Here is a 461,373-nt window from a genome sequence, read left to right on the forward strand (position 1 = left end):
GCTAAAAAAGGAAGTGCAAAGCACGAACGTAGCGCAGCATTCTCTGAAATTAAAGAAGAAATCAAAGCAACTTTCTCAGAAGAGGATCAAGCTGAAAATGGAGATCTAATCTCTAAATATTTCAACAAAACACACAAAAAGGCAGTACGTGATGTACTACTTAATGAAGGTATACGTTTAGATGGTCGTAAGACTACAGACATACGTGATATATGGTGTGAGGTAGATTACCTTCCATCTACACACGGTAGTGCAATTTTCTCTCGTGGAGAAACTCAAGCGCTTGCTACAGTAACTTTAGGAACTTCTAGAGATGCAAATGTTATAGACATGGCGTCACAAGAAGGAGAAGAGCGCTTCTACCTACACTATAACTTCCCACCATTTTCAACTGGAGAAGCTCGCCCATTAAGAGGTACTTCTAGAAGAGAGATAGGTCACGGTAACCTTGCACAACGTGCGTTAAAGAAAATGTTACCAGAGGATCTTCCTTATACAGTAAGAGTAGTATCTGAAGTACTAGAATCTAACGGTTCCTCTTCTATGGCAACAGTTTGTGCTGGTACAATGGCTCTTATGGATGCTGGTTTACCTATGAAAAAGCCAGTTTCTGGAATCGCTATGGGATTGATTACTGATGGTAGTAACTATGCCGTACTTTCCGATATTTTAGGTGATGAAGATCACTTAGGAGACATGGACTTTAAAGTTACAGGTACTGAAGATGGTATCACAGCTTGTCAAATGGATATTAAAGTAAAAGGTCTTTCTTATGAAATCCTTACTAATGCTTTAATGCAGGCTAGAGATGGTCGTATGCACATATTAGGAAAACTAACGGACACTATCCCTGCACCTGCTGCAGATGTGAAACCACATGCTCCTAAAATGGAATCTTTAGAGATCGAAGGTAAATTCATCGGTGCTGTAATAGGACCTGGTGGAAAAGTTATTCAAGAGATGCAAAAAGAAACAGAAACTGTCATCAACATCAAGGAAGATGGTGATATGGGTGTTATCGAGATTGCTGGTACAGATCGTGCTAAGATTGACGCTGCTCTAGAAAAAATCAGAAATATTATTTTTGAGCCAACAGTTGGTGAAGTATACAGTGTTAAAGTTGTGAAAATGCTAGACTTTGGTGCTGTAGTAGAATTACGTCCTGGTAAAGAAACTTTACTTCACGTAAGTGAATTTGATTACAAGCGTATTGAAGATCCATCTACAGTTCTTAAAGTAGGAGATGTTCTTGATGTAAAATACATGGGTGTAGATCCACGTACTAAAAAGCAAAAAGTATCTCGTAAAGAATGTATGCCAAAACCAGAAGGTTGGGTAGAGCGTCCACCACGCAAGCGTGATGACAGTCGTTCTAACGATCGCCGTGGAGGAAGACGTGACGACCGTCGTAGAGATGATAGACCACGTCGTGATAATGACTCTAAATCTGAGTAATTAGATTGTTGTTTCGCTTTTGCGAAAAATTATAAATTTAAAATGCCTCTTGAAATTTCAAGAGGCATTTTTTTTTAAAATAGTAATATTAACAAAGAATATGCCATTTTCTATAATATTTTATCGCTTTTATATAATCTTTAGTTTCAGGAAAACGATTTTGTAATTTCTTTTTGAACTTCTTTACCATCCAAAAATAATAACAAATACCAACACCTATCGTTGCAACAAACATTGGTATCGAATCACCGTAAGAAAACCTTAAAACAATCCAGATAATTAAGGAAATATAAAGAGGCAATGTAATTGTTAATAACGCTTGATTTCTTGTTTTTTTGTCCATCGCTAAATCTTTTAACATTTTTTACATTCTACCGAACATACACCAACATCAAAACATTTATCCTCACCTCTACATGCATTAGTTCCTGTCTCAATTATATTATCACAATGATCAGCTAAAGAGTCTACAACGAGATACACTACCAGAACAACACATGGAGGACATGCCATAGTTTGATAAGATCCAGCACTATTAAAAGAACCTATTGCTCTTATATCATCCAAGTAATTACTTATATTACTATAACCTGAATTGAAAACGAAATGCTCTTTAGTCACGTTATTAAATGTTGCATTGAAAGAATCTAAACTTGAATTTTCTTCAATAGTAATATCATACGGGAGGTTTTCACTAGAAAGAGAAATCGATCCATCCGGCTGATTAATCACGTTTATTAAGCCAATTGATTCGGAAAGAAATATTCCCGTTCCCTCTTCAATGATAAAATTAGGATTTGAATAATTCTCATTAAAAACATATGATCTATTATTATTGGTGAAAGTGAGATTTCCAGTTGTGATTTTTAATTCAGAATTAAGCGATACTCTTTCATTATTTACATCTTCCTTACTGCAAGAATTTAATATTGAACAAAATCCTAAAAATAGAAATGATAAAAATTTAAAATACTTTTTCAATTTAATAAATTTAATATGTAACGCCTACTCTTAACGTTTTTCGGCTTACCTCGTTTTTAGGGGATTTTCATTGAGATTTGCAAATCTTGTTCAAATCAAAAAAAAAAAACATTCGTAGTCAAGCTGTTAAGAACTCATTAATAGGCTTTTTGCATATTTTTAACTCGTTGTAAATATTATATTTAATAAAGATTCAAATACTTTATTCTTACAATTAAACGTATTGAACTTTCTTTATAATCAGCCTGATTTTGCTTACTATTCAACAAGCAATTAATCTGAAAAACTCATCACAAAAACCTAAATTTGCAAAACTTTAAAACACACAAGATGTCTAAACTTATCGCACCATCAGTACTTGCCGCAGATTTTGCTAACCTACAACGTGATGTAGAAATGATCAATCGTTCTGAGGCTGACTGGTTTCACATTGATATTATGGACGGTGTTTTTGTTCCTAATATTTCTTTTGGGATGCCGGTTTTAAGAGATATCGCAAAGCACGCGACCAAAACTATAGATTGTCATTTAATGATCGTTGATCCTGACCGTTATGTAAAGACCTTTGCAGATTTAGGTTGTGATATTCTTACAGTACATTATGAAGCGTGTACACATTTACATAGAACACTACAGTTGATTAAATCTCATGGAATAAAGGCTGGTGTAGCGTTAAATCCTCATACTTCTGTGGGTTTATTGAAAGACACGATTAAAGATATAGACATGGTATGTATCATGAGTGTGAATCCAGGTTTCGGTGGTCAAAGCTTTATTGAAAATACTTATGATAAAGTAAAGGAGCTTAAAAACATGATTACTGAAAAAGGTGCCGATACTCTTATAGAAATAGATGGTGGTGTTACGGATAAAAATGCAAAACAACTTGTAGATGCTGGTGCAGATGTGCTAGTAGCAGGTAGTTATGTGTTTAAATCAAGTGATCAAGTCGCTACCATAGCTGGACTTAAAAGCATGGTTAATCCTTCCATCTAGAGTAATGATATCGACTAACATCGACTTATATATTAATGGATAGCAAAATCATTTATGATGTTATAATTATAGGTGCTGGTCCTATAGGTTTAGCCTGTGGACTAGAGGCACAAAAAGCTGGTTTACGCTATCTTATTATAGAAAAAGGTGCACTGGTGAACTCGCTATATCATTATCCAGTAAACATGAATTTCTTCTCGACTAGTGAAAAGCTTGAAATTGATGAAGTTCCATTTATATCTAAAGAGTCTAAACCTAGCAAACAAGAATCGCTAGAATATTATCGTCGTATAGCAACATCTAAAAAGCTAGAGATACGCCTTTATGAAAAAGTAATGGCTGTTACTAAAGATGTAGAGTTTACGATTACGACCTCAAAAGATGAATATTTTAGTAAGCATATCATCATCGCCACTGGGTTTTATGACATTCCGGTAAAATTAAATATACCAGGAGAAGATCTAGATAAATTAAACCATTATTACCACGATCCACACGCATATGCGTTTTTAGAAACAGTAGTTATAGGTGCTAGTAATAGTGCAGTAGATGCGGCGTTAGAAATTTACAGAAAAGGTGGAAAAGTCACCATGATTGTACGTGGAGAACAGATAGGTGATCGAGTTAAATATTGGGTACGGCCAGATATTATTAACCGTATTGAGGAAGGCAGTATTAAAGCGCATTTTAATGCCACACTTACACGTATTGATGAAACCACTGTAACGTTTACAAAAGATGGTAAAACTCACACTATTGCAAATGATCAAGTACTAGCCCTTACCGGTTATCAACCTAACTTTGAGTTTTTAAAATCAATAGGCATACAACTTTCTGGACCTCATAAAATTCCAGTATATGATTCCCATACTATGGAAACTAATGTAAAAGGTATTTATCTAGCTGGTGTTATATGCGGTGGACTCGAGACCCATAAATGGTTTATAGAGAACAGTCGCGTGCATGCACCGATGATTATAAAAGCTATTGTATCAGAAGGATAGTTAGGTTATTACGCTTTCGCGAAAGCGTAAAACTGTCAATCTTATTTCTTATTATTACTTAATAACTCCATCAAATCTGGCTCTTGCCCTAGAAGAACTGCTTCACTATTAATACGACCTTCTAACGGCCCATTCTCTAGTTTTAATACACCACGTGGACACACGGCACTACAAATTCCACATCCTACACAACTAGCACGAACGATGTTTTCACCTTTTTGGGCATAACTGCGCACGTCAATTCCCATTTCACAATAAGTAGAACAGTTACCGCAAGAGATACACTGACCACCATTAGTAGTAATTCTAAATTTAGAAAACAAACGCTGTTGCAGCCCTAATATCGCCGCCATAGGACAACCGAAACGACACCAAGCTCTATTACCTAAAATAGGATAAAAACCAGTCCCTATAACACCTGAGAACACTGCACCTATTAAAAATCCATATGCAGATTTTACTGCTCCATGATTAAAGAAAAACAGATTTTCTGTCCCAGCCATAAAGTGAATCCCTATAAAGGCTAGAATGGTAAATAGAAACCCTATAGCACCATAACGAGCATCTTGTTTTAACTCGTTTCTTCTGAATATCCATATCAAAGCAAATATTACAGTAAGCCCTACACCTACCAATATCAAAAAATTAGATTGAGTAAAAAAGGTCTCGTATTGTTTAACGACTGTACCATCTTCCCATATTTTATAGATATTGTTTTTAGGCAAATAGGAGTGAACAATCCCAACAGTAGAGATCACTGCAAAGACTAAAACGCTATGCACTAACCAACGTTCAATTTTCCAAGCACTGGTAGATTTATCAGACAGTTGACGGAAAGAATCTCCGGCAGTTTCTGCCAGACCACCACAACCACAAACCCAGCTACAATACCATCTTTTACCAAATTTGTAGGTTAGTATAGGAGTTATTACTAGTATAGAAGCAACACCAAATAATAACATCGTCATCCCAAGACTGCCATTTACTAATAATGCATTTACATTCCACTGTTCAAATAAATAATAATTAAGAGGCCAGACATTTTTCAAATCGTAGTATGGTAAATCTTTGGTGCTATTTAATCCAGCCATAATCTCTGGAATTAGAAATGCAAATGTGGTTTGAAAAAACATCACACTACCAGTACGAATCACCTCGTAACTATTATGACGATATTTTAAAATAAACTTGATACCAAATGATAAAATAGCGACCGTATACAAGGTTCCATAAACAAACCACTGACTCGCTGCTTGTCCTTTTAGCAAATACGATAATGGATCAAATAAGCCTATAAGACCAGTATTTGCCGCTCCATCGGTCCCTTGACCTAGAGTTGCTGGAAAGAAATATAAAACGATATAAAAAGAGGTGAGGAAGATAGCGAGTACCCAACCCCAAAAACCACGACTAGACAAGTCTTTAAACCAAACACCATCATTTTTAATACCAGCCTGTTTATGAGCATACTGAGCTCTGGCAAAAGCGATAATACCACCAGAGATAAGTACTAGCGCAGCAGTTAACCAGGCACCTTTCCATGGTAGATTAACATTAAAGAAGGCAAGTATTAGAATAAATAAACCTACCATACCTATAGCACTAGCTATCTTTTCTGTAGTACTTAATGCTTTAGGCGGCTCACCAGTTAAAGACATGTTTCTTTGATATACACTCATAGTTATATAGTTTTCAATACTTAAAAACAAATGAATTTAAGATTGTGATATTATTAATTAAATTAGGCTTTAACGTGTTGACTAGATGAGAAAGCCTGTTTTATTTCTTGGAAAGGTCTCTTAAAAAACTCTGGATTAAAACAAGCTTTATTAAGATTTGCTACTACCTCATCTACTGTTTTAGATTCAGTTAACCATTGATCAAAAACTTGGTGTTTCATACGTATACCAAAGGTGTTAATACCTATAAATTTTCTCGTACCGAGGTCATATTCGATAGTAACTGCTCTTTTATTATCAGCATGCTGCCAGTGAAAATGATCATGTCCCTCTTTAGGCTTACTCCATACCCAACCATAGGTCTGATATTCAATATCAAAAAACTTTGCACTATTAAACCAGTGTCCTGGATTCCATTCTGTTGGGTTACCACATAAGGTTTGTGCAAGTGCTTCTCCCATCATTCTACCAGTATACCAAACAGCTTCAATAGGCTTACGTTCACCTACTGGGTCTCTTTGCTGCGCACAATCACCTATCGCATAAACGTCTTTTACACTAGTTTCTAAATGACGATCAACCATGATACCACGTTGCAACTCAATACCCGAGTTTTCTAAAAAACTTATACGTGGTCTTACACCAGCGCAAAGTCCTACGAAACCGCAGGGAATAGTTTCTCCTTTTTTAGTAATAATAGCCTTTACTTTACCAGCATCATCGGCTATGATCTCTGCCATTTCCTCTTCTTCTCTCAAATCAATGTGGTGTGATCTTACGTGACGCGAAATCATTTCGGCATTAGACATAGGTAAGACACCGCTCCAGAAACCTTTTTCTCTTATTAAAAAAGTGACAGGTATTTGTCTAGATGCCATCATCTCTGCGAGCTCTACTCCTATTAATCCACCACCTATAATCACAGCTCTTTTACATACTTTATTGTTAGGAGCACTTATTTCTAGTTGTTCTAGATCTTGTCTAGACACCAGCCCTTGCACACCTTCTAAGTCCTGACCTGGCCATCCAAATTTATTAGAAATAGAACCTGTGGCAAGAATAAGCTTATCATACATAATATCTCTACCAGAGTTAAGATGAACTTTTTTTGCATCTGTTTCTACCGTGTGTACATAGTCATGCACTAATTCGATACGATTTTTTGCCCAAAAATCATTCTCATAAGGTTGAGTATGCTCAAATTTCATATGCCCCATATAGACATACATCAATGCTGTACGAGAAAAGAAAAACTCGGACTCGGCACTGATGATTGTTATTCTTTTATCAGACAATTTACGGATATGTCTAGCTGCAGTAACTCCAGCGATACCATTTCCTATAATGACGATATGTTCCATAAGTGGTGATTTTAGTTGGTGACGACAAATTAAAGATTTGTTATCAGTTGTTGCTTTATGCATTTACCCTAGATAGTAGTACATAATTCCCTTTTAAGAGTCTTTGCATACTTTTTAGGATTATAAACCTCTTAAAGTGTAACTTTAACTAGTTGGCTCAATTATTGATTTTTGCCTACATGTACATTTGATAAATAGAATCTCAATTTAAACAATAATGCATAAAAGAGTTCACATAAACATCACATTTCTCATTTTACTGACATCATTAATGATGAGTGCACAACTAGATGTGTTTCAGGAACGTTCTCAATATGTTCTCAATTCATATGTGCGTGGTGGTCTAGTAGATTATAAAAATCTTAAAGAGGACACGAAAACTATTGATATTTTAAAGGAAAGTCTCTCAAAAACTAAGCTCGATGAGCTAAGCCCACAAGAACTTAAAGCCTTTTTAATTAATGCTTATAACATGACTGTCATTATTTCTATTGTAGAAAACTACCCTACATCATCAGTTATGGATATCAATGGCTTTTTTGATAAAATTAAACATCAGATAGCTGGAAAGTCTTTAACACTCAATGATCTGGAAAAAAATTGGCTTTTTAAAAAATTTCCAGATGCAAGATTACATTTTGCTTTAGTGTGTGGTGCTATTTCTTGCCCACCACTTAAAGATACTATTTTTAATGGTCAGAATATAGAGTCTAGACTAGACAAAATAACTAAAACAACACTCAATAACTCTAAGTTCATAACCATTGACATGCATGAGAAAACAGCGTCTGTTTCTAAAATATTTGACTGGTATCAGTCCGATTTTAAGAAGTATAAGACGGTCTTAAATTTTATCAATAAGTATACTGATAAAACGATTCCAGCGGGCTTTAGTCTACAATTTAAGAAATACGACTGGAGCTTGAATCAAAGTTAGGCTCTATATTTACAGCTCCACATAGAACACAATTTATGAGATCACTCTTTTATCTTTTATTATTAGTCACCATTACTTCTTGCAATGGTCAAGATTTACAGAAAGAAGAAAAAATTAATGGGATTACGTTAGTAGCAACTCGCAATCCTATAGACTCTACTGGCATTACACCTATTAAAAATTATAATGCAAATTATGCGGTTATTGTACCATATGCATGGATGCGCAGTTTAGAAGAGCCACAAGTGAACTATGAAGAAGAACGTGGTTGGTGGGGCGAGAAACCTACAGGTGTAAAAGCCACCATAAAACATATGAATGATCAAAATCTAGATGTATTACTTAAACCACAAATATGGATAGGTCGTGGATCATACACCGGTGAAATTAATTTAAAAACAGAAGATGACTGGAAAGTCCTAGAAGACAGCTACACAGATTATATCATGAAATTTGTAAATATAGCAGCTAGTGAAAATGTAGCAATGTTTTGTATAGGTACCGAATTAGATTCTTTTGTTGAACTAAGACCCCAATATTGGGATCAACTGATTCATAAGATTCGTAGTATCTACAAAGGAAAACTGACCTATGCAGGAAATTGGGATAGCTATAAAAACGTTCACTTTTGGGAGCAACTAGACTACATAGGCGTTGATGCTTATTTTCCCGTAAGTAAAGAAAAAACTCCTCATCCACTTACCATTCAAGAGTCATGGAAAAAATGGGTGGATGAGTTAAGCACGCTATCGCGAAAGCTGAATAAAAAAATTCTTTTTGCTGAGTATGGATATATAAGTGCAGACTATGCTGGTCTTGAACCATGGAAAAATGCTGGTGAAGACCGATTAGAAAATCAAAAAGCACAAGCAATTCTTTTACAAGGTTTATATGATGCCGTCTGGAAAGAAGAATGGTTTGCAGGTGGTTTTTTATGGAAACACCATGCAGAAGACAGTAGACATCGCGACTTCTCAAAACGCTTTACAACACAAGGGAAAGAAGGTGAAAAGGTTGTAGCAAAAAATTATTTACAAATTAGAAATTAAAAATATGGCTCATTTAAAATCGATATTTACGGTATTTTTTATTGTTGCCATGGCTCAATTAAACCATGCTCAACTAGGTCAGAATAAAAAAGGATTCACACATCAAGACAGTTTACGTGGCTCGATCACGCCTGAACGCGCCTGGTGGGATATCACCTATTATGATCTCGATATAAAAGTTACACCAGCAGATAAATATATAGCTGGATCTAATACGATACATTATAAAGTACTGCAACCTAATAATGTCTTACAGGTCGATTTACAATCACCATTAAATATGACTAGGGCTGTTCAAGATGGGCGCGATCTTGAAATAAGACACGAGGGAAATGCTCACTTTATAAAACTGACTAAAGAACAATTGCCTGGTATGATTAACCAAGTTCAAGTTTTTTATGAAGGTAATCCTCGCGAGGCTAGAAATGCTCCTTGGGATGGAGGAATATCATGGAAAAAAGACAGAAATGATAATGACTTTGTGGCTTCTTCTTGTCAAGGATTGGGCGCTAGTGTATGGTGGCCTAATAAAGATCATATGTATCAAGAGGTTGATAGCATGGCTATACGTGTTAATGTACCTAATCCACTCATGAATGTTTCTAATGGTCGATTGATTAAAACAGAACCTAAAGATGACAATACCACAACCTATCACTGGTTTGTAAAAAATCCCATTAATAATTATGGGGTCAATATTAACATAGGTGATTATGTTAATTTTAATGAAGTATATCAAGGAGAAAAAGGTGGTCTAGATATGAATTACTATGTACTGCGTGACAATCTAGAGAAAGCTCAAGAACAATTTAAAGATGCCACAAGAATGATGGAAGCGTTTGAACACTGGTTCGGGCCTTATCCATTCTATGAAGATAGTTTTAAACTGGTTGAAGTTCCATATCTGGGCATGGAACATCAAAGTTCTGTGACGTACGGGAATCGATTTAGAAACGGTTATCTAGGCAGAGATTTATCTGGTACAGGTTGGGGAATGAAGTTTGACTTTATCATCATACATGAATCTGGACATGAATGGTTTGCAAATAATATTACAAATAAAGATATCGCAGACATGTGGATTCATGAGAGCTTTACCGCTTATAGCGAAAGTTTATTCCTGGATTTTCACTATGGTACTACAGCAGCAAATGAATATGTAATAGGTACCAGACGCAGTATTCGAAATGACAGACCATTGATAGGTGAATATGACGTGAACCACGAAGGATCTGGCGACATGTATTACAAAGGTGCAAACATGATACATACCTTAAGAATGCTGGTGAATGATAAAGATCAATGGCGCAGAATATTGCGAGACATGAATAAAGTTTTCTATCACAGTACTGTCTCCACTCAAGATATTGAAGATTTTTTATCTCAATCTATAGGTCAAGATTTAGAAGGCTTTTTTAATCAGTATTTAAGAAATACCAAAATCCCTAAACTGGTTCTCAAAAAGAAAAAAAACAAATTAAGTTATCACTGGGAAAATATAGTAGACAACTTTAAGTTACCCATACGCATTGTAATCGATGATGAAATAGTACTTATAAATCCAACAGCGTCAAAACAAGTTTTAAAACTACCTTCAGATAAATCTGTTATTCAAACAGATCCTGCCTATTATGTAGAATACAAGCTTAACTAAGATCCTTTAAACAAAGACCTATATTATCATAGTTAAACTGAAAACCAACATCCAGCAAGCGTTGCGGATACACATTACGACTTTTTAAAAGCAGCTCTGTTTCTGTTCCTATAATGGATGTCCCTAATTCTAGTAACCAAATAGGTTGCGAGATACCGAATGGTATATTCATAGATTTACGCAATTGCCTCATAAAATCTGCATTTGTTTCTGGCTTAGGTGCCGTGATGTTTACTACACCTTCCAAATCAGATTGAATTAAGAATTCAATAGACCTACAAAAATCATTGATATGAATCCAGCTTACAAACTGATTACCACGACCATTTTTACCGCCCATTCCTACTCTAGTAATAGCTTTCATTTTAGGCAATGCACCACCATCATTTCCTAAAACGATTGAGGTTCTCAACGCTACTTTGCGCACACCTTCAATAGTGGTTGAAAAGAATTCTTTTTCCCATGCCTTGCCTATTCCCATAGAGAAGTCATCACCTATAATACCATTTTCTTCAGTATTCATTTGCGTTTCAGAATGGATGTAGATGGTTGCGGTACTTGCGTTTAAAAACACCTTTGGCTTGTTGATAGCATTGGTCATCGCTAAATTCAGAACTCTAGTGCTATCGATGCGCGAACTTAATATTACTTTTTTATTAGCATTAGTATATCTGCAATCTACTGATTTTCCCGAGAGGTTAATGAGGACATCTGCATTTTCTAAATGGGCAGTCCAATCTCCTAAATCTTTACCATTCCAGTAAGAGGTTTGAGGATCACGCTTTCGCGAAAGCGTGATCACCTCATCTCCTCTATTCTCAAAATATTGCGACAGTGAAATACCTAGAAATCCTGTGCCACCTGCGATAATTATTTTCATGATAAGATCATTAAAGTAAAAAGGACGAGTACTAAATTGCGATACAAGACCCATGAAATAGTAGGCCACCAGCCGAGTTGCATCGATTTACAGCGACGCACGTGTTCCATTAACATCACACCTACTACCAGTCCAAATATACCTAGAAGCGCATAACCGCTCAAGGTTACAAAAGCAGTGAGCAATAACACAGGCAATAATAATATACCACCTAAAGCAGATACCGCACTCATGTTTCCTAAATAATCCCAACCGTTTTTAGGAGCGATGAACTGAATCATGATTCCTTGCCAAGCGATCTGTCCAAAACAGATAAAATACTCTATATACCACGGCGATTCAAAACCAAAATACTGACCTACCAGACCGAAATAGCTATTGAGAACCACAGCGGTAAACCAAGCGCTCAATCCTATGAAAAGACTTCTATAAAATAAATTTCTATCTGGATTACAAGCGCGTTCTCCTTGATGAAAAGAAGTACCACCTACAATGACCTTGCGATTATAAGTAATGAGTTTATAGAGATATTTTAATGGTATAAAAAACAGTGGAAAGTATAAAATATCCTTAATCCATTGTTGTCCTTGAGACACTATATGAAACATAGCGTCCAGACCATATTTAGTTTCTTTAGTTTGTGTGTTATGCAGTGCGATTTCATTAGTTGCTCTATGCATATCTATATGCTGCGTGTGTTCTTCATCAATGATTTGATAAGGATCAATCGTATTTCCATCTACCATGTTTAGTTTAGTAAAGGTGCTACCATAAGCCGCGCACATGGGACAATGTTGATCTATGAGAAGTTTGTGATTTTTGATCATGATAGAACTATTTAGTGATTAGTGATAATTGTTCTTCATTCTCTATAAAACATCTGTAAGAGATGTACATAAAGTAGATACCTAAAAGACCAGAAATTATCATCCCTAGAATAAATACCATTTCTTCCATATTAGAACTGAAGTGCACATAGTCTTTACCTACTAAGAACATGGTACCTAGTGTTAATGCGGTAAGTAATAAGTGAGATTTATTCATCCATTGTATAGAACTAGATGTTCTTTTATATTGACTGAGCAACCACAGACTGCATACCACCTGAACCGCTCCAAGTGGTATCATAAATAACAGTCCGAAAAAAGGAATGAGAAATAAAAATAAATTGAGGATTATTAAGACCAGATTTACTCGATACATTGTTTTCATAATAGTGTAGTTTTTAAACTTTCAGAAATAATTGAAAGTTTTATTGAAATAAAAAAGGCTAAGAAATCGCCTTGATTAATTTTTTCATGTAATTATTGTTATTGATTTTAGTCATTAAGTTGGTTAGGTTTTCCATTTGGTGTACAAAATCTGCAAGATCTGCAAGTAGTGTTTGGAAGTGAGCTACTTCTTTTTCATCACCTTCAATTTTAGTGTTGATGAGCTCGTTGAGTAATCGACGTACAGGTTCTAGCTCGCGTCTTTTACGTTCTTCCATAATATTTTGTGCGATGGTATGCACATCGTGTATCGCAACAAAAAACTCTTTGCGTTCCCCTAGCACTGTTTCTTTGCGCACCAGTCTCCAATTAATAAGCTCACGTACGTTGGTGTTCACATTACCTCTAGAGAGTTGTACTTGCTCCATGATCTCGTCCGTACTCAATCCATCTTGAGAAGAAAGTAACAAGGCATGTATTTGCGCCATAGACTTTGAGATTCCCCAAGAACTACCTAAAGAACCCCAAGCCTGTATAAATTTATATTTCCCTTCTTCTAATTTCATACGACAAATATACATTTATATTTTAAACTTTCAATAATTATTGAAAGTTTAGTTTAGATAATTTATTTAATGAGTTTTCGTTACTTTTATATAATGCGTATACTTTCCATTCTTTTTGTTTTAATCCTTGGTATATCATGTACTGAAAAGGTAGAGGAATCGAAGCCGCTTATTGAGATATATGAGTTGAATAAATGGGTTGAGAGTTATGAATCTGTACCTTTGGATAGTGCAATAGTTCAAGCTTTCGAAGCGAATCAAACAGACACCACAGATTATCGGTATAGTGAAAGATATGGGTTATTAATTAATGGAGCTTTTAAGGCTTCAGTTAAGGATTTAAAAGAAAAACCATTAATTACAAATAAACAAATTAGAGGTTATGACTTCTCATCTAACTCAATTGTATTAGATTCAACAGCGACAACCAAACTAAATACTGACTTCAAATATAGACGAGCTAAACAACTAGTATTAACCTATAATAAAAATATTATATTGAACTTTTATAAATTCAGATTAATTTCTTCAGATGAAGTTGGTAATGCACCTTTCTTCTTTCAAACAAATGACATATTTCTAGAAGAAGATAATCCCACTTATAAACACTTCATTAAATTACGACATGGCCCTTTTCGAGATAACGATTGGGTAAACAACATCCCAGACCTCAAACAAGACACCGCATTTTACAATGCCTTTAAAAGAGCCGGAAAGATTATAGCTGAATAAATGAAAAATCCGTCAAATTATATTGCAGTAATAATTCTGTTACTATCATTACTCTCGTGTACTGAAAAAATTGAGGAATCTAAACCGCTTATTGAGATATATCAACTTAATAAGAGAATAGTGAGTTATGAAGGTGAGCCGTTTGTTTTCACCGAAGAAATGACTGAAATGGACCCTGAATTTACTAATGCATTTAAAGATATATTGCGAGTAACAGACGATAGGAAATGGACACCAAATGGAACTTTTAATTCCAGTCAAATCGATTTACGAAAGAAACCATTAATAACAAACGAACAAATTAAAGGGTTTGATTTTACTAGTGACGAACTAATTTTAGATGAGAAAGCATGCGAGTATTTTGGAATAATTAAAAAAATAAATGATTCTTATTCAGATACTCAACTAGTGTTAACTATCGATAGAAAACCAATACTCAATTTTTATAGAGCCGGTACGATGTCTAAATGGGATGTTGGAAAATCTCATTTTGTATTAGAATGTGGTCTAATGTTTTCCGATTCAATTGGAACAGTCATAGAGAAAAGAGAAAATGCCTTACAGATATTTCACGGCCCATTCAGCAATAATGATTGGTGGAAAACAAGTCCAGACCTCAAAAAAGACACCGCATTTTACAATGCTTTTAAAAGAGCCGGAAAGATTATAGCTGAGTAGTATCTTTACCGTATGAATAAGCAGCACATCATCCTATCTACCATCAATTTTGTTAAAGAACAACTCTCAAATGCTGAAGGTGGTCACGACTGGTTTCATATAGAACGTGTATGGAAAAATGCTAAGCTCATCGCAGCGCAAGAAGAAAACGTAGATCTATTAATCATCGAGCTAGGTGCACTACTCCACGACATAGCAGATTCTAAATTCCATGATGGAGATGATACGATAGGACCTCAAGTAGCTCGCAAATTTCTAGAAGAACAAAACCTATCTGAAGATACCATTCTACATGTAGAGAATATTATTAAATACATTTCTTTTAAAGGTGGACATCAAGAACAAAAATTTAAAAGCAAAGAGCTGGATATTATTCAAGACGCCGATCGACTTGATGCGCTGGGCGCAATAGGAATTGCACGCACCTTTAATTATGGTGGTTTTAAAAATAGAACAATCTATAATCCAGACATCAAACCAGATTTGAACATGACTGTAGAGCAATACAAAAAAAGTACTGCTCCTACACTCAACCATTTCTATGAAAAATTATTACTTTTAAAAGACCGCATGAATACCTCAACCGGTAAACAACTGGCACAAGAGCGACATGATTATATGGAAGGTTTCCTCAATCAGTTTTATGCAGAGTGGAATGGCGAGGCCTAGACCTAGTTCTGACTACTAGACTTTTGTAGCTCGCTGGTCTGGCACCATTTTAAATAATACTCATAGATCTCATCTATAGTAGCGCCATTACGCTTCTTCCAATAAATAGTGATATAAAACCATTGTAGTTTATAAACGCCTATTTCTTCATAACGTCTAGCACTGGTTTTTAACCATTTAGGAATCACATAATAGGTTCCGTGATCGTATAATCTATGGATTAAATCATAGTCTTCATAGATAGGAATCTCTGTATTATAGCCACCTATCTTTTCATATAACTCTTTAGTAATATACTGTGATTGATCACCACCACGACTGGCACGCCATGAGAATCTAGTAAACCACCCTATAATGATTAACCACCAATTCCAACTCATAAATCGCATACGGAAACAGCCTGCGGGATTTCCCTGAGAAACGGCTTGAATGATATACTTATCATAATCTTGAGGCGGAAAAGAATCTGCATGAAGAAAATAAAGAATTTCACCATTTGCGATTTGCAATCCTGCATGCATTTGTGAACCACGACCTTTTGAGGCTGTATGAAACTGTAGTGATAGTGATGGATACGCTTTCGCGAAAGCGGAAACCTGACCATCTGTATTGTCTATACTATGACCATCTATGACAATGATTTCTATTGTATTGATATTACTTGATTTCTCAACCAAATGCGTCAATAACTGATAAATAGAATGCTCTTCATTAAGAACAGGTATAATAATGCTAATCATACTATAGCTACGATAAGGAAGTAAAAGTGGTTTTTATCTTATTGTTTATTTAAAGACCAATCATAATCCTTGTAAGATATGGAAGCATCTTTTAATATCGCACTATTTGCATATTTATTGATGTATTCGATAATGGTAACACCTGTGTCTGTAAAATCACTTTTATACCAGTCAAATATTTTACTCAAACGTGGATTTGCCACATCAGACAAATCGTTTTTATCTGAGTTAATAAATTCTTCAGCGGCTTTATCCATTAAGGAGTTCAAATTTGTAGCTGTAAAAGCAGTGTTTTGAAGTTTAGGACAGGAGAAACTAGCACAATTGATAGCAAAGTGAATGCGAGGATCACCCATTTTTTGCAATACATTTTTTTCTACTGCGGCAAGAGAATAAGCTTTATCATTAATCATTACATGCTCTACTAACCATACCTGACCTAGCGGTCCGCTAATGTCTTTAATACTTGCTGGCATGTCATTTTCTAAAATTAAATCTACCGTTGCTGCGTTATATAAATTGATATAGTAAGCAAACTGTTCATTGATACTAGTCGCCTTAGTAGGTGCGTTGTTATTAAGATATTGCAAGTATTCATTCAGTGCATTGTGATCTTTTTTAAAAGCTTTGTAATCTACAAACCCTTTATCGTCTACATGTCTTTTTAATAGATCATCCCATGGCTGGTGATCTAAAACTGTACTAGTAGCATCTGTGATTTCCTCACCATTACTTAAGCTGGTATAATTTAAATCCTTTCCGCCTACACAGGAAGATAGGATGAATAATGATATAATACTGTATATAAATTTCATGATGTTATACTCTTTAAATAATTGCAATATGTACGATAAAAACTGGAATGGAGTTTTAATAAGTATGCACAAAAGATACATAACAACCCTTGATTCTATCAAATATAACCAGATTACATCACAAGAACATCACAATTCTAGCATAACGTGAACTATATACCAACCATCAGGAAAGTTCTATAATCTCTCGATAAGACTTTGAAAAAGACGTACCATTTTAGGTTCTGCCTCGCCAGCTATAGCAATGATCTCTTCAATATCTACTGCTTTTAAATCATCTGGATCACACTCATCAGTCAGTACTGACACGGCACAAACTGGTAAGTTCAAATGATTTGCAACTATAATTTCTGGTACGGTGCTCATCCCTACAGCGTCTGCACCCATAAGTTTCAACATTCTATACTCTGCTCTAGTTTCTAACTGTGGACCTACTACACTGGCATAAACTCCTTTATGCATATTGGTGCCATGTTCTTGTGCTAGTTCTAGCAATATGTTATTCATATTTGCATCATATGGTGCACTCATGTCCGTAAAACGTTCTCCAAATTCGCTCACGTTCTTAAACGCCAGAGGACTACCACCTTGCAGATTGATATGATCATCGATAACCATCATATCACCTTTTTTCATATCTAGATTGACCGCACCAGCAGCATTTGAAACCAGTAGATTTTTAACACCTAAACCATGCATTACTCTTATCGGGTATGTAATATCTAAAAAATCATATCCTTCATATAAATGGAAACGACCTTGCATTACGACCACTTTTTTACCACCTAAATCACCATAAATCAATTTACCGGTATGAAATTCTACCGTTGCCAGTGGAAACCATGGAATATTATTATAATGAGCAACCTTTTGATTTTCTATACTATCGACCAGTTGACCTAGTCCGGTACCTAATACGATACCTACTTCTGGAGCATCAAAACCTTGTGATGATAAATATTCTATAGAGTCTGAAAGTTGTTTTTTACTAAGCATTGATATGTTTTAAAAAGTGTTGAAATGCTGGAACGTCTTTGATATCTTCATAAAAATCGACATCATTACGTGGCTCGAGCAATGTGTAATTTAAGTTTTTTAAATCTTTTAAAGTTTGCGCCTGTACTGTTTCTGTTCCCCATTCTTTATTTGAAAAGACATTTGCAGGCACCTGTTTATTAAATCCTAACAAATAATAACCACCATCTATAGCAGGTCCCATGACCGCATCACGACTATCTAACAATTCAAACGCTTTATCTAGGTCTTGAGTTGTAAGGTCATACATGTCACTGCCTATTATAACAACCTTATCATGTGTCTTAAATGCTGTGTCAAAAGCATGCTGCATGCGCACACCTAGATCTTCACCTTGCTGGACATGTTTTTGGTAAATCTCATTATCCCAATCATCATTTTGATGGAGTTTTTCAGAATACCATACTTGCGGTTGCGCATTTACAGATTTTGTAATCTCACGGGTATGACTTAAAAGAAATTTATAAATCTCAAAAGCTGCTTCATCACCTACGGTAGCCGCTAGACGACGTTTCCCTTTTCCTAATTCTGGATTACGAGTAAATATGATTAAAGCGTTTGTATTGGACATAGGATTAATTATATATCAAAAATGCGATTCCTATCTCACAATTATGTTACAGAAATGGCAATTTTGTATTATTTCTTAATGCGCTTCTCGTTTTGCTTTACAAAAGCAGCCCAACCAGTATAACTTTTACCTACTTCTATCCTACCGCTGTTATAAAAATGACAAACCGCTGCCGCAAGTCCATCTGTCATGTCTAGATTTTTAGGCATTTCTTTAAAGCCTAGCAGACTTTGCAACATTTTTGCAACCTGTTCTTTACTAGCAGTTCCTTTACCAGTAATAGATTGTTTGATCTTACGTGGTGCATACTCAGTTACAGGTATATCTCTAGATAATCCTGCAGCCATCGCAACACCTTGTGCACGACCTAACTTAAGCATGGATTGCACATTTTTACCAAAGAAAGGTGCCTCTAGCGCGATTTCATCAGGATGATGAGTATCGATCAGTTCAATAGTACGTTCAAAAATCTTACGCAATTTCACATAATGATCTGTGTATTTGCGTAAATCCAACTCGTTCATTTGCAGGAAACTCATCTTATTGCCTACTACTTTTATAACTCCAAAACCCATTAAAGCGGTTCCAGGATCTATACCGAGAATGATTTTTTCTGTTGCCAATTGTTGTATTTTTCGGGCTATGACTAGCACCTGGCACAAAGCTAAGCAATTCCTCGCTCCATCTATTAAGATTCTGGTGTTCATTGGCTGTATAACACTGCTCTATTTTCAGTGGACTGATAGACCAGTAAGAATGGATAGCATACTTTTTTATTTAAAAGAAATTCCATTTTACTCTATTGGATTGATGTTATTGTTAAGCCTTGCAAGCTGGCTGGTGGAAAGTAAAAAATGGCAAGTATTAGTTAAGGATGTTGAAGAAATACGCTTTCGCGAAAGCGTAATACAAAGTCTCACTGCTCAAGCGGCAAGTTTTATCACACCATTAAGAGCAGGCGAATTTGCTTATAAAGCGTTGTTTTATGAGCGAGATGATCGAAAAACTATTTTGAGTAGAGTGTTTCTAGGTAATCTATGTCAGATGATAGTTACGGTATTTTTGGGGCTTATAGGATTGCTTTTTTATATTAAAAAAGAATTTTATGGTACATTAATTTTAGCCATAACAGGCATAGTCTGTTTAGCTGTTATTTATGCTTTCTATCAATATTTGAGTGATCACTGGCACCTCAAGGATGTGACATTTAAATTATGGAAAGAAACCATCGCCTTGTCGTTATTAAGATATTTGTTTTTTGCAAGTAATTGGTTAATCATGTTGCAACTCATTAAATCTGATATTGCATTACTGACATGGTTAGATAATATCGCACTAAATTATCTCGCAGTTTCTATAATTCCCATGTTTCAAATATTTGATATACCTGTAAAATGGGCCGTAGCTGATATGATTTTTAACGGTGGTATTTTACAATCACCTATCGTTATCGCGACCACATTAATATGGTTGACAAACACACTATTCCCTACATTATTGGGTTGTATATTGATACCTTTTAAAAAATTAAAAACCTTATGATGTTTATCATCATAGTCATATCGCTAGGTTATTTATTTGTGATTTTAGGACTAGTCCTAGAAGGTTTTACTTATAAAGCAAGACCTCATCGAGCTAGTAAACCTAGTGTGAGTAGTGATTTTAGCTTCAGTATCATTATCAATTATAGAAATGAGGCTCAAAATCTACCAGGCCTTTTACAAAGCATTACTAATCTTAATTATGATTATGCAAAAACAGAATTCATTTTCATTAATGATGACTCTACCGATAGTAGTTTAAACATACTCGAATCATTCAAATCTGTTCATGACAAAATCTCGATTCACCTTATTAATCGTAAAGTAAAAAGTGCAAGCGCTAAAAAAGATGGCATCACCCAAGCTCTAGAAATTGCAAAGCATGAACATATCATTTGTACCGATGCAGATGTTATTCTACCTCAACGATGGTTAATGGCTTATGAAAAACATTATCAACTCTTGCCGGATCTTCACTTTATTGCTGGTCCTGTAGAAATGATTCATTCCAATAATATTTTATCTCAACTACAACACAGTGAGATGGTTGCCTTACAAATGACAACCATAGGTGGTTTTTCAATAAGACAACCTTTTATGTGTAATGGTGCTAACATGTCGTTTACAAAAACCGCTTTTAAAGAGGTAAATGGTTATTTAGGTAATGATCACATATCTAGTGGTGATGACATTTTTTTACTAGAAAAACTGGCTGCAGAAGATGTATTAAAATGTTCTTATTTAAAATCACAAGACGCTGTCGTAAAAACATTTCCTAAATCTAGTTGGAAAGAAATGATCCATCAACGGGTACGATGGTCCCAAAAAGGAAAATCAACTAAGAGCACCTTAAATAAATTAGTGAGTTTTCAAGTTTTTATGATGAACTTACTTTTTATACTCGCACCATTTTTATGGTTTTTAAACTGGCTAAATAACGCTCAATTTTTCACCGTTTTAATCGTGAAAATAGTTGTGGATGTCATCGTCATATTTACAGGAAATAGGTTTTTCAGTAATGCAAAGTGGCCTATCTACTTATTGCCGCAGCTAGTCATCTATCCCATTGTAGTGATCTCGATTGCGCTTAAAAGTCTCAGTAAACCTAGTTGGAAAGATCGTCAGGTTGAACTGTAGCTGGTTTTAAAATTACTGAAAGTAAGTATGAAGAATTAACAGGTACGTTTTGCTTATATGCAGGTTCTATTTTGCAAATATGCTGTAGTCTAACCCTTAATAAAGAATCGATTGTTCTTTCTCTATCATTAACAGCGTCAGATTGCAGTCCTTGATAACTAATATTACCTTTCTTATCTACTAGCAATTGAACCATTACACTATCCCGTTGACTCATCTCAAACTGTAAGTGATGGTCGTTTAATTTGAGTACTACTTGTTCTTGTAGTTTTTCAAAAAAGCAATTTGCGGCATTATCTAACTCTCCACAACCATCAAATAGAGGATATTTATCAGGTTGAGAAAGGTCTATTTCTTGAAATCTTTTTTGGGCAAGTTGAGAAGCTTCTTGCTTTTTTTGCACTTCGGTGCGACAAGATGCTGTAATAGCACCTATCATGATTACCAGTAAGATAGTTAATCGCATCATGGTTGTAAAAGTACCATTTTTCTAATCGTCGCCATTCATGAAAATAGCTTCCTTTAAATCTGCAAGTCGCTCTGAGGCTAGAGTTCCATATGGACTTTTCTTACCATGTATTTCTAGGTAGTTTTCATAATACGGTATGATGCTGTTTTTATCTTTAAAATATCGATCTGCGGCGATGGCGAGTTGATAATTGATCATTGCGTCATCTGCTCGTTCTTTTTGCGCAGCTTTTAAGGCATAAAATGCATTCCTTATATCTTCATTACGTGCATGGACCGCTGCAAGTTGCACATATTCTTTATCTAATACAGGTCTTCTAATAGCAATTGCTTTTTCTATCGCTTCAATAGATTCAGTATATTTTTCAATTCTCATGTAGGCTACGGACATATTGAAAAATACAGAGGCTTCTTTATCATTATACTCTTCAACATAGACTTTATAATTCTCAATAGACTTTTCATATTGGCTCGTGCTGTAGTAAGAAAAAGCAAGCCCATTTCGATTATACTCTGTATCATTACCAAGTTCAAATAACCTTTCAAAAACAGGAATTGCTTTATCGTACCATTTTGAATTCATGTAAGCTTGAGCTAGATAACTATTCATTTTCACATCAGTAGAGTCTGCTTCGATGCCTTGCTTTGCAAATTTAATAGCCTTGGAAAACTCACGCTTTTGGATTAAATTCTTTATTAAATCTAGTCTTGCTGCACGATAATCTTCATTAAATGACAGGGCTTTTTGATAAGCTAGTATAGCATTATTAACCTGATTTAAACCAGACCATGCTTCTCCTAAGTAGTAATGGAAACTTGCATTTGTAGAATCTCGTTCTATCAGTAATGTAAATACCGGTATGGCATCAACAGATTGCTGATTATTAACCAATAGCTTACCATATTCATACATAGGTTTAATTGCGGTGCTGTCTAAGGCAAAACCAGCCCTATAGTAAGTTATAGACTTTGCATTATTCCCTAATTGAGTGTAAGCCTGCGCCAGTTTAAATTGCTGAATCGCGTCAAATGGTGCATTTTGATATGCGGTTATGGCTGCTTTCCAGTTACCTGTTTGTGCTAACTCATCACCTTTATCTAACTGAGCTATAGCGACTACCGAAATCAATAAAAAGACGATAATTATTAAATTATTCTTCATTTTCTAAAATTAGGCAAGGTTATTGAAAGAACCATAGAAATATCCTTATTATGAAAAAACTAGCTTTACTTTTTACACTAGCCGTAGTATTTATTTCTTGTGAAGGTCCACAAGGTCCTCCAGGATTTGATGGACTAGACGGAACAAATATTGTTGCCCAATCATTTGAGATTACAACAAACTTTACAGCACCGGATTATGAAGAATTTGTCGTGTATCCGAATAATATCGAGGTCTTTGACACAGATATGACATTAATTTATATCCTGTGGGATGAAGTTCCAGGTAATAACGGCGGTACCGTAGACGTGTGGAGACTATTACCACAAACGGTTTATACAGATTTTGGTGAATTTCAATATAATTATGACGCCACTAATGGAGATGCAACCATCTTTTTGGATGCTCCTAGCACATTTGATTTTAACGACTTAGCTCCTGGAGATTTGGACAATCAAACTTTTAGAATTGTAATTCTACCAGTTGACCTTGCTTCTAGTTCATTACTGGACATCACAGATTACGACTCGGTCATGAATCTTGCAGGTTTGACAACTCAAGACATTATTACTATAGAATAAAATTATCCTGCTCAGGGATTCAAATGTCATCATTTGAGGTGGAGAAGGCGTTACTCTTTTAAAGAGTTTCGCCTTTTCTTTTTTTATATAAATTTCTCAATCCATTGTGCCACACCATCTTTTTTATGATGGTCGGTATGATAGTTTGCAACAGCTTTTACTTCATCTCTTGCATTGTCTACAGCAACTCCGTGCCCTACTCCAGCAATCATTTCTACATCATTGTAATTATCGCCAAAAGCAGCAACATTCTCTACTTTTACTTCCGGGAAACATTCTTTAATTAGTAATTCCAATGCGGATTTTTTGGAAATTTCAAGTGGTGAGATTTCTGTGTAGGTATCCTTAGATCGGTAAAGATGTAACTGTGATGGTAAATTTCCCGCTTTCGCGAAAGCGGAATCCATAGCATCACTATCGCCCATCAACATTATTTTATGAGCACCACCCAATTGCTGGGTTTCTTTAAAGTATGCTAAAGTAGTTTCTATATTTTGTACTTGAGGAGTGACACGAGTATTATTTACCTCGCGATCTGCCCAGTAATCCATTTGAGGTACAAACCACTCATCATTTCTATACAAACTACAATGAAGGTCATGTTCCATAGCGATACGAGCTATGTTCTCAATATCGATATAAGGTATTGTGGTACTATAAAGCTGTTTTTGTTGATCAAGTACGAGTGCACCATTATAACAGACAATAGGCATTTCCCTTCTTTTTAAAGCATCTTGTAAATAGTACATAGCTTGCGGCATGCGAGCAGAAATAAGAATGACTGGCAATTGATTTGCCTTATCAAAAGCCTGTAAAGTACGTGCTGATAGAAATCGATCGCTATCTAACAAGGTTCCGTCTATATCTGAGGCAAGAAGTTGTATCATCGTATGTAGTTGAAAAACAAAGGTAAATCGTTCTATTTTAAACAAGGTCAAAAAAAAATTGAAATATTTTTCAAAAAGTACTTGTGGTTGTTAAAAGTAAAAGTATATTTGCATCCGCTAACGCAGAAATGTGAAAGCGACGTTCAACAAAGAACACGGTCTGGTAGTTCAGCTGGTTAGAATACATGCCTGTCACGCATGGGGTCGCGGGTTCGAATCCCGTCCAGACCGCTTTTTTTCAACAACTGTTGAGAATAACAATTCAAGTTGTGTGTCCTCTAAAATAATTGAGGACTTGAGAAGGTGTCAACAGACACTTTTTGAGAAGCTTTTCCGAATAGGAGAGGCTTTTTTGTTTTACAAAGGTTTTATCTACATTATCACTACTCTTTTTCTTATTTTAATGTAAGCATCATAATGATTCTTATTTATTAACTTAATTTTTTTGCACTTTACAGATTAAAACAATTAGATTATTCACAATAACCATTAAAACTAAACTATTATGAAGAACCCTATTCAAAAAATCTTACTGATATTACTATTTTCTATTTCTTTAACAGCTTGTAGAAATGAAGCCGAAACTGCTAAAAAAAAGCAGAAGATCTTATCGAGAATGCTGATGACATAAAAGTGAAAGAGGACAAAATCAAAATAGAAAATGAAGATGGCAGTGAGGCCAAAATAAAATATGATGAAAACGGTGATGTAGAAAAAGTCAAAACCGACAACTAGTAATTCTTATCACACCATTTTGAAAAGCAGCTATCACAGCTGCTTTTTTTTATGAAATAAAACCTAGTTTTACATGACCAACTAACTAGATTGAAAACAAACCGCCTATTTTTTATAGATGCCGTGCGTGCATTTGCTATAATAATGATGTTGCAAGGTCATTTTATAGATACACTACTTGCGCCAGAATACCGAGATACCGATAGCACTATATTTCAAATATGGAGTTATTTTAGAGGTATTACAGCTCCCACTTTTTTTACTATATCTGGAATAATTTTCACTTATCTGTTGATGAAATCCAAGAAAAAAGGCCAAGCACCAGAACGTATACGCAAGGGATTACTACGTGGATTATTGCTTATTGCCATCGGTTATGGTTTAAGAGCTCCTGTTTTTGAATGGCTAACCGGAACTTTTAGAACATATTTCTTAGTGATAGATGTCTTACAATGCATAGGTCTCTCGATTATTATAACCGTCGGTATTTATTATTTAACATTTAAAAAATCTTTAATTTTCTCTATTCTCATGCTTATTTTGGGGATTTCTATTTTTATTACGGAACCGTGGTATAGGGAATTAGACACTACAGGCATACCATTAATATTTGCAAACTATTTAAGCAAGTCTAACGGCTCCATCTTTACGATTTTACCATGGCTTGGATATATGTCCATAGGCGCCTTTATTGCGTCTTTATTTTATAGATATGTAGGAAATGAGAAGTTCAAACCCATTTTAGTATCTGGCCTTATCATTATAGGCGCATTATTGATTTATAATTCATCTCAATTTTTAATGTGGATGTATCGATGGAGCGATATAAAAATTCTAAAAGATGTAGCTTATTATAACTACCTATTTACACGTTTAGGCAATGTGCTTATCTTACTAGGTATTTTTTATGCACTAGAACGATTTGTGAAAAACCAAATGATTTTTAAGATCGGTCAAAAAACCTTATCTATATATGTCGTACACTTTGTAATAATCTATGGAAGCCTTACTGGAATAGGACTGTCGCAAATTATAGGTAAAACACTTAACCCATATCAAGCAGCCATGGGCGCCATACTTTTTATAATTATAGTATGTCTGATCTCTTTATACGGTATTAAAACCAATGCTTTTATCTATAAAAAGCTGAGAGGATTCATAAAGTAAAAGCCATAAAAAAAGCTCTTCATTTCTGAAGAGCTTTTTATGTGCGGATGACAGGAATCGAACCTGCACGCCGTGAAGCACTAGATCCTAAGTCTAGCATGTCTACCAGTTCCATCACATCCGCATTCTGGTAATCCCTATTTGGGACGGCAAATATACACACTTTTCAGATATTACAAATTCTTTCTGAAATAAAAATTACACCTTTCTTATCTTTACCTAAAATTTGCAACACATGAATACTAAAACTTATGTTGATCAACACAAAGATCGATTCATAAATGAACTGATAGATTTACTTAAAATTCCTTCTATCAGTGCTGATCCGGCTTATAAGAAGGATGTTATTAAAACTAGTGAGACTATTAAAACCTCTTTAGAAAAAGCTGGCTGCGATCATGTTGAAATTTGTGAAACTCCTGGATATCCTATAGTTTATGGAGAAAAAATAATTGATAAAAACTTACCTACTGTTCTAGTTTACGGTCATTACGACGTTCAACCGCCAGATCCAGTAGAGCTTTGGGATAGTCCTCCATTTGAACCAGTTATTAAAAACACAGAACTACATCCAGATGGTGCCATCTTTGCGCGTGGTGCTTGTGATGATAAAGGTCAAATGTATATGCATGTCAAGGCCATGGAATACATGACAGCCAATAATGAGCTACCATGTAACGTGAAATTTATGATCGAAGGTGAAGAAGAAGTTGGTAGCGAGTCTTTAGGTTGGTTTTTAGAACGTAATCGTGAAAAGCTAGCTAACGACGTGATTCTAATTTCTGATACAGGAATGATCGCAAAAGATGTTCCTAGTATCACAACCGGACTGCGTGGTTTAAGCTATGTAGAAGTTGAAGTTACTGGTCCTAATCGTGATTTACATTCAGGCCTGTATGGTGGTGCTGTTGCAAACCCTATCAATATATTATGTGATATGATTGCTCAGCTGCATGATGAAAATAATCACATCACTATTCCTGGATTTTATGATAAGGTAGAAGATTTAAGCACTGAAGAGCGTGCAGAAATGGCAAAAGCTCCTTTTTCTCAAGAGGCTTACAATAAAGCCTTAGACATCTCGCAAGAGCATGGCGAAAAAGGCTATACTACAAATGAGCGCAATAGTATAAGACCTACACTGGATGTTAATGGAATTTGGGGTGGATATATTGGTGAAGGTGCAAAAACGGTGATCGCAAGTAAAGCATTTGCAAAAATATCAATGCGACTAGTACCAGACCAGAACTGGCACGAGATAACAGAATTGTTTCAAAAACATTTTGAAAGCATTGCCCCAGCAAGTGTAAAGGTTAAAGTAAAACCTCATCACGGTGGTACTGCATATGTAACACCTATCGATTCATTAGGTTACCGAGCTGCTAGTGCAGCATATGAAGACACATTTGGCAAAACTCCTATACCACAACGCAGTGGTGGTTCTATTCCTATTGTTGCTCTTTTTGAAAAAGAACTCAATTCTAAGTCTATTTTAATGGGATTTGGTCTGGATAGTGACGCGATTCATTCTCCTAACGAACATTTTGGAATATGGAATTACTTAAAAGGAATTGAGACCATTCCTCATTTCTATAAGCATTATACTGAGATGAGTATATAAAAAGATATCGGCCTGAGTTTGTGAAAATGAATTCTGAAAACGTCTGTTATCACACTTCGACAATCTCTTTTTGAAAGAATCACAGAAAAAATCCCGTTCTAAAAGTTAGAATGGGATTTTTATTTGGCCGATTCACCAGCTATGTTTACGACTGTGCTATCCCGTATATTTCCGAAGAAAAAATTAAATTTTGCCGCTATCGTTAGCACATTTATATTGCAATGAGGATTGTTGATAATTTCGCTTTCGCGAAAGCGAAATTATCAAAAGCCTTGTAACAATTATACAAAAACAACGTCATTGTGATATAACCATACTTTAATGCTACCACACCAAGAATTCAAGACAACTTGGAGCACACTAGAAAAAATAACTTTCAGGTTTGTATTTCTATTTTGCACAGCTCACATATTTTTAATGATTACTCATGAATTATTAGAACCATTGTTTGCGTGGATAGGAGATTATATTTTTCATAGTGACGGTCGTTTAACATCAGAATCTACAGGAAGTGGTGACGATACCTTATCATGGATGTCGTTATTCTTTCAAACCATACTTGCCATAGCAGGGACTTTAACCTGGTCTATTCTTGATTGCGAACGTATTTCTTATAATAAACTACATTACTGGTTGCGCAGCACTCTGAGAATATATGTAGGCTTTTTTATGATAGTCTACGGCTTTGCAAAAGTCTTTTTAATACAATTTCAAGAACCTACCTTAACTTCATTGCTGCAACCACTAGGAGAATTCTCACCTATGGGACTTGCATGGACTTATATGGGATTCAGCCCTGCTTTTGGGATTTTCACAGGTTTACTTGAAGTTATTGCCGGTGTTTTACTTATTCCTAGACGCACACAAACCTTAGGTGCATTTATGGTTGTAGGTATAATGACACACGTAGCAATGATGAATCTTTGTTTTGACATTCCTGTTAAAATATTTTCAATACATCTAGCTTTTATGGGCTTTGTACTTCTATGGAGCGATAGGAAACGACTTGTGGCTGCCTTTTTTAAAGGAAAGCAAATAATAGAGAATGACTATTACAGACCTATTAAAGTTGATTTCAATAAAGCAATCAGAATCATTAAAATAGTTGGTTTAAGTAGTTTATTTCTACTAGGCATTGCCTTTGCAACAATCATCAACCTTGAACGTCATAAAGATGATAAAAAAGATAATTTTTACGGCATTTGGGAAGTAGAAACCTATATTAAAAACAGTGATACTATTCCACCACTAACTACCGCTTCAAGTAGATGGCGCTATCTCATTATGGAAGCAAAAGGACGTGCAAATGTAAAAACTATGAATGATGACGTAAACGCTTTTCATTTTAACATAGACAGTCTCAACCAGCTTTCTTTATATGAAAGACGCACAAATGAGATTATTAACAATTTCCATTTATATACTCAGGATAGTACGCATTTTAAGATCAAAGGTCTTCTTGATCAAGATAGCTTAGAAGTGCATTTTAAAGCTATTGATAAGGATAAAATGCTCTTGGTAAATCGTGGTTTTCACTGGGTAAATGAGACTCCTTTCAATAATTAACCCCTTTTTTAAACCTGTTCTTTATTCATTTCGCTTTTGCAAAAGCAGAACATAAATCCCTACTACATCATTTTTACAAACAACTATTAACGAGTATTGTGAAAATTAATAATCGATACTGACAGGCAGCAGCATGACGATTTAAGAAGTCTTTTAGAGTAATGTTTCTGATTTTAAACAGCTCTACACTTGTAGAATAATAAAATTACTCTACATTTGTAGAGTTAATTCTAATATTGTAGAGCATGAAACTGTCTAAAACTGAAGAAGAATTAATGAGCCATTTATGGAAGCTTGAAAAAGCTTTTATGAAAGACTTATTAGAAGAATATCCTGAACCTAAACCTGCCACTACCACAGTGGCTACATTATTAAAAAGGATGGCTGACAAAGGTTTTGTGGGTTATGAGCTATTTGGTAAAAGTCGTCGATACTTCCCATTAGTTGAAAAAACAGCCTACTTCTCAAAACACGTTAATGGCTTGATCAAAAATTTCTTTAATGATAGCTCCTCTCAATTTGCTTCCTTTTTCACTAAAGAAACTGATCTAAGCAAAAAAGAGTTAGAAGAATTACGGTCTATCATCGATCAACAGATTAAAAAGAAGTAGTTATGGAACATTATCTAATCAATAGCTCTATCTGTTTATTTGCACTTTGGTTGTTTTATAAACTAGCCTTTGAGAACACCTCATGGCATCATTTGAAAAGATACTTTTTACTTGCATCCATAGGGATATCCATTGTTATACCTTTTATAGTAGTGAAAACAATTGTTATCCCTATTGAGACTAATTCAGTAATGAATTTTACGTCATCATCTGTAGTCAATGAAATAGCTAGACAACAAAATTTTGAATTCAACTGGAGCTTCATTCTTTGGACTACTTATGGTTTAGGTGTAATTATCATGTTATGGAGGTTTATTAAAAACCTGAAAGCATTCCGTATAGGTGATGAAGATGAGTTGAAAATATACAGCCATTATCAACTAGTATTAAGAAATGCGCTTATAGTACCACATTCTTTTCTAAAACGAATTTTTGTATCTAAGAATCAATATGAAGAAAATCTTATTCCTACCGCTGTATTAGAACATGAAAAAGCACACCTGGACCAGCGACATTCACTCGATATTTTATTTATAGAAATATTATTAATTCTATTCTGGTTCAATCCACTTTTCTATATCATGAGGTATTCCATAAAATTAAATCACGAGTTTCTTGCTGATCAAGCAGTAATTCAGCATGGAATAGACACCGCAACTTATCAAGAGACTCTACTAAAATACACACAAAACAGCCATAGTGCTGCACTGGCAAACACATTTAATTTTCCAATTATTAAAAAACGATTTTACATTATGAAAACTCAAACATCACAAGCTAGTTTAATATCTAGAAGCCTAGCATTAATCCCAATTCTTGCATTACTTATAATTAGTTGTGGAAAAGAAGAAACAGAATTTCAAGAAATTGAAGAGATTTTAGAAATTGAAGAAGTAGTAGATGATAATCATAAAACAGAAATTATTAAGGTCTATGAAGTTTTAGAAAATTTAACACCAGAACATATTGAAGAATACAATCGTCTGGCCATTAAACACAAAAACTACATGGATGCAAATAATAATTTAATAGTATTTAAAGATGAAACTCAACACATGCAAACCATATTTCATTCTATGAGTGAAGAACAACAATCTTCTAATGAACCATGGCCATATCTAGGAAGAGATAATGATTTAAAAGCAGGACAAATTCCGCCACCGCCGCCACCTGCACCAAGTGCCATTGAATATATAAATGAACACAAGAACGAATTAAATTATTATCTCAGAGAAGATCAAATCCCAGCTGACGTTGCCATAAAAATCATTAATGATGTAGGACAGGCAGGCGTAGAAATAAGCCCAGATGATAAAGGTGTAATGTCTATTAAAATTCTGGAAACTGAGAACAACAAAGGAACCTTGCCACCACCGCCACCACCACCGGTAAAATCTAAAACTGTGAGTGATAAAGAATTTGCTGAATATAATGACTGGGCAAAAAAAAATAATGAACAAAATAGAGCAGCAAAGCAAAATGATAACAATGGCTATGCGATTATTAAACAGAAAGACTTTGAAAAGCACAAATCTATATACGATAGAATGAGTACATCTCAAAAAAGTGAAGCACAACCATTACCTACTTTACCACCACCACCGCCACCTGCAAAAGACATAAAACAGATATCAAATAAAGAAGTAGAGGAATACAATTGGCTATTAAACAGACACAGAGAGTTCTTAAAAAATGAAAAAAGAATAGTCGTTTTTAAAGAAGATACTAATAGAATGATTCAACTATATACATTAATGAGTGTAGAACAGCAATCAAAAAATCAGGCGTGGCATTACTTATATAAGGAAAACAAAGCAAAAGCCGAAGAAATTTTACCTCCGCTAACAGCTTAATAAGCAAGTATTAAAATGAATGATTTATCAATCATATTCACAACTATGTTAAAGTAAGAACTTGATCGATCAGTTCAATTTCTTGAAACAGGAAACAACGATCAAAAAATTAAGAACATTGATAGTCTTAGAATAGCTGAATACAATACATATTTCGTTTTATAAATCAGCAATAGGATTGATTGAAATCACAGACGGTACTATAATTACACATCATACCGTAACAATCTGTAAATTATTGCGTTATTAGATAGAACCATAATCAATCCATATGCAATCCTTCTTCATCACCTGTAGCGGTGCAGACACAGATATACTCGATAATTGTAGTGCTGGTGAACGTACTAAATATGCCGGTATAGGCGCTACCGTTTTCTTTACGGCTCTTATGGCGTTTTTTGCCGCTAGTTATGCGCTATACACAGTTTTTGACAGTTATTTGATTGCAACAGCTTTTGGTTTCGTTTGGGGTTTATTGATTTTTAACCTAGATCGTTACATCGTTTCTACACTCAAAAAGAGTGATAAAAAAATGAATGAAATCTGGCAAGCTGCGCCTCGTATTATTCTAGCGATTATCATTGCTGTTGTAATTTCCAAACCTCTTGAATTAAAGATCTTTGAGAAAGAAATTGATCAAGTTTTACTGGAACAAAAGAACCAGTTAACTCTTGAAAATCAAGAACAAGTTGCACAGTTGTATGTGGTTGAGGAGAACGCTTTCGCGAAAGCGATACAAGACTTAAAAACAGAAACAACCACCAAAGAAGATGAAGTAAACGCTCTCTACACGACCTATATCACAGAGGCCGAGGGAACATCTGGAACTAATAAGTTAGGAAAAGGTCCTGTCTATAAAGAGAAACGAGAGAAACACGACGCAGCACTAGCAGAACTGACAGCCTTAAAAGCTACTAATGCAAATAAAATTGCCTCCATAGAATTACAAATGGCAACGCTGCAAGACACAGAAGCAACGATGATTGCTTCTACACAGCCTATTATTGATAATTTTGACGGATTAATGGCACGTATAGAAGCATTAAACAAGTTGCCGTTTCTCACCTCATTCTTTATATTCTTGCTTTTTCTTGCTGTAGAAACATCACCTATCATAGCAAAATTGCTCTCACCACGTGGTGAATATGACTTTAAACTAGCCGAGCGTGAAGATCTCGTCAAGTCATGGGTCACGCAGCAGAAAGCACAACAAGAAATCCTTGTTAAAACTGACAAAGAACTCAACAACAGAGTCTATGCCGACATTGCTGAAGAAGAAGCACTTTATGCCTACAAGAAGAAAATGGCTCGAGAGCTCATGCAACAACAAGCCGATGCGTTTTATAAAAAACAGAAAGGGATATTGGGGTAAGCTAGCTATTGACTGAAAAACTCAATTTCTTAGTCATCAACAATACCCATTTTCCTTAACAAGAAACTAGCATTCATATTTGTAGCAATTCCGTATTTAAAGGTATAGTCAAAGGTAAGCTCATCGTTAGTGATGTCTGCATCAAAAAAGTAGTTAGAGATACTATCGTATTCATTTGCAACTTCAGTAAGGCTTAAATCGTGTGTAGCGATAATTCCAGTGGCGTGTTTTCTAGAAAGTTTCTCGATCAGTTTTCTAGACCCATTTGCTTTATCTTGGCTGTTTGTTCCTTTAAGGATTTCATCTAGGACGATAAAGTAACGTTCGGTTTCTATTTTATCGACGATGTATTTTAAACGTTTTAATTCACTAAAGAAGTAACTCTCATCATCAGTTAAAGAATCGCTAGTTCTCATACTGGTAATTAACTTGATCGGACTATAAATCATAGATTGTGCGCATACCGGTAGTCCAGCATTTGCCATTACAATTTTCATAGAGACCGTTCTTAAGAAGGTACTTTTGCCTGCCATATTTGCACCAGTAATGATAAAGAATTCACCGCTTGATATTTGAATATCATTTCCTATTGCTTTTGCAGGATCTAGTAAAGGATGTCTCGCATCGTTTACTTGCATTTTAAAATCACCACTTTCAATCGTAGGATAGACATAATCCTTATGATTATAAGCAAAATTTCCTAGCGAGTTCATTGCATCTATTTGTGCAACGGTTTCTAACCAGTTCTCGATATGGCCAGCATTTTCTTGCAACCAGTTCTCTATAGTATGTACTTGCTTTAGATCCCATAATCCAAAACCATTTGCAAGAACTCCAAACAACATATTATTACGTTGATCTAACCTACCTATAGCAACCGCTAGCTCTTGAAATCTAATAGATGCTGGCGATTCACCTACCATTATTCTGGATTTTAATTCTATGAGCAAATCACTTTTAAAACTTTCTTTTTCTATTGCGAGAATTAACTGACTGTACTGCTGAAAAAATAATTCTAAAGAACTAATATTTGTACTGAAAGCGGTAATGCGCTTTATGTACTTACCCGTTACAGCTAGTCCACCAAAGAACGCTGCTGAGAAAATATAACCATTTACCCAATCATTAAAATAAGCAACTCCTAATGCTATAGAAACCGCAAACCATACCCAAGGTAACCAAGAAAATAATGAAGGTACAAAGGCCTCATAGCTTTTAACCCAGGTAAGCATCCCTTTAGGGTCTTTTTCATTATTAAGCAATGTTGCTGTTGCCCCATAGTTATGTCTGAAATCTATCTTCTCAGACAATTCCTTAATCGCTTCTTGTTTTTGAGAAATCCCTGTTAAATCATTAGATAAAAACTGAGCAGCTAGTGTCGCTACACCATCTTTAGTAACACTTCTATTTAAATACTGAAAAAATGAACCTGGACCTAATAAATCTATGTCGCGACTAAACTCATGATCATCTTTTAAAAATTGAGAACCATCTGCTCTATCATAGTATTTACGGTCTAGCATTTTCAACTCCAGTTCATTGCGATCTAGTAAAGCTTGTTGAAAGTCTCGCTTTCTTTTAAGATTTTCATGCCTCGATACTAGAAATAAGAATAAAATAAAAGTTGCGACAGCAATTACAACAGCTACCTGCCATTGTGACCATAAAAAATATACGCCAGCAGCACCAGCAACAAATAACAATAGTCTTATGGTACTAGATAGACGTAGTTGATTCTTAATAGAATCTCTATGATTCTTAAATTGAGTAATACGCTCTGTATAGAATGATTGTAAGGTCTCTTTCAATTATAAATTTTTAAGGTCTTCTTTTTGAGCTCGTGTTAATTTTCCTATGACTAACTCATAACTATGATCGATCCATTTTTTAAGCTCTGAAGCTTCCATGGCTTTATCTATAAAAATAGTGTTCCAGTGTTTTTTATTACTATGATAACCACCTATGACAGTGCCATCATATTCTACTCTTAATTCAATTGCTTTTTCCGGATTGCATTTTAAATTAATGGCTGGCTCGCCACGTTCCCATCGATCTAGTCCTGTGAGGCAAAACATTTTGCCCATAACTTTAAACACTAATGTAGATTCATCAAAAGGAAACTCTTCAGTTACCGCTTTTTTAGACATGCAATAATCACGCAACTCATCAATATGCATTAGGACTCAATTTTCTTTTGAGGCTCAACTTCATTAAGAATAAGCGTCGTGTAGTCTAGTTTCCATCCTATTGTCGCCGCAAGTCCTTCCATAAGTTGAATGGTCTGTAACGCTTCTTTTCTCGCTTGGTCTAACAATCCACTTTCTGGGATTTTATCTATGATATGCTGTTTTGCATTGCGTGATATCTCCGTTAAGTCTTCACTAGTGAAATAGTTTGCCCAACCTTCTTTTTTATCATAGTAATTAAAGTCTGTTTCAATACTTAATACTTGAGGTTGTGGGAAGTTGGTGAGTCGTATCGTCTTTGAGTTAGGGTCACTATTCATCTCTATTTTAGTAAGGTCAAAACCTATGTGAGCCTTTGCATTAATAAGAATAATAGCCTTTTTCTTTCCTAACAAAAGACTCATTAATTTCTCCTTTACATTCTCATAGTGATAGATTTCTGCAAAATCTCCTTCTACGGTAATGAATTTACAAACAGAGCGTATTTTTTCCATAAGCACTACGCTTTGCTCTCTAGTGTTTTCTTTTTTGCCCATCTTGCCCATCAGCATCTTAAACACAAAAAAAGCTATCACAGCTCCTACAGCAAGTCCTATAAATAGTAATTCCATATTCAAATTTACAATTTATCGAGATGAGTGCTTTTAAAAGCATCAGGATATTTGAGTCCGTAGCCAAATATTCTATCCATACCTATATGGGCAACCATAATCCATCCATACATAAAAGTAATATCATTTTTCAAAAACTTCCCTATCGCTAGAACTGCGATAGCGACAAGTAAATGATGGAAAACATTGTATGTCATTGCTCCTAATCGATTATTAATTAAGTATCCTATAGCACCTATATCTGGCGTAAGCAATAATGCTGCAAAAATCCACCAGCTATAGTCAGTGTAGTAAAAACCATAAAGGCCTACCATTAAAACAGCTAAGCCTTCTAACTTTAATAACCATTTCATAGAATAGAATACAATATCGGACGAGATGGCGCAGCATCATTTTCTAATGGAGCTACTTGTAAATCCATCATATAAAATCCGTCCTTTACAGTGTCTGGTACATATATTAATTCCGTGATTGTAGCATCTAATCTTTGGTCACCATTAAAATCCCAAAATGCTTTGTGCGCTATCAACGCACCATTATCTTTCTCTTTATCTACGCTAGGTAGGTCTATAAGGATGTGCTTGATTTCGCTTTCGCGAAAGCGTATCATAGTTTCCTCAAGGATATAAGGTGGATTTGTATTAGAATAGTTCTTTGAGCTCTTTTGCTCTCCATTAGGCAACGTACGGATGATGATAGCTTCTACTCCAGATTTTAAGTCTTGAAAATGTTGAGGAGTTATGACTTGATCTTCTCCTTCCTTATCTGGCTCTATAGAAAAAATTTGTGCTTTAAAAAAAGTTTTATCTAGCGCTTTATTCACGCTATGAAATTCCTCTGTAATATGACCTATACACTCGGTATGCGTCCCATGACTGTGCGGATTAAAATGCACATTATTAAAGTTTGTTGAACCGCCCAGTTTTACATTTCCCACATAACCATCTACCTCAACGTGCTTAATTTGTGGCTGGTCGATATACCACGCTCCTACTCCAGCATTATCTTGTATCGCTAGACTAATATCTATAGGTTGCGATAAATCAATGGAGACTTTTTCGTTTTCTAACTGAATGGTAGTTTGCATAGTAGTCGTCTTTGTATGACAAGAATTAAGTAGGAATAAAAATAGAATCAGTTGATATCTCATATTATTCTTTTTGTGGAACGTTGAAATCGATATTGAAAAAATTAAGATATCCAGCTAGAGATCCCATATCCATTTCTTTGCGACGTGCATCTACGTTTTCCGGATCTTGCAGCTCATATAATTCATAAGTACCGTCGGTATTCATCATTACTTGCGAGCCATATAATTGTGGTTGTCCATCATCCATACGCATACGATCTTCCATAAGGGCAACATCTTGTTTTTCAAAAAGCCCATTTTCTAGTCCTTTTTTAATCATAGGAAAGTATTTCTTACGTTTATCTGCACTGGCGTGTTGTATGACTAGCCATATAGCGGAATAGCCTAACTTACCGACACTTTCTGGAGCTGGCATGCCACATTTACCCAGGATTTGCTCTACCGCGGTTAGATTAGCCTCATCAATTGAGGCTACGTTAAGGTTGTCTGCACGAGAGTCTTGATCTCTTAAATAAATATTTTGTAGTAGTCCACCTAAATTATCACAGTTGATATCTCTTGCACCATTTCTTAATAATGGAGTAGATTTTTGTGCGATACGGACTTTATCAGAATCCTGTAATTGTACTTTAACTAGAACACTATCAGAATCAATCATCCAGTCTGCAAATGGTAAATCATTTGAGAGTGATTTTCTTTGTTCCTTAGATAATTCTTTTCCATCGAGACTATAATAAATCACATCATTAGGAATAGTAATTTGGTTCTTCTCGACCATTTCCATCATTTGATCATAAGTAATTGCCGTAAGCTTAGGATCTTGCTCACAGCTTATCATACTTATAGATATAAATAATAATATAACGAGTTGATTATATTTCATAGTTTATGTTTTAATTCAAATTGAGCATGAATAAATCACTAGCGATACCATCACTTAGAAATTTCCCTTTGCGAGTCACCATTAATGTATCGCTATCTAAATATAGTAAATGATCTTTTAAATATTCAGAAGCTTGAATTAGTAAATAATCTTTAAAATTAACGCCATATTCCTGTTCTATTTTATTTAAAGAAATCCCATAAATTGTGCGTAAACCAGTCATGACATATTCATTATAACGATCTACTGTTGTCAGTTCTTCTATCTCGATAGGTAATTCACTAGCTTGAATAGATTTAAGATACTTTACATTATTATTAATGTTCCAGCCGCGTCTTTTCCCATCAAAACTGTGTGCACTAGGTCCTATACCTATATAACTTTTACCGGTCCAGTATGCGGTATTATTTTTTGAGAAATAGCCTTCTTTACCAAAGTTTGAAAACTCATAATTGCTATAACCGTGCAGTTGCATTGCATCTAGTAAGATATGGAAATGCTCTTGGGCGAGTTCATCATCTACTTTAGGAATAAGTCCTTTTTCTATAAATGATTTAAGAGCCGTATTATCTTCTACGGTTAAAGCATAACTGGATATATGTGGTATTTTTAATTCTATGGCTTTATAGATATTTTCTCTCCAGCGGTCTGCTGTCATATCAGGAATTCCATAAATCAAGTCTATAGAAATATTATCAAAATAAGTTTGTGCTTGAACGATACAAGCTAGTGCTTCTTGAGCATTGTGAGCCCGATTCATCAACTTTAAATCTTCTTCAAAAAATGATTGAACTCCAATACTCAAGCGGTTTACTGGTGAGTCATTAAGTTGTGCTAATTTCTCTGTGGTAAGATCGTCTGGATTTGCCTCTAGAGTAATTTCTGGGTTTTCAGCAACTTGATAATGCTTATAAACAGCATCGATGATTTGATTGATTTGAGATAGCTCAAGCACACTAGGCGTTCCACCACCAAAGTAAATGGTCTCTACAGTGATTTTAATATACTCGTTTTTGCGTAAGCGAATTTCTTCACATAGTGCCACAACTATATCATCCTTGTATTTCATGTTTGTGCTAAAATGAAAATCACAATAATGACAAGCTTGCTTGCAAAAAGGAATATGTATATAAATACCGCTCATGGCTGTAAAGGTAAGGTACCCAATAATAAAATTAAAAGTAAACAAACGCCGTACTATTAAAGTGTAAAAGAACATATTAAAGTATTACAGCTTGTTTTCTTACCTTTTATAGAAGGTGTAATAAATCAATTTAGCATAAATGACATTATCATAGGTGAAGAATATCTTGCCATTATTCAAACTAAATTTTAAAACTAAAAAATGGAATATTTAAACAATTTATTAGACTCATTTACCTCAGAAGGTTACCTGATTAATGCACTGGTAGCTGTACTGATTTTAATAGTAGGTCTCTTTATTGCTAAGCTTCTTAAAAAGCTCACTCAAAAACTACTTGTAAAAACAGGTATAGATAATAAACTTAAAAGTGACAAAGTAAAGTTATCTTCTTTTATCGCAAAACTGGTTCATTTATTACTAATGATTCTTGTATTTATGCTAGTACTAGGTAAATTAGGCCTTACTGATGTACTTGAACCTCTTAAAGAATTACTGTCTGGATTTACTGGATTTATCCCTAAATTAGTAGGTGCAGGATTAGTTGCTTACATAGGTTACATGCTAGCAAATGTAGTATCTGAACTGGTAGGTTTATCCGGTGACTCTATAAAAAAGTTTACTCCTAAATTAAAATTACCAGAGAATATAGACCTTGTAGGTATCTTAAAAAAGATTGTATTCATATTTATTTTCATTCCATTACTTATAGTAGCTTTAGGAATATTAGACATGACTGCCATTTCTGATCCAGCAACAAACATGCTAGAGCAATTTATGAGTGCTATCCCTAAGATCTTTATAGCTGTTGTGATTTTAATTATAGCCGTAGTAGGTGGTAAATTTATAAGCGGTATGGTAAAGGATCTATTAAAAAGCATGAATGTAAATAGTGTTTTTAATAAAATGGGACTAGATTCTATTTTAGGCGATACTAGTATTGTGAAACTTATCGGTAATTTAGTATTCTTCTTTATTGTTCTTTTTGGAATTACTACTGCTGTAGAAAAGTTAGAGTTTGCTCAATTATCTGAGGTAATGGAAACGGTTATTAATTATTCTGGTAAAATATTATTTGGTCTTGTAATTCTGGCGATAGGAAACTGGATTGCTGGATTAGCTTATAAGCAAATGGCAAAGAATGATAATGCGTTTCTAGCATCAGTGGTGCGCATGGCGGTTATCGCTATATTCCTTGCTATAGGTTTAAATACTATGGGAATAGCAGACTCTATTATCAATCTTGCCTTCGGACTTACTCTAGGAGCGATTGCACTTACTATAGTTCTTAGCTTTGGGCTAGGTGGTCGTGAAGCTGCTGGAAAGCAAATGGAACAAATACTAAATAAGTTCAACAACAAAAAATAGATTCTATCAAAATGTTTTTTGCTTAAACATAAAACGGCTGTCTATAATGGACAGCCGTTTTTAATTATATAAATAATATATATTTGTTTCTATATATCAAATCTCATCTGGAAATAAACGTAACGTGGTAATACAAATGTTTGTGTAGTGGACGTGGCTATCTGACCAAAGTTGTTATTAACATTCACCTCAGCATTAAGCAGGTTAGTTGCAATCAATGAATATTGCCATCTAGAAGAAGGTTTTTGATAACGTATGGACGCATCTAAAAATTCAAATGTGTTTTCTTGACCATTATCTGATGAGAAATCATTTAAATCATAACTACCTCTCAACAACCATCTTTTACCAAGTTGCCAATCGATACCAGCACTATATACATTAGTAGTTGAGTTATTCTCAAATCCACCATTATCACTATCATTAAAGTTAAGTCTATAACCTAAATCAAAGTTAATTCCCTTTTGGAAATTAGACCTAGCAGTCGCTCCATAAGTTTGATTAATGTTAATCGATTCTTGCTCAACATTGTTTATAATATTATTACGACTGGACCAGCTACCACTAGCTGAAACTCCAAATTGGATTTTTCTTATCTCCTTACCATAAGATAAACTACCGTTTAAAGATTCATTAGGCAATCCAAAGTTTATAGGTGCACTTATCTGGTTAATACCATCCAACTGTGTTTGCGACTGTATAGCATCACGTTGCTTGGTGTAAGTAATATTTCCAAATATTGTTGTGTAATTAAACATGTTGAAGTTGTTATATCTTAACGATACACGATCATTTAATGATCCTTCTAATTGATTATTACCACTACGCAAACTGTTATAGTTTGTAAATATGATACCTTCTGCATAGTTATCAATATCTGTAAATGTTACTGTTTGATCATAAGATAATCTTAAAGATTGAGAACTCTTAATGTCATAACGAACTTCAAGATCCGGAACTAAACGTTGTGATTCAATAACATTCTCTATATCATTTTGGAAATCTAGTGTTCTGAAGCTATGTGCTGTTAAACCTGGTGTAAATGTGAATTTTCCAGTAATAAATTTATAATGTACGGCTGCAAATAAATCAGTAAAATTGTATTGTACATTATCATTACGTAATGAAGGGTCTTGCAACTCGTTTCTTTCATCAGTATCTGTAATTTGAAAAATATCAGAACTGAAGTTTTGTTGAGAAACTGTAGATCCTATAGTAAAATTGATATTACTAGTTTTATTTAAAACATAGAAGTAATCTAATTTTGCATCGATTTTGTTTGTGTTCACAAAGCGTTCTTGGTTGATATTATAAGGATCTGCGGACTCTAACCCTAGTGCACCATTAAAAGGCTCTGGATCTTGTTGATCTCTTATATTACGAATAGCATTATAGAATGGGTCTTCTTCTTGATTTAAAAACTGAGATTCAAAAGCAAATATGTGTCGTTCTCCTGCTGTGTAATATGCATTTAAGGACTGGTTAAACGAAATAGGCTTTTGGCTGTTTAATTGATCAATATCCTCTATATCTCCGGATCGACTAGACGTAAAATCTGTGACTTGACTTTGATCAGAAATATTAAAACGACCATCATAATTAATGGATAAATCAGAATTAGGATTATAGTTTGCACCTAATTTAAATAAACCTACCTGATTGCGTTCTAAAGCTCTATCATCAGTTTCTTCTACTAATCCACTATCAATAAAGGTATTACTATTTAAAACCTTTGTTCTCGTATCTGTACTAGAAAGAATAGCAAATGCGCTCATATCTAACTTATCACTTACTTTCCATGACGCATTACCTGCAAGAAACTTACTATCTATAGAGAGCGCTCTATTAGTTGCAAAAGCGCTAAAAGTACTAGCAGCGTTTACATTTATTGACGCATTGTTTTGTCTTGTATCGCGACGATTAAAACCTATGAATCTAAAATAATCTCTACCCGTAAAAGCAGGTGTACCTAAATTATTAAAATCTGTCAGGATATTTACAGAGAAATCTTCACTGTAATAAAAAGCTTTGGGCTGTATAAGATAACGCTCAGCCTGTCCACCATATCCTGCTCCTACTGTAGCTTCTCCAAACCAGAATTTCTTCTTTCCTTCTTTCAGTTTAATATTAATCACGTATCGATCTTGATCGTTCCCTAGTCCTTTCAACTGTGACTGGTTATTATAATTTTTAAGTACTTGAACTTTACTTACTGCATCTGCTGGAATATTCTTTGTAGCTAGTCTAGAGTCACCTTCAAAGAAATCTTTCCCTTCAACTTGGACTTTTTCAACAACCTGACCTTCTACAGTAATATCTCCATCATCGTTTACTTCCACACCTGGTAGCTTTTGAAGAACATCACCTAGTTTATCCTCAGTACCATTTGTAAAACTGTCTGCGTCATACACGATAGTATCTCCTTTAATAGAAACGGGCATTTGATAAGTAAGATTAATAGCATCCAACTCATCTGCACCAGCCATCATCATAAAGTTTTTCACAAGATCACCTTGTAACTTTTCTACCTTTTCCTCAATTTGTTTTAGACCTAGAAAAGATACTTTAATTGTATAGGTACTATCTTGCTTAAGACCTTCTAATTTATATTTACCTTCTTGATTTGTTATACCGAAAGCGCCAAGATTTTTGTCTTGTTGATAAGCTATTACATTTGCCATTTGTAATGGGACACCTAGACTATCAACAACAGTTCCGGTGATTTTATAATTTTGTGCGATTGAAGTGCTTAAACAAAGTAATGCTACACACAATAAGAGTATATTTTTTTTCATATGAATTCAATGCTCAATGGCATTCTGTTTTTTGGTTAAAGAAATGCGAGAAGGTTAATCTCGCATTTATAGAAAGGTATTTCATGAAGTAGCTTATCGACCACCACGACCGCCACGACCACCGCGACCACGTTGTCTAAAAGCTTCCATTTTTTCTTTTAATATAGCATCATACTCTGCCTGCGTAACTTCTTCTCCTTTTTTCTCTGGCTTGATTTCATCACGCTCTTCAGGATTAATAGTTATCTGAGAACATAGTAAAGTTGTATTCCCTGCGTTAACTTCTAGAATTAAGCCAGGTAAACCGCCATAAACGTCAGGCCCATGTTGCACTGGGATCTCTGGAGTAAACCATGCTGTCACTACTATTTCATCAGGCTTTTCAAACATTTCTGTAGGATCACCTGTTGCTTGGGCAATACTGTCTTTTTTCTTTTGCGCTGCTTGTTCTTCAGCATTTTCTCCACGCCTTCTTCTGAAATTACTCCAGTCAAACTCTCCACTTGGCATCGTTGCTGTTGCTTTAATCGCGGTGTAGTTACCAATCTTTCTTGACTCTCCTGTAATCTTCCATTCTAATAATGGCAAAGAATCTTTTATTAAGAAAGTTTTACCCATCATGTCACGTTGCTCGACAAACATTCCTTCGGTTACATTTTTATACTTTTCACCGGCCAGCATGGTTCCAAGAAAACCACCAAAACCGCGGCCTTGACCAGGTGCCTCAAGGGCAACTTCTTCTTTATAGGTGGACTCCGTACGATTAAATTTGAGGACAAATGTCTTTTCAGTCATTTTCTTCATGTTTTCTTCAATACGCTTGCGACGTTCAGGAGTCATCTCGCGATCTCCTTCCGTCCAACTGTTGTCAATTTTTACCTTAGACATGTAAGTGGCCTCACCATACATATCCTGAGCATTCATCGTAGTAGCACCTAGTACTACAGCAATTAGAAGTAATATTTTTTTCATAGTCTTGTAAATATAATCTGGCTAAAATTAGCTAGAAGCTTTCTTTCAAAAGTTAAGACTATCAAAAAGTATAAAGGTTTAATTATCCACCTATGGTTTGAATAATAAAACCACTGCCGTTACCTCGACGCTCCATCATTTCATCAGACTTCTTTTTTTGTAGTTTATCAAAATCTTCTTGATTAATCTTTTTACCACTTCTAGGTTTTTTTAAATCTAATTTTTCTTCAGGATTTAAAACGATCTCTTTTAATAGTATAGTGGTTTCCTGTTGCTGTACCTCTACAATTAAACCTGGCAGACCATGATATTCTCCTGGACCATTACTTACTGGTATGTCTGGCGTGTACCAAGCTGTTATAGTAGGATCATAATCAACAACCATTGATGTGATACTGCTATTCCCCTCATCATCTTCTTTCTCTATTTCTTCTTCAAGTTCTTCTTCAACTGGCACATAAATAGCTTTAAAACAGTTGTACTGACCTATCATTTTGGTCTCACTTAACAGTTGCCACTCATAATTAGGCAATTCATCTTCAATGACAAAATCTTTACCCATGATGTTACCTTGCTTGATATAGCTATTCTCTTCAATGTTTTTATAGATAGTACTACCTACTCCACCACTGGCAGAAAAGGAGATAGAAATCCCATTTGCAGGTCCGCCTGGAGTTGCAAGCTCTTTTACCTTATCATACGAAGATTCTGTTCTTGTAAATTCAAGAGTATATTCCTGTTTACTACCTTTTTTTAATTGATCCATCATGGCTTTTACAATTGGATCGCTTTCGGCTTTTTTAGTCATTGTTGAATCTTCTGGCAGATCAAACTTTGTAAATGCGATGTAGGTTGCTTTTGCTTTAAAATCTTGCTGTGCTTGTGCGGTATACGCTTTCGCGAAAGCGAGAATTAAAAAGCTGATCAGTGTAATTTGTATCGGTTTCATAATTGTTGTTTTTTGATGACTCAAAGATGTAGTAATTAACTCAAATACAGCGTTAACCAACGTTAACGAGTGTTAACCAGCTTTTTTACAAGGCTTTATTATTGCACCTTTGATAATATGAATGAGAGATCTTACAGATATTTACTTTACTTAATTAGTGTGGTTATTACGATCACACTAGCCATACAAGTATATTGGAATTATAAAAACTTTAAAGAAAGTGAGCGCCAGTTAAAAACGGATCTTCAAACGACACTAGACCAAAGCGTAGAGGATTATTTTACTCTACGTGCAAAAAACAACACCATAAGCTTTATTAATAATGGTGATAATGAGTTTGGTATCACAGAAGTTTTTGAGCAATTTGACTTTGAAGATCTTGATGAAAATGATGAACTAAGATTCCCAGATAGTGTCGACATAAAAGGAATTACTATTTTAAAAGGTATACATGCAGATACCTTACCTAGATTTAAAGTAAAATCAAAAAATAATTTACCTGAGATGCTTATAACAGATCAAAAAGGTAAAGACTCTACCTCAATTAGAATCTCAAATCTAAAATTTGAGGACGAAGAGTCTGTAACAGAAATACAAGAACTTACTAACCGCATCGTGTTCTCGATTAAGTCTGACAAATTAAGAGTTGAAAAGGTAGATAGTATATTTAGAAATCAGCTTCAAGCAAAAAACATCTCTATCAATCATCAATTAGTTTATAAAACACTAGATTCTACATACCAGACAATAGTTCATTCTTTTCCAGGTGATACACTTATTAGTTTATCTGAGCTTATCGATGACGAGAATAAACTTGAATTGACTTATAGCGGTTTAAATACTAATGTATTAAAACGTAACCTTACTGGCATATTGCTATCTACTTTACTAATTGCTAGCATCATTTTGTGTCTGTTCTACCTATTAAATATCATTAAGAGACAAAAGAACTTAAATGCGATGAAAAATGACCTCATCTCAAATATCACCCATGAATTTAAAACACCTATTGCAACAACCAGTGCTGCTCTAGAAGGCGTGCAAAACTTTACAAACTCCGGTGATATGGAGAAAACTGATCGCTATCTCAATATGGGTCGCGAGCAACTGGACAAGCTTAATAATATGGTAGAAAAACTATTGGAAACCGCAAGTCTAGATGGTAAAGAACTAGCCTTGCAAAAAGGAGAACTAGTCATCGCTGATATGATTGATGTTTTGGTTTCAAAGTTTAAATCACAGACCTCTAAATCTATTAACTTCATAAATCATACGAGTGATTCAAATTTTGCAGGTGATGGATTTCATATAGAAAATGCTTTTAATAATCTTATAGATAACGCTATTAAATACGGTGGCACAAATATTCAACTAGAACTTTATAAATCTGCACAACAGTACGAACTTCTCGTAACTGATTCTGGAACTGGATTAACCGCCAAAGAATCAAAGCAAATTTTTAATCAATTTTACAGAGTTCCTAAAGGAAACGTGCATGATGTAAAAGGATTTGGTATAGGACTGTATTACACAAAATCTATAATTGAAAAGCATGGTGGATCTATTACCGTTGCTACTAAGCCTACTACTCAATTTAAAATAGTCTTGCCTTATGAATAAAGAAAAGACACACATATTATTAGCCGAGGACGAGCCAGCACTAGGTATGATCATTAAGGAAAGTCTAGAAACCAGAGGCTTTAACGTTACCCATTGTATGAATGGGGTGCAGGCTTATGAGTCTTTTGAGAGTCACCATCCACAAATCGCGGTACTCGATGTGATGATGCCCGAATTAGATGGTTTCTCATTAGCAAAAAAAATAAGACAGGTGAATGAAGAAATGCCTATCATCTTTTTAACAGCAAAATCGCAGACAGAAGATGTTCTAGAAGGCTTTCATGTAGGTGGTAATGATTACCTTAAAAAACCTTTTTCTATGGAAGAGCTTATCGTGCGCATTAACAATTTACTATCTCGACAACAGACCCAGCAAACTGCAGCTAATTATCAGGTAGGTGATTATACCTTTAACTTCCCACAACAACGATTAGCTTATCGATCTCATGAACCTATTAAATTAACACATCGAGAAGCGCATTTATTATATCACCTTTTAGAAAAGAAAAATACCGTTTTAGATCGCACTTTTATTCTCAAAAAGCTATGGGGCAACGATGACTTTTTCTCTGGCCGTAGTATGGATGTGTTTATTTCAAAATTGCGTAAAAAACTAGCGCAAGACTCACAAATAGAGATCGTAAATGTGCGTGGTTATGGTTATAAACTTATCGCTCCATAAACACAGACTTTTTTAAGCATCAAGACATCAATTGAATAATTGTTTGTATTTTACAATAATGAAATGGACGCTTCTGCTCTTCTTAATAAGCTCGTATAATTTAATTGCACAAATCTCTACTGATAATAGCATATCGCTATCATGCGATTCCTTTTATGGTGTGGATGATTTTGAGAGTATATATTACAGTACCGATAACGTTCTATATAAAAAATCAGAATCTAAGCGATTAGAGTTTTTTGACATACAACTAGGTGATATTACCAGTGTAGACATCATCAATCCATTAAAGATATTAGTATTCTATAGAGATACACAAACTCTAGTTTTTTTAGATAATCGTTTAAATGAGCAACAACGACTCAACTTTAATACTCTTAAACCTCAACGATTTATAGAACATGTACGACTAGCTGGCGAGCGACGTTTGTGGTTATATAATCTAGACTTATCCAGGTTAGAACTCTATGATTATACAAATCATAAATTAGTGAATAGCACAACACCTGTAAAAGAACCCGTTATAGAGATGCAAAGTGACTATAATTTCTGTCATCTAATCACTGAAAAAGGCATCATAACATACAATACATATGCGAGTGAAACCAGTCGTATAATTGAAGAATTAAAACTGCCTGTGGCCTTTGACTTTGAGCAACTGGGCTTTCAAACAGATAGAGGTTGGAAATGGTATCGATTTGATAAAGAATTTCGCTTTCGCGAAAGCGAAATCACCACATCTTTTTCTCAAGAATACTCGCCAGAATCGCTTTATCTAAAGGGTGGAAAACTTTATCTTTACCACCAGAAACGCTTGCACGTTCAAACTATCAACCTGAAGAAACCTTAATATGCACATTGCTGTCGCCGGAAATATAGGAGCTGGAAAAACTACTCTTACTAAACTACTTGCAAAACATTATAAATGGACACCTCAATTTGAGGACGTTTTAGAAAACCCTTATCTAGAAGATTTCTATACAGACATGGAGCGATGGTCATTTAACTTGCAAGTGTATTTTTTAAACAGCCGATTCCGTCAGGTATTAGAAATACGTGAGAGCGGTCAGAAAATCATTCAAGATCGTACGATTTATGAAGACGCAAGCATATTTGCGCCTAATTTGCATGCGATGGGTCTATTATCTCAACGTGATTTTGACAACTACTCATCACTATTTGATTTAATGGAGAAACTAGTTGCCGCTCCAGATTTATTAATCTATTTACGCAGCTCTATCCCTAATCTAGTAAGCCAGATTCACAAGCGTGGTCGTGATTATGAAAACACCATCTCAATTGATTATTTAAGTCGTCTTAATGAGCGCTATGAAGCTTGGATCCACGGCTATGATAAAGGAAACCTTTTAATCATAGATGTAGACAATATTGATTTTGTAAATAATCCTGAAGATTTAGGTGATATCATCAATAAAATTGACGCAGAACTTACTGGGCTTTTTGCTTAGCATTTATCGATTAGCAGACGATTCAATTAGATAATCCATCCCATTTCACGGGCGTGAATTACGGCCTCTTTAGATTCTTGAACGAGTAGCATTGGACATATGGTAAAAGAGTCTGCAATGGATTTTACTCGAGCCATTTTCTTATCATGATTCACAGACCTTAAATAGATGGCCATAATACGGTCAGGATATTGCTGTGCAACATCTTTATAATAATCAACATCATGCTCGCCACTATCGCCTATGAGAATGAAATTCATGTCTGGATAGTGCTTTAAAATATTGAGCAACTCATGTACTTTATGAGGCCTTTTTAATTTAGGCGTTCTATCCCATGGTGTGGGAAAATCTCTGAGAAGAATAGGTCCTTTAGGAAAACCATGAAAATCTAAGAACTTCTCGAGGTACTTATATAAATTCCACGGACTATTGCTTAAATAAAACATCGGGTTCTGATCGTTACCGGATGGTCCTCGATGTAACAATTGATATAAACTTGCAGCGCCTTTTAATGGTAACCTACGATCATAGTTTTTAAAAAAGGTATTGAATGCAACACGTATTTTTAAAAAACTAGTAACGCCAGTATGCATAATGGTGTCGTCTATATCGCTTATCACTCCATAAACAGCACTTTGCGGCGGTATTAATGTTTCACCATTGAAACTATTCTTGGCAAGTCGTTTTTGCTTTTTTGCTTTCGTGAAAGCGGCATTATCCTCATCAAACTTTACAGCCAGACTTAAGTAGCCTTCATCATCAGATAGATCTTCTAGGTCTATGTCTACTGTGATATCAAACAAAAAATAACCTTCATGATCAGCCTTGGTCTCAAACTGTGTGCCGTTAGGCAGCGTTAATCCTACTGATGCATTACGTATCTCATCAGTCTTAAATGTACGCCAGGTGTTGCGCAGTGTCTGGTAAAAGGTTTGCTGTTCATAATGTTTAAGAGGTTGATCTTCTAGCGCACGACCACGTATATACAGGTGGTTTTTACCGCTATAAGTGCGGTAAATATCTAGAATCCAAGGATCTCTTTTAAACAGTGCCATGACGTGAAAATAAGTAATAAATGGTTGATATAAAAAGTCCCATTCTAGCAATGCCAGAATGGGACTTAGTTACTTGTATCCTAAAACTATTTAAAGTTAATTACCTCTTGATTGAGAGCCTTTATTTTAGCCTCAACTTGCGCTTCTGTTCCCACATACCTATGAGACTTAGTTATCGTCGCACCATTTGCAGACGATTTATAAGTAACATTTGCAGTGACTATACCTGTTTCTGCATCTACAGATTTTTGAATATCCATGTTTTTATAAAGTGAGCTCGTCTCTTCATTGTTCTGCACGACTTCTTGCTCGATCTGTTGCGTGATAACACTTACCTGTCCATCTGTTGCATGACCACCCAAGATAGGTGCTATAACTAGACCTATTAAACACGTAAGTTTAATCAAAATATTCATAGAAGGACCAGAAGTATCTTTAAAAGGGTCACCTACTGTATCACCAGTTACGGCAGCTTTATGCGCATCAGAACCTTTAAAAATCATCTCACCATTGATTTCAACACCAGCTTCAAAAGATTTCTTTGCGTTATCCCATGCTCCACCAGCATTATTTTGGAAAATAGCCCAAAGAACACCACTTACTGTTACACCAGCCATGTAACCACCTAACATCTCAGCAATCGCAAGCGGATCCATTCCAAATATCATAGGCACGAATGCAATTACCAGTGGGAAGCCAATGGTTAACAAACCGGGCAACATCATTTCTTTAAGAGAAGCTCGTGTAGAAATATCTACACACTTATCATATTCTGGTTTCCCAGTTCCTTCCATGATTCCAGGAATATCTCTGAACTGGCGACGCACTTCTTCTACCATTTCCATGGCTGCTTTACCAACTGCGTTCATCGCAAGTGCGCTAAATACAACTGGTACCATTCCACCTACAAATAGCATCGCAAGCACTGGAGCTTTATAAATATTTATTCCATCAATTCCCGTAAAAGTCACATATGCTGCAAATAGAGCTAGTGATGTTAAAGCTGCACTCGCAATAGCAAATCCTTTTCCAGTAGCCGCTGTAGTGTTACCTACCGCATCTAGAATATCAGTTCGCTCGCGTACAATAGGTTCTTGTTCGCTCATCTCTGCAATACCACCAGCATTATCTGCTATAGGACCAAATGCGTCGATGGCTAATTGCATAGCCGTAGTGGCCATCATAGCACTAGCTGCAAGAGCCACACCATAGAATCCTGCAAATGCGTAAGAAGCCCATATCGCACCAGCAAATAATATTACTGATGGGAATGTTGATATCATACCTGTCGCTAGACCAGCAATGATGTTTGTTCCTGCACCTGTAGAAGATTGCTGTACAATTTTAAGAATAGGTTTTTTACCTAATCCTGTGTAGTATTCTGTTACAGATGAGATGACTGCACCTACCACAAGACCTACTAGAGTTGCATAGAATACGTTCATAGAAGAAATATTCATTACTCCTTCGCCATAAAAATTCATTTGCATCGTGTCTGGCAACATCCATACACATAGACCATAACATGCTGCAGCAACTAGTACGATAGAAGTCCAGTTACCTACATTTAAGGCTTTCATTACTTGAGATTCTTTTGCATCATTACTGGTGATTTTAACCAGCATCATTCCTATAACTGAAATTATAATACCTACACCAGCAATAGCCATAGGTAATAAGATAGGACCTATCCCACCGAAACCTTCACTTACAATATCGCCCTGCATATCTCTTATCACATAATTACCTAAGACCATTGCTGCAAGAACTGTTGCTACATAAGATCCAAAAAGGTCAGCACCCATTCCGGCTACATCACCTACATTATCACCTACGTTATCTGCAATAGTGGCTGGGTTACGAGGATCATCCTCAGGAATTCCAGCTTCTACCTTACCTACTAGGTCAGCACCTACGTCTGCCGCTTTAGTATAAATTCCACCACCTACACGGGCAAAAAGCGCAATAGACTCAGCACCTAGTGAGAATCCAGCGAGTGTTTCGAGCACGATAGTCATTAAATCACCTGGTGTTCTCATTTCTCCCATAAATTCTGTTGCTGCCCATTCTCCATTCATAAATACATGAAAGAAAATGATAAAGAATCCAGTAAGACCTAGAACTGCAAGTCCTGCAACACCAAGTCCCATTACAGATCCACCACCAAAGGATACACCTAACGCTTTGGGCAAACTAGTACGAGCAGCTTGAGTTGTTCTTACATTAGTCTTTGTTGCAATTTTCATCCCTATATTACCTGCATATGCCGAAAATATGGCGCCACAGATAAAAGCGATGACAATCATCCAGTGCGTAGAAGGAACTACAAAAGACACAATAGCAAGTAGAACACTTACTATGATAACAAAAAATGCTAATAATTTATATTCTGCTTTTAGAAAGGCGAGCGCACCTTCATAGATGTGATCTGAAATCTCTTTCATTTTCCCATCTCCTGAATCTTGTTTCAAGACCCAAGATTTCTTAATAAACATGTAAAGTAATCCTAGAGCTGCCATTAATAATGGCATGTAAATCATGTATGATTCCATATGTTTTGTTTTGTTTGGTTTTATAAATCTAGCTAATGTAATAAAATTATGTTAACAAAACTATAACGTTATAGTACTAAGATTATTAGGGATTCGCTTTCGCGAAAGCGAATACAAACAAAATTTACAATGGCATATACTTTATTGCTTCAACAACTTTTTTATAGCTTTATGATCTGCGTTTGAAATTTCCACAAAATAAAGTCCTGATGACAAATTTTCTAATTCAAGCGTGTGACTTAAAGTAAACGATGAAAAAGAGCTATTAAACACTACCTGACCAGAAGTGTTATAAATAGTAATATGCTGAAAACTTATGTTACTAGAGATAGCAACCAGACTGTTTGCTGGGTTAGGAACTAGCTGTAATTGAAACAAATCACTATCTGTTACACTTGCAGGAACGGCAACAGCTGTTGTCTCGAGATTTGTAATAATAGGCGCATTAAAATCAAAGTAAATCTCAGCTTGATTAGAAAAATCATCTCCTAAAACCAGTGTATCTATGGTTTTAATTTTAAACAGTACATAACCTTGACTCGCAGGAGCGGTAAATGGTAGATTAATATTCTCAAACAAGAACTCTACTTTGTTACCTTCAGTTATAGTAGTCGTATAATCATGACTGGCACTTAATGGTGTTAAGGTCGAAATATCGTGAGTAGTTGTATCAATATAATCTACAATACGTACGTTAATCGCACTAGCTGTTCCTTCATTTTCAAAACGGATTCTGTAATGCACATACTCTCCTACTTCACTGGGTAAAATAGTTGGGCTTTGTAAACAAGTTTTATCATTAGGATCATAAGAATTAACAACAACTTGCTGTAAATCAAACACATTATCCAGTGGCGTATCATCGTTAGCAGTTGGGTTGATGGTCGCATTAAAATTAATGATTTCACCGCCGCCTAAAGGAAAATTAGAGACGGTCGGGCTATTTAAATTCATAGAAAATTCAATCTCACGAGTTTCAAATGGGTCAAGATTTGAGAAACTCCAGTTTAAAGAACCTACACTGCTGGTAGTCACCACAGGATTTGCCGTTAAGAAATTCATATAATCATCTTCATAATTGAAATCTAAAGAACCTGATAAAACCGTATTTCCTTTATTCTTATAAATGAGTTTATAGTCGGTATCAAAACCTGGTCTTGCTTGTTCTAGTGGTAGAATGGTTACTTCTAGGTCGTCTATTGGAGAAGTTGCGGTTAGACAAAAGTCTTGGGTTATTGTTGAAGTATTGGCAAGTGTAACAGATGCGCTTTGTGGACTGCTGGTAAATAGATTTAAATCTAAAACTGGAGTAATCGTATAAGTCCCTGAAGGTAAATTTACATTGTACAAACTTTGAGAATTATAAATTATTATCTGATTTAATCCATCATCCAATAATAATCCAACTTGGTCTGTAGTGACATCATTTACAGTACAACCATTATTATCTAAATCAAACAAAACGTTTCCATTCAAAACATTTGTAGCACAAGTAGATGATTGTGTATCGCCATAAAATGTCCAACCATTCTGTATTAAAGTATCTCTAGATAAAAAATCACAATACTCTAAACCAAATACCGACATAGTTCTACTAGATAAGTTTAAATCAACCAACCTTCTTAGAATTAGGTCATAATTCTGACTATCTAAGCCACTATATCTAATGAATTGAGTCAAATTTACTGAATTGTTAAAGTTCCAATTGTACAAGTTTTGATTAAAGCCAAGCGCATCTCTAAGTAGATAATACATATCAGTTACATTGGAAATGTCCCAGCTATTTAATGGTTGATTAAAAGCTAATGCATTTTGAAACATAGATCGCATATTCGTAACATTAGATACATCCCAATTATTTAAGTTTTGATTGAATGAATCTGCACCTTGAAATGTCTGCTTCATATTAGAGACAGACGAGACATCCCAATTTCCAATAGGTTGATTAAAGACAGTTGCTCCTGCAAACATATTAGTCGTCCAGTTAACATTTGAGGTATTCCAATTACTTATTCCACCATTAAAAGCAATAGCATCTTCAAATGTACTATCCATATAGAGTACACTTGAAGTATCCCAATTGTTGAGTGATTGATTAAAAGAAATAGCGCCCTCAAACGTTGATTTCAAACTTGTCACGTTTGAAATATTCCATGTATCTATTGGCTGATTGAAACTGATAGCATTTTCAAACATATTATACATAGTGGTAAGACTTGCAGTGTTCCACTGGTCAAGAGGTTGATTAAACATAGTAGCATCTTCAAACATATGCTGCATATCAGTAACACTTGACACATTCCAATTATTTATTGAGCCGTTAAACAAAGAAGCTCTGTAAAACATATATTCCATATCAGTAACATTTGAAACATTCCAAGAGTTAAGTGATTGATTAAATGCTTGAGCATTATCAAACATTCTATTCATTCTTGTAATATTTGAAACATCCCAAGAATTCAAAGGTTGATTAAATGACAATGTTCCTGTAAACATTTGTCTAATATCTGTGACACTTGTAATATCCCATTGGTCTAAAGATTGATTAAATGCCTCGCTATTTGAAAACATTTTATTCATTTCAGAAACGCTGGAAACATTCCAATTATTCAAGGATTGATTAAAAAGCACTGTGTTACTGAACATTTGATTCATACTCAAAACGTTTGAAACGTCCCAATTATCCAATGGTTGATTAAATGCTAGAGCTCCTGCAAACATTGAGTCCATGTTTATGACATTAGACACATCCCAGCTATTCAAAGGCTGATTGTAAATTTCCGTATTGTTAAATGCTCTTTCCATTTGAATAACATTTGACACGTCCCAATTAGAGATATCTGAATTAAAATTATCAGAACCTGCAAATATGTCATTCATAACCGTGACCTGGCTTAGATCCGGAGTATCACTAGCATTAATAGTTAAGTTGTTACAACCTTGAAACGCTTGTAACATAGTTGTCCACTGATTAGTTCCCCATTGATTGATTTCAACAGCTGTATTTCCTGAAATTCTGAAATAATCAATATTTCCAGATACTATTATTGTGTAATTACCATTTGATGTATATGTATGTGAGACATAACTACCACTAGTAGTTTCCGTTTGCCCATCACCCCAATTAATGTTAAGAGTGTTATTACCATTTGGATATAATCTAAAATTAAAATTATTAGGCCAGGGATTGTTATAATCAATAGTAAAAACAAAATCATCAGCAGTCTGCGCACTCGCAAACAACCCAAAAAACAAAAAAACAATCGTAAAAATTCTCATATATAAATCTCTAATATGTTTAAAAACCGCCCACAAAATACGATTAATAGTTAATTGTAAGGAAAATCTTTAGAAGGAAGTATTAAGAGATATTCAAGTAATACTAACCGATTCCGCTATCCAGCGGTATGACATTCTAGAAACTAAACCCAAAACTACCCGTTATTGCCATAGATCGAGCGTCAGGTAAATAGTTGTATCCACCTCTAAAACTTACGTCTAGTCTGAATACTTTGAAGATATTACCTATCCCAGCGCTGTATTCCCAGTAAATATCTTCGGGAGCGAGATAAGTTAAACCGCTTGCATTTAAAGCTACATTTTCATCACTAATCTTTCCATAAACAGCGCGTACTCCTACAAGCTCTCTAAGATTCAAATCACGTAAATATGGAACACGTGAAAAGAGTCTACCATTAAAATTGTGATTTAAGTGAAGAGTCACATATTCATCAGTCACAAATTCATAAAAATTCATGGTATTAAATGCTCCTGTAATATTGAAGTAAGTCTGATTACCAGGAACTACATTTAGTAATGCTAGTGGCACTTCTCCAAACGTCTTACCGGCCTCTACGCGAGCTGTTAATCTACCAAAAGCGCCTATCTGTAGAGGATGACTGTAATAGAATTGTACTTTGTCAAAGTTAAAATCACTTTCTAGTAAACCTTCAAAGCCTCGAGTATAACTAGCAAAAAGAATAGGATACTCACCACTATTGATGATCGTCCTATCTACTCCATAGTTAGAGGTTTTACGGCCTGGTGTATAGGTCATTGTCAGACTAGCATCTGCTTGTCTGGTTTCTGTCTCTATTCCACCTGGTGCATCTGCATCAAAATAATCTAGACTAAAAACATCAGGATTACCACTCTTAATGGTACGATAACTGGTACCTAATCTAAATTCTAGATTATACTTAGGCTCAAAGCTCAATGCTAGTGTAGATAAATTGATACTGGATAAACTGGAGTTATTTCCCGAGGTGATCAAGGCACTTGATGCGAGACTGCGTCCTAACACATCATTTGTATTAGTCAAGCTAGCGCCCAATTGTTCTATATCCCGACGGTTTCCTCCAGAAATGGTTAATCTGCTTTTTTTATCCATTAACCATTTACCAGCGATACCATATTTGAACTGATTATCTCTAAAACCATAAGCACCATAGCCTTCTAATCTCCACATATCATTTGCAGAAAAATAAGTTCTTCCACCACCACGCAACCTTAAGCCTTCTACGTCATTAAAACCAAAAACACTAAAAACAGGCCCTATATCAAAATTGTCAATTTCATAATATCCAGACGCTAGAATGGTCCCTATATTATATAAACGCTTGAATTTCTTATTGGTCTTAAGAGTGTCTAGCATGGTATAGATTTGTTTCTCATCTTTATTGAGTTTTTCTAATCTATTTTCATCCCAGTAAGCCTCATCACGATTATAGATTTCTGGATCATAATCATTGACTCTGCGCTTATAAAAATCTTTATCCTTAGGAATATCAAATTGATAATTATTAAAAAGTGTCGTTCTCTTTCCGTACATACCTTTCGACTCTTCTTTTTTATTAAGCGCAAAATCGCTCATAAAATAATCTCTAGTAATAAGGAAAAGGCTATCATTTAAAACGTCATACTCTTGCTCGATATAAATTTCTTTCACCCAGTTAACATTGGCACTTTTTGTTGCTTGTAGGTTGATCTCCTTAATCGCATAAGAATCTGCCGCTACCCAAAAGTCTCCTTTAAATGTTAACTCACCTTTCCTACGTGGATAATAAATAATATTATATGCTTCAACTCCATCAATAATAGCCGTATCTCTTAAAATATAATTATAAGTATCAATACCGCTTTTACCTACTGGACTAGTAAAACTCTTATCAAAAAATTTAAGATATCTCTCATACACATCAATGTCTGCATACAGGTCCTTCACAAAAGCTATAATCGTTTGATTGTTTGAAAATCCAGAGTTCTTGTTTGCCTTTATATTTTCCTTTTCTTTATTAATTTCATTATCACCATATACGGTAGATAAGGATTCATTAATAAAAATAGGTAGATATGTTTTACCTGTCACATTGCTGGTGTCTGCATAGTCAAATATGAATTCCATACCACGGAAAAGCTTTGAATTTACCATCTGACTATCGATGGTGTTCATATCAAACTCAAGTTTTTCATACTTATCATATTGATATTGCTTGAATTGAGAAAGTCCATTTTTACGACGATTTTCCCATACTTTACGCAAGATGTCAAGCGCTGGGTTATTCTTTTTAGATGTTTTACCGGTATAAATCACAACAGCATCTAGTGCTGCGGCTTCAGTCTTTAAGGTTAAATTGAGCTCAAGATTAACACGGGATTCTAATGTATATGTAAGCGTTTCATAACCTATGAATGAAATCTGAATGGCATCATAATTATTATCAGATTGTAAGTAGAAACGACCATTATCGTTGGTAATCGTTCCTTCACTAGAACCAGGAAAAAAGACATTTGCAAATGGCACACCATCACCAAATTCATCATAGACCACACCACCTACTTTAGTTTGTGCCATGATTGCACTACAACTAAGTACTAAAAGTAGCAGCAATAATTTTATTGAGTTTGCTTTCGCGAAAGCGTTTTTATTTATCATCTCTTTAATTATGAATCTTAATCGAATATATAACGACTTATTGAATTGGGTATTATTTCAAAGTATTTTAAACAAAAAACCCATGAACGATGTCCATGGGTTTTATAATTATTGATTTACAAATTACTTTTTGTACATCACTTTCTTAACTCCATCAACAACGTGAGTGTGATTAGGCAACCACTCTGCAAATAACACTGGAGAGTACGGTGCTGGAGTATCTTGTGTATTAATCTTATAGATAGGCGCATCTAAATAATCAAATGCTTCTGCTTGTACCATGTGAGAAATCTCAGTGGACACGTTACCAAACGGCCACGCTTCTTCAAGAATAACTAATCTATTGGTCTTTTTAACAGATTTTAAAATAGCCTCTTTATCATACGGACGTACTGTTCTTAAGTCGATAATCTCACAAGAAATACCATCTTTCTCAAGCTCGTCTGCAGCTTTATATGCTTCTTTTATAATTTTACCAAAAGAAACGATTGTGACATCAGTTCCTTCTCTTTTAATTTCAGCAACACCTATAGGTAGGATATATTCACCTTCTGGCACTTCTCCTTTGTCACCATACATTTGTTCAGATTCCATAAAAATAACTGGATCATCATCACGTATCGCTGCTTTTAAAAGACCTTTTGCATCATACGGGTTTGAAGGTACAATTACCTTAAGACCTGGTGTGTTTGCAAACCAGTTTTCAAAAGCCTGAGAGTGTGTCGCAGCTAATTGTCCAGCACTAGCTGTAGGGCCACGGAAAACAATAGGACATGGAAATTGCCCACCGCTCATCTGACGAATTTTTGCAGCATTGTTGATTATCTGATCAATTCCTACTAGCGAAAAGTTAAAGGTCATATACTCTACTATCGGTCTATTACCAGTCATGGTACTTCCTATAGCGATTCCTGCAAAACCTAATTCTGCAATTGGTGTATCAATAACACGCTTTGCACCAAACTCGTCTAGCATCCCTTTTGAAGCCTTATAAGCTCCATTATATTCTGCAACCTCTTCACCCATTAAATAAACGGACTCATCACGGCGCATTTCTTCACTCATTGCTTCGGCTATTGCCTCGCGGAATTGAATAGTCTTCATAAATACTACTGTTTATAACAAAAGAACAACAAAAATAGTTTACCCAACCTTAGCACACCACATTTTTAAGATAAAAAATGTCCCTTTGAGGTTATAAAAAAGTGCGTTATGTCATTGAAATCGTTTTCGTAACTGCGTTATGGTTACGTTAAAAAAGCAAGTACACTGATATAATAAAAGTCTCTAATGCTGATTAAGAGCATAAAAGACATTAAATTTATTATGCATGCATAGTTTTTTTAGTGTTTTTTACGTATTTTCGCAAACGTTTGAAAACTCATAATAAAACCGTGAAATATGAAGATTTTAGTTTGTATCAGCCACGTGCCAGATACCACTTCAAAGATTAATTTTACTGACAATAATACTCAGTTTGACACAAATGGTGTTCAATATGTTATTAACCCAAATGATGAATTTGGTCTAACTAGAGCCATGTGGTTTAAAGAAAAACAAGGCGCTAGTGTGGAAGTTGTAACAGTAGGTGGATCAGAAGTTGAACCTACTCTTAGAAAAGCCCTTGCGATAGGTGCAGATAGTGCAACACGTGTTGACGCACCTGCGTTAGACGGTTATGCCGTTGCTCAAGAACTTGCAGCAGTTGTAAAAAACGGCGGTTATGACCTAGTCATTGCTGGACGTGAATCAATAGACTACAATGGTGGTATGGTACCAGGAATGGTAGCTGCCATGACAGGTGCTAGTTTTGTAAACACTTGTATATCGCTAGAGGTAGACGGTAGTACCGCGACTGCAACTAGAGAAATAGATGGCGGTAAAGAAACTGTAAACGCAACACTACCTCTTATCATCGGTGGACAGAAAGGTCTTGTGGAAGAAAGCGACCTAAGAATTCCTAACATGCGTGGAATCATGATGGCTCGTAAAAAACCATTAAATGTGGTGCCATCTGTAGCAACAGCTACAGAAACAAAGACAGTTTCTTTTGAGAAGCCTGCTCCTAAAGGAGATGTGAAATTAGTAGCTGCAGATAATCTAGATCAACTTATTGACTTGTTACACAACGAGGCAAAAGCGATATAATAGATCTATTCTAATTATGCTTTCGCGAAAGCGAAATAACATTATCATTAACAAGTAAAGAGCATCATGCTCTACTAAAAATATTATAACTATGTCAGTATTAGTATATACAGAATCAGAAGGCGGCTCTTTTAAGAAAGCAGCTTATGAAGTTGCGAGCTATGGAAAAGGCATCGCAGACCAGTTAGGAACATCAGTTACAGCTATATCATTTAATGCCAATGGCGCTGGTGATTTAGGAACTTATGGAGTTTCTAAACAACTTAACGTAACAGACTCAAAACTTGAAAAATTTAATGCAGCTGCCTATGCAGACGCGATTGCACAAGCAGCAAAAGCTGAAGGAGCAACGACCGTAATCATAAGCTCAAGCGCAAATTCTAAATACCTAGGCGCTTTATTAAGTGTACACCTAGAAGCAGGATATGCAACTAATGTGATGGAATTACCTGCATCAACTAGTCCATTCACTGTTAAAAGATCAGTCTTCACAAACAAAGCGTTTGCAATGACTGAAATCTCTACTGCAAACAAACTGGTAGGTCTTGCAAATAATTCTTACGGTTTAAAAGAAAACACTACAGATTGTAGCACAGAAGCTTTTACACCTACATTAAGTGATGATGACTTTAAAGTACAGGTTCAATCTGTAGATAAAGCCACTGATAAAGTAAGTATTGCAGATGCAGATGTCGTAGTGAGTGCAGGACGTGGTCTTAAAGGACCTGAAAACTGGGGAATGGTAGAAGAACTTGCAGAAGTTCTAGGAGCAGCAACAGCTTGTTCTAAGCCTGTAAGCGATATGGGATGGAGACCTCATGGAGAACACGTAGGTCAAACTGGTAAACCAGTAGCCACTAATCTTTATATTGCTATAGGAATCTCTGGAGCGATTCAACACCTCGCAGGTGTTAGTTCATCAAAAGTAAAAGTAGTTATCAACACTGACCCAGAAGCGCCGTTTTTTAAGGCTGCAGACTATGGTGTCGTAGGCGATGCTTTTGAAGTAGTACCTGCTTTAATTGAAAAATTAAAAGCATTCAAAGCAGCAAATGCTTAATTCTTAATAATTTGTTAGCTTTAAGGCTGTGCATTATGAGAAAAACACTCATTTTTGCACAGCTTTTTTCATTTATAAAGGGTGTAACTCTATGAGTCTAAAACGACTTAACATACGCGGTATATCATACAGCGAGACACAAAACGGTGCTTATGCACTAGTTCTCAAAGAAGTAGGTGGCGATCGACAGCTTCCTATAGTAATAGGTGCTTTTGAAGCACAAAGCATTGCTATAGCACTTGAGAAAGAAATAAGTCCACCTAGGCCACTTACTCATGATCTTTTTAAAACTTTTGGAGAACGTTTTGGTATAATTGTAAAGCAAGTTATTATTCACAAACTAGTGGATGGTGTTTTTTTCTCAAGCCTTATTTGTGAGAGAGATAAAATTGAAGAAATTATAGATGCAAGAACAAGTGATGCGATTGCACTTGCTGTAAGATTCAAAGCTCCTGTTTTTACCTATGAAAACATCCTAGACGAGGCCGGTGTACAATCACACATCAGACCCGATAAAGAATTACAAGAAGATCCTCTAGATCTAAGCAATGATGAGTTCATTGAAGAACTAATCAATACTGAGCATCACGATGAGGAAGATAATTACAGCCATTTAAGCGTTAAAGAATTACACAAAATGCTAGATGATGCTGTATCGAATGAAAATTATGAACTAGCCGCGCGACTGCGTGATGAAATATCAAAACGATAATGAATCTGCCATCCATACTTTCTCAACGCAATGTGTGTTTGAGTGTTTTATTATTATTTATCTCTTTTACAGCGCAAGCAGTATTGCCATCGTCCAGCAACACTGTGATTCAAGAAATAACTACAAATAACATTTCAATTTCTAACGTCACTGAACCTAATGTGACCTTTGAAAGTATTTACAGAGGACTTATCGGGATCGCATTTTTACTGGGAATAGGATTTGCTTTTAGTGCCAATAGAAGAAAAATAGATTGGCGATTAGTCATTATCGGCATTAGTTTACAAATAATTTTTGCAACCTTATTTTTATTAGTGGAAGAAGTTGCAGCCGTTTTTCAATGGATTGCAGAGAAAGTTGTAGAATTTCTAGCAGTAGCAGAAGAAGGAGCTCAGTTTGTTTTTGGAAATCTTGTAGATCCATCTCAAAGTATGGGTTACATATTTGCTTTTAAAGTGTTACCTACAATCGTTTTCTTTTCAGCATTTACTTCATTACTTTATTACTTTATTATCTAGGTATTTTACAAAAAATCGTTTATGTATTTGCTTGGGTTATGAGTAAAACCATGCGTTTAAGTGGTGCAGAATCCCTTGCTGCAGCAGCAAATATTTTCATCGGTCAGACGGAAGCTCCATTAGTAGTAAAGCCATACTTAGACAAAATGACAAAATCAGAAATTCTTTGCTTAATGGTTGGTGGAATGGCTACTATAGCCGGTGGAGTTCTTGCTGCCTTTATCGAATTTCTAGGTGGTACAGATCCCATAGCTAAAGCAGAATTTGCTAGACACTTGATAACAGCATCTATTATGAGTGCTCCAGCTGCAATTGTGATGGCAAAAATGCTTTTCCCTGAAACAGACACAGATAAAATAGACCGCAAACTAGATATCTCTAAAGAAAAAATAGGTTCCAACGTTCTAGACGCTATCTCAAGAGGAACAACAGATGGTCTTAAACTTGCTGTTAACGTAGGTGCCATGCTATTAGTATTTACCGCAATTATCGCTGTAGTCAACTGGTTTCTAGGGGATCTTATAGGTGCACCTAGCGGACTTAACGATTTAATAGTGGACGCTACTGATGGACGTTATCAAAAATTCTCCATGCAATATATTTTAGGTAATTTATTTGCCCCAATTGCATGGATTATAGGTGTGCCTGCTGCAGATATTGTAGCCGTAGGTCAGTTATTAGGTGAGAAAACAATTCTTAATGAATTCTTTGCATATGCTTCATTAAGTAAATTAAAAGCCGCAGGCGTGTTGACTAACTATCGATCTATAGTTATATCGACATATGCTCTTTGTGGTTTTGCAAACTTTGCTTCTATAGGTATTCAAATAGGAGGAATAGGTGTATTAGCTCCTAGTCAACGCAAAACATTAGCTGCTTTTGGTATCAAAGCTTTAATAGGCGGTACTTGTGCCGCATTACTTACAGCAACTATTGCAGGAATGCTTTTTGGATAATTAAGATTACAACAACTGCTTAAATATTTAAACCTTTAATCCTATTACAAGGGCACTTCTTAAACAAGAAATGATTTTTTAAGAAAATTTTAATAACTTTGCTTACCTAAAATTTGGTTTAAAGTTATGTTACCATCTGATCATATTACACATGCAAACCACCATTTTCAATATGATTTTGGCAATCTTTATTGTTTTGACAATTATGTAATTGGTATTATAAATGACCAAATTAATATTGGCACCACAGAAGCAAAAACTATTCTTAACGACTTGAACAAGTATTTTACAGGCAAACAATTTGTATACATTGCTAATCGAGCTTTTTCACATAATATTGATTTATCTGTGTATAAACTAGTAAATCCTAAAAAACTAGTAGGGATTGCCATAGTATCACCTCATGAAAATGAAATAGAGCGCGCAGTTGAAGAACAACAATTATACTCTGGCTCTTTTGGTTTATTTAAAAATGTAGAAAGCGCTATTGCCTGGGCTAACACCTTTCAAAAAGTAGAAGGATAGTTTTAAAACCCGTTGATAAAGTTTTTATTTTTAAATTTATTTTTCAGTAGATTGGATAATTAATTCTCCTATTTTGTACCCTACATAGAGTCATTCTTTTATTCTATAATTCAAGCAGGAAAAAATGAAACAGTATCACGATTTACTACAACACATATTAAATGAAGGAACCGATAAAGGTGATCGCACAGGTACCGGAACGAGAAGCGTTTTCGGTTATCAAATGAGGTTTAACCTGCAAGAAGGCTTTCCCATGGTTACCACTAAAAAATTACACCTTAAATCGATAATTCACGAGTTATTATGGTTTCTTACTGGTGATACAAACATAAAATATTTACAAGATAATGGTGTGCGTATCTGGAATGAATGGGCAAATGAAAACGGCGATTTAGGACCTGTTTACGGACATCAATGGCGCAACTGGAATAACGAAGACATTGATCAAATTAAAGATATAATTCACACACTAAAAAACAATCCTAATAGCCGTCGTATGATGGTAAGCGCCTGGAATCCAAGCGTCATGCCAGACACTAGCGTTAGCTTTTCTGAAAACGTGGCAAATGGAAAGGCAGCACTACCGCCATGTCATGCCTTTTTTCAATTTTATGTATCAGACAATAAGCTGAGTTGTCAACTCTATCAACGTAGTGCTGATGTTTTTTTAGGCGTTCCTTTTAATATTGCCAGTTATGCCTTATTTACCATGATGATGGCACAGGTATGCGGTTTTGAATATGGTGATTTTATTCACACTTTTGGCGATGTTCATATATACTCAAACCACATGGAGCAAGTCAAATTACAACTGTCTAGAGAACCTCGCGCACTACCCATTATGAAAATGAATCCAGATATCAAAGATATTTTCAATTTCACATTTGATGACTTTACATTAGAGAACTATGATCCGCATCCAGCAATTAAAGGTGCCGTTGCTATATAGTATGAAATCGATAATTCTACTATTATTTTTTGTTTCAACTTTTACAATTGCCCAAGATACCGACCCTGCATATGAAGATTTTTTGGAAATTGATGATACAGAATACAAGGATTCACCCAGCTTTTATGTAGTTGATTTAAAAATGATATCTTCTGATCCAGGAATGGCTACAGCAAGTTGGGACGCTCACAAATCACTTACTAAGTTCCTAGTAGAGCTTTATGACCCTACTAACAATACATTGTTTCACCGCAAGATTTATAGAGATAAATCAATAGAAATACCAGCTAGTGCAAAATTAGTTGTATCACCTATCCACTTAAATCTTAAGGGAAAATCTAAGACCACTACTCTATCTCAAAGTAATTATAAATTACAGATAGAACAACGCAAGAACATGGAGAAGCTCTTAAAGCAAATGCAAGAGCAAGATAATCGCAATCATCAATCTTCAAAAGAGATTCCATGGCGATGGATTTTTAGAGGTATTGGTTTACTTGCACTAGTCATAGGGTTGATTGCAAGATTTGCTGGCAACAAGGCAGAGTTTAAAGACTATGATAGACGCAACCGAAAGCCTTGATTAAGCACGCTTACGCGAAAGCGACATCATAAACATCCTAACTATTTCACAAAATCCTATTAGTTTGCTAGACTTTTGAAAATTACTTTTAACTTTGAGAGAATGAATTCAAAAGAAAATCTTCTTAAACTGTTTTTAGACACTAGAAAGCATACAGAAGCTTTATGCAAACCATTGCAAAAAGAAGACTATGTAGTGCAACCTATAGTAGATGTATCGCCACCTAAATGGCACTTAGGACACACAACCTGGTTTTTTGAGGAATTCTTATTAGACGGATACCTTGCTGATTATAAAAGATTTCATAGTCAATATGCTTATGTATTTAATAGCTATTATGAAAGTATAGGTGCTCGTGTTGTACGCACAGACCGAGGAAACCTATCAAGACCTAGTGTGGATGAAGTTTATGAATATCGCGCATATGTTACAAAGCACATGGCACAGCTTATTGAAAATCACTGGAACGAGGACCTGATCCCAGTACTAGAAATAGGTATTCATCACGAAAAACAACACCAAGAACTATTACTCACTGATATTAAATATATATTAGGTAATAACCCTTTATCACCTGTGTACGGAAACATAGAGGATGAAGTATTCATAAATAATAAAACTCCTAAATGGCTTGAGATGCCAGCGCAAATCTATGAAGTAGGACATTCTAAAAAGGAGTTTTGCTATGATAATGAGCAACCACGCCATCGCATATTTCTAGAAGCATATCAAATATCTAGCGAGTTAGTTACTTGCGGAGAATGGATAGACTTTATTAATGATGGCGGCTACGCAAATGTAATGCTATGGCACACAGAAGGCTGGGATTGGGTTCAAAAAAACAATATATGCGCACCTATGTATTGGTTTGAAGAAAACAATCAATGGAATCAATACACTTTGAATGGTATTACTGGTATAGATAAATCTAGTGCTATTACTCATGTATCCTACTATGAAGCATTTGCCTTTGCACAATGGAGAGGCATGCGACTACCTACTGAGTTTGAATGGGAAGCCGCACAACAAAAATTTAGTTGGGGAAAAAGATGGGAATGGACAGAAAGCGCTTACCTACCTTACCCTAATTACCAAAAACCTGATGGTGCCCTAGGAGAATATAATGGTAAATTTATGGTGAACCAGAAGGTGCTTAGAGGTAGCTCTGTCGCTACTCCTAACAATCACACAAGATCAACTTACAGAAACTTTTTTCATCCTAATTTAAGATGGCAATTTACGAGTTTGAGACTCGCACAATCTATATGACAAAGCAAGAAACATTTCAATTAGAATTTGAAAATCACGTAACAGAAGGGCTAAAAGCATTTCCTAAATTTTTAAGTTCCAAATACATTTATGATGACCGCGGTGATGAATTATTTCAACAAATCATGGCTCTTCCAGAATATTACCTTACCGAGGCAGAATACAATATTATCGATACTCATAAGGATAACTTAAGAAAGGTTTTTAACACTCATGGAGCGTTTGATCTGATCGAGTTAGGTGCCGGAGATGGTAAAAAAACTAAAGTATTATTAAAAGAACTAGTAACAAACAAAGTAGACTTTACATACATACCAATAGATATAAGTCAACACGCAATTGATGATTTAACTAACTCTCTCACCACATTATTACCAGATCTAGAAGTACAAGGAGAACAAGGAACATATTTTAAAGTCCTAGAAAGACTAGCCACATACAACAAAAGACCTAAAGTCATTATCGTTTTAGGCTCTAACATAGGTAACCTTGACCATCCTCAAGCAATAGATTTTTTGATAAAAATCAAAGACGTAATGTCTGACCAAGATTTTCTTTTTATGGGGTTTGACCAAAAGAAAGACCCATTAACAATTCAGCATGCATATGCCGATTCTCAAGGAGTGACTCAAGAGTTTAATCGCAACTTATTACATCGTATCAATAAAGAAATGGACGGAGACTTTCCAGTCAACAACTTTGAACATTGGGAATCTTACGACCCAGAAACAGGCACTGCAAAAAGCTACCTGATAGCAACAGAACCTTGTGTTGTAGAAATTAAAAGATTACAACTAAAGACTACTTTCAAAAAATGGGAAACTATACACTGTGAAATATCTCAAAAATATGATGACGATACCGTAGAGTGGTTAGCAAATAAATCAGGTTTAGAAATTGAAAAGATTTATGAAGATCATCAAAAGCTCTTCAAGGATTATTTATTTAAAATAAAAAAATAAAAGTTTATGAAAGCCATCTGGAATAATCAAATTATTGCCGAAAGTAACGATACTAAAGTTATTGAAAACAATCACTACTTCCCTAAAAACAGTATAAAAAATGAGTATTTTAAAAACAGCAACACTCAATCTAACTGTCCTTGGAAAGGACTAGCTAGTTATTACACTTTAGAGGTAAACGGAGAAACAAATAAGGATGCTGCATGGTATTATCCAGACACCAAACACGCTGCAAAAGAAATTGAAGGATATGTAGCTTTTTGGAAAGGCGTAACCATCTCTGAATAAAAGTAATTCTAACAAAAAGTCCATAATTAAGAAAATGTTTCTAGATTATGGACTTTTAAGTTAGTGACCTTCTCAGTCTACTAATGAAGATGTTAGATTTTGTTGTAAACGAAATCTAAACTCATAATACCACTAGCAGGAGTACCTGCCGCTCCACTAAAATATTGCGCAACGTCATTATCATCAACATTAAATGATAAGGTAGATGTGGTAAGTAGAACTTGTTGAGATTCTGTAGCTGTTCCTCCATTAACATTAACCGTGATTGTTAAAGTACCGTTTGCATAAGAATAAGTACCGCTTTCAACATTTGTATTACAAACTAAATTATTAGAAGCATCAAAACTAACCTCTGCAATTGTAGATGTAAAAGTACCATCTGCATTAAAGCTAATCGCCATGCTATCAAAACAATTAGTTTCATTAGTTAATTCCATATTTGGGATCATATCTTGATTTAAATCAACAGCAACATCGGCTGTAAGCGTACTTAACACATAATTACCAACAAGAGCTGCATTATTATTAATTGATTGATTTTCATCATTAGTACAAGCCGTGAAAGCAAATAATATAGCGATTAAGGGAAAAATTAATTTTTTCATCATTATTATTTTTGTTAAAGATAACAAATTATAATAATGTACTATTTTTGAAGCAATTAGCACAGCACAACCCTTGAATCTATTGACATCGAGACATCGTAGCGATATTACAAAACGTAATATTAAAATGAAAAAAGAAGAGCAAAACAATTAAAAGTGAAGAACAACTTTATTTTTTTTGAATCTCACTGCTTGTCAATCAAATATAAAATCATACATTTGCAGCCCGATTTTAACCATTGAAATCGTTACAATTTAAAACAGGTTCAAAGTGAATACGTTAAGTTACAAAACAGTTTCTGCTAATAGCGCTACAGTAAACAAAGAATGGGTACTTGTAGATGCAGCAGACCAGCCACTAGGTCGTATGTCTTCAATAGTTGCAAAACTATTAAGAGGAAAATATAAGACAAATTTCACTCCACACGTAGATTGTGGAGACAATGTAATTGTGATAAATGCTGACAAGGTGAAGCTTTCTGGTAATAAGTGGTCTGAGAAGACTTACATACGCCACACAGGTTATCCAGGTGGGCAGCGCAGCCTTACTGCTCAGGAGCTTTACGATAAAGACCCTACAAGAGTAGTTGAAAAAGCTGTGAAAGGAATGTTACCTAAAAACAAATTAGGAGCAGCAATATTCCGTAACTTAAAAGTGTACAGCGGCGCTGAACACGGTCAAGACGCACAACAACCTACGACTATCAACTTAAACGAGATCAAGTAAGATGGAAACATTACACAAAATAGGTAGAAGAAAAACTGCCGTAGCTCGTGTATACCTTAGCGATGGAGAAGGTAATATCACTATAAACAATAAAGACCTTAAAGATTACTTCACAACTGGTACTCTTCAATATAAAGTAAACCAACCGTTTGCTTTAACTGAAACTACTGGAACATATGACGTAAAAGTAAACGTATATGGTGGTGGAATCACTGGACAAGCAGAGGCTATACGTCTTGCACTTTCTAGAGCTCTAGTAGAGATCGACGAAGAGAATCGTCTAGTATTGAAACCTGAAGGCCTTATGACACGTGACCCAAGAATGGTAGAACGTAAGAAATTTGGTCAGAAGAAAGCAAGGAAGAAATTCCAATTCTCTAAGCGTTAATACTGCAAAGAAATTATCATCCCATTTGGTTTCACAATCAAATGGGATTTGTTCTTATATTTTTTTAATTTTTAATTTGCTGTCATCCCGATTGCCGTCGGGACCTAGTTTAGCATCTAAATGATTATGGCGATTTTCAATTCTATTGAAATGACCACTTAATCATTGCTATCTGACAGAACGTAAACTATCTAAACATGGCAAATAACACAGAAGTCAAGAATCTTCTTGACGCAGGTGTCCACTTCGGTCACCTTACACGCAAATGGGATCCAAATATGGCACCATATATTTATATGGAGCGTAACGGGATTCACATCATCAACCTTTACAAAACTAAAGCTAAGCTGAATGAGGCTAATGATGCTTTACGTAAAATCGCTGCATCTGGTCGCAAGATTCTTTTTGTTGCTACTAAAAAGCAAGCAAAAGACATCGTTGCACAACATGCAGGTGATGCTAACATGCCTTATATCACTGAAAGATGGCCAGGTGGAATGCTTACAAACTTTGTAACAATCCGTAAAGCTGTTAAGAAAATGGCTCTTGTAGATCGCATGAAAAAAGATGGTCGTTATGAAACTCTTTCTAAAAAAGAACGTTTACAAGTAGACCGTATGAGAGCTAAACTAGAAAAGAACTTAGGTTCTATTGTAGACATGACTCGTATGCCAGCAGCACTTTTCATCGTTGACACTGTACGTGAGCACATCGCTGTTAAAGAAGCATTGAAATTAGGTATTCCTATTTTTGCAATGGCTGATACTAACGCAAATCCTCGTGATATCGATTATGTTATACCATCAAATGATGATGCATCAAAATCTATCGATATTATAGTAAACTCTGCCGCCGAAGCTATTAAAGCTGGTCTTGAAGATCGTAAGAACGAAAAGAACAACGAGGCAGCAAAAGCTGAAAAGGCTGAGAAGGATGCTAAAGCAGCAAAAGCTGAAAAGACTGCAAAAGCAGCAAAAGAGGCTGTAAATACTGAAGAAGAAGAATAAATCATAATCTCTGGGAATCCAGAATCTAAAATATTTTCAACATGGCAAAAATAACCGCTGCTGAAGTAGGAAAATTAAGAAAGACCACTGGTGCTGGTATGATGGACTGTAAAAAAGCCCTTGTAGAAGCTGAAGGTGATTTTGAAAAAGCAATTGAAATCCTAAGAAAAAAAGGTCAAAAAGTAGCTGCAAAGCGTGCTGACCGTGACTCTTCTGAAGGTGTAGTAGTTGCAAAAGTAAATGAAAGCAACACTAGAGGTGTTATGATTTCACTTAACTGTGAGACTGACTTTGTTGCAAAAAACGATGATTACGTTGCACTAGCTAATAAAATTGCTGATGTTGCTCTTAACACTAATACTAAAGAAGAATTGCTTGCTGCAAGCTTTGATGGTATGACAGTGGCTGAGAAACTTATCGAGCAAACAGGTGTAATAGGTGAAAAATTAGAAATAGGTGGTTTTGAAGCATTTGAAGCTCCATTTGTAGGTGCATATGTACACGGTGGAAAAATTGGTGCTTTAACTGGACTTTCTACAGCATCTGACAATTCAAGTGAAGTAGCAAAATCGGTTTCTATGCAAGTAGCTTCTATGGGAGCAACGACACTTTCTTACAAAGATTTTGATGCTGATTTTGTACAATCAGAAACTGAAGCTCGTATCGCTGCTATCGAAAAAGATAACATCGAGCGCGGACGTTTAGGAAAGGCATTGAAAAATATCCCTCTTTTCATTTCAAGATCTCAAGTTACCGATACTGCTCTAGCTGAGGCTAAAGTACGTTTTGAAGAAGAATTAAAAGCTGAAGGTAAACCAGAAGCTATTTGGGATCGTATTATCCCTGGTAAACTTGAACGTTTTATCTCTGACAACGTTTCTTTAGATAAAGAACTTGCTTTGTTAGATCAAGATTTCATAATGGACGACAGCAAAACTGTTGCACAATATGTAGAGTCTAAAGGTGCTAGCGTTGTAGGATTCAAAAGAGTTTCTATCGCTTAATAAGCTTTCAATAGAATTTTAAAAATCCCATCTAAGATTTACTTAGATGGGATTTCTTTTGTTTATAATTTTGCTTTCGCGAAAGCGAAACAGTTATATCTATCTTATTTTTACCTTTGTATCATGCTCAAATACCTGATTCCACTACTCGTAATAGCAGTTACTGGCTGCGCTAATCTACCTAAGCCCGACACTACATCTTTTACATTTAAAAAGGTAAGTGAATTACCACCATCAATCAATGAAAGCTCTGGATTGATTATAATAGACGGTAAATTAATCACTCATAATGACTCTGGTAATATGCCCATGTTGTATCAATTAGATACTACAGGTATTATTACAGACTATATTAAATACAACTATCTTGCAAATCACGACTGGGAAGCAATCGCTCAGTCAAACAACGCAATACATATTGCCGATATCGGAAATAATCTAGGTGACAGAAAAGATTTAAAAATCTATAATGTCATAAAAAACGGCATTTGGCAAGAAGATATTGATATAGACATATCTACCATTACATATTCAACACAAACGGATTTTAAACAACGTAATCAACAACATTCTTATGATGCAGAAGCTATAATCATCATAAATGAAGTGATGTATTTATTTTCAAAAGACTGGATCAATTTTACTACTTCAATTTACAGCTTACCACTTTATCAAGATACGTCTTTAAATAGCCATCAATCAATAAATACTAAGGGCCTCGTTACTGATGCTGCTTTTAATAATAATGACACAGTATTGTTATGTGGTTACAATCAAAGCCTTCAACCTTTTATAGCTCAATTAAAATTTAAAGATGGTAATTTCACTCTAATTAAGAAAGTAGATTTACCTATCGAAGGTGCGCAAATTGAAGCAATAGCCTATTACGGCAAAAATCAGAAAGACCAAGATGTTTATTACCTTACTAGCGAAGCTGTAAATGTTAGACTAGGAGATGATGAAGCAAAAGTTGCCGGAGAACTTTATAAATTGATCTGGCCCGAATAAAGAGAATAGATTACTAAACAAGAATAACACGAAGATTAAAATCGCACTCTGAATCAAAAAGGAATTCCTTTATATTTGCACAACCTCAGACACACCTTATGAAATACAATCGCATCCTTCTTAAATTAAGCGGAGAAGCATTAATGGGAAATAGACAATATGGTATTGATCCAGAACGTCTTTCAGAATATGCTCAAGAAATTAAAAAAGCTATTGACAAAGGGATAGAAGTAGCTATCGTTATAGGTGGTGGTAATATCTTTAGAGGTGTTGCTGGCGCTAGTGCAGGAATGGATCGTGTACAAGGAGACCATATGGGAATGCTTGCTACTGTAATTAATGGCCTTGCCTTGCAAAGCGCGCTTGAAGATGCTGGAATACCTACTAGATTACAATCTGCAATTAAGATCAATGAAGTAGCAGAACCTTTTATACGTCGTAAGGCGATGAGACATCTAGAAAAAGGTCGAGTAGTCATCTTTGGAGGAGGAACAGGTAACCCTTATTTTACGACAGATAGCGCAGCTGTATTAAGAGCCATAGAAATTGAAGCAGACGTTATTTTAAAAGGTACTCGTGTAGATGGTATTTACACAGCAGACCCAGAAAAAGATGATAATGCTACTAAGTTTGACTTCATAAGCTTTGATGATGTTTTACGTAAAGGATTAAAAGTAATGGACACCACAGCATTTACATTAAGTCAAGAGAATGAATTGCCGATCATCGTTTTCGACATGAACAAGAAAGGTAATTTGATGAAGGTTTTAAGTGGTGAAAATATAGGAACGAGAGTACAATTATAAATAGTGGCAATATATTTGCTAACCGTTAAGTATAAATTTGAGCTATGAACGAAGAATTAGAACTAGTTATAGATGCTTGTAAAGAAGGAATGGATTCTGCCATTGTACATCTTGAAAAGCAATTATTAAATATCCGTGCTGGTAAAGCTAGTCCAGCAATGCTAGGTAGTGTATTTGTAGACTATTATGGTAGCCAGACACCTTTAGGACAAGTAGCAAATGTTGCTGCTCCAGATGCCAGAACCATCACCGTCACTCCATGGGAGAAAGGCATGATTACAGAGATTGAAAAAGGTATCATGTATGCTAACCTAGGTTTAAATCCTATGAATAATGGAGAAAGCGTTATTATCAACGTACCAGCATTAACTGAAGAAAGACGTATAGATCTTGCAAAGCAATCTAAAAGTGAAGGTGAAGATGCCAAAATTGGTGTTCGTAACGATCGTAAAACTGCCATGAATGATTTGAAAAAGCTTGGTTTATCAGAAGATTTATTAAAAACATCTGAAGAAGAGGTACAAGAACTTACTAATGCTTATATCGCTAAGATTGATAAAATCGTAACGGTCAAAGAAGCAGAAATTATGAAAGTATAAATACATGCTTTTTGTATTAAAACGCCAGCTATTTCGCTGGCGTTTTTTTTGATTGATAAATTTCTAAATAAGTAATAAGATTCTTTATTAGGGCATATGCTTCTTGTATTTTTATCGTTACTTAGTTAAGTATTATATTAATGTTCTCAATGAGGTACTGGCCTTTTATTTCTTTTCTTTTTTTAAGCATCGTTGTTCAAGCACAAAAAGATGTGACGCCTGCATTAGAAATAATTAAAACTTGTATTGAGAATAAGGATGTAAACAACCCTTTAGAGACTTTAAACACCTTTCAGTACGATAGCTATGAAAACCTTAAGATAGCAGGTAATCCCGAAGCTATTACGGGTTCCGGCTATAAAAAGACAGAACTAAGGAGAACATTACTTAAAACAGGAGTTTTTTTATCTGAAAAAACATCTGACATCGTAAACGATCAATCCCAAGGTTTTAAAGAACTTATCACGGCGGCTTTTATGCCTGGTTTTGAAACACCGGTTTACCCTATCTATAACATCAATTTTCAATCACGCAATTTATATCAAGACACCTATGTTGTTTTTGACCAGCATTATATCAATCCTATTTCTAATAATGGGCTCAATAGTTATAATTATGAAACGATAGGTGACACTTTAATTGAAAATAGAAAGATTAATATTATAGGATTTGCCCCTATTGAAACATCTATCTCTACCCTATCAGGCACTCTTTATATAGACCAAGAAACTAAAGCCATTGCAAAAGCTCATTATAATATCTATAAGGACTTAAGAGTTGAGACCAAACATGATTTTGTTTATGACTCCTTACACCATCTATGGTATTGTTCCTATAGTGAGTTATTCATAAAAAAGACAAATAACATTAAAGAAATTGAGCTTTTTGGTGGTCGTTTTGAGGTAGGAACACGCAAGCAAAAAGATATTGATAGTGAGACCGATGAGCTTTATCTCATAATGAAAAGGTATCAAAAAAACTTTAAAACTAACCGCAAGGTTAATTTTGGTCAAAAAGGAGTTTCCATTGAAATCCCAGAAACCTCCATTGATAAACCACTCAATTATTGGGACACCTATCGCAATGAAGAACCTTTTACAACTCAAGAACTCGCTAACTTCATGCAGCTAGACAGCATCGTAATGGCTGAGAAAGTAACACGGAAACTTGAAGTCATAGAAAAGTTTAAGGTAGGTTATTATCCGGTAGGCTTCTTTGATATAGACCTTAAATACCTTATAAAATTTAATGAATACGAAGCCTTCAGAATAGGTGTAGGTGGCACGACCAACGATAAATTTTCTGAGAAATGGCGAGTGAGTGGCTACGGCGCCTTTGGGACCAAAGACAAGGTATTTAAACATAATATTACTTTAGGTTATAGAATTAGTGAAGAAAACAACACATGGATTAGCGCCTATAAAACAGATGATATTAATGAGTTTGCAGGAGCTAGATTTCTAACTGACGCTAGAGTTTACTCACTATTTGAACCACGACTCATTAACATTCCTACATTTTATCTATACAAAGAATACGGTGTATCATTACAACAACGCTTATTTCCATCTGTGATTAGTGAGTTCTCGCTTTCGCGAAAGCGTATTTCACAAACCACAAATTATGTGTTTGCACCTGATGATAATCCATTTATCAACTATGTGTTAGCTGAGGCAACAATTGCTGCCCGTTGGAGCCCAAAAAGTGAATTCATGAAAACACCTAAAGGATACCAAGAAACAACAAAAGGATATCCAATTTTAAGTGGGCAAGTCACTAAGGGAATTCAAGGATTATTAGACAGCGACTTTAATTATTTAAAATTTTCTGGTAAAGCGTCTTATACCATCAATAGAATAAACGGTTCTAAAACAGCATTTTTATTAGAAGGTCATTATGCAAGTGGTGACGTACCGTTAAGTCATTTATTTCATGCTTATCCCAACGCACCTACTAAAGATGAAGTACTACAACGGTTCTCTGTAGCAGGCAGAAATAGTTTTGAGACCATGTACTTTAATGAGTTTTTCTCTGATCGTATCGCGACGCTACAAATGCGTCATAATTTTGCGCCATTTCATATAACTTCTTGGCTCAACCCAGAATTAGTAATTACCTCGCGATATGCTATTGGCGACTTCAATGATATAGGAGATCACCTTAATATCGATTTTAAGAGACTTAATAAAGGTTATACAGAATCTGGTTTTGAATTAAATAAATTAATTTACGGTTTTGGAATTAGCGCGACCTATCGATACGGCGCCTATCATTTGCCTCAATTTTCTGACAACCTAGCGCTTAAATTTACTTTCTACCTAGAAATTTAAAATTCATACTCTCAAAAATCTGTATAAACTATCTTTAAAACCTACCTTTGCAGCCCTGTTAAAGGACTATGCAAAAGTTATTTAGTTTTTCGTTTTGGAATGGCATCGCAAGAATCATTTTGCGTAATCGAGAGATTCTTTTAGGCCTTATAATTCTGGCCACCATCGGTCTTGCTACCCAATGGAGTAATATGCGATTTACCCATTCTGAGGCAAATCTGTTACCTGACAACCATCCTGTAAATCAAGAATACAGACAGTTTCTAGAAAAATTTGGTGAAGAAGGAAACTTAATCATTCTAGGTATAAAAAATAGTGACCTTCTCACGTATGAAGATTTTAACGCTTGGAACTCACTTGCCGACTCTATTGAAAAATATGATGAAGTAGAACTTGTTCTATCTACATCTAACCTTCCAGTCCTTAAAAAATCTGATGACGCCTCTAAGTTTATTATAGAGCAGTTATCTAAAGCTCCTTTAACATCTAAAGAAGAGCTCTCAGCATATAAAACAAAGCTATTTGGAGAGTTGCCATTTTATCGCAACCTTATATTCAGTGAAAAAGACTCAGTTCTTAGAACAGCGATTTACATCAAAAAGGATATCGTAAATAGCTCTATCAGAAAAGAGTTTGTACTTGAGAAATTCAATCCACTCATTGAGGATTATAAAGAAAATCACGGTCTATCAGAATTAAGAGTTTCTGGAATGCCATATATCAGGACGTTAAACTCACAGAATATAGTTGATGAAATAAGTATGTTTTTACTAGCAGCATTACTTATTACATCAGCAATTTTCTTTTTCTTCTTTAGATCATGGAGAGCTACCTTTATATCTATAGTCACTGTGATTATAGGTGTGATGTGGGCTTTCGGTTTTCTAGGATTGCTTAACTATGAGATTACTGTATTGACCGCTCTCATACCGCCATTAATTATTGTTATAGGAATCCCTAACTGTATTTTCTTAATTAATAAATACCAACAAGAAATTAAAGAACATGGGAACCAAGCTAAATCACTTCAACGTGTGATTACCAAAGTAGGTAATGCGACCTTAATGACTAATCTTACTACAGCTAGTGGATTTGCTACATTTATCTTTACCGACAGTACACTACTGAGTGAATTCGGAATCGTAGCCTCTATATGTATCGTTTCCATTTTTCTTTTAAGCTTAATGATAATCCCTATCATATACAGCTATCTACCAGTTCCTAAAGATAGGCATCTAGAGCATTTAAGAAAGCGCTGGATAGGTACATTTGTAGACTGGACAGAGCGCATGGTAAAGGAAAATCGTATTGCTATATACATTACCAGCTTGATTGTATTAGTTATTTCTATAATAGGAATGTATCAAATAAGAGTTTCTGGTAGCCTTATAGAAGACATGCCTAAGTCTATGCAATTTTATAAAGACATTAAATTCTTTGAAGAAAGTTTTGACGGTATCATGCCGCTAGAAATAGTGGTAAATACTAAAAGCAAAAAAGGAGTTTCTAAGGCCAAGACACTTAAAAAACTAGATGAACTTGAGGCTCATATTATTGAAACACCAGAGCTGTCTAGACCTATGTCTATCGTAAGTATAGTAAAATATACTAAACAGGCATTTTATGGTGGTGACCCAGAATTTTATGACCTACCAACTACCTATGAACGCGTTGGTATTTCTACACTATTGGATGATAGTGGTGGTGACGCCATGCTTATGAAAAGCTATGTAGATAGTACAGGCCAATATGCACGCATAACGACGTTTATGAAAGACATGGGAACAGATCGCATGGAACGTGTAGAAGAGGATTTACGTGATGAAATTACTAAGGTTTTCCCTGAGGAGAAGTATGAAGTTTTATTAACTGGTAAAGCACTAGTGTTTCAAAAAGGAACGAATTACCTGATTAATAATTTAATCATATCACTTACCCTTGCCATTATCCTTATTGCTCTCTTTATGGCATGGATGTTTAAGTCTGTGCGCATGATTCTAGTCTCGCTAGTACCTAATATTCTACCATTAATTATTACAGCTGGATTAATGGGCTACTTAGGTGTCCCTATAAAACCATCAACTATTTTAGTATTCTCGATAGCCTTTGGTATATCTGTAGATGATACCATTCACTTCTTGGCAAAATATAGACAAGAATTGATAGCTAATAAGTGGCGTGTTAAGAAATCAGTTTATGCAGCTTTAAGAGAAACAGGTGTCAGCATGTTTTACACTTCTATTGTATTGTTCTTTGGATTTTCAACATTTACAATTTCTAGCTTTGGCGGCACAGTGGCGCTAGGCGCATTAGTCAGTGCCACATTATTATTTGCAATGCTTTCTAACCTATTATTACTTCCTAGTATGCTTTTATCACTAGAACGTAGTATTGCAAATGAGCGCACCTTTAAGAAACTACCTATACCTATCATCCATAAAGATGGTGATGATGAGCAAGAGTAATTAATATTTTGCTTTCGCGTAAGCATTATCACAACAATCCCTTTGATAATCATTGGCATTCCATGTCATAAAAATTATATTTGCTGTTCTTAAAAAATCGAGAATGCAACATCAAAGAATTGCCGCATTATTGCAAGCAGAACCTAGCATGCAGGAGATTACTGTAAAAGGTTGGGTACGTAGTTTTAGAAACGATCGATTCATCGCATTAAACGACGGATCTACCATTCATAATTTACAGTGTGTTATTGAGCCAGATAACTTTGAACGCACTCTTCTAGACCAAGTTAATGTAGCGGCAGCGGTTGCCGTAACTGGAACTCTAGTAGAAAGCGCAGGAAGCGGCCAGCGTGTTGAACTACAAGCAAAAAATGTTACCATATTAGGTACAGCAGATCCAGAAGAAGTTGCAAAAACAATTCTATCTCCTAAACGTCACAAACTTGAAACACTACGTGAGCAGGCACATTTAAGAGTGCGTACTAACACCTTTGGCGCAGTGATGAGAGTGCGTGCTGCATTATCTTTTGCAGTCCACAAGTACTTTCAAGAGAATGGATTTTATCAAGCACACACACCTATAATTACCGGTAGTGATGCAGAAGGAGCCGGCGAAATGTTCCGATTATCAACTTTAGACCCAAAGAATCCACCGCTCGATGAGGACGGAAACATAGACTACAAACAAGATTTCTTTGAAAAAGAATCTAACCTTACTGTTTCTGGTCAACTAGAAGCTGAGACATATGCTATGGGATTAGGACAGGTATATACTTTTGGCCCTACTTTTAGAGCAGAAAACTCAAACACCTCTAGACACCTTGCAGAGTTTTGGATGATAGAGCCTGAAGTGGCATTTAACGATCTAGATGCTAACATGGATCTATCAGAAGACTTTATCAAATCAGTAGTAAAATATGCACTGGACAACTGTAAAGACGATTTAGATTTCCTTGAAAACAGGTTAATACAAGAAGACAAAAGTAAACCACAAGCTGAACGTAGCCCTATGGAGTTGCGCAAGAAACTAGAGTTTATTCTTAAAAATAATTTTAAACGAGTTTCCTATACCGAAGCTATTGATATTTTAAAAAGTTCTAAGCCCAATAAGAAAAAGAAGTTTAAATATCTTATTGAAGAATGGGGCGCAGATTTACAAAGTGAACACGAGCGTTACCTTGTTGAAAAACATTTTGAATGCCCAGTAATTTTATTTGATTATCCTGCAGACATTAAAGCATTTTACATGAGATTAAATGACCCAGATAGTGAAGGTCGTGAAACTGTGAGAGCTATGGATATTTTATTCCCAGGTATAGGTGAAATAATAGGTGGATCACAACGTGAAGAACGTTATGATGTACTTAAAGATAAAATGGACACCATGGGCATTCCTGAAGAAGAACTATGGTGGTATTTAGAAACACGAAAGTTCGGTAGTGTTACACATAGTGGTTTTGGTCTTGGATTTGAAAGATTAGTAATGTTTGTTACAGGAATGAGCAACATTAGAGATGTAATACCTTATCCTAGAACACCTGGAAATGCAGAGTTTTAAATAATTATCGCTTAACATTTACTAAGTCCCAATACCATACTCTGGTTTTGGGACTTTATTTTTAATTAAGTACCCTACACCAGTATTAGTTTATATTTAATAAACAAACTGCCTTTATAAATAAGGCTTTTGTTATTTTTACTAGGTAATTAATAATCCCATGCTTAGACAGTCGTTAAATTTCAAGCTATCACAAAAGCTTTCTCCTCAACAAATCCAGTTGATGAAGTTGATTCAATTGCCTACACAGGCATTTGAACAACGTGTTAAACAAGAGTTAGAAGAGAATCCTGCCCTAGATGATAGTAAAGACAGTCTAGATGACGATTATGATGAGTTCTCTAATCAAGATGAATATGGGGACGAGAACGACACTATTGAAGCAGATATCAACGTCGATGAATACCTAAGTGATGATGATATACCAGAATACAGAACTCAAGCAAATAATTACAGTGCAGATGACGATGAGAAAAGTATTCCATATGCCTCTGGGACATCATTTACACAATCTTTAACTGATCAATTAAATACAAGAAGATTAAGCGAGCAACACTATGGAATAGCTCAATTTTTAGTAGGTAGCATAGATAATAGTGGATACATCCGTAGATCCATGGAAGACATCGCAGACGACCTCGCTTTTACCATGAACATCTACACAGATGTCTTAGAAGTTGAACAAGTTCTAAAAGTGGTACAACAGCTAGATCCTGCTGGTGTAGGAGCTCGTGATTTACAAGAGTGTTTATTAATTCAGCTTTCGCGAAAGCGTAATAATGAAAGCACTGAGCTAGCGATGAAGTTAGTAGGTGAATCATTTGACGCATTTAGTAAAAAGCATTATAAAAAAATACTAGAAAAATACCATATTGATGAAGATGAGCTGCGTGATGCTATAGAAGAAATAGAACACTTGAATCCTAAACCTGGTAGTGCCTATGCTGGTGGTAGCACCAGAATGGTGGAACAAGTAGTTCCTGATTTTACAATTCGTATTAAAGATGGTGAATTAGAACTTACTTTGAATGGTCGTAACGCGCCAGAATTGCATGTCTCTAGAGATTACTCTAACATGTTAAAAGGTTACAAAGAGGCTAAAGAAAAAAGTAAATCCCAAAAGGATGCCGTTATGTTCATTAAACAAAAGTTAGATGGCGCAAAATGGTTTATTGAGGCTATTAAACAACGTCAGGAAACACTTTTTATGACTATGTCCTCTATTATGTATTATCAGAAAGAATATTTCTTAACAGGTGATGAACGTAATTTAAGACCGATGATTCTTAAAGATATTGCAGACGAAATAGGAATGGATGTGTCAACCGTATCACGAGTAGCAAATTCTAAATATGTTGACACACCTTACGGTACTAAATTGATTAAAGAATTCTTTTCTGAATCCATGACCAATTCTGATGGTGAAGAAGTATCTACTAGAGAAATTAAAAAAATACTAGAAACCGTTATAGGTGAAGAAAGTAAGAGAAAGCCATTGACCGATCGAAAACTAGCAGAACTGCTTAAAGAAAAGGGATATCCTATAGCAAGGCGTACTGTTGCAAAATATAGAGAGCAATTAGACATTCCTGTCGCACGCTTACGCAAGGAAATTTAAAAGAAAGTCATGAAAGGTTTTTTGAGGTTCTGGAGTTATCTAGTTAACCCATTATTTGTCCCAGCAGTTGTTGCTTTATGGTACTTTTTAAATGTGTCCTTCACCGACGGTACGATTATAGAATTGAAAATGTATTTAATTCTAGTATTAACGGCTGTTCTTCCGATGCTAATATTTGCCATTTTAAAGCTGTTAGGAGTAGTTAAAAGCATTCACCTACCACATATTAGAGAACGACGTACACCGCTAGCCACATATGCTATCTTATTGCTTATTTTAATAAGAGGTGGCTTTAATGACTTCACTGATTTACCTCTTTACTATTTTTTTGTTGGTGTACTCATTGCAACGATTGTAGCCTTTGTTATGACTATAGCACGTTATAAATTGAGCTTACATATGATGGCGATGGGTGGAGTAATAGGATTTAGCATCATGCTGCACGCGAGCATTGAGACACCATCAGTACTATCAATAGCAATTCTATTTATACTTTCTGGATTAACAGCAACATCTAGATTATCCATGAAGGCACATAAAGGTCATGAATTACTCTTTGGTTTCATTACTGGACTGATTGCACAAATAACGACAGGCATATACTTCTTATAATAAATAAAATTCTATCCCAAATTTTATAGGCTGCAAGTTGACAGACTCTCCATTAATCTGGGCTGATTTATCGAATAACGTATTTAAATTGTATTGAACAAAAGCGTTAAAACTACCATTCCCCAAAGTAAGAGTTGCGGAGTACCTAAACTTGTTAAGTTCTGGAATACTAGTTTGTACTACAGTGTTATTAGCTTGTTCAAATCGCGCTTTATAATAATAAATATAACCTAGTTTAATACCAGTGTAAATACGCCAGAAATTATACTTAGTTGCTGTAGAAGTTCTCCATCTATATTGAATAGGCATTTCAATTAAATTAGTATTCAATCTATTTGATTTATAATCAACATCGGAATCCAAGATGGAGTATATGGAATTACCATCCTCATCTTCACCTATAAACAGGTTTGAATTATAAGTGTTAGTAGAGAAGCCCAGCCCAACGCCTATCGCTTTATTACGACGTTTATTAAGAGGCATATCTCTGATAAAGCCTAAATGTAAACCTCCGGAAAATCCATTTTGTGTAAAATCTGCCGGTTCATTATTGATAAGGTTAAAAGATAAGCCTATGTAGAACTGATCTTCTCTATACAGAGAATCGACAACAGTAGGAATAGCGTTTTCCTTTCTATCATCCTCACTACTTTGTGCATTTCCAGAAAAGGTCATTAAAAGACCTAATAGAATCATAAGTTGTTTCATGTAGTAAAGATATGAATTTGAAACGTCGCTAATAAAAAAAGCCGTTTCAATAAGAAACGGCTTCTAGATATAAATAAGAGAATTATTATCTTCTCTTTATGTTATTCATTGGATCACCTTGATTAGAAGTATAAGTAATTTTAAGTGCTTGCGCTTTTCTTAATTCTTGCTTCACATCAGTAAGAACACCTACTTTTGCATTTCTATCAACCTTTAAAGATACCATCATCTGATCTTGTAAATTTTCTGGCATTGCAGATCTTTTAGTGTTAACGTAATTATACACATCATCAACACGAGAAATTTTATCACCTAATTGCACCACATCACTAGTACCGAAGGTTTTCTGATAATTAACACCTGGCTTACCTATATAAATATTAACCAGTTTATTTTTATCTTCTAACTTCTCCACTTGATTTGCGGCAGGTAATTGATTTTCTACAAGCATCTCATCATCTCTCATCACGGTTGCAACCATGAAGAAAAATAAAAGCATGAATACGATATCTGGTAAAGATGCTGTCGATACTGGTGGTAAATCACCACTCTTTTTCTTATTAAACTTTGACATATTATCCTGCTACTTGTGGTTCTGCCTCAGAAAGATTTCTTGGATAAAGCTCTCTTATGACGTCTAATCTTTTCTCTAACTCTAAATACTCAGGTGTCTCCTTATCTGCCTCTTGTGTATCCTTATATCTAGCATACATAGATTCATAAGTCTCACCATAACGTTGCGTTGCCGCGCGGTTTCTAAGTATCGTATAAGCTCTTACCAACTCATTAGTTACAGTTATGTAATAATTATAAGTTGCTTGTCTATCATTAACTAAAGAAACAATGGCTTTTTTAGGATTATCAGATGAATCAGGACTTCTTTCGCCCTCACAATAAGCACATCCACTTTTACCTTCACCACCACCGTTATCTATAAACGCTACTGCGGCATCAGTTAAATCCTTCAACTCCATTAACTCTTCTTCAACTAATAGTTGATTGTCCTTATTCACCAAAACCTGAAAAATATTTTTCTTCTTAACTGGTGGTGGTGGAGTCTTCTCATCAACTTCTGGCGGCAGCTTACTTACAATCCCACTATCAACTTCAATAGTAGTAGTTACTAGGAAGAAAATCAAAAGTAGGAAGGCAATATCTGCCATTGATCCTGCATTTACCTCAGGTGCTGCTCTTCTAGCCATAATTTATCTATTTAATAATTTGCTTACTCCAGTCCACAAAATTGAACCTACTGCAAGAACAGCGACGATATAGAAAGTATAGATAGAAGCTCCTACTAATTTAGAAGTGTCTGCTGTTAGTGGTTCACCTTCATCTAACATCACTAATTGTCCAGTTCCAGGATCAGTTACTGCATCATCTGCAAATCCAAAATATGCTATTAAACAAATAGCAACAAGTATACCAACTGATATTAAAGAACGCTTTAATACAGCTGGGCTACTAAAAATCCCTTTCAAAACAAAGAATAAAACTAGACCGACAGTAATAGCCATTACCGCATATGCTAGATACATCATAGGTGCCAGTGTCGCATTTTGCAACGCACCATCATTTGTTAAATCTGCTGCTTCTGCTTGGATAGCCTCATCTCCTACCGAAATCGTATAGAGAAAGAAACCAGCTGCGATAACACACAGCAAAAGCGCTAGATATTTAAATACTTTATGTAATACCATGATTTAAATCTGGTTTAAAGGGTTAATTACAGCTTTCCATTCTTGTAGTCTACAAGAATATCAATAAGTGTTATAGAAGCATCCTCCATGTCGTTTACAATACTATCGATTTTTGCAACGATGTAATTATAAAAGATTTGAAGTATAATCGCTACGATAAGACCAAATACAGTTGTCAATAGTGCTACTTTAATACCACCAGCCACAAGTGCAGGCTCCATAGCTCCAGCAGACTGGATATTATCAAAAGCATCAATCATACCTAATACCGTACCCATGAAACCAAGCATCGGTGCTAGTGCGATAAATAAAGAAACCCAAGAAACGTTCTTCTCTAACTGTCCCATTTGAACACCACCGTAAGCTACAACAGCTTTCTCTGCGGCTTCAACACTTTCGTCTGCTCTATCAAGACCTTGATAGTAAATAGAAGCAACAGGTCCTTTTGTATTTCTACAAACCTCTTTAGCCGCTTCAACACCACCACTCTTAAGAGCGTCTTCTACTTGTGCTGCTAATTTCTTAGAGTTAGTAGTAGAAAGATTTAAATAAATAATTCTTTCGATAGCGATTGCTAAACCTAAAATAAGACATATCAATACAAATGACATGAATACTGGACCACCTTCTATAAAACGCTTTTTAAGCTCTTGGTGGAATGTGATCTCTTCAGTAACGTTAGCCGAAGCATCATCATCCTGAGAAATAATAGTTGTAATTGCGCTAGTTGTAGTTGCAGTTGTGCTAGCATTTGCAGTTGTAGATAGACCTAACATCATTACTACAGCCATGAACAAAATTGAAAGTGATCGTTTCATTTTAAGATTTATTGATTTATTTGAATTTTCGAGTCAAGGGGTAAATATATAATTTATCTCTCAAAAAACAGAACTTCTATTATTATACCAATGTTAATTATTATTAATTAACAAGCCTAACTTCTGAATAACAGCAAAATAACGGCTTTTGAAGTAACGAAATCTTTCTCCATAAGACCTGAATTATAGAGAAAACAAGCATAAATACTCCGATATAACCAATTAGACGCTGCAATAAAAAACCCTTCAAGCCATGAAGACAAGAAGGGTTTTTGCAGAGAGGAAGGGATTCGAACCCTCGAAACGTTGCCGTTTACACGCTTTCCAGGCGTGCGCCTTCGACCACTCGGCCACCTCTCTAATTGACGACAAGATTACAAAAAATTAACCTTATCTCAAGAATATTTTACACACTTATCTCTCCTCTTAATGAAGTTTCAAAATATTTTTTAAAATCACCAGTTTCTGGCATATATGCTAACAAATACATCATTTTAGCAAGCGCGGCCTCTGTAGTAATATCATAACCTGACACCATGCCTAATTTTTTTAAAGCTACACTGGTTTCATATTTACCCATATCAACTGCACCGCCACGGCATTGCGTTACATTAACGATTCTAACATCCTTCATCAAGGCTTGCTTTAGGGCATCTATAAACCAACTTGAAGTAGGAGCATTACCGCTACCATATGTTTCTAGAATTATACCGCGCAAACTTTCTATTTCACATATAGCCTTAACGACCTCTTTGGTAATTCCAGGAAATAACTTCAGCACCACAACTTTAGAGTCCATTTCGGGTCTATATATCATTTTAAGCGGACTCAATTCTAAGGAATCTTTTTTTGCCATCGATACGCGATCAAAACCACCTTTCCACAATAACTGTCTATCAATATTTAAATGAACACCACTTATGGCTAGCGGCGGATAATTAGGAGAGCTAAAAGCTTCAAAATGCTCTGCATTCATTTTAGCTGTTCGATTTGCTCTATATAATTGGTATTCAAAATAAACGCACACCTCTTTTATTATAGGCTCATCATTATCCCATTCACTCGCCAACTGAATACTCGTAATAAGATTTTCCTTGGCATCTGTTCGCAAATCTCCTATAGGAAGTTGTGATCCCGTTAATATCACTGGCTTAGTAAGATTTTCGAACATAAAACTCAATGCGCTACCAGTGTGCGACATAGTATCACTACCATGCAACACTACAAAACCGTGATAGTCATCATATTTTGCATTAATTATATCACCCAGAATCTTCCAGTAACCCAAATCCATATCAGAAGAATCAATAGGCTCATCAAAAGAAGTAGTTTCTATCTGACAATCCAATTGCTTAAGTTCTGGTATATGGAATAGTAGCTCAGTAAAGTCAAAAGATTTTAAAGCACCTGTTTCTGGATCTTTAATCATCCCAATAGTACCACCAGTGTATATAAGAAGTATTCTAGGCTTCATCTACAACCGCCAGTTTTTCCTTATTAAAGACAGGTCTAGCATACATCATTAGGAAACTTTCTACGGCTTTCTCATCTTCAATATTAACTCTGAGTCGCAAACGGCGTTCAAAATAAGCTAGATCTTGATCCGTATAATACTCGCCATATTTCTTTTTGTTTGACACTAAATCATAAGCTACGTAGTTAGTAGGCCATAATTTATAATTAGATTGTATAGTATCATCCAACTGACTTACTATTTGTTGTAAAACTTGATTAGTGCCTGCAGCCGTATCATTTGAGAAGATTAGAGGCTTTCCAGCTGCAATGTGTATATGTTTTTTTTGCCCTAAAGCTCCTTTTAAAATACTATTAAAGTCCTCATTCTCTGACTTGATATACTCCTCTTCAGCAGCTTTCGCTAATAATTCAGGCACTTTTAATATGTCCGTAGGATCATATTCATAAGAAATGCTTACCGGCACTATTTTAAGATCATTAAGATACTCATGCACTGGCATATTACCAGACGCAAGGCCAATCATTTTAAGCACTCCTTGTTCGGTTACATCATTACCATCTTTAGTCCTTCCTTGCCTTTGTGCAATCCACACACTTCTATTCTCTTCTTGGAGTAATGCCCTGATGTATTCACTTAGCTTTTTACTACTTAACAAGGTTTCTCGTGGACCTACACCTCTTTTAACAATAAAATTACGTGTCAATTTACTTAACGCATTAACAAATGGTCGTTGCACAAGATTATCACCAATGGCACTGGCTGTTCTAATTAAATCATGATCAAACAGTTTCACATTAAGCAAACAAGTATCTAATATAATATCTCTATGATTTGAAATATACAGATAAGACTGATCTTTTTCTAAATTCTCAAATCCTGAAGTTGTTAATCCCGCAGAACTTTCTTTTAAAATTCTCATTACAGATTCCCTAATCACATCTCGTTGAAAATCATTAATCGATTTACAATTCAACACGATTTCCTTCACCTCTTCATAAGGCATGTCTGGAAAAGTATATTGAAATAGAGTTTTAATCATTGGGTGACGCACTGCACTTTGAAGCGCAATATTCACCTCGGCATCATTAAAAAATCTTATGTCATCAAATTGGGCCAATATATTTCTAGTTAAGTTAGGGGCTGTAAATGTAAGTATCTCAACACTTACACTCCGAAGATTTTAGTAGAATTTAAGGTTGTTACTTCGGCAATGTGCTCTATACCGGTATCGTAAACCTCTGCCAATTTCTGTGCTACAAGCGCTATATAAGCACTTTCATTACGTTTACCTCTATAAGGAACTGGCGCGAGATAAGGTGCGTCCGTTTCTAAAACGATGTGTTTTAAATCTATTTCACTTAAAAATTTATCAATCTTTCCATTTTTAAAAGTGGCAACACCACCTATGCCTAAACTCATATTTAAATCGACAGCTAGTTGAGCCTGCTTAAGTGAACCCGTGAAACAATGAAATATACCATTTAAGGAAGTACCGCGATAAGATTCAAGCACCTCAAAAACCTCATCAAACGCATCTCTACAGTGGATTGCAATGGGTAATTCACGCTTAATAGACCAGTCAATCTGAGTTTTAAACGCCTCAATTTGTTGAGACTTAAACTCATCACTCCAGTATAAATCCACACCTATTTCACCAATCGCAACAAATTGTTCTTTATCCAGCATCTCATGAACATGCGCTAGCTCTTCTAGATAGTTCTCTTTAACATGCGTCGGATGTAAACCAGCCATCAAATGTACATAGCTAGGATAATCCTTTTTCAATTTCAGCATCGCTGGTGTATAAGTAGAGTCAATAGCCGGTACAAAAAAACGTTCCACACCAGCATCAATTGCTCGTTGCATCATCTCTTTTCGGTCTTCATCAAATGCTTCGCTATATAAGTGTGTATGTGTATCTGTTAAAATCATTTTACAAAAATAAAGATTTGTTTGAAGTACGCTTTCGCGAAAGCGTATTTATATTTACCACAAACTCAACTCATGTTTTCACTTAAAAAAACACTAGAAAGTCGTGGATACTTTTCACACACTATCCGGCTATCTGAAAAAAGTGGCCATATTATAACCAAAGCATCTATTAACGGGCATACAGGACGTTTTATAATAGATACTGGCGCCAGTGCAACTTGCTTAAATCAAGATTTATCAGAAAAATATCAATTACTATCTGAAAAAATGAATCAAGAAATAGGTACCGCAAGCGGATCCTTAATTCCACAAATCGCACATAACAACATTATGCAATTAGGGGAATGGATTGATAACGATTGCAGTCTTCTAACCATGGATATGAGTTTTATTAACCAGGCTTTAAAAGCTGAAGGAATGCGTAGCATTAACGGCTTGCTTGGTGCAGACTTTTTAATAAAATCTAAAGCTATTATAGATTATTCTGGTAAAAAAATCTATCTAAAAAATTAACTCCATAAAAAAAGCCTCTTGAACTAAGAGGCTTTTTTTATTTAAAGATTTTTACTTAATAAAACACAGTAAAAGCTCCGTTTGTAATATTGAAATCATTAGGCGGTCCTGTCATAAAAGAGAACGTACCTGTTACTGAACCAGCAACCGCATCTACCGCTGTAATATCTAATGTACCAGATATTGCTGGTGTAGGTGTACCACCAGATATATAATTTGCCGTATACATGCCTGAACTAGCAAATGTATAAGAACCTACCGTGATAGTCTCGGGAAAAGTTAACACAATTGAATTAGCTCCATTTGATGCATTTACCACAATAGAACCACCTGCATTAATAGGAGAAATAACAGTAGGTGTAAAAGCTACTCCATCAACATCAGCAGCAAGACTACTAGCAGTAGCACTACTTCCAGGCCCTATAGGACTACCAAATGGTACTTGAAAGATAACACCTTGACGCATGTATAATGAATCTGCATTCATAGGTAAATAGCTCACAAAAGAAAAAGTACCTGTTAAAGTTCCAGCAGGTGTACCAGCAGATAATACTACCTGACCTGTACCAGCTCCTTCATTTGTTGAATAAACGTCTGTATTATTAAATGTGTAAACAGCCTCGTTTGGTGATCCAGAACCTAGCGGATAGGTACCTGCATTTGCAGACTCTAGATTAAATTGAAGTTGTTCAATTCTATTCAAACCAGTGATTGTCACTGAGCCATCTGCGTTTGCCACAGCAGTCATTTGAGTAGACTTAAAAAATTCACCGTTGCGTACGGCCTGGATTGCTGGGATGTTATCATCCTCTAAATTGTCTTCACAAGCGGTAAATGCAAATAGCGCAAATGAATAAATAAAAAGCTGTTTAATCAATCTCATTCTTAAAAATGTGTTTGAGCAAATGTAAATAAAAATAAAAGATATGCTGCTCATTATTAAAATAAGTATATTTTTGCACACTCAAATTAATAACTAGGGTCGGGCACCCACAAATTTTAATGATATGCCAGTAAAAATTAGATTACAGAGACACGGAAAGAAAGGTAAACCATTCTATTGGATCGTTGCAGCAGATGCACGTTCAAAGAGAGATGGTAAATATCTAGACAAAATAGGTACTTACAACCCGAACACTAACCCTGCGACAATCAACCTTGATGTTGACGGAGCTGTAAAATGGTTAGAAAATGGAGCACAACCTACAGATACTGCTCGTGCAATTTTAGGTTACAAAGGAGTAATGCTTAAAAAACACCTTAAAGGTGGTGTTAAAAAAGGAGCATTTACTGAAGAGCAAATGGAAGAAAAATTCAACGCTTGGACCTCTGAAAAAGAAGCTAAGATTGCTGCAAAAGCTGGTGGACTTCAAAAAGATGCTGATGCAGCTGCTGCTAAAGCACTTGATGCAGAAAAAGCTATCAATGAAGCTCGTATCGCTGCAAATGCACCTGTAGTAGAAACTGCAGACGCATCTAGCGAAGAAGAATAAATTATAGTCATGCGTAAGAAGGATTGTTTCTACGTAGGTACTATAGTAAATAAATTTAGCTTTAAAGGTGAGTTGCTTGTCAAATTAGACACTGACGAACCTGAGCTATTTACAGAAATGGAATCAGTTTTTATCGAAATCGGTAAAAACTTGGTTCCATTTTTTATTGAATCTAGTCAACTACACAAATCGCTCCTATTAAGGGTTAGGTTTGAGGACATCGATGATGAAGCTGCTGCAGACGCATTAATGAAACACGACTTGTTCCTACCACTTACAGCTTTACCACCATTAAAAGGAAATAAATTCTATTTTCATGAAATCATCAATTACAAAATGGTTGATGTAAACTATGGAGAAGTAGGGATTATTACCGGAGTTAATGACACTACATCTCAAGCCTTATTTGAGGTGGAACAAAATGGGATAGAAATATTAATCCCGATGAACGATGACTTCATAAAAGAAGTAAATCGTGAGACTCAAACCATTACCGTTGAAACGCCTGATGGCCTTATAGAAATGTACCTTACAGAATAATACTATATGAGCATTTTTAAATTCAAAGAATTTGAAGTAGCTCAAGATCGTTGTGCTCAAAAAATAGGTACAGATGGCGTACTTCTAGGAGCATGGGCCAGCGAAGACAGCACTCCAGATCCCGATCGTATATTAGACATAGGAGCTGGAACTGGTGTTATTTCTTTAATGATGGCACAACGTTTTCATAGCGCACAGATAGAAGCTGTAGAACTAGATGAAGACGCTTTTGAGCAAGCCGCTACTAACTTTGAAAACAGCCCATGGGGTGATCGATTGTTCTGTTTTCATGCTTCGTTTCAAGAGTTTTTTGAAGAAATAGATGAGACTTACGATTTAATCATAAGCAATCCACCATTTTTTAACTCTAGTAATATTACAACAGACACCGATATTAAAAAAAATCGAGAGCAAGCACGTTTTGATGATGCCCTACCCTTTGAGGAACTCATCTATGGAGTTTATAAGTTACTAGATGAGGATGGGATTTTTGCTTGTGTTATACCTATCGACAGAGAGCGTCATTTCTTAGGTATTGCGGCACATTACAAACTCTTTCCAGCTCGAATCACACATGTTAAAGGGACAGAATCTAGCCCAATCAAGAGAAGCTTATTAGAATTACGCTTTTGCGAAAGCGAGATAATACCAGACCTACTCACTATTGAAATAAGTAGACACCTTTACACTACAGACTATATTAACCTAGTCAGAGATTTCTATTTAAAAATGTAAGCAACACTTTGAGCATCTGACTTAAGAAAAGTATATTTACGAAAACGATTGAAACGATGAAACCAGACTTATTTGAAGCACCAGACTATTATAACCTGGACGACCTTTTAACTGAGGAACATATAATGATACGTGATGCTGCCCGTGCATGGGTCAAGCGTGACGTTTCCCCTATCATTGAACAGGCAGCACAAGACGCAAAGTTTCCTAAAAGTATTATTCCAGGACTTGCTTCCATTGGTGCATTCGGACCTTATATACCAGAAGAGTATGGTGGAGCTGGATTGGATCAAATTTCATATGGTTTAATTATGCAAGAAATAGAACGCGGTGATAGTGGAGTGCGCTCTACTGCATCTGTTCAATCTTCTTTAGTAATGTATCCTATATGGAAATATGGTACTGAAGAGCAAAAACAAAAATTCCTACCTAAATTAGCTAGTGGTGAGTTTATGGGGTCCTTTGGTTTAACAGAGCCAGATCACGGATCTAATCCTAGCGGAATGGTTACTCGTTTTAAAGATGCTGGTGACCATGTCATACTTAACGGTGCAAAACTATGGATATCTAACAGTCCATTTTGCGATGTTGCTGTTGTATGGGCAAAGGATGAAAATGATCGTATTCATGGCCTTTTAGTAGAACGTGGAATGGAAGGATTTACAACACCAGAAACCCATAATAAATGGTCTTTAAGAGCAAGTGCTACAGGAGAATTAATTTTTCAAGATGTAAAAGTTCCTAAATCAAATATTTTACCAGGGCGCAGTGGACTAGGTGCACCTTTAAGCTGTCTAGATAGTGCCCGTTTTGGGATTGCATGGGGCGCGATAGGTGCAGCTATGGATTGCTATGACACAGCATTAAGATATTCAAAAGAACGCATACAGTTTGGCAAACCAATCGCTGGTTTCCAATTACAGCAAAAGAAGCTCGCAGAAATGATTACTGAAATCACTAAAGCCCAATTGCTAGCTTGGCGATTAGGTGTACTGCGTGAGCAAGGAAAGGCGACTAGTGCTCAAATCTCTATGGCTAAACGTAATAATGTAGAAATAGCCATCAACATAGCTAGAGAAGCAAGACAAATGTTAGGTGGTATGGGAATTACTGGCGAGTATAGCATTATGCGTCACTCTATGAACCTAGAAAGTGTTATAACTTATGAAGGTACTCACGACATTCATTTATTAATAACAGGTTTAGATATTACTGGAGAAAACGCCTTTTCTTAATTACTAATAGACAAATTATATCATAAAAAAACCGATTCATACGAATCGGTTTTTTTTATGCTTGATAGAGTTTACAACTCTATATTATCACGATATTCTTCTTTTAAATCCTGACCAGATATGTCTATTACACTTTCTATTTGAGGAGCGTGTTTCTTAACGGTGAGTTCCACACCAGACTTTAAAGTCATCTGATTTACATGACAACCGACACAAGTTCCCAACAAGCGTACTCTGACATATTTATCATCTTTAATATCTACGAGCTCGATATCACCAGCGTCGCGTTGTAAAAAAGGTCTGATTTCTTCTAGCCCAGCTTCAACAGCGGCTTTAAGTTCGGTTCCTGTCATAATTTTATTTATTTACTGCACTACAACCTGCCATAGTTGTTATTTCTATCGCTCTCGTAGGTGGTAAAGCACTGTTGCGTCGCACAGTTTGCTCTACAACGTTTTTAGTGATCTCTGTAAAAGCAGATTCTATTTCAGTTCCTTCTTGCATAGCCGCCGGACGACCTACATCACCTGCTTCTCTTATACTTTGTAATAAAGGTAACTCTCCTAAGAATGGTACTTTAAGATCTTCTGCTAGGTGCCTTGCTCCATCTTTACCAAAAATATGATATTTATTCTCTGGTAATTCTGGTGGTGTGAAATAAGCCATATTCTCAATGATCCCTAATACGGGTACATTTATGCTTTCTTGTTGAAACATTGCAACACCTTTACGAGCATCTGCAAGAGCTACAGTCTGTGGAGTACTAACAACAACAGCACCTGTTAATGGTAATGATTGCATTATTGATAAATGAATATCTCCCGTACCTGGCGGTAAATCGACTACTAGAAAATCTAAATTACCCCATGCAGCATCAAAAATCATCTGATTTAAAGCCTTTGCAGCCATAGGTCCTCGCCATACGACAGCCTGATCTGGTTGTGTAAAGAATCCTATGGAAAGAATCTTAACCCCATAACTCTCTACGGGCTTCATTTTAGATTTACCATCTACATTAACCGATAGTGGCTTTTCATTTACTACATCAAACATTATGGTAGCACTAGGACCATAGATATCTGCATCTAGTAATCCTACTTTAAAGCCCATTTTTGCAAGTGACACTGCTAGATTTGCAGTTACGGTAGATTTCCCTACACCACCTTTTCCAGAGGCCACAGCGATAATATTATCAATACCAGGAATCGCTTTTCCTTTAATTTCTGGAGCCTTGTTTTCAGTAACAGGTGCTTCTACTTTAAGATTTACTTTAATCTGAGCTTTTTCATAAACCTCTTTATGAATAGCTTGTAGAATAGAAACCTCTGTCTTTTTTTTAGCTTGTAAGCTAGGATTATCAATAGTGACATCTACCACGACCTCATCTCCAAAAACGAGTACGTTTTTAATGGCACCACTTTCTACCATATTTTGCCCATGACCAGGAACCGATATGGTTTCTAGCGCCTTCATTACTTGTTGTTTTTCTATTTTCATAGCTTCTTTAGAATACTACAAAGATAAGCAGCAAGACACTTAATTAAAAGCAATCTAAATAAGAAACTGATAATCTGTTGTTAAGAATTACGCTTTCGCGAAAGCGAAGTCAAAATAACCTCTATTATTCTTTAAAATCAGGTAACTCTAGATTAGGATCCCAATAGATTTCTTTAAAATTTTGAATTTGATCCTCGATTACAGTGATCCCTTCACTTTCTAAAAGTTGTTGCATAAGATTAGTGCCCTGAAAATGGTGCTTACCCGTTAATAAACCATTGCGATTTACAACGCGTTGCGCTGGTATGCCTGGCACATTGTGACTAGCATTCATAGCATACCCTACTGTCCTACTACTGCGCGGCGCACCAATATATCGTGCTATGGCGCCATAACTAGTGACACGACCATAAGGAATTAGTCTTACTACTTTAAAAACACGATCATAAAAATCATTAGAAGACTTCATAAATACGTATTAAAGTGAATAAGGCAATGACCATGGTTAAAGCGGAAAGTATATAATTGATTTTACGAGCAAATGTATGACTGTCAAAACCAAATTTCTTAACATATTTGATATATGCAAACAGCATCATAAAAGTCCCCATAGAAGCACCTAGTATAAACAAATGAGCCATGGGATATTCAAAGGTAAATAGACCGCGACCTGCAAGGAACGAGCTAAAACCTATGTAAAAAGGAATCGGGAAGATATTTAATGCTGACAAAATAATACCTTGACTAAAAAGCTTTACATCTGATTTATCTACTGGTTGTATTTCTGGAGAATTATCCAGTCTAGCTTTTATAAAAAAGAAAATAGATAAGGCTATAAAAACGGCAATCGCAAATTTTTCAAGAGTAATTAAAATCTCTGGATTATCATTAAGCAATTTAGAAAAAAACACTCCTACATAAACCTGCGCAATTACAACAACAGCGGCACCTAAGGCAAATACGACTGCGGCTCGTCTACTTTGTTTTACACTTATTTTAGCAGCTGTTAAATTCAATAATCCTGGAGGAATGACTCCTACAAAACCGACACAAAAACCAAAAATAAAATGTAAAAACGTAATCATTTATCGCAGTCTAAATTTAAGGTAAGTTATGGCTTTACCTTGCTCAAGATACTGCTTTTCATAAAAAGTCTGGGTACTTACTACTTCTTCAGGCGCTTCAGTGTGTGTATAGATGTCATGATGCGCAAAGACAATATCTTCACCTAGTCCTTGCAATAAACCCAATGTATAACCATGCATAAACTCAGAATCTGTTTTGAGATTAATAAATCCACCTTCTACAAGAATGTTTTTATACTTAGATAAAAATTCTGGATTAGTCATGCGGTGCTTAGTGCGCTTATATTTTATTTGTGGATCTGGAAAAGTAATCCATATTTCATCTATCTCATTCTTTCCAAAAGCATACTCAACTAGTTCTATTTGAGTTCTCAAAAAAGCGACATTAGTGAGTCCTTCCTCAATAGCTGTTTTTGCACCACGCCAGAAACGAGCACCTTTTATATCTACACCTATAAAATTACGGTTAGGGTATTTGCGTGCTAGGTCAATGGTATATTCTCCTTTACCACAACCTAATTCTAAGGTTATAGGATTATCGTTTTTAAAAAATGTAGCCCATTTACCTTTCCACTCAAAAGCAGTAGTCATCTCTTCCCGAGTAGGTTGAATAACGTTATCGAATGTTTCGTTTTCGTTAAATCGCTTTAATTTATTCTTAGATCCCAATACAATTATTTAATAGATGGATAATTAATCCTTAAACCCTTATGGTTTAAAGACACTTATATTTGAATATGCAAATATCTAAAAACATTCTGGTTGCACCACTAAATTGGGGACTAGGTCATGCAACTCGTTGTATTCCTATCATCAATGCTATTATCAGAAATGGTGACAACCCTATCATAGCAAGCGATGGAATGGCTTTAGAACTATTAAAAAAAGAATTTCCGAGATTAAAATTTATTGAATTACCTAGTTATGAGATTTCGTATCCAGAAAAAGGACAATTCTTAAAACTTAAATTACTTAAGGACTCTCCTAAAATCTGGAATGCTATACGTAAAGAACACTTGATGCTAGCTGAGTTAATTGCGCATCATCAATTAGACGGTGTTATATCGGACAATAGATTAGGCCTGTATAGTAAAATTATTCCAAGTGTGATTATCACACATCAATTGCAAGTATTATCGGGCTCAACGACCTGGTTAAGCACTCAACTACACTTACATTATATAAAAAAGTTTGATTATTGTTGGATACCCGATGTAGATGGTATACTGAATTTATCTGGATTATTATCTCAACATACCGATGACGATATTTTTAAAGTTTATCTGGGACCATTAAGTAGGTTTGAACGCAATCCTAAATCACAGATAAAATACGATTTAATGGTTCTTCTCTCTGGTCCAGAACCTCAACGTAGTATTTTAGAACGTAAATTATTAAGCGAAGTGAAACGTTTTAGTGGCGAGGTACTTTTTATTGCAGGTAACGTACGTGGAAAACAACAAATGGAAAAGAAAGGTGATATCACCTATTATAATTACTTATCTACCGAAGGATTACAAAAGGCTCTAGATCGCAGTGATATCATCTTAAGTCGCAGTGGTTACACAACCATTATGGATCTACATAAACTAGGAAAAAAAGCTTTCTTTATACCTACACCTGGACAGTTTGAACAAGAGTATCTCGCTCAATCATTAGATGATCAAGGCATTGTTCCTTTTGCCAGTCAAGAAGATTTTAAAATTGAGATGTTAGAAAAAATAAAACTTTATAAAGGGTTAGATTCTATCTACTCTTCAACAACTACTTCAATATCTGATATATTATCAGAGACTTTTTCTAACGTAAACGAAAACTCCGAGCCGATACCAGGCTCACTATCCACATAGATGCTCTCATTATGGGCTTCTATAATGTGTTTTACTATAGCTAGACCTAAACCAGATCCACCTTCGCGACGAGAACCACTTTGATCTACTCTAAAGAATCGCTCAAATAATCGTGGTATAAATTCTGCCTTAATTCCCTCGCCATTGTCTGTAACTCTAACGATCACTTTATTATTTATAAGATCTTCAATGGCTATCTCTGTTGTACCGTTTTGCTTACCGTATTTGATAGAATTAACAACTAGATTGGCAATCACTTGTTGTATGCGTTCTTGATCTGCAAAAACTATAATAGGATCTGTATAATCCATATCAAAGGTTAGAGAAATGTTCTTTTTTGCGGCCTTCATCTCAAATTGATCAAAGACTTGTTGCACTAATTCTACGATATCAAAATCTATTACCTCTAGAGACATGTCGCCTACCTCTAGCTTTGTAATCATGTCCATATCTTTAACGATATAAGTTAGTCGTTCCACACCTTTTTGTGCTCTTTGTAAATACTTTTTACGTATGACTTTATCTTTATGAGCTCCGTCAATAAGTGTGTCTATATAGCCTTGTACTGTAAAAAGTGGCGTTTTAAGTTCGTGAGAGATATTACCTAAGAATTCTTTTCTATAAGTTTCTCTAACTTTCAAAGTTTCAATTTCTATCTTTTTATCTTTTGCAAATCGTTCTACCTGCTCTGTTAATGTACGCATATCTGTCGCAATCTCTCGATCTGTAAAACTGCTGGTTTCTAAAAGACTTACATCCTCATAAATCTTTTTAATACGACGATATATAAATCGCTGTACACGATATTGTATTATAAAAAAGGAACTAGAAAAAAGAAGCAAAACCATGATCAGTTCATGCCACCATTTTTTAAACTCAAGATCAAAAATAAGATGGAACAATAGCAATAATAGACCAAAAACTATTGTAATGAATAGAGATGATCTAACTGCAAATCGATAGCTGCGTTTAGTATTAGAAGAGTTATTTGACATATTTATAGCCTACACCTTTTACGGTTTTAAAGCTATCGTCACCTAGTTTTTCTCTTAGTTTTCTGATATGAACATCAATAGTTCTACCACCTACAATAACTTCATTACCCCATACCACATCGAGAATCTCTTCTCTTTTAAAAACCTTTCCAGGCTTTGAAGTAAGTAATGAAAGTAGTTCAAATTCTTTGCGTGGCAAAATAATTTCTTCTTTCTTAAAGATGATTTTATATTGATCTTTATCGATAACTAGGTCACCTATCTTAACAATATTACCTTCATCACCTTTAGGCATCGCATTGCGACGCAATAAAGATTTTACTTTAGAAACTAATACGCGTGGCTTGATAGGTTTTGGAATATAATCATCTGCACCAGCATCAAAACCGGCGATCATTGAATAATCCTCACCACGTGCAGTTAAGAAAGTAATAATAGTATGATCTAATTCTGGAATTTTACGGATTTGCTCGCAAGCTTCAATACCATCCATGATAGGCATCATCACGTCTAGAATGATCAAGTCTGGCTTTTTCTTCTTGGCCTTTTGAACACCTTCTTTTCCATTCTCAGCTGTAAAAACTTGATAACCTTCGTTTTTCAAATTATAGCTTACGATTTCTAGAATATCTGGCTCATCATCTACCAATAAAATCTTTGCAATAGCGTCTTTCATCTTAGTGTAAAGTAAGCTGCTAAGTTAATAAGTTTATCAGCAATTAAAATTAATTGATTGTTAGCTTTAAGTTAAGCGATATTAAATCTATGCTCTTTATTGAGAGCCGCTTTCGCGAAAGCGAAATTTCATAAACCAGTTACATGAACAAAGTCTTGTGATAGAATTATGAGATTCAAGACGTATATTGGGACTTTAATACTACGCAGATTATCAATTATATATGAGAATTTTAATATCCCTATTTATAACAATCACTTGCTTACAGGCCACTGCACAAGAATATACCAGTATAGCGAAAGAATTTTTAAATCAAAACAAAAACACTTATCTTTTTGAAGTTCAAGATATTAACGAACTAAAAGTCACTACAAGCTCTTTTTCAAAAAGTCTGAATGCTCAGACCGTTTATATATCTCAATACTATCAAGGGATTGAAATTGCAAATAGCTCTTCTATGTTCTTAATTAGAGATAATGAGGTGATTAGTAGCTCCATTTCATTTGAAAAGAACATTATTAGTAAAATAAACTCGACCAATAACGCTATTGAACCAATAACTGCAATTCATCAAGCTGCTAGCTCAATGGAATTAAATTTTAACACCAATACGTATGCTACTGGAACCGATCAAAACGGCATACTACATTTCTCAAATAGCTCTTTATCATCAAAACCGATCAAGCTTAATCCTATTTATATTAAAACTGAAAATATATTAAGACTCACCTGGCAAGTCTACATAGAAACTAATGATAATCAACACATGTATTTATTATACATTGACAGTATATCTGGTGAATTAATTAAGGAAATTGATTTAGTAATTAGTTGTAACTTCAGTCATGATGAAGAAAATCAACATCAACCACGTCATAGCAGCTATTTTACAGAGACGTTTAGTACACAAACAGCTACTACTTTCATGGACAATTCTCAATATAACGTTTATGCTCTTCCATTAGAAAGTCCTAATCATGGGAATGAATCTATAGTAAATAGTCCTGCAGATCCAGTTGCATCACCTTTTGGATGGCATGACACTAATGCTGTTGTAGGACCTGATTTCACTATTACAAGAGGAAATAATGTATTTGCTCAAGACGACTTTGATGGCGATGGATCCACTATAGGTGCATCACCAGATGGTGGGATTACACTAGACTTTAGTTTCCCACAGCAGCTGGACGTTCCTGCTAGAGATAATATTAATGGATCAACTGTTAACTTATTCTATATGAATAATATGATGCATGATATTTGGTACCAGTACGGATTTGATGAAGCCAGTGGAAATTTCCAATCTAATAACTATGGTAATGGTGGTCTAGAAGGAGACTTTGTCGTTGCAGATGCTCAGGATGGTAGCGGATTTAATAACGCAACCTTTGGTACTCCTGGAGATGGTGGTAATCCTAGAATGAATATGTTTTTATGGAACGCGCCTACCACTGGTGGAGTAAACCCTTTAACGATAAACAACAGTAACCTCGCTGGCAGTTATGATGGTGAGCCAGCAGCTTTCGGCAATACTTTACCGAGTCCTAATAGTCCTTTAGTATCAGATTTAGCCTTGGTTATAGACGATAATTCGGGAGGTGTATCTACAGACACTAGCGATGCTTGTGATGTTATTACAAACGGCCCATCATTAAATGGAAAAATTGTAGTAATGCGTCGTGGTAATTGCCAATTTGGGACTAAAGTTCTTGCTGCGCAAAATCAAGGAGCTATTGCCGTGATTGTAGTTAATAATGTTGCGACTGCACCTATCGCGATGGCACCAGGGAATGACGGAAATCTAGTCACTATTCCATCAATTATGATTAGTCAAAATAATGGTAATTCTTTAATTGCAGCATTACAAGGTGGCGCGACTATCAACGCTAGTTTGAACAATACGGGTCTTTTTAGAAAAGATGGTAGTTTAGATAATGGAATTGTAGCACATGAATATGGGCATGGTATTTCAACACGATTGACAGGTGGTCCTGCAAACCCTAGTTGCTTAAGTAATAATGAACAAATGGGTGAAGGCTGGAGTGACTGGTTCAGTCTTATCATTACTATAGAACCAGGAGATTTAGGTACAGATATAAGAGGTATAGGAACCTATGCTACAAATCAATCTGTAACTGGACCTGGAATTAGAAATTTCCCTTATAGCACTGATTTTAATATCAATCCAGTAACATTTGGCGACACTAACAATGCAAACTTTTCCGCACCACATGGGATTGGCTCTATATGGGCTAGTATGCTATGGGATCTATCCTGGAGATTTATAAGTGATTATGGATATGATCCTGATCTGTTTAATGGAACTGGCGGAAACAATATTGCAATGCAACTAATTATGGACGGCATGAAACTACAGCCTTGTAATCCTGGCTTTGTAGATGGTAGAGACGCCATTCTACAGGCAGACATGATTGCAAATGGCGGTGTTAACAGTGATAGAATATGGGAAGTTTTTGCAGCCAGAGGTTTAGGTTTTAGTGCTACACAAGGAGACAGCAACAACCGATTTGATCAAATTGAAGCATTTGACACACCAGCACCTCTAAGCAATGATAGTGAGTCTATTAACTCTTTCAATATCTTCCCTAATCCTACTAACGGACTAGTCTCAATTGCTTCATTGAATCAAGTCAACAATGGTCTTCTAACCATATATGACTTCAATGGAAGAATTGTTTTCAATAAAACATCAAACTTTAATGAAATAGTAAAAGTTGATTTAAGCTCTTTGAAAGCAGGAATATACTTAATCTCAATTTCTGGAGAGGACATTAATCACGTAGAGAAAATCGTCGTAAAATAGACAAAATCCGTTGTGTTAAATGGTTGATTAATTTATTACATCTGATGTTATGTTAACATTAAATCCCTTAAAGTCAAGACTGCAGGATTATGAATAATGTATATTTGCAAAAAACAATCAGAGATGAAACAAATTTACTTTACGGTTGCAATGTTCTTCGTTGCAGCAATTTCTTTCGCACAAACATCAGAATTACTGATAAGTAAATATGGTGAAGGGACTTCTAACAACAAATTTTTTGAAATTTATAACGGTACTGGTGCTCCAGTTAATTTAGATGGATATGCATGGCCTAGTGTCTCAAATGACCCAACTGTAGTAGGTGAATATGAGTTTTGGAACACTTTCAATCCAGGTGCAGTAATTGCCGATGGAGATGTTTACGTTGTTGCACATGGAAGTGCAGATGCAAGTATTCTTGCTCAAGCAGATCAAACCTTCAATTTTTTAAGTAATGGAGATGATGGATTTGCATTAGTGCTAAACAATGGAACATTTAATGATTTAGACATGGATGGTCAAGTTGATGCAGGAGAAATGACAGGTTTTACTATTCTTGATTTCCTAGGAGATTTTAACGGTGATCCAGGTTCAGGTTGGGATGTCGCAGGTGTTGTAAATGGAACTGCAAATAATACACTTACAAGAAAATCATCAGTTTGTAGTCCAAATAATGATTGGGATGCCTCTCGAGGTTATGACGCTACAACCATGATGACTACAGCAGCCGCTTCAGAATGGATTGTGACTGGATCAAATAGTGGATGGAATACTATTGGTTCTTTTGTAGGATGTTCAACGGCCGCAGCCTTAAATATTACTTCACCTGCAGATGGAACTGTACTTGCTGGCGGAACAACTAGTGTAGATATTATTTTTAGCGCACAGAATGCTCCAGCTACAGCAACATATGATATTAACGTTGATGGTATGGTTACAACAGGTGTTACATCTCCGTTTCCAATAACTGTTCAAGATGGTGGATCTTACATGGTAACCGTAAATCTTATAGACGGTGCTACTACTATTGCAACAGACGTTACTAATTTCTCTGTGGCTTTTCCTTGTGATTTACAAATAGGTACTATAACTGAAACTTGTCAAACTAATACAGCAGGAGTTGATTTGTATGATGTAACCATTGATTATACTGGTGGTGGTACTTCAACTTACACAATTGATACAGCAGGTAATGGTGTTGTTGCTGGTGACAATCCTTCAACAGTCGCTGCAGGACAAATTATGATTACTGGTGTAACAGAAGGAACAAACTTTACTATTACTTTTACTGGAGACCCTACAAATAGTAGTTGTAGTTTCACACGTAGCATCACAAGCCCAGCTTGTATTGGTAATGTAGTATGTGCAAACCCAGGAGATATTATCATAACCGAAATTATGCAAAATCCAGCGGCAGTTGGTGATAGTGTAGGAGAGTATTTTGAAGTTTATAACACAACATCTGCACCTATTAACATGCAAGGATGGGAAATAAAAGATGACCTAACAGCAAGTGAAACACATGTTATTAGCGGTCTTGTAGTACCTGCAAATGGTTATGCTGTTCTAGGATTGAGCAGTGATTCAACAATTAATGGAGGAATCACAGTTGATTATGAATATAACACTATTAGTTTAGGTAATTCAACAGATGGAATAATGATAGATTGTACAGGAACTGTAATAGATATTGTAATTTATGATAACGGCGCAACTTTTCCTGATGGTACCGGTGCAAGTATGGAACTTGCAGTATCAAAGTATAATGCGACAGACAATGATCTAGGTGTTAACTGGGGACTTGCAACAAGTGCTTATGGTTCTGGTGACTTAGGTACACCAGGTGCTGTAAACGACTTTACATTATCAAACGAGCAGTTTACTAAAAACAGCTTTAAATTATTCCCTAATCCAGTTTCTGGTAATGAAATCAATATCTCTGTAGAGAATGGTAATCCTGTAGATGTCATTATTTACTCTGCATTAGGACAGCAAGTTATTTCTCAAAAAGCAGTAACTAACTCTATCAATGTATCTTCATTAGATGCTGGTCTTTACATTGTAAAGGTTTCTCAAAATGGAAATTTACAAACTAGAAAGTTAGTCGTTCAATAAGAATTACAAAACTTTTATAAATCAAGCGCCGCAGTGTTACTGCGGCGCTTTTTTATTTACTTTTGAAATCAATTAACACTTCCTATTGTTTCAGTCAGTTTTTAATATAACATCATCATCTAATTTTGAAGAATTGGCACTAGCCATCTTTAAACATCAATTAGATCACAACACTGTATATCATAAATACTGTCATTTAATAGGTAGAACGACACCACAATCGGTAGATGAAATCCCATATCTTCCAATTTCGTTTTTCAAGAGCCACCATATTGTTAGTAATACTAATAAATCAGAAATTACATTTACCAGTAGCGGAACCACAGGCATGACCACATCTAAACATCATATCACTGATACTGGTGTATATGATTTAAGTTTGGATAAAAGCTTTGACATCACTTATGGTAATCATGAAGATTATGCTGTACTCGCCTTACTACCGCATTACTTAGAGCGCAGTGGATCTTCTTTGGTTTATATGGCACAACGCTGGATAGAAAAGAGCAAACATCCATCTAGCGGCTTCTATCTTAATAATATAGATGAACTTGCACAAGTGCTTAAAACCTTACAGCAAAATAATCAAAAGGTCATTCTTATAGGAGTCACCTTTGCGCTACTGCAACTAGCAGAAAAGTTCCCTCAAGAATTACCTCAAACCATCATCATTGAGACTGGTGGAATGAAAGGCATGCGTAAGGAAATCATTAAACAGGAGCTGCATGATATTTTAAAGTCCGCTTTCGCGAAAGCGAGTATTCAAAGTGAATACGGCATGACAGAGCTATTATCACAAGCCTATGCTAGCGATGGTATTAATTTTACCACGCCACCGTGGATGAAAGTAACTACTCGAGACACTAATGATCCATTGAGTTTATTAAAATCCTCAAAAACTGGTGGACTTAACATAATAGATCTAGCTAACTATAATTCCTGTTCCTTTATTGCTACACAAGATCTAGGTAAAGTATTACCCGATGGCACTTTTCAAGTTCTAGGAAGGTTTGATCAGTCTGATATAAGAGGCTGCAATTTGATGGCTGTGGAATAACTTTTACTTCACTAACACTAAAAAGTAATTACGTTTACCACGTTGAAGCAACAACATATTCTCTGCAATTAAATTATCAGTGGTAATTACTGTCTCCGCGTTTATTTTATTCTTATTGATAGAAAGACTATTTTCTTTAAGAGCACGACGTACCTCACTGTTTGACGGCAAGAAACTTGTTAAGTCTGCCATGAGAGTTACAGGATCTACACCATCCTTTAAAGCATCTTTAGCAATTTCGGCTTGTGGAACACCTTCAAAAATATCGAGTAAAGTTTCTTGATTAAATTCACTCCACTGCTCTGGAGTTACCGTTTTACTAAATAATATTTGCGAAGCTTTAAGAGCGGTATCATAAGCCTCACGACCATGCACCATAACTGTCACTTCTTCTGCAAGACGTTTTTGCAACACTCTATAGCCAGGATCTTTTGCATGCTCTTCAATTAAAGACTCACAAGTTTCTTTATCCAAGAATGTGAAAATTTTAATCCAATTTATTGCATCTTCATCAGTAGCATTAATCCAGAATTGAAAGAACTTATAAACCGATGTTTTATCTGTATCCAACCAAACATTTCCAGACTCTGTTTTACCAAATTTAGTTCCGTCTGCCTTGGTAACTAATGGTGTCGTTAAGGCATACGCTTTACCACCTAATTTACGACGCACTAATTCTGTACCAGTTGTTATATTTCCCCATTGATCGCTACCACCTATTTGTAGCTTACAACCCATATTTTCATAAAGATGAACATAGTCATAACCTTGAAAAAGCTGATAAGTAAACTCTGTAAAGCTCATTCCTTCGCCTTCACCTTGAACACGTTTCTTTACAGAATCTTTAGCCATCATGTAGTTAACAGTTATGTGTTTCCCTACATCCCTAGCAAAATCTATAAGGCTAAAGTTTTTCATCCAGTCATAGTTATTCACTAGAACAGCTTTGGTCGCATCATCTCCTTTTTCAAAATCGATAAATCTGGATAATACAGACTGTACACCTGCAATATTTTTATCTAATATATCTTGAGTCAACAAATTGCGTTCATCACTTTTACCAGATGGATCGCCTATCATACCTGTAGCACCACCTACTAAAGCAATAGGTCTATGACCTGCACGTTGCAAATGCATCAATAAAATGATTTGCACCATACTACCTATATGTAAAGAATCTGCAGTAGGATCAAAACCTATATATCCTGTAACAACTTCTTTTTCAAGTAATTCTTCAGTTCCTGGCATGATATCATGTATCATACCTCTCCATCTTAGTTCTTCTGCAAAATTGTAAGCCATCTCAAAATATTTAAGCTGCAAATATATAGGCTTTACCGCACTTTTAAGAGTATTTAAAGCGCGGTTTATGTACTTTTACCATATGATTTTAGTAACTGGCGGCACTGGACTAGTAGGTGGACATTTGTTATATCGCTTTTGCGAAAGCGGAACTCCAATAAGAGCGATATATCGAGATCTTAAGAGTATCGATAAAACACGTGCTATATTTAATTCTTATGGTGCTAACAAAGATCAGTTAGTTGACGAGATTGAATGGGTACAAGGTGATATTCTAGAAATACCAAGCCTAGAAGAAGCCATGTATGGCATTACACAGGTTTATCACTGCGCAGCTATTGTAGATGGCGCTCCTTTCTGGCAAATGAAGAAGGTTAATGTAACAGGAACTTCTAATGTTATCAATACCGCACAAGCTCATCAAATAGAGAAACTATGCTATGTAAGTAGTATAGCAACGCTGGGCGACCCAGTAGGACAACGAGCTATAAATGAAGAAGACTTTTTTAATCTAGACGCAAAAAACAGCAACTATGCCATTTCAAAATATGGTGGCGAGATGGAAGTATGGCGTGCAACTCAAGAAGGGATGAATGTTATTATAGTTAATCCTGGTGTTATTATAGGTGAAGGAAATTGGGAAAGTGGATCTGGAAAATTATTCTCTCAAACCTATAGAAAACAACCTTTTTATACCGATGGATCTAGTGGTTTTGTAGACGTAAGAGATGTTACCAATGCGATGATACAACTTATGAATTCTGATATCGTAAATGAACGTTTTATTATCGTTCAATCATCGATTCATTATAAAGAAATTTTGAGTAAAATAAGTCATAGCTTAAAAAAGAAAGCACCTAAGATCATGATCCCTAAATGGATGTTATATCTCATATCTGCAACAATGAAGATAGGCCACTGGATAGGTTTTAATAGAGGCCTAGAACGTGCTACCGTACAATCATTAACCTCTCACAGTAAGTATGATGGTTTAAAGATTAAAGAGCATGTAGATTTTAACTACACACCAATTGATAAAAGCATCCAGCGAGTATGCGATTACTACTTAAAAACTTTAAAATAAGAAGAAGCTTATTTTAAAGACTCTAGAACTTTATCAATCTTATTTTTTGATATAGAGTCTAATTGGGGAACAGCTTTATTGATATTATTTTGTCTTGCTGTCACGCTATCTTTAATGACTAGTAATTTTTCATCAACTAAGTCTAAAACTTCAATAAAATCCTCTACCCTATCTGCGTAATAATTAAAATTGTTCTTAAATGAGATACTGTCAATACCGTGTTTTTGATAAACGTATTGATCCGGTATAATTCCCAAATCGACAAAAGATTTACGATTCGAAGTCATAGAACCTTCAATTAAATAAACATCTGTCATTATAGAAGCCATTTTTTCAGTATCAAAAAAAGGATCTGGCTTTGGTGTTCTTTCTATACCAGAGCAAGCTCCAATTATCAATAAACTTAAAATCGCTGACAACTTTCTCATCGTTGAAAAGTAAGCGCTTGAGCATTTTTCACCTGATTTACCTTGAAATTTTGATATGCTAGGTGACCATTTACAAACGTATGAGTGATACGACTATTAAAGGTAACACCTTCAAAAGGTGACCACCCACATTTTGCCAGTATATTATCTTTAGTTACCGTCCATGGATTATTGGGATCAACAAGTACAAGATCTGCTTTGAAGCCTTCTCTAATAAAACCACGATCTGCAATATCAAACAACAATGCTGGATTATGGCACATTTTCTCTACTACTTTTTCAATCGATATTTTCTCTTTTGCAACAAACTGCATCATAGCCGGTAAAGCATGTTGCACTAATGGTCCACCACTAGGACACTTTAAATAAGAATTAGATTTCTCATCAATAGTATGAGGCGCATGATCTGTGGCAATTACATCGATACGATCATCTAGTAATGCTTCCCATATTTCTTCACGGTCCTTTGCTGTTTTCACAGCTGGATTCCATTTAATTAATGAACCTTTTGCAGCATAATCTTCATCACTAAACCACAGATGATGTATACAGACCTCTGATGTGATTTGCTTATCCTTAATAGCCTTTTTATTATTAAAAAGATTTGTTTCTTTCCCTGTTGAAAGATGGAATACATGAATCCTACCACCCGTTTCTTTGGCTAATTCAACTGCTCCAGAACTACTTAGATAACAAGCTTCTTCACTTCTTATAATAGGATGTTGCTCCATAGGGATATCATCTCCATAGGTATCAATAGCCTGTTGTAAATTAGCTTTGATGGTTGCTTCATCTTCACAATGTAGTGCTATTCTCAACTTTACGTTAGAAAATATTTTTTTAAGCACTTCTTTATCATCAACCAGCATATTACCAGTAGACGATCCTAAAAACAGCTTTAACGCAGGCACTTTAGTTACATCTACCTTAAGAATTTCGTCTAGATTATCATTCGTCCCACCAAACATGAAAGCATAATTGGCATAACTATCTTTAGCAGCTATAGCCATTTTATTTTCCCATTCTTTAATGGTTGTCGTTTGTGGAGAGGTATTAGGCATTTCCATGTAGGTGGTAATTCCTCCGGCGACCGCAGCTGCACTTTCAGACTCAATATTGCCCTTATGAGTCAATCCAGGCTCTCTAAAATGAACCTGATCATCTATAACACCTGGCAATAAGTATTTACCTTCTGCATCGATAATAATTGTATTACCATCTTTGGCACTTATACTTTCAGAAATCTCTTTTATAACATCACCTTCAATAAGAAGATCACCATTTCTAGTGATTCCATCAGTAACAATCTTGGCATTCTTAATTAACGTCTTTCTCATATATCTAGTTTCCCTAATAAACTACTTATCTTCATTTTTAAAACCCCAAAAACGGCTTCACTTATAATACCGCCGCTCATCTTAGAATGACCTCTAGAGCGGTCTGTAAAAATTACTGGCACCTCAACAATCTGAGCTTTAAGTAACCACGCTTTAAACTTCATTTCTATTTGAAATGCGTAGCCTACAAATTTAATCTTATTCAAATTAAATTTTCTTAATAAACTAGCTTTATAACATACAAATCCCGCTGTAGTATCGTGAATTTGCATTCTAGTAATCCATCTAACATATTTTGAAGCTCCATAAGAGAGTAAAATACGTGACATAGGCCAGTTGACCACATTAACACCTTTTACATATCTACTTCCTATAGCAAGATCTGCACCAAGCTCACAGGCAGTGTAAAGTTTAAATAGATCTGCAGGGTTATGTGAAAAATCTGCATCCATTTCAAATATGTAATCATAATCTCTAACTAGAGCCCATTTAAAACCATGTATATAAGCAGTACCTAGGCCTTGTTTCCCAGCTCTTTTTTCTAAAAAAAGTCTATCAGAAAAACCTGACTGATAACCCTCTACAATCGCAGATGTACCATCTGGTGAATTATCATCTACAATTAATACATGTACATCTTGATAAAGAGAGAAAACAGACTCAATTATCATGGATATATTTTCCTTTTCGTTATAAGTAGGAATTATTACAATTGATTTCTTCATAGAGTTGGTAAAAATAACGAAATAAATAGCCTAGCTGTACTAACGAAAAACAAAAGAACTTATTTTTACAACCTATGGAACTGAGAGAATCATATATAAATAACTGGGCTACCATAGTTATCGCATTTTGTCTGTTACTATTAGTAATTGCAAAGTGGATTTACAAAAGTGAATTTTATCACTTACTAAGTGCCGCGATAAGTAATCGATACATTAAAGTCTCCAGGAACGAGAATCCAAATCATGGTCTCAGAATCATTACAGTGACCGTATACACTATTGGTTTGGCTTTATGGATTACAAAACTATCCTTTACTGAAGGTCAATTATTATTAGATTTTAAGACATTTACACTCATCTTAACTGGACTAACGATATTTATTCTTGCAAAGCGATATTTCTCTATGATGATTGCGTCTTTAATGAAGTTTGATGAGATATTAGAATTAATTGAATACCATCGAAATACTTATAGAGCCGTCTTAGGTATATTACTAATTATTGTTAATCTATTAATTTATTACACCTTTCATGATTCTATAGTAGCGGTACGATTGATAAGCATTGTAAGTATTTTCATGTTTGTTATTTATAATTTTATAATCCTTTATACCTATTCAAAGTCACTACTTCAACACTCTTTTTATTTTATTTTGTATCTTTGCGCGCTTGAAACAGCACCCTATCTACTTTTATATAAGTATATTATGCTGTCTAGAGCCTACTAATAAAGAAAAGAATGCTTATGAAAGTGAAGACAATTTTAGTTTCCCAACCTGAACCTAAAATGGAAAATTCACCCTATCAGACTTTAGTAGATCGTACTAAGGTTAAGATAGATTTCCGTTCGTTTATACATGTAGAAGGTGTTCCTTCTAAAGAAGTACGCGAGCAAAAAATAGACATTAGCAAGTTCACTGCCATTGTTTTAACTAGCCGTAATAGTGTCGACCATTTCTTCAGAGTTGCCGAAGAAATGAGATATAAAATTCCGGACTCGTTGAAATACTTCTGCCAAAGTGAAGCTGTTGCTTATTATTTGCAAAAATATGTAGTGTACCGCAAGCGTAAAATTTATGTTGGTAAACGTACCTTCAAAGAACTAGTTCCTCTTATTAAAAAGCATAAAAACGAAAAGTTTTTAATCCCAAGTTCTGACAAGCTTCAAGATGAAGTACCAGAACAAATGGATGCTTTAGGAGTAGTGTGGACCTCGGGAACTTTTTTCCGTACCGTAATAAGTGATCTTTCTGATCTAGCAGACGTGAAATACGATATTTTAGTATTCTTCAGTCCTAGTGGAATAGAATCATTGTTTAAGAATTTTCCTGAATTTACTCAGGATAAAACACGAATCGCTGTTTTTGGAAATACCACTATGAAAACTGCTGAAGACATGGGACTACGTATCGATATACAAGCTCCTACACCTGAGTCTCCTTCAATGACTATGGCTATTGAAAATTACATTAAAGAAGATAAATAATATTACGCTTTCGCGAAAGCGTAATGTTTAAACACAAAAAAGTCCCTTAGATAAAGGGACTTTTTTTATATAATAAAGTTGATACAATTAATACTTCAGTGGTGCTCCTGCCATTATTTCTGAAGAAGCATAATCTTCAAATTGTTTGAAGTTATCTCTAAATGCATTAGTCAACTTTGATGCGGTTTTATAATAACCTTCATCATTTTTCCATGTTGCCCTAGGACTCAAAACATCTGTAGGCACATTTGGACAAGTACGTGGTTGTGCAACACCAAAAACAGAATGCACGTGATAATTGTCCTTATTTGCAGCCTCTAGACTACCGTCCATTGCTGCTGTAATCATCGCTCGAGTATATTTCAACTTCATTCGCGAACCAACACCATATGGCCCACCAGTCCATCCTGTATTTACTAACCATACATTAACACCTGTTTCTTTCATTTTTGCACTCAACATCTCAGCATACTTAGTAGGGTGAAGAGGCATAAATGGCGCTCCAAAACAAGCAGAGAAGCTAGGAACTGGCTCTGTAATACCAGCTTCTGTTCCTGCGACTTTTGCAGTATAACCACTAATGAAATGGTATGCTGCTTGACCAGGAGTTAATTTAGATATAGGAGGCAATACTCCAAAAGCATCTGCAGTTAAGAAGAAAATATTCTTAGGATTATCTCCTACAGAAGGTTTCTTAATATTGTCGATATGGAAGATAGGATAACTTACTCTCGTATTTTGGGTAATAGATGTATCCTTAAAATCTACTGTTTTATCAGCGTTCAAGATAACATTTTCTAAAATCGCACCAGGCTTAATAGCATTGTAAATTTCTGGCTCACCTTCTGCATCCAGATTTATCACCTTTGCATAACATCCACCTTCAAAATTGAAAACATCGTTATTTGAAGTCCAGCCATGCTCATCATCACCAATCAATGCTCGATCTGGATCTGTAGAAAGAGTTGTTTTACCTGTACCACTTAAACCAAAAAAGATGGCTGTACTTCCATCTTTTCCTACGTTTGCGCTACAGTGCATAGGCAAAGTGTTTTTATACACAGGCAAAATAAAGTTGAGCGCACTAAAAATTCCTTTTTTGATTTCGCCAGTATAACCGGTTCCACCTATTAAAGCAATCTTTCTAGAAAAATTAAGAATAGCAAAGTTATGCTGTCTTGTACCATCTTGATCAGGTACTGCCATAAATCCTGGTGCATTTATAACAGTCCATTCTGGAGAGAAATTCTCTAACTCTTCATTCTCTGGCCTTAAGAACATATTATAAGCAAACATGTTAGACCACGGATACTCATTAATGACTCTAATATTAAGTCTATAATCTTGATGTGCACAGGCATATGCATCTCTCACAAAAACATCTTTACCATCCAGGTAAGAGGTCACTTTATGAAGTAATGCATCAAATTTATCCGATTCAAAAGGTATATTGATATTACCCCACCAGACTTTGTCCTCGGTAACCTCATCTCTAACAATGAAGCGGTCCATCGGCGATCTACCAGTAAATTCACCGGTATTAACAGCGAGTGTGCCGTTTGCGGTTTCTTTACCATCATAGCTAGCAACACTAATCTTTTGCAGCTCTGCTGGTGGTAGTTGATAATTAATTTTGGAATTTTTAATTCCCCATTCTTCTAACGAAATCGTTTTCGTAACTAAGGTATTTGAACCCATGATTATCCTTTTGTTTAGCTAAGGTTTAGGATGCAAAAATAGAAATCATATATCTCTCTCCCTATCTATTAACAGAATTATTTGAAATAATTTTCCACAGAAGCACAATCCAACCAGAGATAAGTAGCAATCCACCTATAGGAGTTACAGGCCCGAGAAAAGAAAAATCAATGTTCCAAAGGCTTGTAGTTGTTAACAGGTAAATACTAATAGAAAACAGAATAACACCAATGGTAAATAAATAAAAAACAACTTTTTTAGTCTTATCGCTTATAAGCGGAATAGAAGCTAATAATATAAGTGCTAGGGCATGATACATTTGATAACGTACACCTGTTTCAAAACTTTTCAACTGGTCGATTGTTAGATATTTCTCTAAGGCATGCGCTCCTAGAGCTCCTAAAACAACAGCTGTTAATGCATATATAATACCTACAACCAATAACTTTTTAACCATTTGTATATCTATTTATAAGAAGTCTTTTAAATTGCCTCAAAATTACAACAGATATGCGTGATATACTGATTATAGGAGCAGGTAAATCAACTGGAGTGCTAGTCGATTACCTTTTAAAAAAATCAGAAGAAGAGAATTTAAAGCTCTTGATAGCAGATAAAAATATAGATCAAGCAAAATTACTAGGCCAAAATCATAAAAATGTTGAAGCTGTTCAACTAGATATTTTTAATGAAGACCAGCGTAAATCTTATATAAAAAAAGCATCGATAGTTATATCAATGTTGCCTGCAAGGTTTCACATTGAAGTGGCGAGAGATTGCATTGCTTATGGAAAATCAATGGTTACCGCCAGTTATGTAAGTCCTGAAATGCAAGCCTTGAATGAAAGTGCTATAGAAAAAAATCTTGTCTTTATGAACGAGATAGGTGTTGATCCTGGTATCGACCACATGAGTGCCATGCAAGTACTAGATAGAATAAGATCACAAGGTGGTAAAATCTTATTATTTGAGTCCTTTACCGGTGGATTGGTTGCCCCTGAAAATGACGATAACTTGTGGAATTATAAGTTCACTTGGAATCCTCGTAATGTTGTTACCGCAGGTCAAGGTGGTGCGGCAAAATTCATTCAGGAAGGTCAATACAAATACATACCATACCATAAGTTATTTAGAAGAACAGAATTTCTAGATGTAGATGGCTATGGTAGATTTGAAGCTTATGCTAATCGTAATAGTTTAAAATACCGTTCGGTATACGGACTCGATGATATCCTCACATTGTATCGAGGCACCATGCGTCGTGTAGGTTTTAGCAAGGCTTGGAATATGTTCGTACAATTAGGAATGACTGACGATACTTACACCATTGAAGATTCTGAAAACATGAGTTACCGGGATTTTGTGAATAGCTTTTTACCATATTCACCTACAGACTCTGCAGAACTTAAAATGCGTCACGTTCTAAAAATTGATCAAGACGATATCATGTGGGATAAATTAGTAGAATTAGATTTATTTAATGCTACTAAGATGGTAGCATTAAAAGAAGCTACACCTGCACAGATCTTACAAAAAATCTTAGAAGACTCATGGACTCTTCAAGATGGAGAAAAAGATATGATTGTTATGTATCATAAATTTGGATATGAGATTAATGGTGAAAAGAAGCAGATAGACAGTACGATGGTGTGTTTAGGTGATGGCAATATGCAAACTGCCATGGCAAAAACAGTTGGTCTACCTGTTGCAATTGCCGCTCTTAAAATCTTAAATGGCGAGATCACCTCACCTGGAGTACAAATACCTATTACAGCGCCTATTTACGAGCCTATTTTAAAAGAGCTGGAAGATTATGGAATACGCTTTCGCGAAAGCGAAATAGAATACCTGGGATACAATCCCTTAAGTTTATAAGTGACATTAAATAAAAAGGAGGATGGTTTTAAATCATCCTCCTTTTTTAATAAAATTCTGTTTTATTTATCGTCTTCTTAGGAAGATTGATATGAAATATAGTAAAGTTGCTAATGAGCCTATTGCCGCTACTAGATAGGTGCGCGCAGCCCATTTAAGGGCATCTTTTGCACCGGCATGCTCTTCTTGAGTCAACATGTTTTCATTCTCTAACCATGCTAGTGCTCTATTACTAGCATCATACTCTACTGGTAAAGTTACAAAGGCAAATAAAGTACCTACTGCATACATAATAATACCTATTAAGAGTACGGTACTACCAAAGGCAGATGCCGCTGCTAGTGCGAGTCCACCCATAATTACATATTGCGAATATTTAGACGCAATGCTTACTACAGGAACCAGCTTAGACCTCATCCCTATCCAGCTATAGGCTGTTGCATGTTGTATAGCATGACCTACTTCATGTGCCGCAACTGCTGCTGCTGCTGCATTACGTTCAGAGTATACAACTTCACTTAAATTTACGGTTTTATTAGAAGGATTGTAGTGATCTGTTAGTTGACCTTTTACAGATATTACCTTAACATCAGTAATACCATTATCATCTAACATTTTTTGAGCAATTTCTGCACCACTCATACCGTTTTTTAAATGTATTTGAGAGTATTTTTTAAACTTACTTTTAAGCTTGTTACTTACAAACATGCTCAGTAAAAAAACTGCTCCACCGATTATATAGTAACCCATCATTCCACCCATGATATTTTTATTTTTTAATTATTATTTAAAAATAGCTCTTATAAATGACTCTTTAAAAAAAGCAAAACCATTTTATTAAAGTTACTTTTGAAAGTGTTTATTCACCTTTTTAATCGACCATTGTATCATGACCTCTACATCGCTTCTTAACTCTAGAGAACAAATCGCTTTACTCGTTAACGAGTTCTATAAAAAGGTTCGTAAAAACGAGCATTTAGGCCCCATTTTTAATAGTGTAATCAACGATTGGCCTGCACATCTTAATCACTTGACTGATTTCTGGGACACTAGCTTATTAAGAGCAAAAAGCTATCACGGCAATCCTATTGAAAAGCATCAAGAGGTTGATACTGCAGTTAATCATTCTATTGAGATGGAACACTTTGGAATATGGCTGCAATTGTGGTTTGACACGATTGACAACTATTTCCATGGAGAAATTGCACAACTTGCTAAAAACCGAGCTCGTAACATGTCTACATTTATATTTTTAAAAATCTTTGAGGCTAGAAAATCATCTAGCGATCAAAAGACCAGTTCATAATATCAGTGCGCAGCCCTATATTTAACCATGTCGTATTTTGTTCTTGTACATTTCCAATTTCAAAATGAGGATCAAAATCTCTATAAATAATCTGACCATAAATCCTCAATTGGCTCGCTGGATTAATTAAATAACCAGCTTCTAACTGTGCATACATAAAAGTTACTCTGTTTCCTTGACCTAACTCGTTACCATTATCAGCAATACGATCATCTTCACTACGGTATATGTCGCCACCATAAAAAGCGTTATCAATCCCATCATTAATGTCTAGTCCTCTTTCACCTAAAGTGAACTGAGCATTACCATACCACCTATCTTTAGTATACCTTCCTATGAAAGTAGTTTCATAAAAGTTTGCGCCCCATGGATGTGCTAGTGCTTGATTACTGTTAGCATAGTTAAGGACTACCGTGTTGTGACTGTATGTATAAGGACGTACTCTGTTATATTCTGCCTGTAACATTAGGTCTTTTACTTTAAATGCATTTTGCCATTTAAGACCTAGCTGATATGCACTTTTATTTTGATAACTACCATCACCATTCACTACAGATGCTCCAGAAAACTCATCCAATACTAACTGTGCATAACCTGTAATTCTATCAGTAAATTTATACTTTGCTGTGGCTCCTATTAAAGCATTTCCTCCACGAGAGCCAGTTTGCAGCTCAATGGCTTGATAAAATATAATAGGATTCAAGTAATTGAAATCAAAGCCACGTTGATTATCATCTTGCCACAAAACGCTTTCAAAAAGCCCTATATTGAGCTTTTCTGTAGCATTCCAACTTAAATAATGATGCACCATGAATTTTGTACGGAAAGAATCATCTGCAGTTACCTCAGATCTTACATCTCTTAAAGATGTGTATAAAACCGTGTAATCCAACTTCCAAAACTTAGCATTTACTTTTGCATATGGAAACGGTTGTGAATTATCACTAAGAACTAAAGATCTATAACCATCACCTATAAAATGTTGTCCATGACCTAATTGAAGATCAAAGTACTTACTAGGTTTATAATTGATATAACCAGTAGCTACTGGATAGTCATAAATAGTGTCTCCACCATCTTCTGCAATACCACGTCCAGGCACAATGCCCGGATTCCCACCATCGGGTGCACGACTTTCTATTTCTCTGTTGAAATAGCCAGCAAAACGTCCTTGACTTTCTTGAATACTAGCGCCAAATGTTATTTGTTTACCTATTCCACCACTAACATTAACCAGTCTTGTATTATTAAAAGTATTAATATCATCACCACTATCCTTACCTATTTGCAAGTCAACTCCTGGATCTACTACAAACCAATAATCATCACCAGCCAATTCAAAAAAGTGTTCATTCCACCATTTTTTACCTAGCCACGTAGATTCATCTTTCATTAATGACGCTCTCTCTGCCTCAAGATCAAAGTATTGATCCACATAAGAAAACGTATAAGGTTTAACGGCTGTATGAGCGTTATTCCCTATTCTATTCATAGCTGCTTCATATCTATGATATCGCTGGTTTGATAGTGCTATTAACCCATTAGACTTAAGCTGTTGACCATTATATTGATTTGAAATAATTTGTGGATATTCTTCATTCGCTTTCGCGAAAGCGATACTATCTAAAGCGTTTGAACTTTTTTTGACCACACTATTTTCTTGCTCTTTACCATTAAATACCTGAAAAGAACCATCAGGTGTCATGGGAACTGGCACTCTTAATACAAATTGCATGTATGTAGGGTTACCATTATAAGTAGGCGCTGCAATTACCGGCAGCTTTTCAAAAGAATTTCTCACTGCAGTAGTAAGCTCCGCATAAACTGCATCAAAACGAATGGGAATAAATCTACCTTCACGATTCACTTCAAATCGTAATGTCACTTTCTCACCAGCATTTAATGGAAGTTGCTGAGGATGCTTATAATTTTCATATAAAGAAGAATATAAGTTTTTGTAAAAACAATCCTCTAATTCATTAACAGGCAAATCTTTACACTCTTCAAAATATGGGAATTTTTCCACTGGATTTTGAGCTGTCAAGATTCCTAAACTAAATAAACTGATAATCAGAAATAGATTCTTCATTGTAATCACTGCATTAAGCGGCTAAGATACTTGTTTTATAGGAGTATATAAATAGAAAAAGTCACAGCAAGCTGTGACTTTTTTATAAATAAAAAACTGTTATTATCTATTCATTTTAAATCTTATTGGTAAATGAAAATAAACACTCACCGGATCTCCATTTATTTTACCAGGTGTAATTTTAGGCAATTTACCTATGAGTCGATACGCCTCTTTTTCAAGAATAGCATGTGGCGCTTTAACTTGTACATCTATAGGTAGACCTTTCTCATTAATGGTAAATAAAATGTCAATCTTAACGATTTCACCATCATCTAAATCTAATTCATCGGCAAGACCTTTATTAAATTTACGTTGTACAAACCGTTGCATCTTATCATTAAAACACTTGCGACGATCTACATTATCATCTAATGATTCACAGCCAGGATATAGGGGCATTGAATCGACACCATCCATAGTCGTAGTAATTGAAGTTTTAGGAGCCGGCTTTTTTGTTTTTACTGGTGCACTCTCTATAGGTGAGTCGTCAACTGGTGTATTATCTGATGGTGTATCAACAGGCTCAATAGGTTTTTCTTCTGGAATTGGGTCCGGATCAGGTGTGTCATCTGGAACGACTACTGGTGGTAATTCTTTATTGGGTTTTATAACTACCTCTGGCTTTGGTTTGTTAGGTACGATTCTAAACGTAGGATTAGTCCAGTCTGGATCTGCGATATCTGTATTAGAAACTACGACTCTTTCAGGTTCTACAGTTTGAGTAGTGAGTTCGATCACCACAAAAGCTAACAACAAGGCTGCTATCAGACCTATTTGAAAGTTAATAACTGGATTAACTTTAACGTTGACTTTCTTTTTGTCAAAACGATCTTTCTTAGAAGGTGTTGCAGCACCTTCTTTAAATAAATTAGTTTTCATAATTAATGGTTTTATGTTATTATGAAAACACTTCAAGAAACATACCATAAAAAAAGCCGAACATTAAATGCTCGGCCTTTTAATATGATAAAATGTTTTTCTTTAATCCTGTACTTGGAAAATAATAGGTAATGCATAAACTACAGTTACTGCCTTACCACGCTGCATTCCTGGGGTCATTTTAGGAAGACTGTTAATTACATCTGCCGCTTCTTGTTTCAATCTAGGGTGAGGCGCACGAGATTGAACTCCTACCACATTACCTTTTGAATCAATTTTAAATTGTACAGTAATTTTTTGACGACCTTCTAGACCCAATTCATTTGCAAGACCAGTATCAAATTTGTTATCCACAAATCTTTTGATTTTCTCGTTCATACATTTTTTACGATCTTCATTAGTTTTCATCTTCTCACATCCAGGATAAACTGGTACCGATTCAATGATAGCAAATGGAACTTCAGCGATTTCTTCAACAACACCTACTTCTTCAGCTACCTCTTCAACCTCAACGATCTCTTCTTCTTCGGTCGTTTCAGTATTTTCAATGATAACCTCTTCGATTTCCACTTCGTCTTCAACTACTTGAAGAACTTCAGGTGCTGGTGGCGGTGGCGGTGGTGGCGGTGGTGTATTCAACATCATAGTAATAGGCACTTCTTCTTCTTCAACAAAAGCTTCTGGCTCTACATACTCTTCAATTTCTGTTACTTCTTTTGTTTCATATTCAAGACCTTGCCATGATAATAATAACATAAAGGCAAGTCCCATTAACACGTACAATTTAATGTTAGTACGTAAATCTGATGATTCTGATTTCTTAATTTCCATAGTAGGATAAAATTTGAAGGCTAAAAATAAATAAAAAACCTAAACATGTGAACAGGTTTCTTCATGAATATGTGTTAAATCTTTTAGATAATAACCATATCAATGTAATTGCAAGAATAATGCCAATAGTATTTGCCACTGCATCTATAAAATCCATAGTTCGATTAACAGCAATATACTCTTGTGCAAACTCAACGATAACTCCTATTAAAAATGAAAAAACAGCAGCCGCTATTGCAATAGTCCTAGACCATGCAGTGACCATATCCTTCCATGTAAATTTAAAACGAGATTGTTGTGTTAAGAATCTGCTGTAAAAGAAAAAATACCATAATAATGCCATTATAAAATAAGCACCACCATGGTATAATTTATCTATGTTATTTATATTTACTGAAGGCGCTGGACTATCACTAATTGAAAAATAAATAATCAATCCAGTATAAACTGGCGCTATCCAGTAGAATAATTTAGCCACCTATTAATTCTTTATAAGCTTCTGCAGATAAAAGCGCGTCTAACTGAGAGGCATCAGAGAATGACATTTTAATCATCCATCCATCTCCATAAGGATCAGAATTCACTAGTTCTGGCTCATCTTCTAACTTCTCGTTGAAATCTGTGATCTCACCAGATAATGGTAGAAATAGATCAGAAACTGTTTTCACAGCTTCTACTGTTCCAAAAACTTCTTCTACATCTAGCGTTTCATCTACGGTTTCCACCTCTACATAAACGATGTCACCTAATTCACTTTGTGCAAAGTCAGTAATACCTACAGTGGCAGTATCACCTTCAATACGAATCCACTCGTGATCTTTAGTATATTTTAATTCTGCTGGGATATTCATAATTTTATTTTAATGGTGGTAAATTTAAGATATCTCTCAAAGATATAGGCAATGATTTTTTACTAATTACCAAAGGTATATCTCAATGTAATACCGCTTCTTATTGTAGTTTGTGGAAAAGCAGTAGATATCGCAAATTCTGAGAATGTATGATCATAATAGAATATGGCTGTAAATGCCTGACTCAAATTATAATCTGCAGTAAATTTAAGACCATATATGGTCTGACCAGCGGTAGCCTGACTAGCATCTGTGAAAATTCCATTTTGTAAATTTTCTTCGGTTCCTAGATCTAAATATCTAATGATAGTTACATTATCCCTTACGGAGCCATCTAGTCGCATGTTTAGATCACTTTTAATGATCTGACTGCGTCCACCGACATTAGTTTTAAACTTGAGATCCTTGATACGATAACCTAACCCTAGAATAAATTCGTTACCATTTATTTCAGTCAATAAATTATTATCAAAACTTAAAGAAACGACTCTATCTTTTCTTACCTCTGCTGCAATCGACACAGAGTTTTTCATCTCAAAGTCCAACTTAATTAACGGACTGAACTGCTCTGATAAGTTGATATTGAAAAAGAGATTACGCGACTTAAAATCTCCTGTCTGGTTTAAAGCATCAGGACTTTGATCACTATAGGTTAAATTCCTATTACCAGGAGAGTAATCTAGATTTGTTTGAAATTGATTGATTGTATAACTAGACCTATATCCATGATTTATGGAGAATCTACGGAATCTTTTTCTAAACCATTTAAGGTTCATCAATCCTGTGTATTTAAGCGTCCAATTAGGTAAAGGAATATCCTTAAAAGCACTCGTCTTTTGATCTTTTGCATCTCGACCTTCATATGCAGCTAGGAAAGCCGGCAATAACACATCTTGACTATTCCTGCTAAAACCTTCTGGATAACCATCTTCGTCACGAGAATATGTTGTATTACCATAAAACTGTTCTGCTAGACGCTCAGCGATAACAAGTCTATTATTTCTAAAATTATCGAAATTCTTAGATTCACTAATGGTGCTTTTATTAAAGGCAGTACCTATCATGTTTGTAGTAATACTATAATTACCAAAAGTGTTAGGTGTCAATGATTGATAAGTTAAGTTCTCTGGATCTACACGATAATTCTCAGTATAGGTTTCTTGATACGCTCTATTTCCAACCAAATCAATTTTTAAATCTTTCAATAAATCAACGTTGACATTAATATCTAATTGACGGCTTTCAACCTCGCTGTATTGTTGATTAAAATCTTGAAATAAAGTTAACCATCCTTTTCTAGCAGCAATATCTCTAATCTCTGCTTGAGACCCAAATGTAAATCCAGTTGTTGGCTTTAAAGTACCTATAAATCCAATAGCTGGTGTGTAACCTGGTAAAAATATACCATTGTTTTCTTGGTAGTTAATTTGCGCTCTTTTTACAGAGGTAGCAATACCGATTAATGTGTTGTAAGCCTTATTACCAAAATTTTTCTTCGGCGTTTTATCTTTTTCATCCTGTGCATTTGCTGCACCTGGCGTTGATGGTCTTGCGTTTCTAGACCTTGTATTATTACGGCTACGAGCCCTATTAGCAACAGGACCAAATTTGACTTTTTCAAGCCCTACATATTTGTATAATTTATCTAAATCTAGCGTTGTGTTTATACGGTGTGTGTTTGCATTTTGAACTGTGTTTCCTAAATCAGGAATCCCATCTAGCTGCGCAAATTGTTGTGAGTTACGTTGCCAGTTGAAGTCTGCGGTGTAAGTGTAGCTCGCTTTCGCGAAAGCGAGAAACGGAAACTTATCTAGTGGCAATTTATAGGTTGCTTGAAGTTGCTGTGAGTGTGAGTTAGGAATACCTTCATCTAAAAAGTCTGTCCATATCCCATAACTTTCATCGATCGAATCATCATCATTAATGTAACTGCGTATAACGCGATCATTATTTGCAGATAAATTGAATTGTAAAGATTTTGTAATATCCCAATTGATGGCATATTGATGATTCATGGTATAATTGCGATTAGACAATGGATCTATAGTAATATTTTGAGCATCAGGAATCCCATCACCATCAGTATCTACTGGGTTGGTATCCAGTTGAAGGTCTCTAAACTTCTGTGTATTGTATTGTCTTAAAATATTACCGCTGGCAGCAAAACTATTAGGTAATAGATTTACATTAAAATCTTTCAAGAATTTTAAATAACTATTATCGCCTACTAACTTTTTAAACGGCTCTACTTCTGCTTTAGGAAACGCATAATTATATGTTGTTCCTACATTAACGGATTGATCCTGAAATTTCTCAATTTCAAAATTGCGTTGATCTGTCTGGTTATAAGAACCTGAAAAGGTGAAATTCTCGATATCATAAGGCATAGGCTTTGAATCTCCAGTGCGTTCTTTACGGACACCTATAAGGTTTACACTTTGACGCATGGTATAATCTTCAGATTGTTCCCTAATGATATCGCGCTCTGCATCACTATTAGCGTTATCTAGCCTTGTCTCCAATTCGATATCTTCAAATTGTGGATCAAATTGTGGCGTTATAGTTTCTTCTCCTATACTATAAGAGAATGGCAATTTAACACCCCATTTTTCTGGAAGTAACTGACCTAAATTAAGATTAGTAGTGACATCATATTGAGTTACATTTTCTCGATCTCTCTCATTAGGACCTTGTTCAATAGCTCCAAAGCCGATAGTACTTCTCCTACCTGTAGCACTTACGCTTGCAAAATCTGCAATATTTGCATCCATGTTCATCACTGCTGCATATCCACCTTGGTTCTTTAAACCTGATAAACGCATTTCATTAAACCAGACTTCACCACAAATATCATTTGTACTAGCATTGCGTACACCGATCATCATTGCTCTTACATCCCCAAAGTTAGGATTCCCTTTTATACCGTATTTATGTTGATTAAGGTTTGCTGCAGTTGCGTCAGTAAGAGTCGACTCATCAAAGAAGTTTACTTCAGAAATATTTAATGAAGGGTTACTTAAAACACGTGCTTTAATCTCTTGAAGCAAAGAAAGGTCAATATTAAACTCATTTGCTTCTGGCCAAATCTCTTCTCTTACAGTAGTGCCAAAGGCAGTAGGTTTTAACGGCAACCTTATTTCATAATAGTTATCTGTATAATCAATACCTATTCTAATAAACGCCTCTAATTCATCGTCACCTATAGCTACCTCGTTTACTAATGATTCTGCATGGACAAACATGCGCAAGTTTTCATACTGTCGCATATCGATTCTTATATTCTTGAATACAGAACGTCCATCCTCTGATTCTAAACCACAAACTCTTAAGGCAAGAGATTGCTCGTTTTGTCTGATATTTTGATTTTGAGTTCTTAATTCTTCACGCTCAACTCCAGGTGGCAGTCTATATGGAATCGGTTGACGTGATTCATTATTTTCGATATTAACTCCTTCGACTTCAAACACAGTTCCGTCATCACTAGGATCATCTAGATCCTCTTCTAATGTTGCAGTATAACGACGATAATCACCACGTACTAAATCCATGGAACCAAAACGTAGTAAGGTTTCTTGATTAAAATCAGTTAAGTACATTCTCATAAAACGTATAGCTCTGAAATCATTAATACCACCTATAACTTCTCGGTTAGGATCACTTAAAGGAACTCTAAATTGAACCCAACGTGTATCTATAGTATTTCCATTAGGTAAAGTAGTCTGAACCTCTTTGGTATCGAATATATACTCATTAGTAGCAACAGTCATTCTAGTTGGGTCAACCGGTATATCATATTCAAAATAACTATCTATAGTATTCATAGTGTTATCTCTGTTAATATCCTCTACATCTGGTAATGTCGTTGCTCCACGATCGTCTTGGGTTACTTCTGTAGGCGAGTTACCTTGTGTATTATTATATCTTCTATATCGTGTGACGATATCTCCACTTGTTGCTAGAAAGTACTCATAATTATCACGAGCAGGATCATCAGGTCCAAATGCTCCAAATTGTGTATTCTCTTCAATATCATTTAATCCATCAAGACCTATATCTTGATTAGTTCGTTGCGCTCCATCAGTATCAAAAGCATAAACTAAGGATTGATTCACTGGCACCTTACCATAATCTGTTGCATTTGTAAGTGTGGTGCTACCGTCATCAGGCAAACCATTTTCATATTGCTTGCGATTATCCTTTAGAATATCCTCACTTATACTACCTAGGTTAATCGATATAGTTCCTCCAGCGTTTGTAGGATCATAAACAAAAGGATCCATCACCCAAAATTGAATATACTCAACGTTAGTCTGTTCAAAATCCGTACTAGAGAATTGTCTCATAATACCTGCCCAGTTGTCTTCTGGATTAGGTAAAATATTACTTCCTGCCGCTGCAGGATTATAGTTATAAGGACCACGTTGAGACGGAAGATAATTTAAATCTAGTGTATTTATAACTTGCTGTTGCCCTTGCTGTAAATCAACATTAGGAAATAGTTCTTCTATAAAAACACGACGTGTTCTAGGGTCAGAGATATCATCATCTGTAATATCTGCTGGTCGTTGTGTTCCATAAAATATAGGGTCAATTGTATACCATGACAATTGTGCTCTAGAAAAATTATAAGCTAGCGCATTTGATGTAGAACCTGACCCTTCAAACGCTTGAGGAACACTGGCTAATGACCATGCAAAAGGCGATAAAATATCTATTGAAGTTTGAGAACCTTCAAAATCATCTACATAGGCTGATGCTTGTCCTTCAAAATCATCACCTGCTGGTGATCCCGGAAAAAGATAAGCTAATTCACCTCGTAGAGATATACTGGACTCCACATCAGTATCGATATTAGGTAATTTGTTAACCATTCTAGTTAAGAACGGCACTTGAGTGTTGTATATAAAATTAGCGCCTACAATGGTATTATTAATAGGTTCAAATCCATAAGTAGATTTTTGAGTTATAGGTCGCTCTTTTAAATTTAAAAAAGTTCCACCTAGAATAAAGTCTTCACTAAACCTATGCTCTACGTTGATACCGGTAAATCGTTTGGTTTGCTGATTAAATACAGAATTATTTTCTGTAGAAACTTGTATTGGTGTGTTTGAATTCAACAACGCTTGATCTAGTATAATCACACGACCACCTTGATAATCGACAGAGTAATCGATTCCTTCTTGTAATGTTCTACCACCAGCGGTTACCGTTACAGAACCTCGAGGCACATTAAAAGCACCGATAGGGATTCCTTCTCTACCAGTTGCTTTATATTGTCCTTTAATTAAATACTTATTCTTATCTGCAGTTTGCAGTGCTTGCGCTTTTGTGGTGACGTACATGTCACGATAAACATACTTTGCTTGGTTTGCATTATATGAAGTAGGTTGATCATAATCTTCTAATCCTGTTCCTGGAGTATTATCCAACTTATTAAACAGGTAATTACCAAATGGTTCTACCGTTGTAAAAATAATACGCCCATTTTCTTGATCAATAGTCAGTCCTGGTATAAAATCAAAGAAACCATCACCATCTGGTTGCGGATCACCTTGCTGATTCAATCGGTCTAAATTAAATACCTTAATTAAAGTCGTTTGATCAACATCTACTGGCAACGGTTCTGCAACTGGATTTGCAAGTGTAGGCGCTGCAGGTGTTATATAATTCAACTCTGGTGGGAACTGATAAAAGATATTCATTCTGAAATCTTCTTGAGACAATTGAGAACCGCCCAAATTATAGATGTTCTTCATCATTAAATCCCAAATAGGCTCACTGACATTCGTTAAATTACTCTTCAATAATTTAACAACTAGGTTCTGATTATTCACTGCAATTTGAGTCGGGTCAGTAGAGTCTATAACATCCGTTGCTACCACACCATCATTTGCAAACTCACCTACTTGATAAACCTTTCCTCCAGCAGTATATTGAAATGCCACTGCCAGAACTTCATCATTATTTAATCGTTGTCTTAAAGATATATAACCTAGTTGGGTATTTAAGGTATATTCATTTTCTGTAAGCTTTCTTGCATTCTCTAGAGTTACATAATCAAATCCCTCATTAACTTGAGCACCGCCAAAACCAGATTGTACTGTCGAGATATCTCTAATCGCATCTGTTAAAATGGACTGCGCTGCTCCATTTATTCCTCGAGGATTGAAGTCATTATTTTCGTTTGACGGAAAACTACCAGCCGCTGCATTTATAAAACCACCAGGTATAGTACCCAATCCAATATTAGCAGGATCAGATTCACCTATATCCTGAATAGCTACTAGATTTCTAACATCTTGTGTTCGATTACCACGGTTTGTAATCCAAACTTCGGCTCTAGTGATTTGAATATTTGTATTGATGAAAGGGTAATTAGCTAACGTTTCATCATAGTTATCACGAAAGTAATGGGACAGGAAATAATGTCTATTCTCATCATAATCTAATGAGAAAAAGTCAAAATCATTAACAGACGCACCACCTGCGGCTTGCACTGTTCTAGATTCTGATTGCTGTTCTGAAAACACACCTGTTATCCTGGTTTTACCAAACTGCAATTCAGCCTTAACACCGAACAGACTCTGAGCACCACGTATTAATGTGGAGTTTAAAGGCATACTAATATTACCGACTTCAATACTTTGTAATATGTCGTCTTCTGTAGGTGTATAATCTAGCTTGATCTGATTTTGAAAGTTAAAAGTGCTTTGTGTATCATAGTTAGCGTTCACATTTAAACGCGTCCCTACTTTCCCAACTAAACTAAGATTGATACGTTGATTAAAATCAAAAGTAGCATTGGATCTATTACGTGGTGAAAAACTAGGATTGTCTGATTTATTAAACAACATCCCTAAGTCAACTTCTACAGATCCTTGCGGTACTACCGATATCTCAGTACCACCAAAAATACTTTCAAACAAGTCTGAATCGACGTAAAAATTAGGTAATAGGTTCTTTTGCTTTTCTTTATCTGCTTCTGTTTTACCAGCAATAGCAGCCGCTTTATCTTTAAAATACTGGGTCATGCGTTCTTTCATCACACGATCTAGATATTGATCACGCGTTAACATGAAAGGGTATCCTATTTGAAAACCATTGAATTCACTCTTATAGATATATCGATCTAAGTCCGGATCATAAGTGTAAAGAGTAACAATGCTAGGCGGATCTGGCAAATCAATATCTCCTATAATCACACCAGTCTTAGTACTGTCTTGTGCGGTCGTAGATGGTGTTTGTTGCGCTTTCGCGAAAGCGAATATCAAAAAACATCCAATGAATGCTACATACTTATTGAAAAGTTGAAGAGAACTATATTTCAAATCTTACAGCTGTTTTAAAGCGCCTTTTATTAATTTTTCTACTGTGGCGTCTGGCTCGCTAGCCAATATTTTATCCACCACTTTTTGCGCTTGCTTACGTAAATAACCTAGCGTTTCTAGTGCAGATAACGCTTCATCGCGTCCAGTATTGCTCGAATGAAGAGAAATATCTTCTCCTTCTAATACTTGTAATATTTTATCTTTTAAATCTAGTATGACACGCTGTGCTCCTTTTGCCCCTATTCCCTTAACACTCTGTATAGTACGCACATCACCAGAAGCGATGGCTTGCGCAATCTGTCGCGGTTCTAGACTAGAAAGCATTGTACGTGCTGTACTTGCACCTATACCAGATACCGAAAGTAAAAGCTTGAAAACCTCACGCTCTGACTTTTCCATAAAGCCAAAAAGACGTTGAGAATCTTCTCTCACTTGCATAAAAGTGAATAATTTAATTAATTCACCATCTGGAATTAACGAATATGTATGCAGCGATATCTCAACAAAGTATCCTACACCACCGCAGTCTATGACTACATCTGTAAGATTTTTTTCCACCAGCTTTCCTTGCAACTGCGCTATCATTCCTTAATTTTAAGTTAAAGCATCAAATGTAATAAAATTAAGGGTACTAAAACACACCTTGATTTGTGCTATTTCTAGTGATTTGTTCTCTCTTTTGTTCGTGCTTTTCCTTTTGCTGTGCATCAATCACAGCTACTGCTGCCATATTCACAATTTCATCAACACTTGCATTAAGCTGTAAGATATGAACTGGCTTTTGCATTCCCATCATTATAGGACCTATCGAGTCTGTATTATAAAGCTCTTTAATCAACTTATAAGTCGAGTTTGCACTTTCTAGATTAGGGAAAACAAGTGTATTTATTTTTTTACCAGCCAGCTTAGAAAACGGAAACTTCTTTTTAAGCAGCTCTGGATTCAAAGCAAAATCTGCCTGAATCTCTCCATCCACGGTTATATCTGGATAATATCTATGAAGATAATTTACCGCTTCAGTCACTTTACGAGCATGAGGATGATCTGAAGAACCAAAGTTTGCATAGCTTATCATAGCTACCGCAGGATCTATTCCAAACATACGCGCTGTACGAGCTGTCATTTGAGCAATTTTTGCAAGCTCTGTAGCATCTGGATTGATATTAATAGAAGTGTCTGAGATAAACATAGGTCCACGTTCTGTAACCATCAAGTTAGTTGTAGCAACTTTTTGAACACCAGGAGATTTTCCTATAATTTCCATCATAGGTTTTACAGATATAGGAAACGATTGTGCAACACCAGTAATTACAGCATCTGCATCACCTAATTTTACCATCATCGCGGCAAAATAGTTGCGCTGTCTCATCAACTTTCCAGCATCAAATTCTGTGACACCTTTGCGAGAGCGCATTTGCCATAATTCATTTGCATAGCGATCTTTACGTGGCTTTTCTTCATCAGATTTAGGATCTATAATCAGAATATTATCATCCCAATCGATTTCTGTCATTAACTCTTCAATCACATCACGTCTACCTAGTAATATCGGAATTGCTATTCCGTCCTCATGTACTATTTGCGCTGCTTTTACAACATCTAGATTGTCAGCCTCAGCAAAAACGATACGCTTAGGATTAGTACGCGCACGGTTTAATATTAAACGGATAAGCTTATTATCTGATCCCATTCTCGATAATAACTGATCTTCATACTTATCCCAGTCTTGTATAGGCTCCATAGCTACACCACTTTCCATAGCCGCTCTCGCCACCGCTGGTGGAATAGTAGAAATCAATCGTGGATCAAAAGGCTTAGGAATTATATATTCTCTACCAAAGTTGAGCTTTGTCTCACCATAAGCAATGTTAACTTGCTCTGGTACTGGTTCTTTTGCTAGCTGTGCAATGGCATGACAAGCAGCTAACTTCATCTCTTCATTAATCTTAGAAGCGCGTACATCTAATGCACCTCTGAAAATAAATGGAAAACCTAAAACGTTATTTACTTGATTAGGATGATCGCTACGACCTGTTGCCATTATTAAATCTTCGCGAGTAGCTATCGCTGTATCATATTCAATCTCTGGATTCGGATTTGCCATTGCAAACACGATAGGATTTTCATTCATATCCAGCAACATGGCTGGCGACACAATATTACCTACAGATAATCCTAGAAAAACATCTGCTCCTTTAAATGCATCTACTAACGTAATGGGATCCATATCTCTAGCAAACTCCATTTGTTCAGGACCTAAATCTGTTCGAGAGGTTGTAATCAACCCATCTACATCAAACATGAGGATATTCTCTTTACGAGCACCTAGTTTTGCATACAGATTTGTACAAGAGATTGCGGCACTACCAGCACCACTAATAACAATTTTTACATCTTCAATTTTCTTGTTAGCAATCTCTAGAGCATTCAATAATGCAGCACTAGATATAATAGCTGTACCATGTTGATCATCGTGCATTACTGGAATATCCAGTTCCTCTTTTAATCTCTTTTCGATTTCAAAAGCCTCTGGCGCTTTAATGTCTTCCAGATTAATACCTCCGAAAGTAGGCGCAATGTTTTTTACCGTTTGAATAAACTCTTCAACATTTTTAGTATCGATCTCAATGTCAAAACAGTCTATGTCTGCAAAAATCTTAAAAAGAAGACCTTTACCTTCCATAACTGGTTTAGAAGCCTCTGGACCTATATCTCCTAGACCTAGAACTGCCGTACCATTAGTTATAACAGCTACTAGGTTCCCTTTTGTAGTGTATTTATAAACATTTGCTTTATCCTTTGCTATTTCAAGACATGGCTCTGCTACGCCTGGACTGTAGGCCAGTGAGAGATCCCTTTGGCTACTATACTTCTTAGTAGGAACTACTTTTATTTTACCTGGTGTAGGCTTTGCGTGGTACACAAGTGCTTCACGTCTCTTGCTATCTTTACTCATAAATAACTGGGTTATTTTTAGTCCAAAAACAAAAATAGACTATAATGTTCACATGGTATTTTTGTAGTCGTGAAAATTGTGTGAATTGTGCTCAAGTTAAAGCCAGTAATATATTAAGAGCTAAAAACTTTTTCACTAAAAACCAAATTTGCATTCTTAGGCTTCAAGGTAATTAATGGATGGTAATCGATATGATCTTGAACGGTTGTAATCTCAAAACGCTCTACCATTCTTCTAATTACTAACATCATTTCCATCATGGCAAAGTTGTTCCCGACACACATGCGTGGTCCTGCACCAAACGGAAAATAGAAATCTCTATACTTTTTTGCCTTTTCTGGTTCAAATCTACTTGGATCAAAAGCTTCTGGATTTCCCCATAAGTCTTTACGTCGATGCATTTCATAAAAAGAAACCAACCAAATACTTTCTTTTTCTATTGCAATATCCTCACATTCATCTACCTCTAGCGCTACACGATCCGTTACATAAGCTGGTGGATACAATCTTAGCGTTTCTTCCACGCATTGCTTGAGATATGGCATGGCCATCAATTGGTTCATTAGTGTTTCGTCAAGATTGGCTTTTGAAACATCTTCTCTAGCCTTTTCTATTGTTTCTGGATGATTTGCTAGTAATTGCGCTGCAAAGCTTAAAGCGTTTGCCGTGGTTTCATGTCCAGCAATAAATAATACTAGAATCTCATCTACTAGTTGATCATCATCCATGTGACTTCCATCCTCATAAGTACTATGAAGTAACATATCCAGTAAATCACCAGGTTCATTTTTACTATCACGACGGTTATTTATAATAATACGCAGTATATCTCTCGCTTCATCGACCATTGCCAATGCATGAGGAACACTATTTGTTCCAGATAGCCACTCTCTATCAAAGTACCACTTCATCCATGGGATACGCAGTTCTTTAATCAACATCTTTTGAGCTTGCTCTGTAATTTCTTGAAGTCTAGAAATCTTTTGTTCTAAGTTCTCTATGTCAGCAAAATCAAATAAACTTCTTGCCACAACCTTAAAAGCAAGATCATTAAAAATGGCATAAACATCTGTAATCTCATCTAGTTGAATGCGATCGAGCTCTTCTTTAACTACCACATCCATAGTAGCCATAAAGTTATTAATAGACTTTTTATAAAATGCTGGCTGGATCAATTTTCTGTTTGCTCTCCACTTTTCACCATTTTCCGTCAATAACCCTTGACCTATATACTTTCCTAAATCCTCTGTCTGTAAAGATGATTTATGATAATTCTTTTGATTCTTTTGGAGAATGTGCTGTGTGATTTTCTCATCACAGGTAAAGTGAATCATAAGTCCCGGCTTAGGACTTATCTTAAAGGTATTCCCATACTTCTCAAAATTCTCTCTGTGGAATGGTAATGGATCTTTGTAAATCTGTCTGGATTTAGCTAAAAAAGTAAGTGCTGGAACCTGAGCTATTTCTTTCATTGATTGTCAAATAAGCCTCCTAATTCATTTCCTTTAATCTTACCTAAATGTTTATAAGCTAGCTCAGTCACCTCACGCCCACGAGGTGTGCGCATAATAAAGCCTTGTTGAATTAAAAATGGCTCGTACACTTCTTCTATAGTTTCTGCACTTTCAGACACAGCAGTTGCAATAGTTGTTAGCCCTACCGGTCCACCTTTGAACTTATCGATAATGGTTAGTAAGATTTTATTATCCATCTCATCAAGACCATTTGCATCCACATTTAAGGCTTTTAATGAATATTTAGCGATTTTAAGATCAATACTACCATTACCCTTAATTTGTGCAAAATCACGCACTCTACGCAGCAATGCATTAGCGATACGAGGCGTCCCACGACTACGACCAGCAATTTCTATTGCAGCATCTTCATCAATAGGCACTTTTAAAATTTCTGCACTACGAGTGACAATAGTAGAAAGTAATTCTGTTGAATAATATTGTAATCTAGATTGAATCCCAAAACGGGCACGCATGGGTGCTGTAAGTAAACCGGATCTTGTAGTCGCACCTATTAAAGTGAAAGGTGCAAGATTTATTTGAACTGTCCTAGCATTAGGACCAGTCTCAATCATGATATCAATCTTATAATCCTCCATAGCACTATATAAGTACTCTTCAACAATCGGACTTAATCGATGTATCTCGTCTATAAATAGCACATCACGCTCGTCAAGATTAGTAAGTAATCCAGCAAGATCACCAGGCTTATCCAACACAGGTCCAGAAGTCACTTTAATACCAACACCTAATTCATTTGCAAGAATATGGGCTAGCGTTGTTTTACCCAATCCTGGTGGTCCATGAAACAAAGCATGATCGAGTGCATCATCACGCTGATTTGCAGCTTCAACAAAAATTTTGAGATTTTCGAGCACCTGATCTTGACCAGCAAAATCATCAAAACTTAAAGGTCTTAATGCTCTTTCAACATCATTTTCTTCATGAGAGAAATGACTTCCAGTGGGATCTAAATGTTCGTTCATGTATCAAAGATAATGTTCAATCCGCTGCTTTGATAATATAGAGATGAATTTATTACGCTTTCGCGAAAGCGTAATAACAAAAGCTTAACTCAATTTAATAATAACTTATGACCTTGCCTAAAACATCGTTTGTATCTTAAAAGAAAAAAAATGAAACCAAAACAGCATACCCCAAAATTAAAAGTGACTTTGATAGACGACCAAACTAAATGGTCTCTAGAAAGTCAAAAGCCGAATAAATACACCTTGATCGTATTTTATCGTGGATATCACTGTCCCGTATGTAAAAAGCAACTGGAAACTGTAACCGATCACTTGCCAGACTTTAAAGAAAGAGGTATTGATGTGATAGCCATAAGCATGGACAGTAAGGAAAGAGCAGAAAAATCATCGAATGATTGGAATATAGACGGATTGACCATAGGGTATGATTTACCAGTAGAAACTGCAAAAGAATGGGGGCTTTACTTATCAAAAGCGATTAGTGACAAAGAACCCGACTTGTTTTCAGAACCTGCTATATTTTTAATCAAGCCTGACAAGACTTTATTCTTTGCATCGATTCAAACAATGCCATTTGCAAGACCTAAAATAGCTGACCTTATCAAATCCATTGATTTTGTAGAAGACAAACACTATCCTGCAAGAGGTGAAGCTTAAAACTTATTTATAAAAAAAGCCGCTAAATAGCGGCTTTTTTTTATGTGACAGAATCATAATTAATGATTCATTTCTTCTTCCCCATCTTGCAAAGGAATATGTTGTGGAGTGTAATCCTGTCCTGGTATTACATACTCACCATTATCATTCACTTTTGAGTAATCATATGCCCAACGATGAACATGAGGAATAGGTCCATCCCAGTTACCGTGGATATGCTTATCTCCTGTAGTCCATTCCAAAGTATTAGATTTCCATGGATTTGCTGGCGCTTTCTTACCATAAAAGATAGACTTAACAAAATTGTAAACAAATATCAATTGTGCAAGTGCAGTTGCAATAGCAAAATATGTAATCAATTGATTAGTGTCAGCAAGGTCATCAAAATAAGGGAAGTTAGTATTTGTATAATAACGACGAGGTAAACCAGCCATACCTATAAAGTGCATCGGGAAGAAAACACCATAAGCACCAATCGCTGTCAACCAGAAATGTGCGTAACCAAGATTTTTATTCATCATCTTGTTAAACATCTTTGGGAACCAGTGATAAACTCCTGCAAACAATCCATAAAGCGCAGAGATACCCATTACTAAGTGAAAGTGAGCTACAACAAAGTAAGTGTCATGCACATTTATATCCAGCGTACTATCACCTAAAATGATACCTGTTAATCCACCAGTAATAAATGTAGAAACAAGACCTATAGAAAACAACATTGCCGGATTGAGCTGCAAATTACCTTTCCATAACGTGGTTATATAATTAAATGCTTTTACTGCAGATGGAATCGCAATTAATAAAGTTGTAAATGTAAATACTGAACCTAAGAAAGGATTCATTCCAGATACGAACATATGGTGACCCCAAACAATTGTTGACAAGAACGCAATCGCTAAAATAGACGCTACCATTGCTCTATAACCAAAAATTGGCTTACGCGAATTAGTCGCGATAATCTCAGATGTAATACCTAAAGCAGGTAATAATACAATGTAAACTTCCGGGTGACCAAGAAACCAAAAAAGGTGCTCAAATAAAACTGGAGAACCTCCTTGATGTGCTAATACTTCACCTTTGATATAAATATCGGACAGGAAGAATGAAGTTCCGAAACTCCTATCCATGATCAACAATAAAGCCGCTGCAAATAATACTGGGAACGAAACGACACCAATGATAGCAGTTACAAAAAATGCCCAGATTGTCAATGGAAGTCTAGTCATAGACATACCTTTTGTACGCATATTTATAACAGTTACAACGTAATTTAATGACCCTAACAAAGAAGAAGCAATAAATATAGCCATAGAAACTAACCATAATGTCATACCCATACCTGAACCAGGCATCGCCTTAGCTACAGCACTTAATGGAGGATAAATAGTCCAACCAGCTGCGGCAGGTCCTAATTCAACAAATAAAGAACTAATCATTATTGCAGAAGAAAGGAAAAACAACCAATAAGAAACCATATTTAAGAAACCAGAAGCCATATCACGAGCTCCAATTTGTAAAGGAATCAAAAAGTTAGAGAAAGTTCCACTTAAACCAGCTGTTAAAACGAAGAATACCATTATGGTACCATGAATGGTAACTAATGCTAAGTAAATATTAGGATCCATTACACCACCTGGTGCCCACTTACCTAATAGCGCTTCAAAAATAACATTTGGTTGCTCTGGATTTGCAATCTGCATTCTCATTAGTACAGACATTAAGATACCTATAGCACCCATAATAAGTCCCGTAATAAGATATTGCTTAGCAATCATCTTATGATCTGTTGAGAAAATGTATTTTGTTACAAATGTTTCTTTGTGATGGTGATGACCATCATCATGTCCATGCTCTGTTGCTGCTGCAATCACTTGTCCCATATATCTTAGTTTTCAGCGTTAGCTAAAGTTGTTTCAAAAGTTGTTTGTGTTTCTAACCACTTATTGTAGTCTTCCTCAGATTCAACTACTATCTTCATTTGCATATTATAATGTGACGCACCACATATTTTATTACACAATAAATAGTATTCAAATTCATAAGGATCCAAAGCTACATCACCTGCAGCCTCTAATTCTTTACTTTTTTGTCGTCTAATTTCGTTAATCTTACGAACTTTTTCAGTCATAAATTCAGTTGACTTATAATCCTCAGAAGTTACAGTAGGCGTAAAGCTAAATTTAGTCACCATACCTGGTACAACATTCATCTGAGCTCTAAAGTGAGGCATGTAAGCAGAGTGTAAAACGTCCTGACTACGGAAATTAAAGACTACTGGTCTGTTAACCGGCAAATGTAATTCTGTAGCTACCATATCATCTTTACCGTCAGCATCTGTAGGATCAATACCTAAAATATTAGCTCCCTCAATAAATCGCACGTTAGCATCTCCTAAAGTATTATCAGCGCCACTATATCTAACTTTCCAGCCAAATTGATAAGCATATACCTCCACTACTAACGGATCCTCATGTTTATCTACGTCCATAATATCATTCCAAGAGAATAGTCCCCACAAAATAAGACCAGCTAAAACAACCACAGGAATTGCAGTCCATATAAATTCCAATCGATCATTATCAGCATAGAATAAAGCTTTTTGACCTTTTCTACCGCGATATTTATAACTAAACCAGTGTAATAATGCTTGAGTTAAAAATTGAACGATCATGATAACCACTGTCGTCAATAATAACAATGAATCATATTCTGCCCCATGAGCAGATGCAGCATCTGGTAAGAAATAATCTTGATAGCCTATAAAACAAGCAATCATCATTACATACATCGCGATAACGAAGTAAAGCATGTATTTACCTTGACGATTATTATCGGCGTCATTTGCGATTTCACCATCAGCACCATTTGCTTCTGGAGATTTTCCTAGCTGAACAATTTTTGAAATTTGCCATAAAGCAATAACAAACAAAGCAGCAATTAATATGATAAGAAATGCAGTCATTTCAGTGTTTTTCTATAATTAATTAATAGTGAAAATGTTTACTTTCTCCAATAAATGGATCTCCTTTTGCAAGTAACGGAGCTTTTGAAATAGTGTTGAATATTACTAACAAGAAAATACCTGCAAATAACATAAACGAGCCTATTTCAGGCATACCGATAAACCAAGATTCACCTACAGTAGCCGGCATAACCATTACATAAATATCTAAATAGTGACCTAGTAAGATAAAGATTCCTGCAGTTACAACAAACCAATTCACACGTTTAAAGTCAGAATTCATAAGAATTAATAACGGGAATAAGAAGTTAATCGCAACCATACCAAAGAATAATATATTGTAGTCTTCTATTCTTGTAATAAAGTAAGTTACCTCTTCTGGGATATTAGAATACCAAATCAACATAAATTGAGAGAACCATAAGTAGGTCCAAAATATACTAATACCAAACATGAATTTAGCTAAATCATGAATATGTGAATCATTGATAAATTCTAAATGACCTCTGGATTTTAAGTAAATAGTTACCAATGCGATCACTGTAATACCACTAACGAACATACTAGCGAATACATACCATCCAAATAATGTTGAGAACCAGTGAGGATCAAAACTCATGATCCAGTCCCAAGACATAATAGATTCCGTAACAATGAAGAAAACTAGAAACATAGCAGAATGCTTGAATCCTTTTTTGTACCATACATTTCCTTCTGGCTCTTCATCTTGTTTAAGCGAGAACTTACGGATATTCCATCTGTATAAGTTCCATCCTACTAAAAATGCACCAGCTCTAATTAACCAAAAAGGGACATTTAGGAATCCTGTTTTACCTGCAACTAAAGCATCATAATTTTCATGACCTACTTCTGCCACACCGGGATTCATCCAAGTAAAAATATGATTAGCACCTAAACCAGTGGCAAGAAGTAATACAAACATTAATATACCACCAACTAGTAAATAGCTGCTGATACCCTCCATAACTCTGAATAAACCAGGAGACCATCCTGCTTGCGCAACTTTCTGAATTGCGTAAAAAGCAGTACAACCTAATGCAATCATAAAAAAGAAAAAGCAAGCAACATATAGTGCTGACCAAGGCTTGTTTGCTAATTGATGATACAAGTGCTCTACGTGATCAGACTCGTGACCAGATGCATGTTCATCACCACGAGCATTGGAAGCGTGTGCATCATCATGAGCATCATGTGAAACCACTTGATGAGTATCTGTAGAACCATGACCATCGCCATGTGAAGCATCGTTTGCTAACATTTCTCTTACTGCATCCTCAGAAGCAGGCGCACTTAAAAACCCACCTACGGTAAGTAATGCCCCTAATCCAATAAGGACAAATGCGAAAATTTTTAATTTACTTGAAACTTTGTACATATAATAAAATTTCGTGGTCGATTACTCGCCTTCAGTTGATGAATGATTTTCTACTTGACTACCGTGGTCGTCTTCATGAGCGTCCTCACCGTGCATTTCAACACCATGATCATCGACTGCATGATTTCCTAGTTGAGATTCCATTTCCAATTCATCTTGAACTGAAACAAAACCCTTAGCGTCTTGACCTTTTAAGTCTCTAGTTAGTGCATCAACATGATGAGCTATTTGCCATCTTTCTTCAATAGAAGTTTGAGAAGCATAAGAACCCATATAGTTAATCCCCCAATACATTACATGATAAATAGAACCTTGAGAAATATCACGATCTGCATAAGAAGGTACACCTAGTATCTTTTCAGTCTTAACTAAGTGACCTTGACCATCACCTTTAGTACCATGACATATTGCACAATATATATTGTACAATTCCTGACCAGAAGCAAGATTTTCTTCTGTATATGGCAACGGGTTTTTTAATTCTGCTTTCGCAGAAGCGTAACCTTCATTACTGTTTGCATATTCATAAGGTAACCAACCTCTATTAACTGTTCCTTCTACAGGAAGTTGAGCCTCAACATTCCCGTCAAATATGTCTCCTTCTTGATAGGTTTCATAACCTACCGATTCATACATATTAGGGAAGTATTGTACACTTCTGTCTGACTTAGCATCTACTGCATTACTATCTCCACCACATGAAATAATCATCAGTGAAGCAAAGGCGTAAATGAACGTTTGAAAATATCTATTCATTAGTGTGCGTCTTTGTCAATTATTTTTATTTCTACAGCACCAGTGTCATGTAAAAAATTACTCATTTCTTCAATATCTTTTCCAGTAGCATCAATCTCCATCAAAAAATGATCATCAGTTGTACGTACATCTGGATTCTCAGCAGATTTAAACGGCCATAATCTACTTCTAAGATAGAAAGTGATAACCATTAAGTGAGCCGCAAAAAATACCGTCAACTCAAACATGATAGGCACAAATGCCGGCATATTTTCTAAATAAGAAAAACTAGGCTTACCTCCAATGTTTTGTGGCCAGTCCTGAATCATTATATAATTCATCATAACGGTAGCCACTGTAAGACCAACGAGACCATAAAGGAATGCATTGATGGCTAAACGAGTATCTGCAATACCCATTGCTTTTTCTAGTCCGTGCACAGGAAAAGGAGTAAAAACCTCTTCAATGTGATAATGCTTTTCTCTGACTTGTTTTACTGCACCGAGTAAAACATCATCATCAGTATAAAGAGCGTGTATAGTTTTATCTGACATAATTACTACTTTGAAGGATGAGCAATAGGGTCACCAGATGCGGTGTCCCATTCAACATTAGTTCCTTTTTGTTCTCTTAATTTCTTATACTTACTTCCACTAGCTTTAAGAATTGACTTAACCTCTGCTTGTGCTATTACAGGGAACGTTCTTGAATAAAGTAAGAACAAAACAAAGAAAAATCCTATTGTACCAATAAAAATTCCTATGTCAACAAAAGTTGGAGAGAACATTGTCCATGATGATGGAAGATAATCTCTGTGAAGAGATGTAACTATAATCACAAAACGCTCAAACCACATCCCGATATTTACTACAATAGAGATTACAAAAGAGAACATAATACTTGTTCTTAATTTCTTGAACCACATGAATTGAGGTGAAAACACATTACAAGTCATCATCGCCCAATATGCCCATGCATATGGTCCAGTTGCCCTATTTAAAAATGCATATTGTTCATACTCTACACCAGAATACCAAGCTACAAAAAGCTCTGTGATATATGCAACACCAACAATAGAACCCGTAATCATAATTACGATATTCATTAATTCAATGTGCTGAATAGTAATATAGTTTTCTAAGCTTACCACTTTTCTCATTACGATAAGAAGCGTATTTACCATAGCAAATCCAGAGAAAACTGCACCTGCAACGAAGTAAGGCGGAAATATAGTAGTGTGCCATCCAGGGATAACTGAGGTTGCAAAGTCAAAAGATACAATCGTGTGAACCGAAAGTACTAACGGTGTTGCTAATCCAGCAAGAACGAGAGATACCTCTTCAAAACGTTGCCAATCTTTAGCTCTACCTGACCAACCAAAGGAAAGTATACCATATATTTTTTTGTTAAAAGGAGTAATTGCTCTATCTCGTATCATCGCAAAATCAGGAAGTAAACCTGTCCACCAGAATACTAAAGAAACTGAAAGATATGTGGAAATCGCAAATACATCCCAAAGTAGAGGTGAATTAAAGTTAACCCATAAAGAACCAAACTGATTAGGAATAGGCAATACCCAATAGGCTAACCATGGACGTCCCATGTGAATAATTGGAAATAAACCTGCTTGTATTACCGAGAAAATAGTCATCGCCTCTGCAGAACGGTTAATGGCCATCCTCCACTTTTGACGGAAAAGCAGAAGAACCGCAGAAATCAACGTTCCAGCATGACCAATACCAACCCACCATACAAAGTTGGTGATGTCCCATGCCCATCCAATTGTCTTGTTAAGACCCCAAACACCTATACCGGTGGAGATCGTATAAATAATGCATCCTATTCCATAAAGAAAAGCTACAAGAGCGATTGTAAAGACAATCCACCATTGTTTGTTAGCAGCACCTTCTACAGGTGCAGCAATATCTCTTGTTACGTCTGAGTAAGACTTATCTCCTGTAACTAGAGCTCTTCTTATGGGCGCTTCGTAATGAGCCATAATGTATCGATTAGTTTTCCTTAATTATTATGCGTTTCTTACTTTAACTTGATATATCACGTTAGGTTCAGTTCCAACTTCCTCTAATAAATGATACATACGGTCACTATTTTTAAGTTTAGTGATTTCAGATTCTTTATCGTTGATATCACCAAATTTAATTGCTCCGTTTGAACAAGCATTTGAACATGCCGTAGCAAATTCTCCATCTTTGATCATACGTCCATCTTTCTTAGCTTCAAGAATTGTCATTTGTGTCATTTGCATACACATAGAACATTTCTCCATAACACCGCGAGATCTCACCGTAACATCAGGATTGATTACCATGCGACCTAAGTCATTATTCATATGATAATCAAACTCATCATTTCCATTATATAAGAACCAGTTGAAACGACGTACCTTATATGGACAGTTATTTGCACAGTAACGAGTACCTACACAACGGTTATAAGCCATATGATTCTGACCTTGACGGCCATGTGAAGAAGCTGCCACAGGACATACAGTTTCACAAGGTGCGTGATTACAATGCTGACACATCACTGGCTGAAATGCCACTTGTGGATTATCTGCTGGATTTTCTAACTCACCAAAACCACCTAAAGATCCATTATCTCCAAATAAGCCTTCGAATCCATCTTTCTTGTCTTCATCTGATTCAAAACTATCTGTAGAAGAATAATATCTATCAATACGCAACCAGTGCATATCACGTGATTTTCTAACTTCTTGCTTACCTACAACTGGCACATTATTCTCTGCATGACATGCAATAACACAAGCACCACAACCTGTACAAGCATTAAGATCTATAGACATATTAAAATGATGACCCGTTGAACGATCAAAACTAGTCCATAAATCTACATCTGGTGAAGTTACCGGAGTCTCAATATGATTAAGAGAAACTTCTGGCATCGGATTAAACTCGTGTTTATCACCGTTTATATATGTAACTAAATCAGTCTCGCGTATGATATCGCGACCCATCATTGTATTTTGTAATTGAGTACATGCAAACTCATGTTCTCCACCAACATTCTCTACAGTAACAACCTGGATTGAAGAACCATTCTTAAAGAATGGATATGCGTTTACACCAGTCTGCATTTCATCTTGTATAGAAGCTGTCTTACCGTATCCTAAAGCAATACCGATAGTTCCTTGAGCTTGTCCTGGCTGGATTAATGCCGGTAACTTACGTTCAACGCCATTCATTTTAACCACAACATAACTACCGTTCAAACCACCGTTTGCTACATTCTCATTTTCAACACCTAATTGTTCTGCATCGATTTGCGAAATAGTAACATAATTATCCCACGTAGTACGAGTAATAGGATCTGGAAGCTCTTGTAACCATGGGTTATTAGCTTGCGCACCATCACCTAAACCAGTTTTAGTATATAATATCAATTCAAAACCAGAAGGCTTTTTAGAATTCACTAACTGAGAAAGCGCGTTATTATCTGAAACCGAAGCGACAAACTCTGATGCGTTTTCATCAACCTGTAAGCCGACATTAGATGTAAAGAAACCGTCCTGCAAGGCTTGAGACCAACTAGCACCGCTACTTTTAGAATATAGCTTTAAGTAATCCTTATAAGATTGATCGCTACCAGACCATTTCAATAAAGTATCTTGTAATTGGCGAGTATCAAATATAGGACGAATGGTAGGCTGTGCTAAAGAAACAATTCCCTTCTTTATCTCTGTATCTCCCCATGACTCAAGATAATGAGGTGTTGTAGCTACATAATCACATTTCTGCGCTGTTGAATCTTCACGAGAGGCAAATGAAACCGTTAAGGCAACTTTTTCCATCGCTTTGGCGAAAGCATCACTATTATCATAACTATAGATAGGATCGACACCAGCCACAAATAACGCACCAACTGAACCAGATTGCATTTCTTTAACCAACTGATCCACCGCTAAACGATTCCCTTGACGAGTCATTATAGGAGCAGCAGTATCTACTATAGAACTATTTAATTTTTCATTGATAGCAAGAACTAATTGCTGCGCTGCTTGATCAGGAAGACCACATAACACAACGGCTTTACTACCAGCTTTTGAAAGCTTTTGAGCTGTTTGCTCAACCACTTTAGCAACCTTATCACTCAAAGAGACATTAGCCGCACCACCAACTAACTTACTATACAAAGCAGCAAGAATATGCTTTTGCTCTGTAGGAGTTACTGGATAACGTAAATCTGCATTGGCACCAGAAAGAGTCATGTTAGACTCAAACTGAACATGATGCGACATACTTTTATTAGATGGCACTCTTGATGCAGAATAACCCTTATCAAACCCACCACCTAGCCAGTTACCTACAAAATCAGCACCTATCGAAACAATAGTCTCAGCATCAGTGAAATCATAATCAGCAAGACCACGAACGCCATATTTAGCCTCAAAAGCATTTAACGCACCATCTTCACCTACGGTATCGTAAGTAACGTGACGAACATTAGAATACTTCGACTTAAGCATCTCTATAATAGCCATTGTGGAAGGACTAGCAAAAGTTTGAGTCAATACTGCAAGTGTTTCGCCATTTAACTCATTAAGCTTTTGAGCGACTTCTTTATCTAAAGCTTCCCATGTAGACTCAGCACCTTTTACAAGAGGTGTCTTTAAACGATTATTATCATATAAAGATAAAACAGAGGCATGAACACGTGCATTTGCATGACCACGATATTTTGCATCTTTATTACTCTCTATCTTAATAGGACGACCTTCACGCGTTTTCACTAATATACTAGCAAAATCATAACCATCTGCGATAGTTGTTGCATAGTAATTAGCCATTCCAGGAATAATTTGCTCTGGTTGGTTTACGTAAGGCACAGAATAAATTACTGGTCCTTCACATGCAGCCAATGAAGCTGCAGCGGTACTAAAACCAACATACTTTAAGAAATCACGACGTGTAGTTGAAGACTCCTCCATCACTTCGTCATTCCCTAAAAACTCTTCGGTAGGAATAGGTGCTGCAAATTCGTTTTGCTCAAGATTCTTTACAATCTCATTGCTGTCATCGAGCTGCGCTGTACTTTTCCAATATTTCTTAGTAGTAGCCATATATCTCTCTAAAACTATTTATTAATAGTGGCATTTACCACATTCAAGACCACCTAAATCTGCAATAGTAAGTTGTTTACCACCACGTTGCTTAGACAACTCTTCATGAATTTTTTCGTAGTACCCATTATTCGCTAGATCTACATTAGTTTCTCTGTGACAGTTAATACACCAACCCATCGTTAAAGGTGAGTATTGATACATAACTTCCATTTCCTCTACAGGACCATGACATTGCTGACAAGCTATATTTCCTGCAGTAACATGCTGCGCATGGTTGAAATACGCTAAGTCTGGCAAATTATGAATACGAACCCATCTTACCGGCTGCGTTTCACCCGTAAATGCTTGCTCATCTGAATCCCATCCAGTAGCTGCATATAGCTTTTGAATCTCTTTATTATAATCGACCCCATATTCATTTATACCTTCTTGGTAAGTTGCATCTGCAACTTCACCTACAGACTTATGACAATTCATACAAACATTCAATGAAGGAATACCTGAATGCTTAGACTCTCTCGCACTAGAGTGACAATACTTACACTCTATTTGATTAGTCCCAGCATGTATTCTATGCGAATAATGTATAGGTTGCACCGGAGCATAACCTTGATCCACACCAACTGACATTAAAGCACCATAAGCAAAATATGCACTTGCTAACAATAAGAACACTGCGCTTACCAATACCAAGAATTGATTCTCAGCAAAAGCCTTCCAAATAGGACGACGCACTTCTTTTTCTTCTTCAAAGTCAGTTTGAATACCATTAGCATCTGCAAACCTCTTTAATGTACTGTTTACAACAAAAAGCAAAGCAACTAATAGTACTAATATGAGCGCCAGCGCTGCCAGAACGATACTATTTAAAGAGTTATCTGTGGCACCAGTAGCTTGATCACCACCTACAGCTCCCGCAACCGCAGCAGCCGGCACAGGCTTAGGTGTATCAGTATACGCAAGAATATTATCAATGTCTGTATTCGATAATTGCGGAAAAGCATTCATCGCAGTCTGATTATACTCATTATAAACCGCTACCGCTTGCGCATCACCACTAGCAATTAAAGCAGCTGAATTTGTAATCCAACTATACAACCACTCACGATCATATTTTTGAGATACCTCATGTAACGCTGGCCCAACCGCTTTTTTGTAAAGTTTGTGACAAGACGCACAGTTTGCTTTAAATAAAGCCTCTCCTGCAGCTGCATTCCCAGATCCGGATGCTTCAACAGGTGCCGCTGGCTCACCATCATTTGTGGCTGCATCCTGACCGTAAACGCTTAATGTTGAAAACGTTACAAAAACAGACGCAAGTATAAATTGCCAAGCGGAAAAATGTAATTTCCTTTTTATCATGTCTTTTACTGAATATTGCAATAAATTTGGCACAATAATTACGGTATTTTACCGTATCGTAAATGCTGCCGCAAAAATAAGGTATAAAGTCTATAATTTTGCAGCAGTTAAATTGAACAAAATAATTTATAATAATTCTAAATAAACTCGCTTTCGCGAAAGCGGAATAACAAAATCCATTGATATGCATAAGCACCTGAATTCAAGAATAGTAGTAACCGTAGCAATATTAATGTTGAGCTCCATAGCGCTTGCTCAACATTCAAATCAAGTTGAAGAAACCAAAATAGAAAGCCTTATTTCTAAAAAAATATCTATGGATAAGGAAGGAAAATTCAAAGATCGCTACACCATTCAGTTGTTTTATGGAGAAATAGAAGGGGCTAAAAAAATAGAAGCAAAATACAAAGCAAGCCCAATGACATGGGAATCAAACCTAGAATATGAAGCACCCAATTTTAAATTATGGGTAGGTAGCTACAGAAACAAATTAGAAGCGGAAAGAGCGTTAATTGAAATTAAGAAAGAATTTCCTAACGCATTTATACTAAAGCCATAATTTAAATATCTCTTAAAAATCAAAAAGGCGATTTCGTTAGAAATCGCCTTTTTTTATGAATAAAATCGAAAGATTATTTCAACTTTTTCTTTACCTCTACTTCACGGAAACATTCTATAATATCTCCTTCCTGAAGGTCGTTGTAGTTTTTAATTTGCATACCACATTCATATCCTTTTGCAACCTCCTTAACATCATCTTTAAACCTCTTTAAAGCAGAAAGCTCACCAGTGTAGACAACAACACTATCACGTATCAATCTTACACCACTATTACGATATATCTTACCATCAGTAACCATACAACCAGCAATAGTACCTACTTTAGATATTTTAAATGTTGCTCTAATCACTGCATTACCAGTAATCTCTTCTTTAAGCTCCGGAGAAAGCATTCCCTCCATAGCATCTTTAAGATCATTAATAGCATCATATATGATTGAGTACATGCGGATATCAACTTCTTCCTGCTCTGCAACAGATCTTGCATTACCTTGAGGACGTACATTAAATCCGATAATGATTGCATCAGAAGCAGAAGCTAGAAGCACATCACTTTCTGTAATTGCTCCAACCGCTTTATGTATAATATTAACTTGGATCTCCTCAGTAGACAACTTCTGGAATGAATCTGTTAATGCTTCAACAGAACCATCAACATCTCCTTTCAGTATTAAGTTCAATTCTTTAAAGTCACCTAATGCAATACGACGACCAATCTCATCAAGAGAAAGAGTTTTTTGCGTTCTAACAGATTGCTCACGCTGTAGTTGAGTACGTTTTGAAGCAATATCTTTCGCTTCTTTTTCATCCTCAAACACATGGAACTTGTCACCTGCAGTAGGTGCGCCATCTAAACCTAATATTGAAACTGGTGTAGAAGGACCAGCTACATCAACGTTATTACCACGCTCATCTTGCATCGCCTTAACCTTACCATGATTACGACCTGCAAGTACGTAATCACCTATCCTCAAAGTTCCTGCTTGCACTAACACGGTAGAAACATAACCACGACCTTTATCTAAGAACGCCTCTACGACAGTTCCGACAGCAGGTTTGTCTGGATTAGCTTTAAGATCTAACAATTCAGCTTCTAGCAATACTTTTTCTAATAACTCTTCAACACCTTGACCAGTTTTTGCAGAGATATCATGAGATTGGATTTTACCACCCCAATCTTCTACAAGCAAATTCATTTGAGCAAGTGCTTCTTTAATTTTTTCTGGATTGGCCGCTTCTCTATCTACTTTGTTTATTGCAAAGATAATAGGCACACCAGCTGCTTGTGCGTGACTAATTGCTTCTTTAGTTTGAGGCATCACATCATCATCTGCTGCAATTACAATAATAGCAAGGTCAGTAACTTGCGCACCACGAGCTCTCATCGCTGTAAATGCTTCGTGACCTGGTGTATCTAAGAATGCGATCTTTTGACCGTTCTTTAATTGAACACCATAAGCACCTATATGCTGTGTTATACCACCACTTTCACCTGCAATAACATTTTCTTCACGGATATAATCCAATAAAGACGTTTTACCGTGATCAACGTGACCCATAACTGTTACAATAGGAGCTCGAGTAGTTAAGTCTTCTTCACTATCCTCAACTTCAGTTATGCTCTCTTCAATATCTGCGTTAACAAACTCAACATCATAACCAAATTCTTCTGCAACAATAGAAATAGTTTCTGCATCAAGTCTTTGATTCATTGTCACCATCATACCTAATGACATACAAGCTCCGATCACTTGGTTAACAGCAACATCCATCATGGTAGATATATCACTTACTGTTACAAACTCTGTAACTTGTAAGATTTTCTCTTCTGAATCAGCTTGTTCTTGAGCTTCAACCTTTTCACGGTGAGAATCTCTTTTATCACGACGATATCTAGCCGCTTTAGACTTAGAGGACTTTCCTTGAAGCTTTTCAAGAGTCTCTCTTACCTGCTTTTGGATTTCTTCTTCTGTAGGCTCAGCCTTAACTATAGGAGTGCGCTTTTGAGCAGGACCACGTCTATTACCACCTGAGCGATTTCCTCCAGAACCAGATGAGCCCGGAGATTTTGTTATCCTCTTACGCTTGCGCTTGTTAGGATCCTCCTTTTTCTTAGGCTTTTTAAATTGAGATAAGTCAATCGTTTTACCTGTAACTTTTAAACCACCAAGTTTCTGATACTCGGTTTTAATCTTTTCAGGCTCTTGATTTACTTCGGGAGCCTTAGCTTCAGAAGTCTTATTTTCAGTAGATTTAGTTACTGAAGTTTTTTCAACAGACTCCTTCTTTGCATCAGGCTTTTTATCTACTTTAGGCTTATCAACTTTGGATTCCACCTTAGGCGATTTCTCAACTTTAGGCTTTTGTGAAGCTACATCTTTCTTCTTAGAAACAGGTCTCTTCTTAGGTTCAAGATCTATTTTACCTTTCACCTTCGTCTCTTGCACCTTTGGACGGTTAGAAACAATTTTAGGAGAAGAATCTTCAACTACTTCAGTTGGAGCTGGCTCAACTTTCTTTTCGACTGGTTTTTGAGGCTCTTCTTTCTTTTCGACAGGTTTTGCATCAGCGCCACCAGATAAATCAACTTTACCTACTTGCTTAGGACCGTCAAGAGTGGCTTTGGCTTTAATAACTTCTTGCCTTTTTTGCTTCTCTTCCTGCTCTTTCTCACGCTGCTCGCGCAACTCTTCCTGTTCTTTGCGACGCTCTTTACCAACTTCTTTAGAAGCTACCTTCTTACTCTTGTCAGTTTGAAACTCATCTGCAAGAGCCTTGTATACATCTGCATCGATTTTTGTAGTCGGTCTAGCTTCAATCTCAATTCCTTGAGCAGCTAAATGTTCTACAGCACGATCCAGAGATATATTAAATTCTCTTAGCACCTTATTGAGTCTCATGTTCTTTACTTCGGCCATAAATGGTTATGGGTTGACTTTTATTTTATCTAATCTTCAAATTCTGATTTAAGGATATTCACAACCGCAATGACTGTTTCCTCCTCTAAATCTGTACGCTTTACTAAATCAGTAACATCTTGTTCTAAGATACTTTTTGCCGTATCTAATCCAATTTTACTAAATTCCTGAATGATCCAAGGCTCGATTTCATCGCTAAACTCAGCCAGCTCAACATCTTCCTCGGCACCATCTCTAATAACATCAATATCATAGCCGGTTAATTTACCAGCTAATCTAATATTATGACCTCTTCTACCAATTGCCTTTGAAACCTCTTCAGGGTTCAATCTTACTTCAGCTTTTTTAGTCTCTTCATTTATTTCCATAGAAATAATTTTTGCAGGACTTAAAGCTCTAGCAATATACAACTGAGTATTTGAAGTATAATTAATAACATCAATATTTTCATTCCCTAGCTCTCTAACAATACCATGTATACGAGAACCCTTCACTCCTACACAAGCTCCAACAGGATCAATACGATCATCATAGCTATCTACTGCTACTTTTGCTTTCTCACCTGGTTCACGAACAACTGCTTTAACAGTAATTAAACCATCGAAAACTTCTGGGATTTCTTGTTCAAAAAGCTTTTCTAAAAACTTAGGAGAAGTTCGAGAAAGTATAATATTAGGCTTATTACCTCTCAACTCAACACTCTCGATAATACCTCTAACATTCTCTCCTTTTCTAAAGAAGTCAGAACCAATCTGACGATCTTTAGGCATAATGATTTCATTTCCTTCATCATCCAACAAAATGATTGCTCTATGTCGAATGTGATGAACCTCTGCACTATACAATTCTCCTTCAAGCTCTTTAAAGTGCTTATAGATATTTGTATTATCATGCTCATGAATCTTAGCTATCAGATTTTGTCTTAATGCTAGAATTGCACGTCTACCCAACTGAATTAGCTTTACCTCTTCAGCTACATCTTCACCAACTTCATAATCTGGCTCAATTTTACGAGCTGCCGTTAATTCAATTTCTGAATTATCATCTTCAACTTCACCATCAGCGACCACAACACGGTTACGCCAGATCTCTAAATCTCCTTTATCTGGATTAATAATAATATCAAAGTTATCGTCATCGCCGTACTTTCTTTTGAGAGCACTTCTAAAAACATCTTCTAAGATCGCCATCAACGTGACACGATCTATCATTTTATCATCTTTAAACTCAGAAAAAGACTCGATCAATGCGAGATTTTCCATATTCACTTATTAATTAAATGTTATAATCACTTTTGCTTGTTTAATGTCGTCATATTTGATCGACCACTCTTTTTCAACCGTTACTTTTCCTTTCCCAATCGGTTTAGGTTCTCTCGCCTTCCACTGAATTGCAATACCTTCATCATCTGCAGATACCAGCTCACCAGTTTCTTTCTTTTTCTCCCTATCAATAACCTCTAACTGCCTACCTACATTTCTTTTAAATTGTCTAGGCAATGTAAGCGGCGCACTTGCACCAGCACTAGCTACTTCTAGAGAAAAATCAACCTCATCTCTATCTAGGTTGTGTTCCACCGCACGCGATATAAAAATACAATCAGCAACAGTCACACCTTCATCACCATCTATAATAACTTTAATGTCATTACCTCCATCTATTGTCATCTCCATAAGGAACAAATCTGGTCGCTCCTCAAAGGCATCATCGAGTAAATCTTGTACGGTATCTTTCAGCATATTTTATAAAAAGAGGGGACATCTGTCCCCTCATATTGTTTAAATACTTTGCAAATATACGACTTTTTTAGGCTTTTGCAAGCGATATTTCACACTGTCAGCTTGAAACAGAATTACTTATCTTTATAGCCCTAAATCCAACTCTATGAAAAAAATAATCGTACCTACTGATTTTTCAGAACAAGCAGACAATGCTTTGCGTGTTGCGGCAGATATAGCTCGTGAAAACAATGGTGAGATTTTCTTATTACACCAATTAGACCTTCCTTTACATCTGGCTAATAATGCCAGCTCAAATTTACCGGAAGCTGTTTTTTTTATGAAATTAGCCAAAGAAAAGTTTGACAACTTACTAAAAGCAGATTATTTAAACGACGTCACCATACATGGTGATGTTGAAACTGGCGCAGCCTTCAGCGGTATCATGGATACTGTAAAAAGACATAATGCAGACTTAATTGTAATGGGTAGCCATGGAGCTAGCGGCATGAAAAATATTTTCATAGGTTCAAATGCAGAAAAAGTAGTGCGCAATTCAGAAATACCAGTACTTGTTATTAAGGACCGTAAAAAAAGACTAGATGTTAATGAATTTGTTTTTGCAACAGATTTAGATCCAGAATCTAGTAACGCGCTTAAAGAGGCAGCTGCATTTGCAAAAGGCACTGGATGCAAATTACACTTGCTCTATGTAAATACTCCGTCAAATTTTTTAAATACTCAAAAAGCAGAACAAAAAGTAAAGGAATACCTAAAAGACATTAATGTCGAACCTACTGATTACACTATTTACAATGATTTCTCCATTGAAGAAGGTGTTTTTAACTTCACTAAAGATATTAAAGGAGACTTAATAGGTATGGCAACGCATGGAAGACGCGGTATATCGCATTTCTTTAATGGCAGCGTTAGTGAAGATATTGTAAACCACTCATCCTTACCTGTTGTTACCTTTAGGATCAAATAGTTATTAATGATATCGCTTTCGCGAAAGCATAAAATAAAAAAGCACCTCGATATTTTTGAGGTGCTTTTTTATATATACAGTTATTATAAAAGCAAAAAATCCTAACTCAATTAAGAATCAGGATTTAAAAGTTGTCCCACAAGGACTCGAACCTTGAATGACGGTACCAAAAACCGGAGTGTTACCATTACACCATGGGACAAATTCGGATGCAAATTTAAAACAAATAAGTTTTTGAGCAAATAGAATTCGATTTTTTTCTCAATTAATATCATTTTTTTCAAATTGACACGTTGAATAAATATTTCACATCTCTCTAACTCAATTATAACTGAGTAAGTTGAGTTACATCATGTAGGTTAGATATATTAATATTATTTTCGCCTTAGCTAAAAAATACTATGAAATTGAATTACAATCAACTTAACAAAATAGCTGGCTGGGTCGTATTTGCGATCGCCTTAATCACCTACTGGCTTACTGTTGAACCTACCGTAAGTTTTTGGGACGCAGGTGAATACATAGCCACTTCATCTGGACTTCAAGTAGGACATCCACCAGGAGCACCTCTTTATCAAATGCTAGGTGCGTTTTTCTCCATGTTTGCTTTAGATAAAAGTCAAATCGCATATATGGTTAACATGATGTCTGTTTTCTCCAGTGCGTTTACAATCTTATTCATGTTTTGGTCTCTAACGCTTTTATTAAAAAGACATGTCTTAAGAGAGGCTAGTAATGATTTTATGATTTTAGGAGCGGCAGCTATAGGTAGTCTTGCTTATACTTTTTCCGATAGTTTTTGGTTTAATGCTGTTGAGGCAGAGGTTTATGCTCCTGCTGCCCTATTAATGAGCGCATTATTTTACATGGGGTTATTGTGGGAACGAGATATGTTTTTACCTCGAGGTAATAAATGGCTAGTACTAATATCCTTTACGGTAGGTCTATCATTCGGCGTTCACTTTATGGGAATACTTACGATTCCGGCTATTGGAATGCTTTGGTATTTTAAGCATTATAAGAAAATTACACCTTTGAACTTTGTTATCGCAAATATTTCAGTCGTTGCTGTATTACTTTTTGTTTTCAAATTACTACTACCATATACGCTGTCTATTTTTGGATACATGGAAGTATTTTTTGTTAATGATATAGGATTACCTTTTAACTCTGGTTCTATTATAATGTTAATCCTAGTGATTGCATTGTTTGTTTTCTTGATTCGATTTTCGCGTAAGCGTAATAAACCTTTATTAAACACTATCACACTATGTGTCATGTTTGTACTAATAGGGTTTTCTTCATGGACTATGTTGCCTATACGAGCTAATGCTGGGACTCCTATCAACGAAAACAACCCAAATGATGCCCGTGCACTATTAGCTTATTATAATCGTGAGCAATATCCAGCACCAGCTTTATTTTATGGAGAAGCATTCACAGATATCTATGCAGGATTAGATCCTGAAACCCCATATCTAGACGAAAAACCTAAGTATGAAAAAGATCATAAACTAGGAAAGTATGTAATCGTAAATAATTATAAGAATTCTTTACAAAACACACACGATGACCATAAAGGTTTATTCCCAAGAATGACGGACCCATCTAGAGCGACTAATTATATAGACTTTATGGGTGGTTTAAATTACTATGTTAAGCCAGAATATGCGTCTAGTATGGAATTGCAAACTGTTCTCGCAGATTACAAACGCAATTATGAAAATGGTCGTATAAGTGCACAGGAATATGTAGATTTTCTAGTAGAATTAAGAGAAGCTGTTGTTATTGAAAAACCTGATGGGCTAGACAACGCTTCTTACTTTTTGAACTATCAAGTACAATATATGTACATGAGATACTTTATGTGGAATTTCACTGGTAGACAGAATGACATTCAAGGAGAAGGAGATCCTTTTAACGGTAACTGGATTAGCGGAATACCTTTTATAGATGAATGGCATCTAGGAACTCAAGACAACCTCTCTGAGGACATGCTCAATAATAAAGGTCGAAACACCTATTTCTTTTTACCGCTAATATTAGGTCTCATAGGTATGATTTTTCATGCTAAAAAAGATTTGAAGTCATTTTATGTGACGCTGGTACTTTTCTTATTTACAGGGCTAGCAATTATAGTCTACCTTAATCAAAGTATGTATCAGGTTCGTGAACGTGATTATGCTTATGTGGGTTCTTTCTTAGTATTTGCCATGTGGATAGGTATGGGCGTTTATGCTATTTATGAAGGTATTAAAGATTCTATATCTGTAAAAACAGCAAGAATTCTATCTCTTACCGTTTGTTTTGCAGCGGTTCCATTATTAATGGCATTTCAAAACTGGGATGATCATGATCGATCTGGAAAATATTCAGCTTTAACTAGTGCAAAAAAATACTTAGACAGCTGTTTACCTGATGCATTAATCTTTACGATAGGTGATAATGACACTTTCCCATTATGGTATTTACAGGAAGTAGAAGGTTATCGAACAGATGTGAGAGTAGTTTGTACATCATTACTTGCTACAGATTGGTACATGGACGACATGAAGAAGAAAGCGTGGGATAGTGATCCAGTACCTTCTACATTAACACATGATAAGTACACCTATGGTACCAGAGATGCCTTATGGTTTGCAGATAAAGAGCGTGTATTGCAGCGTACCGGTGGAAAAAGTTCTTTACCTGACACCTTGGACCTTAAAGACTGGATGGAATGGGTGGCAAGTGATAAGAAAATTACTCAAGAACAAATGCGTAACGATCATTGGGAACATACTTTCCCTACAAAATTCATACGCATACCTGTAAATAAAGAAGCGGTTCTTAAAAATGGCGTTGTACCTCAACGAGACGCTGATAAGATAGTTGATGAAATTGTCATTGAAATTAATAGCAGCTTAGTTTATAAGAACAGAATGTTTATGTTAGATATTATCAATGCCAACAACTGGGAACGCCCTATCTACTTTTCTGGTGGAGCATTTGGCGATGATGACTACATATGGATGAAAGACTATCTACAATTAGACGGCTGCGCATTCAGATTATTACCTATTAAGACTGAGCCAGAAAATAGACGTGATCCATTTGATATGGGACGTGTAGATCCCGACCATGGTTATGAGATCCTTAAAAAATGGGATTGGGGAAATAGCGGTAATCCAGATATATATTATGATGTAGAAACCAGACGTCATAGTGTAGGTTATCGTAGTAATGTAACCCGAGTTGCAGAAGCACTTACTAAAGCTGGTGATTATAAAAGGGCAGAAGAGATTCTAGATTTAGGTATGGAGAAAATGCCTTTAGACCTTTATGGGCATTATTCAATGATAGAACCTTTTGTAAATGGATATTATGAGGTAGGCCAGATTGATAAAGCACAAGATCTTTTAGATCGTGTAATTTTAAAATATCAAGAAGAAATTGATTTCTATAAAGCTCTTGATATTGATGAACGTAGGGCAAGTTACTCTGATATCATCGCTGCAGTAGAACGTTACAGAAGTCTAGTGGAATCTGCTATTTTTTATGAAGACGATAAAATGGTTCAAAAACACAAAGATGTTTTCAATCAATATGTTCTAGAATTCACTCAATTCTATAGTCCCGAAGAAACCATAGGTGGAACGAGTAGAGAAGAAATTCCGACGAGTGAATTGGATAATATTTTTCAAGAAGCGACAGATAATACAGTCACTGAAGATATGATAGAAACAAATCCTCAAGACACACCATAAATGCATTGGTATCCTGATATAATAAAAGACTGGTTTTCTGGTCTGTTTTCAGGATACCTATGGCATGGTTCCCGTACTGATAAGGTTGTTTACATCACCTTTGATGATGGTCCACATCCTGTTGTAACACCATATGTATTACAAGAATTAGAGCGGTACGATTTTAAGGCTACTTTCTTTTGTATAGGTGATTGTGTTCAACGTCATACTGATATTTACGACCTTTTACCTATTAAAGGTCACGCGGTAGGCAATCATACTTTTCATCATCTAAATAGTTGGAAAACCACAACCACCAGCTATCTAGAAGATGTTGATTTAGCAAATTCTGTTATAAATTCTCAATTATTCCGTCCACCCTATGGAAGAATCACTTCCAGTATTGCAAAGAGCTTAAGGGTTCAAGGTTATAAAATAGTGTTATGGGATGTTTTATCAGGTGATTTTGATATAAACCGCAGCGCTACATCATGTTTAAAAAACCTTGAGAAGAATACTAGAAACGGTAGCATTATCGTGTTTCACGATAGCGAAAAAGCCTTTGAAAAATTAAAAGTAATTTTACCTAAATATTTTAGATTTCTAGAATCTGAAGGCTATAAAACAGCCATTATTAAACATACTGCTTCAACAAAGTAATCAGGGAATTAGAATCCTGGACACCACTTTGCCTCCATTTCATCTCTCCATTTCTGTAAATAATAAGAGTAGGTAATCCCTTTATACGCAAGGCATCACTTAATTCTGGATTTTTATCTACATTAATTTTAATAACCTTTGCATTGTCACCTATCGCGGCTGCAACATCTCTTAAAACTTCATGCATGCCCACAGAATCCTCATTCCATTCTGTAAAGAAGTTGAGTAAAACTGGCACATCGGCACTTATAAGTTCCCCAAATTTTGACATAATCAACTAGTTAGCTTATCAAATGTACGTAAAAAGCATTATAGAATCACTAATGTATTCTTAACAAGCTCTCAACGAGTATTAGTTTATAATATTCTTTGATTTTTTTAAGGTTATCACAGTAATCTCTGGCCAGATCCCAGCTCTTCCCGAATAGCCCAGAAATCCAAAACCACGATTGACATTTATAAACCTACCAAACTCTTTATAAATACCAGCCCACCTTTTATAAACAAACCACGCAGGACTTAATTTTATAAAACCAGGAATCTCGATTCCAAATTGCATTCCATGAGTGTGACCACTTAGAGTTAAGTGATAATTTAAATCATTATGCCTCACATCATCTTCCCAGTGTGAAGGATCATGACTCAATAAAATTTTAAAATCGTTCTCAGTTAAACCTACTGAGGCTTTATTTAAATCACCATATTTTGGAAAACGCCCATTCCCAATATTTTCAACACCGACGACATTCAGTAAATCATTACCTCGCTTTATTGCAATATTTTCATCTCGCAATAATCGCCAGCCCATCTGCTTTTGTATACTATATAACTTTTCCATGTTTGCTTTCTTTAAAGCAATCACCTCTTCTCTAGTTCCTTCCCAACCATAATAATCTCCATAATCATGATTCCCTAAAACAGAATAAACACCGTCGCTTGCGCTCAACTTTCCAAAAACGTTTTCCCATCCATGCATTTCTGTGCTTATATTATTGACCAGATCTCCAGTAAAAAAAATAGCATCACTGCCTTGTTTATTAACTAAGTCTATCGCATACTCGACTTCTTCCCTATCGTCAAAACTCCCAACATGTATATCACTAATCTGTGTCACTTTATACCCATCAAAAGCCTCTGGCAAATCATTAAAACTCAATTCATACTCACGCACTTGATAATTATATTTCCCTTTCCATGCTCCGTAAAGAATTGCTCCAAATGGTAAGGCTGCTAATCCCAACCCTACTTTTGAAATAAACGCTCTTCTACTAGGTAAAAAGGATTGATCTGGAGTTTGCTTTCGCGAAAGCGAGTAATAAACACCTTCAAAAAACCTAAAAATATCCTCTCCTAACATAACAAGCACAAAGATGAATTGCGCTGCTAAAAATGCTAAAAACAAGGTGATGGCAAGGTCTCTTGCCCCAGAAACAACACCGCGATTAGGATTCAAATAGAACTGTAGAAATACATTTCCTATAACTAAAACTGTAATTCCTAGATAAACCCATTTCCACCAATGACCGCGAGATAAGGTCCTAATCAGTTGGAAAGAATAAATTTCAAGTAAAATTACTATGGCAAAAAATATAATAAAACGCATCGTGCGAATCTATTGCATAAATCAGCATCAAAATGTTGGTAGATTGTTAAACTAAACTTGATCCTATGGCAAACAAGTATCTTGCGCAACCATTAAAACTCTTACCAAATAATAATCTATTCACAATATGACTAAAAACGATCCGTACGCAGCATTGCGTTTTAAAGAATTCAACATTTTTTTAATGATGCGCTTTTTACTAGTATTTGGTTGGTCCATGCAATTTATTGTGATTGAATGGCAGGTATATGAGTTAACTAATGATGCATTATCGATGGGAATCTTAGGGTTAATGGAATTTATACCAGCTTTTTGTATGGCATTATTTGCTGGTCACATTGTGGATCAGAGAGAAAAACGCAATTTACTTGCACTTTGTATAGGCGCATTTTCGTTAATTAGCTTGGGGTTATTTTTACTTACCTGGCCTACAATTGTAGAAAACTGGTCTACAAATAGGATTTTGTATTGCATATATGCTCTAGTATTTTTCGGTGGTATTTTAAGGTCTTTCTTTGGCCCTATTCTTTTTTCATTAATCGCTTTACTCGTTCCTAAAAAAGCATATCCTAATGCGGCAACTTGGAGCAGTTCTGCCTGGCAAATTGCATCAGTTGCAGGACTCGCTTTTTCAGGGTTTGCGATTAGTTGGTTCGGTGTACACTGGTCATTATGCATTGTTTTTAGCATGGTTTCTCTCGCTTTTATTACCGTATTCTTTATTTCCAAAAAGCCTATTCATAACACAAAAATTAACGAACCTATTTTACAAAGTTTAAAAGAAGGTTTAGGATTTGTATTTAAGACCAAAGCGATTTTAGGAGCATTAACACTAGACATGATTTCTGTATTATTTGGTGGTGCGGTAATGTTACTACCCATCTTTGCCAAAGAAATTTTAGATGTCGGTAGTGAAGGATTTGGCATCTTACGCGCCGCGCCATCCGTAGGTGCGATTCTGACCATGATAGCTACAGCTTACATTCCTATTAGTAAAAATGCTGGAATGAAATTACTCATGGCAGTTTTTGGTTTTGGAATTTGTATTATTGTTTTCGGGCTTTCTACATCGTTCTGGATTTCTGTTATAGCTCTATTTTTCAGTGGAGTTACAGATGGTGTTTCTATGGTCATACGTCAGACCATTTTACAACTTAAAACCCCAGATCATATGCGTGGTCGTGTAGCTTCTGTAAACTCTATGTTTGTAGGATCTTCTAACGAATTGGGCGGTTTTGAAAGTGGTGTCACAGCAAAATTAATGGGAACCGTAACAGCCGTTGTTTTTGGTGGCACTATGACATTAATAACCGTGATTACTACCGCATTGATCTCTCCTACTTTTAGACAGTTGGATTTGAGAAAGGATTTTGAAGAGAATACAGTTACGGATTGAAAAAAAGTCAAAGCCTTTAGACCAATAACACTCAATCTACCACCGAAAATTTTACACTATAAAAATTAAGCATGTTTTTTATTTCATCAATTTTTTCTAAATTGTTGACTTCATAAATAAAAATTTCACTTTCGTCTTGATCATTTAAAATTTCACTCATCTCATTTAGACTTATTTTCTCATCGTGATAAGATAGAGAACTCAAAAGATTCAAAAAACTTATACTCTCTTGCCCATTCCTTTGAATAACTAGTTTCATAATATTGTTTACCTCTGGATATTTCGTTGCAATATTAAAATTTTCTCTACTCATCCATTCAATAATCATAACTAACTGAAAACTACCAAACGATTATTGTTTTCCCGCTTTCGCGAAAGCGAAACACCTGCCTAACTATTCCTATTTAAAAGGGTTAAGTCTTGTGCATAAAAAGTCATAAATGCTGTTTTGAATTCCTATTTTCCTAGGTTCGTTTTTTATCTTTAGCACTCATAAAATTTGAAGATGACTAACGACGGTTCTAACGATAAAAGATTATTTCTCCTAGACGCTTATGCCTTAATATTTAGAGGTTATTATGCACTTATTAAAAACCCTAGAATTAACAGTGCTGGTATGGACACTAGTGCGATTATGGGTTTTACAAATTCGCTTTTTGATGTTATAAGACGGGAGAAACCAGAATATCTGGCCGTTGCATTTGACAAAGGTGGAAGTGCAGATCGTGTGGAGATGTATGAAGACTACAAGGCAAATCGAGATGAAACGCCTGAGGCAATTAAAATAGCGGTGCCTTATATCATGCGTATTTTAAAAGCCATGCACATTCCTATTGAAGTCGTAGAAGGAATCGAGGCAGATGATTTAATAGGAACACTAGCAAAGCAAGCCGAAAAAGAAGGCTTTACTACTTATATGGTAACACCAGATAAGGATTATGCTCAATTAGTTTCTGAAAATATATTCATGTACAAACCTGCCCGAATGGGTAATGGAATAGAAATATGGGGAATTCCTGAGGTACAAAAAAGATTTGAAGTAGAGCGACCAGAACAAGTGATCGATTATCTGGGAATGATGGGAGATGCTAGTGATAACATCCCTGGATTACCTGGTGTAGGAGACAAAACTGCGAAAAAATTCATAGCCGCTTACGGCTCTATGGAAGGGCTTCTTGCTAATACTGATCAACTGAAAGGTAAGATGAAAGAAAAAGTTATCGCCAATGCAGAGTTGGGATTGCTTTCTAAAAAACTAGCGACCATAAGACTAGATTGTCCAGTCACTTTTAATGCAAAAAATTATGAGTTAGACGATCCTAATGTAGAAGCTGTTCATGAGATTTTTGACGAACTGGAATTCCGTCGTGCAAAAGAAACCTTGGCGAAGATATTTTCTAAAGAATTGCCGGAAACGAAATCAAATGTTAGTTCAAAATCTGTTTCAAATTCCTCTGCAGGAGCTGGTCAGTTCTCTTTATTTGATGCTCCAGGTTCTGGCACAGCATCAGAGTCTGAATCTACCGGTCGTAAAACACTAGCCACTAGCGATCATTTGTACCAACTCGTTCAAGAAGGAATGGGAACTAAATTGTTCTTACAATCGTTGATGCAACAATCAAGTGTTTGTTTTGATACAGAAACAACAGGACTAGATTCACTTACCGCAGAATTAGTAGGAATCGCATTTTCTTGGGAAAAAGGAAAAGGATTTTACTTACCGATTCCTGAAGATCGACACGCTGCACAGGCTATTGTCGATCAATTAAAACCATTCTTTGAGTGTACATCCATTGAGAAAGTAGGTCAAAACTTAAAATATGATATTAAAGTACTGGATAAATATGGCGTAGATGTTAAAGGACCTATGTTCGATACCATGCTAGCTCATTATCTTATAAATCCTGATATGCGTCATAACATGGACGTACTGGCCGAAACGTATTTAAATTACACACCACAATCTATAGTTGAACTAATAGGTAAAAAAGGAAAGAACCAACTTTCTATGCGTGATGTGGATCTGGAAAAACAAAAAGAATATGCGGTTGAGGATGCCGATGTTACTTTACAACTCAAAGAACATTTCACACCAGAACTAGCTAGTGCAGGAACGGACAAGTTGTTTAAGGATATAGAAATGCCATTACTCGATGTACTCGCAGCGATGGAAATAGAAGGGATTAATCTAGATGAAGATTTTTTGAGCTCACTATCTGGTGATTTAGAAACAGATATCGCTCAACTAGAAAAAGACATTTATGAGGTCGCAGGAGAAGAATTCAATATAGGTTCTCCTAAACAACTAGGTATTATTCTTTTTGAAAAACTCAAGCTTGTTGACAAACCTAAAAAAACCAAAACTGGGCAATATTCAACGGCTGAAGATGTCCTAAGTTACCTCGCAAAAGATCATGCAATTATTCAAAATGTGCTCGATTATCGTGGCTTGAGTAAATTGAAATCTACTTATGTTGATGCTCTACCTAGTCAGGTAGATGCCAAAACACAACGCATTCACACGAACTATATGCAAACTGTTGCGGCAACTGGCCGTTTAAGTTCTACAGATCCTAACTTACAAAACATTCCTATTCGTACTGAGCGTGGTCGTCAAGTACGTAAGGCATTTATACCAAGAGATGAAAATTATACACTTGTAGCTGCCGATTACTCTCAAATAGAACTACGTATTATTGCTGCGTTAAGTGAAGAGGAAAATATGATTGCTGCATTCCAAAGCGGTGAAGATATTCATGCTTCTACAGCTGCAAAAGTTTTTAATGTTGCTCTAGAAGATGTGACAAGAGAACAACGTAGTAATGCCAAGACAGTGAACTTTGGAATCATCTATGGAGTAAGTGCCTTTGGGTTAAGTAATCAAACCGACTTATCTCGTGGCGAAGCAAAAGAGTTGATTGACACCTATTATACTACTTATCCTAAACTAAAAGCATATATGCAAGATCAAGTAGATTTTGCTCGTGAGAATGGTTATGTAGAAACAGTTTTAGGTAGACGTCGTTACTTAAAAGATATTAATAGCTCTAACGCAGTCGTAAGAGGCGCAGCAGAGCGTAATGCTGTTAACGCACCTATTCAAGGAAGTGCTGCAGACATTATCAAGATTGCAATGATTAACATTCACAAAAAGTTTGAAGAAATGAATTGCAAGTCTAAAATGTTGCTTCAAGTACATGATGAACTTGTTTTTGATATTCATAATGACGAGTTAGAAAATATGAAAAAACTGATTCAAGATGAAATGCAAAATGCTTATAAAATGACCGTTCCACTAGATGTGGAAGTTGGAATTGGACAGAATTGGTTAGAGGCGCATTAATTAATCATTAATGCGAGACCACTAATCGTTCAGTTTGAACCTGATTGCCTGAATGAATTTTTAAAACATACATTCCGTTATCGTAATTAGAAACGTCTAGTGTATGGCATTCGCTAGTCTTTTCAATAACTCGCTGTCCCAGCATCGTGTATAGCTCGATACCATCTATGGTCGTCGTGCTCGCAATAGAAACTAACTCGCTAGATGGATTAGGATAAACCGTTGCGTTAATAGTATCTGCATCTGTAAGACTTAAGGTATTTTGATAGACACGCACATAATCTATGACCATACTACTTTGTGAAAAGCTAGGATCTATAGTGCCTGCAACGCCGCCCATCGCAATGTTTAATAACAAATATTGATCTTCATAAAACGGATAGGTGTTTACATCTTTTACTACAGGATTATAAGTGTAAAAAGGTACATCGTCTATCAAGAAAGTGATTTGCTGTGGCGACCAGTTCATAGAGTATATATGAAAATCATTAGCAACATCCGGTAACGTTGTTGACTGAAAATTCATTGTATTTCCAGAACATCCTCCGCAATTAGTATGTAAAGCACTAGATACATGATTAACAGCACCTAATCCATGCTCCATAATATCTATCTCACCGCATAAAGGCCAGTTAGTTGTCCCATGAGTACTATCCCAGTAACCGCCATTTTCATTAATATTTTTACCTAGAGTCCATATCGCAGGCCATGTCCCATCGCCAAAGGGTAATTTTGCTCTCACATCTACTCTTCCATATGTGAATGCAAATTTTGAATTAAGTCTAGCACTGGTATATTGTTTGGTCTGTCCTTGATCTGTAAAATTCTCTCGTTTTGCAACGATGTTCAAAAATCCGTTTTCTACAAAAGAATTATCAATCCTATTAGTATAATGCTGTTGCTCACCATTAAACCAACTATTGCCATTAGGCAATAAGGTTTGATGAAACCATTTTGTAGCGTCTATGGGATTATTGGCTCCAGCATTATCAAACTCATCAAACCACACTAAATCTGTATACACCACATCTATCGGGTTAGGAGTGACAACAACAGCACCATTATTAATTTGGTCTATGAGATAAGTACCTGGTATATTAGACCCATAATCAATGAAAATCGTTACCCGACTGTATTGTCCTATAGCAGAGATCATATTACCAGAAGCGCTCTCAATAGCGCTAGAAAAGTCAAAATTAATATCTAGCCAGTTGTTTGCAGCTCCATTGGACTGACCTAACACCTCTACATCTGGTTGATTTCCATTTTCTAACTTTAATAAGATACTATGGGCGTTAGGATCAAACGCATAAAATCTCAAAGTCACATTCTGATCTACATTCAAATCTACTGCAGTAGAAAGATCTCTAAAAAAGCCCTGATTGGACTGATTACCATCATTGAAAAATTGACCTACGTGGTTTGAGGACTGTAATGGATCTGTTCTAAAAGAAAAAGAAGAGCCAGAAAATCCTGTAAACGGAAATTGATTTCCCTCAAAATCTAAAGGGAATTGTTGTGCTTGTGCAAACTGTAAACCGAAGAGTAATGCAATAAGGCAAACGCGATAAATCAAAATCATGACTTTTTTTTGCGAAGCTAGTCTCCACAACCTTAAGTATTGGACAATCCACCACTACAAAAACTATACTAGGTGTCTAAACCGCGTAAATAAGACCGCGATTATGATAAAAAATCAATTCTATACTTAATTATCTATATGCCTTAAAAATCACGACGATTTGATTAGTTCTATCATTTGTAGTCGATCCAGCTAGAAAATTATCTACGTTTAATGTAAATCCATCATCAGTAAAGTTTACTAATGAAGCAGATATTAATCCACCTTGATCATCAGTACCTCCAGTAGGCGATCCATTATCATGAATAGGCTCACCATTATTATTTACAAAATAAGCAGCTATACAATGACTGTCTGAAGAATAAGTACCTATATTGTTAATACTAGAACCATTTGCTCCATTAGAGATTACCTGTTGATCTATACCTGTACCATAATCTTGTGCATATCCCATAGTTTGACCACCAGCCATTCTGATGTCATTTGAATTATTTGAAGCTGATCTGTAACCACCATCATTAAAACCTTGAATTCTATTAACAGCAGTAAATTCTATAGCACTAGGTTGAAAAGGCAGATCCTCTATAACAATAGTTCCTGCAGCTGTGATTAACAACTTACCAAAATACACCTGTGGTTGATTATCACTTACGACTAGATTCCATTTACTATCCTGCCAGAAGTAAAATCCTGTTAAAGGAACTCCAGCTGTACCTGTATTCCATATCATTGTTCCATCTACTAGACTAGCTCCATTAGGGTTAGTAACAGGAGAAGCAGTATTTAAGTCTGTTAGAGCAATACGAGGCACTAACAATCCAGAGTCAGTAGAAGATATATCTAGAGCCGCCATAGGCACATCAGTATCAATCCCTACTTGTGCATGACTATAAACACTCGCCAGCGTCATAATCATAAGTGTAAAAATAAATTTGAGCATTAATTTTTTAGTTTTCATAATTCAATTCTAAAACTGTACATATCAAACTTCACTAATAAATTGATTACTAGGTAATTTGAAAATACGAGAACAAAAAATAATCGATAAAATACAATTATCAACGTTTTAATGTATATTTTATGCGATATTGGACTACATTTAATCTTACAGAGATATCACATTGGTTAAAACATTGATTACTAGTGATAGCTCAATATTATAAACAATTTGCATACCATAGTTGATGATAGCTTTATCTTTATTATGATTAAAATGCGATAAGAAGAGGTCTAGATAAAAAAAATTAGATGCCTTGTATTATATTGAATATGGATACCTGAAGGGTTTTTATAACTCGCTTTCGCGAAAGCGGAACTAAGATAATTATCTCTTTAAAGCAAAGTATCCTTTTACCAATGGCTTACCTTCAATCTTAAGCGTAAACCAATAAGTACTTGAAGGCATGGGAGCATTTATAAAAGTTCCATCCCAACCGATACCATCTGGAGCCATTTGATGTAATAACTTTCCATATCTATCATATATGAAAATAATAGCATCTGGATAATCTGTTAATCCATCGAGCGTCCAGTAATCATGAAAACCATCTCCATTAGGTGTGAAAAATCGCTGATAATCTAGTACAGCAAACTCTTCGGTAATCGTTCCACATCCGTTCTTATCTCTTATTCTAACGGTGTGAAAGCCTTTATAAAGACCATTGAAGAAATTAGAATCCTGAAAAGGACCATTGTCAACTGAAAATTCATAATCACCAGGTCCAGAAACAATGAATTGTGCTGTGTTATCGCCACTTCTGAAGTCTTGGGTGATAATATCATCTATAGTTGCAACGTCAGATGGTAATGCTGTAATGGTTAAAGAACTCTCACACCCAAAGTTATTAGTCACTGTAACGGTATAATCACCTGGTTGATTGATATCAATACTATTAGTCGTTGCGCCCATTTCACCAGTATTCCATTCATAAAAATCAAATCCGGCAGCGACACTAATGGTGGTAGGTACCACAGCATCAACACATACTATAATATCGTCCTGACTTTGTAAAACAGGTCTAGGCCTTATCGTAATTTGATAATCAACATCACTAAAACAAGTGGTACTCGTTTCTGTTACTCTCACATAAATGCGTTGCGGATTTTGTGTCGTAGTAAAACTACTGTTTAGCGCGTTCTGTCCAGCGGTTCTATCTGCTGCACTCTCATAAAAGGTCACTTGATGCAATAATGGATCTAATCCATTTAAGATCTCATTATTTTGATCTGTTAATGCAACATTCAAAAAACCATCAAAATCATCATCACATAGAAATAAATCTACGGGAATCGCAATTGCTGGTGGATTTGCGACAAATATTGATGTATTTAAAACATAATCACAAGATAAACCAGTAGGATCAACAACCCTAATAAAGTAAAATTCTTCAGTTGTAGTTGCAGTAAACATAGAGCCTTGAGCATTTAGACCATCTTGCGCATCCATTTGCGTTAAATGATAAGTCACATTAAAGCTACTAGCATTGGGTAATATAGAATCAATGACCGTATTATAATCAAATGGTTCTGTAGCATTATCTGAACAAATAATAAATGGATCTATATCCGTATCGATATTAGGATCATCGACTAATATGGTAAAATCTGTAAAGTCAGTACAATCAGAATCGTTTCTAATAACTCTTACATATATATCCTGCGGATTTGTAATATTAGTATATGGGAAAGTGATTGCATTGATACCTATGTTTGCATCGTTTAGTGATTCGTGATAAGTCACTGTGGTATTGGTCTGACCTAATAACACATCAGAGTTTAATGAACTAAAATCAAATTCTCTAAAACCATCTTGTGCACCAGCATTATCGCAAACTTCCAAATCCATTAGAGGATTTGCTACTGGCGCAGGTGGCAAGTCTGCAGTACCGCCAGTACTGATACTAAAACCACCAGTACCTACTGCAAGTGCAACAATCACATAATATACTTCGCCAGCATTAACGGTAAGTTCTTGTAAAAAACCATTACCATTTGCACCAGGACCTTCAATAAAATCAGTTTCTACACTATTTAAACCTGTTTCACCAGTCACACCTGCATCACGCGGATTTGTACTGGAACAACGTATAGCTGCGCCTAAATTATCACAATCCACTACAGGTCCAAAAACTGCAAAGTCATAATCTGCTTGTGCCGTATCTGGTGTTAATGCAAAACTAAAAGTACCCGTTGTTTGTATCTCTACTCTAAACCAAGCTTGATTAGTCTGAAATGAGAAACAAGTAGGCACAGGATTACCAGCTTGCGCAAATTCATTAACTCCTATCCCAGAAGGACTGATACCAAAACTAGTATCACCACATAATAATATGGCGTCTGTACAATCATTAGGATTTTGAGAATATCCCATAACAGAGCATAAAAAGAAGAATAATATATACGTATGTTGCATATTGTGGTAATCGTTGTATTACAAATCTAATACTTCCAGTAGTCTAGCAAGGTCTTTATCGTTATTAAAATAAGAGAAACTAACTCTTATTCCATTACCTCTTAATGAGGTGACAACGCCATGATCTAAGAGCTTATTATATAAATCATGACTTCCTTTAATATTAAAAATGGTAGAATGTTGTTTTCTCTTTACTATGGCCTCATCTAATAAATCTCGACTTTCAAATTCGGCCTTAGCTATTTCAGACCAGTGTTGCAGTTCAGTTTGTATTTTATCTAGACCTATTTTTAACGCGACTTCCAGCGCTAGTTTCAAACTACCAAAAGCGATCATATCTTGATGCCCAGGTTCAAATCTGCCTATGAACTCAGGTATTGCATTTATTACATTTTTAGTACTACGGTAACCTATCCTATTAGGCTTAATAAGCTCTTTAACCCGTTCTTTAACACAAATAAACGCATTTCCATCACCAGCATTTAACCATTTATAACAACTTGCTAGGATGATATCTAGTCCGCTTTCGCGAAAGCGGAATCGCTCAGTCCCTATGTATTGAGTTAAATCACCTATGATTACCATCTCTGGGAACTGATCTTTAAGCTGCTTTACAAATTCTAAGTCAATTTTAATTCCAGAAATATATTGAACGACAGAAAAGCAGAAAAAATCAGGTTGATGCATTTCGCAAGCTTCAAGAATATTTGATTCAAGGTTCTCGTTGATAGTCGCATAAAAACAATTAAAACCACGAGTCTCCACTGGCCAGTTTACAGATGGATAATCACCATCTAGCAATAAAAATGTAGATTGCTTATCAATACCTTCTATCAGCGTGTTGAAGCCTGTAGAAAAATTAGGAATCACAGCAGTATTCTCTATCGTCGCATCTACAAATTGCGCTATAGCTGTCCTCACTTCATCTATAAAATCGTTTCTAGTATTTGTGTATAAACTAGCCTGATCTCGCATTTTTTCCATCTCATTGATTCTATAGTCCATTAATTCTTGAGAAATCAAGCCATGGTTTGCCGTATTGAGATAGGTGTATTTTTCAAGAATGGGATACTGAGATCTTATTTTATGCATTTGTAAAGATTGAAAAGAGCTAGAACTGCTTAAATTTGAATATAAAAGTACGTCATATGTTCGGTAGAAAGAAAAAAGAAACACCTGCGATTGATCCAGTTCAAAAGGAAATGATTGAAAATGCACAGCGTCGCATTAAAGAAAAGCGCGGTTTATTTACACATTTTGTTGTTTTTCTAGTGGGCGCAGTAGGTTTGATTATCATCAGTCAGGTATTAATGCAACAAGAGCCCTTGCGTATTCTTAATGTAGAATGGTGGGTTTGGGTCTTATTTGTGTGGCTGCTTATTTTAATCTATCATGCTTTTAAGGTATTTATTACCAATAGACTACTAGGACCAGGATGGGAAAAACGTCAGTATGAAAGGTTGGTTCAAAAACAAAAGGATCGCATCGCTCAAATAGAAGAAAAAGTAACTAAATCAAATCCTTTACCGGAAACCAAAATTATAAATACACCTGTTTCTAAAAAACGTGTTATTACCATGATAGCTGCTGCTGGAGCAAACAACGAGTTAGGTAAAGACGGCGATCTAGTATGGCACTTGCCAGATGACTTTAAACGTTTTAAATCTCTTACTACTGGTCATCACATTATAATGGGTCGCAAAACCTTTGAAAGTTTCCCTAAACCGCTACCTAATCGCACTCATATCATATTAACTAGAGATGCTAATTTTAAAACTGATGGTGGAATCGTAGTACATGATTTATCTACGGCACTAGCTGCTGCCTCTAGTGATGAAGAACCTTTTATAATAGGTGGTGGCGAAATTTATAAACTAGGGCTTGAAGTAGCTGACCGTATTGAATTAACTAGAGTCCACGGTAGTTTTGATGTGGACACCTATTTTCCAGAGTTTGATGAAAAACAGTGGAAGCTTATACGCACAGAGCATCATCCAGCAGATGATAAGCATGAATATGCTTTTGACTTTGAAACTTGGGAGCGCATATAAATTTTAAAACTAATCAACAATAATCAAGGCTTTGATTTTAAGATTAATGGCAATATTGAAATCAATAAACCTAGTAACTACTTTTCATTAAATTTGCCACTGCAATTAACAACTACAATATGAAAGCATACGTTTTTCCAGGTCAAGGAGCTCAATTCACAGGAATGGGTAAAGACTTATATGATCAATTTCCAGAAGCAAAAGCACTTTTTAATAAAGCAGATGAAATCCTAGGTTTTGAAATTTCAAAAATCATGTTTGAAGGAACTGCTGAGGAATTAAAGGAAACCAAAGTGACCCAACCTGCTATCTTTTTACATTCTGTAATTCTTGCAAAAATGATGGGTAACTCTTTCCAACCAGAAATGGTGGCAGGTCATTCACTGGGTGAATTAAGCGCACTTACTGCAGTAGGTACCCTAAGTTTTGAAGATGGATTAAAGATTGTTTCTAAACGTGCTCTTGCGATGCAAGCCGCGTGCGAACATCAATCGAGTACCATGGCAGCAATTTTAGGTTTAGACGATGCAGTAGTAGAAGATGTATGTAAAAGCATAGATGGTGTTGTCGTTGCAGCTAACTATAACTGTCCAGGACAACTTGTAATATCTGGCGCTACTAAAGCGGTAGAAGAAGCTTGCGAAGCTTTAAAAGAAAAAGGTGCAAAACGCGCCTTAATGCTACCAGTAGGTGGAGCATTCCATTCTCCATTAATGGAACCGGCACGTGAAGAACTAGCGGCAGCTATAGAAGCTACCGAGTTTGAAGCTCCTTCATGTCCTGTATATCAAAACGTAACTACGCTAGGAACAACAGCAGTAGATGAGATTAAAACAAATCTTATTTATCAACTTACTGGTCCTGTAAAATGGACACAATCTGTTCAAAATATGATTGCCGATGGTGCTACTGAATTTATAGAAGTTGGACCAGGAAGAGCATTGCAGGGAATGATTAAGAAGATTAATCGTGAGGCAAATGTGAGTGCTGGTGTGGTAGGTGAGTAAAATTTAAATTTATTGCGATTTTATATTCTCATATCATTTTTGTTTTTGACTCAATTGTCGTTGGGTCAAATGGACCTACCTGAGTTCTCAGAAGTTGTAGAATTTGAAGGTAGTAATTATGCCTATAATTATGAATTAGGAATTTTAAAGCAAAGTAATGATGAGAAATGGAATATAATTAACGAGAACACTTACCATAACCTTTTTGTTTATGAAGATAAATTGATAACTGGTAATGCTGATGATGGTTATTTCGAGCTCGATACATCTACAATTGTATTATCTGAATTTGATACAACATCTTTACTTAGAGAACTTCAAAATTTTAAGCCAAATGAAGTATTCTTAGAAAAAATATCAGCAGGCTGCTTTCATTATAGCATGATTTCTTATCAGTACGACCTATCGGGTGTCAATTTTAACCTAGTACCCTCAAACAATTCCATTGAAAACTTTATACCTAAGAAACTATTTTTGAATCAGGTCTTACATATTACCAAGATGACTGTGCAAAATATAAATCACCAATTGACTTTTAAGGAATTTGGTATAACTAAAAAAGAACTGTCAAATTTTATGAAGGAATTTGATTGTATTGAAGATGATTTCGAGATAATGTTTTCCAAATATTATGATAGATTTCAATTTAACAAAGAAAATCGTTGTGAAGTGTACAGCAACGTAAAAAGCTTATCTTCAGACATTAACAACCTAAACTCGAAGGAAATGAATGATATCTTTATAAACCCAAAATTTTTCACAATCTCTACATCTAGTATCACTGATGTATTAAGATTAAAAAACAAAAATGGTGTTGAGATTTCTATTAGTAATTCAGATTGGGAGACTTCTTTAGGAAAAATCACATGGTTGATAGAGTACAAAGGATTCTTATTTAAATCTAATTCTATCGCTCTAAGGGATGAAATTGATCAATTATCAGATGGTCAATTAATAGACACAGCATATTTGAGTAAGGAAGAGCAACTATTAAGAATTATTAAATCTCTATATCATAATAAGTATCAGGAATATCCTTTTAAATTTTAAAAGCTACTTTCATAACATGAAAATCCTCTATAAAAACTGTGTTTTTATAGAGGATTTTTTTCTTCCGTTTACAATAAAGCCCAAAGGTTTTTAAAAACCTTTGGGCTTTATAAATTATAATTAGGAAATTTTTACATTTCCAACGCCTTCTTAACGTCTCCATCCATTAAGATGTTGATAGGATCTTCTAGTGCTTCTTTAATTGCTACTAAGAAACCTACAGATTCTTTACCATCAATGATACGGTGATCATAAGAAACGGCTAGATACATCATCGGTCTTGCAACAATATTTCCATCTACGACTACTGGACGCTCGATAATATTATGCATTCCTAGAATCGCACTCTGAGGTGGATTAATAATAGGTGTACTCATCATACTACCGAAGACTCCACCATTAGTAATGGTAAAGGTACCGCCAGTCATTTCGTCTACTGTGATGTCTCCATCACGAGCTCTTAATGCTAATCTTTTTACCTCAGCTTCTACACCTCTAAAAGATAAGTTCTCTGCATTTCTTATTACCGGTACCATTAATCCTTTAGGACCTGATACAGCAATAGAAATATCTTTATAATCAAAAGAAACCATCTCTTTACCGTCAATCATAGAATTAACAGCAGGATACATTTCTAGCGCTCTAGTAACCGCTTTAGTGAAGAAGGACATAAATCCTAATCCCACACCATGCTTTGCTTTAAAGTCTTCTTTGTACTCTTTACGTAAGTCAAAGATAGGCTTCATGTCTACCTCATTAAAAGTAGTCAACATCGCTGTGTCGTTCTTAACACTTACCAGACGTTCTGCAACTTTTCTACGTAACATAGAAAGCTTAGTACGAGATTCACCACGTGATCCAGCTCCTGGTGTTCCCATAGATGGTTTTGCGTTTACAGCATCGTCTTTAGTTATACGACCATCGCGACCAGTTCCAGAAACAGACTTTGCATCTACACCTTTTTCATCTAGAATCTTTTTTGCAGCAGGACTTGCCGTACCGCTAGCATAAGTTTCTTTAGCTTGTGCAGGTTGCGGAGCTTTTTCAGAGTTTGCAGACTTATCAGCCGGCGCATCCTTTTTCATTTCCGTTGCAACGTCGCCATTGTTTCCTCCTTCATCGCCACCACCCATACTAGATGGAGCGTTCTCAACATCTTGAGATCCGCCATTAGGATTTGCAGCCTCGGTATCAATTAGACAGACTACAGCACCTACAGCAACTGCGTCACCTTCTTCAGCTTTTAAGGTAATGATACCACTAGCCTCGGCCGGTAATTCAAGTGTTGCTTTATCGCTATCCACCTCGGCAATTGCTTGGTCTTTTTCAACCCAATCGCCAGTGGCAACTAGCCATTCTGCTATTTCTACTTCTGTAATCGACTCGCCCGGTGAAGGCACTTTCATTTCTAGAGCCATAATCTTATTTGTTGGTATTAAATACGTCTTCTATTATTCTTGCTTGTCTTGCCTTAGATCGTGTTGAACTACCTGAGGCTGGTGCTGCATACATGTTTCTTGAGCATACGCGCCAGTTTCTAGTCTCTGGCATGTGTAACATAAGATGTGCATAAGCACCCATATTTCTAGGTTCTTCTTGTGCCCATACGACATCTTTAGAACCATATTTTTTCATCACTTCTTGTATTTGCTCAATCGGTAATGGGAACAATTGTTCTAGTCTTACCAGTGCAACGTCTGTGCGATTATTTTCTTCTCGATATTCTAGTAAATCATAATAGAACTTACCAGATACGAATACTAGTGTTTCTGCTTTCGCGAAAGCGTCTCCATCAACATCTATTACTTCTTGAAAATGTCCGTTTACTAACTCATCTACTGCACTTACCGCTTTAGGGTAACGCAATAAAGACTTAGGTGTAAACACAACTAATGGCTTGCGATAATTTACTAACATCTGACGACGTAGTAAATGGAACATGTTTGCTGGCGTTGTACAGTTTGCCATAAACATATTATCCTTTGCACATAGTTGCAAGTAACGCTCTATTCTAGCACTTGAGTGCTCAGCTCCTTGACCTTCATAACCGTGTGGTAATAATTTAACCAGACCGTTTTGATTTTTCCATTTATCCTCACCAGCACTGATGTATTGATCCATCATGATTTGTGCTCCATTTGAGAAATCACCAAATTGTGCTTCCCAGATAGTAAGTGTTTGCGGTTGTGCTAGTGCATATCCATATTCAAAACCTACAACACCATATTCTGACAGGTGTGAGTTATAAATGTCCATTTTACCTTTTACACCATCTATAAGATTGTGTAAAATAAACTCGTGTTCACTATTCTCTGATTTTACCACAGCGTGACGGTGTGAGAACGTTCCTCGCTCTACATCTTGTCCACTCATGCGCACATTGTAACCTTCCATCATTAAACTACCATAGGCTAAGTGTTCTCCCATTGCCCAGTCCAGTTTATCTGCATCAAACATTTTGCGACGGTCCAGAATCAACTTCTTAATTTTTCTAAAGAAATTTTCATCTTCAGGCAGTTTAGAAATCGTTGCTGTAATTTTTTCTAAGGTTTTGCGGTCTACACCTGTCTCCACCTTTTTCATCATCTCTACCTCAGTGGCTTGTTCAAAACCTTGCCACTCATCTTGCATGAATGGTGTGATGATGGTATTTTCTTTTTCACGAGAGGTCGCAAGTTGTTCCTCCAGTTCGCTTTTGTAAGCAGTCTCAAATTTCTCTACCGTATTTTTATCAATAACGCCTTCCTTAAGAAGTCTATCAGCATAAATATCACGAGGATTCTCATGCTTCTTAATAGCTTTATATAATTGAGGCTGTGTGAACATAGGTTCATCACCTTCATTATGACCGTACTTTCTATATCCTAGCAAATCAATAAATACATCACGACCAAACTCCATACGGTAATCTAGAGCAAAGTTCATAGCATGTACAACAGCCTCTGCATCATCTGCATTAACATGTAGTACTGGTGACAAGGTCACTTTTGCGATATCTGTACAATACGTTGAAGAACGAGCGTCTAAATAATTAGTTGTAAAACCTACCTGGTTATTAACCACCATGTGAATGGTACCAGCAGTTTTATAAGCATCGAGTTGTGCCATTTGCACTACTTCATATACAATACCTTGACCAGCGATTGCCGCATCACCGTGTAATACGATAGGCAATACTTTTGAAAAATCTTCTGGAGAATGCATGTCCTGTTTTGCACGTGCAATTCCTTCTACTACTGCTCCCACAGTTTCAAGGTGTGACGGGTTAGGTACAATATTAATATTGATATCCTTACCACTATCTGTTTTACGTTTACTAGTATAACCTAGGTGATATTTTACATCACCATCAAAAATGTCTTGCTCATAATCTTTTCCATCAAATTCAGAAAAGATATCTGTCACTGGCTTACCAAAGATATTAGTTAGCACATTTAATCTACCACGGTGTGCCATTCCTAGAACAAAGTGATTAACACCTTTATTTGCAGCATTTTCTACTAAAGAATCAAGTGCAGGAATTAAAGACTCGTTTCCTTCTAGAGAGAAACGTTTCTGACCAACATATTTTGTGTGTAAGAAGGATTCAAAAGAAACAGCTTCATTTAATTTCTTAAGAATTTGCAATTTATCATCCTTAGAAAAACTAGGGTGATTATTGTTTTTATGCAACCAGTTTTGTATCCACTTCACCTCTGCAGGCTTACGTATATACATATACTCTACACCTATACTCTCGCAGTATACTTGTTTTAAGTGAGCGATAATATTATTAAGACTTGTTTTACCAATTCCTATTAAGTCACCACTATCAAACTCTGTATTTAAGTCTGCATCAGAAAGACCAAAGTTTACTAAATCGAGTGTAGGCTCATAAGTACGACGATCCCTTACAGGATTAGTCTTGGTAAATAAATGACCACGTGTGCGGTAAGCATCTATTAATTTAACAACCTGAAACTCTTTTTGAACGTGAGCAGGAATCGCAACTGGTGCTGCGGCCTGATCCAGCTCAAAATCACCTTCATGGGCGCTTTCCATCCCAAAGTCGAAACCTTGAAAGAAAGCTCGCCAAGATGGCTCTACTCTATCTGGATTGATTAAATATTCGTCGTAAAGTTGTGCGAAGTACGCGGTATGTGCGGCGTTCAGAAATGAAAACTTGTCCATATATCGAAGGAATTCTCCTTTTTATCAAATGTAAGAGCAAAAATAAAGAAAAGTGCTCGGATGACATCGACTTTTGTATATTTATAACTATTGAATTTGCTAAAAAACAGCATTATGAAAAACACATCTACCCTATCAATTACGATATTCTTAGTTTGCAGCCTATTTTTTTATCAATCTAATGGCCAACAAGATAAAGAAGGCTCTAATTTTTGGAATAATGTAAGATTTGGAGGAAACGTAGGTGCCAACTTTGGTAATAATTTTACATCAATTTTAATTGCTCCACAAGCTATTTATCAAGTAAACAATACGGTAGGACTAGGTGTAGGTCTCAATTACAGTTACTCTGAAAGGGATTTAAACAGATTTGATGATTTTAAATCAACGGTAGCTGGTGGTAGCTTGATTGCTATCGCTTCTCCTATAGACTATCTACAAGTTAGTGCTGATTTTGAATATCTAAATGTAAATAGAAACTTTGCAGATGCTAGTTTTGATGATAATTATTGGATTCCGGCATTGTTTTTAGGCGCAGGTTATCGACAAGGTAACTTTGTGATAGGTGCTCGATATGATGTCCTATATGATAACGAGCGCAGTATTTATAATAATGGGATTCAACCTTTTGTAAGAGTATTGTTTTAAAGACACGCTTTCGCGAAAGCGTCATAATTTACTGCCTCAATCTAAACTGAATCTTAATCCATTCTCGATTTATAAATCCTAGAATGATGCCGTGTTGCAAATGGCGTTCTTGAACATCTGCTAGATAGTAGAGTTGTTGTAGTTTAGGATTTGAGTCTTCTATAGCTTCATTAAGTAACGAAGCTAGCTCCATGAGAAACTCTTTAGGATTATTTTCTTCTATGGCCTCAAATCCAGATCGCTCCAGATCCTTATTTACCTGATTTTTATAAATCGTAAACACATGATGTCTAGACTCTAACTTTTCTTGTATTTGTGGTAGTAAATCACTCATTAACTAACACGACTCATTAAATCAAGTGAAAAAGCAGTAAGCTGCTTTTTAGAGTCATCGCTTATAGCTAGTTGCTCTATAATATTAAGTGCTTTATCTGTATAAGTTTTTATGGCGTCTTGAGTTGCAACAGCACCACCGCTTTCTTCAAAAAATACTTTTACCGTTTCTTTTTTTGTTTCAATTTGCTCTTCATTCATCTCTTGATAATCCATAGCAAACCATTCTTTAAGCTCAGTAGCACAACCTTCATCTTCAACACTCTTTAGATACAAATAAGTCTTTTTATTCTCTCTTATATCACCACCTACTTCCTTACCAAAGGTTTCTGGATTACCAAAGGCATCTAAATAATCATCCATTAATTGAAAGGCGAGTCCCAAATTAATTCCATAATCATAAATCAGTTCCTGTTCCTTTTTATCTACTCCTGCGATAATCGCTCCCATTTGTAATGCGCAACCTACCAGAACAGAAGTTTTTAATTTAATCATGTTGATGTATTCTGGTATTGTTACATCATCTCTTGTTTCAAAATCTACATCATATTGCTGTCCTTCACAGACTTCAAGCGCGGTCTTTGAAAAAACCTGATTCAACTCATAAAAAGTTTCAGGATCATAAGAATTAAATAACTGGTAAGCCATAATTAACATTGCATCACCAGATAAAATACCTGTATTTACATCCCATTTGACATGTACCGTTTCTTTACCACGACGCAAGTCTGCAGCATCCATAATATCATCATGCAACAAAGTAAAGTTGTGAAATACCTCTACCGCAATAGCAGCATCCATAGCCTTATCAATGCTCGCACCATACATCTGTGCACTCATAAGAGTCAGTAGTGGTCGCAGCCGCTTACCACCCAATTGTAATATATAGTGTACTGGATCATATAAAGATACAGGCTCTTGTGCGGTAACTCTAGATGTTAACGCTTCTAGAAAGACAGTTCTTAATTGGGACATTTCATTCATATGGTAAAAGTAATCATACCTAAAGGATAAGAAAAGAATCTTTTACCTACAGGTTATGTTAAACAATTGTAAAACTTTGGAAACTCTAATCGTTTTTAAAGTTTCCGCTGTTTATATTTGCAGCTGCTTAAATTAGAATATGACCGATATTAAAACTGAGATATTACAAAAATCTACTGAGATGTTCTTAGACCTAGGGTTTAAGAGTGTGACCATGGATGATATATCTTCAGAAATGGGTATGAGTAAAAAAACACTTTATAGTTACTTTAAAAATAAGGAAGAACTCATCACAGAGGTGACTCTTGCTATATCTAACACTATTTGTGGCGGCATAGATCACATATGCAGCACATCAACTAACCCGATTGAAGAGCTCTATGATATCAAAAAAATGGTATTAACATCTCTTAAAGGTGATAAATCATCACCTATTCATCAATTACAACGTTACTATCCACGTGTACATCAAAAGGTAACTGCTATACAGTTTGAGTATATGAAGGAATGCGTTAATAAAAATCTAGAACTAGGTATAGAGCAAGGTTTATATCGTGATAATCTAGATAAGGACTTTGTTTCTAGAATCTACTATGTAGGCTTACAAGGCATTAAGGACTTACACCTTTTTCCTAATACTCAATTTCCAGTTCAAAAACTTCATGACCACTATTTAGAGTATCACTTACGTGGTATCGTAACTCCAGCAGGACGTAAAATTCTCAACCTAATCACTAACACAAATCACGATTAAATGCCCTTAAAAATTAAAATAACATTATTGCTTTTTGGTCTCGCTTTCGCGAAAGCGTACAGCCAAGAAACTACACCATCCAGCTATAGCTTATCCTTGGAACAGGCTATCGAGCACGGATTAGAAAACAACTATCAATCTATTAACGCTAAACGCGATGTTGCTAAAGCTTTAAAGCAAAAATGGGAAACCACAGCAACAGGTCTACCACAAATCAATGGTGCTATTGATTACCAAAACCAATTGAAGCAACCGGTAACACCTTTACCAGCAGAACTTGCCGGTGGTACTCCTGGCACCTTTATACCTGTGGTTTTTGGGCCTAGACAAAACATGACTTTAACAGCTACATTAACCCAATTGATTTTTGACGGTTCATATATCGTTGCTTTAGAGGCTTCTAAAACTTTTCTAGATTTTTCTGAAAACGCAAATAACAAGACAAAACTAGAAGTCAGAAAAGGAATCATCAATGCTTATGGCGGTGTTTTACTCACGGAAGAAAACATAGACATTATCACTAAAAATCGCAATACGCTTGAAAAAAACTTAAATGAGACTACCAAAATCTTTGAAAATGGACTTGCCGAAGAAGAAGATGTTGAACAATTACAGATCACACTATCTCAACTAGATAATCAATTGAATAGTGCAAAGAGACAACGAGAGATTGCGCTAGACATGTTAAAACTAGCGTTAGGTATAGAACTTTCAACTCCTGTTACACTAACAGATGATCTTGAAGCATTAACCATGCGCAATATTGATCCATCTGTAACCGAGGAATCTTTAGAAATGGATAAATCGGTAGATTACCAGATTGCTTATAATTACACGCAACAACGACGCCTAGAACACAAACTAGAACTAGCAAAAGGGTTACCTACCGTGAGCGGTTTTATCAATTATGGAACCCAATCGTTTGATAGTGATTTTTCATTTTTCAATAGCAATCAACCATGGTATCAACAATCGGTAGCAGGTGTTAGTATTAACGTACCTATTTTCAGCTCTTTTGGTAGAAAAGCAGCACAGGACCGTACTAAAATAGCATGGGATCAAGCCGAGACTGATTTACAACGCACCATGGAAGAAATACGTCTTAACTATGCTACTGCAGTAAACAATTATCAAACAGCGATTGATAATTATACCACTAGCAAAGATAATCTAGCACTGGCAGAACGTATTGAGAACAAAAACACCATAAAATTCAGAGAAGGAATCGCCACCAGTTTTGACCTAAGACAGGCACAAACTCAATTATACAGCACACAAGCAGAGTATCTAAATAGTATGTATCAAGTAATTACAGAAAAAGCAAACCTGGAAACCATACTTAACCTACCCAATTACACAACCAAAAACTAAATTTCACCACTGAACATTCTTATCATGAAAAAAATATTAATCATACTTACAACAGCACTTATCGTTTCTTGTGGTGGTAAATCTCCTTCTATAGACGAGCTACTAGCGCAAGGTGATGAAAAAGCAATCGCAGCAAAGAAGACAGAGCTAAATAATCAAAAAGCGTCTATCGACGAAACTCTAAAAAAAATACAAGATTATCAAAACGAGCATGGTGATAAGCCTATCAATACACAGGTAAGTACGATGATTGTAAAAGACACTCTATTTGATCATTTTATAGAACTTCAAGGTAGTGTTGACACTAAACAAAACATCACCATAATGCCAGAGATGTCTGGATTGTTAACGCAAGTATATGTAAAAGAAGGACAGAAGGTTGTCGCTGGGCAAATTCTTGCAAAAATAGATGATGGTGGATTATCACAACAGATTCAACAAATGCAAGTACAAGAACAGCTTGCTAAGACCACTTTTGAGCGTCAAAAAAGATTATGGGATCAAAACATAGGTTCTGAAATCCAATTTTTGCAGGCAAAAGCTAATTATGAAGGACAAAGTAAAGCTATAAGTTCTATGCAACGTACTTTATCTAAAACTACCGTTAGAGCTCCTTTTGCTGGTACTATAGATGACGTCATTACAGAGCAAGGTAATGTGGTAAGTCCTGGTATGACTGCCTTATTCAGATTAGTGTCTTTAAAAGATATGTACATCAATGTAGATGTACCAGAAACGTACATTACCTCTATTAAAAAAGGTACTGAAGTAACTGTAGAATTCCCAGTACTTTCAGAAAAAATGGAAAGCACTATTAGACAGACCAGTAGTTATATTAATCCTGCAAATCGTTCATTCTCTATCGAGATACCTGTGGATAATAAAAGAGGTAACATAAAACCTAACCTTACTGCTAGATTGAAGATTAATGACTACACCTCTGAAAACGCTATTCTAGTGCCATTAAGTGTTATCAGTGAAAATCAAGAAGGTGAACAATATGTAATGATTGTTAATGAGTCTGAAGATGGAGTACAAGCGATAAGACGTAAAGTAACTACAGGTAAAGCTAGCGGTGACCTAATAGAAATAACTGAAGGGCTTAAAATAGGTGATCAAGTAATTACTGAAGGTGCACGTACCGTAAGAGAAGGACAATTAATAGACATTAAAAACTCTTAATCATGGCTACTAAAAAGAAAAGTGATAAAGAGTTTAAACTCTCCTCATGGGCCATAGACAACTCTACAGTTGTTTATGTAATGATGGCTATTATATTCTTCCTAGGTTTAAGTGCATACAATAATATGCCTAGAGAAGATTTTCCTGAAATTAAGGAAACTAAAATTTATATCTCAAGTGTATGGCCTGGTAACACGGCTGAAGATGTTGAAAGATTAATAACAGATCCATTAGAAGATAAATTAAAAAACATCTCTGGTGTTACCGAGACAGAATCGACTTCTCAAGAAGACTACTCGATTATTATTGTTGAATTTGATGAAGATATTGAAGTAGAGACGGCTAAACAACTTGTGAAAGATGAAGTAGACTCTGAAAGCGCAGGAGAAGACTGGCCTACTTTCAATAACAAGCCTGTTACACCTAATGTTTTTAATCTAACTTTAAGTGAAGAAATGCCAATAATGAATATCAACATTAAAGGTGATTATACAGTTAGAAAATTAAAAACCTATGCAGAGTATCTTGAGGATGAGATAGAAGATATAGAGCAAATTAAGCAGGTTGATATCCGTGGTGCTCAAGATCTAGAAGTTGAAATAGCAGTAGACATCTATAAAATGACTGCGGCACAAATAAGTTTTGATGACATCCTGAACACCGTACGTGGTGGAAATGCTACCGTTAGCGCAGGTAATTTAAAATCTAGCGGTCAGCGTCGTACCATAAGAATTGTTGGAGAGATAAGCGACCCAAAGGAGTTAGAAAACTTTGTGATTAAAAATGATAACGGACCGATTTACATAAGAGATGTTGCAACAATAACATTTAAAGAAGAAGACAAAAACACCTTTGCCCGTGAGTACGGTGATCAAGTAGTGATGCTAGATGTAAAAAAACGTTCTGGTAAAAACATGATTGTTGCAGCAGATGCTATTAGATCAATCGTTACAGAATCTCAAGAATCTGGTGCTTTACCAGCCGATCTTGATATAACAATCGCAAATGATCTTTCTTCAAAGACATTGAATCAGGTAGATGATTTAGTTAATAATATCATTTTCGGTATTTTACTAGTAGTAGGTGTTTTAATGTTCTTTTTAGGATTTAGAAACGCGCTATTTGTAGGGTTTGCAATACCTATGTCCATGTTCATGTCTTTTGCAATCATTAGCTTTTTTGGATACACCTTAAATACGATGATTCTTTTTGCCATGATTATGGGATTAGGAATGCTGGTTGACAACGGTATTGTAGTAGTTGAGAATGTATATCGATTGATGGATGAAGAAGGCATGTCTCGTATTGAGGCGGCTAAAAAAGGTGTTGGTGAGATTGCCATACCTATTATCATCTCCACACTCACGACCGTAGCAGCATTTGTACCATTAGGTTTATGGCCTGGATTGATGGGGCAATTCATGATTTATTTTCCTATAACTTTATCTATAGTTTTAGGTAGTTCCTTATTTGTTGCCATTTTCTTTAATTCAATGTTGGTTTCAAAATTCATGGAAATTGAAGATCGTAATCTAAGTGTAAAACAACTGCTATACCTGACGGCTATTATGGGAACCTTAGGGATATTTATTCTTATAGTCGGTGGACCTGTTAGAGGTTTAGGTAGTGTTATGGTATTAACAGTTATTCTTTTCTGGTTATACAAATACCTTATCAAACCATTAACACGTGGATTCCAAAAAACATTTCTTGCTTGGTTGGATAAAATCTATGAAAACTTTTTAAAGTTTGCCTTGAGCGGTATAAAACCTTATCTCTTTATAGGTGGTATGTTCATTATGTTTGTGGCTGTTTTAATGGCTTTCGGTAGCTCCATAGGATCTGGTAGGACAAAGATTGAGTTCTTCCCAGATAATAAGCCTAATCAGATTATAGTCTATGTAGAATATCCACAAGGAACTGCCATAGAAAAAACAAATCAGATTACTAAAGAAATTGAATCTCGTGTATTTGAAATTATTAATGCAGAGGAATATATGGAAGGTGACCGTAACTTTTTAGTAGAAAGTGCCGTGTCACAGGTAGGAATGGGCGCAGGAAATCCTCAAACTGATGGTGGAAGTGCTGCAGAAATGCCACATAAAGGTAAAATCACTGCAAGTATGCGTGAGTACAAATTCCGTAATGGAAAAGATAGTGAGGTGCTGCGCAAAAAAGTTCAAGAAGCACTAGCTGGTGTCTATCCAGGTGTATCTATTTCTGTAGAAAAAGATGCCGCCGGACCACCACAAGGCTATCCTGTAAACATCGAACTTGAAGGAAATGATTATGGTGAACTTATTGTAACTGCAGAGCAAATGGTGAAATTCCTTAATGCTCGTAACGTGGCTGGTGTAGACCAATTAAAAGTTGACGTTAACAGAAGTAAACCTTCTATGCTAGTGAGTGTCGATCGTGAAAAAGCAGGTGAACTAGGAGTTAGCAATAGTCAGGTAGGTATGCAATTGCGTCGTGCTGTCTTCGGAGAAAAAGCCGGAATTTATAAAAATGAAGGTGAAGACTATGATATCAATATCCGTTTTAATGAAGAGCAACGTTATGATCGCAGCGCTATTTTTAATCAACGCATCACTTTTAGAGACATGGCAACAGGACAGATTAAGGAAGTACCTGTAAGTGCTATTGCACAGCAAAAAAACACCTCTAGCTTCAGTGCTATAAAGCATAAAGATGCAAAACGTGTAGTAACCGTATATTCTGCTTTAAAACCAGGTTTTACTGATGCTGGTGCCGTTGTAGCAGACATCCAAAACGAGATGTTAGATTTTGAGACACCTAAGGATATTAAAATAGATTATACCGGTCAAATTGAAGAGCAAAATAAAGAAATGGCCTTTTTAATGAGTGCTTTATTTGGCGGATTATTTTTAATCTTCCTTATTCTTATTTTTCAATTCGGTTCTATTTCTAAACCTACTATAATCATGGTAGCAATTTTCTTAAGTTTCATAGGTGTATTCTTAGGTCTTATCGTTACAGGTGATTCTTTTGTCATATTAATGACTATGATGGGAATCATATCACTAGCTGGGATTGTTGTAAATAACGGTGTGGTACTGATCGATTATATAGACATACTTAAACTGCGCCGCAGAGAACAACTAGACCTAAAAGATGATGATATCATTAGTAAAGAAGACATGTTTAATGCTATCGTAAAAGGTGGTAAAGCACGTTTAAGACCTGTAATATTGACGGCTATAACAACTGTGCTAGGACTTATACCTCTCGCGATAGGTTTAAACATCAACTTTTTTACATTATTTAGCGAGTTTGACCCTAAGATATTTGTCGGTGGAGACAACGTAATTTTCTGGGGACCACTTGCCTGGACCGTGATATACGGATTGATATTTGCCACTTTCTTAACCTTAGTAATTGTACCGGTATTATTGTACATGGTTCACCGTATAAAACTTAGATGGAGAAGATTTAGATCTCCTAAAACTGTTAAAGTGGAAGAACATATAGAAGCAGCCTAGTTTATCCCTATAAAACTGGTTGTTAATAGAGCCCTTTTCTTTATTGAAAAGGGCTTTTTTGTGTCATTGCTTAAGCTACAAATGACTTGGATAGAATGCAATTACATTCCGCTTTTCAGATCATAAATAACATGTTTATTTAAATAAGACAAATGCTCTAAACCTGATGTAAATAACCCTTTTAGCTACTCATGTTACGCTTTCGCGAAAGCGTACTCCAATTTACCTTACCGCATAGAAAAGCTATTGTAGTAGGTGAAAGTGATTATTATTTCTTGATCAAACAAAAAATCCTGCCTTTTACAAGGCAGGATTTTTTATGATAGTCACGATACGTTTTAGTCTTCAAAACGTTTTGCGTCATACTCTGTATAATAGCGTTCTACTACATTCATCGCGGCATTCATGAGGTCGCGAGTTTCTAATAAAAGACCAAAGTATAAGGTCGTATTTTTAGGAGAATTCTCAGTGTCCTTTGTACGCTTTACTTGCTTATCAATCTTTTGATCAATTAGCCCTAGAAGCTCTTGTTTTAAAGTGATGATTTCAGCCAGTTTACCAAAGTCCTTTTTAGTAAAAATGGTTTGAGATACCGCAAATACTTCGTGACTTCTCAATATAATCTCTTTAAGATCTTTAATTTGAGTAAACTTTAAGCTCTTATGATTGTTATCGATGTGTGTCGTTGCAGATTTTGAAATATAATCTAGTGATTGTGATATATCCTGCAGGTTTCCTAGTACTTCAATATAGAACTTAGATGCACCTAGGTGTTGTTCATCTAGATTACGAATTAAATAAAAGATGTTATTGCGCAATCCATCAATCTCGCCACTTAACTTATTAGCCTCTTTCTTTGAGGATTTTAAGATATTTAAATCCTGTGATATTAATCCATCTAGTGTATTTTTATAAATACGCTTAGAACGTTTGAAAACCGCAGCAACATTTTCTGAACTTTCATCAATGATACCTTGAATGGTATTGCTCTCAGCCTTTTTAAGCTCTTCTGTTTCTTTTTCTACCAGTTGACTATTCTTATGATTTACAAAGCTGCGTACTAATAAGACAATGGCTACTACAACTAGACCTAGTATAGCATAGAATCCACCATAATAAATAATCAACGCAAATACTGCAGCCGCTGTAAAGGCACTAAATGCAGTGAAAAACCATCCACCTATTACATTAAGTACACCTGCTATACGATACACAGCACTTTCTGTTCCCCATGCTCGATCTGCTAGTGATGTTCCCATAGCAACCATAAATGTCACATAGGTAGTTGACAATGGTAATTTAAAAGAAGTGGCAATCGATATTAATATACTAGCTACCATAAGGTTAACACTTGCTCTCACATAATCAAAGGCAGGCTTATCAGCATGCTTAGGCACTACTGCTGGCTCTGGTAATTTTTCGAATCTAGAAGCAATATAATTAGTAGCTTTTTCAGGTAGAATATGCTGTATAGCCTCGGCAGCGTTAAGTGAGTAACGTACTAAAATTCTAGAAAGAGCATTAGATTGAAAACGTTCTGTACCACTATCTTGTCTTGCAAGATCTACTGATGTTTTTACAACGGCTTGTGCTTTTGAAGAGAACCACAAAGTAACCACCATAATAACTCCAGCAAGTACTAATAACCATTTATTTGATGGAAGTTTTTCCCCTAATGCTGCCATACCATAAGCTGTAGCTTCTACACCACTGCCACTCCAGGCTTCCCATGCTTGATAAGCACCTATAGGCACACCGATAAAGTTAACGAGGTCATTCCCAGCAAATGCCATTGCAAGTCCAAAAGTCCCTAGAATAATGATTAACTTATAGATATCCCATTTCATCACATATACATAAAGATAACTGAACAACATCCAAAATACCGTTGCCCATCCCACTAAAGTATATACATCTAAGCCATTTAAAAAGCTCGTTAAACCGCCTAAATCTGCTCCTTTTAAACCTTTAACAATGATAAAGTAAAACAAACTCGTTAAGGATAACCCACCAAAGAATCCAGCCAGATAAGCAGGCCTTTTAGGGTAATTAAAAGTAAGCATCAATCTAGATAAAAACTGTACTATAGCACCTATCGTAAAGGCAACCACTACAGATAGTAAAATCCCTAATATGATTTCTATAGCTTTATCACTAGCAATATATTTACCTAAATCCAGGATTGTTTCTCCAGCCTCACCTTCTCCATAAATTTTAATCAATGACATACAGACAGCGGCACCTAATAGTTCAAACACAATAGAAACTGTTGTAGAGGTAGGTAATCCCATGGAATTGAAAAAATCCAACAACAATATATCTGTGATCATCACGGCCATAAAGATGATCATGACCTCATCAAAATAGAACTCGCTAGGCACAAAAATCCCTTTACGCGCGACTTCCATCATACCACTAGAGGACAATGCTCCTACTGCGATACCTATACTGGCTATAATCATTATGGTTTTAAAGCTTATCGCTTTAGAACCTATAGCACTGTTTAAAAAGTTTACTGCATCATTACTTACTCCTACGACTAAGTCAGTGATGGCAAGGCCGGCAAGTATAACCAGCATATAAACATAAATATCTCCCATTTGAGGCTAATTTAAGAGTGCAAAAATCATACTTTATTAGTTACTGTACGTTACCTAAGTGTTATAAATTCATCTCACTTGTAAGATTCCGCTTTCGCGAAAGCGTATATCATCAAAACTTAAAGAACATAACCTAGTTTCATAAAAAAAGCCACTCTTATTGAGTGGCTTTTAATATGATTATGATTTGTATTCCTAGAAAACATATCCAGTCCAAGAAAATGCAGAAGTATCTGCTCCTGTATTTGAAGTTGTAACTGTAATCGTAGCTCCTGGTGCGTTTTTAAGATCTGTACCATCTGCAGTTCCACCAGCTGTTACATCAATAGAAGTAGCTGCTGTAGAATCACCTTTTGAATCTTCTAAATCTACAAAGTCAGATGCTGTTGCAGTTCCAGATGTACTTGCTAGTGCATTTGTAATTGTTGCAGTTGCACCACGACGTACTTTAATCAAGTCTGAAAAGTCTACTGTATTTGCTTCATGACGTATCGTTAATCCATTGATTGTAAATACAGATTGATTTAAATCAGTTGGCGAATTTCCATCTAAGTTACCATCTGCTTCTATACCTCTTGGGTCAGAAGTCACAGCGTTATAACCATTTTCACGTATTCCATAAAGATTAGTACATGTACCTCTATAACCTTGTGTAAAGTCAAACATATCGTCTTTTGCATTCAACACAAAGATGTTAGATGCATTTACAGATCCACCGAAGAATTCAATACCATCATCATCACCGTTTGCAATCCAAATGTTAGAAAGAGTTGTACCTGAACCAACGCCGTTTAGAGTTAATCCATTATGCTCTGCCTCACCATCTATACGTGCTCCTGTATATTCAATAATAACATATTGCATAGATCCTGAACTATCAGCATCATCAGACCCACCAAATAATAAACTTGCGTTTACTTCAGTTCCTGCCTCATTACCAGTAGCTGCCTGACCAGAGATTAATGCTTTACCATTTAAGATAATTCCACCCCAAGCAGCAGGAGTTTGTTGCGTACTTGTAAACTTAATAGGTGATGCAGCAGTCCCATTTGCAATAATTTTACCACCAGTTTCTACTAAAAGATAAACAGATGTTCCACCAGCTTGTGCTGTTATTGTAGTTCCTGCCTCAATAGTTAAAGTAGTTCCACTTTTCACAAATAAGGGTCCATTTAATACATAAGGATTCCCAGCAGTAAGCGTTGTGTTTTCAATAAGGTTTCCAGAAAGAATAAAGTCGTTCTGAGTTCCACCACCTACGATTTCAATATCATCGGTTTCACAAGATGTGAATACCATTGCTGCAAGAGCCACTAATAAAAGAGATAATTTTTTCATGATTGTTTTGTTAATTAGGTTCTTTTTTTGATTGGTACAAATTAAGAGCCATAAATTGTAAAAGGTGTTAAGCAAACTTTACCAAAGGATTAAAACTGATAGCTGTATCCTAAGCTAATGTCAAGCCCACGTTTATACTGACTTAAGATAACGTTACCTAATCCTCCATTACCTTCACGCTCTAGACGATACTCTGGATTCAATAAGTTTCTTGCTTTAAGAGATAATTTACTTTTTTCAGTAAGACCTATAGAACCAACAAAATCTAAAGTAGGAACTCCTATTTCATTGATATTCTCGAATCCTCTAGTACCAACAGAATAAACTCTTTCTGAGAAGTAACTAAATACTAGAGCCGTATTAACACTACTCTTATTAATATAGGTATTGTAGTTCAGATCAAAGTTTACTAACACAGGCGCTGCTCCTTGCAACTGACTGGTTGAATTGGTAAACTGTGCCAATGGATTTACTTGATCTTGCTCACTATGAATATAAGAAGCGTTAAACCCAAATGCTAATTTATTTTCACGTGTTACATCATAGCCAGCCTCTGGAAGTTCTTTTACAAATATATTTTTACGCAGTTCTAATTCAACTCCTAATACTGTTGCTTGATCACCTACATTAAGATAAGTTAGTGTGTTACCACCACTAGGAATTTCAGTTCTAGCGATTGGGTTATCAATGATTTTATAGAATCCTGTAAGAGAGAATAACTCACCTTTTGCAGGGTAGAATTCATAAGCAAGATCAAAGTTTGAGACTTTAGAGATCTGTAAGTCTCTATTACCTTGTGTTGCAGTTCCTCCTGGATTATCATATCTAAATGGAGCGGTTTCCTTAAATCTAGGCATGATATAAGATTGGCTACCTGCGATTCTGAAAATGTTTTTATCATTTGCAGTGTACTTAAACCCTAAACTAGGCAAGAATAAGTTTTCATTAATTTCAGCAAGACCTTCATTTGCACTGCTTGCAATGTTTGTATCGTACTCTACTTCTTGAGAAACGGTCTCATACCTTAAACCAGCATTCATTAATAGCTTATCAGTAAAGCCTTTTACATAATTACCTTGACCTGCAAATAATACTTTATCACCTATATAATAAAAAGGATTAAACGCCTGTGGATTGATAGCACTACCACGGCCTGTTTCTAACCTAAAGTTTCCATTATTGATATTAGGTTGATTGAATACCGCATCAGGATTATCAATATCTATAGCGATGCGAGTATCAAAAGTGTGGTTAAATATCGTTGCTTGAAAAACGTGGTGCGTCCATCTTACATCTCCACCAACGGTGAAATAATTCAAACGATCATCTTCATCATTAGTGTTTAAGTCATATCTCAAATTTACGTTTGCGTTATAATCGTTCTCTTGTATCTTACTGAAATAACGTTGATTATTACCACCAGAATCTATATTAGGAGAATAAAAACCATCTCTCAATAAATATTCAAAATTTCTACGATCCGGCTCACTACCTCTTAAGGCATTAAAAGCACCTTTTACGTCTAGTTCAAGACGATCAGATAATTCAAAGTGAGTAAGTAATTGATTTACATAAAGATTGTTATCATTAGTCTGTTGTCTGTTCACATAGACTAAATCACCATCTTGCTCTGGATTATTAAAACCATTATAATCTTCAAAGCTTTGTGTGTTTTTATGAATATACATTGATATCCATTCTATTTTGTTTTTACCAAAGCGATAATCTAAATCTACCTGACCTATTTGAGAAGTCTCATATTGATATTTTTGAAAATCTTGATCTAAGAAAACATTACCTGTACTACCTGTATTACGTATTGTACCGTCGACAAATCTATATCCATTATCAAAAGTGACCAGCCCATAAACATTTAAGTAATTATCACCGATGTCAAATCTTTTTCCTCCCTTTAAAGAAAGACCTAAATTGATTAAATTGTTTTGATTTGTGGCAGTAAGCTTATTATCAAACCCGTAAACATTTAGATTATTAACTGGCAGTTCTGCATCACTAAACCCAAAGTAACCTTCACCATCAATACCTTTAAAATCTTCACCTATAGTTTGCAAGTTTGCACCTGTAGAAAAACTAACTGCTAGATCCTTTCTACCAGATAGTCCTTTCAGGTCAATATTTACATTTGCACCAGCAACATCTGCTCCTAGCTCTGATGTAAAAACTTTATTGATATCAACAGATTCTATTAAATCAGACCCAAAAAAGTCTAAAGCAATGTTTTTATATTCTGGATCTTCGGATGGTAGTGGCAATCCATTTAAAGAAGTAGAGTTATAACGATCACCCAATCCACGCACAAATACATTCTTAACACCTTGTTGTTTTGAAACACCACTTACCTTCGTAACGGCTCCTTCTGCATCACTCACACCTTTTTGAGACAACTCTTCAGCACCTATCGACTGCACGATGGTAACTGCTTTCTTTTTCTCTTCAATAAGTGCCGCCGCACTTTCACGAGTTTTAGTAACTGTGATCACAATATCATCTAGGGCTGCAGCCTCTGCAATCATAGGTATCACAATATTTGTAGTAGTACCAGTAGCAACCGTTACAGGCGTTTCAACTGCTTGCATACCAACAAAGGTCACAACAAGAGTATAAGTTCCTGGCGCAATAGAAATAGTAAACTTACCGTCCATATCAGATTGAGCACCTTTAGTTGTACCTTTTACTTGTACAGAAGCAAAAGCCACAGGCTCATCATTATAATCCTTATCTATAATCGTCCCGGCTATAGTTCCGTTTTGCGCTGACGCTAAGGCAGTTACAAAAAATAATAAAATAAAAACTAACTTGTTCATTATGTGTTATTTATATTTTGCAAATAAACATCAGTAAACGACGCAAACAGGTTATGTGAACATTAACTATCTGCATAGGAATTGTTAAGAAATGGTAAATCTTTATAGGCCTGTTTTTATGGTTTAGCCTTCTTATATTGCAGCCTTAAAGCATCATCATGAATTGGGAAAACCTACTATCCTTAAAAAGACACGGCGACACAGCACCTAGACCTAGAAAATTACAAGATGAATTACGACTGGGTTTTGAAGTAGACTATGATCGAGTGATATTCTCGCAACATTTCCGCAGTTTACAAGATAAAACACAGGTGATCCCATTAAGCCAGACAGGCTTTGTACACACTAGATTAACGCACAGTCTAGAAGTATCTGTAGTAGGTCGTTCCTTAGGCCGTATGGCTGGACAACGCATATTAGAAAAGCACCCATCATTAGTAGAAGCAGGATATAAAATGCAGGATTTTGGTGCCATCGTTGCGGCTGCATCATTAGCGCATGATATCGGTAATCCACCATTCGGTCATAGTGGAGAGAAAGCCATAGGTAGTTACTTCTCAAGTGGTAAAGGAAAGGTTTTTATGGATTCGCTTTCGCGAAAGCAACAACAAGACCTCATCGATTATGAAGGAAACGCAAATGGATACCGACTACTCAATCTAGATTCTCCAGGAACTCCTGGCGGCTTAAGATTGTCGTATGCCACTTTAGGCGCTTTTACAAAATACCCTAAAGAATCTTTACCATTAAAGCCGACTAATCACATATCCCAAAAGAAATTTGGTGTTTTTCAAGCAGATCTAGAACACTTTAAAGATGTCGCTCAAGAGTTAGGAATTAAAAATAATGACTCTAGCATAGAACCTTACATGCGTCATCCACTCACCTACCTAGTTGAAGCTGCAGATGATATTTGCTACACTATCATAGACTTTGAAGACGGAATTAATCTAGGCTGGATTCCTGAAGATTTTGCTTTGGAATACCTAATTAATTTGGTGCGCAAGAATATTAAGTCAGAAGTCTACTCACAATTAACCTCTACCGCAGAAAGATTAACCTACCTAAGGTCACTCGCTATCAATAACCTGATTACTGATTGTGTAGATGTATTTATGGATAATGAAGAGGCTATTCTTAACGGTACTTATACACACGCCCTAACTGATAAGTCCCAGTTTAAACCACAAATAGATGATATTCTTGCGATTACTATAGAAAAGGTATATCGTAACGAAGAAGTGATCCAAAAAGAAATCGCTGGTTATAAAATATTGACAGATATACTGCATGCGGTCATTACCGCTACCGTTAATGATCTAGAAGATAATAAATCGATTTATGATAAGCTTATATTAAATACCTGTACAGGATTGCAAGTAAACACCTCATCGTTATATGAGCGCATTTTAAATGCTTGTGGTTATGTGGCTTCATTAACTGATAGTAGAGCATTACAACTCTTCAGTGTTATCAATGGATCTATTAAATAAAGAGCTTTTTGTATCTTTAAAAATATAATTTTTTATGAAAAAGTATATTCTACTATCTGTAATTGCCGTGACTGCGATAATTACATTTCTGTTTATCATTAACCCTACAACAGAACCATTGAGCGAAATCGCTCTTAAAAGACAGCAGCACAAAGAATTTCTAAACAATAGTCCTTTTAAAGAAACTAGAAATCTTTCTAAAGAGAAACGCAAGAAACTAAGCCTGCCACCTAATGCTTATAATGAGAGAGAATGGGAACTAACCATGAATCCTGTATTAGGAATTCCTACTCCTTTTTTAGTAGAATCTACGACTCCAAGTTTATATACTACCCTAGGTGCGCCAGGTAATAATACCACACCATGGCAAGAACGAGGACCTTTAAATACTGGTGGTAGAACGCGTGTTGTGTTTTTTGACCCTACTGATGTAGGGGCAAATAATGGTGATGGCGTCGATTACAATCGTGTTTTTGCCGGTGGCGTTGGTGGCGGACTATGGATCAATAATGACATCACTAGTGCAACATCAACATGGAATATAATACCAGGTATCGCAGGTGACTTAAGTGTTAATGCATATGCATTAGACCCTAATGACTCATCCACCTTTTATATAGGTACAGGAGAACAATATGCACAAGGTGCTGCAATAGGTAATGGTGTTTATAAAACTACAGATGGTGGTTCTACTTGGTCTCAAGTTAACATACAACCAGCAGGATCAGGTACTGTAAGTGGCGGCGGCTCTTTATTTAAGTCAGGATTATTTACCGTTAATGATATTGCGATAAGAGACGTTAATGGTACTAGTGAAATCTATATAGGTGTAGGTTCTACTTTTTATGCCGCACCTAATGGTAATATCGCTAATCCTTCAAATATTCTGGGAGCTCAAAACGCTGGATTATACCGCAGTGTAGATGATGGGGCAACATGGACACGTATTGAAAATCCTGCTTTATCATTTAGTTTTTCCGGACTCACCTTTTATGTATCGCCTAACGATTTTGAAATAGGAGCAGACAATACCTTATTTATGGGATCAATCGCTTCTCCAGGTATAGGTCAAGGTGGCGGAAGAATCTATTCTAGTACTGATGGAACTAACTGGACACTCGATCAATTTATAGCCTCTACAGATCGTGTTGAGCTTGCCACTTCTCCTACAAACGCTAATCTTATTTATGCAGCAGTTGATGCCGCAGCTGGAGCAGATTTATACATCTCAACAGACAAGTTAACTACAATTACTGCCTTAAATGAACCTAATGATGCAGATAACAGCATCTCTGCAACAGACTTTACTAGAGGACAAGCTTTTTATGATTTAGTAATTGAAACTGATCCTACAAATGACCAAATCATCTATGCTGGTGGAATCGATTTACATAGATCTGCAAACGGTGGAAATAATTGGAATCAAATTTCAAAATGGTCAGAAAACCCTAACCTTAATGGATTAAATGTCCCTTTTATTCATGCAGATGTACATGCTTTAACCTTTAGACCAGGACTGAATAATGAAGCAATTATTGGGTCTGATGGTGGTGTATCATATGCCAACTCATTGAGTGGCGCATTATCATCGCCTAACGCGATAGCAAATAGAAATAACGGTTATAATGTGACACAATTCTATTATGGAGATATTGCAGACACTGATGTTGCAGATGGTGATGACTTTGCCGGTGGAACTCAAGATAACGGCTCACAACTTACTAATGATGCACCAGCCAATGGATTGACACCATTCTTTGATCCTATAGGTGGTGACGGAGCTTACACTAACATTGACAAAGACGGTAATTATGTAGTCTTATCAGTTACTGGACAAACACACCTTTATGCAGATTATCCAATTCCTCCAGGCAGCACGATTAACTCACTATTCGGGACTGGTAGCCTATATGCTATCTCTCAAGGTAGTGGTGGTGATTTTATTAACGTCGCAGAACTAGATGAAAATCTAGATGTATTTTTTGCAAACGGCGCTACCTTTAATGGGGCAAACGGCATATTAGTTTGTGCATTAGGACCTAATGCTGCAAGCTGCAATACAATTACCAATGCTTTGATAAGTTCTTCAAGACCTACTGCAATGAAGGTTTCTCCTTTTACCATTACATCGACCAAATTATTTTTAGGAACGATAGATTCTAGACTAATAATGGTTGATAATGCCAACACAGCATCTCCTGTTTGGACAGAAATTACAGGATCTCAATTTTTAGGTTCAGTGTCTGACATAGAATTTGGTGCCACAGAGCAAGAGATTTTAATCACCATGCATAATTACGGAGTAGACAGCGTATGGTATAGTACAGATGGTGGTACCACATGGGCCAGTAAAGAAGGTAATCTACCAGATATACCCGTAAAAGCTATTCTTAAAAACCCATTACTGGCAGAAGAAGTGATCATAGGAACGGAAGAAGGAATTTATGTTACAGGCGATTTCAATAGCGCAAGCCCAACATGGACCCAAACTAATAACGGTATGACTAGTGTAAAGGTGGTTGACCTAGATTTAAGAGTTAGTGATAACACTATACTAGCCTCTACACATGGGCGTGGAATGTTTACAGGACAATTCAATACTCTAGGGTTTGAGGAGTCACAAATCTCTCAAAATAATACAAAACTCTTCCCGACTATAAATAATGGAACGATCAACTTAGTTTCAGGCACAGCGTTAGATAACGCTCAGGTGACTATTTACAATTTAAGTGGTCAAGAAGTTTACAATGAAATGATGAATCTATCTAGTCAGCAACAAAGCATATCATTAACTCAGCCTGCAAGTGGTATTTATATTGTGAATATCAAATCAAGCAGTTACAACCAAAGCTTAAAAATGATTATCGAGTAGATAAATCACTGATTAAATTAAATACGGTCTCACTATCAATTCCAGCTATTTTATGCAGGTCTTTTGTGGGACCATGTTGTATAAATGCATCTGGGATTCCTAGTTTATAGATGTTGTTTTTATACGCTTTCGCGGAAGCGTAATCTACTACCATACTGCCTAATCCACCTATAATGGTTCCATCTTCTATAGTGATAATGTGCTCGTGCTGCTCAAAAATATCATCTAACATATCGTGGTCAAACGGTTTTAAGAAACGCATATCTACATGAGTGACATCAAGTTCTTCATCACTGATTAAATCATCTATCATTGCTCCTATAGAACCTATAGAAAGAACAGCGATCTTAGTACCTAAATGAATCACACGAGACTGACCAATTGGTAGTTTCTGAAAAGGTTGTTGCCAGTTCAATATACGACCACGACCACGAGGATACCTGATCGCTATAGGTAACTCAAGACCTAATTGCGCGGTATACATCATATTCCTTAACTCGATGGCATCCATAGGCGCAGCAATAATTAAATCTGGAATACAATTTAAATAAGCAAGATCAAAATTACCATGGTGAGTCGCTCCATCTTGACCTACTAAACCGGCACGATCCAGACAGAAAACAACAGGTAATTTTTGCAATGCTACATCATGAATAACTTGATCATAGGCACGTTGTAAAAAAGTAGAATAAATATTACAAAAAGGAACTAATCCTTGTGTAGCCATTCCTGCCGCAAGTGTTACGGCGTGCTGCTCTGCAATTCCGACATCAAATGCACGATCAGGCATAGCATTCATCATGATCTTCATGGAACTTCCAGTAGGCATTGCTGGCGTGATCCCTATGATATTCTCGTTTTGCTCAGCAAGTTCTACAATGGTATTTCCAAAAACTTCTTGAAACTTAGGTGGTAATAAACTTGTATCTGCTGGAGCGATATCACCTGTCGTTCTATCAAATTTCCCTGGAGCGTGATAGCGTACTTGATCAATTTCTGCCTGTTTAAGACCTTTCCCTTTGGTGGTTCTTACGTGGAGTAATCGTGGACCTTTAAGAGATTTTTGCCTCTTTAATTCTTTTAATAAAAGTGGTAAGTCATGCCCATCGATAGGACCAGAATAATCAAAATTTAACGATTCAAATATATTATCGCGACCTGTTTCTTTTCCAGATTTGGTCTTAGTAAGGTAATCTTTTAATGCACCTACGGCAGGATCTATTCCGATAGCATTATCGTTAAGAATCACCAATAAATCTGCATCGCTTACTCCTGCATGATTGAGCGCTTCAAATGCCATACCGCTGGCAATACTAGCATCACCTACTACAGCAATGTGTTTTCTGTCGATTCCTCTCAACTGGCTAGCCATCGCCATTCCTAGTGCAGCACTGATAGAAGTAGAACTGTGACCTACTCCAAAGGTGTCATAAACACTTTCATCTCTTTTAGGAAATCCAGAGATACCGTTCAAGTCTCTGTTCGTACGAAAAACATCTCGCCTACCTGTCAATATTTTATGGCCATAAGCCTGATGACCTACATCCCAAACCAGTAAATCTTCTGGCGTATCAAACACATAGTGTAACGCAATGGTGAGCTCTATAACTCCTAGACTTGCACCTAAATGACCTTCTTTAGTAGCCACTACCTCAATAATAAAATCGCGCAATTCTTGAGCAATTTGCGGCAATTGATTAACATCACAACCTTTTAAATCGGCTGGTGAGTTAATTTGAGAAAGTAGTGTTTGAGACATGCCTCAAAGGTAAGATGAAAACTAATTTTTTGATGAGTTGATGTGCTGATTATTTAATTTCAAATATTATCGGCAAGGAATATATTACTGTTGTTACTTCTCCATTTTGTTTTCCTGGTATAAAATCTGGCAATAGAGCAAGAACTCTTCTTGTTTCCTTTTCTAACTGATCTTGAGGAGCTCTAACTTTCACATCTACTATTTTCCCCTTTTCATTTATCGAGAATTGTGTGGTTATCTTTTGTCTTCCTTCTAAGTTTAAACAAACAGCAGTATTAAAATGCCGGTCAACATGCTCATTAATTTTACTTTGAAAATATTTCCTAGACTCTTCTTCACTTAATTTAAATGGAGTTTCTGGAAACTAAGGCACTTTCTCAACAATAGTAAAAGGAACTTCTGGAATCTCTGGAATATCCCAACCTATTCCACCTTGAACCTCTATAATTTCTCCTACTATAGGTGGTGGTGGCGGAATAGGTAATTTTCCAACTACAGGAATTATGTCTTCTACTGGTTGCTGCTGAGTGGAATCTATTGCCGATTTACATGAACTAGGATCCATAGGTGGCCTATGTAATCCTCCTGTAATAGGAATATCATCAATCGATTGTCCTAAAGAATCCACAACCTCAACCTGATCAATCTTTACTTTATTACCATAATCATCCTTACAGCTCATCAAACTTGTTCCCATCACAATCAACAATGCCAGTAAAAAAGAACGATGTCCTAATCGGTATGTACTTAAAGCTTGAACCGGAATTTTTATATGAATCAAATCTAACTGAGATTTTTTAATATGTCCACAAAGCTTCTGACCTTGATTCATTTTTAAAAAATCTTTAATCTGGTAATCGCTCATTATGGTAAAATCAATCACTGTTTTATCACAAGAACTACAGTGTCTTCCTTTAACGCTAGGTGTCATTTGGTTCCAATCTTCATGACATGGCTCTGGAATGCGCAATGAATAATACTTTCCCATAATTGCTGAATTAAGGTTTTCTTAACATCAAGATTCTTGCCATAAAAATGTCAATCCAAGTTCCCATTTGTAGATGATTTAATATTAATCAAACTCAAATTGATCTTGATTTTGATTTTAGTTTTATTTTTAAATCATGATAGAACCTTACGACCACGAGTATTTTATGAAAAAAGCGTTACAAGAAGCGCAAACAGCCTTAGATCGAGGAGAAATTCCCGTTGGTGCTGTAATCGTTACTCAAAATCGCATTATTGCCAAAGGTCACAACCTTACAGAAACGTTGACTGACGTTACCGCACATGCAGAGATGCAAGCCATTACCGCTGGAGCAAGTTTTTTAGGAGGTAAATACTTAAAAGATTGCACACTTTACGTCACACTAGAACCTTGCCAGATGTGCGCTGGTGCTCTTTACTGGTCTCAAATATCGAATATAGTGTACGGAGCGAGCGATGAACACAGAGGTTATCTTAAAATGGGAACACAGTTACATCCTAAAACCAAAGTCGTTTCAGGAATTCTAGAAGAAGAATGTAGTGCAATAATAAATGAGTTTTTTGCTAGAAAAAGAAGTTTAAATTAAGGCCTATTCTTCCTCATCATTTCTCAAAGCATCTGGATTCCAGATGAATGATTTCAATTTCTTGTCTTTATAGCGCACGATTAAAAAACCAGGCATTACTATAAAAAACAAAGTCATCACAGCGGCACCTATCGTCTTTTGTGCTAGCGCATAATCACCGCCATTATACAGATTATAAAAACCTATAATTAAGGTAATGATGACTCCTATTAATAGTATGCTTATAATTTTCATTAAAACTTTTCACTAAAATTGAACTATAAAATGAAATATTGAGCTTGTCAAAAAATCAACCTATTGTCATAAATCACGTCTCCGACAAGCTCAATGTGAGCTATCTCATCTTGATACTTAACGATTATAACGTAACCTTCAAGTTTAATTCTGTTAACTGCTCTTGATCAATTGCACTAGGTGCATCGATCATTACATCGCGACCACTATTATTCTTAGGAAAAGCGATAAAGTCACGTATCGTTTCTTGTCCACCTAGGATAGAAACTAATCTATCAAATCCAAATGCTAATCCTGCATGTGGTGGCGCACCATATTCAAAGGCGTCCATCAAGAAACCAAACTGGGCTCTTGCCTCATCTGGTGTGAATCCTAAATGGTCAAACATTAAAGCCTGTAATTTCTTATCAAATATTCTTACTGATCCACCACCTATCTCATTACCATTCATCACAAGATCGTAAGCGTTTGCACGCACATTACCTGGATCTGTTTCTAACTTATCAATGTCTTCTGGTTTAGGAGAAGTAAATGGATGATGCATCGCGTGATAGCGCTCTGTGTCTTCATCCCATTCTAATAGCGGGAAATCTACAACCCATAATGGTGCAAATACTTCTGGATCACGTAATCCTAGACGCTCAGCCATTTCCATTCTTAAAGCACTTAACTGTGTTCTAGTCTTATTTGCAGGACCAGACAATACGCAAATTAAATCACCAGCTTTTGCACCAGTAGCTTTTGCCCAGTTTGCAAGATCTTCTTGGTCATAAAATTTATCAACGCTAGACTTATACGTTCCGTCTTCATTACAACGCACATAAACCATTCCTAGCGCACCAACTTGTGGACGTCTTACCCAATCAATTAATTTATCAATTTCTTTTCTCGTGTAACTATTAGCACCGGGAACTGCTATTCCCACAACTAATTCTGCCTCGTTAAAAATTTTGAAGTCCTTCGCTTTCGCGAAAGCGTCTAACTCACCAAACTCCATCCCAAAACGGATATCTGGTTTATCATTACCATATTTCTTCATCGCATCTTCATAAGTCATGCGAGGGAAATCTGCAACATCGATGTTCTTTACCTTTTTCAATAAGTGACGTGTCATGTCCTCAAATATATTCAACACATCTTCTTGCTCTACAAATGACATCTCGCAGTCTATTTGTGTAAACTCTGGTTGACGATCTGCACGCAGGTCTTCATCACGGAAACATTTTACAATCTGGAAATACTTATCCATTCCGCCTACCATAAGCAGTTGCTTAAAGGTCTGTGGTGACTGTGGTAAGGCATAAAATTGCCCTTCATTCATACGCGATGGCACGACAAAGTCACGAGCACCTTCTGGCGTGGATTTAATAAGTACCGGCGTTTCTACCTCGATAAAATCTTTACCGGCTAGAAAATTACGTACTTCCATCGCAACCTTAGAACGGAAAATCAAGTTCTCGCGCACTGGATTACGACGTATGTCTAGATAGCGATACTTCATACGCAACTCTTCTCCACCATCAGTATTATCTTCTATGGTAAAAGGTGGAGTTTTAGACTCACTTAAAATGTTCAATTCTTTTACGAGAATCTCTACATCACCTGTAGACATTTTAGCATTTTTAGATTCACGTTCAATCACGGTACCTTTAACCTGTATCACAAACTCACGACCTAGTTTTTGCGCTCTTTCTAGCAAGGCTTTATCGGTACGTTCTTCATCAAAGATTAATTGAGTAACGCCATAACGGTCTCTTAAATCCACCCAAACCATAAAACCTTTATCACGGCTTTTTTGAACCCAACCGGCCAGTGTTACTTCTTTATTTACATCGCTAGCGCGCAGGCTACCACAATCGTGTGATCTATACATAACTATTCATATAATAAGCTGCAAAAATAAGCCGATTTTAAACATCTCGAGCAGCAATAAAGCAAAGATTATGTGGCAATAGCGAACTTTAACGTCAAAAATCGTTAGTTTCAATAAAGCATAACGCACTCTTTAACAGTAGTTTAAGCCTCTAATGTAAATTTAATGTTACCTGAATGTTGCTTATATGTATTTTTAAAGTTAAATTTGATTATCTAAAATGACGGAACGATGAAGAAATTAATTTTTATGTGTGCACTTTTTGTAGGAGTAATTGCAATGGCACAAGAGACAAAACCACAATTTGAAAAGCAAAACGACGGAACTATAAAAGCTACTTATTTTTATTCTGATGGAACTGTAGCACAAGTCGGAATGTTTAATGAAAACAATGAAAGACATGGTGAGTGGATTTCATATGATCTGGAAGGACAAAAAAGCGCTCAAGCCGAATATAAAAATGGTGAGAAAGCTGGAAAATGGTTTTTCTGGAATGATGAAAAACTTACAGAAGTAGATTATAGTAATAATGTTATCGTGTCAGTAAACACTTGGGTAAACAAAAACCCAGTAGCAACTAACAAACCGTAAGCAATACACTATCAATCTAGAAAATCCCTCTTGAAACTTTCAAGAGGGATTTTTTTATGCAATAACATTAAGTTTTAACTAAAACTGACGACTAAACCTTAACATAGTTTTGTTTAAACATATATACTAATAAGTTAAACAATTCATATCTTTACACTAAAGTAATTTATTATGGCAACGGCAAAGAAAACCACCCCAAAAAAGACTGCTAAAAAGAAAGAAATCACTCGTCATGACGTGATTACTGCTTATATGGATTATGTTCTTGAACATGAAAAAACACCTAAGAGCGTTTACAAATTTGCTAAGGACAACAACATGTCTGAATCAGAATTTTATAATTTCTTCGGTAATTTTGATGGGTTGCGTAAAGATATCTGGAACACTTTCTTCACCATGACTATGGATGTAGCTCATAAAAACGAAGAATATGCGCATTTTTCAAATCGTGAAAAAATGCTCACGTTTTTCTATACTTTCTTTGAGTTACTTACCTTAAATAGAAGCTATGTGCTTTTTACTCTTAAAGAGAATCAGCACATGATGAATAAGATGGAGCAGCTCAAAGGATTGCGCAAGCATGTAAAAGGGTTTGCCAAGGAATTGATTCAAGAACGCAATGAAAACAAGACCAATATACTTTTAGAACGCAGTGAGACTATTTATAGCGAAGGTGCTTGGGTGCAAATGTTATTCTTAATGAAATTCTGGATGGATGATGATAGTGCTGGATTTGAAAAGACAGATATGGCTATCGAGAAATCTGTGAATACCATATTTGATGTTTTTGATAATACTCCATTAGACGCTGTTTTAGACTTCGGTAAGTTTTTGTGGAAAGAGCGTATGGCTTAGTTAAACCTAAATCTAAGTTTAAGCTCAAACCTTAATATCCAGACTGAATAAGTAAGCTTATTTTTTTAGCTTTCGCGAAAGCGTTATCGTTACCAACCATTTTACAAATTTAAATCTTGAGTTGTTTCAAGAGTGTCACACTGAGCTTGTCGAAGTGGATTTCACAAAGCGAATTATTATGAAAACACTAGATAAAATACCTACCAGTAAAATAGGCCGTACCACAGAGCTAGTGAAAACTGGTGCTAAAATAGGTGCTAATTATATTAAATATTATTCTAAGAAAGCGGTGAACCCATCAATGGATCGTTCATCGCTAGATGAGGATAATGCAACCGATATTTATGATGGGTTAAAAAGTTTAAAAGGTAGTGCGCTTAAAGTAGCGCAAATGCTTTCTATGGATAAGAGCTTGTTACCAGGTGCTTATGTGGAAAAATTCAGTCTTGCTCAATTTAGCGTGCCTCCATTGAGCGCTCCATTAGTGCGTAAAACTTTTAAAAAGTACCAAGGCGCCTTTCCTGAAGAGATTTATGATACGTTCTCAAAAGATTCTGTAAACGCAGCTAGTATAGGTCAAGTTCATAAAGCGACTAAAGATGGTAAAGAACTAGCCGTGAAAATTCAGTATCCTGGTGTTGCAGAGTCTATAGGTAGTGACCTTGCCTTAGTAAAGCCTATTGCTATTAAAATGTTTAATCTTAAGGGTGAAGATTCTAAAAGGTATTTTGCAGAGGTTGAAGATAAATTAACAGAAGAGACTGATTACGAACTTGAGGTAAAACAAAGTGTAGAAATCACTGAGGCTTGCTCTCATATCCCAAATTTAAAATTCCCTACTTATTATCCAGACCTTTCCAGCAAGCGTATTATCACAATGGACTGGATGAGTGGTCAGCATTTGAGCGAGTTTGCAAAAACAGATTTTTCTCAAGAGACCGGAAATAAATTAGGGCAAACTCTTTGGGATTTTTATATGTTTCAGATGCACGGTTTAAAAGCGGTTCATGCAGATCCACATCCAGGAAATTTTTTGATTTCTAAAGATGAAGAACTAATCGCCATCGACTTTGGCTGTATTAAAGAAATTGTAGACGAATTCTACCAACCTTACTTTGAACTTGCTGTGCCGGCAAGTATTAATAATCCTGAAATTTTTAAAGCAAAGTTATTTGAGTTAGAAATTTTAAGACAAGATGATAGTGAGAAAGAAATCACTTATTTCAGTGCGTTATTTCACGAGATGTTGAGTCTGTTTACAAAGCCTTTTCAAGAAAAAACTTTTGACTTTTCTGATGAATCATTTTGGGATGAAATATCATCACTTAGTGAAAAATACAGCAATGATAAAGAGCTACGTAAAATGAATGGTAATCGTGGTAGCAAGCACTTCTTGTATATCAACCGCACGTTCTTTGGACTTTATAATCTTTTACATGATTTAAAAGCTACTGTAAATACTCATGAATATGTGAAGTATCTTGAGGAAAAAGGGTTTAAAAATCATAGTGCCTTGTAAGACCAAAGAATCAATAGTCTTTTAAGTAAACAGCATCTTGTTTTAATTCATCAGTTACTGTGTTGTCCTCTGTCTTAAATTTAGTTGGTAGTGTTTGATAATTGTTATTCTTATCAGTTAAGTATAGATCTATATGTAAATGCGGTCCTGTACTCCATCCTACATTACCACTAAATCCAATATGTTGTCCTTTTTTTACTTTTTGTCCCACTTTTACTCGAACTCCATTTTTCTTAAAATGTAGGTATTGCATAATTGTACCATCAGAATGAAGAATTTTGACGTAATTATTAAAATCTGCACAACTAGGTTTATCGCAATTCTTACTATTAAGTTTGACCACTTCAATTACTAGGCCTTCACGACATGCATAGACTTTAGTCCCAATAGGCATATCAAAATCAATCGCATATTTATCTTGGTGCGAGATATCACCATTATAGCCTTGACCTACTTTGAAAGAAGTGCCTTTTTCAAAGGGTAAATCGTAGACATAGTCTTCATCATAGTCAGTATCTGTGACGTCACCTAAGTAAATTGAGGTATTTCCTTTCTCAAATTTCCACCCTTTTGTAGCATCTATTTTTACAAAGTCAAGTATTAAAACATCTTTAGATTGAGCTGGTATAACGATAAATGTCCCATTAGGTTTTGAAGCTTTTAAGTTTACAGGGTTGTATCCAATCTTATAAGTTATGGGCAATAGATTATCATTAGAAACGTAAAGCTTTGTTCCTCCATCGTACTTTTCCCATCGCTGACTATATTTTGTAGTCCAATCGCCCTTTTGAGCAAGAGAAAGGTTGAAAATTAGACATAAAACAATTAAGATAATTCTTTTCATTCTAAACACTTTACGGTTATTATCCTACAAATATAATAAAGTATTTAACTCAATTATTGACCGTATTTTAATAGGAAAACCTACCTCTTATAAACCACACCATCTTTCATTACAAAATTAACTTTCTCTAGAATAGCTATATTCTTTACTGGGTTTTCATTTACAGCTATGATGTCTGCATAGAATCCTTGCTGGATTTGACCTATATTATTTTCTTCTTTTAAAATCATCGCTGGTGTAATTGTGGCACTTTGAATAGCCTCCATGGCAGGCATTCCTGCTTCCACCATATACCCAAATTCCTTTGCGTTCTTACCATGTGCAAATACGCCAGCATCAGTACCGAAAACGATAGGCACTCCACGTTTATAAGCTCTAGCAAAAGTTCCTTGAATCTGTGGTCCTACCGTTCTTGCTTTAGGAACTACTATAGCTGGATAAAAACCATCTACTTCGGCCTTTTCAGCAACCTCTTTTCCTGCGGTGATAGTAGGTACTAGATAACAATCCATTTTCTTCATTAAACCCATCGTTTCCTCACTCATATACGTTCCGTGCTCAATAGTTTTCACGCCACCTAAAACAGCGCGACGCATTCCTTCATCACCATGCGCATGTGCAGCGACGTGAAATCCATAGTCTGCAGCAGTTTCAGTAATTGCTTTAATCTCTTCTATAGTAAATTGCGGATTGCTACCATTTTTTGCAACGCTTAAGACGCCACCAGTCGCCGTTATTTTTATACAATCAGCACCATTTTTATAACGATGTCTTACTGCTTCCCGACCTTCTGCAGGTGAGTTTGCAACGCCTTCACGTGGTCCTGGATCACCCATTAATGCTTGATTGCTTCCATTTGTAGGATCTGCGTGTCCACCAGTTGTGGCTATAGATTTTCCCGCAGTAAATATTCTAGGTCCTGGAACTTTACCAGAGTTAATGGCGTCTCTTAAAGATATATTGATACCGCTACCGCCTAAATCTCTCACAGTTGTAAATCCAGATAGTAAAGTAATCTCTGCATATTGGACAGAGCTATAGGCAACATCTGCTGGGTCATCCACATATTTTGCCACATAAGCATGCGGATTATATTCTGTCTCCATGTGCACGTGCATGTCTGTAAATCCAGGCATGACCCATTTATCTTTTAAGTTTATATAAGTCCCATCTTCGGGTACATCTATAAATCCTTTTTCGACTTTTGAGACACGATCATTCTTAACCGTAATAGTCATTTGATTTTGCCATTTACCATTTTTAGTATCCAGCAAGTGACCAGCATGAATGTAGGTCATGCTATCTTGAGCAACAGCTATAAAAACCGTTAGTAATAAAAAGAATGTAAATTTAAATTTCATAACCTATCATTTGAATCGTGAAGTTATGAAAATGCTTCTATAAATCGATTATTGAATAGTCAACTTCAGATACTGCCAACTGTGCTCTTCTTTGCGATCGTCATAATAAGTTCCCATAACAGCACTATCTATAGGATGGACTTTTAAAATAATTTCGTTATCTGATATCCAAAAGGAACTTTTTAAATCCTCATCAATAACCCAAGATTGAAACTCAATGTTCAAAAATTGATGAGCTGTTAAGTCTTTATTTAAATACTTGATTTGAAGTTGAGCGTTGTAGCCTAAAAAATGATTATCGTATTGCACAGCGTACATCCCATTATGAGAAACATTAATGGTAATTTCCTTTCTGTTTCCTGTTGTCCTGTCAATACCGTAGTAAGTAATTCCTTCAAAATCATTGTATATCAAATAACAATTCAAAACCTTTATAAAACCTACATAATAGTTGCTCGATGTAAACTCACCGCGCCAGGTTCCTATTTTTTTAGTGGAACCATCATCTAGTGGTAAATAAAAATCAAACCAGCCGCCATCTTTCTCATTACCTTCTGTATAGATATACTCTGGCCTATTTGAGTAGTCTATTTCATAAGGCGATATCTTCTTTTTATGAATGACCTCTTCTAGCTCGACTGCTTCTATTTTAATTTTAGACTTTAGAAAAGCGGTAGCATCATCTCCATATTCAGATTTTATTCTATTATCTACCGCTAATTCTTCAACGTGTTCTTGATAACGTGGATAGCAATCTATGTAAGCACTATAATTATAAGTATCTTCATCCACTTGATAATGAGCGCTGTATTGGATTTCATAATCACGGCCTGCATACTCAAAACCGTTAAATAGATATAAAGCAGGCTCTGGTAATTCATCTAAATGATAGCTTAAGTAGGCACTAAAAACATAACCACCTAGGTTACCTTTCAAATCTTCGTAAGGAACACTTTTCCATACTTTCACCCAATATCCTTCTAACTTATTTCCATTATCCATTACGTAAGACTTCACGTCTCTAGAACCTGGAGGCGACCAGTCTAACTTGGTTCCGTAAGGGAATTTTGTGATTACATTTCCTTCTGGCCCAGCTGTATCTCGCATGTTTAAACCGTTTTTTGCAATCACGTATATACACTCTTTATCGTATAATGGTTTGGTTTCCGCTTTCGCGAAAGCGTAATTCAAAAACAATAAAACCATAAGTAGTATTCTCATCCCTTAAAACTTAATGGTTCCTTTTAAATAAATAACCTTAGAGTCTTTCAACTCCTCGCCATAAAGAGTCACATTATCCATAGGCAACACGCCCATTATAAATTCATTCTCTGCAATCCAGAAAAATTCACCAGCTGTAATCCAACTAGAAAAAGTGATAAAAGCTCCTTGCGGTATGGCTTCTTCATCAAACTCACCGACAGTAAAATAAGTGGTGTTGTCAAAACCGTTGTAATACTCTGCAATAAGGTATTCTCCATTTGGGGAAATAGTAGGAAATCCACTCGAGAGCATCGTTTTTTTACCAGTGGTGCGATTTACTAAAATGACCTCTGCATCTTCGGCAAAGCCTGAGATTAAATAACTGTCTAATTCATGGATCTGACCGTAGTACTCTGTTTTTGAAGCCCATTCTCCCAGATTATCTTTTATTAAAACAGAATCTTTACCACCATTTAATGGCAAGTAATACTGTTCCCATTCCACAGGTCGATAATCGTTCTCTAATTTGAATTTTTTAGGTTGCCAAGAGGTATCAATTTCATAGTTCCCTATGATTTTTTTATTGATGTAATCTTCTCGGTTGACTATTTCAAATTGAATAATATCTTTGAGTGCTTCTTTTGCGGCTGGATTATATTCATAACGTACATCGCAATGTGTTCCTGTTTCCCACATTTCTCTTCTGGAAGAAACACCTTTAGTAGGTTTATAATCGTCATGCGCCGCGCTATCATAAAGCTCTACAAAGTTATGAAGGCTTTGTGGCGGGATTGTAGTCAGGTGCTTGCTCAGATAAGCGTCAAAAAGATATAATCTTGTATTTTTATAGTAATCGCTATTAAATGTAGGTTCAACACGCACCCAACTTCCGTATACTTTTTTGCCATTATCCATCACAAAAGTTTTCCCTACTGATGGAACATTTTCAATAACTTTCACTTGGGTACCATAGGGAAATTTTCCAACAATCTTATGACTCACACTTGGTCCTTCTCTTAGATTTAAACCATTCTCCGCATTTATAAAATAGCAGTGACCTGTTTTTAACTGCGCTTTCGCGAAAGCGGAAAAAAGAAAAACCACTATAAAAAGAATGTTTAATTTTGCTTTCATAGTGGTTTTATTATCAATTATTAGACCTAAAATTAAATCTTTTTAGTAATCCAATTGGTAATTTTATCAATTCTCAAAATGAAAACTATAGCTAATACAAATCTTAACAGATATGGCATAATTTTAAAGTCAGAAGCAGAAGATTTCCAATTATCAAAAATAGTATTTATGAATGAGTAAAAGAATTCAATCGCTTGAGGTAGTAAATATATCGACCGAGCAATCCAGATGATACTTGTAGTTAAAAGAATAACTTTAGTCAGTGATTTTACATTTAAATCTATAGATATCGATTCTTCTGTTTTTACTAATTTCTTTGCAATCCATTCTGCTTTAATGATAAGGATAAAGGATACCAGAATATTTACAACTAATAAGAATAGATTTGAGAAATAAAACCTATCCATCGCCTCAACTGTTTTATCTAAAATATCCATCGCAGATATAGACCAAATCGAAAATATATAAGATCCAAAATGATCAAAAATCTTAGTGAAAAGAAAAATTCCTGCTATTCTTAAAACTATAGTTAATAGACTGCGATGAGTCATGTTCTATCGATTTACAAATTCCAGAACAGCGTCTGTAATAAACTTGATTTGCTCATCATCTAGCTCTGTATGCATAGGTAATGAGATACATTCCTTAACAAGTTGATTAGTCACTTTAAAATCATCTTCATTATATCGATCATCAGCATATGCTTTTTGAAGGTGCAGTGGTATTGGGTAATAAACACCACATGGAATGTCGTTTGCCTGTAAATGCTTCACCAGTTCATCACGGTTTGCATCTTTTATCACCAAAGTATATTGATGAAATACATGACAATCGCAACTATCACATACTAGTGGTGTAATGATTTTTTCATTGCTGGCAAAGGCAGCTGTATATTTTCTGGCAGCATCTCTACGGGCATTATTATAAGAGTCTAAATGCGGTAATTTTGCTCTTAAAACAGTTGCCTGCATGGAGTCTAGTCGCGAGTTTACACCTACCACGTCGTGGTGGTAACGTTCATACATACCGTGATTTACAACACCTCTAATGGTATGTGCTAGTTCATCATCATTTGTAAAGATGGCTCCACCGTCACCATAGCATCCCAAATTCTTAGATGGAAAAAAAGAAGTTGTTCCTACGTGACCAATAGTTCCTGTTTTGGATTTAGAACCGTCGCTATGCATGTAACTAGAACCTATCCCTTGAGCGTTATCTTCAATGACATAGAGGTTGTGCTCTTTGGCAATCGCCATAATTTCATCCATATTTGCCGCAAGTCCAAATAAATGTACAGGAACAATAGCTTTGGTCTTAGGAGTAATTGCTTTTTTAATCGCCTCAGTATCGATATTAAAATCAAACGGATTCACATCAACAAGTACTGGAGTCAAATTAAGTAACGCAATAACCTCTACCGTTGCTGCAAATGTAAAATCTGTAGTAATCACTTCATCACCAGGTTGCAGACCTAAACCCATCATCGCTATTTGCAACGCATCAGTCCCATTTGCACATGGAATAACGTGTTTTACATCTAAATAATCCTCTAGCTCTTTTTGAAAACTATGAACTTCTGGTCCATTAATGAAAGCTGTAGATTCGATAACACTCATCACGCCATTATTGACTTGATCTTTTATTTTTTCGTATTGACCTTTAAGGTCAACCATCTGAATTTTACGCATTTAAGAAAGATATTAATATCATCACGACTACTGTGATGAGTCTTGTAAAAATACGTAATAATCACGGGTCTTCCCAAGCGTAATTTTTATGTTATTTTTGATTAAAACCTATTAGATTGAAATTATTATACGACAGTCTTATTACCATTACTAAAGCCCTATTACCTATCGCTGGCGTTTTTAATAAAAAACTTCAACTAGGAGCTAAAGGTCGCGCTCATACTTGGGATATATTAGATCAAAGTATTAAGAAAACGATGCCTAAAATATGGGTACACGCTGCTAGTCTAGGTGAGTTTGAACAAGTAGTTCCTGTATTAGAAAAATTAAATAGAGAAAACTATCAAATTGTCCTAACCTTCTTTTCACCAAGCGGTTATGAAAACAAAAAAAACACAACACTAGTAGATACCGTTTGTTATCTACCCATAGATACTACTGCTAACGCATCAAAATTTGTTGAGATTGTAGAGCCGTCACTAGCCATTATGGTGAAGTACGAATTCTGGCCCAATTATTTAAATGAGCTCAAAAAACGAGATATCGTGACCATCTTAGTTAGTGGAGTTTTTAGAGAAAACATGTCGTTTAACAAATGGTATGGGAGCTGGATGACTAAATACTTAAAAGCAATAAATCATTTCTTTTTACAAAATGAAGATTCTTATAGGAACCTTAACCGATTAGGCTATCATAATGCAAGAGTTAGCGGTGATACCCGATTTGATCGTGCGAGTCATCTTATTGAACGAGACAATCAACTCGATTTCTTAGATAGATTTGTAGGTGATAAAAAATGTCTTGTAGTAGGTAGTAGCTGGCCAGAAGATATTCAAGTGCTACAAAAATGGCTCAGAGAAAACTATGAATCTGGTGATTGTAAAGTTGTTATTGCTCCGCATGAAACTGGATCAGATAAGATAAAACAACTTGTGGGACAGCTCGATGATGTACCTATACTATGGTCTTCTTTGAAGCGAAATCAAAAAACGTTGACGCCCAAAAGTGTTACCGCCTTACAACAAAGCAATATTTTAGTTATCGACACTATAGGTTTGTTAACTAAGGTTTATAGTTATGCTACAATTGCCTATGTAGGTGGAGCGATGGGAACTAGCGGTTTACATAATATACTAGAGGCAGCTACCTATGGCGTGCCTGTTATCATAGGTAATAACTATGAAAAATTTCCAGAAGCTGGTAAGTTGGAAGATTTAGGCGGATTATTTTCAGTATCAACGCCTGACGAGTTGATGGAAATTATGGATCAACTACTAACAGATGATTTCTTGAGAGATAAAACTGGAATGATTTGTGGACACTGGATTAATAGTAATACAGGTGCTACTCGAGAAGTGCTTAATTATTTAAAACAAATTGATGAAAAACTGGTTATTTCTTAGTGTATTAATATGTTCTTTAATCTCAACAGGTCAGGACATTACTATTAAAGATACTACTTCTAAAAAAGGAGTTCCCTTTGCGACGATAAGTTTTGGTAATGGTAAGGGAACTTTTGCAGATGATGACGGTATTTTCAGATTTACTAAGAAGCTTTATAAAGACGTAGATTCTCTTTACATATCATCAATAGGCTATCAAGACCTAACTGTTGCAGCAAACTTGGTGAATACTGAAATACTATTGACTCAAGAAGCAGATCAATTAGAGGCTGTTATGCTTAGTGCAGAACTGAATGGTAAGTTCAAAAAGAAAAAGCAGAAACCCATAGCGCATGATAATTACTTTAATTGCTGGTTACCAACTGTAGAATCAGAAATCGCTGTACGCTTTGATAGGATTGACAATCAACCTACACGTATATCACAATTACAATTCCCTATTGTAAAGGAAGAAAGTCAAGTTAGTAAAAAAGGGAAATTAAGGGCCTTTTCTACTATGGTAAGAATTATGTTTTATGATGTTGAAAATGGACAGCCTTCGCATCGATCTTTTTATCCTAGTATGACCTATGTCATTACTGAAAAATCAGATGATGTTATCGAAATAGATATCGATCATTTAAATATTAATATTCCTAAAAATGGAATATTTGCTGCCATACAAATTTTAGGATATACTACACCAGACGGTAAATTAATTAAAGCAAAAAAGTATAGAGAAATACAGACTGTAAGAGGTCTACAAAAAGTATCTACCACCTATAGACCTTTATTACCATTTACTAATGAGGTAGAAGGAAAACAAACTTGGGTAAGACGTATTTTTTATAATAATAAAGAATGGGTTCCATTTGATCTTAATTACAACCCAAATTCTTCTCTAGTGCGTAGTGGTCATGATAATTATGGTATCGGCGCAGAGTTTAAGGTATTTTATAAAGAAGATTAAACTGTAACTGCTTTATTTAGATAAGCTCTAAAAGGTTTCAATTCTTTATAAACCTCGATACACTTTGCTTTAAAATCATCAGCTTGCACTTCATTTTGTGTTAAATCGTGTTGAACCGCAAATGTTTTTAATCGCAATAAGTCGATATGCTCATGATCTTGAGAGTATCCTTTAGGTGCTGTTTTTAAGGAATCGCCATCATTAATGATATGAAAAGTGTCTTTAAAAGACTTTTTATTGAGAATCTTTTTATAATCAGCTCCATTATAATCTATAGCATCCCTTAATGAGCTAAGAATTTCTTTTTTAGGTTTATAAAACCCACCAGCGATAAAAGATTCTCGTGTCCCTAGATGTATATAAAAATCACCTTGCTTCCCATTTGCAGCAAGGTCCATTCCAGCACCAAAATGATCTTTATAAACCGGTTTATTTGGGTGAAACATCAAATTATTATTAATACGATTAATCGCTTTACGACCTGGTGTATCATGATAACCCTTATCAACTTTAACTAGTTCTGTATTCAACTCGTCTAGCCATTGGATATACCAGTTGCGCACCTCTAGATATTGTGACCTATTCTCATCCATCCAGTCTTTAGAATTGTTTTTTTGTAGGTCTCGTAAGAAATTATATAGTTTATAAAAACTCATGACTAATGCTCCATTAAGTTAGCGTGTTTATAAGTAGTTCGCTTTCGCGAAAGCGAATTACAAAAACCTCCTATTCTACACCTATTTTTTAAGCTGAGCAATCTCATCGCGCAAACTATCCAAGCCTTGTTTTAAAGAAATCATGGCTTCTTCACCTTCATGCACATCTAAATCAAAGCTCAACTTTGAATTTACTTCCCAAAGCTCTTTAATTTCAGAAATAGATTGTTCTATAACTGGATAATCTCTATTTAAAGAAATAAGGTTTACTAAATCACTTATCTCAGACTTGCGTAGTTTTTTTACAACAACCGTGTCTGCCGTCACCACCACATGTATGCGGTTATCATTTGCTTGCCTTACACTTTCTACTGCTTTACCCATTACCCATTCTGCAGGTTGTAATACAGGTAACATACTATCGCCGCGCACTTGAAAAGCTCTAAAACTACCTTCCTTATATTGAGGTAAAGGAATGCTAAAGGCAGGCAAATCTTGATACCAATCAGTATCTAGTACATTAGTAGCATAACCTGCACTGGCTTTTATAGGTACCATGATCATATTTTCTCGATCACTAGTATCCATGCTTATAATTTTAGGGGCTGTGCTCGAGGTGGTTTCTAAATGTTTATTATAACTATTGCCATATAACCATAATGGGTTTATATGAAACTGACGCAAGAGCTCGGTCACAATTTTACCAGTAATTTTCTTTTTACCTCGTTCAATATCTGCAGTTGTACTTCCTGCGTCAAGCAGTTCTGCAAACTCAGATTGGGTTTTCCCTAACTCTTCTCTTACTTTTTTAAAGCGTTGTGCCTCTATAGATATCTCTTGTGCCATAGAACAAATATAGGCCTTTTAGGAATAATTCCAATTTTAACATAGGATTATTTCCTATTTATTGGAATTATTCCATATATTTGAAATGTAAAACGGAATGATTCTTGGAATATTTCCATAAAACAAAATATTATGTGTGGAAGAGCAACTATAATAACACCGCAAGAGCAATTAGAAAAGCGCTTTAATGCTGTCTTTAAAAACAATGTTCAATTGCCAGAGAATGTAAATATATCTGCTGGTGAGCAACTTCCTGTAATTACAAGTGAAGCTCCTGGTGAAATTCAACTATTTACTTATGGTTTTACACCACACTGGGCACATAAGCAAACCTACATGTTAAATGCCCGTAGTGAAGGCAGTAATAACATAGAAAATGAAATGGATTATAAGGGAACATTAGGAATATTTAATAAACCTATGTTCAGACATGCCATTAAATCTCAACGATGTTTAATTTTAGTAGATGCTTTTATTGAAGGCCCAAAGCAAGAGAAATTAAACAAGCCTTTTCTGGTTTATCCTAATCGTGATCGTGGCCCATTTGCTATAGCTGGTATACATGATTCATGGCAACATCCACTTACTGGAGAAATTCATCATACAGTAGCCATGGTTACTACAACGGCAAACAGATTAATCAACCGTATAGGTCATCATAGATCACCAGTAATTTTAAGTAAAGAAGATGAGCAACGCTGGATACAACCTGACTTAAGTATTACCGAGATTTCAAAGTTAATGAAGCCTTTTGACTCTAAAGGTTTTAATGCTTACCCTATATCTCAAAAGATTAAAAAACCAGATGCAAATGGTCTTGAATTATTAAAACCTACTGGCGAGAAATTATTTAAAGATTATGACCGCTGTTTATACGAGCGCCTTAAATATGCAGAGGACCATTCATTTACTATAAGGGAAGAACGTCTGGTAGAAGGAGATCAATTCATTTTATTTTAAAAATGTATCAGGATATGAACATAGAACTCATAAAAACAGAACTGACACAACGAGTAGAACAACTTATGGTGTCAAGAAAAACAGGACACCAAACAACTATGAAGGTAGTTTACAAAGTAAAATCTTGGTCAGATAAAATAGCCGAAACAGAAGACCTTATACATAAGGTGTATCACACACTAAATGAAGTACTGTCTCAAAATGGTATTCATTTTAAAAATGAAATTGAAAAAGAAGGCTTTGTAAGTTTTATGGAACCTACAGTAAATGATTTAGTTATTAAAAACATGACCGATTAATTAAACTGTAGACATAAATAAAAACGAGTTATAGCCTATAAACCTCACAGGAAAAATCTTGTGAGGTTTTTTGACCGCTTGTTTTAAGCAATATGTAATTAAAACTGTCACACCACTTCAAAGAATAAAAGCTATGAGCGATAAACAAATCCTACATTTAGATCTCGACACTTTCTATGTTTCTGTAGAGAGAAAAATGGATGCACGTCTTACAAATCGTCCGATATTAGTAGGTGGAACTAGTGATCGTGGCGTTGTAGCAGCCTGCAGTTATGAAACTAGAGGTTATGGTGTCCATAGTGGTATGTCTATGAAACTAGCAAAACAACTATGTCCAGAAGCTGTGGTGATAAGAGGTAATGCTGGTATTTATTCAAAACACTCTGATGAGGTGACTGAAATTATAAAACAAGAAACTCCTCTTTTTGAAAAATCTAGTATTGATGAATTTTATGCAGACCTATCTGGAACAGATCGCTTTTATGGATGTTATAAACTAGCAACAGCAATACGTAAAAAAATCATCGACGAGACTGGATTACCTATATCCTTTGGTCTATCTACAAACAAGGTGGTTTCAAAAATCGCGACAGGTGAAGCAAAACCAAACAGTCAACTTATGATTTCTGAAGGGACAGAAAAACTTTTTATAGCACCACTTTCAATAAAAAAAATACCACAAGTAGGTGATAAAACATATCAAACATTGAGACATCTAGGCATTAAACGTATCCACACCATTCAAGAAATGCCTGAAGAAATGATGATTAATGTACTAGGTAAAAATGGAGGTCTGATATGGCGACGTGCACAAGGAATAGATAACAGACCAGTCGTCGCATTTAATGAACGTAAATCTATTAGTACAGAGCGCACTTTTAATCGCGACACCATAGATATTAAAAAACTCAAATCCATTCTAATTGCCATGACAGAAAACCTAGCTTTTCAATTAAGGCGTGGTGATAAGTTAACTGGTTGCATTAATGTTAAAATAAAATACTCTGACTTTAACACGTATACTAAACAAATGCGCATCCCTTATTGTAGTGCAGATCATATTTTAATTCCACATATCATAGAAATCTTTGAAAAACTTTACAATCGTCGATTATTGATAAGATTAATAGGAATAAAGTTCTCTCACATTGTTAACGGTCACTATCAGATCAACCTCTTTGACGATAATGAAACCTCTATGAATTTATATAAAGCATTAGATAAAATAAGAGAAAAATATGGAGACAGGACTGTTATGAGAGCAGCTGGAATGGAATCAAGAACCATAGGCAGAATGTTAAATCCATTTAATGGGCTACCACCAGTAGTCCTAGCACATCGTAAACAATAAAATACTCAACTTGTATTTAAATAATCACACATATTACTCTTTGCGTTATGGCACTTTTAATGAGCAAGATCTCATTGAACTAGCCCTAGAAAATGGTGTGAAAACAATTGTCCTTACAGATATTAACAACACCAGCGCCTGTTTAAATTTTATAAGACTATGTGCACAACATCAACTACATGGCGTGCTGGGTATAGATTTCAGAAACAATCATCATCAACAATACGTTGGTATTGCAAAAAACAATGATGGGTTTCAAGAGCTTAATACTTTTCTATCGTATCATCTAGAAAATAAAATTCCATTTCCTTCAGAGCCACAAGCCTTTGATAATGTATACCTTATATATCCGTTTGATAAAGCAATAGAGCTTGATAAAGTTCGCTTTCGCGAAAGCGAATTCATAGGTATCTCTACAACCACATTACGTAAAATGCCATTTACTAGTTATGTAAACATGCTGGATAAAATGGTTGTGATGCAAACAGTAAGTTTTAGGTCTAAAAAAGACTATAACGCACATCGCCTATTGCGCTGTATAGACCTAAATATTCTTTTGAGTCAGCTACCAGAGTCGCAACAAGGTAATGTTGAGCAACAAATGATTCCAGTTTCTCAATTAAAAAAAGTTTTTAAAGAATATCCGATAATCCTTCAAAACACGACACAATTATTATCACAATGTCATGTCAGTTTCAATTTTGAAAACGCACAACTTAACGCAAATCAACAAGTCTACAGCACTAGTAAAGAAGCAGATTATGCAAAACTGAGAAAGTTAGCTTATGAAGGCATTAAGGATAGATATGGAGACAGAGAGGATAAGACAGTTGTTATTGAGCGCATAGAAAAAGAAATAGGTATAGTCCATAAAAAAGGTTTTGTTGCATATTTTTTAATCAACTGGCGCATCTGTGAATATGCTCGCAGTAAAGGATTTTTTTATGTAGGTCGTGGTAGTGGTGCAAATAGCATTTTAGCTTATTTACTTAAAATCACAGAGGTTGATCCGATAGAACTAGATCTATACTTTGAACGTTTTATTAATGACTATAGAACCAGTCCACCAGATTTTGATATCGATTTTGCATGGGACGACAGAGAAGATATTACACGCTTTATATTCAATGAATTTAATAATGTAGCGCTGCTAGCCACTTATAATACTTTTCAATATCGAGCAGTAGTAAGAGAATTAGGTAAAGTTTTTGGGTTGCCTAAAACAGATATAGATATGCTTACCACTGGTCATTTTCAACTAGAGCAACTAGATCAAATGCACCAACTGGTATTAAAATACAGTCATTTAATAAAAGGCATGCCTAATTATACAAGCATACACGCTGGCGGAATTTTAATCACGGAAAAACCTATTCATTACTACAGTGCTACCAGTTTACCGCCCAAAGGTTATCGTACGGTTCAATTTGATATGCACATTGCTGAGGATGCTGGGATTCACAAATTTGATATTCTAGCACAGCGTGGCCTAGGGAAAATACGTGATACCATAGAGATCATTAAGTACAATCAACCCGATGCGACTATAGCAAATCTACAAACCGATGTGAAAAAGTTTATGCTAGATCCAGAGATTAATAACATGATCTCACAAGCAAAATGCATAGGTTGTTTTTATATAGAATCACCAGCGATGAGAATGCTATTGAGCAAACTAGCCACTAATGATTATATAGGACTGGTTGCTGCAAGTTCTGTCATACGTCCAGGTGTAGCCCAAAGTGGTATGATGCGCGAGTTTATTTTGCGTACACGCTATCCTGAAAAGCGCAAAGAAGCACATCCCATTATGCAAGAAATAATGCCAGAAACTTATGGTATTATGGTCTATCAGGAAGACGTCATTAAGGTTGCTCACTACTATGCAAAGCTAGATCTTGCTGAGGCAGATGTATTGAGACGTGGAATGAGCGGAAAATATCGTTCTCGTGAAGAGTTTCAAAAGGTGGAACAAAAGTATTTTAAAAACTGTATCGATATAGGCCATGATCCTAAACAGACACAAGAAATATGGAATCAAATTAAGAGTTTTGCTGGTTATGCTTTTGCAAAAGGCCATTCTGCATCATATGCTGTAGAAAGTTACCAAAGCCTTTATCTTAAAAGATACTTTCCACTAGAGTATATGGTAGCCACATTAAATAATGGTGGTGGTTTTTACAGGCCTGAGCTCTATGTTCATGAAGCAAAGATGTGTGGTGCAACTATAGAATCACCGTGTGTTAACCATAGCGATATTGCTAATACTATAAAAGGAACTAGTATCTACCTGGGCTATAGCTATCTCAAAGAGCTAGAGAAAAAAACTATGATACGCATAATAGAGGCTCGTCATCTTAATGGAGTTTTTAAATTCTTAGAAGATTTCATAGATCGAGTACTCATAAGCATTGACCAATTAGCTCTTTTGATACGCATAGATGCTTTTAGATTTACAGGAATAGATCGCTATGAATTGTTATGGCACGCACATTTTAAATTAGATAAGTCACCTCAAAAGTATATACAGAATAAATTATTTGTTACTGAGCATCAGGAAGCAAGTATACCCAGATTACACACAACCGCTTTAGAGATGGCTTATGAACAAATAGAACTTCTAGGGTTTCCTTTGTGCTCTCATTTTGATTTACTGTTAGAGCCACCTCAAAATCATTACGGCCGTACAGAAATGATAGCACATCACAATAAAATGATATTAATGTATGGCTATGTTGTAAACATTAAAACCACTCATACTGCTAAAGGCAAGCGCATGCAGTTCGGTACGTTTTTAGACATTAACGGTGACTTTTTCGATACGGTTATGTTTCCTCCTGTGGCCTCTAAGATCAGCTTTCGCGGAAGCGGAATCTATAAAATATATGGTAAGGTGGTAGAAGAATTTGATTTCTTTTCTATTGAGGTACACAACATGCATAAGGCCGATTATATTCAAGATCCGAGGTATGCAGAAGAGAATCCCCAAACCATGCAACGTTTAGAAAAGCAATCCAACTTACGAGATCGTAGAATGGGAAATGGTAATGGGTATCGTAAGCTAGAATTACCTCTTGAAAAAATAAAAACACATCAACCTAGAGTATCGAGAAAGTCAAGTAAAACTGATTGATTCTCATCTAATAATAAGAATAAAGCAATCATTATATAAAAGAGTTCAAATAAAAGTCTGAATAGTCTATACACATGAATTACGAGAGAATAAAAGAGAAATTAGAAATTCTAGCAGATGCTGCAAAATATGACGTGAGCTGCAGCAGTAGTGGAAGTAAAAGGCAAAATAAGAACAAAGGTCTAGGTGATTCAAGCGGTATGGGTATATGTCATACCTATACTGAAGATGGTCGCTGTGTATCATTACTTAAAATTTTATTGACCAACGTATGCATTTTTGATTGTGCCTATTGTGTGACTAGAAAGTCTAATGACATCAAACGTGCCGCTTTTACTGTACAAGAAGTGGTCGATCTTACTATTAATTTTTACCGCCGCAATTACATTGAAGGATTGTTTTTGAGTTCTGGAATTTTTAAAAGTCCTGATGCTACAATGGAAAGATTGATTAGAGTAGCAAAAAAGCTGAGAGAGGAAGAGAATTTCAATGGTTATATACATCTTAAGTCCATTCCAGGTACTAGCGATGAACTGATGCAAGAAGCTGGGTTATATGCAGATCGATTATCTGTAAATATTGAAATCCCAACTAAGGCTGGATTGAAACTACTAGCACCAGATAAAGATCATAAAGATTTTATTAAACCTATGAAAGCGGTTCAAAACTCTATTCAAATATATAAATCTGAAAAAAAACTTATTAAAAATACACCTATTTATGCTCCAGCTGGTCAAAGTACTCAAATGATAGTAGGTGCTACAGGTGAGAGTGATCGCGACATTATGTATAGCGCAAATTTCTTTTATAATAAATTTCAAATGAAACGTGTTTACTATTCTGGATACATACCTGTGGCAAACGACTCTAGATTACCAGCAATAGGTACAGAGGTGCCCATGATGAGAGAAAATAGGCTTTACCAGACCGACTGGTTATTAAGATTTTATGGTTTTAATATTCAAGAAATATTAAATGAAACTCATCAAAATCTTGATATGGATATAGATCCTAAACTATCGTGGGCATTGCGCAACCTAGACCAATTCCCTATAGACATTAATAAGGCAGATAAAAGAATGATAGCTCGTGTGCCAGGAATAGGAATGCGATCTGTAGGTAAAATTATAAGTGCCAGAAGATATAGAAAACTAAATTGGCAACACTTGAAAGCAATAGGAATCGCTATGAATCGATCTAAATATTTCATGACCTGTGACTCACGCGATTTTGAGACTAGAGATCTTACTAGTTCTAAAATTAAAAACTTAATCATGCTTAACTCTAATAGTAAGTATCATAAAAACTTTAACAATCAACTCAATTTATTCTCATGACTACCACTTTATTATATGATGGTAGTTTAAATGGATTATTAACTACGATTTTTATCATCTATGATCATAAAATAAAATCACCTATTATTTCTAAAGCTTCCAAAACACAAAAAAATCTTTTTGACGGTATGGAGGTCATTACCACAGATATTGATAAAGCAAAACGAGTATGGAACCGTTTTGAATCTCTATGCAATTATAGAGACTCACATCAAGTGTATTGCGCTTTCTTAAGTGAAATAAATGGAATAGAAAATACTATATATGAATATATAAAATCTACTTTCCAAAAGCAAAAAACACCAAGCGGTGATTTCACTAACCCAAGTGTATTAAAAATTGCACAAGCAGCAAAGATGGTAGGTCGTGAAAAGCATCGAATGGAGGCATTTGTTAGGTTTCACTTAATAGATGAAAAAAACTACTATGCTAATATCGAACCAGACTTCAATGTTTTACCCTTAATTACAAAACATTTCAAAAACAGATATGCTGATCAAAATTGGGTCATATATGATTTGAGTCGGAACTATGGAATAAGCTACGATCAAAATATAGTACAAGAAGTTTATATAGACTTTAAAACTCCTAAAGATCAACGAGGAATATTAAATACAACTGCTACTTCTAATAAGAACAATATTGAATTAACGACTGGTTTTCAAGAAAAAGAAAATAATTATAGAGATCTATGGAATCAATATTTTCAAAGTACCAATATAAAGTCAAGAAAAAACCTCAAACTACATGTGCAGCATGTTCCTAAAAGATATTGGAAATACCTAAGTGAAAAACTTTAAAGAACCTCTGATGATTTTTTGAAATCCAATTACGAAATCAACCATTCAACTTCAAATCATAGATGAAATCATACAACTAATCGATAAATAGCTATTTATAATTTAGAAATTAAGTTATTTAATCAAAAAGTATACATTTGTTTAATAAATCAATAAATCTACCTCAAAATGAAAAAATTATTTATCGGAGCGATGGCTCTTTCTCTTATGTTCGCAGTAGGATGTAGAGAAGTAGAAAAAGGAATGGAAGATGCTGCAAACGGCGTTGAAAATGCTGCAGATGCTGCAGGAGATGCTGCTGGCGATGCAATGGACGCTGCTGGTGACGCTGTAGAAAGTGCACAGGACGGTATTGAAAATGCTGGTGACGCAATTGAAAATGCTGCTGACAATGCAACTGGCGCTGCTAAAGAAGGGTTAGACAATGCAAAAGATGCTTTAGATGACGCTGGTGATGCTGTAGAAAGTGCTGCTGGTGACGTGAAAGATGCTGCTAACAAAGCCGTAGATGGAGCTAAAGACGCTGCTAACACTGCAGTTGATAACGCTGGTGATGCTGCTAAAGGTGCTGCAGATAAAGCGACTGAAGCTGGAAAGAAAATGATTGGAAAATAATCCACTTTCTCTTTAAAAAACAAAACCGCCTAAAAGGCGGTTTTTTTATACATCAATATTAAAGCTACTACCTTAAAAGCTCTACACAAATCAATTTCTCAAAAATTATTATAATAAAAAAGAGGCTACCTATTTCTAGATAACCTCTTTGTACTCGAGACGGGACTTGAACCCGTACGGGCATTACTACCCATTGGATTTTAAGTCCAACGTGTCTACCAATTCCACCACTCGAGCGATTGTGTCCACGACACATCATTGGTATTATTAAAATCTTTTTAAGAACAAACTTTAGAGCGAAAGACGGGATTTGAACCCGCGACCTCCACCTTGGCAAGGTGATGCTCTACCCCTGAGCTACTTTCGCAAAATTGAAAAACTCAAAAGCTTTTCAAAGCGAGTGCAAATTTAACAACTTTCCTTTATCTGCAAAGCGTTTCAATTAAAATTATTTGATAAAAATTATTTTCCTTGAAGCATACGTTTAATCTCGTTAAGTTTCATGAGTGCTTCTACTGGAGTAAGCGTATCTATATCAACCATAAGTATCTCTTCTTTAATGTTTTGCAACAAAGGGTCGTCTAGGTTGAAAAAACTCAATTGCAATTCTTCTTCTTGAGTATCCTGCAAAACTTTTTTAGAATCCTCTTGTTGATGACTCTGTTCAAGTCTTTTTAAAATTTTATTTGCTTTTTTAATGACTTGCTGTGGCATTCCTGCCATCTTTGCCACATGAATACCAAAACTATGATGACTACCTCCAGGTATAAGTTTTCGCATAAATAATACTTTATCCTTTAATTCCTTTACCTCAACATTAAAGTTCTTGATACGGTCGAACATTTCCGTCATCTCATTTAATTCATGATAATGAGTTGCAAAAAGAGTTTTAGGCATGTAAGGATGCTCATGTAAGTACTCAGTAATCGCCCACGCTATAGAAATCCCATCGTAGGTGCTTGTTCCTCTTCCTATTTCATCTAGCAGCACTAAACTACTTTTACTAATGTTGTTAAGTATGCTAGCACTTTCATTCATTTCTGTCATGAATGTAGATTCTCCTTGAGAAATATTATCACTTGCACCTACTCGAGTAAAAATTTTATCTACAATACCCATTTTAACATCTGTCGCAGGAACAAAACTTCCCATTTGTGCAAGTAGTACAATCAATGCTGTCTGTCTCAATATTGCCGACTTACCACTCATGTTAGGACCAGTAATCATTATGATTTGCTGTTGATCTCTATCTAATAAAACATCATTAGGTATATATGGCTTATCTGCAGGAAGCATCTTTTCAATTACGGGATGTCTACCACCTGTTATTTCTAAAGCGTCACCTTCTAATAGTTGCGGTCTAACATAATTACTTTGGACAGCATGGGCAGCAAATGATATCAAACAATCCAATTGTCCAATTAATTGAGCATTATTTTGAATCACTTTTATAAAAGGCACTATTTCCTGAACTATTTTATCAAAAAGCTCTTGCTGAAGAGCGTTAATACGCTCTTCAGCTCCTAATATTTTTGATTCATACTCCTTTAATTCTTCAGTAATATATCGCTCTGCATTAACCAGTGTTTGCTTTCTAATCCACTCTTCTGGAACTTTATCTTTGTGAGTATTTCTCACCTCAATATAATATCCAAATACGTTGTTACTAGCAATTTTTAAACTGGTTATACCGGTCTCTTCTGTGTGTCTTGCAAGCATGTTATCCAGATACTCTTTTCCACTATTAGCGAGACCTCTCAACTCGTCTAATTCACTATTATAACCAGCAGCGATGGTTCTACCCTTTAAAATATTTACAGGAGCTTCCTCATCTATAGACTCTTTAATTAATTGAGTCATGTGTGTACAAGCATTAAGATTATCCCCTAATACCTGTAAGGCTTTATTTCCAGAACTTTCAGCTATTTTTTTTACTGGCTCAATGGCCTCAAGACTATTTTTAAGTTGTACAACCTCTCGAGGACATATTTTCCCTACCGCAACTTTAGAAACTAACCTCTCTAAATCACTCATGCGTTTAAACTCAAGTTTAATCGCATTCAAAGTTTCTGCAGATTTTGTAAAAAACTCCACTATATCATGTCTTTTCTCTATCTGCTGTTTATTTTTTAATGGAAATGCTAACCATCTTTTCAACATTCGACCACCCATTGCCGTTGTAGTTTGATCTATAATATCTATCAGAGTGACTGCTCCTGTACTTAATGCTTGATACAATTCAAGATTGCGCACAGTAAATCGATCCATCCACACATAATCCTCGTCTGCGATTCTAGAGATTCCAGCAATATGATCTACCTTGTTATGTTGGGTCTCTTCTAAGTAATGTAAAATTGCACCAGCAGAAATGATGGATTCTTCTAATTTTTCAATACCAAATCCCTTTAAAGAATTGATTTTAAAATGTTTTAATAACGATTCATGGGCAAAATCTATTTGGAACACCCAATCTTCTAAAAAGAAATACGGCAAATCGTAAGGGAAGTCATTTTTTAATAGCGTCTTATCCTTACGATTAATTAATACCTCGCTAGGATTGAAGTTTTGCAACAGTTTATCAATTTCTTCTCTTGACCCTTGACTCACTAAAAATTCACCTGTAGAAATATCTAAAAACGCTACACCATAAATATTCTTATTTACAGATACAGCGGCTAAAAAGTTGTTGCTTTTGGACTGCAGCACCTCATCATTAAGTGCTACACCAGGTGTGATTAACTCAGTAACACCTCTTTTTACTATCGTTTTAGTTTGTTTAGGATCTTCTAATTGATCGCAAATAGCAACTCGCTCACCTGCTTTTACTAATTTAGGTAAATAGGTATTCATAGAATGATGAGGGAAACCTGCTAGTTCAATAGGTTCTCCACCATTATTTCTACTGGTTAAGACAATATTTAAAATACGTGCAGTCTTAATTGCATCCTCTCCAAAGGTTTCATAAAAATCTCCAACACGGAAAAGCAACAACGCATCTGGATATTTAGTCTTTATCCTGTTGTACTGTTGCATTAATGGAGTGACCTTCTTAACCTTCTTTGACAAACCGTATACTTATGAGTGAGCATCAAAAATACGATTCTGTTACCGCTAGTTACGGCAATTCAAAGAGCATTTTTCAACAGCTTGTCAGTCTTAGGGATTAGATGTTGTTTTAAAAATTAAAAGGTTGTTTTATTACGCTTTCGCGAAAGCGCGATAAAACAACCTCTACATCCTTACAACTATTTCCATGTATAATTTTTTAAGGCAGCTTTCTTTTTTACCGCATTTATCATGGCGCTTTCTAGACCATTTTCACCAGCATTTTGCGACTTTATATAAGCCTCTCTTTTCTCACTCAAATCTATAATACTCTTTTGTACGCTTTCCCTTTCCTTCTTTTTCACTAGAGTTATAGCCTTTATTTCCTCAATAGATTTATCTTTTAAATCTGCGTCTAGAGTTTTTTTATTTGCTAGAATTAAATCTTCTAGCATCTCTTCATCCTCTGCTGCATCAATTAAATCCCAAGCTGCATTATTATATACACTTTTTGATTTTACAACACTGCGATTTACATTTGCTGTTACAGATACACCAGCCGTTTGATTATCTATATAATTTTGTTGTGCAATTCTAGATTGACCTTGACTTCCGTAAGAAATATAAGTGCTGTTTAACTGTGAATTCAGCTGTAATATCTGGTCGTCATATGGTGTAGACACATATTGAGTTTGCTGATTATGATCAATTACCATATATTCTCCTTTCCCTAAAAAAGCAGCGTTTTTCCATTTCAAAGAGATTCCTGTTTGTGCATCACCACAGAATATAGTGTTAACAGTAATATCTTTTTGAGAAGCATCTTTCATAACGTCATCTATAGAAGTATTGCCTTGAAGAAAAGATTCATTACCAGCTATAAATAACATCTTTAAATCTTGAGTACCATTGCGCCATTCTAGATTTTTAGTTGCGTGATTAATTACCGCACCACAATACTCATCACCACCATTGGTATCAAGGGCAAATAATTCTTTACTTATTAAATCTAGATCTGTAGAAAAAGGAACAATCTGCCTTAAAAAATCTTCTTGTTGTGGAATTGTAGTATTACCGTACTCATACAACGCGATTTCAATATTAGCCTGTACTTCATTACACTGCGCATAAGTCATTTTGTTTACCAGATTCCATAATTGAGTTTTAGCTTGATCTATTAATCCATTCATACTACCACTCGTATCTAGTAGTAATGCTATTTGAATAGTTGCTGGTTGAATAGGTTGAGAAGGCTTTCTCTCCAATAAAGCAACCTCTGGAATATTGTCATTTACAGGTTTTCCCATAGCTGCTCCATTACATGCAATGAATGTTATTAATACGGTAACTAGTAATATATTTTGAAAATTATCCATGGTTTTGCGTTTAAGAGTTAGGTAGTTGTTTGATGTCTACTGGACCTGTAGGCGATATGACATACACTTTAGGTTTAGGCTCTTTTACTGGTGCAACTGGTGCAATTGGCTTTGCAGGCTTAGGCACATATCGCAATGTTAAATCCATACCTAGTTGTATTACAGGTCTAGTAATAGCAGCATTTACGACAATATCATAACCAGAATGAGGAATAGGATCATAATAATATGAAATAGGTTTTTTAATACGTGTCACACCTTTTTTCTGTTTAAGTGCATCCATACTTATATTATTGGCTGCAACATAACTTTTATAGTGATCCTTAGGCATATGGTAATATTTTGCATCTGCCATGTGGACATCATATTCAGCCATATCAAAACCCAATGCTGTATAGTATTCTTTCTTCTTTTTTACTTCGGCAAGTAGTTTGGTTTGTAGATCAGCATATATTGCCTCTAGGTTTTTCACATAATAATCTACTTTAACTAGGTTATAAACCTCGGCACTGGCACATGCCGACAGTATTTTTTCAAAGTCGGCATCATCACGGTAAGAAATCAATAAATTTTGTTGTAATTCAAAACCGACCGGAACCTCTGTATATGTTTTACTAAAAAGCTTTTTAGTCACTTCTATTTCATACTGAGGCATAAAAGATATCATGTCAATAGCAAATTGACCATTGAAACCTTTACCTTTTAATTCAGCTTTAATGGCATTAATTTTATCACTCATTAACTGTGTGGTCTCATCAGCCGTCTCACCTACCTGGTTGATATTAAAAACTGCTGTGTAATCTGTTGCCTCAACGTTATAAAGACTGCGCAAGCTTAAGTTTAATATATTACTGGGTTGTAAAGTCACGCTTGCAGCCGGGCTGGTGTTATAACCTATCACTCTCGCATTACCCATATCTGCGGTTGCAATATTAGCTCTCGAGATTTCCATTTGCGAGGCTTGGTTATTAAAATTACCTAAATGCTGTGCACTCAAACTAAGTGCACAAAGGATTAAAAATGTCGTTGAGATGATTTTCATTTTGTTAGAATTTTAATCAAATCTACTGGGATGCTTTTCTTATAAATATGTCAAATGAGTGAAACCAGTATATGAATGAGTGTAATGGTATTTCTATCGAGTACACTTCTTAATTACCAGAATATATAAGCTCTAATCGGCTCATAAACGGCACAGTGCTTGAATCTATCTAACTTTTAATGCCTAAGTTTACAACCGAAATGAGAGCAATAATCTTATATATAATTTTATCCTTGGGTCTAACCTCTACGGTTATGGCGCAAAGTAATGAGTCACGTAAGACCAATAGTGAACGCACCACTATGGTTTTAGAAGGACGCGTGATTAGCGATAAAAAACAACCTGTATCTGGCGTTAATATTGAAGGGCCTATGGGACGATATGCAACCACAGATTTACAAGGCTATTTTAAAATACCAGCAAATCTAGGTGATGAAATTATCATTAGGAGATCTGATTTTGAGACTGTTTATTATACGATAAGAAGTTATGATAAAATTGAGATTCAAGTTATCGATGACCTCTCACAAAAAGACCGCCTTAAATCATTGAGCTATGAAGTGTTAATGGATAGCGCCCAAGTTTATCTTAAAAAGGATGCACAAAAAACGGCAGACTTTTTAATTGCTGCTTTATCTAATAATTCTAGTGGCATTAGTACTAGCAAAGAGGCTCGTGCTTATGAAACATTAGGTGATTTATACATTTTCAACAAACAAGCAGACCTAGCGATTACCAATTATAGAGCAGCGATTAAGTCTGAAAACACAGCACAAAGACAACTCAAACTTGGCCAATCACTACAAAGCAACGGTAATTATCAAGAAGCGATCAAAACACTGGAAGCTCTTACTGTTAATGAAAGATCAATAAAAACGTCTTCTAACCGCAGTACAGGACTATCCACTCAACAAATAGTAACTGCATATACAACATTAGGAAATGTCTATGAAATAACTAAAAATACCGAGGCAGCGCTTAAAAATCATAAAGCAGCTTTACAAACTGCACAGACAAATAATTTAAAAGCATTATTACCACAACTCAACACTAATATTGCAAATGTTTATAATGCAACAGGACAAGTCACTACTGCAGAGTCTTATTATAGTAACGCCATTCAAGATTCAAAAAATGAAGGGATTATAAGTAATGTGGTCACACAATCTGCCACTGCAGATTTTTATAATAGCAATCAACAATACGATAAAGAAATTGCTTTGCGTAAAAAAAATATCGAACTTATTGATAAAGCTAGTACTGCAAAAAGAAAGGCGACGGTAACTAACCTTGACACACCTAGCTCTAGTAACATTATAGAGATAGAAGATACCATTATGGAAGATCTAGAAGTGGGCGCGCTTATAGATACACCTGTGGATAACGTCACAACCGCATACTCAAAACAAAAAGAACAACTTAAAATTGCTGAAGCCTATAAAGCCACAAATAATTTTGTAGAAGCAATCGCTTCTTTTGAAAACAGTTTTAAGGAAGCTAGTGCAAATGATGATCTAAATACTAAAAAAGAGGCTGCGCGTAATCTTTATAAACTTTATCGCACCAATGGTAACACGGCAAAATCATTAAAATATAATGAGATTTACATTGAAACTGTTGACCGACTTTATGAGCAAAAAGAACAAGAAATAGCTTTAAACACTCGTAAAGCACAAGATCTAGTAAATAGACAAACTCGCATTTTAACACTTGAGAAAGATCGGGAACTTACAGAAAATAGAATCGCGCTAATTAATACAGAGCGTGAATTAACCCAACAGGTTAACAATCGACAACGCTGGATCATCTACTCACTGGTTGCCTTAAGTCTTTTATTGATTTCTCTCGCATATTTTATGTGGCGCAACAATAAACAGCAACGCATTAATAACCATTTATTAGCGCTCAAATCACTGCGCAGCCAGATGAATCCACATTTTATTTTTAATGCACTTAATTCTGTAAATAGTTATATCGCAATGAATGATGAACGTGCTGCAAATAAATATCTAGCAGACTTTTCTAAGCTCATGCGCAGTGTTCTCGAGAATTCAGAATTAGATTTTATACCACTAGAAAAAGAAACTGAACTGTTAGGTCTTTACCTCAAACTAGAACACGAGCGATTTAAAGATAAGTTTGATTATGAATTTATAGTAGATCCATTACTGGAAGGCACATCCTTACAAGTTCCACCTATGTTATTGCAGCCCATTATAGAAAATGCAGTATGGCATGGATTGAGATATAAGGATGAGAAAGGCTTTTTAAAGGTAGCTTTCGCGAAAGCAGAAAACGAAATCATCGTTACCATAACTGACAACGGAATAGGAAGAGCTAAGTCCAAAGAGCTCAAAACAGAACACCAAAAGAAACGAGAAAGTAAAGGCCTGGGCAATGTCATGAACAGAGTAGCATTACTAAATGAATTGCACGATTGCCAGATTGAAATGATAGTAAATGATGCTGGCCTATCTCCAGACATAGGGACTGCAGTCACCGTTAAAATGATTGTTTCTAATTAAAAAATGCTCTATGAATTTAAAAGCGATCATTGTAGAAGATGAGCAAATCTCTAGAGAGATTCTCAAGAAATACCTGTCTAAGTACTGTCCTAACGTCACAGTTCTTGCTGAAGCATCAAACGTCGATGAGGCACTACAGTTATTACGTAAAACTGACATTGACATTTTATTTCTAGATGTAGAAATGCCTTATGGAACAGCCTTTGACCTACTAGACAAACTAGGAAATAGAGATTTTGAAACAGTTTTTGTAACTGCTTATGATCAATATGCAAAAGAAGCACTAAATCAACAGGCTGCTTATTATTTATTAAAACCTATCGAAATAGACGAGCTTATTAAAGCTGTCGATATTGTAAAAAGTATTAAAGAGCGTGAGGAAGAAGTAAATATCGGCCTTTCTGTAAAAGAACAAGATAGCTCTCAATTAAATGATAAAATTACTATTCCAACACAAGAAGGTTTTGAAGTTATACCAGTAAAGGATATTATTTACTGCAGTGCAGATGATAATTATACAAACGTCTATTTAGCAAACTCTCATAAATTAGTTTCTAAAACATTAAAACATTTTGAGGATATGCTTACCGATAAAGGTTTTTGTAGAATTCATAAGTCTCATTTAATAAATGCTTCGCATGTAACAGCCTATAAGAAAGGTAAAGGCGGCAGTGTCATTCTGGGCAAGATAGAATTACCGGTGAGTCCCAGTAGAAAATTAGAACTATTTAAATTCTTTAGTTAAAAGTCTAGATAGTCCACTTTTCTATCGTTGACTTCAACAGTTAGTAAGTCTAGCACTTGAGTATTGAGATTAGAATACAACTCATGATGACCTAACGAAGTCTGGTCATTTAGTAAATTAAACTCCTTTAAAATATGAAGTGTTTGTCTTGCTACAGCAGCTCCACTATCTATGATTTTTACACGGCTAGGCAACAGCTCTTGTAACATGTCTTTAATGTAAGGATAATGACTACAGCCCAATACTAGATAATCTATACCTGATATCATAAAAGGCTCTGTAATACCTACCAAAAGGTTTCTCATTTCTTCAGAATCCTTTTTGCCAGATTCTATAAGTTCAACAATGCCCGTACCTACTATTTCTATAGTGTTTACATCCTTTGTAAAGGCTCTTTGAGTTCTATTGAATAATTCACTAGATAATGTTCCTTGCGTGGCTAGAATCCCTACCTTACCTGTAGTACTATTAAGCGCTGCTGGCTTTATAGCAGGCTCAATACCTATAAACGGCACATCATAATGTTCACGTAGATATGATATACTATTAGTGGTTGCAGTATTACAAGGCACAGCTATTAACTTGCAACCACGACTAAGTAAATACTCTGTGTTTTTAACACATAACTGAGTTATATCATTTTTAGGCTTACGTCCATAAGGCGCATGCTTGCTATCTGCTAGATAAATCGTGTTTTCATGTGGCAGTAATTGCACAACTTCTTTCCACACCGAAGTACCACCAACTCCACTATCAAAAAATCCAATAGGCTGTAAATTACTCATGACATAAAGATAATCTGATTACCAGAATTTAACGCATAAAAAAACCGCTTAGATGTACCAAGCGGTTTTTTTATAAGTATTAGCTAATTACTGAGTAATACCTAATTCTTTTTTTACATCTGGAGTGATATCATAACCATCTGCCATGATTACTCCTGTTCCTGTAGTAGAGTCTAGGACATAATCAAAACCTTTTGCACGAGCTACTTTTTGAATAGCGTCACGTACTTTCTTATATAAAGGCTTTAAAAGGTCTGTTCTTTTTTGAGCCATAGCTTGTTGAGAACTTTGGTAGTACTCTTCAAGTTTCTTTTGACCAGCCATAAGCTCTTGATAAGCACGTTGATTTTCTTCATCGCTACGTGATTCAGCAAGACTTTTTAATTGCTCAGCTTTGTTTTGCAATTCCTTATCCATTTCACCTAGAGTCGCTTCATAAGTCTTAGCAAGATCTCTTAGTTGTTTATCAGCAGCTTTAGCTTGAGGTAGTTGTTCCACTAACTCTTGAGATGCTACGTGACATACTTTACTAGGAGTAGCTTGAGCTTGCACTGTGTTGATTCCTGCCATAAGAAACATCACTACTACTGCTGTTATAAGGGTTTTTACTTGTTTCATTTTCTAATTATTAATTAATGTTTTGCTTTAACTTCTATTAATGCGGCTGCAAATATAATGGTATCGTGTTATTATTCACCGCCTGGAGGCGTTTTTTGATTAGCCTTCTTCTTTGCTTCACGTACTTTTAGTATACTATCCTTGCGTCTCTCTCTAGCCTCAATGATACTATCTCTACGCTTTTGAAACTTTGCAGCTCTGGCTGCTTTGATAGAGTCACGCACTCTTAATTTCTCTAGACGTGCCTTTTCTCTATCATTTACTAGTTGTTCCTTTGCTTCTTCTTTTTTCTCTACAGTTTCTGCCTCTTCTACAGACAAGTAACGTTCTTCTTTCTCTTGTTCTCTCAATTCTTCTTTAGTAGGTTTTTTGTCATTACCTCTATTTCTAGAATCGATTTTTGCAGTTCTTCCTATCGCTTTTAACACTTGATCACTTAAATCATGACGCTCTGCATTATAAAGCATTGCTGCCTCAGAACTATCAAGTATGTAATCATATTTCTTAAGGCTTCCTATCTTACGTATTTCATTAAAAACTTGATCTTGTACTGGTTGTATTAATTGTTCTTTTTGTAAAACAAAATCACCTTGAGGACCAAATCTTTTTTGTTGATAGTTTAAAAGCTCTTCTTCTTTTATCTTAATATCTTCTTCTTTCTCTTCAATAAGCTCATTAGTAAGTAAGACTCTTTCATTTTGTAAAGCATCTTTCATTTGTTGCACTTCTAGACTCATGGCATCAATTTCTTGCTTCCATTTACCCATCTTTTGCTCTAGCTGTTGAGATGCTTTTTGATATTCTGGTACATTCTCAAGAATATATTCCATATCAATAAAACCTACTCTAATACCTCTAGTTCCTCCTTGCGCTTTCGCGAAAGCGAAACTCATGAAGGCCATTATACTGATAACAAAAATCTTATTTTTCATAAGCTCAAAGTGTTTATAGAAAATATCGTGCCATTCTTAAAATTGTTGCCCGATGATGAAGTGAACATTCCATCCACTAGGATCATTACTTACTGCTGTAGGTACTTTATCAAAACCATATCCAAAGTCAATACCTAACAATCCAAAGGCTGGCATAAATATACGCAATCCAGCACCTGCAGATCGCTGAACCTCAAACGGGTTATAGTCTCTAAAATTGTTATAACTACCTGCTGCCTCTGCAAATGATAATACATAAATAGATGCTGCTTGCTCTAAAGATATAGGGTATCTCAACTCAAAAGAGAATTTATTATAAACGGTATCTCCATCTGCATTTGTAGTTAATGATGAGTTATCATATCCACGCATTCTTATAATGTCACGTCCATCTAATGAGAACGCACCTAATCCATCACCTCCTACAAAGAAACGTTCAAATGGTACAAGACCACGATCTTGATTATAAGCTCCTAGGAAACCGAACTCTGTATTAGTTTGCAATACCAGTTTATCATATAGACGAGTATACCAAGTACCTTGAAATTTAACTTTGTAATATTCTAAGAATTTAAATCGTTCTTGATCAATTTTTGCTAAATCAGCTTCACCATTAGTTTGGAATTCTTCTTGATCTTCTAATGTAGCATAATCAACACCGTTGAATAAGGAATATGGCGGAGTTAACTTTGCAGTAATTGAGAATGATGATCCATAGGTAGGGAAAATTGGGTTTACACCTACATTATTTCTACTTAATCCGATGGTATATGCTAGATTGTTTGAAAAACCATTAGGAAAATTAAATAAAGAAGTTTGATAATTCTTCAAGTTATAATGTTGGAATGATAAAGCTTGTGAAAATTGGAAATAGTTATCAGGCCACTCTAAACGTTTAGCAATCCCTATGGTTCCTCCAGTAATTAAGAATCGCTGACTACGATCGACTTCTCTGAAATTTTGCTGATTAACACGGAACTGTTCACTGTGTGAAAACGAAACATTAAATGAAACTGGTTTCTTACCACCTAACCACGGTTCAGTGAAATTCAAACTATAGGTTCTAAATATTGTACTTGCTTGTGCTCTAATGGCAAGAGTTTGTCCATCACCCATAGGCACTGGCTCATAAGCCTCGCCATTAAATATGTTACGCAAAGAAAAGTTATTGAAACGTAAACCTAGTGTACCCACAAAACCACCACCACCATAACCACCTTGTAGTTCGATCTGGCTAGCACCTGCTTCTTCTAATTCAAATTCAACGTCGACAGTACCGTCTTGCTGACTTACATTTTTAAGTTGTGGATTAATCGTTTCTGGATTAAAGAATCCTAGCTGACCTAATTCACGAATTGAATTAATAATTTTTTGTCTAGAATATCTTTCACCTGGCGTGGTTTGTAAATTTCTATAAATGACATGGTCGTTAGTTCTTGTGTTACCAGTAACGGTAATGTTATTAAAGAAGGCTTCTTCACCTTCTACTATACGTACTTCAAAATCTATGGTGTCATTATACACTCGTGTTTCAACAGCATTTACAGATGAGAATAGGTAACCCGTATTTTGATATTGATTTGAGATATCATCAGAGTCTGGATCTTGTGGATTACTAATACGGTCATAAAATGCTACTCCATTATACACATCACCTTTATCAACTTGCAATATTCTCCTTAATTGATCGTCTGTGTAAACAGTATTCCCTACAAACTCTATATTACCGAAATAATACTTTTTACCTTCTTCTACCTCTATATCTAGAGAAATCCTTTTATCACTGTTTTTTATAAGAGTATCTCCTATAATACGGGCATCTCTAAAACCTCTTTCTTTATACATATCAAGAACAGAGCTTAAATCTTCTTGATAGTCTGCCTCGATATATTTAGACCTTTTTAATAACCTAAAAGGATTGCGACGTTTTGTGTTTTTCATTGCTTTACGCAACTTCTTGTCTTCAATCAACTGGTTTCCAGTAAAAGTTATTTCTTCAACTTTTACTTTCTCACCTTTATTAATATCGATTTTCATATCAACACGATTAGTGCTTTGATCTGTTGTATCGATTACTTCGCGTACACGAACTAAAGCATCTGCATATAAATAACCGTCGTCTTTGTATTTATTTTCAATAAAATTACGTGTGTTGGTAACCAGGTTTTCGGTTGCTTTACGGCCACTAGTAAGCTTAAGTTCATCTCTTAAGTCTTTAGCTTTTCGTTCTTTGATACCAGTTATTTCTACATTGCTTAAGTTAGGAACCTCAACAATATTTAATTCAAGGTTGATGATTTCTAACTCACCACCATCTGGATCAGGAATGACACTGGTTTTATAGAATCTAATATCACTGAATAGCTTTAAATCCCATAATTTTTTAACCACATCACTTAATCGCTGACCTGGAACATAAATTTCATCTCCTTTGCGTAGACCTGTGAAGGCAATTACGGTGTTTTCGTTATAAGTCTGGCTACCTGTTACAGTAATATCGCCTAATTTATATTTTGTGGCGTTTCCAATAGGTGTATCTGCCTGTTGTGCCTTTATAGTAGTTCCTAATAAAAATACTACTGCTATAAGTAGCGAGTGTGCTAGCTGTCTTGTCATTATTCTATAATTGTTCACTCGTTTTACCGAATCTACGTTCTCGGTCTTGATAATTTTTTAATGCCTCTATAAGATGTTCTTTCCTGAAATCAGGCCAAAGTACATCAGTGAAATAAAGCTCTGCATAAGCGATCTGCCACAGCAAAAAGTTACTTATACGTTGCTCACCACTTGTTCTAATCAATAGGTCTACGTCTGGCATGTAATTAGTATACAATAAACCATTAATCGTATCTTGATTGATATTCTCAACTTCTATCTCTCCTTCTTTTACCTTATTTGCTACATTTTTAATAACTGTAATCAACTCTTCACGTGACCCGTAACTAAGGGCTAGAGTTAAGTTCATATGATTATTATTTTCTGTAGCAGTAATTACTTCTTGAAGTTCTTTTTGTGCCGTTTTAGGCAATAATTCAAGACTACCTACTGCTTTAAGGGAAATATTATTTTTTTGTAAAGTAGGAAGTTCTTTTTTAAGACTTGACACCAGTAATCTCATAAGAGTATCTACTTCAAGCTTAGGTCTTTTCCAGTTTTCTGTACTAAAAGCATACAAAGTCAGGTTCTTGATACCTAACTCTGCACAGGTTTCAACTGTTTCTCTTACAGCTTTTGCTCCTTTTTCATGTCCTCGCACTCGCATGAGGCCTTGTTTTTTTGCCCAGCGACCATTACCGTCCATAATTACAGCTACATGCTGTGGTATATTATGGGTATGTAGTACGTTTTTATCCATTCTTAAAAATTACAATAACAAGGTTTTCTACCAAATGCATAAGTTAACGTTACACCAGAGAATACATACCAATCATTATTGTTAATATTCCCAAAGCTTACATTTTCAAAATCCTCGTTATTACTACCATCTAGGTTATCTGTAAACGTATATCGCACACCAGCTTCTAATCCTAAGACCAGCTTAGGTGCTATATTATACTTTACTCCTAAAATAAACGGAATTGCTAATCCTCTATCTGTGTCATCTTCTACTAGTTGATTACTAGCTTGATCTAATCTAAAGCCTTCATATTGAAAACCAGTAATCCCTGTGTAAATATAGGGCACGATTTGAGGTTTACCCGTGTAAAGTTCCCATTCCCAAAAATTATATTCAATCCCTACACTTGCTTCTATTAGGTTGTAATTATACTTATAACCTCTTAAATCTCTTGATATATCATCACTATCATTATCGTCACCTACCATGTTAGAAAATATTAACGAAGCTCTAAAGCTGTGACGATCACTACGATTCCATTTAAAAATACCACCTACGGTAAGATCTACAGGATCTATAAACTGCGTGCTACCTACATCACCAATGATATTACTACCACCTGTAAAAAGGCCTACCTCATAGGTTTGCGCTTTCGCGAAAGCGAAACAAAAAAGAAAACTAACTAATAATAAACGCATGGAAATTTTAAAACGTGCAAATATAACAATTCTCATTACCTGACATGAGTAAACATGCATGATTGTGAGTAATGTAAAACTAGGTTTCTTTAAAATTATTGTCTAATTACGTTTATCTTCTCCCCAAAGTAATTTATGACGAATGGTTTTTATAAAACTCACGTGCTCTAATTCAATTAAATCAATGGTGAAATCTGCCTTTTTTAAAGTGATTTCAGTCTCATCTGGATATGAAGCAATACGATTATCTAAAGAGGCCAGGAATTCATTTTCTCTACCCATAACTTTTACGGTAATAACAGTTTCATCAGGAATGACTAACGGTCGTGCGTTTAAATTATGAGGCGCTATAGGCGTAATGACCAATGCCTTAGTATCTGGTGTAATTACCGGTCCACCACAACTTAAACTATAACCAGTAGAACCTGTAGGAGTGGAAACAATCAACCCATCTGCCCAATATGATGTTAACAACTCACCATTAAGATGAGTTTCTATTTGTATCATACTCGTGGTGTTCTGTCTGCTTACTGTTACTTCATTAAGTGCAAAGTTATCTGGTACCAGATGATTTTCTGGATGTTTAGAGGTTGCTGTGATTAAACTGCGTTTACTTAAACGGTATTTTTTATTGAATAATAAAGTAAAAGCGAGCTCTAACTCTTCTGACTGCAATGTCGCGAGAAATCCAAGTCGCCCAGTATTAATTCCCATTACAGGAATATTAAGCTTACCGATATAGGATACAGCTCTTAAAATAGTACCATCACCTCCTATACTGATCATTAAATCAAAACTAGTATCTAATGATTTAAAAGTCCCTGCCATGTTTAAATCAATCTTATCCCCAATAAGGGAAACATAGTCCTGCTCCATATAAACATCACAATCACGTAAATGCAATTGCTTAAGAACACTGGCAATAGTAGAAAGACTATCCTCTTGAAGATACTGACCGTAAATAGCGATTTTCTTCATTACATGTTAAGGTATTTATTAAGGTAATCTGATCGTTCTTTAAGATTATCGAGATAGGTATCTTCCTCTGCAGCACTGACTACTTCATAACTATATCTTCTAAAAGTTTGTAGCACTTGATTAACATTTTCTGCACTGACCTTAACAGTTATCTGAGTTAAATGATCATTATAACCACTAATAAAACAACCATATAACTTAGAATCATTAGACTCAATAATCTGAGTAATTTCACTAAAACTATAGTCTGTTGTACCTTTTTCTAGTACGATTACAGCTCCAGATTCATATAAAAAAGGAGAATCATTAAATAACTGCAAAATATCTTTAAGTTCATAATAACCTAAATATTGATTATTATCATCTAGCACTGGCATCACATTACAATCATGCTGTGCAAATGCCTCCAGCACATCTAACCAATGTGTGTCAACCATAACATAAAAAGTGTCTAGCGCATACTTTACATCTTTTAATGTACATCCAGATTCAAAACAATGCGCATCGTTTTCAGAAACACAGCCAATGTAAACCTCATTCTCCATTACAGGAAGATGGGAATAGGTCAATTGCGAGAATATATTTTGAGACACCGTAACCTCATCTGTAACCTGAAGCGGCTTCACATCATTAATAATGTATTCTTGAATGTTCATTTAACAAGCTTTTTTTGCAAATTAATCATTTCTGTGATTACTCGTTGCGGTGAATCCTTTGTATTTTTGAAACTCAATAAATTATTATGACCGCACTTAGTGTAAATGTTAATAAAATAGCCACGCTGCGTAACGCTCGTGGAGGAAATGTACCTGACTTAATAAAATGCTCATTAGACATAGAGCAATTTGGCGCACAAGGTATTACCATACATCCTCGACCAGATGAAAGACATATTAGATATCAAGATGCTCGTGATCTTAAAAAGGTGATTCAGACAGAATTAAATATTGAAGGTAATCCTAATGAGAAATTTATCGCACTAGTAGACGAGGTTCAACCAGCACAGGTTACATTAGTACCAGATGCAGTAGACGCCATAACTTCAGACGCTGGATGGGACACCATAAAGAATGAAGCTTATCTAACTAAAATCGTAAAACATTTTAAAGATCAAGGCATAAGAACTAGCATTTTTGTAGATCCAACAATAGAAATGGTTGAAGGCGCCGCAAAAACTGGTGTAGATCGCATAGAACTTTATACAGAAGCTTATGCGCAACAATACCCTATCAACAAGGAATCAGCAGTTGCACCTTATATTAAAGCTGCTCAAAAAGCGCTTGAACTAGGCCTAGGAATAAATGCAGGTCATGACCTATCACTAGAAAACATGAGGTATTTTAAAAACAACGTGCCCGGACTACTAGAGGTCTCTATAGGCCACGCTCTTATATCAGAAAGCCTCTACATAGGACTTGAAAATGTTGTGAATATGTATAAATCCAGATTAACAGACTAGATGCTGCATTCAATTATTTTAGGAGAAGGAAAACCTCTTATTATTCTACATGGTTTTTTAGGCATGGCAGACAATTGGAAAACTCTTGGTAAAGAATGGAGTGAAAACGGCTATGAGGTTCATTTAATAGACCAGCGCAATCATGGACGTAGTTTACACAGTGTAGACTTTAACTACACACTACTTGCAAAAGACGTTCATGATTATTGTATAGAACATAAACTGGAGAACATCTATTTATTAGGCCATTCTATGGGTGGAAAAGTTGCTATGAAAGTGGCCGCAGACTTTCCTCAACTTATTAAAAAACTAGTTGTTGCAGACATTGCTCCTAAAACCTATGCTCCTCATCACAGTGATATCATTAATGGATTAAAATCCATCAACTTTGATGAAATAAAAAGTCGTAAAGAAGCAGATGAGCAGCTCGCCCTACGTATATCAGATTTTGGCACGAGACAATTCTTATTAAAAAGTTTATATAGAATAGATAAAAATAGATATGGTTGGCGCTTTAATCTGGAAGTATTAGGTGACAGTCAAGAGATGATTGGTTTTCAAGAACCGATCCAGAATCAAATAAATATCCCTACACTGTTTGTTAGAGGTGCAAATTCAGGATACATTAACGATAACGATTTCGTAATTATAGAACACGCTTTCGCGAAAGCGGACTTAAAAACAATACCCGATGCAGGACACTGGCTACACGCAGAACAACCTGAAATTTTCTATAATACAGTCACAAATTTTCTTACAGATTAAATACTATGCAAGCATAATAATAACGAAAACGCTTGCGTAAGAAGTTTAAAATATTAAATTTGACTTAACAAAACCCCAATTTTTTTAATAACAATCTGATTATGAATAAATTAAAAGCTTTAGCAGTGCTTCTTTTGATTTCTACAATGGCCTATGCTGGTGGATATCGAGTAAGCACACAGAGTAATAGACAGTTAGCCATGGGACACACTGGTGTAGCCGTAGTTAATAGTGCTGACATTCTCTTTTTTAACCCAGCAGGACTGGTACATCTAGAAAATAAAATTAATTTTAGTGCTGGTGGATTTGGCGTTTTTTCAAGCGTTTCTTTTCAAAACTCAGAATTCGGAACTTCTTCAGAAACTGACAGCCCTACAGGTACTCCTGTTTATGCTTATGGAACTTATAAAATCAATGAAAAGCTTGCTGTAGGTTTAGGTATTTACACTCCTTTTGGTAGTAATGTAACATGGCCTACAGATTGGTCAGGTTCTCATTTAGTAAATGAAATTGAACTAAGCGCTATATTCATACAACCTACTATTTCTTATCAACTATTTGATAGCGTTAGTATAGGTGGTGGACCGATTCTAGCGATAGGCGGAGTTACCTTTAACAGAAACGCTGGCCAATCACTTACTGATGAGCAAGGTAACCGTTCAAATGTAGGTATTGATGATTCAGGTGTAACTGCATGGGGTTGGACCGCAGGTTTAATGTTTACACCTAATGATCGTTTCACTTTTGGTTTCAACTACCGTTCTTTAATTAATATAGAAAGTACAGAAGGTACAGCGACATTCTCTAATTTCCCTAACTCTGCATTAACACCTGCTAACGGTGAGACAGGATTTACAGCGACACTTCCTTTACCAGCAGAAATCACTGTAGGACTTAGTCATAAGTTTTTTGACGATAAACTTTTACTTGCATTTGATTACAATCGTGCATTATGGAGTGAGTACGAAAGTCTAGATCTAGTTTTCGAAAATGGATCTACTTCTATCAATCCTAGAAACTACAAAGACTCTTCTTCATGGAGATTAGGTGCTCAATATTTAGCAACTGACAATCTTACCTTAAGAGCCGGATGGTACTATGATGAATCTCCTGTACAATCTGGTTATTTTGCGCCAGAGACACCACGTAACGACTCTACAGGATACACATTTGGACTTTCTTATCAAGTTAATTCTAAACTTGCTATCGATGCTTCATTCCTTTACTTAAGATTTAAGGAAGTAAATGAATCGTATGACTTCTTTACAGATCCGGGAGCTTCGGCACCTTCTTCTTTTGGCGGAACTTATAAATCACAAGCGCTTATTCCTGGTATAGGAGTAACATACAGCATGTAAAAAAACAATGATGATGAAAAAATTTAATTTAAAATATATTGGACTTTTTATCGCAGCAGCTGCGGTAGTAAGTTGTGAGGTAGAATTTGATAATCCTATTGATGAAGCTGGAGTATACACCTCTGGTGAAGCAGATTTTTCAAACTACGTGTCAGTAGGTAACTCTTTAACATCTGGTTATGCAGATGGCGCACTTTATCTAGACGCTCAATTAAAATCTTTTCCAGCAATAATGGCTGGTCAAATGGAACTTGCTGGTGGTGGTGAATTTATCCAACCGTTAGTAAATGACAACGCTGGTGGATTGCTTGCAGGTGGAGTTCCTATCCCTGGATTTGGTAATCGATTCGTTTTAGCAATTGGACCTGACGGTAGTCCTGGACCTGCGGTTTACACAGGAGAAGCTCCTACAACAGACATTACCAACACTGTAACTGGTAAATTGAACAACTATGGCGTTCCAGGCGCTAAGAGTTTCCACTTAGGAGCAGATACTTATGGTAACATAGCTGCACTTCCTAATGCTAACCCTTATTACATACGTTTTGCTTCTAGTCCGTCTGCTACAATAATAGGTGATGCCGCTGCAGCAAACCCAAGCTTCTTCACTCTGTGGATAGGTAATAATGACATATTATCTTTTGCTACTTCTGGTGGTATAGGAGTTGATCAAACTGGAAACTTTGACCCAACATCATATGGGAGTAATGACATTACAGACCCTAATGTATTTGCAGGTGCTGTATCTCAATATGTAACGGCACTAACAGCAAACGGAGCTAAAGGCGCTTTAGTTAACATTCCAGATGTAACTTCAATACCTTTCTTTACAACTGTTCCTTTTGCACCATTAAGCCCAGCAAATCCAGATTTTGCCGCTCAAATCCCAGCTTTAAATGCTCAATTTGGCGCATTAAATCAAGCTTTTGCATTTTTAGGTGTGCCAGAAAGATCGATTACTTTTTCTACCACAGCTGCAAGTGCAGTAGTAATTAAAGACGAATCATTGACAGATATATCAGCACAACTTACACAGGTTTTAATAGGAGGCGGATTTCCTGCTCAACAAGCGGCTCTTTTTGGTCAGCAATATGGACAAGCAAGACAAGCAACTGAGGACGACCTATTAGTATTCACTAGTCAGACTGTAATTGCACAGCTTAACAGTACACGATTCCAAGAGTTAGTAGCTCTAGGTCTTGATCAAGCAACTGCTGGTCAGTTATCAGTAAACGGTATTACATTCCCATTAGAAGATCAGTGGGTTTTAACTCCCGAAGAACAAACTGCTATAAGCACAGCTCAAACAGCATACAACTCTACTCTAGAAGCTCTTGCAGCTGCAAACGATCTTGCTTTTGTAGATGCTAGAACAGCTCTTTCACAAGTAGCTAACGGTGGTGTATCTTTTAATGGTGGTGTTTTAACATCTACTTATGCGACAGGTGGTGCATTTTCTTTAGACGGTGTTCACCCAACACCAAGAGGATATGCTCTTACAGCAAACTTTATTATAGATGCAATAAACGCTAAATATGACGCTAACGTTCCTAAGGTTAACATAGGTGCATACCGCTCCATTCAAACTAGTGATTCTGTAAACTAAAATCAGTTCAATAATTTATTAAAATCCGTCTCGGTTTTACTGAGACGGATTTTTTTATTTTTACCACCTAAATCATACATTATGAAATTTATAATCAAGCTGTTAATAACTGCACTATTAGTTGTATTGCTTTCAAAGCTATTACCAGGAGTAAGTACCGATGGATATCTAAGTGCTATTTTAGTTGCCATTTCATTATCACTTCTTAACTTTATAGTAAGACCTATTCTAGTGATACTCACATTACCAGTGACCATAATTACTCTAGGGATATTTCTTTTAGTCATCAATGCAATCATCATTTTACTTGCAGATTGGCTAGTAAGCGGTTTTGAGGTGGATGGGCTTTTATGGGCTTTTATTTTCTCTTTACTACTAGCTATCGGTCGCTCTATATTGTTTCAACTACTAGAAAAGGACAAGGATTAATCGACATAAGATGCCATGCTACAGCAGCATTTTGTATCCTAAAAATGTAAATTCAAGTTAAAACCGTGACTTTAAAACCGTTCATTGTTACAAACTATTTGATTACACGCAAATAAAGAGTAATTTTGCACCCCAATTTTAACAGCACTTAAAAGTCTTTAAATGAATATCAAGCGCACTGACATAGACGCACTTAATGCGTTGCTTACACTAACTGTTGAGAAAGCAGACTATCAAGAACAAGTAGATAAGTTACTTGCAGATTATCGCAAGACAGCAAACATTCCTGGTTTCAGAAAAGGACATGTACCTGCTAGCTTAATCAGAAAAAAATACAGAACTCCTATTCTAGTTGAAGAGATCAATAAAATGACCCAGCAACAATTGAACGAGTATATTACTAAAGAAGAACTTGAGTTATTAGGAAACCCACTTCCTAAAGCTCAAGAGGACATCAACTGGGATGCAGACGATTTTACCTTTGAATTTGAACTAGGTATAGCTCCACAATTTGATGTAGATGTAAAAGGTAAAAAGACCATTACTCACTACGAGATCAAAACAGATGACGATACTTTAAATCGTCAAATTGATCGTATCCGTGAGCAATATGGTAAATTAATTGCTAAGGATACCGTTGCCGAAGGTAACGAAGTGACTGGAGTTTTCCGTAATGATGATGAAGACATCAACAGTGACGCTACCTTTAAAACCGACAAAATCAAAGGGAAGACCAACCTTAAGAAATTTGTAGGTAGTAAAGTAGGTGATACTTTAGAACTAAAAACTAAAAACCTTTTTGAAGATGATCACGATTTGATGAACTTCTTAAAAGTAGAACACGATAAAGCACATGGTCTAGACATTAAAGTTACTTTTGAAATCACAGAAGTAAACGAGCGTGAACTTGCTGAGATGAATCAAGAGTTCTTTGATAAGTTATTCGGTCCTGGAGTCATTTCAAGTAAAGAAGAATTAATGGAACGTTTAAGAGAAGATGCTGGACGCCAGTTCTCTCAACAAACAGATCAAAAACTCTTAACAGACGTTACTGAAGGACTTATTGAAAACACAAAATTTGATCTTCCAGCAGACTTTTTAAAGAGATGGATAGCAAATTCTGGTGAGAACCCTATGACTGAAGAAGAAGCCGCTGCAGAGTATGAGCGTTCTGAAAAAGGTCTACGTTACCAGCTAATTGAATCTAAAATATTAAAGACTAATCCAGATCTTCAATTAAAATTTGAAGAACTAAAAGATTATTCTCGTACTCAAATCAAAGCACAAATGGCACAGTATGGTCATACAGATGCTAGTGATGAAGAGATAGATGGAGTTGTTGCACGCATCATGCAAAACCAAGAAGAGGTAAAAAGAATGAGCGAGCAATTACAAAACGAAAAAATGTTACAATTCTTTAAGGACAACGCAAAGCTCAAGAAAAAAGAGCTTACCTATGAAGAGTTCATTAAGGAAGCCTACGAGTCATAAACTCGATGGAATAATTCTTATCTTTAGGGCGTTAACTTTATCAATAGGTTAACGCCTTTTTTACCTTATTAAAAGTAATATTACCACATGGATATATCTAAAGAATTTGAAAAGTTTGCCGTAAAAGATCAAGGTGTCAACCCGATGTATTACGATAAAATAATGGGTAGCATGTACCCTACTAATCTTACTCCTAATATTATTGAAGAACGCCAGATGAACATCGCCATCTTTGACGTGTTTTCACGTTTAATGATGGACCGTATCATTTTTATGGGTACTGGAGTAAATGATCAAGTAGCAAACATTATACAAGCACAGTTGCTTTTCTTAGAAAGCACAGATGCAAACAAGGACATACAAATCTACATCAACTCACCAGGTGGTAGCGTTTATGCAGGTTTAGGTATTTATGACACGATGCAATTTATCAAACCAGATGTTGCAACAATTTGTACCGGTATGGCTGCTAGTATGGGAGCTGTTTTACTATGTGCAGGAGCAGATGGAAAACGCAGTGCCTTACCACACAGTCGTGTGATGATCCACCAGGTTTCTAGTGGCGCACAAGGACAAGCTAGTGATATAGAAATCACCGCACGCGAGGTCGTTAAATTAAGAGAAGAACTTTATACTATTATTGCTAAGCATTCTAAGCAAACTTATGAAAAAGTCTATGCAGACTCAGATCGTGATTACTGGATGAAGGCTGCCGAGGCTAAAGAGTACGGTATGATTGATGAAGTACTAACTCGTGACTAGTACATCTGTTATAGTGTTTACGCTTTCGCGAAAGCGTATTCTAAAACAAAGTACTACAAACTACAAATTATGAGTAAAGAACAACTGGAATGCAGTTTTTGTGGCCGTAATAAGGCCGATACCAATTTATTAATTGCAGGATTAGACGCGCACATCTGTGATCGTTGTATTGAGCAAGCACATGGTATTGTATTAGAAGATGTCAAGAAAGAAGATGAAACTGGTATCACTAATGCCGAGCTGAAACTGCGCAAGCCACAAGATATTAAAGCTTTTCTTGATGAGTATATCATAGGTCAAGAGTTCACTAAAAAAGTGATGTCTGTCGCCGTTTATAATCACTACAAGAGATTATTACAAGTAGATAACGATGATGATATTGAGATTCAAAAATCCAATATCCTTATGGTAGGACAGACCGGTACTGGTAAAACACTTATTGCCAAAACCATTGCTCGCATGCTTAATGTACCGCTAGCAATAGTTGATGCTACCGTACTTACTGAGGCTGGTTATGTAGGCGAAGACGTAGAAAGTATCTTAACACGTCTCTTACAAGCTGCAGATTATAATCTTGAAAAAGCACAAACCGGAATCGTATTTATCGATGAGATAGATAAAATTGCTCGCAAGAGTGATAATCCATCTATTACTAGAGATGTATCTGGTGAAGGAGTGCAACAAGGACTTCTTAAATTACTAGAAGGAACCGTTGTTAACGTACCGCCTAAAGGTGGTCGTAAGCATCCAGATCAGAAATTTATTGAAGTAAATACAGAGAATATCTTATTTATCGCTGGTGGAGCCTTTGACGGAATAGAAAAAGTGATCCGTAAGCGATTGAATATGCAAGCGGTAGGTTTTAGCGCTAGTATGTCTAATGATGATGTAAAAGATCAAGACAACATCTTGAAATATATCATTCCTAAAGATGTCAAAGATTTTGGGATGATTCCAGAAATCATAGGTCGTTTACCTGTACTTACACATATGAATCCATTAGATGCAGGTACGTTAAGAGCTATTCTTACAGAACCTAAAAATGCGATTATCAAGCAGTATACTAAGCTTTTTGGTATGGATGATATTACATTTACCATTACTGATGGTGCACTGGATTATATTGTTGAAAAAGCGATTGAATATAAGTTAGGAGCTCGTGGATTGCGTTCTCTTTGTGAAGCGATATTTACAGACGCTATGTTTGATTTACCTAGTAGTGATGATAAAGAATTTAAAGTCACAAAAACTTATGCTGAGTCTAAACTCAACAAAAGCGGTATTCAAAAACAGTTGAAGGCTGTGGTTTAATATCACTTATTTAAATAATAAAAACCTCATCAAATGATGAGGTTTTTTTATGCTTGAATTTGCGACTGCAATCGCAACAACTCTTCCATATAATCTCTAGAATTGCTCAATCTAGGGATCTTGTGTTGTCCACCTAGTTTGTCTTTTTCTTTGAGCCAGTTATAGAATAAATCAGGACTAGCGTCGTGAATTTTAAGCTCTGTAAGTGTGATGTTGTCAGCTCGTTTTGCTTCATAGTCAGAGTTGACTTGTTGTAATTCTTGGTCCAGCGTTCGAGCAAATTTTTGCAAGTCAGTAGGTTTGTGATCAAACTCGATCATCCACTCGTGAGCACCTTTTTCTTTTCCTTGCATAAAAATGGGTGCTACCGTGTAATCTTTAATACTGCATGGCACTTCTTTCATTGTTTTTTTAAGCGCAGCCTCAGCATTTTCTATGATGAGCTCTTCTCCAAAAACATTAATATGGTGCTTCGTTCTACCAGTAACTTTGATATGATATGGTGCTTTACTCGTAAAACGTACCGTATCGCCTATTTTATAACGCCACAAACCGCCATTTGTAGTAATGATAATAACATAATTCTCTCCTACTTCTACTTGGTCTAAGGTGATGATTTTTTCATCTGGTTTCCCATAAGTTTTCATGGGTATGAATTCATAGAAAATCCCGTAATCCAGCATTAACAGCAATTCTTTATTATCATTACTATCTTGTATGGCAAAGAATCCTTCACTGGCATTATAGGTCTCGTAATACTTGATTTTATCGTCTGGCAACAACTTTTTATATTGATCTACATAAGGATCAAAACTCACGCCTCCATGAAAGAATACTTCCATATCAGGCCATACTTCTAGGATATTGTTTTTTCCAGTAGTTTCTAGCACGTTATTCAACAACACCATCATCCATGACGGTACACCAGCAAGACTGGTTACTTTCTCATTAATAGTTTCTCGTACTATGGCTGGCATCTTAGTTTCCCAGTCGGGCATGAGTGCAATCTCATTGCCTGGTGTGGAACTATAATCTGCCCAAAAAGGCATATTATCTATTAATATAGAACTTAAATCACCAGCACTAGTACCAGCTATTTTATCTAGTTTTTTACTACCACCTAGACGCAAGCCTTTACCTCTAAACAGTTTTGAATTAGGATTATTATTAAGATACATACATAACAAATCCTTTGCCGCTGCATAATGACAATCCTCAAGAGATTCCTGACTTACGGGTATGAATTTACTACGGCTACTAGTGGTACCACTACTCATGGCAAACCATTTAATAGGTGTAGGCCATAAAATGTTGTTTTCACCATTTTTACAACGCTCAATATCATCTTGAACATCATTATAATTTCCTAATGGCACACGGTCTGCAAAATCCCGATATGACTTCATATCTGCAAAACCATATTTTTTTCCCACTTCAGTATGACGTGCAAAACGTATCATGTCCATCAACAGATTGTTTTGCAACTCTTGTGGATGCTTCATAAAAAGCTCCATATCATGTATACGTTTCTTAAGAAACCACGATACTACAGAATTGATTAACGGTATAGCCATAAAGCCGAAAAAACTTGGGTATTTTTACCGTACTAAAATACTACTAAAAACATAAAGCGACTATGCTGGTTACAGGAACCTTACGTAAAATGCAGACCGAACTACAAGAAACCGTTCAATACTATTGGGTTTTTAAAGATAACTTTATACATGTTAACCAGCTGCTCGATAAAAAAATCCAAATCAAGCATGTCGCAAATGAATGTCTTAATTGCGGCCTGGATAAGAAAATATGGCGTCAGGGATTTTGCTACGATTGTTTTACTAGCGCACCACAAGCTGGCGACTGGATCATGAAACCAGAACTGAGTCGTGCCCATTTAGACGAGGAAGATCGTGATCTAGAATATGAAAAAAAAGTACAGCTTAAACCGCACATCGTATACCTAGCAAATTCCAGCAATGTAAAAGTAGGTGTCACACGCAAAACGCAAGTACCGACTCGATGGATTGATCAAGGTGCACATGAGGCAATTGCTATTTTAGAAACGCCTAATCGCTACCTAGCTGGAATTGCTGAAGTAGCCCTAAAAGATCACGTAGCAGACAAGACCAATTGGAGAAAAATGTTGACTAATGATATTGAAGATGTTGATTTATTACGCTTTCGCGAAAGCGTCATCGAACACATCCCTGAGGAAGCAAAAGAGTATATTCTAGCTCCAGAAAACGAGATGCATATCAACTTTCCTGTATTACAATACCCAGCAAAGGTAAAAACGGTAAACCTTTCTAAAACACCAGAACACAGCGGAATTGTAAAGGGAATTAAAGGTCAGTACCTTATTTTTAAAGATGGCCACGTCATGAATGTACGCAGCCATGAAGGTTATGTGGTGGACCTAACGATTGATTAAGACTTTTTCTTTTTAAATAAATTATTTAAAATATTTCCGGCAGCTTCTTTTACTTTATCCTCTGCCTCTTCCTTTGCTTTACCTATAGCGGTAGTGTCTTTAGGTTTTGTAACCGCAGTAGAGTCCTTTACTTGAGTTTGCGTGGTATCGCTAGGTTTTTTATTACCTGTAATTGCATCTTTAATACCATCTAATGGGTTTTTACCACCTAATATATCTGTAACAGCATCGTCTAGTGCTTCTTTACCTTTATCTTTAATACGTGCCGTTTGTATCTCAACGATTTGATTTGTGAGGTTTTTAACGGCTAGATCTAGATTTAAATCAACATCAGGTTTCATAAACGATCCTGATAACTGTACAGGTATCGGTACTGATATTTTATCAATATCCTCATCACTCAACTTAGACAATAATGCAGCACCATCAGTACCTAAATATCTGGCTGGCACATTTAAATCTAGCTTATAACTCATATCATTAGTTAAGCTATGTGCTCCACTAGCGGTAATTTTAATATCCTTAATATTAAAATCAAATGGAGTAATTTGAACAGCTCCATCTTTAAAATTAAGCTTAGTCACTAAATCTGAAAGATTCAAATTATCTAGATTAATAAAATTAAGGCGATCATCTAGTTTTGCAATTAATGGCGCCTTGTTTTTATCGATTTCTCTAGTTAATAATTGTGCAATAGCATCACCAGTAAGACTACTGATTATAGGTGTAAGGTCATTATTTAGTTGACCATTTAAATTAATCTCTGTATTTATCTTTCCTTTTAATGCCTGTATGATAGGTACTAATTTTTGGAACATTTCAAATCCTTCAAAAGATTGAGCAATATCTAGATCATTCATATCTAGCGCCATGTTAAATAATGGCGTATCACCTTTAGTAGTTACAGATCCATTAAGACCGATGTTACCGTTAAAAATATCTGTAGTGGTATTATTTAGAGTTAGCGTTTCATCCCTAACCAAAGCAAGACCTTTTACATTAGTCAAAGTGAGATTATCATACAAAACTTTATTTGCGTTAAATGACATATCTGCATTGAGAAATGAAGGTATTTTTATCGCCTCTGTAGTGGCCGCTGCAGAATTAGCACTATTAGTTTCAGTAGTCTCAACTTCTGTTTCTGTCATAAAATCAGAAGTGTCGAACTGATTAGAATCGACTTTAAAACTTCCTTTAAGGTCTTGATCTTTAAACAAGAATCCCATTAAATTACTTATCGTACCGTTTGCTGCAAAATCTGTATTTCCTGTTTTTGCTTTAAAGTTATCGAGTTTGATTCTTGTATTATTCATATCCAGATCTGCACGCTCTATATAAAGTGGATTTTTCAAATCTGCACTGGCATAATTAAAGTCAGTAAGGCTTGCGGTTCCTTTAGTATTGATATTTTCATAGCGCTCCTGTTCTACACTGTTCATGTCAAACTTTGTAGACACGTCTGCTACTAAAGCACCGTCTAGATTCATGTCATCTCCCATAGGGAAAGCATCTGATAAGTTTCCTAAATTCAACGTTCCGTCCAGGTTTAAATCTACTAGCATATTAGTGGTCAAGTTGCGTATGAGCGCGTTTCCTTTCAATCGATCTTGACCTATGTTAAAAGCAACATTCCCTATTTTAACATAGGTATCTTCTGCAAGACCTGTTGTATTTTTTATCTGTGTATCAATATCAATTTTAGTAACACTTTGCGGTAAGTCAGGATATTTAAAAGAGGCATTATTAGAGATAATATTGATATCTATCTTTGGTATATGCACATCGTCTACCATACCATTAATAACACCATTAACCGTAAAATCACCAGTGGTGGTAATACCGTCCAAATTTTTACGATAAACCTCAGGAATGACTGCAAAGAAATTTTTAAAATCAGAACTAGGTGTTTTAAACGCTAGGTCTACCATCGTACCATCTTCTACCATTTGCACATAACCGTCGAGGTTTAACTTGAGATCATTAATTAAAACCTCATTTTCTTGAAGTGTATATTTCTGATTTGCGAGATCCATTAAAATATCTGCATCTAGCTCTACTTGCTGACCAGATAAATATTCTATGTCATCCATGCCGTAAAAAACTTGCGCACTCGTCTGGGTATCTAACGTACTACTATCTAGAGAGAAATCTCCATTCCCTGAATGTGTCAGGTTCATTAATCTTAATTTATTTTTAGTAGCCACATCTTCATAGCTAAAATCAGTATTGTTAATCTCATAGTGATTTAAATCAAAACTAAAACCTGCAGTCGTATCTTGCGGCTCTTCTACGACAACCGCGGTAGAGTCCACCTTTGCAATATCCCAACTAGCTTTACCATCTTCATTTACCTTAAGTCTCGAGATCGCGTCATTAATGACTAATTCATTAATATGTATAGGGTCAGAGGCATCATTAAATAAATCACCAACTGGTAAGTCCAGTTTCACTTCTTTACCATAAAAAAGAGTATCGCCTTCAAATGGAGCTTTATTAATAATCGATAATCCATCAATCTGTAATCTAGCATCTGGAAAGGCTCTAAACAAACTCAAATCCACATCTGCAAACTCAACCTGAGCATCTAATGCACCATTCAGTTTATTTTTGATGATGGTCGCAATTTGGTCTTTAAACAAGAATGGTGCTGCTGCAACAAGTACAACAACTGCGAGTAAAAAGACGCCTAATATTTTTAAAAACTTTTTCATTAATCTATTTTAATTTCTTCTCCTATATCTAATTTAAACAATCTTCTAAATATGAAAACACCCAGATATAATAATGGTGTATCAATCAACGCTACCAATAACTTAAACAAAAACCCAGCACCTAATAATGGCCAAAATCGCTCCCATGGTATCACATCATAGTAACATAACAATAATAACACACTCATAGTGTCAACAAATTGTGAAAATATGGTACTCGCATTATTGCGCAGCCATAACATTTTTCCTTTTGTTAACCGTTTCCAGAAATGATAAATCTGTATATCCACAAACTGAGCAAATAAATAGGCAAGCATACTCGCAATAACAGCAATAGTTGTTGCACCAAAAACCTTATTAAACACATCATCCTGTATGGCTGAAAATCCTGTAGCAGGAGCCATATCTGCCACATAAATAATTCCTAAGCTAAATACCGATGCAAAAATTCCTGCAAGTACTAAATCATTTGCTTTACGTCTTCCATATATCTCGCTCACTAAATCTGTTATGAGAAATGTAATAGGATATGGTAATAAACCTACTGATATCTCAAAATTGAATAGCCCTAACGGATTCCAATAAAAAAACTTCTGAAAAATTAGATTAGATACCACTAGCGAACATATAAACAATGCCGCTAGAACTAAATAAATACGATGTGCCTTGCGCAAATCTGCGCCCAAAAGAGTTTTCATATTAATGTAAAAGTAGCTTTTAGGCTGCGTATAATTCCTTAATTTGCTGCAAAATTTTTAGACATCACTTCAAATCATAACCATAAGATATTCATTGCTTTAGGTAGTAACCTAGGAGATCGTGAGAAGCATTTTCTTGATGCCGCACGACTTATTGAGAGCACACTGGGCTTGATTATTAAATCGGCTCCGGTTTATGAAGTGCCTGCAGCAGGTTTTACTGGCGGGAATTTCTTAAACACTTGTATATTAGTTCACAGTCATAAAAACCCACTAGAGACCATCACCATATTACAACAGATTGAACGTGATCTAGGTCGCGTTCCTAGAAGCGGTGATACTTATGAGGATCGTGTTATAGATTTAGACATATTACTATTTGATGATCAAATTATCAGTACTGATTCATTGCAAGTGCCGCATCCTAGAATGGAACAACGTTCATTTGTAATGCAGCCGCTTGCCGCAATAGCTGGTAAGGTATATCATCCAGTAATTAAAAAAAGTATACAAGAAATTGCAGATTCCTTAGAGTCATTAAACAACAAGGTTAGTTTTGAGATTCCGCTTTCGCGAAAGCGTTATCCTATAACTAATATCAATTTTATAGCCATTGAAGGAAACATAGGTTCTGGGAAAACGAGCTTATCTCATAAAATTGCTGAAGACTTTAATGGCAAACAGGTCCTAGAACGATTTGCAGACAATCCATTTCTGCCTCTATTTTATGAAGATACCGAAAGGTATGCATTCCCGCTTGAGATGTCTTTTCTCGCAGATCGCTATCAACAATTAAGTGATGACGTCGCACAACAAGATCTATTTTCAGATTTTACAGTTGCAGATTATTATGTCATCAAATCACTTATTTTCAGTAAAATAACCCTTGAAAAAGAAGAATACTCTCTGTACAAAAGGCTGTTTAATATGATGTATAAAGAGCTGGTAAAACCAGATTTATACATTTATTTATATCAGACAGAAGATCGTTTATTAGAAAATATAAAAAAGCGTGGTCGTGATTATGAGCAAAACATCGAGGCCAGTTACTTATCTCAAATCCAGCAAGGTTATGCAGATTTTATAAGATCTCAACAGGATTTAAAAATTAAAGTTATTGATGTTACAGATCTTGATTTTGTAAATAATCAAGAAGATTATTTAAAAGTACTGGAACAAATTACCTCAGCTATTTAATAGTTGAGTTTATAGAACAAATCATAGATTACAATTCCTGTACATACTGAGATATTCAAGGAGTGTTTTGTACCATATTGCTCTAGCTCAATGACAGTGTCACAAGCGTCTACAACCTCTTGTTGAACACCTTTCACCTCATTACCCATCACTACAGCTACTTTTTCAGTAGATGGCTTAAAACCGCGCAAAGTGACTGAATCTTCTGCTTGTTCAATAGCACAAGTAGTTACGCCTTGCTCATTAAGCTCTTTAATTACATCAATGGTGTGCTCACGATATTCCCAAGCTACCGTTTCTGTTGCGCCCAGTGCAGTTTTTCTAATATCTTTATGTGGTGGTTGCGCTGTGATACCACATAGATATATTTTTTCTACTCGATAAGCATCAGCACTACGGAAAACAGAACCAATATTATTGAGACTGCGCACATTATCTAATACAATGATGAGCGGTGTTTTATCGCTTTCGCGGAAGCGATCTACCGACAACCGGTCTAATTCTTCATTAAGTAATTTTCTCATATCAAGATGAAAATATTTTTGAAACTAAAAAAGGACTGCTTTCACAGTCCTTTTAGTTTGAATATAAATAGTATTATAAGTTCACTGCAGGACAGTTACAACTCCATCTATCTTTTGTACATAAGAAATCAATTCCTAAAGTGATCTGGTGGAATCCACCACTGGCAAATTTAATTTCACCAAACTGGTAGCTATACGTATAAGCAAATGTAAAATTCTTGTGCTTAATCCCTAATAATGGAGAAAGTAAAGAAAGGTTTTGTTCTTGGATACTGGTTCCATTTACAAACTCTGCTCCATCAAAACTCTGACGGTAAGAAGCTCCTAAATAAAGCACACTCTCATCGCTCAAGTCATAATATGCTTTTGCATTGAAATCCATAAACTGCTCTTCAGTACGATCTGTACGTTGATATAAGAAAGATGGTTCCCATTGCCACTTTGAATTACGTGGTGCAAAAAGATATCCTAATGTCGCGATGTAACGACGTTGATTAGTACTTTCAAAACCTTCAGAGTAAATTTCGCGATTTTGAAAAATAGCATTCTTAACGGTCATGTGTGCATAAAACTCTTTATAGAAGTAAGAAGCACCTATGTCTACATTAAAGTAAGAATCAGATCTTAAAACTCCGGTGATAATAGGATCAAAGTCTGTTAGGTCAAAATCAGATTCATCTAATCTACTTTGAACAAGACCTACGTTTACACCAAAAGAAAGTCTATTAAGGTCTTCAAATCCACCACCTATTTGTAGGTGATAAGCATATGAAATGTATCCACCTGTTTGAGAGTGATAACCATTTTTATCATTAAAAAGAATAGCTCCAATACCGCTATTTTCACCTATTGCAGTATTAAAACTGAGTGTCTGTAAATTAGGAGCATCTTCTTGATCAAACCACTGCTGTCTGATAGTAGACCTAACTTTACCACAACTAGCGGCACCTGCCATCGATGGATGTAACAAGTAATAGTTGTCTGTTAAGTAATCCAGATATACTGGTACACCTTCTTGAGCTAACGCAAACTGACTGCTAAACGCTAGTGCCAGTACAATTAAAATTTTTCTCATGTTCTATTAAGTCTATTCTATCTCTTTAACGCAAAATGTCCACCAAATGTTTTATTGCTTCCGTTTTCTATGTATTCCACCTGGAACCAATAATCGGATGATGGTAACGGTTGACCATTATAAAAACCATCCCATCCTATACCGGAAGGATTCATTTGTTTAAGCAGTTTTCCGTATCGGTCAAATATATAAATTTTTGTAGTAGGTTCATTGTTAATTCCAATGATGTTCCAAGTATCATGGTAACCATCGTTGTTAGGCGTGAAATAGCGTGGATAACCGATGACATCGATAGGGATTTCTACTGTGTCACAACCGTCTAAATCCTGTATAAATACCACATGCGGTCCTGGTGTAACGTCCTCAAAAAAGCCATTATATTGCCATGGACCATCATCAACGCTAAAAATATATTGTGTTGCAGGTCCTTGAGCAAAGGCTTCTATTCTATGAACTTCATCAAAATATCGAGATGTTACCTCGGCACCAAAACTATCTGGCGGACCTAATTGTCTTACCTCTGTAGTTTGAGAACTATTACATCCTGTAGTCGTATCTGTCGCTGTTACCGTATACATTCCTACCATAGTAGCTGTAAGTGTCGCACCTGTTTCAGCAGGCAATACATTACCGTCTAACGACCAGCTAAAACTTAATCCTGTAGCTGATAATGTCGTGTCTAATGTAGGTGGTGAATTATCTGTGTTTAAAACATTACCGTTACCATCAAGACATAAATAGTACAAATCAAACATTTGTGGGACTGGCACTGCATTTACAACAATATTAAAACTTGTTGTATTGAAACATCCAGTAGTGTTTTCTACTCTTAGATAAACAGTCTGCAGCGATGATGAATTATCAAAACTTGTAGGATTTCCTATAGCATTTGAACCAGCATCTGCGTCAGCTTGTGAGTTATGATAAGTTAATGTGATTCCCGTTTGCCCATTTAAAACTGCAGTCTCATTATCTGTCAGGTTAAAGGTTTCGGTAAGATCACCTGTGTTATTATCATCACATAATATTAAATCTGGTGCCGTTGCAGCCTGTGGCGCATCAATAACCTCAAGATTTAACGTTGTATAATTTTCACAACCTGTTACATTATCTTCTACAACAACAAATACCGATTGTGGATTTACAGTATTAGTGTAAGAACCCGTTAATTCATTCATCCTATTGTCGGCATCTAGCTGTGTGGCATAATAGAAAACAGTATAAGAAGTATTACCACCAGTTATTTCACTATCCCTAGTCGCCAAATCAAAAGAAGTAAATCCATCAATTGTATTATCATCACAAAGATCATATAAGGCTGGCGCAGTAACTACCGGTAAGTCATTAACGACCAGTTCAAAAGTTGTATCTGTATTAACACAATTAGTCAGCGCGTCTATGAGTCTCACATAAATAGTCTGTGGATTAGATGTATTTGTATAACCATTAGTAGGCAACTCATTGACACCTATATCAGCATCTGCTTGCGTGCTGTAATAACTGACAAGGACATTTGCTTGTCCATTCATAATTTCTGTATCCTTATCGCTTAAAGCGAAAACCGTAGTATTAGGATCTATAGTGCTACATGATTCAAAATCTGTTATTGTAGGAGCGACTGGTGAAGGATTCAGAATTAAATTAAAACTAGCAGTATCTGCACAATTACTATCTGTATTTAATTCTACTCGACCATAAATAGTCTCTGGCGTTGTCGTATTAGTATATATTGGTCCTACAGGATTAACACCAGCGTCTGCATCTGCCTGAGTAAGGTGGTAAGTAACCGTCACAGATCCAGCAGCATTAGTTCCTGCCATGTCTGCGTCCTGTGTACTTAAGTCAAAATCAAAGAAACCATCATTATCAACATCACAAGCGATCATATCCATAGGCGTTCCTGCTGATATGGTTGCTATAATGAGATCAAACTCCTCAACAGACGCACAGTTAAATGCGTTTTCTTCTATGCGTACATATACAGTTTGTGGATTTGCGGTGTTTGAATAAGTTGATGGGTTAGGAATCGGGTTGATACCAGCTTCAGCATCAGACTGAGACTCATAATAACTTACGGTATGGTCTGCTGCGGCCAACGCACCTAAAGCTTCAGATGTTTTAGACGTTAAATCAAAGACAGCAGTTCCACCAGAACCACAAGCTTGCATATCTGTAGGTGTAGAAGAATTAGGACTGATAAATTCTAGAAACACACTCGCTATCGTACTACAAGATGCCGTATAATTAATATCTACAGAATAATTCCCTGTGGTGGTTGCTGTATATGTAGCATTAGTAGCACCAGGAATTGGTGCCGCATTACGATTCCATTGATAACTCATGGCAGCACCAGCTACAGATGCGTCTAATGTATATTGATCTCCTTCACAAAGCGGATTTGAACCTACTAAAGTTCTATCCAATCCTAAATCTGCTCCAATATCAAAACTTCCTCCTGCGATGAAAACAGCGGAATCGTATTGGTCATCACCAGAATCTCCAATAACTAATTTTATATTATAATTACGATTAGCAACGACACTACTTTCTGCTCTTAGAACAACCGTTTGACCGTTATAAGATATTGCACTAGTCGCCGCTGGATTACCTGTAGTAATAGTTGCTCCTGCCGCACCAGCAACATTATAATCATCAAAAAACGTTGGATTCACCGGCGCACAAAAAGCACTTGCAGGTGGATTTCTAACACTTGTGACTCTTATAGGGTCTGTTGTACCTGGTATTAAAGCTAAATTAGTAACAGTTCCAGTTACTGTATCTGTTAAGATAAAGGCAAAAGCATCAGAAAAAGAACATTCGAAGTTACCATCATACTCTTCACTAGCAAACAGAAAATCAAAAGACATAAATCCTGCCTGTGGCACAAAATCAAAACTTATCCAACTTACATCTTGTGAAACAACAGCTGGAACAGATCCCACCATTGCTGCTTGCAAATCTGGATCCGATGGAGTTCCTATTACATCTGACTGACTTAAATCAGTATTGGGTCCAGCAGCATTTAAAGCATTACCACTAGATAAAACAATACCTTCTCTAATAGGAAATCCTGAGAAATTGTGAGTAAAATAAGCTATCCCATTTTGGTTAGGTCCAGCTCCGGTACTCCAGGCGATATTTCTAACACCTGCACAAGTGCTGTTCACAAGAACATCTTCAACGAGCTCAATATTGGTATAAGTTGTATTGTCTACTATTATTTGAGCATTTGAAAAAACACAAAAACCTAGTAGAAGTAATAAAAGGGCTGCTTTTTTCATTTCTTCTTAACTAATAAAAAGTAAATATATGGTTTTAAGAATAACTTAACGGCTTAAAGATGACACTATCAATAGAATCAATGACTTCTTTAAGTTACTATCTACATGACGCATCGTATCTTTGTCACTTATAAGAGAACGATCATGGATTCACATACAATTACTATTACACCTACTACTAATGAGGCGATCATTAAATTTGAAAGCAATCATTTTCTAGTTAAAAATGAAAGCTATGAATTTAAGAATATTGATGACGCAAAACCATCACCGCTAGCGCAGCAATTATTCTATTTACCTTTTGTAAAAACCGTTTATATCACTCAAAATTTTATAGCTATAGAGCGCTATGACATTATTGAATGGAGCGACGTACAAGATGAAGTAAAAGAGCAAGTAGAAAATTACTTGAATAGCGATGCACCACTTTTAAATATAGAAAGTACACAAAAGAAAGTTCCAGTAACCGTGTATGCTGAGGCTACTCCTAATCCTTCAGTGATGAAGTTTGTGGCTAATAAGAAGCTAGTAGTGAATAGCACAGAATTTAAATCCATTGCTGACACGGCAGACAACACACTGGCGCGTCAATTATATAATTTCCCTTTTGTAAAAGAAATCTATGCCGATGAGAATTATGTATCCATTCAGAAACATGATATTGCCTCTTGGGATGAAGTAACCTTTGAAATACGTTCTTTTATTAAAGAAGCTATAGAAAATGGTGCTGAGATAGGATCTTCAAAACATGAAGCCGGAACAGTTAAAAAAGAAGGTGAAAACATAGAGCTACCTAAATTCGAAAATCTAGATGATGTTTCTAAAAAAGTGGTAGAAATCCTAGATGAGTACATCAAACCTGCTGTAGCGAGTGATGGTGGTAACATCGTCTTTGACAGTTATGATGAAAACACTAAAGAGGTAAAGGTTATTTTACAAGGTGCCTGTAGCGGTTGCCCATCATCTACCATGACTTTGAAAAGTGGTATAGAAACAATGTTGCGTGATATGTTACCTGGTAAGGTAGATCGAGTGATGGCTATAAATGGCTAATAAATCTGTCAATCATCTCTAAAATTTGTTATTAATCCAGTTATGTTTTTAGCTAGCTGATTTTAAAATCGATTTTAAAATTTTACTTATCTTTTGAATCTAATTAATTTAAAAAGATATAATCATGGCAATTTTAAAAGTAATTGAAGTATTAGCAAATAGTGATAGCAGTTGGGAAGACGCAACTAATAAAGCGGTAGAACAAGCCTCAAAGAGCGTTAAAAATATAAGATCTGTCTATGTAAATGAGCAAAGCGCTCAAGTAAAAGATGGAAAAGTATCTGAATACAGAGTGAATGTAAAAATCACTTTTGAAGTAAAGTAATTTATCCTGCCTTAAACTCTTTAAGGTAAAAAGGTTCAAAATAAGCGACATCAACAGTGTCGCTTTTTTTATACTTTAAAACAGCAGTATCGCACATCGTTATTGCTGTAGGATTAGAAGTTACATATCGATGTGCAGGTTCTTTAATCAGATTTTCAAATTTCTCTACACCAGTACCTATGAAAGTAATGGTTCCGCTTTCGCGAAAGCGAGAAAAAGAATCCTCATCTAATACAACCGCTTTAGTAGTTTCTACAAGCTCTTTACCTTGATACACTGAAGCGTAAACCTCCATACGTCTTGCATCTAACATGGCGATAGTATAATCACTTGGTAACGTATTTTGCAAGCTTAAAGACTCTAAGGTATTGATCGCAATCATAGGAATATCTAAAGCATAACACATGCCTTTTACACTAGCAACACCGATGCGTAGACCGGTATAGGATCCTGGTCCTTCACTAACGGCTATGGCGTCTAGATCTTGAACGGTTAAGTTATTGCGCTTAAGTAAGTCATCTATAAAAACATGTAAACGTTCTCCATGAGAATAACTAGAGCTATTATCTTCTATAAAATCAGCACAATGTGCTACCTGATATGAATTTGCGTTTGTGATACTAGTATCATCACTAGCCAGTGCTACTGAACAATTTGTAGAAGAAGTTTCTACACAAAGAATGAGCGCCATATTATTCTTTCTCTACAGTTTCTTCCTTACTCTTCTCAGTATTGATGAGATCACCAGTCTTAAGCTCTTTAGTAACGGTGCGATATGGTCCCGTAATAATTTCTTCGCCTTCTTTAAGACCGGTAAGGATTACGATGTTTTTATCATCTTGTATACCTGTAGTTACCACGCGCAGTTTTGCTTTATCGCCAGACTTTACATAAACACACTCATACTTTTCAGCGTCTAACTCAATATCTGAGCGTCTTTTATTTTCAGTAGTATCATTTTTCACAACGATAGAACTGATAGGTACTGCTATAGCATCTTTCTTTTCTCGTGTGATAATATCAACGGTCGCTGTCATTCCAGGTTTAAACGGACTGTAATTCTCTGGCTTACCTTCTGTAAGATCTGTATAGGATTTTGGAAGGATACGTACTTTAACTTTAAAGTTAGTAACCTGATCTGCAGACAGCTGGCCTGTAGCCGTGTTTGCGATTTCAGTCACTTCACCTTCAAACTTTTTCTTTAAGTAAGCATCTACTTCTACAATAGCTTTATCGCCTACAGCAATTTTAACGATGTCATTTTCATTAACATCTACTTCAACTTCCATTTGCGAAAGATCTGCAACACGTAGTAACTCTGTACCAGCCATTTGTTGAGTTCCTACCACGCGCTCACCTAACTCAACGGCAAGTAACGATATGGTACCTGTCATGGGTGCATATATACTTGTACGACCTAGATTATCTGATGCTTCATTTACAGTTGCTCCTGCACTTTGTACCGTAAAATAAGCAGATCTTTCAGATGCTTTTGCCCTATCATATGCAGCGATAGCCGCGTCAAAATCTGATTGTGAGATCACACCTTTCTCAAATAAGGTAGCACTACGACCATAGTTTGCTTTTGCCTCAACCAGTGATGCTTTTGCCTGTTCAAAACCAGCTTTAGCATTTGCGAGTCCAGCTCGAGAACGACTAACACTAGATTGTAATAAATCTGGATTGATACGTGCTAGAAGATCTCCTTTTTTAACAGCTTGTCCTTCTCTTATAGGTAATTCAATAATCTCACCAGGAACTTCTGGAGAGATACTTACTTCAATCTCTGGCTTAATTTTACCAGTCGCACTTACGGTTTCTATGATGTCCATTTTTTCAATGGACATTACTTCTACCGTTTTCCCTTTATCCTTACCACCTATTACACCAACAGCTTTGAGTCCAAAGTACCCGATGACAGCTATTCCAATAAGGATTAATATAATAAGTAATGGTTTTTTCATGGTTTTAGAGTTTTAAATCTTCTGGTGCAATTCCTGTAAATAATTCAAGAACTTTAAGTTTAAAGATGTAATCGTATTTACTGCGCAGTAGACTGCTTTGCGCATTAGTCAATTGTGTTTGCGACTGGTTAAAGTCAAAGGCATTCATTAACCCAACATTATAACGTTCTTGCGCATATTCATATGCTAGCTCTCTTGCTTCTAATGCTTTTTGAGCACTTTGATAAGTCAGTCTTGAACCTTGAGCATCGTTATATGCTTGATAAATATTTTGTTTTAAATCTAGTTTTGCTTGAGTTTCTTGTAAACGGTTATTCTCTACATTGAGCTTACTGCGTTTAACATTATTAGAAACCGACCAACCATTGAATATAGGAAGGTTTAAACTTAGTCCGTATGATATACCATCGTTTAATGATAACTGATCAAAGAATGCTAGATTTAATCGATCGCTCTCACGAGTATTGTAGTTGAAAAAGGCATTAACTGTTGGAAGCCTCGCACCTTTAGCAATTTTCAAGTCTTGTTCTGCAAGAGCGGTATTTTGCTCTGCTATTTTAATTTCAAAACGATTTTTAGTAGCTGCGTCATAAATACCATCTGCACCTTGATCTAATATTAGTGCCGAAGGATCGCTCAAATCAGGATCTGCAACGTCAAAGTTTTTAAAGTCATCTAAGTTTAAGATTTGTGCAAGAGTGATGCGAGAGATAACCACATTATTTTGGGCTGCAAGGATTTGCTGTTCCTCATTTGCAAATGTAGCTTGTACTTCTAATATATCTCCTCGTGGAAGTGAACCTGCATCTACTAACTGCTGTGTTTGTTCTAATTGCTTTGCAGTTAACTGGTGTTGTGTTTCTAATTGCTTTAAATTTTCTTTATTGAAAAGAACGTTTAAATAACTGTTAGCTACGTTCAATAAAATATTGTCCTCTAACTGCTCTGCACTGTATTGAGTGGCTAGAATATTCATTTTTGCACGTTGATGACGATAAGCGTTACGCATACCATTGAATAACGTTACACCAGAATTAATTCCATAGGACGAGTTACGTGTTGTTTGCGTTTGTAAAACACCAGTAACTACGTTTTGTGTAAGACCTGTATTCCATGAATTACTAGCGCTCGCATTAAGACTAGGTAAAAAAGCACCTAAGGCATCTTTTTTATCTAGTTGTGCTTGCTCAATATTTAAATCTGCCTGCTTTATATTGATGTTGTTTTCTATTGCATAATTCACGCACTCTTGAAGAGTCCATGATTTTGTTTGTTGCGCTTTCGCGAAAGCGAAACTTAAAACCGCAATACTACAGATGATAATTTTTTTCATTCCCATAACTTCCTATATGATATGTATGTGTTTCTATTAAAATGTTACAAAAAAGTTTATCCGCCGTATCCACCACGACCGGTAGGTGCTTTAAGAGCATTCCAAACTTTAATGTTATCACCTTCATTTACTCCAGAAAGGACTTCAACATCGATTCCGTTACTTAATCCTAGTTCTATATCACGTCTTTCAAATTCTTGATCACCGACTGCCACTTCTACAAAAGGTTTTTTAGTTTCTGGATCATATTGAACTAGAGCTTCTTTAATACTTAAAACCTGATCTCTTTTATCCAGTATTATACTCGCATTTGCACTTAAACCTGCTCTAATAAAGGTGGAGTCTTGGGCTGCTTTAAGTGTTCCTTTTATCGCAAATTGAATGGCTCCATTCTCTGCGATACCTTTAGGGGCAACATAATCTAGCACGGCATCAAATTTCTTATTATCAAAAGCTCCCACGGTAATCTCTAATGGCAGACCTTCTTTAATTTTACCTACTTCACTTTCATCTACCTTACCTTCAAATATCATTTTATTAACGTCTGCAATTACTGCGATAGATGTTCCTTCATTAAAGTTGTTTGCCTCGATAACTTGATTACCTTCTTTTACCGGTACATCCAGCACCATACCAGATACAGTAGCGCGTATAGCGGTTTGTGCATAATTACCCAATCCTGCGGTAGTTCCTGTTCTAATGATATCATAATTCTGCTGTGAACTGGTAAGATTTACTTGTTCTTGCTTTAAACGTTGAAGTGCGTTATTGTAAGCATTCTGTGCCAGATCAAATTCATTTGCAGCGATAACTCCTTTATCAAAAAGAGTTTTCTGTCTGTTATAGATAGCTTTTTGATTATCTAAAGCAAGTTTTGCAGTTTCTACAGCAGTTCTAGCTCCAGAGATATTGTTTTTTGCATTAGTTAAAGAGGAAACATTAGGCACGACTTTAATGTCTGCTATTAAATCTCCTGCCTTAACAAAGTCACCTGCCTCTACATGGATTTTATCGATCACTCCAGAAATATTAGGTTTAATATTCACCTCTTCTTTAGGTACAATACTACCTGTAGCGACTGTTTCTTTGATGATCGTCTCCTTAGTAGGCTGCTCAGTAGTATAAGTGATAGGGTCTTCTAAATCTTTTTGATAGATGTAAAAAATCCCTGCTGTTGCAAGTAGCAGTATGATGATCAATGTAATTACGGTTCCTGTACGTTTCATTATGGTTACTTAGTTATTAGTCGGTTCTTAAAGCGTCTACTGGTTTCATTTGAGTAGCACGTGATGCTGGTATAAATCCAGCGAGTAATCCTGCGATGATTAAAATGATAAGCGCGATGATAATCACGGTAATATTTACACTAGGATTTGCAAAGTTTTCTACGGGTCCACTTTGATCTAATATATAATTCATGACCCAAATTAATCCTGCAGCAGCAGCAATACCTGCTAATCCAGAGACAATGGTTAACACTAGTGATTCTTGTAAGATTTGTGATTTGATATCCCATGGCGATGCGCCTAAGGCACGGCGTACACCTATCTCATTAGTACGTTCTTTTACCACTATAAGCATGATATTACTGATACCTATTCCTCCAGAAAGTAGAACCAGTGCGCCTACAAAATAGCCTACAAAACCTAAAATATCGAAAAGCCCAGTAAAGCGAGCAAAAATCTCTGCTTTATCAAAGTTCCCAATCGCTCTTTGATCATCTGGATGAACACCTCGTTGTTCTCTCATTATAGATAAAACCTGAGGCTTTAATGAGGTGATACTTGTGTGATCATATGCCGTGATAGCCATCCAACCTACATTATTCCCTGTATTAAATGCGTTTGCAAAACTGGTGAATGGTATAAATATATTGTTTGCCTCTTCTTCACTATCACCTTGTGTATTGGGATTTTGAAATACACCGACTACTTTAAAGTTGACTCCATTAATTTTAATATAGGTCCCTATAGGCTCTTCACCGATATCGTATAAAGATTTAACAACATCAGTTCCTATCACTGCGGTTTTCATTTTTGCATTGATATCAGAATAGTTGATCCATCTACCTTTAATGATATCCATATATTCTTGGTGAATATATTCTGGATAATCACCATAGATTCCAAAGGCACCAGTCTTCTCGTTTCTAGTTACATTATTAGCACCACGGAAACCGCCTAACTGTAATCTAGGCGACACATATTGCAATGCAGGAATATTTTGTTTGAGCGCTTCAACATCTTCTAATTTAAATTGTACAGGACGACCTTTATTAAGACCTTTATAAGCCATTGAGGTACTTTGTCCCCACATGAACATAGAGTTTGTCGCTCCGTTTGCAAAACCGGTGGTTACACCTGTCCTTAAGCCATTTGTTAGTGCTAACAACGCTACTAAAATGAATATTCCCCAAAATACTCCAAACGCAGTTAAAAATGTACGCAGCTTATTAGCATTAAGTGCTTCAAGTATTTCATTCCATCGATCTCTACTAAACATATTACTCGTCTCTTAAGGCTTCTATGGGTTTAATATTTGCAGCTCTTCTAGCTGGTATAAAACCTGCTAAAGCACCAGCAACTATTAATATAATGACCGTGGTTATGGATGTTACAAAATCAACTTTAGGATATTTAATGAAGTCTGCTTCAATTTGAGGACCTACTAACTCCAGTAAACCAACCCCAAAAAACAATCCTATCAATCCCGCAAGACTCGTTATAAAAATAGCCTCTTGTAATACCATCCATATAATTTCTGAAGGCAATGCTCCTAAAGCTTTTCTGATTCCTATTTCTTTGGTACGCTCTTTAACGATAATAAGCATTATGTTACCTACTCCTACTACACCTGCAATAATAGTTCCTATACCAATAAACCAGAACACCGCTCTAATGGTATCTATTAAACCATAAATTTTCTTAGCTTCTTCAAGTGTATCGTTAACTCTCACAGCGATTCGATCATCTGGCGCAACACTAAATCTAGTACGCAAATCTTGATCAATGCTTTGAGACATTGCAGCGCTCAACGCAACCGCTTCATCAAAACTATCACTCATTTTAACTGTATAAGCAATGCGGTTGATATTTTCTCCAGCGTTAAATACTTTTTGAGCGGTGGTCATAGGAATAAACAATCGTGTCTCCTCTCGTGTACCACCTGGATCTGTATAAACACCAACTACCGTAAAATTAATATTATTATTGAGTATAATAGTTTCTCCTACAGCCTCTTCGTCTCCAAACAAATCTTGTTTCATCTGATATCCTAGTAGACCTACTTTACGCGAACCATCTATATCTGAATTATTTATAAATCGCCCGCTTACTAATGTGGCATTTTCAATAAATTGTTGATCTGGGAAAGCTCCTTCAATACGATAGCTTCCTTGCTTTTCTTTATAATTTATCTGTCCACCCCATGTGTTATATAAACTCGTTTTATATTCAATCTGATCCTCATATTTTTGATTCAAATTTTCATAATCCTTATTAGTCATTTGAAGACGACGACCAGGATTAAGACCCTTAAACCCTTTTGTAGTTACTCTAGTACTTACCTGAATACGGTTTGTTGCATCACTTTCAAATTGTGATTTCACACCATTCTGTATACCAGATGAAAACCCTAGTAAAATGACTAAAATGAATATCCCAGATGCGACAGAAAGGCTCGTTAAAAATGTACGCAATTTATTCTTACGTATGGTTTCAAAAATCTCTTGCCAGCGTTCGATATTAAACATGCGACAATGCTTTAACCTGATCAACCATAGTATCATCTATGATTAAACCATCTTTAAGATTTACAATACGCTTAGTCATTTGAGCGATGTCAGGCTCATGCGTTACGATAAGAATAGTACGACCTTCTTCATTAATACCTTGAATAAGGTCCATGACCTCGTAAGAAGTTTTAGTGTCTAAGGCTCCTGTAGGCTCATCTGCCAGTAATACTTTAGGATCACTAGCCAGTGCTCTCGCAATTGCTACACGTTGTTTCTGACCACCAGACAATTGATTAGGTAAGTGATTAGCCCAGTCTGCTAGACCTACCTTTTCAAGGTAATGCATGGCACGCTCATCACGTTCTTTACGACCTACTTTCTGATAATACAACGGTAAGGCCACATTATCTATAGCGTTCTTATAATTAATTAGATTAAACGATTGAAAAATAAAACCTAAGAATTTATTGCGATACTGTGCCGCAAGCTTTTCATTAAGGTTTTTAATAGGGACTCCATCTAATGTATAACTTCCATGATCTGCTTCATCCAGCATACCTAAAATATTAAGTAAGGTAGATTTACCAGATCCTGAGGAACCCATTATAGATACTAACTCACCTTCTTTTACAGAAAAATTAATTCCCTTAAGTACGTGAAGTGAGTTATTTCCTGTGCTGTAGGATTTATGCAGGTCCTTTATTTCAATCATGGCTAGTGTTTCTAAACGAGCTATAAAGCAAGCTTAATTACTAAGACCCTAAATTTCATAAGATGTTACAGCAATAAATGATAATTAAATGTTAATTCAACTTTTTTTAGTCGTTGAACGATAAACGAGATAAATGATCCCACCTACTAAGATATATGGGAAAATCATTAAATACGTGATTCCATTATTCAAGCCTTCAGCAGCTTTAGTATCTCCACCACTTTCAATTACTGCACGACACATAGCACATTGCGCTTTCGCGAAAACGGAATAAAAAAGGACGATAAGAAATAATAATATTTTTTTCATCTCTAATAATATGGATACATGAATAAATAAACCAAAACACCTGTAATTGCAACATACATCCATATAGGAAATGTCCAACGAGCAATTTTCTTATGTTTTTCAAATTTTTGAGTCCAGGCAAAATACATGGTATATAACACTAAGGGTAAAATGATACCTGACAGCACGATGTGTGTTAATAAGATAAATAAGTAAACAAACCTGAACGACGCATCTTCTGGATATGGCACTGGCTCATTACTGATTTTGGAAATCACATAGCTCACTAAAAATATCGCAGATAGAACAAAAGCTGTAGTCATCACTTTTCTATGTGCCGTTTTGTTTCCAGTTTTAATTAACCTAAAACCCGTAAATAATAATAGCGCAGTCATTCCATTAATCACTGCGTGAAATAGAGGAAATAATCCTGACTCAACACCTAGGAAGTTATACCTCTCTGGCATTAACATCAATAGCACCACCACAAGAGGTACTAATATTGATATGGTTATTATAATTGCCGGTCCTTTCTTTTCTAGCGTACTCATAATTACTTATTTAAAAGAGTTTGTGCGTCTTCTATAATTTCTTTTAATTGTGGTGCAATACCATTTTCTTCCACACCATTATATACCATCATCCAATTGCCATAGGCATCTTTGCGAGAACGTATTTTGCCTTCTCTATCCACTAAAGCAAAATTACCACTATGCTCAAATTTTATTAGGCTGTCTTGACTTTCTCCCACATAAGCACTGAAGCCTTCTCTTGCGAGCTTAAAAGTAGCCTCTTTATCTCCACGAGCAAAGTGCCATAATCCGTCTATAGCATCATGACGATCTGCATAATTTTTAAGGACTGGTTGTTTATCATAATCTGGATCTATGCTCACGGACAAAATCTTGAAATCGGGATGGCTTTTCAATTCATCTTGAACCGTTTTTAAATTATGACTCATAGGTGCACAAATAGTAGGACAAGATGTAAAGAAAAAATCTACTATATAAACTTTTCCTTTCAAGGATTCATTGGTAATGGTATCACCATTTTGATCTACAAATTCAAAATCAGGAACTGTATTAAATTTTTTAAGAAATTTATCTGCCACTGGCGCTCGATCTTCAGAGCGGTTACTATCCACGACTTTATCTTTATTGATGTAGTGTACTACGTTAGTTACCGCAAAATAACCAAATATGAGGATGATTATCCCTAGCCCTATGTAATATGGAGTATCCTTAGACTTACTCATCTTCTTGAATTTTTTGATCTCTATTTTTTTTGAAAGCAAATCGATATTCTGCAAGTAATACACGCATATCGTCTATCATTCTTTTATTGAGTTGTGCTGCTGTTCTTGTATTATAACCATAAACAACACCATCTTCTTCAATATCATCATCATCACGACCTCTCAAGTTTCTATCGACATCTATCACAAAGGCATAATCTGATGATAAATCAGTATTTAAATAACCATCTGTTTTAAAACTGCTATAAAGAGCCTGAACTTGTTGATGGTTACCTTTTAAAAAGTGCCAATCCTGCAGATCGGTTGTTTCACCCATTTGCTCTACAATTTGCTCTATATCATCCACACCAGATTCTGGAATTATACTGATCATTTGAAAAGTATTGAAGCCGTGGAATTTCTTGTATATTTTCTCATTAAGGTTAGAGACGTAACCTAAACGTTCATAAGGGTTATCTCCTAAAAAAGTAATGATTGTAACACTATCCTTAAGTTGTGTTGCCGTTCCTTGAATTATTTCAAATTGATCAATTTCCTGCACATTTTCTGTAACAACAGGTAATGTCTCAAAGTGATGCTCACCATTAAGAAAGAAGAGGTATGCTACTAAGGGCAGAGCAAACAAAACCACAATAACGAATTTTTTAGAAAACTCGCTGGTTTGTTTAATTCCTTCGGCCTTTGGAAAATCTGACATATTAAGGTATAAAAAAGGACGGAAAAACCGTCCTTAATAATTTATTCAATTAGTATGCATTAGAAGTCAAAACTTACAGCTGCATTTTTATAAACTTGGTAAATATATTCTCCTTCTACAAGTAAAATTGCAATAAGGTATATTATTAAGAATACTCCTGTCCATACTACTGCGCGACGCAATCCACTTACTTCATCTCTCATGTGCATGAAATCCCAAGTAATGTAATACGCTTTTACTAAAGTAAGAATGATGAATATCCAATTTAATATTTTCAATCCTAATATATGACCGTTTAAAGAGTCAGGTTTAATATAACCTAAAGCAACCTCAACGATTGTTATTAAAGAAAGAAATATAAGTACACCCCAAATTTTTTGAGTGTTAGATTTGAACTTTACAAGACCTCTAAAGATCTCTAATTTGTGTTCTGCGTGTCCGTCAGTATGTGCTGCGTGATCTGCCATTTTAATGTCTTAAAAAATTATACTAGGTAGAAGAATGTAAATACAAATACCCAAACTAAATCTACAAAGTGCCAGTAAAGACCAACTTTCTCTACCATTTCATAACTACCTCTTCTTTCATAAGTACCTAATAGTACATTGAAGAAAATAATTAGATTAAAAAGAACACCAGAGAATACGTGGAAACCGTGGAATCCAGTGATAAAGAAAAAGAAATCTGCAAATAGAGGTGCTCCATATTCGTTTTCAGAAAGATTTGCTCCTTCTACCACGCCTACTGCTTGATTATTTAGTTTAAACAAAGACTCTTCTCTAGATAAAAGTAACTTCTCTGAGGCACCTGTCTTCTCATTAACAATAAGTTGTTGTGTTCTGATTCTTAAATCAGGATTTGCAGCAAACCCTTTTCTCACCTCATCAATTGTGTAAGTAGAACCTATCGGATCATCTGATTGATACCAGATACCTTCATTATTACCTAATGCCTCTACAGGACGTTCTCCTACAGTCACAAATTCGTTTAAGGCTACACGAGAACCTTCGGAATCAGTAAATTGAAGAATCTTTCCTCCTTTAGTTTTTACGGCACCATATTCTCCATTAATAAAGTTTTTCCATTCCCATGCTTGTGAGCCTACGAATATTAAACCACCGATAACGGTAAGTAATAAATAGAAAGATACTTTTTTCCTATCCATGTGGTGACCAGCATCTACAGCTAGAACCATCGTCACCGATGAACCAATAAGGATAAAGGTCATTAAGGCAACATAGAACATAGGTGCATCAGTCCCATGCATAAACGGGAAGTGATTAAACACCTCATCTGCGATAGGCCATTCTTCTATAAATTTAAATCTTGAGAAACCGTAAGCGGCAAGAAATCCTGAAAAGGTCAATGCATCCGATAGGATGAAAAACCACATCATCATTTTACCATAACTAGCCTTGAGAGGATTTGATCCACCACCCCAAGTTTGCCCTTCGGTACCAGTAGGAGCTACTGTTGTATCCATAATCTTTAATTAAAAATAATGTGCTGCAAAAGTACTCTAAAAAATGTCTTTAGCAAACACTAAAAATAATAGTAGATATATCCATAACACATCTACAAAGTGCCAAAATACGGCACCTAATTCGAAACCTAAAATTTTTGTTGGAGAATATTTTCCTTGCAACACACGTATAGTCATGACTAGCAACGCAATAAGCCCTGCAGCGATGTGAGCTAAATGGGCTACAACAATCACATAAATGAATGATGCATTCACACTACTTCCTTCTCCGGTTAAAAATATTTTTTCATTTACTAGACTATCAAAGCCTGCAAATTGCATAAAAACAAAGGTGCTTCCCAGTATAAAAGTAATAACTGTAAGTATAGTTGCTCCTTTTTTGTTGTTATTAAGAATAGCTTTTTTTGCAAAAAATAAGGTTAGACTACTCAACAAAATAACTCCAGTACTCCAGAAAAACTCTTCAGGTAATTCTATCTCAACCCAATCCTTACGACCACGACTTACAACATAAGCACTTGTAAGTCCTGCAAACATCATAATTAGACTTACAATACCAAACCACATCATTTGTTTTTTGGAACGTGCAATTTTCTCATCGTGCGTTAATTCTATCTCTTCCATCGTTTATCTTAAAAATTTATCAACCACATAGATGATTTGAATCAATGTGATATAACTAACACTAACTAGCATTAATTTTCTTGCAACCTGATTAGTGCGCTCTTTAAAAAGTTTTATGGCATAATATAAAAACCATAAACCCAATAAACCTACTAACACAGCACTTATCCAAGTCATGTATAAGCTACCTGTTACACCAAATGCCGGAATCAGCGATATGGATATTGTCCAAACCGTATACCAGATTATCTGCACAGCAGTACCTTTATTTGCTCCACCAGTAGGCAACATTTTAAAGCCACCTGCTTTATAGTCGTCTTCTAGCATCCATCCTATCGCCCAAAAGTGAGGAAATTGCCAAAAAAACTGCAGCATAAACAAAGTACCTGGTTCTATCCCAAAATCACCACTCGCTGCAACCCAACCTAGCATGTAGGGAATCGCACCTGGAAAAGCGCCTACAAACACACAAAGTGGCGTCCTAGTCTTTAGTGGCGTGTAGACTGCCGCATAAAGGATAATACTTAACGCACCAAAAAAGGCCGTTGCAAAATTGATAAGATATAGTATATAAATTCCACTGAATGCCATGATTAAACCATATATCCATGCCGTGGAAACACTTATGCGACCTGTAGGAAGTGGTCTATTGCGCGTTCTTTTCATAAGCGCATCTAGATCCTTCTCTATAATTTGATTAAAAACGTTTGAAGAACCTACTAAAAAATAGCCGCCTACTATGAGCATCAATATAACCTTCCAATCATACACCTCAGCGCCTAAAAAATAACCTGCAATAGAAGAAAACACCACAACTACAGATAATCGTGGCTTTGTAATTTCTATCAAGTTTCTCACCATGCTCGGTGATTTTTCTATGGCATTTACTTCTGTCAAAAAACTGTTTTAAATAGTTGATTTTAAAGGTTTGCAAAGATACCTTACAACAGCTTTGTGGCAAAGGAATTTAAATGCTTTCAAAGATATTTATGATTTATGAAGATTTACGTCTCTACGCTTTCGCGAAAGCGTACTTCTCAAACGCAAAAAAGGAACCCAAGAAGGGTTCCTTTTTTTTATATGATAAGAAGACAAGTTTACTTTTTGCGCTTCAACTTTACAAAGCCTATACCTACAGCAGCCGCTATAGCAAGTGCAATACCTGGTATAGGTGCAGTAGCATCCTCTACATCTGTACCATCTGGAAATCCTGGTTGAGCCATAGCTGTCATGGATAAAGTTAAAAAGGCGATTAAAGCTATTGATTTTATGTTTTTCATTACTTCTGTATTAATAATATTAAAGGGAACTATAGTTAAGAACAATCGCTAATTTAACATATATTAACAAATGGACTTGAAACAAATATACACTTTTCAATAAAACAGCTCAATGCTTATCAAAGATTTATCACATGAAACCTCATAATCATAACGTTAAGGTAATCTTTACATCGATTTTGTTTTATTTTCCTTTAATTATCCCACCACAAAATTCACAATTTTTCCTGGTACAATAATCGTTTTACGGATCTGTTTCCCTTCTAATTGTTGTTGTACTTTCTTATTTCCAAGCACCATTTTCTCTAACTCGTCTTTTGAAACATCTACTGGTAAATCCAGTGTAAATTTCATTTTACCGTTAAAAGAAATAGGATACGTCTTACTACTTTCTACCAAGTGCTTTTCATCAAAAACTGGGAAAGGCACTTCACTTATCGACTCCTTATGACCTAATAATGACCATAATTCTTCAGCAATGTGTGGCGCATATGGCGATACAAGAACAGCAAGTGGCTCTAACACCTCGCGACTGTTACATTTTTGAGCAGTTAACTCATTTACTGCAATCATAAAACTACTTACACTGGTATTAAAAGAGAAGTTCTCAATATCATCTTGCACCTTTTTAATGGTTTTGTGCAACGTCTTCATGCTATCTGGTGATGCTTTCTCTTCACTTACAGAGAATCCATTATCATTATGATAGAGTTTCCATAGCTTTTTCATAAAACCATACACTCCAGTAATTCCAGCAGTGTTCCATGGTTTAGCTTGCTCTAGCGGACCTAGAAACATCTCATACAAACGCAAGGTATCTGCTCCATACTGATCACAAATATCATCTGGACTAACGACGTTGTATTTAGACTTGGACATTTTTTCAGGCTCAAAGAAAAGTGGAATTGATTTCAACTCATCAATTTTATTTAAACCAGAAGAATCATAGAAATACTCAAAATTTTTAGTCGTATGATACTCTTTTAGAAACTTAGTTTTAATCTCAGCATTAACCACATTTGCTATCGGAATATTACCAGATTTTAATATCTCAAAGCACAAGTCGTATTTATCATAGTCTTTATTAAACTCTAATGACATTTTATATTGCTCTTCAAAATAGTTGACTACATCCTGATGTAAGTCACTTAACTTATTAGAGTCTAATAATCCTTTAGCTACTTTTTCATCAATCACTATAATAGGCGGATTCAAATCGATTTTCACTCTATCCTTTAAACTGATAAGTTTTGGTTTTATCATATGCACAAAAGCACTTTCACCCAAAATCATTCCTTGATTGATCATCTTTTGGAAGGGTTCTTTTACGGTGACTTTACCTAGATCGTGTAATAACTTTACCCAGAATCTACTGTACAATAAGTGACCGGTTGCATGCTCGCTACCACCTATATATAGATCTACGTTATTCCAGTATTCTTGTGCTGCTGCAGAAAACATTTCGTTCTCATTATTAGCATCCATATATCTGAACATGTACCATGAACTACCTGCCCAACCTGGCATGGTGTTCAATTCTAGTGGATACACACAATCGCGATCGTCATCATTAGAAACTACTTTATTTTCTACCGTACACCAGCTCCATGTTGTTGCACGACCTAGTGGCGGCGCACCATCTTCAGTAGGTAAATATTCATCTACCTCTGGTAATGCGATAGGCAAGTGCTTGCTATCTATCATTTGTGGCAATCCGTCCTTATAATATACTGGGAATGGCTCACCCCAATAACGCTGTCTAGAAAATACCGCATCACGCAATCTGTAATTGGTTTTTCCTTTTCCAGATCCTACTTCTTCTAATTTCTCAATCGCTGCTGCCATTGCACCAGTCTGATAACTCATTCCGTTTAAGAAATCACTATTACAAAGCGGTGTTTTATCTTTTGCTCCATAAGCCTCTTCAGATATATCCACACCATCAAAAATATTCTTAATCGCTGGCATTCCTTCCTGACCTGCAAAGTAATTGGCAAATGCATAATCACGTTCATCACCACATGGCACTGCCATCACAGCTCCAGTTCCGTAACCTGCAAGCACATAATCACCGATCCATACCGGTACTGGCTCACCACTTAATGGATGCGTAGCATATGCTCCGGTAAACACTCCAGAGATGGTCTTTACATCGGCCATGCGTTCTCTTTCTGATCGTGCCGCTGTTGCCTTTTTATAAGCTTCTACCGCGTCTTTTTGTGCCGCAGTAGTAATTTGATCTACTAGCTCATGCTCTGGAGCAAGTGTCATGAATGTCACTCCGTAGATGGTATCTGGTCTAGTGGTAAAAACATCTATTTTATGGTCATTTAGTTGAAAAGACACCATCGCACCTACCGATTTCCCAATCCAGTTGCGTTGTATTTCTTTGATAGATTCTGCCCAGTCTAATCCTTCCAGACCTGTTAATAAACGCTCTGCAAACGCGCTAATTCTCATCATCCACTGACGCATTTTCTTGCGCACTACAGGATGTCCACCACGTTCTGAAACGCCGTTTACAATTTCATCATTTGCTAGTACGGTTCCTAATGCTGGACACCAGTTTACTTCCGTATCTGCAAGAAAAGTTAATCTATAATCAAGCAATATCTCCTGTTGCTCTTTTTCTGTAAACGCGTTCCACTCTGCAGCTGTGAATTGTCTCAAATCTTCTTCTGTGGCAGCGTTGATGTTGCTGTTTCCGCTTTCGCGAAAGCGAGATTCTAACAAACTAATAGGTTGCGCCTTATCTGCATCATTATCATACCAGCTGTCAAATAGCATGATAAAAATCTCTTGTGTATATTTATAATAATCTGGTGAAGAAGTTCTTACCTCACGATCCCAATCAAAACTAAAACCGATGCGATCCATCTGATTGCGGTATCCGGCAATTTTGTTTCCAGACTTATCTGTTCCACCTTCTATGTTAGTTTTAGTAGTCTCTGCAGGATGTTGACCTGTCTGTATCGCATACTGCTCTGCAGGCAATCCAAAACTATCATAACCCATAGGGTGCAGGACATTAAAACCCTTGTGACGCTTATAACGAGACACAATATCACTAGCAATATAACCTAACGGATGCCCAACGTGTAGCCCAGCACCACTAGGATATGGAAACATATCGAGTGCATAGAATTTAGGTTTATCAGAGTTATTTGTAGCTTTAAAAGTCTTATTAGTAGCCCAATGTTTTTGCCATTTTGCTTCTATAGATTTGTGATCGTAATTCGTCATTTTATAATCTTATGAAAGAGCAAAAATAGGGTGTTTACAACAATGCCGAAACTTATAGCGTTGTAATCGTCAGTAGCTCATTTACTTTATTATTTTTGTGACACGATAAATTCTGTTATTAACTGCATGGCATCACACGAGAGATATCAAAAAAGACGATTATTCAGTTCCTACTTTTGGGTGGTGATTAGTGTATTTCTAGTATTGTTTTTACTAGGGATCATGGGCTTTTTCCTTTTAAACAGCCAGCAGATTGCAGACCACTTCCGTGAGCAAGTACCTATGTCTATTTACTTCAAGGATACTGCAAAAGAAGTAGAAATGCGACAGTTAGAGAAAACATTACAAATGGCAGATTATACTAAAAGCGCCATTTATGTACCTGCAGAAGAAGGTGCAAAAAAACTGGTAGATGATCTAGGAGAAGATTTTATTGCAAACCTAGATGGTTTTAATCCATTACCAAATTCTATTGATGTGCGACTTAATGCAAACTTTGTTACCGATGGAGAGATTGAACAAATCGCCCAAGATCTAGCAGCCAAAGATTATGTGCAAGAAGTGCAGTATGATAAACCACTGGTTTCTTTATTGAATGAAAACGTGAAAAGAATTACCTTTTGGATGCTGGTTATCGCAGGTATATTTGTTTTAATATCTTTCTTATTGATTAACAGCTCCATCAGGCTATCGGTTTATGCAAAACGATTTACTATTAAAACCATGCAAATGGTAGGTGCAACTAAAGGTTTTATACGCAAACCATTTATATGGACTAGTGTAAAACTAGGATTGATAGGCGCTATCCTCGCTTTAATTGCACTGGCAGGTGTGGTTTACTGGATGAATGGATTAATTCCAGAATTAGAAATATTAAAGAATTATGAAATGCTTGCAATCCTTTTTGTAGGTGTATTAGTGTTTGGAGTTTTAATTAGTTTATTAAGTACATTTTTTGCAACAACGCGTTACTTGAACCTAAGGACTGATGAGCTTTATTATTAAATTAGGTTGTTGGGTTTTGGGGTGATTGGTTATCTAGGAAGTTGTAGTTGAAATTAAAAAATGTCAGTTCGAGCGCAGTCGAGAACAGTTTATAAAATATAGTTTAGTCGCACTTCGTCAAGATAGTGTGACCATAAAGAAATAAACATGAAAAAAGGAACAATAAAAGAATCTAAAGGAGAACCATTACATCGCGGTGAAGAATATGACAATGAAAATATAAAACCACGTTTTGAATTCATCTTTAAAAAGAAGAATTACATGTGGATGATTATAGGTCTAGTAGTTATTGTTACTGGATTTGCCTTAATGGCAGGTGGTGGTAGTGATAATCCAGAGGTGTTTAATGAAGCCATTTTTTCATGGCGCAGGATAAGACTTGCTCCTACATTAGTACTTATAGGATTCGGTATAGAGATGTATGCTATACTATTAAATCCAGATAAATAATGGAGTGGTTAGACGCATTAATTTTAGGAATTATACAAGGCCTTACAGAATTTCTACCTGTTTCATCAAGCGGTCATTTAGAATTAGGTAAAGCCATTTTAGGTGACAACTCTGTTCCTGAAGAGAGTCTTCTCTTTACGGTCGTACTTCACTTTGCTACCGCATTGAGCACTATTATTGTTTTTAGAAAAGATATTTTCAATTTGATTGCTGGTATTTTTTCTGGTCAGATGGACGATATGATTTTTGCGGGTAAGATTATCTTATCCATGATTCCAGCGGTAATCGTAGGGCTATTTTTTGAAGAACAATTAGAGGCCTTGTTTAATGGTAATATTGTTTTAGTAGGCTGTATGCTTATTGTAACAGGTTTATTATTATTTCTAGCCGGTAGAGCCAAAAATACTGGTAAAAACATAGGGTGGAAAGACGCTTTACTAATAGGTGTTTCTCAAGCAATCGCTATGTTGCCTGGTATATCACGTAGTGGTGCTACCATTTCAACTAGTGTCCTATTAGGTAATGATCGTACAAAGGCTGCACGTTTCTCTTTTCTAATGGTTGTGCCGTTGATCTTTGGTAAGATAGCCAAAGACATTATGAGTGGCGACATATCGATGGAAAGCAGTGCGAGCATGCCACTTCTTATAGGATTTATAGCAGCATTTATTACTGGATTAATTGCTTGTACCTGGATGATTTCTTTAGTACGCAAAGCAAAACTGCATTACTTCTCATACTATTGTTTTGCAGTAGGTCTCATAGCAATCGCAGCTGGAGTTTTTAACGGTTAAATTAATATGGATCCTAATCAAAAACCCGTTACTAATCCTTATCAAATAGGTCAGGTACTTTTAATTGATAAACCTCTAGGTTGGTCATCTTTTCAAGTGGTGAATAAAATAAGATGGTTGATCAAACAAGAATATGGAATTAAGAAAATTAAAGTTGGCCACGCAGGAACTCTAGATCCGTTAGCTCGTGGACTTCTTATCATATGTACAGGTAAAGAGACTAAGAATATTCATGTGTATCAAGCGCAAGAAAAAGAATATACAGGCACCATAACTCTAGGAGCCACGACACCTAGCTATGATCTAGAAACTGAAATAGACAACCGTTTCCCGTTGAATGATATTACAGAAGAGTTATTAGTAAAGACAACCTCACAATTTACTGGTGATATCATGCAAAAACCACCTATATATTCAGCCATTAAGAAGGATGGCAAAAGATTATATGAACTAGCACGTGCAGGTGAAACTACAGAAATTAAAGAACGTCAGGTAAATGTTCAGGCATTTGAATTGACTAAAATTAAGCTGCCTAAGGTTGATTTTAGAATCGAGTGCAGTAAAGGAACCTATATTAGATCCATGGCACATGATTTTGGAGCAGCACTAGATAATGGTGGTCATTTAAGTACTTTAAGACGCACCGCAATAGGTAATTACCGAGTGGAAAACGCCATGACTCTAGAAGAATTTGAAGCAGATTTTAAGAATATAGAATCTTAAAACACCTTTACAGGAACCTCTAGACTGTCTATAATAGGGACTTCAAAATTAACCATGCCTTTCCCAGCACGTATACTACCATTGTATTTAATATCCACCTTTTGATTTACTAATATTTGTAATGTGGCATCCAGCAAACCTCGCCCTTTTTCTCCATAAAAATCCTTAGGCGACATGGTAGCCTTTAATGGTAAGATAAACTCGTCACTTGCAGGCATCTCAACATCTAAATCCTGATTAATCTCTGCCGTTTTACGACCATTTACATAGACATCAAACTTTGCTTTAGTCAAGTCTAGCCCTACAGGATTAGGATTAAAAAGTACACAATCACCACTAAGCTGCACATTATCTGATGTAGCATTGTTGATTTTTACATTTTTTATCTCTATAAAAACGACCTCTTCATAAGCATCTTGACACGACGTCATCGCAATAAGAATAGAACATAAGAGCAGTAAAGCACGCATAGCATTGAATTTGTGGTAAAGATAGTAGTAGTTATGCTTTCCCGAAAGCGTATTGAAACAACATATTTTTTGCTAACTTTCTAACTTGTAAAAACTTAACCCAACCATCATGAAAAAAACTCTACTCTTATCCTTTTTACTTATCGGATCAACAACTCTATTTGCACAAACGCAAAATGCACTTAGTTTTGACGGAACTAACGACTTTGTCCAAACCACATTCGCAGGTGTAGCTATTACTGCTGACAGGACTTTTGAAGCTCATATTAAAGTTAGCACTAGTGCTCCCAGTAACAATTTATGTATTTTAGATTACGGTACTGGCGCCTCTGGATCTAGAAATACCTTTATGGTTAATACCAATCAAGGTTTATCTTTCTTTTCAGGCGGAACTAATGGTAATTTATCTTCAACTACTGGAGTCATAACAGCAGGGCAATGGGTTCATGTTGCCTTTGTTTTATCTAGTGGCACAGGTTTTCTTTACGTAGACGGTGTTCAAGTTGGTACTGGAAATTTATCTGGTGTTAATACTCCATCAACAGGGAACAGTGTAAGAATAGGTAGACGTGTTCCTGGAGGAAATTTATATTTTTCAGGAGAAATTGACGAAGTTAGAATTTGGAACAGAGCATTATCTACAACTGAAATAGGTGCTAATATGAATACTGAACTTTGTCCTGATGCAACTGGGTTATTGGGTTATTATCAATTTAATGAAGGAGCTGCTGGAGGAACAAACACTTCAGTCACCACTCTTCCTAATATAGTTGCTTCTACAGATGGGACTTTGACTAATTTTGCTTTATCAGGAACTAGCTCAAATTGGGTAGCAGGACCATCTATGGTAACTGCTATTTTAGATGATGAAGTAACTGAAAGTAATGGAGTTTTAACTGCTCAGCAGTCAGGTGCTAGTTACAGATGGATTAGATGTTCAGATGGCGTTGTTATTTCTGGTGAAACTGCTATGACTTTTACACCTACGGCAACAGGATTTTATGCTGGTGAAATTACATTTAATGGGTGTACACAGGTTTCTGAATGTGTGGAAGTAACTACTTTAGGTGAAGAATCATTTCAATTAAATAATCTAGTATTATCTCAAAACCCATCACAATTCTTAAGCTTTAAAGGAGCGATTGATCAAGAAGCTGTTATTTCTATTTATACTATATCTGGCAAGGAATTATTATCGGCTTCATTAAACGATTCTCAAACCATTCAACCTACTATAGCAAATGGTTTATATATGGTAACCGTATCTCAAAATGGAGCTAGCAAAACTTTTAAGTGGATTAAGGAGTAACTGACGTAACTTAACTGATAATAAAAAAGCCAAGTAGAGCACTTGGCTTTTTTAATTGAAACTATATTGAATTCCTCAACTCTTTCATCTGTGCTTCTAGAAAAGCCATTTTATCTTCCATACTATCTGAAAAATCTGGAATACGACGGAAAAACACATAACGTACACGCCATAATTCTTTGAGATCGTTAACAGTAATGGTCTGATCGTCTATATTTTTATGGTCAGCTCTGAGCACAAGGCCATCGGCAGTGACGTATAACCTTCTTAATATAAGTTCGTTTTCTGTAACCGCGAGAACTATAGTACCATTATTAAGCTTCTTCACCACTTTATGAGGTACTTTTTCCCCAACTATAACATCTTTAGGATACAAACCTTTATCGTGGCTGGTCATTTCTAAATTAGTAACCGTATAAGCTCTAAAGTCTTTCTCAGTATTGATAGGCAAGGTCAGACGAGGCATATCATCTATAAAAGATTGATTATCGTAATATTCAAGATAATCATCAGCTAACTTTTCGGTAATACATGGCACTTGAGCAAATTGCTCTCGCTCTAATTCTTCTGGCGTTAAGGTTAAGCGATCATTAAATTTTAATAACTGATTAACCGTTAACTCTGCAGTAAGTATATCATCTATAGAAATGCTAAAATAATTAGCAATTTTAATTATGGTTTCTATTTTTGGTTCGCTACGACCTTCTTCATAAGCACCTAAAGTACCTCTTTTTAAGTCGAATAGGTCTGCAAAAGCCTGCTGACTTAAGCTTTTAATTCCACGTATCTTTTTGATGTTTTTACCGAAAAACGACATTATTTTGCTAATTTTATTTGCAATTAAAAATAATTGTGTATATTTACACTAACAATATTAGCAAAATAGTTTCTATTAAGCTAATATTTTGAGTAATACTTCAGTAATCTAACCAGTTATAACCTAGTTTACTCAAAATTTGAGCATTATAAAACAGTAGGCCGTTGTCATATAATGTATCAAGACCATTTAAAACCAATAACTATAAAAACTTTTAATTATGATACTCTTAATGATTTACGTTGCAGATATCGCACTGCATATTTTAGTGGGATAAGAAGTTCCTTTTTCGTAATATTAAACCTACCAATAAAAACCTATGAATAATTACTTCAGCACTATTAAAGAATACCTATTACAGCTAGATTTTGACATCATCAGAGAAAATCCGCAAGACGGAATCCTAGTGATTGAAAAAGAAAGCGCTGGTGTTAAAAATATGATTTTAGGAATAGCACCACCCATTTTAATCATGGAGCAATACATTTTTAAAATCAATAACAAGAATGAAGAAGTTTTCAAAAGTCTTTTACAAAAAAACCGCGATATCATTCACGGCGCATTTGTGCTAGACGAAAGTGGATCTAAAGTCATCTTTAGAGATACCTTACAAATAGAAAACCTAGACCTTAACGAGTTAGAAGGTACTCTTAACTCATTAAGTTTATTAATGAGTGAGTACTCTGACCAAATTATCAAATTTTCAAAATACTAGATGCATACAATGCATCTAAAAGTAACGGCAGATTGCATCTGCCATAAAAAACTAATATCATGAACATATTTAAAAGAATTTTCAAAATAGGAGAAGCACAAGCTAACAAAGCAGTTGATAATCTAGAAGATCCTATCACCATGACCGAGCAAGGTATACGTGACATGAAAGCAGACCTAAATAAAAGTGTAGAAGCTATGGCGCAAGTAAAAGCACTAGCCATACGTTCTAAAAATGAGCGAGATGAACACGAATCCAAAGCTAAAGACTATGAATCTAAAGCTATGCTGATTCTCAAAAAAGCACATTCTGGCGACATGGCAGTAGAAGAAGCAGATCGTCTGGCTAAAGAAGCACTTGCAAAAAAGGAAGAAGCACAACAACACGCTAACCGTGCGAGTGCTGACACGGAGAAGTTTGATAAAAATGTATCTCAATTAAAAGATACCATTGAGACCATCAAAGGAAACATCACCAACTGGGAAAACGAACTTAAAACGTTGAAAGCACGTGTTAAAGTAAGTGATGCAACAAAAAATGTCAATAAACAAATGGCAGAACTTGATAGCGCAGGAACAGTAAGCATGCTCGAGCGTATGAAAGAAAAAGTCGCACAAGACGAAGCGCTTGCGGAGGCTTACGGAGATCTAGCAAAGACAACCAAGTCGGTAGACGATGAAATCGATGCTGCTGCTGATATGACGGAATCTAAACTTGACGATGATCTAGCAAAGCTCAAAGAACAGTTGGGAATCAAAAAAGATGAAGCATAAGGATGAGCAACATAAATTATAAATGTGTCAAATGCGGTCATCACGATTATGAAACTGGAGAAATGCGAGCTACTGGCGGCACGCTTTCAAAAATTTTTGACGTACAGAACAAGAAATTCTCTTACGTAGCTTGCACTCGTTGCAAATACACAGAATTTTATAAAGCCAGCACAGGAGCATTGAGTAACATCTTTGACTTCTTTACGAGTTAAATTGTCAGTCTGAGCCTGTCGAAGACGATTTATCGTTGATTGACTTTGTTAGCGTCGCACTTCGACAAGCTCAGTTTGACATTAGCTTTTAACCATTAAACACTAACCAACCTTGGAAAACTATTTCAACATATTATTCTCTGAAGTAAACATCACACTTACCGTGTTGTTAATCATTCTCATTCTATACTGGCTTGCTACCATGATTTCAGGTATCGATTTTGACCTGGACATCGATGTGGACGTAGACGTAGATATCGATGCAGATGTTGATCTAGACACTGGTATTGAAGGAGGAAATATGGATTTCCAAGACGTTGCAAATGCTGAAGTTGATCGTGAGCACGTCGTTAATAAACGCACTCGTAAACTCAAGTGGTGGCAAGTCTTTTTGATCTATTTCAATTTTGTAGGTCTACCGTTCATGTTTACGTTTACGTTTTGGATTTTCCTTTGGTGGATGATTTCTGTTCTTACAACATCAATCACAGGTAGTTATGATAACACATTCGGATTTGTAATCGTACTTGCGGCGTTTATACCAGCATTAATTCTGACTAAAATAATCACCACACCTTTCAAATCATTTTTCAAAAACTTGAATAAAGATGGAGACAAAGCAGTAGACTTTTTAGGTCGTGAAGCCTTACTTTTATCTTCCATTTCTGGAGATAAATTAGGAAATGCAGAGGTCATGGCAGATGGTAACTTAATGAGTATCTATGTAAAATCTTTAGATGGATCAGAATTACGCTTTCGCGAAAGCGTGCTCATCATCAAGCGATCCGATGATAAGAACTATTTTTTAGTGAGTAAAGCTTAGAGATTGGAAAAGGAAGAGATAGAGTTGTTTATTGAAAAACTTAACGAAGACAATCTAGAAGAAGATGCTTATCTAGGTTTTTTCAATGTTGATTATGAAGATTATAAATATATAAAAGCAAATCCAAAAGGATTGAGAAGATATGCAGCAAGGCTTTTGCAAATAAGTGTCACAGAAGATTATGAGTACTGGTATATTGATGATAAATTTATAGATAAAAAATCCCATCATCAATTCGATTCAGTAGAGTTAACAAATAAGAATGGGGAAACTATTGAAATAGAAGAACCTAAAACTTCATGGAAAACTCATTTATTAGGAATAGGACTTTATTTATTGTTAACGATAATAGCGATTTGTTTCATTATTGGACTTATTACTGCTATTTCATGGATATTTTGAAATAACAAATGTCAGTCTGAGCTTGTCGAAGAAGATTTAATTAATTAAGAATTTAAAATAAAAATAAACCAAACAAAAACTATGGACGGAACATTAGGAATCATTGTAACAGGAGTAGGAATCTTTCTATTTCTTGTAATTGTTTACTTCGCTATCATCGCGATGTTTTACAAAAAAGTACATCAAGGACAGGCGCTGGTGCGTACTGGTTTTGGAGGTACTAAAGTGGCTACGGATAAAGGACTTTATGTCGTACCAGTATTCCACCGTGTGGAGACTATGGATATTTCTGTAAAGAAAATCCAGATTGAACGTATGGGCGTAGAAGGACTGATCTGTAAAGACAACATGAGAGCCGATATTAAAGTAGCGTTTTTCGTGCGTGTCAATAATGAAGTAGAATACATTAAAAAAGTAGCTCAAACCATAGGTGTAGCTCGTGCATCTCGTAAAGAGACACTTGAAGACCTATTTGAAGCAAAGTTCTCTGAAGCATTAAAAACCGTAGGTAAGAAATTTGAATTTATCGATTTGTATGAAGCACGTCGCGAGTTTCGTGATGAGATTGTGGACATTATCGGTACAGACTTAAATGGTTACACACTTGAAGATTGTGCGATTGACTTCTTAGAGCAAACCAGCGTTTCTCATTTAAAAGCTGACAATATCTTAGATGCTGAAGGTATCAAGAAGATTACAGATCTTACTGCTGCACAAAACATTAAAGCAAACCTGATCAAGCGTGATGAGGAAAAGGTAATACGCAAGCAGGATGTTGAAGCTCGTGAAGCGATTCTAGAACTAGATAAACAACTGGCCGAAAAAGAAGAGCAACAAAAACGTGAGATTGCAAACATCAAGTCTCGTGAAGATGCTGAAACACTAAAAGTAGCTGAAGAAGAAAGACTTAAGTCAGAAACAGCTCGTATCGCTACTACAGAAAAAGTTCAGGTTGCTGAAGAAAACATGCAACGTCAGATCATCATTGCAGAGAAAAATAAGCAACGTACTAACGCTGTAGAAACAGAACGTGTGGAAAAAGACCGCATGCTGGAACTTACCGAGAGAGAAAGAGTCGTGACTCTAGCTCAAATCGAGAAAGAAAAAGTAGTAGAGGTTGAGAAAAAGAACATTCAAGATGTCATTAGAGATCGCGTGGTGCTTGAAAAAGGTGTGGTAGAAGAGCAAGAAAACATGAAAGATATCGAGGCTTTCAAAACTGCAGATCGTGCTAAACAAGTTGCTATCACAAATGCTGAAGCAAAAGCTCAAGATGATTTAATTAAGGTAACTAAGGCTGCAGAGGCTTCTAAACAAGCTGCAGTTCAAAAAGCTGAAGAAATCAACATAGAAGCACTTGCTCATAAAGAAGCTAGTGAAAAAGAAGCAGACGCTCGTAAGATTCTTGCTGAAGCACAAGCTAAAGAAGAAGCAACTGTAGGTTTATCTGAAGCACAAGTAATGCATGCAAAAGCTGAGGCTAGCGAACGTCAAGGTATTGTAGACGCACTCATCATCCAGAAAAAAGCTGAGGCTGAAGCAAGCGGTATCGCTGCAAAAGCTGAGGCTAAACGTAAGGACGGACTTGCAGAGGCTGAGGTAATCAAAGAAAAAGCCCTTGCAGATGCTGCTGGTATCGAAGAGAAAGCTGAAGCAATGAAGAAACTAGATGGTGTAGGTAAAGAACATGAAGAGTTTAAACTACGTCTAGATAAGGAACTTCAAGTAGACCTAGCACAAATCAATATCCAAAAAGATATTGCAGACGCACAAGCGCAAGTAATAGGAGATGCATTGAAAGCGGCTAAGATTGATATCGTAGGTGGCGAGACTATGTTCTTTGAACAAATCATTGGTCAAATCACTAAGGCAAAAGGTTATGACAGACTCGTAAATCATTCTGAGACAGTATCTGAAGTAAAAGATGCCATTTTAGGAAGTGATGATGTAAAGGGAAATTTACTGGATAAAGTAAAAGACTTTGCAGACAAGTATAACATCAGCTCTGAGGACATCAAGAACCTGAGTATCGCAAACATTTTGAACAACCTACACGGTAAATCAAATGATGGTGATGAGAAAAACATGCTGAGCAACTTGTTGAACATGGCAAAAGGTATGGGACTTTCTGGTAAAAAGCTGGGAGATATCTAAGGATATTTTTTGAATGCTACTCTATTCTTTCTCAGTAAATAATGGTAACGGACTATTCGCAATACCTATTGAATACCTCACGGATTTTGAAAATCTGCGAGGTATTATTAACCATCAACCTCGACTTTACTTTCAATGGCAGAAAAAAACACCAATAACACTACACAACTAGACTCAGGAACTTACGAGATCATCCAGAGCCGATTGCTCAAGCAAAAGAATGACTTGCAGCAACGACTTAATGAGCTTAATGAAGAACGTAAAAAGATCTTCGGTTCTCTAGAAACACGACTGATTGCAAACGACCGCGTGAATACAGAAAATAACTGTATTGCCCGTGATATCGTGACCATCGGTAAATACAGCATCTTTGGTTACAACGTGCATCTAGGACTGCGCACTGAGATGCAATTGAGCGATGTTTTTAGTATCTATGAGTTTGATCGTGACGGTGTGGATGGTGATGCGTTACGCTTTCGCGAAAGCGGGAACAAACAAAACCTCATCACAGATCCTATTTTTCAAACTGATTTTGAAAATCTGTACAAATACTATCGCAACACGATATTTTCCAAGTTTGCGATTATGGGGAATTACCTGCATATGGTATTTCAACTTAGTGATTCTGTTACGGATATCAAGACTTTTAAGTGGTTGATTACAGACGATGGTTTACAATATGTAGACAATCGTAGTGAGCATGAATATCGTTTTCCAGCGCAATATGGTTTCCAGTGGAAAGAAGCTGGACGCGATAATCAACGTGCTGGTGTGCATGGACATGTATCGATTCTAGACAAGGTTTTTGTAGAAACTATAGGTGGTGATTTAACCATAAAGGTTGAAGATAATACCGACGATGGTCAGGGAATTTATCGCGAAGACGTAGAACACCGCGACCAGACACTGGATGATGGACAATATCGTTATGCCGATTTAGGCAATCTGATTGTTCTAGAAATAAAACCGTTTCAAGAAGAGCCTCGTTATTTTGTGTACAACCACAAGATTAAGGAAGTAGAACGCATCAATAGTATTGCAGAGGCTGCAGTATTGCTGCCAGATGATCAAGGTATTATTTTCCCAAGTGGTTATTACTTGCAAACTGGAGAGTACAACGTATTCCCTAGCGATGCTGGTAAATTAAAATTTCAACAAAGAATCGCATCACCTAATGGTGAAGATCATTTGTATGTGTTTTACAATGCTGCACAAGGATTGTATGTTTTGATGTCTTACAATGTGATTGATCAAACGGTAAAGACACCTATCGTTTGTAATGGATTTACGATTTTAGAACAAGGTGAGTTGTGTTATTTCCGCACCGAAGATGAACAGACCAAGCATCACATGATGCAAATATGGCAAACACCTTATTTAAAAGGTAATATAATGCCGTCTGAGCATCAAGACACGATGTTATTTAAGATAGGTAACAAGGATATTGTTAAAGCTATGGCGCAGGCAAATGAGCTTCTCACGCTTCTTAACAAAGAAGATAGTTATGGTGGTTTATATGATGACATTGCACGTTCTTCAAAAGATATTCTAGATGCCTATTACTGGTTGCCTGAAGAAGAAACTAAACAAATTAATCTACCTCTTAACGAGATCAACAAAGCGTCTAACGCAGCAATTGACGAGTTTGAGAAAGTAAAACAGCTGCGCAAACAAGCAGTTGCAGATACTAGAGATATTTCTAAAAAGGCAGATGAGCTTTTCAGTAAAATTAAAAGCACCTCATTTAAGTCTATCAATGATTTTGTAGAGCTACTGACTCAGCTGCGCAGTTTGCGAGGTGAAGCGATAGGACTTTATGAAATACGTTATGTAGATACCGATTTTATAAAAGGAATCGAGGAGCAAATCGTAGAACAAAATGAAGTGATCTCACGTCGTGCGGTTACTTTTTTACTCGATGATAAAGCACTCGCTCCTTATCACGATGCTGTTGCAGAAAAACAAAATGCACTAGACGACACAAAAAAAGTGATCGAGATTAAAAATCTTGAGAAAGAAGTGAATCAAATTGCTGAAGATCTCGAGCTGTTGATAGACATCGTTTCTAATCTAGAGATAGAAGACACTTCTCACTCTACTAAGATTATTGAGAACATATCGTTGATTTTTGCCACTATCAATCAGGTAAAAGCGGCGATTAAGAATAAAGTAAAAACCGTAGGTAAAAAAGAAGCGCAAGCCGATTTTGCCGCGCAGTTAAAGCTGATTGACCAGAGTATTATCAATTATCTGGACATTGCAAACACACCAGAAAAGTGTGATGAGTTTCTTACCAAAGTTTCTATACAACTAGAAGAGTTAGAAGGGAAATTTGCCGATTATGAAGAGTACATTACAGAGATTATAGGCAAGCGCGAAGAGGTTTACGCTGCTTTTGATAATCGTAAAAGTAGTCTGGTAGAAGCGCGCAATAAAAAGGCAATGGCATTTCAAAATGCTGCCGAGCGTATTCTAAAAGGTGTTCAAAAAAGGGCACAATCGCTGGATAGTATTACAGAAATCAATGGCTATTTTGCTAGTGATTTAATGATCAATAAAGTGCGAGATATCATCGCACAATTGAAAGATCTGGACGACGCTGGAAAGGCCGAAGCTATAGAAACAGCTCTTAAAGTTGCTCGTGAAGATGCCTTGAGGAAACTCAAGGATAAAAATGAACTCTATGAAGATGGTGATAATATCATCAAGTTGGGGAAACACAAATTTGGTGTTAACAAACAGCAACTGGATCTAACCATAGTTTTCAAAGACAAAGGTCTTTTTTATCACTTGACAGGAACAGATTTCTATCAGGAATTACATAATGAAGTCCTGACTCAATCCATGGATATATGGAATCAGGATTTGGTTTCAGAAAACGGGCAAGTCTATCGTTCTTCTTACCTAGCCTACTCGATTTTTAATGAGGCAGATAAGGAGAAACTACGATTAATGAGTCCAGAAAATTTGTTAAGTCATGTCCAGGAAATTGCCAGTGGTAATTATTCTGGTGGCTATGTAAAAGGAGTTCATGATCATGATGCGGCACAAATTCTAGGTGTTTTATTACATAAACATCACGATTTAGGATTGCTTACTTATGATCCTAATACAAGAGCTCATGCTCAGTTTTTCTGGAACAGTATGGAGGAATCACAACGCACTAAATTCAATAGAGTTTTAAAAAGTGCTGGCGAGGTGCTATCTGTTTTTCCGGATAGCAAGGAGTATGATTTTATTGTAGAGGAACTGGCTGATGAGGTTTTTAATTGGTCTAACTCCACTGACAGTTTACAAATCGCAAGTTACTTATTCAATGAATTAAAAGATAACGACCACTTCACGGTGAGCACGAGCGCTATTCAATTGAAGGAAGCTTTTGAGAAGAAGATAAAATCTCAAAATGCCGATTTAAAATTCAAGAAAAGTCTAGAGGCTTGTGAGGACGAGTTATCTAAAGTGGAATTGGTGAGGCATTGGGTTTCTGCTTTCGCGAAAGCGGACTCAAAACAAGCCTTGTTACCCTATATTAATGAATGTGTGGCAAACATTCTTTACGGAGAATTAACTGCTGATAAAACCGTGGCAATATCACCCAGTGAAACGATTAGTGGATTGAAAGGTTCACACAGCACGATTGCAGAAGGTGAGTTCTTATTCAATTACCATGATTTTACATCAAGTTTAGAACATTTTATAAACATAAAAGTTCCAGCTTATGAGACTTTTAGAAAAGCAAAACATCAGGTTACTGAAGAACTTAAAGAATCCTTGAGACTAGAAGAATTTAAGCCTAGAGTATTGAGTTCTTTTGTACGTAACAAGTTGATTGACCAAGTTTATTTCCCATTAATAGGAGATAATCTAGCTAAACAACTAGGATCTGTAGGTGACACTAAACGTACAGATCGCATGGGATTATTGTTATTGATCTCGCCACCAGGTTATGGTAAAACGACCTTGATGGAATATGTGGCTAATAGACTGGGCTTAATATTTATGAAAATAAATGGCCCAGCGATAGGTCATGAAATTACATCAGTAGATCCAGAAGCGGCAACCAATGCAGCGACCAGAGAAGAACTCAAAAAGCTAAATCTTGCTTTTGAAATGGGTGATAATGTGATGTTATACCTAGATGATATCCAGCACTGTAATCCTGAGTTTTTACAAAAATTCATCAGCCTGTCTGATGGGACACGTAAGATTGAAGGAGTTTATAACGGTAAGCCTAAAACCTATGATTTACGTAGTAAGAAATTTTGCGTGATTATGGCAGGAAATCCATATACAGAAAGTGGAGATAAATTCCAGATTCCAGACATGCTCGCAAACCGTGCCGATATTTATAATCTAGGTGATATTATAGGTGATACAGCTCATTTATTTGAATTGAGTCTCGTAGAAAATGCACTGACTAGTAATCCTGTATTGCAACAATTGAGTAACAAGCATTTTGATGATGTGTATGCGCTTATAGATCGTGTTCAAAACGGAGCAAGTGATAATGAGTTGAAAGGAAACCACAGCAATCAAGAAATAGCCGATTATGTTGCTGTGCTTGAGAAGGTATTAAAAATACGTGATACCGTTCTTAAAGTGAACCAAACCTACATCGCAAGCGCTGGAATGGAAGACACTTACCGTACTGAGCCTAGTTTTAAACTACAAGGTTCTTACCGTGATATGAATAAACTGGTCGCTAAGGTAGTTCCTATAATGGACGATAAAGAGTTGCAAACGCTTTTATTATCGCACTATGAAAGTGAATCACAAACCTTAACTAGTGCTGCTGAAGCCAACCTGTTGAAGTATAAAGAACTCGTCAACACCATCACTCCAGAAGAGCAACAACGATGGGAAGACATCAAAGGGATTTTTGCCAAGAACAATAAGCTTAGTGGCCTAGGTGGACAAAATCAGATGTCTCAAGTCCTGAGTCAAATGATGGATTTCACCGAAAATCTAGAAGGCATTAAAGAAGTGTTGAGGAAAGGATTGTCTAAGTAAAAACAGACTAGTTGACGACTGACGACCGATGATTTTAGATAATTAATAGTATTAAACCGCCTTCAACATCTCTACAAGGTCGTTCTCAGTATCCTTTCCTTTGTCTTTATTATACCAGTTTTGAAGTTCTTGTTTAAACTCTGGAGAAAGTGCCCCTTTTGCAGTTTTTTCATCTGCAACAAGTTGAGTCGCTTTAGTAGGTCTAGGACCCCATGTTGTCACAGGTAGGCCAGTATTTTTATCTACAAGAATAAGTTTTGCAATAGCACGACCACCATTTGTTAAAAACCGATCCATTAATAACAGGTTTTCGTCACGTAAAACCACCTTAAAATCCACACCAGCAGTTTGCGCTACCTTATTCATCATGGGCATAGTTTGGGCTGCATCACCACACCAGCTTTCAGTAATGATTAAAAAATAAACATCTTTATTGAAAAAGTCTAAAAACTCCTGATTTTCTGGTAAGATTTTCAAAGTCTTATCCAACCGTTTCATGCGCTGGTTGTTAAGCTTAGTATACTCTGCGAGCACTTCAGTCACCTCATTACCACTATTAGTCCCATTTACTGTATGCGCCTCTAAAAAGGCTCTATACTGCTCATAGGATATAGACTTATCTGCGGCATCTTTTATTATCTGTTGTAATTCCATAATACAAATGTAAGTCAGCTTACAAGGTCTATAAAATGACAAATGTCACTGGTTATGTGAAATTATTCCCTAATATTTAAAGCGTCTACTTTCTTTCTTTTCACTATGCTTTTTCTTATCGTTTAAACGCTTACGCTTTACGGATTTAGGTGTGGTTCTTTTCTTTCTTAGTTTTTTCACTACTAAAGCTCCAGTAAGCAACCCGATAAAACGTTTAAAAACTAATTCTTTGTTACTAGATTGACTTCTAGAATCTTGACAACTCAATTGCAATATACCATCCTTTGTCAATCGGTTTTGTAATTTTAATAAAACACGCTCATGTTCTACATCTGTAAATGCAATGCTTTTACCAGCATCCCATTCTAGCAAGACTTTAGTCGCAACCTTATTAGCGTGTTGCCCACCAGGTCCACTGCTCGCCACAGCTTTGTAATTTACTTCTCTATGTAGCTGACCTAGATCCATCTAATTTTGGTGTGCCGGTTTCAATAAGTCATTAACTGTTTTAACGGGATTGAAAGTAATTAAAGGAACTTCAACAAAAACACTGTTCCAATACGCCATTCCTCCATTCCATAAACCAGGAAGTTCTTGTGCTTTAATATCCATACCTAATCTAGATTTATGTGTTATAAAGCCAGTCTGCTCATCACAAAAATCTAACAGATTAAATTTCTCTCCTTTATAATCACGTACGGCACATACTAAATCTACTGGATTAAAGTGCGTACTTTTATTTACTATGGCTACTTGCTGCGTATTGCTTTTGTCTATTTGCGCACCTTCTATAATCTCTATAGAAAGTTCGCCTTTCTGATTATATACCCAAAAAGGCCCACCACCAGGCTCACCTTCATTTTTTACCATCCCACAAACCCTTAATGGTCGATTAAGACGATTAAATAAATACTCAAGCTGAAACTCTCTAGCATATTTTTTATAATCTGATGGTAATACAGCACTTAATTGTATCATTAAAAACTCTTCTATCTCAGCTTTAAGAATTTCATCGACTTTATTCTCATCGATAAGTCTTAAATATTTAAAACATTGCTCTTGTAAGGTTAATAAAAGACCAGCTAGTGATTTCTTATAATCGCCTACCTCTTGCTCCAGCGATGACACAGTAACATTATCTATATTCTTTATAAAAATAATGTCAGCATCAAGTTCATTGAGATTCATTAATAAAGCTCCATGCCCAGACGGTCTGAAGAAAAGATCACCAGTTTCAGTAACTATAGGTTGATTATTATAATCTACAGCTATGGTATCTGTAGACGACTTTTGATGCGAAAACTCAATTTCAAATTCTGTACCTGTTTTAGATTCTACTATTTTTTCAATCCGGTCAAATTCGGCGTTGAAATGATCTTTAAAGTCCTCGGCAATTGTAAAGTGTAGTCTTGCCTGTTTATTTGTTGAAGCATAGATACTAGCTTCAAACAAATGCTCTTCAAATGCAGTTGTGTTGTGGTCCTTGTATCTGTGAAATGGTACGAGACCTTTAGGCATGTTCCCATAATTAAGGCCATCTATTTCTAGCATTTGTTTCACAAACAAAATTTTCTTCTCTCGATCTGCTTTTGCATGCCACTCATTATAGGTTGTTCTTAATGAAGTCATTACCTCATCATAAAACGGGAATTTTTCTATAGCAATAAAGAATGTGAATAATTCTTGTGCTCTATTTTTATTAATGAAAGAATTGATAGAATCTTCACACGGATCAAAATCCTTTAAAAACTCGTGTAAAAACTTAAACATTCTAGTTGCTGCACCACTAGCTGGAACAAATTTGAGAATTTGTAAATGATCAAGCCTTTCTTCATACAAACGTTGATATCGAGAGTGATCTGAATTGTGAAGTTTTAATATACCATCTGACACCACTGCTGGTCGATCTAACTTTACAACGGGAAATCCTATCTTAAAACGCTCAATTTGCTTTAAGATCGTATCTGTAGTGATATTTTTACTTTCCAGTTGCGCTAGTTGTTGTTTAGTAAACTTGATCATTTAGACTCATTTTCTATCGCCTTTATTGCATTTTCAAATCTTTGAGTATCCAACCCATCAACAATTCTGTAAGGCTTATTAAACTTATTGAGTGCCGCTAGAAACAACTCAAACATTTCTTCTCGACGTTCTGGCCGGTCTCGCAAATCATCTGGAGTCCAAGGAACGTCTACTTGTAATAGTAAATATAACTCATATGACGATTCTTCCACAGCATTTATAAGTTCTTGCGGTGCCTGATTGAAATATGCCATAGAATACACATAGGTTTCTAACACATCTGTATCACAGAAAAGATAATCCAGAGCTTTACTTACTGCATTGTTTTCTAGATTTCTTTGACCTATTGCAATAGGTAAGATATCATCATAACTACAAACTTCTCCAGTATGGTTAAATTTAACCTGCAGATATTCTCTAGCAAATTCTTCTATTAAGACAGTATTGTAATGTTGAGCTAGCTTTCGCGAAAGCGTACTCTTACCAGTGCTTTCTGGTCCATATAAAACTATTCTTTTCCCAGAATAGGCTGCTTGTTGAGGTATTTTTTCCATTCTAAATAACCGTAGTAAGCAATAATAGCGAGAAATAAATAAAGTAGTGCACTGAAACTGTATCCTTTATAAAAATATAACGGAACTGATATGACATTTCCAACCAGTAAAACTATCCAATGCTCCAGCTTACGACGCGCCATTAACCACATACCAGCAAAGAAAATTCCTGTAGTAAGCATATCTATATATGAAACTGTACTCTCTAACCTGTCTGTATAAAAGTATAAAAAGAAGATAGCAACGGCAGCAGCAATGAGTAGCAGGAAACTTACAAGCCATTCATTCCTGCTAGCCCTAGTAATTAGCGTTTCATGAGTAACGTCTATTTTGCGCGTCCAGATGTACCAACCATAAATACTCATTATAAAGTAATAAATATTAATCACCATATCACCTAACAAATTCCACTGCCATAAAAGATATGAAAATATCAAGGTACTAATTATTCCAAAAGGAAAAACCAAAATATTATTGCGTTTAGAATACAACACACTTATTACAGATGCAACCACCATTATAAGTTCTAATACAATATGAGAAGTCTTATAATCTCTGTACTGACCAAAAAGAAATTCTATAACCTCACTCATCTAAAAAAACGGTTCATAATCACTACGATCTGTCTTTACTACTTTCATATAGAATAAAACAGCTTTAGTTTGTTCCATACTTTTCGACATTTCTCGAGTTAAAAACTGCATTAATGGCACAAAATCCCCATAAATTTGAGTCGCCAGCGGATTCTCCAATACCGTAAATTCTGAGTCGCGAAGCGTTTTGATGAAATCAATAATGTGCTGTTCATAGTCGTCTTGTAATGGCGACATAGTTAATTCAATTGATGCTTTCATGGTTAGTTTTTAATTCCAATTAATTTTTTGTTCAATTGCTGTACCAATAACGAGCATATCAGCACCAGCGAGATAGCTAGATTCTAGCTGTTGTAAAGATCGCAAGCCACCGCCAACTATTAAAGGAATCTGCAACTGATTTTTTACAGATTTTATGATTTCTGGATTTACTGGTGTAATAGCACCACTACCTGCCTCTAGATAAATCAATTGATTCCCCATTAACTGGCCAGCAAATGCTGTGTGAACTATAAATTCTGGATCGTACTGAGATAATGGTAAGGTTTGAGAAACTCGTTGCACTGCACTTTCATGACCACCATCGATTAACAAATATCCTGTCGGCACGATTTCCAACTTACTTTTCAATAACTGTGTAGCAGCCTGCCGTTGTTGTCTTATTAAATAATCAGGATTGTCTCCAGAAATTAAATTGAGAAACAACAAGCCATCAGCATTTTCGGTAAGTTGATGATGTGATCCAGGAAAGATAACGATCGGTATCTTTATAATTTCTTTTGCAGCAGTAATCCACTTATCGAGATCTACATTTACCATTGTGCTGCCACCTACGAAAAGTACAAAATACTCGACATCAACCTCTTTTTGAATTAGAATTCTGAGATTATTAATGTGATCAAAAGTCTCTACTAAATCTTCAATCCTTGTTTTTTCTGGATCTAACAAGAACGCCATAGTACGCTGGCTTTCTTTTATCGTTCTTAAAACATTATGCATTATGAGCAGGAAGTATATATGCCATCATAAAGTTTTCTAATCGTTGAAAATATACATCATACTTAAAGTTATCTCCGTTATAGACTATTCTAGATATCGTGTGGTTTAAATCCATTTCAAAAGGCTCTACATAACAATGCGCTTTAAAACCAAGACCTTTTGTCCCATAAAGTTTATACATTGATTCTTTTGCACCCCAAATTACCGTTAATGGTTCTATAGCGTCCTCTAGTTCTGTAACAAACTCTTCTTCATAGCCTATAAACTTTGGAGCGATACGCTTAATTTTATCTCGTAACTTCTCAATATCTATCCCTACAGGTTCATTACTTATGATAATTGCCGTGAATTCATAACTATGCGTTATGGATATATTCATACCGTCATCTAGGTATGGTTTACCATCTACATTGTAATACAGATTTTGATCTGTGTAACCAGCTTCTCTCAAAAGATGTCTTATACTCAAGAAGCCACGCCTGTGCAACTCAGAACTCATAGTAAATAATCTATTAATAGAGCTCTCAGAGAGTTCCAGTCCAGTGCGCAACCACGCCTCAGACTCAGTTATCTTCCAGACATATACGGTAGTATTTTCTCTATTTGTTAGGGTTTTGTAAAGAGGCACGAGAATCGATTAGTTTTTTGTAAATTTGCAGCCGCAATTTAAGCAAATAACAGCTTTTAATTTGTTGATTTTTAAACATATCAACGACATAAAGCTAACATATTAAAATTCATTATGAGTACAAACACAATTCCATACGTTCCATACAAAGTAAAAGATATCACTCTTGCTGAGTACGGAAGATTAGAAATAGAGCTTGCAGAAGCCGAAATGCCAGGTCTTATGGCATTACGTGAAGAATATAAAGAATCACAACCACTTAAAGGATCACGTATCGCTGGATGTTTACACATGACTATACAGACTGCTGTACTAATCGAGACTCTAGTTGCATTAGGCGCAGACGTAACATGGTCATCATGTAACATATTCTCAACTCAAGATCATGCTGCTGCTGCAATTGCTGCTGCTGGTATACCAGTATATGCTTGGAAAGGAATGAGTGAAGAAGAATTCAACTGGTGTATTGAACAAACGTTATTCTTTGGTGAAGATAGAAAGCCATTAAACATGATACTAGATGATGGTGGTGATTTAACTAATATGGTATTTGATGAATTCCCAGAACTAGCAGCTGGAATTAATGGTTTATCTGAGGAAACAACCACAGGAGTTCATAGACTATATGAGCGTATGAAGAATGGTACTCTGGTTATGCCTGCTATCAATGTAAATGACTCTGTAACTAAGTCTAAGTTTGATAATAAATACGGTTGTCGCGAGAGTGCTGTAGACGCTGTACGTCGTGCAACTGATACGATGCTTGCTGGAAAGCGTGTTGTAGTTTGTGGGTATGGTGATGTTGGAAAAGGTACCGCAGCTTCTTTCCGTGGCGCAGGTTCTATCGTTACGGTAACTGAAATCGATCCAATTTGTGCATTACAAGCAGTAATGGATGGTTTTGAAGTAAAGCAATTAGAGAACGTTGTCGGTAATGCAGATATTGTTATTACAACTACAGGAAATAAAGACATTATACGCGGTGAGCATTTCAAAAGCATGCGCGATAAAGTAATCGTTTGTAACATTGGTCACTTTGATAATGAAATAGACGTTGCTTTCTTAAATGAGAACTACGGTAGCTCTAAAGTAGAAATCAAACCACAGGTAGACAAGTATACGATTGATGGTAAAGATATCATCTTACTAGCTGAAGGTCGTCTCGTAAACTTAGGTTGTGCAACAGGTCACCCTAGTTTTGTAATGAGCAACTCTTTTACAAATCAGACTCTTGCTCAAATCGAATTATGGACTAACGCAGATGCATATAAAAATGAAGTTTATATGTTACCTAAACATCTTGATGAAAAAGTAGCAGCATTACACCTATCAAGAATGGGCGCAGAGCTTACAGTTCTTAAGAAAGATCAGGCAGATTATATAGGAGTAGAGGTTGAAGGACCTTTCAAGCCAGAATATTACAGATATTAATATTTAACCTTTTGCTTGGGTATTAAGTTTTATTTTTTAACTTAACACTTTTTGCAAATGGCGCGGATATTGTAACTACGCTTTTGTGAAAGCGTATTAATAACAATTTATGAAGATTATCGAAGAAGCATTAGCTTTTGAAACTGAAACAATGAGTAATATGTCAACCAGCGATAGAGTCCACGCATCAAGAAGAGCAAAGGATTTAATCTTAGGTTTAAATGATATTTACAAAGAAAACAAAGACGAAGAGATCATGGATCTCATGAAACGTCTCACTGCCAAAAAGCAGAAGATTGAGAAAAGATTGAAAGGTAGACCATAAGGCCTATTAGACAATAAAATAGCAGCCAGTAAAGTATACTCCTTAAAGAGTGTGTTTTTACTGGCTGTTTTCATTAAATACTTTACCATTAATCATATCGTTTATATTTAAACTCTTTTACTTATGAAAAACTTAAGTGTCTATTTATCAATATTGCTTATACCAATAGTTATAACTTCATGTTCAACAGATTTTCCGCGTGAGGAGATTGAAACGGCAAATCTATCGGGCTTTATAGAAGGTGGTAATGCTGGCGGAATATATGGAGATGCTGGACTTAAAATCACTAAGGACTCGATACAAATGACGGACTGGCCTGTATCTAGATTAACCACGAGCCTTAATGCTTTATTAGACACTACTTTGATAGACAAAACTAGTCTTACTGATTTTTACACCATACAAATTGAAAATAAAGGATTACTAAAACAACGTGAATTTATCGACTCATTAGTTGTTGTTTTAAATAAACAAGACTTAATAAAATAGACGAAACAACGGTTTTTAAAAATTTATTGAACATAAAAATCCCAAGTCACTTTAAGCAACTTGGGATTTTTTAATGTAAAAAAATAGTTTTTAAGCTTCTGCCTGAACGATAGAAACGTAAGATCTATTATTTCTTTTTTTAGTAAACTTCACTAATCCGTCTACTTTTGCATGTAATGTAAAGTCCTTACCAGCATATACGTTTTCACCTGGATGGTGCTCCATACCGCGCTGACGAATAAGAATGTTACCAGCAATTGCTGCTTGTCCACCAAAAATCTTAACACCTAAGCGTTTTGAATGAGATTCTCTTCCGTTTTTCGAACTACCTACTCCTTTTTTGTGAGCCATGGTTATAAATTTTAAGGATATTTATAAAAATATCGTGTTCTACTTTAATTAGCTTGGCATAACTCCGCCGTTAGCTTCGTCTTGCCATTTTTTTAATTCGTCCCACTTACCATCTGCAGCCATTTGAGCTTGCATAGGCCATGAGTCTGTGATATGATTACCACGTACATCTGCTATGATTTCAGAAATCTTTGCAGCGTCAGTTTTTGCAAGTTCTGCAAAGGTTGTTATACCTGCCTCATTAAGAGTGCTTGCAATCTTAGGTCCAATACCTTCAACTTTCTTAAGATCATCTGCTTTAGAAGTTGCCTTCTTTGCTGCCTTAGGAGCTGCTGCAGGAGCCGCTTCTTTTGCAGGAGCTGCTTTCTTTGCAGGTGCTTTCTTTTCTGCTTTTGGAGCAGATTTCTTACCGCCTGTAGCAGAAATGCTAGAGATCTGAATTTCAGTTAATGATTGACGGTGTCCGTTTTTCTTACGGTATCCTTTTCTACGTTTTTTCTTAAAAACGATTACTTTGTCACCTTTAAGGTGTCCCAGAACTTTTGCTTCAGCAAATGCTCCTTCTATAGCTGGGGCGCCGAGAGTGATGTCGTTGTCATTGCCTAAAAGAAGAACTTTATCGATGGAAACTGTTGCTCCTTCGTCTTCTTGTAAACGATGTACAAACAACTTCTGATCTTTCTCGATCTTGAATTGTTGCCCTGCTATCTCTACGATTGCGTACATAATTGTAATTTAACTTTGTTAAAAAATGGACGCAAATATACTGCTATTCTGGTAATTAGCAAACTTTTTTAAAATTCGCTTTCGCGAAAGCGTAAATCTCACCAGTATTTAACTAAGAATTCTGATTTAGAGGCTTTTGAGAATTCCTCATTCCTCTTGTATTCCACGATTGCTTAAAAATAGGTATAATAAGTAAAGAACTCACAATAGCGGTAGAGACGCCTGATAAAAAGATAAATAGTAACAATCCCACTTCATCAGTTCCTGAAGCTAAAGGTATTGAAGCGCTCATCTCTTGAACTAAATCTGGATTAATCTCAAAAAGATAAATCGCCATAAAAACTGTGAATACAATAGAAATTAAAAAACCACTAGCTAGACCAGATAAAAAACCATCCATGTATTTAAAATCATTTGGCTGGGACTTAAAAACGCTCCTTATTATAAAATACAAACCTATCGCCATGATGGGCGCGTTAAGGAAACTTAAATAGACCTTATCTGCAACACCTATAGAGGCGATGAGTAAGAAATATGCAATTAAAAGAAAGATAATACTGAGGGATATTTTGAGTGTGTTTTTTGAAAATAACATGTTATTAAATTTTGATTGATTTTAAATTACGGCTACTCCATAGATATCTCAGCTTATTTGACCTTTCTTTAACTCATAAATAGGTAGTTAACGGCTAATTTTGAGAATTCTATAAGAAAACTGTAACGTTTCATATAGAAAAAACACTAACTAAAAGTAACAATCGTAAAAATCACAAAATGAAAAAAATTGTTTTAAGTCTTGCAGCAGCTTTTATGGCTGTGTCGGGATTTGCACAAGAAGTGGAGTACGTTGAGTATGACCTACCTAACGGATTGCATGTAATCTTGCATCAAGAAAATAGTGCGCCAGTTGTAACAACTGGAGTTATGTATCAAGTAGGTGCAAAAGACGAGGATCCAGGCAGAACAGGATTTGCTCACTTTTTTGAACACCTTTTATTTGAAGGAACAGAGAACATTGAGCGTGGGAAATGGTTTGACATTGTAAGCGCAAATGGTGGAAGCAATAATGCTAACACAACTCAAGATCGCACTTATTACTACGAGACGTTCCCTTCTAACAATTTAGAAATGGGTCTATGGATGGAAAGCGAGCGTATGTTGCATCCTAAAATTGAGCAAATAGGTGTAGATACTCAAAACGAAGTCGTGAAAGAAGAGAAGCGCCAGCGTATCGATAATGCACCATATGGAGCAATTATTTACAGAACTGGTATTGATAAGCACTTATTTAAAACACATCCATACGGGCAAAGTGTTATAGGATCTATGAAAGACTTAAATGCTGCAAAGCTTTCTGAATTCCAAGACTTTAATGACAAATATTACAACCCTAATAACGCTACTCTTGTCGTTGCTGGTGATATCAATATTGATCAAACTAAGAAAATGATTGAGGACTATTTTGGTCCTATCCCTAATAAAGCACCAAGAAATGTCCGTAAGACAGTAATTGAGGCACCTATAACTGAAACTCGTTATGCAACTGAGTATGATGCTAATATCCAGATACCTGTTAAAATCTTCTCTTATATTACTCCTAAATCTATAGATCGTGATGCATATGTACTTGATTACATCTCTTCTGTTTTAACTGGTGGAGCGAGCTCAAGAATGCAAAAAAGAATGGTTGAAGAAGAACAAATAGCTTTACAAGTATTAGCATTTGCACAGTCTAACCAAGATTATGGTACTTATACAATGGGAGCTCTTTCTAAAGGTGATGTTTCTTTAGACCAACTTGCAAAAGTGATGGATGAAGAAATCGTAAAACTTCAGACAGAATTAATCTCTGAAAGAGAATATCAAAAACTTCAAAATCAATTCGAAACTAGATTTGTAAGCTCAAACTCTAGAGTAGAAGGAATTGCAGCTTCACTTGCCACTTACAATATGTTAAAAGGCGATACTGGTTTAATCAATAAAGAATTAGACATCTATAGAAGCATTACACGTGAAGACATTAAGAGAGTTGCAAATAAGTATTTGAAACCTAATCAAAGACTAGAGTTAGATTATCTAGCTGGTAGCGCACCGACAGAAGAAGAAATGGCTGCCGCAACAGATGAGGTAAAGGTTGTAGACAATAAACTACAAATCAACAAAATCTATTTTGACAACGATAAAGCAGCAATTACTAAAAGTGCTGCAAAAGAGCTAGATCGCATCGTTAATATGATGATGAAGAATTCTACCATGGAAATTCTTGCAGAAACTTACACTGACACAAGAGGTAGCGATAGTTACAACAAAACCTTATCTCAAAAACGTGCAGATGCAGTTAAAGGATACTTAATCTCAAAAGGTGTTACTGCTAATAGAGTAAAGGCTGTAGGACGTGGAGAAGAAAACCCAGTAGTAGATTGCGAAAGCAAAACATGTTCTGATGAAGAATATGAGCAGTCTAGAAGAACTGAATTTACCATTACTAAAAAATAATATAACAATGAAAAAGCAATTTATATTTTTAATGGTATTACTCCTTACAGGAGCTGGTGCCATTGCACAAATAGACCGATCTCAAATGCCTACTTCTGGCCCAACACCAGAAATAAACCTAGGTAAGCCATATACATTTGAACTTAAAAACGGTTTAAAAGTACTTGTAGTAACTGACAAGAAGCTACCTACCTTCAGTATGAGTTTAGACCTAAATAACCCACCAGTGTTTGAAGGTGATAAGGCTGGTGTACAGTCCTTAACCGGAGCAATCATGGGAAAAGGATCTACTGAAACTGCTAAAGAGAAATTTAACGAGCAAGTAGATTTCTTAGGCGCAAGAATTAGTGTGGGAACTGGTGGTGGTTTTGCCGCTAGTTTATCTAAGTATAAGAACGACGTTTTTGGACTTTTTGCAGAAGCTGCTTTTAAACCTAATTTCACTCAAGAAGAATTAGATTTTGAAAAATCTCAATTATTAGAAGGATTAAAATCTGGTGAGAACAGTGCTGCTGCTATAGCCGGTAAAGTACGTAGCGCATTAGTTTATGGAAAAGATCACCCAGCAGGTGAATTTGCAACCGAAGAAACAGTAAACAACGTAACACTTGATGATGTTAAGAACTTCTATGCCGCTTACTTCAAACCTTCAAACGGGTACTTAATAATCACAGGAGATATTGAGAAAAAAGAAGCAAAAAAGCTGGTTAAGAAATACTTTGGTAAATGGGAAAAAGGAATGGCTCCAGAAGCTACATTACCTACTTTAAGCGACGTAGATCAAACTCAAATTAACTTAGTTGACGTACCTAACGCGGTTCAAACAGAACTGGCAATTTACAGCCTTTCAGATTTGAAGATGAATGATCCAGATTACTATGCGGCTTTAGTAACAAACTATGTTTTCGGTGGTTCTTTTGGCTCTTATTTAAATATGAACTTGCGTGAAAAGAATGGATACACTTATGGAGCACGCTCAAATATAGGTACTGGTAGAAATTACAAAGGTACTTTTACTGCAAGTGCAAAAATCCGTAATGAAGTAACTGATAGCGCCATTGTAGAAACTTTTAAAGAGTTAAATAGAATACGTACTGAGTTTGTAGAAGATGAGATGCTAGCAACTGCCAAGGCTAAATTCTTAGGAAACTTTATTATGTCTTCAGAAGATAAATCTGTAGTTGCAGATCGCTCTATAAGAATTCAGAAAAATGAACTAGACAATGACTTCTACAAGAATTTTATTGCTAATATCAATAAAGTAACTAAAGAAGACATAAAACGTGTTGCAAACAGATTTTTGAGCCCAGATAACATACGTATAGTTGTTGTAGGTAAAGCTGGAGATATTCTTGAACCGCTTGAAAAAATGACTCTTAACGGGCAACCAGTACCTATCAAATTCTATGATAAAAATGCAAATGAAACTGAGCGTCCATCAACGGTAGAAATCCCTGCTGGACTTACAGCTCAAACGGTTCTTGATAATTACATTAAGGCGATAGGTGGAAAAGATGCTGTTATGAAAATTAATGACATCTCTCAATTCTCTGCTTTTACATCTCCTATGGGAGAAGTGATCATGGATACTAAAAGTCAAAAAGGCGACAACTGGGTAATGGTTATGAAAATGGGTGGACGTGAATTAAATAAGCAAGTCTATAAAGATGGTAAAGGTACTGTAAGCGGCATGGGACAAACTCAAGAGCTTTCTGGAGACATGCTAGAAGCTGTAAAGACTGAAGCTATGTTCTTCCCAGAATTGTACCATGCAGATATGGCTACACTAGATGGCGCAGAAAGATTAGGAGATCACAATGTTTTTGTAATCAAATGGAATGATTTAAAGAAATCCTTTTATGACACAGAATCTGGCCTTTTAGTAGGAACTGAAACTACAACCATGACACCACAAGGTGAAACAAAAGTAGTAACTCAATTCTCAGAGTTTAAAGAATATGCTGGTGTAAAATTCCCTACCTCAATGGTAATTCCTATGATGGGACGTGAACTTACATTTGAATTAAAAGACCTTAAAGTAAATCCAGGATTAAAAGATTCTGATTTCTAGAAAGAGTATGATTACTACGCTTTCGCGAAAGCGTGTAAAACATAAATTTTATTATAAAAACCAGTAACTATTTAGTTGCTGGTTTTTTTTTATCTCTTGTAACCAGTACAACAGCAAATATGATGACCATAGTGGCTAGTACTTGCCAGATACTAAAGGTCTCTCCATCCATCATTCCCCATGTTAAACCTACAACAGGCATAAGGTATGTGACAGAACTCGCAAATACAGGAGAAGTGATCTGAACAAGTTTGTTGAACATAATTTTTGCAGCAACAGTACCAAAAATACACAGTACAATTATGTAGCCTAGACTTTTAAGTACTGGCTCACTAGTAAACTCTAGAGAAGCGCCATCTGCACTAAAAAATACGATTATCGCTAGAGGCAGTATAAAGATAAAATTCCCTGTTGCAATAGCGAGCGGCTTTATGTTTTGTAAATATCTTTTAATAATATTCACATTACTTGCATAACAAGTACATGCTATAAAGACTAGGCCAGCAAAAAGATAGTTCTGTTCTGGATTATTTTTCATTCCTGAGAAGACAAGAGCAATCGCTCCAGCAAGCCCGATGATAACGCCTAATAATTGGGTGCGAGAAAAAGCAATACCAAATATAACCGCACCCATAATTAAAGTAATTAACGGTACTGTTGAGTTAAGTATAGCACTTATAGCACTATCTATTTCTGTCTGTGCATATGCAAAAAGAAACGCTGGAAAAAAAGTACCTAAAAGTCCTGAGATAAAAAGCCATTTCCAATCCTTGCGATCCGTAGCTGCAAATGATTTCCAACCTATAGCTATTAAAATACATCCAGATATAATGGTTCTACCAGCACCTAGTTGCAACGGTTGTAGTACTAGATTACCGGTTCCGTCATCTCCTAATGCTTTTTTTATAAGTATAAATGAGGTTCCCCATATTAAACTAAGAATGATGAGGTAAACGTACTTGAGCTTAGAATTATCCATGTGATTGCTGAAAGCTCAAAGGTCATTCTTTTTAAGAAACTAAATCAAAGTTATTTCTTAAATGGAATACAATTATGTGTTTATACTATTTCCAATCCATGGACTCCATCATCTTACGCATATCAAGTTTGATATAATCAACGGCTGGATAAATAGAATCATAATTAGGTGTACGGTCAAAATAAAGAGATGCTGTTATAAAGTTTTGAACGCTGTCTGTTAAGTAGAATTGAACGTTTGAAGCAGCATTACCTTCAATAGCATACATCATTCCGTAAACAGATTTATCTGGATTAAGATAAATTTTATCGTCTATAACATCTGCCATACGATTATGGGAGAATGATAGCTTCTGACCATCTATTAATAACTCTCTAATATTATCCTTAACTGATGCATAGTCCATATATACCGTAGCATCCATAAAAGGATATTCTATTTTCATAGCACAATCGCCTTTAGAAAGTACTCTTGCAAAAGAATTCACCTCAAAAGTAAAAGGGCAATTACCCTTATCAAGTCTTTGATATTCAGGTGATGGATACTGTAGAGCTAGCTTTGCTTCTGGCTTGGGCTGGAGCGTATCATTACCACAACTAGCAAGAGCAATAATTGTAATTAATATAAAAAGGAATTTTAAGGCTTGGTACATTTGACTTGTTTAATGCGTTTCTTATCCATGGACTCTACTACAAACGTAAACCCTTCAAAGGTTATTTTATCTAATTTGCGAGGAAAGTATCCCGTTTGCTCTAATAAAAATCCAGCAACGGTTTCTGATTCTCCTTTTGAATTATCAAATAGCTCTTGTTCTGACTCTTCTAATTCTGTGATGCGATAAAAATCTTTTAAAGGTGTTTTGCCCTCAAAAACAAAATTCTTATCATCTAATTTTGAATACACTAGGTTCTCATCATCAAACTCATCACTAATATCACCTACAATCTCCTCAATAATATCTTCAAGTGAGATTAAACCACTGGTACCTCCATATTCATCTACTACAATAGCAAGATGCTTTTTTTGCTCTTGAAATTCTTGAAGTAAGTCATCAAGTTTTTTATTCTCTGGCACAAAGTAAACCTCGCGCAAAAGTTTAGTCCATTCAAAATTTTTACGGTCTATGTAAGGTAGTAAGTCTTTTACATAAAGCACACCTGTAATCTGATCTATACTTTCTTTAAAAACAGGTATTCTAGAATAACCATTAGATATAACCTCTGTAATAATATCTTTAAACGGCAGGCTTTCATCGAGCGCAAAAACATCTGTTCTATTGCGCATCACCGTTTTAGTGTCTGTATTACCAAAACTTACAATACCTTGAAGCAATTGCTGCTCTTCATCAGTAGTATCATGATGATCTGTTAGCTCTAATGCCTGTGATAATTGAGATACTGTAATACTTGATTTTTTATTTCCTAATCGTTCATGGATTTGAATGGTCACATAACGCATGGGTAGACTTAAAAAGCTGAATAACTTATCTAGTATATTAAGTGGTATAGCCATAAAATTTGCAAACTGCATGGCATTACGGTTTGCATAAACCTTAGGTAAAATCTCACCAAACAACAATATCAAAAACGTTGCAATAACAACCTCTAGAACAAATCTTAACCACTCTGTATCTATAGAGTATAACCAACTATCTGCTAGTATACTAAAAATAAGAACTGTCGTAATATTGATTGCATTATTTGCGATCAGTATGGTTGCAAGCAATTTTTTAGGTCTAGCAAGAAGTTTTGCTACTAATTCACGTCTAGGGAAATCTACATGTTCATCTTCTAAATCTATAGTTTCTAACGAGAATAAAGCAACCTCTGCACCACTGACCATGGCGCTTAAGATTAATAATATTATAAAGACTAAAAAATAAACCAGCTCACTAGAGCCAGAAAGTATTGCAAACAATAAATGCGATGAGTCGGGATCCACTATTTGTAATTAAAATGGTAAATCATCATCGTCATCGCTAGATGTAGGAGCTGGCGCACTTTGATAACTCTGGTTAGCTTGCTGTTGTGGCTGTGCTGGGCGACTAACCTGTTGTGGTTGAACTGGTCTTTGTGATTGTTGTTGAGTAGGTGCTGCGTTCTCACCTTTAGGAGTTAAAAACGTGAATTCTTGAACTTGTATTTCAGTCGTGTAACGTTGTTGTCCATCCTCGCCAGTCCACTGTCTGTTTTTAATGCGACCTTCAATATAGACCTTATCTCCTTTTTTGAGGTATTTTTCACAAACTTCGGCAGCTTTGTTACGTACTACGCAATTGTGCCACTCTGTGTTAGAAACACGCTCACCAGTATTTCTATTAACATACTCTTCATTAGTTGCCAGCGGGAAACGACCTATACAGTTACCACCTTCAAAATACTTCATTTTCACTTCATCACCGGTGTGTCCTATAAGAATCACTTTGTTTACTGTTCCTGCCATTTTATACTTTTTTGATTAATATCAAGCGTGTAAAGATAATTAATCTTAAAGATAAGAATTCCAGAACGAACTCATAAAACGATGCATTAAAATATGTAGTGGTTTTTGAAATGCTTGTTGAATAGTAGTCCCATTTTCAATTTCTTGATCTATTTCAACAATCCAGAAATAAGCATGAATCTTGCGATGCGATAGCTTATGGATAATGGGATCTTGATTATATACGCTTTCGCGAAAGCGGAATCCTGACCACCATTCCTGTTGTTGTAGTTTATCTCTAAATTCTACTGATAATAGAGCTCCATCGCTTTCTATAAAGGGAAACTCAAACAAACCTGCCCAGATACCAGATTGCGGACGCTCTTGAAGCATCGTATTATCCTGAGGTGTTTGTAGTACTATATAATGGTGATGTAAATTTTTTACTTTTGCCTTTTTAATTTTTACAGGCAATTCATCAATACGATTATCACTTAAAGCGATACAATCATCGCTAAATGGACAAGTAGCACAGTCAGGATTTCTAGGTAAACATTGTAATGCACCAAATTCCATAATTGCCTGATTATATACATCTGGCTGATTATGATCTATCAACTGAGACGCTAATTTTTTAAACTCTTTTATACCAGCACTCTCATTAATAGGAGTACTTATACCATATATTCTAGATAAGACCCTATACACATTACCATCTACCACTGGAACGACCTCTTTATATGCAAAACTTGCAATAGCTGCTGCTGTATAATCGCCCACACCTTTTAATTTCAATAGCTCTTTATAAGAATCTGGGAACAAACCACCCATATCAACTACCTGTTGAGCTGCCATATGTAAATTCCTAGCCCGAGAATAATAGCCCAATCCTTGCCATAATTTGAGTACATTTTCTTGTGGAGCAGCGGCTAATTGATAAACCGTAGGATAGGTATTAACAAAATTCTCGTAATATGGTAAGCCTTGATTTACACGAGTTTGCTGTAATATAACCTCACTAAGCCAGATGCGATAAGGGTCTTGAGTAGCGCGCCATGGTAAGTCTCTTTTATGTATTTCATACCATTTTATAAGTAGTTGGTGAAAACTCATTGCATATTTATTTAAGAGAGCGCAAGATATATCTTCTTAAATTTTAATCAATTAGAGAATTGTATTTGTATTATTACCGTATATTTGCGCCCTGTTTAACAAACCCTATTAATTAATTATTCAATTTAAACATGACTAAAGCAGATATCGTATCTAAAATTTCAGATAAGTTGGGAATGGAAAAGACTGATGTACAGGCAGCTGTAGAATCTTTCATGAATGAAGTAAAAGGTTCCTTAGAATCTGGAGAGAATGTATATCTACGTGGTTTCGGAAGCTTTATCGTTAAGACAAGAGCTGAGAAAACTGGACGTAATATTTCCAAGAATACAACGATTAAAATACCAGCTCACAATATACCAGCATTTAAACCTGCTAAAGTATTTGTAGAAGGTGTGAAAACAAGAGTAAAAGTTAAGTAAAAATATAAGAGATATGCCAAGCGGTAAAAAAAGAAAAAGACATAAGGTAGCAACCCACAAACGTAAAAAGCGTCGTCGCGCTAACCGTCACAAGAAGAAAAAGTAGTATTTCACTACTTTTTCTTTTTATATCAAAGTCTGGTACAGTTGTCACCTTTTAAATTGCACACTTTAAGAAAAGTCGTGTTGGTACCTTGTACTATATGAGGAGCCACTTTACCTTTTGATATAAACACAACCTTAAGTTCATTGACATAGAGTTATAGGGATATAACTCGTATCGTTATAGGTATGATATCTATAACATTATTTAAAGTATAACTTTTTCTATAATCCTTACGGGATTATAGAACTAACAATTGGAATCATGGATAAAGAAATTATTATCCGTTCCGGTTCTACTAAGGTCGACTATGCACTTACTAAAAATGGTAGGTTAGTCGAGCTACACCAAGATGAAGATGAAAATAAATTTGCGGTAAGCGATATATTTATTGCCAAATCTCGCAAGGTCTTATCTGGTCTTAATGCCTCATTTGTAAATGTAGGTTATGAAAAAGATGGTTTTTTACACTATCATGATCTAGGACCACAATACCTTACCCAATTTAAATTCACGAAGCAAATTCTGAGCGGTAGACGCAAGAATTATGCATTAAAAGATATTAAACTAGAAAAGGAATTAGAAAAATCAGGTAGCATTACAGATGTAATTGCACCTAACCAACCTATTCTAGTACAAGTAGTTAAAGAACCTATCTCCACAAAAGGACCTAGATTAAGCGCAGAGCTTTCTATCCCTGGTAGATATGTAGTTCTCGTTCCTTTCTCAGATCGTATTTCTATTTCTCAAAAAATAGAAGATCGTGAAGAAAAGAGCCGACTTAAAAGACTTGTTAAAAGTATTAAGCCTGCAGGCTTCGGCGTTATAGTACGTACCGTTGCAAAAGGTAAACTAGTAGCAGAACTGGATCAGGACTTACAGAACCTTATCACAAAATGGGAAAATATGTGTGCTAAATTGCACAAAGCAAATTTCCCTTCTAAAGTAATGACTGAAGTCAGTCGTACTAATTCAATTATGAGAGATGTTTTTAATGACACCTACACGTCTATTGTTGTAGACGATGAAGAAGTATGTTCTGAAATCAAAGATTACCTTAAAACTATCGCTCCTCACAAGGAGTCCATCGTTAAATATCACAATCCTCGCACACCTGTTTTTGAAAAATATGGTATTGAGAGACAAATAAAAACGTCATTCGGCCGTACGGTTTCAATGAGCAAAGGTGCTTACCTTATCATTGAACATACTGAGGCAATGCACGTTATTGATGTTAACTCTGGAAATAGATCTAACAAAGCAAATAGTCAAGAAGACACTGCTCTAGAAACTAATCTTATCGCCGCTAGTGAAATAGCGCGACAATTGAGATTAAGAGACATGGGTGGTATTATAGTTGTTGACTTTATAGACATGCGCCAGGCAGAAAATAGAAAAAAACTCTATGAACACATGCGAGATGAAATGTCTGAAGATCGTGCTAAACACAAAATACTTCCTCCTAGTAAATTTGGATTAATTCAAATCACTAGACAACGTGTAAGGCAAGAAATGAATATCAAGACTCGTGAAGAGAATCCTGATGGCAATGGAAATGAAATTCAAGCTCCCATTCTTGTTATCGATAAGATAAAAGAAGAGTTAGAAAAACATTTAAAAAATGGACACAAAAAAGTGACGCTTAATGCGCATCCTTTTGTTGCGGCATTTATAACTAAAGGCTATCCTTCCATACGTTCTAAGTGGTTTATGAATCACAAAAAATGGATTAAAGTATCGCCTAGAGATGCTTACACTTATCTAGAATACAATTTCACAGATAAGGATGGTAAAGTACTCTAAACCTTTTAAAAACGCCTATAGACGTAAGTTTATAGGCGTTTTTTTATAGAACACAGCTACTTAGATACTATTTACATAATACTATCTTTGTAATATGCAACAAGAAACTTTTACCGTTGAACAAGCTACTCGTGCTATAGAACGCTATTGTGTCTATCAAGAGCGCTGTCATAAAGAGGTAGAAGATAAATTGCGTAAGATGGGAATGATTCAACTCGCGATAGATGAAATCATACCACATCTGATACAGCATAATTTTTTAAACGAAACTCGTTTCTCTCAAAGCTATGCAAGAGGAAAATTTCGCTATAAACATTGGGGACGTAATAGAATTATACGCGAACTCAAATTGCGCAAAATAGGAGAACGTAATATCAAAATTGCTTTACAAGAAATCACTCCTGAAGAATATGAGGTTTCATTTGATACGCTTTCGCGAAAGAGGTATGAACAACTACACAACGAAAAAGATAAATATCGCAAACGTAAGAAACTAGCCGACTATCTTTTATACAGAGGTTGGGAAGGAGATTTAGTGTATGATAAGGTAAAAGAGCTTATTTCTTAATATTTAGCTTTTTATGAGTACGTGTTACAGCTTGCTCATTTTTATAATCAATCCAGTCTTGTCCTTTTTTACGACGCATGTAGTTATCATAATACCTCATGAATCCTAAATTATATAATGCCTTCCCTAGATTTTTTAACTTGCGTGGATAGCTGCGCAAACTTATAGAAAAACCTGGCGTTAGATAATGCATAAAATGCCAGTAACCTTCTGGCATATAGAGCATTTCACCATGATTTAATTCACATACATAACCTTGTGCTTGTTTTAAAGCAGGCCACTTTTCAAAATCTGGATTAGTAAAATTTATATCTTCTCGTGCTATTAATGAGTGTGGCACTCGATAAAGAAACTTACTCTGATCTGGTGGAAAAATGATACAGCGCTTTTTACCATGAAAGTGAAAATGCAATATGTTAGTAAAATCAATATCATAGTGCATAAAGACTCTTGAATCTGTACCACCAAAGAACATCATAGGCAAGCCTTTAATTAACCTCATGCCTAGTTTTGGGAACTTAAAATCACCTTGAAGAATAGGAACCTCACTTAATATATTATACAAGAAAATCCTGAATTTAGTAGGCTTGCTTTTAAGCAGGTCCACATAATCTGCCATTTTCATTTCTGCATGAGCCTGATTAAAACCTTCATCATGCTTTACTGGTCTGTCATCATACAGCGGCACTGTTTTATCTCCTGCAACTTCCTTGATATATTCTAGATTCCATTTTTGATAAGCTGGCCAGTCTTCTGTTAGTTTTTCTATGACAACAGGACGCTGAGGTTTGAGATGATTTTTAACAAAATCTTCTTTACTCATTGTCCTAACTCGAGGTATGTCTTTCAAATTCAATTGCTGCATAGAAGATATAACGTAAAATTAATCTATCCAGTTTATGGAAATAGCACTTAAAATACTGGCAGAACTAGCTTTTTGCTGCTTTTGCAGCGAGTTTTGCCTCTTCATTACGCTCTATTTTATGATCTGGGCGCGTCCATTTAGGCTTTTCACCTAATGCTTTATATTCAGAATATTGAGCTTCCACTGTTTCTGGTTGTGCTTTTTTCACAAAAGGTTTCATAGGTTCTAAACCTAGAAGCTTAAACATTTCCATATCCTCATTTACATCAGGATTAGGCGTCGTTAATAATTTATCACCAGCAAATATGGAGTTAGCACCTGCAAAGAAACACATTGCCTGTCCTTCTCTAGTCATTTGTGTACGTCCAGCGCTTAAACGAACCTGCGTTTGCGGCATTACAATACGAGTAGTAGCTACCATGCGTACCATATCCCATATAGAAACTGGTTGTTGTTCTTCTAGCGGCGTTCCTTCTACAGCGACTAATGCATTGATAGGAGTACTTTCTGGTTGCGGACTTAAGCTTGCTAATGCCACTAACATCCCTGCACGATCTTCAGCACTTTCTCCCATCCCTATAATTCCACCACTACAAACCGTTACGTTAGTTTTACGCACGTTATCGATAGTATCTAGACGATCTTGATAACCGCGTGTAGAGATCACTTCTTTATAATACTCTTCACTACTATCTAAGTTGTGATTATATGCATATAATCCAGCCTCAGCAAGTCTGTGAGCTTGATTTTCTGTAATCATTCCTAGTGTACAACAAACTTCCATGTCTAGTTTGTTAATTGTACGCACCATTTCCAATACTTGGTCAAATTCTGGTCCATCCTTTACATTTCTCCATGCTGCTCCCATACATACACGAGAACTACCACTAGATTTAGCGCGTAAAGCTTGTGCTTTTACCTGTTGAACAGACATCAAGTCATTTCCCTCTACATCAGTATGATAACGAGCTGCTTGTGGGCAATAACCACAATCTTCAGGACATCCACCCGTTTTTATAGATAATAATGTAGAGACCTGTACCTGGTTAGGGTTATGTGATTCCCTATGAATTGTTGCCGCCTCATATAAAAGGTGCATTAATGGCTTGTTATATATTTCTAAAACTTCTTCTTTAGTCCAGTCGTGTCTCATAATCGTTCTATATACAGCGTAAAAATAGAAAAGTCAATCTTACTTACCTACTCAACGCCTTTTATTTATATATGTTTTTCTAACAATAGGCTCACTGCATTACCGCCAAAACCTGTTGCATTAATCAATATTTTTTGTGGATTCACCTCTTTGCCTCTAGGATTTGTAAAGGTAGATTCTAAGTAAGGAATAGTAAATAAGGTTGATTTATCAAACATTTCAAGCGCCATAGCTATACTTAAAGCACTACTAGCACCTAGTGAATGACCTAACTGCCATTTATTATTACACAATGTTGGATAATCATCTCCAAAAACCTCTTGTATTGCAGCAAACTCAGCCATATCACCCTTTATGGTACCTGGTGAGTGCGTGACAATTGCATCAACTTCTTCTAATGCTATATCACCCATCGCTCGTTTCATGGACTCTTGTAAACACTGACCATTCATAGAAACTGATGTTGCACTACTCAATTTTTCAATAGCAGCCCCATAACCTATTATTTTTGCCTGTGTATTTTCAGTAACTTTTCCAGAAAGCAAATAACAAGCAGCAGCTTCTCCCAATACCATAGTATTACCAGTCTTGTCTAAATCTAATGCTTTACAAGGATAAGTACTTTCTTGAGTGGCATAAATACGTAACGCTTTCATTTGCGCTATGGTAAACGGCGTTAAAGGAGCTTCTGATCCACCTACTATAAATTGATCTACCATATCACTTTCTATCCATGCGATAGCATTAAGTACTGCATGTGATGCCGTAGCACAGGTTATAGAATGTGAAAACGCAGTAGCGTCCACTCCTAGGTCCTGTGCTATCCATGTAGATATATTGCCTAATGTGGTTAATGGAGAGGATTGTGTTGTTGCTATTCCGCTTTCGCGAAAGCGTGTATAACTTTCTTCCCAGACACGAGTAGCACCGCGAGAAGAACCTATATTGATTCCTGTCTTACCTGCAGGAACTTTAATTTCTCTAGCGGCTAAAATGGCCAATAAAACAGATCGATCTAATTGACTATACCATTTAGATTCTGCCTGAAGTTCTTTTATTCTAACATCATGTAAATCGCTAATGGGCGCAACAAGATCATTACCGGAAACTAAAATAGCAGAAGAATCACTACTAAAACCTGCGGAAGATAATGGTGATACCACACCAGATCCGTTAATATAAATTGGGTTTTTCAATCTTATTTTATTCTATTGCAAAAATGCCCATACTTAAGCTTAAAACCGAGTAAAAGGCTATAAAAATTGGGCTTTTTTTGAAGTCATTTCATCTAGGAATACCAGTAGGGCTTTATAAAGTAACTCTAACTCTTGCGGTGATGTTGTAAATGGAGGCACAATGTAAATGGTCTTCCCTAATGGCCTCAAGAAAATTCCATGATTCATAAACCATTGAAAAATCTCATTACGTTTACTCCCATAACGTTCCATTTCTATAGCAAGATCAATTGCTAAAATGACACCACATGAACGTACTGAATCAACTGCGTTATGTGATTGATAAACCTTAATATGTTTTTTATGAGATTGAGTGATTAATTGAATGTTCTCTTGAATAGCATCAGATGTTAAGAGGTCGATAGCGGCGGCTGCAACAGCACATCCCAGAGGATTCCCTGAATAGGTATGCCCATGAAAAAAACCACGCGCTAGCTCATCATCATAAAAGGCATCATAAACCTTTTTTGTACAAGTGGTAATAGCCATAGGCATAATACCGCCAGTTAGTGCTTTTGAAAGGCACATCATGTCTGGCTTGTTAAGCATCGCTTCACTTGCAAAATTGTAGCCTGTTTTACCAAAACCAGTCATCACTTCATCTGCAATTGTTAAAACTCCTTTTTCTTGGAAACATTTTAAGACTTGACAAAGATGTTCTGGCTGGTGCATTTGCATGGCAGCAGCACCTTGTACTAATGGTTCATATATAAAAGAGGCCACTTGATTTTGAGTTGTCAGTTCATCAATTAGGTAGAGAACTTCGCTTAAATTTTCCTCTGTAGGAACTGGTATGCGTTTAACATCTATAAAAAAATCTTCAAATGGTCCATTATAAACAGATAAGCCACTGGCGCTCATAGCTCCAAAAGTATCGCCGTGAAAGCCATTTTCTAAGGCAATTACTACATTACGTTTTTCTCCACGGTTGAAATGATATTGAAAAGCCATCTTTAGAGCAATCTCTACACTAGTAGAACCATTCTCTGAAAAGAATAATTTCTGTTGATTATCCGGCAAGATACCGATCAGTTTCTTAGATAACCGCGCAGCAGGTTCGTGAGTCATTCCTGCAAATACAACATGATGTAATTCATCAACTTGTTTTTTAATTGCTTGAGTTAGCACCGGATTAGTATGACCATAGCTACAAGTATACCAACTTGAAATCGCATCAAAATAGGTCTTACCAGCCATATCAAACAGATAGTTCCCTTGCGCCTTTTTTATCGCAAGAGGACTATTTGCAGTTTTGTGCTGTGTTAATGGATGCCATATATGCTGGGCATCTAGTTTTTGAAGCTCTTTTAATGTCATATTGCTAATAGCTTTTCTCTCATCGTACGGGCAACTGCTGCAACACTATCATTATTTAATGAGTCTATATAAGATAAATGAGCTATAGTAGGAACACCAGTCATTTTTTCAATAATCTCTATAGTTCCTGATAACTCAACCTGATTATAAATTATACCAGCACACGATAGACCACGAGACCTTAAAACTTCAATACTCAATAAGGTATGATTGATACTACCTAAATAACCAGAACTAACTAGAATTACCTTATCCGATGGCTGAATTAAATCTATAATCGTGTGTCTATCATTTAAAGGAACTAACAGTCCGCCAGCGCCTTCTATGACCAGATTGTTTTCCGTTTGCGGTCTTTTAATCTCTTCTAATTCTATCGTTATCCCATCAATAGCAGCAGCTTCATGCGGACTCATAGGTGTTTCTAAAAAATACCGCTCTTTATGAAACACAGTATCATTATTTGAGATCAACCGCTGCACTTCCATACGGTCCGAATGCTCTATTCCACCACTTTGTATAGGTTTCCAGTAGTCTGCCTCTAACGCTTGGGTAATTGCAGCCGCCACCAGCGTTTTACCTACATCTGTACTTATTCCTGTTATGAAATAACTATTCATTAAGATCAAATTTATGGGAGCAGTTCATACATTTATAATGCTTATCGCTTGAGAAAGGAAAAATGCTTAAGAGCACTGCTTTTAATCGTTCTGCAAAGGTAGTTGCTGTCATCACATCACCTTGTTCTCTTACGGCTCTTTTTTTACATTTAGGACATATTACCAGATGAGTAATACGTTGTGTAATTTCAGGGTTTGATTTCTCAATAAGCCCTATAGCTTTAATATAATCTTCTTTGTATACATCCATTTTTACACCACCTATCGCATTAGTGGCAAACGGATCTGTAGCAATGGTAAACTCATCTCTTAAAAAAACTGAGATATTTTCGCTTTCTAGTTTAGATTTAATGACTGCAGCCTCTGCTGGATAAGCAAATACAGCTATTGTTCTAAATTTGCTCATTTCTTTTTCAGAGATTTTGCAATGGTTTCAAGGACAAATTCACAGTCATCAATAGTGTTATAACTATGTAGACATAACCTTAATCGCTCTTGACCTTCTGGTACAGTAGGTGATAAAATGGCTCTTACATCATATCCTTTGTGTTGCAATTGACCAGCCACTTTTCTTACATTCTTGTTACCTGGTATAATACAAACTTGTATGGCGGTCTCGCTTTCGCGAAAGCGTAATCGCAATCCACTTTGCACCACTAGTTTATTGAACTGCTGTATTAAAATTTGTAATTTTTTTATATGCACATGCTGATTCTCGAGATGCCCATAACCAGCATTAATAGTTAAAAGAGCATGTGGCGGTAATGCTGTGGTATAAATGAATGTGCGACAAAAATTAATCAAGTATTGTACTAAATCATTACTACCTAATATGGAAGCACCATGACAACCTAACGCCTTACCATATGTTACAACCCTAGCAAACACTTGATCTTCTAATCCTAAATACTGTACGAGACCTTCACCATTATGACCTATAACACCTAAAGCGTGTGCCTCATCAACAATAAGATAAGCATTATTCATTTTTGTAGTAAGCTGAGTTAATTCTTCTAGTGGTGCTTGATCACCATCCATTGAAAAAACAGATTCAGTGATCACATAAACCTCTAGTTGTTCACCTTTTCCGAATTTATCTAGTAATATTTTTAAATGATCAATATCATTATGTCGAAATTTAAGGGAACGTGCCATTGAAAGTTGAATACCATCCCTAATACTGGCATGTACTAACTCATCATATAAAATTAAATCGCCACGCTGCGCAACACTACTTATTAAACCTAGATTTGCGTCATAACCAGAGTTAAAAATGAGTGCGTTTTCTGATTTATGAAAATGTGCGATACGATTTTCTAATGTATCAAATGCTTTACTATGTCCAGATAACAATCTAGAACCGGTGGCGCCATGTAGTAAGATAGATTCCTCAACCATAGGGATTTTTGAAAAACCCAGGTAATCATTAGATGCAAAATCTATAAGATTGTTGTGCGATTTAAGTCTGCGCATATTTCCTGAGAAGTGTCGCATGCCTAGTTTGCGTAAGAGTTTATCTGGTAGCATGTGACAAAAGTAAGGAGTAATCTGTTATCGAATCATAGTTATTATGGAATATGAACCATAGACAGTCCATCTTTTTTCTAGACATTACTTAACTGCACTAGTCTAGCTATTCAATGCTATACATTTGAACCTATTGATAATCTTGAGTACAGAGCTAATTGATTTTGTGTCCTTTAAAAAAATCTTATATTAGCATCACATTAATAACAACACGATGAAAAAAGCAATATTTATAGTGGCATTATGTTTAGGAACTCTAGCAAGTGCACAAACATTGAGCATGGATCTTACCAAAGCTCTTAAGAACGACGACACCACAGCCATTAATAGCTTAGTTACAGACAGTAACAAGGATACTTGTTATGAGGTTGGTAAATCCACTTCTTCACTTGCTCAACTAGCCATTCAAATGGACAGTGCAGATGTTTTACAGTTTTTAATTACTCAAAAGAATATCGATATTAACAATACATGTAACAATATGACGCCCTTAATGACCGCTGTTCAAATGGGACGTCCACACTTAGTGTCTATGTTATTAGACGCTGGTGCCGATAGGTCTTTAAAATTAGACGGAAAAACTGCAATGGATTATGCAACTGGAAATAACGCAGCAGCTATACAAAAGCTTTTGAAATAAAAAGTTTAATACTTACTTACTGGTGTTAAACTAAAAAAGCCTCGATTCTTATGAATCGAGGCTTTTTTAATATCTTATAAAGTAAAGTATTAGTCAGCTAATACGATTGCTTTATTATCTTTCATTTCTATAACTCCACCAGTGATGTGAAAATTAGTAGTTCCATCTTCTTTGGTAAATAAAGACGCAACCGTCTCTTCTAGTTCTACTTTACCAAAAATCTTTACAGCTCCTTTTACTAATAATGAAACAACAGGTGCGTGATTATCCAGCATTTGGAATTGTCCACTTATACCAGGAACCGATACAGATTCAACAGTACCGCTAAAAAGAGTTTGCTCTGGTGTTACTATTTCTAAAATCATCTTTGTTTACTTTTCAATTACAATAAAACAGTCGCGATAATCCTTTAATTACCCCGACTGCCATTGTTTGATTTATGATACCTCAGCAAGCATTTTTTCTCCTGCCTCAATTGCTTCTTCAATAGTACCTTTAAGGTTAAATGCACTTTCTGGTAAGTGATCTAACTCACCGTCCATAATCATATTAAATCCTTTGATAGTATCTTTAATGTCAACTAACACACCTTTAAGACCAGTAAACTGCTCTGCTACGTGGAATGGTTGAGATAAGAAACGTTGTACACGACGTGCACGGCTTACTGCAAGTTTATCTTCTTCAGATAACTCTTCCATACCTAAGATAGCAATGATATCTTGAAGTTCTTTATAACGCTGTAATAATTCTTTTACGTTTTGTGCGCACTCATAGTGCTCTTTTCCTAAGATGTCTGCAGTAAGAATACGAGATGTAGAGTCTAGTGGATCTACCGCTGGGTAAATACCTAATTCTGCAATCTTACGTGATAATACTGTAGTCGCATCAAGGTGAGCAAATGTTGTTGCTGGTGCTGGATCTGTAAGGTCATCTGCAGGTACGTATACCGCTTGTACAGATGTAATAGATCCTTTCTTTGTTGAAGTAATACGTTCTTGCATCGCTCCCATCTCAGTTGCTAGTGTAGGCTGATATCCTACCGCAGATGGCATACGACCTAGAAGTGCAGATACCTCAGAACCTGCTTGAGTAAAACGGAAAATGTTATCAACGAAGAAAAGTACGTCTTTCCCTTGTCCATCTCCAGCTCCATCACGGAAATACTCAGCAATAGTAAGTCCAGAAAGTGCAACACGCGCACGTGCTCCTGGCGGCTCATTCATCTGACCAAAAACGAATGTCGCTTTTGAATCTTTCATGATTTCCTTATCTACCTTTTGTAAATCCCATCCACCTTCTTCCATAGAGTGCATGAATGCATCTCCATATTTTATAATTCCAGATTCTAACATCTCACGTAGAAGGTCATTCCCTTCACGTGTACGCTCACCAACTCCAGCAAATACTGAAAGTCCACCGTGACCTTTTGCAATGTTATTAATCAATTCTTGAATCAATACTGTTTTACCTACTCCAGCTCCACCGAACAGTCCAATTTTACCACCTTTTGCATAAGGCTCAATAAGATCAATTACTTTAATACCAGTAAAAAGTACTTCTGTAGATGTTGAAAGATCCTCAAATGCTGGCGCTGATCTGTGGATAGATAAACCATCATCTCCTGTTTTAGGAAGGTTACCTAAACCATCAATCGCATCACCGATAACATTAAAAAGACGACCATAAACGTCATCTCCAATAGGCATTTTTATAGGATTCCCGGTAGCCTTAACAGCTGTACCACGAGAAAGACCATCTGTTGAATCCATTGAAATGGTTCTTACAGTACTCTCACCTATGTGAGACTGCACTTCTAAAACTAGAAGGTTACCATTAAGTTCTACTTCAAGAGAATCATAAATTTTAGGAAGTGCGCCTTGTGCACTATCAAATGTTACGTCAACCACCGGACCGATGATTTGTGAAACGCTACCTGTAATTTGAGACATTATATAATGTTTTTAAACTTAAAAAGATACGGCTTCAAAAAGCCTTTTTTCAGTGGCGCAAAGATACTGCTTTCCTAATTATATAGACATCAGAATTTTCAATTTTTTTATAAGCTCAAAAATCTATTGGATTACAACTAGGATTGTTGAATCACGCTTACGCGAAAGCGTAATAAAAAACCACCTAATCTCATAGGTGGTTTCTACTTATGTCTTTGGTCATCTACCTACTATTCTACCGTAACAGATTTTGCTAGATTACGTGGTTGATCCACGTTTTTATCTAACATTACTGCTATATGATAAGATAATAACTGTAATGGTATAGTGGTTAATAAAGGTGTCATAAACTCTATGGTATCTGGCACTTCTATTACGTGATCTGCAAGATCACGCACATCAACATCTCCTTCTGTAACGATACCTATTATCTTACCGCTACGAGATTTAATTTCCTGAATATTACTGACCACCTTTTCATAATGCCCTTTACGGGTCGCGATTACAACAACTGGCATTTGCTCATCAATCAAAGCAATAGGCCCATGTTTCATCTCTGCAGCTGGATAACCTTCTGCATGAATATAACTGATCTCTTTAAGCTTAAGAGCTCCTTCTAGCGCAACCGGAAAGTTAAATCCACGTCCTAAGTATAAACAATTAGGTGCATCTTTATATATCGCAGCTATTTTCTCGATATGATCGTTAGAACCGAGAGCTTTTTCTACTTTTTCAGGAATTGTATCTAATTCTTGTAAATATCTATGGAAGTCACTAGTCGAAATCTTACCTTTTTTCTTTGCTAACTGTAATGCGATAAGTGTTAGGACCGTAATTTGAGTTGTAAAAGCCTTAGTAGAAGCAACACCTATTTCTGGTCCTGCATGAGTATAAGCTCCTGCATGCGCCTCACGAGAGATGGAACTACCTACCACATTACAAACTCCAAAAACGAAAGCTCCTTTATCTTTAGCCATCTTTATAGCAGCCATTGTATCTGCTGTTTCTCCACTTTGAGAAATAGCAATTAATATATCATCCTTATCAATAACAGGATTCCTATACCTAAACTCTGACGCGTATTCTACTTCTACAGGTATTCTTGCAAGATCTTCAAAGATATATTCTGCCACAAGACCTGCGTGCCATGATGTACCACAAGCTACAATCAATATACGCCTAGCATTTAAAAACTTATCTATATGATCATCAATACCAGCCATCTTAATTAGGCCTTGATCTACTAACATTCTACCTCTGAAGGTATCTCTAATAGCCTGAGGTTGCTCATAAATTTCTTTAAGCATAAAGTGATCGTAACCACCTTTTTCAATCTGCTCAAGATTCATTTGTAATTCCTGTATGTACGGATCTACTAATGAGTCATCATGTATTTTACGGATTTTCATATCCTTGTGAGTACGCACAACAGCCATCTCACCATCTTCTAAATAAATAGCTTCTTTAGTAAACTCAATAAAAGGAGACGCGTCACTAGCTATGAAGAATTCGTTTTCACCGACTCCTATTGCAAGAGGAGACCCTAAGCGAGCTACTACAATCTCATTAGGCTTATTACGATCAAACACGGCAATTGCATAAGCTCCTATAGTCTGATTTAAAGCTATTTGAACCGCCTTACCTAATTTTACTTTTTCTTTAGTCTTTACGTCCTCTATTAGATTTACTAATACCTCTGTATCTGTATCTGATTGAAAAGTAAATCCTCTATTCATCAACTCTGTCTTAAGAGGTTGATAGTTTTCAATTATACCATTGTGTATAATCACAAGGTCACCACTATTAGAAAAATGAGGATGAGAATTGACATCATTAGGCACACCATGTGTAGCCCATCGTGTATGACCTATTGCGATAGTACCATTAGTACTAACCTCTGATTCTAACTTTGCCTCTAGATCAGCAACTTTACCTTTGGTTTTTGAAAACTTAAGATCTGTACCATCATAAATAGCGATCCCAGCACTATCATAACCTCTATATTCAAGTCTTTTAAGACCATTTAAAACAATAGGATAAGCGTCACGATGTCCTATGTAACCTACGATTCCACACATAATTTTCTATTTAATTAATTGTTTCTGAATAGTATATCTCTAGTTTAAGACGCTTATCAGCATCACTAGAAAGATTACCATGCAGCACTGTTCCCTCATGAGATATAGCAGACCCATTCAGAATCTCATCTACTATAATAGGATTTTTGACTTTAGAACCAGAAATTGAACTAATATTTTGTGTCACAGCAAGACCAAGACGAACATTCTCTATATCACCACTGATAATACTATTAATATGCTCGGTCAGTCTTATTTTATACTGAACACCTTGCGAGGTATCGTCTTCGTCATCAACTCTTTCTAAAACACCTAAATGATTACTTCTTAATGAAGAATTATCAAGAACATAATCTATCAGTACTGTTTTGTCATCATAATTATAAAGTATAATACGCTCTGGCTCAGTACTACCAGCTTCAACTGCTGCTTGATCTACATAAAATGTTAGAGAAGCATCATTAATTATCCAATTATCTGCTATTATTTGTGTTAAAGCATCTGCCTCACCATTCATGTCAACATCAGGACCAAATAAATCAATAAGAACCATTGAACCTTCACCACCTTTTAAATATAATCTTTCCTCACCATCAACATCATTATTTGCAGCCTGTATGTTGGAAACAATAGATGGGTCTAACTCATTATTTATAAAACCTACTTTATTACCGTCAAAATTTAACTCAACGATACTCTCAATTTCTATGGTCGTTGTAGTAGGATCATTATCTATATCACTATCATCATCAAACTCTGATCTTATATACAGTTTGATATCGGCATCATTAAGGTTAAAATGAACCATATGACCATTACCAGTAAACCCAGATAATTTAAAATACAATCCTCTAAAATAATTTTGAAAATCACTAGCACTCTGAAGTGCTGGTTGACCTTCTTGATCTATTATTAAAGATCTCCAGTATGCAGAACTTGCTGGCGTTAAATCAATACGCTCTCTCAACCTAGGAGCAGACCTACTGCTAACCTCACCATCCAATGTTAACTCTATTGATTCTTCTTCCTTAGGAAAGAAATTATCGTCTGAATAAATCAAAGGTCCTAAATTAGACTCGATAGTAGGCTTAAAATCCGAATAATACACTGCAGGATTAGTGACATCATCTACATCAAAACTATTTAAGAAATATTTATTTTCATAAATTTCCAATCCATTTTCCATAGTACCGTATAGTGAATCAACACTATAGGTAGTTACCTCGCCTATAATAGTTTCTACGGTAGAATAGTATGGTATCTGAAGTACGACACTATCCAATACTATATTATCACCAAAATCCGGATCAGTAAAAGCTAAATTAACTTGGCTTACAAAATCATAACTAGTTCTTCCATAGACTGGGTCATCATAAACTCCAAAGGGAAAAGACCCAAAATTATTAGTCTGTACAGGACCTAATAAATCATTAAATGCAACAGCATCAAATTCTTGTTTCTTGATTCGATCATTTAGTTGATCTGCTCCTAGGATGTCACTTCCTATTGTATTTAACTCATTATCACAAGCAGCTAATCCTAAAACTATACCTGCAACTATAGAAACGTTCATAGCGACGCGTTTCATTTTACTCATCATTTTCTTTTTCATCTAAAATATCGTTAAGATAGAATCCTTCATAAGCGTCTGCAAACTCTTCATGAGAATGATACTCCAACACAGGCTTATCAAGAGAATCGATATAAGAATTTAATTCCTCGCCTAAATCCTCGCTTGCCTTAATAATACCATCACTAAATCTAACAGCATTCTTCATCAAATTAATATATGAAGGCTCTTCAAACTCAGTTACAGCATCATCATCTAACGCATCAAATCTTAGTTTATCTATCATTTCAGTATCTAACGTTCCTTCAAAGGATTGATTATATACTGAGGTAACTATTTTACTATCTTCAAACAATGGGTCATTACCGTAGTAGTTCTTAATATACAACGGCAGTAGTCCAGCTAACCATCCATGAACATGAATAATATCTGGTGCCCAATTTAATTTCTTAACGGTTTCAATAACTCCTTTTGCAAAAAATATAGCGCGCTCATCATTATCATCAAACATATTCCCATCTTCATCTGTAAGAGTGGCTTTGCGTTTAAAATAATCTTCATTATCAATAAAGTAAACTTGCATTCTTTCCTTAGGAATAGAAGCCACTTTAATGATCAATGGCATGTCTAAATCATTGATGATTAGGTTCATACCGCTTAAACGGATTACTTCATGCAATTGGTGTCTGCGCTCATTAATGTTTCCAAAACGAGGCGTAAATATTCTAATCTGACCTCCACGATCATTTACCATTTTAGGACTAAAATAGGACATCGAGGATGCTTCAGTTTCTGGTAAATAAGGGATAACTTCTGAGGATACGTACAGGACTCTTTTTTCCTTCATAAATTGTTTTATTGATGCCTAACTTTTAGCAAGTTGCAAAAATACACAATTTCTTGCACTTTCATGGTTTAACCTTATGTTTGTAGCATTGTCCAAACCTATATCCCTATGGTATTTCAAACCCATAAAGAATTAAGTACAAAGATTGAGAGTCTTAAAAATGAGAATCTTAAAATCGGATTTGTTCCTACCATGGGAGCTCTTCATGCTGGACATATTTCGTTAATGCAGGAAGCAATGAAATCTAACGACGTTCTCGTTGTGTCTATTTTTGTAAACCCTACCCAGTTTGATAATGCCAGCGATTTAAGTAAGTATCCCAGAACGGTAGAAAATGATATCGATCTTATCTATAAACATTTTGATAAATCCAAGGTAATTATATACACGCCTCACGTTGAGGATATATACGGTAATAGCACAGTCGCAAAATCTTATAAATATGATGGATTAGAGCAGGTAATGGAAGGCGCCAATAGACCAGGTCATTTTGATGGAGTAGGAACTATTCTAGAATTCTTATTTCAAAAAGTACAACCAGATCATGCTTATTTTGGCGAGAAAGACTTTCAACAGTTACAAATAGTCAAGAAACTAGTAGAAAAACTCCATTTACCTATTCAAATCATAGGCTGCCCCATAAAAAGAGAAATGAACGGACTAGCAATGAGTTCTCGCAATGAAAGATTAAGTCCTAAAGCCAGAAAAGAAGCAATTTTCATTATACAATCTCTAGAAAAAGCTAAAGAACATTTCAAAAACCACAGTATTAATGATACTGTTGAAATGGTACAAAAGTTGTATACAGAAAATGAAAATCTAGAATTAGAATATTTTACTATCGCAAGTGAAGAAACTCTAGTCCCTGTAAAACGTAAATACCATAAACACACCTATAGAGCATTTATAGTTGCCCATTTAGAAGGTGTAAGATTAATTGATAATATGCGTTTATCATAATAATGATTTTTAAATAATTACAAATCGTATCTTTGCAACATGTTAATTACAGTAGTAAAATCCAAAATTCACCGAGTTAAAGTAACCGGTGCAGACCTCAATTACATAGGCAGTATCACCATTGATGAAGATTTAATGGATGGTGCAAATATAGTTGAAGGTGAAAAAGTTCAAATCGTTAATAATAATAACGGTAACCGTTTAGAGACCTATGCCATTCCTGGACCGAGAGGTAGCGGAGAAATCACTCTTAATGGAGCAGCAGCAAGAAAAGTTTCTCCTGGTGATGTTCTTATCCTTATTTGTTATGCCCAAATGACGATGGAAGAAGCTCGTGCTTTTAAACCAACACTACTTTTCCCTAATGAAGAGGATAACACCTTATCATAAATCAGCTTGAAAAAAGCATCCCTCAAAGCATTAAAAATAGTATTACCGCTTGCGCTAGGTATATTTTTAATTTATATCTCTTACACTCAGTTTACTGAAAATCAAATTGAAGAGATAAAATCTTATTTGATTGATGCAAACTATAGCTGGATTGTTCTAGGAGTTTCACTATCCTTTTTGAGTCATCTTTCTAGAGCATGGCGATGGAACTATATGCTTAAAGCAATAGGGCATCAACCAGCTTTTCTTACTAATGTGATGGCTATTGGCACAGGCTATGCTATGAATTTAATAATACCTCGCAGTGGTGAAGTAGCTCGTGCAGTTGTTGTAAATAGAGTAGATAACGTACCAGTAGATAAAGCTATAGGTACTATAATAGCAGAGCGTGTTCTCGATTTTATTATTCTATTAATCATCACAGCTACCGCTTTATTAGTGTCAGGCACTGTTATCATTGACTTCTTTAAAGAGCGTTTAAATACTGCTTTCGCGAAAGCGGATTCTTCAACAATTCTTATCTATGGAATAATTGCTCTAATCTTTACCATCGTTGTAGTTGTATTATTTAGATATATAAAACCATTTCAAAAACTAAAAAACTTTATCAGCGGTCTTAAAGATGGGTTTAATACGATATGGACCATGCAGCAAAAATGGCTTTACCTAGCTCACACATTATTTATATGGACCATGTATTTATTAATGTTTTACGTCAGTATTTTTGCACTTCCAGGCACAACTTCTATACCTATTAGCGGAATTTTAAGTGCATTCGTAGCAGGTAGTTTTGCCGTCGCGTTTACAAACGGCGGTTTTGGTGCTTATCCTTACTTTATAGCACAGGTCCTTCTGCTATTTGGCGTGGCAGACACCTTAGGAACGTCACTAGGTTGGATCCTGTGGACCTCACAAACAGTACTAGTTCTAGTTTACGGTATAGTATCATTTGTAATGCTTTCTATAAAAAATAGTGTTTCGGCTAAATAATTGTAAATTCCGTTCCAAAAATTTTCTTACAATGAAACATTTTATAGCTTTCATCATATTGCTATTTACCTGCAATACTCTATTCTCACAAGCTTTTTATAGAGCATATCCTAGCGAAGTGTTAGGTACAGAACGTAATATAAAAGTGCTCAAACCGCGTAATTATGCTGAGAATCCCGAAAAAACATATCCATTAATAGTTGTTCTTGATGGCGATTATCTTTTTGAACCAGTAGCAGGTAATGTCGATTATCTATCCTATTGGGATCAAATACCAGAAAGTTTTGTTTTAGGAATTAACCAGCGTAAAAGTCGTTATGATGAAACCGCAATCAATCGTGAAAGCGGCTTACCAGAAACTCAAAGTGCAGATTTCATGGACTTTATTATGGAGGTCGTGGCAACTATGAAAGAAGAATATCGTATCGCACCTTTTACAGTAATTATAGGTAAAGATGTTACCGCAAATCTAGCTACCTATTTTTTAATGCGCAAAAAAGTTGCTTTTGACGCTTACCTCAATATAGATCCAGATTATTCAACCTTGATAACAGAAAATCTAGTGAGTAAAATTTCACAATTAGAAAGCTATAATTACTACTATGTTGCCACACCAGAAAAGCTAAGCACAACCGATAATATGTTTACCACACAAGTGGACTCATTACTAGAAAATCGTAAAAACGTGCATTTGCTATATGAGAAGATAGAAGGCGTTGATAAATATGGGCTAGGCGCACATGCCATACCACGTGGGCTGAATTATATTTTTGAAGAGTATAAACTTATCGATGAAGACGCCTTAGTAAATACAGCTATAGCGGCTAACATGGCTACAGAAGGTAAAGAAACTAAAAACGCTGCAAACGCTATAGAAACACTAATTGAAAAATACAAATACATAAAAGAAGTTTATGGTATTGACATGAGAGTAAGACTAATAGACATCGTAACTGTAGCAGAGCACCTTATAGACAACAAGAAGTACGATGAACTAATAGATGTCGCAGACCTTGCTATGAAAGAATATCCAGAAAAACTTTATGGTCGCTTTATAGAAGGAATCGGTTATGAAGGAATAGGTAGACCAGAACGCGCCATAAAATCATATAATGCAGCATATGCATTAGAACCTGCCGTAGGAATTACAAAAGATGATGTGCTTGATAAAGTAGAAATGCTTCAGGAAAAAAAATAAATGGCCAAAGTAAAAACAACATGGTTTTGCCAGAATTGTGGCGCTCAACACGCGCGCTGGCAAGGACAATGTACCACGTGTAAAGAATGGAACACACTTGTTGAAGAGGTTGTTCAAAAAGAAAAGAAACCTTCTTGGGATGCTGCTAGCGGCGATACGCTTTCGCGAAAGCGTACTCCACAACCACAACTTATTTCTCAAATAGATGTCACTGAAACACCACGATTAGACACTACTAATGCAGAGTTTAATAGAGTTTTAGGTGGTGGACTAGTGCCTGGTTCTGTAACCTTATTAGGTGGTGAACCTGGAATAGGTAAATCAACCTTACTATTACAAGTCTGCCTTAATTTACCTTATAAAACACTTTATGTAAGCGGTGAAGAAAGTGCACAACAGATTAAAATGAGAGCAGATCGTATCAAGCAAGATCCGACTAATTGCTACATTTTAACTGAAACTAAGACTCAAAATATTTTCCGTCAGATTACAGAAATGCAACCTGAGGTACTTATTATAGATTCTATACAAACTTTACAAACTGAAATCTTAGAAAGTACCGCTGGTAGCGTCTCTCAAATCAGGGAATGTACTAGCGAGCTTATAAAATTTGCCAAAGAGACCAATACACCAGTGCTTTTGATAGGTCATATTACTAAAGATGGTAACATCGCTGGACCTAAAATACTAGAGCACATGGTAGATACGGTATTACAATTTGAAGGCGATCGCAATCATACTTATAGAATTTTACGCGCGTTAAAAAACCGTTTTGGAAGCACACATGAAATCGGTATTTATGAAATGTTGGGTCACGGTTTACGTGAAGTTATCAACCCTAGCGAAATCTTAATATCACAACGCGGAACTAGTTTGAGCGGTACTGCAATCGCAGCCACTATGGAAGGTATGCGTCCTTTAATGATAGAAGTCCAAGCATTAGTGAGTACGGCTGTATATGGAACACCTCAACGTAGTGCTACTGGTTATAACTTAAAGCGTCTCAACATGATTCTAGCCGTGTTAGAAAAAAGAGCTGGCTTTAAACTAGGCCAAAAAGATGTTTTTTTAAACATCACAGGAGGAATCACTGTAGATGACCCAGCGATTGATCTTGCTGTAGTGGCCGCTATTCTTTCATCTAACTTTGATATTGAACTTTCTTCACAACATTGCTTCAGTGCTGAGGTAGGTTTAGGTGGAGAAATAAGACCTGTTTCACGCATGGAACAGCGTGTTAATGAAGCCGCAAAACTAGGATTTGAGAAAGTGTTTATTGCACCGGCAAAACAAAAGTTTAAAGAAGTAGGTACCGATGTACAAGCTTTTTCGAAAATTGAGGATTTAGTTAAATATTTATTTTCATAATTAATAATAAGTATATGTTTTTAAGAATATTATGTTTAATCGCACTAGTCAGTTTTGCATCTTGTAAATCTGCCGATAAGGAAGTTGAAACAGTAAAAACAACCGAGGTTGATAAAACTGACAACGATATTTTACATCTTGAGTCACCTAATGGGACCTATACTAATCTTGCTGCATTACTAGAAGAGCATAAGGGAAAGGTAGTCTATGTGGACTATTGGGCTAGCTGGTGTAAACCATGTCGCGTCATGATGCCAGCATCTGCAAAACTAAAAGAGCGTTATAAAGGTAAAGATGTCGTATTTCTTTACATATCTATTGACACAAAAAGAAATGCCTGGGAAAAAGCAAATCAAGAAGAAGGATTTACTGAGCATAGTTACATTGCTACTAATTATCCTAAAGCAAAAATATTTCAACTTAGAAATGTAAGTAGCATCCCTAGATATATGTTATATGATAAGAACGGCCGCATGATAGATGATAACGCTATGCGTCCCGTACAGCCAAATCTTATAACTGCAATAGACGGTTTACTATCTTTATAGTTTGCAGTTCATCAAAAAATACTGGCTTTATGCAAGTATCCTTATTGCTGTAATAGCTGTAATAGCTGTAATAATTACCTATGCAGTAAAGCCAGCATTGTTTGATTTTATATTAAAACCATCACAACGAACTATTTACGAGCGTAATTTTAAAGATAACCCAGAAAAACTAGGGCGCTGGAACAATCTCTTATCCATAGCTTTAAAGGATAATGTTGTTACGAATAAACACACTGCAGAACGAGTTATATCATCTAATCAAAAACCATTTACTGCAGGCTATCTTATCAACCTACAACTAGGTGAAGTATTAATGAGTACAGTCGACTCACAAGATTCATGGATACTTGAAGCTAGAGATCTAGACGGCGATTTACTTAAAGATGCACAATTACAAAATGACAGTCTGATCTTAAACTATAAATCAGATAAAAATATTAAAGTCCGTATCATTCTTCAGGCAAAACTAGAAACAGAATCCACAACAGATTTTAAAATCTATACCTTACCACAATATGATTTTCCGGTAGCAGGAAAAGGTAATACTGCTATACAAAGTTTCTGGGGCGCTTCAAGAGGTGGCGGCAGTCGCAGTCATGAAGGAAATGATATTTTTGCACCTAAAGGACATCCTGTGGTTGCCATTACTTATGGAACGGTTTCCAGTATAAGAAATCGTGGATTAGGCGGTAAACAGGTTTGGATAAAAGATTATGATAATGGTTATTTACATTATTATGCTCACCTAAATGATTGGATCGTAAATGAAGGCGACATGGTCTGGTCTGGCGACACACTAGGATATGTAGGGAATACAGGAAATGCAAAAAACACACCACCACATTTACATTTTGGAATCTATAAAAACGGTAGTGCTGTAGACCCAAAACCATTTATTTGGAAAACCCAAGTTCCAGAAAACAAGATTTCCTTACCTCAACTCATCAATCCACGTGCAAACGGTTTTGCAGCAAATTTACGTACAGAACCATCAAGCTCTAGTGACATTCTTCAAGATGTAAAAACAGCACCTGTAACCATAATAGGTAATACCGGAAACTGGTATCATGTTAGAACCTCAACCGGTTTAAGCGGCTATATGCATCAAAGCGTATTGGTAGAACAATAATTATAGATTAGTCAACTCTAGTGTTACTTCATAAAGTGGTCTGGATTGCATCTTTGCCTTAAGCCATGCATAGAAACTCATAACAAAAATATCTTCCCTTTCTGCTCCTATCCAGTCAAATGATTTCTCTACCTTGTTATAGAAAGCTTCTGTAGTAACTTGATGTGGCGCATCATAGTATAAACGCAATAACTTGAGATATGACAGTACTCTCACTTCATTCTTATCTTTTAAACGTTTGCGATAACGCTTATTAAAACTATGAATTCTAGACTCTACCAGATCTGGCTGATTGCGTTCTATTAGAATAAGAATTTCTATGATATTGCGTTTTATTACCCAATTGAATCCTGCTCTTTTTTCATAAAAATCATCGCTATGAGAAAGGCTGCGCATGATAAAACTGCACTTCACATAATCTTCTTTTTGAAAATACGCCATTATAGAAGTCAATTCGCTCTCTGGAGTTGGGTGATTGATATGACTTAAAGTCTTCATACCATTTACCAACTCACCAGTATAAATCTCTATTAATGCTTTTAGATGATAATAATCATCACCCATCGTTTTCATGTATTTCCCATTCTCTAATTTTAATTGCGATCCCATTAAACTTAAAAATTCTTGTGCTTTGTCAAAGTTTTTGTTTCTGAAATATGTCATACTCATCAACTTTAAAATAGCTAAGTGATAATATAAATGACGTGTAGCGAGATCTTTCTTAGTATTTACAATATGATAGGCCTCTTCCATAAAGTGTGTTGCGCTGTAATAATCACTTTTTATAGTAGCTGTCTCTACCGCGATGGTCATTAAAGTATATAAAGACTTAAACCCAAAAGCAGCATTTAGCTTAATTCCATAGGTTTTTAAATGACGATCTATCACTTCTTCTACATCTTGATCACCAGTCTGTAAATCTTCTTTTATAGACGCATAGGCAGTCATTAAATGCGCCTCTGCAAGTTGGTTTTTCAAGTTACTCTGGTACTCTTCAACCACTAGATCTAACTGGACTGATGGATTCTTATGAGCATGTTGTAATAAGGTGTGATACATTTCATTAAGTAACGCATATAGCTCAAGTTTACGAGCCTTTTGAATTGCCTTTTTTAGAATTTTAAACCCTAATTTATGAAGGCCTTTCTCAAAAAATATTCTTGAAGCTAGTAGATTTTTTAACAGTTGCATCTCTTCATCGCTTTCTGTTTCTAGACCGTGCGACGCAGTAAAATCTATCAGATTGTCACGCAATCTTTTGGTTAATGCATAAAGTGCATTTTGATTCTCGTCACCATATAATCGGTTTGCCAGATCAGTAGTCACGCCATTTTCTATAAGCTGAAAAAGCTTAATGTTTTTAACGTCAGATCTTCTATTTCTCGCTTTCGCGAAAGCGTAGAAAGCCAACCTTTCTTCATTAGTCATACTATCAATTAGCAAAATAAGCTCTTTCATATCGTAAGAATATATAAATCCAATATACAGTAAATAAATGTATTATATTTTAAATAAATATTCTTAATCATAAGAAAATAAAATATATTGACCCATATCGACTGAACATATATCGCACATTTGTACCATCAAACAATCAAAACAAACAACATGGAAAATCAAACATTTAATCCAGTAAACGTAAAGACTGAAAAGAAAGAAAAAGAGGCATTTAATGGCAAACCTACACCAGCATTTATTGCTGCATCGTGGAGCGCATTGCTTATAGGAATGGTATCCTATTGTATAGGGTTATGGAACGCAGACATGCTTCTTAATGAGAAAGGCTATTATTTTGTCATCTTGCTCTTTGGTCTATTCTCTGTCATATCAGTGCAAAAGGCTGTGAGAGATAAGCAAGAAGGCGTGGCTGTAACAGATATGTATTATGGAATTGCATGGTTTGTAACCATAGCCTCGTTAGTATTACTAGTCATAGGACTATGGAATGCAGACTTACTATTGAGTGAGAAAGGTTTTTACGGGATGTCCTTTGCGCTTAGTTTATTTGCTGCCATCGCGGTACAGAAAAACACGAGAGATGTGAAATTTATAGATGATCAAGAAAAATAAAACAAAACAGGCTTGTGCAGTTGCACAAGCCTGTTTTGATGTTTGTGAAACGGCCTTTTGAAAAAGAGGTCGTTTTTTAATACATGTAATTTATGGTCGTTAATGAAGTGTTAGAATTATTAAAATTCAACTGGACTTCATTTCCTGAAACTTGTAAACTGGAAATATCAAAAGTAAAACTCTTCTCAAAAACTGCGGTACACAGCTCTGTATTAGTAAACTCAAGAATTAGATTTCTTTCTGGCGGACTAGAAAAAGAGACCACATCAGAATCTACAAGATCTAGTGTCCATGACGATCCATCACATCCACTACCACTAATTATTATGGTTAAACAATCACCTGAAAGTGATAATCCTGTTATAGATACATTTTCATTAAGGTTACCGTATCTACTGGCATCTATAATCACGTCTGATGCATTAATACAAACCTGCTGATTAGTATTAATATCTTCATCACCTACATCGCATGACAACAAAGTCACACATAAAATTAAAAGTATTGTATTTATTGATTTCATAATATTGCTTTTAAAGTAGATGCTCATTACTTTAAAAGGTTGCGTTTATTACTTACAATCTCTTTTAATCAATTTCCACCACAACAGGACAGTGATCACTATGCACTGCACTTTGAAGAATTACTGCTCGTTGAATACGATCTTTTAAAGGCTCACTAGCCATATGATAATCTAAACGCCATCCTTTATTACGTGCGCGAGAACCACCACGGTAACTCCACCAACTGTACTGATCTGGCTCATCGTTAAACATTCTAAATGTGTCTATAAAACCACTAGTGACAAATCGATCCATCCACTCACGTTCTTCTGGTAAGAAACCTGAAGTATTTTTCAATCCTTTTGGGTTATGAATATCGATAGCTTTGTGACAGATATTATAATCGCCACAAACAATAAGGTTCGGTCGTTCTTTACGCAGTTCTTTAGAATATTCTAGAAACTCTTCCATGTACTTGAACTTAAAACTTAGTCGATCATCATTTGTACCACTAGGCAAATACATGCTCATGATAGACACATCGCCAAAATCTACTCGTAAATTTCTTCCTTCAAAGTCCATAGACTCTATACCAGTTCCATATTCTACATGATCTGGTTTTGTTTTAGAAATAATAGCCACACCACTATAACCCTTTTTTTGAGCACTATAATAATATTGATATTCATATCCAGCTTCTTTAAAAGCCTCCGTATCTACTTGGTCCTCATTGGCTTTTATTTCTTGCAAGCATAACACGTCTGGATTTGCAGCTTTAAGCCAAGTGATAAAATCTTTTTTCATCGCCGCACGGATTCCGTTGACGTTATAGGAAATGATTTTCATAGGATGTTTAATAATATAATGTATAACCTAAGCCAATGCTTAGCTCATCAAATTGTTGGATTTTATAATAATTTATAAAGGTAGCGATTCGACCAAAATCCTTAGCGATTCTCCCGATATATTGAGTATTTCCATTGAAAAAAGATACAGTAGCAGTAGTACTGAAACCTGACCATAAATAATTATCATAAGTTAATCCAATAGTAGGCGCTAAAAAACTAGTGCTATTCAAACGCATCAATTTACCACCTGCTATTACTCCTAAATTATTAGCGTTCTTAACAACTCCTTCTACACTATAAATAATAGGTTTGAAAGCATCTTGAAATTCAATTTTTTCAAATGATCCTTTAATATTTATAGAATAATTTGGGTCCCATTGGATTTGATATAACTGCATGCCTGCTTGAAAAAAATAGTCTCCATTAAAATTAGTTTGATATTGAATTTGTGTGCTAATTCTAGTGGTGTTTTTAAGTCTATTTAAGTTATTCCAAAAACCTAAGTCTATACCATAAGGATTATTTAAAAGTCCTGAATTTGCCGAAATATTTAGATGTGGTTTGATAGGTAAATTACATCCGTTTTCTTCTAAAATAAAGTCACCATAATCATTTTTATTTGGAAAGGTTTTAAAATAAAGTGTTTCAAAATGCATCGCTAAGATCAAGATTGTTGCACCAGACTTCTCAATACTTATCGCAAAACTACCATAAAAGTCAGTTTGAACTTGATTTGAAGTTCCTTCTTCAAGAATAGTCGCTCCAATAAGCGGTTCTCCGGTTGGATCAATAACTTTCCCAGTTATTACTTGCTGACCAAAAGAAATACCACAAAAGAAAAGAGTAAGAAAAAGGAATTTCATAGGGTAATTTTAAGTCAATACGAAGATAAGCATTGCGTTACTACTAGCCGATTCCGCTATGCAGCGGAATGACAATTAAAAACTCACTATGTAGACTGCGGACTGAAGACTAAAAGACTGTAGACTTACTCCTTATACATCCCAACGATTAACTCGTCCTTATCATTCATAGTCGCTCGATACATTCCTGCAGTGTTAAATTCCATAGATACATTTCCTAGATGATCCAGTGCTACTATTCCGCCAGTTCCACCTAAATCGACAAGTTTTTTCTGGATCACAACATCTGTTGCTTCTTTTAAACTCAAGCCTTTATATTCCATCATCGCACTGATGTCATAAGCGACTTGTGCCCGTATAAAATACTCGCCATGTCCAGTGCTAGAAACACCACAAGTAGCATTGTTTGCATAGGTGCCGCTTCCTATAATGGGTGAATCTCCTATGCGACCGTATTTCTTGTTGGTCATTCCGCCAGTGCTGGTTCCGGCAGCGATATTGCCATTTTTGTCAAGTGCTACACAACCTACGGTGCCATATTTAGAATTTTTGATAAATGGATCTTCCAGTTCTAATAGTGCTACTTTTTTATCGGCAGCTTCTTCTTTTTCGACCTCTCTTTTGAGAACACGTTGCAAGGACTGGAAACGATTCTCTGTAAAGAAATAACTGTTGGGTACGATCTCTATGTTTGGATCATGTAACGCTTTCGCGAAAGCGTCTCCACCACTACCACTCAATAATACATGCTCAGAATGGGTCATGACTTTACGGGCTAGCGAAATAGGGTTTTTAACCGTAGTAATACCTGCGACCGCACCAGCATTAAGTGTTTTTCCATCCATAAAACTAGCGTCAAGTGAGTTGATACCATCGTGTGTAAATACCGCTCCTTTTCCAGAGTTGAATAACGGCGAGTCCTCCATGATGCGTATGCTCGCCTCAACAGCGTCCATAGCATCGCCTCCATTTTTAAGAATATCATGTCCTGCTTTTACAGCTTCTGTGAGTTTATCGTTATACTGTCTTTCCAGCTCTGGTGTCATGTTCTCTTTTTTAATCGTTCCTGCACCACCATGAATCACTATGGCAAATTCACTAGTTTGTTTTTGGGTTTCAGGAATTGCAACTTCTTCAGATTTTGTTGCTGTTTCTTGACAGGCAATTAATACTATAGCAGCTATTAAAAAAAAGATTTTTTTCATGATTTGTAATTTGAGTTACAAGTTACTGAAAAAGCCGTGATGTAGGTAGTTAAGAATTTGTTGAATGTAGTCCGGTACTGATTGTAAAGCCGACCTTAAAACTGTAACTTTATACTTTAAAATAAACTGACATGGCAATTGCAAAACCTTTTAACCTTAACCAGTGGATTGAAGAAAATAGAGACTTTTTAAAACCACCTGTAGGGAATAAGAATTTATATAAAGATGCTGGTGATTATATAGTCATGATCGTTGCTGGACCTAATGCTCGCAAAGATTATCACTATAACGAGACTGAAGAACTTTTCTATCAACTAGAAGGAAACATAGAAGTTCACATTCAAGAAGATGGCGAGAAAAAAACCATGAAGTTAGGTCCTGGTGACATGTACTTGCATCCTGGTAAAGTACCGCATTCTCCTGTACGTCACGAGAATTCTATAGGACTAGTTATTGAGCGCAAACGTACTAGTAAAGATGATGTTGATGGATTACTATGGTTTTGTGATAACTGCAATAACAAGCTACATGAGACATACTTTAAACTAGATAACATAGAGAAGGACTTCTTGCCACGCTTTAAAGAGTTTTACACTAGTGAAGAGTTGCGCACTTGCGATAATTGTGGCACTACTATGGAAATGGATGAGCGATTTGTGGGGTAATGGCAGTTTCTAAATGGAAAATAGCTAAAGTTTTATTACCTATTGTAGTTTTAATAACTGTTGGTATAATAACCAAATCTTGGAGTCCAAAAATAATTGCAGGTGAAAGTTCTATTATTCATTCTGATAAAGTACAGAATGAGATTGCAGATGACAGCTTAGAAGTCACCGCCGAAAATATCATACAAGGTAATTATATTGCTAAAACATATAGTCATTGTGATAGTATCTATAAATCTTTAATTCCTAGAGAAGAGTCGCGCCACGAGCTCATAGATTACATTATTCAAAACGCTATCCAATCAGACTCTACCGGAAGTAATAATCGTTTTTTAACTGCTTTAAAAGAGGAAAACGAAAATTATAATTTACTTGCATTTGACCGACCATTACAAGGAATATATAAGATAAAAGACAAGTCAACTTCAATTATTGCTGATATACATTGGAAAGAGGTTGCAGAGTCTTATATAAAAGAAAGTGCAGAATTAGACCTTATTAAAAAGTATCATCCTAGTATAGATACAATTGTTGAGAGTAATAAAGTTAACTTTTTTTCTGATGTTCTCGCATCAGAATTTAAAAATATAGAACAAACTATTTATACGTTTTCAAATATTGAAAAGAAAATTAGCTCTATTAATGAGTTAGGTTTATATAAAGATGAATGTCTTGAATACACCAATTATACTTTTAAAAAACAGGATTCAACTTTATTGATAGGCAGTCGTTATAATATAGATTTAGAATTTGAAACTTTTAATTCTATAGACACTTTATTAAATAACATAAAACTAGATGGTTGTAAAGATTGCCCAGATGGTTTAGAAAACATGAAAACCTTTGCTAAACTCAAAGGAGTTGATAACATGTATTTTACATATTCAAATTATGTAAAGAAAAAGGGTTTACCCCATTTACCATCAAGAGCATTAATCTATGTTAATAATGAAAAAGTAAAGTTTTTATGGATTCATGAAGTAGATCTTTTTGGTTGTGCTTGTTTGTAAAGCAACTTAATTCTATAAACAACAAAAACCCCAAGCTCGCACTTGGGGTTTTTTATTCTTAAAATGTAGTTAGGGATTACATTTTAGGAAGTAGTACTGCGTCCACTACGTGGATTACTCCATTAGATTGGTTAACGTCTGCTATCGTTACGGTAGCCATTCCACCATTTGCGTCTGTGATTACTACTTTACCATCTTTAATGGTTAAAGTTAGATCAGATCCAGCTACAGTTGTTACTACTGCTTTACCGTTATTCTTTTTGATTAAAGCGATTACATCTGCAGCGCTAAATTTTCCAGCGATTACATGATAAGTAAGCACGCCTGTTAATGCTTTTTTATTTTCTGGCTTCAATAACGTATCTACTGTTCCTGCTGGTAAAGCATCAAATGCTGCGTTAGTAGGTGCAAAAACCGTGAAAGATCCTTCACTAGATAATGTTTCTACAAGGTCTGCCGCTTTAACTGCTGCAACAAGAGTGGTGTGATCTTTTGAGTTTACTGCATTCTCTACGATGTTTTTAGAAGGATACATCTCAGCTCCACCTACCATTACCGTTTTTTCTTTTTTCATCATTCCGTCTTGGGCAACAGAGTTCTGACCGATAAATAGGGCTACAGCTACGAGCGTAAGGCTCAAAAATTTTGACTTTTTCATAGTTTTTTTGTTTTAGTTAATGTGTTATACTGCTTGATATACTGCGTTAGTGTCGATTTGGTTTTTCAACTAACGCGTTTTAACTCAGTATTAACCTAAAACAGCTCATTTTAAGAGAGTTTGGGAAAACCAGTGAAAATTAGGCAACTGGATAAGGTCCAGCTTTTAAACTATGTAATTTAATTCAACAAGATGCCTTTTTGCCCCATTATAGGTACATCTTCAAAATTATCTTCTTTAATAGTATGCGGTGCAGCGGTAAAGGTTTTATCATAAAGTTTATTGTCCTTAAAATAGGTCAATATAATTTCATTTGTAAATGAAAAAACCTCTTCCATGATAAGCTCTACTTTAATGGCGCTTTTTGCAGCCACTACAGGAAACGCTTGCCTAAAGGTAGTCGTCTTGCGCCCATCACTATGCTTACCACGACTCATGACCATTACAGATTCAATAGCTTCTTTACTATTATTAATGAGGTAAATATTCCAATCATTTGAAGAGAAGTCCTCATTCCATTCTTTCATTATGGCAATGTGAACGTCGTTTACTTCTGGTATAATGATGTCTTTTTTCATGACTATTTTAATCGTTTTTCAATCGTTACTATAAGTTGATCTATAGTTTCCTGCTCATTCAAAATTGCTGTACTTATAAATATATCTAATCCAGAGTTTGTACCAAATCCATCATTGTAATCTTGCACAGCATCACTAATACTTAAAACAACTGGGAACTTGTACTTAGGCAACCACTTAGACCAGTATTGTTTTGCAAACTCGTCTTTATGTAGAAATTCTAATTGTAAATTAGGGTTCGTATCAAGCAAGTTTTTGCGGAAGCGTGACCATTTCTCATTTTCTTTAAAAACGCCATAAGTGAGATCGCACAGTTTGCAATCATAGGTGTCTGGACTCACTATTTTATGTGCACTATCTAGTAACGAGTTAATTTTACCAGAGTTTGCGTTGTACACAAAAATAAGTTTAGTAATCACTTTTTAAATGGTACTAGAAAATTGTTTTAAGAAACGCACATCGTTTTCAAAAAACATGCGAATATCACCTATACCGTATAACAACATCGCAATACGTTCCACACCCATTCCAAAGGCAAAACCACTATATTCCTCTGGATCAATTCCACAGTTAGTAAGCACCGCAGGATCTACCATACCACATCCACCTATCTCTAACCATCCAGTACCTTTAGTAATCCTATAATCCGTCTCGTTTTCAAGACCCCAATAAATGTCAATCTCTGCACTAGGCTCTGTAAACGGGAAATATGATGGTCGCAATCTGATTTTAGACTTACCAAACATCTCTTGAGTAAAATGTAAAAGCGTCTGTTTCATGTCTGCAAAACTCACATCCTTATCAATATAAAGACCTTCTACTTGATGAAAAATACAGTGTGCGCGAGCACTTATAGCCTCATTACGGAAAACGCGACCTGGAGATATCGTTCTAATCGGCGGTTTATTATTTTCCATATAACGCACTTGCACACTAGAGGTGTGCGTTCTCAATAACACATCTGGATTAGTCTGTATAAAGAACGTGTCTTGCATATCACGTGCTGGATGATGTTCTGGTAAGTTTAATGCGGTAAAATTGTGCCAGTCATCTTCAATTTCTGGACCTTCACTCACATTAAAGCCTATACGTGAAAACACCTCTATAATTTGATTCTTAACCAGCGATATAGGATGGCGTGCACCTATCTCCATAGGATAACCTGTACGCGTTAAGTCTCCATAGACACCAGCTTCTTCTTGCTTGGATTCTATAGATTCCTTTAGGGCATTTACCTTATCAGTCGCTTTTTGCTTGAGCTCATTAATCGCCTGGCCAAAATCTTTCTTTTGCTCATTAGGCACTTCTCTAAATGCAGCAAAAAAGTCATTTAATAAACCTTTTTTACCTAGATATTCAATTCTAAAAGCCTCAATAGCTTCTTTAGAATCTGCCTTAAAACTTTTTACTTTCTCAATATGTTCCTTAACTCGGTCCAGCATGGTGTATATTATATGGTTGCAAATTTAGTTATTTTAGTACGGAAACTAACCAGTAGAAACAGCAATATAGCCGTTAACAGATTTGTAATGATTTTAAATAACACGCTTTCGCGAAAGCGTAATTCCTCAAAATTATACACTTAGCCATCAACGATTCATTTTCTTAATAACTAGTTGCCGGTAGCGCTTGATGGTTTTGATTATTTTTTTAGGTTTGTCATATGCAAATCGCTACTTACATATCAGACTTATTATATCGCCACGAGTGTGTGGTGCTGCCAGGTTATGGTGCGTTTATATCGCGCCGTGTACCAGCCCAACATTTTGCGAGCAGTCATACCATCTATCCACCTAAAAAAGGACTGAGCTTTAATGCTCAAATCCAGCAAAACGATGGATTATTAGTAAATTATGTAGCGACTGTAGAATCTATTCCATATCAACAAGCGGTACAAGAAGTGCGCAATTATGTGCGATTTTTAGATCACGAACTAGATACCAATGGAGTAGTAACGATCCATAAAATAGGCCGTTTTACACGTAATGATGAACAATCATTACAGTTTACGCCTATGTATTTAGTGAATTATCTTCCAGAGGCTTTTGGGCTTACTGCACATGAAACCTATGCAGTGGATAGAACACCTGTAGAAACTAAGATTCCAGTTCCTGCAGCGGCAACTATAGAATTACCACCGGTTCAAAAAGAAGAAATTGAAGAAACTCCAGTAGTTCCTTTACACGTTCCTGCGGCAAGTAAAACACCATGGTTGCGTTATGCAGCGATAGGAGCAGTATTAATAGGATTGAGCTATGTAGGTTTTGATACCTACACCACTCAAGAAGCTCAGAACGATATTGCAGTTCAAGAAATGGCAGATGAAGAATTTACTCGCGAAATTCAAGAGGCTACCTTTATGATAAGCAATCCGTTGCCTAGTATAGAGCTAGAAGTTGCGCCTGTAGTTAAAAATTATCATATTGTTGCTGGCGCTTTTAGAGATCCTGCAAATGCTGATAAAAAAGTAGCACAACTTAAACGTAATGGCTATGATTCACAACGTATAGGTGTGAACAAGTATGGGTTACATAATGTGGCTTTCTCTAGTCATGCAGATCGTAATGACGCGATTAACGAATTGTATCGTTTAAGAAAGCAAGGCTTTACAGGTGCCTGGTTACTTACTGGTTCTCTTTCTAAATAAGATTTCATTTTATAACGTTTGACTTTAAAATCTTAGATGATTTTAAATAGTGCACAGATTGATATCTCATCACTTTATCTAGCATTAAAGGCACATCCTTTGAACTAAGATGAAAACAGATTCTTAAGTCTATTTTCACTAACTTCATCTCATGAAGTACATTCCTTTAAATCTAGAAACAGACCGATTGAGATTTCGCTTGATTACAAAAAGCGATTTTGAAACATGGCTACCCTTTTTCAGTCCTGACTTGAATCGGCATTTTCTTTTTTTAGATGCAGATAAAACAGCACTTGAATTATGTGCATTTTGGTTTGAAAAATGCTTGTTGCGATATGAAGAAAATCGTGGCGGACTTAATGCGCTTATTGATAAAACAACAGGTAAAATGATAGGTCAGTGCGGCATTCTTGTACAACACATAGATGGTGAACCACGTCTAGAAGTAGGTTATTCGATACTGCCAGGTCACCGCAACAAAGGATATGCTACTGAGGCTGCTGTTGCTGCAAAAAATTATGCCTTTGAACATAAAATGGACCTAGACTTTAACCATACTGTTGTTTCCATGCTTCATATAGATAATCACGGATCGGAAAAAGTAGCTATAGCAAACGGAATGACATTAGAAAAAACTTTTACTGATTTTGGCGATAACCGTTTTCACGTTTATAGTCAATCTAGGAAAGAATGGTTGAAAACCAAATAAGGGTATCATGACTTTAAAAGCGCGATTCATAAATCTAACTTCTTCATATATAAACGAGAATGAATCCATTGAACTTCTTTGGAATGAACTTGAGTCTCACTACACAGAATCTCATAGAACCTATCATAATCTGACTCATCTCGAAGAATTATTTGAATATTACGACACCTATAAAAAAGAGCTAGAAAAACCAGACTTAGTGGCGTTTGCTATTTTTTATCATGATATTATCTACGGCATTTGGAATAAAAAGAACGAAGAAGATAGTGCAGAAAAAGCATTAAACGTACTTAATAAAACAGCTCTTTCTGTTAACGACCTGACGACAATAGAGTCACATATATTAGCTACTAAAACACACAACGCATTTTTAAAAGACACGCAATGGATGATAGATTTTGATCTAGCTATCCTAGGAAGTCCAATAGCGCGATACAATCTTTATTCTCAGTTAATAAGAAAAGAATATCGCAAAGTACCTACATTTCTTTATAAAAAAGGACGTAAAAAGATGCTCAAACACTTTTTAGAAAAGCCTTTTATTTATTCTACATCTACATTTAAAATATTGTACGAAAAACAAGCGAAAAAAAATCTTCAAGCAGAATTAAATAGTTTATAAATAAAACTCCATCTATTTTTTATTCTTACTATGTAAAGCACAATTACCTCACTCACGTTAAATTATCCTTAGCATTTGTGACATTTTGTTAGAATAGAAATGGTACACCTTACCTTTGCAAAAAATTATTAAAATGGAAGCCAAAACGCCTTCACAATCTTTTACCACTGTTACAGATATGGTTTTGCCTAGTGAGACCAACCCATTGAATAATCTATTTGGTGGTGAGTTACTAGCACGTATGGACCGTGCGGCCAGTATTGCCGCGAGAAGACACTCCAGACGTATCGTTGTAACAGCATCTGTAAATCATGTCGCGTTTAATAGAATGGTGCCATTAGGAAGTGTTGTAACAATAGAGGCTAAGGTTTCAAGAGCATTTACATCATCTATGGAAGTTCATATGAACGTATGGATAGAAGATCGTGAGAGTGGTGAAAAAACCCAAGCAAACGAGGCTATATACACCTTTGTTGCTGTGGATGAAACAGGTCGTCCAGTACAAGTACCAGCTATATTACCAGAAACCGAGGATGAGAAATCAAAATACGATGCCGCATTGCGTCGCAAGCAATTGAGTCTAGTTCTTGCAGGTAAAATGAAAGCAAAGGACGCTACAGAATTGAAAGCATTGTTTGAGTAGTAAATCAGGTTATTAAAACCTCAATAACCACCCAGCAGGATCAACTGTGTGGCTATCTTCCATAAGTACGAAACGTAGCTCTGTTACACCAGAATTGTCTGTAAAAACAGTTCCTATAATGTCTTGCGTTTTAATTTGATCACCTTTTTGTACGACAACACTTTTTAAGTTACCATAGACAGACGTGTAATTACCATGTCTTATATAAACAGATAAAATACCGTTTGCTGCCTTTTGCACTCTTACCACTTCACCAGTAAAAATTGCTTTTGCTGGTGAGTTAGATGGCGCTTGAAATCGCAATCCATTGGAAGCAATTTTAATTCCGGCAAGTACAGGATGCGGTTGATCACCATATTTTCTTGAGATGATAAATTCATCTACTGGATAGGGCAATTTTCCCTTGTTAGACTTAAAGTTATTTGCGAGTACTTTTGCCTCTGGTGATAAATAAAACTTTCCTTTTACCGCACCGGTTTTACCTTTATTAGACGCTGCGATATCGGCCTCAATCAGCTTTTGAATTTGTCTATTAATTATCGCACGTTCTTTACTGGCTTCTCTTATCTCTTTAGAGTATTTCTTCTCGTCTTGTTTTACAACAGCTAGTAAATTCTCTTGCTCTTGCTTATCTTTTTGTAATGCAATACGTTGTTGTTTATTAATTTTTAAAACCTCTTGCTTTTGCTTTTTTTCTTCTTGCAGGTCTTTATTAATCTGTTCTAGTCGCATGGATTTAGCAGTGATTTCATCTGCCTGCTTTTTACGATAATCTGCATATGATTTTAAGTACTGTACTCTTTTGTATGCCTGTAAAAAATCTTCAGATGATAGTAAGAACATTAATCTACTTTGCTCATTTTTTGATTTATATGCTTTGACAATCATGCGAGCATATTCTTCTTTTTGAGTTTTGATTTCTTTTTTGAGCTTGGTATTCTCGTCCGTATTTTTCTTAATACTGCGCGTGATTAAATTAGCCTGTTTATTTGTAATGTTTATTAATTCTTGGGTGCTGGCTATTTTTTTGTCGATAGTCTCCACGAGCAATACCATCGTTTTACTTTCTTTCTTAACATTAGAAAGTAACCTTGAGAACTGATTGATTTCGGCCTGTATCCTTGCCTTTTTAGCTTCTAGCTGTGCTTTTTCTGACTGCGCTTTCGCGAAAGCGAAACTCAAAAACAAAATCGTAAATAACAAACTCTTTCTTCCCATTATAGATTCATGGGTTTGCTATTAGACGGAATTGAAAATGGAAATGATAGGTCCTGATTGAACTCTATATTTTTAAATTCTAATATGACTTGAGAAAGACGTTTACCACGTTTTGCATCGACTTTTACCTCTAGCGGAATAATGCGCTTGTCCACTACCTGATAGTCTGGATAAGTAATGACTAGAAAACTGTCATCTGCAGGTTTTCTTATAGATTGCTGGCTTAATTTAAAGTCTGATGGACGTAATTTAAATAGCTTTTCAATAAGCTGTCCTTGTTTAAATTGATACTGATTATCAACGATAGAGAAATCATGAGGCTGTAACGATTCAACTGCCTGGCCTAATAATAAATCCTCCAGCTGTTGATATTCTAGTGGCTCACCTAAAAAGTCACTTATTAATGAAAAATCACCATCAAAGGATCTTCCTTTTAGTTTTTCATAAAACTGTACACGATCTGGAGTAATATAAATTTTTGCTGCTGTAAAGCCTAGGAACTTTGCACTCATCCAGATTTGTTTTCCTTTTTCAATACGTAAATCTACCGTCACATTACGCGATTGCTTCTCGTCTTTATAACTTACAGAAAGTCTGGATTTCATAGTTTTAAAGTCTGTGCGAGCAGCTGTATGAGCCTTTACTACACTTGCCTTTTTTGCGGTAGCACTAGCGTTATTTGCAGCTTTTTGTACACTACCACAACTTGTAATAACTAACGCAAGAAAGATGTATATAATTCTGTATGCTTTCATTTATAACTTTTTAGAAAGTTCTTGAGCTTTGGCTCTCATTTTAGAAGCACGAGCTGTGTCTCCTTTTTTATCATAAGAGATAGCGAGCTGCTGGTACATATCCTGCTCTAATTTAAATTCATCTAGTAAATAGCTTTGTCCCAATTCTATAATTTCAATAGCCTTATCTGGAGTATTTAAACTATTATGAGCCACACCATTTAATAAATAGAATAACGGCTGTGCTGGGAATTTTTCTATGGCAGTATTTGTTACCGCTAGCGTTTTATTATAATCTTTAATATCAATACTTAATAAAGCTATGCTCTTTATAATATCAATATCATTTCCATCTAGCTCAAGACCTTTTTCATAAAAAGCAATAGCTTGTATAGGGTCCTTTTTCTTAAGATAAAAATCACCCATGGCACGATAAGCATTAGGATCTTCAATATCATCAGATAACCAATCGATCGCTTGGTTTACTGCTTTCTCTAGTTCTACACGACCGTCTGACATACTTATGAAGTCTTGTAGAACCTTCATTTTAGTTTCTCGATCAATCTTATTTGATGTCAATACTTTTTCTAAACTAGCCACGCCTTCTTCTATACGATCGTTTTTAAAGTATATTTTATAAAGGGCCAAATGGGCAGCATCACTATCTGGTAAATTACGCTCAAAATCTTGAGCTACTTCAAAAACAGCATCCTGATCTCCATTGCGACTATGCATGTAAATTAAGTTTATATAGGCTTGTTCATTTTTAGGATTCTTTGCGATTTCTGCCTCTAATGACTCTATATTATTTTCATTACGTACTTCTTGTTGCTGTCTACTTTCGAGACTGCGACGTAGAGCATTCCTGCGTGGATCATCGTTACCTTGTCGAGCATCTATATCCTTAAGGGATTTTAAAGCTTTATCATACTGGCCAGTACGGTAATATAAGGTTGGTAAAAACTCAACATAGTTATCATTGATTTTTACTAGTTGTTCCATTACTGGAACTGCTTTATCATATTGCTTTTGCTCATCATATATGTCAAAAAGCATATCGAGCATCCACTCATTGTTACCAGATAGTTCTATTCCTTTTCTAACAGATTTTTCTGCTTTATTAAAATCCTTATTTGCAAAATGATTTTTTGCTAGTTCAAATTGTACTGCTCCAGAAGTAGGTTCATTTTTTGCACAGTTTTCTAACAATACTATGGCTCGATCATGATTCCCTTTAGCTTTTTCTGCAAGAGCGTTAAAAAATGCATCTTTAAAACCATTAGAAACGTCACCTAGATCATCTTGATTCACTTCTACTGCTTCTACTTCTTCTTGAGCATATGTAGTCGTGCTCCAGGATAGGGCAGTAGCTATCAAAATAATTGATAAGTGTTTTTTCATTCTGTTTTAAGTTCAATAATTATTCCATTACTGTATAATCACCGATGCTCACCTTGTTATAGTTTGCATTATACTTTACGTGATTTCCTATCATAGCCTCATCTAAAGTAGCGTTCTTAATTACAGAATGACACTGTATTAATGAATTTTTAATAGTTGAGTTTTCTATAGTAGTTCCTGCTCCTATAGAAACGTGTGGCCCTACTGTAGAGTTTTTAATGACTACTGATGGGTCTATAACGCAAGGTTCTATGATTTTAGCATTTTCTAAGGTAGGATTTGTGTTGATTTCATCACTTCCGTCCTTTTTCATAAACTCGATGATGCGTGTGTTGGTCTCTACAGTAACCACTTTATTACCACAGTCCATCCACTCATCTACGGTTCCTGTTTTAAAAACTTTCCCATTTTGCATCATGCGTTTGATACCATCATTAATTTGGTATTCTCCACCATTGATGATGTTATTTTCTAATACAAACTGTAACTCATTTTTAAGGTCTGCAACTTCTTTAAAGTAATAGATTCCTATTACAGCTTGATCAGACACAAAAGTTTCTGGCTTTTCAACGAGCTCAACAATTTCTTCTTTATCGTTAAGTTTTACCACACCATAAGCTTCTGGCTGATCAACTTGTTTAGTCCATATAACAGCGTCTGCTGTAGGATCTAGTTTAAAGTCTGCTCTTATTAACGTGTCTGCATAAGCAACTACTGCAGGTCCTGAAAGTGAGTCTGCTGCACTCATAATAGCGTGTCCTGTTCCTAATGGTTCACCTTGACGGTATATACTAGCTTTTGCTCCTAGACTGGTAGCTAACTCTTCTAAACTTTTTACTACATCATCGCCAAAAAATGCCGGATCGCCCAATATAAAAGCCACTTCAGTAACTGGCTCTTCTAATATGCGAGCAATATCTGTCACTAATCTGTGAACGATAGGTTTATTTGCAATAGGAATTAACGGCTTAGGAACTGTTAATGTATGTGGTCTTAATCTAGAACCACGGCCAGCCATAGGTACAATTATTTTCATAGTATATGATACGTTATTATACTGCTTATGCAGTTAATGTTATGTTTAATTTATTTTACTCCAGTACTCCCAAAACCGCCTGCACCGCGATCTGTACTGCTTAATTCTTCTACTTTTTGCCATTGTGCACGCTCATGCTTTGCAATGACAAGTTGTGCAATACGTTCACCGTTTTCAATAGTAAACGCTTCATTTGATAAATTTACAAGAATCACGCCTATTTCACCACGATAATCTGCATCGACTGTTCCTGGTGCGTTTAAAACTGTAATACCTTTTTTTGCAGCGAGACCACTTCTAGGTCTTACTTGCGCTTCATAACCTATAGGTAGTTCTATAAATAGACCTGTTTTAATAATGGCACGTTCCATAGGTTCCAGAATCACTGCTGTTTCTAGGTTTGCTCTTAAATCCATTCCTGCACTAGCCTCAGTTTCATAATGAGGTAATGCATGTGCCGATTTATTGATGATTTTTATGGTCATTATTTTTTAATCAAATTTTTAATAAATGTTTTCTCTCGTATCCAGATTAATACGGCTAGAACAGCCGTCATTAGTATTCCCACAAGATAAAGACTCCAACTGCCTATACCCAACTCTTCTCTGAAAAAATAAAAGAATATCAGGGAAAAACTAATCGAAACGATTAAATACAATAAGATATTTTTAAGGTCATATGGTATTGCAAAATGCTTTCTACTGAGTACATAAGAAGTTACCATCATTAATCCATAAGCAGCGCATGTAGTTATTGCGCTGGCTATATAACCCATTTGTGGAATCAATAGAATGTTCAATCCTATAGTTAACGCAGCTCCGAGAACTGAAATATAAGCTCCATATTTAGTTTTATCAGTTACCTTATACCAAACAGATATGGACTGATATATCCCAAAAAATAAATAGGCAATCAATACCATAGGTACGATATCCATCGCATCATAATATTTTTCATTGATTAATAATACTTTAATCAGATCTACTAATACTATATAAGCAAGCAATGCTATCGAGCCCAAGATTACAAACATCTTTGTAATTTGAGCATAGAGCTGTGGTGCCTTTTCATTTTTTGCCTCACTAAAAAAGAAAGGTTCGACTCCTAATTTAAAGGCTGTTGAAAACAAAGTCATCCCTACAGCAAGTCTATAACATGCCGTATAGATTCCTACTTGATCAGTAGCATTATCAATCAACAACCATTCTAATAATATTTTATCAAAGGTTTCATTAATAGCAAATGCTAATCCAGCTATTAAAATAGGAAAGCCATAGCGCAGCATTCTTTTCCATAACAAGACATCAAACTTCCACTTACTGAAGTATGGTTTACAAATCACCAAAAACGTGAGTGCACTTGCCCCAAAAAATGCGATGAAATACAATTCAATCTTATCATCAGGCAACCAATCTCGTAAACCTGGAATATCTTGCAGCCATATCAAGAAAAGCGCACTGCAACCTACCGAAATGATTACGTTAATCATTTTAATTACTGCATACTTTACCGCTTTGCCTTGTGCTCTCATATAAGCAAATGGCACTACTGCTAGAGTATCAAAAGCCAGTACACCTATCACCCATCTCCAGTAATTTGCAGATTTATCAGTCCATGAAGCGATGTGGTCTAAACTTAAGTAAGAAACGATCACAAATAATAACGTAGTACCTAACAAAGTGCCTATAGCCGTTCCTAGAACCTTAGATTTATCATCAGTCTCTGTAAAATATCTAAAAAACGCCGTCTCTGTACCATAAGTCAACAAGACATTAAAGATTATGATCCAAGAGAATATAATGGAAACTTCCCCAAAATCTTCTGGATTAGGTAAGTAATTAGTTAATAATGGCGTCAGTAATACGGTTAATAATCGAGGTAGTACGGTCGCTAGACCATAAACAAATGTGTGCTTAAAAAGACGATTAATTGCGCTCAAAAAAACCTTGTAATTATTACCGCTCAAAGGTAGTTATAATCACAAGGTTCTACAATGCAACGCTTTCGCGAAAGCGTATTTAAAATAATTGCTTATTACTATAATTTATTCATGAACATGACACGCTATATCGTGACTATGGTGATAATTGCAAACGGTTACATGATGTGTAGTGCATTGCACCTGACTATAGTCTGTATAACCACCTGGCCATGTAATACTGCCGCCAGTAGTACGGGCAAGCGTGATGTAATCTGGTGAAACATGATCACAAAGAATGACATGTACTGGTCGTTTAATTTGATGTACTAGAGAAATATCTCTAATACTAGTAGCATCTGCAATGAGAACAAAGTCACTACTAGATTGGTCATGTGCTTGTGCTGCTATGATGGCCTCAACATCATTTTCTGGCCCATCGCCGCCACCGCCATTATCTACTGCTGTTGCAACAGTATTTAAAAAACTATCAATATCTAAATGGTTGGGAAAATAAATACCACCTGTACTGCCTATTGTTTTACCACTGCGTCCTTGCCTCAATTTATCATCGCCATCATTAAAAAGCACCATGCTATTCATCAATTGTTTGTCTTTATTGACATGGTGCCATCGCACTACCTGACCTACATAACTGTACATGCTGCCTGTCCAGTCTACGACTACATTCATGTTTTGCCACTCTGGATGAGCATTAAAGGCGTCAAAAACGACTGTATTTGTAGAAGTATTCTGTCCACCTATATGATGTGCCGTAGTCGTTGCAGCACTGCGCACATAGTGTGTTTTACCAGCTTTATCTTTTACTTCTATCATCTCGTCACTGGTCTCTGCGTTCATGTAGTTTCGGATTTCTCTAGCAATTTCTGCTCCTTGAGCATTTGCAAGTCCCGAAAATGTCAAAGCGATAATTGTTATTTTCAATAGATTTTTCATAGTTGTAAATTTTATGAGTCAAACTTAAGCGCATAAAAAAGGCGCTCATAGCTATAATGAGCGCCTACTATATTTGAATGAGTGAAATGACCTATTGGGGCATAGAAGGCATATCCAATTGCGAGCGTTCTTGAATATCAAGCAACTTTACATAGTTTATGGAATCACTATTTATTTCTTTTAGAGCAATAACGGCTTCATTATCTTTCAACTCAAACGGGAATTTCTCAAGATTAGGCGCTTCATTTTGCGCCTCTTTTTTAGAATCCAAATCCATGATCAGATCCTGACGATTATTAAAATCTGTGCGGAATCGTGACACCATCATCATGCGGTCATCTGCCGTGTAGTTTACTGTTTTATTAACGCTATTGCGAAAGTAGATCGCAATAACCTCTTTACCACTAGTAACCTTTGTAGGGAAATATAAAGTGATGCCACTACCAGATCCAGGTGCGCCACCATTCCATGCTTGTGCATATGCTTGTTGAGAGACCGGAAAGTCTGCAGACGTATAGGTTTCTGACATTTTTTGGGCTCCACAAGAGCTAATGGTCAAGGCTAGTAAAATATAGATTGATTTCATGGGTGTAATTTAAGGATTGTTGTTCAAATGTAGTGCCATAAGCGTTTAAAGGAAAAGTGCTATTCAATAACCTTAATGTTATAAAAAGACTTAGAAAATGCCTTATTCTCAAAACATACAACAGCCTCTAAAGGAAAAACTTCAATTGAATTAGTAGGTATATTTAAAACGGAATGGGTTGGTAATTTAATTTCATCAGTAACATATAATTCATATGTTGCTTTGCCCGTATTGTAATCTCGTAGTACTAAATTTTCTTTTTCAATTATAACTTTATAACATTTATAACCCTTAATGGTTTTAACATCTTTTTTATCTATTTTAAAAGTAACACCTTCGTTTGTATTAAATAGCGTGTCATTTTTATAATTAATATTCCTAGCCTTGTTATAATACCTTAGAATTCCATTGCTTTTTGATATGAGTTGATAGTCTCCTCTCATATCACCTTTATATTCTTCATAACGCCAAATGGAGTCCTCTTCCACCTTCAATGCAATATCATTCTGAATCCACTTCCTTGTTTTTACGCTATCCCGAGCTATTTTATTTTCATAAATTGTAACTAAAGAATCCAACCCTTTTAAACCTGTAGAGTCAATCGATGTTGCTAATGATCTAAAAAATTCAACATCTCCTTCCGTTGATTCCTCGTCATAATATTCAAAAAGAAAATAATTGGGCTCAGGTTTTAAATCATTTACCGCTTTTTTTGACGTGCAGGAGATTGCAATTGCCACAATGCTAAAAGTCAAAAAATAATTTTTCATAATTTTTATCTACTTAGTTCCATAACGTTCAAACCTAACTTTAGGATCTGATTCCCATTCGTTATATCCAATGTTGATGGGTCTATAGTTATAACATACTACGCCTAACTCATCCATAGCTGATTTCAATTTCTCTGAAATAATAAATTTAATACCACCAAATACATGTTGCAGAGCGAATAAATCAATATCATTGAAATTTTCATTAATTCTAAATTTATCAATTAGAATATAAGTATTATCAGCTGGATTAGAATATTTTGCTTTTTCATTATAAAATTCAGCCTTGGAATTGATGTCAATAATTTCGGTTACTCTATTAGGATAAGATCCATGAGTTTTTGAAAATTGTGTTTTTTCAAAATCTATTAAATCATCATCAAATTTAGAAATATGACTTATGTTATAATTATCTAAAAGAACGCCTTTGTGGTATACATTTAATGGAAGAAAGTTAATTCCGTAAATATAATGCTCTTTAAATGAAAATTTTAATTCATTATTTATGACTAAGGCTCCAGTAAAACCTATAGCTCCTAGAGGCACCAAACCATGAGTTAAGTTTGAATTATCATTCAGCAATAACTCCGCTTTTTCCAATATAATATTATTTGGAACCTCTTTTCCTATCCATAAATCAATAAATTTTCCTGAATTTATTTTTGATTTATATATATAATCTTTTATTTGAGGATACCTTCCAAAGTTTTTCCTTCTACAATTTTCATAAATGATAAAGTAATTCCCCATTTAGTTTAGTTTAGTTTAGTTTAGTTTATTAAATGTATTAAATTATCTAATGGAACTCCCGGATTTGTATCTATAACATGTTTAATATTCGTAGTTAGTTCTACCACTTAACTATAAGCTTCTAAACCAGTTGCATTTGGATATTGAATGTTCCAGTTATTAAGAAGTTGTTTGATTTTTGCGCTATATTGTATATGCGGAGCATTATGAATAACATCACTTACAGGTATACCATTTAAAGCTTCATCTATATGAAAACCTTGTCCTGCCGCTTTTTGTATTACAGGATGAATCAGAAAATCATTCGCTTGTGGAATAAGATGATGTGCTTTTCTAGGATCAACAGCTAATGGCGCCATCCCTAAAGCTTTCCTTAGTTTTCCGCTTCTACCAACGAATTTATATAATCCCGTAGAAGTATAATAAGAAATAATATAGGTTGTCCAGATCCAGATACGTCTACCTTAAGGGGTTTTTGATCATCACAAGCCATAACAACGATAGAAAGACATAGTGCAACAAATAGGGAAAGAATTTTTTTTATGATTTCGAATTTAAAGTTTCCCTTTAGATGCAGAAGTCAAAAAATGTTACATGTATATTCTAAAAAAGTTTGAGCATCAAAAAAGCCTTTCATTTCTGAAAGGCTTTTTGATATTATAAAATGAGATGCTGAAATAAATTCAGCATGACAGCTTTGAATAGCATTTTAATTATTCAACGCTTCTGCTCCACCTACGATTTCAAGGATCTCGTTAGTAATCGCAGCCTGACGTGCTTTATTATAAGTTAACTTCAACTGATCTCTAAGTTCCGTTGCATTATCAGTTGCTTTATGCATTGCAGTCATACGTGCACCGTGCTCACTAGCCCAAGAATCACGCACTCCTTTGTACAATTTCATTTTTAAAGACTTAGGGATTAATTCTTTAATGATTAGAAGTGATAGCCATAACACAAGAGATTTTCAAACTAAAACATCTTACAATATATCAACCTTAAATTAAAACATTACCTTTTGATGACTATTTTTTTAGTAAAAATAAGATCAGAGTAAATAAATTTTATTAAATAAATACCTTCCTCTAAATCCGAAGTGTCAAAATGTTGAACATTGCATTTACTCTTCTTTACAAGCTCGCCAGAAATACTAAAAACACTTATGTCAAAATCATAGTTTAAGTATTCATTCCAACGTATTTCTTCAGCTGCTGGATTAGGATAAATTTTAAAATTATTGTTCTCAGCTTGCATATCAGTAGATAAAACATTGTCGTTAGTGAAAATTTTCACAGCATACTTTGTCTCATAATTATTAAAAACATCAGTTTGAAAGTTTGTTAATATATCCACTTTACCATCATTATTCATATCAGATAAAGCTAAGGTTTTATTCCAAGTGTTAGAATTAGATAATTGTTGAATGTAAGTCTTGTTATAATTACTATTCCCATCATTTAAATAATAAAATGCATCTTCTCTTAATCCTGAAAATGACGTACATGATACTGCAACAATATCTAGGAACCCATCGTTATTGATATCTGCGTAACTAAGACCATCCACAGATTGAGAATCAAACACGCTTGGATTACTGAATGTACCATTGTTATTTGTTAATAAAAGAATATCCGAATTAACGGCAGCATAATCGCTACCAGTAAGAATATCCAAATCACCATCACCGTCATGGTCTGCCATCGCTAATACAGCTGCATCAGTGTTACTTATAATAAGACTAACAGAAAAAGGGTTAGGTAAGCCATTATTGGTAATTTTATGAATTGCATTTGTAAAGTTTGAAGCGCATACTATATCTAAGTCGCCGTCGCTATCTAAATCGTGAACCTCAATGATAGTAGGTTCGAAATTTGAAAATGAAGAGTTAATTACGATTTTAGGTTGAAATGTATAATTCCCGTTGGAGAGATATAATTCTAAAGGACTATTGCTGTCCGCAGTGGCTATCAATACATCATTGAAACCATCATTATTCATATCAGCTACAGCTATATCTCGAACGGTTTGTGTTTGGGTTTGAGAATATAATTCAGTAAATGTTTTATCCGTGTTGTTTTTGAATATTCTGACTTCTGAATCTGTAGCTGTAATTATATCTTTAAAACCATCGTTATCAAAATCTGCTGTTGCTGTTGCATACTCAAAAGAACTATCCGTGTTATTTGAAAAAGCGCGTGGTGCGGAGTATAGACCACCACCTTTGTTTTCAACCCATAATAAACTATTATAACCAATCACCAAATCCTTTAATCCATTGTTTGTTAAATCAACAGGTATTATAGATCTAGAAAACGTGAATAGGTAATTAATCACATTTTCTTTGAGTACGCTACCCTGTGGATCAATATAAAGTGCTGAGCACTTTTTTTCGGCTCCGTAAACTATTTCTTTTTTACCATCATTATTTAAATCACTTACAATTAAGGCGTTTGGATTCTCAAAATTACCAGCTATAACTATGTAAGGAAGGAAACCGTTATTGGAATCTCGTTTTAACCAGCCAATTTCGTCAGTCCATGGAGATGAAAAGATGATATCATCAAGTTGATCACCATCAATGTCATAAATGATAATGTTATTAGGTATAATCAACGAGGAGCTTAATTGCACAGAAGATTGAGAATAGCCTTGTCCTGGAATATAGGAATGATACCTTAGTGTATCGTAAAGGTCATGGCTGTATATAATATCCTTATAACCATCATTATTAATGTCTGAAAAGGCAACTCCTGAGCTATTTACAGATGAGCTGACAATTGTAGGATTAGAAAGAACTCCATTTAAATTTAGCATATATCCTAAAGTTCCATTTTCCTCCAAGAAAAAAATATCAAGAAAACCGTTTTGATCTACATCCAAATTAAATAATTTGATGATATCACGATTAGAACTATGAATTAAAGTTTCAGAACTAAAAACACCGTTATTATTTTGAAATAAAGATATTTTCTCACTCCTACCTGTACTTACTAAAACGTCGTCATCCCCATCATTATCAATATCAACAGCTATAGTACTAATAGGGTCATCAATATTATTTGTAATGGAAATAGGCTGAGAAAAAGTGAAATTTCCAAGATTTTGTATCCAGAAAACTTTATCCTCAAAAGAACTGCTAATAACTACATCGTTGAGTCCGTCAGAATTGAAATCAGATACAGCGAGTGAATATTTTGCATAGAAACTAACGTTGAAAAGTTTAACTAATTGTAAACGCTGTTCTTCATGAAAATCTCCATTAAAACTTCTGTAAATTTTAATGGAATTATCAATAATAGATGCGACTATCAAATCGTCGAATGAATCATTATTTAAGTCAGCAGCCACTACTGCATTTACCCTAAATGAAGAATGGCTATCATCCACTATGTTTAATGGAGGATCAAAATTAATTTGACCGTAAGAGAATGTGACTAAACAAAATAGAAAAACACTTAGTAATTTTTTAAAAATCATATTACCAAAATTTTGGAGTTTATATAATCTAAAGAATTAATTATTGAAAATATTTGAACTATTCCTGATTTACTTGCCAATATGATTAACATTAAATCTAATTTATCGTCAATATTAAATAAAACTTTCTAAAAAGAGTGCTTAAATATTAGTCCAATTGACTGCGATTTAATTTTCTAAGGCCTCTGCTCCACCTACGATCTCTAAGATCTCGTTAGTAATCGCAGCCTGACGTGCTTTATTATAAGTTAACTTCAACTGATCTCTAAGTTCTGTTGCGTTATCTGTTGCTTTATGCATTGCAGTCATACGTGCACCGTGCTCACTAGCCCAAGAATCACGCACTCCTTTGTACAATTGCATCTTTAAAGACTTAGGTATTAACTCTTCAATGATTTCTTCCTTAGAAGGCTCAAAAATGTAATCTAGCTCTTTTTGAGTTTCAATAGCTGCTTCATCCTTTGCTACTGGTTTAAGCGGCAAGAAATCTTCAGTCATTATAATTTGAGTAGCAGCATTTTTAAAACTGTTATATACTAAAACAATTTTATCAAATTCACCTGTTACAAACAGCTCCATCAACTCTTCAGCAATTAGAGCAACATTATCAAAGGATATGTCATCAAAAAGATCACTCTTGTTTGAGATAATATTATCGGTCTTCTTTGCAAAATCGTTTGCCTTCTTACCTATAGTCATGTAAGAAACAGCGATACCTTTCAAATCTTCTTGATTCAAACGAATCAATTCTTTAATAATATTAGAGTTAAAAGCACCTGCAAGACCACGATTAGAAGTAATAGCGACAACTAAGGCTTTTTTTACATCACGTTGCTCTGCAAATTTACTTCCAGCTTCACCTTCTAAGGTAGAGCTTAGACTCTGTAAAATCTCAGTAAGCTTATCAGAATAAGGACGCATTGCTGTAATAGCATCTTGTGCTTTTTTAAGCTTTGCTGCACTCACCATCTTCATAGCAGATGTAATCTGCATGGTAGAAGATACTGATGAAATTCTGTTTCTTATTTCTTTAAGATTCGCCATAATTTGTTAGAAGTTAGAGGTTAGAAGTCAGAGATAAGAAACTATGTTTCTCATCTCTGATCTCTAAGTTCTTAGTATCTACTAGAAAGATCTTTTGCTACTGCTGTAAGTGTATCAATCACTTCATCAGTAAGTTTTCCAGCTTTAAGAGTATCTAGAGTTCCTCTATGCTTTGCATTAAGTAATTCTATAAAGTCTCTTTCAAATTCTTTTACTTTTTCAACAGGAACGTTTTTCAACAAGTTCTTAGAACCTGCATAGATAATTGCAATCTGATCTTCAACAGTGTAAGGATCATTTTCTGCTTGCTTTAATATCTCAACGTTTCTCTTTCCTTTTTCAATAACACCTAGTGTAGTTGCATCAAGGTCAGAACCGAACTTTGCAAATGCTTCAAGTTCACGGAAAGCTGCCTGGTCTAATTTTAAAGTACCAGATACTTTTTTCATAGACTTAATCTGTGCAGATCCACCAACACGTGATACTGAAATACCAACGTTAATAGCAGGACGTACACCAGAGTTGAATAAATCACCATCTAGGAAAATCTGTCCATCTGTAATCGAAATTACGTTAGTAGGAATATAAGCCGATACATCACCAGCTTGTGTTTCAATAATAGGAAGTGCAGTAAGAGATCCACCACCTTTAACGATAGGTTTCAAACTATCTGGCAGGTCGTTCATGTTTTTTGCGATTTCATCATCTGCAATAACCTTTGCTGCACGCTCCAACAATCTTGAGTGAAGGAAGAATACATCTCCAGGATACGCCTCACGTCCTGGTGGACGACGTAAAAGTAGAGAGATCTCACGGTAAGCAACAGCTTGCTTAGATAAATCATCATAAATAATAAGTGCAGGACGACCAGTATCACGGAAGTACTCACCTATCGATGCTCCAGCAAATGGTGCATAAACCTGCATTGCTGCTGGGTCAGATGCATTTGCTGCAACAATTGTAGTATAAGCAAGAGCACCTTTTTCTTCAAGTACTTTTGCAATGTTTGCAACTGTAGACGCTTTTTGTCCGATAGCTACATATATACAATATACTGGCTCACCAGCATCGTAAAATTCTTTTTGGTTAAGAATCGTGTCAATACAAACAGTAGTTTTACCTGTTTGACGGTCACCAATTACAAGTTCACGTTGTCCACGACCTACAGGAATCATCGCGTCGATAGACTTAATACCTGTCTGTAATGGCTCAGTTACTGGTTGACGGAAAACAACTCCAGGAGCTTTGCGCTCTAGAGGCATTTCATATAAGTCACCTTCAATAGCACCTTTACCATCGATAGGCTCACCTAATGTATTTACTACACGACCTACAATACCTTCACCTACTTTAAGAGATGCGATACGTTGTGTACGTTTCACAGTGTCACCTTCAGCGATACCTGTTGATGGGCCTAAAAGTACCACACCTACATTATCTTCTTCTAGGTTAAGAACGATACCTTCAATCCCAGATGTAAACGCAACTAGTTCACCATATTGGGCGTTAGAAAGACCGTAAACACGTGCGATACCATCACCTACTGTAAGTACGGTTCCCACTTCATCAAGTGATGCAGTTGCATCAAAACCTGATAATTGTTGCTTAAGTATTGCAGATACTTCTGCTGGATTTACTTCTGCCATGTTCTTGTTTTTATTCTTATCAAATAGGTCGTAATGACCATTTATTCTTAATTAAATACGCTTTCGCGAAAGCGGAATTTTAAAACACATTTACTATCTAGTAGCAAATGTTCTTTTTAATTGTCCTAATTTGTTTGCTACACTAGCATTGATTTCTTGATCACCTACTCTAAGAATAAATCCTCCTAGTATAGATTCATCAACTTTTTTCTCTAATGTAATGTCTTTACCAGCAAGCGCTTTTGCTTTTGCTAGCACTTTTTGTTCTAAATCAGCAGTGATTTCAACAGCAGTTGTTACTGTAGCAATCTCACGCTTATTCATTTCTTCAAAAAGTAAAATATACTTTGTAGCGACATCCATTAATATATCTGCACGCTTATTATCTACTAACAGATCAAAAGATCCCATTGTGATTGCACCTGCATCTTTAAAAACCTGACGTAATGCGCCACGTTTCTGTTCTGATTTGATTAACGGACTGCTCATGAAGTCACGTAATTCTTTATTACCGTTAAGAGTAACTAGAATAGTCTTCATTTCTTCATTTACAGCGATAGCTTCACTCTTATCTATTGCTAGACTAAGAATAGCATTTGCGTATCGGGATGCAGCTCTAGATAATTTCATGTTCTTAGATATTTGCTTCGGCTAGTAATTGCTCGATAAGTGCATGTTGTGCATCTTTCTGAGAAAGTTCTTTACGTGTCACTTTTTCTGCTATGTCTACAGATAGATCAGCTACTTGAGATTTGATATCTGCAAGTGCTGCTTTCTTCTCTGCTTCAATTGCTTCTTGAGCTTGAGCTATAATTTTATCTGCTTTTTCTTGAGCTTGACCTGCAGCATCTGCAATCATCTTCTCTTTAATCTCACGTGCATCTTTAAGCATCTCGTCTCTTTGAGCACGAGCCTCTTGTGCGGCAGCTTGATTAGAAGCTTCAAGATTAGCCATTTCTATTTTTGCATTTTCTGCAGCAGCTAGTGCTTCAGCAATTCCTTCTTCTCTTTCAGAAAGAGCGTTAAGAATAGGTTTCCATGCAAATTTTCTCATCAATACAATTAAGATGATAAGGATAAGTGCTTGCATGAAAAACAAGCCTGGCGAAAAATCATTAATTAAATCTAACATAATAAAATGTTGTTGTGTTTAAAATTTAATAGTTAAACAGTTCTTACAACCAACCGTTGCAAGAACTGTTTGTTTTTTGAACTCTTATTAGTTTTTACCTAATAAAAGAGCTCCAAATGCAAGTCCTTCAAGAAGTGCACCGATAATAATCATCGCAGTTTGGATCTTTCCAGCTGCTTCTGGTTGACGAGCAATAGCTTCCATTGCTTTTCCACCAATTTGACCAAGACCGATACCACCACCGATAACGATAAGACCTGCACCAATTAAATTATAAGCTGTTTCCATGATAATGGGTATTAAAAATTAAACAAAAAAAATTAAATAAAACGTTCTCTTACCTCGTCGATGTCGTCCTCTTCAGTGCCAGCATGCTCGTGATGATCATGCTCTGCAACTGCCATCCCTATAAATAAGGCAGATAACATTGTAAAGATAAATGCCTGTAAAAAGGCTACTAATAATTCTATAACTGATAAGAACAAGGTAAGGAATATAGAAAGTCCTGTCGAACCTACTATACCGAACTGTGCTTTAAGCGTAATCATTAAGGCAATAAGACCCATGACTACAACGTGACCAGCTGTAATGTTTGCAAATAAACGTACAAGAAGTGAGAATGGCTTTGTAAGCAGGCCTATTAACTCAATAGGTATTAAAGCTATTTTCATTAATACTGGAACGCCTGGCATCCAGAAAATATGCATCCAGTAATCTTTATTACCACTAAATTGTACAATAATAAATGTAAATAAAGCAAGACATACGGTTACCGCTATTTGTCCCGTGATGTTAAACCCAAATGGTGTTAACCCTAAAAGGTTACTTATCCAGATTAAGAAAAACACGGTTAATAAATACCCCATGAATTTTCTATACTTAGTCTCACCTATATTAGGACGTGCAATCTCATCTCTTACATATAACACTAACGGTTCTAATACACGACCAAATCCAGTAGGGATCTTTTTAGTCTTGTACTGCTTTGCTAATGCACCAAAAACTAGTAGCATTAATAGACCTATTAATATAAGTCCAAAAACAGACTTTGTAATAGACATATCAAATACTCTATGAGCATTAGTAGGGTGATGATCTGCATCAAAATTAATTGCAGTAGCACCACTATCTAACTCATATATCTTACTGTGCAGTTTTGTAAATGTGGCATCGCCAGCTTTTACTAATACTTTCCCATCATCATCGTGATGAAACTTTGAAGACATAAAGAATTTTAAACCTTCACTAGACCAAACAATAACAGGCAAAGAAAAACCAACATGTTTTCTTACTCCAGCATCATCTGAATATGAGAATAAATGGAAGTCATGTGAATCTTTTAAGTGATGATCGATATAAGAATCGATTTCTTCTTTTGTATTCACTTTACCGCCATCTGATTCTATTTCATCATCAAAGGCATAATCACCATTATGTTCTTGAGCTTGTGCTGTCGCAAAAGCTGTAAAGATCAAAGCAAAAAAAGCTATTTTAAAGTACGCTCTATACATGTAAATCACCTTAAAAAGTTAGGTCTCTTAATTCGGGTGCAAATGTATGACAAAAAAACGTGTAAAAAGCGAGCTTTTAAAAGTTAATTTTTTACTGCTTTTTAAAGTTTTTTAAAGCTGCCAATTAATTCTGATTAAGCCACTTAATAACTATTGCAGCTTCTAAAAACAAAAAGATAAAATAAGGAATTAAAAAGCCTAATACCTCAACTTTTGATAAGCTAGGTCCAGTTATCAATTCTGGAAACATAATTAGGACAATTCCAAACTTTATAAAAACCAGTGCTAAAAAAGCAAATCCTAGCTTATCTGGTACTAATCCGAAGACGTATTTTAATGCGCTAACTGTAATAAAAGCTGCAACACCAAGAAAACTATAAGTTTTCCATAACGGAATAGTCGGATGATCTACTATTAAATAATGTATTCCAAAAATAGAAAGTGACAATAATAACAGCAACAAAAAGGTCTTGAGGTAAAAATTCATTTATAATGAGATGTGACTATTATATAAGTCTATGCTGTTTTACCTTTTTTATTACTGTCGCTCAAGTTTTTTACTCCAGTATTCATAGAACAGGTCGCATTAAAGGTTGCGCCTGGTTCTACAGCTAATTTAGAAATTACTACTTCACCGTCAATTACAGCACTAGATTTTAAAGTTAATAGACCAGTAACTGATAGTTTTCCTTTAAAATTTCCTTCTATATCTGCATTTCCACATTCTAGAGATCCATTAATTGATCCATCTTTACCGATAACGACTTTCGCAGGTGTTTGTAAAGTTCCATTGATGGTACCATCAATTCTAAAACCACCTTGACTAGTTATATCTCCTTCTATCACCGTACCGTGACTTATTCTATTTTGCGATTTTCCTGCTTCCATTTGTCCTTTTTTTGAACCTTTCTTATCGTTAAACATATTTAATGTGTTTAAAGCATTTCTTTTTCATAATCATCCAGGCTTTTATACACCTGTATGATTTTATAATTTTCTGTTGCAATAGGTATTGCTGTGTCGCTGATATTAAAACCATTGCTAGGATTAGCCATAAAGTCTCCTAATCCACGACTACCTAGTTTTGAAGTTAATCCATGAACAACAATTAAATTTTCTTGTGGATTATATACATCTACAGACACTGTAAAACCATATTTCTCTTGTTCAATGGCCTTTTCTAATTGATCTTTAAGCTGTTCTAACTTTTGATAATTAGTTTTCTCAATGCGATATATTAATTTAAAATCAGAAAGACCTTGCTCTGGCATAAAAGCCTCGGCTATTTTAAGTTTTTCTGCCTCTAATACTAACTTCTGTGCACTTTTCCCAACTTCAGTATTAGGAAAGTTAAGAGCGACAAAATCGATTCCTCGTTTGTACTCTTTGAAACCATACAATCTTCCTGCGGCAAAAGCTTTCAATAATTCTAATCTAGGTACAATAGGATCACCGTTAAATAAGGTAACATATCTTTCTACATTAGTGACCACGATTTCATAATTGCCTTTCTCGTATTCTTTGTATAGTCTTTTATATACAGCGCTAGGACTAGCATTATCTTCTATTTTCGCGTCTGGATTCAATAAAATCTGTGCATATCTAGTATCTGGGAATTCATTAATGATACGGCTTTTGTATGTATCCGCTTTCGCGAAAGCGCCACTCTCATTATATATAAGGTATAAATTGTATAATCCTGGAAGCAACAGTTTTTCAGCAGGTTCAAAAGCAATTAGATTTTCTAAACGACTTATTGCTAAATCATTGCGCTTAAATTTCTCTTTATAAATAACACCTAGCTGGTAATATGCAAAGTTACGAGCGCTTGCAATACTATCTAGCACACTCATCCCTTCTGGTAATTGATCGATATAAAACTCTGGAGTAAACTCTGGCCTTACCTCTTCTTCTACGAGTGCTTCATCTTCTTCTATAACAATCTCGCCACCACCATCATCTTTTTTATTCTTGCGTCTCCAGTTATTTTCTAATTTACGTTTCCCCCATTTTCTACGGAAATCTTGCTTTCCACGAGCAACGGTTTGTGGATTATAGAAGTAAAATGTAGGAGTACCTGAAAGTGTAGGTGTTGAAGGTGCACCGCCTATAGGGCCAAAAGCCGGTCCTGCGTTACCTCGCTTAGTCGTCTTATTATTTTGTATGGTTTGAAATGCATTTTGATTTTGAGCTTCTTTTAATGCTTCAACTTCAGCAAGTTTTGCTAGTCGCTCTTCCTCTGCTTTTAATTTTGCAATGTACTCGTTATAATAAGCGATTTGTTGATCAGTAGACATGTCCAACACATTAAAAATACTGTCTGCGCTGCGACACCTTTCTTCATAAAGAATAACATCTTCTAGATTATCTCTTTTCTTTTTTACCAATCGATGCTCTGGGCTGCGCTCAACATAACTAACCATGGCACTGTCATAATATTTACCTGCTGCAGCATATTTATTCTGGTTGAAACTTATTTTACCTAATGCACTATAATTATTACCTCGCAAGTATTGATCTGTTCCACCTTTTGCCCTTAGTGATAGATTATAATAGGTTACCGCATCGTTGAGTGAATCTCTATTCTCAAAGTATATCGCCTTGCGAGAATAAATATGGTCTAACCATGGGCGATTCTCACGATTTTCTTCTAGGTCATTTAAAGTTTCTAACAATAATACTTCACTATCAGTACTATTATCAAAGAGTTTTATTTTTTCAATAAATGAATGCACATAATAGCGACGTGGCACCTTGCGATGCATTTCTATGATTTGATCAAACTTTACAAAGGCACTGTCTCTCTCTCCTGCCTTTGCAAAAAGCTGTCCTGCTATAAATTTATAGCGAGCGATGGTTTCTTTATTCTTAGTGAGATTTGCTGCACGATTCATGTAAATCAATGCGCTATCTATTTGTTCTAAGTTTAAAAAGGCTTGAGAAAGTGTCGCATTTGCATTTGCTAAATCTTCATTTTCTATAATCTCACTTTCTTCTTTAAGTAATTTAGTAAGATTAATGATGGCAGTTTCGTTATTCTCTAAGCGCATATTAGTGCGCTCACGCCATATTTTTGCCTGATTAAGTTGATCACTTTCTGGCATGAATTGCAAGATGTAATTAAATGCCTCTAACGCTGGGACAAATCTCTGGTCGTAGTACCTAGCTTTACCTAGCAATAAGTAAGCATCATCAACTTGCGGATTGAACTCTTCTTCATTAACAAAAATCGAGTGTTTCTGAACTGCTTTTACAGCTTTCTCTTCGGCTCTTTCAAAATTAGGATTTGCCGGTTTCTGTCCTGGAAGAAATACCTCTTGCTTTAATTGCATACGTTCTACCGGTAAGATATCCCAATAGTCCTCGTTATATGTTGCTTCTAGTTCATCTAGTCCAGCTTGCAAGGCGAGATCACCATTATAAAGTACGTTATACTCAGTTCCAACCGCGTGTAGATTGCGACTTACAAATGAGTTTTTTTTACGACTACAACTAGTGACTATGACTAGTAGAAGTAAAAACGTTAAAATGTTAATAAGTGTGGTTCTCAAAAGCTCCTTTTTTATCTAGCTATCATAACTGCTTAAACAGCATAGATATTGTGAAAGGTCGTAAAAATAAGGATTTTTTATCCCTTAACTAAGAAAATGACCAAATGGAAGTTATCAACCGAACAATAAGAGTATAATTAATCTTTAAACCAGTAGATTTTTTTTGAGAAAAGACTCTTCAATCCATACTGCCTTCCTGATTGAGCTTCTACTACATGTGGTTTAGGAGACAGAATAATTGAAGCTACTATAGGAGTTAATTTACGCATAGTGCTGTCTGGTTCAAACATATACCCAGATAAAACCCATAACCCTAGAAACAATGCTAAAAACACAACACCATAGACTAGATACATTTTAATTTTGGCACTCATGACTTCAATTTTAATGCAAAGATAACTACAACTTGATAATCTTATTTGAAAACACGATTCTTAAACCATATTGCTTACCAGATTGATGCTCTTCTACATGAGGCTTTGGTGCAAGTAACCAACCACATGCCACTGGGATTACTGTAATCCAGAAAGTTGGATCCACTACATACTGTGATATGATATATCGTGCTATAAAGAAAATAGCTATAAAAATTACTACATGAATCACGTACATTTTTATCATAGCATTCATCATTATTCTTCTTCTTCAGTTAACACAGTAGCAACTGGCGCATGAATTTCTGATATACCAATAAAATAGTCTTCTAATTCTTTAAAAGTAGCACTGCTTTTCTCAATATCTTTTACGACTCTTCCTTTCTCCAGTAACACCACTCTTTGTGCAACCTCTGTAACATGTATTAAATCATGACTAGATACTAAAACCGTTACTTCTGGATCATTTGCAAGATCTTTAATAATCTTCTTTAACCTGATTTGTGTAGATGGATCTAGGTTTGCAAATGGCTCATCTAATATCACAACTTGTGGTTTTCCTATTAAAGCTGCGACGATACCTACTTTTTTCTGGTTACCTTTTGATAGGTCACGCAAGTATTTTTTTTGACCTACAGCTTCACCGTTAAAGAAATCACTGTAGCTAGCGATGAGCGCATCGATATCTGCTTTGTTCTGTCCGCGCAACTCACCGATGAAATAAAAATACTCTTCTGGAGTAAGGTAACCTATCAAAAAACTCTCATCTATAAAAGCACTAGTAAATGGTTTCCAGTCCTCACTTTGGTCGATTCTCACATCATTAGAAACGATATGACCACTAGATGGTTGAATTAAATCTAGTAATAATGAAAACAAGGTCGTTTTACCAGCACCGTTATTTCCAACTAGACCTATAGCCTGTCCCTTAGGAATTTCAAGGCTTTCGATGTCTAGAACTTTAGTACCGTTATATTGTTTTGAAAGGTTATTTATAGTAATCATAATAGTTGTGTTCTTTATTGTTGTGGTAATGACGCTTTCGCGAAAGCGTATTATATCTAATTAATGCTCTTCTCTTAGTTTTTCTGAGAATAAGCGGCTATCGTGTCGTACTTCTCGTTTTTATAAATGTCTTCTATCATATCAAAAATCTTATTTCTGAAAAGCAATCCTAACACTCCAGTCGCTGCAATAGCTATAAATCCAGCTGACTCATTTATAGTTAACGCAAATGCGTAGTAAATCACCACTGGTAGTACTAGTTTTGGAATTAACAATAAAAGTGTTTTTGCATTAAACGCCTTAGAATCACCAAAGGCTTTTTTAGTCGTCATTAAATCTATAGGTGTTTTTACAAATGCGCCACCCCATAAAACCACTGAACTATTAAAGCCAATGTTATAAACAGCACCTGCGAGCATCCCGAACCACCAGTCTAGACCAAAGTATAAGTAGAACGTACACAGTAACGTGCTTACCACAGTCGCTGCGACCATAAGCCACCATTTGCTAAGCAAAAACTCTCTGTAGGGAATATTTTGCGACATCATTAATTTATAATAACTACTATCCCAGCTAGGCACTAATCCACCAAAGCTGAATAAAAATCCACCGGTACAAAACAGTCCTGCAAAAACCTTCATACCATTAATACTAGAATATAGATCATTCATGAAAAACAATCCATAAAGGACAAAGAAGAAGCCCATGATAAAGGTCATTTTTGCACGCTTGTTTCTTTTAATAAGTTTAATGTCGTTCTTTAGATAAGTAGATAGTTTACCGAAGCGGTCTAAAAAACTTAAATCCTCTGTGGTAGCTTCTTTTGCAACAGCTTTTAACCCTTCATCTAGGTATAATTGTTTGATAAAGTAGTGGTATGCATAATATGTAGTCACTATGAATAATAATAGTGGTATTATAAATGCCCAAGCGTTTTCATAAAAGAACATAAACATAGGACCTGTATATGCAGTGATGTCAAAAAGACCATAATACTGGGACAATCCTAAACCTGCTATCACCGCTAGTACTGGATAAAATACTTTATCCATATTATTCATAAATACATTAAGAAAATTAGCGGCTAGAGTGATAAATAACATCGCTAGATGCCAGCCTATAACTCCTATAACACTATAACCTTGCGCAATTAAAACAACGCTGAAAGGAATAAAAAAGAATGCTGGTAAAAAATTAAAAAAGGAAATAACAGTTTTACCTAGTGCATAATTGACAATCTTTCCTTTTTTAAACGGCAAATACAATAAGGGTTTTATGTTTGCAACAGGCATTTTTTGAAGCATGTATCGATAACCTATGTCTGCAAAAACCCAGTATATTAAAAAGCCGTTCACGACTTGAAAAGGATTATCTGCAACGATTTTACCTTTTTCAATAAATTCTTCAATGATAAAATAGCTTCCTACACCTAGGGCTCCAAAAGCAACTATAAAATATAACGCCCCAAAGGCCATTAAAATCTTGATGGCTAGATTCTGTTTGAACGCTGCACTTCTAAAGAAGCTTTTCCATTCTAGATTGATAAATTTTTTGATCATGGTTAGTGAATTTGAAGTATTAGTTACAAAAGTTGTAAAAATGTTACAGGTCAATTTTCCTTTCTTATTTTTGCAGCCGTTAAAAGTAGCCCCATGGAATTTCATAAACTCACTATACAACAAGTTACTAAGGTCACACCACAGGCCGTAGAAATTAGATTTGACATACCACAAGAACTGGTTTCAGATTTTAATTATCAATCTGGTCAGTATTTAACCTTAAAAGCAGCTATAGATGGTAAAGAAGTACGACGTGCTTATTCACTTTCTAGTGCACCACACGAGAATCACTGGAGTGTCGTTGTTAAAGCCGTAGAAAAAGGAGTCTTCTCTAACTATGCCATGACATTGCGTGCTGGAGATCAACTAGATGTTGCTGCACCAGAAGGGCTTTTTGTTCACGAAAAATCTACAAATGCACAAACCTACCTAGGTGTCGCTGCTGGTAGTGGTATCACACCTATTATCTCTATTATAAAAACGGTACTGGAAACAGAACCGGATAGTAAGTTTGCTCTTATTTATGGGAATCAAAGTATTTCTCAAACTATTTATTTTGAACAAATTAATGATCTTCAAGATCAATATGGCGATCGTTTTATCGTACGTTATAGTTTCTCTAGAGAAGAACGTGATGGCGAACTTTTTGGTCGCGTCACAAAAGGAAATTTAAACTTTTTCTTGAAGCAGGATTGTACAGATTATGCTTTTGCAAAAGCTTATTTATGTGGCCCAGAAGACATGATCAGCATGACGACCGATAATCTTGTAGAAAAAGAGATTATAGCTAAAGAAAACATACACTTTGAGCTTTTTTCTACTAAAGAGAATAAAATAGAAATCACAGAAGACTCACATTTAACTGAGGTTACCGTAATCCTAGATGATGAAGAGCACACGTTCACAATGAAGCGCAGTGACAACATGCTAGATGTCATGCTTAAAAATGATATCGATGCGCCATACAGCTGTCAGGGCGGAATTTGTAGTTCTTGTATTTGTCAAATAGAAGAAGGCAGCGCTCAAATGGCCAAAAATGCCATCCTTACAGACAGTGAGATTGCAGAAGGACTTTCTCTAGCATGTCAAGCTTACCCGACGAGTGCTAAAGTGAAAGTTAATTTTGATGAGGTGTAGATTTAAAATAGAATATAAAAAAGGGCAAACGTGAGTTTGCCCTTTTTTTATTTTTTGAAATAATCAATTATATCACCATCTCAGGAACTTCTCCTTCCACAATTAAGTTTCCTTCAGTAGCAGCTTTTATATCTTCAACACTTACACCAGGTGCTCGTTCTAGAAGCACAAATCCTTTATCAGTCACATCCATCACAGCCATGTTAGTGACTACTTTAGTAATACAATTGACTCCTGTAAGTGGAAGCGAACATCTCTTTAATAATTTAGAAGCTCCAGCACGATTGGTATGCATCATGGCAACGATGATGTTTTCAGCGCTTGCTACTAAGTCCATGGCGCCGCCCATTCCTTTTACCATTTTACCTGGTATTTTCCAGTTGGCTATATCACCATTTTCGGCAACTTCCATGGCTCCTAGGATAGTTAAATCTACATGCTGCCCACGAATCATCCCAAAACTCATAGAACTATCAAAAAAGCTCGCTCCTGGTAATGTGGTAATGGTTTGTTTACCTGCGTTAATTACATCGGCATCTTCTTCACCTTCAAAAGGAAAAGGTCCCATTCCTAATACTCCATTCTCTGATTGAAATTCTACGTCTATTCCTTGCGGGACATAGTTTGCGACTAGAGTAGGGATTCCTATTCCTAGGTTTACGTAATATCCGTCTTTTACCTCTTTTGCGATTCTTTGTGCAATTTGTTCTTTAGTCAACATAATGTAAATGTGCTAATTTGTTAATATGATGATGTGTTAATTTTATATAAACACAAAAATGGTATTATTAATTATCTGAGTTACATCCTACTTTTAGTAGTGGCTATAATTCTAGATAATAGTTTTTCAATTGTTTCTAACTGTTTCAGCAAATCGGGTTTAGGCGATATTAAGCTGTCTGATTTCGTGCATAGATATAGCCAATATCTCGTTTCAGAAGCTTTTTTGCTGCGATTTTTAATTTATGAACAAAGTCCTTTCTACTTTCAGCATTTTGTGATTCGTTAATGTTTGCTCCTATGCTTGTGCCACTTCTAAATAACTGACTAGATATTTCAAAATGCTTTTCTTTTTTCAAATTTGCCGTGAATGAAATAATTTCTAATGCAAACTCTGTCGATTTTTCTAAAATTACATTTTTCTGCATACCATTATTATTACTCATCAGCACATTAAAAATTAATCACGCTGTCTAACGGTTCTCTGTTCAATTCTCTTTTCGTACTTAGCTCCTTGGAAAATACGTTTTACAAAGATTCCTGGAATGTGGATTTGGTTAGGATCTAGAGTTCCTGCAGGAACTAGTTCTTCAACCTCAGCAACCGTGATTGTTGCCGCACCAGCCATTACCGGATTAAAATTGCGAGCGGTTCCTTTAAAAATAAGATTACCAGCCTCATCACCTTTCCATGCTTTTACAAAAGCAAAATCTGCTTGAAATGCATGTTCTAGAATATGTGGTTTCCCTTTAAAATCTCTTACTTCTTTTCCTTCGGCTACTTCAGTACCGTAACCAGCTGGAGTAAAGAACGCAGGAATTCCAGCTTGTGCTGCTCTACATCGCTCTGCCAGTGTTCCTTGTGGTATTAAATCTACTTCAAGTTCACCACTCAGCATTTGCCTTTCAAACTCGTCATTCTCTCCTACATAAGAGGATATCATTTTTTTGATTTGTTTCCCTTGTAATAGTAAACCTAATCCAAAATCATCTACTCCAGCATTATTAGATATACACGTTAAATCAGTAATACCTGTTTTTACCAGTTGTGCAATACTGTTTTCCGGGATTCCAGATAGGCCAAAACCGCCCACCATAAAGGTCATACCACTCTTAACGCCTTCCAGTGCTTCTTCTACACTACTTACCGTTCTATTAATCATGTAACTTTTATTTGCCTTAAAAATACAGTAATAATTCATTGTTATCAATAGCAAAACCTACCCAAAATAAGCAGTCGTGTGTTCTGATCATTTCCATAAATTGCAGTAAAAATTCTGTGCAGCATGATTATTAAAAGACATCTTATTGATCCATCGGTAGGTAGCAAAGGTTATTTCCCCATTAATTTATCTGTTGAGAATTCATTTTGGGATAAAAATGATGTGAGTGATATCGCAGTATTTGAACAATATCTAGCAGAAAAAAGAGATGAACATCAATCTTATGTTGCCCATGGTGGTTATCTAGAACAACGTGCCTTATATCGCAAAAATATTCGCTTTCAATCTGGAATTACTCGAGATGTACACATGGGAATCGATTTATGGGCACCAGCCGGCACTAGTGTTCATGCAGTAATGGATGGTGTTATTCACTCCTTTAAACATAATGATGATGCTGGTAATTATGGTCCTACCATAATTTTAGAACATGACTGGAATGGCCAAAAAATCTACAGCCTATATGGACACCTATCCATTAGTGATATGGTAGGTTGGGAAGTTGGATTCCGCTTTCGCGAAAGCGAGAAAATAGCAACTCTGGGAACTCCACAAGAAAATGGTGGTTACTCGCCACATCTACACTTTCAGGTAATGACAGATATGAGAGATTATCGTGGCGATTTCCCTGGTGTTGCTGCACAAGAAGAGTTGTCGAATTATGAAAATGTGATTCTAGATCCTAATCCGTTTATTTTTAACTAACGGTTTTATATATTTATAGAATGGATCACCAAGAATTACGTTCTATTCTCGCGCTTAAAAAAGCACCTCTTATAGGTGATATCATGGCCAAAAAGTTGATCAGAACCTTTGGTAGTGCGACGGCGGTTTTTGAACAATCGATGCGAGAAATAGCCGCAATTGAAGGAATAGGCGATAAAAAAGCACAGTTTATAAAGGCTACAGATTTATTTACCAAGGCTGATAAAGAACTGGAATACGTCCATAATGAAGGGATCACCACCAGAATATACTATGAAGACAATTATCCTGAACGCCTACAATACTGTGTGGATGGACCGATTGTTTTTTTTGAGAAAGGAAATATAGACTGGAACAATCCCTATACCTTAAGTATAGTAGGAACACGTCAGATCACCTCAACTGGTGCGGCTTTTCTAGAAAAATTTATAGAAGAAATTACACCGTTAAAACCTCTTATTATTAGTGGTTATGCTTATGGTGTTGATATTCTTGCACATCAACTGGCTATTAAATATGGTTTACAAACTGTGGCAGTAGTCGCCCATGGACTGAATCAAACTTACCCGAGAAATCACGAAGCTTACAATGAGCAAATGATGGCAAACGGTGGTTTTGTGACGGACTTTTGGCACACAGCAACCTTTGATAGAAAAAATTTTCTGGGTCGTAATCGCATTATCGCTGGATTGAGTGAGGCAACGGTTGTTATAGAAAGTGCTGCAAAAGGTGGCTCACTGGTTACCGCAGATCTCGCTGCTGGTTATAACCGTGAAGTTTTTGCTGTGCCAGGTCGTGTGAATGATAAGTATTCTATAGGTTGTAATGAGCTCATCAAACAGTCCAAAGCTCATTTACTCACTAAAGCGGCTGATATCCCATACATTCTAGGCTGGAAAGAGCGCAATACCGGTGTGCAAAAACAGCTTTTTGTAGAACTCAATGAGGACGAAAAACTGATTTACCGTTACTTAAAGGAAAACGAAAAAGAACTCCTAGACATCATAGCTATAAACATCAATAAGCCTGTTCATCAAGTAGCATCATTACTGATGAGCATGGAATTAAAAGGTGTGGTAAAACCACTGCCTGGGAAGATGTTTATGTTGGTGTAGTTAACAATAATGTAAAATGAGAAATACAATTCTAATACTAATTGCTTTAATAAATTTCAATCTGGCATTTTCAAAATGTAGGGCTTCTGAAATTAACTTTTATCCTTTGAAAAAAGAGATAAGCTTAAATCCAATGTTTGTCATTGAAGGTTATGGCAACGCTCAAAAAAAAATTAAAAGTTTTGAAGAACGTAAGGTGTTTTTGGAAAGTGAACATGGTGACTTAATTGAATTAAAATTAGTAGATGTTCTAGTTGGCGAAAAAAAATTAATGCAAGCTATATTCAAGCCTGCGATAAGTTTGAAAAAGAACACTATTTATTATTTAAGCTATGATAACCAAACTAAAGAGGAAAAGAAATTTGAATTAGTAAGATGGACATATAGTCCTACAAATAGAGAAAGAGTACAATGGAGAACTAGTAATTTATCGAAGAATAAACCACTAAGCAAAAACATCAATTTCATTTATAGTAGAAATACATTTTCTGATTACGATCATACAGAATCAGCAAATGCAATTTTTTTGATTAAAAATAAATCATCCTCTATTTATTGGGTGAAAACTGAAGTCGTAAGCACGATAACAAATGTATCTACTGTATATTATTTATATCTCAATGAAACAGATGAAAAACTAAGTGTAGGACATAATATTTGCTCGGGTGCTTTTAATTATAGCATTGAAGGTCGTTATAAAGTTAGATTTACTCCTATGAACTTGGATGGAGATTCGATAGGAACAACCGAATGGTATTCTTACGATAATCCTAAGTCAAGAAAAGATTAATATCCCAACTTCTCCCTAACACGTTTCAATGTAGCATTTGCGATTAAGGTAGCTTTTGCAGCACCTGCTTCTAAAGCAGCATCAATCTCGTGCTTATTCTCCATAAAGTGGTTGTAGCGTTCTCTAATAGGTCCAAATTTTTCTAAAATAGCCTCAAATAGAGCTTGCTTTGCATGACCATAACCATAATTGCCTGCCGCATAGTTTGCTCTCATTGCTGCAACTTTATCTTCTGTAGCGATTATTTTATACAGTGCAAATACATTACAAGTCTCAGTATCCTTAGGTTCTTCTAGTGGCGTACTGTCTGTTTCTATAGACATGACTTGTTTGCGCAACTTCTTATCTGCCAGGAAAATATTGATATAATTCCCTTTGGACTTACTCATTTTATCACCATCTGTACCAGGTACGAGCATCGTGCTTTCTTGAATTTTACCTTCAGGTTCTATGAGAGTTTCTCCCATTGCGTTATTGAATTTACCAGCTACTTCTCTAGTAATCTCTATATGTTGCAATTGGTCTTTCCCTACAGGTACTACCTGTGCATCATATAATAAAATGTCTGCCGCCATAAGCATAGGATAGGTAAATAATCCAGCGTTTACATCCTGTAAGCGGTCTGCTTTATCCTTAAAACTATGCGCTAGAGTTAATCGCTGATAAGGAAAGAAACAGTTTAAATACCAGTTCAACTCAGTTACCTGCGGTACATCACTTTGTCTATAAAAAGTAGTCTCATTTATGTCTAGACCACAAGCTAACCATGCTGCAGCTGTAGAATAAGTGTTTTCTCTTAAAGTCTCGCCGTCTTTAATTTGAGTAAGTGAATGCAAGTCTGCTATAAAAAGAAAAGCATCATTTTCTTTTTGTGCAGACATTTCTACAGCTGGTAATATGGCTCCTAATAAGTTTCCTAAATGTGGAGTTCCCGTAGATTGTACACCGGTAAGTATTCTAGTCATGGTAAATGTATTGAAATGCAAAGGTAAATTACTATCACTATTATGCACAAAGTATTAAGTACAATCTATTGTTTAAATAGAGCTTTTTCAAGTATTAATAATAGGAATGATTTAAAGTTCAAGACCACATCTGGATAAGCCTAATAGACTGTTTATGTTTTAGACGCCATAAATGGAACTTGTTAAGAGGTATTATATCTAATTCGATAAGCTCTTTATAACACTCTAGATTAAACGCTAGGAATCGATTGTTACCTCATAATTTCTTCTATTTTTGGTGGCTTGAAATGGTTGCGCTACATATTGATGCCTTTATACCGTATATGGTTCTATATACTGATGGGAGTTCCTATCATTATACTATTCCCTATACTGGTTGTGTTTACTATTTCAGAAAAAACTTATCATATCTTTTTTGCTATCGCTCGATTTTGGGCAGCTATAATTATTTACGGTATGGGTTTCTGGCCCAATATTAAACGTGAAGAGCCTATGCAAAAAGGGCAAGGTTATATGCTGGTAGCAAATCACACCAGCATGACAGATATTATGATCATGTTACTGGTTTCTAAAAACCCGTTTGTTTTTGTAGGTAAAGCTGAACTGGCCAAGATTCCTATTTTCGGTTTCTTTTATAAGCGCACCTGTATACTTGTAGATCGCAACAATCCCAGAAGTCGTAAAGCCGTTTTTGATAGAGCACGCGCTAGACTTTCTACTGGTGTCGGTATTTGTATTTTTCCAGAAGGTGGCGTACCTGATGATATGAATGTAACATTAGACTCTTTTAAAGATGGCGCTTTCAGACTTGCTATCGAACATGAAATTCCCGTATTACCAGTTACTTTATTTGATAATAAGCAGCGCTTTCCTTTTCATTTCTTCTATGGCGGACCAGGAAAAATGCGCGCTCTTACTCATAAAGCTATTGATACTGCTGGTATGAACATAAAGGAAGATAAAATACGCTTTCGCGAAAGCGTGAGAACGATCATCTTATCATCTCTAGAAAACGATCTTAAATAGAAAACCGCTCCATGGCACTGGAACGGTTCTCATCATCATTGCAAAATAATTGAGTTTAACTTAACCAACCTCAATATTCTTCTTTTTCAACTTAACTATTTGCGACCTGCAATGACCGGTCTATGGTTTAAAATCTGTAAGTGATACCACTATAGATACCTACATTAAATGGTTTAAAATCTGCTGTGTTTTCTTTTAATGCATTGAGCTGATATTTAAACATAGGCTCAACAGTGATACCTAGCTGATCTGTAAATAGGTAATCTATACCTAACCCAAAGTTTGCACTGTGATTAAAGGAGTTAAAATTATCATCTTCACCTAATTCTAATTTTGAAGTATTATTAGTAACGGCGATACTATTATCTGTAAGGAATAAAGCACTTAATCCACCCATGACGTTAACGCTCAACTTGCGGTCTAACAACTTATACTTTAATTCTAGTGGTACTTCTAGATAGCCTAATCGTTGAGATATTTCTCCTTGAAAACCTGTAAAGGTATTGTCTGATAAAAATTCTTGAGAAAAAGAACTGCCTAAATCTGCTGTTGAGACAGCACCTGGATTAGACACTGCATTTCTATCATAAGAGTTTACAGATAGTAATTGCACATCACCTGGTTGCACGGTAACACCATAGACAATATCGTTAGTCGTATAGCTTAAATTAACTTTATGCACACCTGTGCGCACAGATAAACGCGATGATAGATTGTAGCCTACATTAACACCATAACTAAGGTTTAATCCTGCTGCTTTATTATTATCTGCAAATTCTCGATCAATGGATGATCCACCCATCGTACTAGAGTAAATAGGTGCGATAACACTAGAAGCATTCCACTTCTTAAATGGAATTGCGTCTGCGTCTTTCTCATTTTCATCTTCTTCTTGCTGGGCGACAGCATCTTCTAAAGATTTACCTGTTAAGGTAGAGTCTTGAGGTATGGTAGTCGCTGCTATATCTGTATTTGATGGTAACGCTGTCTTAACCTGACCATCTTTATTCTCAGATTGTGCAGTGTTACTTGCAGAATTCTGACTGTGTTCATTTGAATTAGTAGCATTGATTGCTATATAAGGTCGTTTAGTAGATTGATTGATTGCAAATCTGGTTTCATCAGCATTTTTAATTGCTTTATTCTTAACACGGTTTATGTTATCACTGGATGGTTGATTACCAGATGTGGTTGTGTATGATGTCTTTTGATTAACTGAACTGCTATTATTAATAGTAGCTTTTTGAGATGCATCTTTACCTATGATTGCTTTATCACTATTTGAAGCAGTTGTGCCCGAATGGGCAACATTAGTTTTATCAGCTTCATTAAGTAATTTATCATCACTAGTTATTAAATCAGTATTTGATACTGTGTTTGAACTTGGATTATCTAAAACAAGATTATCATCAGCGTTGTTTTTATGAAATAAATTGTCCTTGTTAACCGCACGATCTAGCGTCTCTTCATCTGAAGAGTTGCTATTTACGTCATTAATTTCTGTAACAATTTGCTGGTCTACCTCTGTATTGTTTTTGAAGCTGGAATAACCATTATATGCTAGTGTAGTTAATAGAGCTATTCCGGCAGCAATCCCTATCCATTTAATCCATAGAGGAAATACCGCGACTGGTTTTTTACCATCGAGTTTTTTCTCAATATTATCCCAAGCAGCCATAGGCGGCGCTGCTTCAAAATCTTTGAAGCGTTCTTGAAATAAACGATCTATGTTCTTTTTATCACTCATTCTATTCAACTGGCGTTGCAATTGTTATTAATACGCCATTTATTAATCATTTCTTTTAAATGTTGTCTAGCTCTCGCGAGGTTAGACTTTGATGTTCCTTCTGTTATTTCCATCATGCTAGCTATTTCTTTATGAGAATAACCATCAAGAACGTACATTGAAAAAACCATTCTATATCTATCTGGTAATTGTTGTACCATATTCAATAGACTATTAAGGTCTATATCTTCTATTTCTTCAACCTCATCTTGCACATCTTTAATCTGATCTTCATTAACTAGATTAAAAACTTTTTTTTTACGATACCGTTGTAATGCGGTATTTACAGCAATCCTTCTACACCATCCTTCAAACGATCCATCATCTTTAAATTGACCTATCTTATTAAAAATGACAATAAAAGTATCCTGTAATACATCTTGTGCTTCTTCATAACTAGGTGCATACTTCAAACAGCTCGCAAAAAGGTTTCCAGAAAATCTATCATAGATTTCTTTCTGTGCCTTGCGATTATGCTTCTTGCATTCATTAATAAGTTCTTTTAGAACCACATGATACTGTTAAATTATTCCAATACAAAAACTGTATATTCTAAATAAGTTTCTTCATTATTAGGTCCTAGACCATTAAAAAATCTAAAAACATAACTACCATTACTAGCAGCTGTAAATCTTAAAGTTTGCTCTTCGACAATTACAGAATCACCGGTAGTACAATTACCAGAGTCTAATTGAGCTAATACGGTTGAGATATTGCGCACATTAAGATCTGCTGTTACATTAAAACCATCAAACACATGACAGTCAGTTGGTTTAGTATAAAAAACCGGTATGTCATAGGTCTCCCCAAAATCAAATGTTGAAGGCATTTGTACACTATCAACCGCTACTACACTATAAGAAACCTTAAGACCGTCATCCGAGATCTCGCAGCTACTTAAAGTAAGTAGACTCAAAATAGTGATTATTATAAAAAAATATTTCATGTTCATCTTCTTTATTCTACTGCATAGATGCATTAACTATTGAAAGGTTGCGTTAAGCTCATAAAAAAATCGCTTACTTTTTCCTTTACAGGTCAAAAGTAAGCGATAGATTATAATAGTTATAAATGTCTAACTGTTAACCAGCCTTATAGCTTCCATTATTTTAGCCTGCAATTCATCGGCTAGATCTGGATTATCTTTAAGGATATTTTTAACAGAATCTCTTCCTTGTCCTAACTTAGTGTCTTCATAAGAGAACCACGATCCTGCTTTATTGATAATTTCATACTCAACACCTAGATCAATAATTTCACCTAATATAGAAACACCTTCACCATACATGATATCAAACTCTGCAGTACGGAATGGTGGTGCTACTTTGTTTTTTACCACTTTTACTCGTGTTTTATTCCCTAAGACACTACCTGAGGTATCCTTTATTTGAGTAGATCTTCTAATATCTAATCTAACCGAAGCATAAAATTTCAATGCATTACCACCGGTAGTCGTCTCTGGATTACCGAACATGACACCAATCTTTTCTCTTAATTGGTTAATGAACATTACGGTACAATTAGTTTTGGAAATAGTACCTGTCATTTTACGTAATGCTTGTGACATTAAACGTGCATGAAGTCCCATTTTACTATCACCCATTTCACCTTCTATCTCACTTTTTGGAGTAAGAGCGGCAACAGAATCAATTACAATAATATCTATTGCTCCAGATCTTATAAGGTTTTCAGCAATTTCTAATGCTTGCTCACCATGGTCTGGTTGCGAAATAATCAGATTATCAATATCAACTCCTAACTTCTCTGCATAGAATCGATCAAAAGCGTGCTCTGCATCAATAAAAGCTGCAATACCACCTGCTTTCTGTGCCTCGGCAATGGCGTGTAATGTAAGTGTTGTTTTACCAGAAGATTCTGGTCCATAAATTTCTACTACTCTACCTCTAGGGTAACCGCCTACTCCTAGCGCAGCGTTTAATGCAAGTGATCCTGTAGGTATGCTTTCTACCTCAACAACTTGCTTATCGCCCATTTTCATAACGGCACCTTTACCGTATGCTTTATCTAATTTATCTAGTGTTAGCTTTAATGCTTTTAATTTTGCTTCCTTCTCTTTATCTTCTTTCTTATCTGCCATTTTAATTCTATTTGCTGTAAAAATACAACCCATTATTTATTAGAACAATGAAAGTTGATTTGGGTTATTAACTTTATGATAATTCTGCTTTCGCGAAAGCGTGAAAAATAAAAAAGGAGCTCTTAAAGAGCTCCTTTATAAATAAAGTAAATAACAATTATTCCTTTATGAAGTGACGTGTTGTCGTTGCGTCTCCACTAGAAATATTGATTATATATACACCATTACTAAGATCTGATAAGTTGCTTAATTCAATAACACCGTTGGATAGGTTATTGTAATCATTAGACATTACTTGTTGTCCTAGTGTATTAAATACTTGCACTTGTGCTTTTTCTACGGACGCGTTGCCAATGTTAATGGTAACCGTATCACCTTTAACAGGATTAGGATAAATGGATAGGTTAGATCCAAAAGCAACATCTTCATTACTTAACGTTACTACTTGGAAAACTAATTCAAAACGCAGTGCATCTAGGCTTTGAGCATTATTCATATCTACTGTAAAATCTACAGCGGTAGACGTTCCCTGAACTAACTCTGTTATGGCACCCGTAAAATTATCTTTAAGATATGCTGTAAGACCTGGTAATACATCAACAGTTGCATTAATAGTATATGCTGTATTTAAATAGTTAGTGATATTTAATTCTAAGCTTTCATTTACAGAAGGAAGTGTTCTTCTTTCTACAGTAAGTAACTCACCTGTTGATTTTGCAATTGCCATATTAACATTGAGTCCATTAAGTTTAATTGCATCATTTGAATCTACATTAACGTTATGAGCAGCATTAAAATCTAGATAAAGACCATCACTTTCAGTTTGACCATTATTAAAACGGCTTGTTTGATAAATTTTAAGCCTTAACGCTTGTTGTAGTGGTGCAACATTAAATACGCCACCATTTGTAGTACCGTCAACTTTGTTGGACTCTGCAATTGCAACAGATGCAGATCCACCATTATCAACAAAAAACACAGCTTGTCCAGCGTCTAAAACATTAGTCGCAACTCCTGCAGATCCTACCGTACCAGATGCACTAGCATAAGGAATTGCAGAGTAACCACCGAATTCTCCTAGTGCTGGATCCCAATAATACATATCTGCACCTACTCCTGTAGCTACAATATTTTCTGTAGATAGTTTAGACTGATATGGATTTGCAAAAGCAAAGAACTCACCTGATGCAATACCTGGTGTTACAGCCATTGAGCCTGTCATTAATGAACCTGAAGCCCTTAATGTAGTTTCTGTATGCGCTGGCGAAGTTGCTGCAGCAAGATCAGTCATTCTATCACCTCTTACAAATAAACGGTAATAATCACCTGCATTTAATATTTCAGTTTTTGTATTTGTAACGGTAGTCCATGATTGATTTGATGCATCCCATTTAAACATACTAGCATTTCCTGTAGTAGTTTCATCATGTCCGGTTGTTGCGTTAACAGTCCCGGAAGTTCCGGCTGTACCAGTTACCTGTACTCCATAACCTGTTGCATTAACACCAGCTTCTTGCCAGCTATCATAAACACTAGGTCCTGAAACTGTAGATCCTATAAATCTGAACGCCCTATTACCAGCAGGAATATATCGTTCAACGTTTACATTACCTGTAATAGCTCCTGCATCTACCGCATCAACTCTAGCCGTACCCATTGCATTTGATACTAAAGTAATATTTCCATTTGCGTCTAGTTGTCCTCCAGAAACCACGTCTAACTGTTCAGAAATAGACTGCATACCGTTCATGGTAACATCACCTGTTGCATCTACGGTTAGATTAGTCATACTTCCTGCTCCTGTAACACTTGCTGTAGCACTACTTAAAATTACCTGGCTAACTCCTGTAATAGAACCATTGTTTACTAAATTACCTGCAACTGTAATGTCACCGTTATCTGCTTCTAAAGCAGCTCCAGCTTCTAGAGTCAGATTACCGACACTTATTGCACTTGTTAAAGACGGCGTCGTTCCCACTTGAACAATCATGTTATCATTTGTAGTAATATTTCCTTCTGGAGTATTGTTCCAAGATGCTCCATTCCAAATGTACTCTTGCGAACCAGCATTAACTTCAAAGTTATCAATAAATAAATCCCAATCTGATGCACTTGAAGAACTAGCTTTTGCAATAAAACCAACTTTAACCAGTCCTGAATAAGCAGATAAATCTATTGAAATGGCATCACCTGCTACACTAGGAGTTGTACCTTGTGTCCATGTTTGTAATACGTTTGCAGTACTCCAAGTAGCTCCGTTATCAGTTGATATAACAACATTTACAATATCATCTGACCCAAAAGTAGCAGCAACAGTAGAACTTGCAAAATCTGTTGCAGAAATATCAAATTTTAATTGATTATTATTTCCAATGCCTAAATCAATCGTAGGACTAATCAACCATTGACCAGTGGTCGTAGTGTACATATTATACCTTGCAGCTCCAGTAGTTCCGTTATTTGCAAAACCATCAGAGGCCCAACTTGAAGAACCAATATTAAGTGAAGCATCTAGTTCACCTGTTGCTTCCTCCCAACAGTCAGGGACGTATGAATCAAAGTTCTCTACATAACCTGGAACCTTTGATTCACAAGAAGTTTCAAAACTATAAGGACCTGCCCATTCACTAAAATCACCACCACCACAATTTGCTCGCACGTAATAATCGTAGGCTGTGACCGCGATTAAGCTAGTTAAAGAGTAAGGATTAGTAGCTGGAGTAATTATAGTTCCTGATCCTTGAGTAAAGCCATCTACACCATATTCAATTTCCCAAGAGGACTCTCCACTACCTCCAGAGGTCCAGGAAAGATTAGCAGATGTTGCTGTAATATTTGATGCTGTTAAACCAGTAGGAAGCACACATGATGGTAGTGCATTAAAACTAAAGTCATCTAAATAATAAGAATCATATATACCGGTCTGTCCATGTCTTACTGCAAAATAAGAATCAGTGCTAGTTGGGATATTTATTTCTATATCTTCAAAAGATGAAGATGTTAAAGTAGTCGTAGCTAAAACTGTAAAGGTTGAAGCATCATTAGGATCTGCAATTGTACCTAGTTCTAGTTCTTGTCCATTAGCTCCTTTAGCACTGAACTGTACTTGTACACCGTCAGTTGTTAACTCAGCTATTTCAGGAGAAACAAGCATATAGTCTCCAGAAGAATCAAATCCATTATAAAAACGATAAGACTTAGCTCCAGACTGAACATTTGTAGCAGAATTATCATAAACATAAACGTAACCAGATCCCGAGTCTATAAAACTCCAACAGTTAGGAGCATTTGCATTAGAAGAACTTCCCGTAGTTGAACTATCAAAATTTTCAGTAAAGGGAATATTAAAAGCAACACAAGGAGTGGTGAAACTATAAGGGCCAACCCATTCACTAAAATCTCCTCCACCACAATTTGCTCTTACATAATAGTCATAAGCTGTATTTGCTGTCAATACATTTAAATTATAAGGATTTGTAGCTGGAGTAATAATATTACCAGCTCCTTGAGTAAAGCCATCAACACCGTATTCAACTTCCCATGATGTTTCACCACTACCACCGCTAGTCCAAGAAAGATCTGTAGATGTTGCCGTAATATTTGCAGCAGATAATGCTGTAGGAATTAAACAAGATGCTGGAGTAGAAAAGCTAAAAGGTCCTGCCCATGCACTTTCATTACCAACTCCACAATGTGCTCTAACATAAAAGTCATAATCTGTACTTTCTGTTAAACCGCTTGCATTGTATGGATTATTTGATGTGTTATCTATTATTGTACTAGCTACTCCACCTTGCGTAAAACCTGTAACACCATACTCAACATCCCACATCGTTTCCGCACTTCCACTAACAGTCCAAGAAAGATCTGCAGATGTTGCCGTAATGTTTGTTACTGCTAAATTGGTAGGCTCTTGACAAGAAGGTATTGTTCTTACTTGAAAATTATCAATATGAAAATCCTTATCTCCACTTGCCGTAGCTCCTTCATCAGAGTAAATTGCAAACTGAACATTGGATCCTGTGATTGTAGATAAGTCAGCATTAAAAGTTTCACCAGCCGCCGCCGGTGTGTTTCCATTTGCTGCATTCCATTGTACAATAGTATTCCAAGTAACTCCATCTAATGTATAAAGAAGTCTCACATCATCATCAGCATCAAATACACCTTGTGTAGTGTCATCATAGTCAGTGAAAGCCACGTCAAGATTAATTTCGTATCCACCAGCGCTTAAATTAAACTGTGGTGATAATAACCACTCTATATCGCTAGTTTGATAGATATTTATATTCACTCCACCAAGACCTGATCCTAAATGTGCAAATTCTTCTTCAGCCCAATTACTAGAGCCTAAAGAACTCGGACCATTGACAGGATCACCGTCAACAGCTTCTACCCAACAACCTGGAATGTAAGAAGAAAAATCTTCTAAATAATCTGGAATTTCAGCAGCACAAAGAGTTGTAAAACTAAATGGGCCTACCCATTCACTATAATCACCAGCTCCACAATTTGCTCTTACATAGTAATCATAATCAGTATTAGACATTAATCCTGTTGTACTTACTGGGTTAGTTGCCGGAGCAATAGTAGTTCCTGCACCTTGGGTAAAGCCATCTATGCCATATTCTATTTCCCAAGAGGATTCACCGCTACCGCCACTCGTCCAAGAAAGGTCAGCAGATGAAGACGTAATGTTTGCAGCATCAAGTGCTGTTGGTATTAAACAAGAAGCTGGCGTTGAAAAACTAAAAGGACCAGCCCATGCACTTACATCACCACCACCACAATTTGCTCTTACATAATAATCATAATCAGTAGATTCAGTAAGTGTATTTAATGTATAAGGATTAGAATTTGCTGCAATAGTTGTACCTGATCCTTGTGTAAAGCCGTCTGCTCCATATTCGATATCCCATAAAATCTCACTTCCAGTAACTGTCCAACCTAAGTTTGCACTTGTTGCTGTAATCCCAGTCGCTGTTAATGAAGAGACATCAGGACAGGCTTGTTGAATTCCTCCTAAAATCATATTAGGTATATAAGATAATATTGTTCCCGTAGGTGGAGATGCTGGATCAGGATTTGTAGAATCGCTTCTATAATAAATAGAACGATTAGTGGTTACACTAGAGGTATGGAAATCATCACCAAAACTATCATAGCTTGCTCCATTTTCATCAACGGCAATAATCAAGTTATTGGTGTTTGAATAGTTAAAAGGAGTGTCTAAAGTTATTGTTATCCACTCATCAGTGCCTTGAGCAGTTACAGTAATTCCTCCTGAGTACACTTGAGTAAGTGCTGTACTAGGAATCCAGTCTGTCGTTGAGGCATAAGAAGCTTTTACATCTTCAGCCATATAAATAACCAATTCTTGACTATTAGGTAACGCAGTCGTCCCGCTATAAAACCATTGAATTGAGGTTATATTCCCAGAAGCATTAATTTCACTTTGTAAATAAACACTTTGTGAATAAGAAAAACCAAAATACGGTTCAAATGGTACTGCTTGAGATTCATTAGTACCGGTACCAATTTGAATTTGACCACTAGAGAAACCAGTCGCAAAAATTAATAGAAGTAATAGTAATTTTATTTTCATTTAGATTGATTTATAATTTATCAAGATATTAAGGTATATCATTTTTGTAGTTCCACACCTACAAGCCTTAATTTTTTGTTAAAGCACCTAAATTATCGTCTATCTACCTGATTTTTAATGATTCATAATCAAAATTGAGTCAAGTTCTATTTTTATTTAAAATATTACCTTTGCCGCTCAACACTAAAAATGTTTATAGCATGCAACTGTATAACAAATTAAGTGCTGAAGAAAGAAGAGAACTTATACGTGCCGCTGGAAAAGAGCGGTTAACGATATCTTTCTATCAGTACCACCAGATCGGTAATCCACAACTTTTTAGAGACCACTTATTTTTACACTGGCATCCTATGGATGTGCTAGGTAGAATATATGTTGCTCATGAAGGGATTAATGCACAACTCTCAGTTCCGGGAGACCGCTTTGAAGAGTTCAAGTCTTTTGTAGATAGTATAGATTTTCTAGAAAATGTACGTCTTAATATTGCTAGAGAGCAGGATAATGAAAGTTTCCTAAAACTTAAAGTTAAGGTGCGCAACAAGATTGTAGCAGATGGTTTAAACGACGAAACCTTTGATGTTACCAATAAAGGAATTCACGTAGATGCAACAGCGTTTAATGAATTAATAGCTGATCCAAACACAGTACTGGTAGATATGCGCAACCATTATGAGTCTGAAATAGGTCATTTTAAAAATGCTTGGACACCAGATGTGGACACTTTTAGAGATAGTCTAGATTATATTGAGAATAAACTTAAAGACCACAAAGAAGATAAAAAACTAGTGATGTATTGTACTGGTGGAATACGTTGTGAAAAGGCTAGTGCTTACTACAAGCATAAAGGCTTTAAGGACGTCTACCAACTAGAAGGTGGAATTATAGAATATCATAGGCAGGTCACTGAGCAAGGTCTTGAGAACAAGTTTAAAGGCAAGAACTTTGTATTTGACCACAGACTGGCTGAAAAAATCAGTGATGAAGTCATTGCAAATTGCCATCAATGTGGTACTCCATTTGACTTGCACACCAATTGTGCAAATGAAGCCTGTCACCTTTTATTTATTCAATGTAATTCTTGCAAAGACAAAATGGAAAATTGCTGTAGCGATGAATGCAAAGAAATCATTCAATTACCTGTTGAAGAGCAAAAGAAATTACGTGCCGGAAAATATAATAGTAATAAGATTTTCAAAAAAGGCAGATCAGAAAAACTAGTATTTAAAAAGTAATAATTATTTTAAAATTCCGCTTTCGCGAAAGCGTATAAAACAAAAAAGGAGCTCAAATTGAGCTCCTTTTTAATTGAATAGAATTAAGTCTATTGTTTAATAAATCGTTTCACAGCGGTAGAATCACCGTTAGAAATATTTACAAGATATACTCCTGAAGTCAGTGAGCTTAAGTTATCTACAACAATGGTGTTATTTGAAACATTATTGAAGGTTCTGCTTATTACTTCTTGACCTAATGTATTATACACAGCAATACCTATCTGACTAGCTGGTACGTTTCCTAAATTAATAGTCATTGTATCACCGCTTACTGGGTTAGGATAAAGAGTTACTGCATTTTGTAATGATACATCTTCATTTCCAGCCGTAGCATCTACAACAAATCTACTTACGTGGAAATCATAATCTTCAGTATCATCTGCTGCACCATCGCTAGCTAAAAATGCAAACTGTACCGTACCAGAATAAGCAGCTAAGTCATAGAAATAACTATCTCCTGTTACAGCTGGTTGATTTCCAACATTCCACGCATCAAGTGATGTCCATGTTAATCCATTATCAACAGTAATTAATAAATCTACTGAATCATCAGATCCCATTACACCGGTATCTGCAGCTGTAGAAGTTCCGCTGAAAGCATAATCGGTAACAGCAACTTCAACAGTTAAAACCTTAGTAGTTAAACTAGTTAAATCATAAGTTTCAGAAATTAACCACTCACGATCTCCTAGTGTATAAAGGTTCATTACGTTACTAGGAACTACTGTTCCTACACCATTAGTATATGCACGACCATCTTTCCATTGTGATGCTCCTACACCTGTAGGTCCAGTTGCTATTTCACCATCGCCAGCTTCACTCCAACATGCATTAGGTACATTATTAGTAAAATCAGTTGCTGCTGGGAACATAGTTACTGCACCACAATCTGTTGTAAAGTTTATAGGCGTTGTACTCCACGCACTTTCATCACCAACGGCACAAACTTCTCTAACATGAACAAAGTATTCTGTTTGAGCAGTAAGACCATTAATGGTATAAGTAACATTAGGCATCGCTCCTGCTACGTCTGTCCAAGCTCCCGAAACTGCTGGTGCAGTACCTGCAACGGTTGTCAACGAGTACTCATAGTTACCTGCACTTGTAGCGTTACCACTATCAAAGTTTATTGTCACGGCAACATCTGTATTATTTACTAAAGTAAGGTTAGAAGTATCCGGACATGAAGGTGGAGTTCTCACCTGGAAGTTGTCAATGTGGAAATCATAATCTTCAGCATCATCAACTAATCCTTCACTTGCATATAATGCAAATTGAGTAGTAGCATTTACTAATCCAGTTAATGGATTGTTATAAGTCATTCCCATTTCAGATGGAGTATTTGCAGCATTCCATGTTTCTAGAACATTCCATGTTGTTCCATCTTCAGTATAAACTAACACTACCTCATCATCAGATCCCATTGCAGAAGCTGCTGTTGAGTTATAAGCCGTAACAGCTACATCAATATTAAGTTCATATCCTCCAGCTGATAAATCATATAAAGGAGATATTACCCAATCAGATGTTCCTAAGTTGTATAAGTTTACATTAACAGCTCCACCACCACTATTTGTAGCATGTGCAAATTCTTCAGAACTCCAATCTCCTGAACCAAATCCTGTAGGTCCTGTAGTTAAATCACCATCAGATGCTTCTTCCCAACAGTTAGGAACAAAAGAATCAAAGGTTTCTAACGCATCTGGTACAATTACAGCACAATCTGTAGTTGCTGTAATAGGTCCCACAAAAGTCGTACTACAGTCAGATCTCACATACACGTCATAAGCTGTCTCTGCAGTAAGCGCCATGATAACAAATGGGTTGGATGTTGCATTAGAAGTTCCTACAGCAGGTGCAGGATCTCCAGCTGGTACCGCTATAACTTCCCAAGCAGTCGCTGGTGGAATACTATTTTCTGTCCAGCTTACTGTTATAGAATCTGCTGTTACAGAATCAACTGTTACACTAGACACATCGTTACATGTTGGTAATTCATCAAAACTAACATCATCAATTGAAACATCTCCTTCATAGGTATTACCTGTCATGGTAGACTTAGAAGTTGTAAACGCTACAATAACTGTTTGTCCGGCATAACTAGACAAATCAATAATAGCTTGTTCCCATGGATCTGCAGATGTTGTTTGTTGTTGACCAGTAATTGTCAATTCTGTTGTAAAAGTTGCTCCATTATCTGTAGAAACTGCTACTGTTAAATCAGTAATAAATGCTCCATACATATGATAATAGAAAGTAACTGATGGTGCAGTAAGCGCTGATAAATCTACAGCTCTTGAAAGCACAGTAGCAACATCTCCATTAGACCCATTACTTGCTTCAACAAACATAAATGTAGTACCACTAAACGCTCCTGAAGGACCAGTGTTAGAAGAACTTGTTCCTCCTGCAGCATCTATAGCCCAGTCGTAAGCACCAGAGCTTATTTCATTCCAACATTGATCATTTACAAAACCAGATGTTGCAGCTGAAAAGTTTTCAAAGTCTACAAAATAAGGTGCAGCTATCGCAGCACAAGGAGTTTGTATACTAAGAGGACCTGATTGAGTTGATAAACCATCACCTGTAGCACTACAATCCTGCGTTACATAAAAATCATAGTTAGTCTCACCTGTTAAACCAGTTATGGTTGCCGTATCTGCTCCACCAGCAACTGTTGTTCCAGTCATAGTAGGATCAAAACCAACAGGACCATAAGTGATGCTAGAAACGGTAGATCCGTTGTTATTAGTCCAGCCAATAGTTGCCATAGTATCTGTAGCAGATAATAATGTGATATCTAAAGGTGCTTGACATGCTGGGATCATTTCCCAAACTATATTGTCTAAATACAAATTATCAAAAGTAGAAGCAAACACATGTTTAAAGGCGATATAGGTATCAGTACCTGCATATGTGTCAAAATTCTGAATATACTCAGTATGCGTGGTTGTAGGTGAAAATGTACCCAATGCAGTAAATGTCGTAGGATCATTAGGATCAGTCATTGTACCAACTTCAACAGTAGAAGTAGCCACTGTGATATCTGCAAAGAATTTTACTCTGTGCGTACCTGCATTAAGGTTACTTAACACTGGTGAAATTAATAAAACATCAGCAGGAATTGTAGTACCGTTTGCACTACCACTATATAACTGGACACCGTTAGGTGCAGAGTTGTCTGCAGAAGTTGAAGTTCTTACGTAAGGATCTGTTCCCGTAGCTATATCAGTCGCAAAGAATGACCAACAAGAAGGTAAATCTGGTGTAGACACACTATCAAAATCTTCATTAAAATCAGTTATAGGTGCACAAGCAGTAGTAAAAGCAAGTGCGGCAGACCATGGACTAGTATCAGTTCCTGTACAAATTTCTCTTATATATACATCATAATCTGTACTAGGTATTAATCCTGTAATTTGTCCAGCTTGCGCTATAGGTAAAGTCGTACCTGTTACACCAGTTAACGTACCAGTAGGAGCTACCATTGCGCCTGGTCCTGTAGGATAAGAATTTGCAGTGTCCAGTAAGTATTCAAAATTACCAGCCGTACCAGAATTATTACTATCCCATGTTATATCTGCTGTTGTTTGAGTTGCAGATACTAATTGAACATTATTAGAATCTAAACAATTAGGTATTGTTCTCACTTGAAAATTATCGATATGGAAATCATAATCCTCTGCATCATCAACTGTTCCTTCACTAGCATAAATACCAAATTGAACGGTACTACCTGTAATGGTAGAAATATCTGCATTAAATGTTTCACCAGCAGTTGCAGGTTGATTTGCTGCGGTCCAAGTTTGAATTGCTGTCCATGTAGAACCATCTAGAGTATAAGCTAGTACAACTTCATCATCAGATCCCATTACGTCAGCAGCAGAGCTGTTAAAATTAGTAAGGGCGACATCAAGATTTACTTCATAACCACCAGCCGATAAGTCAAATAATGGACTTAAAACCCAGTCAGAAGTGTTTGCATTAAAAAGGTTAACATTTACAGCACCACCACCAGAAGTTGCTGCATGAGCAAATTCTTCAGATCCCCAATCTCCAGAACCAAAAGATGTAGGTCCAGTTGTTAAGTCTCCATCAGATGCTTCTTCCCAACAATTAGGAACAAAACTGTCAAAAGTTTCTAAATAATCAGGAACAAATGCAGCACATAATGTTTCAACACTTAAAGGACCTGCAGCAACAGATAATCCATTTGTAGCAGCTGTACAATCTTGTGTTACATAAAAATCATAATCTGTATTAGGCATTAATCCAGTAATACTTGCGCTGTTAGCACCAGCGGCAACTACTGTTCCTGATCCTATTGTAAATCCATCAACTCCATATTCTATTGAAGAAATTGCAGAAGAACTAGTATTTACCCAACTTAAATCTAATGTTGTAGCTGTAATATTAGAAGCAGCAAAAGATGTAGGTAATGGACATAACGCAGTTGTAGTGAATGAACCAGTAGCAGTAACTGAGCTTCCGTTTCCAGCAGCAGAACAGTCTTGAGTTAAAATGTATTCATAATCTGTTTCTGGAGATAAACCTGGTATATTAACCGTCGTTGCTCCACCAGGAATATTTATGATTGTACCTGTACCAGCCGTTAATGGGTCTAGTCCATATTCTAATATCGTATCTGTAGATGTAGAATTATTAGTCCATGAAACATCAGCTGATGTTGCTCCTTCAACCTCGCTTAAACCGCTAGGCGCCGGACATGGTATTGTAAACAAATCAAAGGCAACGTCTGCACTAGAGCCATTGAAATCATAGATCTGAATTACAAGGTTATCACCTAAAGCCCATCCAGACTGCAAAGCATTAGTTACGAAAGTATTTGAACAACTAATCTGAGTTCCCGAAACAGCATCATAAATAGCAATTCCAGGACTTCCAGGATTTAAAGATGTAAATGTCAAAGTAAGCTCTGTAGCTGTCCATGTAAAGAATTGGTCATTACCAGAGGCTGAACAACCTACGTTATCCTGTCCACTATCCGTTGTACCATCTGTAGTAAATGGCAACGTGAACTGCGGAGAAGTTGCTCCTTGCACAGGAATTGTTATAGGTATGGCACCAGCAAAGGTGTCATTGGGCGGTTGCGCTTGTGTCATTATACATGTTAAAGACATTAACATGGATAATAAGAGTAATTTCAATTTCATATAAGGTTATTTAAATTAATTAGAGAGTGCTTTATTAGCGCGTAAAATAGAACTTTAATTAAATGTAAATAAAACGTTAAAGAAATTTTAGATTAATGACGCATTACAACGACTAAAGACACGTCAATTTAATATTAATCAATCATTAAGGCCATAACAAATTCACCTTTAGGCTTTTTAAGTTCAAAGTGTGATATGGCGTCATCTACCGTACCACGATAATGCTCTTCAAACATTTTTGTGATTTCTCTAGAAATTGATACTCTAGAATTCCCTCCATAATGTGTTTTAAAATCTGCTAGAGTTTTTAAAAGCTTGTGTGGTGACTCGTAAAAAATTATCGTGCGTCGTTCTTCTTTAAGAAACTCTAACCGTTTCTGTCGTCCCTTTTTCACTGGTAAAAACCCTTCAAAAACAAATTTATCACATGGTAAGCCGCTCACCACTAAGGCTGGCACAAAGGCTGTTGCGCCAGGTAATGCCTCTACATCTAGATTATTTTCTAGCATTTTGCGAGTGATTAGAAAACCCGGATCACTAATGCCAGGTGAACCTGCATCAGTTATTAATGCCATTTTCTCTCCGTTTTTTATGCGACCTACTACATGATCTACAATTTTATGCTCGTTATGCATATGATAAGAAAGCATAGGCGTTTTAATTTCATAGTGTTGTAATAACTTACCACTGGTCCTAGTATCCTCGGCTAGGATAAGATCTACTTCTTTCAGTATTTCAACAGCACGATAAGTCATATCTGCTAGGTTTCCTATAGGTGTAGGTACTAGATAAAGTTTCATAGTGTTTTTTTATGCTTTGAATAACCAATAATTATGAGAATTACGCTTTCGCGAAAGCGTATTTATACACACTTCTCAAAACCCTAGTTTTACAGGAGTAAAATTAAGTATAATGATTTATTAAACCATCACGCAACCATTGGTAAGAAGAGTCATCTTATATTTATAACCAGACCAATCTTTATGAAATATCTACTAACCATAGTCATTTTTATTTTTACCTGGACCACAGTTTATGGTCAAACTACGGACCTCTCAACCACTGTTGAAGCTCAAGATCTTACAGGAAGTTCAATATCGCAAGCACATTTTTATGAACGTTATACCTATTTAGTCACCATTAGTAACACAGGTGCACCTGTATCTAATGCTGATTTTAATCTATCACTTAGTTCAGTAAATAATATAGAAAGTGCTGTTGCTCAAAATAATCTAGGTGGTGCTGTATCACCAGCGGCAATCAATATTTTAGGAAGTTCGATTGATGGTATTTTACCTAATATGCCCAACTCTTCTAGTATTGAGATATTAGTAACAGTAAGAGCCTCGCCTATATTTTTAGGCGGCGCAACGGCTACTGTTGTAGTAAGTCCGCCGGCAGGTACGACGGACACAAATCCGTCTACTAATACATCAGTGATAAGCATTATTATGACTGAAAGACCTATCGATTTTCAAATTACACAAAGTCAAATTACTCCTGTAAGCAATGGAGTTTTAGCAAGTTGGGGAGACTCTGTTACTTATGAGATGACCATTCTGAACAATTCTGGTATTGAATATCCGTTACAAAATTTTTTAATTGCCGCTCAAAATATTAATGGAGCTGGTAGTGCTATTGTCACTTTAGAGAATCTAACTTGTGTAAGTAGTAATGGAATGAATTGCCCAACATTATCTGGAATTAACCCTACATCTAGTGTCAATCTTACAAATCAATTTGAATTTTATAACCATGGACAGCAAATTGTTTTTCCTGCAGGTGCATCATTTACTTTAAGTATTACTTACAAAATTGAAGAAGGTGATTGTAGTCGATTAACGCCTAATCAACTTTTAGAAATCGGGAATCGAGTTAATATTCAATCCTATGTAAATAATACTGGTTTCAGTACAAATAATCTGATAGCAACTGATGCTTTATTAAACACCGCGTGTCCTTGTACTGACTTAACATCTCAGGTAACTAAAGTTAGCCCAATAGCAGGTACACTTAGTGCTTGGACTGATATTGTCACCTTTGACTTTACCTTTACTAATAATGGACCTCTTGATATCACGGGTGGCGCTTATCTTATCAATACGAGCACATTAAATACCGGAATTGAAATTTTAAGTACTAACTGCCTCAGTACCACAGGTACCATTAATTGCTCAGACATCAATATAGTTACCACACCAGACTTTAGATGGCTGACAGATGATTTTACCTTTCCTGCAAATTCAAGCATTACTGTTAGGACAACAGTAAGATTCATACCACCAGAGTGTACAACGGGTGGTGTTGCTCCTGTTTGTAGCGTGCGTGGAATAGTGTTTGAAAATGACAATGCATTGATCGATTGCGATTTATCAAATGATTTTGACGGTGATAGTATTCTTGGTCTACCTATAACTCCTTGTGTAGACATCCCTAATAATCCAATTATTCAAATTGTTGAAAATCAAACTAATCCGGCACCTGGTGCTGGCCCATATCCTTATGGTAATGTTACTTATGAAATAATAATGAGCAATGTAGATACCATTGCACACCATATTAAATTTAAAGACACTCAATTTTCTCAAGGAACCGGTATTTTACAATCTATTATATGTACAAGTACGACTGGTGGAGCAGTATGTCCATCAAATCTAAATGAAAATATAGGTGTTGCTAACTCTCAAGGAGATACCTTCTGGGAGATATTAGATACAGATGGTTTTATAATGCCAGCAAATAGTACCGTTACCTATGAAAAAATAATAGACTGGACTCCTATTTGCTCTGTGCTATCCACAAATGTCCAAGATAACTTAGAAATGTCTGCTTTGGACTCCAGTCTTTCTGTTATCGCAACTGCCAGTGCAGGAGTCGCCACTCCTATGGTTCCATGTGTTGATCTAGTAGTACAAACGTATCCATCCATAACATCTGCGCCTATTAACTCGCCACTAGAATGGATTGTTGACATCACTAATTCTAACATCAGTACTGATGCTAACAATATTGACTTTACAGATTTACTACATCCCGATTTTATTATTACAGGCACGCCTACCTGCTCACTTATCACCGGTACTGCAACTTGTATTTCTACTTTTAACGTTTCTGGAAACCTTATAGAAGGTGTGATTCCTTATATGGAGTCCGGATCTACTATACAAGTGCGCATTCCAGTCACTTCACCTTCTTACGGAGGTAGTTTTGAAAACCGTGCCGAAGCTCAACCAGATTTCACACAACAAGGAGAAAACACACCAGATTCTAACATCTCGATTTCAAGTCTGTTTGTTCTTACTTCTCAAACTTCAAAAAGTTTTGACCCAGCAATTATAACTACAGGACAAACATCAATTTTAACGTTCACTCTTACAAACTCAGTAGGTCTGCCAGCTCAAGATAATATTACCTTTATAGATAATCTATCACCAGAGATTACACTATCTGGTAATGCATATTGGGTAGATCAAAATAATGCATCGGGAACTTTTATAGATACCATCGGTACTTCTTTAATAGGTATTCAAAACCTTAGTTTTCCGGCAGGAACGCAACAGGTAAGTTTTGCCGTTGAAGTGACCAGTGCAGAAGCTGGGTTCTACACAAACAGTTTTTTAAACTTCTCTGCACTTAATAACATTGATGTTTCTACCGCATTTGCTACTCTCGAGGTATTACCCGTTCTAGATTTAAGTGTTACTAAAACAGTTGACAATATTAAACCAGATGTGAATGGTAGTGTAACCTTTACTATTTTAGTTGAAAATTTAGGTAGCGCTACTGCTACTGACGTTCTTGTAGAAGAGTTTTTACCTAGCGGTTATAATTATTTATCGCACAATACATCCATAGGTAGTTTTGATAGTTTATCTGGCTTATGGTCAGTAGGCGATATGATGGTAGGTAGCACAGCTACTTTACAAATAACTGTAGACTTTAATATACCAGGAGATTTTATTAACGTTGTCAACGTATATAGCAGCAATTTATTACCCGATATTGATTTAGAAAACAATACTGCAATTGCTTTTACCAGGCCTGATTGTTTAAAAATACCAGAAGGATTCTCACCTAATAATGATGGTATTAATGATACTCTAGTTATAGAATGTATCGAACTGTATCCAGATAGCAAACTCAAAATCTTCAATCGTCATGGAAGTATTGTTTATGAAACAACAGGATATTTAAACGACTGGAATGGAAATCCTAATAGTGGATTGTTACATAATAGTGGTAAGGTATTACCGGTAGGCACGTATTTTTGGCAGCTAGACCTCAATGATGGTAGTGAAGCTAGAGTAGGTTGGGTTTATATCAATCATTAAAATTCCGCTTTCGCGAAAGCGTATACTACCTCACCCATTTCCTAACCAAGTTACCAGTAAAATAAGAGGAAAAAAGTAAAAGCAAACCGATTAACGCAAAAGTATAGCCACCATCTTTTAAAGCTAAGTGAGCTCCCATTGCTAGTAACATATCAAAGAAGAAGCCTGCATAAGCCCATTCTGTTAACCAGCGATTGCCTCTCCATAAAATCATTGCTACACCTGCTATTTTAAACACGGCTAATGGATAAATAATCCAGGTGGGAAATCCTAAAGATTTAAAGAAACCTGTTACCATATCATACTGCAATAAATACATACTTGCAGACCATAGCATTAAGGCACATAATAAACCTGTGGCAATCCAATAGAGATATTTCATAGAGACTTAATTATCAAACTTTGCCTCGACTATTTGCATAAATCGTTCTACATAAGCATCTTTTCCTTCCCAATTATTATAATCCGGTTTTACCATCGATATGATGAAATTTTGAGCAGCAATTTTACTTTCCATCGTGTTTAATTGAGATAAAACGCGATTATAATCTTGATCGCTACCATTGAATAGATGCTTGATAAAGCCTATACGATCGTTCATTCCTATTTTTAAGCCTGCTTTTAAACGATCATTAATGGACTGGCCTTTTTCTGATTGGTTATTAATCTTACGTTCAAACTCTGGCATTTTTTCATAGCCAGCAGTTAGATCTTCCATATCGTTTTTCTCGTAGGTAGGTTTAGGAAAATCTATTTCAATCTCTTCTTCTGGAAATTCATCCACCATTTTATGAATAGTTGATATACCAGGTAACTCAATCTCTTCTCTCATATCCTGATCTGCAGGGACAAAAAGATCACTCAAATCGGGATTAGAGAAAGCATCCTCGGCATTTGATTTTGCATTTTCCATGGCTTGCTCTACCTCTTGCGTTACACTTTCTACATCTTCTTGTGCAGCGGTAAATGCCTCTTCTATCTTTTCTTGTACCTCAACAGTTCCTGCGGTAGGTTGTACATCACCAAAATGTTTTTCAGTAAAAGAAAGGATAGTCAATTTTTCATATAACTCTTTGGCTACTGACTGTAATTCATGAATATCTTCCTTATTCTTCATTTGTAGAATGCGGTGTGCGAGACTAGTAAGATCTGCTGCTATTTTCTTTTTCATAATGGTTTAATATGCCGCTGGTTTTATTGTATTTTTGAAACTGATTTGCGAGAATCGCAGTCCCAATTTTTAACGCCTGTAAATTACAAAATGTTTCTAGAAAACACGGTAAATCATAAAGAGCAATTCGGCTGGATCGAGGTGATTTGCGGTTCCATGTTCTCAGGAAAGACTGAGGAGTTGATACGTAGACTCAAAAGAGCTCAATTTGCCCAACAAAAAATAGAAATATTTAAACCGGCTATTGATGTGCGATATGATGAAGAAAACGTAGTTTCTCACGATTCAAATGAAATACAAAGTACACCTGTGCCTGCAGCAGCAAATATTCCATTACTAGCAGCAGATTGCGATGTAGTAGGTATTGATGAAGCTCAATTTTTTGATGATGAGATTGTTACCGTATGTAATGATCTAGCAAATCGTGGCATAAGAGTAATCGTTGCTGGACTAGATATGGATTTTAAAGGAAACCCTTTTGGACCTATGCCAGCACTTATGGCCACTGCAGAGTATGTCACAAAGGTACATGCTGTATGTACTAGAACAGGAAACCTAGCACAATTTAGCTATCGCAAAACCAATGATGAAAATGTAGTCATGCTGGGTGAGCAACAAGAATATGAACCCTTAAGTCGTGGTGCTTACTATAAAGCAATGCTTGCTCATAAAGTAAAAGAGCTAGATGTTCAAGATCCAGAGGAAGTAGCACAAAAAAACAAATCTTAATGCCATTACAAGGTACCCGATTAGAAGTTAACCTTGCTGCACTAGAACATAATTTTCATTATTTGAAAAGTAAACTTCAGTCTGGAGTTAAATTTATGGCCGTAGTTAAGGCAAATGCTTACGGTCATGGCGCCGTTACAATCGCACAACACCTTCAAAAATTAAATGTTGATTATATTGCGGTTGCTTATGTGTCAGAAGCTGTCGAATTGAGAGATAATGGTATTCAAAAACCTATTCTAGTATTACACGCGCAAACCTTTATGCTAGATACGTGTATAGATCGATGTATTGAGCCGGTAATTTATAGTCTAGAAATGCTAAATGCTTTTATCACAGTTGCAAAGACAAAACAACAACAATCTTACCCTATACATTTAGAGTTTAATACAGGTTTAAATAGAATAGGTATAGATTTCAAAGATATTGATGAAGTTATTTCTAAAGTAACATCTAACTCAGCTATAAAGGTTCGTGGATTACAGTCGCATCTAGCCGCAAGTGAAGATTTAAATGAGAGTAATTTCACAAATTTGCAAATCAAACTATTTGAAGAAGTTAATGCTCGATTAGAAAAAGCACTACCATACCCTTTTTTAAAACATGAGTCTAATACTAGTGGTATTTTAAATTTTAAAAATGCTCATTTCTCTATGGTCCGATCAGGTATAGGCCTTTATGGATATGGAAATGATCAAAAATTTGACGCTGAATTAATACCTATAGCTTCCTTAAAGTCTGTTATATCACAAACCAGGTGGATTGAGGCTGGAGAAAGCGTGAGTTATAATCGCAAATTCATCGCTGATGAAAGAACTAGATATGCAGTAATTGCACTAGGACATGGTGACGGTATTAACCGTATTTATGGATATGGCAAAGCACATGTTTCAATCAATGGAAAACTTGCACCTACTCTAGGGATAATCTGTATGGACATGTTTATGGTTGACATCACCAACATTGATTGTCATGCGGGAGATGAAGTCATCATCTTTGACAAACAGCTTACTGCAAGAGATATGGCAGAAAAAGCTGGAACCATTTCTTATGAAATCCTTACAGGTATTCAAAAGCGAGTACCGCGAACTTATACTCAGTAGTTATTTCGTCGTTTTTTAAAACACTTTCATCGTTGCTTTTGCAATTTTGCAAAAAATCATTTAGAATATTTTAACAAATCACAGTTTCTATATCTAAATTGCACGTCATTAACCATAATTTATATAACATGTTAAAAGAGTTTAAGAATTTTATTATGACGGGTAACGTCCTAGATCTTGCAGTTGCAGTATTATTAGCTGGAGCAGTAGGTCTTGTAGTAAACGGATTTGTAAAGATGATTATGATGCCTATCATAGGTCATTTTGCAGGAGGAATGAGTTTTGAAGACTTAAAAATTATTTTAAGTGAAGCTCAACTAGCTGCAGATGGTTCTGTTGCAGTTGCAGAAAATGCTATCCAGTATGGAGCATGGATTAATACAATCATCAACTTAATCATAGTTGGATTTGTTCTTTTCATGATTGTTAAAGCGTACAATAAGTCTAAAGCACCAGTTGAAGAGGCTCCAGCAGCACCAGCAGGTCCTTCTCAAGAAGAACTTCTTGCTGAAATACGTGATGTATTAAAAGCTAAAAACTAATAAATACTTAATCTAAGTATTTGTATTAAGCCGTTCTGTTTTGACAGAACGGCTTTTTTATTTGTCAATTTTTGAAAATATTAGGAGTCAAATCAATTCTAGGATATACTTTTGAGCAAATTAAATTTATTCACATGAAAATAGCAGTAGTAGGCGTTACCGGAATGGTAGGCCAGGTCATGTTGCAAGTTCTAGAAGAACGCAACCTTAATGTTTCAACTCTAATTCCTGTAGCTTCAGAAAAATCTGTAGGTACTGAAATTACTTTTAAGGGTAAACAGATAAAGGTAGTAGGCATGAAACAGGCTATTGAATTAAAACCAGATATTGCGCTATTTTCTGCTGGTGGATCAGTAAGTCTTGAGTTTGCTCCACAATTTGCAGCTGTAGGCACAACAGTAATCGATAATTCTAGCGCTTTCCGTATGGATAGTGATAAGAAATTAATCGTTCCAGAAATAAACGCTGGTTCTCTAACTAAAGATGATAAAATAATAGCAAACCCTAATTGCTCTACCATTCAAATGGTGCTGGCTCTAGCGCCGTTGCATAAAAAATATGGAATAAAAAGGCTGATTGTTTCTACCTATCAATCCATTACTGGTACTGGAGTAAAAGCCGTAGAGCAATTAGAGAATGAATACAATGATATAAAAGGAGAAATGGCTTATCCTTATCAAATCCATAGAAATGCCATTCCACACTGTGATGTATTTGAAGAAAATGGATACACTAAAGAAGAGCTCAAACTCATAAGAGAAACTCAAAAAATACTTGATGACCGCACCATTGCCGTTACAGCAACTGCGGTGCGCATTCCTGTGGTAGGTGGTCATTCAGAGTCTGTGAACCTAGAATTTGTAAAGGATTTTAATGAAGGCGATGTTCGCAAACTACTGGCTAGTACTGATGGTGTAACCGTTCAAGATAATGTAGATGTAAATTTATATCCTATGCCACTTATGGCACATGGAAAAGATGACGTTTTTGTAGGTCGTATACGACGTGATCACTCAAGAGAAAATGCGCTCAACATGTGGATTGTGTCAGATAATCTGCGCAAAGGTGCCGCGACTAACGCCGTACAAATTGCTGAATTCCTTATTCAAAGTAAGCTTGTAGGTTAAACCTTTTATTAAAGTGAATTTTAAGTGTTATAAAGCAAACACGTAAAGTGTATACTTGTTAATGAGTTAATCATCCTTTTGATTACGATGACTTCTTGTGATAAGGATGATTTTTTAGATGTAAAAGAAAGTAATGTTTCTACCTTTAAAATGAATGGTTCTACATCCAGTCTATCTAAAATTAAAAGTGAAGATGATAAGTTGTTTAACTTTATATCACAAAGAGCTTTAAATATTTCAAAATCTAGTAATAGTACTACTGGAACGATTCTTGACACTACACATATTCAGGTACTAGAAGGCGTAGACTTTAAAAATTATATTTTTAGAGTAGTACCAGATAGTACTCAAACAATAGATGTATTGAAAAATTATATGCTTGTGGTATTAAAAGATAGTATCCAACAACAGTTTATGGTAACCTATCCATATATAAATCAAGTGATCGATACGACTCATGTGGTTATAGAACCTGTCTTTGGTACTGATATTTTAAATCAAGTAACCTTGAAATGTGGTGATGGTGGTAGTTATCAATCTGTATGGATCCCTGGCGGTTACGATAGAAAACCTTGTTAAAATTTAAATTATGAAATATATATTACTAATAATAAGTTTATTGACTTTAAACTCTTGTTTTAGTCAAGTACATCCTATTTATGATTTGAATCCGCCATTTGATGATACGGGTCTTTATTTTAAAGATATAAATAATGACTTAGATAAATATGTAGGTACTTGGATATGGGAAGAGAATGGCAATAAGCTAACGGTTGTATTGCAAAAAAGCGTTATGCATAATATGTTTGATAGATATCAAGAAGATATAATAGTAGGTAATTATAAATATGAGGAGAATGGAGTCATTATCATAGATACTATGACTAATCCAGCTCCTTTGCCTGATTTGAATTCTGACCAGTTTTCTATTAAATTATGGAGTAGTAATAGATCACCCAATATTTCAGAATTATATGGTCGTATTCTTGATCCTGTAAGAAGTTATTATGCGAGTTACAACTTAGAATGTTATTATACCCCACCAAGTTTATCACCTTTAGGAAGTACAGCTTCTACTGAACCTGCTAAAATGCGCTTTGTAGCTATAACTAATGGTCTTCGTCCTACTCCTTGGGATCAACCTCTTGATACACGACCAATTACATCTAGAATACCATATGATATTATTGTATTAAAGCAATGATGAGAAAGTAGTTTATTGTGATAGAGTATAACAAATGATGTTATTAAACATTAATGAAAAATTATATTAATATACTTTTATTACTTGTCCCATTGACATTTCTTTATGGGCAATCACCTATTTATCCTATCTATAATAATGGTGTTAACTTACCTGATGATTATACTAATGTATATTTTAAAGATTTAAATAATGATTTAGATAAATATGTAGGTACTTGGATCTGGGAAGAAAATGGAAATAAGCTAACGGTTGTATTGCAAAAAAGTGTTATGCATAATATGTTTGATAGATATCAAGAAGATATATTAGTAGGAAATTACAAATATGAAGAGAATGGTGTTGTTATAATAGATACCATGACTAATCCAGCTCCGCTAACAGGCGTGAGTGATGATGAATTTTTTATTGATTTATGGGGAGATAATAAATCTCCCGATTTAATAGCTATTTCTGGATTTCTTGTTGATCCTATAAGAAGCTATGCGGGCTATCACTTAGAATGTACTTATACACCACCAAGTTTATCACCTATAGGAAGTACAGTTCCCGTTGAACCTGCCCAAATGCGTTGGGTAATTATTCCTTATGGTTTTTTAGGTATCGACTCTTGGGACCTAACAGAAACCATAGATAGAACTCTACCAATTACTTCTAGAGTACCTCTTGATTTGATGATGGTGAAGCAGTGATAACAGGGTGTTTCCATAGAAATAACTTTAACCTTATTAACTAATCCCTTTTAACTAACTTTACGTGAGTTAAAAAGGGATTTTTTATGATGTCACGTTTACTATTCACTTTCTTATTTATTTCTATAGGTGCTCAAGCTCAATTCTGGACTGAGAATGCGTCTGGATTTCCATTAACATCTACTGGATTATCAAAAATTCATATTGTAGATGATAATGTAGTTTGGGCGACTGGTTATGATGGGATCAACCCTAATATCAATGTACAACGATTTAGTACATCAAGTGATGCTGGTGCTACATGGACCGCTGGTTCTATAGATGTGGGAAATGTTAATTTAGGAATCTCAAATATATCTGGTGTAAGTGCAACAACAGCATATATAGCCGTTCATCCGCGTGCTTCAGGTCAGATAGGTGGCGTGTGGCAAACAGTTGATACAGGAATTACTTGGACTCGTCAATCTGGCGCTCTTTTCAATAGCGCGACTAGTTTTACAAATGTGGTACATTTTTATAATACAAATGATGGTGTCGTGATAGGCGATCCCGCAGGCGGCTATTGGGAAATATACACGACAACAAATGGTGGTACTAGTTATACTAGAGTTCCTAGTTCAAACATACCTGCGCCTTTAACCAACGAGGTAGGCTATCTAGCACAGTATACTCATTTAGGGGATAACATTTGGTTTACTACTAGCGCAGGAAGAGTCTATCATTCTGCAAACATGGGAAACAATTGGAGCGTTTTTAATACACCACTTAGTGATTTTGGTGGAACAAATTTAAGTGGAGATATTACTTTTAGTACCCCAAATAAAGGAATGATTCAAGATAATTCTGGTAACTTATTTATAACACAAGATACTGGAACCACATGGAATCCAGTAAACATCTCTGGCACAGGCTTCCCATATGGTGGTGCTATTGCTTATATCCCTAACTCTTCTAGAGTGGTGAGTACCGGCGGTGATACTGCACTAGCAGGTACCGCTTACTCTACAGATGACGGCATTACATGGACTAATGTAAGTACAGATCAACATGTTGACGTCGCTTTTTTAGATGAGGATACTGGTTATAGTGGCGGATTTAGCACTATTAGTACACAAGATGGTGTCTATGTCTATACAGACAGTGTACTGTCTACTTATGATCAATTAGCAGCAGATGGTTTTTCTATTTACCCTAATCCTAGTTCAGAATTTATCAATATTTTAAGTACTCAACCTATAGAAAAAGTTGAAATTTATGATATCAATAGTAGATTATTAATGGAATATAGTAACATATCATTGATTGATGTGACTGATTTACAAAGTGGTATTTATTTTATTAAAGTTAATGCTACTTCAACCACACAGCAACTAATAAAAAACTAACTATGAAAAAAACACTTCTCGCAGCCACTGTTCTTATGGCATTGGCATCTTGCGAAGAAAAAAAACAGAGCTCAAAACAAATGGCAGTTACTTACCCTACTACTCAAACCGTGGACCATGTAGACACCTATCATGGTATAGATGTACCAGATCCATACCGCTGGTTAGAAAATGATCGCAGTGAAGAAACTGGTGAATGGGTAAAGGCAGAAAACAAGGTTACTAACGAGTATTTAGATCAAATACGCTTTCGCGAAAGCGTAAAAAACCGTCTTACAGAATTATGGAACTATGAGAAAATAGGGGCTCCTTTTATAGAAGGTGACTACTCTTATTTTTATAAAAATGACGGCTTACAAAACCAATATGTGATATACCGATTTCCTACTAACGGAAAAATGGAAGATGCAGAAGTTTTTCTTGATCCTAATCAATTTTCAAAAGATGGAACGACTTCTCTAGGTGGTACTTCTTTCACTAAAGACGGATCTCTATTTGCTTATGCCATCTCAGAAGGTGGAAGTGACTGGAGAAAAATTATCGTTTTAAACACTAAAGATTTAACTCAAGTAGGAGATACCATAAAAGACGTGAAATTTTCTGGAATGTCTTGGAAAGGTAATGATGGTTTCTACTATTCTAGTTATGATAAGCCTGACGGTAGTGAGCTGAGTGCTATGACAGATCAGCATAAACTGTATTATCATAAGTTAGGTACACCACAGAGTGAAGATCAAGTTATCTTTGGTGGTACAGCAGATCAAAAGTATAGATATGTTGGTGGTGGCGTTACTGATGATCAAAACTACTTAGTCATTTCTGCAAGTACATCTACTAATGGTGGTAAGATGTTTATGAAAGAATTAAATAAACCCAATGCACCACTAGTAACCGTTCTAGATAATTTTGATACCAACACTTATTTACTGCATAATGAAGGTTCTAAGTTATGGTTGGTAACAGATTATAATGCGCCTAATAAACGTATAGTATCGACAGATTTTTCTAATCCTACTCAAGAAAGTTGGGTAGACGTGATACCAGAAACAGAAAATGTGCTATCACCATCTACAGGTGGTGGATACATCTTTGCAGAGTATATGGTAGATGCCGTATCTAAAATACAACAGTATAATTATGATGGTACTCTTGTTAGAGAAGTAAAATTACCCGGAATAGGAAATGTGGGCGGTTTTGGCGCTAAAGAGAAAGATAAAACACTTTACTATAGCTTTACAAATTATACCACTCCTGGAAGTACTTATTTATATGACATCGCCACTGGTGATTCAAAACTATATCGCAAACCAGAGATTCAATTTAATAGTGATGAGTATGAATCAAAGCAAGTGTTTTACACCTCTAAAGATGGAACTAAAATCCCTATGATTATTTCACATAAGAAAGGATTAGTATTAGATGGTAAAAACCCAACAATACTTTACGGTTATGGTGGTTTCAACATCTCACTTAATCCTGGTTTTTCAGTTTCAAGAGCTGCGTGGATGGAAATGGGCGGTATTTATGCCGTTGCAAATTTACGCGGTGGTGGTGAATATGGTAAAAAATGGCATGACGCTGGTACTAAAATGCAAAAGCAAAACGTGTTTGATGATTTTATAGCTGCAGGAGAATGGTTAAAAGATAACGATTACACCTCTACAAAATATCTTGCCATCCAAGGTGGTTCTAACGGTGGATTATTAGTAGGTGCAACGATGACACAGCGACCAGATCTAGCCGGTGTAGCATTCCCAGCAGTAGGTGTGTTAGACATGTTGCGATATAATAAGTTTACTGCTGGTGCAGGATGGGCTTATGACTACGGAACTGCAGAGGATAATCCAGAAATGTTTGAATACCTTAAAGGATATTCTCCATTACACAATATTAAAGAAGGTGTTTCTTATCCTGCGACGATGGTAACTACTGGCGATCACGATGATCGTGTCGTTCCAGCACACTCGTTTAAATTTGCTGCTGAACTGCAATCTAAACAAGCTGGAGATGCTCCTACCTTAATACGAATAGAGACTGATGCTGGTCACGGTGCAGGTAAATCAACCGCACAAGTAATTCAAGAACAAACAGATATTTATAGTTTTGCCTTATTTAATATGGGATTTGAAGAACTACCAGAACTTAGTACAAGAGTAAAAATGTAAATCTTAGATTTCATTAGAAGATAATTGTTAAAACCCATGCAAATAGTATGGGTTTTTTTATTGCATAACCTTTATATAATCTTTTATAAACCATCATATAAGACTTAGCTAACACCATTCAGTTATTGAAGACTTTTTTTTGTACATGCCAAAAAATCAATAAAATGAATAAAATAATTTATGCCTTAATTGCAATTATATTATGTAGTTGTAATAATGATGATGATGATACTAGTGATCAAATCTCACTATCTACTGAAGTAAATTTTCAAAGAGCTGCAACTATTCAAGTCGGTGGTGAAGGCAGTGCTGAAATAAGTGCCTATGATATCGTCAGTAAGAAGCTATTTGTTATAAATGCAGAGTCAAATCAGATTAATGTTTATGACTTATCAAATCCTAGCATTCCAATGGAACAACCAGCTATTTCATTAAGTAGTGGATCTCCTAATAGTGTAGCAGTTGGTGATGGTATAATTGCCGTAGCGGTAGAAAATGACAATAAGCAGCTTAATGGTACAGTCGTTACTTATGACATTAATAGTCAAGCCCTATTAAATAATTATACTGTAGGCGCATTACCAGATATGGTTACTTTTACACCAGATGGTGAAAAAATTCTTGTTGCCTGTGAAGGTGAGCCTAATGATGATTATACCATTGATCCTGAAGGAACAGTAGGTATCATCACACTTTCAAATGGAGCGATACAATTAATCAATTTTGCGAGTTTAAATAATCAAGAGGCATCTTTAAAAAATGATGGCGTTCGTATTTATGGCCCAGGCGCCACTGTAGCTCAAGATTTAGAACCAGAGTACATAGTTGTATCAGAAGATGGGAATACCGCATATGTAACTTGCCAAGAAAATAATGCTCTAATGAGTATAGACGTTAATACTGCAGCTATAAATTATGTAAAAGCATATGGTGTTAAAGATTATAATAACCCTTTAAATAGCATAGATGCCAGTGATAGAGATGGTGTAACCCAATTAAAAAATTGGCCTGTACTTTCTTATTATCATCCAGACGGAATGGATATCGTTACAATAAATGGGCAAGAATTGATCGTTACAGCAAATGAAGGAGACGCTCGCGATTACGATGGATATTCTGAAGAAGAAAGAGTTAAGGACCTTATTTTAGACCCAACAGCTTTTCCTGATGCAGCTAGTTTACAAATGGATGAGAATATCGGTCGATTAAAGACAACAACTGCAAACGGTGATATCGATGGTGACGGAGATTATGATGTAATTTATGGATACGGTGCTCGTAGCTTCAGCTTTTGGGATACCAATGGAAACCTTGTTTATGATAGTGGAAATAGTATAGCAGTAAACACTTTAAATATAAACCCTACACGATTCAATGATGAAGATGGACGTAGTGATGATAAAGGTGCTGAGCCAGAAGCAGTAGCTGTTTTAGAAATAAAAAGTAATACATCAAACACTAATTCTATAAACAATAGATATATACTCGCTGTAGCAATGGAACGTACAGATGGTGTTCTATTATATGATGTCACAAACCCAAATAATCCAGTATTCCTAACGTGGCTAGAGCCAATAGGCGATAAAGCCCCAGAAAGTTTATTAATGATTCCGCGAGAAGAAAGCGGCAGTGACAAAGCACTTCTAATTATCAGTAATGAGGATAGTGGTACCGTTAATATCTATCAAAACAATGTTTTAGATTAATACATCTGCTCAATAATATTAAACCCATGCAAATTGCATGGGTTTTTTAGTTTCTAGCAAATACCTTTGTAGCATGCTACATTTAAAAGACGTTCAGTTTTCTTATCCACAAGGTAAAGCCTTACATCATATCAATTTAAAAATTGAACAAGGAACACATGTGGCACTCATAGGAGAAAGCGGTTGTGGAAAAAGTACATTACTGAACTTAATTTACGGCTTACTGCAAGAAGAAAGTGGAGAGATCACTTTTGAAGGTAAAAAATTAGATGGTGCAGATTTTCATCTTGTGCCAGGACACCCTATGATGAAATATGTTCCACAGGAATTTGATTTAATGCCATTCACTACCGTTTTTGAAAATGTAGGTGAACATCTTTCTATACAGATTGATGATAGAGTAACTCGCATTACAGATTTACTTCATATAGTCGATATGAGCGACTTTAAAGATCGTAAGGTTAAAACACTAAGCGGCGGACAAAAACAACGTGTAGCGATTGCTAAAGCGCTCGCTCAACAGCCTGAGGTTCTATTATTAGATGAGCCTTTTTCCAATATTGACAATTTTAGAAAAAACGATTTACGACGTAGCCTTTTTTCTTATTTGAGAAAAGAGAACATCACATGTTTGATTGCTACACATGATAAGGATGATGTATTGCCATTCACACATGAAACTATCATCATGCGCAATGGTCAAGTCATTGATCATAGAAAAACAATTGATTGCTATCAAAAGCCCTTAAATAAATATGGAGCTTCTTTATTCAACGAGGTAAATATCATACCTGTAGGATGGTTCAATAATACTAAAGAAATCATATGCTATCCAGAACAGCTTATTGTTAATGAAAAAGGCGTTGATGCAATTGTAAAGAGCGCTTATTTTAAAGGAGTAGATTATCTTATTCAAGTTACATGTCAGGATGAAACCTTGTTATTTAACTCTTTTGAGAAGCTTGATCCTGGTCAAAAAGTGAAATTAGCTTTAAAGAGCAATTAAAACTTAGACAACTCAGTTTAAAAAATCAACAACTCAGTAAAAGAGAATAGTAATCAGCCTTATTTCATAGGATGTTTGTATCATCAAACCATGACCTATGAAAACTCTTTTCTTATTACTAATTATGACCTTATCAATATCCAGTCTTGCACAGACCATTGTAAGCGGTCAGGTTATAGATGAAAAAAACATACCCGTTCTAGGAGCAAATGTTTATTTAAAAGGAACTTATGATGGCACCACGACCGATATAGATGGTAAGTTCTCTTTTGAAACTACTGAAACTTCTACAGTAACCTTAGTCGCCAGTTTTATAGGCTATGAAGATTATATCCAGCAATCTGACGTTAGAGAGCTGAATGGTGTAGAAATACGCTTCCGCGAAAGCGTAAATAGTCTTAACTCTGTGATTCTAAATGCTGGAACTTTAAGTGCTGGAGACAGTTCTAAGGCGAGCGCACTTAAACCACTTGATATAGTAACCACGGCTGGTGCAGTAGGTGATTTTGTCGGTGCATTGCAAACACTTCCAGGAACGAGTGCAAATCCAGATGATGGGCGTCTTTTTGTACGTGGTGGAAGTGGTGAGGAAACTCAAGTATTTATTGATAATAGTAGAGTATTCCGCCCTTTTGTGCCAGTTACTGGAAATATACCTACACGAGGAAGGTTTTCTCCTTTCTTATTTGATGGAATATCATTTTCTACTGGTGGTTACAGTGCAGAGTATGGTGACGCTCTATCGAGTGTATTATTATTAAATACCACTGATATACCTACAGAGGAAAAAACAGACTTACAAATCATGAGTGTCGGTGGCGGCGTGGGAAATACACAAATATGGGGAAAGAATAGTGTTAGTGTTAATGCTAGTTATATTAACCTAGGTCCTTATAATCAGTTAATACCGCAAAACAATCAGTTTGAAGATCCATATGAATCTATTAGTGGTGAAGCTGTCTATAGACATCAACTCGAGAAAGGGATGTTTAAGGCTTACAGTGCTTATTCTTATAGTAATTTTAGTATCCTACAAGAAGATATTAATATAGAGGATGGGATATTCTTTGGACTTAAAAACGGGAATTACTACGGGAATTTAAACTATGAGCAGCGTCTTAACAATGATTGGAAAATGGAAACTGGTCTTAGTCTAGCACATGATCGTAATGACATTAACGTTGCAGGTACAGATGTGGACACTAGAGAAAATGCATTACATGCAAAAATAAAATTGCGTAAGCGTTACAATAATTACTTTAAAATCCACTACGGTGTAGAACAGTTTATCATCAACTATAAAGAAGGTGTTGTTATAGAAGATAACGCTTTTGAATCATCTGTTAATTCTTCTAATTCAGGCGTTTTTACAGAGGCTGAAGTTTTTCTATCTAAAGATCTTGCCTTTAAAGCTGGTGTAAGAGCAGATTATTATGGCTTAAGTGAAGAGTTACTTATATCTCCTAGATTGAGCGCTGCCATAAGTGTATCTAAGAATTGGCAGGCATCTATTGCTTATGGGCAGTTCTATCAGCAGGCTCAAAATAATATTCTTCAATATAATGAGCAACTAGCACCAGAAAGTGCAGAGCATTATATCCTTAATTTTTTATATCAAAAAGATGGTCGCATGCTACGTGCAGAGACCTACTACAAAAACTATTCTAGTCTATTAACCTATGATACTGACAGACCACAATTTGATAGTAATTTTGAGGTAAATGGAGATGGCTATGCGACTGGACTAGATATATTTTGGCGCGATGAGAAAACTGTTAAAAATTTAGACTACTGGATCAGCTACTCTTATCTAGATACTGAAAGACAGTACCTTAATTTTCAAGAAACTGCAACGCCTAATTTTGCCAGTTCACATAACTTCAGCGCGGTAGGAAAGTATTGGGTTGAGGATTTAAAATCACAAATAGGTATTACCTACAATTATACCAGTGGTAGAACATTTACTAATCCTAACCTAGAAGGTTTTCTTAATGATAAAACAACCTCATTTCAAAGTTTAAATTTAAACTGGGCATATCTCATCGATCAACAAAAAATCGTATTCCTATCAGTGACAAATATCTTAGGAAGAGAAAATATATTTAATTATCAATACAGTAATATACCTGATCAGATGGGCAATTTTGATCGTAGATCCATAGGTCAGGCTGCAGACAGATTTATTTTTGTAGGCTTCTTTTGGACGCTAGGTAGTAATGACAATCAACTAGATAATCTATAAAATTTTGCTTTGCACAACTCAGTATCAAGATACGACAGTTGGGTTGATTACGCTTTCGCGAAAGCGTAATACACAGCATATTTACTATATCAACAACTTCTAAAACCTTTATTATGAAATCAATTACTACTCTTATTATTCTGTTCTTAACTCTTTCTATAAACGCTCAATCGGGCTATGAAAAAGCAATGATTAAAGGATTAGAGCTTATCAAAACAGATTTACTCGCTGCATCGCAACAATTTGAAAGAGTCGCCGCTGCCGAGTCTGATAGATGGGAACCAGCCTATTATGTGGCGCTATGTAATATAAATAGCTCTTGGGGACAAAATCCAAAAGACAAGACTGTGCTTTACATGAAAAAAGCACAAGACTATATTAACGATGCCAAGGCAATTTCTACAAATAATCCAGAATTAATGGTTTTACAGGGACTTTTAAATACTTGCTGGATTACCTATGATGCAAAAACATTTGGAATGAAATTATCTGCAGAAACAACAGCTTTATATGAGAAAGCTTATAATATAGCGCCGGAAAATCCTAGAGTTGCACTTTCTAGAGCAGAGTGGTTGATGGGTAGTGCAAAATACTTTGGTAAAGACATCACACCTTATTGTAAACTCATTGATAAAGCTATTTTATTATTTAATGAAGAAGTAGTAACTGGCTTTACACCATCATGGGGAAAAGAACGAGCGCTAGAAGTACAAACGACCTGTAATAAAGATTAATTGAATTAGCCTTCAAAAAAAGTCCCATATTACTAGTTGTAATATGGGACTTTTTAATATTTGGAAATTTATTTTTATTTCTTTGCTTCCATCTCAAAATCATTCATAAATGCTGTGGTATAATTACCTGCAACATAATCTGGATGATCCATTAGCTGTCTATGAAAAGGAATTGTAGTTTTAATACCTTCAATTACAAACTCATCTAGAGCTCTTTTCATTTTATCAATTGCTTCCTGACGTGTACGTGCAGTAGTAATTAACTTTGCTATCATAGAATCATAATTAGGCGGGATAGAATAACCTGCATAAACATGAGTATCTAGACGCACACCATGACCGCCTGGTGCATGAAGTGTAGTTATTTTACCTGGAGAAGGACGGAAATCGTGATAAGGATCCTCAGCGTTAATACGACATTCTATAGAGTGTAATGTAGGCTCATAATTCTTACCTGATATCTTTACACCAGCGGCAACTAAAATTTGTTCTCTTATAAGGTCAAAATCTATTACCTGTTCTGTGATAGGGTGCTCTACTTGAATACGAGTATTCATTTCCATAAAGTAGAAATTACGGTGCTTATCTACTAAGAATTCTACCGTACCAGCTCCTTCATATTTAATAAATTCTGCAGCTTTAACGGCAGCTTCTCCCATATCCTTACGCAACTTTTTAGTCATGAATGGAGAAGGTACTTCTTCCGTTAATTTTTGGTGACGACGCTGTACAGAACAATCGCGTTCACTTAAGTGACATGCTTTTCCATAAGAATCACCTACAACCTGAATTTCAATATGACGTGGCTCCTCAATGAGTTTTTCCATGTACATATCATCATTACCAAACGCAGCTTTACTTTCTTGACGAGCACTTTCCCAAGCTGCTAGTAGGTCTTCTTCTTTCCATACAGCACGCATACCTTTACCACCACCACCGGCAGTCGCTTTAAGCATGACAGGATATCCAGTTTCTAAAGCAATTTTTTTACAATCCTCAAAATCTGCAATAATACCATCAGATCCTGGTACACAAGGTACACCAGCAGCTTTCATGGTTTCTTTTGCAGTTGCTTTATCTCCCATTTTTGCAATCATATCTGGACTAGCGCCGATAAATTTGATATCGTGCTCTCCACATATACGAGAGAAATCTGCATTTTCAGAAAGGAATCCATATCCTGGGTGAATAGCATCTGCATTTGTGATTTCTGCAGCACTAATGATATTAGAAACTTTAAGATAAGATAAGTTACTAGGTGGTGGTCCTATACAAACAGCCTCATCTGCAAATTTAACATGGAGACTATCAGCATCAGCAGTAGAATAAACAGCTACTGTCTTGATTCCCATCTCTTTACAGGTTCTAATAACTCTAAGAGCTATTTCACCACGATTTGCTATCAATATTTTTTTAAACATGATACGTTTTTTATGTTAGTGTAAATGTGGTATTTACGCTTTTGCGAAAGCGTATCCACAAAAAATCCTTCTTATTAATTAAGAAGGATCTACTAAAAATAATGGTTGGTCAAATTCTACCGGAGAAGAATCATCTACTAAAACTTTTACGATAGTACCAGATACCTCACTTTCAATTTCATTGAAAAGTTTCATAGCCTCAATAATACAAAGTGTATCACCTTCTTTAATACTATCTCCTACTTCACAGAAAAGTGGTTTATCTGGAGAAGGTTTTCTATAAAAAGTACCAATAATAGGTGATTTTACAGTAACATATTTACTGTTATCATCTGCTGCTGGTGCTGGTGCAGCCTCTGTTGCTGGTGCTGCAGCTGGTGCCGCTGCAGGAGCTGCTTGTGGCATAGGTGCTGCTTGCATAGGCATTGCTTGTTGTACATAAGTCACTTCATTAGAGTCTGATCCAGTTCTAATTGTGATTTTAACGTCATCCATTTCTAGCTTTACCTCGCTAGCTCCAGATTTTGCTACAAACTTGATTAAGTTTTGAATTTCTTTTATATCCATAATTTAAGTGGTTATGATTAGCTATTATAAGCCCATGTTAATAAAATAGAGCCCCAAGTGAATCCACCGCCGAATGCAGCAAACACCAACTTGTCACCTTTTTTTAATTGAGATTCATATTCGTTTAATAGTAATGGTAATGTAGCACTAGTGGTGTTTCCATAGCGATCTATATTCATCATTACTTTTTCATCTGGTAAGTTGACTCTTTTAGCGGTAGCGTCTATAATACGCTTATTTGCTTGATGAGGTACTAACCAATCCACATCTTCATTAGTAAGATTGTTACGTTTAACAATCTTCTCTGCGACGTCTGCCATATTAGAGACTGCATATTTGAAAACGTTTTTTCCATCTTGAAATACAACGTGCTGGTTATTATCTATAGTGTCATGACTTGCTGGCATTAAAGAACCTCCAGCTTCAATTTTCAAGAAGTTTCTACCTACGCCATCACTTCTTAATATTTCGTCTTCATATCCTACCTTTTGATCTTCAGTAGCTTCAAATAGAGCAGCTCCAGCGCCATCACCAAAAATGATGCATGTAGTACGATCTTTGTAATCAATAATACTAGACATTTTATCTGCGCCTATAAGGAGTACTTTTTTATAGCGACCAGATTCAATATAACTGCTTGCTGTGCTCATTCCATAAAGGAAACTAGAACATGCAGCTTGTAAATCATAAGAAAATGCATTAACCGCACCTATCTCACTTGCTACATAAGCAGCCGTTGATGCTACAGGCATGTCTGGTGTCACAGTTCCTACTATGACTAAGTCTATAGATAAAGGATCTAAATCTTTTTTCTTGATAAGGTCTAGCGCCGCTTGAATAGCAAGGTACGAGGTTCCCTTATCCTTATCTTTTAAAATCCTGCGTTCTTTGATACCAGTACGAGTAGTGATCCACTCATCATTTGTATCAACCATAGTCGCTAGGATAGCGTTAGTAAGCTTGTAGTCTGGCACATAGCCGCCTACTGCAGTAATCGCCGCTTTGATGTTACTCATACAGGTGATTCTAGTAATTATTAGAGCCGTGAAAGCTACTGAAAAACTTGCAGAAATAAATAAAAATGACACGTTTTAATTAAAAACGTGTCATTTTTTATGAATTTGTAAAGAAAAGCTTTGTTTTCTACTGATTTGATAAATCAGCAAACTATGCTTCTACTTCTTCTGCTTTGTCGATTAATACATTACCGCGGTAATATAATTTACCTTCATGCCAGTGTGCTCTGTGGTAAAGGTGTGCTTCACCAGTTGTGCTATCTGTTGCAATTTGTGGAACACTAGCTTTGTAGTGAGTTCTTCTTTTATCTCTTCTTGTTTTGGAGATTTTTCTCTTAGGATGCGCCATGGCTATTTATTATTATCCGTTTGTATTTTTTTTAATGCGTCCCATCTGGGATCAGTACTTTCTTTATTGTCTTCTATAATATCAAGGTCTTTCGGCTGCAGCTCTTCCAATTTATCGAGCAAATCTGAATCTAATGATCCGTCTTCTACTCCTGGATGAACTCTTTTCAATGGAATACCTAGCACCAACATTTCATACACAAATTGACTTATGTTTAATTCATAAGCGCCATGTGGTAAAATGAGTAGCTCTTCATTATCATCATTATATTCTGGACCGAATTTAATAATGACATCCATTTCTGTTTCAATGTCCAAGTCAAATGGCTCATTAGTAACATCACAATTGACATTAATTGAACCTGAAGCCTCTAGATGCAATTCCATTATAGTGGATTTTTTATCTAATGTGGCTTCAACATTTAACTGAGAACTATTGAAGTCCTCAAAACCAAAATTTTCAAAAAACGTATTATCAACCTCATATAGAAACTGATGTTTCCCCTGCTTTAAACCAACAAAGGAAATATTAAAATCTTTGAGTTCCATAATCTTCCTCGTTAAACGAGCGGGCAAAGATAATAAAAGTTATTAAAAATACATTGTTAATATTATCTACGTTTTTTAGAAATATTTTTTAACGGGTTTGCAGATAGCTCATCATACATCTTTCTGTGCTTAAAAACAGTGACCGCAGTATGTATAGCCGCCATAAATGAAGATGGATTTGCACTTCCCTTTCCTGCAATATCAAATCCAGTTCCATGATCTGGACTAGTTCTTACATGACTTAATCCTGCAGTATAATTGACACCAGAACCAAATGTAATCGTTTTAAACGGCACTAATCCTTGATCATGATAAGATGCTAAAACAGCATCAAATTGCAAATGTTTTTTATTTCCAAAAAAACTATCTGCTGGATATGGTCCGAATATTAACGTACCATCTTTTCTCAATTCTTCTAGAACAGGAATTAATGATTCTTGGTCATCTGTGCCTATAACGCCATTATCTCCTACATGAGGATTAATACCTAGTACAGCAATTTTAGGCTTAACGATTCCAAAATCTTTCTTCAACGACTCTTTAATGGTGCCTATTTTTGTTTTGATAAGTTTTTCTGTAATTTGGCTAGGAACCTCTTTTAAGGGTATGTGATCTGTAAGTAATCCTACTCTTAGATCTTCAGAAACCATAAACATCAAACTTTCCCCTTCTAACTCTTGATTAAGATAGTCGGTATGACCTGGGAATTTAAACTCTTCTGACTGTATAGACTCTTTATGAATAGGAGCCGTCACTAAAACATCGATTTGATTTAATTTTAAAGCCTCTGTTGCCGCCTTTAAACTACGTACTGCTAGTTCACCAGCAACAGGATCAACCGTTCCCCAATTTACCCTAAACGGCTCTTTAATTAATCGTACTACATTTACCTTACCATCCACAACATCATCCAGCGAGGTGATTCCATGAATTTTAATATTAAGTTTTAAAGTTTTAATGTAGTAAGATAAAAGTTTTGTACTTGCAAAAATCACTGGAGTGTATAGCTCCAACATCTGATTATTCTCAAATGCTTTTAAAATAATCTCTCCACCTATTCCATTAGGATCACCTAATGAGATTCCTACTCTATTGTTTTGCTTTTTGTTCATGCGGTGCTTTGTTTTTCGCCGTATTTTTGAGAAGATAAAAGTAACGGTTTTTCATCACTTATGTTTACAGGAATTATAGAGTCTGCTGCAAGAGTTATTCAACTCAAAAAAGAAAATACAAATTTACACTTAACACTAGAGAGCAATATCACTAGTGAGTTAAAAATAGATCAAAGTGTTGCACACAATGGTGTCTGTTTAACGGTAGTTGCCATTGATGGTAATAAATATGTTGTTACCGCAATTGAAGAGACCTTACAGAAAACAAATATCGGTGCACTTATTATAGGTGATATTGTAAATATAGAACGGGCTATGAAAATGAACGCTAGGCTGGATGGTCATATCGTTCAAGGTCATGTTGATCAAACAGCAGTTTGTAAAGATATTATTAATAAAGACGGCTCATGGATATTTACTTTTGAGTACGATAAGGACTTACATAACGTAACTATTGAAAAAGGTAGCATCTGCATAAATGGTGTCAGCCTTACTGTGGTTAACTCTAAAATTAATGGATTCTCTGTAGCTATAATACCTTATACGTATGAGCATACAGGTTTTAAAACATTAAAAAAGAATAACGTCGTCAATTTAGAATTTGACGTTATCGGTAAATATGTAAAAAGATTAATGGGTTTATAATGCTCTTCGGCGGCTTTTATAAACAGCAATAGCGCCTATAATAACAGCACTTGCTATTAAGAACCATATATTTCCATCCAATGGAACGTCTCCTACAGGTGGCGGTATACCCATCTTAGGAACAGGTGGTGTTGCTTGTTGTACTAACACTGTTAGGGAAAGTGAAAGAATATTGCTCATAGTTGTTTTAACGAATGCGAAAATAAAACTTTAATTGAATTAGCGCAAAAAAGTAATGTGAACTTGATGTAAAGTTTAAAAACAATGCTTTTCATCGATGAAATACGATTTTTAAACTTGAAAAGAGCCTGAGATTTATCCCATATTCATTTAAAAGGTTCACATTTTATTCTAAAACCAATTTAATACAGAGATATATCACTTTTACAAAATAAAAAAACCTCAGCTTTAAAACTGAGGTTTTTTAAACTTGTGGGCCCACCTGGGCTCGAACCAGGGACTTTCTGATTATGAGTCAGATACTCTAACCAACTGAGTTATAGGCCCGACAACTATTTTAATGGAATAGTATGTCCTAAAAAGTCTGCAAATTTAAACTATAATTCTTTTTGTACAAACTATTCTTCAATTTCCTGACATAACTCTACCAATACACCATTGGCAGATTTGGGGTGAATAAATGCAACCCATTTATTATCAGCACCTTTCTTAGGCTCATGATTCAAAATTTTGAATCCTTCTTTTTCTAATCTTTTTAATTCTGCTTTAATATCTTTAACATTAAAAGCAACGTGATGTATACCTTCACCTCTTTTTTCTATATATTTTGCAATAGCACTATCTTCATGAGTAGCAGCTAATAACTCAATTTTATTCTTTCCAGATTTAAAAAACGATGTCATTACATGCTCACTTTCTACAGCCTCACTTTTGTATGGTTTCCTTCCTAAAAGTTTCTCATAGGTTTGATTTGCTTTTTTTAAATCTTTAACAGCAATTCCTAAATGCTCAATTTTTCCTAACATAACTCTTTAATTTATTTTTCAAAAATATCACAAAACCATTTGCTTACCTTTGTCGCATGGAAGAAAGTAATAGACAGAAAAAGATTAGTGGTATTCTTCAAGAGGACATATCTTCTGTAATACAGGATTTTTTAAGAAAGAACACCGTTAAGAACTTACTAGTATCTGTAACTAAGGTTACGGTAACACCCGATCTGGGATATGCAAAAGCATACCTGTCCGTCTTTCCTGCAGATAAGGCTGCAGCCGTTGTTCAAGAAATTGTAGAAATAGGACCAGAATTGAGACATCAAGTAGCTGCAAAGGTACGTCACCAGTTGCGCCGCATGCCTGAATTACAGTTCTTTAATGATGACTCTCTTGAGTATATGGATCAAATAGATAGAGAACTTAAAGGTCTTAACAATCCTATTGAAAATCCAAATATATTGCCGCGCAGAAAAAAATCTTAGTGAACTTTTCTTATTACATCGCAAAGCGATATCTGGTATCTAAAAATGGTAAAAACGCCATTAACATTATCAACATACTTAGTTTTATAATAACTATTGTTGGGACAGCTGCCTTATTCATTGTGCTTTCTGGATTCTCAGGATTAAAAAGTTTTAGTACAGAGTTTAGTAGTTATTTTGATCCAGACCTTAAGGTTACTCCTTTAAATGGTAAAGTTATAGAGATTCCGCTTTCGCGAAAGCGAGAGCTAGAAAACATATCTGGTATCACATTGCTAAGTGCTACCATTGAAGAAAAAGCTTTTTTACATTACGATGGCAAAAACGACATTGCTTACATCAAAGGTGTCGACAGTAATTATGACCAAATCATAAAAACAGACACGATATTGCTAGAAGGTAGTTGGCTAGGCAACAGTGATTTACAAGTTGTCGCTGGTGCAGCAATATCTGATGAGCTTTCTTTACAAGTAGATAATTATGGTAGGTTTTTACAAATCATGGTGCCTAAACCTGGAAAAAATGCGATTAACGCTTTAAATTATAGGGATTCTTTTAGTCAGATTGATGTTGTCGCTACGGGAGTTTTTAGTATTAATGAAAATCTAGACAGTAAATATATTTTTACAACCATTACAGCTGCCAGAAAATTATTGGATTATAATGGTGACCAGGCAAGTAGCTTAGAGATTAAAATTTCACCTGATGTTGACGAAGATCAAATAAGAGAAGAAATAGAAGCATTATTTGATGTCCCTATAGTTATTAAAAATAGACTTCAAATGAATGATGGTTTATACAAAATGCTTAATTCAGAGAACCTTGCTGTTTATCTGATCTTTACTTTAGTACTAATCATCGCGCTATTTAATGTTTTAGGGTCCATAATCATGATGATTCTGGATAAAAAACAAAACTTAAAAACCTTATTAGATTTAGGCGCTAGTGTGAAATCTTTACGTAAAATATTTTTTATTCAAGGTAGTTTAATGACGATAAGTGGTGGATTAATAGGTCTCTTTATAGGTGTTGCCTTTGTTTACCTACAGATAGAATATAGTCTTCTTTATATAGCTCCAGGACTTCCTTATCCTTTTGAAATGGTCTTAACTAATGTTGCTGTTGCCATAGGGACAACATCCATATTAGGTATTATAGCAAGTTATATCGCATCTAGACGAATCAATGAAGCGTTGCTTTCTCAAGCAAAATTATAATCCAATAGGCCTAGTAATTAAAAGAATGAGACTGATTGAAGTTTTTTCTGTCGGAAAAAATTTAAAACTAGTCTTATTACCATTACTTTTTATGTTTAGTGTTGCTATAGCTGCGTCAGGAAATGAAAAGACCACAGTTAATACGCCACAATCTAAGAACATCGATAAGAAAAAAGTGCTTCATCGCATGAATTGTCATGATTCAAATTGTTCAAACTCTGCACATATAAGACGTCCTGATCAAATTCAATAAAAACGTATATCTATTATGTGTTTCAAATAAAAAGGGTTTTATTTAATTAAGCCTTATCTATAATCAAATCTATGGTTACCAAACTTATCGAGTACTTCATTAAAGGTGTCAAAAACACCTTTAGAGTCATCACTGGTAACCATTTTCATTCGGTATTCTTTAAAATTAGGAATCCCTTTAAAATAGTTAGTATAATGACGTCTGGTTTCAAAGACACCTAAAGTTTCTCCTTTCCAAGCAATAGACATTTCTAAATGACGTCTTGCGACCTCTACACGCTCTTGCATAGTTGGTTTTGCCATATGCTCTCCAGTCTCAAAAAAGTGCTTTACTTCTCTAAAAAACCATGGATAACCTATACTGGCACGACCTATCATAGCACCATCCAGTCCATAATCGTCACGCATTTCTAATGCACGTTCTGGAGTATTTACATCTCCATTACCAAAAACTGGAATGTGCATTCGAGGATTATTCTTTACAGCTGCAATAGGTTTCCAGTCTGCATTTCCTTTATACATTTGGGCACGTGTGCGGCCATGGATAGATATGGCTTTAATACCTACATCTTGTAAACGCTCTGCAACCTCAACAATTTTTATAGAGTCGTCGTCCCAGCCTAGTCTAGTCTTTACCGTTATAGGTAAATCCGTATGTTTTACCATGGCAGCTGTAAGAGATACCATAAGATCTATATCTTTTAATATCCCAGCTCCAGCACCACGAGAAACTACTTTTTTCACTGGACAACCGAAGTTGATATCTATAATATCTGGTTTAGTACGTTCTACGATTTCTACAGACTGTAACATCGAGTCTAGGTTTGCACCAAAAATCTGGATCCCCACAGGACGTTCTGCCTCATAGATGTCTAGTTTCATGGTGCTTTTTGCGGCATCACGTATCAATCCTTCACTAGATATGAATTCTGTGTAGACCACGTCTGCTCCATTTTCTTTGCAAAGTGCGCGGAAAGGTGGATCACTTACATCTTCCATAGGTGCAAGTAGTAGTGGGAAATCGGGTAATTGTATATCTCCTATTTTAGGCATGTTGCAAAAATAAGGTATAATCTAATTTGAATTGAAGAGAATTAATGCGTTTTATAATCCTTTAGTTTTTTTACCAGTACGTTCTAATTCTTCTGAAGCTTCTGGCTCTCGATTATCTAATCTAAAGTTTCCAAATTTATAAGTAAATCCTATAGTAAATAATTGAGTTTCTGGAATGGTTAACACGCGATTATCTTGATTTGCATACCGACTTACAAAAGGCTGGTTTTGTGAAAGAAATATATCACTATACTTTGCAGTTAATATAGCTCTATCATTCCATAATCTTTTTGAAAAGCCTATACTACTGGCTAGCATATTCTCATATTTGTATGAACCGAAAAGAATGCTAGTAATATAATCTGCTTCTATTAACATATTTAATGTGCCATCCTTAGAAAGCTCAAATAAATTCTGTGTTTGAATAAAAAATCCTGTAGTATTTAATCTTTGGTTCTCACTAATTGATTGTATGGCTTTAAATTCATTTTCCATATAAAAAGCACTTACACTTGTTAAAGAAGTCCACTTTTCAGTAGGATATTTTATAAGTGTTGCATCAACACTATATTGAAATTCATAATTCAGATTAGCGCTTTGTGTGGTCAACACGTTTGTATTATTATTTTGAAAAGGTAAATTATCTAAAATACCTTTAGTATAAATGTAGTAAGCATCTACAAATAACTCATAGTCGTATGTCCACCCTAGTGTTACTTTATTAGTAAAGGCTGGTTGTAAATTAGGGTTACCAGACTCTATATTATTATCATTTATAAAGTTATTAAATGGATTTAAATCACCATACCTAGGTCTTTCAATAGAGCGTTTGTAACTTAACGATAAATCATTCTTTTCATTAAGATTATGAGTAACCGATATATTAGGAAAAAAGCCGAGGTAATTTTGAGAATTAACTAAGCCTAAAGTTTCACTATCTCCTACGACATCTGTTTGTTCTAATCTTAATCCTCCGGTAAAAGACCATTTAGCCCATTCTCTTTCTAATTGCGCATATGCTGCATAAATATGCTCATCATAAGAATAGTTATCTGATAGTGACGGGTCTATACTACTACCCATATTGGTATCAAAAAAATCTTGTTTACTCTGAGATGAAATATCAGAATATTTTAATCCAGCAGATAGTGAATAAGCACCGATTTGATTAAGGTAATCTGCTTTTGCAGTAAATATATTTATATCTTGAAAACCTACGGTATTGAAACTGTTTGTACTAGATGTAGTTTGCGTGTCATCAAAAAATGTACTGAAAAAGTCTTGCCCATTGTCTACTTCAGTAAAAAAGTAACTTCCTTCCACACTTAATGTACCGCCATTATCATTCATAATGTTATTCCATCCTAAGTTAAGAGAACCAATAGTGGCATCGCGTCCCGTACTAGAATCCGTATTAAAACCACTAAACATAGTTCCTCCTTGTGGTAAGATTAAGGTATTCACATCCGTATCTACCTCTCTACCATTGTCTAATCCTAGATAACCTAAAATAGATAAGCTGTTTTTCTCATTAATATTGATATCTATAATGGTATTGAATGCATGTGACTGACTGCGTGAGACACTATTTAAATCAGTAAACCAGCGAGAGCTTCTTGTTCCATCATTATTAAAAAAACCTACTTGAGATTCTTCGAGAGTCAAGTCTTTACGTGGATTAAAATTATAATTTGCGTACACGTTAAGCCAGTTATTTTTATAATACTGACTGGTACCGATATTATATTTTGCAAAAGTGTCAATTTCATACTTGCCCGTTAACGAGCCCTTATAGCCTAATGAGACGTTCTTACTAGTAACGATATTAATTACTGCGCCACCTTCTGCATCATATCGAGCAGGTGGATTATGAATAACTTCAACACTTTTTACATTCTCACCGCTATATCCACTTAATAATTGCTCTAATTCTTCATTACTTAAATAAACACGTTTGTTATTAATGTACACTTGGGCTACACTACCTTTTACAGTATAAGTACCATTCATTTCAAACACTCCTGGTGTAGATTGTAAAATCTGTGATGCATTTCCTGTGCTTAAGGTTGTGTTTTCAACATTAAAAATAAGACGATCAGACTTGCGCTCTATAGTTGGTTTCTCTGCGATGATTGTTACAGCGTCTAGTTGCGCAGCATCTGTTTCTAAGGTGAGATTGTTAAGAGCAGTGTTTTTTTGTAGAGTCAGCTTTCGCGAAAGCGTAACATAACCCACAAAAGAGGCATTGAAATTATAATCGCCGTTAATTACATTAGGGAAAGAAAAGTTTCCTGTCTCATCAGTTGAAGTACCGTATTTAAAAATTCCCTCTTCTACATCGAGAAGTACCACATTTGCAAAAGCAATGGGAGCACCGTCAGAATCGATAAGGTTACCTGTAAGATTAATTTGAGCAAACGTACTTAAAGAAGTGAATAGTAATAAAATGGATATCAGTTTCATGCAATAAATAAAAGAGCCTCTAAAATAGGAAAGCTCCTTAAAAAATTGGGCAAGGAATTAGATTATATTTGCAGCAGTATTTAACGGACTATGAAGAACATACGCAATTTTTGTATCATCGCACACATTGACCACGGTAAAAGCACACTGGCAGACAGACTGTTAGATGCTACCCATACGGTTACAAAACGTGAATCGCAAGCACAATTACTAGACAATATGGATCTAGAACGTGAGCGCGGTATAACGATAAAATCGCATGCGATTCAAATGGATTATACTGCACCTGATGGTGAGCAATACATTCTTAACCTGATAGATACACCAGGTCACGTAGATTTCTCTTATGAGGTTTCACGATCAATTGCAGCTTGTGAAGGTGCTCTTTTAATTGTTGATGCTGCGCAAAGTATTCAAGCACAAACAATCTCTAACCTTTATCTAGCACTAGAAAATGATTTAGAAATCATACCTGTACTTAATAAAGTAGACTTACCTAGTGCAAACGTAGAAGAGGTAACAGATGATATCGTTGATTTATTAGGATGTGATCCTAGTGAAGTAATACCTGCTAGTGCAAAAACAGGTCTAGGGATTCAAGATATTCTAGACGCAATTATAGAACGTGTTCCTGCACCTACTGGTAATGTTGATGAGCCGTTACAGGCTTTAGTTTTTGACTCACAATACAACCAGTTCCGTGGTGTAGAGACTATTTTTAGGGTTATTAATGGAACTATAAAAAAAGGACAACACATCAAATTTGTCGCTACTGGCGAGAGTTATTATGCAGATGAAATAGGTACTTTGAAATTGAATCAAGTTCCTAAAAAAGAAATAAAAGCTGGTGATGTAGGTTACTTAATTACCGGTATTAAAGAGGCTAAAGAAGTAAAGGTAGGTGATACTATAACAGATCATTCAAACCCTACTACAAATCCGATTGAAGGTTTTGAAGACGTTAAGCCTATGGTTTTTGCCGGTATTTATCCAGTAGATACTGAAGACTATGAAGACTTACGTTCTAGTATGGAAAAACTACAGTTAAACGACGCATCTTTGGTGTTTGCAGCAGAAAGTAGTGCTGCACTTGGTTTTGGATTCCGTTGTGGGTTTTTAGGTATGTTACACTTAGAAATCATTCAAGAACGTCTAGAGCGAGAGTTCAATATGACGGTTATCACAACTGTGCCTAACGTTTCTTATTATGCTTATACTAATAAAGAACCTGATGCTCGCATCATCGTTAATAACCCAAGTGATTTACCAGAACCTTCTACATTAAATAGAGTTGAAGAACCATATATTAAAGCGACAATTATTACAAAATCAGATTTTGTAGGTAATGTGATGTCTTTATGTATTGAAAAACGTGGTATAGTTACTAATCAAACATACTTAACTACAGAGCGTGTTGAACTTACCTTTGACATGCCACTGGCCGAGATTGTTTTTGACTTCTATGATCGTTTAAAAACCGTTTCTAAAGGTTATGCATCATTTGACTATGCGCCTATAGGAATGCGTGTTTCTAAACTTGTAAGATTAGATGTTCTTTTAAATGCACAACCTGTAGATGCTTTAAGTGCCTTAATACATGCTGACAACGCTTATACCATAGGTAAAAAGATGGTAGAAAAGCTGCGTGAACTCATCCCTAGACAACAATTTGATATACCTGTTCAAGCTGCTGTAGGAGCAAAAATTATTGCTCGTGAAACTATTAAAGCCCTACGTAAAGACGTAACGGCAAAATGTTATGGTGGTGATATCTCTCGTAAACGTAAGCTTCTAGAAAAACAAAAGAAAGGTAAGAAACGTATGCGCCAGGTAGGTAATGTAGAGATTCCTCAACAGGCATTTATGGCGGTGTTGAAATTGAATGATTAATTAATTAAGAGCGTATTACAAATTCCGCATTTCGAGAGTACTTCGTCAAGCTCAGTGACCACCTCAATGCTCGCTGTAAACTCAAAAGCGAGGTCTGAGGTTCTCGAAGACCGGATTTAAAAAGAATATTTCAGTACATCGTACTCTCTATAGCCGCATTTCGAGAACCTCAATGCTCGCTGTATTCTCAAATGCGAGGTCTGAAGTAATTGAAAACGAATTTCAAATAGCGAATTCATAACCAGTCATATAAAATCTAAAAAAGGGAGAGAATTAATTTTCTGTCCCTTTTTTTTTATAATTATATTTCTTTTTACTCCATCACAATATCACCACTCGCCTGCACCACAATTTTTTTACCTAGATAAACCAGCATACTATCTTCTTCTACTTCCATATCTAGTGATGTAGATGGTATAATATCTATCTCATTTTTCTTTCTAATGAATAAAGGTATGATGTTTTCATCAGTTTTTGTGATTTCAATCAATCCTTCATAATGCTCTTGTGATTTAATAGTGATTTCATGTATCTCTCCATAATAACGTGCTACTTCCATCATGTTTACATAATCATCTGTAGATGAAAACAAACCTCTTGTAGGGTTTTCATCAGGATTGCTCACCTCAGTAGAGTGAACTAATCGGTAAGCGCCATTTTCTCCAAAACGTGCTGTAAAACGCTCTAGTGCATAATCATTAATCTGCGAGTTACCTGTAAGCGCCATTAGAAAACCTATGTTATTAAATTCAATATCATCGGTTATGGCATCACTATAAATATCTGCAGCTACAGCATCCAATCCTTTTTCTTTTGCAATACGCACATTATTAGTATTAGTATCTACTAGTACAACACTGCGTCCATGTACTTTTAAATAACTAGCTATTAATCTAGAGAACTTTGAAGCTCCTACGATCATAATACCATCAGATTGCTTCAAGAACACACCTACAATTTTTGCAAACAATCTGGCAGTTGTTGCATTTAATAATACGGTACCTAATACAATCATAAATACGAGCGGTGTGATATACTCTGCTCCTTCAACACCTTGTGTAACCAGTTTAGAACCAAAAAGTGACGCAATACCTGCCGCTACAATACCGCGAGGTCCAACCCATGATATAAATAGCTTCTCATTAATTTTTAAACCACTATTTATCGAACTAGCAAATACACCTAATGGACGTATGATAAAGGATACTATTGCAAACAATACTGCCGTTTCCCATCTGTAGATAAGGTACAAATCTTCCATATTAATATTTGCTGCAAGAAGTATAAACAGAATCGATATCAATAAAACACTCAACGACTCTTTAAAATAAAGTAGTTCTTTAAGGTTAGGTAAATTAATATTACCCATAACCATACCCATAACAACTACAGCTAGTAAACCAGACTCGTGTGCAAAAGAATCACTTAACACAAAAACGCCCAACACAGCTGCAAGAGTAAAGACGTTTAATAAGTAATGAGGAATTAGTTTTTTCTTAATTGAAAAAGCAAGTGCATGTGCAAATGAGAATCCAAAGGAGAATCCAAACAATACAATCTTACCAAATTCTTCGAGAGCTACTAATGTAAACTCGCCACCTGCGTTTGCACTAATAAACTCAAACACCAATACCGCAAATAAAGCTCCTATAGGATCAATTAAAATCCCTTCCCATTTTAATATAGAACTTACGTCTTTTTTAAGCGGTATATTTCTTAAAATAGGTGTGATTACAGTAGGTCCAGTCACAATTATTAAAGCAGAAAATAATAAGGCAATTTCCCAACTAAGTCCAAAAATATAATGTGCCGCAACACCAGCACCAGCAAATGTAATAATCACGGCAACAGATATTAACTTACCTATAACCGGTCCTGTATTAAGTATTTCTTCTTTTTTTAAGGTTAGTCCACCTTCAAAAAGTATGATACTAATCGCTAGAGATACAAAGTAAAAAAGACTGTCACCTGGGAATAAACCTTGCTGTCCGTTCCATATAGGTTCAATTAGTTTAGAGGCATCTTCTGTATACAAAGATGCAATAGGACCTACCAATAGACCTATGATTATCAAAGGTAATATGGCTGGTATTTTAAATCTCCACGCCATCCATTGTGCAAGGATTCCAAGTATTATAATTCCGGCTAACTCTAGCATTATTCTATATTTTGGTTGAAAATTACGACCTTTTCTCTAATGATGTTGTAGTTTACGCTTTCGCGAAAGCGTAATAAGGCCCAAATTAACGGTATATTTAGATTTTAAAACCAACTATTGACATCCCATCCCTTTAAAAATATCGCCATAGGTGTGGCTTTTTCTCCTAACCTGAAGGCAAATTTGCATGAAGCAGCTAGATTATCGCTCTTATTTAACGCTAAATTATCTCTTATTCATGTAGGTGAGGAAAGTGAGGAAAAGAGAAATCGTGTTGAAAAATGTTTATTAACATTTAAAAATCAATCATTAGATTATTCAATAGATTTTAAGAGTGGAACGCCTGTAGATGTAATACTAAATCACATCGATAATAAAAATATAGATCTCATAATATTAGGAGCATTACAGCAAGAAAACATTCTTACTTACTACCTGGGATCGATTGCTCGTAAAATAACTCGTGCAGCGGCATGCTCTATTTTACTTCTCATAAAGCCGTCTGTTGAAAGACAAGTTTGTCAACACATAGTGGTTAATGGACTTAAGGATGATCATACACCAGAGACTGTGCAAATGGCCTTTTTTGTAGCAAATGCGCTGCAAACACAAAGACTGACTATTGTAGAAGAAATTAAAGAAAGTGAACTATCTATTAAAGTAGATGATGACGCGTCGTTGCGCAAGGCAAACTTACAGAGAGAAAAAATACGCCGTCAAGAAGATGCGCGTGTCGATAGGATCCTAGATCAAATCCCTGAAAATTATAAATCTGATATATCCATTGAGAAGCAACCTATTTTTGGCACACGTGGATATTCCATTGGGCATTTTGCACAAATTTCAAGAGCAGACTTATTAGTGATGAATGCGCCAGGCAAAATGAATTTCTGGGATCGCTTATTTCCACATGATATAGAATATATCCTTACTGAATTACCTACTGATGTACTTATTATAAGATGACCAAATCTAAATTTAATATAAAGGAATTTATAGGCCAGCTGCCTAGTAATATTTTCTCAGGATTTGTGGTAAGTCTTATTGCACTACCTCTAGGTCTGGGATTAGCAATGGCTAGTGAAGCACCGCCTATCGCTGGTATTATTACTGCTGTTATAAGTGGTGTGGTAGTCTCCTTTTTAGGTGGTAGTAATGTAACAATAACTGGTCCCGGAAATGGACTGGTAGGTGTTTTGTTAGTAGCTTTTACAACACTAGGTTTTCAAGGTGCATATGCTGCTATTATATGTTCTGGTGTCTTATTAATTCTTTTAGGATTTTTAAGAATGGGGAAACTTGCAGATTTTTTTCCATCTAGTGCTATACAAGGAATGCTAGCTGCTATAGGACTTATTATATTAGGAAAGCAATTTCATATCATGTTAGGGAATCGTCTGGACTTAGATAGTAGTATTGATTATCTTCTTGCCATACCTCAAACTATAATTAGTGTTTTTCAATATGAAGATATACAGTTAACGCATGCTGCTATTGCAGGCGTTGTGGCGTTACTTATTATGATCTTCTATGGGGAAATTAGAAATAAATATTTTAAACTTTTCCCAGCTCCTATGTGGATTGTGGTTATTTCTATCGCAACCAGTTATTTCTATGAACTTGTTTTAAAGGAAGATCATCCTATTGCAAATGAATATATGATTCCAGAAATTCCTAGTGGTGCAGAAATTGTGACCTCAATTCCAGTACCTGATTTTGGTCTTATGGGAAGTTGGGCTTTTTGGGCCAGTGTTTTATCCCTTACTCTTATTGCAAGTATTGAATCTTTATTAAGTATTAAAGCAGTAGATCAACTAGATCCACAAAAAAGACGATCTAATGTCAATCGAGATTTAAAGGCTTTAGGCCTAGCTACTATAAGTAGTGGTTTTTTAGGCGGGCTTAATGTAGTTACTGTTATTGCACGCAGCTCTGTAAATGTTAACAATGGTGGTACTAATAGATCATCAAACTTTGCCCATGCGATGTTTTTAGTATCCTTTGTATGGCTTTTCAGTTCTCAATTAACTCGTATACCGCTACCAGCACTAATGGCTATTTTAGTTTATACCGGATATAAACTCGCATCACCTACACTGATTAAAAAATTGTTTACTATAGGTAAAGAACAGTTGATTATTTTCTTTGTTACCCTATTGACGACTCTATTTATAGATCTGATTACGGGTATTATAGCAGGTATTTTAATCACCTTTATTATTCATATCATTCTTAATCGTAATGTATTGCTCTTTATTCAAAATTTATTGAAGCCCAACGTGCTTATGTACAAGGAGTCTAAAGGTAATTATTACATAAGTGTAAAGCACTTCTGTACATTTCTCAATTTTTACAAACTTAAACAACAACTAGATTTAGTACCTGAAGATCAAGATGTGGTTCTAGACCTCTCGTTATGTCAATTTGTAGACCATACGGTTTTAGAAAACTTAAACGGGTATCAATCAGTTTTTCATAAACGTGGTGGCCATTTTGAGATCATAGGTCTTGATATGCATGGAGCGGAAAGTGATCATCCATTTGCATTGCGTAAATTGATTCCAGGAATATCTTTCATTACAGCAAATCTTACTAAAAGACAGAATACTTTACAAGAAATTGCAGAGGAATTTGACATGACTTATGCTGCAGAGAAAACTCAGGATGAAGATTTTTTAGACTCTTTTAAATACTTTCAATTTAAGAAAGTAGAACGTGTTTATAATAGAATTTTTAACAACGGTAAGCAGTTTAAAATCTTTGACATCCATTATTCCGAAGGTGAATTTATTACAAAAGCAGATGTAAAAACCACTATGCTTAATATTAAAGTAAATCGCATTTTACCAGAGTTTACTCTAGATCGTGAAGGTTTCTTAGAACGTGTTTATGGTCTCGCTGGTTTTAAAGATATCCCTATTGAAAACCACTCTGATTTTTCAAAACGTTTTTACCTCTTAGGAGAAGATACTCATGGAATTCAAGATTTTTTCAATGATGATCTCGTTCGCTTTTTTGAAAGTAATCCTTACTACCATATTGAGTCAGATGGTCATAGTTTACTCGTATTTAGATCAGACCGTACCGCTGGTATAAAAGAGATTAAGGCATTGATTGATTTTGGAAAACGACTGCATAAAATTGTGCAGAAAGCGGTTTAACTCAATTTCAAGACTTTTCACGTAACAAAATTTTAAATTGCGCTACCTATAACAGAGATTTATTTTATGAAAATACATTCTATAGAAGCCGGTAATTTTAAATTGGATGGTGGCGCCATGTTTGGTGTCGTACCTAAATCCTTGTGGCAACGTACCAATCCAGCAGATTCTAACAACATGATAGACATGGCAGCAAGATGTTTGCTGGTAGAAAACGGCGATCGATTAACTTTAATCGATACCGGAATGGGAAATAAACAATCAGAAAAATTCTTTGGTTATTACTTTATGGACCACATCTATGATCTAGACAGCTCTCTTAAGAAAGCTGGTTTTTCTCGTGATGACATTACTGATGTGTTTTTAACTCACCTACACTTTGATCATTGTGGCGGTGTGATAGAAAAAAAGAACAATGAATTTTATGAGCCTGCTTTTGCAAATGCAAAATTCTGGACTAATGAAGAGCACTGGAAATGGGCTGTAGAACCTAACGCAAGAGAAAAAGCATCTTTTCTCACGGAAAATATAAAGCCTATTAAAGAAAGTGGCCAGTTGAATTTTATCAAACAAAACAGTTCTTTTGAAACACAAAGCGAGATGGATTTTGATATCCTTTTTGTAGATGGACATACAGAAAAAATGATGATTCCACACATCACACTAGGTGATAAGACCTTTGTATACATGGCAGACCTATTGCCTACTGCAGGACATATACCTATTCCATATGTAATGGGTTATGATACCAGACCATTACTTACTCTAGATGAGAAAGCAAAATTTCTTAATGAGGCTGCCACAAAAGGCTATTACCTCATCCTAGAACACGATCCTAATAATGAAATAATCACCGTGAAACACACAGAAAAAGGTGTGCGTCTCGATAAATCCCTTACTTTTAACTACTTATTTAATTAAAAATCATGAATTACTCCTTTATTAAGAAAACAATGTTAACCGTAGCGGCAGCAGGTATGCTAGCTGGTTGTGGTAGTGGATTTACAATCGTATCTCCACCTATTGAAAACATAGACTCAACACCTATTAAAACGACTGCAATGTCTGAGGTTGAGGCAAAAAACTGGAAGGATCTAGACCTACAGACAGACACCATTCCTGGAATGAGTGTTAATAAAGCATATACTGAAATCCTTAAAGGCCGCATGGGAACTACTACCATAGTTGCAGTGATAGATTCAGGTATTGACATTGAGCACGAAGACCTAGATGGTGTGATCTGGACAAATGAAGATGAAATACCTGGAAACGGTATCGACGATGATAAAAACGGATTCATAGATGATGTACATGGATGGAACTTCCTAGGTGATATCGTTGCAGAGAATCTAGAATATGAGCGTATTGTAAGAGATAAAGCTATGTTATCAGCAGATATAGTTGCAAAAGCTCAAAAAGAGTATGATGGAAAACTAGCTCAAGCTACTCAAAGCAAAGAACGTTTTGAAGGTATCCTACAACAAATCGTTGAAGCTGATAAAGTAGTAAGCGCACACTTAGGTAAAACAGAATACACTCCAGCAGAGGTTGCTGCAATCAGTTCTGAAGATGAAGCGGTTACAAATGCAAAAGGAACGTTGAGTTTCTTCTTTGGTCAAGGTCTCGAGTCTGTTGCACAGGCAAAAGAGGTTTTAGGTGAGTATATCACAGATGCCACTAACCTATTAAACGGCGCTAAATTAAAAACTAACTACCGTGAAGATGCGATGCCTGGTAACAGCCCTTACAGCTATACAGTAGGTGAAGTATGGGGTAATAATGAATACAGTGGTCCAGACCCAAAAAAGAAAGATGCACTACACGGTACTCACGTAGCTGGTATTATCGCTGCAGAGCGTGATAACGGTCTAGGAGCAAATGGTGTAGCAAATAATGTAAAAATTATGGTACTACGCGCCGTATCTGAAGGTGATGAGTATGATAAAGATATCGCGGCAGCTATAAGATATGCGGCAGATAACGGTGCTAAGGTTATCAATGGTAGCTTCGGTAAATATCATTCTTCAAACCCAGAATTTGTTTGGGATGCTATTAAATATGCTGAAAGTAAAGACGTTCTTTTTGTAAACGCAGCTGGTAATGAAGGAACAGATACAGATTTTACTCAAGTATATCCACAAGATCAAGTTCTTGCAGGATCTGAGATTTCTGATAATTTCCTTACCGTAGGTGCTCTTGCTCCTTCTTACGGTGCTGACATGGTAGCAAATTTCTCAAACTATGGAAAATCGACCGTAGACGTTTTTGGACCTGGTGTACAAATTTATTCTACGTTCCCATTAAATGAATATTCTAGTATTAGCGGAACTTCTATGGCATCTCCAGCAGTAGCTGGTGTAGCTGCTGTGATAAGATCACAGTTCCCTAAACTATCTGCTAGTCAAGTAAAACACATCATTATGGATAGTGGATTAACTACAGCAGCTCGTGTAAATGTAGCTGGTGGAGCAGATACTAAGGCTTTTCAAGAAATTACGACTTCAGGTAAAATGGCAAACCTTTATAATGCATTGATTATGGCGTCTAAAATGTAAGCCAGATTCATATAATATTGTTAAGCCTGTCCTAATATGGACAGGCTTTTCTTTTTACGCTTTCGCGAAAGCGGTATATTTATAACCTAATTACTCAACAACAACAATCAAATGAAAAAAATCATTTTACTACTCACCACTGCAGTTATACTAGCAAGTTGTGGATCTTCAAAAGATGTTGTAGCTAACCAAAGCACAAATGCAAACGGTTACTGGCAGCAAGCTGTAGACTATAAGATGGATGTAGATATGGATGTAGACCGTTATCAATATACGGGAAAACAGACCTTAGTTTACACTAATAATTCTCCAGAAACTCTAGACCGAGTTTATTATCATTTATTCTTCAATGCTTTTCAACCAGGTAGTGAAATGGATGTAAGATCTCGCACTATTGCAGATCCTGATAGACGTGTAGGATCAAGAATTGCTGCACTAGAACCTAATGAAATAGGTTATCTACATGTTTCAAACATGACACAAGATGGTACAACTCTTCAACCACAAGAAGAAGGAACAGTTCTAGTTGTAAAATTAGCAAAGGCTCTAGCACCAGGACAGTCTACAACATTAAAACTAGATTTTAACGGTCAGGTACCTGTTCAAGTACGTAGAAGTGGTCGCAACAATAAAGAAGGTGTTGCACTATCGATGACGCAATGGTTTCCTAAAATGGCAGAGTTTGATGCTACTGGATGGAACACAAGCCCTTATATAGGACGTGAATTCCATGGTGTATGGGGAAGTTTTGACGTGAAATTGACACTTGATAAAGATTATACTGTAGGTGGTACTGGATACTTACAAAACCCAAAAGACATAGGTCACGGTTATGATAAAGCAAACTCTGGTCCTGCAAAAGGTAAAGACGGTAAATTAACTTGGCATTTTAATGCACCTATGGTACATGATTTTGCATGGGGCGCAGATCCAGATTTTATCCATGATGTATACAATGGTGCAAATGGTGTGAAACTTCACTTTTTATACAAGGATAACGATGCGATTAAAGAAAACTGGAAAAAATTACAGCCTAAGACTAATGAGATGTTGAAATTTTTCAACGAGCACATAGGTGAGTATCCTTACAAGCAATATAGTGTGATACAAGGTGGTGATGGTGGTATGGAATATGCCATGTGTACTTTAATTACGGGAGAACGCAGCTATGGAAGTTTAATGGGTGTTACTGCTCATGAGTTTGCACACTCATGGTTCAATCACATTCTTGCTACTAATGAAGCAAAACATGAATGGATGGATGAAGGTTTTACCACCTTTATTTCTAATAAAGCAATGGCTTACATTAATGGAGAAGATGAAAGTACTGCAAATAGTGGTTCTTATAGAGGTTATCTAGGTCTAGCAAATTCTGGCAAAGAACAACCTCAAACAACACATGCAGATCGTTATGAGTATAATGGTGCATATGGTGCTAGTGCTTATAATAAAGGTGCTACTTTTTTAGCACAATTAGGCTACGTCATTGGTGATGAAAAACGTGATGAAGTAATTAAAGAATATTACAACACATGGAAATTCAAACATCCAGAGCCTAATGATTTTAAACGCGTTGCTGAGCGTGTAAGCGGTTTTGACCTAGAATGGTATTTACGTGACTGGACGATGACTACAAACGTAATCGATTATTCTATCGAAAACTTAAGTAGTCTAGATGGGATGAGCGTGGTTTCATTAAAACGTAATGGATTAATGCCAATGCCATTAGATATTAAAGTAACGATGAATGATGGGACTGAGAAATGGTTCTACATTCCGCTAGAAGAAATGCGTGGTGAAAAAATGGTGCCTAATAACTGGACTGTTTTAAATGACTGGGCTTGGGCTTATCCAACCTATGAACTAGAATTAGACGGTGTGGATATGCGTTCTATAAAATCTGTTGAAATTGATCCTATGAATAACATGGCAGATGTGGATAAAGAAAATAACAACTGGTCTTTACAAGAGTAAGTTATCAGCCATTAGATTTTGAAAAAGCAGCTGTTTAATTACAGCTGCTTTTTTGTTGTCCTAAATTCAATGATAGCATTCTCTTAAAAACATATCTTTGCATCATGCGTTTCACCCTAGGAAAAGAGACTAAGCTTAAAAGTAAAAAATCTATAGAGTTACTTTTTACAGAAGGTTCTTCTATACGTAAAGGACCTATACGTTGTGTTTATAATCTCATAGACATGGAACAACCTCATAAAATAGGTGTCAGCGTTTCAAAACGATTTTTTAAAAAAGCACCCAATCGCAATCGTATTAAAAGATTGTTGAGAGAAGCTTATCGTTTAAATCAACATGACTTAATAACTCCTAAAGGAAAAAGTATTGAAATGATGTTTCTTTTTCAATCTCCTAAAATGCCTGAATTTGAAACCGTTCAACAATTGATTAAAAAGCTTATCATCGAGTTAAACAAGCAACATCAACAATTAGAAGATTAATTGGCATTTTAATTGTATTCTATTATAAATAGCTACTAAACGGCAAGAAAATGAGTCATCTACCGTTTTTATCCTATATTTATTGCAACGCGTATAGAACCGTTAACAACTATGAAAGGTACCATTAATATTAAAAGACAGATTTTACTTCCTATTCTAGGAGCGTCTATTTTCTTTACGACAGCTAGTTTTCAAAATGATTTTTTTGAAATCGCAAAGCAGATTGAGATTTTTACCGAAATGTATAAACAGCTCAATATGAACTATGTAGATGAGACTAATCCAGCAGACTTAATGGATAACGCCATAGAAGGAATGCTGTCAGAATTGGATCCTTATACTAAATACTGGACAGAACAAGAAGTTGAGAAGTCTATCATTAATAGACGTGGCGCTTACACAGGTATAGGTGCTGTAGTAAGTACTAGAGATGATAAAGTGATTATAGTAGAACCATGGAAAGACCATCCTGCTGATGTTGCAGGACTTAAAGCTGGTGACGAGATTATAGAAATAGATGGCATCAAGCTAGCGGACTATAAAGAAAATGCCGGTGATTTATTGAAAGGTAGTGCAGATACAGAAATATCCATCGTTTATAAACGACAGGGAAAAGAGAAATCAGCAAAAGTTAAAAGACAGGCAGTTGAGGTTAATGCCGTTCCTTTTTATGAAATGGCAACCCCAGAAATAGGATATGTGGTATTATCTAAATTCAATGAGAAAGCTTCTCGAGAAACTAAGGCTGCAATTGTAGCATTAAAAGAAAAAGGAGCTACTAAAATAATACTTGATTTAAGAGGCAATCCTGGTGGTTTATTAAGTGAAGCTGTTTCTGTTTCTAATCTTTTTATAGAGAAAGACAAACTGATAACCAGCACTCAATCTGTTGTTGAACAGTATAATAAAACGTACCTAACAAAACGTCCTGCTTATGATCCAGACATACCTGTGGCTGTACTCATCAATGGTCGCAGTGCTAGTGCCAGTGAGATTGTAAGTGGTAGTATTCAAGATTATGACCGTGGTGTTATTATAGGCGCACGTAGTTTTGGTAAAGGATTAGTACAACGTCCTAAACCGCTATCTTATGGTACACAAGTAAAAATCACCATCTCAAGATATTATACACCTAGTGGTCGTTGTATACAAGCATTAGACTACTGGAATCGCGATGAAGATGGTAACGCCGTCCGTACTAAAAAAGAAGATTATAATGCCTTTAAAACTGTTAATAGCGGTCGTACTGTTTACGACGGTGGTGGTGTACAGCCAGATATTGAATTAGCAAGCGCAGCTTACTCACCTATCACAACAGCCTTACTTAGGGATAACGCCATTTTTGATTATGCAACAGAGTATTATTATAATCATCAGGTAACAGATATGGATAGTTTTAGATTCACTGATACCGATTTCAATGACTTTGTTAATTGGGTTGAAAAGAAAGGATTTGATTTTAATACTGAAACAGAGTCTGCATTTGCAAAAGCATTTAAAACTGCCGAGAAAGAAGAACTAGTTAATGATATTAACTCTAGCTATAAGGCCATGCAAGAAGCGATTAATAATGCTAAGAAAAAGGATATGAAAGATAAAAAGGCTGAAATCATGAGCCTTCTTACTGATGAAATCGTTAAAAGATATTTCTATCGTGACGGTTTATATAACTATCAATTAAAGTTCAATCCAGAAATACTTGAAGCTGTAAATGTTCTAGAAGATCCAAACAAATACAACAGAATTCTAAAATAAGAATGAAGCAATTATTATACATATGTGTTTTTCTTACTGCTCTTTGTGCTAGTTCACAAATTACAGTAACGCACTCTGTGTATTTTGATGTAGATAAAGATCAGTTCTCTTTTAGTGAAGGAAAACAACTGACGTCATTCTTTGATGATTTAATTTATAAACCCATTCTTACCGTAAAAATACTAGGTTATTGTGATGATAGAGGTAGTTACGATTACAATCTAGACTTATCCAATAGAAGAGTTGAAACCGTTGCCAGATGGTTAGAAAATCACGATATAGAACTAGAAAATATTTCCAAAAAAGTAGAGGGATTAGGAGAAGTAGCTCTTGAAGACGAATTAGATCAAGAAGAAACTGAAGAAATAAGAGCTCAAAACCGTCGTGTAGATGTCGAATTCTCTTTAAGCGCAGATAAAACCAAACGAGTTGCCATTAAAAAATTGCGCAAACAACAACTTACCACAGATGAGGCAAAGGAAATATCTGTCTATGAAAAGAAAGTCGTCGCTGCTATCTTAGAGAACCCGAGCAGTACAGAAGTAATTAAAACCAATAAAACAACTGAGCCAGAAGTATCTATTGAAGAAGTTGAAGAAGATGAATTCTTAGATATACCTACTAAACTCGATCCACCTATTGATAATACTAAAGAACCATTTAAGTCACTTTTAAGTAAAAAACTTAAAAAGGGTCAGGTCATCCGATTAGAGAATATTTTATTCTATAAAGGCCGTTCTACCATATTAGAAGAATCGCAGCCACTACTCGATCGTGTTGCAGAAATTTTAATCGCTAGAGAAGATATTCATTTTGAGATTCACGGACATGTATGTTGCATCAATCCTGCTTATCCAGACGCATATAATAGAGATACTAAAAAATCTAATTTATCTCACGCTAGAGCACTAGCTATATATAAAATATTGCGCAGTCGTGGTGTGAAACACACACGTATGAGGTTTAAGGGATATGGAAGGACTAGACCATTAGGTGGTATTGATAAACTAGACCGTAGAGTGGAACTTTACATTACTAAAATAGATCCTCCTAAAAATTAAAAGCAATTATTCTTTTTTATTTAATCACTTCATCGTAATATTGCGATGAATATGGGAACAACTAAAACTGAAATATTTACAGAGCAACAAAATCAAATGGCTCAAATGGCAAAAGCATTGGGTCATCCTGCACGCATAGCCATTGTACAATACTTATTAAAACAAGATACTTGTATATGTGGTGATCTAGTTTTAGAAATAGGACTAGCACAACCTACTATATCTCAACACTTAAAAGCACTTAAAACTGCAGGACTTATTAAAGGAAATATAGAAGGCACTAGTACTTGTTATTGTTTAGATTATGAGAAATGGGACGTCATGAAAAGCTTACTATCTCCTTTATTAAATCTTGAAACTGATAACAACACAAATTGTTGCTAAAAAAATTTGAATTTATTAATCGTAATATTACAATAAAAGAAATACTATGAAACTATCCGCATTTAAAAATCAGCTATCACAATTAGAACAAATCGCATTTAAATTACCAGATGGTAGTCTGGTACCATCACACTTTCATGTAACTGAGGTAGGTAAAGTTGTAAAACACTTTATAGATTGTGGTGGTACAGAACGTCTAGAAACTGTAGTTAATTTTCAACTATGGGAAGCAAACGATTATGATCATCGATTACATCCAGAAAAATTAGTTTCTATTATAGAGCTATCTCAGGATAAATTAGGCCTACCAGATGTAGAAATAGAAGTAGAATATCAAGCGGGAACAATTGGTAAATTTGGTATCGATTACAATGGTGAACACTTTCTACTTACCAATAAATTGACCGATTGTCTTGCCAAAGATTCCTGCGGTATACCACCAGAACAATTAAAAAAACCTAAAGTTCAACTTTCTGAAGCCCAAAATACATGTGCACCAGGATCGGGTTGTTGCTAACTTAAAATATAAAATGATGTTTTCTACTTTAGAACAAACCATTACAGACTTAAATATTGATGGAATTACGCTTTCGCGAAAGCGTATCCTAGACCAACTTAAAGATTATATTCAAAGTCAAATTGACAAAGAACAAAAGGTCAATCTTAACTTTATTTGCACACATAATTCCCGACGTAGTCACCTCTCACAATCATGGGCACAGGCTATAGGAAGTTTTTATGGCATCAATAATTTACAATGTTATTCTGGTGGTACAGAAGCTACAGCGTTATTTCCAGAAGTTACTGAAGCTTTAAAAGATGCAGGTTTTCAAGTTGAAAAACTATCACAAGATGAAAATCCTGTTTACAGCATCAGATATAATGAGACCGATCATTCTATTATTGGATTTTCAAAGAAATTCAATGCAGCATTTAATGTACAGCAGCAATTTGCAGCCATTATGACTTGCTCGAGTGCAGATCAAGGTTGTCCACTAATATTAGGTGCTTCAGCTAGAATACCTATAACTTATGAAGATCCTAAAATCGCTGATGGTACTGACCGACAAGCAGCTGCGTATAAAGAACGTAGTCTTCAAATAGCTAGTGAATTAAAATACGTCTTTTCACAAATTAAGTTATGAGCACTAAAAAACTAAGCTTTCTCAATCAATACTTAACCCTATGGATATTTCTGGCCATGGCAATAGGAGTAGGACTAGGTTATTTTATTCCTAGCATAGCTACTTCTATAAATGATATGAGTAGTGGTACTACTAATATTCCCATTGCAATAGGTCTTATTTTAATGATGTATCCACCACTAGCAAAAGCAGACTATAAACTCTTACCTGTTGTATTTAAAAACACTAAGATATTAAGTATCTCACTTTTATTAAATTGGGTGATAGGTCCCGTATTGATGTTTGCACTTGCATTAATATTTCTTCAGAATCATCCAGAATATATGGTGGGACTTATTTTAATAGGTCTAGCACGCTGTATAGCCATGGTACTAGTGTGGAATGATCTAGCAGATGGTTCTCCTGAATATGGAGCCGGATTAGTCGCTCTAAACAGCGTTTTTCAAGTTTTTGCATACTCATTCTATGCGTGGTTGTTTATTACGGTGTTGCCGCCTTATTTCGGCTTTGACGGTGCAATTGTAGATATATCAATTGCGACCATTGCAGAAAGTGTTGCCATTTATCTAGGAATTCCATTTTTAATGGGAATTTTAAGTCGTTACTTTCTTGTAAAAGCTCGTGGTAAAGAATGGTATGAAAACGTATTTATTCCGGCTATTTCACCTATCACTTTAGTGGCCTTATTACTTACTATTGTTTTAATGTTCTCTTTAAAAGGTGAGTTAATTGTTGAAATACCGTTTGATGTGTTATTGATTGCGGTTCCTTTAATGATTTATTTCATAGTCATGTTCTTGATAGGATTTTTTATCAGTAAATATCGTGGTGCGTCCTACAGTGAAAACGCAGCTATTGCTTTTACTGCAGCTGGAAATAATTTTGAACTAGCTATTGCAGTTGCGATAGCCGTTTTTGGACTTAATTCAGGTCAGGCGTTTACTGGGGTGATTGGACCACTGGTAGAAGTTCCTGCTTTGATTTTATTGGTGCGTGTAGCGTTTTGGTTGAAGAAGAAGTATTATTAGATGAATCACCGTCATAATCATCGTTATAATTTCTCGAGTGTAGAGTTAACTCTGCGCTTGAGAAATAATAAATTATAAACCATAACAACGATATTTGCAGCACCTAAAAACTATTTAGGAAAAGCATCATGACACTAGTTTCAAAAGACATCTTAAAAGCTGCCGAAATTCTCAAGAGAGAAGAACTCGTTGCTATTCCTACCGAAACCGTTTATGGACTAGCTGGAAATATCTATAGCGATACAGCCATCAAGAAAATTTTTGAGATGAAGAAACGCCCGTTTTTTAATCCGCTGATTGTGCATATTCATAACATGAAGCAAGTAATGGAACTGGCAGTAGATTTTCCTGAGAAGGCACAGCAGTTAGCACAAGCTTTTTAGCCAGGATCTTTAACACTTATTTTACCTAAAAAGAATGATGTTCCAGATCCCATCACCGCAGGAAAAGATACGGTTGGGATTAGAATGCCGCAGCATGAATTAACCCTAGGATTGTTAAGAAACTTAGATTTCCCACTGGCGGCACCTAGTGCAAATCCTTTTACACACATCAGCCCTACTAGAGCACAACACGTTAAAAATTATTTTGATGGTTCTCTAGAAATGGTATTAGATGGTGGTGATTGCGAGAATGGAATCGAGTCCACCATCATAGGCTTTGAAAATGATAAAGCCATTGTTTACAGACTAGGCTCTATATCATTAGAAGATATCACGTCCATCATAGGACCTGTCACTGTAAAAAATAATAAAGAGCAAGCACCCATTGCACCAGGAATGCTCGAGAAGCATTATGCACCACGTACGACAACTTATCTAGTAGATGACATAAGTGAATTTATCGCTCTACATGCCGGTAAAAAAATAGGCCTTCTACTCCACTCTACAGATCATCCAGATTATGCAGTAACGCAGGTAAATTATTTATCTAAAACCGGTCATTTAAAAGAGGCTGCATCTAGATTATATAACGCAATGCACGAGCTAGATCAACTAGATCTAGACATGATTGTAGCACAACGATTACCAGATCACGACCTGAGAAAATCCATTAATGATCGCTTAAAAAGAGCTACTAAATAGTTCTGATTGCTTTAGTATCTTTGTCTTGTGAAAGTTATATTATTCATCTTCTCGATATATTTTCTAGGACTCAACATCATGCCTTGTAATGATGGTAATATTGAGCAGCATGATGAGGTAGAACAAACTGTAGATATCGACGACCATGATAATCACGATCATGAAGATGAATGCTCACCATTTTGCCAGTGTAATTGCTGCTCTGTTCATGTTATCTCTTTTGAATTTGAGTCACTAGAGTTTATAGTACTACCGGTAATTAATTCACAAATCTCATTTTATATCAGTCCTGTTTATGACGGGTTTGATGGCTCTATCTTGCAGCCACCACAATTAAATAGCTAGAAACTTCAAGAGCATTGTGCTCATTTTATTTTAGACTATTTAAACACTTTACATGAAAAAAATCATTTTATGCAGCATGTTGTTGCTGTGTTACGCTTTCGCGAAAGCGCAATCCAAAACAACCTATGATATCAACATCACTGTGGTATCTGAAGAAAATAACGAACCATTACTAGGTGCAAATGCTTCCATCAAAAGTCTACAAAAAGGCGCGATGATGGATGTCAACGGAAAAGGAACCATTAACAACCTAGAGGCTGGAACTTATGAACTGACCATTTCTTTTATAGGATATGAAAAACAAACCGTTACTGCTGTTATACCAGATCAACTGGATTATAAATTTCAACTACACGAGGCAGAAGGCGAACTGGAAGAAATCATCATACAGTCTACACGATCTTCTCGTAGTTTTAAACGCACGCCTACTCGTGTAGAGTTTATAGGTGGAGAAGAGCTTATTGAAAAAACTGCTATGAACAGTACTAATATTGCTATGGTACTGAGAGAAAGCACCGGTATACAGATGCAGCAAACTTCTCAAAGTAGTGCAAATCAATCCATACGTATACAAGGATTGGATGGTCGATATACACAGTTGTTAAAGGATGGGTTTCCACTTTACGGTGGTTTTGCTGGTGGATTAAGTATTATGCAAGTACCGCCATTAGATATTTCTCAATTTGAGATCATTAAAGGAAGTTCTTCTACACTATATGGTGGTGGCGCTATTGCTGGACTAGTAAATATGCAGTCTAAAACGCCAGATGATGAGGCAGAGCTAGATTTAATGTTAGTAGGGACACAAGCCCTAGGAGTTACTGGAAACGTGTTTTACAGCGCACGTAATGATAAATGGGGAATGACGCTTTATGGAAGCGCAAATTCTCAAAAAGAGTATGATCCAGATGGAGATAATTATTCAAATTTACCTCGAGCGCGTACCATTTCACTAAATCCTAAGGTATTTTATTATCCTAGTAAGAAAACAACCTTATGGCTAGGTCTTAACGGTACATTTGATGATCGTAAAGGTGGAAATCTAGATGCTATAGATGGCAATAATAATGGATATCTAGAACAAAACATATCGCGCAGGTTAAGTACACAAGCCGTGTGGGATACTCAACTTACAGATCATTCTAGCTTCCAGTTTAAAAATAGTATTGCCTATTTTAATAGAGAACTACTGATTCCTAATATGGATTTTAAAGGTAATCAGGTCAACACATTTACTGAAGCAAATTATAAGACCAATTCTACAAAGACGGATTGGGTAGTTGGAGCTAATCTTTATACGTCTAGCTTTGATGAGGAAGTATCAATAAATGAGCGTGATGAAAAAGATACTACCATAGGTGCTTTTGTAAATAACATTACAGACCTTAATGATAACTGGATATTAGAAACGGGTCTACGTACAGATTTTACAACAGATTGGGGTGCTTTTGTGTTACCTAGAGCATCTTTATTATATAAAAGTGATGGAAGGTTTACAAGTCGTTTAGGTGGTGGATTAGGTTATAAAATTCCAGATTTATTTACTGAAGATGCTGAACGACTGAATTTTCAAAATGTAATGGTAGTAAATAAAAATAACCTAGTAGCAGAGACCTCTTATGGTATGAATCTAGATTTTGATTATGGATTTGCTATTACTGATCAGATTAATTTCTCTATCAATCAATTGTTTTATTTAACCGCCATAGATAACGGATTGTTACTCAACACCAGTACCTCTAACCCAGGAATGTTTGAATATTCAAATGCGACAGATTTTACCTTAAGTCGTGGTGCAGAGACTAATATTAAATTCTCTTATAAAGATTTTAAATGGTTCTTAAACTATGCATTTATTGATACACAGCTTAATTATTTAGATGGTAATCCTCAAATACCACTTACTGCTAGACACAACGCTGGTAGTGTGATTATGTATGAAAATGAGAAGTGGCGCATAGGTTATGAAACCTATTATACTGGTAAACAACTTTTATTTGATGGCTCAGATTCTCAAGATTTTTTATTGATGGGTCTACTAGTTATGAAAAACTTTGACTGGGGAAATCTATATATGAATTTTGAAAATCTGACAGATAGAAGACAAAGTCGCTTCTCTCCTACTGTCACTACAGATATTACTGGAGTACCAACATTTAATGAAATTTATGCACCTACAGATGGTTTTATCTTAAGTGCAGGAATCATCTGGAAACCCTTTGGTAATAAAAGTCATCACGGTCACGGACATCATGATGATTAAGTAAATTTTACTTTTATTAAAAGCTCAATATGATGAAGGTTTCTTTCAAAATATTGAGCTTTTTTATGTCTGTTGTTTACTTTTTTACTGGGCAACTATTAATCCCTAAAACTGCATATAATGGACAAAAGTTCATAAAACTAGTGGCTAATAAGACACCACTTACAATTAATAAAATAATTCCTAGTGTACCTGTTATTACATTAGTAAAGAATAAAATAGATACTATTACTGCAAATAATACTCTTACTATTCTATCGATGTTTCCTAAATTCTTCTTCATGACTTATACTTTTAAAATGAGATACAATAGTAGTCTAGTGTATGTTCTTAAAAAGTGACTTAAGTCACAACTAAAGAATTTCAATAGTTTGATGTGATAAAACAAGTTTGTTATCGTTCTCTAATTTTTTTAAAACACGACTAATCACCTCTCGAGATGTAGCCAGATCGTCTGCAAGCGCTTGATGAGAGATTTTAATTATTTGAGAATTAGTTAATGCTGCTTTATCGTGCAGTAAATTTAAAATACGCTCGTCCATTTTATGAAACACCATATTCTCTATAGTGTTTAATAAATCTGCATAGCGCATCTCATATTGTGAGTTAAAAAGTAAATTTAACTCTGGATATTGCTGCAGCCATTTTTTAAGTCTGTCTGCTGGTAATAAAAGAATTTCTGTCTCTTCTAATGTCTGTGCATTGATTTCACTGGTTCCATTTTTAATACCTGCTGCAAATGACATCACACAACTCTCACTTGCTTTTATATGATATAGTAATAATTCTTTATCCTCATGTGTTGTATAAACTCGCAACAATCCTTTTAACACCACTGGTATTACCTTTACATACTGACCTTTGCGTAAAATCTCTTGATGTTTAGGAACACTGATAAATTCACATTCTCGAGTAATGGTTTCTACTAGTACTTTATTAAAAAATGGAAATTGTTGCTGTAAATCAGTAAAGGACATAATTAAAATTCTAAAGTCATCGCTTGATGAGGAATTCCATCTTCTAAGTATTTCTCGCCCGTATTCATAAAACCTAAATCTTTATAAAATCTATCTAGATAACATTGAGCAGATATCTTTATGGATGGAAATCCTTGATTTTTACAATAAACAATACTCGCATTCATTATTTTCTGGCCGTAGGCCGCGCCACGATTTTTAGAATTTACGACTACTCTACCTATACTAGCTTGTTTAAAATAATCACCTGGTTGAAACACACGAGTATAAGCTACAAGTTTATCATTTACATATCCTACAATATGAATAGCTTTTTGATCCTTACCATCCATATCTTGATAAACACAATCCTGTTCTACCACAAAAACTTCACTGCGCAGTTGCAACACTTCGTAGAGTTCTTGAGTAGTAAATTCTGAGAAGGGTTTAATGGTAGTTTTCATGATTTAAAATTAAAGTAATCCTTACAAAAGGATTGATTAAAAAGCTTTTATAGGTAGGATACGTATTTTACATGACTATTTTATATACTATCTTGCATAGAACTAATAAATAATCAAAGACCTATGTTTACGTGTTATTCCAAAATAAGACTTATACAAATATGCAGCTTTTTATTATTGCTATGCTATCATTCTACAGCCCAAGTAGGAATAGGAACTAATGATCCTAAAGGTGCATTAGATATAACTACTAATTCAAATATCGGACTAGTACTTCCTAGAGTAAGTGATGTAGAATCTGTTACAGACGGACAAGGTAATCCACCAGTAGATGGGACTACTGTTTTTGATTTAAGTAGAAATGCTACTTGCTATTTTCAAAATAGTGAATGGATTTGTATAACCGCAGATAGTAGTGGTGATCCTATTTTATTAAATGTTTCATCTAGTCAAACGACTTTTAATGATGCGTCTTCTATAGATTATTTAAAAGCTTCTAATACAGGAGATAATGATAAGTTTGGTGAAATGGTAAGTTTATCAGGTGATGGAAATACACTTGCTGTAGGTGCATTCTCAGAAGACAGTAATGCAACAGGAATTAATGGAAATCAAGCAGATAATTCAAATAGCTCTAGTGGTGCTGTTTATATTTTCAATAAAACAGGTGCCATTTGGACACAACAAGCATATATCAAAGCTTCTAATTCTGAGGCAATCGACTTTTTTTCTGAATCAGGACTAAGCTTATCAAATGATGGTAATACGCTTGCTGTAGGTGCAGAAGGTGAAGATAGCAATGCCACAGGCATCAATGGTAATCAAACAGACAATTCAATATCTGGTTCAGGAGCTGTTTATATTTTCTCTAGAACAGGAAGTGTATGGACACAACAAGCATATATTAAAGCTTCTAATACAGGAAGTGGTGACCTTTTTGGTATATCTCTAAGTCTTTCAAATGATGGAAATACGCTTGCTGTAGGAGCAGAAAATGAAAGTAGCAATGCCACAGGCATCAATGGTGATCAAGCAGATAATTCAATATCTGGTTCAGGAGCTGTTTATATTTTCTCTAGAACAGGAAGTGTATGGACACAACAAGTATATATTAAAGCTTCTAATACAGGAAATGCTGATAAATTTGGAAATGGTGTGAGTCTTTCTCTTGATGGACACACTCTCGCGGTAGGTGCTATAAATGAAGATAGTAGTGCTACAGGAATTAATGGAGATCAAACAGATAATGCAAGTTTCAATAGTGGCGCCGTATATATATTTTTAAGAACTGGATCAATATGGACGCAACAGGCATATATAAAAGCTTCTAATACAGGTAATTTTGATGGTTTTGGTGGATCTGTTGATTTATCATCTGATGGAAGTACACTTGCCATAGGTGCTATACGTGAAGATAGCAATGCTACTGGTGTCAACGGAAATGAAACAGATAACTCACTTGGTAGTCCTGGCGCTGCGTATATTTTTGTACGAACTGGAACTACTTGGACTCAAGAGGCATATATCAAAGCTTCCAATACTACTGCTAATGCAAACTTTGGTAATAGCATAAGTCTTTCAAATGATGGAAGTACTCTTGCGGTAGGAGCCTCAAAAGAAGATACATTATCATCTGGTATTAACAGCACTGAAACATTGAACGGACAGACTGATAGCGGTGCTACATACATTTATAAGAGAACTGGAATTAATTGGGCTCAAGAAGCTTATATAAAAGCTAATAATTCTAATGCAAATGATGAGTTTGGTTATTCAGTGAGTTTATCTGGTGATGGAAACTATCTTGCTGTAGGTGCTCGAAATGAAGATAGTAATGCAACAGGTATAAATGGTGATCAAGCAAATGATCTTTCTATCAATAGCGGTGCAGTTTACATTTATACGGCAAATTAAAAACGCTTAGGAACCACTTTAGGTTGCGGTGGCTTCACTCCTATTCTTATATCTGTGATAATTTTCTCTAGCATATTACCAAATTCTTCATCACCAGCGGCCATGAATTCCTGTCGTCTAGCGTCAAGATCATCGAGTGTTTCTTCTTTATCATGCTCATCAAACTGTTCTAGATCGCGCCATATTTCCATCAGCTTCTTTTGTGGATGTACGGCAGTTCTTAATTGATGAATTATTATACTAGCTTCTTTTCTCATGAATTCCCACGCAGGTGGGAAACTCATGGAGACACACACCTACTTTTAATTAATTACTCATTTTTGCCTCTGCAAAAATCTCTTTTTATACCTATTTAGTCTAAAAATACTATTATTTCTTACCACGATAAATTAAAGAGATACGATTATGTTCTATTAAGAGCTGCTCATCTTTTTGATAGCTTTTCAATAAATGAATTGCATAATCTAATTGATCTTCAGATATATTTCTATAAGCTGGTGCAGGTATGACATCGCTCCATTTTGCAAATAAAGTATTATCTAATGCAATGCGCCAGTAACAATGATTATCAAATTTTAAGTGATAATATTGATTAGGTAGTGCATTCCCTAGATCTAGATACTCTTGTCTTTTATTAAGATTCATACTAGTAATTATAAAAATAAATACATAAGATAACTACAGTTAATGATAACATATAAAACAACAGGCTAGTAAAAATTCTATACCATCTATTTTCCATTGTTAAAAATATATGTCTAAATACTAAATATCTAGTAATCAAAAATAGTATACCACTAGGTAGTATTATAAATATAAAAAGTAGTAAAAAATAATCAGCTAGTGATCCACCAGATAACAACATCATCTACTATGTTGTGGAATATCTCGCTTTCGCGAAAGCGTACTTATGAACAAGCTATCTTATTCACACGATTTGCATGGCGTCCACCTGCAAATTCTGTATCTAAAAAAGTCTCTACCATGGCAATAGCCTGTGGTATAGAAGTGAAACGTGCTGGTATACAGATGATATTTGCATTATTATGCTCGCGTGCTAGTCCTGCAATTTCTTTAGTCCAACATACTGCGCCACGAACATTTTGATATTTATTAACGGTCATAGAGACACCTTGTGCACTACCGCAAATAACTACACCTAGATCTGCCGCGTGGTTATCAACATCCTGCCCTACCTTGTGAGCAAAGTCAGGATAATCAACACTATCTAAAGTATCTGTTCCATGATTAGTTACTTGATGACCTCTTTCTTTAAGCATATTAACAATAGCTTGCTTATAATCTGGTCCTGCGTGATCGTTTCCTATAGAGATGTTCATAATAGCGGTGTTTTACCATACAAATTTAAGTCTAGTTATTGATAATCTAGGGTTATTAACATCGATGGTTTTACACTATTCATAAACAATAGATAACCTGTTGATATCAATTGAAAGAAAACATTAGGAAGTGAAGGTTTAATAACCCATATCCATTTAAAATTGAGATAACCAAAATATAACTCATCAATTTAAGACTGACTTTTCAGACCTAAAATGATGTTCATCAACATAAAATATATAGCTAGTTTATGTACATTTTGATGTGAATAAGGGTTGTCAACAACTGTGTATAAACCTATCTCGTTTACATTAGAAACTTATTTTACAATTAGTTAACGTTAGTATAACATGTGGATAAGTAGCGATAAGTTGTAAAAGTAACAAGTTCCTAATTATTTAGTAAAAAGATATACCGCTATTCACACTACATCATCATCATCAATTTTATTTAAATTTTTAAAAAAGAAAAAATAATATTGTTTATAATGTGGATAACGTTGAAAACGATAAAAATTCAATACGATGATTAAAGAAGAAACGAATCAATATTGTGGAACAAAAGAATTTTAAAGAAATTCTTTTTGGAATAGTAAATGCATGGTGTAGTTGATATGATTTATAAATATTTTAATAATCACTTTTAAAAAATATCGATAGATTGATTTCTAAGTTAAGTATTGAATGAATCTAACTAGGATATAAATTGGTAATTATTTAATAAGTAATATCTAGTTAAGCACTAGTAGTCGTTGTATTTTCAATAAGAGGTGAAGATTCCTCAAAACTATCTACAGTGTGTTCTGTATCCAATGCTTTATTAACAAAAAGAACAACTAGAAGTATACCCACAAGAAAGATCCCTATAAATAGTAAAGTTGATTTTAGAGGCTTTCTAGTTTCCATTTGTTCAATTATTGTTATCGATAAGACGACTAACATCATACAAAGTTACAGCTATTTCTTAATTAATTGTTAATAACGGTATATTAAATCATTAATAATCAAAGTATAAACCAGTTATAATCTCTCAGAGTTTTAAAAGATTAACTTTGTAGAAGTATAAATAGAATATGAAGAAGAAGAAAAAAAGAAACTCAAAAACAAAGTTTCAAAACCTCAGTCAATCAGTGCTGAATGTATTAAAACAAGAACCTAATAAGGATTTTAATTATAAACAAATATGTGCAAAGCTCTCAATAACAGACGCTAGTACACGTAATCAAGTTATAAAAAGACTTCACCAATTAAAAGCCAAAGCTCAAATTGAAGAAACAGGTCGTGGTAAGTTTAAAATAATAAAAGCAATTGATTATTATACCGGTACTATAGATATCAGTACACGTGGTACTGGATATGTTATTACAGAAGAATTACAGGAAGATATTATGATTCCGCGTCGTTCATTAGGTCAGGCCTTAAACGGTGATCAAGTAGAAGTATATGTTTATCATAGAAGAAGAGGTCAACAGCCTGAAGGTGAAATTACTAAAGTAATAGAACGTAAGAAAAAAGAATTTGTAGGTACCATACAGGTGCATGAAAAATTTGCTTTTGTAAACGTTACTGATCCTAAGATTCAAACAGATTTCTTTATACCAGGTCGCGAGATTAATGGAGCCAAAGATGGACAGGTAGTTCTAGTCGAATTTGTAGAATGGAATGATAAGCAAGATTCACCTAATGGTAAAGTAAAAGCTGTTTTAGGAGAACCAGGTGAACATAATACTGAAATTCATGCTATACTAGCTCAATATGGTTTACCATATGAATTCCCTACAGCGGTAGAAGAATATGCAGACCAATTAGATAAAACCATAACAGATAAAGAAATAAGTAAACGTCGCGACATGCGAGAATCGCTTACTTATACTATTGATCCAGCAGATGCCAAAGATTTTGATGATGCACTATCTTTTGAAAAATTAGAAAATGGACACTATGAAATAGGAATCCATATTGCAGATGTTAGTCATTACGTAAAAGAAGGAACGCCACTAGATGATGAAGCATACGAACGTGCTACATCGGTCTATTTAGTAGATCGTGTGGTTCCTATGTTACCAGAGGTATTATCAAATGGTGTATGTTCTTTAAATCCTCATGAGGATAAATTGTGTTTTTCTGCTGTATTTGAAATGGATGATAGCGGTAAGGTTTATAACCAGTGGTTCGGTCGTACCATCATTCATTCAGATCAACGATTTGCTTATGAAGAAGCACAACACATCATTGAGACTGGTAAAGGAGAAATTCCTGCAGACATATCACTTACGCAAAAAAATACAACCGCAGATCCTGCCATTGTAGAAGCAACTCTTACCTTAGACAGTATCGCAAAAAAGATGCGTAATGAACGTATGGTACAAGGTGCATTAAGCTTTGATAAAACTGAGGTTAAATTTAATCTTAATGATAATAGTGAGCCTGTAGGTGTTTATTTTAAAACATCTAAAGACGCTAATAAGCTGATAGAAGAATTTATGCTACTGGCTAATAGAAAAGTAGCTGCATTTATAGGAAAACGTGATCCTAAACACACTTTTGTTTACCGTATTCACGATGAGCCTAATGATGAAAAACTAGGAGCACTTGCAAAAATTGTAACTCGTTTTGGTCATAAACTAGACTTAAGAGATCGCAAACATGTTACTCAATCTTTAAATAAATTATTGAGTGATGTAAAAGGGAATAAAGAACAAAACATGGTCGATACACTTGCTATTAGAACCATGTCCAAGGCTGAGTATTCTACACAAAATATAGGTCACTATGGACTTGCGTTTGATTACTACTCGCATTTCACATCACCTATACGTCGTTATCCAGACGTGATGGTCCATAGACTACTACAACATTATCTTGATAAAGGAAAAAGTGTTAGTGAAGAGCTCTATGAAGAAAAGTGTCATCATTCTACTAACATGGAGATTCTAGCTACTAAGGCAGAACGTGATTCTATCAAGTACATGCAGGTTAAGTTCATGAAAGATCATGAAGACGAGCAGTTCTTAGGTGTTATTTCTGGAGTTACAGATTGGGGAATTTATGTAGAAATTATTTCTAATAAGTGTGAAGGAATGATACGTTTAGGAGATCTAGATGATGATAGTTATGAATTTGTAGAAGAAGAGTTTGCAGTGATAGGTCGCAAGACTAAAAACGCTTACAGATTAGGTGACGAGGTTTATGTAAAAGTAAAAAATGCAGATCTTGTTAAGAAACATCTAGATTTCTGGATGATAGGTAGTAAAGAAGCTGTTGAAAACTAAGCATTGTTATACCTGTAAAAAAGAAGATACAGTCATGTATCGCATACAGATTACTAAAGGTAAAGACTGGATTTTTTGTTGCAAGACCTGCACAGAAAATCACCAGTCTTTACCTTTTTATAAATATGGTGGAACCTGGAAAGGTAAAAGACACTAGTTATGAAAAGAATATTATTATTATTAACGATATGCTCACTCGTTTCTTGTAAGAGAGATTTTTCTAAAGGACCTCAGTTAAGCTGGTTACAAGGTAAATGGCAAAGAGTAGATGATAGAGATGGTAGAAGTACTTTTGAAAATTGGAGGATGCAAATCGATGGAAGCTTTTTAGGTCATGGTTTTACTCTAGAAGAAAACGACACTGTTTTTGAAGAAAAATTAGCTATCAAGCCACTTAATATATTAGTTAAAAATGATAATAGATGGGTACTTCAAGTTACAGGTGTCAATGAATCTCCTACTATTTTTGAATTTAAAGAATTTACTAATAATAGTTTTACTGCCGTAAATCTAGAAAATGAATTTCCTACCCATATCAGATATTCTTTAATAAATGACAGCTTGAAAGCACAAGTTTATAATGATCAGATGTCTATTGATTATACTTTTAAAAAGTTATAAAACTCATTTTAAGACATTTATCAAATCTATAAATATGAGATTTACTGTATTTCATCTATGATTTAATACTTTAATCTATATAATAATTTTACTAATTCATATTTTAAGTAACCTAGGTAAATCTCTAGATATTTGTATCGGTTATCCTGGTTAGTTAACTAAGAAAGTGTATTTGCATTTTTCTCTTGAAAAAAGTAATACATAAAGATGTTTTAGATATTCCCTAAATATCAAAACATCATTTCAAAAAAGTAGAGTTTTTTTGGTTAGTATGAAAGGTAGTTTGTCGCAAGATGGACTACCTTTTTTCGTTTACTGTAACAAAACCATTTGTGTGGCATCTTTATAAAAATAATTCACATGAAAATTTCAACTCTATTTTTGTTCTTTTTAGTTACTGCAATCAGTTTTTCTCAAAACCCTAGGGAAGTTGAGTTAGGTAACTTTGATACTATTAAGGTCTATGATTTAATCACTGTAAATCTTGTAAAATCCGATGTGAATAAGATTGTTATTTCTGGTCACGATGCTAGTGATGTAGAGTATGTTCATAAAAATGGAATTTTAAAAGTACGTATGGCCTTTGATAAACAATTTGACGGTACAGAAACTTTTGTCCATGTTCACTACACAGATTTAAAAGTAATTGATGGAAATGAAGGTGCCTTTATCACGTCTAATGAACTTATAGAACAACCACAACTAGAGATTAGAGTGCAAGAAGGTGCTCGAGTTAAAGCTGGTGTGATGGTAGAATATCTTGAGATTAAAGCCGTATCTGGTGGAATTACTGAAGTAAGTGGTACTGTAGATCAACAAATCGTTAACGTCAATACTGGTGGAATTGTAGAGAACCAAGATCTTAAATCAAAACGTACCAGAGTAAAAGTAAGAGCTGGTGGAGAAGTAGAAGTATATGCCACTAACGCTGTAGATATTAATATTCAGGCAGGCGGTGATGTTATAGTCTATGGTAATCCACAAGAAATTTCTAAAAAAACTTTTGCAGGTGGACGTATTGAGATAAGGGATTAAGACAACTTATTAAGTAAAAATTCCTGTAATTA

414 protein-coding genes, 7 tRNA genes and 3 pseudogenes (1 of these 424 cut by a window edge) are annotated in these 461,373 nt (G+C 35.7%); 185 read left to right on the forward strand and 239 right to left on the reverse strand.

Annotation, left to right across the window (positions count from 1 at the left end; all coding sequences use genetic code 11):
- Positions 1 to 1,455: the 3' portion of a polyribonucleotide nucleotidyltransferase gene (locus R1T42_RS09755; RefSeq protein ID WP_317290202.1), read on the forward strand. 777 nt of this gene lie to the left of the window's left edge; 1,455 of the gene's 2,232 nt are visible here — the last part of the coding sequence; its start codon lies beyond the left edge, outside the window; the stop codon is at positions 1,453 to 1,455.
- A gap of 88 nt (positions 1,456 to 1,543) precedes the next feature.
- Here the strand turns inward: R1T42_RS09755 and R1T42_RS09760 are convergent, their stop codons facing one another.
- The gene (locus R1T42_RS09760) at positions 1,544 to 1,816 is read right to left on the reverse strand and encodes a hypothetical protein (protein ID WP_036584198.1); all 273 of its coding nucleotides are present in this window, start codon (positions 1,814 to 1,816) and stop codon (positions 1,544 to 1,546) included.
- A complete protein-coding gene (locus tag R1T42_RS09765; RefSeq protein WP_317290203.1) occupies positions 1,810 to 2,436 on the reverse strand; it encodes a hypothetical protein in 627 nt (208 codons plus the stop codon). The genes R1T42_RS09760 and R1T42_RS09765 overlap by 7 nt, the downstream gene beginning before the upstream one ends.
- 330 nt (positions 2,437 to 2,766) lie before the next feature.
- Here R1T42_RS09765 and rpe point away from each other — a divergent pair, with 330 nt between their 5' ends.
- Positions 2,767 to 3,432 (forward strand): ribulose-phosphate 3-epimerase, encoded by a 666-nt coding sequence (gene rpe, locus R1T42_RS09770; RefSeq protein ID WP_317290204.1) that lies wholly within the window; start codon positions 2,767 to 2,769, stop codon positions 3,430 to 3,432.
- Between the two features lie 35 nt (positions 3,433 to 3,467).
- Positions 3,468 to 4,436, forward strand: a complete 969-nt coding sequence (locus R1T42_RS09775; RefSeq protein ID WP_042247380.1) for a YpdA family putative bacillithiol disulfide reductase — start codon at positions 3,468 to 3,470, stop codon at positions 4,434 to 4,436.
- Positions 4,437 to 4,477: 41 nt separating this feature from the next.
- Here R1T42_RS09775 and R1T42_RS09780 read toward each other — a convergent pair whose 3' ends face one another.
- Together R1T42_RS09780 and R1T42_RS09785 are read right to left on the reverse strand one after the other, a co-directional pair.
- On the reverse strand, positions 4,478 to 6,115 hold the full coding sequence (locus tag R1T42_RS09780) for a 4Fe-4S binding protein (RefSeq protein ID WP_317290205.1): 1,638 nt from the start codon (positions 6,113 to 6,115) through the stop codon (positions 4,478 to 4,480).
- A gap of 62 nt (positions 6,116 to 6,177) precedes the next feature.
- Positions 6,178 to 7,476, reverse strand: coding sequence for an NAD(P)/FAD-dependent oxidoreductase (locus R1T42_RS09785; RefSeq protein WP_317290206.1), 1,299 nt, complete (start codon positions 7,474 to 7,476; stop codon positions 6,178 to 6,180).
- A 217-nt stretch (positions 7,477 to 7,693) separates the two neighbouring features.
- On the opposite strand from R1T42_RS09785, the gene R1T42_RS09790 reads away from it, so the two are divergent.
- From R1T42_RS09790 to R1T42_RS09800, 3 genes are read left to right on the forward strand one after another with little or no spacing between them, the layout of a single operon-like run.
- Positions 7,694 to 8,413, forward strand: a complete 720-nt coding sequence (locus R1T42_RS09790) for a DUF547 domain-containing protein (RefSeq protein ID WP_317290207.1) — start codon at positions 7,694 to 7,696, stop codon at positions 8,411 to 8,413.
- Between the two features lie 35 nt (positions 8,414 to 8,448).
- Positions 8,449 to 9,462, forward strand: coding sequence for a glycoside hydrolase family 113 (locus tag R1T42_RS09795; protein WP_036584181.1), 1,014 nt, complete (start codon positions 8,449 to 8,451; stop codon positions 9,460 to 9,462).
- A 4-nt stretch (positions 9,463 to 9,466) separates the two neighbouring features.
- Positions 9,467 to 11,116, forward strand: coding sequence for a M1 family metallopeptidase (locus R1T42_RS09800; RefSeq protein WP_394805706.1), 1,650 nt, complete (start codon positions 9,467 to 9,469; stop codon positions 11,114 to 11,116).
- Here the strand turns inward: R1T42_RS09800 and R1T42_RS09805 are convergent.
- From R1T42_RS09805 to R1T42_RS09820, 4 genes are read right to left on the reverse strand one after another with little or no spacing between them, the layout of a single operon-like run.
- A complete protein-coding gene (locus R1T42_RS09805) occupies positions 11,109 to 11,996 on the reverse strand; it encodes a TIGR01777 family oxidoreductase (RefSeq protein ID WP_317290208.1) in 888 nt (295 codons plus the stop codon). The genes R1T42_RS09800 and R1T42_RS09805 overlap by 8 nt on opposite strands.
- A complete protein-coding gene (locus R1T42_RS09810) occupies positions 11,993 to 12,823 on the reverse strand; it encodes a hypothetical protein (protein WP_317290209.1) in 831 nt (276 codons plus the stop codon). The genes R1T42_RS09805 and R1T42_RS09810 overlap by 4 nt, the downstream gene beginning before the upstream one ends.
- Positions 12,824 to 12,830: 7 nt before the next feature.
- Entirely contained in the window at positions 12,831 to 13,208 is a 378-nt protein-coding gene (locus tag R1T42_RS09815) for a hypothetical protein (protein WP_317290210.1), read from the reverse strand.
- Positions 13,209 to 13,266: 58 nt separating this feature from the next.
- On the reverse strand, positions 13,267 to 13,773 hold the full coding sequence (locus R1T42_RS09820) for a GbsR/MarR family transcriptional regulator (protein WP_036584175.1): 507 nt from the start codon (positions 13,771 to 13,773) through the stop codon (positions 13,267 to 13,269).
- 93 nt (positions 13,774 to 13,866) lie between these two features.
- Here R1T42_RS09820 and R1T42_RS09825 point away from each other — a divergent pair, with 93 nt between their 5' ends.
- Genes R1T42_RS09825 through R1T42_RS09835 form a run of 3 tightly spaced genes read left to right on the forward strand, consistent with a single transcriptional unit; the run spans position 13,867 to position 15,852 of the window.
- On the forward strand, positions 13,867 to 14,505 hold the full coding sequence (locus R1T42_RS09825) for a hypothetical protein (protein ID WP_317290211.1): 639 nt from the start codon (positions 13,867 to 13,869) through the stop codon (positions 14,503 to 14,505).
- Entirely contained in the window at positions 14,506 to 15,183 is a 678-nt protein-coding gene (locus tag R1T42_RS09830) for a hypothetical protein (RefSeq protein ID WP_317290212.1), read from the forward strand. It abuts the gene before it with no gap.
- A 12-nt stretch (positions 15,184 to 15,195) separates the two neighbouring features.
- On the forward strand, positions 15,196 to 15,852 hold the full coding sequence (locus R1T42_RS09835) for an HD domain-containing protein (RefSeq protein ID WP_317290213.1): 657 nt from the start codon (positions 15,196 to 15,198) through the stop codon (positions 15,850 to 15,852).
- Between the two features lie 2 nt (positions 15,853 to 15,854).
- Here R1T42_RS09835 and R1T42_RS09840 read toward each other — a convergent pair whose 3' ends face one another.
- The 5 genes from R1T42_RS09840 to ruvC form a co-directional block, all read right to left on the reverse strand.
- Positions 15,855 to 16,592 carry a TIGR04283 family arsenosugar biosynthesis glycosyltransferase gene (locus R1T42_RS09840; protein ID WP_317290214.1) on the reverse strand — a complete coding sequence of 246 codons (738 nt, stop codon included), beginning with the start codon at positions 16,590 to 16,592 and terminating at the stop codon, positions 15,855 to 15,857.
- Positions 16,593 to 16,630: 38 nt separating this feature from the next.
- Positions 16,631 to 17,407, reverse strand: coding sequence for a DUF547 domain-containing protein (locus R1T42_RS09845; protein ID WP_317290215.1), 777 nt, complete (start codon positions 17,405 to 17,407; stop codon positions 16,631 to 16,633).
- Between the two features lie 177 nt (positions 17,408 to 17,584).
- On the reverse strand, positions 17,585 to 18,403 hold the full coding sequence (locus R1T42_RS09850) for a purine-nucleoside phosphorylase (RefSeq protein WP_042247350.1): 819 nt from the start codon (positions 18,401 to 18,403) through the stop codon (positions 17,585 to 17,587).
- On the reverse strand, positions 18,396 to 19,013 hold the full coding sequence (locus R1T42_RS09855) for a TIGR04282 family arsenosugar biosynthesis glycosyltransferase (protein WP_317290216.1): 618 nt from the start codon (positions 19,011 to 19,013) through the stop codon (positions 18,396 to 18,398). Before R1T42_RS09855 ends, R1T42_RS09850 begins: the two co-directional genes overlap by 8 nt.
- A gap of 68 nt (positions 19,014 to 19,081) precedes the next feature.
- Entirely contained in the window at positions 19,082 to 19,636 is a 555-nt protein-coding gene (ruvC, locus tag R1T42_RS09860) for a crossover junction endodeoxyribonuclease RuvC (protein WP_036584158.1), read from the reverse strand.
- A gap of 19 nt (positions 19,637 to 19,655) precedes the next feature.
- On the opposite strand from ruvC, the gene R1T42_RS09865 reads away from it, so the two are divergent.
- Together R1T42_RS09865 and R1T42_RS09870 are read left to right on the forward strand one after the other, a co-directional pair.
- A complete protein-coding gene (locus R1T42_RS09865) occupies positions 19,656 to 20,555 on the forward strand; it encodes a lysylphosphatidylglycerol synthase domain-containing protein (protein WP_317290217.1) in 900 nt (299 codons plus the stop codon).
- Positions 20,555 to 21,691 carry a glycosyltransferase gene (locus R1T42_RS09870; protein ID WP_317290218.1) on the forward strand — a complete coding sequence of 379 codons (1,137 nt, stop codon included), beginning with the start codon at positions 20,555 to 20,557 and terminating at the stop codon, positions 21,689 to 21,691. The genes R1T42_RS09865 and R1T42_RS09870 overlap by 1 nt, the downstream gene beginning before the upstream one ends.
- Here R1T42_RS09870 and R1T42_RS09875 read toward each other — a convergent pair.
- Positions 21,660 to 22,160 carry a hypothetical protein gene (locus R1T42_RS09875; protein WP_317290219.1) on the reverse strand — a complete coding sequence of 167 codons (501 nt, stop codon included), beginning with the start codon at positions 22,158 to 22,160 and terminating at the stop codon, positions 21,660 to 21,662. The genes R1T42_RS09870 and R1T42_RS09875 overlap by 32 nt on opposite strands.
- Before the next feature lie 21 nt (positions 22,161 to 22,181).
- Complete coding sequence (locus R1T42_RS09880; protein WP_317290220.1) at positions 22,182 to 23,321, reverse strand: tetratricopeptide repeat protein; 1,140 nt, start codon at positions 23,319 to 23,321, stop codon at positions 22,182 to 22,184.
- A 50-nt stretch (positions 23,322 to 23,371) separates the two neighbouring features.
- Here R1T42_RS09880 and R1T42_RS09885 point away from each other — a divergent pair, with 50 nt between their 5' ends.
- Complete coding sequence (locus R1T42_RS09885) at positions 23,372 to 23,902, forward strand: dihydrolipoamide dehydrogenase (RefSeq protein WP_036584145.1); 531 nt, start codon at positions 23,372 to 23,374, stop codon at positions 23,900 to 23,902.
- 83 nt (positions 23,903 to 23,985) lie between these two features.
- Here the strand turns inward: R1T42_RS09885 and R1T42_RS09890 are convergent, their stop codons facing one another.
- Positions 23,986 to 24,789 (reverse strand): Cof-type HAD-IIB family hydrolase, encoded by an 804-nt coding sequence (locus tag R1T42_RS09890; protein WP_042247456.1) that lies wholly within the window; start codon positions 24,787 to 24,789, stop codon positions 23,986 to 23,988.
- 157 nt (positions 24,790 to 24,946) lie between these two features.
- Between R1T42_RS09890 and R1T42_RS09895 the strand changes: the two genes are divergently transcribed.
- Positions 24,947 to 25,020, forward strand: a tRNA-Asp gene (locus R1T42_RS09895).
- Between the two features lie 594 nt (positions 25,021 to 25,614).
- Positions 25,615 to 26,691 (forward strand): heparan-alpha-glucosaminide N-acetyltransferase domain-containing protein, encoded by a 1,077-nt coding sequence (locus tag R1T42_RS09900; protein WP_317290221.1) that lies wholly within the window; start codon positions 25,615 to 25,617, stop codon positions 26,689 to 26,691.
- Positions 26,692 to 26,733: 42 nt separating this feature from the next.
- Here R1T42_RS09900 and R1T42_RS09905 read toward each other — a convergent pair.
- Positions 26,734 to 26,815 (reverse strand) — tRNA-Leu (locus tag R1T42_RS09905).
- Positions 26,816 to 26,926: 111 nt separating this feature from the next.
- On the opposite strand from R1T42_RS09905, the gene R1T42_RS09910 reads away from it, so the two are divergent.
- The 5 genes from R1T42_RS09910 (at position 26,927) to R1T42_RS09930 (ending at position 33,714) form a co-directional block, all read left to right on the forward strand.
- Positions 26,927 to 28,312, forward strand: a complete 1,386-nt coding sequence (locus R1T42_RS09910) for a dipeptidase (RefSeq protein ID WP_317290222.1) — start codon at positions 26,927 to 26,929, stop codon at positions 28,310 to 28,312.
- A 417-nt stretch (positions 28,313 to 28,729) separates the two neighbouring features.
- Positions 28,730 to 29,878, forward strand: a complete 1,149-nt coding sequence (locus tag R1T42_RS09915; protein WP_317290223.1) for a DoxX family protein — start codon at positions 28,730 to 28,732, stop codon at positions 29,876 to 29,878.
- Positions 29,879 to 30,123: 245 nt separating this feature from the next.
- Positions 30,124 to 30,489, forward strand: coding sequence for a BlaI/MecI/CopY family transcriptional regulator (locus R1T42_RS09920; protein ID WP_317290224.1), 366 nt, complete (start codon positions 30,124 to 30,126; stop codon positions 30,487 to 30,489).
- 2 nt (positions 30,490 to 30,491) lie between these two features.
- The gene (locus R1T42_RS09925; RefSeq protein ID WP_317290225.1) at positions 30,492 to 32,342 is read left to right on the forward strand and encodes a M56 family metallopeptidase; all 1,851 of its coding nucleotides are present in this window, start codon (positions 30,492 to 30,494) and stop codon (positions 32,340 to 32,342) included.
- 271 nt (positions 32,343 to 32,613) lie between these two features.
- Positions 32,614 to 33,714, forward strand: coding sequence for a DUF4407 domain-containing protein (locus tag R1T42_RS09930; RefSeq protein ID WP_317290226.1), 1,101 nt, complete (start codon positions 32,614 to 32,616; stop codon positions 33,712 to 33,714).
- Positions 33,715 to 33,743: 29 nt separating this feature from the next.
- On the opposite strand, the gene R1T42_RS09935 is transcribed toward R1T42_RS09930, so the two are convergent.
- The 7 genes from R1T42_RS09935 to hemW form a co-directional block, all read right to left on the reverse strand.
- Positions 33,744 to 35,522: a MutS-related protein gene (locus R1T42_RS09935; RefSeq protein ID WP_317290227.1), complete on the reverse strand. Its 1,779-nt coding sequence runs from the start codon at positions 35,520 to 35,522 to the stop codon at positions 33,744 to 33,746.
- Positions 35,523 to 35,891 (reverse strand): MmcQ/YjbR family DNA-binding protein, encoded by a 369-nt coding sequence (locus R1T42_RS09940; RefSeq protein ID WP_317290228.1) that lies wholly within the window; start codon positions 35,889 to 35,891, stop codon positions 35,523 to 35,525. It abuts the gene before it with no gap.
- Entirely contained in the window at positions 35,891 to 36,511 is a 621-nt protein-coding gene (locus tag R1T42_RS09945; protein ID WP_317290229.1) for a DUF4230 domain-containing protein, read from the reverse strand. Before R1T42_RS09945 ends, R1T42_RS09940 begins: the two co-directional genes overlap by 1 nt.
- Before the next feature lie 8 nt (positions 36,512 to 36,519).
- Positions 36,520 to 36,864 carry a DUF4260 domain-containing protein gene (locus R1T42_RS09950; RefSeq protein WP_317290230.1) on the reverse strand — a complete coding sequence of 115 codons (345 nt, stop codon included), beginning with the start codon at positions 36,862 to 36,864 and terminating at the stop codon, positions 36,520 to 36,522.
- Positions 36,861 to 37,598, reverse strand: coding sequence for a cyclase family protein (locus R1T42_RS09955; RefSeq protein WP_317291864.1), 738 nt, complete (start codon positions 37,596 to 37,598; stop codon positions 36,861 to 36,863). The genes R1T42_RS09950 and R1T42_RS09955 overlap by 4 nt, the downstream gene beginning before the upstream one ends.
- Positions 37,599 to 37,662: 64 nt before the next feature.
- Positions 37,663 to 38,484 carry a DUF6624 domain-containing protein gene (locus R1T42_RS09960; RefSeq protein ID WP_317290231.1) on the reverse strand — a complete coding sequence of 274 codons (822 nt, stop codon included), beginning with the start codon at positions 38,482 to 38,484 and terminating at the stop codon, positions 37,663 to 37,665.
- Between the two features lie 10 nt (positions 38,485 to 38,494).
- Positions 38,495 to 39,628, reverse strand: coding sequence for a radical SAM family heme chaperone HemW (hemW, locus tag R1T42_RS09965; RefSeq protein WP_317290232.1), 1,134 nt, complete (start codon positions 39,626 to 39,628; stop codon positions 38,495 to 38,497).
- A 201-nt stretch (positions 39,629 to 39,829) separates the two neighbouring features.
- On the opposite strand from hemW, the gene R1T42_RS09970 reads away from it, so the two are divergent.
- Positions 39,830 to 40,993, forward strand: coding sequence for a mechanosensitive ion channel (locus R1T42_RS09970; RefSeq protein WP_317290233.1), 1,164 nt, complete (start codon positions 39,830 to 39,832; stop codon positions 40,991 to 40,993).
- 89 nt (positions 40,994 to 41,082) lie between these two features.
- Here the strand turns inward: R1T42_RS09970 and R1T42_RS09975 are convergent, their stop codons facing one another.
- From R1T42_RS09975 to R1T42_RS09985, 3 genes are all read right to left on the reverse strand, one after another.
- Positions 41,083 to 43,788: a TonB-dependent receptor gene (locus tag R1T42_RS09975; protein WP_317290234.1), complete on the reverse strand. Its 2,706-nt coding sequence runs from the start codon at positions 43,786 to 43,788 to the stop codon at positions 41,083 to 41,085.
- Between the two features lie 93 nt (positions 43,789 to 43,881).
- Positions 43,882 to 44,760, reverse strand: coding sequence for a GLPGLI family protein (locus R1T42_RS09980; RefSeq protein WP_317290235.1), 879 nt, complete (start codon positions 44,758 to 44,760; stop codon positions 43,882 to 43,884).
- 82 nt (positions 44,761 to 44,842) lie between these two features.
- Positions 44,843 to 45,709 (reverse strand): GLPGLI family protein, encoded by an 867-nt coding sequence (locus R1T42_RS09985; protein WP_317290236.1) that lies wholly within the window; start codon positions 45,707 to 45,709, stop codon positions 44,843 to 44,845.
- Positions 45,710 to 45,826: 117 nt separating this feature from the next.
- Here R1T42_RS09985 and R1T42_RS09990 point away from each other — a divergent pair, with 117 nt between their 5' ends.
- From R1T42_RS09990 to R1T42_RS10005, 4 genes are read left to right on the forward strand one after another with little or no spacing between them, the layout of a single operon-like run.
- Positions 45,827 to 47,329 carry a sensor histidine kinase gene (locus R1T42_RS09990; RefSeq protein WP_317290237.1) on the forward strand — a complete coding sequence of 501 codons (1,503 nt, stop codon included), beginning with the start codon at positions 45,827 to 45,829 and terminating at the stop codon, positions 47,327 to 47,329.
- Entirely contained in the window at positions 47,322 to 48,011 is a 690-nt protein-coding gene (locus R1T42_RS09995) for a response regulator transcription factor (protein WP_317290238.1), read from the forward strand. Before R1T42_RS09990 ends, R1T42_RS09995 begins: the two co-directional genes overlap by 8 nt.
- Before the next feature lie 58 nt (positions 48,012 to 48,069).
- Positions 48,070 to 48,861: a hypothetical protein gene (locus R1T42_RS10000; RefSeq protein ID WP_317290239.1), complete on the forward strand. Its 792-nt coding sequence runs from the start codon at positions 48,070 to 48,072 to the stop codon at positions 48,859 to 48,861.
- Position 48,862: 1 nt separating this feature from the next.
- Positions 48,863 to 49,480 (forward strand): deoxynucleoside kinase, encoded by a 618-nt coding sequence (locus tag R1T42_RS10005; RefSeq protein ID WP_006796088.1) that lies wholly within the window; start codon positions 48,863 to 48,865, stop codon positions 49,478 to 49,480.
- Between the two features lie 26 nt (positions 49,481 to 49,506).
- On the opposite strand, the gene R1T42_RS10010 is transcribed toward R1T42_RS10005, so the two are convergent.
- From R1T42_RS10010 to R1T42_RS10030, 5 genes are all read right to left on the reverse strand, one after another.
- The gene (locus tag R1T42_RS10010) at positions 49,507 to 50,535 is read right to left on the reverse strand and encodes an App1 family protein (protein WP_317290240.1); all 1,029 of its coding nucleotides are present in this window, start codon (positions 50,533 to 50,535) and stop codon (positions 49,507 to 49,509) included.
- A gap of 86 nt (positions 50,536 to 50,621) precedes the next feature.
- Positions 50,622 to 53,087, reverse strand: coding sequence for a sodium-translocating pyrophosphatase (locus tag R1T42_RS10015; protein ID WP_317290241.1), 2,466 nt, complete (start codon positions 53,085 to 53,087; stop codon positions 50,622 to 50,624).
- A gap of 141 nt (positions 53,088 to 53,228) precedes the next feature.
- Complete coding sequence (locus R1T42_RS10020; protein ID WP_317290242.1) at positions 53,229 to 56,366, reverse strand: BspA family leucine-rich repeat surface protein; 3,138 nt, start codon at positions 56,364 to 56,366, stop codon at positions 53,229 to 53,231.
- A gap of 136 nt (positions 56,367 to 56,502) precedes the next feature.
- The gene (locus R1T42_RS10025; protein WP_317290243.1) at positions 56,503 to 59,022 is read right to left on the reverse strand and encodes a DUF5686 and carboxypeptidase-like regulatory domain-containing protein; all 2,520 of its coding nucleotides are present in this window, start codon (positions 59,020 to 59,022) and stop codon (positions 56,503 to 56,505) included.
- A gap of 123 nt (positions 59,023 to 59,145) precedes the next feature.
- Positions 59,146 to 60,126: a pyruvate dehydrogenase complex E1 component subunit beta gene (locus R1T42_RS10030; RefSeq protein WP_006796092.1), complete on the reverse strand. Its 981-nt coding sequence runs from the start codon at positions 60,124 to 60,126 to the stop codon at positions 59,146 to 59,148.
- A 297-nt stretch (positions 60,127 to 60,423) separates the two neighbouring features.
- Between R1T42_RS10030 and R1T42_RS10035 the strand changes: the two genes are divergently transcribed.
- The 11 genes from R1T42_RS10035 (at position 60,424) to R1T42_RS10085 (ending at position 68,992) form a co-directional block, all read left to right on the forward strand.
- Positions 60,424 to 61,170, forward strand: coding sequence for an electron transfer flavoprotein subunit beta/FixA family protein (locus R1T42_RS10035; RefSeq protein ID WP_317290244.1), 747 nt, complete (start codon positions 60,424 to 60,426; stop codon positions 61,168 to 61,170).
- Positions 61,171 to 61,261: 91 nt separating this feature from the next.
- Complete coding sequence (locus R1T42_RS10040) at positions 61,262 to 62,230, forward strand: electron transfer flavoprotein subunit alpha/FixB family protein (protein WP_317290245.1); 969 nt, start codon at positions 61,262 to 61,264, stop codon at positions 62,228 to 62,230.
- 91 nt (positions 62,231 to 62,321) lie between these two features.
- Complete coding sequence (locus R1T42_RS10045; RefSeq protein ID WP_036584079.1) at positions 62,322 to 62,942, forward strand: bifunctional nuclease family protein; 621 nt, start codon at positions 62,322 to 62,324, stop codon at positions 62,940 to 62,942.
- Positions 62,942 to 63,460, forward strand: coding sequence for a Na+ dependent nucleoside transporter N-terminal domain-containing protein (locus R1T42_RS10050; protein ID WP_317290246.1), 519 nt, complete (start codon positions 62,942 to 62,944; stop codon positions 63,458 to 63,460). Before R1T42_RS10045 ends, R1T42_RS10050 begins: the two co-directional genes overlap by 1 nt.
- A gap of 14 nt (positions 63,461 to 63,474) precedes the next feature.
- Entirely contained in the window at positions 63,475 to 64,416 is a 942-nt protein-coding gene (locus R1T42_RS10055) for a NupC/NupG family nucleoside CNT transporter (RefSeq protein WP_394805721.1), read from the forward strand.
- Positions 64,417 to 64,542: 126 nt separating this feature from the next.
- Entirely contained in the window at positions 64,543 to 64,941 is a 399-nt protein-coding gene (locus R1T42_RS10060; protein WP_317290248.1) for a thymidylate synthase, read from the forward strand.
- Positions 64,942 to 65,065: 124 nt separating this feature from the next.
- On the forward strand, positions 65,066 to 65,890 hold the full coding sequence (locus tag R1T42_RS10065; RefSeq protein WP_317290249.1) for a thymidylate synthase: 825 nt from the start codon (positions 65,066 to 65,068) through the stop codon (positions 65,888 to 65,890).
- A 1-nt stretch (position 65,891) separates the two neighbouring features.
- Positions 65,892 to 66,473, forward strand: coding sequence for a hypothetical protein (locus R1T42_RS10070; RefSeq protein ID WP_042247294.1), 582 nt, complete (start codon positions 65,892 to 65,894; stop codon positions 66,471 to 66,473).
- Between the two features lie 102 nt (positions 66,474 to 66,575).
- Positions 66,576 to 67,742, forward strand: coding sequence for an ergothioneine biosynthesis protein EgtB (gene egtB, locus R1T42_RS10075; RefSeq protein WP_317290250.1), 1,167 nt, complete (start codon positions 66,576 to 66,578; stop codon positions 67,740 to 67,742).
- On the forward strand, positions 67,739 to 68,704 hold the full coding sequence (locus R1T42_RS10080) for an L-histidine N(alpha)-methyltransferase (RefSeq protein ID WP_317290251.1): 966 nt from the start codon (positions 67,739 to 67,741) through the stop codon (positions 68,702 to 68,704). Before egtB ends, R1T42_RS10080 begins: the two co-directional genes overlap by 4 nt.
- Positions 68,705 to 68,710: 6 nt before the next feature.
- Complete coding sequence (locus tag R1T42_RS10085) at positions 68,711 to 68,992, forward strand: DUF427 domain-containing protein (RefSeq protein ID WP_036584064.1); 282 nt, start codon at positions 68,711 to 68,713, stop codon at positions 68,990 to 68,992.
- Between the two features lie 92 nt (positions 68,993 to 69,084).
- Here the strand turns inward: R1T42_RS10085 and R1T42_RS10090 are convergent, their stop codons facing one another.
- Positions 69,085 to 69,597 (reverse strand): lipocalin-like domain-containing protein, encoded by a 513-nt coding sequence (locus R1T42_RS10090; RefSeq protein WP_317290252.1) that lies wholly within the window; start codon positions 69,595 to 69,597, stop codon positions 69,085 to 69,087.
- Between the two features lie 271 nt (positions 69,598 to 69,868).
- Between R1T42_RS10090 and rplM the strand changes: the two genes are divergently transcribed.
- The 12 genes from rplM to R1T42_RS10150 all read left to right on the forward strand — a co-directional run bounded on the left by rplM (position 69,869) and on the right by R1T42_RS10150 (position 83,719).
- Positions 69,869 to 70,324, forward strand: a complete 456-nt coding sequence (gene rplM, locus R1T42_RS10095; protein WP_036584058.1) for a 50S ribosomal protein L13 — start codon at positions 69,869 to 69,871, stop codon at positions 70,322 to 70,324.
- A gap of 1 nt (position 70,325) precedes the next feature.
- Positions 70,326 to 70,712: a 30S ribosomal protein S9 gene (rpsI, locus tag R1T42_RS10100; protein ID WP_006796104.1), complete on the forward strand. Its 387-nt coding sequence runs from the start codon at positions 70,326 to 70,328 to the stop codon at positions 70,710 to 70,712.
- A gap of 197 nt (positions 70,713 to 70,909) precedes the next feature.
- Complete coding sequence (gene rpsB / locus R1T42_RS10105; protein WP_317290253.1) at positions 70,910 to 71,719, forward strand: 30S ribosomal protein S2; 810 nt, start codon at positions 70,910 to 70,912, stop codon at positions 71,717 to 71,719.
- Between the two features lie 41 nt (positions 71,720 to 71,760).
- Positions 71,761 to 72,723 carry a translation elongation factor Ts gene (tsf, locus tag R1T42_RS10110; protein WP_036584051.1) on the forward strand — a complete coding sequence of 321 codons (963 nt, stop codon included), beginning with the start codon at positions 71,761 to 71,763 and terminating at the stop codon, positions 72,721 to 72,723.
- Positions 72,724 to 72,846: 123 nt separating this feature from the next.
- Positions 72,847 to 73,731: a T9SS C-terminal target domain-containing protein gene (locus R1T42_RS10115; RefSeq protein WP_317290254.1), complete on the forward strand. Its 885-nt coding sequence runs from the start codon at positions 72,847 to 72,849 to the stop codon at positions 73,729 to 73,731.
- A 98-nt stretch (positions 73,732 to 73,829) separates the two neighbouring features.
- Positions 73,830 to 74,537, forward strand: a complete 708-nt coding sequence (gene pyrH / locus R1T42_RS10120) for a UMP kinase (RefSeq protein WP_036584047.1) — start codon at positions 73,830 to 73,832, stop codon at positions 74,535 to 74,537.
- Positions 74,538 to 74,581: 44 nt separating this feature from the next.
- Positions 74,582 to 75,136: a ribosome recycling factor gene (gene frr, locus R1T42_RS10125; RefSeq protein WP_036584046.1), complete on the forward strand. Its 555-nt coding sequence runs from the start codon at positions 74,582 to 74,584 to the stop codon at positions 75,134 to 75,136.
- Positions 75,137 to 75,285: 149 nt separating this feature from the next.
- The gene (locus R1T42_RS10130) at positions 75,286 to 77,466 is read left to right on the forward strand and encodes a DUF5686 family protein (protein WP_317290255.1); all 2,181 of its coding nucleotides are present in this window, start codon (positions 75,286 to 75,288) and stop codon (positions 77,464 to 77,466) included.
- A gap of 68 nt (positions 77,467 to 77,534) precedes the next feature.
- Complete coding sequence (locus R1T42_RS10135) at positions 77,535 to 79,931, forward strand: efflux RND transporter permease subunit (protein WP_317290256.1); 2,397 nt, start codon at positions 77,535 to 77,537, stop codon at positions 79,929 to 79,931.
- Positions 79,932 to 80,034: 103 nt separating this feature from the next.
- Positions 80,035 to 81,489, forward strand: a complete 1,455-nt coding sequence (asnS, locus tag R1T42_RS10140; RefSeq protein ID WP_042247278.1) for an asparagine--tRNA ligase — start codon at positions 80,035 to 80,037, stop codon at positions 81,487 to 81,489.
- 160 nt (positions 81,490 to 81,649) lie between these two features.
- The gene (gene rpoN, locus R1T42_RS10145; RefSeq protein ID WP_317290257.1) at positions 81,650 to 83,107 is read left to right on the forward strand and encodes an RNA polymerase factor sigma-54; all 1,458 of its coding nucleotides are present in this window, start codon (positions 81,650 to 81,652) and stop codon (positions 83,105 to 83,107) included.
- Positions 83,108 to 83,116: 9 nt separating this feature from the next.
- Positions 83,117 to 83,719: a hypothetical protein gene (locus tag R1T42_RS10150; RefSeq protein WP_317290258.1), complete on the forward strand. Its 603-nt coding sequence runs from the start codon at positions 83,117 to 83,119 to the stop codon at positions 83,717 to 83,719.
- Here R1T42_RS10150 and R1T42_RS10155 read toward each other — a convergent pair.
- The 9 genes from R1T42_RS10155 to R1T42_RS10195 all read right to left on the reverse strand — a co-directional run bounded on the left by R1T42_RS10155 (position 83,714) and on the right by R1T42_RS10195 (position 90,354).
- Entirely contained in the window at positions 83,714 to 84,427 is a 714-nt protein-coding gene (locus R1T42_RS10155; protein WP_036584031.1) for a porin family protein, read from the reverse strand. The genes R1T42_RS10150 and R1T42_RS10155 overlap by 6 nt on opposite strands.
- Before the next feature lie 85 nt (positions 84,428 to 84,512).
- Positions 84,513 to 85,001, reverse strand: a complete 489-nt coding sequence (locus R1T42_RS10160; protein ID WP_006796116.1) for an ExbD/TolR family protein — start codon at positions 84,999 to 85,001, stop codon at positions 84,513 to 84,515.
- 1 nt (position 85,002) lies between these two features.
- Positions 85,003 to 85,629 carry an ExbD/TolR family protein gene (locus R1T42_RS10165; RefSeq protein WP_036584028.1) on the reverse strand — a complete coding sequence of 209 codons (627 nt, stop codon included), beginning with the start codon at positions 85,627 to 85,629 and terminating at the stop codon, positions 85,003 to 85,005.
- Positions 85,630 to 85,632: 3 nt separating this feature from the next.
- Positions 85,633 to 86,127, reverse strand: coding sequence for a hypothetical protein (locus R1T42_RS10170; protein WP_036584025.1), 495 nt, complete (start codon positions 86,125 to 86,127; stop codon positions 85,633 to 85,635).
- A 26-nt stretch (positions 86,128 to 86,153) separates the two neighbouring features.
- Positions 86,154 to 86,945, reverse strand: coding sequence for a MotA/TolQ/ExbB proton channel family protein (locus tag R1T42_RS10175; protein WP_006796119.1), 792 nt, complete (start codon positions 86,943 to 86,945; stop codon positions 86,154 to 86,156).
- Positions 86,946 to 87,220: 275 nt separating this feature from the next.
- Positions 87,221 to 87,305, reverse strand: a tRNA-Ser gene (locus tag R1T42_RS10180).
- A gap of 46 nt (positions 87,306 to 87,351) precedes the next feature.
- A complete protein-coding gene (locus R1T42_RS10185; RefSeq protein ID WP_317290259.1) occupies positions 87,352 to 88,419 on the reverse strand; it encodes an asparaginase in 1,068 nt (355 codons plus the stop codon).
- Positions 88,409 to 89,539, reverse strand: coding sequence for a 1-acyl-sn-glycerol-3-phosphate acyltransferase (locus tag R1T42_RS10190; RefSeq protein ID WP_042247271.1), 1,131 nt, complete (start codon positions 89,537 to 89,539; stop codon positions 88,409 to 88,411). Before R1T42_RS10190 ends, R1T42_RS10185 begins: the two co-directional genes overlap by 11 nt.
- A 47-nt stretch (positions 89,540 to 89,586) precedes the next feature.
- Positions 89,587 to 90,354 carry a TatD family hydrolase gene (locus R1T42_RS10195; RefSeq protein ID WP_317290260.1) on the reverse strand — a complete coding sequence of 256 codons (768 nt, stop codon included), beginning with the start codon at positions 90,352 to 90,354 and terminating at the stop codon, positions 89,587 to 89,589.
- A gap of 72 nt (positions 90,355 to 90,426) precedes the next feature.
- Between R1T42_RS10195 and R1T42_RS10200 the strand changes: the two genes are divergently transcribed.
- A complete protein-coding gene (locus R1T42_RS10200; protein ID WP_042295357.1) occupies positions 90,427 to 90,867 on the forward strand; it encodes a retropepsin-like aspartic protease in 441 nt (146 codons plus the stop codon).
- 55 nt (positions 90,868 to 90,922) lie between these two features.
- Here the strand turns inward: R1T42_RS10200 and R1T42_RS10205 are convergent, their stop codons facing one another.
- Positions 90,923 to 91,750 carry a DUF6252 family protein gene (locus R1T42_RS10205; protein WP_317290261.1) on the reverse strand — a complete coding sequence of 276 codons (828 nt, stop codon included), beginning with the start codon at positions 91,748 to 91,750 and terminating at the stop codon, positions 90,923 to 90,925.
- A 124-nt stretch (positions 91,751 to 91,874) separates the two neighbouring features.
- Here R1T42_RS10205 and R1T42_RS10210 point away from each other — a divergent pair, with 124 nt between their 5' ends.
- From R1T42_RS10210 to R1T42_RS10225, 4 genes are read left to right on the forward strand one after another with little or no spacing between them, the layout of a single operon-like run.
- The gene (locus tag R1T42_RS10210) at positions 91,875 to 92,360 is read left to right on the forward strand and encodes a 30S ribosomal protein S16 (RefSeq protein ID WP_036584006.1); all 486 of its coding nucleotides are present in this window, start codon (positions 91,875 to 91,877) and stop codon (positions 92,358 to 92,360) included.
- Between the two features lie 9 nt (positions 92,361 to 92,369).
- Positions 92,370 to 92,900 (forward strand): ribosome maturation factor RimM, encoded by a 531-nt coding sequence (gene rimM / locus R1T42_RS10215; protein ID WP_036584004.1) that lies wholly within the window; start codon positions 92,370 to 92,372, stop codon positions 92,898 to 92,900.
- A 6-nt stretch (positions 92,901 to 92,906) separates the two neighbouring features.
- Complete coding sequence (locus R1T42_RS10220) at positions 92,907 to 93,635, forward strand: tRNA1(Val) (adenine(37)-N6)-methyltransferase (RefSeq protein WP_317290262.1); 729 nt, start codon at positions 92,907 to 92,909, stop codon at positions 93,633 to 93,635.
- A 56-nt stretch (positions 93,636 to 93,691) separates the two neighbouring features.
- Positions 93,692 to 94,870, forward strand: a complete 1,179-nt coding sequence (locus R1T42_RS10225) for an acyl-CoA dehydrogenase family protein (protein ID WP_036583999.1) — start codon at positions 93,692 to 93,694, stop codon at positions 94,868 to 94,870.
- Positions 94,871 to 94,941: 71 nt separating this feature from the next.
- On the opposite strand, the gene R1T42_RS10230 is transcribed toward R1T42_RS10225, so the two are convergent.
- The 5 genes from R1T42_RS10230 to trmB form a co-directional block, all read right to left on the reverse strand.
- The gene (locus R1T42_RS10230) at positions 94,942 to 95,223 is read right to left on the reverse strand and encodes a NifU family protein (RefSeq protein WP_317290263.1); all 282 of its coding nucleotides are present in this window, start codon (positions 95,221 to 95,223) and stop codon (positions 94,942 to 94,944) included.
- Between the two features lie 4 nt (positions 95,224 to 95,227).
- Positions 95,228 to 96,367: an Mrp/NBP35 family ATP-binding protein gene (locus R1T42_RS10235; RefSeq protein ID WP_036583996.1), complete on the reverse strand. Its 1,140-nt coding sequence runs from the start codon at positions 96,365 to 96,367 to the stop codon at positions 95,228 to 95,230.
- Positions 96,368 to 96,491: 124 nt separating this feature from the next.
- The gene (locus tag R1T42_RS10240) at positions 96,492 to 96,836 is read right to left on the reverse strand and encodes an MGMT family protein (protein ID WP_036583994.1); all 345 of its coding nucleotides are present in this window, start codon (positions 96,834 to 96,836) and stop codon (positions 96,492 to 96,494) included.
- On the reverse strand, positions 96,823 to 97,452 hold the full coding sequence (locus tag R1T42_RS10245) for a LysE family translocator (RefSeq protein WP_317290264.1): 630 nt from the start codon (positions 97,450 to 97,452) through the stop codon (positions 96,823 to 96,825). Before R1T42_RS10245 ends, R1T42_RS10240 begins: the two co-directional genes overlap by 14 nt.
- Entirely contained in the window at positions 97,453 to 98,121 is a 669-nt protein-coding gene (gene trmB / locus R1T42_RS10250) for a tRNA (guanosine(46)-N7)-methyltransferase TrmB (RefSeq protein ID WP_036583988.1), read from the reverse strand. It abuts the gene before it with no gap.
- A 68-nt stretch (positions 98,122 to 98,189) separates the two neighbouring features.
- On the opposite strand from trmB, the gene R1T42_RS10255 reads away from it, so the two are divergent.
- Complete coding sequence (locus tag R1T42_RS10255; RefSeq protein WP_317290265.1) at positions 98,190 to 99,302, forward strand: glycosyltransferase; 1,113 nt, start codon at positions 98,190 to 98,192, stop codon at positions 99,300 to 99,302.
- Here the strand turns inward: R1T42_RS10255 and R1T42_RS10260 are convergent.
- Positions 99,203 to 100,297 carry a sensor histidine kinase gene (locus R1T42_RS10260; RefSeq protein ID WP_317290266.1) on the reverse strand — a complete coding sequence of 365 codons (1,095 nt, stop codon included), beginning with the start codon at positions 100,295 to 100,297 and terminating at the stop codon, positions 99,203 to 99,205. The genes R1T42_RS10255 and R1T42_RS10260 overlap by 100 nt on opposite strands.
- The gene (locus R1T42_RS10265) at positions 100,287 to 100,973 is read right to left on the reverse strand and encodes a response regulator transcription factor (protein ID WP_317290267.1); all 687 of its coding nucleotides are present in this window, start codon (positions 100,971 to 100,973) and stop codon (positions 100,287 to 100,289) included. Before R1T42_RS10265 ends, R1T42_RS10260 begins: the two co-directional genes overlap by 11 nt.
- A 223-nt stretch (positions 100,974 to 101,196) precedes the next feature.
- Between R1T42_RS10265 and R1T42_RS10270 the strand changes: the two genes are divergently transcribed.
- The 3 genes from R1T42_RS10270 to R1T42_RS10280 all read left to right on the forward strand — a co-directional run bounded on the left by R1T42_RS10270 (position 101,197) and on the right by R1T42_RS10280 (position 106,969).
- Entirely contained in the window at positions 101,197 to 103,797 is a 2,601-nt protein-coding gene (locus R1T42_RS10270) for a T9SS-dependent M36 family metallopeptidase (protein ID WP_317290268.1), read from the forward strand.
- A 123-nt stretch (positions 103,798 to 103,920) separates the two neighbouring features.
- Complete coding sequence (locus tag R1T42_RS10275; protein WP_317290269.1) at positions 103,921 to 105,912, forward strand: lamin tail domain-containing protein; 1,992 nt, start codon at positions 103,921 to 103,923, stop codon at positions 105,910 to 105,912.
- Between the two features lie 85 nt (positions 105,913 to 105,997).
- Positions 105,998 to 106,969 (forward strand): LuxE/PaaK family acyltransferase, encoded by a 972-nt coding sequence (locus R1T42_RS10280; protein WP_317290270.1) that lies wholly within the window; start codon positions 105,998 to 106,000, stop codon positions 106,967 to 106,969.
- A 3-nt stretch (positions 106,970 to 106,972) separates the two neighbouring features.
- Here R1T42_RS10280 and tyrS read toward each other — a convergent pair whose 3' ends face one another.
- A complete protein-coding gene (gene tyrS, locus R1T42_RS10285; protein ID WP_036583968.1) occupies positions 106,973 to 108,271 on the reverse strand; it encodes a tyrosine--tRNA ligase in 1,299 nt (432 codons plus the stop codon).
- Between the two features lie 82 nt (positions 108,272 to 108,353).
- On the opposite strand from tyrS, the gene R1T42_RS10290 reads away from it, so the two are divergent.
- A complete protein-coding gene (locus R1T42_RS10290; RefSeq protein ID WP_317290271.1) occupies positions 108,354 to 109,355 on the forward strand; it encodes an NAD-dependent epimerase/dehydratase family protein in 1,002 nt (333 codons plus the stop codon).
- A gap of 8 nt (positions 109,356 to 109,363) precedes the next feature.
- Here R1T42_RS10290 and R1T42_RS10295 read toward each other — a convergent pair whose 3' ends face one another.
- From R1T42_RS10295 to R1T42_RS10305, 3 genes are read right to left on the reverse strand one after another with little or no spacing between them, the layout of a single operon-like run.
- Entirely contained in the window at positions 109,364 to 109,783 is a 420-nt protein-coding gene (locus R1T42_RS10295; protein WP_317290272.1) for a DUF4296 domain-containing protein, read from the reverse strand.
- Positions 109,780 to 111,120 carry a dihydroorotase gene (locus R1T42_RS10300; RefSeq protein WP_317290273.1) on the reverse strand — a complete coding sequence of 447 codons (1,341 nt, stop codon included), beginning with the start codon at positions 111,118 to 111,120 and terminating at the stop codon, positions 109,780 to 109,782. The genes R1T42_RS10295 and R1T42_RS10300 overlap by 4 nt, the downstream gene beginning before the upstream one ends.
- A complete protein-coding gene (locus R1T42_RS10305; RefSeq protein WP_317290274.1) occupies positions 111,117 to 111,845 on the reverse strand; it encodes a polyprenol monophosphomannose synthase in 729 nt (242 codons plus the stop codon). The genes R1T42_RS10300 and R1T42_RS10305 overlap by 4 nt, the downstream gene beginning before the upstream one ends.
- Before the next feature lie 74 nt (positions 111,846 to 111,919).
- On the opposite strand from R1T42_RS10305, the gene R1T42_RS14355 reads away from it, so the two are divergent.
- Positions 111,920 to 112,573, forward strand: a complete 654-nt coding sequence (locus tag R1T42_RS14355; protein ID WP_394805707.1) for a DUF4271 domain-containing protein — start codon at positions 111,920 to 111,922, stop codon at positions 112,571 to 112,573.
- A gap of 17 nt (positions 112,574 to 112,590) precedes the next feature.
- A complete protein-coding gene (locus R1T42_RS10310; protein ID WP_036585301.1) occupies positions 112,591 to 113,331 on the forward strand; it encodes a uroporphyrinogen-III synthase in 741 nt (246 codons plus the stop codon).
- An 87-nt stretch (positions 113,332 to 113,418) separates the two neighbouring features.
- Here R1T42_RS10310 and pckA read toward each other — a convergent pair whose 3' ends face one another.
- Both pckA and R1T42_RS10320 read right to left on the reverse strand, forming a co-directional pair.
- Complete coding sequence (gene pckA, locus R1T42_RS10315) at positions 113,419 to 115,029, reverse strand: phosphoenolpyruvate carboxykinase (ATP) (RefSeq protein WP_317290275.1); 1,611 nt, start codon at positions 115,027 to 115,029, stop codon at positions 113,419 to 113,421.
- A 61-nt stretch (positions 115,030 to 115,090) separates the two neighbouring features.
- The gene (locus tag R1T42_RS10320) at positions 115,091 to 115,486 is read right to left on the reverse strand and encodes a DUF423 domain-containing protein (RefSeq protein WP_317290276.1); all 396 of its coding nucleotides are present in this window, start codon (positions 115,484 to 115,486) and stop codon (positions 115,091 to 115,093) included.
- Between the two features lie 53 nt (positions 115,487 to 115,539).
- Here R1T42_RS10320 and R1T42_RS10325 point away from each other — a divergent pair, with 53 nt between their 5' ends.
- Entirely contained in the window at positions 115,540 to 116,904 is a 1,365-nt protein-coding gene (locus tag R1T42_RS10325; RefSeq protein ID WP_317290277.1) for a saccharopine dehydrogenase family protein, read from the forward strand.
- A 66-nt stretch (positions 116,905 to 116,970) separates the two neighbouring features.
- Here the strand turns inward: R1T42_RS10325 and R1T42_RS10330 are convergent, their stop codons facing one another.
- The gene (locus R1T42_RS10330; protein WP_036585298.1) at positions 116,971 to 117,657 is read right to left on the reverse strand and encodes a zinc metallopeptidase; all 687 of its coding nucleotides are present in this window, start codon (positions 117,655 to 117,657) and stop codon (positions 116,971 to 116,973) included.
- Positions 117,658 to 117,793: 136 nt separating this feature from the next.
- Between R1T42_RS10330 and R1T42_RS10335 the strand changes: the two genes are divergently transcribed.
- Positions 117,794 to 118,210 (forward strand): group III truncated hemoglobin, encoded by a 417-nt coding sequence (locus R1T42_RS10335; protein ID WP_036583946.1) that lies wholly within the window; start codon positions 117,794 to 117,796, stop codon positions 118,208 to 118,210.
- Here the strand turns inward: R1T42_RS10335 and R1T42_RS10340 are convergent.
- From R1T42_RS10340 to ruvB, 10 genes are all read right to left on the reverse strand, one after another.
- A complete protein-coding gene (locus tag R1T42_RS10340) occupies positions 118,185 to 120,299 on the reverse strand; it encodes a hypothetical protein (protein ID WP_317290278.1) in 2,115 nt (704 codons plus the stop codon). The genes R1T42_RS10335 and R1T42_RS10340 overlap by 26 nt on opposite strands.
- 102 nt (positions 120,300 to 120,401) lie before the next feature.
- On the reverse strand, positions 120,402 to 121,220 hold the full coding sequence (locus R1T42_RS10345) for an energy transducer TonB (protein ID WP_317290279.1): 819 nt from the start codon (positions 121,218 to 121,220) through the stop codon (positions 120,402 to 120,404).
- Positions 121,221 to 121,322: 102 nt separating this feature from the next.
- Positions 121,323 to 122,051, reverse strand: coding sequence for an energy transducer TonB (locus tag R1T42_RS10350; protein ID WP_036583938.1), 729 nt, complete (start codon positions 122,049 to 122,051; stop codon positions 121,323 to 121,325).
- A gap of 61 nt (positions 122,052 to 122,112) precedes the next feature.
- A complete protein-coding gene (locus tag R1T42_RS10355; RefSeq protein WP_317290280.1) occupies positions 122,113 to 122,529 on the reverse strand; it encodes a VanZ family protein in 417 nt (138 codons plus the stop codon).
- Complete coding sequence (gene gcvH, locus R1T42_RS10360) at positions 122,522 to 122,902, reverse strand: glycine cleavage system protein GcvH (RefSeq protein ID WP_036583934.1); 381 nt, start codon at positions 122,900 to 122,902, stop codon at positions 122,522 to 122,524. Before gcvH ends, R1T42_RS10355 begins: the two co-directional genes overlap by 8 nt.
- A gap of 62 nt (positions 122,903 to 122,964) precedes the next feature.
- A complete protein-coding gene (sov, locus tag R1T42_RS10365) occupies positions 122,965 to 130,230 on the reverse strand; it encodes a T9SS outer membrane translocon Sov/SprA (protein ID WP_317290281.1) in 7,266 nt (2,421 codons plus the stop codon).
- Between the two features lie 3 nt (positions 130,231 to 130,233).
- Positions 130,234 to 130,815, reverse strand: coding sequence for a Holliday junction branch migration protein RuvA (gene ruvA / locus R1T42_RS10370; RefSeq protein WP_036583929.1), 582 nt, complete (start codon positions 130,813 to 130,815; stop codon positions 130,234 to 130,236).
- 46 nt (positions 130,816 to 130,861) lie between these two features.
- On the reverse strand, positions 130,862 to 133,186 hold the full coding sequence (locus R1T42_RS10375; protein WP_317290282.1) for an NADP-dependent malic enzyme: 2,325 nt from the start codon (positions 133,184 to 133,186) through the stop codon (positions 130,862 to 130,864).
- 113 nt (positions 133,187 to 133,299) lie between these two features.
- Entirely contained in the window at positions 133,300 to 134,658 is a 1,359-nt protein-coding gene (locus tag R1T42_RS10380) for a cytochrome P450 (protein WP_317290283.1), read from the reverse strand.
- Entirely contained in the window at positions 134,655 to 135,686 is a 1,032-nt protein-coding gene (gene ruvB / locus R1T42_RS10385) for a Holliday junction branch migration DNA helicase RuvB (RefSeq protein WP_317290284.1), read from the reverse strand. The genes R1T42_RS10380 and ruvB overlap by 4 nt, the downstream gene beginning before the upstream one ends.
- A 150-nt stretch (positions 135,687 to 135,836) precedes the next feature.
- On the opposite strand from ruvB, the gene R1T42_RS10390 reads away from it, so the two are divergent.
- Positions 135,837 to 136,346, forward strand: a complete 510-nt coding sequence (locus R1T42_RS10390; RefSeq protein WP_317290285.1) for a peroxiredoxin-like family protein — start codon at positions 135,837 to 135,839, stop codon at positions 136,344 to 136,346.
- Between the two features lie 59 nt (positions 136,347 to 136,405).
- On the opposite strand, the gene R1T42_RS10395 is transcribed toward R1T42_RS10390, so the two are convergent.
- The 8 genes and pseudogenes from R1T42_RS10395 to R1T42_RS10430 form a co-directional block, all read right to left on the reverse strand.
- Positions 136,406 to 138,226, reverse strand: coding sequence for a cytochrome c oxidase subunit I (locus R1T42_RS10395; protein WP_006796167.1), 1,821 nt, complete (start codon positions 138,224 to 138,226; stop codon positions 136,406 to 136,408).
- Positions 138,227 to 138,231: 5 nt separating this feature from the next.
- A complete protein-coding gene (locus R1T42_RS10400) occupies positions 138,232 to 139,308 on the reverse strand; it encodes a cytochrome c oxidase subunit II (protein ID WP_036583907.1) in 1,077 nt (358 codons plus the stop codon).
- A 22-nt stretch (positions 139,309 to 139,330) separates the two neighbouring features.
- The gene (locus R1T42_RS10405) at positions 139,331 to 140,704 is read right to left on the reverse strand and encodes a quinol:cytochrome C oxidoreductase (protein ID WP_317290286.1); all 1,374 of its coding nucleotides are present in this window, start codon (positions 140,702 to 140,704) and stop codon (positions 139,331 to 139,333) included.
- A gap of 21 nt (positions 140,705 to 140,725) precedes the next feature.
- Positions 140,726 to 141,460 carry a c-type cytochrome gene (locus tag R1T42_RS10410; protein ID WP_317290287.1) on the reverse strand — a complete coding sequence of 245 codons (735 nt, stop codon included), beginning with the start codon at positions 141,458 to 141,460 and terminating at the stop codon, positions 140,726 to 140,728.
- On the reverse strand, positions 141,460 to 141,993 hold the full coding sequence (locus tag R1T42_RS10415) for a DUF3341 domain-containing protein (protein ID WP_317290288.1): 534 nt from the start codon (positions 141,991 to 141,993) through the stop codon (positions 141,460 to 141,462). The genes R1T42_RS10410 and R1T42_RS10415 overlap by 1 nt, the downstream gene beginning before the upstream one ends.
- Before the next feature lie 50 nt (positions 141,994 to 142,043).
- Positions 142,044 to 143,438, reverse strand: a pseudogene (nrfD, locus tag R1T42_RS10420) (NrfD/PsrC family molybdoenzyme membrane anchor subunit); the annotation flags it as partial.
- A gap of 27 nt (positions 143,439 to 143,465) precedes the next feature.
- Complete coding sequence (locus tag R1T42_RS10425; RefSeq protein WP_317290289.1) at positions 143,466 to 146,537, reverse strand: TAT-variant-translocated molybdopterin oxidoreductase; 3,072 nt, start codon at positions 146,535 to 146,537, stop codon at positions 143,466 to 143,468.
- A gap of 21 nt (positions 146,538 to 146,558) precedes the next feature.
- On the reverse strand, positions 146,559 to 147,902 hold the full coding sequence (locus R1T42_RS10430) for a c-type cytochrome (RefSeq protein ID WP_042247441.1): 1,344 nt from the start codon (positions 147,900 to 147,902) through the stop codon (positions 146,559 to 146,561).
- A gap of 184 nt (positions 147,903 to 148,086) precedes the next feature.
- Between R1T42_RS10430 and R1T42_RS10435 the strand changes: the two genes are divergently transcribed.
- Complete coding sequence (locus tag R1T42_RS10435; protein WP_036583890.1) at positions 148,087 to 148,461, forward strand: SPOR domain-containing protein; 375 nt, start codon at positions 148,087 to 148,089, stop codon at positions 148,459 to 148,461.
- Between the two features lie 73 nt (positions 148,462 to 148,534).
- Here the strand turns inward: R1T42_RS10435 and infB are convergent, their stop codons facing one another.
- From infB to rimP, 3 genes are read right to left on the reverse strand one after another with little or no spacing between them, the layout of a single operon-like run.
- Complete coding sequence (gene infB, locus R1T42_RS10440; protein ID WP_317290290.1) at positions 148,535 to 151,381, reverse strand: translation initiation factor IF-2; 2,847 nt, start codon at positions 151,379 to 151,381, stop codon at positions 148,535 to 148,537.
- A 29-nt stretch (positions 151,382 to 151,410) separates the two neighbouring features.
- The gene (gene nusA, locus R1T42_RS10445; RefSeq protein WP_036583886.1) at positions 151,411 to 152,643 is read right to left on the reverse strand and encodes a transcription termination factor NusA; all 1,233 of its coding nucleotides are present in this window, start codon (positions 152,641 to 152,643) and stop codon (positions 151,411 to 151,413) included.
- A gap of 9 nt (positions 152,644 to 152,652) precedes the next feature.
- On the reverse strand, positions 152,653 to 153,120 hold the full coding sequence (rimP, locus tag R1T42_RS10450; RefSeq protein ID WP_042247192.1) for a ribosome assembly cofactor RimP: 468 nt from the start codon (positions 153,118 to 153,120) through the stop codon (positions 152,653 to 152,655).
- Positions 153,121 to 153,265: 145 nt separating this feature from the next.
- On the opposite strand from rimP, the gene R1T42_RS10455 reads away from it, so the two are divergent.
- A complete protein-coding gene (locus R1T42_RS10455) occupies positions 153,266 to 154,087 on the forward strand; it encodes a universal stress protein (RefSeq protein WP_036583881.1) in 822 nt (273 codons plus the stop codon).
- Between the two features lie 131 nt (positions 154,088 to 154,218).
- On the opposite strand, the gene R1T42_RS10460 is transcribed toward R1T42_RS10455, so the two are convergent.
- Positions 154,219 to 154,289 (reverse strand) — tRNA-Gln (locus R1T42_RS10460).
- Between the two features lie 199 nt (positions 154,290 to 154,488).
- On the opposite strand from R1T42_RS10460, the gene R1T42_RS10465 reads away from it, so the two are divergent.
- Together R1T42_RS10465 and R1T42_RS10470 are read left to right on the forward strand one after the other, a co-directional pair.
- Complete coding sequence (locus tag R1T42_RS10465; protein WP_317290291.1) at positions 154,489 to 157,833, forward strand: DUF2723 domain-containing protein; 3,345 nt, start codon at positions 154,489 to 154,491, stop codon at positions 157,831 to 157,833.
- Positions 157,834 to 158,472 (forward strand): polysaccharide deacetylase family protein, encoded by a 639-nt coding sequence (locus R1T42_RS10470; RefSeq protein ID WP_317290292.1) that lies wholly within the window; start codon positions 157,834 to 157,836, stop codon positions 158,470 to 158,472.
- On the opposite strand, the gene R1T42_RS10475 is transcribed toward R1T42_RS10470, so the two are convergent.
- A complete protein-coding gene (locus tag R1T42_RS10475) occupies positions 158,447 to 158,743 on the reverse strand; it encodes a thioredoxin family protein (RefSeq protein ID WP_036583873.1) in 297 nt (98 codons plus the stop codon). The genes R1T42_RS10470 and R1T42_RS10475 overlap by 26 nt on opposite strands.
- An 81-nt stretch (positions 158,744 to 158,824) precedes the next feature.
- A complete protein-coding gene (locus R1T42_RS10480) occupies positions 158,825 to 160,075 on the reverse strand; it encodes a metallophosphoesterase (RefSeq protein ID WP_317290293.1) in 1,251 nt (416 codons plus the stop codon).
- A 127-nt stretch (positions 160,076 to 160,202) separates the two neighbouring features.
- Here R1T42_RS10480 and R1T42_RS10485 point away from each other — a divergent pair, with 127 nt between their 5' ends.
- The gene (locus R1T42_RS10485; protein WP_317290294.1) at positions 160,203 to 161,471 is read left to right on the forward strand and encodes an MFS transporter; all 1,269 of its coding nucleotides are present in this window, start codon (positions 160,203 to 160,205) and stop codon (positions 161,469 to 161,471) included.
- Positions 161,472 to 161,502: 31 nt separating this feature from the next.
- On the opposite strand, the gene R1T42_RS10490 is transcribed toward R1T42_RS10485, so the two are convergent.
- Positions 161,503 to 161,784, reverse strand: a complete 282-nt coding sequence (locus R1T42_RS10490) for a hypothetical protein (protein ID WP_317290295.1) — start codon at positions 161,782 to 161,784, stop codon at positions 161,503 to 161,505.
- 192 nt (positions 161,785 to 161,976) lie between these two features.
- Here R1T42_RS10490 and polA point away from each other — a divergent pair, with 192 nt between their 5' ends.
- On the forward strand, positions 161,977 to 164,814 hold the full coding sequence (gene polA / locus R1T42_RS10495; RefSeq protein WP_317290296.1) for a DNA polymerase I: 2,838 nt from the start codon (positions 161,977 to 161,979) through the stop codon (positions 164,812 to 164,814).
- A gap of 7 nt (positions 164,815 to 164,821) precedes the next feature.
- On the opposite strand, the gene R1T42_RS10500 is transcribed toward polA, so the two are convergent.
- From R1T42_RS10500 to R1T42_RS10515, 4 genes are all read right to left on the reverse strand, one after another.
- Complete coding sequence (locus R1T42_RS10500; RefSeq protein WP_317290297.1) at positions 164,822 to 166,396, reverse strand: family 16 glycosylhydrolase; 1,575 nt, start codon at positions 166,394 to 166,396, stop codon at positions 164,822 to 164,824.
- A 130-nt stretch (positions 166,397 to 166,526) separates the two neighbouring features.
- Positions 166,527 to 167,354: a hypothetical protein gene (locus R1T42_RS10505; RefSeq protein WP_317290298.1), complete on the reverse strand. Its 828-nt coding sequence runs from the start codon at positions 167,352 to 167,354 to the stop codon at positions 166,527 to 166,529.
- A 366-nt stretch (positions 167,355 to 167,720) separates the two neighbouring features.
- Positions 167,721 to 169,808 carry a T9SS type B sorting domain-containing protein gene (locus R1T42_RS10510; RefSeq protein WP_317290299.1) on the reverse strand — a complete coding sequence of 696 codons (2,088 nt, stop codon included), beginning with the start codon at positions 169,806 to 169,808 and terminating at the stop codon, positions 167,721 to 167,723.
- Between the two features lie 18 nt (positions 169,809 to 169,826).
- Positions 169,827 to 170,900, reverse strand: coding sequence for an aminotransferase class V-fold PLP-dependent enzyme (locus R1T42_RS10515; RefSeq protein ID WP_317290300.1), 1,074 nt, complete (start codon positions 170,898 to 170,900; stop codon positions 169,827 to 169,829).
- Positions 170,901 to 170,935: 35 nt separating this feature from the next.
- Here R1T42_RS10515 and R1T42_RS10520 point away from each other — a divergent pair, with 35 nt between their 5' ends.
- From R1T42_RS10520 to R1T42_RS10530, 3 genes are all read left to right on the forward strand, one after another.
- Positions 170,936 to 171,859, forward strand: a complete 924-nt coding sequence (locus tag R1T42_RS10520; protein ID WP_317290301.1) for a dihydrofolate reductase — start codon at positions 170,936 to 170,938, stop codon at positions 171,857 to 171,859.
- A 119-nt stretch (positions 171,860 to 171,978) separates the two neighbouring features.
- Positions 171,979 to 172,866 carry an ACP S-malonyltransferase gene (fabD, locus tag R1T42_RS10525; protein ID WP_317290302.1) on the forward strand — a complete coding sequence of 296 codons (888 nt, stop codon included), beginning with the start codon at positions 171,979 to 171,981 and terminating at the stop codon, positions 172,864 to 172,866.
- A gap of 45 nt (positions 172,867 to 172,911) precedes the next feature.
- Complete coding sequence (locus R1T42_RS10530) at positions 172,912 to 173,916, forward strand: hypothetical protein (RefSeq protein ID WP_317290303.1); 1,005 nt, start codon at positions 172,912 to 172,914, stop codon at positions 173,914 to 173,916.
- 131 nt (positions 173,917 to 174,047) lie between these two features.
- Here the strand turns inward: R1T42_RS10530 and odhB are convergent, their stop codons facing one another.
- Together odhB and R1T42_RS10540 are read right to left on the reverse strand one after the other, a co-directional pair.
- A complete protein-coding gene (gene odhB / locus R1T42_RS10535; protein WP_042249774.1) occupies positions 174,048 to 175,334 on the reverse strand; it encodes a 2-oxoglutarate dehydrogenase complex dihydrolipoyllysine-residue succinyltransferase in 1,287 nt (428 codons plus the stop codon).
- 4 nt (positions 175,335 to 175,338) lie between these two features.
- Positions 175,339 to 178,086 carry a 2-oxoglutarate dehydrogenase E1 component gene (locus R1T42_RS10540; RefSeq protein WP_317290304.1) on the reverse strand — a complete coding sequence of 916 codons (2,748 nt, stop codon included), beginning with the start codon at positions 178,084 to 178,086 and terminating at the stop codon, positions 175,339 to 175,341.
- Between the two features lie 114 nt (positions 178,087 to 178,200).
- Here R1T42_RS10540 and R1T42_RS10545 point away from each other — a divergent pair, with 114 nt between their 5' ends.
- Entirely contained in the window at positions 178,201 to 178,734 is a 534-nt protein-coding gene (locus R1T42_RS10545; RefSeq protein WP_036583846.1) for a hypothetical protein, read from the forward strand.
- 28 nt (positions 178,735 to 178,762) lie between these two features.
- Here R1T42_RS10545 and R1T42_RS10550 read toward each other — a convergent pair whose 3' ends face one another.
- A complete protein-coding gene (locus R1T42_RS10550; RefSeq protein WP_105070377.1) occupies positions 178,763 to 179,068 on the reverse strand; it encodes a hypothetical protein in 306 nt (101 codons plus the stop codon).
- A complete protein-coding gene (locus tag R1T42_RS10555; protein ID WP_317290305.1) occupies positions 179,068 to 180,051 on the reverse strand; it encodes a polyprenyl synthetase family protein in 984 nt (327 codons plus the stop codon). Before R1T42_RS10555 ends, R1T42_RS10550 begins: the two co-directional genes overlap by 1 nt.
- A 139-nt stretch (positions 180,052 to 180,190) precedes the next feature.
- On the opposite strand from R1T42_RS10555, the gene R1T42_RS10560 reads away from it, so the two are divergent.
- From R1T42_RS10560 to R1T42_RS10575, 4 genes are read left to right on the forward strand one after another with little or no spacing between them, the layout of a single operon-like run.
- A complete protein-coding gene (locus R1T42_RS10560; RefSeq protein ID WP_042272590.1) occupies positions 180,191 to 180,805 on the forward strand; it encodes a TetR/AcrR family transcriptional regulator in 615 nt (204 codons plus the stop codon).
- Entirely contained in the window at positions 180,806 to 182,176 is a 1,371-nt protein-coding gene (locus tag R1T42_RS10565) for a TolC family protein (RefSeq protein ID WP_036583835.1), read from the forward strand.
- 24 nt (positions 182,177 to 182,200) lie between these two features.
- Positions 182,201 to 183,358 carry an efflux RND transporter periplasmic adaptor subunit gene (locus R1T42_RS10570; protein ID WP_317290306.1) on the forward strand — a complete coding sequence of 386 codons (1,158 nt, stop codon included), beginning with the start codon at positions 182,201 to 182,203 and terminating at the stop codon, positions 183,356 to 183,358.
- A 2-nt stretch (positions 183,359 to 183,360) separates the two neighbouring features.
- Entirely contained in the window at positions 183,361 to 186,861 is a 3,501-nt protein-coding gene (locus R1T42_RS10575; RefSeq protein ID WP_317290307.1) for an efflux RND transporter permease subunit, read from the forward strand.
- 338 nt (positions 186,862 to 187,199) lie between these two features.
- On the opposite strand, the gene R1T42_RS10580 is transcribed toward R1T42_RS10575, so the two are convergent.
- From R1T42_RS10580 to R1T42_RS10590, 3 genes are all read right to left on the reverse strand, one after another.
- Complete coding sequence (locus R1T42_RS10580) at positions 187,200 to 189,461, reverse strand: inorganic phosphate transporter (protein WP_317290308.1); 2,262 nt, start codon at positions 189,459 to 189,461, stop codon at positions 187,200 to 187,202.
- A 195-nt stretch (positions 189,462 to 189,656) separates the two neighbouring features.
- The gene (locus tag R1T42_RS10585; protein ID WP_317290309.1) at positions 189,657 to 190,799 is read right to left on the reverse strand and encodes a hypothetical protein; all 1,143 of its coding nucleotides are present in this window, start codon (positions 190,797 to 190,799) and stop codon (positions 189,657 to 189,659) included.
- Positions 190,800 to 190,888: 89 nt separating this feature from the next.
- Entirely contained in the window at positions 190,889 to 193,624 is a 2,736-nt protein-coding gene (locus R1T42_RS10590; protein ID WP_317290310.1) for a TonB-dependent receptor, read from the reverse strand.
- Positions 193,625 to 193,782: 158 nt separating this feature from the next.
- On the opposite strand from R1T42_RS10590, the gene dgt reads away from it, so the two are divergent.
- Complete coding sequence (gene dgt, locus R1T42_RS10595; RefSeq protein WP_317290311.1) at positions 193,783 to 195,117, forward strand: dGTP triphosphohydrolase; 1,335 nt, start codon at positions 193,783 to 193,785, stop codon at positions 195,115 to 195,117.
- Between the two features lie 34 nt (positions 195,118 to 195,151).
- Positions 195,152 to 197,989, forward strand: a complete 2,838-nt coding sequence (locus tag R1T42_RS10600; protein ID WP_317290312.1) for a T9SS type A sorting domain-containing protein — start codon at positions 195,152 to 195,154, stop codon at positions 197,987 to 197,989.
- Here R1T42_RS10600 and R1T42_RS10605 read toward each other — a convergent pair.
- Genes R1T42_RS10605 through R1T42_RS10615 form a run of 3 tightly spaced genes read right to left on the reverse strand, consistent with a single transcriptional unit; the run spans position 197,979 to position 200,736 of the window.
- Complete coding sequence (locus R1T42_RS10605; protein WP_317290313.1) at positions 197,979 to 199,748, reverse strand: 1-deoxy-D-xylulose-5-phosphate synthase; 1,770 nt, start codon at positions 199,746 to 199,748, stop codon at positions 197,979 to 197,981. The two genes, R1T42_RS10600 and R1T42_RS10605, sit on opposite strands and share 11 nt — an antisense overlap.
- Positions 199,749 to 199,797: 49 nt before the next feature.
- Entirely contained in the window at positions 199,798 to 200,052 is a 255-nt protein-coding gene (locus tag R1T42_RS10610) for an energy transducer TonB (RefSeq protein ID WP_317291865.1), read from the reverse strand.
- 60 nt (positions 200,053 to 200,112) lie between these two features.
- Entirely contained in the window at positions 200,113 to 200,736 is a 624-nt protein-coding gene (locus R1T42_RS10615) for a hypothetical protein (protein WP_317290314.1), read from the reverse strand.
- A gap of 136 nt (positions 200,737 to 200,872) precedes the next feature.
- Between R1T42_RS10615 and R1T42_RS10620 the strand changes: the two genes are divergently transcribed.
- Positions 200,873 to 201,322, forward strand: a complete 450-nt coding sequence (locus R1T42_RS10620) for a nucleoside deaminase (protein ID WP_036583816.1) — start codon at positions 200,873 to 200,875, stop codon at positions 201,320 to 201,322.
- Between the two features lie 3 nt (positions 201,323 to 201,325).
- On the opposite strand, the gene R1T42_RS10625 is transcribed toward R1T42_RS10620, so the two are convergent.
- Together R1T42_RS10625 and aspS are read right to left on the reverse strand one after the other, a co-directional pair.
- Positions 201,326 to 201,556 carry a hypothetical protein gene (locus R1T42_RS10625; protein ID WP_042249754.1) on the reverse strand — a complete coding sequence of 77 codons (231 nt, stop codon included), beginning with the start codon at positions 201,554 to 201,556 and terminating at the stop codon, positions 201,326 to 201,328.
- Between the two features lie 124 nt (positions 201,557 to 201,680).
- Complete coding sequence (gene aspS, locus R1T42_RS10630) at positions 201,681 to 203,429, reverse strand: aspartate--tRNA ligase (protein ID WP_036583813.1); 1,749 nt, start codon at positions 203,427 to 203,429, stop codon at positions 201,681 to 201,683.
- Between the two features lie 231 nt (positions 203,430 to 203,660).
- Here aspS and R1T42_RS10635 point away from each other — a divergent pair, with 231 nt between their 5' ends.
- From R1T42_RS10635 to R1T42_RS10645, 3 genes are all read left to right on the forward strand, one after another.
- Entirely contained in the window at positions 203,661 to 204,020 is a 360-nt protein-coding gene (locus tag R1T42_RS10635) for a toxin-antitoxin system YwqK family antitoxin (protein WP_317290315.1), read from the forward strand.
- A 171-nt stretch (positions 204,021 to 204,191) separates the two neighbouring features.
- On the forward strand, positions 204,192 to 204,875 hold the full coding sequence (locus tag R1T42_RS10640; RefSeq protein WP_317290316.1) for a TetR family transcriptional regulator C-terminal domain-containing protein: 684 nt from the start codon (positions 204,192 to 204,194) through the stop codon (positions 204,873 to 204,875).
- Positions 204,876 to 205,053: 178 nt separating this feature from the next.
- Complete coding sequence (locus tag R1T42_RS10645) at positions 205,054 to 206,394, forward strand: ABC1 kinase family protein (RefSeq protein ID WP_042249795.1); 1,341 nt, start codon at positions 205,054 to 205,056, stop codon at positions 206,392 to 206,394.
- A gap of 10 nt (positions 206,395 to 206,404) precedes the next feature.
- On the opposite strand, the gene R1T42_RS10650 is transcribed toward R1T42_RS10645, so the two are convergent.
- The 6 genes from R1T42_RS10650 to R1T42_RS10675 all read right to left on the reverse strand — a co-directional run bounded on the left by R1T42_RS10650 (position 206,405) and on the right by R1T42_RS10675 (position 212,624).
- Positions 206,405 to 207,238, reverse strand: a complete 834-nt coding sequence (locus tag R1T42_RS10650; RefSeq protein WP_317290317.1) for a M23 family metallopeptidase — start codon at positions 207,236 to 207,238, stop codon at positions 206,405 to 206,407.
- 80 nt (positions 207,239 to 207,318) lie between these two features.
- Positions 207,319 to 208,599 carry a metal-dependent hydrolase family protein gene (locus tag R1T42_RS10655; protein WP_317290318.1) on the reverse strand — a complete coding sequence of 427 codons (1,281 nt, stop codon included), beginning with the start codon at positions 208,597 to 208,599 and terminating at the stop codon, positions 207,319 to 207,321.
- A 48-nt stretch (positions 208,600 to 208,647) separates the two neighbouring features.
- A complete protein-coding gene (locus R1T42_RS10660; protein ID WP_317290319.1) occupies positions 208,648 to 209,820 on the reverse strand; it encodes an SH3 domain-containing protein in 1,173 nt (390 codons plus the stop codon).
- A gap of 3 nt (positions 209,821 to 209,823) precedes the next feature.
- Complete coding sequence (locus R1T42_RS10665; RefSeq protein WP_317290320.1) at positions 209,824 to 210,936, reverse strand: SH3 domain-containing protein; 1,113 nt, start codon at positions 210,934 to 210,936, stop codon at positions 209,824 to 209,826.
- 32 nt (positions 210,937 to 210,968) lie between these two features.
- Positions 210,969 to 211,487 (reverse strand): hypothetical protein, encoded by a 519-nt coding sequence (locus R1T42_RS10670; RefSeq protein WP_317290321.1) that lies wholly within the window; start codon positions 211,485 to 211,487, stop codon positions 210,969 to 210,971.
- 3 nt (positions 211,488 to 211,490) lie between these two features.
- Complete coding sequence (locus tag R1T42_RS10675) at positions 211,491 to 212,624, reverse strand: DegT/DnrJ/EryC1/StrS family aminotransferase (protein ID WP_317290322.1); 1,134 nt, start codon at positions 212,622 to 212,624, stop codon at positions 211,491 to 211,493.
- Positions 212,625 to 212,740: 116 nt separating this feature from the next.
- Between R1T42_RS10675 and R1T42_RS10680 the strand changes: the two genes are divergently transcribed.
- Positions 212,741 to 214,027, forward strand: coding sequence for a 3-deoxy-D-manno-octulosonic acid transferase (locus R1T42_RS10680; protein ID WP_317290323.1), 1,287 nt, complete (start codon positions 212,741 to 212,743; stop codon positions 214,025 to 214,027).
- Complete coding sequence (locus R1T42_RS10685; protein WP_317290324.1) at positions 214,005 to 214,976, forward strand: peptidase associated/transthyretin-like domain-containing protein; 972 nt, start codon at positions 214,005 to 214,007, stop codon at positions 214,974 to 214,976. The genes R1T42_RS10680 and R1T42_RS10685 overlap by 23 nt, the downstream gene beginning before the upstream one ends.
- On the opposite strand, the gene R1T42_RS10690 is transcribed toward R1T42_RS10685, so the two are convergent.
- Complete coding sequence (locus tag R1T42_RS10690) at positions 214,973 to 215,632, reverse strand: DUF2461 domain-containing protein (protein ID WP_317290325.1); 660 nt, start codon at positions 215,630 to 215,632, stop codon at positions 214,973 to 214,975. The two genes, R1T42_RS10685 and R1T42_RS10690, sit on opposite strands and share 4 nt — an antisense overlap.
- A gap of 81 nt (positions 215,633 to 215,713) precedes the next feature.
- On the reverse strand, positions 215,714 to 216,478 hold the full coding sequence (locus R1T42_RS10695) for a LexA family transcriptional regulator (RefSeq protein ID WP_036583784.1): 765 nt from the start codon (positions 216,476 to 216,478) through the stop codon (positions 215,714 to 215,716).
- Between the two features lie 132 nt (positions 216,479 to 216,610).
- Between R1T42_RS10695 and R1T42_RS10700 the strand changes: the two genes are divergently transcribed.
- The 7 genes from R1T42_RS10700 to R1T42_RS10730 all read left to right on the forward strand — a co-directional run bounded on the left by R1T42_RS10700 (position 216,611) and on the right by R1T42_RS10730 (position 224,973).
- On the forward strand, positions 216,611 to 217,438 hold the full coding sequence (locus tag R1T42_RS10700) for an SOS response-associated peptidase (protein ID WP_036583781.1): 828 nt from the start codon (positions 216,611 to 216,613) through the stop codon (positions 217,436 to 217,438).
- A gap of 14 nt (positions 217,439 to 217,452) precedes the next feature.
- Complete coding sequence (locus tag R1T42_RS10705; RefSeq protein WP_036585279.1) at positions 217,453 to 217,737, forward strand: hypothetical protein; 285 nt, start codon at positions 217,453 to 217,455, stop codon at positions 217,735 to 217,737.
- Positions 217,738 to 217,870: 133 nt separating this feature from the next.
- A complete protein-coding gene (gene dinB / locus R1T42_RS10710) occupies positions 217,871 to 219,088 on the forward strand; it encodes a DNA polymerase IV (protein ID WP_317290326.1) in 1,218 nt (405 codons plus the stop codon).
- 10 nt (positions 219,089 to 219,098) lie between these two features.
- Positions 219,099 to 222,221, forward strand: coding sequence for a DNA polymerase III subunit alpha (locus R1T42_RS10715; RefSeq protein WP_317290327.1), 3,123 nt, complete (start codon positions 219,099 to 219,101; stop codon positions 222,219 to 222,221).
- 74 nt (positions 222,222 to 222,295) lie between these two features.
- The gene (locus R1T42_RS10720) at positions 222,296 to 223,558 is read left to right on the forward strand and encodes a putative DNA modification/repair radical SAM protein (protein ID WP_317290328.1); all 1,263 of its coding nucleotides are present in this window, start codon (positions 222,296 to 222,298) and stop codon (positions 223,556 to 223,558) included.
- Positions 223,555 to 224,358 carry a TIGR03915 family putative DNA repair protein gene (locus R1T42_RS10725; RefSeq protein WP_317290329.1) on the forward strand — a complete coding sequence of 268 codons (804 nt, stop codon included), beginning with the start codon at positions 223,555 to 223,557 and terminating at the stop codon, positions 224,356 to 224,358. The genes R1T42_RS10720 and R1T42_RS10725 overlap by 4 nt, the downstream gene beginning before the upstream one ends.
- 168 nt (positions 224,359 to 224,526) lie before the next feature.
- Positions 224,527 to 224,973: a hypothetical protein gene (locus tag R1T42_RS10730; protein WP_042244752.1), complete on the forward strand. Its 447-nt coding sequence runs from the start codon at positions 224,527 to 224,529 to the stop codon at positions 224,971 to 224,973.
- Positions 224,974 to 225,124: 151 nt separating this feature from the next.
- Here R1T42_RS10730 and R1T42_RS10735 read toward each other — a convergent pair.
- The 5 genes from R1T42_RS10735 to R1T42_RS10755 form a co-directional block, all read right to left on the reverse strand.
- Positions 225,125 to 225,210 (reverse strand) — tRNA-Leu (locus tag R1T42_RS10735).
- A 58-nt stretch (positions 225,211 to 225,268) separates the two neighbouring features.
- Positions 225,269 to 225,340 (reverse strand) — tRNA-Gly (locus R1T42_RS10740).
- Between the two features lie 95 nt (positions 225,341 to 225,435).
- On the reverse strand, positions 225,436 to 228,039 hold the full coding sequence (gene mutS, locus R1T42_RS10745) for a DNA mismatch repair protein MutS (protein ID WP_317290330.1): 2,604 nt from the start codon (positions 228,037 to 228,039) through the stop codon (positions 225,436 to 225,438).
- 179 nt (positions 228,040 to 228,218) lie between these two features.
- Positions 228,219 to 229,394 (reverse strand): vWA domain-containing protein, encoded by a 1,176-nt coding sequence (locus R1T42_RS10750; RefSeq protein ID WP_317290331.1) that lies wholly within the window; start codon positions 229,392 to 229,394, stop codon positions 228,219 to 228,221.
- Between the two features lie 10 nt (positions 229,395 to 229,404).
- Positions 229,405 to 230,436, reverse strand: coding sequence for an SIMPL domain-containing protein (locus R1T42_RS10755; protein ID WP_042244759.1), 1,032 nt, complete (start codon positions 230,434 to 230,436; stop codon positions 229,405 to 229,407).
- 254 nt (positions 230,437 to 230,690) lie between these two features.
- Between R1T42_RS10755 and R1T42_RS10760 the strand changes: the two genes are divergently transcribed.
- The gene (locus R1T42_RS10760; protein WP_317290332.1) at positions 230,691 to 232,961 is read left to right on the forward strand and encodes a tetratricopeptide repeat-containing sensor histidine kinase; all 2,271 of its coding nucleotides are present in this window, start codon (positions 230,691 to 230,693) and stop codon (positions 232,959 to 232,961) included.
- Positions 232,962 to 232,971: 10 nt separating this feature from the next.
- Complete coding sequence (locus R1T42_RS10765) at positions 232,972 to 233,706, forward strand: LytR/AlgR family response regulator transcription factor (protein ID WP_042244769.1); 735 nt, start codon at positions 232,972 to 232,974, stop codon at positions 233,704 to 233,706.
- On the opposite strand, the gene murI is transcribed toward R1T42_RS10765, so the two are convergent.
- From murI to R1T42_RS10805, 8 genes are all read right to left on the reverse strand, one after another.
- The gene (murI, locus tag R1T42_RS10770) at positions 233,703 to 234,491 is read right to left on the reverse strand and encodes a glutamate racemase (protein ID WP_317290333.1); all 789 of its coding nucleotides are present in this window, start codon (positions 234,489 to 234,491) and stop codon (positions 233,703 to 233,705) included. The two genes, R1T42_RS10765 and murI, sit on opposite strands and share 4 nt — an antisense overlap.
- Before the next feature lie 87 nt (positions 234,492 to 234,578).
- Positions 234,579 to 235,109: an OmpH family outer membrane protein gene (locus tag R1T42_RS10775; protein WP_036583761.1), complete on the reverse strand. Its 531-nt coding sequence runs from the start codon at positions 235,107 to 235,109 to the stop codon at positions 234,579 to 234,581.
- Positions 235,110 to 235,180: 71 nt separating this feature from the next.
- Positions 235,181 to 236,041, reverse strand: coding sequence for an OmpH family outer membrane protein (locus tag R1T42_RS10780; protein ID WP_317290334.1), 861 nt, complete (start codon positions 236,039 to 236,041; stop codon positions 235,181 to 235,183).
- Between the two features lie 36 nt (positions 236,042 to 236,077).
- Entirely contained in the window at positions 236,078 to 238,657 is a 2,580-nt protein-coding gene (gene bamA, locus R1T42_RS10785) for an outer membrane protein assembly factor BamA (RefSeq protein ID WP_317290335.1), read from the reverse strand.
- 4 nt (positions 238,658 to 238,661) lie between these two features.
- Complete coding sequence (locus R1T42_RS10790) at positions 238,662 to 239,396, reverse strand: isoprenyl transferase (RefSeq protein ID WP_036583751.1); 735 nt, start codon at positions 239,394 to 239,396, stop codon at positions 238,662 to 238,664.
- A 2-nt stretch (positions 239,397 to 239,398) separates the two neighbouring features.
- Positions 239,399 to 240,076 carry a type IX secretion system protein PorG gene (gene porG, locus R1T42_RS10795; RefSeq protein WP_317290336.1) on the reverse strand — a complete coding sequence of 226 codons (678 nt, stop codon included), beginning with the start codon at positions 240,074 to 240,076 and terminating at the stop codon, positions 239,399 to 239,401.
- A gap of 102 nt (positions 240,077 to 240,178) precedes the next feature.
- Positions 240,179 to 241,054 carry an NAD kinase gene (locus R1T42_RS10800; protein ID WP_317290337.1) on the reverse strand — a complete coding sequence of 292 codons (876 nt, stop codon included), beginning with the start codon at positions 241,052 to 241,054 and terminating at the stop codon, positions 240,179 to 240,181.
- Complete coding sequence (locus tag R1T42_RS10805) at positions 241,054 to 241,710, reverse strand: CBS domain-containing protein (RefSeq protein WP_036583744.1); 657 nt, start codon at positions 241,708 to 241,710, stop codon at positions 241,054 to 241,056. The genes R1T42_RS10800 and R1T42_RS10805 overlap by 1 nt, the downstream gene beginning before the upstream one ends.
- Positions 241,711 to 241,796: 86 nt before the next feature.
- On the opposite strand from R1T42_RS10805, the gene R1T42_RS10810 reads away from it, so the two are divergent.
- The 8 genes from R1T42_RS10810 (at position 241,797) to clpX (ending at position 250,235) form a co-directional block, all read left to right on the forward strand.
- The gene (locus R1T42_RS10810; protein WP_317290338.1) at positions 241,797 to 242,513 is read left to right on the forward strand and encodes a pyridoxine 5'-phosphate synthase; all 717 of its coding nucleotides are present in this window, start codon (positions 241,797 to 241,799) and stop codon (positions 242,511 to 242,513) included.
- A complete protein-coding gene (locus tag R1T42_RS10815) occupies positions 242,514 to 243,278 on the forward strand; it encodes an alpha/beta fold hydrolase (RefSeq protein ID WP_317290339.1) in 765 nt (254 codons plus the stop codon). It abuts the gene before it with no gap.
- 101 nt (positions 243,279 to 243,379) lie between these two features.
- Positions 243,380 to 244,636: an OmpP1/FadL family transporter gene (locus tag R1T42_RS10820; protein WP_317290340.1), complete on the forward strand. Its 1,257-nt coding sequence runs from the start codon at positions 243,380 to 243,382 to the stop codon at positions 244,634 to 244,636.
- Between the two features lie 13 nt (positions 244,637 to 244,649).
- Positions 244,650 to 246,242 (forward strand): G-D-S-L family lipolytic protein, encoded by a 1,593-nt coding sequence (locus R1T42_RS10825; protein WP_317290341.1) that lies wholly within the window; start codon positions 244,650 to 244,652, stop codon positions 246,240 to 246,242.
- A gap of 81 nt (positions 246,243 to 246,323) precedes the next feature.
- The gene (locus tag R1T42_RS10830; RefSeq protein ID WP_042244783.1) at positions 246,324 to 246,671 is read left to right on the forward strand and encodes a phage holin family protein; all 348 of its coding nucleotides are present in this window, start codon (positions 246,324 to 246,326) and stop codon (positions 246,669 to 246,671) included.
- A gap of 162 nt (positions 246,672 to 246,833) precedes the next feature.
- Complete coding sequence (tig, locus tag R1T42_RS10835; protein WP_317290342.1) at positions 246,834 to 248,162, forward strand: trigger factor; 1,329 nt, start codon at positions 246,834 to 246,836, stop codon at positions 248,160 to 248,162.
- Positions 248,163 to 248,249: 87 nt separating this feature from the next.
- Entirely contained in the window at positions 248,250 to 248,924 is a 675-nt protein-coding gene (clpP, locus tag R1T42_RS10840; protein WP_006796247.1) for an ATP-dependent Clp endopeptidase proteolytic subunit ClpP, read from the forward strand.
- 69 nt (positions 248,925 to 248,993) lie between these two features.
- The gene (clpX, locus tag R1T42_RS10845; RefSeq protein WP_006796248.1) at positions 248,994 to 250,235 is read left to right on the forward strand and encodes an ATP-dependent Clp protease ATP-binding subunit ClpX; all 1,242 of its coding nucleotides are present in this window, start codon (positions 248,994 to 248,996) and stop codon (positions 250,233 to 250,235) included.
- Between the two features lie 47 nt (positions 250,236 to 250,282).
- Here the strand turns inward: clpX and R1T42_RS10850 are convergent, their stop codons facing one another.
- Positions 250,283 to 251,809 carry a GH3 auxin-responsive promoter family protein gene (locus R1T42_RS10850; protein WP_317290343.1) on the reverse strand — a complete coding sequence of 509 codons (1,527 nt, stop codon included), beginning with the start codon at positions 251,807 to 251,809 and terminating at the stop codon, positions 250,283 to 250,285.
- A 62-nt stretch (positions 251,810 to 251,871) separates the two neighbouring features.
- Between R1T42_RS10850 and R1T42_RS10855 the strand changes: the two genes are divergently transcribed.
- Positions 251,872 to 252,666: a DUF2797 domain-containing protein gene (locus tag R1T42_RS10855; protein WP_317290344.1), complete on the forward strand. Its 795-nt coding sequence runs from the start codon at positions 251,872 to 251,874 to the stop codon at positions 252,664 to 252,666.
- Here the strand turns inward: R1T42_RS10855 and R1T42_RS10860 are convergent.
- Both R1T42_RS10860 and R1T42_RS10865 read right to left on the reverse strand, forming a co-directional pair.
- Complete coding sequence (locus tag R1T42_RS10860) at positions 252,663 to 255,377, reverse strand: AsmA-like C-terminal region-containing protein (protein ID WP_317290345.1); 2,715 nt, start codon at positions 255,375 to 255,377, stop codon at positions 252,663 to 252,665. The two genes, R1T42_RS10855 and R1T42_RS10860, sit on opposite strands and share 4 nt — an antisense overlap.
- Positions 255,377 to 256,075 (reverse strand): queuosine precursor transporter, encoded by a 699-nt coding sequence (locus R1T42_RS10865; RefSeq protein WP_042294230.1) that lies wholly within the window; start codon positions 256,073 to 256,075, stop codon positions 255,377 to 255,379. The genes R1T42_RS10860 and R1T42_RS10865 overlap by 1 nt, the downstream gene beginning before the upstream one ends.
- A gap of 93 nt (positions 256,076 to 256,168) precedes the next feature.
- Between R1T42_RS10865 and folK the strand changes: the two genes are divergently transcribed.
- Complete coding sequence (gene folK, locus R1T42_RS10870) at positions 256,169 to 257,272, forward strand: 2-amino-4-hydroxy-6-hydroxymethyldihydropteridine diphosphokinase (protein WP_317291866.1); 1,104 nt, start codon at positions 256,169 to 256,171, stop codon at positions 257,270 to 257,272.
- Here the strand turns inward: folK and R1T42_RS10875 are convergent.
- The 3 genes from R1T42_RS10875 to R1T42_RS10885 form a co-directional block, all read right to left on the reverse strand.
- Entirely contained in the window at positions 257,269 to 257,796 is a 528-nt protein-coding gene (locus tag R1T42_RS10875; RefSeq protein ID WP_317290346.1) for an RNA methyltransferase, read from the reverse strand. The genes folK and R1T42_RS10875 overlap by 4 nt on opposite strands.
- A 73-nt stretch (positions 257,797 to 257,869) precedes the next feature.
- A complete protein-coding gene (locus R1T42_RS10880) occupies positions 257,870 to 258,871 on the reverse strand; it encodes a PorP/SprF family type IX secretion system membrane protein (protein ID WP_317290347.1) in 1,002 nt (333 codons plus the stop codon).
- A 17-nt stretch (positions 258,872 to 258,888) separates the two neighbouring features.
- The gene (locus R1T42_RS10885) at positions 258,889 to 262,152 is read right to left on the reverse strand and encodes a T9SS type B sorting domain-containing protein (protein ID WP_317290348.1); all 3,264 of its coding nucleotides are present in this window, start codon (positions 262,150 to 262,152) and stop codon (positions 258,889 to 258,891) included.
- A gap of 144 nt (positions 262,153 to 262,296) precedes the next feature.
- Here R1T42_RS10885 and R1T42_RS10890 point away from each other — a divergent pair, with 144 nt between their 5' ends.
- Positions 262,297 to 263,205, forward strand: a complete 909-nt coding sequence (locus R1T42_RS10890) for a NifU family protein (protein ID WP_317291867.1) — start codon at positions 262,297 to 262,299, stop codon at positions 263,203 to 263,205.
- Positions 263,206 to 263,329: 124 nt separating this feature from the next.
- Complete coding sequence (locus R1T42_RS10895) at positions 263,330 to 263,530, forward strand: dodecin family protein (RefSeq protein ID WP_036583709.1); 201 nt, start codon at positions 263,330 to 263,332, stop codon at positions 263,528 to 263,530.
- Between the two features lies 1 nt (position 263,531).
- Here the strand turns inward: R1T42_RS10895 and tsaB are convergent, their stop codons facing one another.
- The 17 genes from tsaB to R1T42_RS10980 all read right to left on the reverse strand — a co-directional run bounded on the left by tsaB (position 263,532) and on the right by R1T42_RS10980 (position 280,142).
- Positions 263,532 to 264,221 (reverse strand): tRNA (adenosine(37)-N6)-threonylcarbamoyltransferase complex dimerization subunit type 1 TsaB, encoded by a 690-nt coding sequence (tsaB, locus tag R1T42_RS10900; protein WP_042244801.1) that lies wholly within the window; start codon positions 264,219 to 264,221, stop codon positions 263,532 to 263,534.
- A 1-nt stretch (position 264,222) separates the two neighbouring features.
- Positions 264,223 to 265,494, reverse strand: a complete 1,272-nt coding sequence (locus tag R1T42_RS10905; protein ID WP_036583703.1) for an efflux RND transporter periplasmic adaptor subunit — start codon at positions 265,492 to 265,494, stop codon at positions 264,223 to 264,225.
- Positions 265,495 to 265,498: 4 nt separating this feature from the next.
- A complete protein-coding gene (locus R1T42_RS10910) occupies positions 265,499 to 266,827 on the reverse strand; it encodes a TolC family protein (RefSeq protein ID WP_317290349.1) in 1,329 nt (442 codons plus the stop codon).
- Positions 266,828 to 266,883: 56 nt separating this feature from the next.
- Positions 266,884 to 268,053, reverse strand: a complete 1,170-nt coding sequence (locus R1T42_RS10915) for an efflux RND transporter periplasmic adaptor subunit (protein WP_036583700.1) — start codon at positions 268,051 to 268,053, stop codon at positions 266,884 to 266,886.
- Positions 268,054 to 268,069: 16 nt separating this feature from the next.
- Positions 268,070 to 269,329, reverse strand: a complete 1,260-nt coding sequence (locus R1T42_RS10920) for an ABC transporter permease (RefSeq protein ID WP_317290350.1) — start codon at positions 269,327 to 269,329, stop codon at positions 268,070 to 268,072.
- A 1-nt stretch (position 269,330) separates the two neighbouring features.
- Positions 269,331 to 270,578 (reverse strand): ABC transporter permease, encoded by a 1,248-nt coding sequence (locus tag R1T42_RS10925; RefSeq protein WP_036583695.1) that lies wholly within the window; start codon positions 270,576 to 270,578, stop codon positions 269,331 to 269,333.
- The gene (locus R1T42_RS10930; RefSeq protein WP_036583693.1) at positions 270,571 to 271,272 is read right to left on the reverse strand and encodes an ABC transporter ATP-binding protein; all 702 of its coding nucleotides are present in this window, start codon (positions 271,270 to 271,272) and stop codon (positions 270,571 to 270,573) included. Before R1T42_RS10930 ends, R1T42_RS10925 begins: the two co-directional genes overlap by 8 nt.
- Positions 271,273 to 271,368: 96 nt before the next feature.
- A complete protein-coding gene (locus R1T42_RS10935) occupies positions 271,369 to 271,581 on the reverse strand; it encodes a hypothetical protein (protein WP_042294971.1) in 213 nt (70 codons plus the stop codon).
- Between the two features lie 2 nt (positions 271,582 to 271,583).
- Positions 271,584 to 272,111: a DUF420 domain-containing protein gene (locus R1T42_RS10940; RefSeq protein ID WP_036583688.1), complete on the reverse strand. Its 528-nt coding sequence runs from the start codon at positions 272,109 to 272,111 to the stop codon at positions 271,584 to 271,586.
- A gap of 2 nt (positions 272,112 to 272,113) precedes the next feature.
- Positions 272,114 to 272,815: an SCO family protein gene (locus R1T42_RS10945; RefSeq protein WP_042269059.1), complete on the reverse strand. Its 702-nt coding sequence runs from the start codon at positions 272,813 to 272,815 to the stop codon at positions 272,114 to 272,116.
- The gene (locus R1T42_RS10950; protein ID WP_317290351.1) at positions 272,808 to 273,512 is read right to left on the reverse strand and encodes a membrane or secreted protein; all 705 of its coding nucleotides are present in this window, start codon (positions 273,510 to 273,512) and stop codon (positions 272,808 to 272,810) included. The genes R1T42_RS10945 and R1T42_RS10950 overlap by 8 nt, the downstream gene beginning before the upstream one ends.
- Before the next feature lie 59 nt (positions 273,513 to 273,571).
- Positions 273,572 to 273,979: a cytochrome C oxidase subunit IV family protein gene (locus R1T42_RS10955; RefSeq protein ID WP_036583682.1), complete on the reverse strand. Its 408-nt coding sequence runs from the start codon at positions 273,977 to 273,979 to the stop codon at positions 273,572 to 273,574.
- 17 nt (positions 273,980 to 273,996) lie between these two features.
- Positions 273,997 to 274,995 carry a cytochrome c oxidase subunit 3 gene (locus R1T42_RS10960; protein WP_317290352.1) on the reverse strand — a complete coding sequence of 333 codons (999 nt, stop codon included), beginning with the start codon at positions 274,993 to 274,995 and terminating at the stop codon, positions 273,997 to 273,999.
- A 36-nt stretch (positions 274,996 to 275,031) separates the two neighbouring features.
- Complete coding sequence (locus R1T42_RS10965) at positions 275,032 to 275,619, reverse strand: cytochrome c oxidase subunit 3 (protein WP_317290353.1); 588 nt, start codon at positions 275,617 to 275,619, stop codon at positions 275,032 to 275,034.
- Between the two features lie 3 nt (positions 275,620 to 275,622).
- Positions 275,623 to 276,516, reverse strand: a complete 894-nt coding sequence (gene cyoE, locus R1T42_RS10970; protein ID WP_394805708.1) for a heme o synthase — start codon at positions 276,514 to 276,516, stop codon at positions 275,623 to 275,625.
- A 200-nt stretch (positions 276,517 to 276,716) separates the two neighbouring features.
- Positions 276,717 to 276,899 carry a hypothetical protein gene (locus tag R1T42_RS10975; RefSeq protein WP_317290354.1) on the reverse strand — a complete coding sequence of 61 codons (183 nt, stop codon included), beginning with the start codon at positions 276,897 to 276,899 and terminating at the stop codon, positions 276,717 to 276,719.
- A 198-nt stretch (positions 276,900 to 277,097) separates the two neighbouring features.
- Positions 277,098 to 280,142, reverse strand: a complete 3,045-nt coding sequence (locus R1T42_RS10980) for a leucine--tRNA ligase (RefSeq protein ID WP_317290355.1) — start codon at positions 280,140 to 280,142, stop codon at positions 277,098 to 277,100.
- Between the two features lie 126 nt (positions 280,143 to 280,268).
- Here R1T42_RS10980 and R1T42_RS10985 point away from each other — a divergent pair, with 126 nt between their 5' ends.
- The 4 genes from R1T42_RS10985 (at position 280,269) to truB (ending at position 283,114) form a co-directional block, all read left to right on the forward strand.
- On the forward strand, positions 280,269 to 281,147 hold the full coding sequence (locus R1T42_RS10985) for a cell division protein FtsX (RefSeq protein WP_042244830.1): 879 nt from the start codon (positions 280,269 to 280,271) through the stop codon (positions 281,145 to 281,147).
- A 147-nt stretch (positions 281,148 to 281,294) separates the two neighbouring features.
- Positions 281,295 to 281,597, forward strand: a complete 303-nt coding sequence (locus tag R1T42_RS10990) for a DUF3098 domain-containing protein (RefSeq protein WP_081927612.1) — start codon at positions 281,295 to 281,297, stop codon at positions 281,595 to 281,597.
- Entirely contained in the window at positions 281,597 to 282,391 is a 795-nt protein-coding gene (locus R1T42_RS10995) for an undecaprenyl-diphosphate phosphatase (RefSeq protein ID WP_317290356.1), read from the forward strand. The genes R1T42_RS10990 and R1T42_RS10995 overlap by 1 nt, the downstream gene beginning before the upstream one ends.
- Positions 282,392 to 282,397: 6 nt before the next feature.
- A complete protein-coding gene (gene truB / locus R1T42_RS11000; protein ID WP_317290357.1) occupies positions 282,398 to 283,114 on the forward strand; it encodes a tRNA pseudouridine(55) synthase TruB in 717 nt (238 codons plus the stop codon).
- On the opposite strand, the gene R1T42_RS11005 is transcribed toward truB, so the two are convergent.
- Positions 283,111 to 283,584, reverse strand: a complete 474-nt coding sequence (locus tag R1T42_RS11005; protein ID WP_317290358.1) for an LEA type 2 family protein — start codon at positions 283,582 to 283,584, stop codon at positions 283,111 to 283,113. The two genes, truB and R1T42_RS11005, sit on opposite strands and share 4 nt — an antisense overlap.
- 109 nt (positions 283,585 to 283,693) lie before the next feature.
- On the opposite strand from R1T42_RS11005, the gene R1T42_RS11010 reads away from it, so the two are divergent.
- Positions 283,694 to 284,893, forward strand: coding sequence for a LamG-like jellyroll fold domain-containing protein (locus tag R1T42_RS11010; RefSeq protein ID WP_317290359.1), 1,200 nt, complete (start codon positions 283,694 to 283,696; stop codon positions 284,891 to 284,893).
- Between the two features lie 61 nt (positions 284,894 to 284,954).
- On the opposite strand, the gene R1T42_RS11015 is transcribed toward R1T42_RS11010, so the two are convergent.
- A complete protein-coding gene (locus R1T42_RS11015; RefSeq protein WP_036583657.1) occupies positions 284,955 to 285,710 on the reverse strand; it encodes a helix-turn-helix domain-containing protein in 756 nt (251 codons plus the stop codon).
- A gap of 319 nt (positions 285,711 to 286,029) precedes the next feature.
- Here R1T42_RS11015 and R1T42_RS11020 point away from each other — a divergent pair, with 319 nt between their 5' ends.
- The 7 genes from R1T42_RS11020 to R1T42_RS11050 all read left to right on the forward strand — a co-directional run bounded on the left by R1T42_RS11020 (position 286,030) and on the right by R1T42_RS11050 (position 295,799).
- A complete protein-coding gene (locus R1T42_RS11020; protein ID WP_036583655.1) occupies positions 286,030 to 286,425 on the forward strand; it encodes a type III secretion system chaperone family protein in 396 nt (131 codons plus the stop codon).
- Between the two features lie 59 nt (positions 286,426 to 286,484).
- Positions 286,485 to 287,198 carry a PspA/IM30 family protein gene (locus R1T42_RS11025; protein ID WP_317290360.1) on the forward strand — a complete coding sequence of 238 codons (714 nt, stop codon included), beginning with the start codon at positions 286,485 to 286,487 and terminating at the stop codon, positions 287,196 to 287,198.
- Positions 287,199 to 287,200: 2 nt separating this feature from the next.
- Positions 287,201 to 287,410 carry a zinc ribbon domain-containing protein gene (locus R1T42_RS11030; protein WP_081866592.1) on the forward strand — a complete coding sequence of 70 codons (210 nt, stop codon included), beginning with the start codon at positions 287,201 to 287,203 and terminating at the stop codon, positions 287,408 to 287,410.
- 112 nt (positions 287,411 to 287,522) lie between these two features.
- Complete coding sequence (locus R1T42_RS11035; RefSeq protein WP_317290361.1) at positions 287,523 to 288,233, forward strand: OB-fold-containig protein; 711 nt, start codon at positions 287,523 to 287,525, stop codon at positions 288,231 to 288,233.
- A 3-nt stretch (positions 288,234 to 288,236) separates the two neighbouring features.
- Positions 288,237 to 288,635, forward strand: coding sequence for a hypothetical protein (locus tag R1T42_RS11040; RefSeq protein ID WP_317290362.1), 399 nt, complete (start codon positions 288,237 to 288,239; stop codon positions 288,633 to 288,635).
- 81 nt (positions 288,636 to 288,716) lie between these two features.
- Positions 288,717 to 290,789 carry a flotillin family protein gene (locus tag R1T42_RS11045; protein ID WP_042294990.1) on the forward strand — a complete coding sequence of 691 codons (2,073 nt, stop codon included), beginning with the start codon at positions 288,717 to 288,719 and terminating at the stop codon, positions 290,787 to 290,789.
- 135 nt (positions 290,790 to 290,924) lie between these two features.
- Complete coding sequence (locus R1T42_RS11050) at positions 290,925 to 295,799, forward strand: DNA repair ATPase (RefSeq protein ID WP_317290363.1); 4,875 nt, start codon at positions 290,925 to 290,927, stop codon at positions 295,797 to 295,799.
- A 51-nt stretch (positions 295,800 to 295,850) separates the two neighbouring features.
- Here the strand turns inward: R1T42_RS11050 and R1T42_RS11055 are convergent, their stop codons facing one another.
- The 8 genes from R1T42_RS11055 to R1T42_RS11090 all read right to left on the reverse strand — a co-directional run bounded on the left by R1T42_RS11055 (position 295,851) and on the right by R1T42_RS11090 (position 301,249).
- On the reverse strand, positions 295,851 to 296,453 hold the full coding sequence (locus R1T42_RS11055; protein ID WP_317290364.1) for a thioredoxin family protein: 603 nt from the start codon (positions 296,451 to 296,453) through the stop codon (positions 295,851 to 295,853).
- A gap of 69 nt (positions 296,454 to 296,522) precedes the next feature.
- The gene (gene arfB, locus R1T42_RS11060; RefSeq protein ID WP_317290365.1) at positions 296,523 to 296,921 is read right to left on the reverse strand and encodes an alternative ribosome rescue aminoacyl-tRNA hydrolase ArfB; all 399 of its coding nucleotides are present in this window, start codon (positions 296,919 to 296,921) and stop codon (positions 296,523 to 296,525) included.
- Positions 296,922 to 298,475 carry a DUF4301 family protein gene (locus R1T42_RS11065; protein ID WP_317290366.1) on the reverse strand — a complete coding sequence of 518 codons (1,554 nt, stop codon included), beginning with the start codon at positions 298,473 to 298,475 and terminating at the stop codon, positions 296,922 to 296,924.
- Positions 298,472 to 299,029 (reverse strand): ATP-binding protein, encoded by a 558-nt coding sequence (locus R1T42_RS11070; RefSeq protein WP_317290367.1) that lies wholly within the window; start codon positions 299,027 to 299,029, stop codon positions 298,472 to 298,474. The genes R1T42_RS11065 and R1T42_RS11070 overlap by 4 nt, the downstream gene beginning before the upstream one ends.
- Positions 298,984 to 299,622, reverse strand: a complete 639-nt coding sequence (gene pnuC, locus R1T42_RS11075; protein WP_317290368.1) for a nicotinamide riboside transporter PnuC — start codon at positions 299,620 to 299,622, stop codon at positions 298,984 to 298,986. The genes R1T42_RS11070 and pnuC overlap by 46 nt, the downstream gene beginning before the upstream one ends.
- Positions 299,623 to 299,883, reverse strand: a complete 261-nt coding sequence (locus R1T42_RS11080) for a hypothetical protein (RefSeq protein ID WP_317290369.1) — start codon at positions 299,881 to 299,883, stop codon at positions 299,623 to 299,625.
- 9 nt (positions 299,884 to 299,892) lie between these two features.
- Positions 299,893 to 300,621, reverse strand: coding sequence for a geranylgeranylglyceryl/heptaprenylglyceryl phosphate synthase (locus tag R1T42_RS11085; RefSeq protein WP_317290370.1), 729 nt, complete (start codon positions 300,619 to 300,621; stop codon positions 299,893 to 299,895).
- Positions 300,614 to 301,249, reverse strand: a complete 636-nt coding sequence (locus R1T42_RS11090) for a 4'-phosphopantetheinyl transferase family protein (protein WP_317290371.1) — start codon at positions 301,247 to 301,249, stop codon at positions 300,614 to 300,616. The genes R1T42_RS11085 and R1T42_RS11090 overlap by 8 nt, the downstream gene beginning before the upstream one ends.
- Positions 301,250 to 301,363: 114 nt before the next feature.
- Between R1T42_RS11090 and ahcY the strand changes: the two genes are divergently transcribed.
- The 3 genes from ahcY (at position 301,364) to R1T42_RS11105 (ending at position 303,494) form a co-directional block, all read left to right on the forward strand.
- Complete coding sequence (ahcY, locus tag R1T42_RS11095) at positions 301,364 to 302,680, forward strand: adenosylhomocysteinase (RefSeq protein ID WP_036583610.1); 1,317 nt, start codon at positions 301,364 to 301,366, stop codon at positions 302,678 to 302,680.
- Positions 302,681 to 302,789: 109 nt separating this feature from the next.
- The gene (locus R1T42_RS11100) at positions 302,790 to 303,005 is read left to right on the forward strand and encodes a hypothetical protein (RefSeq protein ID WP_036583607.1); all 216 of its coding nucleotides are present in this window, start codon (positions 302,790 to 302,792) and stop codon (positions 303,003 to 303,005) included.
- Between the two features lie 123 nt (positions 303,006 to 303,128).
- Positions 303,129 to 303,494 carry a hypothetical protein gene (locus R1T42_RS11105; protein ID WP_317290372.1) on the forward strand — a complete coding sequence of 122 codons (366 nt, stop codon included), beginning with the start codon at positions 303,129 to 303,131 and terminating at the stop codon, positions 303,492 to 303,494.
- Between the two features lie 90 nt (positions 303,495 to 303,584).
- On the opposite strand, the gene rpmA is transcribed toward R1T42_RS11105, so the two are convergent.
- The 3 genes from rpmA to R1T42_RS11120 form a co-directional block, all read right to left on the reverse strand.
- Positions 303,585 to 303,845, reverse strand: coding sequence for a 50S ribosomal protein L27 (gene rpmA / locus R1T42_RS11110; RefSeq protein ID WP_036583603.1), 261 nt, complete (start codon positions 303,843 to 303,845; stop codon positions 303,585 to 303,587).
- A 48-nt stretch (positions 303,846 to 303,893) separates the two neighbouring features.
- Positions 303,894 to 304,571, reverse strand: a complete 678-nt coding sequence (gene rplU / locus R1T42_RS11115) for a 50S ribosomal protein L21 (RefSeq protein ID WP_042269104.1) — start codon at positions 304,569 to 304,571, stop codon at positions 303,894 to 303,896.
- A 112-nt stretch (positions 304,572 to 304,683) separates the two neighbouring features.
- Positions 304,684 to 305,166 (reverse strand): DUF4199 family protein, encoded by a 483-nt coding sequence (locus tag R1T42_RS11120; protein ID WP_317290373.1) that lies wholly within the window; start codon positions 305,164 to 305,166, stop codon positions 304,684 to 304,686.
- Positions 305,167 to 305,345: 179 nt separating this feature from the next.
- Here R1T42_RS11120 and R1T42_RS11125 point away from each other — a divergent pair, with 179 nt between their 5' ends.
- The gene (locus R1T42_RS11125; RefSeq protein WP_317290374.1) at positions 305,346 to 307,067 is read left to right on the forward strand and encodes an insulinase family protein; all 1,722 of its coding nucleotides are present in this window, start codon (positions 305,346 to 305,348) and stop codon (positions 307,065 to 307,067) included.
- Positions 307,068 to 307,074: 7 nt separating this feature from the next.
- Entirely contained in the window at positions 307,075 to 309,138 is a 2,064-nt protein-coding gene (locus R1T42_RS11130; RefSeq protein WP_317290375.1) for an insulinase family protein, read from the forward strand.
- Positions 309,139 to 309,205: 67 nt separating this feature from the next.
- Here the strand turns inward: R1T42_RS11130 and R1T42_RS11135 are convergent, their stop codons facing one another.
- The 5 genes from R1T42_RS11135 to mutY form a co-directional block, all read right to left on the reverse strand.
- Positions 309,206 to 310,117, reverse strand: a complete 912-nt coding sequence (locus tag R1T42_RS11135) for a DMT family transporter (protein ID WP_317290376.1) — start codon at positions 310,115 to 310,117, stop codon at positions 309,206 to 309,208.
- 85 nt (positions 310,118 to 310,202) lie between these two features.
- Entirely contained in the window at positions 310,203 to 310,769 is a 567-nt protein-coding gene (gene gldD / locus R1T42_RS11140; RefSeq protein ID WP_317290377.1) for a gliding motility lipoprotein GldD, read from the reverse strand.
- Positions 310,754 to 312,058, reverse strand: a complete 1,305-nt coding sequence (locus tag R1T42_RS11145; protein ID WP_317290378.1) for a gliding motility-associated protein GldE — start codon at positions 312,056 to 312,058, stop codon at positions 310,754 to 310,756. The genes gldD and R1T42_RS11145 overlap by 16 nt, the downstream gene beginning before the upstream one ends.
- 9 nt (positions 312,059 to 312,067) lie before the next feature.
- Positions 312,068 to 312,559, reverse strand: a complete 492-nt coding sequence (locus R1T42_RS11150; RefSeq protein ID WP_042295020.1) for a single-stranded DNA-binding protein — start codon at positions 312,557 to 312,559, stop codon at positions 312,068 to 312,070.
- A gap of 45 nt (positions 312,560 to 312,604) precedes the next feature.
- Entirely contained in the window at positions 312,605 to 313,651 is a 1,047-nt protein-coding gene (mutY, locus tag R1T42_RS11155) for an A/G-specific adenine glycosylase (RefSeq protein ID WP_317290379.1), read from the reverse strand.
- Between the two features lie 131 nt (positions 313,652 to 313,782).
- Between mutY and R1T42_RS11160 the strand changes: the two genes are divergently transcribed.
- The 3 genes from R1T42_RS11160 (at position 313,783) to R1T42_RS11170 (ending at position 316,547) form a co-directional block, all read left to right on the forward strand.
- On the forward strand, positions 313,783 to 314,073 hold the full coding sequence (locus R1T42_RS11160; protein ID WP_036583580.1) for an HU family DNA-binding protein: 291 nt from the start codon (positions 313,783 to 313,785) through the stop codon (positions 314,071 to 314,073).
- A 367-nt stretch (positions 314,074 to 314,440) separates the two neighbouring features.
- Positions 314,441 to 315,979, forward strand: a complete 1,539-nt coding sequence (locus R1T42_RS11165) for a ribonuclease E/G (protein ID WP_317290380.1) — start codon at positions 314,441 to 314,443, stop codon at positions 315,977 to 315,979.
- 94 nt (positions 315,980 to 316,073) lie between these two features.
- Positions 316,074 to 316,547 (forward strand): regulatory protein RecX, encoded by a 474-nt coding sequence (locus tag R1T42_RS11170; protein WP_042295025.1) that lies wholly within the window; start codon positions 316,074 to 316,076, stop codon positions 316,545 to 316,547.
- Here R1T42_RS11170 and R1T42_RS11175 read toward each other — a convergent pair.
- The 7 genes from R1T42_RS11175 to R1T42_RS11205 form a co-directional block, all read right to left on the reverse strand.
- Complete coding sequence (locus R1T42_RS11175; protein WP_317290381.1) at positions 316,537 to 317,412, reverse strand: cupin-like domain-containing protein; 876 nt, start codon at positions 317,410 to 317,412, stop codon at positions 316,537 to 316,539. The genes R1T42_RS11170 and R1T42_RS11175 overlap by 11 nt on opposite strands.
- Before the next feature lie 64 nt (positions 317,413 to 317,476).
- Positions 317,477 to 318,565 carry a biotin synthase BioB gene (bioB, locus tag R1T42_RS11180; RefSeq protein ID WP_036583571.1) on the reverse strand — a complete coding sequence of 363 codons (1,089 nt, stop codon included), beginning with the start codon at positions 318,563 to 318,565 and terminating at the stop codon, positions 317,477 to 317,479.
- Between the two features lie 65 nt (positions 318,566 to 318,630).
- Complete coding sequence (locus R1T42_RS11185) at positions 318,631 to 319,761, reverse strand: beta-ketoacyl synthase N-terminal-like domain-containing protein (protein WP_317290382.1); 1,131 nt, start codon at positions 319,759 to 319,761, stop codon at positions 318,631 to 318,633.
- 57 nt (positions 319,762 to 319,818) lie between these two features.
- Positions 319,819 to 321,117, reverse strand: a complete 1,299-nt coding sequence (gene bioA / locus R1T42_RS11190; RefSeq protein ID WP_317290383.1) for an adenosylmethionine--8-amino-7-oxononanoate transaminase — start codon at positions 321,115 to 321,117, stop codon at positions 319,819 to 319,821.
- A complete protein-coding gene (bioD, locus tag R1T42_RS11195; protein ID WP_317290384.1) occupies positions 321,114 to 321,734 on the reverse strand; it encodes a dethiobiotin synthase in 621 nt (206 codons plus the stop codon). The genes bioA and bioD overlap by 4 nt, the downstream gene beginning before the upstream one ends.
- On the reverse strand, positions 321,727 to 322,140 hold the full coding sequence (locus tag R1T42_RS11200) for a hypothetical protein (protein WP_036583564.1): 414 nt from the start codon (positions 322,138 to 322,140) through the stop codon (positions 321,727 to 321,729). The genes bioD and R1T42_RS11200 overlap by 8 nt, the downstream gene beginning before the upstream one ends.
- Positions 322,137 to 323,261, reverse strand: coding sequence for an aminotransferase class I/II-fold pyridoxal phosphate-dependent enzyme (locus R1T42_RS11205; protein WP_317290385.1), 1,125 nt, complete (start codon positions 323,259 to 323,261; stop codon positions 322,137 to 322,139). The genes R1T42_RS11200 and R1T42_RS11205 overlap by 4 nt, the downstream gene beginning before the upstream one ends.
- Before the next feature lie 214 nt (positions 323,262 to 323,475).
- Between R1T42_RS11205 and R1T42_RS11210 the strand changes: the two genes are divergently transcribed.
- The gene (locus tag R1T42_RS11210; protein ID WP_317290386.1) at positions 323,476 to 323,901 is read left to right on the forward strand and encodes an ankyrin repeat domain-containing protein; all 426 of its coding nucleotides are present in this window, start codon (positions 323,476 to 323,478) and stop codon (positions 323,899 to 323,901) included.
- A gap of 89 nt (positions 323,902 to 323,990) precedes the next feature.
- Here the strand turns inward: R1T42_RS11210 and R1T42_RS11215 are convergent, their stop codons facing one another.
- From R1T42_RS11215 to R1T42_RS11235, 5 genes are all read right to left on the reverse strand, one after another.
- On the reverse strand, positions 323,991 to 324,266 hold the full coding sequence (locus tag R1T42_RS11215) for a F0F1 ATP synthase subunit epsilon (RefSeq protein WP_036583558.1): 276 nt from the start codon (positions 324,264 to 324,266) through the stop codon (positions 323,991 to 323,993).
- A gap of 72 nt (positions 324,267 to 324,338) precedes the next feature.
- A complete protein-coding gene (gene atpD / locus R1T42_RS11220; protein ID WP_317290387.1) occupies positions 324,339 to 325,850 on the reverse strand; it encodes a F0F1 ATP synthase subunit beta in 1,512 nt (503 codons plus the stop codon).
- A gap of 230 nt (positions 325,851 to 326,080) precedes the next feature.
- Complete coding sequence (gene glmS, locus R1T42_RS11225) at positions 326,081 to 327,928, reverse strand: glutamine--fructose-6-phosphate transaminase (isomerizing) (protein ID WP_036583553.1); 1,848 nt, start codon at positions 327,926 to 327,928, stop codon at positions 326,081 to 326,083.
- Between the two features lie 10 nt (positions 327,929 to 327,938).
- Positions 327,939 to 329,540, reverse strand: coding sequence for a DUF4270 domain-containing protein (locus R1T42_RS11230; RefSeq protein WP_317290388.1), 1,602 nt, complete (start codon positions 329,538 to 329,540; stop codon positions 327,939 to 327,941).
- Positions 329,518 to 330,345, reverse strand: coding sequence for a glycogen/starch synthase (locus tag R1T42_RS11235; protein ID WP_042294163.1), 828 nt, complete (start codon positions 330,343 to 330,345; stop codon positions 329,518 to 329,520). The genes R1T42_RS11230 and R1T42_RS11235 overlap by 23 nt, the downstream gene beginning before the upstream one ends.
- A gap of 108 nt (positions 330,346 to 330,453) precedes the next feature.
- Between R1T42_RS11235 and panC the strand changes: the two genes are divergently transcribed.
- From panC to R1T42_RS11270, 7 genes are read left to right on the forward strand one after another with little or no spacing between them, the layout of a single operon-like run.
- On the forward strand, positions 330,454 to 331,305 hold the full coding sequence (gene panC / locus R1T42_RS11240; protein WP_317290389.1) for a pantoate--beta-alanine ligase: 852 nt from the start codon (positions 330,454 to 330,456) through the stop codon (positions 331,303 to 331,305).
- Positions 331,306 to 331,344: 39 nt separating this feature from the next.
- Positions 331,345 to 331,695, forward strand: coding sequence for an aspartate 1-decarboxylase (gene panD / locus R1T42_RS11245; RefSeq protein ID WP_006796326.1), 351 nt, complete (start codon positions 331,345 to 331,347; stop codon positions 331,693 to 331,695).
- A gap of 6 nt (positions 331,696 to 331,701) precedes the next feature.
- Positions 331,702 to 332,685, forward strand: a complete 984-nt coding sequence (locus R1T42_RS11250; RefSeq protein WP_317290390.1) for a lysylphosphatidylglycerol synthase transmembrane domain-containing protein — start codon at positions 331,702 to 331,704, stop codon at positions 332,683 to 332,685.
- Between the two features lie 31 nt (positions 332,686 to 332,716).
- A complete protein-coding gene (locus R1T42_RS11255) occupies positions 332,717 to 333,883 on the forward strand; it encodes an alpha/beta hydrolase (protein WP_042294171.1) in 1,167 nt (388 codons plus the stop codon).
- Positions 333,884 to 335,251 (forward strand): DNA repair protein RadA, encoded by a 1,368-nt coding sequence (radA, locus tag R1T42_RS11260; RefSeq protein WP_042286710.1) that lies wholly within the window; start codon positions 333,884 to 333,886, stop codon positions 335,249 to 335,251. It abuts the gene before it with no gap.
- 14 nt (positions 335,252 to 335,265) lie between these two features.
- Positions 335,266 to 335,799: a TlpA family protein disulfide reductase gene (locus R1T42_RS11265; protein WP_317290391.1), complete on the forward strand. Its 534-nt coding sequence runs from the start codon at positions 335,266 to 335,268 to the stop codon at positions 335,797 to 335,799.
- Between the two features lies 1 nt (position 335,800).
- Positions 335,801 to 336,928, forward strand: coding sequence for a M23 family metallopeptidase (locus R1T42_RS11270; protein WP_317290392.1), 1,128 nt, complete (start codon positions 335,801 to 335,803; stop codon positions 336,926 to 336,928).
- Here R1T42_RS11270 and R1T42_RS11275 read toward each other — a convergent pair whose 3' ends face one another.
- Complete coding sequence (locus R1T42_RS11275) at positions 336,929 to 338,386, reverse strand: hypothetical protein (RefSeq protein ID WP_317290393.1); 1,458 nt, start codon at positions 338,384 to 338,386, stop codon at positions 336,929 to 336,931.
- A 150-nt stretch (positions 338,387 to 338,536) separates the two neighbouring features.
- Here R1T42_RS11275 and yiaA point away from each other — a divergent pair, with 150 nt between their 5' ends.
- The gene (gene yiaA, locus R1T42_RS11280; RefSeq protein WP_006796333.1) at positions 338,537 to 338,998 is read left to right on the forward strand and encodes an inner membrane protein YiaA; all 462 of its coding nucleotides are present in this window, start codon (positions 338,537 to 338,539) and stop codon (positions 338,996 to 338,998) included.
- A gap of 76 nt (positions 338,999 to 339,074) precedes the next feature.
- Here the strand turns inward: yiaA and R1T42_RS11285 are convergent, their stop codons facing one another.
- From R1T42_RS11285 to R1T42_RS11300, 4 genes are all read right to left on the reverse strand, one after another.
- On the reverse strand, positions 339,075 to 339,521 hold the full coding sequence (locus R1T42_RS11285) for a hypothetical protein (protein WP_036583528.1): 447 nt from the start codon (positions 339,519 to 339,521) through the stop codon (positions 339,075 to 339,077).
- A gap of 64 nt (positions 339,522 to 339,585) precedes the next feature.
- Positions 339,586 to 340,347, reverse strand: coding sequence for an exodeoxyribonuclease III (locus tag R1T42_RS11290; protein ID WP_317290394.1), 762 nt, complete (start codon positions 340,345 to 340,347; stop codon positions 339,586 to 339,588).
- Between the two features lie 7 nt (positions 340,348 to 340,354).
- On the reverse strand, positions 340,355 to 341,212 hold the full coding sequence (locus R1T42_RS11295) for a carboxypeptidase-like regulatory domain-containing protein (RefSeq protein ID WP_317290395.1): 858 nt from the start codon (positions 341,210 to 341,212) through the stop codon (positions 340,355 to 340,357).
- 125 nt (positions 341,213 to 341,337) lie between these two features.
- A complete protein-coding gene (locus tag R1T42_RS11300) occupies positions 341,338 to 342,417 on the reverse strand; it encodes an isoaspartyl peptidase/L-asparaginase family protein (protein ID WP_317290396.1) in 1,080 nt (359 codons plus the stop codon).
- 131 nt (positions 342,418 to 342,548) lie between these two features.
- On the opposite strand from R1T42_RS11300, the gene R1T42_RS11305 reads away from it, so the two are divergent.
- Positions 342,549 to 343,082 (forward strand): 3-hydroxyanthranilate 3,4-dioxygenase, encoded by a 534-nt coding sequence (locus R1T42_RS11305; RefSeq protein ID WP_317290397.1) that lies wholly within the window; start codon positions 342,549 to 342,551, stop codon positions 343,080 to 343,082.
- A complete protein-coding gene (locus R1T42_RS11310) occupies positions 343,082 to 344,092 on the forward strand; it encodes a hypothetical protein (protein ID WP_317290398.1) in 1,011 nt (336 codons plus the stop codon). The genes R1T42_RS11305 and R1T42_RS11310 overlap by 1 nt, the downstream gene beginning before the upstream one ends.
- Before the next feature lie 76 nt (positions 344,093 to 344,168).
- On the opposite strand, the gene R1T42_RS11315 is transcribed toward R1T42_RS11310, so the two are convergent.
- The 4 genes from R1T42_RS11315 to pheS form a co-directional block, all read right to left on the reverse strand.
- Positions 344,169 to 344,750: a fasciclin domain-containing protein gene (locus tag R1T42_RS11315; RefSeq protein ID WP_317290399.1), complete on the reverse strand. Its 582-nt coding sequence runs from the start codon at positions 344,748 to 344,750 to the stop codon at positions 344,169 to 344,171.
- A 179-nt stretch (positions 344,751 to 344,929) separates the two neighbouring features.
- Positions 344,930 to 345,328 carry a hypothetical protein gene (locus R1T42_RS11320; RefSeq protein WP_036583515.1) on the reverse strand — a complete coding sequence of 133 codons (399 nt, stop codon included), beginning with the start codon at positions 345,326 to 345,328 and terminating at the stop codon, positions 344,930 to 344,932.
- 2 nt (positions 345,329 to 345,330) lie between these two features.
- Complete coding sequence (locus tag R1T42_RS11325; protein ID WP_317290400.1) at positions 345,331 to 345,726, reverse strand: GTPase; 396 nt, start codon at positions 345,724 to 345,726, stop codon at positions 345,331 to 345,333.
- A gap of 24 nt (positions 345,727 to 345,750) precedes the next feature.
- Entirely contained in the window at positions 345,751 to 346,770 is a 1,020-nt protein-coding gene (gene pheS / locus R1T42_RS11330) for a phenylalanine--tRNA ligase subunit alpha (protein ID WP_317290401.1), read from the reverse strand.
- A gap of 221 nt (positions 346,771 to 346,991) precedes the next feature.
- Here pheS and R1T42_RS11335 point away from each other — a divergent pair, with 221 nt between their 5' ends.
- From R1T42_RS11335 to R1T42_RS11350, 4 genes are all read left to right on the forward strand, one after another.
- Positions 346,992 to 347,975 carry an HU domain-containing protein gene (locus R1T42_RS11335; RefSeq protein ID WP_042269129.1) on the forward strand — a complete coding sequence of 328 codons (984 nt, stop codon included), beginning with the start codon at positions 346,992 to 346,994 and terminating at the stop codon, positions 347,973 to 347,975.
- 151 nt (positions 347,976 to 348,126) lie between these two features.
- The gene (locus tag R1T42_RS11340; protein ID WP_317290402.1) at positions 348,127 to 348,684 is read left to right on the forward strand and encodes a GNAT family N-acetyltransferase; all 558 of its coding nucleotides are present in this window, start codon (positions 348,127 to 348,129) and stop codon (positions 348,682 to 348,684) included.
- Positions 348,685 to 348,691: 7 nt separating this feature from the next.
- Positions 348,692 to 349,306: an HD domain-containing protein gene (locus tag R1T42_RS11345; RefSeq protein ID WP_317290403.1), complete on the forward strand. Its 615-nt coding sequence runs from the start codon at positions 348,692 to 348,694 to the stop codon at positions 349,304 to 349,306.
- A gap of 133 nt (positions 349,307 to 349,439) precedes the next feature.
- Positions 349,440 to 349,949, forward strand: a complete 510-nt coding sequence (locus R1T42_RS11350; RefSeq protein WP_036585250.1) for an acyl-CoA thioesterase — start codon at positions 349,440 to 349,442, stop codon at positions 349,947 to 349,949.
- Positions 349,950 to 349,961: 12 nt separating this feature from the next.
- On the opposite strand, the gene R1T42_RS11355 is transcribed toward R1T42_RS11350, so the two are convergent.
- The 26 genes and pseudogenes from R1T42_RS11355 to R1T42_RS11480 all read right to left on the reverse strand — a co-directional run bounded on the left by R1T42_RS11355 (position 349,962) and on the right by R1T42_RS11480 (position 374,618).
- Positions 349,962 to 351,167, reverse strand: a complete 1,206-nt coding sequence (locus R1T42_RS11355) for a murein hydrolase activator EnvC family protein (RefSeq protein ID WP_317290404.1) — start codon at positions 351,165 to 351,167, stop codon at positions 349,962 to 349,964.
- Positions 351,167 to 351,922 carry a DUF4292 domain-containing protein gene (locus tag R1T42_RS11360; RefSeq protein ID WP_036583498.1) on the reverse strand — a complete coding sequence of 252 codons (756 nt, stop codon included), beginning with the start codon at positions 351,920 to 351,922 and terminating at the stop codon, positions 351,167 to 351,169. Before R1T42_RS11360 ends, R1T42_RS11355 begins: the two co-directional genes overlap by 1 nt.
- Positions 351,923 to 353,302 (reverse strand): tetratricopeptide repeat protein, encoded by a 1,380-nt coding sequence (locus R1T42_RS11365; RefSeq protein WP_317290405.1) that lies wholly within the window; start codon positions 353,300 to 353,302, stop codon positions 351,923 to 351,925.
- Positions 353,303 to 353,321: 19 nt separating this feature from the next.
- A complete protein-coding gene (locus tag R1T42_RS11370; RefSeq protein WP_317290406.1) occupies positions 353,322 to 354,338 on the reverse strand; it encodes a sugar phosphate nucleotidyltransferase in 1,017 nt (338 codons plus the stop codon).
- 50 nt (positions 354,339 to 354,388) lie between these two features.
- Positions 354,389 to 354,823, reverse strand: coding sequence for a dUTP diphosphatase (gene dut, locus R1T42_RS11375; protein ID WP_042244971.1), 435 nt, complete (start codon positions 354,821 to 354,823; stop codon positions 354,389 to 354,391).
- The gene (locus tag R1T42_RS11380) at positions 354,823 to 356,277 is read right to left on the reverse strand and encodes a lipopolysaccharide biosynthesis protein (RefSeq protein WP_317290407.1); all 1,455 of its coding nucleotides are present in this window, start codon (positions 356,275 to 356,277) and stop codon (positions 354,823 to 354,825) included. Before R1T42_RS11380 ends, dut begins: the two co-directional genes overlap by 1 nt.
- 105 nt (positions 356,278 to 356,382) lie before the next feature.
- A complete protein-coding gene (locus tag R1T42_RS11385; RefSeq protein ID WP_317290408.1) occupies positions 356,383 to 357,213 on the reverse strand; it encodes a hypothetical protein in 831 nt (276 codons plus the stop codon).
- Between the two features lie 91 nt (positions 357,214 to 357,304).
- Positions 357,305 to 357,799, reverse strand: coding sequence for a hypothetical protein (locus tag R1T42_RS11390; RefSeq protein WP_317290409.1), 495 nt, complete (start codon positions 357,797 to 357,799; stop codon positions 357,305 to 357,307).
- Between the two features lie 59 nt (positions 357,800 to 357,858).
- A complete protein-coding gene (locus R1T42_RS11395) occupies positions 357,859 to 358,569 on the reverse strand; it encodes a hypothetical protein (RefSeq protein ID WP_317290410.1) in 711 nt (236 codons plus the stop codon).
- Between the two features lie 9 nt (positions 358,570 to 358,578).
- Positions 358,579 to 359,319, reverse strand: a complete 741-nt coding sequence (locus R1T42_RS11400) for a hypothetical protein (RefSeq protein ID WP_317290411.1) — start codon at positions 359,317 to 359,319, stop codon at positions 358,579 to 358,581.
- Positions 359,320 to 359,426: 107 nt separating this feature from the next.
- A complete protein-coding gene (locus R1T42_RS11405; RefSeq protein ID WP_042295054.1) occupies positions 359,427 to 359,678 on the reverse strand; it encodes an AHH domain-containing protein in 252 nt (83 codons plus the stop codon).
- A gap of 350 nt (positions 359,679 to 360,028) precedes the next feature.
- A pseudogene (locus R1T42_RS11410) lies at positions 360,029 to 360,256 on the reverse strand (F0F1 ATP synthase subunit gamma); the annotation flags it as partial.
- Positions 360,257 to 360,330: 74 nt separating this feature from the next.
- Positions 360,331 to 362,796, reverse strand: a complete 2,466-nt coding sequence (locus R1T42_RS11415; protein ID WP_317290412.1) for an FG-GAP-like repeat-containing protein — start codon at positions 362,794 to 362,796, stop codon at positions 360,331 to 360,333.
- Positions 362,797 to 362,964: 168 nt separating this feature from the next.
- Entirely contained in the window at positions 362,965 to 363,840 is an 876-nt protein-coding gene (atpG, locus tag R1T42_RS11420; protein WP_317290413.1) for an ATP synthase F1 subunit gamma, read from the reverse strand.
- Between the two features lie 71 nt (positions 363,841 to 363,911).
- Positions 363,912 to 365,486: a F0F1 ATP synthase subunit alpha gene (gene atpA / locus R1T42_RS11425; RefSeq protein ID WP_036583473.1), complete on the reverse strand. Its 1,575-nt coding sequence runs from the start codon at positions 365,484 to 365,486 to the stop codon at positions 363,912 to 363,914.
- A gap of 93 nt (positions 365,487 to 365,579) precedes the next feature.
- On the reverse strand, positions 365,580 to 366,116 hold the full coding sequence (atpH, locus tag R1T42_RS11430; RefSeq protein WP_042244991.1) for an ATP synthase F1 subunit delta: 537 nt from the start codon (positions 366,114 to 366,116) through the stop codon (positions 365,580 to 365,582).
- Between the two features lie 4 nt (positions 366,117 to 366,120).
- Positions 366,121 to 366,618, reverse strand: coding sequence for a F0F1 ATP synthase subunit B (locus R1T42_RS11435; protein ID WP_036583470.1), 498 nt, complete (start codon positions 366,616 to 366,618; stop codon positions 366,121 to 366,123).
- A gap of 87 nt (positions 366,619 to 366,705) precedes the next feature.
- Entirely contained in the window at positions 366,706 to 366,906 is a 201-nt protein-coding gene (atpE, locus tag R1T42_RS11440) for an ATP synthase F0 subunit C (RefSeq protein ID WP_036583467.1), read from the reverse strand.
- A 32-nt stretch (positions 366,907 to 366,938) separates the two neighbouring features.
- Positions 366,939 to 368,129 (reverse strand): F0F1 ATP synthase subunit A, encoded by a 1,191-nt coding sequence (gene atpB, locus R1T42_RS11445; protein WP_317290414.1) that lies wholly within the window; start codon positions 368,127 to 368,129, stop codon positions 366,939 to 366,941.
- Between the two features lie 124 nt (positions 368,130 to 368,253).
- Positions 368,254 to 368,616 (reverse strand): hypothetical protein, encoded by a 363-nt coding sequence (locus R1T42_RS11450; RefSeq protein WP_036583462.1) that lies wholly within the window; start codon positions 368,614 to 368,616, stop codon positions 368,254 to 368,256.
- A 29-nt stretch (positions 368,617 to 368,645) separates the two neighbouring features.
- The gene (locus R1T42_RS11455; RefSeq protein WP_036583460.1) at positions 368,646 to 369,053 is read right to left on the reverse strand and encodes a bactofilin family protein; all 408 of its coding nucleotides are present in this window, start codon (positions 369,051 to 369,053) and stop codon (positions 368,646 to 368,648) included.
- 11 nt (positions 369,054 to 369,064) lie between these two features.
- Positions 369,065 to 371,680 (reverse strand): type IX secretion system periplasmic lipoprotein PorW/SprE, encoded by a 2,616-nt coding sequence (gene porW, locus R1T42_RS11460; RefSeq protein WP_317290415.1) that lies wholly within the window; start codon positions 371,678 to 371,680, stop codon positions 369,065 to 369,067.
- Between the two features lie 137 nt (positions 371,681 to 371,817).
- Positions 371,818 to 372,054: a hypothetical protein gene (locus tag R1T42_RS11465; protein WP_042244995.1), complete on the reverse strand. Its 237-nt coding sequence runs from the start codon at positions 372,052 to 372,054 to the stop codon at positions 371,818 to 371,820.
- Between the two features lie 25 nt (positions 372,055 to 372,079).
- Positions 372,080 to 372,301 (reverse strand): hypothetical protein, encoded by a 222-nt coding sequence (locus R1T42_RS11470; RefSeq protein WP_146128639.1) that lies wholly within the window; start codon positions 372,299 to 372,301, stop codon positions 372,080 to 372,082.
- Between the two features lie 11 nt (positions 372,302 to 372,312).
- Entirely contained in the window at positions 372,313 to 373,059 is a 747-nt protein-coding gene (locus R1T42_RS11475) for an ABC transporter ATP-binding protein (RefSeq protein WP_036583450.1), read from the reverse strand.
- 74 nt (positions 373,060 to 373,133) lie between these two features.
- A complete protein-coding gene (locus R1T42_RS11480; RefSeq protein ID WP_317290416.1) occupies positions 373,134 to 374,618 on the reverse strand; it encodes a DUF5687 family protein in 1,485 nt (494 codons plus the stop codon).
- A 93-nt stretch (positions 374,619 to 374,711) separates the two neighbouring features.
- On the opposite strand from R1T42_RS11480, the gene R1T42_RS11485 reads away from it, so the two are divergent.
- Positions 374,712 to 375,755 carry a ferredoxin--NADP reductase gene (locus tag R1T42_RS11485; RefSeq protein ID WP_317290417.1) on the forward strand — a complete coding sequence of 348 codons (1,044 nt, stop codon included), beginning with the start codon at positions 374,712 to 374,714 and terminating at the stop codon, positions 375,753 to 375,755.
- A 67-nt stretch (positions 375,756 to 375,822) separates the two neighbouring features.
- Here the strand turns inward: R1T42_RS11485 and R1T42_RS11490 are convergent, their stop codons facing one another.
- From R1T42_RS11490 to R1T42_RS11500, 3 genes are all read right to left on the reverse strand, one after another.
- Positions 375,823 to 376,476 carry a CoA transferase subunit B gene (locus tag R1T42_RS11490; protein WP_317290418.1) on the reverse strand — a complete coding sequence of 218 codons (654 nt, stop codon included), beginning with the start codon at positions 376,474 to 376,476 and terminating at the stop codon, positions 375,823 to 375,825.
- Positions 376,477 to 376,645: 169 nt separating this feature from the next.
- The gene (locus tag R1T42_RS11495) at positions 376,646 to 376,921 is read right to left on the reverse strand and encodes a four helix bundle protein (RefSeq protein WP_317290419.1); all 276 of its coding nucleotides are present in this window, start codon (positions 376,919 to 376,921) and stop codon (positions 376,646 to 376,648) included.
- Between the two features lie 14 nt (positions 376,922 to 376,935).
- Positions 376,936 to 377,637 (reverse strand): CoA transferase subunit A, encoded by a 702-nt coding sequence (locus tag R1T42_RS11500; RefSeq protein ID WP_317290420.1) that lies wholly within the window; start codon positions 377,635 to 377,637, stop codon positions 376,936 to 376,938.
- Between the two features lie 123 nt (positions 377,638 to 377,760).
- Between R1T42_RS11500 and R1T42_RS11505 the strand changes: the two genes are divergently transcribed.
- The 3 genes from R1T42_RS11505 to R1T42_RS11515 all read left to right on the forward strand — a co-directional run bounded on the left by R1T42_RS11505 (position 377,761) and on the right by R1T42_RS11515 (position 380,307).
- Positions 377,761 to 378,402: a peptidoglycan DD-metalloendopeptidase family protein gene (locus R1T42_RS11505; protein WP_317290421.1), complete on the forward strand. Its 642-nt coding sequence runs from the start codon at positions 377,761 to 377,763 to the stop codon at positions 378,400 to 378,402.
- Positions 378,403 to 378,422: 20 nt separating this feature from the next.
- Complete coding sequence (gene dprA, locus R1T42_RS11510; protein ID WP_317290422.1) at positions 378,423 to 379,517, forward strand: DNA-processing protein DprA; 1,095 nt, start codon at positions 378,423 to 378,425, stop codon at positions 379,515 to 379,517.
- 106 nt (positions 379,518 to 379,623) lie between these two features.
- Complete coding sequence (locus tag R1T42_RS11515; protein ID WP_317290423.1) at positions 379,624 to 380,307, forward strand: hypothetical protein; 684 nt, start codon at positions 379,624 to 379,626, stop codon at positions 380,305 to 380,307.
- On the opposite strand, the gene trpS is transcribed toward R1T42_RS11515, so the two are convergent.
- A complete protein-coding gene (gene trpS, locus R1T42_RS11520) occupies positions 380,304 to 381,272 on the reverse strand; it encodes a tryptophan--tRNA ligase (RefSeq protein ID WP_042295080.1) in 969 nt (322 codons plus the stop codon). The two genes, R1T42_RS11515 and trpS, sit on opposite strands and share 4 nt — an antisense overlap.
- Before the next feature lie 339 nt (positions 381,273 to 381,611).
- Between trpS and R1T42_RS11525 the strand changes: the two genes are divergently transcribed.
- On the forward strand, positions 381,612 to 382,298 hold the full coding sequence (locus R1T42_RS11525; protein ID WP_317290424.1) for a lysophospholipid acyltransferase family protein: 687 nt from the start codon (positions 381,612 to 381,614) through the stop codon (positions 382,296 to 382,298).
- Positions 382,299 to 382,425: 127 nt separating this feature from the next.
- Here the strand turns inward: R1T42_RS11525 and R1T42_RS11530 are convergent, their stop codons facing one another.
- The 5 genes from R1T42_RS11530 to R1T42_RS11550 form a co-directional block, all read right to left on the reverse strand.
- Positions 382,426 to 384,045 carry an outer membrane beta-barrel protein gene (locus R1T42_RS11530; protein ID WP_317290425.1) on the reverse strand — a complete coding sequence of 540 codons (1,620 nt, stop codon included), beginning with the start codon at positions 384,043 to 384,045 and terminating at the stop codon, positions 382,426 to 382,428.
- A gap of 5 nt (positions 384,046 to 384,050) precedes the next feature.
- Positions 384,051 to 384,596: an RNA polymerase sigma factor gene (locus R1T42_RS11535; protein ID WP_317290426.1), complete on the reverse strand. Its 546-nt coding sequence runs from the start codon at positions 384,594 to 384,596 to the stop codon at positions 384,051 to 384,053.
- Between the two features lie 14 nt (positions 384,597 to 384,610).
- Positions 384,611 to 385,030 carry a hypothetical protein gene (locus R1T42_RS11540; RefSeq protein WP_146128637.1) on the reverse strand — a complete coding sequence of 140 codons (420 nt, stop codon included), beginning with the start codon at positions 385,028 to 385,030 and terminating at the stop codon, positions 384,611 to 384,613.
- Positions 385,031 to 385,159: 129 nt separating this feature from the next.
- A complete protein-coding gene (recA, locus tag R1T42_RS11545; RefSeq protein ID WP_305082492.1) occupies positions 385,160 to 386,215 on the reverse strand; it encodes a recombinase RecA in 1,056 nt (351 codons plus the stop codon).
- A 124-nt stretch (positions 386,216 to 386,339) separates the two neighbouring features.
- Complete coding sequence (locus R1T42_RS11550; RefSeq protein ID WP_317290427.1) at positions 386,340 to 391,787, reverse strand: fibronectin type III domain-containing protein; 5,448 nt, start codon at positions 391,785 to 391,787, stop codon at positions 386,340 to 386,342.
- 200 nt (positions 391,788 to 391,987) lie between these two features.
- On the opposite strand from R1T42_RS11550, the gene trhO reads away from it, so the two are divergent.
- Positions 391,988 to 393,019 carry an oxygen-dependent tRNA uridine(34) hydroxylase TrhO gene (gene trhO / locus R1T42_RS11555; RefSeq protein WP_317290428.1) on the forward strand — a complete coding sequence of 344 codons (1,032 nt, stop codon included), beginning with the start codon at positions 391,988 to 391,990 and terminating at the stop codon, positions 393,017 to 393,019.
- A gap of 89 nt (positions 393,020 to 393,108) precedes the next feature.
- Here the strand turns inward: trhO and R1T42_RS11560 are convergent, their stop codons facing one another.
- On the reverse strand, positions 393,109 to 398,235 hold the full coding sequence (locus tag R1T42_RS11560) for a T9SS-dependent choice-of-anchor J family protein (RefSeq protein ID WP_317290429.1): 5,127 nt from the start codon (positions 398,233 to 398,235) through the stop codon (positions 393,109 to 393,111).
- A gap of 134 nt (positions 398,236 to 398,369) precedes the next feature.
- A complete protein-coding gene (gene rsmI, locus R1T42_RS11565; RefSeq protein ID WP_317290430.1) occupies positions 398,370 to 399,035 on the reverse strand; it encodes a 16S rRNA (cytidine(1402)-2'-O)-methyltransferase in 666 nt (221 codons plus the stop codon).
- A 183-nt stretch (positions 399,036 to 399,218) separates the two neighbouring features.
- Between rsmI and R1T42_RS11570 the strand changes: the two genes are divergently transcribed.
- Positions 399,219 to 402,566, forward strand: a complete 3,348-nt coding sequence (locus R1T42_RS11570) for a T9SS type B sorting domain-containing protein (RefSeq protein ID WP_317290431.1) — start codon at positions 399,219 to 399,221, stop codon at positions 402,564 to 402,566.
- Positions 402,567 to 402,591: 25 nt separating this feature from the next.
- On the opposite strand, the gene R1T42_RS11575 is transcribed toward R1T42_RS11570, so the two are convergent.
- Together R1T42_RS11575 and R1T42_RS11580 are read right to left on the reverse strand one after the other, a co-directional pair.
- Positions 402,592 to 402,948: a DoxX family protein gene (locus R1T42_RS11575; RefSeq protein ID WP_317290432.1), complete on the reverse strand. Its 357-nt coding sequence runs from the start codon at positions 402,946 to 402,948 to the stop codon at positions 402,592 to 402,594.
- 6 nt (positions 402,949 to 402,954) lie between these two features.
- Complete coding sequence (locus R1T42_RS11580) at positions 402,955 to 403,737, reverse strand: hypothetical protein (RefSeq protein ID WP_317290433.1); 783 nt, start codon at positions 403,735 to 403,737, stop codon at positions 402,955 to 402,957.
- A gap of 90 nt (positions 403,738 to 403,827) precedes the next feature.
- On the opposite strand from R1T42_RS11580, the gene R1T42_RS11585 reads away from it, so the two are divergent.
- From R1T42_RS11585 to R1T42_RS11645, 13 genes are all read left to right on the forward strand, one after another.
- The gene (locus R1T42_RS11585) at positions 403,828 to 404,466 is read left to right on the forward strand and encodes a thymidine kinase (RefSeq protein WP_036583393.1); all 639 of its coding nucleotides are present in this window, start codon (positions 403,828 to 403,830) and stop codon (positions 404,464 to 404,466) included.
- Positions 404,466 to 405,569: an alanine racemase gene (gene alr, locus R1T42_RS11590; protein ID WP_317290434.1), complete on the forward strand. Its 1,104-nt coding sequence runs from the start codon at positions 404,466 to 404,468 to the stop codon at positions 405,567 to 405,569. Before R1T42_RS11585 ends, alr begins: the two co-directional genes overlap by 1 nt.
- A gap of 128 nt (positions 405,570 to 405,697) precedes the next feature.
- Positions 405,698 to 406,111: a large conductance mechanosensitive channel protein MscL gene (gene mscL / locus R1T42_RS11595; protein WP_036583391.1), complete on the forward strand. Its 414-nt coding sequence runs from the start codon at positions 405,698 to 405,700 to the stop codon at positions 406,109 to 406,111.
- A gap of 134 nt (positions 406,112 to 406,245) precedes the next feature.
- Positions 406,246 to 407,238: an aspartate-semialdehyde dehydrogenase gene (locus R1T42_RS11600; protein ID WP_317290435.1), complete on the forward strand. Its 993-nt coding sequence runs from the start codon at positions 406,246 to 406,248 to the stop codon at positions 407,236 to 407,238.
- A 78-nt stretch (positions 407,239 to 407,316) separates the two neighbouring features.
- On the forward strand, positions 407,317 to 407,817 hold the full coding sequence (locus R1T42_RS11605; protein WP_317290436.1) for a hypothetical protein: 501 nt from the start codon (positions 407,317 to 407,319) through the stop codon (positions 407,815 to 407,817).
- Between the two features lie 10 nt (positions 407,818 to 407,827).
- Positions 407,828 to 408,442, forward strand: a complete 615-nt coding sequence (locus R1T42_RS11610; RefSeq protein ID WP_317290437.1) for a DUF6705 family protein — start codon at positions 407,828 to 407,830, stop codon at positions 408,440 to 408,442.
- A 53-nt stretch (positions 408,443 to 408,495) separates the two neighbouring features.
- Positions 408,496 to 409,134 carry a DUF6705 family protein gene (locus R1T42_RS11615; protein WP_317290438.1) on the forward strand — a complete coding sequence of 213 codons (639 nt, stop codon included), beginning with the start codon at positions 408,496 to 408,498 and terminating at the stop codon, positions 409,132 to 409,134.
- Between the two features lie 86 nt (positions 409,135 to 409,220).
- The gene (locus R1T42_RS11620) at positions 409,221 to 410,519 is read left to right on the forward strand and encodes a T9SS type A sorting domain-containing protein (protein WP_317290439.1); all 1,299 of its coding nucleotides are present in this window, start codon (positions 409,221 to 409,223) and stop codon (positions 410,517 to 410,519) included.
- A gap of 2 nt (positions 410,520 to 410,521) precedes the next feature.
- The gene (locus tag R1T42_RS11625; protein WP_317290440.1) at positions 410,522 to 412,684 is read left to right on the forward strand and encodes a prolyl oligopeptidase family serine peptidase; all 2,163 of its coding nucleotides are present in this window, start codon (positions 410,522 to 410,524) and stop codon (positions 412,682 to 412,684) included.
- Between the two features lie 164 nt (positions 412,685 to 412,848).
- Complete coding sequence (locus R1T42_RS11630; protein ID WP_317290441.1) at positions 412,849 to 414,390, forward strand: choice-of-anchor I family protein; 1,542 nt, start codon at positions 412,849 to 412,851, stop codon at positions 414,388 to 414,390.
- 73 nt (positions 414,391 to 414,463) lie between these two features.
- Positions 414,464 to 415,396: an ABC transporter ATP-binding protein gene (locus tag R1T42_RS11635; RefSeq protein WP_317290442.1), complete on the forward strand. Its 933-nt coding sequence runs from the start codon at positions 414,464 to 414,466 to the stop codon at positions 415,394 to 415,396.
- 97 nt (positions 415,397 to 415,493) lie between these two features.
- The gene (locus R1T42_RS11640; RefSeq protein WP_317290443.1) at positions 415,494 to 417,638 is read left to right on the forward strand and encodes a TonB-dependent receptor; all 2,145 of its coding nucleotides are present in this window, start codon (positions 415,494 to 415,496) and stop codon (positions 417,636 to 417,638) included.
- Between the two features lie 113 nt (positions 417,639 to 417,751).
- Positions 417,752 to 418,372, forward strand: coding sequence for a hypothetical protein (locus tag R1T42_RS11645; RefSeq protein WP_317290444.1), 621 nt, complete (start codon positions 417,752 to 417,754; stop codon positions 418,370 to 418,372).
- 74 nt (positions 418,373 to 418,446) lie between these two features.
- On the opposite strand, the gene accC is transcribed toward R1T42_RS11645, so the two are convergent.
- The 6 genes from accC to pdxA all read right to left on the reverse strand — a co-directional run bounded on the left by accC (position 418,447) and on the right by pdxA (position 423,385).
- The gene (accC, locus tag R1T42_RS11650; protein WP_317290445.1) at positions 418,447 to 419,793 is read right to left on the reverse strand and encodes an acetyl-CoA carboxylase biotin carboxylase subunit; all 1,347 of its coding nucleotides are present in this window, start codon (positions 419,791 to 419,793) and stop codon (positions 418,447 to 418,449) included.
- Positions 419,794 to 419,871: 78 nt separating this feature from the next.
- Positions 419,872 to 420,360 carry an acetyl-CoA carboxylase biotin carboxyl carrier protein gene (accB, locus tag R1T42_RS11655; RefSeq protein WP_036583368.1) on the reverse strand — a complete coding sequence of 163 codons (489 nt, stop codon included), beginning with the start codon at positions 420,358 to 420,360 and terminating at the stop codon, positions 419,872 to 419,874.
- A gap of 17 nt (positions 420,361 to 420,377) precedes the next feature.
- Positions 420,378 to 421,376: a beta-ketoacyl-ACP synthase III gene (locus R1T42_RS11660; protein WP_036583366.1), complete on the reverse strand. Its 999-nt coding sequence runs from the start codon at positions 421,374 to 421,376 to the stop codon at positions 420,378 to 420,380.
- 151 nt (positions 421,377 to 421,527) lie between these two features.
- Positions 421,528 to 421,725 (reverse strand): 50S ribosomal protein L32, encoded by a 198-nt coding sequence (rpmF, locus tag R1T42_RS11665; RefSeq protein WP_317290446.1) that lies wholly within the window; start codon positions 421,723 to 421,725, stop codon positions 421,528 to 421,530.
- Between the two features lie 2 nt (positions 421,726 to 421,727).
- Positions 421,728 to 422,273, reverse strand: a complete 546-nt coding sequence (locus tag R1T42_RS11670; RefSeq protein WP_036583361.1) for a YceD family protein — start codon at positions 422,271 to 422,273, stop codon at positions 421,728 to 421,730.
- Positions 422,274 to 422,335: 62 nt separating this feature from the next.
- Positions 422,336 to 423,385: a 4-hydroxythreonine-4-phosphate dehydrogenase PdxA gene (gene pdxA, locus R1T42_RS11675; RefSeq protein WP_317290447.1), complete on the reverse strand. Its 1,050-nt coding sequence runs from the start codon at positions 423,383 to 423,385 to the stop codon at positions 422,336 to 422,338.
- Positions 423,386 to 423,445: 60 nt separating this feature from the next.
- Here pdxA and R1T42_RS11680 point away from each other — a divergent pair, with 60 nt between their 5' ends.
- Complete coding sequence (locus tag R1T42_RS11680; RefSeq protein WP_317290448.1) at positions 423,446 to 424,030, forward strand: riboflavin synthase; 585 nt, start codon at positions 423,446 to 423,448, stop codon at positions 424,028 to 424,030.
- Here R1T42_RS11680 and R1T42_RS11685 read toward each other — a convergent pair.
- The 3 genes from R1T42_RS11685 to mce all read right to left on the reverse strand — a co-directional run bounded on the left by R1T42_RS11685 (position 424,025) and on the right by mce (position 425,016).
- Positions 424,025 to 424,210 carry a hypothetical protein gene (locus R1T42_RS11685; protein WP_317290449.1) on the reverse strand — a complete coding sequence of 62 codons (186 nt, stop codon included), beginning with the start codon at positions 424,208 to 424,210 and terminating at the stop codon, positions 424,025 to 424,027. The two genes, R1T42_RS11680 and R1T42_RS11685, sit on opposite strands and share 6 nt — an antisense overlap.
- Before the next feature lie 253 nt (positions 424,211 to 424,463).
- Positions 424,464 to 424,537: transfer RNA gene (locus R1T42_RS11690), tRNA-Ile, on the reverse strand.
- A gap of 71 nt (positions 424,538 to 424,608) precedes the next feature.
- Positions 424,609 to 425,016 carry a methylmalonyl-CoA epimerase gene (gene mce / locus R1T42_RS11695; protein ID WP_317290450.1) on the reverse strand — a complete coding sequence of 136 codons (408 nt, stop codon included), beginning with the start codon at positions 425,014 to 425,016 and terminating at the stop codon, positions 424,609 to 424,611.
- 56 nt (positions 425,017 to 425,072) lie between these two features.
- Here mce and rbfA point away from each other — a divergent pair, with 56 nt between their 5' ends.
- The 3 genes from rbfA to R1T42_RS11710 are packed head-to-tail and all read left to right on the forward strand — an operon-like array spanning position 425,073 to position 426,938.
- Positions 425,073 to 425,468, forward strand: a complete 396-nt coding sequence (gene rbfA, locus R1T42_RS11700; RefSeq protein WP_036583349.1) for a 30S ribosome-binding factor RbfA — start codon at positions 425,073 to 425,075, stop codon at positions 425,466 to 425,468.
- The gene (locus tag R1T42_RS11705; protein ID WP_317290451.1) at positions 425,468 to 426,685 is read left to right on the forward strand and encodes an ABC transporter permease; all 1,218 of its coding nucleotides are present in this window, start codon (positions 425,468 to 425,470) and stop codon (positions 426,683 to 426,685) included. Before rbfA ends, R1T42_RS11705 begins: the two co-directional genes overlap by 1 nt.
- A gap of 25 nt (positions 426,686 to 426,710) precedes the next feature.
- Entirely contained in the window at positions 426,711 to 426,938 is a 228-nt protein-coding gene (locus tag R1T42_RS11710; RefSeq protein WP_317290452.1) for a hypothetical protein, read from the forward strand.
- 53 nt (positions 426,939 to 426,991) lie between these two features.
- On the opposite strand, the gene dusB is transcribed toward R1T42_RS11710, so the two are convergent.
- A complete protein-coding gene (gene dusB, locus R1T42_RS11715; RefSeq protein WP_036583341.1) occupies positions 426,992 to 427,990 on the reverse strand; it encodes a tRNA dihydrouridine synthase DusB in 999 nt (332 codons plus the stop codon).
- Between the two features lie 51 nt (positions 427,991 to 428,041).
- Positions 428,042 to 430,453 (reverse strand): outer membrane beta-barrel family protein, encoded by a 2,412-nt coding sequence (locus R1T42_RS11720; protein WP_317290453.1) that lies wholly within the window; start codon positions 430,451 to 430,453, stop codon positions 428,042 to 428,044.
- A 90-nt stretch (positions 430,454 to 430,543) separates the two neighbouring features.
- On the opposite strand from R1T42_RS11720, the gene lepA reads away from it, so the two are divergent.
- On the forward strand, positions 430,544 to 432,343 hold the full coding sequence (gene lepA, locus R1T42_RS11725; protein WP_006796409.1) for a translation elongation factor 4: 1,800 nt from the start codon (positions 430,544 to 430,546) through the stop codon (positions 432,341 to 432,343).
- A 313-nt stretch (positions 432,344 to 432,656) separates the two neighbouring features.
- Here the strand turns inward: lepA and R1T42_RS11730 are convergent, their stop codons facing one another.
- Entirely contained in the window at positions 432,657 to 434,501 is a 1,845-nt protein-coding gene (locus R1T42_RS11730; protein ID WP_317290454.1) for a cation:proton antiporter, read from the reverse strand.
- Positions 434,502 to 434,618: 117 nt separating this feature from the next.
- On the opposite strand from R1T42_RS11730, the gene R1T42_RS11735 reads away from it, so the two are divergent.
- The 16 genes and pseudogenes from R1T42_RS11735 to R1T42_RS11810 all read left to right on the forward strand — a co-directional run bounded on the left by R1T42_RS11735 (position 434,619) and on the right by R1T42_RS11810 (position 451,739).
- Positions 434,619 to 435,467, forward strand: a complete 849-nt coding sequence (locus R1T42_RS11735) for a universal stress protein (RefSeq protein WP_042291034.1) — start codon at positions 434,619 to 434,621, stop codon at positions 435,465 to 435,467.
- On the forward strand, positions 435,464 to 437,662 hold the full coding sequence (locus tag R1T42_RS11740) for a SulP family inorganic anion transporter (protein WP_317290455.1): 2,199 nt from the start codon (positions 435,464 to 435,466) through the stop codon (positions 437,660 to 437,662). Before R1T42_RS11735 ends, R1T42_RS11740 begins: the two co-directional genes overlap by 4 nt.
- Before the next feature lie 66 nt (positions 437,663 to 437,728).
- Complete coding sequence (locus R1T42_RS11745; RefSeq protein WP_317290456.1) at positions 437,729 to 438,583, forward strand: MBL fold metallo-hydrolase; 855 nt, start codon at positions 437,729 to 437,731, stop codon at positions 438,581 to 438,583.
- A gap of 5 nt (positions 438,584 to 438,588) precedes the next feature.
- Positions 438,589 to 440,217: a S8 family peptidase gene (locus R1T42_RS11750; protein ID WP_317290457.1), complete on the forward strand. Its 1,629-nt coding sequence runs from the start codon at positions 438,589 to 438,591 to the stop codon at positions 440,215 to 440,217.
- A 111-nt stretch (positions 440,218 to 440,328) separates the two neighbouring features.
- Complete coding sequence (locus R1T42_RS11755; RefSeq protein WP_317290458.1) at positions 440,329 to 442,191, forward strand: M1 family metallopeptidase; 1,863 nt, start codon at positions 440,329 to 440,331, stop codon at positions 442,189 to 442,191.
- Positions 442,192 to 442,295: 104 nt separating this feature from the next.
- On the forward strand, positions 442,296 to 442,673 hold the full coding sequence (gene rnpA, locus R1T42_RS11760; protein WP_317290459.1) for a ribonuclease P protein component: 378 nt from the start codon (positions 442,296 to 442,298) through the stop codon (positions 442,671 to 442,673).
- A gap of 111 nt (positions 442,674 to 442,784) precedes the next feature.
- Complete coding sequence (locus tag R1T42_RS11765; protein ID WP_317290460.1) at positions 442,785 to 444,428, forward strand: S41 family peptidase; 1,644 nt, start codon at positions 442,785 to 442,787, stop codon at positions 444,426 to 444,428.
- 2 nt (positions 444,429 to 444,430) lie between these two features.
- Complete coding sequence (locus tag R1T42_RS11770) at positions 444,431 to 445,489, forward strand: OmpA family protein (protein ID WP_317290461.1); 1,059 nt, start codon at positions 444,431 to 444,433, stop codon at positions 445,487 to 445,489.
- Between the two features lie 51 nt (positions 445,490 to 445,540).
- Positions 445,541 to 445,873: an ArsR/SmtB family transcription factor gene (locus tag R1T42_RS11775; RefSeq protein ID WP_036583313.1), complete on the forward strand. Its 333-nt coding sequence runs from the start codon at positions 445,541 to 445,543 to the stop codon at positions 445,871 to 445,873.
- A gap of 46 nt (positions 445,874 to 445,919) precedes the next feature.
- Complete coding sequence (locus tag R1T42_RS11780) at positions 445,920 to 446,390, forward strand: DUF6428 family protein (protein ID WP_036583311.1); 471 nt, start codon at positions 445,920 to 445,922, stop codon at positions 446,388 to 446,390.
- 13 nt (positions 446,391 to 446,403) lie between these two features.
- Entirely contained in the window at positions 446,404 to 447,018 is a 615-nt protein-coding gene (locus tag R1T42_RS11785; RefSeq protein WP_317290462.1) for an arsenate-mycothiol transferase ArsC, read from the forward strand.
- Positions 447,015 to 448,046 (forward strand): ACR3 family arsenite efflux transporter, encoded by a 1,032-nt coding sequence (gene arsB, locus R1T42_RS11790; RefSeq protein WP_317290463.1) that lies wholly within the window; start codon positions 447,015 to 447,017, stop codon positions 448,044 to 448,046. Before R1T42_RS11785 ends, arsB begins: the two co-directional genes overlap by 4 nt.
- Before the next feature lie 128 nt (positions 448,047 to 448,174).
- A pseudogene (locus tag R1T42_RS11795) lies at positions 448,175 to 448,729 on the forward strand (L-threonylcarbamoyladenylate synthase); the annotation flags it as partial.
- Positions 448,730 to 448,744: 15 nt separating this feature from the next.
- Complete coding sequence (locus tag R1T42_RS11800; RefSeq protein WP_317291869.1) at positions 448,745 to 449,131, forward strand: Sua5 family C-terminal domain-containing protein; 387 nt, start codon at positions 448,745 to 448,747, stop codon at positions 449,129 to 449,131.
- 27 nt (positions 449,132 to 449,158) lie between these two features.
- A complete protein-coding gene (locus R1T42_RS11805; RefSeq protein ID WP_317290464.1) occupies positions 449,159 to 449,476 on the forward strand; it encodes a DUF6660 family protein in 318 nt (105 codons plus the stop codon).
- A 52-nt stretch (positions 449,477 to 449,528) separates the two neighbouring features.
- Positions 449,529 to 451,739 carry a TonB-dependent receptor gene (locus R1T42_RS11810; RefSeq protein ID WP_317290465.1) on the forward strand — a complete coding sequence of 737 codons (2,211 nt, stop codon included), beginning with the start codon at positions 449,529 to 449,531 and terminating at the stop codon, positions 451,737 to 451,739.
- 76 nt (positions 451,740 to 451,815) lie between these two features.
- Here R1T42_RS11810 and R1T42_RS11815 read toward each other — a convergent pair whose 3' ends face one another.
- The 3 genes from R1T42_RS11815 to R1T42_RS11825 all read right to left on the reverse strand — a co-directional run bounded on the left by R1T42_RS11815 (position 451,816) and on the right by R1T42_RS11825 (position 453,159).
- Entirely contained in the window at positions 451,816 to 452,022 is a 207-nt protein-coding gene (locus R1T42_RS11815) for a YgaP family membrane protein (protein WP_317290466.1), read from the reverse strand.
- Between the two features lie 70 nt (positions 452,023 to 452,092).
- Positions 452,093 to 452,716 (reverse strand): Crp/Fnr family transcriptional regulator, encoded by a 624-nt coding sequence (locus R1T42_RS11820; protein WP_052404915.1) that lies wholly within the window; start codon positions 452,714 to 452,716, stop codon positions 452,093 to 452,095.
- 2 nt (positions 452,717 to 452,718) lie between these two features.
- Positions 452,719 to 453,159, reverse strand: coding sequence for a GNAT family N-acetyltransferase (locus R1T42_RS11825; protein WP_317290467.1), 441 nt, complete (start codon positions 453,157 to 453,159; stop codon positions 452,719 to 452,721).
- 123 nt (positions 453,160 to 453,282) lie between these two features.
- Between R1T42_RS11825 and R1T42_RS11830 the strand changes: the two genes are divergently transcribed.
- A complete protein-coding gene (locus tag R1T42_RS11830) occupies positions 453,283 to 455,073 on the forward strand; it encodes a hypothetical protein (protein ID WP_317290468.1) in 1,791 nt (596 codons plus the stop codon).
- On the opposite strand, the gene R1T42_RS11835 is transcribed toward R1T42_RS11830, so the two are convergent.
- The 4 genes from R1T42_RS11835 to R1T42_RS11850 all read right to left on the reverse strand — a co-directional run bounded on the left by R1T42_RS11835 (position 455,070) and on the right by R1T42_RS11850 (position 457,319).
- Positions 455,070 to 455,357, reverse strand: a complete 288-nt coding sequence (locus tag R1T42_RS11835) for a hypothetical protein (protein ID WP_317290469.1) — start codon at positions 455,355 to 455,357, stop codon at positions 455,070 to 455,072. The two genes, R1T42_RS11830 and R1T42_RS11835, sit on opposite strands and share 4 nt — an antisense overlap.
- Before the next feature lie 85 nt (positions 455,358 to 455,442).
- Entirely contained in the window at positions 455,443 to 455,718 is a 276-nt protein-coding gene (locus R1T42_RS11840) for an acetyltransferase (protein WP_317290470.1), read from the reverse strand.
- Positions 455,719 to 455,981: 263 nt separating this feature from the next.
- A complete protein-coding gene (locus tag R1T42_RS11845) occupies positions 455,982 to 456,413 on the reverse strand; it encodes an RpiB/LacA/LacB family sugar-phosphate isomerase (RefSeq protein ID WP_036583289.1) in 432 nt (143 codons plus the stop codon).
- A 735-nt stretch (positions 456,414 to 457,148) separates the two neighbouring features.
- A complete protein-coding gene (locus tag R1T42_RS11850) occupies positions 457,149 to 457,319 on the reverse strand; it encodes a hypothetical protein (RefSeq protein ID WP_160165400.1) in 171 nt (56 codons plus the stop codon).
- A 167-nt stretch (positions 457,320 to 457,486) separates the two neighbouring features.
- Here R1T42_RS11850 and rnr point away from each other — a divergent pair, with 167 nt between their 5' ends.
- The 3 genes from rnr to R1T42_RS11865 all read left to right on the forward strand — a co-directional run bounded on the left by rnr (position 457,487) and on the right by R1T42_RS11865 (position 461,341).
- Positions 457,487 to 459,685 carry a ribonuclease R gene (rnr, locus tag R1T42_RS11855; RefSeq protein WP_317290471.1) on the forward strand — a complete coding sequence of 733 codons (2,199 nt, stop codon included), beginning with the start codon at positions 457,487 to 457,489 and terminating at the stop codon, positions 459,683 to 459,685.
- Between the two features lie 159 nt (positions 459,686 to 459,844).
- Positions 459,845 to 460,306 (forward strand): DUF6265 family protein, encoded by a 462-nt coding sequence (locus R1T42_RS11860; protein WP_317290472.1) that lies wholly within the window; start codon positions 459,845 to 459,847, stop codon positions 460,304 to 460,306.
- Between the two features lie 360 nt (positions 460,307 to 460,666).
- Entirely contained in the window at positions 460,667 to 461,341 is a 675-nt protein-coding gene (locus R1T42_RS11865) for a head GIN domain-containing protein (protein WP_317290473.1), read from the forward strand.
- Positions 461,342 to 461,373: the final 32 nt, after the last annotated feature.

Source organism: Nonlabens ulvanivorans, assembly GCF_032922765.1.
GTDB lineage: Bacteria > Bacteroidota > Bacteroidia > Flavobacteriales > Flavobacteriaceae > Nonlabens > Nonlabens ulvanivorans.

Coding starts and splice junctions, on each gene's coding strand:
- R1T42_RS10465 (WP_317290291.1), top strand. CDS start 154,489: ATGAAATTGAATTACAATCAACTTAACAAAATAGCTGGCTGGGTCGTA.
- R1T42_RS10995 (WP_317290356.1), top strand. CDS start 281,597: ATGGAGTGGTTAGACGCATTAATTTTAGGAATTATACAAGGCCTTACA.
- R1T42_RS11305 (WP_317290397.1), top strand. CDS start 342,549: ATGGCAATTGCAAAACCTTTTAACCTTAACCAGTGGATTGAAGAAAAT.
- R1T42_RS11550 (WP_317290427.1), bottom strand. CDS start 391,787: ATGAAAATAAAATTACTATTACTTCTATTAATTTTTGCGACTGGTTTC.
- R1T42_RS10265 (WP_317290267.1), bottom strand. CDS start 100,973: ATGAAAGACGCTATTGCAAAGATTTTATTGGTAGATGATGAGCCAGAT.
- rnpA (WP_317290459.1), top strand. CDS start 442,296: ATGCGTTTCACCCTAGGAAAAGAGACTAAGCTTAAAAGTAAAAAATCT.
- R1T42_RS10410 (WP_317290287.1), bottom strand. CDS start 141,460: ATGAATAGATATTTTCAAACGTTCATTTACGCCTTTGCTTCACTGATG.
- R1T42_RS11730 (WP_317290454.1), bottom strand. CDS start 434,501: ATGCTAGAGTTAGCCGGAATTATAATACTTGGAATCCTTGCACAATGG.
- R1T42_RS10760 (WP_317290332.1), top strand. CDS start 230,691: ATGGCGCAAAGTAATGAGTCACGTAAGACCAATAGTGAACGCACCACT.
- rimP (WP_042247192.1), bottom strand. CDS start 153,120: ATGCTGAAAGATACCGTACAAGATTTACTCGATGATGCCTTTGAGGAG.
- R1T42_RS11300 (WP_317290396.1), bottom strand. CDS start 342,417: ATGAAAAAAATCTTTTTTTTAATAGCTGCTATAGTATTAATTGCCTGT.
- tyrS (WP_036583968.1), bottom strand. CDS start 108,271: ATGGCTTACAATTTTGCAGAAGAACTAAGATGGAGAGGTATGATACAT.
- R1T42_RS11015 (WP_036583657.1), bottom strand. CDS start 285,710: ATGTCGTTTTTCGGTAAAAACATCAAAAAGATACGTGGAATTAAAAGC.
- R1T42_RS10270 (WP_317290268.1), top strand. CDS start 101,197: ATGAGAATTTTAATATCCCTATTTATAACAATCACTTGCTTACAGGCC.
- R1T42_RS10040 (WP_317290245.1), top strand. CDS start 61,262: ATGTCAGTATTAGTATATACAGAATCAGAAGGCGGCTCTTTTAAGAAA.
- clpX (WP_006796248.1), top strand. CDS start 248,994: ATGAGTAAAGAACAACTGGAATGCAGTTTTTGTGGCCGTAATAAGGCC.
- R1T42_RS10830 (WP_042244783.1), top strand. CDS start 246,324: ATGAAATTTATAATCAAGCTGTTAATAACTGCACTATTAGTTGTATTG.
- R1T42_RS11105 (WP_317290372.1), top strand. CDS start 303,129: ATGAAAAACTTAAGTGTCTATTTATCAATATTGCTTATACCAATAGTT.
- R1T42_RS09800 (WP_394805706.1), top strand. CDS start 9,467: ATGGCTCATTTAAAATCGATATTTACGGTATTTTTTATTGTTGCCATG.
- R1T42_RS11150 (WP_042295020.1), bottom strand. CDS start 312,559: ATGGCAGGAACAGTAAACAAAGTGATTCTTATAGGACACACCGGTGAT.
- R1T42_RS11780 (WP_036583311.1), top strand. CDS start 445,920: ATGAAACTATCCGCATTTAAAAATCAGCTATCACAATTAGAACAAATC.
- aspS (WP_036583813.1), bottom strand. CDS start 203,429: ATGTATAGATCACACGATTGTGGTAGCCTGCGCGCTAGCGATGTAAAT.
- R1T42_RS11820 (WP_052404915.1), bottom strand. CDS start 452,716: ATGTCCTTTACTGATTTACAGCAACAATTTCCATTTTTTAATAAAGTA.
- mscL (WP_036583391.1), top strand. CDS start 405,698: ATGTTAAAAGAGTTTAAGAATTTTATTATGACGGGTAACGTCCTAGAT.
- R1T42_RS11295 (WP_317290395.1), bottom strand. CDS start 341,212: ATGAAATTCCTTTTTCTTACTCTTTTCTTTTGTGGTATTTCTTTTGGT.
- R1T42_RS09955 (WP_317291864.1), bottom strand. CDS start 37,598: ATGCAAACTACCATTCAGTTAGAAAACGAAAAAGTCTCCATTGATTTA.
- R1T42_RS09980 (WP_317290235.1), bottom strand. CDS start 44,760: ATGAAAAAAATATTACTTCTAATTGCTGTAGTACTAGGTGCTACTACG.
- R1T42_RS11660 (WP_036583366.1), bottom strand. CDS start 421,376: ATGAGTAACATCAAAGCGGCGATTACTGCAGTAGGCGGCTATGTGCCA.
- R1T42_RS10130 (WP_317290255.1), top strand. CDS start 75,286: ATGAGGTACTGGCCTTTTATTTCTTTTCTTTTTTTAAGCATCGTTGTT.
- R1T42_RS11640 (WP_317290443.1), top strand. CDS start 415,494: ATGAAAACTCTTTTCTTATTACTAATTATGACCTTATCAATATCCAGT.
- R1T42_RS11385 (WP_317290408.1), bottom strand. CDS start 357,213: ATGAAAAATCTATTGAAAATAACAATTATCGCTTTGACATTTTCGGGA.
- R1T42_RS10560 (WP_042272590.1), top strand. CDS start 180,191: ATGACCGATATTAAAACTGAGATATTACAAAAATCTACTGAGATGTTC.
- R1T42_RS10780 (WP_317290334.1), bottom strand. CDS start 236,041: ATGAAAAATAAGATTTTTGTTATCAGTATAATGGCCTTCATGAGTTTC.
- R1T42_RS11255 (WP_042294171.1), top strand. CDS start 332,717: ATGAAACATTTTATAGCTTTCATCATATTGCTATTTACCTGCAATACT.
- recA (WP_305082492.1), bottom strand. CDS start 386,215: ATGGGTTGTATTTTTACAGCAAATAGAATTAAAATGGCAGATAAGAAA.
- R1T42_RS10965 (WP_317290353.1), bottom strand. CDS start 275,619: ATGGAAGAGATAGAATTAACGCACGATGAGAAAATTGCACGTTCCAAA.
- trpS (WP_042295080.1), bottom strand. CDS start 381,272: ATGACTAGAATACTTACCGGTGTACAATCTACGGGAACTCCACATTTA.
- R1T42_RS11840 (WP_317290470.1), bottom strand. CDS start 455,718: ATGAATCTTAATAAAAGACAAGAGTATCTAGATCTAGGGAATGCACTA.
- frr (WP_036584046.1), top strand. CDS start 74,582: ATGAACGAAGAATTAGAACTAGTTATAGATGCTTGTAAAGAAGGAATG.
- R1T42_RS11680 (WP_317290448.1), top strand. CDS start 423,446: ATGTTTACAGGAATTATAGAGTCTGCTGCAAGAGTTATTCAACTCAAA.
- R1T42_RS11810 (WP_317290465.1), top strand. CDS start 449,529: ATGAAAAAAATCATTTTATGCAGCATGTTGTTGCTGTGTTACGCTTTC.
- R1T42_RS10305 (WP_317290274.1), bottom strand. CDS start 111,845: ATGAAGAAATCAATTGTAATAATTCCTACTTATAACGAAAAGGAAAAT.
- R1T42_RS10380 (WP_317290283.1), bottom strand. CDS start 134,658: ATGAAAGAAATAGCTCAGGTTCCAGCACTTACTTTTTTAGCTAAATCC.
- R1T42_RS09870 (WP_317290218.1), top strand. CDS start 20,555: ATGTTTATCATCATAGTCATATCGCTAGGTTATTTATTTGTGATTTTA.
- R1T42_RS11205 (WP_317290385.1), bottom strand. CDS start 323,261: ATGCTACCAGATAAACTCTTACGCAAACTAGGCATGCGACACTTCTCA.
- fabD (WP_317290302.1), top strand. CDS start 171,979: ATGAAAGCATACGTTTTTCCAGGTCAAGGAGCTCAATTCACAGGAATG.
- R1T42_RS09995 (WP_317290238.1), top strand. CDS start 47,322: ATGAATAAAGAAAAGACACACATATTATTAGCCGAGGACGAGCCAGCA.
- R1T42_RS10330 (WP_036585298.1), bottom strand. CDS start 117,657: ATGATGGGTTACTATATAATCGGTGGAGCAGTTTTTTTACTGAGCATG.
- R1T42_RS10880 (WP_317290347.1), bottom strand. CDS start 258,871: ATGAGAAAAATTTTAATTGTACTGGCACTAGCGTTTAGCAGTCAGTTT.
- R1T42_RS10005 (WP_006796088.1), top strand. CDS start 48,863: ATGCACATTGCTGTCGCCGGAAATATAGGAGCTGGAAAAACTACTCTT.
- R1T42_RS10020 (WP_317290242.1), bottom strand. CDS start 56,366: ATGAGAATTTTTACGATTGTTTTTTTGTTTTTTGGGTTGTTTGCGAGT.
- R1T42_RS10295 (WP_317290272.1), bottom strand. CDS start 109,783: ATGAGAAAGTTGTCAGCGATTTTAAGTTTATTGATAATTGGAGCTTGC.
- R1T42_RS09930 (WP_317290226.1), top strand. CDS start 32,614: ATGCAATCCTTCTTCATCACCTGTAGCGGTGCAGACACAGATATACTC.
- rimM (WP_036584004.1), top strand. CDS start 92,370: ATGCGTAAGAAGGATTGTTTCTACGTAGGTACTATAGTAAATAAATTT.
- pckA (WP_317290275.1), bottom strand. CDS start 115,029: ATGGGTTCAAATACCTTAGTTACGAAAACGATTTCGTTAGAAGAATGG.
- R1T42_RS10000 (WP_317290239.1), top strand. CDS start 48,070: ATGAAATGGACGCTTCTGCTCTTCTTAATAAGCTCGTATAATTTAATT.
- R1T42_RS10910 (WP_317290349.1), bottom strand. CDS start 266,827: ATGAAAAAAATTATCATCTGTAGTATTGCGGTTTTAAGTTTCGCTTTC.
- R1T42_RS11670 (WP_036583361.1), bottom strand. CDS start 422,273: ATGGAACTCAAAGATTTTAATATTTCCTTTGTTGGTTTAAAGCAGGGG.
- R1T42_RS11785 (WP_317290462.1), top strand. CDS start 446,404: ATGATGTTTTCTACTTTAGAACAAACCATTACAGACTTAAATATTGAT.
- atpE (WP_036583467.1), bottom strand. CDS start 366,906: ATGGAAACAGCTTATAATTTAATTGGTGCAGGTCTTATCGTTATCGGT.
- pnuC (WP_317290368.1), bottom strand. CDS start 299,622: ATGAGTGAGGTTATAGAATTTCTTTTTGGTCAGTACAGAGATTATAAG.
- accB (WP_036583368.1), bottom strand. CDS start 420,360: ATGGATATAAAAGAAATTCAAAACTTAATCAAGTTTGTAGCAAAATCT.
- R1T42_RS09805 (WP_317290208.1), bottom strand. CDS start 11,996: ATGAAAATAATTATCGCAGGTGGCACAGGATTTCTAGGTATTTCACTG.
- R1T42_RS11435 (WP_036583470.1), bottom strand. CDS start 366,618: ATGTTAGATTTAATTAATGATTTTTCGCCAGGCTTGTTTTTCATGCAA.
- R1T42_RS10340 (WP_317290278.1), bottom strand. CDS start 120,299: ATGAAGAATCTATTTCTGATTATCAGTTTATTTAGTTTAGGAATCTTG.
- R1T42_RS11575 (WP_317290432.1), bottom strand. CDS start 402,948: ATGAAATATCTCTATTGGATTGCCACAGGTTTATTATGTGCCTTAATG.
- R1T42_RS11770 (WP_317290461.1), top strand. CDS start 444,431: ATGAAGCAATTATTATACATATGTGTTTTTCTTACTGCTCTTTGTGCT.
- R1T42_RS11100 (WP_036583607.1), top strand. CDS start 302,790: ATGAAGATTATCGAAGAAGCATTAGCTTTTGAAACTGAAACAATGAGT.
- dgt (WP_317290311.1), top strand. CDS start 193,783: ATGAATTGGGAAAACCTACTATCCTTAAAAAGACACGGCGACACAGCA.
- R1T42_RS09780 (WP_317290205.1), bottom strand. CDS start 6,115: ATGAGTGTATATCAAAGAAACATGTCTTTAACTGGTGAGCCGCCTAAA.
- R1T42_RS09785 (WP_317290206.1), bottom strand. CDS start 7,476: ATGGAACATATCGTCATTATAGGAAATGGTATCGCTGGAGTTACTGCA.
- R1T42_RS10975 (WP_317290354.1), bottom strand. CDS start 276,899: ATGAAAAACATAAAATCAATAGCTTTAATCGCCTTTTTAACTTTATCC.
- R1T42_RS10240 (WP_036583994.1), bottom strand. CDS start 96,836: ATGAAGTCTTCTAATGATTTTTATGATCGTGTTTTTAAAGTAGTAAGA.
- R1T42_RS11525 (WP_317290424.1), top strand. CDS start 381,612: ATGGGAGTTCCTATCATTATACTATTCCCTATACTGGTTGTGTTTACT.
- R1T42_RS10675 (WP_317290322.1), bottom strand. CDS start 212,624: ATGCGTAAAATTCAGATGGTTGACCTTAAAGGTCAATACGAAAAAATA.
- R1T42_RS11570 (WP_317290431.1), top strand. CDS start 399,219: ATGAAATATCTACTAACCATAGTCATTTTTATTTTTACCTGGACCACA.
- R1T42_RS11495 (WP_317290419.1), bottom strand. CDS start 376,921: ATGAGTAATAATAATGGTATGCAGAAAAATGTAATTTTAGAAAAATCG.
- R1T42_RS09985 (WP_317290236.1), bottom strand. CDS start 45,709: ATGAAACCGATACAAATTACACTGATCAGCTTTTTAATTCTCGCTTTC.
- R1T42_RS10475 (WP_036583873.1), bottom strand. CDS start 158,743: ATGTCAAAATTTGGGGAACTTATAAGTGCCGATGTGCCAGTTTTACTC.
- R1T42_RS11815 (WP_317290466.1), bottom strand. CDS start 452,022: ATGAAGAAGAATTTAGGAAACATCGATAGAATAGTAAGAGTATTATTT.
- R1T42_RS11745 (WP_317290456.1), top strand. CDS start 437,729: ATGAAAATACATTCTATAGAAGCCGGTAATTTTAAATTGGATGGTGGC.
- R1T42_RS10170 (WP_036584025.1), bottom strand. CDS start 86,127: ATGGTATTACATAAAGTATTTAAATATCTAGCGCTTTTGCTGTGTGTT.
- R1T42_RS10470 (WP_317290292.1), top strand. CDS start 157,834: ATGCATTGGTATCCTGATATAATAAAAGACTGGTTTTCTGGTCTGTTT.
- tsaB (WP_042244801.1), bottom strand. CDS start 264,221: ATGGCGCTCATTCTTTGTGTAGAAACTTCTTCTACAAATTGTTCAGTA.
- R1T42_RS11355 (WP_317290404.1), bottom strand. CDS start 351,167: ATGGGAAGAAAGAGTTTGTTATTTACGATTTTGTTTTTGAGTTTCGCT.
- R1T42_RS11020 (WP_036583655.1), top strand. CDS start 286,030: ATGAATAATTACTTCAGCACTATTAAAGAATACCTATTACAGCTAGAT.
- R1T42_RS09970 (WP_317290233.1), top strand. CDS start 39,830: ATGGAATATTTAAACAATTTATTAGACTCATTTACCTCAGAAGGTTAC.
- R1T42_RS10045 (WP_036584079.1), top strand. CDS start 62,322: ATGAGTCTAAAACGACTTAACATACGCGGTATATCATACAGCGAGACA.
- R1T42_RS10300 (WP_317290273.1), bottom strand. CDS start 111,120: ATGAGAAAGACGTTAATTAAGAATGCCAAGATTGTTACTGATGGAATC.
- R1T42_RS14355 (WP_394805707.1), top strand. CDS start 111,920: ATGGAACTGAGAGAATCATATATAAATAACTGGGCTACCATAGTTATC.
- R1T42_RS10620 (WP_036583816.1), top strand. CDS start 200,873: ATGATAGAACCTTACGACCACGAGTATTTTATGAAAAAAGCGTTACAA.
- ruvB (WP_317290284.1), bottom strand. CDS start 135,686: ATGAACGAACATTTAGATCCCACTGGAAGTCATTTCTCTCATGAAGAA.
- dprA (WP_317290422.1), top strand. CDS start 378,423: ATGGATCACCAAGAATTACGTTCTATTCTCGCGCTTAAAAAAGCACCT.
- R1T42_RS11450 (WP_036583462.1), bottom strand. CDS start 368,616: ATGAATTTTTACCTCAAGACCTTTTTGTTGCTGTTATTATTGTCACTT.
- R1T42_RS10705 (WP_036585279.1), top strand. CDS start 217,453: ATGAACATAGAACTCATAAAAACAGAACTGACACAACGAGTAGAACAA.
- R1T42_RS10060 (WP_317290248.1), top strand. CDS start 64,543: ATGTTACCATCTGATCATATTACACATGCAAACCACCATTTTCAATAT.
- R1T42_RS11290 (WP_317290394.1), bottom strand. CDS start 340,347: ATGAAAATCATTTCCTATAACGTCAACGGAATCCGTGCGGCGATGAAA.
- R1T42_RS10015 (WP_317290241.1), bottom strand. CDS start 53,087: ATGGAATCATACATGATTTACATGCCATTATTAATGGCAGCTCTAGGA.
- rpoN (WP_317290257.1), top strand. CDS start 81,650: ATGCTTAGACAGTCGTTAAATTTCAAGCTATCACAAAAGCTTTCTCCT.
- R1T42_RS10550 (WP_105070377.1), bottom strand. CDS start 179,068: ATGAGTGATTTACTACCACAAATACAAGAAAAGTTAGAGTCTAGACAT.
- R1T42_RS09975 (WP_317290234.1), bottom strand. CDS start 43,788: ATGAAAAAAAATATACTCTTATTGTGTGTAGCATTACTTTGTTTAAGC.
- R1T42_RS10160 (WP_006796116.1), bottom strand. CDS start 85,001: ATGTCAAAGTTTAATAAGAAAAAGAGTGGTGATTTACCACCAGTATCG.
- R1T42_RS11160 (WP_036583580.1), top strand. CDS start 313,783: ATGACTAAAGCAGATATCGTATCTAAAATTTCAGATAAGTTGGGAATG.
- arfB (WP_317290365.1), bottom strand. CDS start 296,921: ATGGATCTAGGTCAGCTACATAGAGAAGTAAATTACAAAGCTGTGGCG.
- R1T42_RS09885 (WP_036584145.1), top strand. CDS start 23,372: ATGAAAAAACTAGCTTTACTTTTTACACTAGCCGTAGTATTTATTTCT.
- R1T42_RS10070 (WP_042247294.1), top strand. CDS start 65,892: ATGAAATCGATAATTCTACTATTATTTTTTGTTTCAACTTTTACAATT.
- R1T42_RS11200 (WP_036583564.1), bottom strand. CDS start 322,140: ATGAGCAAATTTAGAACAATAGCTGTATTTGCTTATCCAGCAGAGGCT.
- R1T42_RS09945 (WP_317290229.1), bottom strand. CDS start 36,511: ATGGAATTACTATTTATAGGACTTGCTGTAGGAGCTGTGATAGCTTTT.
- R1T42_RS11230 (WP_317290388.1), bottom strand. CDS start 329,540: ATGAAAAAGAAAATGATGAGTAAAATGAAACGCGTCGCTATGAACGTT.
- R1T42_RS10990 (WP_081927612.1), top strand. CDS start 281,295: ATGAAAAAAGGAACAATAAAAGAATCTAAAGGAGAACCATTACATCGC.
- R1T42_RS11835 (WP_317290469.1), bottom strand. CDS start 455,357: ATGAGTTTCCCACCTGCGTGGGAATTCATGAGAAAAGAAGCTAGTATA.
- R1T42_RS10570 (WP_317290306.1), top strand. CDS start 182,201: ATGAAAAAAATATTAATCATACTTACAACAGCACTTATCGTTTCTTGT.
- R1T42_RS11645 (WP_317290444.1), top strand. CDS start 417,752: ATGAAATCAATTACTACTCTTATTATTCTGTTCTTAACTCTTTCTATA.
- R1T42_RS09880 (WP_317290220.1), bottom strand. CDS start 23,321: ATGAAGAATAATTTAATAATTATCGTCTTTTTATTGATTTCGGTAGTC.
- mce (WP_317290450.1), bottom strand. CDS start 425,016: ATGTTAGGAAAAATTGAGCATTTAGGAATTGCTGTTAAAGATTTAAAA.
- R1T42_RS09820 (WP_036584175.1), bottom strand. CDS start 13,773: ATGAAATTAGAAGAAGGGAAATATAAATTTATACAGGCTTGGGGTTCT.
- R1T42_RS10115 (WP_317290254.1), top strand. CDS start 72,847: ATGCTCAAATACCTGATTCCACTACTCGTAATAGCAGTTACTGGCTGC.
- R1T42_RS11740 (WP_317290455.1), top strand. CDS start 435,464: ATGACCAAATCTAAATTTAATATAAAGGAATTTATAGGCCAGCTGCCT.
- nusA (WP_036583886.1), bottom strand. CDS start 152,643: ATGGAAAATCTCGCATTGATCGAGTCTTTTTCTGAGTTTAAAGATGAT.
- R1T42_RS10200 (WP_042295357.1), top strand. CDS start 90,427: ATGTTTTCACTTAAAAAAACACTAGAAAGTCGTGGATACTTTTCACAC.
- R1T42_RS11830 (WP_317290468.1), top strand. CDS start 453,283: ATGTTTACGTGTTATTCCAAAATAAGACTTATACAAATATGCAGCTTT.
- R1T42_RS10235 (WP_036583996.1), bottom strand. CDS start 96,367: ATGAAAATAGAAAAACAACAAGTAATGAAGGCGCTAGAAACCATATCG.
- R1T42_RS10325 (WP_317290277.1), top strand. CDS start 115,540: ATGCGTGATATACTGATTATAGGAGCAGGTAAATCAACTGGAGTGCTA.
- R1T42_RS11580 (WP_317290433.1), bottom strand. CDS start 403,737: ATGAAAAAGAAAATAGCAGCAGATCTTACTAGTCTCGCACACCGCATT.
- R1T42_RS11215 (WP_036583558.1), bottom strand. CDS start 324,266: ATGATTTTAGAAATAGTAACACCAGAGCAAACTCTTTTTAGCGGTACT.
- R1T42_RS11400 (WP_317290411.1), bottom strand. CDS start 359,319: ATGGGGAATTACTTTATCATTTATGAAAATTGTAGAAGGAAAAACTTT.
- R1T42_RS10810 (WP_317290338.1), top strand. CDS start 241,797: ATGACCGCACTTAGTGTAAATGTTAATAAAATAGCCACGCTGCGTAAC.
- R1T42_RS10855 (WP_317290344.1), top strand. CDS start 251,872: ATGCTGGTTACAGGAACCTTACGTAAAATGCAGACCGAACTACAAGAA.
- R1T42_RS11500 (WP_317290420.1), bottom strand. CDS start 377,637: ATGATTAATAGAACGGTAAGTAGTGTAGAAGAAGCACTGGAAGGCGTT.
- R1T42_RS10775 (WP_036583761.1), bottom strand. CDS start 235,109: ATGAAACAAGTAAAAACCCTTATAACAGCAGTAGTAGTGATGTTTCTT.
- R1T42_RS10950 (WP_317290351.1), bottom strand. CDS start 273,512: ATGTCAGATTTTCCAAAGGCCGAAGGAATTAAACAAACCAGCGAGTTT.
- R1T42_RS10890 (WP_317291867.1), top strand. CDS start 262,297: ATGGATTCACATACAATTACTATTACACCTACTACTAATGAGGCGATC.
- R1T42_RS11010 (WP_317290359.1), top strand. CDS start 283,694: ATGAAAAAAACTCTACTCTTATCCTTTTTACTTATCGGATCAACAACT.
- mutY (WP_317290379.1), bottom strand. CDS start 313,651: ATGAGTTTTCACCAACTACTTATAAAATGGTATGAAATACATAAAAGA.
- R1T42_RS11055 (WP_317290364.1), bottom strand. CDS start 296,453: ATGGAATTACAACAGATAATAAAAGATGCCGCAGATAAGTCTATATCC.
- R1T42_RS10080 (WP_317290251.1), top strand. CDS start 67,739: ATGACAAAGCAAGAAACATTTCAATTAGAATTTGAAAATCACGTAACA.
- rpsI (WP_006796104.1), top strand. CDS start 70,326: ATGGAAACATTACACAAAATAGGTAGAAGAAAAACTGCCGTAGCTCGT.
- R1T42_RS10065 (WP_317290249.1), top strand. CDS start 65,066: ATGAAACAGTATCACGATTTACTACAACACATATTAAATGAAGGAACC.
- R1T42_RS10690 (WP_317290325.1), bottom strand. CDS start 215,632: ATGAGTTTTTATAAACTATATAATTTCTTACGAGACCTACAAAAAAAC.
- R1T42_RS10490 (WP_317290295.1), bottom strand. CDS start 161,784: ATGAGTAGAGAAAATTTTAATATTGCAACGAAATATCCAGAGGTAAAC.
- R1T42_RS09790 (WP_317290207.1), top strand. CDS start 7,694: ATGCATAAAAGAGTTCACATAAACATCACATTTCTCATTTTACTGACA.
- R1T42_RS11585 (WP_036583393.1), top strand. CDS start 403,828: ATGTTTCTAGAAAACACGGTAAATCATAAAGAGCAATTCGGCTGGATC.
- R1T42_RS11285 (WP_036583528.1), bottom strand. CDS start 339,521: ATGAAATCAATAAATACAATACTTTTAATTTTATGTGTGACTTTGTTG.
- pyrH (WP_036584047.1), top strand. CDS start 73,830: ATGAAATACAATCGCATCCTTCTTAAATTAAGCGGAGAAGCATTAATG.
- alr (WP_317290434.1), top strand. CDS start 404,466: ATGCCATTACAAGGTACCCGATTAGAAGTTAACCTTGCTGCACTAGAA.
- R1T42_RS09810 (WP_317290209.1), bottom strand. CDS start 12,823: ATGATCAAAAATCACAAACTTCTCATAGATCAACATTGTCCCATGTGC.
- rpmF (WP_317290446.1), bottom strand. CDS start 421,725: ATGGCGCATCCTAAGAGAAAAATCTCCAAAACAAGAAGAGATAAAAGA.
- accC (WP_317290445.1), bottom strand. CDS start 419,793: ATGTTTAAAAAAATATTGATAGCAAATCGTGGTGAAATAGCTCTTAGA.
- R1T42_RS10640 (WP_317290316.1), top strand. CDS start 204,192: ATGGCAACGGCAAAGAAAACCACCCCAAAAAAGACTGCTAAAAAGAAA.
- R1T42_RS10805 (WP_036583744.1), bottom strand. CDS start 241,710: ATGAACATTCAAGAATACATTATTAATGATGTGAAGCCGCTTCAGGTT.
- R1T42_RS11315 (WP_317290399.1), bottom strand. CDS start 344,750: ATGAAAAAGTCAAAATTTTTGAGCCTTACGCTCGTAGCTGTAGCCCTA.
- ruvA (WP_036583929.1), bottom strand. CDS start 130,815: ATGATAGCGCAGTTGCAAGGAAAGCTGGTGGAAAAAAATCTTACAGAT.
- R1T42_RS10210 (WP_036584006.1), top strand. CDS start 91,875: ATGCCAGTAAAAATTAGATTACAGAGACACGGAAAGAAAGGTAAACCA.
- R1T42_RS09960 (WP_317290231.1), bottom strand. CDS start 38,484: ATGAAATATAATCAACTCGTTATATTATTATTTATATCTATAAGTATG.
- R1T42_RS11310 (WP_317290398.1), top strand. CDS start 343,082: ATGGCAGTTTCTAAATGGAAAATAGCTAAAGTTTTATTACCTATTGTA.
- R1T42_RS10175 (WP_006796119.1), bottom strand. CDS start 86,945: ATGAAACGATCACTTTCAATTTTGTTCATGGCTGTAGTAATGATGTTA.
- R1T42_RS11390 (WP_317290409.1), bottom strand. CDS start 357,799: ATGAAATCAATCTATATTTTACTAGCCTTGACCATTAGCTCTTGTGGA.
- R1T42_RS09815 (WP_317290210.1), bottom strand. CDS start 13,208: ATGAAAACAATGTATCGAGTAAATCTGGTCTTAATAATCCTCAATTTA.
- R1T42_RS10700 (WP_036583781.1), top strand. CDS start 216,611: ATGTGTGGAAGAGCAACTATAATAACACCGCAAGAGCAATTAGAAAAG.
- R1T42_RS11540 (WP_146128637.1), bottom strand. CDS start 385,030: ATGAAATATTTTTTTATAATAATCACTATTTTGAGTCTACTTACTTTA.
- radA (WP_042286710.1), top strand. CDS start 333,884: ATGGCCAAAGTAAAAACAACATGGTTTTGCCAGAATTGTGGCGCTCAA.
- R1T42_RS10670 (WP_317290321.1), bottom strand. CDS start 211,487: ATGACTCATCGCAGTCTATTAACTATAGTTTTAAGAATAGCAGGAATT.
- atpB (WP_317290414.1), bottom strand. CDS start 368,129: ATGTATAGAGCGTACTTTAAAATAGCTTTTTTTGCTTTGATCTTTACA.
- R1T42_RS11165 (WP_317290380.1), top strand. CDS start 314,441: ATGGATAAAGAAATTATTATCCGTTCCGGTTCTACTAAGGTCGACTAT.
- R1T42_RS11320 (WP_036583515.1), bottom strand. CDS start 345,328: ATGAAAAAAGACATCATTATACCAGAAGTAAACGACGTTCACATTGCC.
- R1T42_RS10375 (WP_317290282.1), bottom strand. CDS start 133,186: ATGAGTAAAGATAGCAAGAGACGTGAAGCACTTGTGTACCACGCAAAG.
- rpsB (WP_317290253.1), top strand. CDS start 70,910: ATGGCAAATAACACAGAAGTCAAGAATCTTCTTGACGCAGGTGTCCAC.
- R1T42_RS10895 (WP_036583709.1), top strand. CDS start 263,330: ATGGCAATTTTAAAAGTAATTGAAGTATTAGCAAATAGTGATAGCAGT.
- tig (WP_317290342.1), top strand. CDS start 246,834: ATGAATATCAAGCGCACTGACATAGACGCACTTAATGCGTTGCTTACA.
- R1T42_RS10720 (WP_317290328.1), top strand. CDS start 222,296: ATGAATTACGAGAGAATAAAAGAGAAATTAGAAATTCTAGCAGATGCT.
- R1T42_RS10345 (WP_317290279.1), bottom strand. CDS start 121,220: ATGAAAACTAATTTATTTAAAGAAGGTGCTGCAACACCTTCTAAGAAA.
- truB (WP_317290357.1), top strand. CDS start 282,398: ATGGATCCTAATCAAAAACCCGTTACTAATCCTTATCAAATAGGTCAG.
- R1T42_RS09840 (WP_317290214.1), bottom strand. CDS start 16,592: ATGATTAGCATTATTATACCTGTTCTTAATGAAGAGCATTCTATTTAT.
- R1T42_RS10290 (WP_317290271.1), top strand. CDS start 108,354: ATGATTTTAGTAACTGGCGGCACTGGACTAGTAGGTGGACATTTGTTA.
- rbfA (WP_036583349.1), top strand. CDS start 425,073: ATGGAAGAAAGTAATAGACAGAAAAAGATTAGTGGTATTCTTCAAGAG.
- R1T42_RS11235 (WP_042294163.1), bottom strand. CDS start 330,345: ATGAAGGAAAAAAGAGTCCTGTACGTATCCTCAGAAGTTATCCCTTAT.
- R1T42_RS11480 (WP_317290416.1), bottom strand. CDS start 374,618: ATGATCAAAAAATTTATCAATCTAGAATGGAAAAGCTTCTTTAGAAGT.
- R1T42_RS10425 (WP_317290289.1), bottom strand. CDS start 146,537: ATGGCTACTACTAAGAAATATTGGAAAAGTACAGCGCAGCTCGATGAC.
- R1T42_RS11505 (WP_317290421.1), top strand. CDS start 377,761: ATGATTATTAAAAGACATCTTATTGATCCATCGGTAGGTAGCAAAGGT.
- R1T42_RS10980 (WP_317290355.1), bottom strand. CDS start 280,142: ATGACGAATTACGATCACAAATCTATAGAAGCAAAATGGCAAAAACAT.
- R1T42_RS11395 (WP_317290410.1), bottom strand. CDS start 358,569: ATGAAAAATTATTTTTTGACTTTTAGCATTGTGGCAATTGCAATCTCC.
- bamA (WP_317290335.1), bottom strand. CDS start 238,657: ATGACAAGACAGCTAGCACACTCGCTACTTATAGCAGTAGTATTTTTA.
- R1T42_RS10405 (WP_317290286.1), bottom strand. CDS start 140,704: ATGTACAAAGTTTCAAGTAAATTAAAAATTTTCGCATTTGTCCTTATT.
- R1T42_RS11845 (WP_036583289.1), bottom strand. CDS start 456,413: ATGAACATCTCTATAGGAAACGATCACGCAGGACCAGATTATAAGCAA.
- R1T42_RS10555 (WP_317290305.1), bottom strand. CDS start 180,051: ATGAATGAAATGTCCCAATTAAGAACTGTCTTTCTAGAAGCGTTAACA.
- R1T42_RS11265 (WP_317290391.1), top strand. CDS start 335,266: ATGTTTTTAAGAATATTATGTTTAATCGCACTAGTCAGTTTTGCATCT.
- R1T42_RS11465 (WP_042244995.1), bottom strand. CDS start 372,054: ATGAGTGCCAAAATTAAAATGTATCTAGTCTATGGTGTTGTGTTTTTA.
- R1T42_RS10050 (WP_317290246.1), top strand. CDS start 62,942: ATGAATCTGCCATCCATACTTTCTCAACGCAATGTGTGTTTGAGTGTT.
- odhB (WP_042249774.1), bottom strand. CDS start 175,334: ATGGCTCTAGAAATGAAAGTGCCTTCACCGGGCGAGTCGATTACAGAA.
- pheS (WP_317290401.1), bottom strand. CDS start 346,770: ATGCTGGACCGAGTTAAGGAACATATTGAGAAAGTAAAAAGTTTTAAG.
- R1T42_RS11485 (WP_317290417.1), top strand. CDS start 374,712: ATGGAATTTCATAAACTCACTATACAACAAGTTACTAAGGTCACACCA.
- R1T42_RS10515 (WP_317290300.1), bottom strand. CDS start 170,900: ATGCATAAAATAAGATCTCAGTATCCCATTCTTGAAAAATACACCTAT.
- R1T42_RS11560 (WP_317290429.1), bottom strand. CDS start 398,235: ATGAAATTGAAATTACTCTTATTATCCATGTTAATGTCTTTAACATGT.
- R1T42_RS11275 (WP_317290393.1), bottom strand. CDS start 338,386: ATGAAAGAGCTTATTTTGCTAATTGATAGTATGACTAATGAAGAAAGG.
- R1T42_RS10945 (WP_042269059.1), bottom strand. CDS start 272,815: ATGAGTAAGTCTAAGGATACTCCATATTACATAGGGCTAGGGATAATC.
- gcvH (WP_036583934.1), bottom strand. CDS start 122,902: ATGAATATCCCAGCAGAATTAAAATATACTAAAGATCACGAGTGGATT.
- egtB (WP_317290250.1), top strand. CDS start 66,576: ATGAATTCAAAAGAAAATCTTCTTAAACTGTTTTTAGACACTAGAAAG.
- R1T42_RS11365 (WP_317290405.1), bottom strand. CDS start 353,302: ATGAAAAAACACTTATCAATTATTTTGATAGCTACTGCCCTATCCTGG.
- R1T42_RS10025 (WP_317290243.1), bottom strand. CDS start 59,022: ATGATAAATAAAAACGCTTTCGCGAAAGCAAACTCAATAAAATTATTG.
- R1T42_RS11170 (WP_042295025.1), top strand. CDS start 316,074: ATGCAACAAGAAACTTTTACCGTTGAACAAGCTACTCGTGCTATAGAA.
- R1T42_RS09850 (WP_042247350.1), bottom strand. CDS start 18,403: ATGCTTAGTAAAAAACAACTTTCAGACTCTATAGAATATTTATCATCA.
- R1T42_RS09925 (WP_317290225.1), top strand. CDS start 30,492: ATGGAACATTATCTAATCAATAGCTCTATCTGTTTATTTGCACTTTGG.
- clpP (WP_006796247.1), top strand. CDS start 248,250: ATGGATATATCTAAAGAATTTGAAAAGTTTGCCGTAAAAGATCAAGGT.
- R1T42_RS10865 (WP_042294230.1), bottom strand. CDS start 256,075: ATGAAAACTCTTTTGGGCGCAGATTTGCGCAAGGCACATCGTATTTAT.
- R1T42_RS09875 (WP_317290219.1), bottom strand. CDS start 22,160: ATGATGCGATTAACTATCTTACTGGTAATCATGATAGGTGCTATTACA.
- asnS (WP_042247278.1), top strand. CDS start 80,035: ATGCAACATCAAAGAATTGCCGCATTATTGCAAGCAGAACCTAGCATG.
- R1T42_RS10195 (WP_317290260.1), bottom strand. CDS start 90,354: ATGATTTTAACAGATACACATACACACTTATATAGCGAAGCATTTGAT.
- R1T42_RS11120 (WP_317290373.1), bottom strand. CDS start 305,166: ATGTTATTTTCAAAAAACACACTCAAAATATCCCTCAGTATTATCTTT.
- R1T42_RS11210 (WP_317290386.1), top strand. CDS start 323,476: ATGAAAAAAGCAATATTTATAGTGGCATTATGTTTAGGAACTCTAGCA.
- R1T42_RS10135 (WP_317290256.1), top strand. CDS start 77,535: ATGCAAAAGTTATTTAGTTTTTCGTTTTGGAATGGCATCGCAAGAATC.
- rnr (WP_317290471.1), top strand. CDS start 457,487: ATGAAGAAGAAGAAAAAAAGAAACTCAAAAACAAAGTTTCAAAACCTC.
- atpG (WP_317290413.1), bottom strand. CDS start 363,840: ATGGCGAATCTTAAAGAAATAAGAAACAGAATTTCATCAGTATCTTCT.
- R1T42_RS10310 (WP_036585301.1), top strand. CDS start 112,591: ATGAAAGTGAAGACAATTTTAGTTTCCCAACCTGAACCTAAAATGGAA.
- R1T42_RS10730 (WP_042244752.1), top strand. CDS start 224,527: ATGAAAAAATTATTTATCGGAGCGATGGCTCTTTCTCTTATGTTCGCA.
- R1T42_RS10955 (WP_036583682.1), bottom strand. CDS start 273,979: ATGGCAGATCACGCAGCACATACTGACGGACACGCAGAACACAAATTA.
- R1T42_RS11125 (WP_317290374.1), top strand. CDS start 305,346: ATGAAAAAAATTGTTTTAAGTCTTGCAGCAGCTTTTATGGCTGTGTCG.
- R1T42_RS09920 (WP_317290224.1), top strand. CDS start 30,124: ATGAAACTGTCTAAAACTGAAGAAGAATTAATGAGCCATTTATGGAAG.
- R1T42_RS09775 (WP_042247380.1), top strand. CDS start 3,468: ATGGATAGCAAAATCATTTATGATGTTATAATTATAGGTGCTGGTCCT.
- R1T42_RS11710 (WP_317290452.1), top strand. CDS start 426,711: ATGAGACTGATTGAAGTTTTTTCTGTCGGAAAAAATTTAAAACTAGTC.
- R1T42_RS10155 (WP_036584031.1), bottom strand. CDS start 84,427: ATGAAACAACTTATGATTCTATTAGGTCTTTTAATGACCTTTTCTGGA.
- bioD (WP_317290384.1), bottom strand. CDS start 321,734: ATGAATAGTTATTTCATAACAGGAATAAGTACAGATGTAGGTAAAACG.
- R1T42_RS10925 (WP_036583695.1), bottom strand. CDS start 270,578: ATGTTTAATATCGAACGCTGGCAAGAGATTTTTGAAACCATACGTAAG.
- R1T42_RS10090 (WP_317290252.1), bottom strand. CDS start 69,597: ATGAAAAAATTAATTTTTCCCTTAATCGCTATATTATTTGCTTTCACG.
- R1T42_RS09950 (WP_317290230.1), bottom strand. CDS start 36,864: ATGAAATGGTTATTAAAGTTAGAAGGCTTAGCTGTTTTAATGGTAGGC.
- R1T42_RS10085 (WP_036584064.1), top strand. CDS start 68,711: ATGAAAGCCATCTGGAATAATCAAATTATTGCCGAAAGTAACGATACT.
- R1T42_RS10580 (WP_317290308.1), bottom strand. CDS start 189,461: ATGGGAGATATTTATGTTTATATGCTGGTTATACTTGCCGGCCTTGCC.
- R1T42_RS11860 (WP_317290472.1), top strand. CDS start 459,845: ATGAAAAGAATATTATTATTATTAACGATATGCTCACTCGTTTCTTGT.
- R1T42_RS11755 (WP_317290458.1), top strand. CDS start 440,329: ATGAAAAAAATCATTTTACTACTCACCACTGCAGTTATACTAGCAAGT.
- R1T42_RS11865 (WP_317290473.1), top strand. CDS start 460,667: ATGAAAATTTCAACTCTATTTTTGTTCTTTTTAGTTACTGCAATCAGT.
- hemW (WP_317290232.1), bottom strand. CDS start 39,628: ATGAGCGGTATTTATATACATATTCCTTTTTGCAAGCAAGCTTGTCAT.
- R1T42_RS09865 (WP_317290217.1), top strand. CDS start 19,656: ATGACTAGCACCTGGCACAAAGCTAAGCAATTCCTCGCTCCATCTATT.
- R1T42_RS11615 (WP_317290438.1), top strand. CDS start 408,496: ATGAAAAATTATATTAATATACTTTTATTACTTGTCCCATTGACATTT.
- panC (WP_317290389.1), top strand. CDS start 330,454: ATGGTATTTCAAACCCATAAAGAATTAAGTACAAAGATTGAGAGTCTT.
- R1T42_RS11610 (WP_317290437.1), top strand. CDS start 407,828: ATGAAATATATATTACTAATAATAAGTTTATTGACTTTAAACTCTTGT.
- R1T42_RS11405 (WP_042295054.1), bottom strand. CDS start 359,678: ATGGCGCCATTAGCTGTTGATCCTAGAAAAGCACATCATCTTATTCCA.
- pdxA (WP_317290447.1), bottom strand. CDS start 423,385: ATGAACAAAAAGCAAAACAATAGAGTAGGAATCTCATTAGGTGATCCT.
- R1T42_RS11600 (WP_317290435.1), top strand. CDS start 406,246: ATGAAAATAGCAGTAGTAGGCGTTACCGGAATGGTAGGCCAGGTCATG.
- R1T42_RS10010 (WP_317290240.1), bottom strand. CDS start 50,535: ATGGCACTGTTTAAAAGAGATCCTTGGATTCTAGATATTTACCGCACT.
- arsB (WP_317290463.1), top strand. CDS start 447,015: ATGAGCACTAAAAAACTAAGCTTTCTCAATCAATACTTAACCCTATGG.
- R1T42_RS11175 (WP_317290381.1), bottom strand. CDS start 317,412: ATGCAGCAATTGAATTTGAAAGACATACCTCGAGTTAGGACAATGAGT.
- R1T42_RS11630 (WP_317290441.1), top strand. CDS start 412,849: ATGAATAAAATAATTTATGCCTTAATTGCAATTATATTATGTAGTTGT.
- R1T42_RS11470 (WP_146128639.1), bottom strand. CDS start 372,301: ATGATAAAAATGTACGTGATTCATGTAGTAATTTTTATAGCTATTTTC.
- R1T42_RS10650 (WP_317290317.1), bottom strand. CDS start 207,238: ATGAAAAGAATTATCTTAATTGTTTTATGTCTAATTTTCAACCTTTCT.
- R1T42_RS10850 (WP_317290343.1), bottom strand. CDS start 251,809: ATGGCTATACCGTTAATCAATTCTGTAGTATCGTGGTTTCTTAAGAAA.
- R1T42_RS10350 (WP_036583938.1), bottom strand. CDS start 122,051: ATGGAAATTAAGAAATCAGAATCATCAGATTTACGTACTAACATTAAA.
- trhO (WP_317290428.1), top strand. CDS start 391,988: ATGCAACTGTATAACAAATTAAGTGCTGAAGAAAGAAGAGAACTTATA.
- R1T42_RS10320 (WP_317290276.1), bottom strand. CDS start 115,486: ATGGTTAAAAAGTTATTGGTTGTAGGTATTATATATGCATTAACAGCT.
- R1T42_RS11475 (WP_036583450.1), bottom strand. CDS start 373,059: ATGATTACTATAAATAACCTTTCAAAACAATATAACGGTACTAAAGTT.
- R1T42_RS11065 (WP_317290366.1), bottom strand. CDS start 298,475: ATGATCAAGTTTACTAAACAACAACTAGCGCAACTGGAAAGTAAAAAT.
- R1T42_RS11765 (WP_317290460.1), top strand. CDS start 442,785: ATGAAAGGTACCATTAATATTAAAAGACAGATTTTACTTCCTATTCTA.
- atpA (WP_036583473.1), bottom strand. CDS start 365,486: ATGGCAGAAGTAAATCCAGCAGAAGTATCTGCAATACTTAAGCAACAA.
- R1T42_RS10510 (WP_317290299.1), bottom strand. CDS start 169,808: ATGCAACATACGTATATATTATTCTTCTTTTTATGCTCTGTTATGGGA.
- R1T42_RS10725 (WP_317290329.1), top strand. CDS start 223,555: ATGACTACCACTTTATTATATGATGGTAGTTTAAATGGATTATTAACT.
- R1T42_RS10820 (WP_317290340.1), top strand. CDS start 243,380: ATGAATAAATTAAAAGCTTTAGCAGTGCTTCTTTTGATTTCTACAATG.
- yiaA (WP_006796333.1), top strand. CDS start 338,537: ATGGAAAATCAAACATTTAATCCAGTAAACGTAAAGACTGAAAAGAAA.
- R1T42_RS09760 (WP_036584198.1), bottom strand. CDS start 1,816: ATGTTAAAAGATTTAGCGATGGACAAAAAAACAAGAAATCAAGCGTTA.
- dinB (WP_317290326.1), top strand. CDS start 217,871: ATGAGCGATAAACAAATCCTACATTTAGATCTCGACACTTTCTATGTT.
- R1T42_RS10860 (WP_317290345.1), bottom strand. CDS start 255,377: ATGAAAAAGTTTTTAAAAATATTAGGCGTCTTTTTACTCGCAGTTGTT.
- R1T42_RS11850 (WP_160165400.1), bottom strand. CDS start 457,319: ATGGAAACTAGAAAGCCTCTAAAATCAACTTTACTATTTATAGGGATC.
- R1T42_RS10575 (WP_317290307.1), top strand. CDS start 183,361: ATGGCTACTAAAAAGAAAAGTGATAAAGAGTTTAAACTCTCCTCATGG.
- R1T42_RS09825 (WP_317290211.1), top strand. CDS start 13,867: ATGCGTATACTTTCCATTCTTTTTGTTTTAATCCTTGGTATATCATGT.
- glmS (WP_036583553.1), bottom strand. CDS start 327,928: ATGTGTGGAATCGTAGGTTACATAGGACATCGTGACGCTTATCCTATT.
- R1T42_RS11340 (WP_317290402.1), top strand. CDS start 348,127: ATGAAGTACATTCCTTTAAATCTAGAAACAGACCGATTGAGATTTCGC.
- R1T42_RS10540 (WP_317290304.1), bottom strand. CDS start 178,086: ATGGACAAGTTTTCATTTCTGAACGCCGCACATACCGCGTACTTCGCA.
- R1T42_RS11750 (WP_317290457.1), top strand. CDS start 438,589: ATGAATTACTCCTTTATTAAGAAAACAATGTTAACCGTAGCGGCAGCA.
- R1T42_RS10415 (WP_317290288.1), bottom strand. CDS start 141,993: ATGTCAGATAAAACTATACACGCTCTTTATACTGATGATGATGTTTTA.
- R1T42_RS10505 (WP_317290298.1), bottom strand. CDS start 167,354: ATGAAAACTAAAAAATTAATGCTCAAATTTATTTTTACACTTATGATT.
- R1T42_RS10815 (WP_317290339.1), top strand. CDS start 242,514: ATGCTGCATTCAATTATTTTAGGAGAAGGAAAACCTCTTATTATTCTA.
- R1T42_RS10245 (WP_317290264.1), bottom strand. CDS start 97,452: ATGATTACGTTTTTACATTTTATTTTTGGTTTTTGTGTCGGTTTTGTA.
- R1T42_RS11720 (WP_317290453.1), bottom strand. CDS start 430,453: ATGAAACTGATATCCATTTTATTACTATTCACTTCTTTAAGTACGTTT.
- rplU (WP_042269104.1), bottom strand. CDS start 304,571: ATGTACGCAATCGTAGAGATAGCAGGGCAACAATTCAAGATCGAGAAA.
- R1T42_RS10935 (WP_042294971.1), bottom strand. CDS start 271,581: ATGAAAAAAATATTATTATTTCTTATCGTCCTTTTTTATTCCGTTTTC.
- R1T42_RS09830 (WP_317290212.1), top strand. CDS start 14,506: ATGAAAAATCCGTCAAATTATATTGCAGTAATAATTCTGTTACTATCA.
- R1T42_RS11635 (WP_317290442.1), top strand. CDS start 414,464: ATGCTACATTTAAAAGACGTTCAGTTTTCTTATCCACAAGGTAAAGCC.
- R1T42_RS10660 (WP_317290319.1), bottom strand. CDS start 209,820: ATGAGAATACTACTTATGGTTTTATTGTTTTTGAATTACGCTTTCGCG.
- R1T42_RS10905 (WP_036583703.1), bottom strand. CDS start 265,494: ATGAAAAAACCATTACTTATTATATTAATCCTTATTGGAATAGCTGTC.
- R1T42_RS09855 (WP_317290216.1), bottom strand. CDS start 19,013: ATGTCCAATACAAACGCTTTAATCATATTTACTCGTAATCCAGAATTA.
- R1T42_RS10255 (WP_317290265.1), top strand. CDS start 98,190: ATGCAAATATCTAAAAACATTCTGGTTGCACCACTAAATTGGGGACTA.
- R1T42_RS10230 (WP_317290263.1), bottom strand. CDS start 95,223: ATGACAGGAACCGAACTTAAAGCCGCTGTTGAAGCTGGGCTAGAAGAA.
- rpe (WP_317290204.1), top strand. CDS start 2,767: ATGTCTAAACTTATCGCACCATCAGTACTTGCCGCAGATTTTGCTAAC.
- R1T42_RS10455 (WP_036583881.1), top strand. CDS start 153,266: ATGAAAAAAATAATCGTACCTACTGATTTTTCAGAACAAGCAGACAAT.
- R1T42_RS10605 (WP_317290313.1), bottom strand. CDS start 199,748: ATGTCTCAAACACTACTTTCTCAAATTAACTCACCAGCCGATTTAAAA.
- R1T42_RS11455 (WP_036583460.1), bottom strand. CDS start 369,053: ATGTTTAACGATAAGAAAGGTTCAAAAAAAGGACAAATGGAAGCAGGA.
- R1T42_RS10165 (WP_036584028.1), bottom strand. CDS start 85,629: ATGGCTAGAAGAGCAGCACCTGAGGTAAATGCAGGATCAATGGCAGAT.
- R1T42_RS10790 (WP_036583751.1), bottom strand. CDS start 239,396: ATGGATAAAAACGTACTACATACCCATAATATACCACAGCATGTAGCT.
- R1T42_RS10875 (WP_317290346.1), bottom strand. CDS start 257,796: ATGAGAAAATTACTTAATGAAGAATTAGACCGGTTGTCGGTAGATCGC.
- R1T42_RS10030 (WP_006796092.1), bottom strand. CDS start 60,126: ATGAAGACTATTCAATTCCGCGAGGCAATAGCCGAAGCAATGAGTGAA.
- polA (WP_317290296.1), top strand. CDS start 161,977: ATGACTAACGACGGTTCTAACGATAAAAGATTATTTCTCCTAGACGCT.
- R1T42_RS11045 (WP_042294990.1), top strand. CDS start 288,717: ATGGACGGAACATTAGGAATCATTGTAACAGGAGTAGGAATCTTTCTA.
- R1T42_RS09845 (WP_317290215.1), bottom strand. CDS start 17,407: ATGAAATTTATATACAGTATTATATCATTATTCATCCTATCTTCCTGT.
- R1T42_RS10695 (WP_036583784.1), bottom strand. CDS start 216,478: ATGGCACAAGAGATATCTATAGAGGCACAACGCTTTAAAAAAGTAAGA.
- R1T42_RS11625 (WP_317290440.1), top strand. CDS start 410,522: ATGAAAAAAACACTTCTCGCAGCCACTGTTCTTATGGCATTGGCATCT.
- R1T42_RS10985 (WP_042244830.1), top strand. CDS start 280,269: ATGGCATCACACGAGAGATATCAAAAAAGACGATTATTCAGTTCCTAC.
- R1T42_RS11085 (WP_317290370.1), bottom strand. CDS start 300,621: ATGCATAATGTTTTAAGAACGATAAAAGAAAGCCAGCGTACTATGGCG.
- R1T42_RS10615 (WP_317290314.1), bottom strand. CDS start 200,736: ATGGGAAAGTATTATTCATTGCGCATTCCAGAGCCATGTCATGAAGAT.
- R1T42_RS10600 (WP_317290312.1), top strand. CDS start 195,152: ATGAAAAAGTATATTCTACTATCTGTAATTGCCGTGACTGCGATAATT.
- R1T42_RS10915 (WP_036583700.1), bottom strand. CDS start 268,053: ATGAAACGTACAGGAACCGTAATTACATTGATCATCATACTGCTACTT.
- R1T42_RS10655 (WP_317290318.1), bottom strand. CDS start 208,599: ATGAAATTTAAATTTACATTCTTTTTATTACTAACGGTTTTTATAGCT.
- R1T42_RS10565 (WP_036583835.1), top strand. CDS start 180,806: ATGCCCTTAAAAATTAAAATAACATTATTGCTTTTTGGTCTCGCTTTC.
- bioA (WP_317290383.1), bottom strand. CDS start 321,117: ATGACATTAAAAGAGCTTCAAAAACTAGATGCCCAGCATATATGGCAT.
- R1T42_RS11620 (WP_317290439.1), top strand. CDS start 409,221: ATGATGTCACGTTTACTATTCACTTTCTTATTTATTTCTATAGGTGCT.
- R1T42_RS11530 (WP_317290425.1), bottom strand. CDS start 384,045: ATGAGTGATAAAAAGAACATAGATCGTTTATTTCAAGAACGCTTCAAA.
- R1T42_RS11080 (WP_317290369.1), bottom strand. CDS start 299,883: ATGAAAGCATCAATTGAATTAACTATGTCGCCATTACAAGACGACTAT.
- R1T42_RS10645 (WP_042249795.1), top strand. CDS start 205,054: ATGAAAACACTAGATAAAATACCTACCAGTAAAATAGGCCGTACCACA.
- R1T42_RS11370 (WP_317290406.1), bottom strand. CDS start 354,338: ATGAAAATAATTGTACCTATGGCTGGCCGTGGTTCTAGATTAAGACCA.
- R1T42_RS09990 (WP_317290237.1), top strand. CDS start 45,827: ATGAATGAGAGATCTTACAGATATTTACTTTACTTAATTAGTGTGGTT.
- R1T42_RS10480 (WP_317290293.1), bottom strand. CDS start 160,075: ATGCGTTTTATTATATTTTTTGCCATAGTAATTTTACTTGAAATTTAT.
- R1T42_RS10590 (WP_317290310.1), bottom strand. CDS start 193,624: ATGAACAAGTTAGTTTTTATTTTATTATTTTTTGTAACTGCCTTAGCG.
- R1T42_RS10260 (WP_317290266.1), bottom strand. CDS start 100,297: ATGTCAAATAACTCTTCTAATACTAAACGCAGCTATCGATTTGCAGTT.
- R1T42_RS10585 (WP_317290309.1), bottom strand. CDS start 190,799: ATGAAAAAATTATCTCTTTTATTAGTGGCTCTTGCAGCAATGGTATTC.
- R1T42_RS10635 (WP_317290315.1), top strand. CDS start 203,661: ATGAAGAAATTAATTTTTATGTGTGCACTTTTTGTAGGAGTAATTGCA.
- R1T42_RS10185 (WP_317290259.1), bottom strand. CDS start 88,419: ATGAAGCCTAGAATACTTCTTATATACACTGGTGGTACTATTGGGATG.
- R1T42_RS10035 (WP_317290244.1), top strand. CDS start 60,424: ATGAAGATTTTAGTTTGTATCAGCCACGTGCCAGATACCACTTCAAAG.
- R1T42_RS09795 (WP_036584181.1), top strand. CDS start 8,449: ATGAGATCACTCTTTTATCTTTTATTATTAGTCACCATTACTTCTTGC.
- bioB (WP_036583571.1), bottom strand. CDS start 318,565: ATGAGACACGACTGGACTAAAGAAGAAGTTTTAGAAATATATAACAAG.
- R1T42_RS09835 (WP_317290213.1), top strand. CDS start 15,196: ATGAATAAGCAGCACATCATCCTATCTACCATCAATTTTGTTAAAGAA.
- R1T42_RS11130 (WP_317290375.1), top strand. CDS start 307,075: ATGAAAAAGCAATTTATATTTTTAATGGTATTACTCCTTACAGGAGCT.
- R1T42_RS10485 (WP_317290294.1), top strand. CDS start 160,203: ATGACTAAAAACGATCCGTACGCAGCATTGCGTTTTAAAGAATTCAAC.
- R1T42_RS10930 (WP_036583693.1), bottom strand. CDS start 271,272: ATGATTGAAATAAAGGACCTGCATAAATCCTACAGCACAGGAAATAAC.
- R1T42_RS11345 (WP_317290403.1), top strand. CDS start 348,692: ATGACTTTAAAAGCGCGATTCATAAATCTAACTTCTTCATATATAAAC.
- R1T42_RS10885 (WP_317290348.1), bottom strand. CDS start 262,152: ATGAAAAAAGCAGCCCTTTTATTACTTCTACTAGGTTTTTGTGTTTTT.
- R1T42_RS09915 (WP_317290223.1), top strand. CDS start 28,730: ATGATTACTCATGAATTATTAGAACCATTGTTTGCGTGGATAGGAGAT.
- R1T42_RS10225 (WP_036583999.1), top strand. CDS start 93,692: ATGAAACCAGACTTATTTGAAGCACCAGACTATTATAACCTGGACGAC.
- tsf (WP_036584051.1), top strand. CDS start 71,761: ATGGCAAAAATAACCGCTGCTGAAGTAGGAAAATTAAGAAAGACCACT.
- R1T42_RS09890 (WP_042247456.1), bottom strand. CDS start 24,789: ATGATACAACTTCTTGCCTCAGATATAGACGGAACCTTGTTAGATAGC.
- R1T42_RS10755 (WP_042244759.1), bottom strand. CDS start 230,436: ATGAAAATCATCTCAACGACATTTTTAATCCTTTGTGCACTTAGTTTG.
- R1T42_RS11070 (WP_317290367.1), bottom strand. CDS start 299,029: ATGGAAAAAATACCTCAACAAGCAGCCTATTCTGGGAAAAGAATAGTT.
- R1T42_RS10400 (WP_036583907.1), bottom strand. CDS start 139,308: ATGACTGCATTTCTTATCATATTAATTGCTGCTTTGTTTGTTATTGCT.
- R1T42_RS11415 (WP_317290412.1), bottom strand. CDS start 362,796: ATGATTTTTAAAAAATTACTAAGTGTTTTTCTATTTTGTTTAGTCACA.
- dusB (WP_036583341.1), bottom strand. CDS start 427,990: ATGCCTAAAATAGGAGATATACAATTACCCGATTTCCCACTACTACTT.
- R1T42_RS11825 (WP_317290467.1), bottom strand. CDS start 453,159: ATGAAAACTACCATTAAACCCTTCTCAGAATTTACTACTCAAGAACTC.
- R1T42_RS10275 (WP_317290269.1), top strand. CDS start 103,921: ATGAAACAAATTTACTTTACGGTTGCAATGTTCTTCGTTGCAGCAATT.
- panD (WP_006796326.1), top strand. CDS start 331,345: ATGTTAATTACAGTAGTAAAATCCAAAATTCACCGAGTTAAAGTAACC.
- R1T42_RS10435 (WP_036583890.1), top strand. CDS start 148,087: ATGCATAAGCACCTGAATTCAAGAATAGTAGTAACCGTAGCAATATTA.
- R1T42_RS11030 (WP_081866592.1), top strand. CDS start 287,201: ATGAGCAACATAAATTATAAATGTGTCAAATGCGGTCATCACGATTAT.
- R1T42_RS10430 (WP_042247441.1), bottom strand. CDS start 147,902: ATGATAAAAAGGAAATTACATTTTTCCGCTTGGCAATTTATACTTGCG.
- R1T42_RS11005 (WP_317290358.1), bottom strand. CDS start 283,584: ATGCGTGCTTTACTGCTCTTATGTTCTATTCTTATTGCGATGACGTCG.
- R1T42_RS10665 (WP_317290320.1), bottom strand. CDS start 210,936: ATGAAAGCAAAATTAAACATTCTTTTTATAGTGGTTTTTCTTTTTTCC.
- dut (WP_042244971.1), bottom strand. CDS start 354,823: ATGACCATAAAAATCATCAATAAATCGGCACATGCATTACCTCATTAT.
- R1T42_RS10800 (WP_317290337.1), bottom strand. CDS start 241,054: ATGAAGAAAATCGCTATTTACGGTCAGTATCTTCAAGAGGATAGTCTT.
- R1T42_RS10395 (WP_006796167.1), bottom strand. CDS start 138,226: ATGGGACAAGTGATTGCAGCAGCAACAGAGCATGGACATGATGATGGT.
- R1T42_RS10335 (WP_036583946.1), top strand. CDS start 117,794: ATGACCTCTACATCGCTTCTTAACTCTAGAGAACAAATCGCTTTACTC.
- R1T42_RS10500 (WP_317290297.1), bottom strand. CDS start 166,396: ATGATTTTGATTTATCGCGTTTGCCTTATTGCATTACTCTTCGGTTTA.
- porG (WP_317290336.1), bottom strand. CDS start 240,076: ATGCGTTTATTATTAGTTAGTTTTCTTTTTTGTTTCGCTTTCGCGAAA.
- R1T42_RS10750 (WP_317290331.1), bottom strand. CDS start 229,394: ATGGATAATTTTCAAAATATATTACTAGTTACCGTATTAATAACATTC.
- R1T42_RS10150 (WP_317290258.1), top strand. CDS start 83,117: ATGAAAGGTTTTTTGAGGTTCTGGAGTTATCTAGTTAACCCATTATTT.
- ahcY (WP_036583610.1), top strand. CDS start 301,364: ATGAGTACAAACACAATTCCATACGTTCCATACAAAGTAAAAGATATC.
- R1T42_RS10205 (WP_317290261.1), bottom strand. CDS start 91,750: ATGAGATTGATTAAACAGCTTTTTATTTATTCATTTGCGCTATTTGCA.
- R1T42_RS10765 (WP_042244769.1), top strand. CDS start 232,972: ATGAATTTAAAAGCGATCATTGTAGAAGATGAGCAAATCTCTAGAGAG.
- rsmI (WP_317290430.1), bottom strand. CDS start 399,035: ATGAAACTTTATCTAGTACCTACACCTATAGGAAACCTAGCAGATATG.
- R1T42_RS09940 (WP_317290228.1), bottom strand. CDS start 35,891: ATGCATATTGATGAGTTGCGTGATTATTGCATGTCTAAAAAAGCGGTA.
- gldD (WP_317290377.1), bottom strand. CDS start 310,769: ATGTACCAAGCCTTAAAATTCCTTTTTATATTAATTACAATTATTGCT.
- R1T42_RS10825 (WP_317290341.1), top strand. CDS start 244,650: ATGAAAAAATTTAATTTAAAATATATTGGACTTTTTATCGCAGCAGCT.
- R1T42_RS11685 (WP_317290449.1), bottom strand. CDS start 424,210: ATGAGCAATATTCTTTCACTTTCCCTAACAGTGTTAGTACAACAAGCA.
- R1T42_RS10685 (WP_317290324.1), top strand. CDS start 214,005: ATGAAAAACTGGTTATTTCTTAGTGTATTAATATGTTCTTTAATCTCA.
- R1T42_RS11775 (WP_036583313.1), top strand. CDS start 445,541: ATGGGAACAACTAAAACTGAAATATTTACAGAGCAACAAAATCAAATG.
- R1T42_RS11360 (WP_036583498.1), bottom strand. CDS start 351,922: ATGAAAGCATACAGAATTATATACATCTTTCTTGCGTTAGTTATTACA.
- R1T42_RS10940 (WP_036583688.1), bottom strand. CDS start 272,111: ATGAGTACGCTAGAAAAGAAAGGACCGGCAATTATAATAACCATATCA.
- R1T42_RS11025 (WP_317290360.1), top strand. CDS start 286,485: ATGAACATATTTAAAAGAATTTTCAAAATAGGAGAAGCACAAGCTAAC.
- R1T42_RS11350 (WP_036585250.1), top strand. CDS start 349,440: ATGGAAGCCAAAACGCCTTCACAATCTTTTACCACTGTTACAGATATG.
- lepA (WP_006796409.1), top strand. CDS start 430,544: ATGAAGAACATACGCAATTTTTGTATCATCGCACACATTGACCACGGT.
- atpH (WP_042244991.1), bottom strand. CDS start 366,116: ATGAAATTATCTAGAGCTGCATCCCGATACGCAAATGCTATTCTTAGT.
- R1T42_RS10545 (WP_036583846.1), top strand. CDS start 178,201: ATGAAAAACACATCTACCCTATCAATTACGATATTCTTAGTTTGCAGC.
- R1T42_RS10625 (WP_042249754.1), bottom strand. CDS start 201,556: ATGAAAATTATAAGCATACTATTAATAGGAGTCATCATTACCTTAATT.
- R1T42_RS11050 (WP_317290363.1), top strand. CDS start 290,925: ATGGCAGAAAAAAACACCAATAACACTACACAACTAGACTCAGGAACT.
- R1T42_RS11135 (WP_317290376.1), bottom strand. CDS start 310,117: ATGGATAATTCTAAGCTCAAGTACGTTTACCTCATCATTCTTAGTTTA.
- R1T42_RS10960 (WP_317290352.1), bottom strand. CDS start 274,995: ATGGATACAACAGTAGCTCCTACTGGTACCGAAGGGCAAACTTGGGGT.
- R1T42_RS10920 (WP_317290350.1), bottom strand. CDS start 269,329: ATGTTTAGTAGAGATCGATGGAATGAAATACTTGAAGCACTTAATGCT.
- infB (WP_317290290.1), bottom strand. CDS start 151,381: ATGGCCGAAGTAAAGAACATGAGACTCAATAAGGTGCTAAGAGAATTT.
- rpmA (WP_036583603.1), bottom strand. CDS start 303,845: ATGGCTCACAAAAAAGGAGTAGGTAGTTCGAAAAACGGAAGAGAATCT.
- R1T42_RS11335 (WP_042269129.1), top strand. CDS start 346,992: ATGCAAATCGCTACTTACATATCAGACTTATTATATCGCCACGAGTGT.
- R1T42_RS11490 (WP_317290418.1), bottom strand. CDS start 376,476: ATGTTGACTAAAGAACAAATTGCACAAAGAATCGCAAAAGAGGTAAAA.
- murI (WP_317290333.1), bottom strand. CDS start 234,491: ATGAGTAATTTACAGCCTATTGGATTTTTTGATAGTGGAGTTGGTGGT.
- R1T42_RS09910 (WP_317290222.1), top strand. CDS start 26,927: ATGAATACTAAAACTTATGTTGATCAACACAAAGATCGATTCATAAAT.
- R1T42_RS10390 (WP_317290285.1), top strand. CDS start 135,837: ATGAAACCAAAACAGCATACCCCAAAATTAAAAGTGACTTTGATAGAC.
- atpD (WP_317290387.1), bottom strand. CDS start 325,850: ATGTCTCAAATTACAGGTAGCGTTTCACAAATCATCGGTCCGGTGGTT.
- R1T42_RS10220 (WP_317290262.1), top strand. CDS start 92,907: ATGAGCATTTTTAAATTCAAAGAATTTGAAGTAGCTCAAGATCGTTGT.